This window comes from Lysinibacillus sp. fkY74-1 (genome assembly GCF_053165895.1).
Genome location: NZ_CP170173.1, coordinates 2,593,185 through 3,054,557, shown reverse-complemented (window position 1 = coordinate 3,054,557; position 461,373 = coordinate 2,593,185). Strand labels below are relative to the sequence as shown.

Sequence of the window (461,373 nt, the reverse complement as noted above, 5' to 3'; positions counted from 1 at the left end):
ATCGTATCCCCATACAGGTAAATGGAGAAACTGTGGGAGCAGTGGCTATGTTTAAAGATCGTACAGAAGTGAAAAGGCTTGCTGAAGAACTGACAGGAGTACGAGCATTTGTCCAAGCGCTTCGTGTTCAAACTCATGAGCATAAAAATAAATTGCATACGATAGCTGGGCTTTTACAACTTGGACATCATGATCAGGCATTATCCTACTTGACACAGGTAAAGGAAGAACATGATGAAATTACTAACTTTTTAAATGAACGCATTAAAAATGAAAATATTTCAGGGCTATTGCTTAGTAAAATTTCCTATGCCAAAGAACAAGGGATTCGATTGGAAATTGACCGTGAAAGTCGCTTAACATCCTTTCCACCTAATTTAGATCATCATGATTTCGTCATTCTATTTGGGAATTTAATAGAAAATGCCTTTGATGCATTAAGGGATACTCAGGTGGAGGAGAAGGTCATTCATGTTTCTGTCGATGAGGATGAGGATGTATTAGCCATTCTTGTGACGGATAATGGTGTTGGCATGACAGATGAGATCAAGAGTCATATTTTTGACAATGGCTATTCAACAAAAGAGAAAAATTACCGAGGCATAGGGCTATTTTTAATAAAAGAGATTGTTGAAAAAGGACAAGGTGATATCGAAGTCATCAGTGAACCAAATAAAGGGACTAGTTTTTTAATAACGTTTTACTATGCGTAAGCATTAATTTGGAATGGAGGGCTGATAGTGGTAAAAATTAAGGTATTATTAATTGAGGATGATCCAATGGTGCGTGAGGTAAATCGACAATTTATTGAAAAGGTAGATCAATTTCAAGTGATTGGACAAGCATCAAATGGCTTAGATGGGGTTACGCAAATTCGTCAACATCAGCCTGACTTGGTATTTATGGATATATTTATGCCGGAGCAAGATGGCATCACTAGTTTACGTAAAATACGCGAGCTGGACTTACCAGTAGATGTCATCACTGTAACGGCTGCGAATGATATGGACACGGTGAAACAAGTACTACACCTAGGTGTCTTTGATTATATTATGAAACCCTTTTCGTTTGAACGTGTCAAAGGGACCCTAGAAAATTATTTACACTTTAAAAAACAAACGCAAACGGAACGCGAGCTAACACAAGGCGAATTGGATCAATTATTCCATTATCGCGATGGGCAAAAACCTTTGGAACAGACTATCTTGTTACAAACAGAAAAAAACCTTCCGAAAGGCTTTAATCGTACAACCCTTGATAAGGTAGTGCACTTTTTGCAATCAGTAGATGGCGCATCAGCAGAAGATGTAGCGAGTGGGGTCGGGATTGCCCGAGTTACAGCTAGAAGATATTTAGATTATTTAGAGAAACAGGAAAAAATTACGATGGATGTCCATTATGGTGGAATTGGTCGTCCGATAAACTATTATTTTAGTAAATAAAGAAAAAAATCCTGATTGTCATAATAGCAATCAGGATTTTTTATCGTCATTTATGGGGCATAATCTTATCGACTGGTTTAGGTGTTTTAATCTTCGGTAGAATTTTATCTAATGTCACCGTACGTTTGATAACATGTGTGGATGGATCATTTTCATCAAATTGGTCCAAGAATGAAATGACCTCTTTGACAATAGGTGTTGGTGTTGAAGCTCCTGCTGTAACCGCAACTTTATTAATTCCTTTTAACCAATCTATTTTAAGCTCTGAAACGTCCGCAATACGATAGGAAGGTGTTCCAGCGATTTCAACAGAAACTTGCGTTAAACGATTGGAGTTATTCGATTTAGGGTCGCCTACAACAATCAATAGATCCGCTTCTCCTGCCTGCTGAGCGACAGCTTCTTGACGGACTTGAGTAGCTAAACAAATCTCTTTGTGTACCTCAATATGTGGGAACTTTTCTTTTAAACTATCCATTAAATGGGCAACATCCCATTGGCTCATTGTCGTTTGATTTGTGACAAGCAACTTATCATTCGTTAAATTTAACGCATCAATATCATTGGAAGATTGAACTAAATGGACATGATCAGGTGCAACGCCAATGGCACCCTCAGGTTCCGGATGTCCTTTTTTCCCAATATAAATAATATCATAGCCTTCTGCAGATTTTTCACGAATTAAATCGTGGGTAACTGTTACATCAGGACATGTAGCATCAATGGACACTAGGCCTTTACGCTTCGCAATGTCACGAATTTCAGGTGAAACACCATGTGCTGTGAAAATCACAGTACCAGATTCAACTTGTTCGATAATTTCTAAGCGATTATCGCCGTCTAAAGTGATGATACCATCTTCTTCGAACGCGTCTGTGACATGTTTATTATGGACAATCATTCCTAAAATGTAGATAGGTCTTGGTAATGTTTTATCGAGTGCGGCGTTTCGTGCGATGACCATCGCATCAACAACACCGTAGCAATAGCCACGTGGATTAATTTTTAATACTTGCATGGTTGTGACTCCTTTCAAGCTTTACCTATCTACATTATAACGGACAGGGGCGGCGAATACAAAGAAACGTTCATTTACATGGGTGGCTGGAAAATACGTGGTTTAGATGGAATTGGTTCAGGAGGCGAAAATGATGCTGATGTATTTTGCCTCGCTGATCGTTTATTTCCAGCAGCAGCCTTGCTTTCACTGCCTCCACGATCAGCGCCAGCCGCTCCGCCTCCCGTCGAAGGTAGTCCTTGGAATCCTTTATATAGTTTTAATAAGGACGGTATATTTTTAACCATTGGCATCGCTTGTTGGATATATGGTGTATAAGTTTTAGCGGAATTAAATAGACTGTTTGCTTGTTGTAAGAATGAACCGATTTTAGATGGTTCTTGCACAGGTGGCATCGGCATTTGTCCTCCAAAGGAACCTATTCCATTTGCCATTGGAAAGCCGCCTGGAATTCGTGGTTGAGCAGGGAAGCCTCCAGGCGGGAAAAAGGACTGCGGTGACATCTGTGGTGGTGTTGGCATGGGCATTCTCATGCCACCGGGATACATAGGGTATGGATAAGGTGGTCGAAATACCATAATGATCTCCTTTCTACTTGTTTTTCATTGATGACATACCTGATTATAGCTATGATATGCAGAGGCTAATGGGAGGGTGCGATAATTTATAAGACGAATTCATCCATGAAAGAGCAGAAGGGCGAATAAGCCTTCTGCTACAATTCTCCTATCTTATTCATCTTCATGATAGCGAAGCATTCGATAGCCGACTCGCACATGTGTCTGTATTAGTTTAGGCTGTGCTGGGTCATCTTCTATCTTTTTTCGAAGTGTCGCCATAAACACTCGTAAACTTGGAATATCTGATTGCAGAGCGTTGTGCCAGATTTCCTTTAAAATAAAATTATGGGTTAAAACTTTCCCAACATGCTTGGATAAAACAACTAAAAGTTTATATTCAATAGGTGTGACATGTATTTCCTTTCCATTCACTAATACCGTTTGATCTACGTAATTAATTTGAAGATAGCCATTGGTAAAAGTTGCATTTTCCTGTTCAGGTGGATATTCATACGCTGCTCTTCTTAAGGCAACACGAATTCTTGCTAATAATTCTTCCACACTGAATGGCTTTGTGACATAATCATCTGCACCTGCGTCCAGAGCGTTAATTTTGTCATATTCTTCTCCGCGCGCACTGACGACAATAATGGGCGTTTGCGTCCAACTTCTAATTTTTGTAATAAGCTCTACACCATCTATGTCCGGTAGTCCTAAATCTAAAATATAAACATCTGGTTTCATGGTAATAGCCTTTTGAAGTGCGCTGTTCCCATCTTGGGCAATGTCGAATTCATAATGCTGGGTAGCTAATGTCATTTTAATTAAATTGGCAATGGCCACATCATCTTCTACTACAAGAATTCGTTTATTCATCAAATTTCTTACTCCTTTTTCAGTGAAAAGTTAAAAATGGTTCCTTGAGGTTTATTATCAGAAACAGTTATCTGACTACCATGTAATTTTAAAATGGTTTGACACAGTGCTAAGCCTAAACCGAGCCCTCGTCTACTATCACTGCGTTGTACCTTGCCAGTTGTAAACGGCTCAAACAAGCTACTTTTTAAGGAATCATCAATTCCTGGTCCATTATCTGAAATACTGAAGTTTACTAAACCATCACATTCCTTCACCAAAATAGTTATATCACTGCCTGGAGGGGTGTAAGTCAATGCATTATCGATGATATTGATGAAAACCTGTATCATCAATCTAGCATCCATTAGGCTTAGCAAAAATTCTGGTTCTATTTGATAAGATATTTTATGTGAACTGTTTTGGTGAACAACATGGGAAAGAGCCTCCTGAATGATATCTTCTACTAATTCCAACTGCATTTCTAAAGCAAATTGTCCATCCTCTAGCCTAGAAACAGCTAATAAGTTTTCTACCATTTGTACAAGCCATTTCGAATTATTAAAAATATCCTCATACAATTTGTTTTTTTCAATGTCGGGTATTAATGGTGCGTTGTTCAGTAAGATATCCGCATTTCCAGAAATAGCAGTGAGTGGTGTTCGAAGGTCATGGGATATTGCCCGTAAAAGGTTAGCACGCATCTGTTCCATTTCAGCTTCTCGCGCTACTTCTTCATGGAGCTTCTGTAAATACCATTTATCCATCGCGAATGAAAAATCATTAATGATAGCGTGTAAAATATTGCGTTCAAATGCAGGTAATGGTAGTAGTTTAGACAGTGCAATACCAATCACCCCCCTAACATTTCCATTAGAAATAACGGGTATATAGTAAGCATGTACTTCAGGAAATATATCCGTAGATACACCCGCTACATGCTTATTATTCGTCACCCAGTTCACAACGCCATGCTCGTTTGGGTTATTGAAAAGCGTAGCTATTTTTTGATTTTCAATCGTAGATATTTTGTCGTTACGAAAAAAAGTAGATTTCCCAATTACCCGATTGTCTATTTCAAAAAATTGCACAGGTTTTTCTACTAATTTGACAATTTGAGACATACCTTCCGTAATAATTTCCTCAATTGACTTCGCATGTTGGAGTCTACGATTTGTTTCAAGGAGTACTTCCATTCGATAAGATTTCCGTATAGCTATAATCGTTTGCTCCTTGATCTTCTTCGTTAAACTACTTGTAATTACTCCAGAAAGAAACATGATAAAAAAAGTCATAGGATAGTCACGATGATACGCATCAAATGAAAACCGTGGTTCAGTAAAAAAATAATTAAAAAGTAAGACAGCAACGATGGAACTAATGATGCTCATGAGCCAACCTGATGACCATATAGCAAGAATGAGAACACCTAGAATATAAATGGTTATAATATTTGGCTCACTAATCCCAATTGAATATAAATATAAGCCGACTATGGATATTACGGTAAATACAATAAACATTTTAAAAAGATCCAGCCATTCAAATGCCAGTTTATTTTTTATACGAGGAAAGTAAAATTGTTCATTTTCTTGATCAGGTACTATGTGTATAGATAAGTTGGGCACATATTCATTCAGACGGTCACTAATTTTCGCGTTAGGCTGCCACCATTTTTTTCTCATACTTGATCGACCGATGACAAGTTTAGTAACACCACTAATTTGAGCATAGTTGGCAAGGGCTGCAGCTATGTCATCCTCTTGAACAATGACAACATGACCGCCAAGCTGTTCTACTAGCTTGATATACTGTTGTAGGCGTTCAGAATCAGCATGATTTCTTTCATGCGCCTGCGTGTTTTGAACATAAAGAGCGGTAAATTTGCCATGTAATGCTTGAGCAAGTCTTGCAGTAGTCCGAATCACTTTTGCATTTGTAGGAGAACTACTTATACCTACAAGTAAGTGTTCTTCGATTTGTACATAGTTTCTGACAGATTCATTACTGTTTAATTGTTGATAGTTGATGGTATCGGCTGTTCGCCGTAATGCGATTTCCCGTAGCGATACTAAATTTTGCTTACGGAAAAATGAATCTAAAGCTTTCTCTGCCTGTTGTTTGACATATACCTTCCCATCTTGCAGACGTTGAATTAATTCGTCTGGTTCAATGTCGACAACCTTTATTTGCGCGGCTTGATCGATTAAATAATCAGGAATACGCTCCCGCACTTTAATCTCAGTGATTTCTTCCACTAAATCATGAAGACTTTCAATATGTTGAATATTTACAGTTGTAAAAACATGAATTCCTTTAGCAAGTAGTTCTTCAACATCTCCAAAACGCTTCTTGTGTCGCATTGATGGAACATTAGTATGGGCCAATTCATCAATCAGGACAATTTCTGGTTTGCGCTGCAATACCGCATCTATATCTAATTCCTGAAAAATTTTCCCCTTATAGGTTATTTTCTTTGTAGGGATTTGCTCAAGTCCTTCTAGTAATGCTAACGTTTCTGGACGAGGGTGCGGTTCCACATAGCCAACCACTACATCTTTACCGAGTTTTTTCGCCTGATGTGCCGCATCCAACATAGCGTAAGTTTTACCTACCCCAGCAGCATAGCCGAGAAAGATTTTTAATTTCCCTATAGAATGTTCCTCCTGTTGAAGCCTCGCAAGAAACATCTCTGGAGTTGGACGTGTATTTTCCATCCTCTTTCACCTCATTTGTATTATAGCCTTAACTTTCATAAAGAAAGTGTAAAGATTTTACTTCTTTATCCTTTCTTAATAGAAAAGAAGATTTCCTAACACTACATTAATTTGAAAGTCAGTATGATGAGAGCATCCTTAAGGAGAAGGGGTGTTACGATTGATGGATTTTTTTATGATGGGCTTATTGATTATAAGCTTCGCTTGCGTTTTAGCGTTAACAGTATGGTGCTACAAACTAGTAGAAGAGTCATGAGGAGGATAGCAAATGTGGATTTTTATGGGAGTTGTACTCGTATTTCTGTTTGGTTATTTAGGGCATGCATTACTTTATCCAGAAGATTATTAAAGGCAGGGGGGACACAATATGTGGCAAATAGCCATCGTATTCATAATTTATTTACCGCTCGTTATCTTAACGGGTCATTATTTATATCGGGTAACGTTGCAACAAAAAACATGGCTCGATCCTCTATTAGATAAAGTCGATGCAGCAATTTATAAAGTTTGCGGCATTAAACGCGTTAATATGACGGGCAAAGAATATGTACTTTCATTAATTATTTCAAATGCCATGATGGTGTTTGTAGGGTATATCATTCTACGCATTCAAGCATTACTAGTTTTAAATCCAAATAACATTAACAACATGGAAGCTACCCTTTCATTTAACACGATTATTTCCTTTATAACGAATACAAATCTTCAACATTATAGTGGTGAATCTGGACTCAGTTATTTATCACAGATGCTAGTCATTACTTTTATGATGTTTACATCAGCAGCTACTGGTTATGCAGCTTGTATGGCTTTCTGTCGTAGATTGGTTGCTAAAACAGATACGATAGGTAATTTTTTTGTCGATTTTGTTCGTGTTATTACTCGCATTTTAATGCCTTTTTCCATTGTTGTGGCTCTTATTTTAGTATCACAAGGATCACCACAAACCATTGAGGGCAATCAAACAGTACAAACAATAGAGGGCAAGTTACAAGATATTGCACTTGGACCTATTGCTTCTCTTGAATCTATTAAGCATATAGGGACAAATGGTGGCGGTTTTAATGGAGCAAATTCAACCACACCTTTTGAAAATCCAACTGTTCTATCAAATATAGTAGAGATATTATCTATGATGTTATTACCAGGGGCATGTGTCGTTGCTTTTAGTCTGATGGTCGCCTACAGAAAAAAGAAAACTATTTTTGGAAAACAGGGGCTAGCTATTTTTACTGCGATGAGTATATTGTTCCTCGTGGGATTAGTGACTGTGTACATAGCAGAGAAGGCAGGTAATCCATTCATTAGTGAACTCGGCATTACGCAGGAGCTTGGGAGTATGGAAGGCAAAGAAATGCGCTTTGGAGTAGCGCAATCAGCATTATTTACGACCGTTACGACCGCATTTACTACAGGGTCAATTAACAACATGCATGATACATTAACGCCACTTGGTGGTCTAGTGCCTATGTTTAATATGATGCTCAATGTTGTGTTCGGTGGTAAAGGAGTTGGCCTGATGAACATGATGATGTATGTTTTACTTACCATTTTCATTGCCTGTTTAATGATTGGTCGATCTCCACAGTTTTTAGGTAAAAAAATTGAAGAAAAAGAAATGAAGTTAATTGCTCTTTGTATTCTAATTCATCCTGCTATTATCTTGCTATTTTCAGCACTTGCGGTTGCGACACCATCTGGAATAGCTGGAATAACGAATCCAGGGGCACATGGATTATCACAAGTACTATATGAATTCGCCTCCGCCTCTGCCAACAACGGCTCTGGCTTCGAAGGGTTAGCGGATAATTCAACATTTTGGAATGTAACTACAGGGCTGGCTATGTTCTTTGGTCGTTATTTAACCATCATTATTCAATTAGCTATAGCCTCTTTACTTGCTAATAAAGTAAGGCATAGTGATTCAGTAGGAACATTAAAAACGGATACGACTACCTTTACTTTTTTACTAGTTGCTATTGTTTTGATGATTGGTGCGCTGACCTTTTTACCAGCTTTAGCACTTGGTCCAATTACCGAGCATTTACAACTTTATTCTTAATGAGGAGAGACACATATGGAAACAGTAAGAAAAAGTTTTATGACTGGCATCATACTAAAAAGAGCATTAATAGAAGCTTTTAAAAAATTTAGCCCCCTATATATGCTGAAAAATCCTGTTATGTTTGTCGTAGAGGTAGGGTTTTTGTTTGTGTTACTGTTAGTTCTTTTTCCAAATTTGTTTGGTGATGAGGGGGGAGAACATGCACGATTATATAATGGGATTGTAGCTATTATCCTTTTTGTTACGATTCTATTTGCAAATTTAGCAGAGTCGATTGCAGAAGGGAGAGGGAAAGCACAGGTTCAAACATTAAAAAAAACAAAGACAGTGACACAGGCACGTGTTTTGCTTCATGATGGTTCTGAAATTTTTAAATTGGCCCATGAATTAAAAAAAGGAGATATTGTATTAGTTCAAGCTGGAGAGATCATTCCTAATGATGGTGAAGTCATTGATGGAATTGCTACTGTAGATGAATCCGCAATTACTGGTGAATCAGCTCCTGTAGTGAAAGAACGGGGAGGAGATTTCTCGTCAGTGACGGGGGGGACGACGGTAACAAGTGATTGGCTGATGATTGAAATCACTTCTATGCCTGGTGAATCATTTTTAGATAAAATGATAACGCTTATTGAAGGAGCCAGTCGAAAGAAAACGCCAAATGAAATAGCACTCAATACACTTCTAGTAAGTTTAACAATTATCTTCCTTTTGGTTGTGGTGTCACTATATCCTATGACAACTTATTTAAATGTACCGATTTCTATCGCTACGCTAATTGCCCTGACCGTTTGTTTAATACCGACAACGATTGGTGGATTATTGTCGGCGATTGGTATTGCAGGAATGGACCGCGTAACACAATTTAATGTTATAGCGATGTCTGGCAGAGCGGTAGAGGCATGTGGAGATGTGGATACGTTAATCTTAGATAAAACAGGAACGATCACTTATGGAAATCGTATGGCGGCTGAGTTTCTACCCGTTAAAGGAGTGGAAAGTCAGGATTTAATTCAAGCTGCATGGCTTAGTTCACTAACAGACGATACACCAGAGGGGAAATCTATTTTATCACTGGCCTGCGAATTAGGGGTCAATTCAGACGGTGAAGAAATGATTATTAAGTCAAGTAAGCATGTTCCATTTACGGCACAGACACGCATGAGTGGTTTAGATAAAGTCGATGGCACAAAAGTTCGAAAAGGAGCCTCTGATACGATCAAAAAAGAAAGTATGAAAGCTGGGCATAGCATCCCTAGCAATTTAGATCAATTGGTTCAACAAGTCTCTTCTGTAGGGGGGACACCACTGTTAGTAGCGTTAAATGATAAAATTCTAGGCGTAATTTACTTAAAGGATGTCGTCAAGGCTGGACTGAAGGAGCGATTTGACCAGCTTCGTGCAATGGGGATTAAAACGGTTATGTGTACGGGAGATAATCCACTTACTGCTGCAGCTATTGCAAAGGAAGCAGGAGTAGATAGCTTTATTGCAGAAAGTAAGCCTGAGGATAAAATTCAAGTGATTAAAGATGAGCAGGCACAGGGTAAGGTTGTAGCTATGACTGGTGATGGGACGAATGATGCGCCTGCACTGGCACAGGCGAATGTAGGGCTTGCTATGAATTCAGGAACAAATGCAGCAAAGGAAGCTGCGAATATGGTAGATTTAGATTCAAATCCAACTAAAATTATTGAAGTTGTAGAAATTGGCAAGCAATTGCTAATGACTCGCGGTGCCTTAACCACATTTAGTATTGCAAATGATATCGCAAAATATTTTGCCATTATTCCAGCTATGCTAATGGTCGCTGTGCCTGAGATGAAGGCACTAAATATTATGAATCTCAATTCACCTACAAGTGCCATTATTTCTGCCTTGATTTTTAATGCAATCATTATTCCATTGCTTATTCCAATTGCCATGAGAGGGGTAAAGTATAAGCCAATGAGTGCTGCAAAATTATTAAATAAAAATTTACTTGTGTATGGTATGGGTGGAATAATAGCCCCCTTTATTGGCATTAAGATCATTGATCTACTAGTAGGACCACTATTTCGTATAGTTGGATTATAGGGAGGAAGCTGTATGCGAAAAATTATTGAGAACTCCAAGCAGGCATTATTTGTGACAATAACCATGTTCATTATATGTGGTTTAATATATCCGTTTGCCGTGACAGCCTTAGCTCAAGGGGTGTTTCCTCACAAAGCAAATGGCAGTTTAATAGAAATGGACGATCAAGCGGTTGGTTCTGTATTAATTGGTCAAAGCTTTACCGCTCCAGAATATTTCTGGGGGCGTGTCTCATCCGTTAACTATAATGTTTATACGACAGAGGATACGCTACCAGATGACAATGATCAGGTGAACTATAGTGGTGTAAGCTCAGGTACATTTAACTATGCACCAACCAATCCAGAATTGAAGAAACGAATAGAGGGGGATATCGAGAGGTTTTTACTTGCAAATCCAACCGTACAACGGCAAGATATACCATCGGATCTAATGACTGCCTCAGGTTCAGGGTTGGACCCCCATATTAGTGTGAAGGCAGCACAAATACAGGTGGATCGAATTGCCCAAGCAAGTGGGCTTTCTAAGGAAGACATTAATAAAATTATAGAGGCAAATATAGAAAAACGTACATTTGGAGTATTGGGAGAACATAAGGTGAACTTCCTTATGGCGAATATAGATATTATGAAAAAAATGGAGAGTACTAAGGATTAAAAAAATGAAAGACAGGTAGAGAAAGCTTCTCTACCTGTCTTTCTATATATTAAGCTTGTGAATTAACAAGGATTTTAATATGGTTTCGCTCTTTCATTAATGCCTCAAAGCCCTCTGTTACGACCTCTTCAAGAGCTATACGTTTTGTTACAAGTTTATCAGCAGGGAAGTAACCTTGCTTCATTAATTCCATCACTGCTGGAAAAATATCGCGATAAGCAATAATACCTTTAACAGAACGCTCAGTTAGTACGATATTGTTTGGCAGAATAGATGCGTCAGTTTCCCAAATAGAAACAATAATGGTTTCACCTTCAAAAGTTGTGGAATCTATAGCTTGCTGTAATACTACTGGAACACCTGTTACTTCAAATGCTACATCAACGCCACCATTTGTTAATTCATGTAGACGAGCTACCGCGTCCTCCTCTTTAGGATTAATCACTGCTGTAGCACCTAGTTCTAATGCTTTAGCGGCACGCTCTGCTGAAAGCTCTACGGCATATATCTCTGACGCGCCTGCAGCACGTAACGCTTCAATGACAAGAAGCCCGATTGGACCTGTTCCAAAGACAGCTGCTTTATCGCCTGCTTTTAATTTACTTTGGCGTACTGCGTGTAGGGCTACCGCTGCAGGTTCGACCAATGCGCCTTGCTCGTAGGAAAGTCCTTCGGGCATTTTGTGAACCAATTTTTCGTCTACCATTGTAAATTCAGAGAATCCACCACCACCGCCTGAAAGACCGTGGAAGCCTAAATGCTTACAAATATTATATTTACCTTTTTTACAGGCAGCACATTCGCCACAGGAAAGAATGGGTTCAACTACGACAGGATCTCCCACTTTTACGGATGTTACACCATCACCAATTTCAACTACTTCGCCTGAGAATTCATGTCCCATTACAATTGGCGCGATATCTTTACTTACATAGTGAGGTTGCTCCACAGGAATAAAGATTGGACCAGCTGCGTATTCATGTAAATCACTACCACAAATTCCTGTCCAATGTACTTTAATTTTTACTTTTCCAGGTGCAATGACTGGTTCATCAATATTTTCTACACGGATGTCTTTTGCTTTATACCATCTTGCTGCTTTCATCATCTATCAACCTCCTATAATATCTTACAGCTCTATCATAACATGTGGGAATAATGCTAATCATTAGCTCCCTATAAATTGACATAAAATTTACATATACCCAGCTTTTTCGAGTATTGATACAGCGCTTTTTTGATTGCATATTCTCCGTATTTCAAGTACCTTTGATAAGGGCTTTGTTACGGTGATCATAAAACGATAAAATTATGTTTATGCTTGTAAGAATAGGATGTAAATATACCTTAAAGTTCGAATCATGGTACAATGAAAAAAGATGTTAGGAGGAACGAATGATGTCAAAATATACTGATTATAATTTTCAGCCATTTTTGCAGGACGCCATTGCAGAACTTGGCTTTACAGAACCGACACCAATTCAAAAAGAAATTATTCCATTAATATTAAAAGGGAAGAGTGCCATTGGACAGGCACATACAGGAACAGGGAAAACACATAGTTTTTTAATTCCGATTGTTCAACGTATTGATGTAGAGAAACAGGAAGTACAGGCCGTTATTACTTCTCCTACACGTGAGCTGGCACAGCAAATTTATGATGCATTGAATCAATTAATAGAAGGAACAGCTATACAGGCAAAACTTTTTATTGGGGGTACGGACAAACAACGCTCTATTGATAAGTTAAAAACGCAACCTCAAATTGTTGTTGGAACACCTGGACGTATTCGTGACCTTGTTTCAGCACAAGCGTTATTTGTGCATACGGCACCAATTCTAGTTGTTGATGAAGCAGATTTAGCTTTCGATATGGGCTTTATTGAGGAAATTGATGGATTTGCATCTCAAATGCCAGAGAAACTTGAAATGTTCGTATTTTCAGCAACAATCCCAGAAAAGCTACAGCCTTTCTTAAAAAAATATATGGACGCACCTGTCCATGTACACATGAACGATAAACGACCTGTGGCAGAGGGCATTGATTTTATGCTTGTACCTGTTCGTTCTAAATCACGTAATAAACGTTTATTAGAAGTCATTGAAGGCATCAATCCATTTTTGGCTGTTATTTTTACAAATACACGTAAATCGGCTGAGCATGTTGCTGGTTATTTAAATGAGCATGGTATCCGTTGTGGACAAATCCATGGTGATTTAAGCCCACGTGATCGTAAGAAAATGATGAAGCAAATTCGTGATCTCGAATATCAATATATTGTTGCAACAGATTTGGCGGCACGTGGAATTGATATTCAAGGAATTTCTCATGTCATTAACTATGAAATCCCTGAGGATTTAGAATTCTTTATTCACCGTGTAGGACGTACTGCTCGTGCAGGTAATAAAGGAACAGCCATTACATTATTTGAGCCATCTGAAGAGGATGCAGTAGTACGTGTGGAAAAAATGGGTATTCCATTTGTGCAAATGGACGTTAAAAACGGAGAATGGTCTGAGTTAAAAGAGCGTCATGCCCGTAAAAATCGTGTTAAACAAGAGAATGAAATAGATGTGAAAGCGAAGGCGTTGGTGCGTAAACCTAAAAAGGTGAAACCAGGCTATAAGCGTAATATGAAATGGGAAATGGAAAAAATTAAAAAACGCGAACGCCGCTTAAAAGCGAGAGGTAAAAAATAAGGGGGCTTTTACATGCTACTTGGCTCACATGTTTCGATGAGTGGGAAAGAAATGTTACTTGGCTCTAGTAAAGAGGCATTATCGTACGGAGCTAATACATTTATGATCTATACAGGAGCGCCACAAAACACACGTCGGAAAGCGATTGCCGATCTGAACATTATGAATGGTCTCCTTCATATGAAAGAGCATGGCATGACTAATATTGTTGTTCATGCTCCTTATATCATCAATATTGGCAATACGGAAAAACCAGAAACTTTTCGACTCGGTGTAGATTTTTTACAGTCGGAAATTGAACGTACAGCAGCATTAGAGGCAACACAAATTGTCTTGCATCCTGGTGCACATGTGGGTGCTGGGGCAGATGCAGGGATTGCCAAAATTATTGAAGGCTTAAATGAAGTATTGTCGCAAGATTATCCCGTCCAAATTGCATTAGAAACAATGGCAGGGAAAGGAACAGAATGTGGCCGTTCCTTTGAAGAGTTAGCTAAAATCATAGACGGTGTCACTCATAACGAACGTCTTTCTGTATGCTTTGATACTTGTCATACACACGATGCTGGCTATAACATTGTCGAGGATTTCGATGGTGTTCTCAACGAATTTGATAAATTAATAGGTGTTGATCGCATCAAAGTTCTGCACATTAATGATTCAAAAAATGTGCGAGGCGCTGCTAAAGACCGTCACGAAAATATCGGCTTTGGTCACATTGGTTTTGATGCCTTGAACTATGTTGTGCACCATCCACAATTAATGGCGATTCCTAAAATTTTAGAAACACCATTCGTTCCACTTGCTAGTGATGCCAAATCAAAATCAGCTCCATACAAAGCTGAAATTGATATGCTGCGCAGCAGTACATTTAAGCCTGAGCTTATCGAGGCTTTAAAAGGCTAACAAAGAAGCCCAACATCCAGCCACAGTGCTGATGTTGGGCCTTATTACGTTATTTTGTAAAAAGTGCGATTAGCTGACGAGAGCGCTTTCTTCCTAAAACAGCCTCCACTTCAACTAAAATATCTTTAGGAATGCCTAAAAAAAGCCAGGAAAATGAGAATTGCTCCAAATAAGGCCGAAGTTTTTTTACTTCAGAAGTTGTAATGTCAAAGCCCTCTTCACGAGCAATCGCGACAATTTCCTTATCCGTGCTTTGTGCCAATTGCTGTAAAAATTGAATACTCAAAGTCAATCCTCCTTTATGATATGGTTAATCAAATGCTTTAAACGGTCGCCATTTCCTCATTCAAAAAGAATAGACATCTTCTTTTCTTTACAAAAACTGCACTTTCCTATATACTTACAACTTGTAAATCGTAATGATTTTGAATTAGAAAGAAGCGATCATGCATGAAAACAACATTAATTGACATTGAAAATGTGTCATTTCAATATGACTATACACAAGTTTTAAAAAATATTTCCTTTCGTGTAGAAGAGGGCGATTTTTTAGCGCTACTCGGCCCAAACGGTTCGGGGAAATCAACGTTATTAAAAATCCTTTTAGGTTTATTGAAGCCTCTTTCGGGAGAAATAAAGCTTTTTGGTGAACCAAGTGCAACGTTTAAACATCGAGAATGGATCGGTTATGTTTCACAAAAATCCAATGCCTTTAATTCAGGATTCCCAGCAACCGTGCAAGAGGTCGTGAAAAGTGGATTAACGAAAAAATTAGGGCTATTTAAAAGACCTGGACGAGAAGCTAAAGGAAAAGTTCAAGAAGCGTTAAAGGCAGTTGGTATGGATGCATTTGAACATCGTAATATTGGTGAATTATCAGGTGGACAACAGCAACGAGCGTTTATTGCGAGAGCTTTAGTCAGTGATCCCAAATTACTTATTTTAGATGAACCGACTGTTGGTATTGATCACGAGAACGTGCAGTCATTTTATGATATGCTGGCGAAATTAAATCGGGAACAGGGAATTACAATGATTCTTGTCACACATGATGTCGATACCGTATCTAATCGCATTAGCCATGTGGCTTGTTTAAATCAAACGATTCACTTCCATGGCTACAAAAATGAATTTGATAATATTTCCCAGGGTGCGCTAGATGCTTGGTATGGCCATTCTGTGAGAAAGATTCATTAGAAGGAGAAGGCACAATGATTGAAGCAATTTTACATTATGAATTTTTACAAAACGCCTTTTTCTCTGGATTATTAATTGGCATACTTGCCCCACTATTAGGCGTTTTTATTGTAGTACGAAGGCTATCGCTTATTGCCGATGCTTTGTCACATGTCACACTTGCTGGAATAGCAGGGAGCTTATATATTAGCCAATCTGTGACCGCCTTAGCGTTGCTCAACCCTATTTATCTAGGGATTTTAGCGTCTGTTAGTGGTTCTATTTTAATTGAGCGTCTAAGACGTTTATATAAGCACTATGAGGAGTTAGCTATACCCATCATTATGTCAGGCGGTATAGGTATAAGCGCTATCTTTATATCGCTTGCCAGCGGCTTTAGCACAGATTTAATGAGTTATCTGTTTGGCTCAGTATCAGCTGTATCCCGCCAAGATCTTTGGGTAGTGATTGGAATTGCTGCTGTCGTCATCCTCTTTTTGTTTTTATTTTTTAAAGAATTATTTGTTTTATCCTTTGATGAAGAGTATGCAAAAGCAAGCGGCCTTCCAGCACGATGGGTGCATCTATTGTTTATGATTGTGACTGCCCTTGTCATTGCTGCAAGTATGCGCATTGTAGGTATTTTACTTGTATCATCATTAATGACGTTACCGGTTGCAGCAGCTATGCGATTAGCAAAAGGCTTTAAGCAAACTATCTTTTATGCTATTGTTTTTGGTGAAACGGCTGTATTAATCGGTCTGATTAGTGCGTTTTATTTGGATTTAGCGCCGGGAGGTACAATTGTTGTCACTTCGATTTTGATATTGCTACTTGTGATTCTTGGAAAGAAAGTAGCATTTAAAATGGCTGCGAAGCAAGGGGAGGTAGCACAATGAATGTTTCAAGAGCGTGGGAAATTTTAAAAGAAAATGGTTTTAAAAAAACAGATAAGCGGGAGTTAATATTAGATATGTTTGCAGCAACAGATAAATATCTAACCGCCCGTGATTTATTGGATGTTTTAAAGAAGGATTTTCCGGGAATGAGTTTTGATACCATTTACCGCAACCTTGCTACATTTGTGAAGCTAGGGATTTTAGAGGAAACAGAGCTATCTGGAGAACGTAATTTCCGAATGCACTGTGAATCCGCACATCATCACCATCATTTTATTTGTATGGATTGTGGAAATGTAAAAGAGCTCAATCTTTGTCCGATGGAAATGTTAGGAGAAAAACTACCTGACTATGAAATTGAAAATCATAAGTTTGAAATATATGGGAAATGCCCGGACTGTAAGCAAGAAACTCTGTCACCTTAAAAAATGGACAGAGTTTTTTTATGTAAAAGAGAGGGTTGTTCCTTATAGGAATGTACCCTCTCTAATTTTATTAAGCTACTGCTACTCTACGAATCGCAACAATTTTATTACAGTCTACAATTAAAGGTGAAGCAGCAGCCGCACCTGGCTCAAGGAAGTAAGCACAGCAATTTCTTGGATCGAAAGAAATGAAAGTCACACCTAAGAAGCTAATACCTCCAGATAAGAAGATGTCTAGTGTAGTAGCTAGCTCTAATTTTCTTAATTGCTGACAAATACAGCCTCTACAATTGCTGCTCATTTTCGGTGTACATTTTTCTTCTTTTTGACAAGGGCATTTTTCTTCTTTTCGTGGACAACATTTCTCTTCCTTTTTTGGACATTTACAACCTTGCCAGTTCATCTGTGTTGTATATCGTCTATCCTCCATCGTTCAGACCTCCCTTCCTCTATGTTCGTAAGAGTATCCTTACAGTAATAATCTATGTTTAGTAAATAGATAGAGGCTGGTAATCTGTCCGATAGTCCGCATAAAAATCTATATTTTTCTCTAAAACTTTGGCATTGTGCAAAGTCCTAAAAGTAAATTTTGCTATAAAAATCTAATAATGATATTTGTATGGGGATAGATTATCATTGGAAACAAAAAAAAAGACGAGTCATTACAGAAACGTAACTCATCGTCATTTTTCATAACATTATTGATGTTTTTGTTGGAAATCGACCATAAAGTCTCTTAAAGCTTCACAAGCCTCTAATGGCACAGCATTATAAGTTGACGCACGACAGCCACCTACAGAACGATGGCCATTTAGCCCTACAAAGCCAGCTGCTTTTGCTTCCGCTAGGAATTGTTTTTCAAGCTCCTCATCGGCTACACGGAATGTAATATTCATAAGTGAACGGCTCTCTGGAGTGGCATGGCCTTTATAGAAGCCGTTGCTATTGTCAATCGCATCATAAATAACTTTAGCCTTTAATTCATTGCGCTTCTCAACTGCAGTGACTCCACCATTAGATTCTACCCATTTCAACACTTCGCCTAGCATATAGATACCAAATGTAGGTGGTGTATTATATAAAGAATTACTATCAGCATGTGTTGTATATTTAAGCATTGTTGGAATACTTTTATTTGCTTTTTCAAGAAGATCTTTGCGTATAATAACAACTGTAACACCTGAAGGACCTAGGTTTTTTTGAGCACCTGCATAAATAAGTCCAAATTTCTGAATATCAATTGGTTTAGAAAGAATATCACTAGACATATCGGCAACTAATGGTACATTTCCCGTATCTGGATAATCTCTCCACTGTGTACCGTAAATAGTATTATTAGAAGTGATGTGCACATAGGCATCATCTTCATCGAACTGAATGTCTGCTAGGGCAGGAATATTGCGGTATTGGTTGTCTTTCGTGCTAGCAGCCTCCACAGGTGTACCGAAAAATTTAGCCTCCTTGAATGCCTTCTCAGACCAAGAGCCTGATAATACATAACTTGCTTTTTGGTCAGTAGATAGGAAGTTCATTGGCACCATTGTAAATTGGAGGCTTGCCCCCCCTTGTAAAAATAGCACCTCGTAATTTTCAGGTATTGCATATAGCTTTTTCAATAAGGCGATAGCTTCGTTATGTACTTCATCGAAAATGGCACTACGATGGCTCATTTCCATAATCGACATACCTGAGTCACGGAAGTCTACTAATTGTTGTTGAGCTTTTTCTAATACTTCTTGGGGCAGAGCAGATGGGCCTGCGTTGAAATTGTATGCACGTTGTGTCAAAGTGGGTACACTCCTTGTTTGGTTAATATGTGAAATTTTATCCAGTGGCTATGAACTGCTGAATATACACTGTACTGATCGGGCTTTAATCGTCTAAGAACAATCATTAGCAAATAGGACCATTAAAGCGGGATAACAGAACTTTACTGGATTATAACTTAATTTTCAAGAGAAAAAATAAAATTCTTAATATTTGAGCAGAATAGCGACAGCCTCGCAACAAAATGTACACAATTAACAGACGTTTTTAATTCAAATACGAACAAAAAGTATAATTTCATAGGTAATAAAGTTAGAATTTTCGTAATTAAAATAAATTCAGTCGATTGCGAACGGTTTAATGTTCGGATTTTGTATCTGTAGAAAAAGTCATTCTTGTTGGAGTTATAGAAAAGGATAGACTAGAAAATAAAACGATTATTTATGAAGACGATGCATGAAAATGTATGAAATTAACCCATTACCTAGTAAGTTTTTGTATAATAGATTGAGAATAGTAAAGGGGTGTTCATAATGTTTACAGTAGAAAATGCTTGTTTAGTAGTCGTAGATGTGCAGGGAAAGCTAGCAACGATTGTTGATGAAAGTGAAGCAACGATTGCCAATATTGCTAAGCTGATACAAGCAATGGAAGCACTGAAAGTCCCTGTTTTATGGCTAGAACAAAACCCAAGTCGTTTAGGCGGTACGGCACTCGATATAGCACAACATTTACAAGGACAAGCTATTGCTAAGATGGCTTTTAGTGCATGGGAAGAAGACGAATTTGTGAAAGCAATAAAGGAAAGTGGACGTTCTCAATTTATTGTTACGGGCATTGAAACGCATATTTGCGTATACCAAACAGCTAGACAACTGAAAGAACAAGGATTTGAAGTTGAAGTAGTGGTAGATGCTGTTTCTTCACGAACAAAGGCCAATAAGGAAGTCGGATTAGCTAAAATGAGTGCCCTAGGTATTTATCCAACGAGTATGGAAATGATTTTATATGAACTTTTGCAACGAGCAGACCATGAACATTTTAAAACAATCTTACAGCTTGTGAAGTGATACCAATAAGTTGTACCCATTGGTCTGTATCAAAAATAATAGGAATGACAATTTACAATCTTGCTTTAAAAAGGAAATTAAAAAAATATAGTTTTTATAGAATAATTGTGTAATGCCTGATGGGTCTATAGACCTCGTTTGGGCATTTTTTTTTTAGAGTATATTTAAAGTATGATTCTACTCATATAAAATCTTAGCCATTCTAATTGTAGTATACTACATGATAAAATCTGGTTTCATTATAGAAAAATAACTCTTAATGAGGAAGATGACAATGATAAAAATTTTAAAATGGTTTTTTTTAATAACTAGTGTTGTTTTTCTTTTAATAAGCTGTAATGGAAATGAGGTAGCATTACAAAAAGAACCCGCAATTTCGCAGACGGAACAATTTGTCATTGAAGATTTAATGAATGAAAAAGGATTGTTACGCACAGATTTAGCTAACCAAAAGGATGTATTTTTATCTGAATCGGTTGGGCTATGGCTTGCTTATCTAGTAGAAAAAGGTGATCATGCACGTTTTGATGAACAGGTTGATGTATTGAAATTGTATTTTTTGTCAAATGACTTTATTGTATGGCGATTAGAAGATACTAAAAAAGCTTCTGTGAATGCACTAATCGATGATCTACGTATTATTCGAGTGTTACTAGATGCAAGTGAGAAGTGGCATGATTCAGATTATGAACAATTGGGTAAAAAAATTGGAGAAAATTTGGTTCAGTATGGGATGAATCAAGAGCTGTTTGTCGATTTTGTGGATGTCAGCAGTCATGATAAAGCAACTACTTTAACCATAAGCTATATTATGCCTTCTGCTTTTCAGAAGATGGAACAGCATGACCTATTATCTCCACAACAAGTTCAATATCAGTTAGATATTTTACAAAATGCTCCTATAGCTGAGGCAGGATTTTTCCCAAAATATTTTGACCTTTCCTCCAAAAGTTATGTGTTCGACGAGGAATTGCATATGATTGATCAATTATATACAGCCTATCATCTTGCTTCGATGGATGGGGACACAATTCCATTTAAAAACTGGCTGTTAAAGCTTTTGAAAAGAGATGGCAGACTCTATGGTCGTTATAGTGCTCAAACAAATCAACCGACCGTTACCTTTGAATCGCCCGCTGTTTATGCCATGGCAGCAAGATATATGCTGGCGTTAAATGAAAAGCAATTAGCTCAGCAGTTCATGGAGAAGATGATAGCACTAAAAGATCCTTCATCAGGTTATGTCGATAAAAATACAAAGTTAACGCATAGTTTTGATAATTTGCTACCACTATTAGCAGAAAGGGAGGTAAAAAATGCGTACCACAATGAATAGAAATAGAGCTATTTTGCTTTATGGAACGATACTCATTTTATTGTTACAAATACCAGCTTATTTTTTACTCCGTCAGGATGCTGAAGGCATATTATTATATATTTTTTTAATGATTCTCATTGTACTTACCCTTTGGAGGGGGACTGTATTTGGGCTTGTTAGTAGCCTTATCTTTATTTTTATAACGGGCTCTACATTACTATATACAGGAATAGCAGGAGCCGTCATTTTTCTAAACACTACTTTTTCCATGCAAATGTTTTTCGCTTATGGGATTCTGCTATTGATCCTCATTCTTTGTGCTGGTAAGGTGCATGAATTAATGAGAGAACAGAGAAACTATTTAAAAAAACTGCAAGACGATGTTAGAAATTATGTAGCCATTGATGTGGAAACAGGATTTGATAATGAAACGAGAATGCGTATAAGTGTCAATGAAGAAATGCGTAGGTCAGACCGACATAAACATACGTTTGTCTTTATGATTTTAAAGCTTGAAAATTATGATAAATTCCAAAAGCTGTATGGTGCGAAAGAGGTACAGCATTTATGGCAACAGCTTTCACAACGAATTCAACAAACGGTCAGACAAACTGATAAAAAGTTTCGTTTTCGTGAAAACCATATAGGTTTGCTATTAATCGATACAACAGAACAGCATATGGAAGTTATTTATGACAAACTAGATCAAGCATTAAAAAACCATCAATTGGTCAATGGCAAATGGGTAACACTTAATTATAAAACAAGCTTTATTACCTATCGTCCATTGATGGAAGCAACATTTGATGATTTTTTAACAGAATTAGAAAGAGAGATGAAAACAAGTGCGCTCTAAATACAACTTATGGTTCGCCATTGGAATGCTTTGTTTTTATACTTTCATATCAAGTGAGACTGTATTTGCTGTCCAAGATGACAAAGATATAGCATTAATCTTTGTTACAAGTACTCAACAACCAAATCTTGATGTAATGGCATTGCAAGAAATGCTTCAAGTATATACGTCCGTGGATGTTTTAGCGATTGAAGAAATAGATGAACAGATGCTACAACGATATAAACGCCTGGTTATTTTAAATGCTTATCCAACAGCTATTCCTGGAAAGGCTCTAGCAGCGGTGAATCGTTTTCAGGGTTCTGCGATTCTAATTGGTGAGAATGCTCTTCAATTCAGTCCCTTTGCTAAATGGCAGCAAGGTCAAATAGTGGAGCTACGAACAATTGGGGGAGAGAGTTTAGACAATCCTGTGAAATGGAAAAGTGTCCTACCATCTGCTGATTTCGAAGTCATGAATAGGGCTTCTTCCATGAATGAATCGTATCCTTTCATCGTTAAAAAGAACAATTGGGCTTATATCGGAGATTTTGTCAATAGAGGGACTTTACAATATCAATGGCCTAGTGTTATGGGTGACTTGCTGCAATTACCCAAGCCTCAGTCACATCCTGCTTTTATTGTACTATCAGATATTAATATGAAAACAGATGTGAAAAAGTTAGAAAAGGTAGTAAAGGAATTCACTAGAAATAGTGTGCCTATTGCTCTTGAGGTAACACCTATATTATTGGATAAATTTGAAAAAAATATATATTATTTACATGATAATAAAAAATTATTAAGTTATTTACAAAAGCTACAAATTGAAGGTTATCCTTTTATCCTTTCTTCCTCTACATCACCTGAAAAAAGTCTTGAATATTTAGCACTCCGGAAAATTTATCCGGCGATAAGCCGTGAAGAGAGTAGCCTATTTAAAGGAAGTATCGAGGAAGAAGGTCAATCCTTCTATATTAAACAAATGGACAACCGGACCATTTATCCAATGACGGTGGGAACCATTTCTGATACAGACATCAATCCTTTGTATACTGTGAAACAAAAAATAGATTATTTATTACAGGTTCCCAGTTCAATAATTGGCATTCAATACCCTGCTTATGTAAATGCATCCTATGTTCAAGAACTCGTTGATGTGCTAAAAGGGCATCCTCAGCTAGAACTCATGAATTTCCGACAAACAAACCAACAAGTAAAGTCAGAGAATGTTACAATCGTCCAACATAAAGATGGTGAACAGACCATTGACCTAACTTTTTCTAAAACAGAGCTTTTAAAAATTGTATTCGATGAACGGCCATTCGAATTAATTTTATGGGTACTTGTCCTTATTGTTTCTTTGTTTGTTACATTATTTTTTATAAGCACCTTACGTTTACGAATCACATTGCGTAAGAGATTATTTGAGGAGAGGAAGACAACTGGCTAATCTTTTATTTTTTATTTCACTTTTCCTCATTTGGATTATGCTGCTCTACCATATGTTTTTAATGGAGGGAGGCTATTTACATTTTCGTTTATTTGAAAAACCGATCGATGAATGGTCTAAAAAAATGACCGATGTACCCTCTGTCAGTGTTTTTATTCCTGCTCATAATGAAGCACTCGTAATTGAGCAAACTTTACGGGCTATGTCTCGTTTGTATTATCCAAAAGATAAATTAGAGGTGATTGTTATTAATGATAATTCCTCTGATGAAACTGGAAATATTGCCTTGCAGTATGCTGAAAAGTTTCCATTTATGCGAGTCATTGAAACCGTGGAGCCGAACAAAGGGAAGGGTAAATCCTCGGCATTAAATTCTGCGTTAGCGGATTCGACAGGAGACATTGTAGTGGTCTATGATGCCGATAATACACCTGAACGCATGGCAGTTTGGTATTTAGTAATGGGTCTCATGAATGACCCTAAAGCTGCTGCAACTGTAGGGAAGTTTCGTGTCATCAATGCGGCTGAAACATGGTTGACAAGGTTTATTAATATAGAGACGATTTGCTTCCAGTGGATGGCTCAGGGAGGTCGTTGGAAGTGGTTTAAAGTAGCGACCATTCCTGGTACTAATTTTGCAATCCGCCGTACAGTTTTAGAGCAGTTAGGTGGATGGGATGTCAAAGCATTAGCAGAGGACACTGAGCTGACCATCCGTGTCTATAATTTAGGCTATCATATTCGATTTTTCCCAAAAGCTATTACTTGGGAGCAGGAGCCAGAGACATTAAAAGTTTGGTGGAAACAACGAACAAGGTGGGCAAGGGGCAATCAATATGTGGTTCTGAAATTTTTAAGCCAATTTTTCACCTTAAAAAGAAAAAGTATTATATTTGATTTATTTTACTTCTTCTTCACATATTTCTTATTTTTCTTTGGCGTTATTTTATCCAATGCTTTATTTGTTATTAATTTATTTTATGACATTGGTTTAACCGTAGGTGATATTGCTCTTGTTTTATGGGTACTAGCCTTTTTACTATTTCTAGGAGAAGTAATGATTACTTTAAGTATTGAAAAAACTGAAATGAATAAAAAGAATTTTTTATATGTCATTCTTATGTATTTTACTTATTCTCAAATGTGGATCGTATTAGTCGTATGGTCATTATTTTTAGAAATAAAGCGCATGTTTACCGGACAAGAAGTGCAATGGTATAAAACTGAACGATTTTCAAAGCAAACAGATAAAGGAGCGGAATAATGAGAGCCAAATTTTTCTATCTACTTACTTTTATAGGCTTTTTATGTTTTACAAACGACGCTGTTGCGGCTACCATTACCGTAGATGATAATACAATGGCAATAGAAGGTAATCAGAAGCAAAACAAGCCATTATTATCACAGCCCATTGAATTACAGGGACCTTCTTCGTCGAGAGATTTTTATTATAATCTAGTAGATGATGTGAAACAAAATGGCCAGCAGGTAACCTTTCAAATTCAACATTCAGAGCTACTTATAGCACCATCCTCCTTTACCGTAAAAGTGGATGATGTAGCGATTATATCGGTGCCATTAAAAGCCGATTCGCTCAAGCAAAACATTGTGGTAAATCTTCCGAAAGAGGCTTTATTAAAAGGGACTCACAAGATTACTGCAAGTTTTTATGGGATTTTAAAAGAAGGTATTTGTGTGCCACCTGGTAATGCAGGTAATTGGTTACGTATCGATATCCTATCTTCCATTTCCGCCTTTAGCGAGGAGAACCCTGCATGGACCTTAGCTAATTATCCAACTGCATTTTTGGGCTATGAGGGATATGAAACAACAGTTATTTTACCAAAGAAAGCTTCTGGAGCGACTTTAAATAGTGGATACCAGCTCGCTGCTTATTTATCGGAGCATGGTGATACGAATGTACAGATACAACGGGAAGATGCGGTCAATCAAGTGTCTGGTCCTATTGTTATCGTAGGCTCACAACAGGAATTTAGTACAAGCTTAATTAAAAATGTATTAGCTAAAATCAATGTTAGTGACGACACCATGACATTATCTATACAGGAATTACTAAATACAGATTCCAATCGCCGGCTCCCTATTTTGGCTGTGACTTCTAATAGTGCTAAAGCGATTGAGGAACGATTATCCTTTTTAACAGAGTCTAGATTATCCGAGCAATTAATCGGAAATACATTAGCTATTAAAGATTTACCGAAAATAGACAGCACTTCAGATACAACGATTTCCTTTAAGCAGTTTGGCTTTGAAAGCCAAACATTGTCTAGTCAATTAACGATGACCCCGCGTTATTATGTTTCCTTGCCACAATTAGAGGCTAATAAAGAAGCGGTCATGCGATTAATATTAAAGAAATCAGCCAGTATACCGGACCATTATGAAGATGACGATCGGAAACTTGAATTGATTGCTTATATTAATAATGTCCCACACTCGGTAGATGTACGAAAGATAAAGCAAACTACTACAGATATGTATGAAGCTTTACTACCTATTCAAACCAATGTTCTTAATCAACAATCCATGACAGATATTCAGTTCGAAGTAACAGGCTTTCAATTAGAGGATCCATGTGAAACGACGAATGAACGTTATTGGTTATATATAGATAGTGATAGTACTTTATCTATTACTAAAGATGTAGCTGAACCGACCTTTACTCTACGTGATTTTCCGAATTCCTTTCATGATCATACATTAATGGTGGTTCCTGATAATGAAAGCATGGATGATGTCACGATGGTATCAATGTATAAAGCATTAATGATGAATGGTAAAATGGCTAACATCACGCTTATGAATGACAAAGACGTCACAGAAGAAGATTTACAAAAGCATGCGGTCATTTTCATGGGGGACATGAAGCAGCTCAAATGGCTTTCCAAAAATGGTACCCATATTCCACATTCATCGGAGCAGTTAATCCAACAAGGCTTTTTACCTGAGGCAATTGGACAATATGCTTATATGACTAGGAACTTCTGGCAGAAAAAGCGGCCGTTATTGTGGATTCAAACGTTAGAGAATGCTTCTGTAAAAGGGGACTTTTTTGCACACCTGAAAGAGACTGATTCGCAAGCAGGTGCAGCGATTGAAACAAAAGAAGGACAGTTTGTCGTAGCAGTAAATCAAAACGTTAATAAAAATGATGTAAAAACGGATAAAAAAGGAGAAATTTCATTTATCCTAATTGCAGAATTTGTAGGATTAATAATGATCATTGCAGTGATTTTATATGTCAGCCTTCGGAAAAGAAAGAAAAATCAAGTGAAACAATAAAAGCGAGGTTAAGCGACTTTGCGTCAGACTATAGTCAAACTCATTGAATTTTGAGTTTGCCTACAGTCTTTTTTTAAAAAATGAAGTAAAGCCGTTGATTTCCACTACCGCTTTGCTTTTGCACAGAAAACATCCGCTCAGTCCAGGTTTTAGACTTTCCAGCAGGAGTCGCCGCCCTTCGTTCCAATCACCCATAATGACGAATAATCCAATCAATGAATGTGAACAATTAGAACTGTTAACGGTGGATCAAAGAGTTCCCAAAGATTATTTAGTGCGAAAACTCGAAGCTGCTATAGATTTTTCATTTATCTTCCTTACAAATTGTCCATGCAGGCGATGGATGCTTACTTTTGCTGCCATGAATTGAAAGAAAATATGGCAAATAGCTTAAGAAGAGCAACTATGCTCGAAGCGTATATTGAAATCGACAGTGATTTACCGAATATCGGAAATAAAAAAGAAAGAAAAAATGACAAAATCCATCGAGAGTGAATTTCTCGATGGACGTTGCTTTTTTATGCTGGCATATCAGTTGGTGTTGGTTTTGCATAGCCTTCTTTATAAGTCTCATCAATAAACTGGCGAATTTCTTTTAGACTCTTGCCATCCTGATGCATTTTAGCTGACTGTACAGCAATTTCTAAACAGACTAAACAACGAGTGCCATGATCATCCCAGACGATGGATCCATCCTCACGTTTTTCCTGAATAAAGCAGTTTAAATTACTTTTGTGGCCAGAAGATTCACCACATCCACAATAACATGGCATCCATTCAAGAATTTCTGTAGATTGTCCAGCGACTTGATACACTAAGCGAATATTTTCTTGTTTATCCTCTAAAAACGATGGAAGAACGTTTGCTGAAGCTGTTTCTTCCTGAATATCACCTGAAGCATGACTATCCCCTTCGTGGGACGCTTCCCCCTCTGTAGCTACATGTTCATTTTCAACATTTTTCGTATTTTCTCCACAAGCACTTAATAACATTAACGCCAAAACAATAAAAATAGAAACCCTTTTCTTCAACGATAGCGCCTCCTACATGTTTACAATACTTCCATTATAACATCGTTCTCATAAACATTTACATGAAGCCTAGTTGAAGCTCAATGAAATATATCTAGCCCGCGTGTTTTGTTCATAAAATGTTCTATTTTTTCGCTCAGTAACTTTTTTAAGAAAAAGCCGAATAGGATAAAGACAATCCAGAAACCAACTAAGAAAAGGAGATCTATCCATACCGTTGACCAAATAATGCCTCCCACAGCCTCACGCATCATTTCAATTGCATACGTAAAAGGTAAAAATGGGTTAATAATTTGGAAGAACCTTGGCAGTAATTCAACAGGATATGTTCCACCAGAGCCCGCAATTTGTAAAACAAGCATGACAATCGCTAAAGCCTTTCCAACATTTCCAAAGACTGAGACTAATGTATACACAACTGTTACAAATACTACGCTAATCAAAAGTCCAAACAAGATAAAATAAGTGGGTGCCTGAATAGAGCCGTCAACTAAAAAAGTATCACCAATTGTAATAATAAGGGTCTGAATAATAGAAAAAGTTGCAAATGTTAGTAAGCGACCAAAATAAATTTCACGAATACTATAAGGTGAGTTCTCATGAAGATTTACGGATAATAGTGAAATTAATAATAAACAACCGACCCAGATGGACAGCACTGTGTAAAATGGTGTCATCGCTGTTCCGTAGTTTGCAATAGGGAATATTCGATGTTCCTTTAGTTTAATGGGCTCTTCAAAGAAATCACGCTCGGCATTGACATCATTCTTTAATAATTGCACAATCTCAGAAATATCAGCTTCATTTTCTAAAGTTCGAAGTTTAGTGGCTAAGTCTTTGATTTTTGTACTCAGCGTAGGGAACTCTCCTTGAATTTTTTGTAGCGCATTATTAGCCGTTCCTAACGTATTTTTTGCTTGTGTCAATTTATCAGTTGCCTGGGGTATGAATTGTTTTACATCCGTCAACATGGAAGATGCGCTTGATAATGTACTTTTAGCACTAGACAATGTTGAGCGGATTTGTGGCTCCAGATGATCGTTATAGTAGACCAAAAACTTTTGCAAATTAGCCGTGGCATTTTGTGCCATCTTCTGAATCGCTATAATGTCTTGTTGAATAACTTCTTTATCAATTGGCTGTAATTGTTCAATTTTTGTAAGGATATCTGCATGTAAAGTGTTTAGTTGTTGCAGATCTTTTAAGGCGTTTAAAGTTGAATCGGTAAAGCTCGGATTATTTTGCAAGGCATCACGGATGCCAGTAAGTTGCTTTATAATTTGCTGATTATCTTGGGCATTACTTTGCTGTAAGGATGTGATGATATTGTCTAAGGAATCCTGTAACTGATTTCGGGTTAAAGTATCTGCTTGAATCAACTTCTGCAGTGCCTCAAGTGTTTGGATACTATGTGCTATATTTTCTTTGGACGTCGACAATTGATTTTTTAGTGCTTCTTTTGTTTGGGCGATAGAGCTTGAATCAAGATCAATACTATTGAGCTTGTTTATCATATCTGTGAAGTGCTGTGCAATATTTTGAACAGTTTGTACATCCTTTTTGATAAGAGGAGATAGTTCATTAAACAGAGCATCTGCTTCGTTCACAAGATTTAGACCTTTTTGAATGGTAGTTAAACCATTCGTTGTTAATTGTTCCACTTGTGGAATTTGTGTAAGCGCACGATTGAGTAATTGATCGGCCTCCTTCCCTTCAAGGGAAGCCTGACCTAAAAATGAATTGATATCAGGTAAATGCTGCTCTATGGTAAAGACATAGTTTTCAAATTTTCGAAAGTCAGGAATGTCACGTTCCATTTCGAGACCAATGGTATTAAAAATGGAGAATAACGTACCATTCACCGTCGATACAAATTCACTAGATACCTGCTGGGTGAGGACACTTGCTCCTTTACTTGTAATTTTGGGAGCAATTGGATTCTTTTTTTCATTTACATAATAATCAATATGAGCTTTTGTCGGTTGATCTGTTAGAATGGAGGTGAGCTTTTGTGAAAAGTCACTAGGAATAACAATCATGGCAAAATAATCTCCATTTTTCAAATGCTCCATAGCTTGCTTTTCGTTATCAAGCTCCCAAGTAAAGCTTTCATTGGTTTTTAAATTCTCGATGACTTCATTGCCAACATTAATCGCTTCATTTCGAACGGTGGTTCCTGTATCCTCGTTAACAATCGCGATTTTCATATTGGATGTGTGGGCATATGGGTCCATAGAGGCATAGATATTTAGCCAGGCATAGAGTGAAGGAAGAAAAATCAATCCGCCTACAATGACAGCTACGACCCAGTTTGTGACAATATTCCGGATATCCTTCGTGTAAATTTGAAATACATGCTGAAACGAATTTTTCATATAATCACCCCACATTCAAATTTTGCATGAGCTCTCAATATGTATGTTCCCAAATATACTTAAAATTATGTTATAAATGTGAAATTTCTTTTTTTAAAGGCGAATTAGTTTACTAGGTTTTCAAAACACTTTATAATCAATCCGGATACACTAAAATTAGGATTTTAGTGTAAAAAAGGAGGTCACTATTCTAGTGAAAAAATTATTAATTATTGGTTCTGTTATTGTTGTATTATTTGCAGCAATCATTGTACTTACCAATGTCTCAAACAAAAGTAAACTAGAAAGCGCAAACAACCCTTATGGCGATAAAAAGCTTAAACAAGAAACAATTGATCAATTAGATGACAAAAACTATCAAAACATTATGTTACCAGACGAATTAGAGGCAAAAATTAAAGCAGGTGAACCTGTCAATGCCTATTTCTTCAGCCCGATTTGTGTACACTGTCAAGCATTTACTCCTGAGTTAATGCCAATTGCAGATGAACTGGGTGTCGACATTGCTCAATTGAACGTCTATGAATATGAAGATCTATGGGATAAATATCATATTGAAGCAACACCAACGTTTATCCGTTTTGAAGATGGAAAAGAAGTGAACCGTTTTGTAGGGGCACTTAAAGAAGAGGACTTACGCAACTTCTTAAACACGGTAGTGTTAAAAAAATAGCACTAAAAGAGACTGTATCAAAATTTTGATCAGTCTCTTTTTATGTTGTAGTGTATACTAAAAATACTGAATAGTTATACACTGGAGGGGATTTTTAATGTCAATGGATGATTATTTTTACAATGGCGAACTAATGAAATGTTATGAGGCGGCAAAAATGGTGACAAATGAAAAGGAAAAAGCATACGCGCAGAAATATATAGCTTTATTAGAAGAGTATGATTTCGCTCATTATCCAAAGCCAACTCTTTATGAAGAAATGCAGCATGTAGAACGTGCGGACGAAAGCTATCCAGAATCCGATAAGGTTGTAGAAATACGATCAATCAAAGTTGAAGAAGCATTTGCAGACAATATTAAGCAATTAGAAGAAGTGGCAAAGACAGGAACAGCTAATGAAAAAGCTCAATCCTTCTTTACGCAAGGAGAGTTGTTTTTATTTGCTCATCAATACAATGAAAGTGTACATTGCTTTCAACAAGCCGTTAAAGAAAATCCAAATAAGGCCGTATATTGGGGGATAACTGGCCAGACGATGCACCGCTTTGGATGGATGCCTTTTGATGCACTTGGTTATTTGGAACAGGCGATCAATTTAGATCCAACAAACCCTCGTTGGAAATGGAATAAGGCATTAGTTCTTATTCAATTGGCCAAGGATTTGCAAATGGCACCGTTTATGGCGAATGCTGCAATCGCTTTGGAGGAGGCATTGGCTTCCTGTGGTGAACGTCAACAATCATTGAAAGCTGCCATTCAAAACACTATGAATACTATGGATAGCTATGTTTTCTCGTAGTTCATTGAGGATGTCTTCCTATACAAATGGAGACATCCTTTTGTGAAAATGACTATAGAGAGGGCTTCGTTGCCATATTTCACAATCATGGTATGATAAGATAGGAAAAAATGATTTGTAGTATAAAGGACGGATTTTTTATGGCGCAAGAAGTGGCAAATAAGTTTATTGAAAACGTATGTAATCATTTAGTTCGACATATGAATATTACAAAGGTAGAAGAACACTTTAAAGAAACTATTGCAATGCAACGAAATTCAGCAGCTACGGCCGTTGATTTTTGGGACATGCTAATGATCAATATGCTCTACTTTACTGAGAATGAACAGGCATGGGAGCAAGAATTTCTGAACATGCTAGAGGCTAAAAAGTGGTTGAAGCCCTCAACTTTAGAAGAGGAATTATTGATGCATCAGATGCGTATCCGACAACAAGTTGCAGAGCAAATGGATACTGTAAAGGAATTGTTCCATCAACAATATGAGACAGAGGGCCTGACAGAGGAAGCAATTATCTACGACTATGCATATAGCTCTGCTGGTCATTCTATGCGTATGGATTTATTAACGGTTCTTGTGTCCACACCTGAGCAATCCCAAGTACTTTTTGACGCAAATCCACTAGAGACCATTCGTGTTGTCAATGGATATATTGCCTACCATACAGATGGATTAATCAATAAAACAAAATTACTGTAGCTTCATTGTTACAAAGATTTACTGTGAAGGGAATTTGAAGATATGAATACACCATTTACTTTTAAGCATACACCACCTACAAATATGGATACTACAAAAAAATACCCAGCTATTTTTTTATTGCATGGGATGGGGAGTAATGAAGAGGATTTACCACAATTAGTACAGGACTTTCAAGAACAATGTCATATATTTAGTTTGCGTGGACCCATTACACAAAAACCAGGGTATGCTTTTTTCACTATTCAAGAGGTAGGACAACCAGATCGTGCCATCTTTGATAAAGTATTAGTGGCATTGCAACGATTTATATTAGAGGCAATTGATGAATATCAAGTGGATCCTCATAAAGTATTTTTATTAGGCTTTAGTCAGGGGGCTGTGCTAGCACAATCATTAGCCTTTGTGATGGGAAATTTAGTGACAGGCATTGTCGCATTAAGTGGCTATACACCTAAATTTGTAACAGAGGAATATTCTATTCGCTCCGTTGAACATTTACAAGCCTTTATTTCCCATGGCGATTATGATTATGTTATTCCGTCACAATGGGGAATGGAAAGTAAAGAGGTTTTCGAACAATTTGGTGCAACTGTGACATTTAAGCAATATCCAGATGGGCATGGAGTAACACCTGATAATATGCGTGATCTAGTGGCGTTTTTGGCCCAGCAACTTCAAGGAGATCTTCAATAATAGAAACCGGGGCAAAATTCTGCCTCGGCTTTTTTCTTTTCCTGAATAGTAATGATAAGAATCGAGCAAGAAGGTTCAAATTCATGCCAGTCGGTGGTATCATAGAAGATGTTGTGAATGAGCGTGCTTTACTAGATAAAAACATGTACTTTATGTGAACTTAGAGACAGAACAGATCTAAAAGGGGTAAAATAATAATTTGATGTGCTAGATGCAAATTTTGTCGCTTTCTATCGATTGTGGCGTGTCGAAATTATGGAGAAAAGGAATTAAGATAAATGGAACAAAATCTGAACTCGGAGCAGAAACCGCAATCCTCCGCAAAACCACGAGGGAAATCGTCCCGCTCTACTATTTTAGCGCAAACAGTCAAAACAGGAATTATCAAATCCAATTTAATACCAATGTGGGCTGGTTTAACGCTAGGGATGTACAAAAATAAAATGACGTTCATAGACAATATACCAGAAATGATTTTTTCGACAGTTGGTTCTGCCCTTGTCATTGGAGCAGCAGGGGCCTTTAATAATGTGTATGACCGTGATATCGATGCAATCATGCCTCGTACGCAAAGCAGACCGACCGTCACTGGGGAAATGTCAGCAAAATCGACTCTATCATTAGCGATAGTTATGTTAATCATCGGCTTAGCTGTATTGGCGCTTGCGTCACCATTAGCAGCGGCATTTGGTTTGCTCGGAGTATTTTTATATGTAGTCCCTTATACAATGTGGACAAAACGTCGTACGATTTATAATACAGAAATTGGTAGTATAAGTGGTGCTGTCCCGCCATTAATTGGCTGGTCTGCCGTATCGACAGATATTACACACCCTGCAATACTAGGTTTATTTTTTGTTATGGTTATTTGGCAAATGCCGCATTTTTATGCCATTGCAATTCGCAAACGTGTAGATTATGAAGCAGCAAGCGTGCCGATGCTTCCTGTTGTTAAAGGTATGCGCCGTACGTATTATCAAACAAATTTCTATCTAATTTTATTAATTCTATCAAGCTTTTTATTTGGTTCCCTAAGTGTGGGAATTATGCTCGTTGCATTACTATTAAGTATTGCATGGCTAGTAATGAGTATATATGGCTATCATAGTAATAAAGATCAAGTGAAGTGGGCAACCAAAATGTTTGTTTTCTCACTGTTCCATATGACCATATTATTCACAACAGTTATTGTGTACTCTTTAGTAGGTGTTATCTTCAAGTTATATTAATGGAAAAACCAACAAGTTAATCGTCACTTGTTGGTTTTTTATGTTCGACCGATATTATTTGACGACTGGGCCATTCAAATACGTGTAATTGGCCACCAAATACAGCACCACCATCAATACCGATAATATTGTTTTCACCAAAGTAGACACTGTAATCTGTTGGATTTTGGTGAAGCCTATACGTAGGTGTATGTCCAAAGATAACGGTTTTATCTCCTTCATAGCCTGCATGAAATTCTTCTCGAATCCACAGTAATTGCATGGGGTCTGTTTCTGCCATCGCAACGCCTGGTACAACTCCGCCATGTACAAATATAGCATCCTCTAATTCAATGTATGTTTCGAAGTTTTCAATTAATTGTAAATGTTCCTCTAGCTTTGGCAGCGTTTTGATAAAGTTAGGCAATGTTTGGGTAGCAATGGCATCCTCAAAATCGCTTAGCTGGTAACCATAGCTTGCCAATGTTGCATCTCCACCACAAAGTCCTACCCAATGGTTCCATGGTTTAGCAAGACTTGAACGACATGCATTAAGCATGATCGCCTCGTGGTTGCCAAGGAGAACTCGTGCTCCTTTTTCTTGTAATTCACTCACTAAATTTAACACGCCGCTAGAAGCAGGGCCTCTGTCGATGTAATCACCCAGTAAAAAAAGTTGATCTTCTTCTGGATTATAGCTTGCTTTTAATAATAATTCTTCAAAAAGCGCTAATTCTCCGTGTATATCACTTATTGCTAGAATTCTATTCATGTATGCCATCCTTTCAATATCACAGCGGTTACTATTAAGTATAGGAAATATTTCTGCAAATTTCGACCTTCCTAGCTTCAACTATCTATCCTTCATAGAAATTTCACAGAATTCATTCTCTCTATCATATGGCAAGTCATTTCTTTGCTTTATATATTTGTCTATAGTGTATGGGTGTGAGAGGGGGAGGAGGGCAAACAAACAACTAACAGCAGAAGCAAGAATGCTGCTTCTACTGTTATGCTAGAGTCTAGTAGATGGCGGTAGAGTTACATCTGTAGCTTTTCCCATGCTTGTTTTGCTACTTGTTCATCAAATGTTGAGATTAAACGAAAATTATTGTTGTCTAAAATGCGGAAATGAAGGCTAATGATATTTTGTTGTAGTCGAAACCCTCCTTGCTCATGTATATTTTTCCACCATATGTATCCACCCATTGTTTTATCTTTAGGCTGTAATGTTCCATTATTCGCGATTAAATCCACTACCTCTAATGGATCTCCACCTAGTTCATGCTGCAAAATCGTACTGTCACGAAACAAAGTACATACGGCAACAGTAGTTGTCCATCCAGCCTGTATACGCCCCTTTTCAATTTGGACAAGTGTTTTTTTGGATAGTCCAAGTAAGTCACTCATTTGATCCTGAGTAAAAGCTCTTTCAGTACGGATTAATTTCAGTTTTTCTGAAATGAGTGTGATTAATTGTTCACGATTCATTCTAAACACCCCTTTTTTCAGATTGTTATGTCCCATTATACATGAAAGTCAAGAAGCGTGTTTTTGTTTCCACTAGAGAGGAACGGGAAAAGAAAACAGACTGTCCAAAATAAACAGTCTGTGAGAGGTTAAATTTCATATTTTTTCGTATCAGAAATGACACGAAAATGGATGCCTTTTATTTGTGCACTTACTTTATGGCGGAGTGTGTCAATATCAACTAGCTCGTCTTTACTTTGGACGCACTCAGCGATTTGTTGTAATAGCTTTGTAAAGGCTTCTTTAAATAAAGCGCGCATATTATCGAAATCTAGGCTACGGAAACTGCCATCAATATCAAATGCTTCTACAGAATTTAACTGCTTAGAGGCACCTGCAAAACGATCGTCGTACACTGTGTAGTTTTCATCTGTTACGACGATAATATATAATACTTCACCTGTAATTGTTTTTAATTCAATATTTGTTTTATGTTTTTTTACGTCTGTAATAATGTGTATACCATCTGAATGATATAGTTTAAACAATGTCATGTGTATAGCCCCCTGAAACTAGAATCATATTCCTATATTCATTATAGCTTGAAATGGCTAATAATGGAATGGAGAAAATATGGTTTTAAGATAATAGGGCTATAGCTGTGCCTTTGTAATGACAGGTGTCGGTGCACTAATTCGTAGAGGTCGAACCTCGATATAATGTATCTGATGTCCTTGTTGTTCATAGATACTGAAGATATAAGAGGCAAGCTCAATATTAGTAGATGCTTTTATGCCATTATTCACAGATAAGAACCAGCCACCTAAAGTTTCAACTTCCTCAGATTCTAATGTTATATTTAGTAGATTTTCAACATCTTCAACAAGCATTTTAGCATTTAATATATAATGGTTTTCTGTGATTTTTCGAATATCTGCAATTTCATCATCGTCAAATTCATCTCGAATTTCACCAACAATCTCTTCTAAAATATCTTCAACAGTTACCAGACCAGATGTCCCACCATATTCATCCATTAAAATAGCCATATGAATACGTTCTTTTTGCATTCGTACAAGTAATTCTTGAATAGGGATTGTTTCAATCACTCGAATAACTGGATTAATAAAATCTTCGATGACTAATGTCTCATCTGTAAGCTGTTCAAGTAAACCGTGCGTAAACAATTCCTTGGCATTGATAAACCCTAAAATATTGTCACGGTCGCCCTCATAAATAGGGTAACGTGTATATTTTTCAGCGGCAAAATGATGGATGATAGTTGTAAACGAGTCATTTCGTTCAATCCCAACAATTTCTGTTCGAGGAACCATGATTTCACGAGCAATACGTTCGTCAAACTCAAAGACGTTATTTACATATTTAAGCTCTGTTTTATTGATTTCACCACTTTTAAAGCTTTCAGACAGTAATAGTCGTAGTTCTTCCTCCGTATGGGAAAGCTCATGCTCACTTGCAGGCTTCATACCGAATAAACCAATCAAAACGCGTGCAGAGCCGTTCAAGAACCAAATGAATGGGTACATGATTTTGTAGAAAAACATGATTGGCTTTGCGAAAAGAAGGGTAATTGTTTCTGCTTTTTGAATAGCTGCTGTTTTCGGGGCTAATTCACCGACAACGACATGTAAAAATGTAGCGATTGCAAAGGCTGTACCAATGGTAAAGATGGTCATATATTTATCTGAAATACCGATCATTTCGAAAAGAGGGTGCAGCATAAATTCAAACGTTTTTTCACCAACCATACCGATACCAAGAGCTGTTACTGTAATCCCTAATTGACAGGCAGATAAATATTCATCTAAATGATTGACCACTTGCTTGGCAGCAATGGCTTTTTTATGGCCCTCTGCAATAAGCTGATCAAGTCTTGAGGAACGAACCTTTACAATGGCAAATTCTGTTGCCACGAAAAAACCTGTTAAAGCTATTAAAATGGTAAAAATCGATAAGTTTATTATGGTATCCAAATAGTCGTTCTGTAAAAACAGAACGTCACCTCCTAATTATGAATAAGTAAAAGTAAGGATTGCATTAATGCAATGCTTTCAGGCGAAACATTTTTTTTTATGGTTTCAATTTTTTTATCATCTTGCTTGTTCATTTGTTCTAGCAGAGAAGCTACATCATGCTCTAAATCTTGCATTTTCAAACGAAGCATTTGTACATCGATTTCTTCATAGGGTGTGATGTTTAATTCCTGTTGGATTTCCACGAGTGAAAGCCCTTGTTGTTTGCGCTGTTCAATGAATTGAAGTCGTTCAATCATGACGGGATCATAGTATCGATAATTTGTTGCAGAGCGTTCTGCAACCAATAAGCCTATGTTTGTATAATAATCGATTGTTCGTTTTGTAATGCCAGTTTTTTCAGCAAGCTCGCCAATTTTTAATTTTTCTGTCCCAATGCAAACACCTCCAAACCATCACGTTGTACTTTGATTATAACGTGATGGTTTTATTTTATTCAAATGAAAGCACCTAATATTTCAAAATTGTAAGACTTATTATAAAAAAAAGCTTCTGCCAGTCTTCTTGGCAGAAACGTTTTTAGTGTGTTGAAATTAAATAGGTATCATATAGGTGATGAAGTGCTTCTTCTCCATTTTTTTGTAGGAGATTTTCATTATTAAAAATAACTGTGATTGTAGTTTGAGAGCTATCAATTTTATCATCAATAATTTTACATGTAACGTATACAATGCCTGACTCAGCAAGCTTTTCTTTCAACTCATCATTCCATTGTTGATCAGAAAATAGTGGGGGTTGCCAAGTGCCTCTCACATGAAGCTCATTTTTTTCAGGGTCATAATCCCAGCGTATGTCACGTAAAATAGTTTTAAATAGGTCATTAACCGTAAAAGTTGTTTCTTTATAGTTAATGTCTATAGCGCGTATGGCATGAACATCTCGACTAACTGCACTAGCCGCGGAGTTTGCCGCTGTATTGATGCCAGAAGCTGCATCTTTGATTTCTGATAATCGACCACCACAGCCTGTCAGTAGTGCGCAGATGCAAGTCATACAAGCTAATTTTGTCATCCATTTCACAAGTAGTCCCTCCAGTCTAGCAAGTTGTTACTACTATCTTATCGAAAAGAAAAATACGAAGAAAGGGCATGAAAGCGGTAGATTGTGACGGTTTTGCAACGATGCGACCTCCACTCGATTGTTCGTCATTTGGGAAGTATAGAAGTATGGAAATTTGGTAAAAACCAAGGAGAAAGGGAGCGGTTTGTGATGAAAATTAATGATGAAATGCTTGATCGTTTAGGAACTTATTTTGTTTATCATGCCGTCTACGATAATTATGGGATTACCTTTGAAAACTTTGTGGAGCGTTGGATACGGGGAATTTTGGAAGTATAGAGTAAAATAAGCAGACCTACCGTCAAACAAGCTTGTTTGAACGGCGGTTGCTCAAAACTATGCCAATCGTAGGAGGCACATAAAAGAGTCGTGTTCTTTATTTGAACACGACTCTCCTTTATTTTATTTGAAATAATTTGTGATGAATTGATTGGCTTCTTGCCAGTTATACACCCTTACTACATTGTCAGGAACAGCAAGACGGTTATAGGGCGTATCAAACAACACGACAGGTATTTTTAGCTCCTCTGCCAGCATCACTGCATTATCATGCTTATCCTCAAAGAAAGCATCTACATGATGCTTTTTAGCAACCGCTAACTTATCATGGCTGCCTAAAAGTTCGATATGGTCATAAGGAATCGCCTGATTTTCAAACCAATTTACTGTAATGTCTGCTACATTTTCGCCTCGTGCCGATATATAATAGAGCTCAAACGTATTTTGCCAGGCAGTTAGAATATTTTTTGCATCTTTTGCTACTTCTGACACTTCGTACATATAAGGCTCATTTTCTTTAAACCATGTATTAAAGGCACTTCGATCTACAGGGTGAGGAAAGGCCGATAAAAAATCATACTCACAAACATCATCAAGCGTAATATTTACGTTATATTGTTTATTAATATGTGGTATGAGTGTACTTGGACATGTTACAGTCCCATCAATATCAATACCAAAGCGGGGCTTTTTCATGCTAGTACCTCCTTAGGCATTCGCTTTTTGTACTTCTTCTGCTGCGCGCTTTTCTTCCATCTCTGCCGCTAATTTATCAATTTCTTTTTTCAACTCTTCAACCATTGTTTCTTCAGGAACTTTACGAACAGTTTTCCCTTTCATGAATAACAAGCCTTCACCACGCGCACCCGCAATACCGATATCCGCTTCACGTGCTTCACCAGGACCGTTTACCGCACAGCCTAACACCGCTACTTTTAAAGGTACATTCAATTTAGAAATATATTCTTCTACTTCATTAGCAATGGAAATTAAATCAATCTCAATGCGCCCACATGTTGGACAAGAGATTAGTGTTGCCATATTAGAAGCTAGACCAAAAGATTTTAATAGTTCACGTGCTACTTTGATTTCCTCAACAGGGTCTGCTGAAAGTGAAATACGTAACGTGTTACCAATTCCTTTTGATAGGATGGCACCAAGTCCAGCCGCTGATTTTACAGTACCAGCAAATAGTGTTCCTGATTCTGTAATACCTAAATGTAGCGGATAATTAAAGGCCTTAGCAGCTTTTTCATAGGCTTCAATGGCAAGATTTACGTCAGATGCCTTCATCGATACAATAATATCGTGGAAGTCCAAGTCTTCTAAAATTTTAATATGGTGAAGTGCAGATTCAACCATACCATCAGCAGTAGGATAGCCGTATTTTTCTAAAATATGACGCTCTAATGAACCAGCATTTACCCCAATACGAATGGGGATACCTTTTGCTTTAGCTGCATTCACGACAGCCTCCACTTTCTCTTTACGACCAATATTACCAGGGTTAATACGTACTTTATCGATACCATTTTCAATGGCTTTTAATGCTAATCTATAGTCAAAATGAATATCAGCTACTAATGGAATATGGATACGTTTTTTGATTTCGGCAATTGCATCTGCAGCACGCTCATCTGGAACTGCAACACGAACTATTTGACAGCCTGCTTCTTCAAGTCGAAGAATTTCTGCCACTGTTGCTTCTACATCATGTGTTTTTGTTGTACACATACTTTGAATGAATAATTCATTACTACCACCAATTGTTAAGTTACCGACACGTACAGGACGTGTATTTGAACGGTGACAAATTTCACTCATTTAACTTTCTCTCCTTTTCGGGCCACTATTTTCAGCCGTCACTGTCATTTATTTTAGCAGTGTAAGAAAATAAGGACAAGGAAGAAACGTTAACTTTTCATTTTCCACATTTGTTTTCGAATTCAAACGTAAGAGGAAGCTTAATATTTCCACCAGGAATTAATTCCTGTAATTGTAAGTGTGGGTTTAAGTTGTAAAATAATTGTAAGCGTTCTGGGAATGTCATGGGAACTTTTGCAGGGTGTAAGGCAAATAAACTATGAATAGTATCTCCTTCAATAGTTTGTACGGTGATATAATTTGGCTCACGTTGCTGTACACATTGGCTATTAGTACTTTTTGTTTGTAAAGCTGCAAGTGGGATCGATCCCTCAGTTAAATCTACCTTCACGACAAAAGCAATGACAATAATGATAGCTGTTAAGATGAATGCCCGCAAAAAAACCCCTCCTTTTCTACACTATATTTAGAAGAGGGGGGATTCATGCACATTATTTTGATATTGGTTGTTTAGGATATTTTGTAAAGGCCACAATTAATAGAACAATAGTCAGTAATAAAGAAAAAACAGAGATAATTGTACTGTTAATCGGTAAATATTCTGCTAGCATCGACAATAATGTTGCCCACGTGATGGCAAAAGTTGTTGTGCGCCAAATATGACGGTATTCACCACGACGTTTCATGACTTTTAAAATAAATAAACCGGCTAAAGCATAGAGAGCAATTTGGGCAAAAATCAGCATGGTTGTAAAGACAAAAAGCATTAAGAATGTGAATGGATATAAGAGCCATTTAATGCCATCTATGTATTCAGTTAAACCATTTAAACTATTCATATCAATCGTATCAACAGACATACCTGCTGCAAATCTACCTAAAGAGAATACGGTTACAAGGGTAATGAGCAGAAAAGTATATTGAATAACTTTTCCGATAGGTAGTAAACGATAGGCTGCTAGTTTTTTAGGATGAATAAGACTATCGATAAATAGCTGTGAGTGTTTCATACTATATCTCCTCCAATCAATATATTAACATGATCAAAGAGCATAGGGTATGAAAGAAGCATGAATGAAGGGACACTTAATGATAAAATGTTAACATTATGTAAAGAAGTTAAAGGATTTCTTTACTTTTTGTTTGTAATCAATTAAAGATTAGAATTAGAGTAGTAGAGACGTAGGAATTGGAGCGAAAATAATTGACAATAGATTGGCAAAGCATACTCTTTCAGTTTTTAGGTGGGTTAGGAGTCTTTTTATTTTCCATTAAATTTATGGGTGATGGGCTTCAGAAATCAGCGGATGATCGATTACGTGAATGGTTAAATCGCTTTACAACTAACCCGATCATGGGAGTCTTAGTAGGCATATTTGTAACCATTTGCATTCAGTCAAGTTCTGCAACGACAGTCATCACTGTAGGGTTAGTGAGTGCCGGATTTTTAACGTTACGTCAAGCAATCGGCGTAATTATGGGAGCAAATATTGGTACAACCATTACAGCATTTATTATTGGCATTGATATCGGTATCTATTTTTATCCCTTGTTAGCAATCGGGGCAGGCTTTTTATTTTTCCTCAAAAGGGCAACATACCAACATATTGGTCAAATTTTGTTTGGCTTTGGTGGCTTATTTTTAGGGCTAGAGCTAATGAGTGCAAGTATGCAGTCACTACATCAACTGGCAGATTTTGCATCGCTCACGCTTCATTTAAGTAATCAACCCATTTTAGGTATATTTTTAGGTACCGTTTTTACCTTGCTTGTACAAAGCTCTACGGCCACAGTCGGTGTGCTTCAAGGCTTATATGCTGAGCATTTGATTGGTTTGAACAATGCCTTACCGATTTTATTTGGAGAAAACATCGGAACGACGATTACGGCGGTATTAGCGTCACTGGGCGCTTCTATTTATGCGAAACGGGCAGCCGCAGCACATGTACTCTTCAATGTGATCGGTACGATTATTTTCATGATTTTTTTTACCCCATTTATGCATTATGTTCAATGGGTCAGCGAATTATTTCATTTAGAGCCTCGTATGCAAATTGCAATTGCCCATGGCTCATTCAATGTACTTAATATGATGATTCAACTTCCATTTATTGCAGGATTGGCAGCATTAGTAACGAAATTGATACCAGGACATGATGGTCATATCAATGTCACAACAAAGCATTTAGATCCATCTTTTATTGATTCCTCCCCAGCAATTGCACTTGGTCAAGCTAAAGAGGAAGTATTACGAATGGGTGAACATGCTTTACGAGGCTTAGAAGAAACATTTCTCTATATGAAATCAGGGGAAGCCGAACATATTCCTACAGTTTTACAATTAGAGGCTGGCCTTAATCATTTAGATAATGAAATTACCGATTATTTAGTGATGGTGTCTAAGCAGCCCCTTTCTCGTGCAGACTCAGTAAGACATCATACACTATTAACAAATGTACGAGATTTCGAACGAATTGGTGATCACTTTGAAAATATCTTAGAGCTTTTACAATACAAGGACCATCATGAAGTGACCCTAAGTAAATCGGCACGACAAGATTTAATTGGCATGTTTAGTTTAGCCATTGAGGCTGTCCGTAAAAGTATAGAGGCCTTGGATACAGCTAGCTTAAGTTTAGCTCAAGAGGTGACGGAGCTAGAAAGCTTGATTGACGATATGGAGGATAAACTTCGTCAGAAACATATTGCACGTCTGAATACGAATGAATGCAGTGGGGCGGCTGGGATTGTCTATATGGACATTGTAAGTAACCTGGAACGTATTGGTGACCATGCGGTCAATATTGCAGACTCTATTTTGGGTATACGCCATTAACAAAGTGAAACTTTTCACTTTGTTTGTCCGTATGAAAGACAACGTACGATAAAAGGAGAGAAATTTTATGGAAGTTGTTGGCTGGATTTTAGTAGTAGCCTGCTTTATTATTTCATTTGTTGGTTTAGTCTATCCGATCATTCCAGGTGTCTTATTTTTAGTCGGAGGATTCCTACTATATGGCTTATTTTTCTCCTTCGCAGAGTTAAGCTGGTGGTTCTGGATTATTGAAATATTATTTGTAGTGCTGTTATTTGGCGCAGATACATTGGCAAATGCATTTGGCATTAAAAAGTTTGGTGGCTCTAGCGCAGGAATGTGGGGAAGCACCATTGGATTATTATTTGGCCCATTCGTCATTCCTGTGGCTGGAATATTAATTGGCCCATTTTTAGGGGCTGTCATAGCCGAATTAATTGTGGAGAAACGAACATTTAGTGAGGCTGTGAAAAGTGGTGTTGGTTCGTTAGTAGGGTTTTTAACTTCTACTATTGCAAAGGCTGTCATTCAAATTGTGATGATTATTGTATTTTTCTTCGCGATTTAATGTCTACGAGTGGGGTTTAATGAATCAAGCTAATGGGTAAGATAGTTAACGTATTGGTTTTTCAGTCAAAAGGCTGAAATCTTCTAAATGAAGTATTTTTCATTGAATGGTTTGACCAATTTTGATAATCTATTGATGTACTAAATATTTCTTATTTTAGGGAGGAACTTAACAATGGCTTACGAATTACCACAATTAACTTACGCTTACGACGCATTAGAGCCACATATCGATGCAAAAACTATGGAAATTCACCATTCTAAACACCACAATACTTATGTAACTAACTTAAACGCAGCAGTAGAAGGTACTGAATTTGCAGAAAAAGACATTAACGACTTAATCGCAAACCTTGACGCTCTTCCAGCTGACAAACAAACTGCTGTACGCAACAACGGTGGCGGACATGCTAACCATACACTATTCTGGGAAGTAATCGCTCCAGGCGGTTCTAATACTCCAGTTGGCGAAGTTGCAAAAGCAATTGATGCGAAATTCGGTTCTTTCGATGCTTTCAAAGAAGAATTTGCAAAAGCTGCTACAACTCGCTTCGGTTCAGGTTGGGCATGGTTAATCGTGGATGGTGACTCAGTTGCTGTTACGTCAACTCCAAACCAAGACTCTCCAGTAATGGAAGGTAAAAAACCAATTCTAGGCCTTGATGTTTGGGAGCATGCATACTACTTAAACTACCAAAACCGTCGTCCAGATTATATTGGTGCTTTCTGGAACGTAGTAAACTGGGATGTAGTAGAAGCTAAATTCCAAGCTGCTAAATAATGATTGAATAGTAAATGGCTATGCTAAGGTGAGAAATCACTAAGGTATAGCCTTTTTTTGTTGGATAAAAATGAAAAAGAAATGGATAGAACAAATAGGGCAACCTTTCCACTTTTGATACCGTCAAATAAATGATGTTTTCCGTAATAATTGTCAAGTGCATGCTTTCCTGTCAAACCTACGAATGGTATACTAAGTATCGTGTATTGAAATGAAAAAAGATAAGGAGGGGAATACATATGCGCAAAGCACCAGGGAAAAATCGCGCAGCGAGTGTTAAAGCAAAACATCACTCTAATTTAACATTTCGTATGAATATCCTTTTCTTTGCAATATTTATCGTATTTTCAATGTTGATTTTTAGACTGGGGTATATGCAAATCGTGAAAGGGGAAGAGTATGTACGACTTTTAGAGAGTACAGAAGAAGTTCCTGTCAATACGAGTGTGCCTCGGGGTAGAATGTATGATCGTTACGGTCGTATTTTAGTAGATAATCACCCAGAAAATGCGATTACGTATACGAAAATGCAAACGACTACAACAGATGAAATGCTAAATATAGCTGAAAAGCTGGCACAATTAATTGAACAACCAACAAATCGTGTCACATTGCGTGATAAACAAGATTTTTGGATTATCAAAAATCATGACGCGGCCTACGAAAAAGTGACAAAGGCAGAAGAAGCTAAAATTCGAGCGAAAGAAAATATTACGACAAGTCAAATCAATGCAGAGGTTGATAAACTAGTACGTGAACGCATTACCAATGAAGAGCTATTGCAATTGTCAGAGAAAGATTTAGAAGTATTAGCAATCTTTAGGGAGATGACATCTGGTTATAATTTATCACCTCAAATTATAAAAAGTGAAAATGTTTCGGCAGATGAATTTGCACGTGTCTCCGAGCGTTTAACGGAACTACCAGGAGTTAACACAACAACAGATTGGAAACGCGTAAAACTATCTTCTCTATCGATTCTTGGTCGTACAACTGTCCCAACAAAAGGGATACCAAAAGAAAAGCTGAATTATTATTTAGCCCGTGATTATTCACGAAATGATCGAGTAGGGGAAAGTTATATTGAGGCGCAGTATGAAGAACTACTCCAAGGTCAAAAAACAGTTGTCAAAAATATTACCAATAAAAAAGGGCAGGTAGTCGATACTATTACAACTTATGAAGGTGAGCCAGGTAAAGATTTAGTTTTATCACTGGATAGTGAGCTACAGGCTGAAACTGAGAAGATTGTAGAAGAAGAACTGCTTAATTTAAAAGCTCTTCCTGGATCGTATTTATTAGATCGTGCCTTTTTAATTATGATGGACCCTCATACAGGGGATGTCCTATCTATGGTTGGTAAGAAAATAGAAAAAAACCCTGAGACGGGGAAAAGTGAAATTGTTGATTATGGATACGGAACATTTACGACAGCTTATGAGGCAGGTTCATCTATTAAGGGAGCAACAGTTCTTACGGGGTACAATCAAGACGTTATCTCAATGGGCACCTCTATGGGGGATGAACCGATTAAATTGGCAGGTACGGATTTTAAAAGTTCCATTTTTAACAGGAGCGGCTATGTGCCAATGAACGATTTAATGGCCCTGGAACGTTCTTCTAACTCCTATATGTTTAAAATTGCACTATTGATTAATAAAACACCTTACAGCTATGGTATGCCATTACGTTTAAAGGATGATACATTCCCCAAAATGCGCAATAATTTTGCACAATTTGGGCTAGGTGTGAAAACAGGCATTGATTTACCAAATGAATTTAGTGGCGTGCGTGGTCCATCAGGTCCAACAATGGGTGGTAAAACATTAGACTTAGCGATTGGTCAGTATGACACATATACACCTTTACAATTAGCACAATATATTTCAACGATTGCTAACGGTGGTTATCGTATTCAGCCACATGTTGTGAAAGAGGTACGTGATCCATCACAGGATGGCAAGCAGTTAGGGCAATTAGTGACTGAAATAGGACCAACTATCCTCAATCAAATAGATAATCCTAAAGAAGAGATTGACTATGTAAAACAAGGATTACGTCGTGTATATACTGGATCATATGGGACGGCTCGTGGACAATTCTCAAATGCTCCATTTACAGCAGCAGGGAAAACAGGTACTGCAGAGGTAGTTTACTATGGTCCATTACGAGAACATTTTGGTACAAATACGATTACATTAACACATGTTGGCTTTGCGCCGTACGAAAATCCTGAAATTGCTTATGCAGTTGTTATTCCATGGGCAACAACTAATATGAATCAACATTTAGTCAATAACAATGTTATTGCTAGACGTTCTTTAGACAAATACTTTGAATTAAAAGCAAAATATGAAGCTGAAAAAGTAACAGAAAATAATGTGAAACAACCGATTTTACCAGCTATTACAGAGGAAAAAATTGGTGAGGATGAGCAAGAATAAGAAAACCGCTAGGCACTGGGATGCCTAGCGGTTATTTTTTTGGAAGAAGGTAAGCATCACGCAGATAACTGTCGGATGGCTAATTCAAATTGTTCTCTTGGTTTTACGCCATACAGTTCTAAATTATGATAGAAATACGAAGCTAGCATAAAATCAATCGCTTCTTGTAGTGTTAATTCGCGATGGTCCATAAGCAAAGTTAGATAGGTTTTAAAATAATCGGCATTTTGTACGTTTGCATGTTTCATGACAAAGGTAAAACTCCTCATCCATTACGCCTTATCCATATAATGTCCATATTTTCTCGTTGAAAATCTGTGACATCCTCTGAAGGCTTTATCTTTCCCTTTTCTAAAAATAGGGACTGTACCTAGCTTAGAGGTTGGTACAAAAATATTTACTGAATCAAGATAAAGTATTTCCTGACACAATTGATTATTATAGCATCTTTCCAATCGGAAGCAAATTTAACTTCTTTCATTTAGAAGTATGCGCTCCTCCAAATATAGAAGAGTGAAATATATATAGGATTTGCCCTTTCGATGGGTATCCAGTCACTCAGTGTATGTGGAGAAATCCTTCGGGGAACGTCGCGGATTTTGAATGAAAAGAGTAGATGAATTTAAAATCTGGGCACAGCCATGGCAAGGTGAAAATGAATTGTAAATGTATCTTTACAATCGTTTACAAAGCATTACATTCCTTTACATCTCTTTTACGAACCGTTTATACGACTTCAACATTCAGTCATTATAGTAAAGATTGTAAGACAAATAACTATAAAACAGTTCATGACGGAGGCAAATGAGATGAAAAAGTGGAAGTACTTAACGATGACAGCAGTAATGGGTTCTGCATTAATGCTAGGTGCATGTGGTAGCGATTCTGCACAAAATGGAAACAATACTGAAACGAACGCACCTGCTAGTTCAGGACAAGAAGCTGCTGATGAAAAGCTACAAGGCTCTGTAGCTGGAGATGGCTCATCAACAGTTGCACCAATTATTGAGGCAGTTGTTGAAGAGTATGCAGGCGCACAACCAGATGTCAAAGTATCAGTAGGGGTTTCTGGTACAGGTGGTGGTTTTGAAAAATTCATCGCAGGTGAAACAGACTTTTCAAATGCATCTCGTAATATAAAAGATGAAGAGAAAGCGAAACTAGGAGAAGCTGGTATTGATTATACAGAGCTAGCTCTAGCATATGATGGTTTATCAGTAGTCGTGAATCCAGAAAATGATTGGGCGAAAGATTTAACTGTAGAACAATTACAAAAGATATGGATTGAAGATGGAAAAGAGAAGAAATGGTCGGACATTGATCCATCTTGGCCAGATGAGAAAATCGTTTACTATTCACCAGGTACTGATTCAGGCACATACGATTACTTTGATGAAATCATTTTAGATGGAGCTGATCTAGTAAGCTCAGCAACATTATCAGAGGATGATAATATGCTAGTTCAAGGTGTATCAGGTGACAAAAACGCGATCGGATTCTTCGGTTATGCTTACTATCTAGAAAATAAAGATAAATTAAATATCGTTAAAGTAAATGGTGTAGAGCCAAATAATGAAACAATTGAAGCTGGTGAATATACACCACTTTCACGCCCACTTTTCACATATGTGAAAAATAGCGCTATGAAAGATAACGAAGCAGCATATGATTTCATTAAATTTACATTAGAAAACGCAGGTGATATGGCTGAGGCTGTTGGCTATGTTCGTTTACCTGAAGAAAAATATACTGAAGGCTTAAAAACTTTAGAAGGTTTAAAATAAGTAGACATGCATAGAGGGAAAGAGATGTATGCTCTTTCCCTCCCTTATTTGAAAGGAGCTCCCAATGGTTTCTCAAAAGGAAAATAAGACCTCATCTGTGCAGCAATTAATTGCAAATTCGCGCAATCATAAAACTAAGAAAATAGTGGAAAAAGCAATGCCAGCTCTATTATTTTCTGCAGCAATTATCTCTATTTTAACGACATTTGGCATTGTTTTCACCCTTATTTTTGAAACGTTTGAATTCTTCAAACGTGTGTCGATAACGGATTTCCTTTTTGGGACGAAGTGGTTACCGTTTTCGGGGAATGAACCGTTATTTGGAATTTTGCCGTTAATCGCTGGTACATTAAAAGTGACACTTATTGCAGTTGTAGTAGCCGTGCCATTTGGAATTGCTTCAGCTATCTATTTAAGTGAATATGCAAGTGAAAAAACAAGACGTATTGTGAAACCTATTTTAGAGGTTTTAGCAGGTGTACCGACTATCGTTTACGGATTCTTTGCTTTAACGTTTGTCACACCTTTATTACAAGAAATTGTACCTGGACTTAAATTATTTAATGCACTTAGCCCAGGGATTGTTGTAGGGATTATGATTTTACCAATGATTACATCTCTATCTGAGGATGCCATGTCTTCAGTACCAAATAGTATGCGCGAAGGGGCTTTAGCTCTAGGTGCAACAAAATTTGAGGTAGCCATTAAAGTAGTTCTGCCTGCTGCCCTATCCGGCATTATCGCCTCTATAGTATTAGCTATTTCCCGGGCAATTGGAGAAACGATGATTGTGTCGCTTGCAGGTGGATCAACACCGAAATTTGATCTCAATGTGACGGATTCTATCCAAACAATGACAGCATACATTGTACAAGTTTCAACTGGTGATGCAGGTTATGGAACTACTATTTACTACTCCATCTATTCTGTTGGATTTACACTATTTATCTTTACGCTAGTAATGAATTTACTGGCTCACTATATTTCGAAACGCTTCAGGGAGGTTTACTAGATGCGCTATATGGATGACACAGCCGTCATGAAACGAATGACAAAGCGTATTACATTCAATAAAGTTTGGAAAACCTTATTTTTCTTAGCTACTACGTTTGCGCTTGTTACCTTAGCTATTTTGCTTTACCGCATAGTGACACAAGGAATTGACTATTTAAATATTGATTTCTTAACGAATTTTGCATCACGTTTTGCAGATAAAGCAGGTGTCAAAGCTGCCCTAATTGGTTCACTTTGGTTAATGGCAGTTGTAGCGCCAGTATCCATTATTTTAGGTGTAGGTACGGCAATATATTTAGAGGAGTACGCAAAGAAAAATAGAATCAACGACTTTATTCGTATGAATATCTCAAATCTAGCGGGTGTACCTTCCATCGTTTTTGGATTACTAGGTTTAACTATTTTTGTACGCATGATGGGTTTAGGAAAAAGCGTTTTAGCTGCTGGCTTAACAATGAGTTTATTAATTCTACCTGTCATTATTGTAGCGGCACAAGAGGCCATTCGTGCTGTACCCAACGAGCAACGAGAAGCTTCATATGGGATGGGCGCAACAAAATGGCAAACGATTTTACGAGTGGTACTTCCAGCCGCTATTCCCGGTATTTTGACAGGAAGTATTTTGGCTATGTCCCGTGCCATTGGGGAGACAGCGCCACTTGTTGTCATCGGAATTCCAGTCATTCTACAATTTTTGCCGAATGGTTTACTAAGCCAATTCACAGCCCTACCGATGCAAATCTATGATTGGGCAAAACGTCCGCAAGAAGCATTTCAGTATGTGGCCGCAGCTGGTATTTTAGTGCTTATGACTGTTCTTCTATTGATGAACTCTATTGCCATCTTTATTCGAAATAAATTCCAAAAACGTTATTAATGAGGTGACCTTATGGTACTAGATTTAAAAGAGGAAAAAACAATTGTCAAATTGAATCAAGCGACGACGAAATCTTCCGCTGATATAGCGAAAAATATTGTTTATGATACACGTAACTTGAATTTATGGTACGGTGATCATCAAGGCCTAAAGGATATTAATTTAAGTATTTATGAAAATGAAGTAACGGCGATTATCGGGCCTTCTGGCTGTGGTAAATCTACGTATTTAAAAACATTAAACAGAATGGTAGAGCTTGTTCCTAGCGTTCGTACATCTGGTGAAATTTTATACCGTGAGCGTAATATTTTAAATAAAAACTATACGGTAGAGGAATTAAGAACACGCGTAGGAATGGTGTTCCAAAAGCCAAACCCGTTCCCAAAATCTATTTATGATAATATCGCGTATGGACCAAGAATTCATGGCATTAAAAATAAAAAGATTTTAGATGAAATCGTTGAGAAGTCTCTAAGAGGAGCAGCTATTTGGGATGAGGTCAAAGATCGTTTAAATCAAAATGCCTATGGATTATCTGGTGGTCAGCAGCAGCGTATTTGTATTGCAAGATGCCTAGCGATTGAACCGGATGTCATTTTAATGGATGAGCCAACATCTGCATTAGACCCAATTTCTACATTAAAAGTGGAAGAGCTTGTGCAAGAGTTGAAAAAAGACTATTCCATTATCATTGTGACGCATAATATGCAGCAAGCTGCACGTATCTCTGATCGAACAGCGTTCTTCCTGAGTGGAGAAGTGGTAGAATACGATAAAACAGATATCATCTTCCAAACACCATCCGATCAACGTACGGAAGATTATATCTCAGGACGTTTCGGCTAAGGAGGAGCAATCAATGGTAGTACGTGAGCGTTTTGAACAGGAGTTAAAAGAAGTTCAGGGGCAATTTATTGCACTTGCCAATAGCAGCATTTTTGCATTAAAAACAGCTTTTGAGGCATTAGTCGAACAGGATTTAGAAAAAGCATTGAAAATACTTGAGGACGATTTAATCATAAATCGGCTAGAAGAAGAAATAAATGATCATGTGATTCTTATGATTGCTAAGCAACAACCTGTAGCTACTGATTTACGTCGTCTCATGGTCCTTGTGAAAGCAGCAGCAGATATGGAAAGAGTGGGCGATTATGCTGTGAATATCGCTAAAGAAGCAATTCGAATTGGAAAAGAACCGATTGTGTTCCCTATGACAAATCTACAAACAATGTGCAATAAAACTGTAGAAATGCTAGAGAGCATTATGAAGGCCTTTACAGAGGAAGATACCGTTCGTGCTAAAGAAATCGCTGAATTAGATGATTATGTGGATGATTTATACGGAGCTACGGTTACACTTTTGCTGCGTGCAGGCGTGGAAGACCCCGCACATATTTCTCAAATTACCCATCTAACATTTATTTGCCGATATTTAGAGCGCTCTGCAGATCATGCTACTAATATTGCGGAGCATCTTTTTTACTTAGTGAAAGGCAAGCATTATGAATTAAATAATTAAAGAAGAAGAGCTATTTGCTAGCTCTTCTTTTCATTTGAAAAAAATAATGAGAAGCAGCAACATTGTGTTTTTATGTGGCGTCTATATAGCGAGCGTTTTGTATTGTCAAAAAAATTTTTTGGTTATACTATAGACAATATCCAAAAAAACGTGGTGCTTAGGAGGTGCTGCTTCGTGAAAGACGCGATAGAATCACTCATAGAAAAGTTTAATCAAGATATGTCACTAGAACAACGTAATTATTTACGTTTTCTCTATGAAAACTTACATCTTGAGGAATTAAGCAGCAGGGAACAACATTATTTTATTGACTATTTTTTAAAGAGTGAACCATTACGAAAAATGGCAGCATTTGCATTAGAATTAGCAGACATTCTGCATGAGGTTCGTGAAAATATTCCCGCTATCGAAAAGGCTGAGAGACTGGCTAATGGCAAGGAGCAGCGTTTGTATTACGAACGGAAATGGTCAGAGCTAAGACGTCAAAAGCTCAAACAGCAAACAACAAAAAATGGCAATGTGTTTTATATACCCTTTCACGACTACAAACAGGATCCTGGGCCCATAATTATTTGTTTAGAGCAGACGACAGGGATGGAAGCTTATTCAGAGCTATGTAAAAGCATGATTTTACCGTTATTTATGAATGCCCATCGCGAAAATCGCGATTTATATATCATCCCATATGACCGGCAAATCAATGTTCACTATCGCTTTGAAAATGGTCATTTAAATTTAGCTGATTTTAAGAGCTTTATTGAATATAAAGCTAAAGGAGAAGCTGAGCTTTTGCCTGTTCTACAGTTTGTCAGATCAATATTGCATGAAAATCAACTAGTCACCGAAGCAGAAGTCATTATATTTACAGAGGGCACTCCTATAGATGGACAGCATCTCGTCAGTAAGCAAGCCAAAGTGATGCTGGAGGAAATGAAACGAAAATACCTTGCTGAATTTTCGGTCATTGCAATGCATGAAGATAATTTTAATGAACAACAATTTTGGTTTGCCAATAAGGCTTTCTTTGCGGATGATGCCATACAATAACAGAAAGGGGCTAACCTTTACGGAAGGTCAGCTCCTTTTTATTGGAGATACATAGGTACTAAAAGGAGATATACATGGATTCATTACATTGGATTATACCTAAATTTACAGTCCCAACTTGGATGGATGTCTTAGTAGCGATTATTATTTGTATAGTTGGTTGGCTGATTCAACGATTTATCATAAAAAAGATCATTAATCGCCTGGTCATCTTTTTAAGAAATCGCCACCGAAATTTCCAAGCCAATGTGCTTGCACAATTTAGTAAAGCCATTGGCTATGCATTTATGACAGCAGTCATTGTGCTTAGCTTATCTTATTTAATAGAAGTTCCTTTATTTACGCATAAATCAACGAAAAATTTTGTATTGTCTATTATGGTGTTTTTTGCTTTTAAGGGCGTATATGACGTTTTAAATTTCTATACAAAGCAGCCACTTCAATTAACTAGCGAAGAGGACCAAAATGTACTATTACCTTTTTTCCTACGAATTGGTAAAGTACTCATTATGATTTTTGCCATGTTTACCATCGCATCATTTTGGAACTTTAATCTGAATGGCTTTTTAACAGGGATTGGCTTAACGGGAGTAGCGATTGCTTTTGGAATTCGAGATACGTTAGCCCATGTGTTTGGTGGTATGTCCGTGGCACTTGATAATCCATTTCAAATTGGCGATTGGATTGCGACCGAAGATCAAAAAATCGAAGGGACGATTGAAGATATTAATCTTCGCAGTACCTTAATTCAAACAGGAGACAAAGGCCTTGTCTATGTGCCAAACTCTTATTTGGTTAATCGTCCCATTTACAACTTATCGAGACGAGAGAAGCGTAAATGTGAGCAATATTTATATGTAGCTGCTACAAATGAAGAAGACACAATACGCAGTGCCTTAACAGCTATTCATAAGGAAATTTATTTACATGCTAACACAGAGAAAGACATGATCCATGTTTATATTGATGAATTTCATTATGACAGGTATCGTGTGCTTATTCGCTTCTTCGTTGCTACGAACGATACAGCAGTCATGCTAGAGGTACGCCAGGAAATTTTCTTTGCCATTCGCCAAATTGTGGAGGAGCTATCAATTACTTTAGCAGCCCCAGAGGACGATGAAGGACCGAGAAAGAAAAAATAAATTGAATTGTAAGATAGTTTGCATTACAATATAACCTAGTAATCAGCGTTGATGAAGAGTAGTAGCTATTAGTATTTGTCATAGAGAGCTAGTGGTTGGTGGAAACTAGTACAAATAAATAGTGAATGGACTTCGGAGCTCTAATTCTGAACTACTAGTATGGATTAGCGTATGCCTACGTTATAAGGCTTAGAGAGGGTCTTTTTATTGACCAATGAAGGTGGCACCACGGCTTTTCCGTCCTTTTGTGATGGAAAGGCCTTTTTATATGGATTTTGGTGTAGAAGAGCAGAGCTTAGAGAAGGAGAGAAGAGAATGACAGTTGAGATGAGAAAGTATGCCATGAAAGTATTACAGGGTGATATGATGACCCCTATCTCTGTCTATCAATCATTGAAGGGGCAGCATAAAATGCTGTTCGAATCGTCAGCCAAGCATGAGGAAAGTGGACGTTACTCCTTTATTGCAGTTGATCCAGTGGCTGAATTAAAAGGAAATAATGAGGGGTATACCTTTATTAAAGGACTGGAAAAGGAAAAATCGAATGGGAATGTACTCGATTATTTAAAGCGAGTGATGCCGTTCCATGAAGAAACGTATCCATTCCATTTTTTTGGAGGCGCTATCGGTTTCTTTGGATATGAAACAGCTTTTTATACAGAAAAAATCGGTGAATATTTACAGGATGAATTAGCCATGCCTGATGTCCATGTTTTTTTCTATGACACATTTATTGTTTTTGATCATATGACACAGAAAATTACATTGGCTTCAATAGATTTATTTAGAGAAGGGCGTTCCTTCGAAGAGATGAAAGCATCTATTTCAAAGATGGAGCAGCAGCTATACAAGGGGACAGCTTTTGCTGCCCTCAAAGTAGATAGTCTTGATTTTAAGCCAATGATTTCGAAGGAGCAATTTGTCGCTTTAGTGGAGCGTGCGAAGCAACATATTTTGAAAGGGGATATTTTCCAAATAGTGCTATCCCAACGGTTCTCAGCCTCGTTTACAGGCTCACCTTTTGCGCTATACCGCCAATTACGGACCTCCAATCCCTCTCCATATATGTTCTACATGGATTATGGGTCCTATATTATTTTAGGAACATCTCCAGAAAGCCTTGTAAAAGTTAAAAATCGGCAGGTGACGACAAATCCAATCGCTGGTACCAAGCCGCGTGGTGTGACAAAGGAGCAGGATGAAGCCATTGCCAATGCGCTATTGGAGGATGAAAAAGAAGTGGCAGAACATCGTATGCTCGTGGATTTAGGTCGCAATGATCTTGGTCGCATTGCAAAGGTGGGGTCTGTAAGGCTGATGAAATTCATGCATATTGAACGGTATAAATATGTCATGCATATTGTATCTGAGGTATTAGCAGACCTACGTGACGACCTCCAAGTTTTGGATGTCCTTCGTGCTTGTTTACCTGCGGGCACAGTGTCAGGAGCACCAAAGATTCGTGCGATGCAGCTTATAAATGAATTAGAGCCTGTAAAGCGTGGCGTCTATGCAGGAGCTGTTGGGTATATATCTACGACAGGTGATATGGATTTAGCCCTTGCTATTCGTACCATGATTATTAAAGATGGGAAAGCTCATGTACAGGCAGGTGCAGGTATTGTTCACGACTCTGTTCCATTATCTGAATATGAGGAAACGCTGAATAAAGCTCGAGCACTATTGGAGGTAAAAAAATGATTTTATTAATTGATAATTATGATTCCTTTACCTACAATCTATTTCAACAAATAAGCATGCTTGGGAAAAACGTTAAAGTTGTGAGGAATGATGCTATTACAATAGAAGAAATTCAAAAAATGTCACCGGAAGCTATTGTTTTATCTCCCGGACCAGGAACACCAGCGGAAGCAGGTATTACAGTTAATGTTATTAAGGAGCTATATCGAAAATTTCCTATATTAGGGATTTGTCTTGGACATCAATCCATTGGGTACGCATTTGGAGCAAACATCGTGCAGGCTCAAACCATCATGCATGGCAAGCTGTCACATCTACAATATGAACAAACGGGTTTGTTTGCACAATTAGATGGAGATATTCAAGTAATGCGCTACCACTCTCTCGTTATTGAAGAACCTTCATTACACAGTGATTTTCACATTATCGCAACAGCAGGTGATGACGAGGAGATTATGGCTATACAACACAAAAAATATCCTCTTTACGGTTTGCAATTTCATCCTGAATCTATCGGTACAAAAGAGGGAAGTAGAATGATGCAAGCCTTCTTTGAAAGTATTGCTTAAATAAAAAAAGCTGTCGCCTCCTAATTTGGATCTAGCGACAGCTTTTCTTTATTGTTTTTTACCTGTAATTAATTTCGCAATTTCCTCTAAAGACATGGAGGAATTGACTTCATAGGACCCAATTTGTAAGCTTCGTGCATATTTTGCGTTTGCGAGTAGTAACTCCATTTCAACGCTATTAGAAATAATACCACCGTCTTCAAGCTTTTGGGCGACAATATATGGTGTAATTCCACTATATATTTGCAATGTCATTGTTGTACCATCCGCATTTGTATCTTCTTTAACAGATGGTTCTGAAGAAACAGCAGTAGTAGTTTCTTCAGTAGTATGTACTTGTTTGACTTGTTTTTTCAGCGTAGCAATTTCTTGATTGGCCTGATGAAGCTTATTTTGTAGCTCTTCAACTTGCTGTTGGTTGGAAGAATTTTTTTCAGGTAGTCCAATGTTCACATCAAATCGACTTGCAAGAGCAAGTAAGGCACCGACTAGAAAAATGGCTAGGCCAAATGAGCGAATGGAAGACGTATTCATACATTAACGCCCCCCATTTGCAATCACTTGACGAACTTGTTCTTCTGTTAAATTTGAGCGGATACTAATATCGCCTACTGAAAGTCCTTGTTTATTCAATTCGAGCACCTGACTTACAATTATTTGATGAATCGGCTTTACTTGTGATGGATTAGGCGCAACTTTTGAAGCTTGTGCCGCTTGTTGGACGGCTTGCATGACTTGTTGTACTTTAGGACTTTGGACGCTAGGATTAGGTTTAGGTGTTGAGTTTGATTTTACTTGAAACTCTGGCTCTAATAGTAGCTCTTCCTCTACAATTTTTAAACGGCGCTTTAAATTATTCGTTTCTTGGAAAATGGAGATAGATAATTCTTCGACATCTTTCTCGACTTTTTTCGAGCTATTTTTGAAAAAGAACGATACTATCATCAAAAGAATCCCAAAAATCATTAGTATAATGGATAAATCCAATAGTTTCACCTCGTTGTAGTATGTAATTATAAGATATTTTACCATATGCAAACTTAATATGAAATGAAGGTAGATTTTTTTTCAGTTTGTGTTATAATAGGTTAGTCGTATAAATCATGCTCAAATTTAAATTCTTGATATAGAGTGGGAGGGTTAATGATGCGCGTAAACATTACTTTAGCTTGCACAGATTGCGGCGAACGTAACTACATTTCTAAAAAGAACAAGCGTAACAATCCAGAGCGTCTTGAACTTAAAAAATATTGCTCTCGCGAGAAGAAATACACTCTTCACCGTGAAACTAAGTAATTGCTCATTAAGCCAAAACCACAAGTGGTTTTGGCTTTCTACATTTTATGAATGATTGAGGTTTTACTATATAGGAGGTAGCCTGCATGGATAAAACAACATTACGAAACAAGGTACGAGAAACACTTGCGATGATAAATGAAGAAGTTTATCGCAGACAATCTAAAGCTGTAGTGAAAAGGGTGCTACAGGAACCATATATAATAGAAGCAAATACGATCGGCATTACCATTTCAAATCAGCCAGAAGTCGACACAATTCTTTTAATTGAAGAACTTTGGCAGCTTGGGAAAAAGGTCGCTGTGCCAAAGTGCCACCCCAAAACAAGAGAAATGACATTTTACGCCATTGAATCGTTTGCTCAGCTTGAAACAGTATATATGCATTTGCGTGAGCCTATTCCCGAACGATGTGAGTTAGTTGACGCAAATGAGATGGATATTATCTTGGTACCAGGAGTTGTTTTTGATCGATTAGGCTATCGAATAGGATATGGCGGTGGTTATTATGATCGCTATGTATTAAACTATAAAAAGGGTAAATTGATGTCATTACTTTTTGACGAGCAGATCGTTAATCGTGTTCCTATGGAAGAACATGATTGCCCTGTAGACATCATAGTGACACCGACAGAACGCATTGACTGTCTAGCACATCGAGGAGCGAGCGAAAATGGATAAAATGTTAGATATTTATGAACTCTTGAAAACCTATGGTACTTATATTTATACAAGGGACCCTATTGGCGATTTGATGTTAATGGAGGATGAAATAAAAGAGCTCTATAAAGCGAATGTACTAGACATAAAAGATTACCAAATGGCATTATTACTAATTCGACAAGAAACGACAAGATTTCGTATGGAAGAGAATAAAAAGTAATGTTTGAAATATAATGTAATGGGGTATTGTAAAATTAATGTAACATGTATGTAATATTCTTAAAAACAGTGGGTTTCCGCTGTTTTTATGTTTTTACGAAACTTTTTACAATGTAAAACGTATATATAGATATCTGGTGCATATACGAGCAAGGAGAGTAAAATTTCTAAAAGATATGTGTTGATTATCTGTAAAAAAAGGATTAAGATATATTTTGTTTCAGTAACAAAATGTAAAAAATTATTATTTTTTTGTAAGGAAGTAGGGAGGATGTTAGGAATGAGATCAATAAAGTGGCCTAAACATTCATTTATGATACTAGCAATTATAGCAACTTGGATCAAAACGGTCATTGTTTACCACACGAGCTTTGAGATGAAAATTGAAAATGCAATGCAACAATTTATTTTGTTTATTAACCCATTAAGTTTCTTGCTATTTACGTATGGTTTAGCACTTTTCTTTAAATCAGCAAAAGCTAGAAATCGTTATTTAATTACAGTCAGCATTATTTTATCAATAGTCCTTTACGGAAATGTAGCGTTCTATCGTTTTTATAATGACTTTATAACACTACCGGTATTATTCCAAACAAGTAACTTTAGTGACTTAGGAACTTCAGTAGCAGCCATTGTAGAGCCTTGGGATGTATTGTATTTTGTTGATGTACTTATTTTAATCTTAGCAAATAAATTTATACCAAAAATGAAAAATTCGTTTAAAGTAAATGTGGAATTCCGTCGTGCATTTTTTGTGCTGGCAATCGCTATGTCATTCTTAAACTTAGGTTTAGCTGAAACAGAGCGTCCACAATTATTAACACGTAGTTTTGACCGCGAATTACTTGTAAAAAATATTGGTACGTACAATTACCATCTGTATGATATTTATATTCAAACAAAATCATCTGCCCAACGTGCGCTAGCGGACGGTAGTGAATTAGTTGAAGTAAACAACTATGTTCGCTCTAATCAGGCAGCAGTTAACCCAGAAATGTTTGGGAAGTATAAAGGTCGCAACTTAATTGTTGTGTCTATGGAGTCTTTACAAAACTTTGTTATTAACAATGATATGAATGGACATGAAGTTACGCCATTCTTAAACTCTTTAACAAAAGATAAAGATACGTATTATTTCAGTAACTTCTACCACCAAACAGGTCTAGGAAAAACATCTGACTCTGAGTTTATTGTAGAAAATTCATTGTTTGGTTTAGGACGTGGAGCAGTATTCTTCACACACGGTGGAAATACGTATAACTCAATGGCAGAGCGCCTTGGGGAAAATGGTTACTTTACTAATGTCATGCACCCTAATAATAAATCATTCTGGAACCGTGACATCATGTATCAATCTTTAAAAATCAATAAGTTCTACGATATAGATTCTTATACGGTAGAAGAAGGGCAAGCTGTGAACTGGGGAATGAAGGATACGCCATTCTTAGAGCAATCTGCAGCGTTAATGAAAGATATGCCGCAACCATTCTACTCAAGACTTATTACGTTAACGAACCACTATCCATTTACATTGGATCCGGAAGATATTATGATTCCTGAGTATGATTCGAACTCAGGGACATTAAATCGCTACTTCCAAACGGTACGCTATATGGATGAAGCTTTAAAAGATTTCTTCCAACAATTGAAAGATCAAGGTGTTTATGATAATTCAATTATTGTCATGTATGGTGACCACTACGGTATTTCAGAAAACCATAATAAAGCAATGGCACAATATTTAGGAAAAGATCAAATTACACCATTTGATAATGCATTACTACAGGAAGTGCCTTTATTCATCCATATCCCAGGATCTGACGATGGGAAAGAAATGACTGAAATAGCTGGGCAAATGGATTTACGTCCAACGATTTTACACCTACTAGGCATTGAAACGTCAAAAGATATGCAAATGGGTGCAGATTTATTCTCTCCAGAGCATGAAAACTTCGTAGTGTTCCGTGATGGACGCTTTATCACAGATAAATATGTGTATGCGGGAGAAGCTTGCTATGATAAATCAACTGGCGAAGAAATAGAAGTTGAGCCATGTCAGCCATACGCTGATCGTGCAACAATGGAGCTAGAAAATTCCGACGCCATTATCAATGGAGACCTTCTTCGATTCTATGATGAGAAGACAGGTAATTTAAAACAAGAATCCGTTAAGTAAACAAAGGGAGATCTCGTTATGAGATCTCTCTTTTTACTTTATACAATTGACAAATTTGTTGAAGTGATTATAATTAGTGTAAATATCTGCATAACGAAGATTTGTTTTTCACATTTCGGAGTATAAGAGTCAAAGGCATGGAAAAGAACAAGTAACTTTAATAGAACTGACAGAGAGTAGCCGGTAGCTGAGAGGCGCAAGGGATATTAAAGTGAATACATCTTGGAGCTGCGTACCGAAATTCTAGTAGGCTACGACGGGTTTGCATCCGTAATCATTGCAATAGTATCGCCGCGGCTGTACTAATGGAGGAGTGCTATTTGAGTAGCTCTCGAAAAAAGGTGGTACCACGTTCATTAACGTCCTTAGGATTTAATCCTAAGGGCGTTTTTTGCATCTGGACGTCCTATTACGACATTAGGGCGACAGCAGTCCTTTTAGAAACTCTTATAGATCTTGCAATATTAATTTTTAATATTACAAGGAGATGTTTTGTATGTTTTTAACACCAAAGGAGCAGTTAGCTATTATTAAAAAAGGTGCTAACAAAATTGTTGATGAACTCGAGCTACTACAAAAATTAGAGCGCTCATTTCAAGAGAAAAAACCCTTAACAATTAAGTTAGGGCTCGATCCATCCGCACCAGATATTCATTTGGGCCACGCAGTTGTGTTACGAAAAATAAAACAGCTGCAAGATTTAGGGCATCATGCTGTCATTGTCATTGGCGATTTTACCGGCCGTATTGGTGATCCTACAGGAAAATCTAAGGGACGTGTGGCATTAAGTGATGAATTGGTGGGGGAAAATGCCAAAACATATTGTGAGCAAATTTTTAAAGTGTTAGATGAAGAAAAAACGACTATCCGATTCAATAGTGAATGGTTAGCAAAATTAAATTTTGAAGAAGTTATCCAGCTGGCAGCCACTACCTCTGTTGCCCGTATTTTAGAGCGTGAAGACTTCCAAAAGCGTTACCATCAGCAAATACCAATTGGTATGCATGAATTTTTTTACCCCCTCATGCAGGCGTATGATTCTGTAGAATTAAAAGCTGACATTGAATTAGGGGGAACCGATCAAACGTTCAATATTCTCATGGGACGCACCTTGCAAAGGCATCGTGGGCTAGAAAAACAAATTGCTATTTTTATGCCATTACTTGAAGGGTTAGATGGTGTGGAAAAAATGAGTAAAAGCTTGGGGAATTATATTGGTATCCATGAAGCACCCGAAGTTATGTTTAAAAAAATAATGGAAATACCAGATTCGCTCATTATCAAATATTTTGAATTAGCAACAGATGAGCATCCACTTCAAGTGCAGGCCATTCAAGAAAGACTTCGAATGGGGGAGAACCCTCGTGACTTAAAACTACACTTAGCAGAAATAGTGACAGCCTTGTATCACGGTCACGCTGCTACGATGGATGCAAAATCCTATTTTGAAGCTGCTTTTCAAAAGAAGGTTATTCCAACTAACATTCCTACATTGCTACTTGAAATTGATAAAGAACGAATAGAGGATATCATTCCGCAATTAATTTCTATCCATTTTATTCAGAGCAAAAGTGATTTTTTAAGGCTCATTAAGCAAAATGGGGTTTCCTTGAATAGAGAAAAAATTGCTGCGGACGATCTATCTCGCGTATTAATGAATGAGGATGTCCTACAAATTGGTAAGAAGAGATTTCTAAAATTAAATAAGTAAAATCAGATAATATTCAAGAAAAAAAGAGCAATCTCAAATCGAGACTGCTCTTTTTTCTGTCTAAATTTTAGTGTAATTTTGGTGGGTAACCGCTATGAACGATTGTCATGATGACAAACCATCCAAACACGACAGCACTTAATAAGTTGAAAACAACGCTTAAAAGGTTCTTTTCTTTAATTGCTTGGAATGTACCAACTACAGCTAAAATCGCTACTAGACCAAAAATAACCATTAATAAGTTCATTAAAATAGACACTCCTTTCGACATCAGAAAATGAATGTCGTAAACAATATTCCTCCTTAATTGTAAACGTTCTACCTGTTTTTGTCGAGAACTAATATAGCGCAAACTATGAACATTTATCGTCAAATTGTGGCAAAGCCTGTATAATAGAAAAATGAGGTGATATCTATGATGAACGTACGAAGTTTTTCTCTTGGTCCAGTCCAAACGAATTGCTATATCGTATCGAATAAAGACAAAGAATGTATCGTTTTTGATCCAGGTGAAGAAGCGGAGCGTCTTCTTAAAACAATCCGTAGCAATGGCCTAAAGCCGCTAGCCATTTTCTTAACACATGCACATTTTGACCATATTGGTGCGGTGGATGCGGTTCGGGAAGCATTTAATATACCTGTATGGATTCATGAAAAAGAGGTCAGCTGGCTAGGAGATCCAGAAAAGAACGGCTCTAGTAAATATGCTGCATTACCAGATTATAGGGTAGCTGCACCTGCTCAAGACACTATCATTAAAAAAGAGCAACAATTCGAAATAAGCAATTTTGTTTTTCAAGCAGTATTTACACCAGGACATTCACCTGGTAGCATTTCTTATGTATTTGAAAAAGACGGCTTTGCGATTGTGGGAGACACATTATTTGAACAGGGCGTAGGACGGACGGATTTAATTGGTGGGTCCACCAAAATATTATTAGCATCTATTCATGACAAATTATTAACACTACCTGAGGATACAATCATTTATCCTGGTCATGGGAATTATACAACTGTCAGTGCAGAAATGGAAACTAATCCGTTTTTAAATGGGTTTTAAAATACCAATGCCCATAAAAAAAGCGTATCTCGTAAATGAGATACGCTTTTTTAGTTGTATTAATGACCGCCACCAGGTACGTGAATGAATGTTGTATAGTACGTGAAGCCAGCGAAGAATACAGTTAAATATGCTCCGAAAATGTACATGTACATACGTTCTGAAAGGTTTAAGAAGCCTAATAATAAGAATAAACCTGTATTACCTAAGAATAATAGCGATACCTCGTTCATACCACCAAGGTAGAACATAACGGCAAAAATACCTGTCCAGAATGCCATAACTTTATACATATTATCCATGAAATTTCCCCTCCTTTTGCCCACGACACAATAATCTCTTACTCATTATAAATGATATGAAAGGTGTCTGTAAACTGGAACTTATGCGTCTTTGTGACAAACAAATGGATTTTTTAACTAGCTTTCGATTTCTGTCACGTTTATTTCATATTTACATAAATCACAATTATGTATCATACTCTCAATTTGTACAAATTCATTGTTTGAAAATAACGCATCTAACTGCCCTTTTAAATAGGATTCATGTAAGGAGCAGACTATCTCCGAATAAGTTGTAAGTTGCTCTTGGAATGGACAATTGAAAATGGAGAATATCACCTTTTTGCCATGTTCTGTTTGTTGAATTTGTGGAACATAGCCAATTAATGCGGCATTGTCAGTTAATAGTTGAAGCTTCTCGTCGAAGGAAAGGGAATTATTGATGGTCAATTCAGCGTTCATATTTTGTTTCATTTGCTGATAACCATCTTGATAGCTAATTTCCTGACATTTTTCTAAGACAGATGGTCCAAGCTCTTCCACTAATTGAATCGTCCATTTCAGTAAACGGTCTTCATCACGTCTAGGAAATGATAATGATACACCTTTCTCTGAAGCCTTATACACACGGCCAGGTCTTCCACCCTTACCTGTTTTCACATAGTCTGCGGAAATAATATTAATTTCTGAAAGCTTTGTTAAATGAAGTCGAGCGACATTTGGATGGATGCTAAACTGATCAGCAATATGTTGGACGGTCACTGTTTTTTTCTCTTGCAATATGTACTCATAAATAGAGTATCTTGTTTCATCAGCTAAAGTGCTGGTAATTTTCAATGGATGGATCATATGCTTCACCTCATTAGTTTTTTTATAAAATTATGTTCGTCTACCAAGTGTTAGGAAAATAATCATGTTCATTCTATTATATTCCATTATTGAAAAAGATACAGTTCATTTCGACATAAATATTAATTTTTTCATGTATGTAACTTCTTTTTTAGTGGGAAATTGCACTTTATCCACATTTCTATAGCAAAAAACATGAATGATGGGAAATTTTATAACAAATTTTTATTTTCAGAAAAGGGCTTTTCTCGTAGGAAGATCCTATTTATACTAGGAAATAACGAATAGTGCGGTCATATTCGAATGAACTAGAAAAGGGGTGCATATATGCAGAATTTTGAAATAGTCGTTGAACAAAAATGTGAGCAACTTTTACTAAAAGCCTATCATTTTGGGGCAACCGATTTATTATTGGTGCCAGGCAACGTGAATTATCAGGTCTATTTTCGTAAATATGATAAGCTGCTTCACGCAGGTGAACTTCCCAACGATCTTACGGAACGGATGATATCCTATTATAAGTTTCTTGCACAATTAGATATAAGTGAGCGTCGTAAGCCCCAAAGCGGCTCCTTCCAAAAGGCGATGGAACAACAGCCATATGCTTTTCGAGTATCTACACTGCCTTCCGTATTTTTAAAAGAAAGCCTCATTATCCGCTTGCTTCTCCAAAATCATTCTTTTCCACTAACTTCCTTATCTTTTTTTAAAAGCTCAGCTTACAAATTAATGGAACTTGTGCAAAATCGACAAGGCCTTTTGTTTTTTACAGGGGCGACAGGCTCTGGTAAGTCCACTTCTCTCTATTCCTTAATACATTACTGTTCTACAGAATTAAATAGGCATGCAATTTCCTTGGAAGACCCAGTAGAAAATAACCAAGCAAATTTACTTCAAATTCAAGTGAATGAACGAGCAGGCGTTACATACGCTTCGGGATTAAAAGCTATATTAAGGCATTCACCTGATGTAATCATGATTGGAGAAATTCGTGATAAAGAAACAGCAAAAGTTGCAATCGAGGCAAGCTTGACAGGGCATTTAGTCGTTTCAACCATTCATGCGAAGGATTCTCTTAGCTGTCTTTACCGTTTAATGGACTTAGGGGTATCAATAGATGAGATTAGGCAAACTGTCATCGGTATTGTTGCCCAAGTTCTTTTTCAGTCTTCAGATTTACAGGACGAACGTCGTGCGTTGTACGAGATTTTATCGGATGTTCATCTCAATCAGGCCATAACCGCTATTCAAAATAAGGGGAATTTTCGACTACCCCACGAATTAACATTAAAGGGACAAAAAGAATTAGTGGAGAGCCATTATGCTGCTACAAACATATATCGGTAAATTCCAATTATATTACAACAGAGCTACCAAGTGGCGTGTAAAGGAGCAAGCAAGATTTATTCAACGTTTATCTGTATTAATGCAGGAGGGCTATTTATTTCCACAGGCTATGTCGATGCTATTACCTCATCATATAGAAGATCATGAAATTATTCAGCAACAAATTAATGAAAAACTAAGACAAGGGGAGGGGGTAACAAGCATATTGGAAACATTACACCTTGCTAAACATCATCTAGTAGCGATTAAAGTGGCAGAAAACAACGGGCGTATGCTTGATGTATTAAAAGGTGTGGCAAAGCAAATGATTGTCAGTGAGCAGACAAAGAAAAAGCTAATCAAATTGCTTATCTATCCTGTCATGCTAATTTCATTTTTATTGATACTATTTTTTATATTCCGAACAATTTTCTTGCCTAATATTGAAAAAATGGTGTCAAGCCGTTCGATTGAAGGTGAGAAGTCAAGCTTGGCTCTATCTAAAATATTACTGCATGTCCCCGATTACGTGATGCTAACATCTTCGATTGTGATAGTCAGCTTATTAATAGTACATTTCTTTCTTAAGCGCCAACCCATTCCTCTACAACTATCAATACGATTAAAAATCCCGCTTTATCAATTCTATATTCGATTGTCGTGGACAAGACAATTTGCTGCTTATTTAGGGAGTTTACTACAGAGTGGTTTTTCATTGCAGGCTAGTCTTCAAATTCTAGAGGAACAATCCTTTCAGCCTTTTCTACAGTATTTGTCGCGGCAAATTAAAGAAAGGGTAATCTTTGGAGAATCATTGACGCAAGCAGTACAGATTGTGTCTATTTTTCACAGGGATTTTGCTACTTTTGTAGAGCATGGAGAACAAAGTGGTTATTTAGGGAAGGAACTTACTTTGTATAGCGAATTACTAATGGAAAAGCAGGAGCTTCTATTGCATAAGTTACTAGCCTTCATTCAACCAAGCTTTTTTATTGTTATTGCTATATGTATTCTAGCCGCTTATGTTAGTTTACTATTACCAATTTATCAGATGATTGATTTAGTTTAGGAGGAGCAAGATGAAACAAATCAAACAACAAAATGGCTTTACTTTAATCGAAATGCTGATTGTTTTGTTAATTATATCAATCCTTATTTTAATTACAATTCCAAATGTTACGAAGCACTTTGCTACGATTGATGAGAAGGGCTGTGCGGCCTATATTAATATGGTGCAGGGGCAAGTAGAGGCCTATAGAGTGGATTTTATGACATTTCCGACCCTTGAGGATTTAGTGAAGGAGGGCTATTTGAAAGAAAATGAAACAACTTGCCCTAATAAAGAAGAAATAGTCATTACGATTAAAGGAGAGGTACGCTTAGCAAATGCTGATGCAGGTACTCAAGGATAATGAGGGAGCGACAAAATGAGTTGGGCTTTACGATTCTCGAAATGCTAATTGTTTTATTCCTTGTTATGAGTCTAACAGCCATTGTGAGCAAATTTTCTATAAAATTAGCGGAGTCAAAGGAATTAGACCGTTTTTTTACACAAATTCAACTAGATATTCAGTATATTCAAACCTATAGCATGAACCAGCGACAATATATCGCGATGAAATTTGAAAGCTCTACAAGGCGCTACGTTATTCAAAAAGATGCTTTTTCCAATCTATATGTCCGACCCTTTCCAAAAGGAGTTGAATTTTCCCCCGATGAGAGCTCTATTTATACGATTGTTTATAATATAAATGGCAATGTCAGGTCCGCTGGCACTATTGCCTTTCACACACCACAGGGAAAGAAAAAGGTCATCATTACATTAGGGCGAGGGAGAGCAAGAATTGAATGAATCAGGCTATTCTTTTGTTGAATCGATTTTGGCTATGGGTATCTTAATGTTACTTTGCGGCTCCTTATTGCCCATTAGCTACACGATGAAAACGAATCTTATGAATAAAAAAATGGAAATGATTGCAGCTGAAACAGCTTACGAGGGCATGAAGCTATTTCAAGCTGTACAACAAACTGAGGGCACAAGAATCATTGAAGAAGTTGAGTATCAATGGGTGTTTAATGGTGAAGAGATTTGTGTTCGTTTTCACAATATACTCAAGCAACGACAAAAATGTATTCTCCTTACAGGTAATAGCAATGAATAATGAGAAGGGCTATACCTTACTAGAAGCGTTGTTTCAATTAATTGTGTTTGCGCTTATTTCTCATCTTTTTGTCCTAATTATGCTGTGTTATGCTGAAATGACCTCAACTATGCAATCGGATGAACAGGCGAAATGGGAGCTGTTTGTGTATGATTTCAATAAAGGTCTAAAGGATATTTTAGCGTTCTCCGTACGAGAGGATCAAAAAAGAATATCTTTTCAGACTAGGGAAACAGTCCACTATATTGATTGCTATCGTACTATTATTCGTGAACAAGTAAATGGAGGACATGTTCCCATGCTAAATGGCATTCATAAATGTCACTTTACCTATAGCGAAAATAGGCTGACTGTGTCGGTGGAAATGCCTAGTGGTATGAAAAAGGAGCGAACCTTCTATGTGCCAATTATTGAAAAATGACAGAGGGGCTATATTTTTAATCGCAATTGCATTATTATTTCTTGTAACTACTTTTCTTCTTGCGTATTGTATGTCATATGAAATGCAATTTCGAACTTATGACGGGCTCGAAAAATTGAATGTTAAAGCTACGATAAATTTATTGGGACAAATTTTGTCAGACAGTGTAGAATCGTAGTTATAAGAAGGTGATTCGAATTGCGAAAAATATATTTGGTTGGTTTTATGGGCAGTGGAAAAAGTGCTTTAGGAAGACGTTTAAGCTTTTTATTAAAGATGCCATATTATGATATGGATCATGAAATAGTGAGACAGCAAGGAATGTCCATCCCGCAGATATTTGAAAAGTACGGAGAGGCCCATTTCCGAAAAATAGAAACAGAATTTTTGAAAAGTTTCCGTGACGAGGCTTGTATTATTTCTACGGGCGGTGGAGTTGCGATCAATGCTGAAAATCGAAAAATTATGAGGCGTAGTGGCTTAGTATTTTTTTTAGATGCTTCGTTTGAGGATATTTATAAACGAGTTCAGCATGATCCCAATAGACCAATCGTACAAAGTTCGACTAAAGAGGAGCTAGAAAATCTGTATCATTACAGGAGAAAGTATTATCGTGATGCAGGGCATATTCAGGTCTTGACAGAGGGCAGAACCATTCGTCAAATTTTAGAGTATTTAGTGTTTCAAGTAAAAAGGCTTAAAAACGAACGATAAATAATTAACAGCCGCTTAATGTTCGTCTTTTATTATCTTTTAAAAAATGATTGCCTTTTCAATGCATTTAATGTTAGGATATAGACAAATAAGTAACTAAATGTTCATTGAATACTAAATAGTACCAAGATGTATCTTGGGCGGATGATTGTACGGGGAGAGAGCGTGGTTAGACGCCACCGAAGGAGCAAGTAGCAATGGCTATGAATCTCTCAGGTAAAAGGACTCGTATAAGACGCAACTCTGGAGAGAGCTGTAGTATAACAATAGCAGCCACCAAAGGGGAAAGCCGACTAATTGGCAGTATCAACCATGCGAGTTAGTCTGGTGTAACTTTCAGGTGCAAGGACAGAGAATCCCGAAAAGGGGTTCGTCTGTCTTTTTTTATGTCTATAGGTACTCTGTAAAAGCTTTACATTGCCGAGTCATGACTGTACCAATACAAAAAGCAGACGAACTACTACCAGTAAAAATGTAACTAACAATAAGGGGGCAAAAAAGAATGACGAGTGAATTAAAACGTACACCTCTATTTGAAGAATACGCGAAATACGGTGCTAAGACGGTTGACTTCGGTGGATGGGAATTACCAGTTCAATTCTCTTCTATTAAAGATGAACATGATGCAGTACGTAATCGTGCGGGATTATTTGATGTATCCCATATGGGTGAAATTTTAGTAACAGGTCCCGATGCATTAAATTTTTTACAAAATCTTTTATCCAATGATGTTTCAAAAATAGCTACTGGCCAAGCACAATACACAGCTATGTGCTATGAGAACGGCGGTGTAGTCGATGATTTACTAACGTATAAGTTAGCTGATGACCACTATTTATTGTGTGTGAATGCAGCTAATATCGAAAAAGATTACGATTGGATGCTGGAAAACCAACATCAATATGATGTGACAATTGACAATCAATCAGATGCCTATGCACAAATTGCCCTACAAGGACCTTTAGCAGAGGAAGTTCTTCAATCCTTAACTTCAACTGATGTTAGTGCTATTAAATTTTTCCGATTCCAAGAGAATGTAGAAGTCGCAGGACATAAAGTACTAGTTTCACGTAGTGGATACACAGGAGAAGATGGCTTCGAATTATATGGAGCACCCGAAGACATTAAAGCATTATGGGGTAAAATTTTAGATGCTGGTCAAGACAAAGGTGTTGTCCCTGCAGGTCTAGGCTGTCGAGATACACTACGTTTTGAAGCGGGTCTGCCACTTTACGGTCAAGAATTATCAGCAACCATCTCTCCTCTTGAAGCAGGTATCGGCTTTGCTGTGAAATTAAATAAAGAAGATTTTATTGGTCATGATGCATTAGTAGCTCAGAAGGAAAATGGTCTTCCACGCAAACTAGTCGGCATTGAAATGATTGATAAAGGGATTCCACGCCATGGCTATAAGGTGTTTAAGGATGGTAAGGAAATTGGTGAAGTTACAACAGGAACACAGCTTCCTTCCTCAAAACGTAATGTTGGTCACGCGTTAATTGACAGTCAATTCGCAACAATCGGAAATGAAATGGAAATTGAAATCCGTGGAAAGCAACTAAAAGTAGTTACAGTTGAAACACCGTTTTATAAGCGTTCAAAATAATAGTTGAAAAGAGGGACCTACATTTATGAAACATCGTTATTTACCAATGACGGAGCAAGACCAAAAAGAAATGTTAGACGTAATCGGTGTATCCTCAGTTGATGAATTATTCGAGGATATTCCAGAGAAAGTACGTTTTAAAGGCCTTTATGACATCAAAGCAGCGAAATCGGAATCTGCTTTATTAAAAGAGTTAACAGCACTTGCTGCTAAAAATAAAGACACAAATGCGAATGTATCATTTTTAGGTGCTGGCGTTTATAACCACTATAAGCCAGTAATCGTGGATCATGTTATTTCTCGTTCAGAGTTCTATACAGCTTATACACCCTATCAACCTGAAATCTCACAAGGTGAGCTTCAAGCTATTTTTGAATTCCAAACAATGATTGCAGAGCTTACTGGTATGGATCTTGCCAACTCTTCTATGTATGATGGAGGTACAGCATTGGCTGAGGCAGGGATGTTGGCAGCAGGTCATACACGTCGTAAGAAAATTTTAGTATCTGAAACGGTACACCCAGAATATCGTGATGTTGTGGCTACATATGCCTACGGTCAATCTATTGAAATCGTAACAATTCCACATAAAGATGGTGTGACAGATATTGCAGCTTTAAAAGAGCTGATTGATGACAACACAGCAGCAGTTATTGCTCAATATCCAAACTTCTTTGGCCAAGTTGAGGATATTCAAGTAATCGGGGATATCGCGCATGAAGCAAAAAGCTTATTCGTTGTGTCGTCTAACCCACTTGCCCTAGGTATTTTAACTCCTCCAGGCAAACTAGGTGCTGATATATGTGTAGGTGATGCACAAGTTTTCGGTATCTCTGAAGCATTTGGTGGTCCACACTGTGGTTTCTTTGCAGTCACAACTAAATTAATGCGTAAGGTACCAGGACGTCTTGTTGGTGAAACAGTCGATGGTGAAGGTCGTCGTGGTTATGTATTAACCCTTCAAGCGCGTGAACAACATATCCGTCGCGATAAAGCAACCTCTAATATCTGTTCGAACCAAGCGCTTCTTGCACTTGCAGCTTCTGTAGCGATGACAGCTCTAGGGAAACAAGGTATTCGCGAGATGGCTACACAAAATATTGCGAAAACACGTTATGCAAAAAATGCCTTTGAAGCAGCAGGCTTTACAGTAGCATTCCAAGGTGCACATTTTAATGAAATCGTAGTGAAAACAAATAAATGTGTGAAGGAAATCAATAAAGGCTTGATTGAAAAAGGTATTATCGGTGGATATCCTTTAGGTCAAAATTATGACTCTCTTAAACATCATGTGCTAATCGCAGTGACTGAATTACGCACAAAAGAAGAAATTGATGCACTAGTTGCAGAAATGGGGGCTCTTCATGCATAACGAAAATCAAACACTCATTTTTGAAATTTCAAAAGAAGGCCGCGTTGGCTATAGCTTAGAAGCGCTTGATGTACCTGAAGTAGATTTAGCAGATGTATTACCTGCCAATCTAGTACGTTCAGAGGCAGCAGAATTACCTGAAGTATCTGAGCTTGATATCATGCGTCACTACACAGCACTTTCTCGTAGAAACCATGGAGTAGACTCTGGCTTCTACCCACTTGGCTCTTGTACGATGAAATATAATCCAAAAATTAATGAAGCGGTTGCTCGTTTTTCTGGCTTTGCCAATGTTCACCCACTGCAGGATGAATCAACAGCACAGGGTGCTATGGAGCTCCTTTATGATCTACAAACGTCGTTAGTGGAAATTACTGGGATGGATGAAGTGACATTACAGCCAGCAGCAGGCGCGCATGGAGAGTGGACAGCATTAATGATGATTCGTGCTTTCCATGAAGCAAATGGAGAAGGTCATCGTAACAAAGTTATCGTCCCTGACTCTGCTCACGGAACTAACCCAGCTTCAGCAACAGTAGCAGGCTTTGAAACAATCACTGTTAAATCCGATGATAATGGCTTAGTTGATATCGAAGACCTTCGTAAAGTCGTTGGTGCTGATACAGCTGCATTAATGCTAACAAACCCGAATACGCTTGGGTTATTTGAAGAAAACATTATCGAAATGGCAGAGCTTATTCACTCTGTAGGCGGGAAAGTTTACTATGATGGCGCAAACTTAAATGCTGTTATGAGTAAAGCACGTCCTGGCGATATGGGCTTTGACTGTGTGCACTTAAATCTGCATAAAACATTTACAGGTCCACACGGTGGTGGTGGTCCAGGTTCAGGTCCAGTAGGCGTAAAGGCAGATTTAATTCCATTCCTACCAAAGCCAGTCCTTGTAAGAACGGAAGAAGGAGCATACCATTTCGATTACAACCGTCCACAATCTATCGGACGAGTAAAACCATACTATGGTAACTTTGGTATCAATGTGCGTGCTTATACGTACATCCGTACAATGGGTCCAGATGGCCTAAAAGCTGTTACGGAATATGCTGTATTAAACGCCAACTATATGATGCGCCGTTTAGAGCCATTCTACGATCTTCCATATAACCGACATTGTAAACATGAATTTGTTTTATCTGGTCATCGCCAAAAGAAATTGGGCGTTCGTACACTAGATATCGCAAAACGTCTGTTAGACTTTGGCTACCATCCACCAACAACATACTTCCCATTAAATGTGGAAGAAGCGTTAATGATTGAGCCAACAGAAACAGAATCTAAAGAAACATTAGATGCATTCTGCGATGTGATGATTCAAATTGCGAAAGAAGCAGAAGAAAATCCATCCATCGTTCAAGAAGCACCACATACAACAGTCGTATCTCGTCTTGATGAAACACGCGCTGCTCGTACACCAGTGCTGCGCTATCAAAAAGCTTAATATTGTAAAACCGCTCACTTTTTTGGTGAGCGGTTTTTATATGAATATTTTAAGTAATGATAATATTTACATAAAAATCAATTAATTGTTATAATTCCCTTGAGATGGTTTGTGAAAGGAGGAGATTAAAATGCAAACGACATCGTCTGAATTGAGTTTACCAACGAATAGTCTATTAAATAATACATACAGAGTCAAACACCTTCTTGCAACGAGTAAATTATCATTTGTTTATATAGCTGAATACATAAGCACTGGAGAAAAAATTATTATAAAAGAGTTTTACCCTTTAGAGATTGCTTTACGAGATTTGGATAACATATCAGTAATCAATCGTTTACCCTCTACAAAGGAAAAATTTCAGGAATTAAAGGAGAGATTTCTAAGTGAAGCTTGCATGCTCCAGCAATTGAACCATCAACATATTGTTAAGTATAGACAGCATTTTTTTGAAAATGGCTCCGTTTATCTTGTTACAGATTATTATGAAGGAGTTCTATTGGAGCAATATATACATACATATTCTATTCATGAAAGGCATCATCTATATGAAGAAGTATTCCTTCCCTTAATTGATGCCATCTCGTATTTACATAGTAAAGGCATTATTCATCGGGATATAAAGCCGAATAATATTATAATTGATGCGCAAGGGAAACCTCGCTTATTAGATTTTGGTTCAGCAATTTATTATAAAACAGTAGAGAAATATCCAATATTTACTACACCAGGATATTCACCTATTGAGCAGTATTCTATTAAAGGAGAGCAAGGCATTTATACAGATATTTATAGTTTGATGGCAACTTTTTACTACGCATTAACGAATGAAGTTCCACTAGATGTTTCACAAAGAATAATCGAAGATAAACTTGTAAATGTGAGAAAATATAATAGAAAAGTGAGCATTCCTATGTCATTAACTATTTTATGGGGCTTGCAAGTGCAGCATAAAAAAAGATGTTCTTCTCTTTCTTTTATTAAATACATCATTATTCTGGAAGGAAAGTTCAAATGTCTAAAGAACTATTTTAAGTAAATTAATTCTAAAAGACCAAAATTACTATATTTTCAATACTTTTTATTCATTTTTATCTTCAAGTGATAATACTCGAAAGAACGACTTAGGGCCTAATATCAAAAAGACCCTTAGTTGTTTTTTTTATAAAAAAATACGATTTATCCACTATTTTCCTTATAAATATCATAATTATTACCATGTGATTTTTTTAATAAAATATATTTAAATTGTTTTTTCTTACAATATATTCTATAGAAAATATTGACATTGATTTTATGTATTGTATAGTTACTTTTGTGATACATAAAATCATTAGTGAATTCTGTATAAAAAATGCATAAAGTTGGATTAGAGTTTCTCGTACATAGCTTAGTACATCATTGTTTTTATTGTAAAATTTTATCTTAAATGTATATATTGACTTAATTTAAGTGTCTAAATGTTCTTTTAAGATGCTCGGTTCAAGTAGTTATACAATTCTAATTCTGTATTTTTTAAGCACTAATGTTTATGCTTACTCGAAATTCGTTATCTAAAGGAGGGATGGCTGTAGTAATATGCAGCCAAATGAATGGAGATTATTAGTCAAACGAACAGAACAATGCTCTTTGAAGAAATAAACCCAGAAAAATTGGATTTAATTACGCTTGTTGGCGATGTAAAAGGAATCGACAGCCTAAGTGATGAAAAGATCAAGGAAATTAGTCAACATCTTCTTGTAAAAAGCTTCGACGAATTTTTAGATAAGTTTTCACCTACCGTTTATTCATTTTATAACGCGGCAAATCAAAAGGTTATGTATACCTTGAAAAAGCCAGACGGAATTCAAGATGATTGTATATCTGAAATAGCAATCGACCAAAATAATGATTTTTTAAAAATGTTATTTACGCTCATTGATACAAAAAGAAGTCAGGGCATTACCAATGTAGATTTTAAATTTGAAAATTTACTAGACATGATTTCACCTAAAAAAGTCATGGATGATATTCGCCAAGTTCGTAAGGAAATTCATTACCTTTACAGTGAGTATGACAAGCTGGATGAGGGAGATCCGAAAAAATTAGATACTGGTGACAAGCTAAATCTTATGTTTGAAGTAGCTAGTAGAAACTACAACAATGTAATGGCGATGCTGCCTTTAGCAATTGAAGATATTAAAACAAGATTATTATTAGGGGCTAGTCAAGACGAGGATGAGTCCGAAAAATTACAAATAGGAACGCTTACTATTGGTGATAATGGTGAATTGAAAATTATTGAGGCACCTCAAACGAATAGTGCAGAACTGATGGTCATTGAAGAAAATAGTAATTACGGCTTGAGTACAGTTTTCGAAGAAGACTATGAGGCTATTACAGAATCGCCGTCTTCCTATGTAAAAGATTTAGTTGTAAGAACATTCTCACCTCTACCAGCTGTAAAAGCCGAATTTGATGTTGAAACAGAAGTTCAAAATTACAATACATACCTGGAGTTCTATAAGGATGCAAAGGATGAATTTGTAAAAACGGTCAAGCCTTTAGTCGAAAAGCTATTAGGTGTCAAAATGTACTTCGATCAATATGCTACGAAAAATAAAGGTATGCAGCCGTCATTATTAGTTACAAACACGAAGCTCGATATGCTTGTGAAAAGTAATAACCTACCAAGATTACGCACGTATTTAAATACGGTTAACGCTAAAAATGATTTTACAGATACTGTATGGTATGGTATTGTACCTGCTCTTGAATTAGAATCTTCTGGAAAAATGAAAGTTAGCCGATCAAGATTCAAAGGGAATGAAAAGGTTACAAAGCAAGAGGGTAACACAATGGAATCTTTATCAATCCTCTTAGATACGGTAAAAGATTACAAGGTACAAATTTTCTTTAACTTTATGGCTGAAGAGGAAACTACCTTTAACGGCATCGCAACTGCTGGGATTGATCGCCTAATCGATAAATGCTCGGTTCTTGTCAGAAAAGAATTTAGTGAGTTCGCGATACCATGCCTACCAAACTTTACGATTATTCCAAAAGATAAATCAGGCGTAGTTATTGATACGAGAATGCATACTACCGAAAATGGAGCTCGTCTATCGAAAGAAAAGGAAGATATTTTAAAGCTTTGGATAGAAGGCGTTTATGTAGGTGCTAGCTATGTAGCAGCAGGTATCGTTTCCGCCTACCAATGCCCAGAGTATTTAAAGGAATCATTTAAAAATGTAAAACGTAATTACCCTGGAGTTCGATTTGATATTGAAGCCGGAGACAACTCACTTAGAGCTGTAACGACGATGGCGAAGGAAATTTCAGGTTTTACGAATAATATTAAAGACGCTATTAACAGCAGAAGCTTCGGTTTTGTATTCTCTTCCGAAAATGCCCAACTACAGGATAAAGATATTAGACGTATTACTGTTTATAAAGCAAGAAGCCTAGCGATGGAAGAAGATGGATTCGATTCAATCTATAAAACGCAAGTTAGTACGTATATTGAAAGAATACTTCGATTCCAATCTGGTGACTTTAAGCACGAGAATATCGTTCGCTTCTTTAGTAATAATCCAAGTAGTCAAAAAAGTAAGTGGCTCAATGATAAAGGTCATGTAAACTCTATTATTCATGATGGAGATGATATCGGCTACATCATTGATGAGAAAACAAGCTTATGTCAGATCGATCTTGTGTTTAACGGTAATGTTAAAAATCTTGAGGTCACGATTACTAAAGGGACAAGTGCTGTTAAAGCCTAACAATTTATTTATCGCAATTTTCAATTATTTAAGTAGGGTGTTTAAGATTTATCATTTATAAATCTTTTAACATAAATATGAATCGAGCGACTAATTGCTGAAATGGAAAATATTACATATTTCATAGTGTCAGTTTGAAACATGGCACTGTGAAATGAATAGTTGTACCAAAATTTATTTCATTAGCACAGTTAGAAGTTACGATTCAACAAAATTTAGGAGGTACTGAGCATGGGTTTTGTATTAAAAGTAGAAGGATCAGAAGCAATTGAATTAGGGTTAGAAAGCATTATGACTGTCGAATATGAGACAGATACACCGAACGATTCTAACGCTCGCTCTACAGATGTTGGGGCAACTTTAAAAGTGAAAGGTAAAATTTTAACTGCCACTGATGGTGATAATTCTGATGACACGATGAAATTAGGATTATGGTCATTAGTACCAGCTGAAAAAGCTGATTGCTACCGTAAAGTGACACTTGAAGTGATCTCAGCTGATCAAGTGGTTAGAAAAATTCATTTCCCAAATGCTTTCGTTGTGGACTATACAGAAAGATATGGTGACACTGAAGGTATTGGTGAATTCTTCTTATTCATTAAACAAAAGAAAGACAAAACAGACTTGGCAAAAATCGAGGGCGGCTACGCTGTCTAAGATTGCAGCACGATAAAACACTACTATATCTAAGGAACTTTTATAGTTCCTTAGATTATTTTTAATCATCCTAAATTGGGGTTGAAAACATGAAAACGCATTATGAAACATTAGGTATAGACCGAAATGCAACACAAGAGCAAATAAAATTAGCTTATCGGAAGCTTTCCAAAAAGCATCACCCTGATGTGAGTGGTGGAAATCAAGAGTCAGAGAAAATTTTTTTAGAGGTTCAAGAGGCATATAAGGTACTTAAAGATCCAGCGCTGAAAGAAACTTACGATGCCCGTTTCGATGGCAAAGGTACCAGCTGGCAAAATGAACATCAAAATGAAAAGCATTCAAACGGACATCAGTCTACAGAGAAAAAGCCAGATTTTAATATGAATAATATTGAAAGAAACTTTGAACATTTTTTTGGCTTCAATCCTAAAACAAAGGAGATGTCTTCAACGCTTCATAAACAATCGAAGAAAAATCCACTGGATACAACGGATTTATTTGAACGCTTTTTTAATAAATAAGCCATGGCAAAAAGAGAGGAGCGTGATTATATGTATGAGCCATTTTCAGCTGAAGCTTACAGTGGAAATACACGAAAAAAAATGTTTATAAAAATTATCGATATCGTTATTGTCACAATTGCCTTCTTTTTCATTCTATATGTTTTTGTAATGAATCAGGATGTCCTTTTGAAATTTGTTATTGGGACGGTAATAGTCATACTTGCCATTATTTATATATCGCTTAAATACGAAGCAAAGGCAATCACTCAAGTGATGGCTAAGAAGGACATTTCAAAGCTTGTTCTTCTTAATGAACGTGGAGTAGAAATAGATGAATGGGAACTTGGCGATCATATTTCATTGCTTATTGGAAAAAGTTCAGCTGAACACAAGGCGGATATTGATTTAAGTGGAACAGAGTATGAATCTCTTGTGAATTATGAGCATGCGGTACTAAATTGTGTAGCTGGAATTTGGTATTTAGAGGATATAGATTCGGTTAATGGTGTTGGCTTAAAAAAAGCGAATAAGCGCGTAAAAAATAGATTAAAACATGAGATTCCTTACCCATTAGGTAATGGAGACACAATATACATAGCGAATACGCGAATTTTGGTTAAATAGAGAAAAAATTCGTAACAAAGATGGGGGATATCGAAATGAGTTTGATTAGATGTACAAATGGTCATATGTTTAGTTCAAGGAGACATCGCAATATTTGTCCTTACTGTAACGTGATGGTGGAACAGGAGCAAAGACAAAATAGTCCTTCCTCACCTGTCATTGAAGCAGATGATAAAACATTGCCTTACTTAGGAGAAATGGATGGGATAGATCCTGTAACAGGATGGTTAGTTTGTATTGAAGGGCCGCAAATGGGTAGAGATTATCGTATCTTATCTGAAAAGAATTTTATAGGTAGAGCAGAAGATATGCATATCCGCATTGCAGGGGACAATTCCATCTCTAAGCGAAATCATGCAGTCATTGTGTATGATCCTAAAAAACGTAATTTTTACTTACTGCCAGGAGATGCATCAGGATTAGCCTATCTGAATAATGAGGCCGTTTATACACCAACGGAATTAGCAGCCTATGATGTGATACAGCTAGGGAGAAGTATATTTTTATTTATTCCACTTTGTGGTGTTCACTTTGAATGGGAAAATAATCAAAGTGAGGAATGATGACATATGGACCAAAAGTTATTGCCGTACATAATTACCTTAATCTTTATCATTGTCCTTATCTTGTTACTGCTAATAAGAAGTATACTTGCTCAAAAAATGGATAAAGGGAAAATTTATATTGGAAATGGTCAAACAATCGGAAGACGTGATGAGCAGGATGATTATTTCTCAACTGCCGAAACGACATATGGCACAATCGCGGTGCTTGCAGATGGAATTAGCGGCTTAGCCAATGGTCGGATGGCTAGCACGATTGCAGTGACAACCTTCATAGAAGAATTTAAAAAGCTTAGTAGCTTAAATAATCTACAAAACTTTTTTAAGGAAGCTGCTATAGCAAGCAATCATATGATTGTGGAAAACTTAAATGGCTCCAATGGAGGAACAACATTAGTCACGGCCGTTATTGATAGTGAAGGCTATCTTCATTGGGGGGCAGTAGGGGATAGTGTTCTCACGATCTTTAGAAATGGTGAATTTCTAAAGATTAACCAAAAACATATTTTTGAGTCAGTTTTAACCGAAAGATATATTTCAGGTGAAATTTCGCAACTTGAGGTGCAGGAAAATCCTCTAAAAAAGAGATTAATCAATTATTTAGGATATACAGGCTTTAAAAATTTGGATACAGGAAATAATCCGATTCAGCTAAATAGAGGGGACAAGGTATGTCTTTTTAGTGATGGAATCTATGATGCTTTAACGGAGGTTGAAATGGAAAAAATTCTCTCTCAGCAAGCTCCACCCTATGATTTAGCACAAAGCATGATAAAAGCCGTTGAACAAAAACGCTTAAAAAATCAAGATAATGCTACCATCGTGATTTTAGAAAAAACTTGGTGACGATGAATAGGGAATAGAGAAGGAGGAGACGTATGAGAAAGGAAAATTGCGACTTTAAAACGGGCTTTTTATCTGAAGCAGGGTCCTTTCTGCAAAATAAAGACTATTTTGCCTATACAGAACTTGACGATGTAGCTTGTTGGGTAGCTGTAAAGGGCTTGGATGCAGATCAGGAAATTAGTAGTGCAGAGCTTGCCGTAAAGGCTATTTTGGAGAAGTTTATGGAAAAGCCAGCTATGTCAAGGAGAGCTATCAATAAATACCTTAGACATGCACAAATTATACTACAAGCGCAAAGCTTACGAGTAAGATTAAAGGCTAGTATTGTCATAGTTGTTTCCGACTACTCAAAAATGATTGTTGGAGTAGCGGGGAATTCGCGACTGTATCACTTCCGAAACAGTACATTAACCTATAAAAGTACAGACCAAAGTTTAGCACAGGAAATAGTAAACAGTCAGAACCGTTCATTAGATATTAGCCAGCATGAAGAAAGAGGGAATTTGTTGAATTATCTAGGTAAACCAAACAAATTTCAACCCTTTGTGTCTAAAAAGATGAAGCTTACTGATGGTGATGTCCTATTACTTTGTACAGCTGGCTTTTGGGGAGATGTCAGTGAGATTGAGATGGCTGACGCTTTGGAAGGTGTCAAAGATTCTGAACAATATACAGATTTGTTGGAAGAAATATTGTTGAGTAGACAAAGAAAAGTTGTAGAAAATTACACGGTTGCTGCCATATTTGTGAACAAGGTGTATCAAGAAACGAACAAAAACAAGATGAAGTATATAAAAATGATTGCTGCTGCATTAGTTTTAGCCTTGGTTGTAGGTGGCGGCACGATTTTTTATCAAGTAAAACAAGCAAAAAAATTAGCAGAGTTAACAGTCGAGATGAAGGACCATGAAAAGAGTGGAAATGTTTACTTTCAAGACGGAAATTATGATGAAGCATTACTTGAATATAGTGAGGGAAGAAATGCAGCAAAAAAATTAAAAGATCCTATACATAGAAATTTACTAGCTAGAAAATTAAGAGTGACACAACTAATTATCAATGGTGATAAATCAGCGGAAACTGGAAAATTTACAGAGGCATTAGAACATTATGAAAAAGCTAAAAAAGAGGGAAAACTCATTAATGGATTTGGTAAGGAAGAAGTAGAGCAAAGAATTGCCAACATGGATTCCGTTGTGGAGATTGTTGATGCTATAAAAGATGCAGATTTTCGTTTTGAGGCAGAGGACTACAATGGGGCTTTAGCCATTTATGAGAAAGCTAGAAAAAAAGCACTCGCCATTTCATTTACTGGAGAGACACAAATTAAAACAAAAATTGAAGATACAGAAGAAAAAATAAATGAATTGAAGAAGGCTCAAAAAGAATTAAAGGCAGAAGGGTTAGAAAAAAGTGGGGATCAGAGCTATGCCCGTCAGGAATACGTTCAAGCGATAGAGTCCTATACGCTTGCGCAGGAAATTTATCAAGAAACAGAATTACTGGCAAAAGTTCTTGGACTAGAGAGAAAAATTATGAATGCAAATGATAAATTAAACCCTGTACCACAGGTTCAACCAGCAGATAGTGCACTTCCTAATGAAGCAGAACCTCCAGTAGATGAAGTAACTGATGCCAGTTAGCATTCAAATCCTGAGTCATGAAAGAAGGAAAGTAAATTGTTAAAAGAGCTCATGTTTGAACGTTTACGAAAAATAGAAAATCTAGAGCAACGTCAATTACTAAAGGACATTGTAAGTGGCGTTTTTGTAAATCTAATTGATTATCAAGAAGATATGAATAAAAAGCTTGAAGAACGTATTTTTAATGAAATCGATGATTACGAGAATAGATATGACATTTACACAACGCTTAGTGCCCGAGAAGATGTCGACCCCATTCATGATTGTTTGTTTCCGATATGTCCAACAGATTTGGAAGAGACAAAAATAGACATGGAGAAGCTTCTTGAATCTATTAAAAATAATGAACCTGCAATACTCATGACATTATTTATAGAGTGTGATTCTATCGAAATACAGCATTTACTTGCACAGCAACGAATTTTCAATGGTCATCTTGCTACATCGCAGGGATTGGTTGAAATAAAGCTGAGTCTTACTAAAAATAATCGCTATTTGCAAAAAATTAAAGACCTTTATTCAATCTTCCAAAGAAATGGCCTACCTTGGAAAACAATCAACCATCCTTTTGTGAGTAAGTTCATTGATGTCATACTTATAGGCTGTCCACCATTAAATGAGGATGTAGAAATTTTCGAGGTTACGATTGATTTAGAGGAATATGAGCAGCAAAAACGATTGAATATGGTTCCGCTTTGGAATGTTCAGCGTCACGAGGTTAAGAATAGCGGTTTTCCATTCCCAGCCATTGATAGAATAAATTATGAGCATGTCTTATCGTTACGAAAAACGGGTACTCAACATGGTTATCTCATTGATGCGGAAGAAGACAATATTAGATATATAAAACGTTCAGATAGTGAATTAACCATTGTTTCACCTCAGGATCAGTCAGGAGTATGGCAGCTACTTAAAATTGCTAAAGTAGAAAAAGAACAAGTAGGTAAAATGACTTATGAACTAGTCTCGAATCGGCGAAATGAGCACTTTATGCACAAGCTCTCTAGTAAATATAATGTAAATGTTTCAACAAAAGGAGAAATAATTCGACTGATAAACTCCTTTCAGGCAGCAGATAATCTTGAACTTTTGAGAATAGATATTTTGGAAGGGCATTTAGATAATCGTCTCTTCGTGCATCCATTTTTAAAAGACGCAACAGAAGATGCCAGTCATAAAAAGACGATGCTATTACAATTCCTGTCAAAACAAGATCGAGATTTTATGACGAATGATGTCTTAAGCTTTCTCCTTGCTGAAGTCCAGAGGTATTTCACTGAGTATAAATGTGTAGGTAAATGGATATGAATTATATTTGGGATTTACTTATACAAGCTGAAGAAGAGGGCTTTTTAGCAAAGGATATTTACTTTCATCTTGCCAAAATCTATTCACCTTATATGGAGCTTAGTCCACAACTATTAAATTCACAGGCAATAGAGCAACATGTGGAAGTAAACCCCTATTATCGTTACTTTGATATTTTTAAAGATCTCTTTCATCCTGATCATATGACTGATGAGGCCTTTAGAGACGCTTTATTAGATATTACATTGCACTTTTTAGCTGAAATTGATCGAATGCAAGGCTTGAATAAAAAGGAATATTATATTCGCTTTATGCTGAGAGACATTGAAGCAAATGTATTTGGAAAACTGGTTCGCGATAAAATCAAATCTTTTTCAAAGAAAGAGCAAGAAATTATTGCGCTTAACATGCTCAGACTCTATCAAACAGGAGAGGCATTATATCTGATAAAGGACACGCTGAAAAATATATTTAGAAATTGTTTTATTTATGTGAAGTCAGAGGGAAATGATGAATTACTGCTTTACATTCATCAAAAAAAGACAATAGAAAATATCAATAAAGTTCAGCTAATCCAAGAAATCTTTTTACCTATTGGCTTTCATATGGAGGTTTACTGGCAATACCATTTTGGCATTATTGACGTAGAAGAGACTATGAAGCTAGATCGAATAGCTCTTTATTAAAAAGTGGGGAGGGGTATAAATTGACGACTAAATATTCATATAAGCTTTATGCGAATAAGCGTTATACAGAAAAGAAATATATGACCTATACACGTGTAGAGTTGATGGAGATGACCACTTTTCAGCTTAGAAATATTTGTTATAAAGAAAAGCTCATAACAGGTTTAATTAATACGCTAACTAGGGACGAACTAATCGAGAAGATTTTAAGATACCGTGGAGCTGAAGAACATCTATTGATTAAAGAAAAACAAGATGGGGGCTTTGAAAGAGTCGAGGAGGCACTGCAAAAATATTTAAAAACACCACTTTCAGATAATGGTGATATTAAAATACCTGCCAAAATGAATCTCTATAAAGGCATGAAAATAGATAAGCCAGATCAATACCTCATTGAAACAGGTGGCTTTCTTGTAGAATCTAATGTGCTACTAGTAAATGAGCATTTTGAGTTATGTGGCATTCTAAATATCGTAAAAGACGATGAAAAAGCAAATTGCTATTACCTAGTGGCAGATCAAGCGCTAGGAATACGCGAGACAAAGAATAAGAACTATAGCTTTATTTTTTTCCGAAAGCAAGACTCAGAGTACATCTATAAAACATATTATCAGGAGACACCACTCCCTCCAACAAATCTACATTACTACAAAGTGCCAATACCAGATTTAGAGATGAAACAATTAGAGACAACCAATGCCATTCTTGCCATTGATTTTGGCACAACCAATACAACAGCTGGTGTATTTTTGGATAGCGATTATGTCTCATCACCTTGTAGCCATGATCTTTTAAATAAGAGAATTACGCTCAATAGCATCAATTTTGTACAATTCCCAGATCCATTACACCAAAAAGAATGGATCGAAGTTGTGCCTACAGTGGTTGCGGTTGCAGATTGCTCGAACGCTGATCACATAAACTATCATTTCGGCTATGAAGCCTTGAAGGTTATGAAAAAAAATAGCTATACATCATTAGCCACTAAATTTCAGGGCATCAAACGTTGGGTTAGTAATTATGCGAAATTGGAGGAAATAATGGATGCGAATGGGAATACAGCGGTTATCCCACGCAGTCAAATCCTCAGAGAATTTTTACTCTATATCATTCAAATGGCTGAGCATCAATTTAAATGTCGCTTCAAACATTTGCATATTTCAAGCCCTGTTAAGCTGAAAACTCAATTTTTAGATATGTTTCACGCCATTTTACCTGAATATCAAATTGAAATTGAGCATGCTCTCGATGAAGGAATGGCAGTGCTCTATAATACGATAGCCAATCAAATAGAGAATCAGAGCTTTATGGATGGCAAAGAATACAAGGCTCTAGTAATCGATTGTGGAGGGGGAACAACAGACCTCTCATCCTGTAAGTTTCGAATAGAGGACGGACATATTTCCTACAAAATTGATATTCATACAACCTATGAAAATGGGGATACCAATTTTGGTGGTAATAATATTACGTATCGAATTTTTCAATTTATGAAAATTGTCTTTGCGAATTATTATAGTCGTGGGAAAAATGCCTATGACATCGATGCGCTAATTGATATTCCAGGGAAGGATATTTATCGGTATGTTGATGATTATGGCGTCGAGGCGGTTTACAAGCAATTTGAAAAGACATTTGAGGATGCTGAATCTATTATCCCTACACGTTTTAAAGAATATGAAAATCATACGCGTGATGAGTATTTAAGGGTTCGTAATAATCATTATTTCTTATGGGAAATGGCCGAGGAAATGAAGAAAGAATTTTTCCGAAAAACCGGTATTCTTAGGAGTCGCTTTTACTCAGAAAGCGATATACAGCAAGATAGTGATTTGAATATCACAACGGTAGATCGCTGGTGTTTATCCCTATTAGAAAACCACCAATTTAAAGATGTTTATGACTATCCAAACGTTTATTTCAATATTAAAGAAATTAACCACCTAATCAAGGCGGATATTTATGATATTGTACGAGAGTTTTTAGAAGGTTTTTATGAAAGTGGCATGCTTGGCGAATATTCCATTATTAAGCTGACAGGGCAATCCTGTAGAATTGACGCTTTTCGAGAGGCTTTAAAGGAATTTGTACCAGGTCGTAGCATTGAATTTAGACAAAAGGCTGAAAACGTTGGAAAAGTGCCAGAATTAAAGCTCGCCTGTTTAAGAGGCGCATTACGCTACTTAAATGCGAAAAAGATTGGCATGATCGAAACGGAAGTAACAAATGATGCACCTATTGTACCGTATACGGTTAGTGCATTTACTCATAATCGTCAGGAAAAGCTTCTGATTAGTAGTCTAGAGAGACTGAATCAAATTCATGGAACTATTTCCCGTCCATGGGGCGTCACAGAGGTTGAATTTTTCCTAACTGGAAGCGATCCTCAAGCAGCATATAAGTATACCTATATTAATCGTCAAGAGAATTTTGTCCCTGTGCTATATGAGAGTATTGCATCGAATTATTTTGATAAAATTCCACAGGACGAAACAGATTCAATCGTCAATGGGGAGGTTAAATTCTTTGTCTTTGCAGGAGAGGATCATTGGGGCTTCCATGTCGTGCCAGTGGCTAGGAAAGAGGAGCAGCTAATGATCGGGAGCAAGGAATTCTTTGCCTTTGAAACAGATTTATCAGAGCTAGATTTCTTTGATGGATTAAAGTAAGTAGGCATCTGCCAAAAAATAAAAGAGGTGAGTGACAGATGTTTACCAATCAATATCCACATTTTCAAAAAGGCAGAATTTTAAAAAGAGAAATGCTGGAGAACTTGCGCGATTATCCAAGGGAATTTTTAGATTTATATTTCCAGGATTATTCAAATGGCATTATAGCAGGTGCCAATATTACGATTGCAGATACCATTATCCATATTACAAAAGGGATCGTTAAACATAATAATAGGCTTTATTTACTACGTAATAGCTATGAACTTCCATATGAGGCAACAGGGCAAGAAACCATTATAAAAATAAAGTTTGCTGAAGCAGTGAATAAATTAGATTTCACGGATTTTACAGCCACTATTTTTCTCGATGAGTCTCTGAATCTTGCCCTAAACGAATTAGAAATAGCCCGCTTTAAATTAAAGGCTGGAGCAAGGCTGCGATCCGAGCCAAATAATTTTTTAGATTTTGCCACGGAATACAATACAGTGAATTATCTGCACTGTCAGTATGCAGGTATACAAGAAAGCACATACCACCCTAAAGTTTTACAGTTTTACGCAAAGGAATTATTAAAAAATCGCCCAACCAATGTATATGATATTACCTTTGCTTTTGAATGTTTGAATCAGGAGCGGGTACAGCGAGATGTCATTGAAATGTATATTTGCAATCGATTAGAGTTAGAATTTCAAGCGTTTTCCAATAGTCAAATTCATAAATATTTGTACCGGATATTATCTGAATCAAAAAAAGGTGGTCGTCGAGTAGGACATAGTCCAGAACGACCAAAGCGTATGATAGTCGATTGACTAAAATTCAGTTGGTGAACAACGCTTAAGCATAAACAGGAGCTGAACTAAAAGGAGTGGTAAAAGATGAATTTCATGGATGAAGAAGTCATTGAGATGACGAAACAAGCGCGGCAGAAGAAACGATTGGAAAACCTAGAAAAACAATTGGTACATACAGACGTTGTTCAAGCGATTAAAGATGGTCAGCTAATGATTGAAGATGAGACAATCGAATTTACGAAAATGGACTTTTATGATGGGCAAATCCAAATGCGTATTCCAGCCGCTTTTGAAGTAATGGAATCTGATTTAATGGATATTAAATATCCGTCCAGCCGAAGACCCGATTACATCTATACAAGTGAAAGTACATCTATTAATGTCACGCTGAAAATCATGGAACAACAAATAAAAGCAGAGGAGTTAGAAGATTTCACACAGACTATGATGGAGATACTTCAAAAAATGCAGCCAACAACAAAAATGTTGGATATCGGCTTTAATGAAGTGAACGATGTCCAAATTGGTTACTTTGATTTCATAACACCTGCACTAGATAACAAGATTTATAATTTAATGTTTTTGTTTATAGTAGGCGAAAATGTGACGATGGGCTCTATAAATTGTTTGAAGAAAGAGATGAATATTTGGAAACCTATTGCTTATGGGATGATGGAAACTATCTCAATCCAGAATAAATTAGATGGAGAGGGTGTTGTTTGATGGATCGGATAAAAAATGAAACAGCCTTAACATATAAAGATATGATCGTGATGCCCTATAACATTCGCGTCCATCAAATCGAAATTACGCAACAAATGAACGATCATGCTACATTGCATTTAACGGGTGTAATTCCAGATGAACTCGAAGATTCCTATGTATATATGACAGATGCAGAAACATCTATAGAGGTATTGCAAATAGATGGTAATGGTCAATCGAAGCCTATTTTTAATGGGTTAGCATTAGATGTACAAGTGAAATCAGTGATGGGCACTTATTATTTGGACGTTAAAGCCGTTTCACATACGTATTTACTAGATGTTAAGAAAAAAAATCAAACCTATCAAAATGCTAGTATGCCATACAGTGAATTAATCGATGTGTGTATTGCCGATCAAAAAGGTGCAGATTTCATAGATCATGTCACAAAGGGAGCTAGTATTGGTCGTTTTACAATGCAATATATAGAGACAGATTGGGAGTTTCTTAAACGAATGGCCTCGCGTTTTCATACAGGTCTAGTGCCAGATACAGTTCATTCATCTGCAAAATTTTATTTTGGTATTCCATTTCAAGCTGGGAGCACAAAGAAAATGGAGGCCATTAATTATCGGGTTAAAAAGGCAATTGGCAATTTTCTTATCTCAAGTAAAAATCATCTCGAAAGTATTACTGATAGTGACTACATGTATTATGAAGTAGAATCGCTGCAATCCTTCAAAATAGGCAATGAAGTTACTTTCCAATCTAAAAAATTGTATGTTTATAAAATTTTTTCAACTTTAAAAGATGGCTTGTTCAAGCATATTTATACGTTAACACCTCGGAATGGTTTCAGTGTCCACACTACCTATAATCAAGCTATTATTGGTGCTTCCATTCAAGGAAAGGTAATTGATGTTGCCGGGGACAAAATTCGTATTCATGTCGATTTCGATGAGGGGCAAGAAAAGGATACGGCCTATTGGTTTCCATATTCAACAATTTATGCATCAGAAGATAACACAGGTTGGTATTTTATGCCAGAGCTATCTGATAATGTAAGAATCTATTTTCCAAGCAATCATGAGGATGAAGGGATTGCGATTAGCTCTGTTTCAAAAGCGCCTCCACAATCAAATACGATGTTAGCAGCAACTAATCCAACCAGTCAAGATGGGGGTGGCGGGTCAAGTGCTACACCACCAGAGGATAGTCGCCAAGATCCAGGACGTATGGCTGATCCAGATGTAAAAACACTCAGAACAAAGCATGGAAAACAAATTCTACTTGCACCTGATCGGATTGTTATATCGGGTGGAGGGTTGATGATTTCACTGATGGATGATAATGGTATTTCGATAATAAGTGATAAGAATATTAACTTAAAAGCTACAGATAAAGTGGTCATTAATGCCAAACAAATAATGATTAATGCGAACGAGAAAATTGAGATGACCTGTAAAGAAAATTCAATCAAGATGGAAGATAAAATGGAAATTAAAGGAACAGAAGTGCGAGCAAATTAGTAAGGATGTGAATGCATGAAACGAGAAGAAGCATTACAGCATTTTATGGATGAATGCGTTTCAGTTCATGTCAGCCGATTGCAAGAGAAAGTTGATCGACAGTTTCGCCAAAACAAGGAAATTTTGCTACAACCACTCATTTACTCACTTGAACAGTTGTTTGCGAATATTAGAAATCAGCAAAGACAGGGAAAGTTAGCACCAATTGCCTTTATTCATCTCTCTTTGCTGCGAACCTCATTACTAGAAAACAAGTGTACGTATTTGCTAGAGGCATATGGTGAAGCATGGTACTTTGATTGGGTCGAATGTACAGCACATTATGAAGCAACATGGCTTAGTGAGGCAATGGTTGATTTACAAAAGACGCTTGAGAAAGAAAGAAAACCGTATCTCATGATTCAAGCAGCTGATGTTAGAGGGATTATTCAAAAGTTAGTAGTTCTATTTCATCAGTATATCATTCAATTGGTTCGCTATCTTTTTCGCTATCAAAAGGAAAGCGTACCTGAACTCCATTTTCAACGAGCAGAGTGCTTGCGATTTCGTGTTGGTGAGTACAAAGGGGTTAGTGAGGATGTTGCTATCATTGACGAACGAGAACGGGTGGATAAAAACCTTCTCTCATGGTTAGAGCAAAAAGAGATGGACAAAACGTATACATTCGAAAACTTCTCAAACCTACCATTACAACAGAAAAATTTTAACCAGATGGATTTTTCCTACGCAATTTTTAACAGTTGTGATTTAGCAGGGTCTTCATTGAAGGAAAGTATTTGTGTTGGTACTAGCTTTGTAGATTGTAGTTTAGAGAATGTTGACTTTTCCTATGCAGCTATTCAAGATACGGATTTTCGAAATGCCAATTTGGTAAGCGCTAATTTTAGTTATGCTCAAGGAAAAAAGCCAAGGCTTTCGGGAGGGGAAGTGGCATGCTACCTCGGTACTGATTTCAGTAATGCCAATTTGGAAAATGCGAGATTTGACTTTGCGCAGATTGAAGGTGCCAATTTTACAGGTGCTAATTTAAAGGGGGCTACCTTCTTTAAACGTGATCAAGAGAAATATCAATTTAGCGCAGAACAGGTGAAAGATGTTCATTGGATTTATTAGCAATGATAGATACAGGAGGAAAAGATGGAATATTTTATTCTTCGGCAAGATCTAAGCATTCTCAATCCAATCATCCCTTTGAAAACGGACCTCGATGAAAACTTTGTCTGTTCTTCTGTATTCGGCGAAGTGGTAGAAAAAGGGAATGCGGTATATCTAGATTATTTAGACAAGCCTCGAAGAATCGTGTCTGATAATTTAAAAGCGCTGTTAATGAAATACGAGGATAACTTAGGTTTTACAGCTATTGTCTTTACGGATGTCAAGAAAGGGACACAGCGCGTGTATTGGCTTATGGATATAGTGAAGAAGGACTGTATTTCTCATGAAACCGCTTATTATCCTGACGGAGGAATAAAAGAGCTAGTGATAGACCCCAAGAAAGTGGAATTGGATTGTATTTTTCAAGTTGAAAGCCATAAGGAAGCTTTTACAATCATTAATTTAGATGTGGCAGAAAGTATATTGCGACGCCCCTTTCTTGGGATTCAGTTGCAGCGAGTAAGACAGGAAAGAGAGTAAGTAATTTTAATCATTCCAAACCATTGCTGCTATGTAGTGCTAAAGCGGAAATTTATCACAAATGATAGGAAGGGAAGGATATTTAATGGCTCAAGTTGTAGAAAATTTGGAGACAGAAGGTTCGGAACAAGAGCAATTTAGTTATGTAGTACATGGCGCAATCATTGCCTGTGAGCATGGTAGCCACCTCAATTATTTAAATTTGCCGCAAGATCATGGTGTTTATATTAAAGAGAAAGCAGTTATGAATGTTGGTGATAGAAACCCTGATAACATCCCAACCTTTGGTGTTTGCTTAAAGTTGAAAAAACCATGTACACCTGTATGCTCCATCGACTGGATGGAAGGGATGGAAAATGTCAATATCGAGGGCAAGCAAGCGTTACTTAATCGTTGCCATACGCAATGCTCTGCAGGCGGAGGCAAAATCGATATTGTTCATGACGGGCAAGAAGACTTAGAAATACCGAAACAAGGTTTTTAAAGAATAGATCGATTGAAAGGAGGTAAGTAATGAAAGCGCTAGGAGAAAAAGAAGTCCACATGATTAGTACATATGAGGATCTTGTAGTCGAATGGCCTTATCCACTTATTCATTTAGACAAGCTAACAATAAAACATAAAGGTAATGATCATGCCAGGTTGTCCTTTACCGGAATGATTGCTGAAGAGCAAGCGCAAAAGTATATTCAGCGAGTTAGTCATACAGATGAAATTGTTGTGAAATTTGGACGAGACAAGAGCATATTGTTCTCAGGAAGAATTGAAAATGCAGAGTTACAGGCATCTCAAGGCGTGCACACTGTCACAGTAGAGGCAGTATCTTTTACAGCAAATCTGGATATTGAAAAGCGCTCACGTTCTTTTCAAGATGCGAATATGACGTATGTGGAGTTAATGGATAATATTGTGGGGGCCTATCCTTATGGGGATTACATTGATCATGCCTCTAATAGTCAAACCATTGGTCATATTGCGATTCAATATTTGGAAACGGATTGGGCATTTATTAAAAGAATGGCCTCCAATCTACATGCGGTTGTTTTTCCTGATTTAAAAGGGAAGGGTCCACGATTCTGGTTTGGTACACCCCAAAGCAGGAAAAGCATAACGATTGATCATCTTCCTTCCATATTACGTATGGATGTAGATACGTATCGGTTGAATACAGAAAATGATGGTTCGGATGTAAGCGAAGCTGATTATACATTTTGTGAGTTTGAAAGCACAGAGGCCTTTGAGCTAGGCACTTCGGTGCAATTAAAGGGAAGGCCCTATATTATAACAGTTCGAGAAGTCCACCTTGATGATGGTGTATTAAAGTTTCAATATACTGCACAACCAGAGAAAAGTATTCGCCAACGATTGGTACGCAATTTAGATTTGATTGGGGCAGCTTTTACAGGAAAGATTATTGATGTCACGCAAAACACCGTTAAAATCCATTTAGATATCGATAAAAAACAGGAGAAAGAAAAAGCGCACTGGTTTGCTTATTCAGCAGATGCTAACGGTGTGATGTATTTAATGCCGCAAAAAGGTGCACGTGCCCAATTACATTTTCCAAGTGCTGTGGAAGAAGATGCCATTGTGATTAGTTCGGTACGTGTCAATCCAGCCACACCTGAGGGTGGACAAAAACAAACGAAAAAAATGGCAGACACGACCGTGAAATCATTAGCGACCAACGCGGGAAAAGATATGACATTAGGTGTTGGGGATATTACCTTTAGTGCAGTAGATGGCGTTTTGGACCTTAAGATGGATGATGGGGAAGGTGTAACATTTCAAAGTAACAGTACCATCATGCTAGCGGCAGATGAAACACTTGAAATGAGTGGAATGAAAGAGCTATCTGTAGAGGCGGAGGAATGGATTGCTATTTCAGCGAAGGAGCAAAGTCATGTAATCCTTGCAGCTGACACACAGTTAATTAGTACACTTATAGATCAAGAGGGTACGGAGAAGCAAAGCCAACCACCTAAGCTAAATGAAGAAGCAATCGAAGCTACAACAAAAGTGGACGTCATTTTCCCACAAAAAGCAGAGCAGAAGAAAGAGAAAAAAGGCTTCTTTAGTAAGTTGCTTGATAATGTTAGTTTAGCGTTAGATGTCGCTGGATTTATTCCAGGTATCGGGACCATTGCAGATATTGCGAATGCAGGTATTAGCTTGGCAAGAGGAGACTATATGGGAGCAGCCATGAACTTAGTGGGCGCAGTTCCAATAGTGGGCGATGCAGCAAAAACTGCTTACAAGGTCAATAAAGCCGCAAAAGTAGCAGAGGCAGCCAGTAAAACCGCCAAGGCTGCGGATAAGGCAGTGGATGCCTCAAAAGCAGTAAAAGGAATGAAAGCGGCTTATACAAAAGTATCACAAACGTTAGATACAGTTTCGGCACTAGCGAACAAAGGCTCTAAAGGCGTGAAGACAGCCGCGGATAAAGTTATTGCCTCGATGGATGAAGTGCTAGCTGTTTCAAAGGCAGTAGACGGTATGAAGGCTATGGCTAAAACAGAGCTGACGAAATTTAATCATGGGGTATTAAAGAAATTTAATTGTACAAAAGGATTAAGTGATAAATTCTGTAAAAAAGGCTTTGAACCGGTTGATTTAATCACAGGGCGTATGATTTATGAAGGTGTCGACTTTGAACTACCTGGACCTATCCCACTATCATGGGAACGTGCTTGGTACAGTGATAGTAGTCGAGTTGGTTTGTCAGGTCATGGTATGCACTTTACATACGATTTAGCCTTAGAGATATTTGAAGAAGAAGATATGATTGGGATTGTGGTGACAGATGGTCGCGCAGTAGGGTTTCCAATTTTACCAATAAATTTTCCATATTTTAATAAAAAAGATAGAATGACCCTAAAAAATACAGGTAAGGAATATCATTTATTTGAGCATGATACACGCTTGCTTTATGTATTTGAACAAACAACAGAGACGACATACCGATTAAAAGAAGTAAGAAATGAGCAAGACCACCATATTCAATTTGCCTATAACCCAAAAGGCTTCTTATCGCAAGTAACAGATAGCGTAGGGCGCGTACTAGACGTTACGACCAATGAAGCGGGAAGAATGACGGAAGTTGCTTTACGCAATCAAATGAGTCGTGAAGTGTTAGTCCGCTATGTTTACAATGATGTTCAAGATTTAATCGAAATCCAAGATGCATTAGGACAAAGTACATATATCCAGTATGTCAATCACTTAATGATGCAAAAAATAGACCGCAATAAAAATAGCTTCTTCTGGCGCTATGATGGTCCAACAACAGGTGCACGCGTTATTAAAACATGGGGAGATGGCAATGTCCTTGCGGGTGAGCTTACATATCACGAGGGCTATAACGAAATTACGAATAGCTTAGGCCATAAAAGCTATTATTATTTTAATGAAGATAACCTCTGTACAAAAATTGTTCATCCAGATGGTAGTGAGATCAGCTATGACTATAATGAGGACTTTGAATTACTGCAAGAAGTGGATGAAGATGGGCGTGTGACAACATTCAGCTATGATGAGTGGGCAAACCCAATAAAGATGACGCTTGCAGATGGCAGTACATTATCCTCTCAGCATGATGACAAGGATCGATTGATTCAGGCAGTTGATCCAGAGGGTGGCAGTCGTCAGTGGATTTATAATGAAGACGGGACATTACAGGCAACGATTTTAGAAGATGGTACAAAGACTGAATTTTCCTATAATGAGCATCGTTTGATTGAGACAGTGACAAATGCGCAGGGTCATATGGTAAGCTTAGCGTATGATGCTGATCTGAACTTGAGTCAAGTGACATTGCCAGACGGGACAAGTTCAACCTGGACATATGATCGTCGAGGTAACTGCATTAGCACGACCAATCCACTAGGGGCCACAGAGAAATTCCGTTATGACCATTTAAATCGCCTTGTACGAGCCAACCTTTCAGATGGTAACGACGTTCAATTAAAGTACAATGCCTATGACGATATTATTTTTGCGAAGGATAACCATACGCAAGTTGCCTTTGATTACACGATTCTTGGTAGCCTAACGTCTCGAAAGCAAGGTGGCAAGAAAGTACAATTTACCTACGATACAGAGGAGCAATTAACCGCTGTGATCAATGAAAAAGGCGAAGCATACACCTTTGAACGCGATACCAAAGGCAATATTATCAAGGAAAACGGCTTTGATAGCATGGAAAAAGTGTATGAGCGAAGCCTAGCAGGATTCGTGCAACGGATTCAACGGCCAGGAAATCGTTGGACAGCGTATCAGCACGATGCGCTAGGAAATGTCATTCGATCAGATTACTATGATGGCACTTGGGAAACGTTTGCCTATGACAAAAACGGTTCGCTACTAGAAACGGAAAACGAGCATGTAACCGTCAAGCTAGAACGAGATTCATCTGGACAAGTGATCAAGGAATGGCAAAATGACCAGTGGATTGCGAGTAGCTACGATGAATTAGGCAATCGCTCCCAAATGACAAGTAGCCTCGGTGCCAAAATCGATGTCACACGTAATGAGCTGGGCAATGTCTTGCAAATGACAGCTTCTCGCTCTGAGCAAGCTCAGTGGACAGCCTCGATGCAGTACAATGTACTCGGACAAGAGATTGAAAGAACCCTACCAGGGGATGTCATTAGTAAATGGCAATATGATATAACTGGTAGACCGACACACCATCGCGTAAGTAGTCAAAACCGCGATACGCGAAGACGCGTGTATAATTGGGATGTAAATCACCAATTACGCAGCATGGTCAACGAGCTAACGGGTGTAAAAGTGACATACGGCTATGACGAATTTAGTAATCTCGTATGGGCCAATCAAGACAGTCGTCAATTCGACTTTTTATATCGTAGCGTCGATGATGTTGGGAATCTATATGAAACAAAAGATAAAAAAGATCGTATCTATGGCGCAGGCAGTAGATTATTAGAAACACAAGATGCCAAATTCTCCTATGACGAAGAAGGAAATCTCGTAGAGAAAGTCGAAAAGAATGGTGATACGTGGAAGTATGAGTATTATGGCAATGGGATGATGTCGAAGGTCATTAAGCCAGATAATACGGAAGTTACTTTCAAATATGATTCATTAGGTAGGCGAATAGAGAAGAGTTCTGATGAAAAAATAATGAGATTCGTGTGGGATGGGAATACTGTCCTACATGAGTTTGATTCGCAGAATGATTTGGCTGAACTAGAAAATCAAGTTGAGTCACAGAACAAATCTGAAATACCAGATAATCTAGTCACATGGGTATTTAATGATGGGTTAATACCTTCAGCTAAAATCACGAGTGAAGGTAATTATAGTATTATTAGCGATTATCTCGGAACGCCTGTAGAGACCTATGATGAAGAAGGAAATCTAGTTTGGTCAGCGGAACTTGACATTTATGGAAGAGTAAGAGATTATACAGGGGAAGGAGACTTTATTCCTTACCGATTTGCAGGGCAATACGAAGATGACGAAACTGGATTATACTATAACCGTTGGCGTTATTATGATCCTAGCATGGGAACGTATACGCAAATAGACCCTATAGGGCTTGTAGGGGGAAATCCTACACTCTATGGCTATGTGAAAGATACTAATAAGTTTATCGATCCGTTTGGGTTGGAGATTGATGATCCATTTAAAATATTCTTTAGCCAAGATACTATTGGTGCAAATTTTGGCGATAATTCTAGCCCTAATGTTTTGATAGAACAGTTAAAAAATAATCCAAACTATTATAAACAGGTAGAACCAATAAGACTTGTGAAATTAGCAGATCTTCCGCCGAAAGTTCAAGATAGATTATTAAAGCAAGGGGCAGGAGCGAACGATGTTTTCACGGTAGATAATAGAAGGCTACATGCTGCTAGAGAGGCTAATTCAAAGGTGAATTCCATATGGGCGACTAAAGAAAATTTAGGGAATATTAATTTAAATAGACGATTTAGCACTAAGACAGCCGGTAGGACAATTGAAATTCGTTGCCCTTAGGTAAAGAAATGGAGGGCATTATGAAAACCATATTTATAGATACAACAATTGGTGTAATAGATGCTAGAGATGCGTTGATTTTAAAAAAGTTCAATATTGATCGATTTCCAAGCGAAGTTGAAATTTCATTAAATTTAGCAACAGAGTTGGCATCAAATATTTCGACAGAAGAACGATACATTGATATTTCTTTCATTTTTAAAAATGTAGTCAAATTTGGACTTTGTGCTCTTGATTATTTTAATGAAAATATATTGGATACTTGTTTTTGTGAAGTGATTGATTCCGACTTTTTGAATCAGCAAGAGTCACTGGTTGAAAAGGAATATAAGCATTATTTTCTTGAATGTTATGATGAAGTTTTTGAAATTGTTGCTCAAGAATACAATCTTATTTTGCTAGATGGACTTAGAATAGCTGATGAAAAAATGGATAAAAGCAATTAAATGAGGTTGAATCTAAGGATTCAAGGAGCTGTAAGATAAATGAATTATGATAAACTTAGTAAAGAGGTGGCATATGCTCTACGCCATTCTCCGGGAAAGTATGAATTAGAATTAGATGCTAATGGATGGGTTTCAGTTGATCAATTGTTAGAATCATTAAGAAAATCTGATAAATGGTCTCGTATTGAGATTGATGATTTGAAAAAAATGATTGAGAAGTCAGAAAAGAAGCGTTACGAAATTTTAGATGATAAAATAAGAGCGTTTTATGGACATTCGACTCCTATGAAAATTCAAAAAAAGGAAATGAAGCCACCTAGTACACTTTATCATGGAACTAGTCGTCGTTTTCTTGAGTCAATAATAAAGAATGGCTTGGTTCCAAAAACAAGGCAATATGTTCATTTATCTGAAGACATTCATACAGCTATCTTAGTAGGTAAAAGGAGAGACACTGCCCCTATAGTTTTAAAAATCAATTCAGAAGATGCATATAAAAATGGTGTAAAATTTTATTTTGCGCATGAAACGATATGGTTAGCAGATGCTATATCGTATGATTTTATCAGCTACTAAAAATATTAACAGTACAGAAATCTACAATATGTAGCAGAGAAATAAAACACATGTATGTGGTAAAAACCCATGTGCATGTGTTTTTATTATTAGTAGTAATATATTCCTTCTCTATTTCCTGATATTTCAAACACATTGCTTATTTTATCCCTAAAAACTAATCTCGCTTCCACTATTATGGCCCCAGCATTGGCACGTACACACAGATAGGTCCGACTGGGTTAAGTGGCAGAATGGCTTCGTATGGATATGTAAAAGATACAAATACACAATATGAACCGCTTGGATGGAGTATATAGATGAAGAAATAAAAAAATTATCAATCTCATATTACTCTCAAAAATATGTAAAGAGGAGCCTTTAAGCTCTTTCTTTTCATATTTTTTGCTTTAGAAAGGGAATTGTTTTTATGTTTTAGTGTATAACCTTAATCATCAGGTGAGTAGTATTGTATCGTCTTACATGTGTAATCTTTCAGAACGTTTATTTAGAATATGATGCGACGAGACCCTTCTGGACAAGTCATCAAAGAGTGGCAAAACGACCATTGAATTGCTAGTAGCTATGACGAGTTAGGCAATCGTTCACAGATAACAAGTAGCCTCGGTGCCAAAATCGATGTCACGCGTAATGAGCTGGGCAATGTCTTGCAAATGACAGCTTCTCGCTCTGAGCAAGCTCAGTGGACAGCCTCGATGCAGTACAATGTACTCGGACAAGAGATTGAAAGAACCCTACCAGGGATGTCATTAGTAAATGGCAATATGATATAACTGGTAGACCGACACACCATCGCGTAAGTAGTCAAAACCGCGATACGCGAAGACGCGTGTATAATTGGGATGTGAATCACCAATTACGCAGCATGGTCAACGAGCTAACAGGTGTAAAAGTGACATACGGCTATGACGAATTTAGTAATCTCGTATGGGCCAATCAAGACAGTCGTCAATTTGATTTCTTATACCGCAGTGTCGATGATGTCGGCAATCTATATGAAACAAAAGATAAAAAAGATCGTATCTATGGCGCAGGTAGTAGACTACTAGAAACACAAGATGCCAAATTCTCTTATGATGAAGAAGGAAATCTCGTAGAGAAAGTTGAAAAGAATGGTGATACGTGGAAGTATGAGTATTATGGCAATGGGATGATGTCGAAGGTCATTCGACCTGATCTCACAGAAGTTACTTTCAAGTATGATTCACTAGGTAGACGGATAGCGAAAAGTTCTGACGAAAAAACGATAAGATTCGTGTGGGACGGGAATACGATTCTACATGAGTTTGATTCACGGAATGATTTGGCTGAACTAGACAGTGAAAATTTAGTCACATGGGTATTTAATGATGGCTTTGTCCCTTCTGCAAAAATAACAAGTGAAGGTCATTACAGTATTATTAGTGATTATCTAGGAACACCTGTTGAAGCCTATGATGAAGAGGGTAAAAAAGTTTGGTCAGCTGAACTTGATATTTATGGACGAGTGAAGGAATTTACGGGTGAGAAAGATTTCATTCCGTTTAGGTATCAAGGGCAGTATGAAGATATTGAAATAGGCTTGTATTATAACCGATTCCGATATTACGACCCAGAGCAAGGGAATTATACGCAGGTTGACCCGATTGGGCTTGCGGGTGGGAATCCTACTTTGTATGGTTATGTCCGGGATACAAATAACAATATTGATAAATTTGGTTTATATTCAGATTTGTTGGATACTGGTATGGGACATCATTTGATGCCGAGATCTATAGCAAAGGCTTTAGACATTTCAGAGTTAAGTCAAATTCATTCAATTTCTTGGTATCCAGATGAAGGAGCCGGAACGGCAGAACTTCACAAAAAATTGCATAGAAAGCTTATAGAAGATGGAATACCTTATCATGGTTCAAAATTTACTGGTACAACAGATGAATTTTTTGAAAAAGCTGCTAAAGCATACAAAGACATTGACGTTAAAGGTTATTTAAAAATCCCATACACAAAAGAAAAGTTATTTAAAGATTTAACTCCTGCAGAAGCTTTAGAGAAATTAAAAGAATTACATTCTAATGGAAAAATCCCTTGTAAATAGAAAAAAAGGAGATGTTATAATGGATAGAATTTTAGATACTGGAAGTTACGGAATTTGTTTATTTTCAATAGAAGTCCTGCAAGACTTTTTAAAGAAAGAAAAAGTTAGAACAAAAAAAATTTTAAAAAATTTTCAGGATAATCATAATCGTTATTTAGCTTCACTTGAAAATGGTATTTGGATACCTTTTTTACCTATAAATTCTATAGAGTATATTATCAAACTTGAAAATTGTAATCAGTCATTTGACGATGAATGGGAAGAAAAATTCGTTTATCATGACTTTAATATTGAAGTTAAAGATTCATTATGGATTGCAGATATTGGTTCATTTTATGAATTTGATAAAAATGAATTTTTAGGAAATTATGAAGTATCTTATGAAACATTAGATGGTAAAACACTATATTCCGGATTTAGATACAGTGTTTCTTCTGGTAAATATTCCGTATCTATAAAAGGATACGTACGTAAGAAGAAATTAGATTATCCAAATTCAAACTTTGGTTTTTTGTTTTCTCTTAAAAAAGTAAACGAATTTAAAGGTTTTAATGATCCACGGGAAGATGAAAGATATAACTTTAACGTGGCAAAGATAGTTTAAATTAGTATTCTAAAAAAATATAATAAAAGAAATACCTTAATATCAATTCTGAAGGGCAAAAAATCACACTAAAGGGATTTTTGCCCTTTTTAACTACAATGATTTCAAGAAATATGGAAAACAATTCTCCATGAGTATTTCACGCAAAATGATGAAGTTGAACGAGAAAATTTAGTTGAGTCACAGATCAAGCCTGAATTACAAAACAATCTAGTTACATGGGTATTTAATGATGGCTTTGTCCCTTCTGCAAAAATAACATGTGAAGGTCATTACAGTATTATTAGTGATTATCTAGGAACACCTGTTGAAGCCTATGATGTAGAGGGTAAAAAGGTTTGATCAGCTGAACTTGATGTATATAGTAGAGTGAAAGAATTTACAGGTGAGAAAGACTTTATTCAATTCCGTTATCAAGGACAGTATGAAGATGTAGAAATTGGCTTGTATTATAACCGATTCCGATACTACGACCCAGAGCAAGGGAATTATACGCAGGTTGACCCGATTGGGCTTGCGGGTGGGAATCCTACGCTTTATGGATACGTTGGCAATCCATTACTATGGACTGACCCTTTTGGTTTGATTGAGACTTATTATAGAACAATGTCGGAAAAACATTATAATCGCCTTGTAAAGAGTGGCAGGATTCCTGCTACAGGTGAAATATTTATTTCACCAACTAAGCAGTTTGCTGAGGGATATAAAGGGGTTTCTGTAGAAATTAATGTTAAAGATGGAACAACTAAACTTTTAGCAGGAATTGGAGTGAGGGGACAAGGTGAAGATCTTCGAGCGTTATACCCTAACATGCCTGAAGCGAAAAAGGGGTGGAACACTAATAATGTTCTGTTTAAGTTGGAGGATCCAAATATTAATATAGGACTAGGAAAAGGAAAAGGTCTAGAAATTTTTAATGACAATATTGAGAGTTTTAAGGTATGCGGAAGGAGATAGACAGGGATGGAGATAGAAATGGCTCGCAAATTATGGTTGAATGAAATTACTGAGAAAGAATTTATAGATGCTTTTTTTCCAAACGGTATAGTCTCTGAATATGTTTTAAAATTACTATATGGAGCTTATAAAATTCGAGATGTGGAAGCTGTTAGATGGATGTTATATGTTGCTTCCAAATTTGACTTGTTCACTTTAAATTATACAAGTGTACTATGTAGTCTTATTGAAGAGGATTGGCACAAATCTCATGAAGACATTGCTTTTACATTATCAAAACTAAAGCCATTAAACGCTGTTGAATCGCTTTATAAAGCTGTATTTCATGAACTTGAATACCTTGATTACGATGATAATTTTGCATTAGCTGTAAAATGTATTTGGGGTCTGGGTAATATAAACAGCCCTGACTCTATTGAAAAATTAAAGTCTCTTTCTAAATCTAACAATGAAACAATTAAAAGAAATGCGATGGAACAGCTCGAAATATGTGGTCTGTTTACTGAAAGACAATCTGAACTGATTTTAAATCTTTTTAAGAATGAGATTTCAAAAGGAGATTTTATTGAAGAGTTTTATCTAGATTATCTTTACACTGCTGATGAGTTTAAGCGTTCGGATTATGTGTTAAAATTGATTTGTGATGAATATAAAAAAAGAGATGCCCAATCTGTAGAGTATTTGCTTTATGTTGCTTCGGTTTTTGGGCTGATAACTGAGGAATACAAGAAAATAGCAAGTAATTTGATTAAAGAAGAGTGGTATCAAAAACAAGAAGAAACCATCTCTCTTGTGGATTTGGCCAAATTCTCTTTGAATCAATAAAATTTTGTTCGGAAACTACTTTTTGTGGGACGGAAAAATGATTTAGCATGAATGGGTTGCAGATGGTGGCTATACATGTATAAACAGTGCTACGAAGGCATCTGCAAGCAATGTGAAACATGATTCAAAAGGAAACTTACAAAGCCCATGTTCAAATAGAAAATAGACACGCCATGACTTTTAAAGTCATAATGTGTCTGTTTTCTATTATTTTTGTTTTAGCAATGAGTATTAAGTATAATTAGGTCTTTTGGTGGTCAAGGAGATTACAATTATTAGTTTAAAAGGGTAACGGCGTTCAACTAAAGTACAATGCCTATGACGATAGTTATTTTTGCAAAGGATAACCATACAAAAGTGGCCTTAATGGCAAAGGTCATTAAGCCAGATAATACGGAAGTTACTTTCAAATATGATTCATTAGGTAGGCGAATAGAGAAGAGTTCTGAAGATAAGGCTACTCACTTTGTATGGGATGGAAATACGATTCTGCATGAGTGGAATAGAACTTCAGAAGATTTATCATATATGCATAAATCCTTTATAACATGGATATACGATAATAAGTCATTTACTCCGATAGCTAAAATCTCAAGAGAAGGTGTTTTTAGTATTATCAGAGATTACCTTGGTACCCCTTTTGAAGCATATGATGTACAAGGAAAGCAAATTTGGTCTTGTGAGCTTGATATTTATGGACGAGTTAAACATTTCATTGGGGCAAGAGATTTTATTCCATTCCGTTATCAAGGACAGAATGAAGATAAAGAAACTGGACTCTACTATAATCGATTCCGTTATTATTCAGCAAGTGAGGGTATATATACCCATTCTGATCCAATTGGACTAGCAGGAAATAATCCAACGTTGTATGGGTATGTTGGGAATCCTAATATTACGGTTGATCCGCTAGGTTTAAGTAGTTTTGACCCTTTTGAATTTGGTGAAATAACCCCATTTCCAAGAGACATACATTTTGGTCAAAATAGAATAGCACCTAATTTTAGTACAATTGGATCCCAAGCTAATGATTCGATTGTTGGTAGGCCAATACTTGATGTTGCCAAAGATATTAGTCTCGGTAGAATCAATCCTAATGAGTTTTTAATTTCGTATACAATCGATCCTGCAACAGGTAAAAATTAGTAACATTAAATAATAGAGGATTGGCTACATTGGCTGAAGGAGGCAAATTTCCAGAACACGCAATCTTTGTTCCATATGATTAAGTTCCTAGTTTTCTAGTCGCTGATATAAAAAATAGACCACCATCTAAAACAATATCTATAACAAGGAATAAAGACGGTTCTGGTCTTGTTAAGAATGTTACAAATTGTCTAGGCTAAAAAATTGGGAGGTATTAAGATGTTCACTTTAAAGCCAGTAAATTTTAATTTCAAAATATCTACTACTGATTTAGAGTTAGTGTATACAGAATCAGGTGGCGTAAAAATTGAAGTTGGTGCTATACCATTAAAGAGTATAGACAATACATGTGTTAGCATAGAAATTATTTTTTCAATTGTAGCGGAAGTTAAATGCGTAACGTTAAATTTCGATGAATCTAATTATAATGGTTTTTGTATTTCTGAGGAAGTGTCAATTGGAGATCATTTGGAGAAAGATGAAGAAAGATTTCGTCATCCAGATTCAGGATTTTATGAAGTGGTAGATTCAGAATATTTACAGAAAAATATAATGAAGTACGATCCCAAAAATAGGTTAAATTTGAAACATTATATTGTTAAAGGATATGATAGTTATATTGAACTGGTGGCATCTTCTTCATATTCTTTAAAAGAACTACATTAATCTTCTCTAAGAAGCTGTTTGAGTAATTAGGATGAGATTCAGTGGATTTCTTCAGTAATAACACCTACAAACACTGGTGAAATGAATTGTTTTTTGTAATGGTTAAATTAAATCTAGTACGTTGTTTAGATATCGAGAAATCGGAGTATAGACCATTATTAAAATCCTTACTAGACGGACCAATCAAACTACTGACTATAAAATATGTTCCCCATTCTTTAGAAGGGCATCATATTGTTAGAATGAAAGAATATACAGGGAATATCATTGTTGATGAATTATTTATAAAAGCATGTAAAGAAGAAAAGATAAAAGGAGTACTGTTTGTCAAAGAGGGAATTACCCAACGACCGGAATTCGTTGAATTGTAGGTATTACAATGTTTTTTTATATTATCTAATATGCTATGAAGAGAATTATTTCTCTTCATAGTCACTATAATGATTCCCGTTAATGAATGTATCTGAAGTGTCTAGATTCAAAAAAGCTAATTCTCCTAGCTCACAGACAGAGTTAGTAAGTTTTAATATTGCAAACTGTTTTTCATTAAAATTCACAATGATATTAAGAAAGTTATCTAAGTCGTCCACACTAAATCCTTTTGGACAATACCAGCTTTGATGTTAAAGGAAATTTCTTGAATCATATCTGTATGAAAGTTATTTAAAATAGATTTATAAATAGGATGACTAATTTCCTCTAAGGTGTCATTCCAAACTCTCATGTTCTCTTCAAAAGGCATCATTTTATTATTCCTCCAATGTTTTTTTGTTTAATTTTACCATATGAATATTAGATAATCACAATTTTATGGATAATATTTGTCGAGCTGCTTTGACGAATTCGTATGGGATGGCAATACGATTCTGCATAAGTGGCATGAACCTAGCGATGCTAGTGAAACTAATAAAGAGCTAGGGATATTCTAGAAAGGCATAAGATTGATGTCAATAGTGCAGATAATGGGATTTATTTAAAACATGGATCCAAATAGTATACAACCTGGTGCTTATCATAGAATAATCCATACTAAAGATTATTTTAGAAATGTTGCTGATAGGTTGGAGGCTGCGGAGCATTTTGGTGGAGCAAAAGCAAAAGAAGCAGTATTAGCCGAGCTAGAAAATATTAGGACGGACGGATTTATTATTTAACGTTAAAATTTGGTAAAGGGAGTTTTGTAAATGAATGTATATAGATTTGTAAATGATGATGATTTTAAAGATTTAACCTTTTTAAATAAGGACTATGTTCGTCTTTTTTCAACTTTTACAGGGCAAAAAATTACTCTGGATTGGAACGAAGAGATATTTGGTATTTCAGAAGATAAACTGAATAGAGGAAAATTGTTAGATTTTGATTCACGTTGTTATGGAGCTACATTAATAGTAAAAAAGAAATTTGAAAAGTTTTTTATTGATGAATTTTCAGAAATTATAGAAACTCTCCCCATAAAAATCAAAGGTATTACAGAGGATTATATATATATAAATATAACAAATGTTTTAACAGCAATTAATTTTGATGGTTTAGATATGCAAGAATCTCTTGCAATGTTGCGAGGTGAAAACATTACATTTAATTTAGAAAAAATAGAAAATGAAACTATTTTTAGAGATATTAGAATTAACAACTTTTATTTCTGTACACAAAATTTTAAATATTTTATTGAAAAAAATGGAATTAATGGATTGCGTTTTATGAAAGTAGGGACAGGACTTTGACTCTAATAAATGAATAGCATATTTTAAACATACTCTTATTTCTTAATATGAATTTCCTCAAGAGAATTATTTCTCTTCATAGTCACTATAATGGTTACCATTAATGAATGTATCTAAGTGTCTAGATTTAGAAAAGCTAATTCTCCTAGAAACAATCTAGGTAATTTTGCTGAGTTATCAGAAGTTCAACCTCTTTCGTTAAATCCGAATGAAATTTATTTTATGCATAGCAATATCAAAAATATAGTACAGGTCCACTTACAGTTTTAGAAAATGCTGCATCATTAAAAAGTAAGTGATTAGCCTACAGTAAATGTTTGGAAAGATACAGATGGCAAGATATGGATGCTTGATCATAGAAGAGTTGCGGCATTAAGACTAGCAAATATTGATGAAATTCCAGTAAACTGGGCTAGTAGAAGACAGGTGAAGGATCAATGGCGTAAAATGTCAACTAAGGAATAAATCTATAGATTTATTCTCCCATTCATCTCTATTCTTTTTATAATCAGCTGATAATAAATTTACAAATTCTAAGAACTATTGCTTATTTGAAACGCTTTCAATTTTGTCAAACCAATCCATACAATTCTCCCCTTTCAATTTTTACTACAATTTTACTTTTATTTTTTCTTACAAATTACTTGTCGAGTACCACCTTCCATCTTCAGAACAATTGATGTTCCTCCATTCCAAGCCATTGAGGGGTGGATGGAAGATATGGAAGGATTTTATGAAAATTCTGGTCTAGATACACCTAAAAATATTGATTGGAACTTTTTGGCGAATATGTTGTATGTGGATAAAATCTATGAGTAAAAAGTCTACTCTAAAAAATATTGCCAGATGGACAAAAGTAATGGAAAAGAGGTTGAATTTAAGGCTTCAAGGAGCTGTAAGATAAATGAATTATGATAAACTTAGTAAAGAGGTGGCATATGCTCTACGCCATTCTCCGGGAAAGTATGAATTAGAATTAGATGCTAATGGGTGGGTTTCAGTTGATCAATTGTTAGAAACATTAAGAAATCTGATAAATGGTCTCGTATTGAGATTGATGATTTGAAAAAAATGATTGAGAAGTCAGAAAAGAAGCGTTACGAAATTTTAGATGATAAAATAAGAGCATTTTATGGCATTCGACTCCTATGAAAATTCAAAAAAAGGAAATGAAGCCACCTAGTACACTTTATCATGGAACTAGTCGTCGTTTTCTTGATTTAATAATAAAGAATGGCTTGGTTCCAAAAACAAGGCAATATGTTTATTTATCTGAAGACATTCATACAGCTATTTTAGTAGGTAAAAGAAGAGACACTGCCCCTATAGTTTTAAAAATCAATTCAGAAGATGCATATAAAAATGGTGTGAAATTTTATTTTGCGCATGAAACGATATGGTTAGCAGATGCTATATCGTATGATTTTATCAGCTACTAAAAATATGTACAGTACAGAGATCTACAGTATGTAGCAGAGAAATAAAACACATGTATATGGTATTAACCCATGTGCATGTGTTTTTATTGTTAGTCGTAATATAACGGTTTATAGAGCATTGAATGGTGCCCAAGAGTCTCAGGGCTTCAAGTACAATTATTGCTATTGATACTGATAAGCTAGACCCCAACAAAACTTTTGATGTATCTAATGGAATTGACCCCCAAACAGGTAAACCTCTTAAAAATCCAGCATATAAATTTGCAACTAAAGATGCTGAGGTTCTAATACAGGGTGAAATACCTAAAAGTGTTATATTATTCATAAAAAGGGAAGGTGTCGTTAAATTATTTTTATGAAAATATATTATCGAAGTGAAATCGACAAAATTAGAAATTCTCTAAAGAACTACTACAATAAGCAATTCAATAGTGAAAAGGAAGATTTCATTGAAAACAAAAAGAACAAAGAACAAATAAAAAAATTAATAATTCAAGTTTATAATGATAGTACTCTGTCTGAACCAGACATAAGGAATTTAATAAAAGCAGGGTTAGAACTTCTGGCAAAAAATATAGGTAGTGCAGAAGATGGAGAGATTGCTGAAAATATTCTTGATAGTCTTTATTACGATATGAAAATACTAAGACAGGAAGATATTGATAATTATTACGAGCAATTTTCAAATAGGAGATGGGATTAAAATATGCTTATAGTAGATGAGAAATTGTCATGGTTGAATGATAAGGAAAGTATCATATAGTTTAATGCCTCCAATAGGAAATCACTATGATATTAGCCTAAAACCCTCTGCAAATTTAATACTTTTGGGGTAGGGACAATTGAATAATTGTTAACTATTTCATTCTAGGTCATAATTAAGATTCTTACAATGTTGTGTATTTCAGCAATAAAACGTTATATGTTTTAAACACCTCAATAGGATTCAAACATCTAAGGAGTGGCATTAATCCCTACGGATTATATTGCTACTCTTTTCTTTATAGGGTTAATAGGCAATGAAGCAAGCCGAGTAGATTTAGTTACGATAGTCATAGAATGGGAAGAATTGAAGAAAAAATATCAAGAACGGAGGCATTACTATCAAGTTAGGACAGAAGATGGGGGAAATTCGCATCTGCAATTATAGTCTACTTTATAGTATGTTAGGTAGAGAAGGGGGACATGTAATCCTATGGTAGATGCAAAGATGAAAGAGCGATTGTTTGCCACTTTATATGGTGGGATAGTTGGTGATTTGATGGGCGTACCTGTCGAGTTTAAGAAGCGGGGGACTTTCCGTGTAGAAGATGTGATAGGATATGGAACTTACAATCAACCACCGGGAACATGGTCAGATGATACTTCTTTAACGCTATGTTTAGTGGAAAACATGATTGAAAAAGGCGATACAGGAAGCTTAATGGATAAGTTTGTACGATATATGGAGCAAGGCTATTTGACACCTTTTGGGGAAATGTTTGATATTGGCATCACGACTGCTGAAGCTGTGTCAAGCTATAAAAAGGGAGTTGTGCCTGAGCAATGTGGAAAAACGGGCGAGTTTGATAATGGCAACGGAACGCTGATGAGGATTGCACCTTTAGTGTTTGTATTGATGAATGAAGGTGATTTTAACAAAAGAAAAGCGTTGGTCCAGGAATATACCATGATCACGCATGGTCATCCACGTTCAATAGTAGGGTCTATCATTTATATTGAGTTATTATTAAGTTTATATCGAAATAATTCACTGGAGCTTGCATTAAATGAGGTATATAACTTGCTGCTAAATAATTTACAGCGTGAATTGCATACAGAGTTAAATGCCTACAGTAGAATCTTTGATGAGAACTTTTTACGTATCTCTGAAGACGAAATTTATTCAAGTGGTTATATTGTCCACTCACTTGAGGCAGCCATATGGAGTGTTGGTCATGCAGCTACATTCAAAGAAGCTATTTTAAAGGCAGTCAATTTAGGAGAAGATACGGATACTATAGCGGCAATAACGGGTGCTTTAGCGGGTATGTGCTATCAAATGGAGGGAATTCCAGCTGATTGGTTGAACGCAATTGTAAAAAAACAAGAGATTGATGATTTAATCGAAGCTTTTTATGAGTTTTGTTTGGTAAAGAATTGAAGAATCTTCAAAGAGGAGGTGACAAAATGTCTCCTTTACATAATATTGTTACTGGCAATCCTCCAGCAAGTGAGCATGATATTCTGCTAATAGAACAGACGATGGCTATTCATCTTCCACAAGAATATAAAAATGTTCTGAAAGAGGCCAATGGTTTTGCACTTACGAATGGTGTTTTAATATATGGTACCGAGGAAATAATGGAAAGAAATGAGACTTGGGAAGTGAGTGAATATGCAAAAGGCTATGTTGCCATAGGGGATGATGGTGGCGGAATGGTCTTTTTAATGGCGTTAGAGAAAGAAGCTTGTCAGGTTTTTGTTGTGGATGTTGGCGATATGAATCCGCAGCATGCTATATTGGTCTCTTCCCAATTAAACAGGTGGCTACAAGAAGGTTAATACGGATTGAAAAAGTATAAAATGAAGAAGCTTGTTCCTAGCATTAGGAGCAAGCTTTTTCTATGTCAAACTATGGAGAACTAAGCAAATTCATTACATATTCTATTATATTATTGTATTTTTTAGAAAATTATGTTGAATTGTAGGTGAATGATGGTATAATCAATTTATAGTTACAAATATGGTTAATAATTCCTTTGTGTGGAGGTTTTATTGGATAATAATAGTAACTATAAAAAACTAATGAAATGGAGCGATTTTATGATTAACATGGTTCAATATTTAGAGCAAAATCCGTCGTTGGTAACATTGTTAAAAGAAAAGAAAGCTTCTCTTGTTGGTGTAACAGAACTGGAACAAAAGGCAATTTTGGATTCGTTTGATGAAGATGTATGTTTAGAAAGTACAATTTGGTATTAAATTTTAATTATAAAAAATGGTTTTGGCTTGCTGTAAGTACATATTTGGTAATTGGGCTTTATTTACTAAATGTTACATACAGCAAGCCTATTTTAAGTATGGATGTTCAAAACGAGAATGGACAATGGATTTTAATAGAGCCATATTATAAAGAATGGGCTGAAAAACATAAAATAAAAAAAGGCGATATTATTTTAGAAGTTGATGGAAAACAGATTGATAGTCTCCGTGATTTAAAGTACGAACCTGTAATTCGTGCCGCTAGAGAATTGACAATAATGAAAGATAATGGGGCTGTTATAAACCTAAATATTAAGTTATATGATATACCTGAACAATTTTTTTATGTTTTAATAGTTCCTTTTTGTTATTTCCTTCTTACGTTATTTATCACTTTATATTTGTATTATAAACAAAAAAATACAATTCTCTTAAATTTATTGATTCTTTTTATCTTAACGGTTTCATTAGCTTATGTTAGTAGTGGAGCATCTGCTAGGTTAAATCTTTTAGGAATAATAATCAATCGAAGCAGTATGCTACTTTGTTTAGTTATACTATTACACTTTTTAAAAATATATTTTGAGTTTATGGATTTAAAATGGTTGTTTACTAAAAAAATTAATTTGTTTTATACGATTCCCATTGCAGGTGTGGTATTAAGTGTCTTTAGCAATCTGTATCCCTCTACTCATTTTGAAAATTCGTTCATTATTTTAAGCCTTTTTTTCTTTTTATTGCTGGTGATTCTAGGAATAATAATATTAGGATACATCAAATATAAAACGCCCCAGTTAAAAATATTGTTAAGTAGTATTATCATTCCATTTTTGCCGTTTTTATTTCTTTATGCACTACCTGAAATACTATTTCATAAACAATTATTAGAAGCTGATATATGTTCTTTATTTCTCATGCTCATTCCTTTAAGCTTCTTGTTCACACAACTTACAGAACGTATATTTGATATGGAGTACTTTATATCGAGAATACGCTATTACTTTAATTTCTCATTTGCTTTTACCATTTGGCTTTTGGGTGGTTTGTATTTATTGACGGATTTATCGATTACACGTATGACGGAGCTATTCTTTTTTACGTTTCTTTCCTTAATGGCGTTGTTTTACATTAAGGAGCGGGTTGATTATCGTAAGCGAAAGATTTTGTTTTCTACGAAAGGTGACTATATCCATCGCTTATATACGACCGTCGATAGTATAGGCAGAGTTGTGAAGATCGAGGATTTATTGGAGAAGTTTGTCCAGGAAGTTGTGCTCCAGCTTGAGATGGAGAGCGTTTATGTTCTCACGTATGATTTTCAAACACACCAAGTTACATTAACGAACAAATCCAAGGAATACAATCAACATCAAATTGATGAGGTTTTACTTGAGCGATTAGTTTTAGGGGATATTAAAAAGACAGATCATTTCTATATAGCCTTTATTCATCAAGATGCAAATTATAAAAGAATCCTTGTGGTGGATCATAATAAATCTATTTATCTGAAGGATGAGGAATTGCTATGGCTGGAATTGTTGCTGTTATATTTAAATAACTTTATTGAAAATACTAAAATGGTCGAGGACCTCTTAGATCAGTTAAAGCATATGAAAGAGGCAGATAATCGTCAGCTGCCCTGGCTCAATAAATTACTTTGGCTCCGTTTTGAGGAGGAGAAGTATCAGTTAGCCCAAGAGCTTCATGATACGATATTACAGGAGCAGCTTCATATTGCCAGAGAAATGGATGTCCTGATGCACATGAAGGATTCAGAAAATATACCCATTAAACTGAGGAAGATCCACGAGCATATGATTACCTCTCTGAATGATTTACGAGGATACTGTGAAAATTTAAAGCCCCCTTTGTTAGATACATTGGGCTTAAATGCTGCACTTGAGAAGCTGATTCAAAAAATTCAAAAACGGGCTAATTTTGTATTGTTATATACTATAGATCGACTTTACTTAGAGGATGAGCGTTTAAATTTAATGATTTATCGACTGTTTCAAGAATTATTAAACAATGCGTTAAAACATTCCTATGCCAATACCGTTACCATCTATTTATTAAGCACGGAAGAAGGCTTTGAAGTTTTGTATAGTGATGATGGGGTAGGGTGTAATTTAGATGACATTATGCTGGCCGAATCAATGGGCATTCAAGGTATGCAAGAGAGGGTTCAGGCTTTTAATGGGAAATTCACATTAAACAGTAAGGTAGGAGAAGGGATGATGATTCGTATATGCGTAAGTGAAACTCAACATCCGTATCCTTATGCGTATAGTACGCTGAACCGCCCTACTTATATGATTCGAGGATAAGTAGATGAACAGAAGGCATATATCCAATACAATTTTCACCTTTTAATCTCTTCATGTTTTTTTATGAATGTGGATTAGAAGGCTTTTGTTTTTTGAGTATAAACTAATATCAAAATATTGTTATTGTAGAGATAAGAATACAGGAGAATATACACTTTTTTGAATTCTTTCCCCTGAATAAAGGAAATCAGGGAGATGTGGCCGATATAATTCAATAGAAGGATTGAGGAGGTCAACTAATTTGAATAAAAAATTATTTTTAACAGCAGCAGCACTACCCGTAGCGCTTATTGTACCGGCTGTTGCAAGTGCAGAGGAAACGGTGACGGTCACGGGGCAGAATATTGTCAATGAAACATTAACGGTTCATCAATTACCCAATAATGCTATAGTTAATGCCTACCAATGGTATTATCTAGAAAAGGTGGCTAGTGAAGACGGTTCAAAAACGTCCACGAATAAACCGATTGCAGGAGCTACTTCTGCTTCGCTAAAGGTGCCAGTAGAAGCAGCGGGTAAAACTATTTTTGTGGAAGCCACTACAACTGAGGGAAAAAAATATCAAAGTGAACCAAGAACCATTAATGCGTTGAATCTTGCTATTACAACGCCAACGTTAGAGGGTTTTTCAACTTCAGATTTTGTTGCACCTGGCGAAACGGTGAAAGTAGCAGGTATTACTGTTACGGATAAGGCAGGAGCGACATTAACAAGTGGTCAAATTACATATAGTTATCAATGGTTTTATCAGCTAGGTGAGGGTGAAAATTCCTTTACTATTATTGAGGGAGCTTCAGGTAGCACCTATACCATACCGAAAGATGCGATAGAAAAGGGCATCAAAGATATTATTGTTAAAGTCAAAGCTCAGGTAGGCACTTCTTTTGTGGAATCTCCACGTTCTGAAGTGATTTCTATATCAAAAGAACCAACAGATACATTAACAAATGATATTAAGAATCTATTAGTGAATGATAACAAATACAATGTTACTGATATAAAGTCTTTCGAAGAAAAAATTAAGGCATTAGAAAGTAAGTATCAGGCTTTATCAGAGCCAGCTAAAGGGAATGTGTCGAATTATGCTGTCCTCAAACGAGCACTTGCAGATGTGGACCTTATCAATAAGTTAAATGAAAAAGTGGACAAGGTGGGTGGAATTAACGACAAAGATTTGCCTACCTACATTAAGGAGATTGAAGCGGCATACGATAAGTTCGATTTATTACAGCGTAGCTTAGATGTCAATGATGCTTTATATACGAGCATTAAGAACCTTTTAAATGAGCCAAATGATCTTGAGGAAATTAAAGAAGTCAGAAGACTTAATCTGGCCATCGTTAATTTATTAACCTACACAAATGGTATTGCCCAATATGTCCCTTCTGATAAGGATTCCTTGCAAGGTGTCGTGAATACGATTGAGGCAGATATCGCCAAATTATCCCAAAATTATCGTGGCGCTATTCAAAACCTAACGATTCTTAATGAGGCTAAAGCAGATATTAAAAAAGTGGAGCAATTTATTAAATCATTTGATAAATTATCATCCAATAATACGCCGAACAAGCAGGTCACGGTTGCCAAGTCTATTCGTTCCAACTATGAAAAATTAACGTATAAGCAATTAAAATTGGTGCCAGACAAGTACGGACAGCTTTTAGCGACAGCAGAGAGTGCGGAAGAAAGTCAAATTGCCACATTAAACAATGATATAGATAGCTATATTGGGGATGATATTTATCCAATAAACCCATCTGCTAGTTCTTGGCAAAGTCATGTCAATAATGTGGCTCGTATGGTAAAAGAATATAAGAGCTTAACAAAAGCATCAGCAGCACAAATAGAGGGATATGACAGTCTTATTACTTTACAAAAGGATTTAAAAACGGCTGAAAAAGTCATAAAAGATATGGATGCTTATCAAAAGCTTTCTGGCGTAACGGGTGTAACTGAAAGTAAATTGAATTCAAGCTATACGAATACATTAAAAGCTTATAATAAACTGACGTCTTTACAGCAATCGCTTGTCTATAATGCTGAAGAGTTTTTACTAAATACGCCAAAAGTTTCAGTGGATGGGAAAGTACCTGCTGATAAAGCTGCGGCAGAGGCATTGAAAGCTGATATCGCCAAATTTGCGGATGTCACTAAATTTACATTCAATCAATTAGAAAAAGCTGTTGATACGGCGGCGCAGTCCTATAAAAAGCTGTCATCTGGTGCAAGAAAATATGTAACCAATAACTATTTACTAACAGGTGCTCAGAAGGATATTACAGGTGTCAAATCTTTCTATAAAAAAATTCAAGCCGCTAAAGAAGAAACAGATGCAGCTAAACAAGCTAAAAAAATAGAGTCTGTGCAAAAAGCGTATGCTAAATTACCTGCTAATCAACAGCATTTAGCAAAAGAGCAATACGAAGCATTGTTAAAGAATCAAATTATTGATGAAAATGCACCAAATATAAAGCAATTGAATGATGAAATAGCTATGATTGTTGCCAATGATCAATATTTAGTGTCAATAGATAAAATTAATACACTTTCTAAGCAATACAGTAGCTTAAGCTCAAGTGATAAAAAGCTAATTACCAATTATGATATTTTAAAAGCGGCCATCGCAGATGTGAAAAAAGTAGAGTCCTTTATGAAGACCTATGATAAATCGTTTAGCGCTAACCCAAGTACTGTTATCAAGGCTTTTGAAAAGCTTACGTCTAAGCAAGTGAGCCTTATTCATTCAGATATCCAAAAATTAATTAGCGAAAAGCAACAAGGTCAACAACAAACGAATGAAAATGCTTTGACATTAATTGAATCAATCAATTCTCTCCTCGTCAATGGTGAGTATATAGTTGATCTAGAGGGTAAAGTAAAAGAAATTCGTACGGCATATGATGCATTGAGCGCTAGTGATAAAAAGATCATCAAAAACTATTCGAAGCTTACGCAAGCCGAAACTGATTTGAAGAAGGTTGCCGATGTCCATGCATTATACAAAGAGGATGGCGACGAGGCGGCTCGTAAGGCCTGGCAATCAGCTTATGGGAAGCTTTCCAAAAAATTAGAATTACTTTATAAAAACATGTATCCACAGGATATGAAATGAGGTAAGCCCCGAGAAATTCGGGGTTTTTCTTTATAAATTTTTTTATTTGTCTAGTAAATTGGTTGTCCGCTATACTATGAACAGAAGAGTAAAGAAATTTTTTACATAACCATTGTAGTTTCACAAAGAAGGTAGGAACAATAGATGTATAAAATAGGTGTTGTGGGTCCTGTCAAATCCGTCAATAGAATTATCGCTTTAGCCAGAGAGATTGAACAGGATATGGAATTTATTCCGTATATTTATTCTATTGCGACAGAGACAAAGCATCTTGTGGAGACATATAACCAAGATGTGGATTTCTGGCTGTTTTCTGGCTACATCCCTTATAAGATAGCGTGTCAAACAACAGTTTCGCACGATAAATTGGCACATATCATTTTTTCGGAGGCGGCTATTTACAGAGGATTTTTAGAGCAATCCTATCGACAAAAGAAGTTTATTGAAAATGTTAGTATCGACCTTATCCCTTCTCCCTCACAAATGGCTTCAGAGGGTTTAGCGGAGATCCAAAAAAATGTGAATAACATGTATTTAAAGGAATTTGATGTAGCGATTGATCCAAAAGAGTTGTTTGATTTCCACTATACTCTTTGGCAGGAGGGAAAGATTGATTTTGCTATCACTTGCTATCCTTCCGTAGATGAGGAGCTGAAAGGTCGAGGGGTTCCTTCCTATTGGGTATCTCCTACAAAAACAGAGATTTACCATACAGTCCAGCTGTTTACCGAAAAAATCAAAACATCCTACTATAAAGAAACCCAAATTGGTGCTGTGATGCTTGAAATCAAGGACTTCGATTCCTTAAAGGAACGTATGAAGCAAGGGTATCGTATTCAATATTTAGAGCTACGTACCAAGGAACATCTACTGCAACTTTGTGAACAAATTGACGGTTCCCTCATTGAAGAAGGGAATGGAAAATATACAATTTTTAGTACAAGGGGAGCCATTGAAGGGCAAATTAAATTTCTACAGGAAAAAATGTATCAACTATCAATTGAAATGGAGGCCAAAGTAACAGCAGGTATTGGTTTTGCGCAAACCGTATTCAATGCGGAGCTACATGCTCATCGTGGGCTTAGACAGACCAAAGAAAATGAGGCCGTCGATATTGTGATGATTCAGGATGATGGTACGATTATTGAGTCGGTTGGACATATAGAAGAACTGTCTTATTCTTACCGAGCAGAAGACCCTGATATTTTAGAAAAGCTAAAAAAGGGTAATATTAGTATTAAAACGTATATGAAAATCCATGCGCTTGTGCAGAAAATGCGCTGGAAACATTTTACGACAAAGGATTTAGCGACACAGCTTCAAATGAGTGAAAGAAACGCACAGCGTATTGTTGCTGATTTATGTAGTGTGGATTTAGCAAGAATTTGTGGTGAAGAGTTACAGCATACGCGTGGTAGACCAATAAAAATGTATCAGCTTGTCTAGAAACTAAAAAGATGCTCCAAACCAGCCCATGGTTTGGGCATTTTTTTTTTCTCAAATTTTAGGATTGAAAACAAAGGTCAGTTCATGAGTTGTGAGCTTTTTGAGGAAATCATTCATAGTGAAGGATGCGATTATCTATTAGAAATTTTCAAAAAAATATTGTATTTTTTGACTACTTTGATTATTATACGAATATATAACGAAAATGTCGGTATATAAAAGGGGTTTTGATTTTACTAGATTTACAAGGGGGCAAGAATCTTAAAGAGTAATCGTAGCGGTGATGCAATCACTGCCATAAAAAGGGATCATGGGAGGGATATAAATGACAACAAATGACGTAACGAAAAAATCTAGAAATGTCATCCTTGCACTATTATTTTTAGGCTGGTCTTTAGGGAACTTAGATCGCTATATTATGAACTACGCGGTCGTTTCAATTACAGGTGATTTGCAATTGGATGCATCTTCGACGGGTATCATTTTAAGCGCTTTCTTTTTAGGGTATGCCATTATGCAAATACCAGGAGGCTGGCTAGCTGATAAATTTGGCGCAAAACGAATCTTACTAATGGCAGTCATCATGTGGTCTATTTTTACGGGACTAACGGCTATTGCCTGGTCTTTAACAGCAATGATTGTTATTCGTTTCTTATTCGGCATTGGCGAGGGTGGATTCCAGCCGTCTAGCTCTAAAATTATTGCCACGATTTTTCCGAAAGAAGAAAGAGGAAGAGCGATGTCGATTATGCTTACCTCTGGTGGGATTGTTTCGCTAATTGTACCGCTGTTAGCCGCATATTTATTAGGAACAATTGGCTGGCGTATGATGTTTATCATTATCGGGGCTATTGGAGCCATTATTGCTTATTTATATTGGAAATACATTCAGCTACCAAAAGCTGAAACAGCAGATGCTGCTGAGACAGGTAGTCCGACAGTCAAAGTAAGCTTTAAAGAACTATTGAAAACACCGCTGATGTGGAATTTGATTATTGCTTATTTCTGTATTTATGCGGTGAACTGGGGATTAGTATCGTGGATTCCAACGTATCTTCAAAAAAATCGTGGACTAGATTTAATGTCCATTGGTTGGGCACAAACGATTCCTGCCATTACAACAATTATTGGGGTGTATGGTAGTGGCTATATCATCGATAAGCTTCCAAAAGGAATGGAAAAGGTGTTAGGCTCCATTTCCTGTGCAGTGATCGGTATTTTACTGTATTTAATGTTTACTGCGAAAACGGTGACATTATTTATTGGCTATCAAACAGTTGTTTCTATTTTTATCGCATTTGTCATCACGCTACTACCCGTAATCGTTTTAAAGAAATTGCCTTCGTCTATAACAGGCTCAGCGATGGGGATTGCGAATACAGGCGGACAGCTAGCGGGGTTTGTTACGCCCATGGCTATTGGTTTTATGGTCGATGCCTTTAATGGTTCCTTTGATGCAGCCTTTTGGATGCTGATTGGATTCGCACTCATTTGTATTGTGTCGCTTGTGACGCTAAACGATCAAAAGGGAGCATTATTGAAAGCATAAAGAACAAATTGGAGGGACAATTATGAGATTTCAAGAGAAAATTTCTACATTGATTGAGGCAAAGAAGGAAGCGAGTGTGGCCTTAAGCGATGCGATTTGGGCAGTACCGGAGCTTCATTTTCAAGAGAAACAATCGATGCAATATATGAAAGAGGCACTAGAAAAAGAGGGTTTTCAAGCTGAGGTTGGCGTGGCTGGTCTTGATACGGCGCTGGTCGGAACATTTGGCTCAGGAAAGCCAGTTATCGCCTTTTTAGGGGAATACGACGCACTCCCAGGCTTGAGCCAAAAGGGTGGTGTTACCAATCATGAGCCTCTAGAGAATGGCGGAAGCGGTCATGGCTGTGGCCATAATTTGTTAGGAACAGGAGCATTTGCAGCAGCTGTTGCAGTAAAGGATTATTTAGAGCAACATCAGCAATCTGCAACCATCCGTTTCTACGGTTGCCCTGCCGAAGAAAATGGATCTGGTAAAGCTTATATGGCGAAAGCTGGCTTATTCGATGATGTAGATATCGCCATTTCCTGGCATCCTGGTACTTTTTCAACGGTGATGACTTGTAGCTCTCTTGCAAACTATGCCGTTACATTTAAGTTTACAGGTAAAAGTGCTCATGCAGCAGCTGCTCCTCATCTTGGAAGAAGTGCTTTAGATGCTGTTGAGCTTATGAACGTTGGGGTAAACTACTTACGAGAGCATATCATTCCAGAAGCACGAGTGCATTATGCTATTACAAACTCTGGTGGTTCATCTCCGAATGTTGTTCAACCATATGCCGAAGTTACCTACTTAGTGCGAGCACCTAAAAAGCAACAAGTGCAAGAAATCTATCAGCGCGTTGAAAATATTGCGAAGGGTGCAACGCTTATGACAGGCACTTCCCTAGAAATTGATTTCGAAGGTGCTGCTTCTAATTTAATAACAAATAAGACACTTTATGATGTCATGTATCAACAAATACTTGAAATTGGCATGCCAGACTATACAATAGAAGATGAACAGTATGCTCAGGCTATTTTCCATACGTTTTCTCCTGAAGTACAAGCCTCATCATTGGTCGGTCTACATAAAGGTGATGTACAACAATTACAAGGAAAAGTTATTGCTGATCATATTCCTCGTATACTCCCTGAATTTATTATGGGTGGCTCTACTGATGTGGGAGATGTCAGCTGGAATGTGCCAACTGTTCAATGTACAACAGTATGTATGGCATTAGGAACACCATTGCATACTTGGCAAGTTGTTTCTCAAGGTGTCACGCCAATCGCCCATAAAGGTATGCTACAAGCTGCTAAAATTATGGCGTGTACAGCGATTGAGTTATTGGCTAATCCAGTACTAATTGAAGAAGCTAAAAAGGAATGGCAAGAACGTCTTGATGGGGAGACGTATAAATCGTTAATTCCGGAGGGGACAATGCCTCCAAAGCTATAAAAGAATAGCAAAAATATGGATAGAGTCTTCATAGGAGAACTATGAAGACTCTGTTTTTGCACATTTTGAAAGGAGTCCACAGTAATGACAACACAACCTAGTCACGATCAGCTTGTGGCACAATGGGTAACACAGTTTCGCTCTGCTGCTAAAGAAGGACAGTGCGCTAACTATATCCCTGCATTAGCTAAAAAAGACCCGAATCAATTAGCTATAGCTATTATCGGAACTGAAGGGCACGAAATGAAAGCTGGGGATACGACTGAACTATTTACGCTTCAGAGTGTTTCTAAAGTAATCACCTTTATATTGGCCTGTATGGACAGAGGATTGCCATATGTATTAGAAAGGGTAGATGTTGAGCCGACAGGGGATACATTCAACTCCATTATTCGTTTAGAAAGTCATCAACCAGGAAAGCCCTTTAATCCAATGATTAATGCTGGGGCGATTACTGTTTCCTCTATGATGATGGGAAATTCACCACAAGAGAAGATTGACAAAATCCTGCATTTTTTAGAGCAAATCATAGGCAAACCTTTAAGTATTAATGAGGAAGTGTTTCAATCAGAGTGGCAAACAGCGAACCGTAATCGAGCACTAGCCTACTACCTCAAGGATTCTGGTTTCTTAGACTGCCCAGTAGAAGCGGCTCTTGAGGTTTACTTAAAGCAATGTGCGATTGAAGTCAATGTATCCGATTTAGCGATGATTGGTTTAGTTATTGCCAATGATGGCTATCATCCGCTATTAAAGAAAAAATTATTTCCTAAACAAGTGGCGAAATTAGCAAAGGCTTTAATGGTGACATGCGGTATGTACAATGCTTCAGGAAAATTTGCAGCATTTATTGGACTTCCTGCTAAAAGTGGTGTCTCCGGTGCCATTCTTACAGCTGTGCCTGGCCATGCAGGACTAGATTCACCCTTTCCTGCTGGCTGCGGGATAGGTATTTATGGACCAGCCATCGATCCAATCGGGAATAGTGTCGCAGGTGTCCAATTACTGAAACATTTAGCGACAGAATGGGATATGACCATTTTTTAAAAAGTAGAAGATGACTTCAGAGCTTAGTCTGAAGTCATCTTTTTTTCATTTTATATAGAATAAATAAGGCAATAAACCAAATAGGTGTTAGTAGCAGAGCTGTACGTGTTGCCTCGGAAATAAACATCACAATTAATAGAAAAGTAAAAAACGCAAGCACTACATAGTTGATAAAAGGTGTCAGCGGTGCTTTAAAGCTTGAGGCCTCATGAAGGGCACGATTTTTCCGTTTATAGATAATGTGAGAAATGATGATAATACTCCACACCCATATGAAGCAAATCGCACTAATAGTCGTAACGATACTAAAGGCATTCTCTGGCATTAGCTTACTTAACAGCGCCCCCACAGAGACAACAATTGCGGAAATAACTAGCGCGTTACTGGGAACACTATTTTTATTGAGCTTAGCAAAAGCAGGTGATGCTTGTTTATTTTTACCAAGATTAAAGAGCATGCGACTTGTTGAAAATAAACCACTATTACCAGCAGATGCGGCTGAAGTAAGCACGACAAAATTAATAATACCTGCAGCAATTGGAATACCTGCTAACGTAAATACTTGGACAAATGGGCTGCTTGCGGCAGACATTTCATACCATGGGTTGATACATAGGATGACAAACAGTGCCCCTACATAAAAGAGTAAAATTCGAAACGGTATTTTATTAATAGCCGAAGGAATGTTTTTTTGTGGGTTTGCAGTCTCGGCTGCTGATACGCCTACTAATTCCACACCGACGAAAGCGAAAACGACCATCTGAAAGGCCATTAAAAAGCCATATACGCCATTTGGAAACAGGCCGCCGTGAACCCAAAGATTATCTACTGAAACTGTTCCAGAGCTTGTTTGAAAGCCTGTCACTAACATAATAAGCCCAAGGATAATGAGTGCCACAATGGTAATCACTTTAATGATTGCAAACCAAAATTCTAACTCCCCAAATAGTTTGACCGTCAATAAATTCAGTAGTAGCAATAATACTAAACAACCGATAGCGGGAACCCATTGGGGAATATTAAACCAATACTGTGTATAGACACCTACAGCAATAATATCTGCCATCGCTGTCATGATCCAACAGAACCAGTATGTCCAGCCTGTTACATATCCTGCCCATGGTCCTATGTATTCGGAGGCAAAATCCGTAAATGATGTATATCCTGAATTCGATAATAATAGTTCGCCCAATGCACGCATAACAAAAAAGAGTGCCGTTCCGACAATTAAATAGGCAAGAATGATGGAAGGCCCTGCTAACGCAATGGCTTTCCCGGAGCCTAGAAATAAACCGGTTCCTATTGTTCCACCAATGGCAATAAGCTGCACATGACGATTTTTTAATTCACGTTTTAATTGTTGCTGTTCCACGTTAATCCCCCCAAAGATGCATAAAAAATGATGACTGGAAAAATAAAAAGAGACTAGTTGTGACACTAGTCTCGGAAAAACGTCAGAATAACAAATACCATTTGACCACGGATGCTTCATCAAATCATCTTAATCTTTGTGTGGCATCGCTTAAAAAAGCTGTTATTACTCCTCTGTCCTTTTGCCTGAGATAGTGAACCCTTCGGCGACGCAAATGCGCTCTCTCCAGAACTGCTCCTGCTATAGTTTGATCCATAGCATTCATAGCTAATTAATTTTTATACTTAATATTATTTTAAGATATTATATATCCTAGCAGTGCTATTCCAATTATTCAACTATAAATTTATATTATTTTCAGAAAAATAGAAGAATGCAGTGCATACATGAAAAATACTAACGAAAATTAGTATTTTTGGACATACAAAATTTCTCCTATTATGTGAAAATGAATAAATTTGAAAGGCTTCTGGGAAGAATGATGAAGACCTTCAAAGTAGGTTCAAATAAGGTGGGACGAGGAAGCGGATGGCATAGTATGAACAAGCACCATAAATAGACACTTAAAATTTTGCAATAGATATAATATAGTAGAAACTCTGAATTTTTTGTATAAAAAGAAGTCGTCTCCTAGTTCTTTGAGACGACTTTTTTAGGGAAATATTAATATTTTTTGGTTTTTATTTTACCTGTCCAAGTTTTGAAACCGCCTTGAAGTTGGTAAATTTGGTTGTACCCACGTTTTTTAAGAAATAGTGCAGCACGTGAGCTACGGCCTGTATTTTGACAGTATAAATATACTGGTAAATCTGGGCGAATTTCTTTATAACGTTGACGTAGTGTTGTGGAAGGAACGTTTCGTGCTCCAAGAATGTGACCAGCATCAAATTCTTTTTGTTCACGAACATCGATTAGCTGTGCTTTACGATAGCCTTCAATAAATTGTTCTTGTGTTAAGTTGGTTACAGCTTTTTTGAGTCGTAGTGCATTAATACCGATGTATGCAATTATGACTACTAAAACGACACCGATTGTGATAAGTATGTCCAAGATTTTCTTACCCCTTTCTATCTTCTTTATTATTATAAAAGATGCGCTAGCGATAGTCCAATGAGTTTGATAAAATTAACTAGATTGTGGCGAATTCGTCTATCTCGCTTCAAAAGCAACAACTTGAACGGTAACGTAATCTTCGTTAAGGTTGAACCACAGGTGAGGCCTGAGGTACTTTTATAAATTGTAGGAGATGAACAAATGACAACTTGGTATTTTTTAAATTCAGGGAAATGTAGTCCGTCTTTTAATATGGCACTAGATGAAGCATTACTTGATTGGCATAGTGAGGGGTTAATTCCACCAGTCATTCGTTTTTATGAGTGGGAACCAGCAACACTATCAATTGGTTATTTTCAGCAGGCCAAAAAGGATATAAATTTAGACGCTGTACGAGAACAAGGCTTAGGCTTTGTACGTCGACCTACTGGTGGACGAGCTGTGCTGCATGAGCATGAGCTTACATATAGTGTCATCGTAACAGAAAGCTATCCCGATATGCCAGAGTCCGTGACAGAGGCGTACCGTGTGCTAAGTGAGGGAATCTTGCAAGGTTTCCACAACTTAGGAATGGATGCCTATTTTAGTGTCCCGGATACAGAGGAAAAAAGAGCAGACTTAAAGAGTCCAAAAAGTGCTGTATGCTTTGATGCTCCAAGCTGGTACGAGCTGGTAGTCGAAGGGAAAAAAATAGCTGGAAGTGCGCAAACACGTCAAAAAGGCGTTATATTGCAGCATGGTGCCATTTTATTAGATTTAGATCAAGAGAAGCTATTATCGGTCTTTAATTTTTCGAGTGAAGAAGCGAAGGATCGTATGCGCAGAAAATTACCGGAGAAAGCAGTAGCGATTAACAGTCTTGTGGATGAGCCTGTGACAGTTGAACAATGTGTGACAGCTTTTCGAGATGGATTTGCAAAATCGTTGCAAATTGAATTAAAACCATTTACACTTTCTGAGGAGCAGTTAGAATATGTCCGTGCATTAGAAGAAAAAAAATATGCATGTGATGAGTGGAACTTCAAAAAGTAAAAAATGGTATAAAAAAATATTTTTAAGCTTTCAATCCTTGCTATTACAAGTAGTTCCGATTCTATTGAAAAAAGCAAGAGTTGAATTGAAAATCTATATATAGTATCTTTTTTAAAGACATATACACAATATGTAGTGTTTAACAACACATGATATTGTGTATTTATTTTGTAAGGGAGGCAAAACGATGGTACTCACAAATCATCAACCCGATGTAAACAATCAATTTGAACAGTTAAACAAAGATATCGAACAATTCCCGCAGGTACACCCTGTAACGCCTGATATGCACATCACGCACAAAGGTGTATCTAGACTTGTCATGATCGATCGCTACTCGTTTAAAGACACAGAAAAGAAAACACTGAAAGCTGGTGACTTTGTTGTTTTAACGGTCAAAGCTGATCCAAAATTCCCTGCACGTGGTTTAGGGACCATTCAAAAGCTGGACATGACTACAAAAACAGCAGATATTTTGATTGAGGAAGATTATCGTAGCGCTTTAGACGATCCAAAAGAGCAAGAAACGGGTGTGATTACGCGTTCAATTGACGTGCTAGAGAAGCCTCTTGAGATTTTTTATGAACAAATCGCTAAACGAAATGCAACAGGACTTGCAATTGTTGAAAAAACGCCAGAAAAACGTCAAGAATGGTTTGAAAAATTTTATGATCAATTAGTGTCCTTAAAATTCATTCCTGCAGGACGAGTGATATACGGAGCAGGGTCTGAAACAGATGTAACATTCTTTAACTGCTACGTAATGCCTTTTGTTGCTGATTCACGTGAAGGTATTAGTGATCATCGTAAGCAAGTAATGGAAATTATGAGCCGTGGTGGTGGAGTAGGAACAAATGGCTCTACATTACGTCCACGCAACACACTGGCACGTGGTGTAAACGGCAAATCATCTGGTTCTGTTTCTTGGTTAGATGATATTGCTAAATTGACACATCTTGTAGAGCAAGGTGGCTCACGTCGTGGAGCACAAATGATTATGCTTGCAGATTGGCATCCTGATATTGTGGAGTTTATTATTTCTAAAATGCAAAACCCACGTATTCTTCGTTACCTAATTGAAAATACAACGGATGAAACAATCATTCGTCTAGCCAAAGAAAAATTAAACTTCAAGCCGCTTTCTATGCAAGAAGAAGCTATGTATCAAGGCATTGTAAACTATAAAAGCATTGAAGGTTTAGGTGGATTCGATACAGCCATTATTCGAGAGGCTGAAAATAAACTACGTGATGGTGGCACATATACCGTTCACAATCCAGAGTTTTTAACGGGTGCAAACATATCCGTAACATTAACTAAAGAATTTATGGAAGCTGTTGAAAACGATGATGATTTCGAACTACGTTTCCCAGCGGTGGAAGAATACTCAAAAGAGGAAATGAGTGCTTATAATACAGAATGGCATAATGTTGGTGACGTTCGTGAGTGGGAGAAGATGGGCTATAAAATCCGCACATATCGCACGATTAAAGCGAAAGAATTGTGGAATTTAATTAACGTATGTGCAACTTACTCCGCAGAGCCAGGAATTTTCTTTATCGACAATGCCAATGATATGACGAATGCAAAGGCATATGGTCAAAGCGTTGTAGCGACAAACCCATGTGGGGAACAGCCACTTGCGCCATACTCAGTGTGTAACTTGGCAGCAGTAAACCTTGCACAATTTGCTAATAAAGACAACCAAACTGTAGATTACGAAGCACTACGTGAAACGGTTCGTGTAGGTGTTCGAATGCAGGATAATGTTATTGATGCCACACCATACTTCTTAGAAGAAAATCGTGTACAAGCACTAGGTGAGCGTCGTGTCGGTTTAGGCGTAATGGGCTTAGCTGATTTACTTATTTATTGTGAGAAAGAATATGGTTCTGAAGCAGGTAATGCTTTAGTCGATGAAATCTTTAAAACAATTGCTGAAACAGCGTATGAGGCGTCTACAGAGCTTGCTAAGGAGCGTGGTAGCTTCCCATTCTTAGTCGGTGCTACTGACGAAGAAACAGCTCGTTTACGTAAAGCTTTCACAGAAACAGGCTTTATGGAAAAAATGCCTGCTCATATCAAGGAGCAAATTTTAGCAACGGGTATTCGTAACTCCCATTTATTAACGGTTGCTCCAACTGGTTCAACAGGAACGATGGTAGGTGTAGCGACAGGTCTTGAACCATACTTCTCCTTCACATACTACCGTTCTGGTCGTCTTGGTAAGTTCATTGAAGTGAAAGCTGAAATCGTAAAAGAATACTTAGACCGTCATCCAGAAGCTAATGAGCAAGAGCTTCCAGAATGGTTTGTAACGGCAATGGAGCTAAAACCAGAGGCACATGCTGATGTACAATGTATTATTCAAAAATGGATTGATTCATCAATCTCTAAAACAGTAAATGCACCAAAAGGCTACACTGTACAACAAGTTGAAAAAGTTTACGAGCGACTGTATAAAGGTGGCGCTAAAGGTGGTACGGTCTATGTGGATGGTAGCCGTGATTCACAGGTACTTACGCTAAAAGCTGAGGAAAATGATATGGATCAATTATCATTTGAAGAAGAATTAGTGGAAGAACATACAAAACGTCCAGTCGTATTAGTGGATACGATTCAAGCACTAGAGTCCACAACGGTAATTGGCTCAGACGTAGGAAATACATGTCCGGTTTGCCGCAAAGGAACAGTCGAAGAAATGGGTGGCTGTAATACATGTACAAACTGTGGCGCACAGTTAAAATGCGGCCTGTAAATATTGTTTATACCACGTTATTGTAGCGTTCTATAAACAATTTCAGTCATAAAAATTTAAAGTAACCTCTTCGGTATGATGACCGTAAGAGGTTACTTTTTTATTTTTTCTGAAAATTATAGGGTATCTATATAACCGCAAATAACCCCTATATTCCAATAGCAGGTATTACAAAAGCCTTGTTGGATTCTGTTACTTCAACTGTTACCTATGAACAATGAAGTTCACAGATACAGGAGTAAAAAAACGAACTGAGTCCTTTCAGCTACTAGACCCTTCCTAAAATCATGAATATAAAGCAAGAACCGTGCAACTGGTTAACGAAATGGGTGCTTTTCCATCATAAAAAAACGTATTTATTTTGTAGAAGGACTATGATGAGGAATAAGAATAATGGTGGATAGTAGATGAAGAAATAACTAAAAAACTAATGGTTTAATTTGTAAAATTAGAATATATAACATTATGATAAAATCTTTATTAGAAAAAATTACCAATTTAACATTTCTTAATTTTCTGTGGTGCAGTGTCGATTAGTCTTCATGAATCGCTACTCTAGTAAAATAGAGTGCCATCAAAAAAACGCTTATAGGGAGCATCGGGATTTACAAAAATAAGTACAAAATTCCGAAAAGAAGGTTTGGGAACATCTTAATTACAATTTATGTCTATATTGAAAAAAGGAGGTATCAATATGTGGTTCATATTCGGAATTATTGCTATAGTTGCAACCTTTATAAATCTTTATATGTATAAAACAGGTAAAGATTATAAGCTTGCGATGGCAATGGGGGTATCATTTACAGCATTGACACTTTGTTCAGAGTATAGTCTTGTATCTAGATGGGTAAAAGTGGAGGATTGGGCAGCTTTAGAGGATGTAGTACCTGGTATGGAAAGGGCATTATGGTTTTTAACAATTGTTTCTATCTTACTAAATATAGCACCTATACTTTTAGAACCGAAAAATAAAAAATAGACGCTTACTCGAGCTCATACCGATATGGTAAGCAGCATAAAGTTCTCAAACAACGCTTTGGGGACTTCTTTTTAATAAAAAATCTTAATCCTAAAAATATGAAGGTAGAGGTAAACGATGCATGATAGGTCTATCAAGGCCTCAGGCTTTTGCTGCATGATTAAAATAAAAAGGCATCTGAAGGCTATCTGAACTCGTTCCTATACTTGAATTGCAGGGGCCTTAGTTGAAAACAATCTTTCACAATCGTGCAAATAAAAAAGACTGTCTTTATGAAGAAAGTTTGATTAAATGAAGGAGTCTATAGCCATATGTGGAATTAAAATATAAATGTCTGGTCAATTGTAATTTGTCATAAAGATTGGTTACAAAATCTATTTTGTAAAGTGCTTGAAGATGGTATTTGTTCACTTTAAGGGTTGTTTGTTTGAGTTTCTCGTACATCCACCTAGATGAACATGCTGAAAGGGGAGAAAGAAATGAGTGTAGTACTTTTTAATGGAGAACGTTCTGAAGAAAGTGTCCAATTTGAACAGTTGTTATTTTCCCAAAGTAATAAAGTGAGTTTTTCTAGTGTTGAAAATGCTAAACAGTTTATCAAACAAAGGGCAACGGTGAATAATCAGCCCTATGTTATTGAAGATGAAGTTCAATTTTTAAGTGTTAAGGACGAACAAACTTTTCAGGATATGCAAGTTTTTACTTTAAATGATCAAAAGTCCTCGAAACAAAAAGTGATTCTCTATATTCATGGTGGCGCTTGGACGAATCAGCCTTTACCTTTTCACTGGCTGTTTATGGATAAAATGGCGCAAGCATTACAGGCAAAAGTTATTGCTCCGATTTATCCAAAAGTACCTCATTTTAATCATAAGGATACGTACCAAAAAATGCTCAATCTCTATACTAGAATTTTAGAAACAATTGAAAGCTCCAGTCAATTAACTATTATAGGGGATTCTGCAGGAGGCAATATAACACTTGGTTTGGTCCAGCTTTTAAAAGAAAACCATTTGCCGCAGCCACAAAATATTATTTTATTATCTGCTTGTGTTGACCTAAGTTTAGAAAATCCTCTTATTCCTGAATATGAAGAAAAGGACCCAATGCTAGCTAGTGAAGGAATGGGAGTCATCACAAAGCTATGGGCAGCTGATAAGGATTTAAAAGATCCATTAATTAGTCCCATTTACGGTGATTTTCAGGGTCTTGCGACAATCACCCATTTTATTGGTACCCATGAAAGCTTATATCCTGATGCTGTAAAATTTGATGAACAACTAACCGAGCAAGGAATTGATATAACAACCTTTGTTTATCCTAAAATGAACCATGTGTTTGTTGTAATGCCCATCCCAGAAGCTTTAGACGCTCAACAGAAAATTATTAATATTATTGATAGTAAAGGAATGAAATAGAGAAGGACACTAAATAAAAATAGTGTGACTATCCTAAGCGTGTTTTGATTTTTCAATACACGCTTTTTCTATGTCCAATTTGGATAGGGGATTTTTTTTCAGAAACCAGTCGCCTCTAATCCTGTCCTATTTCATTGTTTAAACGAACATAAAAATGTAAAGCTAACTTGACATATCAAAAGATGTAAAGTAAACTTTACTTATTGCTAAATGTATAGTTTACTTTACATTTGATGAGGAGGCATTATGAAAAATAGAATTCGTGAATTGCGGAAATTGAGGAAGATTACGCAGGAGGATTTGTCTAAATTAGTGGGTGTCTCACGCCAATCAATCATTGCAATTGAATCAGGGAAATTCAATCCATCACTAGAGCTTGCCTACAATATTTCAAAAGCTTTCAACTGCACGATTGAGGAAGTTTTTATTTTCGAAGAGGAGGGAATGGCATAATGGAATTTTCTATAGGCGGTATTGTTGGACTATACGGCGGGATGATTTTTGGCATCCTTGGCTGGTGGTTTGGAAGGAAAAAAGCGAAGAAAAATCGAGGCTTAGATGAGCTACACGACCATATTTGGCAAAGGGCGAAAGCTTATTCATGGTATATGACGTTAGCAGCAATTTATATTTTCTTTTCTTTAGTAGTGTTTGGGATTAAATTAAGCACTGCCATGGTTTTAGCTGTCCTTTTATTTGTACACTTAGGGAGCTGGGCGATCATTGGGCTCATTTTGACTATCAACATGTACAGACCAATACCTTTTAAGCCTTCTTATGTGAAGTTAGGTATAAGCATCAATGTCGCATCACTACTTATTTTTACCATTATCTCGATTCTAACAAATAATTGGCTGTTTTTATTATTTAGTATTTTGCCTAGTATGATGGGTATATTTACTGCACTTACAGTCCGTAGGAAAGATTCTAAATAAATTTAGTTGTCCGATTCATCCCTTTGGATAGGTTTATCGAGCTGCGATTATGGCATTTAAACGAAAAATGCAAGGCTCGCATCTATATAAAAAAGGCAGGTCCAACAACATACGTTGGGACTGCCTTTTCCTTAATCATGATTTAATGTTGCTGCAATTTCTGGCTGTTGCTCTACTTGAAGTAGCATATTAAAGGATGCAATGGCAACTTCCACTTGATCATCCTTTGGTTCGCGAGTTGTTAGCAATTGAAGCCATAGACCAGGATAGCCAAGGAAACGTAATACTGGAATATTACGGCAGGCGTTTGTCGCCTGTAATACTTCAAATGATATTCCTAGTACTACGGGAATTAATAATATACGATCTAAAATACGTAGCCACAGCGGGTCCGTTGGCACAAAGAAATATAAAAACATGCCGACAAAGACTGTGAAAAGAATAAAGCTACTACCACAACGGTAGTGTAGACGTGATTGTGCTTGGACGTTCTCCACTGTAATGTCTAAACCAGCTTCATAGCAGTTGATGACTTTATGCTCCGCCCCATGGTATTGGAATACTCGTTTAATGAGAGGCGTTAACGAAATAAAATATAAATATGTGAGCAGTAATAATAGTTTAATACCGCTTTCAAGTAAAATTTGACCCGTTTTTCCTTCAATCCATTTAGAGAAAAAATCAGCTATAAAAACCGGAATTAGTGTAAAGGCAAATTTTCCAAATAAGAAGGAAAGAATACCTACTACAGCAACGCCAAGTATCATTTGAAGTTTGGAGCCTTCTTCTTTATTTTCTTCTTCTTCGCCAGGTACCACATCATAACGATCCCCAGCAAATTGCATATGACGAGAACCTAAGCCTGCTGATTCAATCAGTGCGACCACGCCTCGAACAAATGGGATTTTTTTAAGCTTTTGTAAAATAGGTTTTTGTACTTTTTTAAAATGATAATAATCAATGGAATCATCGTTACGACGAATGGCAGTAACTGTATGATCCTTTCCTCCGAACATCACACCTTCTAATTGTGCTTGTCCCCCGTATACAGGTGAATTGCTCAAGGCTAACACCACTCTCTTTATATATTTCAACTGTACCATTGTACTAAATTTAGTCAAAAACCTCTACAGTTACGCATAGTAAATTTTCTATATGGCTACACTAATCGTACATTTTAGGAAATGATTAGTACGCAATGGAGGAAAAATTGTGAAAATAGGAACAATAACGGCACTGGTAAATGCTCTTGTTTTAGCATTGTGCTTAAAAGGCTTACATTATTTTAATCTCATTAAATGGCATCCGATTGGGTTTTATAAGAAATGGGGATGGTTTGAAGAAAGCTCTAAGCTATTTCATTGGACCTTCTTTATACTTCTTTTATTCATTATCGGATTATTGGTATATATGACAATGCGCTATGTCTATGTTATTCCGGCTGTCTTTTCTTCACTACTACTAGGGCTTTTTGTAACAATTACATTAGAGTGGATTGCATTAGATTTACCATTACAACTTTCTTCCTTTAAAAAGCTTTCGATTCCATTCATAGTTGTGGTGGTTTGTCTTTTACGGTTCTTGTTAGAAACAGCTAATTTTCATCAGCGGGAGCATACGGCGCAAAAAGGAAATTAGTTGCTGTATGCGCCTTGTATGATAAAATAAATGGCAAGTACATAGAAAGAGGCGAATAGAAGCGTGAAGTTATTATGTTTGAATGGACCTAACTTAAATCGACTTGGAAAAAGAGAGCCACATATTTATGGACATGAAACATTGGATGATGTTAAAGAAAATGTTCAAAATCTTGCGGCTTCTTTAGGTGCCACTGTTGAATTTCGTCAATCCAATCACGAAGGGGTACTTGTGGACTGGGTGCATGAAGCAGAAGACGAAAAGTATGATGGCATTATCTTTAATCCTGGTGCATATACCCATACAAGCATCGCGTTACATGATGCCATTGCAGGGATTACGGTGCCAGTAATCGAAGTACATATTTCCAATATCCATAAACGTGAGGCTTTCCGTCATCATTCCTATCTTGCTCCGGCCTGCCTTGGTCAAATTTGTGGACTAGGTACGAAAGGCTATGAACTGGCACTACGTACATTTATCGAGAGGGAGAATTGATTATGTTGAAATTACAAAAGCTACGTAAAGCACTTCAAGAACAAAATATCGATGGCATTTTAGTTACGAATGGGTATAACCGCCGCTATATGACTGGTTTTACAGGGACAGCGGGCGTAGCAATTGTGTCCCAAAATGATGCTGTTTTTATTACAGATTTCCGATATACAGAACAAGCTGCCACACAAATTCAGGACTTCCGAATTGTTAAGCATGAAGCAACCATTATTGAAGAGATTGCTACACAAGTAAAAAATATGGGCATCAAATTACTGGGCTTTGAGAGAGATACTGTAAGCTACGGCACATATGAACTGTATAAATCGAACATTCAAGCTGATTTAGTGCCGATTTCTGGGCTAATTGAAAAAATTCGCTTGATTAAGACGGAACAAGAGATTAATATTATTAAGGCTGCGTGTGAAATTGCAGATCACGCATTTACACATATTTTAGGCTTCATCAAGCCTGGTAAAACAGAGCTTGAAGTTTCGAATGAATTAGAATTTTTCATGCGTAAACAAGGAGCGACTCAGTCTTCGTTTGACATAATTGTTGCGTCTGGTCTTCGCTCAGCATTACCACATGGCGTTGCAACGGATAAAGTGATTGAAAAAGGCGACTTTGTTACATTAGACTTTGGTGCGCTATACAATGGCTATATTTCGGATATTACACGTACTGTGGCTGTTGGAGAACCATCTGAAAAATTAGTAGATATGTACAATGCAGTCCTTGCTTCTCAGCTGTTAGCACTTGAAAAAGTGGGTCCTGGATTAACAGGTATTCAAGCGGACGCTATTGCACGTGACTACTTAAAAGAAAAAGGATATGGCGAAGCATTTGGTCATTCTTTAGGACACGGTATCGGTCTTGAAGTACATGAAGGCCCTGGCTTATCGATGCGTTCTGATGCAGTGCTAGAGCCAGGTATGGCCGTGACGATTGAACCGGGTGTTTATTTACCTGGTATCGGTGGTGTCCGTATTGAGGATGATATTTTAATCACTGAGACGGGGAATGAATTACTCACACATTCGTCAAAAGAACTCATTATTTTATAAACTTTGGAGGAACACAAATGATTTCAGTAAACGATTTCCGTACAGGTCTAACAATTGTTGTTGATGGCCAATTATATCGCGTGTTAGATTTCCAACACGTTAAACCAGGTAAAGGTGCTGCTTTCGTACGTTCTAAATTACGTAACCTACGTAATGGCTCAGTGAATGAAAAAACATTCCGTGCTGGTGAAAAAGTAGAAAAGGCACAAATCGATAACCGTAAAATGCAATATCTATATGCACAAGGTGACGAGCATGTATTCATGGACCTAGAATCATACGAGCAAACTGAACTAGCTTCATCAGCAATCGAGTATGAATTGAAATTCTTAAAAGAAAACATGGAAGTTCATATTCAATCTTACCAAGGTGAAATGCTAGGTGTTGAATTACCAAACACGGTTCAATTAGAGGTAACTGAAACAGAACCAGGCATTAAAGGTGATACAGCTTCAGGCGGCACTAAACCTGCTACACTTGAAACAGGTCTTATTGTACAAGTACCTTTCTTCGTCAACCAAGGTGATGTACTAATTATTAACACAGAAGAGGGCTCTTACGTTTCTCGTGCCTAATTATTATTAATCCTCAACCTACTCTTTTTTATTGAAAGAGTAGGTTTTTATTTTTTTCTTATACATTTCTTGTGAAAGGACAGGGACATTGTGATAATGGATAGAGAAACGGTCTCTTTTTTTCGTGTCTCCCTCCAAGTTTCTACCATCAGATAGATGGTCATTATTGGGAGAAATGTCTACAATAATCATAAGGAGTGAGAGTTATGCTACAAACAATACTAGATAGTCAACATCCTATTATTCAAGCACCTATGGCAGGTGTAACATCACCTAAATTCGTGGTAGCCTGTACCGAGGCAGGGTTATTAGGCTCCATAGGTGCAGGTTACTTAGATGGTGAACAAACTAAGCAATTTATTCAGGAAGTAAAGAAGCTAACGACCAAGCCTTTTGCGGTCAATCTTTTCGTACAAGAGGAGCCACAAATTGATATCGAGGTCTTACAAAAGGCTCGCATGGCACTTCAACCTTTTTATGATGAGCTTGGACTGTCGCCTGTACAAAGCGTTGTATCCAAGGAAGTTTTTGCTGGACAAGTACAAGCGGTTATTGAGGAGAAGGTGAAGATTTGCTCTTTTACATTCGGTATTCCGTCAGCGGAGGTACTGAAACAGTTAAAGGAACATGGGGTATATACAATTGGGACAGCCACTACATTAGAGGAGGCTCAACTAGTTGAGCAGGCAGGCATGGATGCAGTGGTCCTACAAGGTGGAGAAGCTGGCGGTCATCGAGGTTCCTTTACAGCCCCGCTCCAATTAATCCCTTTATATGACTTGCTGCAGCAGGTAGCAGGAAAAATAGCTATTCCTATTATCGCAGCGGGGGGCCTCGTGACGAAGAAGGATATTCAGAAGGCTTTAGAGAGCGGTGCACAAGCAGTTCAAGTGGGGACGGCTTTACTGGTGGCAGAAGAATGCGAAATTTCTCCGCTCTATAAAAATGCGGTGTTGGCATCAAAAGAGCAGGAAACAACTATTACACTCGCATTTACGGGAAAACCAGCAAGAGGCATAGCCAATGATTTTACTAAACGTATGAAGGACGCGACAGTTGCACCATATCCGTTGCAAAATTATTTAACGACAACTATTCGTAAGGAAAGTGCCAAACAGGGCAATGCCGAATATTTATCGATGTGGATGGGCGAAAATAGCCATCTTGTACAACATGCTGGTACGGTCCAAAGTATTGTAGATAAATGGCTATAAAATTTTTAGATAGAAGATCTCTATACAACTGTATAGAGGTCTTTTTTTTGGTAGAGCAACATATATTGCTGTACACGAGGGGGCGTAGGAATGGAATTACAAGACGTATTAAGAGTTGCTGGAGTGGGACTAGTAGTTGCGCTTCTTCATGTTTTCTTCGATCAAACGGGGAAGAAGGAATTTTCATTTTTCCTATTTTTCATTGCCTACTTATATATGACAGCAGAATTACTCCGATTTTTACGTCTATTTTTTAATGAAATTCTCACATTCTTCCAATGGCTGACATCTTCCGGGTAGGGTAAATGGAAATTGTTATCGTTGCTGTTGTCATGCTGCTTTTATTATTGCTAATAAAAGAAGTCATACAGCCACTCCACGCGCTAATAAGTGTGATGTTCTCTTTTTTGCTTTTTGGCATGCTGTTCTCGACACTTTTATTGCCCTTCGTCAAGCAACTTTTAGAAACGCTTGCGTTTTTGCCTTATGCAAAGGCTATCTTAATTAGTGCAAGTATGTTCTATGTCGGGCAATGGGTGTCATTGCTGCTTGTAGAACATAACTATAAAGTGCTCGGGAGCATTGTTTTTGCAGCGGTGAAAATTGTTATTTTATTGTATTGGTTCAAAGAATTTTTGGCTGTATTACAGGAGGTGTCGGCCATTTTACAAAGGCTAAACTAAGGAGCGAAGCCATTGCAGGAGCAAATACTTTCGTTTTTAATCGACCCATTCTTTCTCTTGCTCAAGATGACACTGTTGCTTTGTAGTTATGTCATCATTATTTTAATTATCAATATGCTATTACCAGAATTTGAAAAAGGGACAAGAATCCTCTTTTTTCTAATTGTCTTAGCGACGATAGGACCAGTTGTTGTTAAATCTTTTACATTAATTGATGAAATTGCACAAGGACTAGCCCATTTATTTACGGCGTTCTATCCTATTTTGACCTCAAGCTTTATGTTATCAAGTAGTATTACAGCCATTGCATCCTGGCAGCCATTTTTGCTGTTTTTTGTACAAGTTCTCACCATTATTAGTAGTAAGTGGCTTATTCCAGGTGTTTTATTAGCCATTGTCTTTGATGTGTGCAGTGTGATTGTCAAGGAAATTTCTTTTACAAGAATCGCAGATTTAATTCGTTTTACCATTATGAGTATCGTTTCTGCCTCTGTTATTTGCTATGTCCTATTGATGACCGCAGGTGGGGTGGCAGCGTTTAGCGTCAATGCAGCTGTTGCTGAGCCGGTCAAAAAGTTAATTGAAGAAAATATTCCGGTTGTTGGTTCGTTTATAGTTGATAGTTTTTCGATGTTTCAGCATATGACACAATTTACATCCTCCCTTACAAGCATTAGTGCCTTTATTGCAGTTATTACCGTATCGTTTATTCCAACTGTTCAACTTGTTGTCAGTGCCTATTCTTTGAAAATGCTGGCAGCTATTTTAGAACCAATTGCCTTTGATGATATTTGTAGACTACTCGATCAAATTAGTAAATCCCTATTTACCTTATGTGCTGTATCATTTCTGATTGCTTTTTCATTTATGTTCTCTTGTTTTTTCCTCATTGTGTTCGTACAAGTTATGGCAGGGGGGAGATAAATTGATTCTTTTATTGGCATTGCTGTTTGTTTGTCAGATTTTTGTGTTTCTAACGGATGATAAGGAAATAATTTCGCTCACAAAATTGGTCATCACGTTAGTATTTTTGCAATTGCTATTAAAGATTCCATTTATCAATTCATAGGAAGAAACAAGCGTACATACACTTGAAAAAGAGAAGATGAAAGGAGGCAATGTACAAGTGATGTGGAAAAGACACGAAAAAAAACAACGTCATTAATGGTTTTAATACTGGTAGCTGCCTCCGTGGGTATTTTCATCATTTTGCCTATGTATCAAACGAATTCAACGAACGACAAAGGTTCACCGCTCTCTAATGAAGAAAAACTTGAGCAAACACTGAAAGCAATGCAAGGTGTTGGGGAGGTTAAAGTCTATTTTTATTATGGAGAGATGACAGATGATCAAGATGCCAATAAACTATTCAGCCAATATTTTCGAGGGACTGAGCAAGGCGCGAAAAACGTAACAGGAATGCTAGTTGTTTCAGAAGGTGCATCCGATATCTTTGTGAAAAATGAAATTCGTGCAGTCGTCAGTCAAGTGATGCAGTTGCCGATTCATCGAATTATTATCGTTCCAATGGAAAATAAGGAGGAAAAGTAAATGCGCGTACGTAGAAGAACAGTTTGGTTTATGACATTATTAAGTTTAGTAGCAGTCATTTCAGTGTATTATTTGGTTGATCCAGCAAAACAGTTCAATGGCCTTACTATTTTTACGGATGATACATTACAACAAACAGCTGTAAGTGGTGTTACAGATCAGAAAGCAACGAATGATGTGACACAAGAAGTTTCTTCACCGAGTCATTTATTCGAAGAAATGCGTATGCAAGTTAGTGATGAGAGAAGTCAACTTCGTGAGCAGCTAACACAAAAAATTGCTTCAGAAGAATCTTCCGCTGACGAAAAAAATGAGGCATTCAATGAAATGGATGGTCTTATTAAACGAGAATCAGCAGAAGCGATGCTTGAAATGCTCATTAAATCATTAGGTTATTCTGATGCATTTGTTCGCGCTGAAGGAGAGAAAGTTTCTGTTACAGTTATGGCTGAAGAATTATCAAAATCCCAAGCAAATGAAATTATATACTTAGTGAGAACAGAGATGGAAGGCGCAAATGATGTACAAGTAAAGTTCAGCGCGAATAATTATTAAAAATATAGAAAATAATAAATTTTTAGTTTATTCAAAGGGCGTTGTTATATATCAGCGTTATGAAAAGGCTTTCGCTTAGTAAAGGAAAGCCTTTTATTTTGTTCATATTTACTTAATTTTCATTTAACTGTTTCAAATTGATTCGAAAAAATATAAAATAGTTATTGTAGTAGATTTTATTTCATAAGGAGAGTTAGAAATGTTCAAAATTCAAGAAATTCGCGAAATTATTAAATTAGTAGATTCTTCTTCAATTGACGAGTTTGTGTATGAGGTAGATGGCGCAAAAGTTAAGTTAAAAAAGAATAATATTGTTGTTACAGAAACTGTAGCACCTAAAAAAGAAGTAGTAGCACCTGTTGTACAACAATCTGCACCAGCAGAAGCTCCTGTAGCAGCGCCAGCTAAAGTGGAAGAAGCACCAGCTGCAGCCGCGCCAGCGATTAACGACCCATCGCTACATAAAATTGTATCTCCAATGGTTGGTACTTTCTATCAATCACCAAACCCAGATTCACCAGCTTACGTAAAAGCAGGCGACAAAGTAGGGAACGAAACAATTGTATGTATCGTAGAAGCAATGAAATTATTCAACGAAATTGAAGCAGAAGTGCAAGGGGAAATCGTTGAAGTACTTGTGAAAGATGGCGAATTAGTAGAATACGGCCAACCATTATTCCTTGTAAAAGCTGAGTAAGGAGTGCAAATCCATGAAAAAAGTTTTAATTGCAAACCGCGGCGAAATCGCTGTGCGTATTATTCGTGCTTGTAAAGAGTTAGGCATTCAATCAGTTGCTGTGTACTCTGAAGCAGATGCAGACGCATTACATGTGAAATTAGCAGACGAAGCCTATTGTATTGGTCCGAAGCTATCAAAAGATTCTTATCTTAGCTTCCCAGCCCTACTTAGTGTAGCTGAAAAAACAGGTGCTGACGGTATCCACCCAGGCTATGGCTTTGTATCGGAAAACGCTGATTTTGCAGAAGCTTGTGAAAACGCTGGCATTAAGTTTATCGGTCCATCATCTGATTCCATTAAAATTATGGGTATCAAGGACGTAGCACGTACAACAATGGAAGCAGCAGGAGTTCCGCTTGTTCCTGGTACTGGTATTGTGCCAGATATCGAAACAGGTAAAGAATGGGCTGCTAAAATTGGTTATCCTGTAATCATCAAAGCAACTGCTGGTGGTGGTGGTAAAGGGATTCGTGTAGCACGTACAGAAGAAGATCTTGTCAAAGGTATTGATATTACGCAAAAAGAGGCTGCTGCTGCATTCGGTAACCCTGGCGTATATTTAGAGAAATTCATCGAGTACTTCCGTCACTGTGAAATCCAAATTTTAGCGGATGGCTATGGTAATGTCGTGCATTTAGGCGAGCGTGACTGTACTGTTCAACGTCGTATGCAGAAGTTAGTAGAGGAAGCTCCATCTCCAGCTCTTTCTTCTGAACGCCGAGCTGAAATGGGCGCAGCTGCAGTAAAAGCAGCTCAAGCCTGTGACTATGAAGGTGCTGGAACAATTGAGTTCATTTATGACTATCAAGAAGACAAGTTCTACTTCATGGAAATGAATACTCGTATTCAAGTAGAGCACCCAGTAACAGAAATGATTTCTGGTGTAGATCTTGTACAACAACAATTAAAGATTGCATCTGGTGAAAAACTTCCTTTCACTCAAGATGATATACAATTAAATGGTTGGGCAATTGAATGCCGTATTAACGCAGAAAATGCCTACAAAAACTTCATGCCTTCAGCAGGAACTGTTGATACGTATGTAACGCCAGGCGGCTATGGTGTACGTATTGATTCTGCTGTTTATGCAGGTTATACAATTCCACCATACTATGATTCAATGGTGGCAAAACTAATTGTACATGCCAATACACGAGAAGAGGCGATTGCGAAAATGAATCGCGCGCTAAGTGAATTTGAAGTATCTGGACCTGGAATCAACACAACGATTCCATTCCACCAAGCACTCATGAACAACGACGTGTTCAAATCAGCACAATTCAATACGAAGTTCCTTGAAGAGAATGATGTATTGGGGACAAGCAAGTAATTGATTTGTGGGTTTAGGGAATCGAATAGGGAATAGAACACCTATCAAAGTTCGCAATTTTATTACCTTCTAACTTTTATTAGTTAGGAGGTTTTTTATGTCCAAAAATAAACAGAGAACAGGGATATATGATTTGAATTACATTACAGGGAGTATACAGCTTCCAAACTTTAATGGGGCATTTCAACAGGATGACACAGAGCTAATTGCACCTCCGAAAATGATAGTGGACGTAACTGAGGTGAAGAAGGGCATCAAAGTCGTTAATGCACTACTAATCGTAAAAGAACAAATGCGGCTATGGAAGGGTAAGTAATGTGAAAAAAGCGGGTACATTAAAACCAAATTTATCAAGTTAACTATATGGAAATGTAGTAGCACTACGATCCCTGCAAACCGTAATGAATTGTGTAAATCCTTAATTCTTAACTATCTTTAATAAAATAGATTATAATTATTCATACCTGAAGGGGCTACTAAAGATTACGTCATTTACACTCAAATATAGAACAGATCAAGATAGAGGGATAATTAGATGAATTATTATATTGTAATGCAAGGGCACACCTATTTAGAAGAGAAAGAAGCGGGCATTATTTGGTCACCGCAAAAAGATAAATCTGGTAAAGTACCACACTCATGGAATCGGATGAAAGAGATATTAAAAGGGGATTGTATATTTCATTATGTACGTGGAGAGTTAGTTGCTATTAGTATCGCACAGTCAAATTATTATGAAGCTTCAAAACCAGGAGAGATGCAAAGTTATTCACAATGGGAAGATGCAGGTTATTTAGTAGATTTAAAATATCATGAGTTAGATATACCACTAAATATAAAGGCAAGTTTTGATGTGATTTTACCGCTTCTACCCATAAAGTATTCTCCTTTCCAGCAAGATGGGAATGGCAATCAAGGTTATTTATACCCATGTAATGAAACGCTCGCAATTAAATTATTAGAATTGACTAGTGACTTAAATATATATGAAGAAAATCAGGAGCAATTAGAGTTTGCAATTGGTTCTGTTGTAAGTAGAGAAAGTAATAAACTTGTACCAATCCTAGCTGAGACAGAAGCGGAAGCAAAAGTGAAAATTCGTAAAGGTCAGCAGAGATATAAAGAGGCGTTAGCTCCTTTATGGAATCATCAATGTGCATTGTGTGGCATAGATTTACCTGCAATGCTAAGAGCAAGTCATTCAAAGCCTTGGAAGGATAGCGCACATGAAGAAAGATTGGATGCTTATAACGGTTTATTGTTATGCTGTAATCATGATGCATTATATGACAAAGGCTATATTGCATTTGATGGGACAGGTAAGATTCATATCTCTGAACGGATTGATGAGGAGGATTATGTGAAGTACGGTATTCATCCTAAAATGCGCGTGAATCGCCATGAGGAAAATAAGAAGTATTTTAAATGGCATAAGAAGCATGTATTTGTATAGTAGTAATCATAAGAGAAGCTGGATTAATATGCTTCTCTTTTTGTATGTTACTAGAATAGATTTTACAAGCCTTTTTAAAAGTAATTTAAAAGTAAAATTATGAAAAAAGATGGTAATAGAAGAGCGTTCTGAAATTTTTCTATTCTTAGATATATCGTTAAAGCTTGAGGGAGTTGGCATTGACAGGATTTTTAACGTTACTAGTCTTTTGTAAAACAACCATTCCACCAAGCACTCATGAACTTGATAAAATTTTAATTATTAAATAGGCCGAAAAAATCAGTTGTTATCGTAAAAGTTATTATAAAAGCAATTAAGATAATCCGTGTTTCAAAATTTCGATAAACGACAAATGAATCGTTGTTATTCATATAAACTGTACTAAAAAAAATAGACTTATAAAAAATATTCTTACTGACCAATCAAGTTTTTTATGTCTTTCATTAAGATGATTATAAGAAAACCATTTTTTTCTCTCGACACCTAACAATTTTCTAATTACAAATCCAAAAATACTAATTACTAACACTAACACAATTTAAAAATAGTAATAATGTTCCTATTTCATTCTTGTCAATTTATTCACCTCTCAAATCTGCTTTTTCTTAACTAGCTAAAACTTTATTCATAATAGAGAGCATATCATAGTAAATTATTAGTTGGTATAAAAATGGAAAATGTAAACTTTATAAATTAACTGATATAGCAGTGTGAATTAATAAATGTTGAGGAGCAATAAAGATCATTTCATGAAGCTTCTTTATAAATTAAAACGGCTTTCGACAGCCAAACCTTCCTTTTTATAGTATAATAAGCGTAAGTACAGCATTTGTTTGTGATGTGTAAGGGAAAGGATGATATTTGTATGGCAGAGAAAGTAGGACAATCTTTCGTACAACCAACACCTTCTGGAAAAGAAGAGCTTGGAAAAATTGAAGTAGCGGCAGAGGTTATCGAAGTTGTGGCTGGAATCGCTGTAAATGAGATCGAAGGCATTGCTGCAACACGTGGTAATATTGCGACAGGTGTCGTGGAACGTTTCGGTAAAAAAGTACACAATAAAGGCATTAAATCAGGTGTAACAGAAACGGGTGAAATCGCTATTGATGTATTTTGCTCTGTGAAATATGGATATGCCATTCCTAAGGTAGCGAAGGAGGTACAAACACAGATACGCCAAGCTATTTTTAATATGACAGCACTGGAAACAGCAGAAGTAAATGTGCATATTACAGGGATTCACTTCGAAAAAGAAGAAACTGTGGTACATGAATAAAACGAATAGGATTGCCCAAAGATGATTCATTCATCTTTGGGCAATCCTTTGTTATTTGGAAATTCATTCATAATATTGTATCGCTGTAAGTTTATAATTCAATATGCTTTGGCTTTCTCCAGAATAACGCAAGGATGACACCTAGCACTAAAACAATTGTCGCAAAGTAATAGGGATAGTTCAAATTAATATCAAACAGTATCCCGCCTAAAATAGGACCGAAAATATTACCTAGGCTTGTAAACATAGAGTTCATGCCACCAACAAACCCTTGCTCATTACCAGCAATTTTAGATAAATATGAAGTGACAGCTGGACGAATTAAATCGAAACCGACAAAAATAAAGAATGTGACAAATAAGATGGCAAAATAATGATTGACGATGGTCATAGCAAATGTTAAAACGGCTGAGAGGATTAGCGAGTAACGAATGACATTAATTTCTCCCATTTTCTTTGTCAGCCAATCAAATAGTAATAATTGTGCCAATGCACCTACAATCCCACTGCCTGTAATGATAATGGCGATATCCGAAGGCGTAAAGGCGAATTTATGATCGACGAATAAACTAAATAATGATTCGAACGCTGCTAAGCCAAATGATAGGACGAAAATAAGAATAAATGGAATGAAATAAAGCGGGCTAAATACTCGCTTTGCACTACCTAACATGGATGTTGGTGTATCTTCCTTATCTCCAGCTCGTGTTGGTTCCTTTAATAATACGAAGGAAAAGATGGCTGCTACAAGGCCAAGGACACCTGCCGCATAGAATGGTACCCGCGTACCATATTCGGCTAAAAATCCTCCAATTCCAGGACCGATTATAAAGCCTGTACTAATTGCTGCACTCATATAGCCAAGAGCTTTTGGGCGTTGAGATAGTGTAGTAATATCGGCAATATAAGCAGTGACGGCAGGCATAATGAAGGCCGCACTGACTCCACCTAGCATTCGAGAGATAAAGAGTATTTCAATGGAACGTCCTAATCCAAATAAAAACTCTGAAAGTCCAAAAATAAAAAGCCCTGCAACAATCATGACTTTGCGGCCAATATTATCGACTAGCTTACCTGCAATAGGTGACACAATCAGTTGCGTAATGGCAAAGGCTGCAACCATATACCCAACGACGGAGCCCGAAATATGAAGCTCATTCATGATGGTTGGTAAAACAGGAATGACTAAACCAATACCTAAAAAGGCAATGAATAGATTCGATAGTAAAATTGCTAATGTTATATTTTGTTTCTTGCTCATAAAGTTCTCCTTTTATTCGTTCACGATACATGAAATTGACATTCTACTAGAATATTTCCATGTAATACGATAAACCCTATAGTAACTATAGGGTCAAAAGATTTGTTTTCAATTTTAATGTTTTTTATCAGTTTGGAAATTAATGTAGAGAGTTATACATAAAGGAAGATGATATCTTATTGTTTTTTGCGAACCTTTAATTCAACAATGAATTTCTTTTCATGCTCTATAGTAAGAGTAGCTGGCATATAGAGCTCATAAACTTGGGATTCAAAAGCCTCTGACTGAGCCATCACATAATTTCTTAATTTTTCATAAAAAGAAAAATAGGTATCCGGATGGTAGATAAATGCGATACATACAAATGTACCTGCAGGTATAATTGTTTGTTCAATGTTTGACGATAGCTTCGAAAAAATACGCTCTGTTAATAGCGGGGTGAAAATAGCATCATAAATAATTGCATTCACATCTTCATAGGGAGCGAGTGGATATATACAACCATAGCGACTATTTAATACACTGCCTTCTTTCTCAATAATTTTTGTAAGGGTTGCGTAATATGTATTGGTACTAGAAGTTGGTGTTAATTTGTTAGTTGTCACTTGTAGAATAGGCATCGCTTCCTCTACCTGTATATATACCTCACCAAAGAAGGGGATATCAATTTGTTCCTGTAATTGCTTTTTGGTTTTTAATAATGTGTTTTTTACTTCATTCAATCGTGAAATTTTATCATCAATTCTTAGCTCTTGCTGTGCTAAAAAGTCAAGCAGTTCTTCAGACGTTAATTTGAGCGCCTTTTTTATATCTTCTAGTGAAATACCGATATATTTAAGTGATTTAATGATGTCTAAATAAAAAACTTGACTATCTTTATAATAGCGATAATTGGTATAAGTATCAGTGTATGCAGGCTTAAATAAATCAATCTGATCATAATAGCGTAAAGTTTGAACAGATAGATTCGACAGTTTGGCAACCTCACCGATTGTATAATAATGTTCCTTCATACTTACTTGCCTCCACTAGTAGCTAAAGAAGTTTCGGATGGCATCAAAGCGAATTTTATGCTTGCACTCTTCGCAATAAAATAGGTGAGCTTTACGTTCTTTCATTTGTTTATATTGTGCTTCACCCTCTCGGAGCTTGAATGGTTTTTTACAGCTTGTGCAAATAGCTTCATATTGCATTGTGAACACCTCTGAAGATTCTTTCAATTTTCTTTATTATAACATTTTGTGATTTAAACAATCATTTTGGAATGCTTAACATGAATTGTTAGATGCGCAAAAAGTTTCTTGAAAAAGGTTTCAGATTATTGAAAACTTGCTTGAAATCGTGTTTCTCGGGCGATTTTATGCTATTATAAACCTTAATGCCACTTAAGAAGGAGAGCTTTACATGAAACGACATGAAGCACGCGAAAAAGCGTTGCAAGTTTTGTTTCAGCTAGACAATACAGATTTAACAGTTGAAGAAGCAATGGGTCATATTAAAGGCCAACCGACAAATGTCTTCTACGAAAAAATTGTTACTGGAACAGCTGAACATTTGGAGGAAATTGATGCTACATTAGAACAGCATCTTGAAAAGTGGTCACTTGCCCGTTTACCCAAAATTGAAAGAACTGTTTTACGCCTAGCTGTATACGAGCTGTTATACATGCCAGAAACACCAAAAAGAGTAGTACTAAACGAAGCAATCGAGTTATGTAAAACATTTGGCGATGATAGTTCATCTAAATTCGTCAATGGTGTACTTTCTAAATTTACAGAACAAGAATAATGTGTTGAATTGGAAGGAGTAACGAAGGTTTATGTCAAGTGCAATTATTAATGGTAAAGAGATTGGTCAAGAAATTCGTAATGCTGTAGCAGAGCGTGTAATTCGTTTAAAAGAACAGGGGTTAACACCTGGTTTAGCGGTTGTGTTAGTTGGGGACAACCAAGCTTCAGCTACATATGTGAGAAATAAGCAAAAATCTTGTGAAGCAATTGGTATGTATTCGGAACTGATTAAATTACCAGAAGAAACGAAGCAAGAGGAATTATTAACACAAATTCAACAATTAAATCAACGTGAAGATATTCACGGTATTTTAGTACAATTACCACTTCCCAAACATATTGATGAGGATACAGTCATCGCGACAATTGCTGTCGAGAAGGATGTTGATGGCTTCTCACCTGTCAGTGTTGGGAAAATGATGCTTGGCCAAGAAACATTTTTACCTTGTACTCCTTTTGGCGTAATGAAGCTTCTTGAGTATTCAGGAATTGAAATTGCAGGAAAACATGCTGTAATCGTAGGACGTAGTCATATTGTTGGTAAGCCAATGGGACAACTACTATTGCAAAAAGATGCTACGGTTACGTATACACATTCCAAAACGCCAGATTTACCTTCATTTACAAAACAAGCGGATATATTAATTGCTGCTGTTGGACGTGCAAACTTTATTACAAAAGAGCATGTGAAAGAAGGGGCTGTTGTAATTGATGTTGGCATTAATCGTGATGACAACAATAAATTATGCGGCGACGTAAACTTTGCTGAAGTAGATGGTATAGCGTCTCATATCACCCCTGTTCCAGGCGGTGTTGGACCGATGACCATCACCATGTTACTATTCAACACTGTGCAAGCAGCTGAAAATAAGCTTGCTAATTAAATAGCCTTTTCCAGAAGTCATCTCAATATCGTGTTGAGATGACTTCTTTTATGGATCGATGCCAGAACTTTTATGCTAATTTTGACGTCTAATGTAACGTTTGGGACATACATACTTAGTAGGAGGTTTTTATGGAAAATATCGATATTGTGTTAATTGTGAAGCATATCATTATTGGCCTTGTCCAAGGGTTTACAGAACCAATTCCCGTATCGTCAAGTGGACATGTGATGATTGCCAGCGAAATACTAGGGCTTGGTGAACAAGGGTTTACGTTCGCCATTCTAACCAATACAGCGTCGTTACTTGCTATTGTTTATATTTATCGTGAGGATATAGTGCGATTGATTTCCCATTTCTTCTTGTACTTGAAAACACGTGAGAAGCGCTATAATGCTGATTTTCGTTTTGCTTTGTATATTATTATCGGTTCAATTCCGGCGGGCGTTTTAGGAGTATTATTAAGTGATGTTATTGGAGACAATGTGAGCATGACGACAATTGCACTCATGTTGTTTGTTACGGGTGCGGCATTATGGTTGATTCGTAATATGCGTGGGAAGAAAAAAGATGCAGATTTAAGTACGAAGGATGCCATTATTGTTGGGTTAGGGCAAGCAGTCGCTCTCACACCAGGTATTAGCCGATCAGGTGCTACGATTATTTCAGCTATTGCAGTAGGTATGAGACAGGATACGGCATTACGTTTCTCCTTTATGCTTTATATTCCAGTAAGCTTAGGTGGGGTTGTATTAGGTATAACTGATTTTTTAGGTGAGCCTAATAAAGGTGCGTTAGCGCTTCCATATGCAGCCACTTTTCTAGCTACACTTATTATGACGTACTTTGCCATGCGTTGGTTTATGGGCATTATGAAAAGTGGTAAACTTAGCTATTTTACGTACTACTGTTTTATTGTAGGAACATTATTATTATTATTCTATTAAAATGTAAAGTCTCATAACAACTGTTGTTATGAGACCTTCTTTTGTTATTCATTGAATAGTCAATTTCTATTAGTTAGAACGTGTATGAATATGTTATAGTTGTTTTTTGATAGATAAAAGACAGGCATTTTTTCTAGCGAAACTGCATTTAAACGCGTCAACACCAGTAAAAAATGTTATGATAGGTGTAGTTTTTGTGAAAAACTTGATCTTAGTAAAGGAGCCGAAAACATGTCCTCTGCTTCTTATTTAACTGTAAAAGCATTAACAAAATATATTAAACGAAAATTCGATGCTGACCCTCACCTACGCGAAGTGTATGTGAAAGGCGAACTATCAAATGTGAAAATTCATCAATCTGGCCATATTTACTTTACATTAAAGGATGATGGGGCAAGAATTGCTGCCACGATGTTTAAAGCGGCTGCCACGAAATTAGCATTTGAACCAAAAGAAGGTATGCAAGTATTTATTCGTGGGGATGTAAACGTTTACGAAGGCTATGGGACTTATCAGCTATATGTCCAAGAAATGCAACCGGATGGTATCGGTAGTCTATTTGTTGCCTTTAATCAATTAAAAGAACAATTACAAAAAGAAGGGCTTTTTAAATTAGATTGGAAACAATCGATCCCAAAGTTTCCTGAAAAAATTGGTGTGCTAACATCAACAACAGGAGCAGCGATTCGAGATATTTGTACGACTTTAAAGAGACGTTACCCTCTAGCTGAAATTCTGATTTACCCTACACTCGTTCAAGGAGCACAGGCGGCACCAAATATTGTGCGAAATATTCAACGTGCCAATCAAGATGCTACGTGTCAAGTGTTGATTGTCGGACGAGGGGGAGGCTCTATCGAGGACTTATGGGCATTCAATGAAGAAATAGTAGCGAGAGCTATTTTTGAAAGTCGAATCCCTATTATTAGCGCAGTTGGTCATGAAACAGATACGACAATTGCCGACTATGTCTCTGATTTACGCGCACCTACACCAACAGCAGCCGCAGAGATGGCAGTACCAGATCAAACGGAGCTATTCCAGCGGGTACTTTCACAAAAATCTCAAATTCACCAAATGGTTAGGTCGCAACTTATGGCTGAACGACAACGTCTTAATAAGCTCCAACAGTCTTATCCATTGTCAATGCCAGAAAGACTTTATCGACCGTTTACTGAAAGATTGGCACAGCTCGAGTCAGGATTGCAAACAGCCATGCAAGTAGATTTGATGAAGAAGAGTGCACAGCTTCAACAATTACATAGTACGGTGGCACAACATTCACCAAAAAAAGCACTTGCTTTCCATCAACGGGAGCTAGAAGCGCGCATGCAACAGTTAACACGTGCTGCAACGTATTATGTAGCGAAGCAGCAACAACAATTTGAGGCAACCATTCGAACACTAGAAGCATTAAATCCACTATCCATTTTAACAAGAGGATTTACAGTCGCTTATAAAGATCAACATATGATCAAATCATCCACTGAAGTACAAGAACAGGATTATCTGACATTAGCTTTCCATGATGGGAAGGTTGTGGCTGAAGTGAAGGATATTTTGCCAAAGAATGAGGGGGAATCGTTGTGACAGAAAAGCAACAAACTTTCGCAGAGGCTATGACGGCATTGGAAGAAATAGTTCGCCAGCTAGAACAAGGCGATGTGCCATTGGAAAATGCGATTGATTTATACAAGCAAGGAATGGAGCTATCAAAGTTTTGCCATAGTAAGCTGCAACATGCTGAAGAGCAGCTAGTATCTATTGTCCAAGAGACAGGTGAAACAACAGCATTTGATCCACTAAAGGGAGAGAATTAGGAAATGAATGAGCCATTAAAGTACTTTATTGAAAGCAACATACCACAAATCGAAGAAACGATGTTTGCACTTGTTTCAAAAATTGATGCTCCAGTAGATTTAAAGGACTCCATGCTATATTCATTAAAGGCGGGCGGAAAACGTATACGACCACTTTTTGTATTAGCTGTCCTTGAGCTTTACCGAAAAAATTTACAGGATGGTTTAATTGTAGGGGCTGTCATTGAAATCATTCATACGTACTCGTTAATTCATGATGATTTACCAAGCATGGATAATGATGATTTTAGAAGAGGAAAGCCAACAAACCACAAAGTTTATGGAGAAGCACTTGCAACACTAGCTGGTGATGCATTAAACACATTGGCATTTGGTATTTTAGCGCGCATGGATGTAACAGCTGAAAAGCGTATAGAGCTTGTGCAGTTATTAAGCGTTGCCGCAGGTGCTGAAGGCATGGTTGGTGGTCAAGTACTCGATATGGAGGGTGAGCAGCGTCAGCTTGATTTAACGGAACTGGAACAAGTCCATGTCAATAAAACTGGTGCTTTATTAAGATTTAGTATTGAAGCGGGAGCCGTATTAGCAGACGCGTCTAAACAAGACCGTGCTACATTGAAGGAATATGCCCATCACATCGGCCTAGCTTTCCAAATCCAAGACGATATTTTAGATATCGAAGGGACAACAGAAGAACTAGGGAAAACGGCAGGCAAAGATGTAGCTAGTGATAAGAGTACTTATCCAGCACTTTTAACGCTAGATGGAGCGAAAGAAAAGCTTGCGGAGCATTATCAACATGCCATTAATGCACTCGATCAATTACCAATAGATGCTAGCTTGTTACGAGACTTTGCGGCATATATTGTTCATCGTAAAAACTAAGAGAAAATCAAGGCATTGAAGGAAAAGAATATGCTAGAATAGGTGGGAACGTTTACAAATTGTAAACAATGAAGTGCTCGTGCTTTTAGCATATTGATAACACTGCTATAATAGTGAAAACAAATGCGGTGAATATTTTATTGAAAAGGTGTGTGAGAAAGGTGGATTTAAATAAAATAACTAGTCCATCCTTTTTAAAAAACTTAAATAAGAAGGAGCTTGAGCAGGTAGCGCAAGAAATTCGTACCTTCTTAATCGAAAAATGTTCTGTCACAGGTGGACATATCGGGCCGAATTTAGGAGTAGTCGAGCTTACGATGATGTTGCATAAAATGTTTGACAGTCCAAAAGATAAGTTTTTGTGGGATGTTGGCCACCAAGCTTACGTGCATAAAATTTTAACAGGTCGTGCGAGTCAATTTGACACACTACGTCAGTTCAAAGGGCTTTGTGGATTTCCAAAGCGCGTGGAGAGTGAACATGATGAATGGGAAACAGGTCATAGCTCAACTTCCTTATCAGCAGCCATGGGTATGGCAGCAGCACGTGATATAAAAAAAGAACATAACTATGTAATTCCTATTATTGGGGATGGCGCTTTAACTGGCGGTATGGCGCTTGAAGCGTTAAATCATATCGGACATGCGAAAACGAATATGATTGTCATCCTAAATGATAATGAAATGTCCATTGCTCCAAATGTTGGTGCGCTTCACAGTGTTTTAGGACGTTTGCGTACTGCCAAGGAGTATTCAAAAGCCAAAGAAGAGCTCGAATCACTGATTAATAAAATTCCGGTATTAGGTGGGAAGCTTGCATCTACTGCGGAACGCTTGAAGGATAGCTTAAAATATTTAGTGGTGTCAGGGGTCTTTTTTGAAGAACTAGGCTTTAAATATCTTGGTCCTATTGATGGTCATGATTTTGAAGCATTGGAAATGACATTATCCCATGCAAAAAAAGTGAAAGGGCCAGTCCTGGTTCACGTGATTACGAAAAAAGGGAAGGGCTATAAACCTGCTGAAGACGATACAATTGGTAATTGGCATGGAACAGGTCCTTATAAAATTGAAAATGGTGCCTTTGTTAAGTCAGAGACAAAAGGGCCAGCATGGAGTAGTTTAATTGCAGAAACAGTTCGTAAAATTGCTCATGAAGATGAGCGAATCGTGACGATCACACCTGCTATGCCTGTCGGGTCAAAATTACAAGGTATTCAACAGGATTTTCCAAATCGTTTCTTTGACGTGGGGATTGCTGAGCAGCATGCAGCAACAATGGCAGCAGGTTTAGCTACACAAAATATGAAGCCATTTTTAGCGATTTATTCCACATTCCTACAACGTGCTTATGACCAAGTTTTACATGATATTGCACGTCCGAATCTAAATGTCTTTATCGGTATTGATCGTGCTGGTTTAGTTGGGGCAGACGGGGAAACACATCAGGGCGTATTTGATATCGCTTTCCTTCGTCATATTCCAAACATGACGATCATGATGCCTAAGGATGAGAATGAGGGGCAGCATATGGTGAAAACAGCTATTGAGTATGATGGAGGTCCAATTGCGTTACGTTATCCACGTGGTAATGGGATTGGTGTACCACTAGATGATGAGCTTGTGGCATTACCAATTGGTAGCTGGGAAGTTTTACGAGAAGGAAAAGACGCTTCCATTTTAACATTTGGCACAACGATTCCGATGGCCATGCAAGCAGCAGACATGTTAGCACAGCAAGGTATTGATATTGAGGTGGTCAATGCACGCTTTATCAAACCAATGGATAAGGATATGCTACATCGAATTTTATCTAATCATAAACCGATTTTAACGATTGAAGAAGCGGTTCTAAAAGGTGGATTTGGCAGCGGCGTATTAGAATTTGCTCATGACCATGGCTATCTTAATGCAATTGTTGATCGTATGGGTATTCCAGATCAATATATCGAGCATGGTAATGTCGATCAGCTGCTTGAAGAAATTCATATGACAGCAGAGGATGCGGTAGCGCGTATGCAGGTATTACTTCAACAAAAACAGCAAGTAGGTTTGAATAAATAATGACAAAACAACCAAAAGAACGCGTGGATATTTTACTAGTAGAGCGTGGATTATGTGAAACAAGAGAAAAAGCAAAACGTTCCATTATGGCAGGACTTGTTTTTTCAAATGAAATACGTATTGATAAAGCAGGAGAAAAAATTGCTATCGATTCCCCTCTACAAGTAAAAGGCTCCGATTTAAAATATGTTAGTCGTGGTGGTCTGAAGCTTGAAAAGGCCCTACAAATTTTTGATATGTCTGTAGAAGGGAAGCTGATGCTTGACATTGGCTCCTCTACAGGTGGATTTACAGATTGTGCGTTGCAGCATGGAGCAAGACATTGCTATGCGCTGGATGTTGGCTCCAATCAATTAGCATGGAAAATTCGGTCGGATGAACGTGTGACTGTCATGGAAAAAACTAATTTCCGATATACTACGGCGGCAGATTTATCTGAAGGGTTACCTGATTTTGCAACAATAGATGTTAGTTTTATTTCTTTATCATTAATTTTACCAGTGTTAAAGACATTATTGCTACCAGGTGGCGATGTCATGGCATTGGTGAAGCCGCAGTTTGAAGCGGGAAAAGATAAGGTTGGAAAAAAAGGTATCGTTCGTGATAAAAAAGTCCATCTTGAAGTATTAGAAAAAACGGCAGCAATGGCCACAGAAGTTGGATTTGTGGTGAAGGATGCTTCTTATTCCCCGATAACAGGTGGGGAAGGAAATATTGAATTTTTATTCCATTTAGTGAATCCTGTTGGAGAAGAAGACATTCCTGCATATACAGCTTTTAATGCACTCGTAGAAGAAGCGCATAATTCTTTAAAATAACACGTGCTCGCTTATAGAGCCGTGTTTTTTCTTGTGCTTTTTTGTTGAAAATGGTAGTGTGATTATACACATAATTAATTATTTATTAGAGGTGGCTATGATGAATAAAGGACAACGACATATACGGATTCGGGATATTATTGCTAATCATGAAATTGAAACACAAGATGATTTAGTCGATTTTCTAAAAGATGCAGGCTATAATGTGACACAAGCTACGGTATCCCGTGATATCAAAGAGCTACATTTGGTGAAAGTACCATTACAGGACGGCCGCTATAAGTATAGCTTGCCCGCAGATCAAAGATTTAACCCAGTACAAAAATTACATCGCGCATTAGCGGATGCCTTTATCAGCATTGATGGAGCTTCGCACTTTTTAGTGATGAAAGCTCTTCCTGGAAATGCGAATGCGATTGCATCCTTATTAGACCATTTAGATTGGCCAGAAATTTTAGGTACAATTTCTGGAGACGATACCATTTTAATTATTTGTCGAGATGAAAACGAGCGGGAAAATACAAAAAATCGCTTACTAGACATGCTTTAAAAAATGGGGAAATGGATTCAGAGGTGACAATTAGTGTTAAGAGAGCTTAGTATCCGAAACTTTGCTATCATTGAGGATTTGACTGTAAGTTTTTCAGAAGGATTGACAGTGCTAACTGGGGAAACTGGTGCTGGTAAATCAATTATCATTGATGCTGTTCATTTACTTGCTGGTGGGCGGGGAAATACTGAATTTATTCGTCATGGAGCAAGGAAAGCAGAATTAGGTGGTTTATTTCAAATTTCGAATTCCACGCATCCAGTGCTGAAAAAATTAGAAGAAGCAGGCATTGAAATTGAAGAAGATACAGTTATTTTACGTCGTGATTTAAATGATTCTGGGAAAAGTATTTGCCGTGTAAATGGTAAACTTGTGCCATTATCAGTGCTGAGGGAAATTGGTGCGAGTCTTATTGATATTCATGGCCAACATGAAAATCAAGAGCTGATGGATGAAAAACAACATATCAATTTACTCGACCAGTTTGCAGAAGAACAGCTGTTGCCTATTCAAAAAACATACAGCGAACAATATGAAGAATATCGAATGCTGAAAAAGGACCTGGCTTCAATTTCTATTGATGAACAATTGATGGCACAACGCATTGATTTGTATCAATTTCAAATAAAAGAGCTAGAAGAAGCCAATTTAAGGCTAGGTGAGGAAGATGAGCTTCTTGATGAACGCCGTCGACTCATGAATTACAATAAAATTTTTGAGCGCTCTAGTGCTGCCTATGAGGCTATTCAGGGAGAATCAAAAGGTCTTGATTGGATTGGTAATGCAATGGGAGCTTTGGACGATGCAGCAACAGTGGATGAACAATTCAAAGAAGCTTCCGAGGCAGTGACAACGGCATTTTATGCGCTACAAGATGCGGCTTATCAGGTCAAAAATGTATTAGATGAGTTAGAGTTTGATCCAGCACGTTTAAATGAGGTGGAGCAACGGTTAGCTTTATTCCAAAATTTAAAACGCAAATATGGTTCGACAGTGGAGGACATTTTAGCGTATTTTGAAAAAATAAAAATAGAGTTAAATGAACTGCTCAATCGCGATGAAATTTTACAGGTGAAAGAGCGAAGAGTGCTTGAAATGGAATCGGTGCTCAATGAGCTTGCTGCAGAACTTTCAACCGTGCGTAAAGCTGCTGCCCAACAGTTAAGTGAAGCCATTATGGCAGAGTTACGTGAATTACATATGGAAAAAGCTAAATTCATTGTCAATTTTGAAGAATTGCCATATTTCGATGCAAATGGAAAAGATCAAATTGTTTTCCATATTTCTACCAATGTTGGAGAACCACCAAAGTCCTTACCGAAAATTGCTTCAGGAGGAGAGTTATCACGAATGATGCTGGCGCTGAAAACCATTTTCTCTTCTTCGAATGGTATTACATCCATCATTTTTGATGAAGTGGACACAGGTGTTAGTGGAAGAGTAGCGCAGGCCATTGCAGAAAAAATTGCTGCAGTATCCATTAATTCTCAAGTGCTTTGCATTTCACACTTACCTCAAGTTGCAGCAATGGCTGATCATCATTACTTTATAAAAAAAGAAGTAGAACATGATCGAACATTTACTTCTTTATCAGAAATTGATCAGAAGGCACGGATTGAAGAAGTCAGCCGTATGATGTCTGGAACAGAAATTACTGCTTTAACGCTACAGCATGCAACAGAGTTATTAACCATGGCAGAAGAACGTAAAAAACAAATGCGTTAAGCATATTCCAGAAACAGTTGTTGATACTGTTTCTGGTTTTTTTCTTTTTGCACAAATATTTACCGCTTATAAGAATGCCACAACAACACATAGTAAAAAGACAAAAATGAAAAGGAGGTGTCGTATGAATCGTCGTTGGCGTCAATTAGTCATTTTGCCTATGCTCATCTTTTTGTTAGTGTTGCCTATACAAGCTTTAGCCGCCAAAAAGCTTATACCGATGGGAGAAGCCATTGGAATCCAACTTCAATTATCGCATGTGTTTGTAGCGCATGATGTACTGTTAGCTTCCAATCAGTGGATGAAAGGCGGCGCAGTGATTGAAAAAATTAATGATATACCTGTAAAATCGCTGGCAGATGCCAAACAAGCTATGGCTAAAGAAGGCCAACAGAAATGGACGATCAATAATGACGGAAAACAAGTTACACTTGAATTACAAAATCAAGAAGCAGAGCACATCATATCCTTTTTAAAAGATGAAACAGATGGAGTAGGAACACTGACTTATATTGATCCAGAGACAAAAAACTATGGCGCACTAGGTCATCAAATTGTTGATTCAACCCTACAAGAAGCCCCTGTATTTAGAGCTGGCTCCATTTTTTTAGCTTCCATTCAACAAATCCGTAAAAGTATGCCTGGCCAACCGGGATACAAAATCTCCTCCATTGAAAAACATCAGGAACGTTTAGGGAGTATAGATAAAAATACTGTTTATGGAATTTTTGGCCGTTGGGAAGAAGGCTATCCACAAAGATTACCCAAAGCGATTGAAATTATGCATGAAAAGGATATAAAAACGGGGAAAGCGGAAATATATACGGCGATTGAAGGCCGTAAAGTCGAAACTTTTTCCATTGAAATAACAAAGGTTGAAAATGAACGACTTGAATTTATAGTATCTGACGAAAAGCTCATTGAAAAAACGGGTGGAATTTTGCAAGGAATGAGTGGCAGTCCTATCATTCAAGACGGTCGGTTTGTCGGTGCTGTGACACATATGTTTGTGGAGGAGCCGAAAAAGGGAGCAGCTCTAACGGTAGCTGAAATGTTAAGAAAGTCTTCCTAAAAAGAGGGATGGCATTTGGTAAAAATCCGCATTTTCCGCAGGCAGAACAGGTGCCGCTGGAGACTTGCGGATTTTTACCTTTTTGTTAAAAAGACCTTGAATTCAACAAGTATTTCTCATAATAACCTTAAGGAGTCATGATATTTAAAAAAACTGTAGTTTTATCTTATTTTTTTATCTAAAATAGGTAATAAGAGCATTTCGACAGTTTGCCATTATTTAGCGCAACTTGTCGATATTAAAAGAAAGTATCGGACTACATACTCATTTTTGGAAATGAAAAAGGTTTTTAAACAAAAATGTCGAAAATTCCACAGTGTGCCAAAAACGGCATTTAGGGGTTAGGTTAACGCTTTGGAGTGTTCAAAGCAAGTCCAGAAGGAGGAATTGAAATGACAAAGGTAAAAGTAGCGATTGCAGATGATAATCGTGAGTTATTAAAAACAATGGAGCAATATTTCCAGGGACATGCCGAAATAGAAATTATTGCGACAGCTTCAAATGGAAAAATTTGTCTACAAATGCTTGAGGAATTTACACCTGATATTTTACTTCTAGATATAATTATGCCTCATCTTGACGGCTTAGCTGTTTTAGAATCGATGTATCAAAATGAGAAAATGTCATCAGTCCAAGTAATTATGTTAACAGCCTTTGGCCAAGAAGATGTCATGAAGCAGGCTGTAGATTTAGGGGCTTCCTATTTCATGCTAAAGCCATTTGAATTTGACCAATTGGTACAAAAGATTTTACACTGTGCTGGACAGAAGGCGACACTTCCTAAAAAGACAAGCGTTTTACAACCAACAGTGCCTCAAAAATTAAATCAGCATCAATTAGACAGCACAATTACAGCCATCATTAAAGAAATTGGTGTACCTGCTCATATTAAAGGGTACTCTTATTTGCGCGAAGCCATTCAAATGGTATTCGAAGATATTGAATTATTAGGATCTGTGACAAAAATTTTATATCCGGAAATTGCAAAAAAATTCAACACAACACCATCACGCGTTGAACGTGCTATTCGTCATGCTATTGAAGTGGCATGGAATCGTGGCAATTATGAATCCATTTCGTCGATGTTTGGTTACACAGTCCATCATTTGAAATCCAAGCCGACGAATAGTGAGTTCATTGCTATGATAGCAGACAAAATCCGTATCGACATGATGGCTAGCTAAACGTACAGCTTTTAGCAATAAATGATAGAAAAACTGAAATAGCAATTATACTTCGAGTTTTTATAACGCCATTTTTAGACAGTGGAATCACTGTTTAGAAGGGCGTATTTTTTTATGCCTTAATCCCTTACTATAAAAAATATTTCAAAAAAATTGGTTTGATGGTAATCTTATCTTATAGGGGTGATACTAATGTAATGCAATTTAGGTTTAGATATTAGTATTAAAGGGTGGATTCTAGAATAAAATGTGGAGGTATACATATGAGAAAAGTGTTATGTTCATTGTTTTTTGTATTAATTTTGTCTATTCTTTCATTTAATAGTTCAGAAGTGAATGCTGCAGAAAAGGTTTCAAATCGTGCCGAATCAATTGTTGAAATTGGGAAGCTTTTAGGATTGGATGGTACTCAAAGAGCAACACAATTTAAAGATGTTCCGAAAAGTCACTACGCAAGTGGTTATATCCAATCAGCAGTTGATAAAGGAATTGTAAGTGGATATTCTGATGGTACATTCAAGCCCTCGCAAGAATTAACTAGAGCACATATTGCGATTTTTATTTCAAGAGCTTTTGGTTCAAAATTACCTACAGGGAATGCTACGTTTAAAGATGTCCCTCGAGAAAATAGTGCATATAATGCGATTCAACAATTAGTAGCTGCTGGTATAACAGCTGGTTATTCTGATGGTACATTTAAGCCTAATAATAAATTGACTCAAACGCACCTAAAAGCTTTTATAAATAGAACAGAGCAATATATAAAATCTGGTAAAGTTTCTAGTAATCCAAATACATCCAACACCAGCAGAGGAAACGGTGCTATAAAGGGTACGGTTGTTTGGAAGTATAACGACTTCATTGGTACTTTAGGAGATACAGGTGCTACAGTTTATCTATTTTCAACAACTGCAACATATCCAAGTTACACTAAACAAGAATTATTCGATTGGCTTGATAATAAAACTGAGTTGAAAAATGTATATAGAACTTTAGTAGATAAGAATGGGAATTATAGTATTAATAGTATTCCCTCTGGAAATTATATCGCAGTAATCTCATCGAAAAATGCAAAACGGAATATTTCTGAACCTTTAAATTCGCATAGTCAGCTTAAATCTATATTTGGTAATTATAATTATAAAGTTTTTGAAGATAACACAATGTTCCTTTATAAACATCAAATTAAAAACATAGAAATTACGAATAATACAACAGTAGATTTTAGTAATGACTTTGGTTATACTGCTTGGTAATACTTCCTTTTCTACCCTGTTTTTTTGGGGTAGTTTTTTATTACATACGGTTAGATGAAATAACTAGAAGCAGGTGATTCAAATGAAAAGTGTCAATTTTCAATTAGATGGAATGAATTCAATAGAAATTATACAAATAGATGAACAATTATTTGAAGTCCGTCTCGTAGTAGACGGTAAAATAAATATGCGATATATGACTAAGGAAGAATTAGAACAACTTGGTTCGACCTTCCAAATTGGAAATATAAAGAGTTATCTTGAATAAAGAGCCTTAATATCTGAAAATTTTATAGTTCTAAAGACCTTTTATTATTTATTTTTTATGACGATCCCATCCTATAATATATATCTAGGGAATACTATTTGTTCAAATGATCCTAATAGAATATCCATGTAATTAAGGGTAATTTTATTAAAAAAATAAAATAATAAACATTTTTTTAGTATTATAAACCTATTTATATTTAATGGAAATAAAAAATAGTTCGATGTTTTAATGATTAAGTAGTACTATTTTCTTTCTCGTTAGTGACAATGGTCTCTAAACAAATGTAAGTGGATTGTATATACTTACATATAGAGGGAAGGAGGAGGTAGCTTGATTCTAGTTCGAAATGAAAACTTCGAAATTTCTGAAGAAAATGGCAAGGTATTTATGCTTACTTTTAGTGCCGGATTCCCATTAAAAGAATTTGATAGCATTTTACGTAGTCATCCGCGACTTAAATTATCTAATTTTTCAATTTTAAAAAACGTGCTGTCTACTCAAAATACAAGTCCAGTAGAAATTGGCCGCTGGCTTCCAAATATTGAAGCTGAAATTGCCCGTGATAAAATGTCAGCCTCTATTTTTATCTATGAAACAAACGAATATATTGCCAATCATAAAGAAAAGCTGACACAGCAAATTCAAGAAATACTTGCTGAAAATGAAATTGTGCATGGAATTTTAGATTTTGATATTTCGAAGGCTGAACCAGGAAAAGCATTTTTAATTGCTCAGGGGCAACCACCGATAGCAGGCACGGATGCACAAATTACATACTTACCTAAGCCGGAGAGAAAACCGGTCATTCGTGATGATGGAAAAGCGGATTACTTTGATATGAATTTTATCTCAGAAATTTCGGAAGGCTCATGGCTAGGTGAAAAGATTCCTGCTACATTAGGTAAACCAGGGAAAAATGTGCTAGGTGAGGTAGTGGCTGCCGCACCAGGACGGGATTTTCCAATCCGATACGATACAAAATCAGCATATGAAGTGGAAGAGGACGGGAAAATTGTGATCCGCTCGAAAATTGCTGGTGTTCTAGATGATGTGAAAGGTATGATTGGTGTAAACAGACACCTACCTATTAACGGTGATGTAGGCGTTGAAACAGGTAATCTAGAATTTAATGGTTCTCTTAGTATTAAAGGAACAGTAACAAATGGCTATACAGTTATTGCAACTGGTGATATTTCTATTGATGGCGCTGAAGGTGTAAGCGGTGCCAAACTGATTAAATCCATCGAAGGAGATGTTTATATTCGCGGTGGCATATTTGGTCTTGGGTCAACAGTTGTGGAAGCGGGTGGCAATATTTTTGTCAAACATGTCAATGAAGCAAATTTAATGGCAGCAGATAGTATCCATATTGGTTTCTATGCATTAGGTTCACAGCTTTCAGCCCATTCCATTTTAGTGGATGAACGAAAAGGTAAAATTATTGGAGGGCGTGCTGTAGCTAAAAATACGATTGTCACGGCCATATCTGGTAATCGATTGGAACGGCGAACGGATTTGATTATTGAAAGTGTCAATAAACAAGAGAATAATTCGATCATGCAGGAAAAAGCTGTCCAGCTTAAAGAGTTACAATCAGAAATTGCAGCCCATGAATCCAAAATGAAAAGTTTATTGCCATTTCTCAACCAAATGTCTAAAGAACAAACAGCATCCTTTGAAGAGACAAAGCAAGCTTTAACAAAGTTAAAGGCAGAAGCGGTTACATTAGATCGTGAAATAAAGCTAATAATGGACGAAATGCGTCATATTGGTAAAGAAGAGATTGTTGTGACAAAGGAAGCGCATCCGGGGACGTATATTCAAATTGGTAAAAAATCATCTTTATTAAGCAAAATGACCAATGGTAAATTTCTGCTAGAGTTTGGTGAGTTAAATGTCTAATTCGTCCTATATTCCGGTGTTTGCACATCGAGGAGCATCGGCCTATGCGCTAGAAAATACCTTTAAAGCTTTTGAAAAGGCATTGGAGCTTGGGGCTGATGGCATTGAGTTAGACATCCAATTTTCAAAAGATGGTTGTCCAATAGTCTACCATGATCCACAATTGTCAAGATTAGTAGGTATCAATAAACTGGTGAGTGATTGTACGATGGAAGAGTTATTACGTTTTAAACTCGGCAAGCCTTGGAGGCGTCTTTTTTCATCGGCTAAAATACCAGCATTTGATGCAGTTTTAGCATGGGCTAAAACACATAAGCTCCCTTTAAATATTGAATTAAAATCAACCATTTTAGACAATCAAAGTGGGCTGAATGACTTTCTTCAAGGGCTATCGTTACCAGCAGGGAGCCACTTCTCGTCGTTCCATTACGAAATACTGGAATATGTGAAAAAGCAAAGACCTGAATATGAAACGGCTCTAATAGCCACGAAAAAATTAAAATGGGATCTGTTAGCTGATTACAAAGCTGCTGATACTGTCCATATGCATAAAAGGTACTACAAGCCAAGATATTTAGAGGCATGCGTAACAAGCGGCAAAGCCTGTCGTTTTTATGCAATTGATGGTAATGAACCATTCTTAACCAATCCTCACCATGCTGTAATAGGTTGGATAACAGATTACCCTGATAAAGTCATCACTACACAGCAGCGTGTATAAAAATAGCTATCCAGTAAGTCCATGTGACTTATTTGGATAGCTATTTTTATTTTTTTTGGAAGCGAGGTGCTACTTTTCCATTTTTGCGGTCACGATGTAGTAAAAATCCTGCGAAAAAGCCAAAGCCTATAACAAAGAATATAACACCTACTACAAATTGTAGCCATAAAAATGGGAAAGGCGAAAGAAGCTTCCCAAATAATGTATCACGCATAAATTTAATGCCGCCTGCAGCCATAAGACCTGGAATAAGCATTACAATAAATGCAGCTAAACGGGCCATATATACCCCTCCTTATTCCTATGATTAATTGTACCTGTGGATGGGGGAATGTCAAGAAAGGCTAGTAATCAATATAATAATTATTCGTCAAAACTAGACGGAGCATATAGTAGTTTTTGTTACTGAATGTTTAGAAAATTCTTACTTAAACAAGAATATGTAATAATAGTTGCGAAATTGTGAATTTGTCAGTATTGTAAAAATAAGTGGAGCAATATTATCCATTACTAAACAATTTTTATCCTAGGGTCTAAACACCTACTGAAAAATGGGGCTCAGTATTATAGCTGAGGCGAGGACAACAAGTGGTAAGATTGTTAGATAAAACTTGATTGGGACGGGCATTTGGGGATGCACTTTCCAAAGCAAAGGGGCGAGTTTCATGGAAATCTTCAAGTATATGGAAAAGTATGATTATGAACAATTGGTATTTTGCCAAGATGAAGCATCAGGGTTAAAAGCGGTTATCGCTATCCATGATACAACACTTGGACCAGCATTAGGCGGGGCACGTATGTGGACATATGCATCAGAGGAAAATGCAGTGGAAGACGCATTGCGTTTAGCACGAGGTATGACCTACAAAAATGCGGCAGCTGGTTTAAACCTTGGCGGTGGAAAAACGGTCATTATCGGTGACCCATTTAAAGATAAAAACGAAGAAATGTTCCGTGCATTAGGTCGTTTCATCCAAGGCTTAAATGGTCGTTATATCACGGCAGAAGACGTAGGTACAACAGTTACAGATATGGATTTAATCCATGAGGAAACAGATTATGTAACAGGAATCTCACCTGCATTCGGTTCATCAGGGAACCCATCTCCAGTAACGGCGTATGGTGTTTACCGCGGTATGAAAGCGGCTGCAAAAGAAGCATTTGGTTCAGAATCATTAGAGGGATTAAAAATTTCTGTACAAGGTCTAGGAAATGTAGCCTACAAGCTTTGCGAGTATTTACATAATGAAGGGGCAAAACTTGTTGTAACAGATATCAATCAAGCAGCAATTGATAGAGTTGTGAGTGACTTTGACGCAATTGCAGTAGCTCCAGATGAAATCTACGCGCAAGAAGTTGATATTTTCTCTCCTTGTGCTTTAGGTGCTATATTAAATGATGAAACAATTCCACAATTAAAAGCAAAAGTAATTGCTGGGTCTGCTAATAATCAGTTAAAAGATTCACGTCATGGTGATTTCCTACATGAATTAGGTATTGTCTATGCACCAGACTATGTCATTAATGCTGGTGGCGTTATTAACGTTGCGGATGAATTATATGGCTATAATCGTGAACGAGCTCTGAAACGCGTTGACGGTATTTATGATAGTATTGAAAAGATCTTTGCTATTTCAAAACGAGATGGCATTCCAACATATGTGGCAGCGAATCGTTTAGCTGAAGAACGTATTGCGCGTGTGGCGAAATCTCGCAGCCAATTCTTAAAAAATGAAAAAAATATTTTACACGGTCGCTAATATACAAGGTTTGAAAATTTGGAGAAGTCGCATTGTCGACTTCTTCTAATTTTACCAACAAATAAGAGCACCGTTGTAGTAAAGCTAAAGTTCAGTTCTTCTTAAGCAAAAATAGACCGCAAGCTAATTGGTAGGGTAATGGTTTAATAGATAGAATACTTTAGCACTTTTCTCAAAAGGGGGAATAAACATGGCTCAAAATTATGATGTTGTCATTTTAGGTGGAGGTACAGGCGGTTATGTGGCGGCCATCCGCGCTGCGCAACTAGGCTTGAAAACAGCTATTGTAGAGCGGGATCGTTTAGGTGGAACATGCTTGCACAAAGGCTGTATCCCAAGTAAAGCTTTACTTCGAAGTGCAGAAGTATATCGAATGGCTAATAAAACGGCTAGTGAGTATGGTGTTGACATTGAAGGTGTGACACTGCAATTTGACAAAGTGCAAGCTAGGAAGCAAGCGATCGTTGAGCAATTAAGCCAAGGTGTGAATACACTGATGAAAAAAGGCAAAATAGATGTTTATCATGGTACAGGACGAATTTTAGGTCCCTCTATTTTCTCTCCTATGCCAGGAACTATTTCCGTAGAAATGTCCAATGGGCAAGAAAATGAAATGCTTGTACCGACGAATGTTGTCATTGCAACTGGCTCAAAGCCAAGAGGTATGGCAGGATTAACAGTTGATGGCCAATATGTGATGAATTCAGATCATGCGTTGGAGCTTGACAATTTACCAAAATCATTGTTAATCGTTGGCGGTGGTGTCATTGGAATTGAGTGGGCATCTATGCTTTGCGATTTTGGCGTATATGTAACAGTTCTAGAATACGGACCAACTATCTTACCTGCAGAGGATGCTGATATCGTCAAAGAAGTAACAAAGCAGCTTGAAAAGAGGGGAGTTCGCATTGTCACAAATGCCCGTTTAGATGCAGATACATTCAAAATAGAAAATGATAACGTTTTCATTTCTGCGAAAGTGAATGAGCAGGAAGAAATCTTTGAGGCAGATAAACTTTTACTTTGTGTTGGTCGTGAAGCCAACACGCAAGACATTGGCTTGGAAAATACAGAAATCGAAGTGGAAAATGGCTTCATTAAAGTGAATGATTCTTATCAAACGAAGGAATCACATATGTATGCCATAGGTGATGTGATTGGTGGCTTACAGTTAGCGCATGTGGCTTCTCATGAAGGACTGTCAGCAATCGAGCATATAGCGACAGGTAAAGCAGAGCATATCGATGATCTGAAGGTACCGAAATGTGTTTATTCATATCCAGAGGTTGCTAGCATTGGCTTAACCGAAGGTGCTGCCAAAGAGCGAGGCTTTTCATTAAAAATCGGTAAATTCCCTTTCAAGGCAATTGGTAAGGCATTGGTAAATGGGGAAGCAGAAGGTTTTGTAAAAATAATTGCTGATGAAGAAACAGATGATATTTTGGGTATTCATATGGTAGGGCCGCACGTGACAGATTTAATTGGAGAGGCATCTTTAGCTAAATTGTTGGATGCAACACCATGGGAAATTAGTCAGGCAATTCATCCACATCCTTCATTAAACGAGGTATTAGTGGAATCTGCTTTAGCAGTTGATGGTCGTGCTATCCATTTTTAAATTTTCTGAATTTCATAACTAACATATCCAAATGTGGGGATATAGGATAAGATAGTTATTTCTCTATAATACGAAAGGGGTGTTCGTATGCAAGATGTTCAAATCAAACATGAAGATTTAGGTTTGTCAAATGAAGATGTACTTGCTATGTTCGAAACAATGTTAATGGCCAGAAGATTAGATGAGCGTATGTGGTTATTAAACCGTTCTGGTAAAATTCCGTTTGTAATTTCTTGTCAAGGTCAGGAGGCAGCACAAGTAGGGGCGGCCTTTGCGTTAAATAAAGATAAAGATTATATTGCGCCATATTATCGTGATATGGGGGTTGTTTTACACTTTGGTATGACACCAAGAGAGTTGATGCTATCTGCATTTGCAAAAGCGGAAGATCCAAACTCTGGTGGACGTCAAATGCCTGGCCATTTCGGTCAAAAGAAAAACCGTATTTTAACAGGATCTTCACCTGTTACTACGCAGGTGCCACATGCAGTTGGCGTTGCACTTGCTGGACGACTACAAAATGAGGATTTTGTTTCTTTTGTGACACTTGGTGAAGGTTCCTCTAACCAAGGGGATTTCCATGAAGGGGCCAACTTCGCAGGTGTTCATAAATTGCCAGTTATTATTATGGTGGAAAACAATCAATATGCCATCTCTGTACCAGTAGAACGTCAGTTAGGCTGTGCGAAGGTTTCTGATCGTGGGATTGGGTATGGTATGCCAGGTGTGACAGTTGATGGAAAATGCCCATTACAAGTTTACAAAGTGGTGAAAGAAGCAGCCGATCGTGCACGTAATGGAGAGGGCCCAAGCTTAATCGAAACAGTCACATATCGTTTAACAGCCCATTCCTCGGACGACGATGATCGTCAATACCGTACGGCTGAAGATATTGCAGAAGGAAAGGCAAAAGATCCGATTGTGTTATTTGAAAAGTATCTGACTGATGCAGGCGTCATGACTGAAAAAGTACGTACAGAAATCGAAGAACGTGTTATGGTAGAAGTAAATGAAGCTACTGATTATGCAGAAGCGGCTCCATATGCACAACCAGAGGATGCCATGAAATATGTTTATGCACCAGTGGACGGAGGTGACGTGTAATGGCAGTTATGTCTTATATTGATGCGATTACATTAGCAATGAAAGAAGAAATGGAACGTGATGAACGAGTTTTCATTTTAGGGGAAGACGTTGGCCGTAAGGGCGGTGTATTTAAAGCAACTACTGGTCTGTATGATCAATTCGGCGAATACCGTGTACTAGATACGCCACTTGCAGAAAGTGCTATTGCAGGGGTCGGTATTGGGGCAGCAATGTATGGTATGCGTCCAATCGCAGAAATGCAATTTGCTGATTTCATTATGCCAGCTGTCAACCAAATCGTCTCTGAGGCAGCCAAAATCCGTTACCGTTCTAACAATGATTGGACTTGTCCAATGGTAATCCGTGCACCTTTTGGCGGAGGAATTCACGGGGCTCTTTACCATTCTCAATCTGTTGAAGCCCTTTTTGCGGGTACACCTGGGTTGAAAATAGTTATCCCATCAACACCATATGATGCTAAAGGATTGCTAAAAGCAGCTATTCGTGATGAAGATCCTGTATTATTCTTTGAACATAAGCGTGCTTATCGATTAATTAAGGGTGAGGTGCCTCTAGACGATTATACATTACCAATCGGCAAGGCAGATGTGAAGCGTGAAGGGGATGATGTGACGGTTATTACCTATGGGTTAGCTGTCCACTTTGCGCTACAAGCTGCAGAACGTCTTGCTGCAGATGGTATTTCTGCGCATATACTTGACCTACGCACAGTCTATCCCCTTGATAAGGAAGCAATTATCGAGGCGGCGACTAAAACAGGGAAAGTATTACTTGTTACGGAGGATAATAAAGAAGGCAGTATCATGAGTGAAGTTGCTGCCATTATTGCGGAGCATTGTTTATTTGAGCTTGATGCACCGATTCAACGTCTAGCAGGACCCGATGTGCCAGCAATGCCATATGCACCAACCATGGAGAAATATTTTATGATTAATCCTGATAAAGTGGAACGTGCGATGCGAGAACTTGCGGCATTTTAACATACCAAGCAAGGCTGATTGAAAAAATGAAAGCCTCAGACGGAAGAACAGATTTTGACTTAGCCGTTTGAAAGTCAAAATCTGTCTATTTGCCTATCTACGTTTACTAATATAGCGCTGCATCAGGTACAATGACGCCTAGGCTTAATTGATGGGAGGAATAAATGATGGCGGTTCAAAATATTACTATGCCACAGCTCGGCGAAAGTGTAACAGAAGGTACAATTGAAAAATGGCTTGTAAAGCCTGGCGATACAGTAAAGAAATATGATTCTTTAGCAGAAGTTGTGACAGATAAAGTAAATGCAGAAATTCCATCGTCGTTTGAAGGGGTTATTACGGAGTTAATTGCACAAGAAGGTCAAACATTACCAGTGGGCGCAGTCGTATGCTCGATTGAAATTGCAGGGGATAGTGAGTTACCACCACCACCACCTGAAAAAAAATCGGCAGTAAGCACAGCCATTTTAAATGCAGGTGTTCAAAAGAAACAAGAAGCATCACAACCCGTTTCTACTCCTTCTTCAGTCGCTCCAAAAGAAGCGCGTAAGGACAAAGTACGCTATTCACCTGCTGTTCTACGACTTGCACAGGAGCATGATATTGCCCTTGATCAAGTTACAGGAACGGGCGAGGGTGGTCGCATTACAAGAAAAGATTTATTAAAACTTATAGAAACGGGCAATATTCCAACAGCAACTACTGCGGCACCAACGCCAGCAGCGATTCAAACAACAACTGAACAACCAGCTCCTGCACCAGCACAGCTTGCAGAAAAGCCTGCAGCACCAGTACCACCTATACAGCCTGGGGACATTGAAATCCCAGTGACAAAGGTCCGTCGTGCCATTGCTAATAACATGGTAAGAAGCGTCCATGAAGCTCCACATGCTTGGATGATGATGGAAGTGGATGTAACAGATTTAGTTGCTTATCGAGATAGCCTAAAAGGTGAATTTAAGCAAAAGGAAGGCTTTAATCTTACATATTTCGCCTTCTTTGTAAAAGCAGTGGCTCAGGCCTTGAAGGAATTCCCAATGATGAATTCTATGTGGGCTGAGGATAAAATTATTCAAAAGCATGACATCAATATTTCGATTGCAGTAGCGACGGATGATGCACTATTCGTACCTGTTATAAAACACGCGGATGAAAAATCCATTAAAGGAATTGCTAAAGAAATTCATGAGCTTGCTAACAAAGTTCGAACTGGAAAATTAGCCATGGATGATATTAAAGGTGGTACATTTACCGTTAATAATACGGGAGCATTTGGCTCTATTCAATCAATGGGTATCATTAATTATCCACAAGCTGCCATTCTCCAAGTGGAAAGTATTGTAAAAAAACCGGTCATTTTACCAGGTGGAATGTTCGCCGCTCGTGATATTGTGAATTTATGTTTATCATTAGATCATCGTGTGTTGGATGGACTAGTATGTGGTAAATTCCTAAATAGAGTAAAAGAAATACTCGAAAATACAAATAAATCTTCGACGTCAGTCTACTGATGACTTGTCGGAAACCTGCTGTATAAGGGTTTCCGATTTTTTTTATGCTTTCCGAGTCGCAATTTGTCATGTAGAATAACAAATAGAAACTACTAAGGGGGGAAGCTGATTAAGCGTCCGCATGTCAAACAACATGAAAAATATTGAATTTGAAAAGCCGGCCTATTCTGACTGGCAAGATGCAGCAATCAAAGCTTTAAAGGGGAAACCATTTGAGTCTCTATTCACGAAAACAAATGAGGGTGTTACACTACAGCCCATTTACACACAAGAAAGTTTAGTAGCTAAGCTTGGTGATGAGCTCGATCGACAAGTTGCCACAATCCGTTCTCTACAAAATAGTCAAGCATTCCAAGTAGCTCAGCAAGTTCATGCAGATACGAGTGAAGCATTTTTTGCACAGCTTGATGACAGTTTAGCTAGGGGTAATGAAATTATTACAATTGACAGTCGTGTTAATTTTGATTGGACAGAAGACGTATTGGTCAAATTAGCATCATATTTCTCAGAATATTCATTTAAAATTACTATTAAAGATACAAAAGACCCATTATTAACAGTGTTTGACAAAATTGCTTTGGATCAACGAGAAGCTGTGCAAGGATTCATCGTTTCGACCCAACCCATCTCTTTACATGCATTTCCGAGCGTGCGCTCAGTCGGCGCTAACACAGTTATTTATCATAATGAAGGTGCCAACGCCATTCAAGAATTAGCCTATGCACTTGCATTAGCAGCAAAATGGGTAGAACAGGAAGAAAGCTTCGAGGCATTCTCCAAGAAATTTTTTGTATCCTTTGCAGTTGATACACAATTCTTTACAGAGATTGCAAAACTCCGTGCTTTTAAAGTACTTTGGAAAGCGTTCTCATCTGCCTATGGTGTTACACAAAATGTAAAAATACCAACAGTTGCTGAAACATCATTAAGAAGCTTCTCTAAATTGGATGTCTACGTGAATTTATTACGATCCTCCAATGAAGCGCTTTCTGGCTTAATAGGCGGTGCTGATCTCTTTACAGTTCATCCACATGATGTATTAACAAAGCCTACAGAACAGTCAGTACGTATTGCTCGTAACGTGTCATTGATTTTAAAGGAAGAAACAAATGTCTTAAAAGTTATAGATCCTGCAGGTGGCTCTTACTTTATCGAGTCGTTAACGGCAGATTTTGTCAAAGAAGCATGGGCATTATTCTTAGAAATCGAGGCAGCTGGAGGCATTGATGAATACACAGCATCTGGCAAGCTCGCTGAAGAAGTAGAGAAATCGTATCAATCTCGTATTCACGCTGTACAAACACGTAAGCAATCATTAATTGGAACAAATATTTATGCTAATCCAGCAGACGCATTTGAATGTGAAACAAATCCGTTATTTGCTAGCATTAAACGAAGTGCTATTCCATTCGAAAAGCTGCGTGCTGAAATGACGGCAGCCGATGTGAAAACAGGCATTTTAACATTAGGTACTTTAAAAAGCTCCAAGCCAAGAGCAGATTTTATTGCTGGATTCTTAAATACGGTTGGTCTTGTTCCTGAAAAAAGTGAACCAGCGACGACTGTTGAAGAGGCAATTGCTTGGTTAAAGGCAACAGAGGCTAAATATGTTGTCATTGCAGGTAATGACGAAGATACAAAAGAATTTGTCCATGCCATTTTAGCAGACAAGCCAGCGGATGTACTTGTGGATGTAGCTGGGAAATTTAAAGACGAAGAAGAAGCTTGGTTAGCAAATGGCTTAAACGGTTTTATTTTCGCAGGACAGAACATCATTGAAAAATTACAGTCAGTGTTTGCGAGCATGAAGGAGGTCCAACGATGAGTAAGCCAAATTTTAATGCAATTGAAATAGAAAAAGTTTTATCAGCTAATGCGCCTCAAGCGTCTGATGATAAGTTTATGACAAATGAAGGAATTGAAATTAAAGATATTTATACAAAAGAAGATATCAAGGATGCTAAACATTTAAATGATGTAGCAGGTATCGCACCAAATACACGTGGACCATACCCTACCATGTATGTGGCTCGCCCATGGACAGTTCGTCAATATGCTGGCTTCTCAACAGCTGAAGAGTCCAATGCCTTTTACAAGCGAAATCTGGCAATGGGACAAAAGGGTTTATCTGTAGCGTTTGACCTAGCAACTCATAGAGGCTATGACTCTGATCATCCACGTGTTACAGGAGATGTGGGGAAAGCGGGTGTTGCTATTGACTCTGTCGAGGATATGAAAATTCTATTCGATCAAATCCCTTTAGATCAAATGTCTGTTTCTATGACGATGAATGGCGCAGTGCTACCAGTTCTTGCATTTTATATAGTGGCAGCAGAGGAACAAGGAGTAACGCCAGAAAAATTAGCAGGGACGATTCAAAACGATATTTTAAAAGAATATATGGTGCGTAATACATACATTTACCCACCAGCTATGTCGATGAAAATCATTGCAGATATTTTTGAATATACAGCGAAGTATATGCCGAAATTTAACTCTATTTCGATTTCTGGTTATCATATTCAAGAAGCGGGGGCAACGAATGACATAGAACTTGCCTACACGTTAGCAGATGGTTTGGAATATGTTCGTACAGGACTGAAAGCAGGCATTGATATCGATGCATTTGCACCACGTCTATCGTTCTTCTGGGCTATTGGCATGAACTATTATATGGAAGTTGCTAAAATGCGCGCGGCACGCCGTATTTGGGCACAGATGATGTCAACGTTTAATCCAAAAAATCCGAAAACTTTAGCTTTACGTACCCATTCGCAAACATCTGGGTGGTCATTAACAGAGCAAGATCCGTTTAATAATGTAGCACGTACGTTAATTGAAGCAAATGCATCATCAATGGGACATACACAATCACTGCATACGAATGCATTGGATGAAGCCATTGCACTTCCAACGGATTTCTCCGCACGTATTGCACGTAATACGCAGTTATTTTTACAAGAGGAAACAGCAATGACAAAAGTAATTGATCCATGGGGTGGATCATACTACGTGGAGAAATTGACAGAAGAAATTACCAAATCTGCATGGGCATTAATCGAAGAGATTGAGGCACTTGGAGGGATGGCGAAAGCAATTGAAACAGGTCTTCCTAAAATGAAAGTCGAAGAAGCTGCTGCTAAACGTCAAGCGAAAATTGACTCCAAGACAGAGACGATTGTCGGTGTAAATAAATATCGCCTGACGAAGGAAGAGCCAATTGACATTCTAGATATTGATAATACCATTGTTCGACAAAAGCAAATTGAACGTTTAGAAGCGATGAAAGCAGCACGTGATGAAGCTGAGGTTCAAAAACATTTAGCTCGTTTGACAAAAGCCGCACAAGATGGCGAGGAAAACTTACTAGCTGTAGCGGTTGATGCGGCTCGTGCACGTGCCTCTTTAGGTGAAATCTCAGATGCAATTGAAGCGGTTTCTGGACGACACAAAGCCGTAATTCGTTCTATTTCGGGTGTATACTCTGCCAACTTCTCTGATGAGGAGCAAATTTCAGAAGTGAAACAAATGACAGAAGAATTCCTTGAAAACGAAGGCCGCCGTCCGCGTATTTTAGTCGCTAAAATGGGACAAGATGGACATGACCGTGGAGCCAAGGTCGTCGCAACAGGCTATGCCGATTTAGGCTTTGATGTAGATATTTCTCCGTTATTTATGACGCCTGCTGAGGCAGCGCAAATGGCCGTTGAAAATGATGTACATGTCATCGGTGTCTCTTCGTTAGCAGCAGGTCATAAAACATTAGTGCCCGAATTGATTACGGAGTTAGAAAAGTTAGGGCGTGAAGATATTATCATCATTGTGGGTGGTGTTATACCTGCACAAGACTATGATTTCCTTTACAATGCTGGAGCAGTAGCTATCTTTGGACCGGGTACCGTGATTCCTGTATCCGCACAGAAAATCATTGAGGAAATTTACAAACGTTTAGGCTATGAGGAAGTGTCTGAATAATGGACAACAACAAAGGAATGGAAGAAAGTGCGCTGTTTGTGATGGACGGAGTCGAGGCGACTCACGACGGTATGCAATATGGTACACCTAAAAAATTCCGAAAGAAAAAAGCCGACACTGTTAATATTCGAGAGCTTGCACAACAAGTACGTGCAGGCTCTCGCACACATTTGTCAAAAGCAATTACCCTCATTGAAAGCTCGAATGCCACTCATAAAGTTCAAGCTCAAGAGCTTTTGCAGGAACTTCTACCACATACAGGAAAGAGTATTCGAATCGGCATTACGGGTGTTCCAGGAGCAGGGAAGAGCTCGTTCATTGAGGCTTTCGGAACAATGCTTTGTGACATGGGAAAACGAGTAGCAGTTCTTGCGATTGATCCAAGCTCCTCTTTATCCGGAGGCAGTATTTTAGGAGATAAAACGCGTATGGAAGAGCTCGTCAAGAAGCCGACTGCTTTTGTACGCCCTTCACCATCGGCTGGTACCCTTGGGGGTGTTCACAAAAAAACACGTGAAACGATGTTAGTTTGTGAAGCGGCTGGCTATGATGTCATTCTCATTGAAACAGTTGGTGTGGGACAAAGCGAAACCTATGTCCGAGGCATGGTAGATTTCTTCTTGCTTTTAGTTTTAACTGGGGCCGGGGATGAATTGCAGGGCATGAAAAAGGGCATTATGGAATTAGCAGATGCCATTGTTGTGCATAAGGCAGATGGTGATAATGTGCGACTTGCCAAAAAAACTGTCGCAGAATATAAACAGATTCTACATTTTTTACAGCCGGCAACACCAGGCTGGATGTCTACTGCAATGCCCGTTAGTTCACTGGAAAAACGGGGTCTCGATAAGGTTTGGGGAACCATAAAGGAATTCAAACAAATTGTTGAAACAAATCATTATTGGGCTACTCGACGTCAAAAACAAACAAAAGAGTGGTTCCAATCCATGATTACTGATCATTTAATAGATATGTTTTATGGGAATCCACAACGTAAAGCACAGGTACAGCTACTGGAACGTCAAATCTTAAGTGGCCAACTAACGGTTACACAAGGTGTAGATCGTTTATTTAGCGAGGAATAGGTAGAGAAGTAAACTAGTTTCTTTAAAAGCTTAGAAAATTCAACTGACTTGTATGAGCAAGTGGGTGCACAAATTCGTTGCAAACTGCTATGATAAGAGATGTATGTGCGTCAAATACCTACTATAAAAGCTGAATTGACGCGATTTGAAAGGAGCTATCGCTATATGAATATGGATTACGATTTATTTATGCAGGAAATTTTAAAAACAGCTCGTGCTGAAATTGAAACGGCTGGTTACGAACAGCTAAAAACACCAGAGGCTGTTGAAGAGGCATTTGCTCGCCCAGGTACAACATTAGTTATGGTGAACTCAGTGTGCGGTTGTGCGGGTGGTATTGCTCGTCCAGCGGCAGCGCAATGTGTACATTACGATAAACGCCCGGATCACTTAGTAACAGTATTTGCAGGGCAAGATAAAGAAGCGACTGCAGCGGCACGTTATCATTTTGGGGAAGATCACCTACCTTCTTCACCATCATTTGTTTTATTAAAAGATGGACAAGTAGTGGCTGAAGTCGGGCGCTATGAAATTGAAGGACATGACCCGATGTCAGTTGTAACAAACTTACAAGCAAACTTTGAAGAGTATTGTGACGAGCTTTAAGACAATTCTTGCATAAGAACAATCCTTTATAACTAAGTAGAAGAGCCTCATAGAATGTTAGTTAATCTATGTAGGCTTCCTACTTATTATCATGTACAGATAGTTCAGCACTACCATTAAAATTTTTGTAATATTGGCTAAATAATTAGTGGTATTTACTGAAGAGTACTAAAAGATAGGAGGCAGTCGACCTGAAGAAGTTTTCAATCGGCTATCGAACTTTAAAAACAGCAATTGGTGCAGCACTTGCTATTGCCATTGCTCAATATTTTCATTTAGCCTCGTATGCCTCTGCTGGTATTCTAACGATATTATGTGTACAGCCAACAAAGAAAAAATCCATTCACGCAGCCTACACTCGATTGGTTGCTAGTATAGTGGCCATGGTGTTTGCCTTTATGAGCTTTGAGCTTTTTTCCTATCAGCCACTTACACTTGCGGGTATGTTACTACTTTTTATTCCAACGATTGTGTCCTTGAGAGTTGCAGACGGATTTATTTCTAGTGTCGTTATTATTATGCACATTTACGCCGCTAAAAGTTTTTCGATGGCGCTTGTTTATAATGAATTGGCATTAATGGCTATTGGCTATGGAACCGGTATAGCCATTAATATGTATATGCCAGATATTCAAAAGGAATTAAATTACTATAGAGTTAAAATTGAGGAACTATACAGCAAGATATTTTTAGAAATTGCTAGCTATTTACGGCAAGGGGATACGTTATGGGATGGGCATGAGATCATTGAAGCTATTCGAACTTTAAATGATGCAAAGTCCTTAGCATTTAAAGATGTTGAAAACCATTTTACGAGACGTAAAAATGATTACTATATGTATTTCGATATGCGAGAAAGGCAACTAGAAATAATCGAAAGAGTGTTGCCAAAAATTACAACATTACCTGTTATAGTACAAGAGGCTGAAATTGTGGCAGATTTTTTACAAGACCTCGGAGGACATATTCATTCTGGAAATACAGCAAGTCACTATCGTGAAAAGCTAGAGCAGGTGAAACATGATTTCTCGCAGCTACCATTACCGCAAAATCATGAGCAATTCATCGCACAAGCCGCACTCTATCAGTTTATCGAGGAAATGGACAGGTATTTAGAAATAAAGCAATCATTTAAGGGTTTAAAGGTAAAAAAAGAGCGCCCACAGTAGTGTGGACGCTATGGTCTTGCCTTAAACTAGCATCGATAAGCCAAATGCTAGAGATGAAATTAGCATGATTGCGACCATAGTATAAACAACGATTTTTTGAAACTTTTTATTACTCATATGCTCGTTCGCTCCTTCTTTTCTTATAAATAGTTTATCAAATCTGAAAAATTTCTCAAGTAGTAGAGTTTTGACAAAAAAGTCTGTAAAATAGAGTATGTACCATAACAGAAGGAGATGTCACCATGGAGAAAGTAGACCATATTGGGATTGCGGTGCGCGATCTTGATGAACGCATTACATATTATACAGAAACTTTAGGTTTAAAGTTGTTAAAAGTGGAAGAAGTAGACTCACAACAAGTTCGAGTTGCCTTTATCGACGCAGGCAACGTGAAATTGGAGCTATTAGAACCAATGAGTGAAAAAAGTGCCATTCATGGATTTATTGAAAAACGTGGAGAAGGTATTCACCATATTGCTTTTGGTGTGACAGGAATTCGTGAGCGTATGGTTGAGCTTCGTGAAAAAGGTGTACGTCTTTTATCGGAAGAGCCAGGACCTGGTGCTGGAGGTGCAGAGGTTGCGTTCATGCATCCTAAATCTTCTTTCGGGGTGTTATATGAATTATGTGATAAAAGTGGAAAAGGGGATAAGTGATTAATATGGATATGTTCGACAAAATCAATGACTTGTATGATCGTAAGACGGTAATTGAACTTGGTGGTGGCTATGAGCGCATCGAAAAACAGCATGAAAAAGGGAAATTAACAGCTCGTGAACGTATTGATTTATTACTAGACGAAGGTACATTTTTTGAAATTAACCCATTTATTACTCACCGTACAGTAGACTTCGGAATGGAGAAAATGGAAGGCCCTGGGGATGGTGTTGTAACTGGGTTCGGTAAAATTAACGGGCGTCCAGTATACTTATTCTCTCAAGACTTTACAGTGTTTGGTGGAGCACTAGGTGAAATGCATGCAAAAAAAATGGCAACAGTTATGGATCTCGCTGCAAAAAATGGCACACCATTTATCGGTATTAACGATTCAGGTGGCGCCCGTATCCAAGAGGGTGTTCTTTCACTAGATGGCTATGGTCATATTTTCTACCGTAATGCGATTTACTCAGGCGTTATTCCGCAAATCTCAGTGATTATGGGGCCATGTGCTGGAGGAGCAGTATACTCTCCTGCAATTACAGACTTTATCTTAATGGTAGACAAAACATCTCAAATGTTTATAACAGGACCTAAAGTAATAGAAACAGTGACAGGCGAAAAAATCTCTGCTGAAGATTTAGGTGGTTCGAAAGTAAATAATGCAGTAAGTGGAAATGCCCATTTCCGTGCACCATCTGAAGAAGAGGCAATTCAAGAAATAAAAAAACTATTAAGCTATTTACCACAAAACAATAAAGAAAAAGCACCTCGTCAAGCTCGACCAGAGGGAGATGACTACCGTCCAGAAATCGTGGATACAGTGCCAATTGAAACAACACGTCCTTACGATGTACGTAAAGTCGTTGAGCAAGTAGTGGATGAAGGTTCATTCATGGAAGTTCATGCAGAATTTGCGAAAAACGTTGTCGTTGGCTTTGCACGTATTGCTGGTGAGTCAGTTGGCCTTGTTTGTAACCAACCAAAAGTTCTTGCTGGAGGATTAGATATTGATTCTTCCGATAAAGCGGCTCGTTTTATCCGTACTTGCGATGCTTACAATATTCCAATCATTACATTTGAAGACGTATCTGGTTTCTTCCCAGGTGTTAAACAAGAACATGGCGGAATCATTCGTCATGGTGCGAAAATTCTTTATGCTTATTCAGAAGCAACTGTACCAAAGATTACAGTGATTTTACGTAAAGCTTATGGAGGCGCTTACGTGGCCCTGAATTCTAAATCAATCGGTGCGGACCTTGTATTTGCTTGGCCAAATGCTGAAATTGCAGTTATGGGAGCTGCCGGAGCTGCAAACATCATTTTTGCCCGTGAAATTGCGAAATCAGATGATCCAGAAGCAACACGTGCCGCAAAAATTGAAGAATATAAAGAAAAATTTGCCAATCCATATGTTGCAGCATCTCGCGGTATGGTAGACGATGTTATTGATCCAAGAGATACACGTATCAAACTGATTCAAGGACTTGATATGTTATCTACTAAACAGGAAACGCGTCCTGAGAAAAAACATGGTAATATTCCATTATAAAATGTCCAAGCCTAGTAGCTATATAGTTACTAGGCTTTTACTTTTCAAAAATTGGTATGCCAGATAATCAATGAAAGTTGAAACATTTTTCTTTTTCAACCGTACTGATATATAAGGAGTTGATATGAATGGAATGGAAGCAATTACAAAAAGAGCAGGAAAAGATTCATACACAACTAAGAAAATCGGCAAGGCTAAACGAGCAAGGACTGTTAATTGACAAGCAGATTGACTATACACAACAGGAAATCTATAAACATTCTAGGGCACTCGATCATATTCGGTCAAAGCTCCATAAATTAGAGGGTTTCTCATTTATGAATATGATTCGGACTTGGACGGGGCAACAGGATGAATTACGGGCTGAGAAAATTGATAAAGCGGCCGTGCTTGAATTAAAAATTAAAGAAGCGAAGAAAATGCAGATGGATTTAAGCGAAGATAAGTTTCATGTAACCCAGAAATTAGCTCAGATTGATGAAATAGCATTACAGGATGAGCTTCAGAAGATACACGCTAAAAAGAAGGGCTATTTACAAAGGCATGATTCTATACAAGCACAGAGATTGGAGCATTTAGCTGAGGAAAAATTACTCACAAAGCAACTGATTGCTGAAATTCAAGAAGCAGAGGAGGCAGGGGAGGTGGCTCTGACAAAGTTGGGGCAAGCAGCTGCTTCCCTCCATTCGGCTAACGGATATTCGACGTGGGATACATTTTTTGGCGGTGGAATTATTGCAACACACTTAAAACATGATGCGCTTAATCACTCAGAAAATTATATACATAGTGCCCAAATAGCGTTACAGCGTTTTCATAATGAGTTATTAGATGTTCATGTGATGTCTACCAAGACACTACAGATCGAAACAGATGGTTTTGTTAAATTTGCTGATTACTTCTTCGATGATCTTTTTTCAGCTTGGTCGGTCCATTCCAAAATTTCAACCGCAAGAGAACAGGTGTCACGTATCCAAGATGATGTACATAATACAATTTGGCGTTTACAGGATAAACATCATAAAGCATCGAACTATCTACAAACAATTGAACAAGAGCAAGGAGCGATTTTGAATGCTTAAGCTGAGTCTGAGATGAATGTCTCAGACTTTTTTATGTGGGTAGTGTTGTGGAATGATTTCAACTCTTCTGACGTTGTGCTAAAATAATACCTATACTATAACGTGGAAAAACACGTAAACTAAGGGAGTTTTACAACATGACAAGTCGTTTAGTGGAAGAGTTTTTTGAGCTCGTTCAGATTGATTCAGAAACAAAATATGAACAAGAAATTGCACCAATATTAGTCGATAAGTTATCAGCACTTGGATTTACAGTAGTCCAAGATGACGCACATACACGTAACGGACATGGTGCAGGCAATATTATTGCCACTTTAAAAGGTACATTAGATGTTGAGCCAATCTATTTTACCTCTCATATGGATACGGTTGTTCCTGGTAAAGGCATAAAGCCATCATTACGTGAAGATGGTTATATTGTATCTGATGGTACAACGATTTTAGGTGCGGACGATAAGGCTGGACTAGCAGCATTACTAGAAATGGTCAAACGCTTAAAAGAGCAAAATATTGAGCACGGGGATATTGAGTTTATTATTACAGCTGGTGAAGAAAGCGGTCTTGTTGGTGCCAAAGAATTAGACCCATCTATGATTAAAGCAAAATATGGCTTTGCTGTGGATAGTGATGGTAAAGTTGGAGGTATCGTCACAGCAGCTCCGTTCCAAGCTAAAATTTTCGCAAAGATTATCGGTAAAACTGCGCATGCTGGGGTTGCGCCAGAAAAAGGAATTTCAGCTATTACAGTCGCGTCAAAATGTATTGCACAAATGAAGCTAGGTCGATTAGATGAAGAAACAACCGCCAATATTGGACGATTTGAGGGTGGACAGGCGACAAACATTGTTTGCGATGAAGTTACGATTCTAGCTGAAGCGCGTTCGATTGATAAAACTAAATTAGATGCTCAAACAAAGCATATGCAAGAAACATTTGAACAAGTATCTGCATCATTAGGGGCACGAGCTGAAGTTGAAGTGAAGCTTATGTATCCAGGTTTCCGTGTAACCGAGTCAGACAAAGTCGTTCAAGTGGCAATGGCTGCTGCACGTCAAATAGATCGTACACCTACATTAGGAATTTCAGGTGGAGGGTCCGACGCAAATGTAATTGCAGGCTTTGGTATCCCAACCGTTAATCTATCTGTAGGGTATGAGGATATTCATACGACAAATGAAAAAATTCCCGTTGAAGAATTAGAGAAATTAGCAGATTTACTAGTTGAGATTGTTAAAGAATCTGCCAAAAAATAATGAGTTGAATTTGAAGGGTGTGACCATATGGAAAGTGTAAAAGCAGTAGTTTTTGCTTGTGGTACAGAAGAATATGCAGTGCCAGTAGAGCAAGCGATTTCAATTGAAAAATTAGAGCAGGTAACACCTATTCCTCACTTACCTAACTATCTTTTAGGTTTTACAAGAATTCGTGGGGAACTTGTGCCTGTTCTAGACTTTGAACGAATATTATATAATCGCTCTTCCAATACAGCAACTGCTCGGGTAATTGTATTGAATACTGATGTTGTTAACTATGGGTTACTTGTTACGGAAGCTCGTGAAATTCTTGATTTAGATGAGTCAATACTTCAACAGTTAGGACTTGTGAATTATAGTAAAACTCGCTACTTTACAGCTGTGGCTAATCTTGAAAACCGAATGATTACGTATGTTGACCCAAAAATACTCGTCAATTCATTAGAAGGAATACGTGAAATTATTAATTATTTACACAAAATGCTCGAGAATGAAAAGGAAAACGTAGAGGCTTAGGCTTCTACGTTTTCCTTTAGAATGTAATTGTGAACACACCCCAATATGGCTATCACAACGTTGAAAGTTAGAAGACTATACAGCTAAAAAAGCCCTTCCTGCAAAAAACGGAAGGGCTTTTTCATGTTCTTAAGAAAGACGACCACTGTAGTCTTCAAATTTGAATTCGCGAATAATTTTAATACCTTCTTCATCATTGTATGAAACGATAGAAGGTAGGTTAACACCGTTAAACATATGGTTTTTGACCATGGAATAATGCGCCATATCCGTAAATACCAGACGATCTCCTGGTTTTAATGGCTGTTCAAATGAATAGTCGCCTATAACATCACCAGCAAGACATGTTAGTCCACCCAAGCGGTACGTGTGGGCAAATTCATTAGCTTGACCAGAACCAATAATCATTGGACGGTATGGCATTTCAAGTACATCAGGCATATGACATGTTGCCGACGTATCTAAAATAGCAAGATCCATCCCATTTTCTTGAATATCTAACACTGTAGCTACTAAATAGCCAGTATTAAGGGCCACTGCTTCACCTGGCTCTAAATACACAAGCAGGTTATATTTCTCTTGGATATAATTAATGATGTTCACAAGCTTCTCTACATCATAATCTTCACGTGTAATATGGTGACCACCACCGAAATTCAACCATTTCATTTGATGTAAGACATCACCAAATTTTTCTTCAACTACTTCAATAATACGCTCTAACGTATCCGAGTTTTGTTCACACATTGCATGGAAGTGTAAGCCATCAATGCCGTCAAGTTGAGATTTATCGAAGTTAGCCAAAGTCGTTCCAAGACGGGAATTCGTATAGCAAGGATCGTAAAGAGCTGTTTCAATTTCAGAGTACTCAGGATTCACACGAATACCACATTCAATTGTTTTACCAGCAGATTTCACTTTATCCTTGAACTGAGCCCATTGGTTAAATGAGTTAAATACAATGTGATCCACATAGCCTAGAAGCTCGTCCATTTCATGCTCAATATAAGCAGGTGCATAAACGTGAACTTCTTTGCCCATTTTTTCGTAGCCTAGACGGGCCTCATGCAGGGAGCTAGCTGTAATGCCTGCTAAATATTCCCCTACTAGTGGGAATGTTGAATGCATAGAGAATCCTTTCAGGGCTAGTAATATACGGCAGCCTGTACGATCTTGAATTGATTTTAAAAGCTCAAGATTTTTTGTTAATAATCGCTCATCCACTACATAAGAAGGGGATGGAACTTTTGAAAAATCAATTGGTTTCATCGGCTTAATTCCTTTGCATCTAAATCAAGGTCAAGTAACTCTGGGTTATGGCTTTCTTGCCATGGTAGACCCCATTTATTTAATGCATCCATGAATGGATCTGGATTGAAATCTTCTACATTCCAAACACCTGGTTTACGCCATTCCCCGTTCATTACAAGCATTGCACCAATCATAGCAGGTACGCCAGTTGTGTAAGAAATCGCTTGTGACCCCACTTCGTTATAGCATTCTTCGTGGTCACATACGTTGTACACATAATACGTTTTTTCTTGACCGTCTTTTAGACCGCGAATGATACAACCGATATTTGTTTTACCTTTTGTGCGAGGTCCTAGAGAAGCTGGGTCTGGTAACACCGCTTTTAGGAAGTGGATTGGTTGAATCATTTGACCTTCAAATTCGATTGGCTCGATAGATGTCATACCAACGTTTTCTAATACTTTTAAGTGTGTTAAGTATTTTTCAGAGAACGTCATCCAGAAGCGGATTTGTTTTAAACCTTTAATATTTTTTGCAAGTGATTCAAGCTCTTCATGGTATAGAAGGTAAATATCTTTTGGTCCGATTTCTGGTAAGTTATAAACTTCTTTTTTCTCAAGTGGTGCTGTTTCAACCCACTCGCCTTCTTTCCAGTAACGACCATTCGCAGTAATTTCACGAATGTTAATTTCTGGGTTGAAGTTTGTTGCGAAATGATAACCATGATCTCCTGCATTTGCATCCACAATATCAATATAGTGGATTTCATCAAATTCATGTTTTTGCGCATGAGCTGTGAAAACCCCTGTTACACCTGGGTCAAAACCGCTACCAAGTAATGCAGTTAAGCCAGCTTTTTCAAACTTTTCTTTATAAGCCCATTGCCATTTATATTCAAATTTTGCCGTCTCAGGTGGCTCGTAGTTTGCAGTATCCACATAGTGCACACCTGTCGCTAAGCAAGCATCCATAATCGTTAAGTCCTGATAAGGTAGGGCAACGTTAATCACTACATCTGGTCCAAAAGCTTTAATAAGCTCAATAACCTCTTCTGTATTATCTGCGTCTACCTGTGCAGTATGAATTTTTGTTTTTCCGCCGTCTAGTTTTTCTTTTAGAGCGTCACATTTTGAAACAGTTCTACTTGCGATACAAATTTCCTCAAATACGTCCGAATTTTGAACACACTTGTGTACCACAACACTGGCAACTCCGCCAGCTCCGATAATCAATGCTTTACCCAATTGTCTACCCCCAAGTTCATAAAAGTATTGTCAAACAAGCTGATTATACAGAAATTTGATATAGTACTCAATCATTGTTTTAAAATTTTCTACAAAAAATTTAATTTTTCTACATCAATTAGACGTAATCATAATGAAATAGCCTGGAAAACATGGAAAAATCCCTGTTCTACAAAGGTAGCAAGGGACATCATTGCTTGAAACATCAGAACTGCTCATCACTCTTTTTATTTTAAAAATCGACTTGATATTTGTTGCTTTTCATCTCCCCATACATAAAAGAAAATCACAAGTAATGTACTTAGAAATCCCATTACTAGTCCATACGTACTGAGGGCTACATGTACTTGGCTTTGCATAGCATAAATGAAGATAGCTCCTATTGTTAGCAAATTTCCAGTAATAAGCGATACAAAATGAAAACGTTTATTCATTGTAAGCCCCCCTAGTAGATGATTTATTGAATGCCTCATAATTAAGTTAGTGAACCCCAATTATTGCATAATTCAGAACTTTTATCCAATGTTTTTGTTTCTTTAGAAAAAATAAAGATGCTTTTTAAATACATCTTTTTATAGTATGATGAAAAAATAAGGGGGAAATTTTTAGATTATTACAAGAAAGGGGGAGAAGATGAATCGTGAAATTACGAAATTCATTAACTTTTCAACTTGGAACGATTATTGCTGGTATTTTAGTGGTCATGCTAGGGATTACATCGTTCGCTACATACATAACTGCTTACAATAAACTTTATGATGCTGCTGGTGTGGAGGCATATGGATGTGCCAATATTACAACCGGTTTATTATCTCCTGAGCAGATGGACAAGGCCAAGCGTGGGGACCAGGCTGCTCGGGAACGTATTGGGAATGATTTAAACTGGACAACTGGACACAAAGATATTTTTCAAACTCAATATATTCTGTCCCTTGATGGAACATTGTTAGCGCTGGATGACCATTTAGCCGAGAAAGGTTTTGCACCTGGGGATTCTTTCTATCTTGATAAAGAAGCGATTGATAGGCTGTTACAAGATAAGCATCCAACTTATTCTCAGCCCTATACATTTGCTGGCATGGATCGCTTATCAGGCTATGCCCCCATTTTCAAAGACCACGATTCGAGTAAAGAGATTATTGCCATCAGTGTCATCGATTTTGATGCCAATATTGTTAAGGAACGTACATGGGATGTTGTTCGGAGCGGCATATTAATTAGTATTTTCCCTATGCTAATTGCTTCAATTATTACAGGGTTTTTAATCCGGCGAAAAGTGAAGCCAATTAGTGTCCTTATTCAACAAGCCAAAGAAATTGCAAATGGCAATTTAGCGGTAGCGGAAACAAAAATAAACAGCAAGGATGAGGTTGAGGATTTAGCGAAGACATTAAATCGTATGACAGCTAGCCTGCAAAGTATGATCATGACCATGCGTTCTACCTCTAATACACTTGCTAATAATGCAGATGAAACCGCTTGCACCTTAAACGATATGACGAACACAATTCAAGAGGTCGCTCATAATATCGAAGAAGTAACAAGCACTGTGACGGCAGGTATGCATCACGCTGAAAATGCTACCGAAGTGTTAACCTCCTTAGCTAAGGACTTGCAGGTAATCCAGAACAATGCTACTGATAGTGCTCATAATGCACGAGAAACTATGAAACTAGCAACAGATGGAGAAAGGCTAGCCAAAGATATAAACAATGATATGGTATCGATTCAAAGTGGTTCAGATGAAGTAAAGCATACTGTTGAAAACTTAGTTACGTCTGCTGCTAAAATACAGGCAATTACAACATCGATTGCTAGTATTGCATCACAAACGAATTTACTAGCCCTGAATGCTTCTATCGAGGCGGCTAGGGCAGGAGAGCATGGAAAAGGTTTTGCGATTGTTGCTGAGGAGGTGCGAAAGCTAGCAGAGCAGTCCAATGCAGAAGTATTACAGGTTGAACAGCTTATTCAGGATATGCTGAAACATGTTCAGCAAGTGATGTCATCAACGAATGATAATACGCAATATATTGAAAAAGGAACAGAGACAGTTGGTTTGACAGCACAATCCTTAGGAAATATTTCAAGCGCTGTAGCGAAGACAGTTGAGGAAATCATAAGTATTTCTCATGCAGTGACTGCTGAAAATGAAAAGTCAGCTCAAATTGTCCAGATGATACAACAACTAACAGAATCCATTAGAGACATTGAGGAAGCCATGAATAGAATTACCTTAGCAGCCCAGCAAACAACAGCAAGTATTGATGAGGTTGCACAAAGTTCGAATGAAACGACCCATATGGCACATACACTAGAGCAACACGTAAAAGCATTTAAATTAAAAGAATTGTAGAAAAATTAGGATAAGTTATCTTTTGCTTGCCTGTCTAAGATGGTACACTATCCATAAGATTTTTCTTTTAGTGAAGGTGAGGATTTAATGGTGGTAAAACAAATGGATGAGCAAGTACAGCAAATAAATGACTTATTTTTAAGTGGTCAAGTAAAAGAGAGCTACCAGCTAGCAAAGGAGATACTTGCCAGCCAAATAAATTTAACTGACGAGACCCATCAACTTATTCAGCAACATGTTGCATTACTGGAGGCAAATGGATATGCCGATATGCCTGAAACGACTGATGAAAAAATAATGCAAAGTAAAGAACGTACAGATGGTTCGTACCCAGAGCGAGATGTTCTTACAGCCTATATCGGTACTCAAGATGATGAACAGTTTGGGAAAGTAATAGAAGAATTATTAGCAGGACCCATTGAAGCACAGGCAAACGCTTATTATACGATGGCTGAATATTACGTCCTTACTAAAGAACAAGACAAAGCGATGGTTCAATTTGCAGAGGCTATTAAATTACAGCCTAACAAAGGTCTGTATTGGGGTGCTTTTGCTCAATTTTTAAATCGTCATGAGGGAAGCCCTTATTTAGCACTTAGACTAATTGAGGAGGCTATAAAGCTAGATGGTATGAATCCTCGCTGGCACTATATTCAAGGTAATATTTTTTTACAGCTTGTAGCTACTACAAAAAATTTAAGCTATTTACCTGCTTTAGAGGAGGCTTGGAAGAGAGCTGAAAAACGCTGTTCTACAAAGCAAATCACCTTGAAAATGGATCTTGTGAAATCGAATGATGTGTTAGGACAATGGAAAAAACAAATGCTATAAATCTAGATAAGAGACGTTAAACTATTAATAATTATTTCCTTTTAAGTATATTTATGCTAATGTAGAAGTATAAACGGACGTATGAAGCTTATCGATGACATGAAAGAAGTGTTTTTTTGAGTTTATATGTAGCGTATGTATTGGTGGGACTTGCCATTGCCATGCCTGTAGGTGCAATTACAGTCGAAATGACAAAGCAAGGACTTAAAAATGGTTTTCTGCACGGCTGGGCTGTAGGGCTTGGTGGCATGACCATTGACATCGTATTAGTTTTTGCCTTGTATATGGGATTAGCCTCCATTTTGGCTATGCCCATGGTACAGCTTCCGATGTGGATCATTGGAGCGGGCTTTTTATTCTTGTTAGGGTATGACTCTATTAAGAATGCCGATCATGATATTACATTGGCAGGAGAAAAAGTAACCAAGTCCTTTTTTGCTTCTTACTTGAATGGATTATTGGTAGCTATATCCCCTGGTAACCTTGTTTTTTGGGTCAATGTATTCGGCGTTGTTCTAGCTAAATCTTACGGACAAGGGGAGCAAACAAGCTTTTTAATTATTGCTGCTGGTGTCCTGAGTGGAATTTTACTCCACGATATCGGTTTACTAACTATTGTCTCAGTTACACGTAAAGCGATGAATCGGAAGATGATTAAAACATTTACGATTGTCGCAGGATTCTTGTTATTTGGCTTTGCTGGTTATTTTATATATGAATTTATACAAGCAATTAAAATTTATATATGAAAAGTGCGATCTCTCAGATCGCACTTTTTTTTATGATGGAGTAACTACAATTGTCTGCTCTTGGAGACAAGCCAAAATTTCTTCTGCTACTTGATGTGCTAAGGAGAGCTCTGAAGTAAAGCCCACACATGAACAATTCATTTCACCTAAAATATAGCAATCCTTGCCAGCTTCATCTGTGTCTAACATAAAATCAGCTGTCCAGATAAGAGGTAAGTCATATCCTCCTAACAGGTTCGTTACTTGAGGTAGCTGTGATAAAAAGCTTTCGACAAGCTCAGGCCAATCCTCTGGTTGATCATAGCGATATTGTGCACCTGAGAATAATGTTGCACTAAAGGCATCCTCAGTATTAGCAGGTTTTTTATGTACCACGTGAACGGGGTGATTGCGCAACATCAATAAGCGAACTTCACCTTCTGTAATACGTGGAAGAAATCGCATATCGATTAACATACCATTCAATCCAGTAATATATGGCTCACAAAATGTCATGAAGTCTCCGAGAGACCAATATTCAACATGATTATCTTTTGCTTCGGTACATTTAATTTGTGCATCTAATGGAACTTCGGTAATTCCTTCGGCTAGAGGCTCTACTAATTTTACACGCCAAATACCTTCACCCGTAGAACCACGATTTTGCTTCAGAACACGTTCTGTTAACGCTAGAGAAGTAGGAAATTGTGCTTTAAATGCCTCGATTGTATAGTAGGCAAATGTATCATCAGGTACTAAATTGGTAGCAGTAAGCTTTGATAATACATCTTTAGAGCCATAGCTAATCATCGCATCGGGATGTGGCATGCCGATGACGCCTACTTGGCAAAGTTCTCGAAGCATCGCGAAATATTCTTCCTCATGCTGCAAGTTGCCGGGGTTTATACGGGATACATAGGCAGCACCATGTTCCTTTACGTAGTCAAAAATTTGCTGTTTTTTTGCAATATCAAAAAATAACACCTCTGCATCTTGCCCACGTTGCTTTAAAGCTTCCACCATTGGCATTGTATCTGGACGATAGCCATCTGATCCTTTGTCTGTGCCACCTTCAACCTCAAAAAAAATAACTTTTTTATTCATAACTAATACCTCCCTTTTTATTTGTCATTTATTTTCAGTATAGTAGACAAACAAGGAGAAAAGATATATGAAATATGTAAATTTTATGTATTAATTCATATAAACCAATATTTAATATAGGAGGTATTGACTACTGACAGTCAGAAAAATCAGATATTAAGGTGTTTAAGCCTGTTTCTTTTGAAACACTGTGAGATATAGAATCATTAGAAGAATTAGTAAAGTACCAATAAATTGGTAACCTCCAAAGCTTATTTTTAACCACCATACACTTGTGATGACAGCCATTAGTGGTTCTAAGCTTCCTAATAAGCTTGACTCCTTTGGGGATAAATAATGCAAGCTAGCAATATAAAACCAAAACGCTAGCATTGTGCCGAATATAATAATAAAAAGAAAATAGGCAATCGTAGAAAATGTCCAGTTCGATACATCAATAGACCATGGTTGATGGAAGAAACTCATAACAATCCCACCGATGACCATGGACCACCCTACAACAAGTAAGGAATGGAATTGCTGTAAAAGGGGAACAGCATATAGTGTATAAAAGGCAACTGAAAGTCCTGATACTACACCCCAGAATACGGCCATAAAAGGTACTGACAAAGTTGAAAAGGACCCATTTGTTAATAATAAAAAAGTTCCAACAAGTGTAAGTGTAACGGCAATACTATCCTGTTTTGTCAAAGGGCTTTGCTTAGATAAAAAGTAATATGCCATGATGAACAAAGGTGCTAAATACTGTAGAAGCGTGGCTACCGCTGAATTTCCAATGGAAATAGACATCATATACGTATATTGGACAGCAAGCATGCCTAATAAACTAAATAATAATTGTCTCATGGCATTTTGTTTTGTCCGCCACATGATAAAGATTGACTCATGTCGATGGGTAATTTTATATATTCCTATGAGTAATAGACCAGACAAAAGTAAGCGACTAGAAACTAGCCATTCTACAGCTATTTGCTCCTCCTGAAATAGTTTTTGGGCTACGGTTCCACCGATTCCCCAAAAACTTGCCCCAAGGATTACTAGTAAAAAACCGAGGGTACGATTTTTTTTGATGATTTGATTCATTGACGAACATCTCCTAAACTATCAATATAAGGTGATTATAAGATGTCCGGAACAGAATAAATATCGTGTTAACACATTAAAAATATCAAAATATTGAGGTGATGAGGTTGCCTTTAACCCATATAAAAATTGCGAAAGATTTGCAAGAGCTAACATTGCACGGATCAAAAGAATTTCCAGTTGCCTTGTATGAAACGACCATGAACATGGATAGTATGGATTTTCTACCGCTCCATTGGCATAAAGAAATTCAATTTGTTTATCTCAAAAGCGGATGTGCTAAGTATCGGGTAGGAGCGAATGTTTTAGTCTTAGAGGAGGGGGAGGGGCTATTCATCAATACCTCAGAATTACATGAGGCGAAGCCCTTTCAAATGGAGCATGCGATTGTTTACTGTATAAACGTGGACCCAATAATCATTGGAGGGCATGATGGCAGTATTTTTATGACTAATTATGTTCAACCTTATTTAACTACTCATCGACAGCCCTACCTTAAACTTACGAAGGAGTTAACTCAAAAAGTGGCATGTATGGCTGATATATTACAAAAGCAAGAGGCCTTTTATCAACTTAAAGTATGGAGGGAGCTACTATACATTTGGGAAGTGATGTTAACCCAATCCTTGCTGACGGAGGAAATTGTGGACCCCTCAATTATTGTGCAACAAGAACGGGCTAAAGCGATGCTGAATTTTTTACATACACACTATCAGCAAAAAATAACGCTAGAGGATTTAGCGAAGCACGTGTATTTAAGTAGGGCTGAATGCAGTCGGTATTTTAAGAAAGTAATTGGACTGACCCCATTTACTTATTTATTACAATATCGACTTCGCAAAAGTATTGAATTATTGAGGGATGACGAGCAAAACGTCACTATTATTGCTGCCAATACAGGCTTTAGTACTGTCAGTTACTATATTGAGAAGTTTAAAGAATATACAGGCTATTCACCACATGTTTATCGCAAGAAATTTCTGTAAAGTTTTAAAATGTGAAAAAATATTGAACATCAATGGAAAAAATATAATCATTTATGCCTGTAATATATACATAATTCACCATTTACAATAAAGTGTAATTAATAGTGTGTAGGGGGCGTTAGAATGATGGTTTTAAGGAAAAAGCAAAATATATGGCTAGCTCTGTTATTCATCGTGCTAGTCAGCAATTATACGCTTTATAATTCGGGTCTTGGTTCGGTCATCTTGCCTATCGAAACAAATGGAGTTGTTTTAGGTTCCCTCATTGATTTAGTAGTTGTCATACCTATATTATGGATGCTTTATAAAGGGAAGTTCTCATTAAAGCAGTCCATATTGTTAGTCGCAATTGGCTGTATTGCCGCACGTTTTATCATTCCAATTGAGCATCTTCAGCCATTTGTGGCAGTCACGTGGGCAGGCTTTGCTCTTGAAGGTATTATAATCGTGTTAGAAATTTTACTCATTGCTACACTTGTCCGCTATCTGCCAAGAGTTCTAGCTGATGTACGTGCCAGTTCATTACCAGATATATTTTCATTTTCAAAAGCTGTAGAAAAACAATTTCCGCAGCATCCTGTCATTCAAATGATTTGTTCGGATTTACTTGTCCTTTATTATGGGGTTGCTAGCTGGAAGCGACAAGAACGCCTCGGTTTTACTTTGCATAAAAATTCAAGCTATATCGCCTTTCAACTTATGATTATCCACGGTATTGCGATTGAAACGATTGGCATTCACTGGTGGCTACATGAGAAGTCCATGATTCTTTCCATTGTTTTGCTCATTCTTAATATATATTCAGTGATCTTTTTGATCGCAGATATGCAGGCGATTCGATTAAATCCTGTATACGTAACAGACGAAACAATATATATTTCGCTAGGTTTAATGAAGCGTACAGAAATCGATTTTAATAAAATAGAAGAGGTTATAGAGGATAAGGGTCAGTTAGAAGGAAAATTATCGAAGGATACGATAGATTTCGTGGCACGTGATTTTGGTGAGGCTTATCCGCACGTCATTTTAAAAATGAAAGAGCCAGTGGAAGTGACTTTTATGTTAGGCATTAAAAAACATTATAATCAAGTAGCGATTAAAGTTGACCAGTCACAAGAGTTTAAACAAATGCTTCAACTAAGAATGTCAAAGTATTTTGCCTAAATAGATAGCCAACGTTTTGAATAAAAACGTTGGCTTTTTTTATTTAATCAAGGTCTGCGATTGCATGTAAAATGTCATCGCGGATGGCTTCCCAAAATTGCAGCTGAACCGAGTCACAATACGTATAAAGCTCTTTATGCTGAATGTGATCGTATAGAGCGGCAATGTCTTCTTGATGGAAGGACAGTCGATGATTTAGGTTCGCTCGTTCTTCCTCCAGACAAAATAATTTATAAATATCAGCTAGGCGCTCAAGTTTAGCTAGTTTTTTTGTCATCGCTTCATATTGTTTTTGATGAAAGCGTCCTACTGCAGAGGTCATCGAAATTTTTGCACGATGTTCCGCTTGAAGACTACGACACTCCTCCTGACGAATAGCTACACGATACCAAAATTCATAGCGAGTTGGTAATTCTTTTAGTTCATAGGTAAGCAATGATTTTAAAATTGAATGCACTTGTTCATATGTATCAATGCTTTTTTCTGCGTCTTTAAAAATCCCAAACATACAACCACCCCCATATAGTGTAATACTACACAACTAGATAAAACTCCTTTCATTTAAGAAGTATCTCCTGCTTTATTTTATGAGAAAGCAAATTCAGTTAGCGCATTCCTTGAAAGGGTTAAATTTTCAAGAAGCTATGACAAGATTTTGCTATTTTTGTACAAGTTTCTGAGAAATTAAAGAATAGGCATTTACAAAAAGAAAATAAATGTGTTAACTTTTAAAGTGTCTTAGGTTAACTTAAAAAGAGGGGGAGGTTAACGATGCAACATTTTTGGGTAGTCGGTACTGATACAGATGTTGGTAAAACGATTGTCACGACACTGTTGATGTGTCAATTGCAAAGGTTGGGGTTGGAAATTATACCTTTCAAGCCAGTTCAAACAGGCGAGATATACGACAATTTGCATAGCTATTATGCAGATACAGCTATGTATGAAAAGTATTCCTTGCAAGTGTTAAATAAAGAGCATATGAATGGCTATTCGTTTAAGGAGGCCGCATCGCCACATTTTGCTGCTCAACTGGAGGGACAGCAAATTGATGTAGAAAATCTTTTACAGCGTATTCAATTCTTACAAGAATCCTATGATGTTGTTATAGCTGAGGGAGCAGGGGGATTGTTTGTGCCTTTAGATGTTCAACAAAGCATCACACTGCTTGATGTCATTGTGAGCAGCAAATTGCCAGTAGTGCTTGTTACAAGGACAACCTTAGGGACAATCAATCATACCTTGTTAACAATGGAGGCATTGCAATCACGCCAGATTGACGTTCTTGGTATTGTTTTTAACGGTGACACGGGCAGTATGATGGAACAGGATAATATTCATACGATTTTACAGTACCATCCATTGCCCTATGCGATTATCCCACGTCTTCAGGATATTTCAGAACTAGCGAATATCAACATTACACACACAACATTATTTGAAAGGCTTTATGGAAATGATCCGAGAAATAACTGACTTACAGGCTAGAGATTTACGGCATATTTGGCATCCGTGCTCACAAATGAAAGATTATGAAGCATTTCCACCTATCGTTATAAAAAAGGGACAAGGTGTGTGGCTTTATGATGAGCATGACAAACGCTATTTGGACGCTGTTTCCTCCTGGTGGGTAAATTTATTTGGACATACCAATCCGCGTATTAGTCAGGCCTTAAGTCATCAAGCCTTTACATTGGAGCATACGATTTTTGCTAATTTTACACATGAACCGGCTATCCAATTAGCTGAAAAATTAGTCGCTTTATCACCACCTGGTTTACATAAAGTATTTTTTGCGGATAACGGCTCTTCTGCCGTCGAAGTGGCATTGAAGATGAGCTTTCAATACCATATGCAGACTGGAAAACAAACAAAAACTCGGTTTCTAGCGTTTACAGATGCGTATCATGGTGAAACCGTTGGTGCTTTATCTGTAGGAGGGGTAGGGCTTTACAATGAAGTATTTGAGCCACTTTTATTGGATACTGTACGTGCCCAGGGGCCGGATTGTTTTCGTTGCCCGTTCCAAAAACTACCAGAAAGCTGTGATGCACCATGTAGTCATTTTGTAGAAGAACAGCTTAAGATGCATCATGAGGAAATCACGGCTGTTATTATAGAACCACTTATTCAAGCAGCAGCGGGGATGAAAATGTATCCACCCATTTATTTACAACGGCTACGAGCATTATGCTCACAATATGATGTTCATTTAATTGCAGATGAAATTGCTGTTGGGTTCGGCCGTACAGGGACAATGTTTGCCTGTGAGCAGGCCAGTATCACACCAGATTTTATGTGCTTATCAAAAGGCATAACAGGAGGTTATTTACCATTATCCGCTGTTCTAACAAGTGATCAAGTTTACAACGCATTTTATGATGAATATGGAACGATGAAAGCATTTTTACATTCTCATAGCTACTCTGGCAATACGTTGGCATGTCGTGTGGCGCTTGAAGTATTAACAATATTTGAAGAAGAACAAATAATGGACATGATTCAACGCAAGGGGCAACAAATGCGTCAGCTAGCAATGGAAGCATTTGGTCATATGCCTTATGTGGGTGAATACCGACAAGTTGGTTTAGTGGGGGCTATTGAACTTGTTGCAGACCGTCAGACGAAAACGCCATTTGCAAGTGAAGAGAGAATTGGTTACCAAATTTATCAGCAAGCATTAGAAAAAGGTCTACTCATACGACCTCTTGGCAATATTTTATATTTTATGCCACCTTACATCATTACAAATGAAGAAATGACTTTCATGATTAATACAACGAAAGAAACGATTGAACAATTTTTCAAAGACAGGGGGGAATAAAGTTGGTTAGACGGCACTCCACATTAGCATTAGTCATGATTGCCATGTTTGCTGCTTTAACGGCTATAGGAGCTTTTATTAAAATCCCTTTACCAATTGTACCGTTTACCTTACAAATTGTTTTCGTCTTTTTAGCAGGTTGTTTACTAGGTAGCCGCAATGGGTTTTATAGTCAGCTTGTTTATATCGGCGTTGGCTTAGTAGGGCTACCTGTTTTTACGCAGGGCGGGGGCATCACGTATGTTTTACAGCCGACATTTGGCTATCTTATTGGCTTTGCTCTTGCCGCTTATGTAATTGGAATAATCGTTGAAAGAATAGAGAAGCCAACGAAGAAACATTTTATTGGAGCGACAATCTTAGGGCTTTTCATTGTATATGCCGTAGCTGTTCCATATTTATATATAGCTTTAAACTTCTGGTTAGATATGAAAACAAGCTGGTCACATGTTTTAGTTGTTGGCTTCTTAAGCAGTATCGTTGCTGATTTTGGCTTAGCTATTTCAGCCGGCTTATTAGCTGAGAAATTGTATAAAGTATTTCAGTCAGCTAGAAGAGTAAGTATTTCTCAAGGGGAAGGGGAAACTATGATATGAATTTTTTACAGGTAGCACAGGAAGTAATTGATGGCAAAATCATTAGCAATGAGGAGGCACTTGCTATTTTAAATAGTAAGGATGATGAGCTATTACAACTCATGGACGGTGCCTTTGCTATTCGTCGGCATTATTATGGTAAAAAAGTAAAGCTCAATATGATTATGAATGCTAAAAGCGGCTATTGCCCAGAGGATTGTGGCTATTGTTCTCAATCCTCTAAATCAACTGCACCTATTGAAAAATATCCTTTTATTACGAAAGAGGAAATCTTGGCTGGTGCAAAAAGAGCATTTGACAACAAGATTGGAACGTATTGTATTGTGGCAAGTGGTCGAGGGCCCACACGGAAGGATGTCAATGTCGTAAGCGAGGCAGTTGTAGAAATTAAAGAAAAGTATGGCTTGAAAGTTTGTGCCTGCCTTGGCTTGCTAAAAGAAGAACAGGCACAGCAATTAAAGGAGGCAGGGGTGGATCGTTACAACCATAATTTGAATACCTCTGAGCGTCACCATTCCTTCATTACAACTTCACATACGTATGAGGATCGTGTTAATACAGTAGAGATTGTTAAAAAACATGGTATCTCTCCTTGTTCGGGTGCCATTATTGGGATGAAGGAAACAAAGGAGGATGTCGTCAATATTGCACGTGCTCTCCATCAATTAGATGCCGATTCTATTCCTGTTAATTTTTTAAATGCGATTGATGGGACAAAGCTAGAAGGGACTAAGGACTTAAACCCACGCTATTGTTTAAAGGTCTTAGCGTTATTCCGTTACATCAATCCAACAAAGGAAATCCGAATTTCGGGTGGACGTGAAATCAATCTCGGCTGTCTACAGCCGCTGGGCCTCTATGCAGCAAATAGTATATTTGTTGGGGATTATTTAACAACTGCTGGTCAGGAAGCAAATAGTGATTATCGTATGTTGGAGGATTTAGGCTTTGAGATTGAATTAACACAAAAGCAAGAAGCAGCATTTTGCTAGGGGCTATAGAAATAAAATCTACTACTACAGTTAAAACCGTACGCTTGTACGGTTTTTTTTTAGGAGATGGATAGAGCTATAATGGCGATGGATAAAGAGCGAAATGTAGAGGATAGAAAGCAAAAAGTGACGGATAAACCTAACATCCCATATCCTTTATATACCTAAAAAATAAAGAAATTCACAAATTGTTCAATGTAAGCGGTTTGAAATTGAACAGTTTGTGAAGACCTTCACATAAAGCTTTCTTTTTCTAAAATTCAGCGTAAAATAAGTATTAAGTAAGGGATTGTTGTAAAACAGTTGACGAGAAGTCGCATAAATTTTGGTGATTGTTATAGTACAAAAAATAAGAGAAGGGAGCTTTTTACATGTGGGTTATTACAGTATTTGATAAAAAGGATGTTCGTATTTTTGAGTATGCAAATAAAAATGAGGCAACGGAAGCTTTGGCGAAATTCAAAAAAAATGCAGTTTTAACATATACAAAATAAAAGTTCAGTTCTTTTTTACTTACAGCCCTCGACAGTTGAGGGCTGTTTTTTTAATGAACAACAATTGAAATGGCACTATACACAAGTAATAAAGCCATGATGATATTAAATATTTGTCGATGCTGTTGCAATAGTTTTTGGAAAACGGACCCACATAATGCCCAACTGAACGTACTAATAATTCCTACGAAACCTAAAAGGAGTGAGAAAAGCAGATAGCTTATGTAGGAAGAATAGTAAGGAAGGATGTAAGTGGCAACAACGGTAATCCCAAATAGTATTCCTTTTGGATTGATAAATTGTAAGAAGGTTCCTACAAAAAATAAGTTCCGCTTTTCTTCGACCTCGTTGTTTGCGTCCTGCTCTTTGCTTGTCACAATTTTAAAGGCTAAGTATAGCATATAGCCGACACCAAAAATGGTTAAGGGTAATTTAATAATCGGTATAATATTCAGCATGATTATGTTGAAAAAGCTACTCAAAGTAATAATCATAAAAAAACCAATCCCTACACCTAAACAGAAGGGCAAAGTTTTTGATAAGCCGTGCTGTTTGGCAAATACCATAGCCATAAAGTTATTAGGACCAGGGGTGAAGCTTGTAATCGTAATAAATACTAAAAAGGAAAATACAGGCAAATACCATCACCTCATTTATGTTGTATGTTATAATGTCCGAAATGGACATTATAATGTTGTTTGTTTTATTATACATAATGTACGTTATATTGTATATAAACGGAGGTTAGATGATGGAGGATATTCAACTGATTTTTGCTCGAAATTTAAAGACTATTCGAGAGAGAGAGAAATTAAGTTTAGAGAAAGTATCACAACTTAGCGGTGTAAGTAAAGCTATGATCGGGCAAATTGAAAGAGGGGAATCGAGCCCGACATTAACGACCATTTGGAAAATAGCTAATGGGTTAAAGGTTTCATTTACAGAGCTCATTCATCAACCGCAGGCAGAGACAGAGCTCATCTTAGGCAAGGACATTCATGCAATACAGGGAGATAATGGGAAATATGTCGTCTACCCTCATTTTCCTTTTCAAAAGGATAGTCGCTTTGAAATTTATAGTATCGAGATAAAGGAGAAGGGAACATTACACGCTGAGGCGCATAGAGAAGGAACAGTGGAATATTTAACCGTTTTTGATGGTGAGTTAACGATTCGAATACAGGAAAAGGACTATCGATTAGCAAGCGGTGATGCAATCCGTTTTAAAGCTGATTGTCCCCACACATATATCAACCCAGGGAAGACTTTAACACGTCTCAGCATGACCATATACTATCCACATTAATAGAACCGTATAAACGCCTTTCAGAGCGTTTATACGGTTTCATTTTTTTACAGTATACTTGCTAAACGTTTGATACCCTCGCGGATTACTTCAGGTGTTGCATTTGTATAGTTTAATCGCATAGTATTCACGTTCGTTTTAGATGTATAGAATGGATCCCCAGGCACGAAGGCCACCTTTTGTTCCATCGCTTTATGGAATACATCAAGAGCTGGTGTACCATCCTTCATTGTCGCCCAAATGAACATGCCTCCCTCTGGTCGTGTATATTCAACATGAGGAGGGAAAAATTCTTGCATCGCAGCAAGCATCGCTTCTGATTGATTTTTATACAAACTAATTATTTTATTAACATGTTCCGTGTAATCATTACTTGCTAAATAATCATAGATAACATATTGCGAGAAAATATTAGTATGAAGATCAGAGGCTTGCTTAGCAGTTTCTATATGCTGTAAAAGCTCTTTGTTTTTTGTAATGATAAACCCAAGGCGCATGCCAGGTGTGACTGTTTTAGAGAAAGAACCTAGTAAAATACTATTTTCTAATTTACCAGCACCGATATATGGAAGTGGCTCGCCTTGGAAACGAAGCTCCCCATACGGATCATCCTCAATTAAAGCAACATCGTATTTGGCAACCAATTCGTAAATTTGCTCACGCTTTTCTTTCGAGTATGTGAGACCAGTTGGATTTTGGAAGTTTGGAACGGTGTAAATAAATTTTACATTTGGTTGTTGTAGGGCTTGCTCTAATTCTTCTAGATTAAGACCATCGTTTTCTAGTGTTACCCCATGGAAGGTTGGTTCAGCTAATGTAAAGGCTTGAATAGCTCCTAAGTAACCAGGCTCTTCAATAATAATGCCATCGCCCTTATTAATAAGCACCTTTCCAATTAATTCAAGTGCTTGCTGTGAACCTGTTGTAATAAAGACGTCGTCAGCATGTATATCAAGTCCGTGAACACGTTGATATTTAGCAGCAATGTACTCTCGTAATGGTGCATAACCTTGTGTTGAAGAATACTGAAATAGGCGGCTACCGTTTTTTGTAATAGCGTGATCTACTGATGCTCTTAACGCATCAATTGGGAAAGAGATAGGATTTGGAAGCCCGCCTGCAAAGGAAATGACATCCTCTGCATCTGTCACTTTTAAAATATTTCGAATAAATGAGGATGGAGTATTTAAGATTCTTTCAGAATATTGCATAATGATCGGTCCTTTTTTTCTGATTTTTTAAAAATTATATCATTGTCATCGATTGCATACAATATTATCATTGTATGCAAGACAATTAAACTATTGTATGCAAATTAATAGAAAGAAGGCGCTTTGCGAATGCCTATTAATTCATTTGATGCGTATCCTATGAGTTGGAAGCCAGATATTAGTAATAGCACGGCTCCATTATATATAGCCATTGCACAACAGCTAGAGGAAGACATTAAAGAAGGAAAGCTAACGCCAGGAACAAAATTACCACCACAACGCGAATTAGCCGATTTTTTAGATGTGAATTTAAGCACGATTACACGTGCATTTAAGCTCTGTGGACAAAAGGGATTAATATATGCCTCGATTGGTAGTGGTACATTTGTTTCAACGGATGCAGCTAGCAATAAAATTTTATTACCAACAAACCGTACGACCCCCATGATTGAAATGGGCTCCGTATTACCAGACAACTTTGTCAATGAGGATATTACTCGCTATATGAAAAAAATGGTAGGTGAACCTAGCTTCAATAAACTATTTCAATATGGACGACCTGAGGGCAATGCATGGCAAAATGAGGCCGTGCTAAAGCTCTTCGAATGGGTGAACTTTCAAACAGATCAGCCCATTTTGCTTGGCGCGGGCGGACAAAATGCCATTGTCGGAACACTTGCGGCATTATTCCAGCCAGGGGATCGAATTGGGACAGATCCCATTACTTACGCTGGGATGAAAACGGCCGCGAATATGCTAGGCATACAGCTTGTTGCTATTCAACAATGCCGGGGCGAAATGACAAAAGAAGGACTGTTGTATGCTTGTAAAAATGAACATATTAAAGGTATCTATGTCATCCCTGATTTTCATAATCCAACAACACATACGATGTCGGTGGAAACAAGAAAAATGATTGCGGAAGTAGCTAGACAGAAAAATTTGGTGGTCATTGAGGATGCAATTTATAGTTTTCTAAAGGAAAAACCATATGCACCGATTGCTTCCTATGCACCTGATAAAGTAATCTATATTGCTAGCCTATCGAAAACCATCTCACCAGGGTTACGACTCTCCTTTATTGTCACACCTCCTGCTCTTCGTAAAAAAATAATGGAGACTCTCTATAATATCAATATATCAGTCTCTCCAATTATGCTAGAGCTTGCAGCAAGATTGATACATGAGGGGGTCGCACAAACGATATTGGAAAAACATCGAGCATATGCAAAACAGCAAAATGCACTAGTTAATCATTATTTAGCAGAGTATCACATTCTAGGTGATGAGGAATGTATTTTTAGATGGCTCCTCTTGCCAGAGAAATTCACAGGTGTACAATTTGAATTGCTGGCTTCGAAAGCCGGTGTACAGGTATATGCAGCAGAACGATTTGCAGTCGGCAATGCAAAGCCAGTAAATGCTGTGCGTATGGCGATAGCAGCTCCCGAATATCAGCTGGAGCAAGCATTAATTATCTTAAAGGATATTCTCGAAAGTAATGGTGACTATGCATTTGTTGACTAACCGTCCTATTTATTTTATGAGCAAGCCTATAGCTATGGCAGGTATCAATGTAATCCCGCAGAATGTATATAATTTTTTGGCTATGATTCATATATGTTTTAATGTGAATGAGGTGCCAATATAACAAAGAGGTATACAAAAAACATGCTTTGCTAAGTCAGTAGATTAAGTGTAAAAGGACTCGCATGTGATAAAATATAGCTAACATTAAAGTTAAAATGAGGTGAAAGAAATTGCATAAAGGAAGAATCATTTTACATATTGACCTTAATTGCTTTTATGCCTCAGTAGAACAAATTTATGATCCATCATTAAAAGGAAAACCTATAGCCATTGCAGGTAATCCAAAAGAACGTAGGGGTATCGTTATTACATGTAGCTATGAGGCTAGAAAAAGTGGTGTTTATACTACCATGAATGTCGGTGAAGCAAGAAGAAAATGCCCAGAGTTAATTGTATTACCTCCAAATTTTGATCGATATAGAGCTGCCTCAAAATCCTTTTTTGGATTACTGAAAGAGTATAGTGACATACTTCAACCAGTTTCTATAGATGAAGGTTATATACAATTGCCTATAATCGAAGGACAAAATGTGTTAGAGCATGTACATGGTATACAAAATCGAATTTGGAACGAGCTACAATTGCCTTGTTCAATAGGCATTGCGCCCAATAAGTTTTTAGCAAAAATGGCCAGTGATATGAGAAAGCCGATGGGCATCACAATATTACGTAAACGTGATGTCCCATCAGTTTTATGGCCATTGCATGTTAAAGAAATGCATGGAATTGGGAAGAGCACTGCAGAAAAATTAAAAGAATTAGGTATACAAACAATTGGAGAGTTAGCTGCGGCTGATGAATACACATTAAAACAGAAATTTGGCATCAACGGACTTCGTTTGAAACAGAAGGCCAATGGCGAGGATGATCGACCTGTTGATCCAGAAGCAATATATGATACGAAGAGTGTAGGAAATTCAACAACACTCTCACAAGATACGACTGACCGAGATGAATTATATAAAATATTGACAACACTTTCTGAAAAGGTAGCAGAGAGGTTAAAAGCTAAAAAACTTGCTGGTGTGACTGTGAGTATTATAATTCGTACAGCTTCTTGGGAAACCTATACTCGGAGTAAATCAGTCAATAACGCGATATTTTTAAAAGAGGATATAGTTGAACAGGCATGGAATCTATTTAATAAAAATTGGAATGAGGAACCTGTCCGATTACTTGGTGTGACTATTTCAAATGTTAGTGACATTAAAGAGATGACACAGCAGTTAACTTTTTTTGATTTTGAAGAACATATTAAAGATGAACCGATTATTAAATTGGTAGATCAAATTGAACAGAAATTTGGAAAAGGTGTTATTTTGAGAGGGTCCGATATTGTAAAGCCAGGAGGGAAACATCAGGCAAACACCAGTTTTAGTAAGGACTTTTGGGATGATCACATTTAAAAGATGGTCAATTTTCACGGGATTAAAGGATTTAGGGGTATACTGCAACGGTTGATGAGAGCTATATGGAGATGATAGAGCTAATCAGGCATGCATGACAATTTCCCAGGAAATACAAAATAGCTTTTTAACCAGATGAAAATCAACGAAAGTAGGTGTGTACTTCCATTATGCAGTATAAAGAGTATGGTGATATCAGCGGTCCGGTAATGATGTTTCTTCATGGGGGTGGTGTCGGGGGATGGATGTGGGAACAACAAATTCAGTACTTCTTCAATTATCACTGTGTGGTACCTGAGCTTATGTCCAATCATCCATTTTCCATTGAGCAGTGTGCACAACATCTCGTACAGCTTTTAGAGGAAAAGGGGAATGGCAAGCAGATCATTGTGATTGGTTTTTCATTAGGTGCTCAAATTGCCATACAAATGTTAAGTATAAAGCCTAGTTTAATCCACTTTTCGATAATTAATAGTGCTCTTGTTATCCCTTCTCCTACTACAGCATGGATGATTCGGCCGCTTCTGCGATTCTCATTCCCGCTTATTAAAAATAAAGCCTTCGCAAAGCTTCAAGCGAAAACCTTATACATCGATGATCGCTATTTTAACGACTATTATCATGATAGCTCTAAAATGACATACGATACATTAATTCAGGTTTTACAAGAGAACATGACGTTTTCAATCCCGCACAATTTCCACAATGCACGGGGGAATATTTTAATTACTGTTGGCAATCAAGAGAAAAAAATAATGAAAAAGTCCGCACAAGCGCTTGTACAAAGCCATCCAAATGCGAAAGGGGTCATTTTAAACAACATAGGACATGGAGTATCATTTGCTCAGCCTGCATTTTTCAATTGTTTTGTAGCTAATTGGATAAAAGAAGGACAATTGCCAGTGGGCACAGTCATTCAATAGTAAAACTCCATTATGAATAACGATACTCATAATAGAGTTGAAGTTTTTAAGAAATATAGTGAGGATATAAATCCTTGTGCTGCAATATCCATTCTTTCATGTCGATGATCATTTCTTCGTAGCTAGGGACTGTAAAGGAAAAATCATTTCTAGTATTTATTAATGTTTTATTAACATTAACAAGCGGATGAGGAGTAATCTTTATTGTATGGTCCATAAAGTGCTTATTCAATAACTGAAGAAGATCGTATTTAGATATAGGTAATGTATTTACAAGATGATAGAGTCCAGTTATTCCTTCTTGGGCCGCTTGCTCGATGGCTTTTGCTAAGGTGAGCGTTGTAACCCCGGTCCAAATAGCACCAGTATAGCCGTTAATAGGGCCTTTTTGATGCATAAACCAATTGAAAAGCCCAATTCCATCCTTCTTCAAATCAGGACCAATAATTGAATTACGGAAAGTTAAATGCTTCTTATGATTAATTTCGCCTAAACCCTTTGTGCGGTCATAAAATGTAGTTCCGTCCTGTACACTTTTTTCATAATAGGGTGCGTTTTCTCCTGAAAATACACAATCTGTACTCATATGAATAAGCTTCGTCTGGCGGTTTTCAAGGAGAGATACGATCGCATGTGGTAAATAGCTATTTAAGAAAATACTCTTTTCAGAATTTTCCTCACAGGCTTTATTTAATATACCGATACAATTAACGACGATATCATAATGATGGTCTTGAAGAAGTGAACATAAAAAGTTTAGGTCCGTAATATCACCAGTAATATTCTGTCCAAATGGGAAAGCAGTTCTCGTATACGTGGTCACATCATGTCCTTGCTCTCGCAAATAGATGGAAATGGTATGACCAGCCATGCCAGAAGCACCTAGCACTAAAAATTTCATGGTGTTCCTCCAGTCCAATGGAGCAGCTCTTCCTGAATTAGAGATAAGGTTAGTAACTTTTCTTTAATGGCCACCACGTTTAACATTTGTGTATTATTGGAATTATATTCATCCGATAACGTAATCTTAGGAGAGCCTTCATCCAGGTATTTTCCATAATTCAAATCCCGATTATCTGCTGGAATTCGATAAAAATGACCTAAATCTATGGCCTTTGCTGCTTCTTCCTTAGTACATAATACCTCATATCGTTTCTCCCCATGCCTTGTGCCGATAATGTGAATGGCATTGTTCACTTGGAAAATTTCAAGGAGAGCTTGTGCTAAATTCTCGATCGTAGCAGCGGGTGATTTTTGCACCATAATATCGCCATTTTGGGCATGTAAGAAGGCATATAATACTAATTCAACTGCTTCCTCAAGGCTCATCATAAAACGAGTCATGTGAGGATCGGTAATGGTTAAAGGTTTGCCGGCTTTTATTTGTTCGATGAAAAGTGGAATGACCGAACCTCTTGAAGCCATCACATTACCGTATCGAGTGCCGCAAATCAATGTTTGCTTAGGGTCGACCATCCGCGATTTAGCAATAAATGTTTTCTCCATCATCGCCTTGGATATCCCCATTGCATTGACAGGGTATGCTGCCTTATCTGTTGATAGACAAATAATTTTTTTAACGCCAGCTTGAATAGCCGCAGTTAAAACATTGTCTGTTCCTATAATATTTGTTTTCACTGCCTCTAAAGGGAAGAATTCACAAGAGGGCACTTGCTTAAGCGCAGCAGCATGAAACACATAATCTACGTTATACATAGCAGGGTGGAGGCTTTGTAAATCACGTACATCCCCGATATAGAATTTAATTTTAGAATTCTGATAAAGCTTTCGCATATCATCTTGCTTTTTCTCATCCCTTGAAAAAATGCGTATTTCCTTAATATCCGTATTTAAAAATCGATTTAATACCGCATTACCAAAAGACCCTGTTCCTCCAGTAATCAGTAAAGTTTTATCTTTAAACATTGTATGGTTTGTGACACCTCCCACATGCTTACGTCCGTTCATGATATTATTTCAATCCTCTTTCATGCAAATCACATTCTGAGTTTTCTCGTGGATAGTTGTACCAATAAGCGTATTCATGGGTATACTTGCTGGTTGGATTTTTGTCCATAAGCGCACAATTAAAATCCCAATCTCCTGCAATATCCTTACGTATCGTAAACTTCGCATCCCCGATGAAGCTTCTTCGAATAATTTTAAATTGTCCTGGCAATGAGTAACGATTTGATTCATCTTTAATAAACGCATAGCCATTCTTAATAATCATGTTGTAGTAGTAAATATCAAATTCACCATCCACCTGTGCTAATACATTGCGGATGGCAGGCAAATAATGGTCATCACTATCGATGATGGCAATATAATCACCTGTTGCTTCAGCAATGCATCGGTTATAGGCAACACTTGCACCTAGATTCGTTGGATGAACAATGATTTTTAAAGCTGGGCAGACTTTTTGATAGTCCTGTAAAATGGCTAACGTATTGTCTGTGGAGCCGTCATCTACAACGATAATTTCATAGGCATATTCTTTAGGAATACTGTCAAGCATTGTTAAGATCCATTCTTCACTATTAAACGCAGGTGATAAAAAGCTTATTTTCATTTTATCCCTCCATCCTGATTAGGTAGTTTAGTTTGTCAGGTTCACTGAACAGATTCTTTATTACAATATGCGGGGATAGAGGTCTATTATAGGCAATTGCTTGTTAACATAAGTTTTTTAAGAGAGTAATTTTATGGATTGCATTTATTTTTGCTAGAGATCTATGGAGAAGGGGGTGACATTTTACTAAGTTATACACGTTTGACAGGTGTGGGCATAAACTAGGAAAGAGCGCTTTTTAAGAAAGAGGGATTCAATGACAAAAAGAATCGCATTTATTTGTAGCGTGGAATCAGCTAAACTTTCCGATGCACACATCTTCAAAGATCTATGTTTAGTGCCTATTTTACTAGGGGAGTATTTAGGCTATGAAGTTAGTATAGTGACGGCAGAGATGAATGAAGCTCTGCTGCAACAATCTTTTCCGACTGTTAAATTCGAGCGAATTCCAATAGGGATTGATTATGTTGCCAATATGAATGCTTATTTAGTCAAGCATGCCAAGGACATTGATCTAGTTTTTGCTATAGGACCTTACCCATCCTATCTTTCCATTCTTCAAACGTATAAGCAGTTTAATCCTAATGGCAAAGTTTATATGAAGTTAGATGTTAATCGATTTTGGTTAAGTCGATTAAAAACCTATCCATACTTTCTAGAATTGCTACAGCTTTGTGATCTTCTGACCTCCGAATGTGTATCGATTCAAACTGACATTCGAGAGTTTTCACAATTAGATGTTCAACATATCCCAAATGGCTTTTATGAGTATTTTCACACAGAGCCCGTGCAATTTCATGAGAAAGAAAATAGAATTCTATCAGTGGGCCGATTAGATGCACCAGAGAAGCAGACCACTTTTACAATAAAAGCCTTTCTAGCAGCACAGCTGACAGACTGGGAGCTTCGTTTGGTAGGACCTATGTCTGAATCGTTTCAGCAGGAAATAAAACAATTACTGGACAGTCATCCTTATCCTGCGCAAGTCACAATGGTAGGGCCAATCTCAGACAAGATGCAGCTAGAGGAGGAGTATCGCAAGGCAAAAATCTTTTGCATAACATCCACAGTTGAATGCTTTGCACATGTTTTTGCAGAGGCGGCTAAAAATGGTTGTTATATTGTGACAACTGATGTGGATGGGGCTGCAGATATTACCCAGCAACAACGTTTTGGCTGTATTCATCCAACACATGATTGGGAAAGTATAGCTCGGACGTTACAGCAAGTCACTCAGCAGGAAGAATTGTTGGCAAATACTTGTCTACAGCTACAAGCCGATGCGCGGAGGGATTTGAACTGGCAGCATATCGTGAAAGATGTCGCAGCATATTTAAATGAAATTAAGTAGAACTTCTCTCGATGAAGAGGAGTATTCTTTTCTTTGTGCCATTTTTTCCTATATAATAAAACTAGATTTATAATGTTAGAAACAATCAGGGGAAGACACAAGGGGAGACAAGAATGGAAATACTACAAGCATCGATGAACGAACTAGAAGAGTTAACGAAGCTATTTGATGAATATCGTCAGTTTTATGGTATAGAATCGGACGAAAGTAGCGCAAAAGCATTTTTACAATTACGATTGGCCCTCAAAGAGTCAGTCATTTTTATGGCGTTAGTAGACGGCAAGATGGTTGGATTTACACAATTATATCCAACGTTTTCTTCTATAGCTTTACAGCGAGCCTATATTTTGAATGATATTTATGTCACGGAAGATGCTAGAGGCCTAGGGGTGGGCAAGGCATTGATGGAAAAGGTTTTTCACTATTGTGAGCAACAGAATGCGCGCTATGTGACACTGCAAACAGCAGCTGATAATGTGAATGCGCGTAAGCTGTATGAAAGGCTTCATATGAAGCAAGATGAATACTGTAATTATGTCAAATATTTTATGTAATCAGCATTTTATTTTAGGATGAATATGCTTTTTGTACAAAACTCCCCTAGATATTTCGTTATCTAGGGGAGTTTATTGATATTATTTAATTTCTAACGTATATGGCTGTGTACTTGCTTGGCCATAATATTCACTAACTTCAATATAGTATTTGCCTGCGTCCAGCTCCACAGTACCTACTTCAGCATCTCCAGCTCCGTAAAGATCCAAAGTTTTAACTGTTTTTCCGTTGGCATCTATCACTCGAATCACACCATCCAGTGCTTTTTCTGTTTGAAGTGAGAAGAAGATATTACGTTTTTGGACGTTGTTAAATTCAAAGTAATCCTTATCTCCAAATGGAATACCCGCATTTAAATATTGTGTGGCAACCCATTTGTCGTCTTCTTTCGTTAGGGCAGACGTTTTACTTGGTACACCATTCACTAATTTGGAATCTGCATCTTCGTCTGCTCGTTTATGGTCGAACAAAGTTAATGTATAGGGCTGAATGGACATTTGGCCAAGACCCGTGCTATTGACTTGAATAAAGTAACCTCGATCCTTTTTAGCCTTAAAGGATGTATTTACGTCTGTCGTTCCTACCATGCCAAGGAGTATCTCAAGAATATTATCGCTCAGTCCAAATGGAATGGCTGTTTCCATTTCCTTCGGATCAATTTTCATATTGCCGTTTGTATCCTCAATAATCGAACCTGCAAATTTTAAGTCCTTTTGTAGCTCTTTTGGCAGTTGATTTAATTGTTCATTGGTAAATGGAACAGAGGAAAGCAATAAACTCATAATTTCATCATTGCCCTCTTGCTTATAATAATAGTAATCCTCATCGTCTTGATAAATTAGATGATCCTTATAAGTTGTGCCAGGTTGAATTTTTAACGCCTTTGCTTCTTCATAATTCTCTGGATTATAATCTTTCGGAATATCACCTATTTTACTTGTTTTCAACGTATAAGGCTCAGTTGAACGTTCACCAGCATTTACAACAGCTACTACATAGGTTTTATCCTTCTTCAATGCCATTACTTTTGCATCGTTTTCATTACCGGCAGAGCCAAGAAGTAACGAAAGTAAGCCTAGGTCATTGGTTAAGGACGACACAGGAATTAGTTCCTTGGCTTTTTCATCATATTCAAACACAGTACCGGCAGGCATTTGGCTTGCATCTTTGTTAAAGCTAAAGCTATAAAGAGCGTCTTCTTTTGTTTTAAATAAGAAGTAGTCCTCATCATATTCTGTTTGGAAATAAGCTTTTTGATCCTCACCAATGTTGAAGCGAATAGCTTGCTTAATAATCGGATCAACATTTTCTAAATTGTCCGTCGTAAAGGAATTCATGAGCATATTCATCATGCCTTCAATTTCATTCCGTTTTTTTGTTGTACTTGGTGTTATTGGTAACTGGTCGACCGAGACATTTTCGTCATACATGGCATCCTCTAATGGTAGTCCATCCTCATCTGGTGGGAGCGTAACAACCTCACCTTTTAATGTGTATGGGATCATTGACTCACTGACTGTTTCCTCTTTTTCAATGCCACCACTGAAAAACATCTCCATTGAAAACTCGCTATTACTCTCATTAGATACACTTAAAATGTACTCTTGATCGGGTACAGCATCGATGATCATGCTCACTGCTTCACCTTTAGCTGCACCGTAGGAGCTTTGAATTGGGAAGGCTTCTTCTTCTTCGCTTTCCTCTTTTTTAGCTTGCTTTACCTCTTCTGGTGGAATCGGATTGAAATCCTCTTTTAAGTATAAATCCATAGAGGCAGTAACACCTGGTATACCAGATAGATCAAACTTCAATGTTGTCGGTTTTTTTACAGAAAACGTAAAATAATCTTGATCCTTTTGTTGATCTTTAGACAGTAGGGTATAGTTTTTTCCTGCCGTATTGTATGGGAACTTTTTAATAGACTCCATTGAAGACTTATTTAATGCATCGATTGGTAAATCTGAGTTTTTCGTAGTTTGTGCTGTAAAGATATAAGTAGATTTGCCTTTTAAGCTATAACTACCATTATGATCTTTCACACCAATTAACAATGTTCCTTTTTGGTCTGCTTTAAAGAGGTGACCTTCTTTTTTTCCTACACGAACATCATTAACTTTAATTGGCTCTACTTCACCCTGCTTGTTAGTAGGGTAGAAGTATAAATCAAAGGCATAGTCGTATTGTTCAGCACCTTTTAAAGTTAGCTGTGCATATTCATTTGCCTCTAAATCAACCTTATACCATTTTTTTTCATCTTGCTGCTCGAAAACACCTTGTTCGATATTTAATGTATTTTTGGCAAGAACTTTGGCATTTTTGATACGCTCTTCTTTGGATTCAGAATAATGTTTAGGTAATTTATTTAAATCGAACTGTAAGGCTTTCACAGGATCGACAAGCCCATGACCATAAGTAAGGTCATAACCTTTTTTACCTAAATCTTGTGCTGTCATTTCAAGAATTGCTTCAATCTCATGTGGCTTTAAATTCGGATGCTTTGATTTAAGTAGGGAGACGATGCCTGCCACTACAGGAGATGCCATGGAAGTACCACTAAACTTGACAAAAGATGATCCTTTTTTCTCATCGTGTACGGTACTGTAGATGTCTTCGCCAGGAGCCACGACATCAACAGAAGGACCGTAATTGGAATAGCTGGATAGTTTATTTCGATCATTCGTGGAACCAACACTTATAACGCCTTCATAGGAAGCAGGGAAGGAATAGTCATCTGTCGACTCATTTCCAGCGGCTGCAACAATCGTAATTCCACTATCAATAGCTTTTTGAACAACATCCTGCATAAGTGGGGATTCACCATAGCCTCCAAGACTCATATTAATGACGTCCACACCTTGCTCAATAGCGTACAGAATACCTTGTGCAATGATAAAATCATTTGCTCCTTCTTTTCCGTTAAAGACATCAATAGGTAGTAGCTTCGCTTGTGGATTAATTCCATGTCCACCAATACCATTGTCTTTGGCTGCGGCAATAATCCCAGCAACATGTGTCCCATGGTCACCTGGATAAGATGTATTTGCCGGAGCAGCTGCATTATAAGGTGTGAGTACTTGAGATTTTAGGTCGGGATGTTTAAAATCAACACCCGAATCGATGACAGCTACTGTTACGTCATTTTCCCCAGCTAATGCTAATGCCTGATCCATTTGCAAAAGGCTTAGATGATACATATCTTTTATCTTTGGGTCAGCCTCTTTGTTGAAAGAATGATAGACATAACTAGGGGATACACTTGTAATCCCTTGCTGCTTTAAATAGTAAGAGACGGCTTTTTCAATGGATACACCTTTGTTAAGTTGAATCACATCATAGCCTAATGAAGGAATAGAGCGGATGACCTTGGAGCCAATTTTTTTATGTACGCTTTTATCAAGGCCAGAATGCTTGATAATAATCGTATCCTTACTCATCCATTTGTCTTCATTTTTAAGATTCTTACCTGCATGTTGTGAATTGCTTGCTAATACGTTCTTCGCTGTTTGATGTGGTGCCTCCTCTGCAAAAGCTGAAGCCACAGGAACCATTAGCGCAGCGGATGCTGCGACAGCGACTGATTTTTTAAACCAACTTTTCAATTGTATCTCTCCTTGATGTTCTATAATAGGTCTCGACTATACTAATACGGATAAGCGATAGAAAAGTTTCGTAAATGAGGAAAATTTTTCTTCGCAATTTGAAAAATCGAACAGTAAAGGGATGAGCTGTCCGTTATTTTATTATTAATAATGCTTATTAAACCTGAACGGGTAGCTGTTCGATCAATTGTAATAAGTCATGCTTAGAGCGAGGAACTGAAATATTTTCTTGCCATAATTTCTTTTTTTGTAGAGCCATGGTCATTTCAAAGACCCATGGTCGTTCAAGATGTGCCCGTTTTAGCAATTCTTCTTCATAGAACAGGGCGATAGGATCACCATGATAAATAATGTTTCCTGCCTCCATGACGATGATGTGATCCGCCCATTCATAGGCAAGGGAAATGTCGTGAGTAGCAGCGATAATCGTTCGTTCACAGTCTTCTAATTTGGCTAAGTACTGAAAAACCTGAGAAGCATAATAGCTATCAAGACCAGCCGTTGGTTCATCTAATAAAAGGACAGCCGGTTCCATCGCTAATACACCTGCCATTGCCACACGTTTTTTCTGTCCTACACTTAAGAAGTGAATCGGTTTATCAAGTAGCTCTGTTACTTCAGTTTGTGCCACAGCCCAGGCTATTTTTTCTTCAATTTTTTCCGTAGACCAACCTAAATTCAATGGACCATAGGCTATATCTTGCTTAACGGTTCCTGAAAAAAGCTGATTATCAGCATCTTGAAAGACAATTCCCACCTGTTGGCGAAGTGCTTTTAATGCTTTTCTACTATATTGAAGTTCGTTCCCATTAAATGAAATGGTTCCGGCTGTCGGTTTCAAAATGCCATTAAGATGTTGAAATAAAGTGGATTTTCCTGCTCCATTATGACCGAGTATAGCGATTTTTTTCCCTTTTGGAATGTCTAGTGAAATATCTGTCAAAGCCTTTGTTCCATCTGCATAGGCATAAGACAAATTAGTCAGTTGAAAATAATATGCTGTCATGAGAAGTATCCTCCATATACGATAAGGAATAAAAAAATAGCCATCATGCCGAGCCAGTTTTTTTTATTATAGACGGCCGTTTCGTGCCAATAAACCGTTTCACCGCCACGTGCCTGCATGGCATTGTTAAGCTCTCGACTACGCTGAAACATTTCAATAAACAACGCTGTAATCAGCATAGACATCGAACGTAACCATTGCATGGGTGAATGATGGCCAAGGCGGGCTTGCTGGGCTAAATGAATTTTTTGCATGCTTTCGAAAAAAATAAAAATAAAACGATAGGTGAGTTCTACTAACTCAACTAATAAAGGAGGGAGCCTCCATTGGCGAAGCACATAACAAATCTCTTGTACAGATGTTGTTAAAATTAAAAAATATAAGCAGCTTATACTGCCGAGTACGATAAAGAATAGCTGCTGTGCGGTAGCGATACTGGCTCTCCCAATAAAAATTGTCCAGCTCATATACGTAAATGATCCCATATGGGCTGGTAATACATGCGTTGCTGGCGCTATCGAAATTAGGATGGAGATGAGACTTGTGAATAAGAAAAATCCTGGTAGTAATAATAGCTTCGCATAGTATTTTAGTGGGATTTTCGCACCCCAAATGATAAAAGCACTCATTACAAAAAATGTAATGAGTGAAAGTCGTTCCTCTCTCATAATAAGCGTGAATAAAAGTAGTCCTAATGAAAATATCATTTTTTCTAGAGGATGAACGTACGCTAGCTTATTGAGATACGCATACTTATCAATGAGTAACATCATTCTTAACCTTCTTTATGTTTGCCACGCATATAGCCGATAAAGTAGCCGATAAAACCAGCACCAATAGCTGCTTGTAGCACGAATAATAAGCTTTCAATTTCACCACTGGGCGGTTCCCATAAACTATCAAACCATGGCTCATACTCTGCATTAATCTCTCCAATGGCAGCTTCGGCTTCACCATCAGCTCCGCCAAATTCTGCTCCCTTTTGGACGAAGAGCGGGATAATGGCCAATAGCACTACAATCGCTAATAGTAATAAATTTCGTTTCATATTAGTGCGCCTCCTTTGTAGAGAAAACACGTAAAGACTTTAATTCGCTAATATTATATTTTTTCAAGAAGTTCATGACAATAACTGTTAATATCCCTTCACTCACAGCTAACGGGATTTGTGTTAAGGCAAAAATACTTGCGAACTTTGTAAATGAAGCCATAAAGCCACCGACTTCAGATGGGAAGGCAAGTGCTAATTGAATAGAAGTCACCACATATGTACCTAAATCCCCAAGCATAGCCGCAAAGAAAATAGCTAATGAAAACGATAACCCCATTTTTTGCGCCCCTTTAAATACAAAGTAGACGATAAACGGACCTACGATAGCCATCGAAAATGCATTAGCCCCTAATGTTGTGATTCCACCATGTGCTAAAAGTAAAGATTGAAATAATAAAACAATTGTCCCGATGACACTCATCGCTAACGGTCCAAATAAGACTGTTCCGAGACCTACCCCTGTTGGATGTGAACAGCTCCCTGTAACTGAAGGGATTTTTAAGGCTGATAGAACAAAGGCAAATGCACCAGACAGTCCCAGAATCATTTTTGTTTCTGGGTTTTCTTCGATTGTTTTACGAATAGAGCGCAATCCTAAAATAATAAATGGGACGGAGATTACCCACCAAAAAATAGCCCATTCGATTGGTAAAAAACCTTCCATGATATGCATGGCGAAGGCACGTTTTGGCACCATTAAAAAAGCCAATACAAAATAACTAAGTTTCCACCAAGACAGCTTCAATTTTCTTCCTCCAAACTATAAATAGATTTTTAGAATGTAGCGTGCGTAATAAAAAAAGCACTTTTCCGTTGTTGGAAAAGTGCATAGCTAAAAAAGCAAATAACATTCTCATCTGCTAAGCCGCACACCTATCCTCGTAGGATGAAACGATCACATATTTTCGGCAGGTCTCCTGGCTCTAGTTCAACACTTTATAGGTCTTCCCATCCATTGGACAGTGACATTTTCTATAAAGCTCCCTATTACAGTGGCGGGACCGCGCCGGACTTGAACCGGCTTCCCTTTTAAGTAAAATGACGAGCATTTTACACCAAAAATAGTAAGTTGTGAGATTTCACGACAAAGTGTACCACGAATTTCCATAAATATGCTATACTTTTTTATAAAAATTTTGAAATAGACTATCAATTTCGAAAATTCTGATTACTAAGGATTTTGAGAATAAAAGGGAACAACCCCAATTTTAAATAACCAAAAATTCTCTGATAAAATTGATAAATTTGTCATGAATTTTTAAAGAAATATTGAAATTTTAAAATAATAAGATATGATTAAGACAGTTTTCTATTAAATATACAATTAAAAATTTCATATAAAACGTCGATAAGTGCTCGAAAAACTCGAGATAATAGGGAAATTGGTGAAAGTCCAATACAGCCCCCGCTACTGTAATAGCTGATGAAATCGCAATGCCACCTGTGCAAACTAGGGAAGGTGCGACAGTAAAATGAAGCTTAAGTCAGGAAACCTGCTTATCAGATTGTGCATGCAAACTTTTCGGAGGGAGAAGTTGAAGCAAAAGCGAGGATCTGTCTTTCAGTCTATTCGTTTTTATTTGGCTTCTACAAACCTTTACTCTTCGGGAGAGTAAAGGTTTTTCTTTTTCCAAAAGCAAAAGAGGGGAGACATAAAATGACAACGTGGAATTTAGAGGGGATGAAAACACATCTCTTTATTTGCAATGGCAGTAGCTGTATGAACAAGGATGGAGAAGAAATTACCCAAGCTATACGGGACGAAATACAGCGAAACGCACTAGATAAAGAAATACATACGACAAGAACACGCTGTAATGGACGATGTAAGGATGCTTGTGTGGTTATTGCTTACCCCCAGGGGAATTGGTACCGTGTACCATCAACGGAGCATGCTAGAACACTTGTACAGGATTTGCATCATGAATCCTTACATAGCGATCATGTTTATACACTTCGGGAAGGGACATTGCAGCGAACAGCGCAAACGACAGCCATTAAAGGGATTGAAAAGGTGAAAGAGGGGTAAAAACATGGCGCAAAAAGGGAAAATTTTCGTAGTAGGCTTTGGACCTGGAGACTTTAAGCATATTACAACACGTGCAGTAGAGGCTTTACAACAAAGTGATATGATCATAGGCTATAAAACCTATGTTGAGCTGATTCAAGATTTAGTGAGTGCAAAATCTATTGTCAGTACAGGCATGACAGAAGAAGTGTCCCGTGCTCAGGAGGCAGTTCGTCAAGCAGAGGCAGGAAGTATAGTTTCGGTCATTTCGAGTGGAGATGCGGGCGTTTATGGTATGGCGGGATTAGTGTATGAAGTTTTAATTGAGCTAGGCTGGACAGAGGCAACTGGTATTGAAGTCGAGATTGTCCCGGGTATTTCAGCCATCAATTCATGTGCTAGTTTACTTGGTGCACCGATTATGCATGATGCTTGTACCATTAGTTTAAGTGACCACCTCACTCCGTGGAATTTAATTGCGAAGCGTGTGGAAGCTGCAGCAATGGCCGATTTTGTCATTGCTCTATACAATCCTAAAAGCGGTCGCCGTACAAGACAAATTGTCGAAGCACAGCGAATTCTTTTAGAATATCGTTCACCTGACACTCCAGTAGGGCTTGTGAAAAGTGCCTATCGAGAACGTCAAGAAGTGACGATGACCACATTGGCAGACATGTTGGAACATGATATCGGTATGCTGACAACCGTCATTATCGGAAACTCATCTACGTTTTTCTATGATAATAAAATGATTACGCCACGTGGCTACCAACGTAAATATACACTTGGCGAGGAAAAGCAGCCATTACGTCCACATCAGCGTTTACGGGAAGAAAATGAGCCATGGGCGATGAATCAAGAGACAGGAACAGCACGCAATGACTTTGCGGCAGACCCCAATGCAGGGCGAATGAATAAACCCAGTGTAGCCGTTATGCCAAAGCCGAAAAAAACGGCACTTGAAATGGCTACAGCGGCACTTGCAATGGTAAAGGGAACAAATGCTATCAAGGTTACTCCAAAGCTTGTACAACAAAAAATAGAATCCATTTTTGAATTAGCAGTGAGCCCTGGAGTGGCCAATAAATTTTTTACACCACAGCAAATGATGACGTTAGCAGAGGTCGTAGGCGAAGATGGATCGATGGAATACACACCAGATCATCAAATCCATTTAAAAATACCTACAACTACGCCTGAACGCATTACTGAAAAATTACAGCAAGTGGGCTTTTTATTAGCACCAATTGGTGATGTATTGTCGTTGAAGGCTTGCGATTTTTGCTACGGTGAAAAAGCAGATTCCATACCATATGCGGAGGAAATTCAAGAAAAGCTTGGTGGTCTGTCTTTACCGAAAACATTAAATATTGGCTTTAATGGCTGTGGGATGGCTTGTTATCGAGCAGTATTTGACGATATTGGGATTGTCTATCGTAAAAGTAAATTTGATGTCTTTATTGGAGCGAAACCAGTCGGACGTACGGCTCATGCAGCACAGCCTGTTGTAGAAGGCTTGGAGCCTGAACAATTGATTCCTTTAATTACAGATATTATTGAAGAATATAAAGCCAATGCGCATCCAAACGAACGCTTATTTAAATACTTCAAGCGTGTGAAAAAGATATTGCATTTTACGTATCAAGATATGTCTTCCAAAATAAAAATAGAGCCAGCTCCGTGCGGCGACTAGTGAGGAGAAAAGAGATGAAAGCTATATTATTTGTTGGCCATGGTAGCCGTTTAGCAGCAGGAAATGATGAGGTACGTACATTTATCGAGCAAATGACATCTCGCATTGATGAACAATATCTAGTAGAAACATGTTTCCTAGAATTTGCTTCTCCTAACATTGAAGAAGGTATTACAAATTGTGTGAAAAAGGGTGCTACAGAGGTACATGTAATCCCGATTATATTACTTCATGCAGGTCATTCCAAGCTACATATCCCAGCAGAAATCGAGCATGCCCGTGAGCATTATCCGAATATCACATTCACATATGGTCAAACAATTGGCATTCATGAAGAAATATTTGCGATATTACAAGATCGTTTAGTTGAAATTGGATTTAATACAGAACAAGAACAGGAAGATACAGCCGTTTTATTAATTGCTCGAGGTGGCAGTGATCCTTATGCAAATGGGGACTTTTATAAAATCACACGATTGCTATGGGAAAAACTACCTGTTAAATACGTAGAAAGTGCCTTTATGGGTGTAACGGACCCACGTGTTGAAGAAGGCATTGAACGCTGCGTCAAACTAGGTGCTAAGAAAATAATCATGCTTCCTTACTTTTTATTCACTGGTATTTTAATGGAGCGTATGCATGTTATGTGTGAGAAATTCAATGAGCAATTTCCTGCATGTGAAATTCAAATTGCCAACTACTTTGGCTACCACGAACGTTTACAAAATGTTTTATTAGAGCGTATTGAGCAAGCGATGAATGGTACATCTACAGGTATGCAAGATCTTGAAGATTATCGTGCTTACGCTGCTATTCATGGACATGCACATCATCATCACCATCATGATCACGATCATGGACATGACCATCATCATCACCATCATCATCACGATCATGGACATGACCACCACCATGACCATGACCATCATCATCATGAAAAGGAGCCCGTTAAATGATTTTCATGTTAGCAGGGACGAGTGATGCAAGAAATCTGGGCCTTGAATTGCAAAGTACAGGTCATGCTGTAACTGCCACTGTTGTGACGGAATCGGCAGCCTCTAGTCTTGCTGACGTTGGCTTGCCTTCCTTAATAGGGAGACTAACAGCGGAAGAAATGGCGACTATTATAATGGAACAAGGCTTTCAATTGGTCGTAGATGCCTCTCATCCATTTGCTGAAGAGGCATCGAAAAATGCTATGGCAGCAGCTGAAAAAGCGCAAGTACCATATATCCGCTATGAACGTGCCCATGAGCATTATGCTCACCCACTTATTACAGTTGTAAAGGATTATGAAGAGGCGGCTCAGTTAGCAGCTGAAAAGCGTGGTGTCATTATGCTGACAACAGGCAGTAAAACGCTTGCTACATTTACGAAAGTTTTACAAGGCTTAGAAAACACAAGAGTCATTGCTCGTATGCTCCCACGACTTGACAATATGGAAAAATGTGAGGCGCTCGGTGTCGCACAGCGAGATATTGTAGCCATTCAAGGCCCATTTTCAAAGGAATTAAATGAAGCATTATTCCGTCAATATGGAGTGACCTTAATGATCACTAAAGAAAGCGGCAAAGTGGGCTCGGTAGACGAGAAGCTAGAGGCAGCCCTTGCCTGTTCTATAGAAACAATTCTTATTGCAAGACCCAATATTAAATATGGCCAACAATATTCCACTTTTGAAGAAGTGTTACAGGCTGTAAAACATACACTTTAGGAGGCAATAACAATGGATTTTAAAACTGATTTCAAACCATTAACAGTAGACCCAGATAAAATTTACGATTACAGTTTCTCAATTATCGCAGAAGAAATGGGGGAGCATAACTTTTCAGAGGATGAATGGAAGGTTGTGCGCCGTATTATCCATGCATCTGCTGACTTTGAGCTAGGTCGTAGCGTTATTATTACACCAGGAGCACTTGAAGCAGGTGTTAAGTCTATTCTGGCAGGGCGTCATGTAATTGCGGATGTGCAAATGATTGAAAGTGGTTCTGGTAAAAAACGTTTCCAAAAACATGGTGGCGATTTACATTGCTATATTGCGGATGAGGATGTATCTGTAGAAGCGAAAAAGCAAAATACAACGCGTGCCATTATATCGATGCAAAAAGCCTCAAAATTACATGAAGGCGGTATTTATGCTATTGGTAATGCCCCAACTGCATTACTAGAATTGATTCGTTTAATTAAGGAAGGCTTAGCAAAACCAGATTTAATTATTGGTATGCCTGTAGGTTTCGTGTCTGCGGCTGAATCGAAAGAGGAGCTGCTAAAACTTGAAGGTATTCCGTACATTACAAATGTTGGTCGTAAAGGCGGTAGTACAGTGACGGTTGCCGCATTAAATGCCATTTCACTTTTAGCGGATGAACAGGCGAAAAAATAATGGAGCGGAAGCCAAAAAAGGATCCTAAGGACATGCGTCACGGTTATACAACAGGAGCCTGTGCAACTGCAGTAACAAAGGCAGCTTTACTTGCCCTTATTACAAATGAAGAGCAAGAAACAAGCACGATTCATTTGCCAATAGGTAGGGATGCGACCTTTACTATTGAAAAATGCCTATTTGAAAACAATGCCGTCAGCTGTGAAACGATTAAAGATGCTGGTGATGACCCAGATGCCACACATCAGGCACTCATCGTCGGTACTGTGAGCTGGGCAGAGATACCTGGTATTCATTTAGATGGAGGGATTGGAGTCGGGCGTGTCACAAAGCCCGGCTTACCAGTGCCTGTTGGAGAGGCGGCCATTAATCCTGTCCCACGGAAAATGATTCACAGCACTGTTCAAGGTGTATTGGATGAATTTCAAATTACGCGAGGGGTTAACGTAGTGATTTCCGTACCTAGGGGCGAGGAGATTGCAAAAAAAACGTTAAATGGTCGTCTTGGTATACTTGGAGGCATCTCTATTTTAGGCACAAGGGGAACCGTCGTGCCTTTTTCAAGTTCTGCGTATATGGCTAGTATTGTACAGGCCATTAGCGTCGCTAAAGAGGCTGGCTGTGAGCATTTAGTAGTGACAACAGGTGGTCGCAGTGAAAAATTTGCGATGAAACAATACCCCCATTTACCTGAAGAAGCTTTTGTGGAAATGGGTGATTTTGTTGGCTTTACTTTAAAGCATTGTAAGCGACTCGGTATTAAACAAGTGTCCCTTGTTGGGATGATGGGGAAATTTTCAAAGGTGGCACAAGGGGTAATGATGGTGCATTCCAAAAGTGCTCCGATTGATTTTAACTTTTTAGCACAACTTGCCGAAGATGTAGGGGCAGATGCAGACATAATAGCCGAAATACGAGAGGCCAACACAGCGTCGCAAGTAGGTGAAATTATGATGGAAAAAGGATATGAATCATTTTTCCATCGTTTGTGTGAGGCCTGCTGCTATTCCTCCATTCATCATATAAAGGGCGGTTTAACGCTTTCCACATCGATTTATTCGATGCAGGGACAATTATTAGGAAGGGCTGATGACATTGCATCGATCGATGAAATTAATTGGAATCGGGGATAACGGATTAGCAAGCTTATTACCACAATACCACCAGTGGATTGAAGACTGTGAGGTACTTGTCGGTGGTGAGCGCGTGCTTGATTTTTTTCCACATTTTACAGGGGAAAAAATCAAGATCAAAGGAGGTCTTTCAGCACTTGTTGAGAGATTGTCAGAGGAAACAAGAGATACGATTATTCTCGCATCAGGAGATCCATTATTTTACGGCGTTGGCGGCTATTTAGCGAAAAAGCTAGATTTGGAGGTTTATCCATACATGAGCTCCATACAACTAGCCTTCGCGAAAATGGGAGAAAGCTGGCAGGATGCTTATGTCACAAGTATTCATGGACGACCTATGAAAGGTTTGGCACAGCGCATCGATGGGAACAAGAAAATAGCTCTATTAACAGATGCTGAAAATAGCCCAAATGCGCTCGCACGTTATTTAAAGCATTTTGGAATGACCGAATATCGAGCATTTGTAGCCGAAAATCTACAGGGTGAAGGTGAAAAATATGGTTGGTATTCGTTAGATGAAATGGAGACCACACATTTTTCCCCTCTCAACGTAGTTATTTTACAACAAACCTTTGAACCAAAACGCTACAAGCTCGGTATTGATGATGAAGAATTTTCTCAACGAAAGCCAGATAAAGGACTCATTACCAAAAAGGAAATTCGTGTTTTAAGCTTACAGGCGATGCAACTTCAAAAGGATAGTGTTATTTGGGATATTGGCACATGTACAGGATCTATGGCCATTGAAGCAGGTAAGCTTGCACCTGAGGGGCAAGTATACGCCGTTGAAAAAAATGCACCTGATTTAGAAAACTGTCTACACAATCAGCAAAAATTCCGTGTGGATCTAACAGCCATTCATAGTAAAGCTCCAGAGGGACTCGAATATTTCCCAGACCCTGATGCCATTTTTATCGGTGGGACTGGTGGTGAAATGGTCGAATTACTACAATTGTGCTGTAACCGCTTAAAACCAAATGGTCGCATTGTTTTAAATGCAGCGACAATTGAAAATTTATATAAAGCAGTGGAAGCGTTTAAGGCTTGTGATTTTGCGGTTGATATTTTACAGGCACAGCTTGCGCGTAGCAAACCGATTTTAGATATGACACGCTTTGTGCCATTAAATCCAATATATATTATTTCGGCTTATCGAAAGGAAGAAAATCATGACTAATTTAGGTGTTTTATATGGCTTGGGCGTTGGTCCTGGCGATCCAGAATTAATTACAGTGAAGGCGTTTCGTGTGATTCAAGAGTCACCTGTTATTGCTTATCCCAAAAAGCTGAGAGGCAGTAAGAGCTATGCCCATCGTATTGTAGACGTTTATATTAATCCAGAGGAAAAAGATATGCTTGGTCTTGTATTTCCTATGACGAAGGATGAAGCTGTCCTTGAGCGTGAATGGACAAAGTCAGTCGAGCTTGTATATGAAAAATTACAGGAGGGCAAGGATGTGGCCTTCGTTACAGAAGGTGATCCGTTATTATATAGTACGTTTATCCATATGATGAAGTTAATGCAGGACATGCATCCAGATGTAGAAATTCGTACGGTTCCGGGGATATCTTCATTTAATGGCTCCGCTTCTCGCCTGGGCATTGCATTAGCTGATGGTGATGATCGTGTGGCGATCATTCCTGCCTATGATGATTATGCGGCAATGCGAGAAGCGATTGAAAGTCATGATGCTGTAGTCTTTATTAAAGTAGCAAAAGTAATTGATTTAATGCTACAGGTACTACGTGATTTAGATTTACTGGATCAAGCATCTGTTGTGACAAAGGTAACATCTGACGAAGAAGTCATTTGGGATGTACGCGAGTTGGATGGTGTCGATTTAGAATATTTAACATTAATGGTGGTGCGTAAATAATGAAAAAAATCTATATAGTCGGCGCTGGTCCTGGTGATCCAGATTTAATTACAGTAAAAGGCTTACATATGTTACAGACAGCAGATGTAGTGATGTATACAGATTCATTAGTGAGTGAAGATCTCATTGCGAAAGCTAGACCAGATGCGGAAATTATTCGAACAGCTGGAATGCATTTAGAGGAAATGGTCGCTGTGATGGCTGATCGGGTCCATGCGGGGAAAATAGTAGCTCGCATGCATACAGGTGATCCGGCTATGTATGGAGCGATTATGGAACAAGTAGCACTCTTAAAAAAGCAAGGCATTGGCTACGAAGTTATTCCAGGGGTTAGCTCTGTTTTTGCATCAGCAGCGGCAATTGGGGCTGAGCTAACGATTCCTGATTTAACACAAACTTTAATTTTAACTCGTGCTGAAGGGCGTACCCCTGTACCCGAATTTGAAAAATTACGTGATTTAGCAAGCCATCATTGTACAATTGCTCTATTCTTAAGTGCGACGCTCACAAAGAAAATTGTCAAAGAACTTCAAAGTGCTGGTTGGGCTGATGACACACCCGTAGCAGTTATTCAACGTGCTTCTTGGCCAGATCAAAAAATTGTTCGTACAACATTAATCGAATTAGATGAAGCGATGCGTGTGAATGGAATTCGTAAGCATGCGATGATTCTAGCAGGCTGGGCGCTAGATCCTAATATTCATGATAAGGATCAATATCGCTCGAAATTATATGATGCAACCTTTACACACGGCTTTAGAAAAGGTGTGAAGACAAGTGATTGAGTTACAAGAGGGGATATTACCAGAAGTTGATCAGCGCAATCCATATGCTGTTGTAGCGATTACAAAGCACGGTGTTCAAATAGGACGACGACTCCAACAAACGTTTGCAGCAAGTGATTTGTATTATATGAGTAAATTTGAACAGGGTGATGAGGAGGAAAAGCATATTCAACTGTTTACCGGAACAGTGCGTTTGCTTTTGCCGACTCTATTTAAACAATACAAAGGTTTGATTTTAATTATTTCTTTAGGAGCAGTTGTACGAATGATTGCCCCCATTTTAAAGGATAAAAAGACTGATCCAGGTGTTGTAGTTATTGATGATCGAGGCGAAAACGTAATAAGTGTCTTGTCAGGACATCTTGGAGGTGCCAATGAACTAACGCATGAGGTAGCGGCAGCTCTTGGTGCCAACCCTATTATTACAACAGCTTCCGATGTGCAAAAGACTATTCCTGTCGATTTATTTGGTGCACGCTTTGGCTGGGTTTGGGATAGTGCCGATAAATTAACGCCTGTCAGTGCTTCTGTCGTCAATGAGGAACATGTGGCTATTGTACAGGAAACTGGTGAACGGGATTGGTGGATGCGTGATACACCAATGCCAGAGCAAATTAAAATTTATCCATCTACACAGACGGCCATAGAGGCTAAGCCTCATGCAACATTGTTAATAACGGACCGTATAATCGAACGAGAAGAAGAAGTTTTGCTTGAAAATGGTGTCATTTATCGACCAAAATCAATTGTCTTAGGCATGGGCTGTAATCGTGGTACATCTATTGAGGAGATTGAACAAGTCATTGATGAAACCCTGGCAGAGCTTAATCTTTCGAAAAAAAGTGTGAAGGCACTTTGTACAATTGATTTGAAGAAAGATGAGCAATGCTTCCTCGATATTACAAAAAAATATGATTGGGAGTTCGTTACCTATTCACCATCAGAATTAAATGAAATTGAGTTTCCATCACCTTCGGAAACAGTCTTTAAATATACAGGGGCATACGGTGTCAGTGAACCTGCGGCAATGCGTTATGCTCAGGCCAAATCACTTATCTTAGAAAAGAAAAAATCAGGTAATGCTACGATTTCAGTTGCTAGATACCAATTTTAAGGAGGAAGTCCATGCAAACCAATCGCTTTGTATTAGCCGGGACAGGCAGTGGGGTAGGCAAAACTACTTTTACCATTGGACTGATGAAGGCTTTACAAAATAAAGGGAAAGTCGTGCAGGGCTTTAAATGCGGACCTGATTATATCGATCCAACCTATCATACGGCCGTAACAGGTAGAATATCACGCAATATTGATAGTTGGATGTTCTCGCATGAAGCAGTATGTGATATTGTAGCACGCGCTAGTGAGGATGCGGATGTATCTATTATTGAGGGGGTGATGGGCTTTTATGATGGCAAAAGTCCATTATCAGATGCTGGCTCTGCCGCAGATATCAGTGTAGTGACAGAGAGTCCTGTTATTTTAATCGTTAATTGTGCAAGTATGGCTAGAAGTGTTGCGGCAGTTGTCAAAGGATTTCAATTATTATCAGATAAACCAAATATCGTTGGTGTGATAGCCAATCAGGTGGGTAGTGTGGGTCATTATGAAATTGCTAAGGCTGCTATTGAACAAGAATGTGGTATTCCTGTAATCGGCTACTTAAAGCGCGAGGAAGGGATTGATATTCCAAGTCGTCATTTAGGACTAGTCCCTGCTATTGAAAGAGGAGAGCTGCATTCATTTTTTGACAAGCTAGGAGAACTAATGGCCAAGACCATTGACTTAGAGCAATTACTCCGTATCACTAAGGCCCCTGTACTTCAGGAATCAGGCAAATTATTTACAGAGGAGCCTACACAAAATATTTGTCTCGCTGTAGCAAAAGATGCGGCATTTAATTTTTATTATGAAGAAAATTTGGCGTTATTACGGGCGAAAGGTGCGACATTACAATTTTTCTCACCACTTGCCAATGAGCCAGTACCAAGTGAGGCTGATGGCTTATATATAGGGGGTGGCTTTCCTGAAGAGTTTGCACAGACACTTGCTGCAAATACGATTGCCAAACAATCTATACGTGCAGCCATAAACAAAGGTCTACCGACATTGGCTGAATGTGGGGGCTTCATGTATTTAACAGAAGCTATTACAGATAGCCATGGAGAGCGTTATGACATGATAGGTGTAATCCCAGGGGAGGTAGCTATGCAAACAAAGCTAGCAGCACTTGGCTATCGTGAAATTTTTGGTACAGCAGGTAATTTCTTAATCGGTTCAGAGGAACAGGCAAAGGGACATGAATTCCACTATTCCAAATATAATGGCTCCCATCACACACCGGCCTACGAAACGATTGGTCGCTTTGGCAAAAAACAAGAAGGCTATCAAGTAGGGAATTTGGTGGCTGGTTATACGCATTTTCATTTTGTATCAAACCCAAAGCTAGTTGACAATTGGTTAACAGCTTGCAAGAAGGTGAAGAATGATGACTAATTATTTTCCTATTCATATTAATCTAGAATATAAAACAGTTGTAATCGTAGGCGGTGGTCACGTAGCCACACAAAAAGTGGCATCCCTTTTACCAGCGAAGGCGAATATCGTCATCGTTAGTCCGACCTTACATGAAGATTTACAGCCACTAGTCGAATGGGGGCAAATTACTTGGAAACGAAAAGAGTTTGAACCACGTGATTTGGATGATGCAATCCTTATTATTGCTGCCACAAATGTGACGACTGTTAACGAAGCCGTGCAAGAGGCGGCACAGCATTGGCAATTAATGAATCGAACAGATAGACAAAGTGAAAGTGATTTTATTACTCCCGCGACAGTTCGTCGTGGTCCTTTAGTGTTAACTGTCTCGACATCGGGAGCAAGTCCTGGGCTAGCACGAAAAATTAAAGCAGATTTAGAGGATCAATTTGATGATGCCTATGAAGATTACGTATGCTTTTTGCAGCAAGCTCGTTTAATGATTGTTGCCAAGTTTGATAAAGGCCCACAAAGACGTGAGGCATTACAGGCCTTGCTAGAGCCAAACATCCTAGAATGGACACGTCAAGGTGAGATGGATAGACGTGAAGCTTATTTACAACAACTATTGATGGGAGCAAAGCAATGAAGGATGGAATAGTTTATATCGTTGGCGCAGGACCTGGAGATCCAAAGCTCATTACGGTTTATGGTCTGGAATGTATTCAAAAGGCTGATATTATTGCATATGACCGTCTTGTGAATCCAGCATTGCTAGACTTCGCGAAAAAGGATGCGGAACTCGTTTATTGTGGGAAATTACCAGGAAAGCACCACCTAATTCAAGATGAAATTAATGCATTACTTGTGGAGAAGGCGCAGCAGGGAAAAATTGTCACACGTCTTAAAGGTGGCGATCCATTCGTCTTTGGTCGTGGTGCAGAAGAGGCTGAAATCTTAAAAAATCATGGCATTTCCTATGAAATTGTGCCGGGTATAACTGCAGGTATTGCGGCTCCAGCTTATGCTGGGATTCCTGTGACACATAGAGACTTTGCCACAAGCTTTGCCCTCGTGACTGGACATGGCCGAGAAGAAAAAGGACAGGATTTTTTGAATTGGCCAGCATTAGCAACGGGCATTGATACTGTCGCTTTTTATATGAGCGTTGGCAATATTGCCTATATAGCTCGAAAATTAATCGAGAATGGGCGTAAAGCCACAACGCCAGTAGCGGTTATTGAATGGGGAACAACTGCTCAACAACGAACGATAACAGGGCAACTAGATGAAATTGCGAACATTATTGAACGTGAAGGGTATCATAATCCTTCCATGATTGTAGTTGGCGATGTCGTCAATGTACGTGAAAAAATACAATGGTTTGAAGAGCAGGGACTTGCTTTTTCATAATCATCTCATAAGAGAGCAGAAGGAGGAAGCAACATGACAGTCATCGAAGCACTAAAAAAGCGTCGAGCTATTCGAAATTACACAGCACAACCAGTAGAAAAAGAGAAAATTGAGCAAATCTTAGAGGCTGCTACATTTGCCCCTAATGACAGAATGAGAGAGCCTTGGCATTTCTACATCATTCAAGGTGAAGCTATGGATCGTTATGAGGAAATGGCAAGCGCTTATTTACAAGAACGCTTTCCGACAAAGCCGAATTTAGTGGAAAGCTCATTAAAGGTTGTACAAACAACCCCCGTCGCTATTGTTGTAACAGCAGATGTGGTGGAAGGGGATACCGATGCGACAGAGGACAACGTTTTTGCTGTATGTAGCGCCATTATGTCAATGTGGTTAACAGCAGAGGAGCTAGGTCTTGGCTTTGTTTGGCGTACACGTGGTGTTGGTCTTGTACATGATTCACGCATGCATTCGTTTATCGGTGCAAGTGAAGCACAGAAAGTGGTAGGGACAATTTTTATTGGCTACCCACAAGTGCAGGAGTTCACCGACAAGAAGCGTACGCCATTTGAAGAAAAGACAACTTGGCTATAAGGAGGCTAACAGCATGGCAAGAAAAGGCTTGTTTTTAGTGTATACAGGCGAAGGAAAGGGCAAAACGACAGCATCCCTAGGTGTTACATTACGTGCGATCGGTCGTGGGTTAAATGTGCGCTATATGCAATTTATTAAATCACCTGAGCGTACGTATGGAGAGCAAATTGCCCTGCGTAAGCTTGGTGTGGAAATGGAACAAATGGGTATTGGCTTCACTTGGACCAAAACACCTGAGGAGCATCGTGTAGCCTTAGCAAAGGCTTGGAAAAAAACGAAGGCAGCTCTACAAGATGACAGCATTGATTTATTAGTGCTAGATGAGCTAAATAATGCATTGGCTATAAGTAAGTTTCCAATTGATGATGTTCTACCACTGGCAGAAGTCATAGAAGCAATTCAGCAACGTCCTTCGACCATGCATCTAGTGGTGACTGGACGCAGTGCCAACCCCGCGTTGCTAGCAATGGCGGATTTAGTTTCTACGATTGATGCTACTAAGCATTATTATGATGAAGGTATTCCAGCTGTGAAGGGGCTTGAATTTTAATATACCTTTACCTTTAGGATCGAGGATTTACTCCTGAGCTAGGTAACGCATGATGGATAGGAGAGAAAACCTAACGAAAGAAAGGCAAATATCTGTGTCTCGTGGAACAGCGTGACACCTATAATGACGGAGGATAATTGATTATGCCAGCAAAATCAATCATGATTCAAGGAACAGCTTCCGATGTTGGAAAAAGTATGATTTGTACGGCGTTGTGTCGTATATTTTCAGATGATGGCTTTAAAGTTGTCCCCTTTAAATCGCAAAATATGGCGCTTAATTCATTTGTAACAAAAGATGGCGGAGAAATTGGTCGAGCACAAGGAGTACAGGCTGAAGCTGCCCGTGTTGTTGCGACGACTGATATGAACCCTATTTTGCTGAAACCAAAGCAAGATATGATGTCTGAGGTCATTGTCCACGGGAAGCATTTTTTAAATATGGATGCCAAAACATATCGCAATAATTTTGTACAGGAAGCCATGCCCATTGTGGAAAAATCAGTTCGTTCGCTTCAAAATACATATGATGTCATTGTCTTAGAGGGGGCAGGAAGCCCAGCAGAGATTAACTTAAAGGATCGTGATATTGCTAATATGCGAATGGCTCATTTAGCAGATGCAGCGGTTGTCCTTGTTGCCGACATTGATCGTGGTGGGGTTTTTGCCTCGATTGTTGGTACACTGGCATTGCTAGATGAAGCGGAGCGAGCACGAGTGAAAGGGTTAATCATCAATAAATTTAGAGGCATGCGTGAATTATTGGATGATGGTTTGGCATGGGTGGAGCAAGAAACAGGCATTCCCGTACTAGGTGTTGTGCCTTATTTAGAGGTCAATATTGAAGCGGAGGACTCGCTCGCTTTATCATCATTACGCTTTAAAAAGCCAAAACCAGGGGAATTTGCTGTCGATGTGGCGATGATTCGTTTACCCCGTATTTCAAACTTCACAGATGTTGATCCATTTTTTGATGAGCCTGAAGTGGGAGTTCGATTAATTGGAAAAGTTCATGAACTCGGTACGCCAGATTTGCTGATACTCCCAGGAACGAAAAGTACCATCGATGATTTAGCCTGGTTAAAGGCTCAAGGCTTCGATCAAGCCATTGCCCGATTAAGGGAGCATGGCACCAAAATTATTGGAATATGTGGTGGTTTTCAAATGCTTGGTGAGACGCTATTAGATCCAGATGCAGTGGAGGGAAATGGTGAATCTGCTGATGGTCTTGGCTTATTGCCGATGGAAACTATTTTCGTAGGCAATAAAAAAACGGTTCAAATGACTGGCACAAGAGGACAGGATACTTTGACAGGCTATGAAATTCATCTAGGGCGAACAAAAATTTTACGTGAAGAAGTTACACCGTTTTTACTGCTTGAAGATGGTCGTGAAGATGGGGCTGTTAGTCAAGACGAACATGTAATTGGTACGTATTTCCATGGTTTATTTCATAATCGTACCTATACTCGTCAGCTTATCAATGACATCCGTATGAAAAAAGGTTTAGCTGCTTTACCACGTGAAGTAAAAAGTGATGCTGAACGAAGAGAAGATGCCTATAACATGTTAGCTAGTCATGTACGAGCAAATCTTGATATGAAAAAAATATATGAATTATTATCTATAGAGGTATCTGTATGACAAGAAAAGGACCATTAGCCATTAATTTTGAAGCATTATGGCAAGAAGGTATGAAAGACTGGCAAGGGCATATGCCTGAGCGTATGGTGAATGATCAGCTAGAGGAGCAATTTTGGGCTCAATCTGTGGCACGGAAAAATATGGGGCAAACGGATCCATATGCTGCTCGTATTTTTCAGGAGCTTCAAAAAAGTATTGACCCCCAACATTCTGTATTAGAAATTGGTCCTGGCTGGGGCAATTACACGTTTCCTTTAGCAGATAGAGTAGACAAGCTCACATGTGTGGATAGCTCTGAAAGTATGCTACAGTATTTACAGCAGTGCATGCCTCATCAGAAGCACGTTTCATATGTACATGCAAAATGGGAACGTTTAGAAAAAGATGATATAGAGCCCCATGATATCGTCTTAGGCGTGAATTGTTTTTACCGTATGTATGAAATTAAAGCTGCTTTAGGGCATATGAATCGACTGGCGACGAAACGTGCCATCATAGGGATGACGACAGGGCCTATTCAGCCACACTATGAACGACTATATGAAAAGTATGGCTATACAATTAAATTCCCTCGAAGAGATTATATTGAGTTTTTAAATCTACTGTACGAAATGGATATTTACGCTGATTGCCAAATCATCCCTTTAGAACGCGTATATACTTATGAAAGCTATGAGCAGCTAGTGACGGCACAAAGTAAAAAAATATTAAATACAGATGTCCTACAAGCACATATTGAGGAATCTCTGGAGCCTTTTATTGAAGAAAAAGATGGACGCTATTACTATCGTCATGATTTTCATGCAGCTCTTGTTTCTTGGCAACCAAAATAAACGACAAAACCTTTGGATAAAGCTTTTACCAAAGGTTTTTCTTATGAGACTCAATAAGGTACAATAAAACGATAAAACATGAATTGAGGTGGCATTTGTGCAGCTACATTTTTTAGGAACAGGCGCAGGCATGCCTTCCAAAGAACGAAATACGAGTGCCCTGATGGTGAAGCTATTAGACGAAATAAGCGAAATGTGGCTTTTTGATTGTGGAGAGGCGACTCAACATCAAATTTTACACACCTCGCTAAAGCCCCGGAAGGTATCCAAAATTTTTATAACGCATCTTCATGGTGATCATATTTTCGGATTGCCGGGCTTTTTAAGCTCTCGTTCATTTCAAGGAGGAGATGAACCTCTAACGATTTTTGGTCCAGTCGGCTTACAGCAATGGATTGAACAAACTTTTGCTTTATCAAAGACTCATTTAACATATCCCTTGCACTTTGTAGAGGTTCAGGAAGGGATTGTATACGAGGATGCCTGTTTTACGGTTTATGCCAAGGAATTGCGTCATGTTGTTCCATGCTATGGATATCGTATTGAACAAAAGGATTTACCTGGTGAATTATTAATTGAAAAAGCCAAGGATTTAGGTGTTCCCAAGGGTCCTCTTTTAGGACAATTAAAAAGAGGGCATGATATCGTACTTGAAAATGGTGATGTCATTCAAGCGAAAGATGTTGTAGCATCAGCCAAAAAAGGCTTTACACTAACTATTTTAGGCGACACGAAATATTGTGAGGAGGCTGTTCAGCTATCAATGGGCGCTGATATCATTGTACATGAAGCAACCTTTGACGGCACAACAACGGATTTAGCAGCCAATTATGGTCATGCAACTAATGTGGAGGCAGCCAAGGTTGCACAGCAAGCAGGAGCACAATATTTACTATTAAATCATTTAAGTGCTCGTTTTCTTCCACAAGATTTACCTCCATTTTTGGCAGAGGCTCAGGAAACTTTCCCGCAAACATTTCTAACTGCCGATCAAGCTATTTATACTTGGCAAAACAATACATTACTTTAATACTGAAAAACATCTATTAATTGGAATGACAGCTAATAGATGTTTTTTGTATTGATGCTATATATTTATAGCGTCTAAAAGGAAAAATATAGTACGATCAATCACTTATTTCCCGTATAATTGAAAAAAGGGGTGTGGTTAAAATGAATCAGCAAAAGATGCCGCCAGCACTATTACGACTAATCGTGATCTTTCCAAATGTGCTGAGCTATTTATTACTATTCGGTCTCATCATGTTTGTCATAACAAATTATGAAACGTTAAAAGCAACAAATAATCTAACAGTCTGGATCATTTTTATTGTCGTTTTAGCACCAGCTGCTACATATACGACTTTTAGTATTGTGAGAAAGATTAGGGCTGGACATATGTAAGAGCTTATGCGTGTTACTTGTAGAAAATTAGGTCTACAGGTAATGCGTTTTTTTTGACAAGGAGAAGAAAATCATCTGTATTTTTGTTAGTATCATAGGAGTTTGTCTTGTCTTTCTTATTAGAAAACAAGAACGTTTCATAGCACTAGCTTTCAGTGACGCATAAAAATAGCTTTTCCAGGGAAACTAAGAGAGGAAAGCTTTTATAAAAAGAGAGGTGCCTTTTGTGAATCCAATAAATTGTGATTTTTCACCAATGAAAGAAACATTAAAAGATGAGCTTCTCCACGTGATTATGTCATTACAGCAAAGTGTTCAACAGATGGATACAGAAACAAATTGTCTCCTTGGCAATTTTGAAAAAATTAAAGAAAGATTTGTGGCAATTGAAATGAAAGCAGCCACGTTTTATTTAAATTGTTATCTTTCCCCGTTTACAGAAAAGTATCCTGAACTGTCGCATAGTGTACAAAATATGTCACTGAGAAGACACGGTGGTTTAATCGTGATCCAGCGAGAAGACGCTTTGGAGAAGCTAGTCCAGCCTGGTATTCATATAGGTGCTGACTTAACCCATTCGTTAGTAGAATCAATTTTTTTCCCAGGCAATCCTCTTCATGATGGCGCAGTATTAGTCAACCATAATCAAATTGAATCGGCGGCAAATGTATTACCACTGTCAGAGCGTTATACAGGGGAAAGGAAATTAGGCACAAGACATCGTGCTGCATTGGGATTAAGTGAGGTAAGTGATGCACTCGTTATGGTCGTATCCGAAGAAACGGGGAGAATATCATTTGCCTTTAAAGGCAACTTATACCCTATTACCACACATGGCATTATATAGGGATGATATTCCCTATGTATTTAATATCTCAAATTCGAGATATTTCTCTTGCTTCTTTATCACTTGAGTGGTAAAGTGATAACAGAAGGGAGGATAAAGTCGTGAAAAATCATACATTAGGTACTTTAACCTGGATTCGCATGATGCGCTTTACAGCCCAAAGTAATCAATTATCCAATGAATTTTTAAAACGTTTTGATCTAACCACCGCACAATTTGATGTGCTAATCCAAATAAAAACCTATGCACCTATTACACAATGTCAACTAGCAGAAAAAGTAACGGTCACACAAGGTGGAATGTCTCGCATGCTGGCAAGGCTTGAAAAAGAGGGACTGATTGAGCGTAAGCAAAATTGGAAGACGAAAACGATTTCGTTGACGGCAAAAGGGGAGCAAATGATTGATGCAGCAACACCTAGTCAGCTTCACTTCCAATCCTCATTTTTTGAAGATGTATTAACAGATGAAGAAATGAAAACTTTATATAAATTGATGACAAAGCTGGAAAAGCATAGTCAGGAAAAAAAATTACCACTAGCGTAATTTTTTTTACCCTATCACTTGCTTAATCAAGTGATTTCGAGGAGGAGCATACAATGAACAAATTAAGTGGACATCATCATATTTCGATGCTAACGAAAAATGGCAAACAAAATAATCATTTTTATACTAAAATTTTAGGGTTACGACGTGTAAAGAAAACCGTGAATCAAGACTCCCCATCCATGTATCACTTATTTTATGGGGACTTAACAGGGTCGGTGGGTACAGAATTAACATTTTTTGAGATGCCTGTTGCGGGACGTACTGTGCGAGGAACCAATGCGATAACACGTATTGGTTTACTTGTACCAAGCTATGAGAGTTTACTTTATTGGAAATTTCGTTTCCAAGAGCTAAAGGTAGAACATAGTGACATCTCCACATATGCGGGGAAAGACGCCTTATTTTTTGAGGATCATGAAGGGTTGAGAATGGTGTTATTAAACCATCATGGTCAAGAAACACCAGCGCAATGGCAACCATGGGGTGGCAATGAAATCCCTGAAGAGCATCGCATTTTAGGGATGGGTACAGTTGAAATGACGGTGCGTTATCTACAACGGACAGTGAATTTACTACAAGATTTATTTCACTATACCGTTGTTGCAGAAAATGACCAAGAGGCAGTTCTGCAATCGATAGAGGGGGAAGTGCTTGGAGAGATTCTTGTCAAAGAATTAGAAGGACCAAGTGAAAAACCAGGTAAAGGAAGTATCCACCATCTTGCTATACGTGTAGCAACGGTCGATGAGCTACTAGAATGGGATACAAAAATTAAAGAGCTAGGTTTAACTAGCACAGGTGTTGTCGATCGTTATTATTTCCAAAGTCTTTATTTTAGAGATCGTAACGGAATTCTATTTGAAATGGCGACAGATGGCCCAGGGTTTACGGTAGATTCCTCGGTAGATGAACTAGGAAAAGAGCTAGATCTTCCACCATTTTTAGAAGAAAAACGAGCAGAAATTGAAGCGATTTTAGAGCCGCTTGAATAAGGAGAGGTAATTCATAATGGAAAAATATCGTATTGATCAATCACAAGGACTTGAATTTGGGCTGTATTCTTTAGGAGACCATATTCCCAACCCATTAACAGGAGAACGAATTTCTGCGCAGCAACGACTAAAAGAGCTGGTTGAAGCTAGCCAATTAGCGGAGCAAGCAGGCATTGATGTATTTGGAGTTGGTGAAAGTCATCAATCTTATTTTACAACACAGGCACATACTGTTGTGTTGGGGGCTATCGCGCAAGCAACTTCTAAAATTAAACTATCCAGCTCTGCCACTGTGTTAAGTGTTTCAGATCCTGTGCGTGTTTATGAGGATTTTGCAACCATTGATTTATTATCAAATGGTCGTGCCGAAATTGTGGCGGGACGCGGATCACGAGTAGGAGCATACCATTTGCTTGGTGTAGATTTACAGGATTATGAAGAACTTTTTGAAGAAAAATTAGAGCTACTTATGAAAATCAATGATGAAGAGCTTGTGACATGGGAAGGCCAATTCCGTGCCCCACTTCATAATGCTCAAATATTACCGCAGCCAAAAAACGGCTCTTTACCGATTTGGCGTGCAGTTGGTGGGCCGCCAGCGAGTGCGATAAAAGCAGGGTATATGGGAATTCCCATGATGTTAACGACTCTAGGTGGGCCCGCTGTAAACTTTAAGCCATCTGTTGATGCTTATCGAGAAGCGGCAGAGCGACAAGGTTTTGTTCCAAATGAATTGCCAGTTGCCACAACAAGCCTGTTTTATGTAGCAGATACAACAAAAGAGGCATTACAAGGGATGTATCCACATTTAAACGGTGGTTTCCAAGCGATTCGTGGGGGAGGCTATCCTAAACAACAATTTGCTCAAGCTACAGATACACGAGATGCCTTAATGGTCGGTAGTAAAGAACAAATTATTGAGAAATTACTCTATCAATATGAATTATATGGGATGCAGCGTTTTATGGCACAAATTGATTTTGGCGGGGTCCCATTCGATAAAATCATGAAAAACATTGAAATCATCGGCAACGATATTATCCCAGCAATGAAAAAATATACAGCAAAATAAGGAGTGTACCATCATATGAAGATTGTCGCACTTGCCGGTTCCATTATTGGCTCAAAAACAAGAACAGCGATGCATAAATTTGCCGAGATCGTCCAAAAAAAATACCCGGAGCATGAAGTGACGCTTCTCGATCTTGCTAACTATCAACTAGTATTTAGTGATGGACGTAATTACTTTGACTATGAGGGCGATACGAAATATGTCACAGAAACGATCATGGCTGCGGATGCTATTGTCATTGGGACGCCAACATTCCAGGCTTCTATTCCAGCAACATTGAAAAATATCTTTGACCTATTACCAGTCAATGCTTTTCGCGATAAAGTAGTCAGCGTCATTGTTACCGCAGGGACGTCAAAGCACTATTTAATGGTGGAGCAGCAATTAAAGCCGATTCTTGCCTACATGAAGGCCCATATTGTGCCAACCTATGTATTTATAGAAGAAAAAGACTTTTTACGCAAAGAAATTGTCAATGATGATGTCCGTTTCCGTCTTGAACGATTAGCAGAGGATACTGTAATGGTAACAGACGCATTTGCAGAAATTCGTGCGAAAAAAGATGCTGAATACGATTTTTAAAGAGTAGTAGAAACGCTGTGTCACTAGGCTGCCACAGCGTTTTGTAGATGATGATCTTTATCCCCATACCGTTAAACAAGAACGTGTATCATTTTCATCAGTGATCAATTGAATGTTTGTGTAATAGGAAGCTGTTGCACGTTCGAACAACTTATCAATAATAGATTCTTCTTTGACAAAAAGGGATACATAGCTTGAATCAATGATTAATAGTACCATTTCACATGAGCTTTTTAAAAAATCTTCATAGCTTTTAATTTCCACAACATCTTCACGTTGAGGAAAGGCTTTCAAGTCAGCAAATATTACATAGTATTCATCAACTGATATACAGTTTAAAAATGATAGGCCATTTAAAATGGTATCATCGGGGAAAAGGTTTGCACCAAGTGTTCCATTCTCTATCTTGTAAGATTCTCCAGGTCCTATAGACCAATGCCAAGTCGCACTAATTAGATTTGTTAAAATATCCAATATATATCGGCCATATTCATTTTTTATTTCAAAGCTAATTCCTCGCATTTTAACGTCCTTTCTACTGATGAATCGATTTATAAGGTTTAAATTGAAGGCGCTCCATAACCACAACTGCATAGAAAAAAACACGCATCTCTTGGTTTCAGTAGCCACCTTAACTATTTGACCATTGAAACCATCGTCCATGGCCGTCAGGACGTTCCATTGTCCGAATAGATTGTATGGTGCCCTGATTCAGAAAATCCTGGTGTAGCTGTACGTCAAATAAATTGTTATAGCAATGGTAGAGTGGGCGTTTCATGCTAATCTCTTTTAATTGCTCCATTAATGAATGTCGTGATTCGAGTGACATTTGGTTGGCAACATGTGTATGATAAACGACTAACATGGCTTCTTCCTCAATGGTTTGACTGATCTCCATTATTAGTTGGATTGCATCACCCTTTATTAACTGAATTTCTAATTGACTGAAGATAGGGAGAGCTTCATTTAACAACAATCGACGTTCGTGGTGTTCAGGCCAGATTAAAGCTTGCAGCCATTGACTTTCTTTCTTTTGTCGGAGATCAATGGGATTTAAATCGATGCCAATCCTTTGGTAAACAACGGGTGGCTTTGACACAGACTTAGGAAGTGTTTCCCCTCGGTTTTCTGAAGATATTATACTTCCATTGTTCGTATTGTTAATGGATAATTGATGATTGTAGCAATAATTGTAGTGATCCATACCAAGCTGAAGTCCAGCACTTGCTCCTATTTCTATGAAGGCCAATGGTCGCTGGTGCTTGTGATAAATGTCAGTCATCATAGGATAGAGGTAGGCACAACGTCGAATTTCATTGGTTTGGACAAGTTTTTCTTGAAATAATGACTTTAATTGTTTTGCATGATCCATCACAAATGCTTTGAAGACAGGGTAAACCCCTTGAATGGGATGTGGAGTTGCCGTAAAAGACGCGTAATACTTAGCTAAAGGATCTTTCAAGGAAATCAATAAATATTGAACAGCTGCCAACAATAGATTGGGTGCTGGTTGATTTGGTGGAATCAGGGAGGCAATCTCCAATAGCTCCTCATCCGCAGCCATTTTATTAGCTAAATGTTCATACAGAGGGCTAGAGTTCACGCATTCCTGTTCGGCAAAAAGTCGAAATTGACGACTTAATGTAGCATATGACATGTATATCTCTCCTTTTGCACATCTATTTATTTTTCAGTCTAATAGTATTGTATAATTTAGTAAATTAAATATATGTTTTAATGAAAAAATAGTAATCATGAAGCATGGAGTATAAATGGTGACAGTCCTTTATTATAGCGGCTCAAACTTGTAATTTCCGAACAGGACACAAAAACTTCATCTTTTACAGCTACGTATTTCAACAGTTGGAGAGACGTTTTAATATTGTGCCATTTGAAGATTTTTCATTGCCAAATGTACCCGTATACTTGTTCTATAAAGAGTCGACAAATGTCTCAAATCGCCTATTAGAGTTACTACGCACTAGGAATTATTTATAATTCACATGATGTTCAAAAATGAGAAAGATCAGAGTGAAATATTTGTAAGGGGGAATAAACATGGTATTTTCTCTTTTTAAAAAGAAGAAAGATTCACAGCCATTAAAATTAAAAAATAGAGTCGAGTTTTGCATGACGAATTTATCGCTTGGTGCCGCAGATGCATATGATGTTTTGTTAGAACGTGATGATTTTGACATCGAGGAGTCGGGGTGTACATCGCATTGTGAAATCTGTGAGCAAGGTATTTTTGCTATAGTTAATGGAGAAATCATCACTGCGGATGATGCGGCGGCATTAATAGAGGCTATTGATGAAGAAATAAAGCAAAATCCACTTTTCTAATTAAATAATTAAAAACAGCTTGTGAACGCACAAGCTGTTTTGTTATGGAAATAAGTTTACCAACCACGGACATATTGTACGGGTGGTTGTAGTTCTTCACTTAATTCTTTAGCTGCATGGAGCGGCCAATACGGCTCACGGAGTAAAACACGAGCTAAGAAAATTAAATCTGCACGGTTATTTTGTAAAATTTCTTCGGCTTGAATGGCTGTTGTAATAAGGCCTACTGCGCCAGTAGCGATATCAGCCCCATGTTTGATGGCTTCAGCATGAGAAACTTGGTATCCTGGAAAGACATTGATAGTAGCAGGGACAACGCCACCTGTTGATACATCTACTAAATCTACTCCTTGTGATTTCATCCAGCGGCTAAAGACGATGAAGTCATCCATTGTAGTGCCATCTTCTGCGTAATCTTCTGCAGAAACACGTACCAATAATGGCCCATCCCAAACACTGCGAATGGCATCAATAATTTGGCGTAATATGCGATAGCGATTTTCCTGTGAGCCACCATATTGATCTTCTCGTTTGTTCGTAGCAGGCGATAAAAATTCACTAATTAAATAGCCATGTGCCCCATGAATTTCGAGTACATCAAAGCCTGCCTTTGCCGCACGAATAGCAGCAAGTTTGAACGCTTCAATCACATGTTGAATGTTCTCTTCAGACATGGCTGTAGGTGTTTGATAGTCTGAACTAAAGGCAATGGCTGATGGGGCAAAAATTTCGCCCTCTACGGTTGCTTTACGTCCAGCATGACCAAGCTGGATGCCTGTTTTAGCCCCATATGCTTTCATACCCTCTACTAATTGACGTAAGCCATCAATATGCGCGTCATCCCAAATGCCTAAATCTTTATTGGAGATACGACCTTCTGGAACAACACCAGTAGCTTCTAAAATGATTAATCCTACTTGCCCAGCTGCCCTTGTCGCATAATGGACTTGATGGAAAGGTGTGACCAGACCATCATCCTCAGCTGAGTACATACACATGGGTGCCATGACAACACGATTTTTTAAGGAAATGGATTGTAATTGATAAGGTTCGAATAATTTACTCAAAATAAAGCCCCCTAATTCCTAGTGATAAACTCTATTTTGCACCGAATGTTATCCATTTGCAAGTGAACGAGATCGTGCTACAGCTTCTTTGATACAAGCTTCAATCGCCTTATTAAATTGATATTGCTCTAGCGCTTGAATTCCAGCCTCTGTTGTCCCGCCAGGGCTTGTTACTTTTTTGCGTAGAACATCTGGTTCATCTAAGGATTGCTTGAGCATTTCGGCAGTACCTGCAAGTGTTTGTGTCATCAATAATCGTACGGTATCTTTAGATAGGCCTACCTCTGTCCCTACACGCTCGAACGCCTCCATTAAATAATAAATATAAGCAGGGCCACTACCTGAAAGGGCTGTGACTGCATGTAATTGATCCTCATCGACTTCAATAACAGAGCCAACAGCCTCTAATAACTGGAGAAAAAGAATACGCTGTGCAGTAGACACTTCGTTATTGAATGAAATGCCACTTGCGGACATACCAATAGTGGCAGACGTGTTAGGCATCACCCGTGCGACTGGACGGCTCCCTAAAAGTTCAGTAATCGTCCCAATGCCAATACCCGCTAGAATCGACAGAATCGCAGACTGTGCTGTAATTTTGGGTTTTAACTCACGCATCGCTGCAATTGCGTCTTTTGGCTTCATCGCCAAAATAATTAGATCTGCCTGACGATAAATGGCCTGATCAAACATGCAGTGGATGCCATATGTTTCTTGTAAGAAATGCAGACGTTCTTTATCAGAGCGATTGGTGACGTAAATTTCCTGTGGTGAAAATACCTTTTGCTTTATCCACCCTTGAATCAATGCCTCTGCCATTGAGCCCGCACCGATAAATAGAATTTTTTTCATGAATAAAACCTCCAGTTCAAAATAAAAAAGCGCTCTCGTCCTTATTTAGAAGGACGAAAACGCTCTTGTTTCCGCGGTACCACCTTTGTTTGCCAATATTGGCACAACTCTTAGCCCTCTTATCGCAAGGGAGACGGTTATGTTTGCATAACTGCTCAGAAATAGGTTCGGTAATGGGAGTGGGTGATGTTACTCTCAGCAAATGTAACACTCTCTAACACCTTCACCAATTACGTACTCGGCTTCTTCAACGCACATTAATAATTAGATTATTCAAAATTATAGTGATGGAAAAGCAACCTGTCAACAGGAAGATGACGAAAACAGAAAAAACTTGTAAAATAGAATGAATCAGTATTCACTAGCGAGTAAAAAGGGGGAGACAACTTTGTCTATATACAAAATAGAAATACCAACACCCTATGAAGTAGGAGATGTCAATGCATTTATTGTGAAAGGTGATGCACTTAGCATTTTTGATGTTGGACCAAAAACAGTAGAAGCCTATGATGCTCTGAAATGGGGGATTCGCGCTGCGGGCTATGATATGCGAGATATTGAACAAGTTGTACTCACCCATCATCACCCTGATCATGCGGGATGGGTCGATGCTTTTCCATATGCTGAAATTTTAGGCCATGCCTATAATGATAAATGGCTTCGTCATGACGAAGAGTTTTTACGTTATCACGAGCAATTTTACAGTGCATGTTTATTTGAACATGGGGTGCCACAAGAGTATATTGCTAAAAGCGTGCATGTACGTCGTGAATTAGAGCTTGTAGGAGAACGTCCATTGACACAAATTTTGACCGATGGAGATGAAGTACCTGGGCATCCAGGATTAAAGGCAATTGAAACATTAGGGCATGCACAAAGCCATTTTATTTTTTGGGATGAACAAACACATCATGTGATTGGCGGAGATTTATTACTTGAAAAAATCACCCCAAACCCTTTAATTGAACCACCATTAGATCCTTCATTGGGACGTACAAAGTCATTATTACAATATAATGAATCCCTCGAAATCTTACGCCAATTGCCTGTCAAAATGATGTATACAGGACATGGGGCTGAACTACAAGACATTCCGATATTAATTGATAAACGACTAGAAAGACAGCATCAGCAATCCATGAAAGTTTGTGAATTACTAGGGGATGATCAATTAACGGTTGTGCAAGTGACGAAACGATTGTATCCAGCTATCTTCCAGCATATGCTTGGATTAACCTTGTCTAAAACGTTGGGGCATTTAGATTATTTAGAGGCAAATAATTATATTACTTCATCGAAGACAGAAGAAGGTATTTATTTATTTAAAAGAAAGTAGGACTATATATGAATAGGAAGACGATCTTCGTAACAGGGGCCACAAGTGGTGTAGGCTTAAAAATAACAGAGTTGCTAGTAGCCCAAGGTCATACCGTTTATGCCACAGGCCGCAATGCTGTAGCATTAAAAGTTTTAGAACGTTTGGGAGCCAAAGTCATCCAAGCTGATTTAACCCATTTACATACACTCGACGCTGTTTGTGCCCAGCTTCCTCCTATTGATGTCGCCATCCTTTCAGCTGGTGTTGGAAAGTTTGCTGAGGCTCCTAAGTTAATGGATGAAGATATTGCACAAATGATTGAATTGAATATTGGTGTACCCATTTATCTTGCTAAACGGTTAGCTTCCACGATGATGAAGCGAAATCAAGGGCATTTGATTTTTATTGGTTCACAGGCTGGCAAGGTCGCCACTCCGAAAGCAAGTGTTTATGCAGCTACTAAACATGCAATTGTAGGATTTACCAATGGACTACGCATGGAGCTTGCACCATATCATGTAAAAGTAACAGCCATTCACCCTGGTCCAATCGATACACCATTTTTAGACAAGGTCAATGATCAAAGTGGCTATCGCGCATCTTTAGGCAGATTTTTATTATCAGCTGATGAAGTAGCACAGGCGACAATTAAAACAATTGAACGCCCAGTTCGAGAGGTCAACCTCCCAAAAATCATGGGGCTGTCTAGTAAACTGTATGCATTGGCACCTGCAACAATTGAGTTCCTAGGGAAGTCATTCTTCCATAAAAAATAATGAACATCTAGCTGTAAACATGTTCTTGGCATGTCTACAGTTTTTTCATACTGGCAAAGAAAAGGGGGGTAATATGTATACAATTGGACAAGTGGCAAAATTTTTAGGCATTTCTAGAGATACGATCAAATATTATGAGGAAAAGGGATTGGTCAAGCCTCACCAAAATAGCGAAAATGGCTATAGAACGTATAATCAATTGGATATTTATAATTTGACAACCGTCAATTTTTATCGAGAATTGGATTTAGAAATTAAACGAATACAAGAAGTGAGAAAGGGCATGAGCATAGAGGGAATCCAACTCGTATTGGAGGAGAAAGAACAACAAGTGTTAGAGGAGATAGCCTATAAAAAACTACTGTTAAAAAAACTCCAAAATGCTAAAGAAGATTGCCAAAAAATTCAACAATATGTAGGTACCTTTACGATAAAAGAAATGAAACCTCTAGCCATGTTAGGCGTAATAGACCATTATACAGCTTATGAAGAGTATGACGCACTCAAAGAAAATACAGACAGTTTAAAAAAAGCGGTGATCCTGACATCATTAAGAAGGGTCATTCACTTTAATGAACAGGGCATGCAGAAAGATAAATTTATGATTGTGCGAAAGCTAGAAGAAAACGAGAAAACATTAGAAGAGCAAGTTTTATATCATCCTAAATGTTTATATACGGTAATTGAAGACGGAAGATGGTCAACCGGGGGCAAAAATACAGATGACCAAGTGGAAGCGACTATTAGAAGAGTAGCAAAAGAAAATGGCTATAAACTTTTAGGTCTCGTTTATATTAACTTATTACTAGCGACTTACGAGGGAGGGTTAGAACGAATTTTTTTAGAAATGTATGTCCCAATAAAATAGAGTGATGGCCAGAAATATGTATTGACCTGTGAGCAACCCCCAGGTTTAAGCTGAAGGTATTCAGAACGAAACGGGGGATTTATTATATGAACAGAAAAAAGAAGCTAAAAAGACCAGTAGCAAGCTTCGTTATCCTCACTAATATCATCTTTTTACCACTTTTTTGCCTTGTAGGCGCTGTCAAAATGCTAGGGCTTCCTACATGGGTATTCGATATAGTCCGCTGTCTATCAGCATGGTCATCGACTTTTGCCTTTGCCATACTATTTCCAAAAATTTATCCAGGGCAGCACTTTTTACATTTCGTGAAACAAAAATTTAAACATCAACTCCAATTTTCTGTCATTCTTTCTGTCTTGCTCATTCAAGGCACCATCTTTATCATCATCTTACTTCTAGCTATGAATCATGCTGAAGCTGACGCAATTTTTACTATTTCATCCTGGGGAATGCTTAGTTATTATTTCTTTAAAAATCTGTTGTCAGGACCTATAGGAGAAGAATTAGGGTGGAGAGGCTTTGCCTTGCTTGAGCTTCAAAAGAAATATGGGTCATTACAATGTGCGATTATCATAGGATTTTGGTGGGGGATTTGGCATTTACCGATTTGGTTTACAACTGGATTTACAGGGTTGGAGCTACTGAAATACATCGTATTCTTTATGCTTTCCATCATTTCTACGACCATCATTATGACAGCCTTCTATTCAATTAATCAAAATTTAATAATTCCTATAATCATTCATCAATTCTTCAATTTTTTTATTGGCATAATAAACGAGAATTTAATTATTTTAATGATGTATAACGCTATCCTGTATTCAATAGCAGCCTTTCTACTTATACTGATGAATCCAAAGAAGGTTTGGTCAAATAAATCTATCCAATGCAAGTAAACGCGTAGATTTCCATTACGCGTGGTCGAGCTGTTCCAAGCAATAGTTCGTTTTTTTATCCAGTAATAGCGGCGCACAAGAATCCAATTTATACATTGGATTCTTTTTTGTTGTAATTTATATAGTATACATTTATGTCTATAGTAGAAAAGTGTTTTTCCGAGTGAATATCATTGATTTTCTTCAGAGTGATGTATGGATAAACGGACTTTTTATAAGAAAAATAAAAGTCTATTAATTTATAAAAATACGCTTGTTTTTATTTTTATAACATGATACTATTCGTGTATAAACTTTTAATTGAATGTATAAACATACATATCTATAGAGCAATGGAGGCGTATTTAGTTATGGCAAATAAAAAGGTTGTACTAGCATATTCAGGTGGACTTGATACTTCGGTCGCAATTCCATGGTTAAAAGAACAAGGTTGGGACGTAATCGCAGTATGTCTTGACGTTGGTGAAGGGAAAGATCTGGAGTTTGTAAAAAACAAAGCTCTACAAGTAGGAGCGATTGAATCTTATATGGTGGATGCAAAGGATGAATTTGCTGAAAACTATGCATTAATTTCATTACAAGCACACACATGGTATGAACAAAAGTATCCATTAGTGTCGGCTCTTTCTCGTCCATTAATCTCGAAAAAATTAGTTGAGATTGCGAACCAAGTAGGTGCGGATGCTGTAGCTCATGGTTGCACAGGAAAAGGAAATGACCAAGTACGTTTTGAAGTTTCTATTAAAGCATTGAATCCTGATTTAGAGGTATTAGCACCAGTACGTGAGTGGGGCTGGAGCCGTGATGAGGAAATCGAATATGCGATGAAACATAATGTACCTATTCCTGCGACATTAGATTCTCCATTTTCAATTGACCAAAACTTATGGGGTCGTGCGAATGAAGCGGGCATTATGGAAGATCCATGGGTATCTCCACCAGAAGAAGCTTATGGCTTAACGGTTTCAGTAGAAAATGCACCAAATGAAGCAGAGTACGTGGAAATCGAATTCGTGGCTGGTAAACCAGTTGCTTTAAACGGCAAAGAAATGAAGCTTGCTGATTTAATACAGGAATTAAACGCAGTAGCAGGTGCACATGGCATTGGACGTATCGATCACGTTGAAAATCGTTTAGTCGGTATTAAATCTCGTGAGGTTTATGAAATTCCTGGTGCTAAGGTGTTGTTAACGGCTCATAAAGAGCTTGAGGATTTAACACTTGTCAAAGAATTAGCCCACTTCAAGCCAGTCATTGAGAAAAAACTATCTGAATTAATTTATGATGGTTTATGGTTCTCTCCATTACGTGATGCACTTGAGGCATTCCTTACCCAGTCACAGCAATATGTGAATGGTACAGTGCGTGTGAAATTATTCAAAGGGCATGCCATTGTAGAAGGACGTAAATCACCAAATTCACTATACAATGAAAAATTAGCCACATATTCGAAGGAAGATCAATTCAACCACGCTTCCGCTGTAGGCTTTATCGAACTATGGGGTCTACCAACTGTAGTGAACTCAGCTGTTAATAAAAAGTAATCGTAATAAGCAGGGTGGGGTGAAGCATTTGTGCTTGACCTACACCTTTTGAAAAGTAATAAAGGAAAAGGTGAGCTGACATGACAAAACTATGGGGTGGACGTTTCCAAAAATCAGCAGAAGCATGGGTAGATGAATTTGGTGCATCCATTGGCTTTGATCAACAACTTGTGCTAGAGGACCTTGAAGGTAGTGTTGCACATGTCACAATGCTTGGCGCAACAGGGATTTTACCATCAGCTGATGTACAGGCCATACTGAGTGGTCTTGCCCAACTGAAAGATAAGGCAATAGCAGGTGAGCTTGAATTTAGCATTGCTAATGAAGATATACATTTAAATTTAGAAAAGATGCTCATTGATTTAATTGGTCCTGTTGGTGGCAAACTTCATACAGGGCGTAGCCGCAATGACCAAGTTGCGACGGATATGCATCTATTTTTGAAAAAGCGTGTCCAGGAAACGATTGATTTAATTGCTACATTCCAACAAACTTTATTAGTCCAAGCCGAGGAGCATATTGAAACGATTGCACCAGGCTATACACATTTACAGCGTGCACAGCCCATTTCATTTGCCCACCATTTAATGGCTTATTTTTGGATGCTAGAGCGTGATAAGCAACGCTTCACAGAATCCATCAAACGCATTGATATTTTGCCATTAGGGGCAGGAGCGATGGCAGGGACAACATTCCCAATAGACCGTTTAAAATCAGCAGAATTGCTTGGGTTTAGTGAGGTTTATGCCAACTCGATGGATGCTGTAAGTGACCGTGACTTTATTGTAGAATTTTTAAGTAATGCATCCTTGTTAATGGCTCATTTATCGCGCTTTGCTGAGGAAATCATTTTATGGTCTACAGATGAATTTAAATTTATTGAATTGGATGATGCCTTTTCAACAGGTTCTTCCATTATGCCACAAAAGAAAAATCCCGATATGGCTGAGCTCATTCGAGGCAAAACAGGGCGTGTTTATGGAAATCTAATGGGCTTGTTAACGGTTTTAAAGGGAACACCATTAACGTACAACAAAGATATGCAAGAAGATAAAGAAGGCATGTTCGATACAGTGCATACGATTCTTGGCTCTCTGAAAATCTTTGAAGGTATGGTTCGTACGATGACCGTCAATACGGATCGCTTACAGCAGGCTGTCCATGCTGACTTTTCGAACGCAACAGAGCTAGCTGATTACCTTGCTACAAAAGGTATGCCATTCCGTGAAGCACATGAGGTAACAGGTAAACTTGTCTTCACTTGTATTCAAAAAGGCATTTACCTATTAGATTTACCATTGGATGAGATGAAGCATGAAAGCGAGTTAATTGATTCGGATATTTACGATGTGTTAGCGCCAGAAGCGGCCGTTCGACGTCGTCACTCTCTTGGGGGCACTGGCTTTGACCAAGTCAAAATTCAAATTGAAAAAGCCCAAGCTTGTCTAGTTGCCCAACATTAATTTTGCGTGCATGTCCTCGTGACCTTTGCATAGATATTCATTAAAGCTGTCCTGTGAGGCACTATGAAAACCTTGTCCTTTTTCAACAGAGCCAGTGGGTGACGTGAAAAAGAGTACCTTACATACGTGAAGGACAATCCCCAATTCTGGAGACGCGGAATTGGGGTTTTTGTATAAAAACGTGGTGGGAGGAACAAAATGATGGGTGATGAATCGATTAAACAATAGATGACAAAGGAAGATGCAGCAAAGGTGACGGAATCCAATGCGTTAGCAGATGTAGAGTTGGTTTACGGAAAATGATTGGATTTCGCTGCACGATCAATCAGGACTTAATGACTGTTGCTGCACGCCACAAGACCAAAATACAAATTCACCATGGCTGGCATAGTTTCTTAGCCAAAGAAAACATTATAATCATGCATAAACAGAAGGGCAATGGTTCATAATAAGACTGGAAACACTTATTCATCTAAACTGATGGGGAGGATGCAGAATGAGTAATAGTCAAACACCCAAAGACCAAGAATCTCAGGAAAGTCCGCCACAGCTGTGGAGGGTTGAAGCTTCTTAATACTTAAGGCTAAAGGTGAAGCAGAGATCTGTTTCACTGTAGATTAAGGTGAAGCGTAAACCATTCCGGTAAAAAATCAACTAGAAGCAATAAGTGTCCATGGATCCAGAATTATTCTGGGTCCTTTTTTATTGCTGCTTTTCAATGGGGGAAGATAACAAAACGGACACCAAAAAATAGCTACATTTGACAACGAAAAAAATCTGTACTACTCTTAGTAGAACAGATTTTACTTTGTTACAATTAGTTAATCCATATACCTATTAGGGTGGCAAGTACCAGGTGTTTAAAAAAAGAGCCATGACAAATTTGTCCTTGTTTATTTTAAAACAATGGAAGTAGGGGTATTATGCTTATAAATAGTAGACATTTTTGATGCTATGGCACTACCATTTCACGATTGCAAGGCGCATTTTTTTGACAGTACATAAGATACATCCTCGTTAGTTTAAAAAATAAGGCATTGGTTGGATAGTTAATTATGCTAACAAATAGTGTTTATGAATCAGTATGGCAGTATTGCCAAAAATATTGGTAATTTTCACATAGGGAGGGAGATTGTATTGAAGAAATTGTTTGTGTTATGCTGTACGCTTTTACTTTTAGCTGGCTGTGGGCAAAAGGGAGTGATTGCAGAAAACAATGAAACAAAGGGGGGAAGTGCCATGAGCGAACAGTTTATTGGAAAATGGGAAGGCAATATTGAAACACCGAATGGACAGCTACCAATCATTGTTGATTTACAGAAAGATGGTGGTACTCTATCCGTGCCAGCACAGGGAATATCCAATTTTCCGTTGAAGAGTGTGAAATATACAGGTGATCAGGTAACTGTGTCCATTCAATTAAATGGCTCATTTATAGATATTGATGGTACATTCAAAAATGAACAAATTGAAGCAACATTTCAACAAAATGGGGGGACATTCCCACTTATCTTAAAAGCATATAAAGAGGAACCAGTCACCTACGATACATTAAAAATTCCAGTTCAGCAAGGTGACCTAATGGTGGCTCTTCAAAAAGCTAATACAACATCTCCATCACCAGTTGCAGTTATTATAGCTGGCTCTGGGCCAACAGATAAGGATGGTAATTCAGTTTTAGCTGGTAAAAATAATAGCTTAAAAATGATTGCTGAAGGTTTAGCTCAGGAGGGCATCACAACTGTACGCTATGATAAGCGCGGTATTGGGGATAATCAAGCACTCTTGACAAAAGAAGAAGATGTGACGTTTGACCAATATGTGGAGGATGCAGTGAAAATCATTCAATCCTTGCAGGCTAATAAAGCCTATACAAATATTCATGTAATTGGGCATAGTGAAGGTTCATTAATTGGTTTATTAGCTGCTCAACAAACAGGAGTAGAATCCTTTGTTTCGATTGCGGGTGCTGGGCGTCCAATGGATGAAGTATTGATGGAGCAATTAAAAAGTCAACTAGCACCAAATTTATTCAAAGAATCCAAGGACATTTTGAAAGCTCTTAAGCAAGGAAAGCAAGTAGAAAGTATTTCGCCAGAATTACAAGCAGTCTTCCGTCCTTCTGTACAGCCATTCCTTATTTCAATGTTCAAGTATAATCCAGCCGTAGAGCTTGGGAAAGTAAAGAGTCGTGTACTACTTGTGCAAGGAACGACTGATTTACAAGTGAAGGAAGTCGATGCAGAGGCATTAAAGAAAGGTAACGCTAATGCAAAGCTTCTTTATATGAAGGGGATGAACCATGTGTTGAAAAAGGCACCAGAAGACTATGCCGCGAATTTAGCAACCTATGCAGATCCAACACTTCCATTACATGAGGATTTACTACCGACTATTCAACAATTTATTCACGGAAAGTAGGCTGATTCACTGTGGGTGTCTTTGTATATTTAATCATTATGCTCCCGTTTCTTAGCTTTGCCCTTGTATTATCGCAGGGGAAAGGGATATTTTTAATTGCTGGCTTTAACACCATGTCATCAGATAAAAAAGATAAATATGACGAAGTAGCACTTGCAAAATTTATGGGGAAGATGATGTATGGCTACTGTTTTTGTGTACTTTTATGGGTGCTGAATGAAATATTTCAAACACAGTGGTTATTTATTGTAGGTCTTATTCTTTTCGTAGTACTTACGATGTTTTTAATGATTTATATGAACACGGGCAATCGATTTAAAAGATAAAATTATAAAAGGGGCTTGATCGCAAAAGCGATTTTGTATGAGAATCATTATTATTTATCAGAAATTCTGTTAAACAAGAGCGATGTCAATGGTAAAACTAGAAGGAGTGCTTGAGGGAAATTAGTAGCATCGAATATACGAATTTAAGTAGAACCTATGAAGCATGGTTCTCAAGAAGTTCGTATGCATTTAGAGGGGCAAATTCGTCATTATGCTGATCAAGTTGGTACAGCACAGGTAATTTATGAATACGGTACTAGTCGTCATCAATGGTAAAGCTAGTGCCGACTTAGTTGAACGTTTAGCGATTGAGCATTTTGATGCCGAAGCCTATCATTTAGACGTTCCAACAAGGGGTGGCGAGGATTTCAGCTTTTTATTGAAATGAAGTGCGAGGCTGTTTTGCATTAGTAGGCGCTGGAAATACTGAAAAAGCTACTCGTTGGGCACATCATATGGTCATTTTAATATTGACGAAGATGGTTTACGCATTGAAGCAGAATGAGATGTGCAATATGCCTTAACTTGACTAAAAGAAAATAAATAATAGGAAAACCATAAGCGACTATTAGAGGGGTTGTATAATTCCATCCTAGCTGGTCATAATATAAAAGATTTCACTTATGAAATCTATAATGATGAGGAGGATGAAAAATGAGTAGGTTCGAACAATTAGACCCCAAATCTCAAAAAATCCACCGCAACTGGTCAAGGATTAAGCGATCAAAATCGCAAGTAAACGGGGAAACGGAGATAACCCTTCATAACCGTCTCTTGCGAAGCGAAGCAAAGGCCCGTCAGTTTTAATCATGCTAGAAAAGTAAGTGTCATCAAGTCCAGAAAAATTTCTGGGCTTTTCTTTTTGTGTAAAATTTCATTAAATTATAATACGGTATAAGATGTATGAGGATTTTATCGAATAAAAAAGGGGAGAAGCAAACATGAATAATCCTATTCCTACCTACTTACAGTATTTTGCCAAAAGGATTCAACCATCAGAAGTGGTCGAATCACAATTACAGCTTTGCTCTAGTTCAAATAACACACAATTTGAAATTTGGTACTATGGTGATTTATTAACCTTAGAAGGAGAGGTTTTACCATTCATTTCAGGTTCGACTGCTAAAATAATTGCCAAGGACCCTTTGTCAGCAGAGGAGATTTTACTTTTTGATGCGACTCTACATGGTTATAATGCGTTGTTTTGCGATGACTATACTGAAGAACATCGTAGCAACCGTCCTCTTCAGCAATATAATATGCCCGCCACTGAAGTTGTCTTATCATTTTTCTACAATATTGATTATGACGAAGAAGCAGATGACTATGAGGTGGATAAACAAGGAAATGTTCAGTTAATGAATGGTAAAATAACAGACTGGGAGACGGTAAAAAGAAATGGCTATGATGCATTTATTTTTTATTACAAGAAAGAGGATGGTACGTTATTAGCATTTGCACAAGAAGAATTAGCATAGCGTGATAGGAATCAAATTAGATGCAACTGATTTATTTATATCGAGCCAAATGGTATGGTAGGCTTGCATGAAGTCCCTGAACCACCATTATTGATTGTTATCCGAGGTGAAGGCTGGGTTTGTGGTGAGGGTGGAAATAGTGTCGATATTCAAACAGGAGATGATGTTCTTTGGAGACAAGGACAAGCACATGAATCTGGCAGTACAAGAGGATTAACAGCACTTGTTATTCAGGGCAAACAAATTAATCTTACATCAATAAAAGTGTGGGAAAAGCACTAGGCAACGCAGAATCCTATGGTTGAAAAATATACGTCAATCGTTGCCAGATAAAAATATTCCAATGAGACCCATTGAAATCGGTGACAGAAGCGATTTGTATGACACAGTCTGATGTTTCGTGAGGTATGATTCCTTCATATGTATGATGCCAGCCTTGACTGGTCATTTCTTGTACAAAAGTAATGTCATTTTCTTGCATCTAACGTATAATAAGTGTCAACACTTTTCACCTGCTATTCCAATTTTTGTATTTATGTAACACACAATTAGATAGGGGGAAGACTTCATGCAAGTAGTTGAAAAAGCATTTGGCTATATTACGAGAGAGCATGAGGAACAAATTCAAGTTCTCGTCTTTGAACAAAATACAATAGGGGCAGGTATTCAAGTTCCCAAAGGTACGATAGAAGAAGGAGAAACACCATTAGAGGACGTAAAGAGGGAGATGTTGGAGGAGACAGGCCTAACAACACTTGTTGTCCAAGGGCTTATTGCACAGGATTATTTTAACCATCCATCAGGTGTTTTACAGAAACGCTATTTTTATCATTTAACCACTTCTGAGGAAACAAGGGAAACCTGGCAACATCATCCTACGGGTATGAATGAAGCAGATTTACTTTTTTCTTTTTACTGGATATCAGCTGAGCAAGATACTAAGTTAGCTAAGGGGCATGGCGATTATTTATATCGCGTGTTGGCTAAGGTGAAGTATTGAGCATGCAGAAAAACCGCGTCATTATGGGCGCGGTTTTTAACGTCTATTCCATTATGCTTTTGCAGCGACCTCTAAAGCTTGTGCGAAATCGGCTATTAAATCATCTACATGCTCGAGTCCTACAGAAAAGCGTAGAAGTCCATCTGTGATTCCGCGTTTGGCACGTTCCTCAGCCTCCATAGCGGCATGGCTCATCTTTGCTGGATACGAAAGAATGGATTCTACACCACCGAGTGAGACAGCGAAAACTGGAATTTTCATTGCCTCGACTAAAGCTTTTGCGGAAGCATAGTTCGGTAAGCGGAAGGATAAAACAGCTCCAGAGCTTGTACTTTGACGCTGATGGATGTCATAACCTGGATGTGACGAGAGGCCAGGGTAGTAGACTTGTTCAACCAGTGTATGTGTTGCTAAAAACTCAGCAATTTTTTGAGCAGATTGTGCAGAACGGCTAAAGCGTACATCTGTCGTTTTGATGTTCTGCAAGAGTGTGAATGAATCCTGTACTCCTAAAATATTGCCAAATGAATTTTGGATAAAGTATAAGTCCTCTCCTAGCTTTTCGTCAGCTGTTACTGTTAATCCTGCAATAATATCAGAATGCCCTGATAAAAACTTCGTCGCACTATGAATCACGACATCAACACCAAGCTCTAACGGGCGTTGATGTAATGGAGTCATAAAGGTATTATCCAAAAATGTGAGGCATTGATGTTGTTTGGCCAGTTCTACTACACCACGAATATCAGTAATGCCTAACGTTGGATTAGATGGTGTTTCTATATAAAGCAGCTTAGTAGTCGGTGTTATAGCGGCCTCCACGGCTGCTAAATCTGAGAAATCTACAAAAGTATGGGAAATCCCAAAACGCGGTAAAACCTTCGTCACAAAACGATATGTTCCACCATAAACATCTTCTGTCATCACGATATGATCGCCCTGTGACAACAGCATTAAAGCACCTGAAACAGCAGCAATCCCTGAGGAAAAGGCATGGGCACGTACTCCACCTTCAAGCTCTGCTATCGCTTTTTCTAGAGCATCGCGCGTAGGGTTACCTGAACGAGCATAATCATATTCGCCAAACTCATCTATACTCTCTTGGTGGAAAGTAGAGGAAAGATATATAGGAACATTGACTGCTCCTTTTTTATTTGAGTAGCCATCACGGACACCCGCGTGAATGAGGCTAGTTTCAATATGTTGCTTCATAATTATGCCTCTTTTCTAAGGATATCAAATACTTGTCGTAAGTCTGCAATTAAATCTTCTGCTTCCTCGATCCCAACTGAGAAACGTAGTAAACGATCGCAAACTCCTCGTTCAACTCGTTCTTCATAAGGCATATCTGCATGTGTTTGAGTAGCTGGGTAGGTAATAAAGCTTTCTACACCACCAAGACTTTCTGCAAAAGTAATTAACTTTAAGTTACGAAGGAATGGGTCAATCCATTCAGGCTTTTGTAAGCGGAATGACAGCATACCACCTTTTCCTGTGTAAAGGACGTCTGTAACTAGTGCCTCTTCCTCTAAATAAGCAGCAATAGCTTTGGCATTGGCATCATGTTGCTTTAAGCGAAGGTGCATTGTTTTTAAGCCGCGAATAAGTAACCAAGAGTCCATAGCACCAAGAACCATGCCGCTACCATTATGAATAAAACCAATGCGTTCAGCTAATTCGGTACCTTTAGCCACTACGATTCCAGCTAAGACATCATTATGTCCGCCAATATATTTTGTTGCAGAGTGAAGCACAATGTCTGCTCCCAAATCAATAGGGCGTTGGAAGTATGGTGTATAGAATGTATTATCAACAATTAGCAATGCACCATGCTTATGTGCAAGCTCAGCATATACTTGTAAATCAAATTCCTGCATAAGCGGATTCGTTGGTGTTTCGATGAATAATGCACGTGTATGTTCATTTATTAATGCTTCTACCTGTTCAACCGATTCAAATTTTGAATAAACAGGCTTGATATTATATGTCTCTTGGAAGAAGTTAAATAGTCTATATGTACCGCCATATAAATCATCTGGCACCACTAATTCATCGCCTGGTTTAAAAATGGATAATACTAATTGAATGGCAGCCATCCCAGAGCTACAGGCAAAGCCCATATCGCCACCCTCTAAATCAGCAAAGCCTGCTTCTAAAAGAGCACGAGTTGGATTTTTTGTGCGTGTGTAGTCAAAGCCTGTGGATTCCCCGATTCCAGCATGTTTATAAGCAGTCGATAAATGAATAGGTGGACTAACTGCTCCCGTGGTTGGGTCACTTAAATTGCCTAGTTGTACAAGTTTTGTTTCAATGCTTCTGTTTAATGTCATGACGTCACTCTTTTCTCCATTATGATGAAAAGCATGCTATTCGCTTTTCATTTAATAATAGTAATCTCAATAATTGTTACCAATTTAACATGGATATTCAAGAAGAACAAGGGTGATTTCAGAAAATTAGCTAGATTATTTTATGTTAATCACGTAGGAATAGTAGGGAATGGTGGGGGATAGATAAATACCGGTTCTACCAAGGAGGCTTTATGGTAGTATATAATTATTCATGGAGCAGAGGGGAAGCCTTGTGAGTATGTTTCTTTCAAATTAAAAAGAATCTGCCCCATCAGAATGAGACAGATTCAATCTAGTGATAGATTAGGCTTGTTCTTTTTTTAATAAATCGCGGATTTCTTTTAGGAGTTCTTCCTTAGCATCCAGTTCAGGAGTGGGTTCTTCCACGACAGCTTCTTCCTTTTTATTGGTAAGCTTCGTCATAATTCGTAAAGCCATAAAAATGGCAAATGCAATAATTAAAAAGTCAATAATTGATTGTAAAAATACGCCTAATTTGATTTGTGCGTCACCTGAGCCGTAGACAAAGCTTGCTGTTAAATCAATACCACCTGTTAACACACCGACTAATGGCATAATGATATTTTCAACTAAGGAGGTAACAATTTTACCGAAAGCACCACCAATGACAACTGCCACTGCTAAATCGATAATATTGCCTTTCATCGCAAATTCTTTAAAGTCTTTCCACAAAATAATATTCCTCCCTATTATTATCCTTAAAATTAATCAATTTGTATTTTACTATATTTTTCCCAAGTCTTTCAACTGCTTTCGTAGTGGAAATGATGTCCTATGATGCTAGGTTGTATGACATAAAAAAATTCACTACTTTTTTCGAAAAATTTGGTAATATGGAAGTAGAATACTAGATTAGGTGTGACTTATGGCTAAAAAAAAGAATAACAAACCGATGTTATCACCCGCCACAAAATTGGGTATGATAGCATTATTAATACCAATAGCAATAACCGTATATGTCCTTACTTTTTTCGCTTGGAAGGAGCTTCAAACCTTACCGATTTTTGAAAAGCTTGCCCAGGAAAAGGCCATAGAAGAAATTCAGGAGCAATTTGATATAAGCATTCCTGAGAAATTTATTCCCGTTTACATAGCAGCGGAGGAAAAGTATGGTGTACCGTGGACCTTACTTGCTGCACATCATCGCATTGAGACTCGTTTTTCTACGGTAAAAACAATGGTATCGTCAGCGGGAGCAGAAGGGCATATGCAATTCATGCCTTGCACATTTGTTGGTTGGAAGCATCCTACTTGTTCAGGTTTAGGGAAGGGGAACATTTCCAAAAACGAGTTAATGAGCCCGCAAACCATTGCGAAATATGGGGGCTATGGTGTTGATGCAAATGGGGATGGTATAGCAGATCCATATGACATAGAGGATGCAGTCTTTAGTGCAGCGAATTACTTGTCGAAATATGGTGCAGCAAAAGGAGAGATTAAAAAGGCAGTTTTTCAATATAATCACAGTGAGGAATATGTGGAAAATGTGTTGCATTACTATCAATTGTACAACGCTTATCATGATGAGTTAAAAGCGGCAGTTCTTTTACATCAAGAAAAATAAAGAGCCATCACATTGGATGGCTCTTCATCGCATATTTAAGTCGCTTTACGCATACCTTTTAGAATAAGGCTTACGATAAATATCAGCACGATAGCACCGATTAAAGCAGGGAATACGTAGAAATCACTAACTCTCCAACCCCAGTTCCCTAAAACCATACTACCAATCCAAGAACCGACAATCCCTGCAATAATATTACCGATGATACCACCAGGAACATCCTTACCTAAAATTACGCCTGCTAACCATCCAAGAATCCCTCCGATGATTAAATACCAAATGAAACTAATCATAATTTTCATCTCCTTAAAGTTAAGATATAATGGCGATTACTTAGTTATACCCTGAATGAAGCAGATTAAACGTTGCCATCTTTTTTAGTAATAATTACATGCTTTTATCAGGCTGTCGTTAAACCTTGCAGCTCTTCACCATGTCGATGAATCGTTAGCTAAAGTGACAGCCAAATCATCTGCATAAATTGTTGCAAAAATGCCTACATTACATAGAACAGCTTTTATATAATACATACACCGATTATCGCTTACTTCTATAGTATGTTTGCGCCTTCAAATCGTACCTAAAATACGTTCACCACCTTTCGAAATAAATGAATGAGCCTTTTCTAAAATTATTTGCAAAAACAGTCTATTCATTCGTAAAAATATTTTTGACTCATCTCCTCAATCGCCCACCCATAATTTGATGTAGCACATTCCTTATAGGAAGTCTTTTTAAATGGGTAATTTTATATTATTTGAATAGTTTGAAAAATAAACTAAAAAAGAGTATAATGAGAAAAAGGAGCGTGTTATATATGAATATGGCTGTAATGAAACGATTAAATCGTCAAGGACTACTAATTGCGGGCTTGCATTTGTTAGTTTTATTAAATCTAGCAGCGGATTTCCTTTACGCATCGTAATCAATTTAATAGAAAGGTGAATGAAATGTTTGTCCCATTTTAAAACAACCGTGTAGGCATAGTTAGTTAATTGCTCACGGTTGTTTTTATTTTAATGAAAGGAATTATTCTATTTCATGTCTAATACTTAGTACTTAAAAGGGAGGGATTAAATGACAACAAGGTGGGATGAATTGTTTTGTCATTTGGAACGGCCATTTGCTTGGTTGGATTTTGATGCACTTGATAAAAATATTCAAATTATACAGGATGCATGTGGGCGAAAGCCAATTCGTCTAGCAACAAAATCGATTCGTTCAGTAGAGGTGCTTCGTTATATTCAACAAAAACTTCCGAATGTAGTAGGGTTTATGACTTTTACAGCAGCAGAGACGGTTTTTTTATTGCAACAGCAATTTGATGATTTACTACTGGGCTATCCAGTAATGGAAGAGGCGGCTATACGTCAATTATTGTATTTTGTTCAAGAGGGGAAAACCGTTACGTTTATGGTTGATCGACAGGAACATATCGAACTATTATCCAAGTTAGGGAATGAAGTGGGTGTGCGCGTCCCAGTCTGCATTGATATTAATGTTTCAAATGATTTTAAATTATTGTATTTTGGTACGAAACGTTCATCATTATATTCCCTTGAGACGTTAACGCCATTTTTGCAAGCCACCAAAAATAGTCCTTCTATTGAAGTAGTCGGGGCTATGGGCTATGAGGCGCAAATCGCTGGTGTTGGTAATCGTCCAGCGAATGTTATAAAAGGTAGAGTAATAGAAGTCATGCAATCACAGGCGAAAAAGCAGGTCACCCAATTTCGTCGATTAGCTATCGCTCATATCAAGGCCTATTTTCCAACTTTACGTTTTGTAAATGGAGGAGGCTCAGGTAGTATGACCTACACAACTAAACAGAAAGAAGTAACTGAAATTACGGTAGGCTCTGCATTTTATGCCCCTGCTCTGTTTGACCAATTTACCCATTTGCGACTTGAAAAAGCAGCCGGATTTGCCTTACGTGTCACAAGACAGCCTGAAAAAAATATCGTTGTTTGTCATGGTGGAGGATATACCGCTTCAGGTGCGATTGGTAGCGATCGGTTACCTGTATTCTATGAACCTACCAAGTTTGCATATCTTAGCTTAGAAGGGGCAGGAGAGGTGCAAACACCCATTAAGGTCAAGGGGAAAAACATTCAAATTGGCGACACCATTTATTTTAGACATGCAAAGGCTGGGGAGCTTTGTGAGCGATTTCCATTATTACATGGTGTACGAGGGGACAAGTATGTAGGACCATTTACAACATACAGGGGGGATGGACAATGTTTTCTATAGAGAAGTGGAAGAATGGAGAAAAATGGACAAATTGGGCTGGGAATGTTATTTCTTACCCAAGTGAAATGTATTTACCTCATTCCATTGAGGAGGTTTCAATGATTGTAAAACATGCCCGGGAATCAGTAAAGACGATTCGTGTTACGGGGGCCGCACACTCATTTAGCGCTGTGGCAATGCCGGAGCATATAGCTATTTCCTTACATAATATGCGCGGATTAATCGCTGTGAATGAGGAAAAGCAGGAGGCTACATTATGGGCGGGAACCTATTTATATGAAATTGGACCAATGCTAGCAAAGCATGGATTTGCATTAATTAATATGGGAGATATTCAGGAGCAAACCATTGCAGGTGCAGTTTCAACGGGTACACACGGCACAGGGGTTACACTTGGTTCCTTGTCCTCGACCGTGATGTCGTGGGGGTTTGTGGATGGGACGGGAACTTATCAGGAGCATCGACGAGGACTGGACGATTTATCAGAAGCGCTTCATGTCTCGCTAGGAATGCTCGGTATTCTTGTCAAAGTAACTATTAAAGTCATGCCATTATATGGTCTTCATTATGTGGGGGCAAGAGATACATTAGCTAATGGACTCATCGGGTTTTCGGAGGATATCCAACAACATCGTCATGTGGAATGGTTTTATTTCCCTGGTAGTGAGACGATACAGGTGAAGCGAATGAATGTTGTTGCTCCTATCTATCAAAGTGAATGGAATAAGAAAATAGAAAACCTCAAGCTACAAATTGTAGAAAATGGTGCTTTTTTTGCTATGTCTGAGCTTTGTAGGTGGAAACCAGCTTTAAGTGGTGCCATGAGTAAAATAGCAGCAGCTAATGTAGTAGAAAGTGAAAGAATAGGTATAAGCTATGAAATTTATCCTTCACCTCGTAGTGTGAAGTTTCAGGAAAGTGAATATGCTATCCCATTATCTCAATTTGAAGCTTGTTTAGAGGAAATTCATGCAACCTTTAAAAAGGGCGTTTATAATGTTCATTTTCCATTAGAATGTCGAACAACGGCAGGGGAAGCTGGTTTTTTAAGCCCTACACAGGGGCGAGAGTCCGCCTTTATCGCCTTTCATATGTATAAAGGGATGTCAGAGGAGCCCTATTTTAAATGGGTGCATACTCTAATGCAAAAATATGAAGGTCGCCCACATTGGGGAAAACAACATCATTTAACGGCTCCAAAGGTTTATGAATTATATCCTGAAATTGAAAAATTTATAAACATTCGCCACCAATATGATCCCGATCATGTGTTTTTTACAGGATATTTAAAAAAGTTATTTCTATTGTAAGCGCTATCTCCTTCACTTTCCTTTCCAACTCTCTGTTCATATTTAGAAAACTATTGTTCTATATTTTAAAAAAATTAAAATTTGAACGAAATGTCAAAATTTTTATCAAAGCGAGATAAAACTGATGCTTAATCAGCATGTAAACGATTTCAATTTTGACAGATTTTTTGAATTGTTTAAACAATTCAAAAAATAGTGTTGACGAGACCTTTTTTTCGTACTATGATAACAACAATTTAACACGTTCGTTACAGCAGTAATACTTTAGAAAGCTGTTATCTATAAACAAAAAATAAAAAGACAGAAGATTGTGATTTTTGTATATAGCAACGAACATAGTATGGAAAGCAATAAATGAGGGGCGTTTAAAATGAGAAGTGACATGATAAAAGTAGGCGTAGATCGAGCGCCACATCGAAGTCTTTTATATGCAACAGGCAAAGTAAAAGCAAAAGATTTAGGAAAGCCATTTATTGGGGTTTGTAACTCTTATATCGACATAATACCAGGTCACGTTCATTTACGTACGTTCGCTGATGTTGTAAAAGAAGCCATTATTGAAGCGGGTGGTATTCCATTCGAATTTAATACAATTGGTGTCGATGATGGTATTGCAATGGGGCATATTGGTATGCGCTATTCATTACCAAGTCGTGAAATTATAGCAGACTCAGCTGAGACGGTTATTAATGCACACTGGTTTGATGGCGTATTTTATATTCCAAACTGTGACAAAATTACACCAGGTATGCTTATGGCAGCAGTTCGTACTAATGTACCATCGATTTTTGTGTCCGGTGGTCCAATGGAGGCCGGGACATCTGCATCAGGTAAACAGCTTTCATTAACTTCTGTTTTTGAAGGTGTAGGTGCTCATAAATCAGGAAATATGTCTGCTGAAGAGCTATTAGATATTGAAAATAATGCTTGTCCGACTTGCGGTTCCTGCTCAGGAATGTTTACCGCAAACTCTATGAACTGTTTAATGGAAATGCTTGGTGTTGCTTTACCAGGTAACGGAACAATCGTAGCTACTTCTGAAGAGCGTCATAAGCTGATTAAAGAAGCGGCGAAACAATTAATTCGTATGGTAAAGGAAGACATTAAGCCACGCGATATTATTACAAAAGAAGCAATCGACGATGCTTTTGCATTAGATATGGCTATGGGTGGCTCTACTAACACGGTTCTACATACATTAGCCATTGCCAATGAAGCGGAAATAGATTACAACATTGAGGATATTAATAAGGTCGCAGAACGAGTACCTTATTTAGCAAAAATCATGCCTGCTTCCGATATTTCAATGGATGATATTAATAAAGCTGGTGGCGTTAGTGCCATTATTAATGAATTGGTGTCTATCCCAGGTGCTATACATCCTAATCGTCCAACAGTGGCAGGGCTGACAATGGGTGAATTAGTCAAAGATCATCACATTACGAATAATCAAGTCATTCGAACGAAAGAAAATCCATATAGTGCTGTAGGCGGTTTATCGGTGTTATTCGGTAATATCGCGCCAGAGGGCTCAGTGATTAAAGTTGGTGCAGTAGATCCTTCCATCCAAGTATTCAAAGGTCAAGCCATCGTTTTTGATTCACAGGAGGCAGCACAAGAAAATATTGATAATGGAATAGTGAAAGAGGGCCATGTAGTCGTCATTCGCTATGAAGGTCCTAAAGGTGGCCCAGGAATGCCGGAAATGCTGGCACCAACATCTGCGATTCAAGGTCGTGGCCTTGGTACAAAGGTGGCATTGATTACAGATGGTCGTTTCTCAGGAGCATCACGTGGTATTTCAATCGGGCATATTTCACCAGAAGCTGCTGAAGGTGGTCCAATTGCTTTAGTAGAAGATGGAGATATGATTGAAATTGATCTACCAAATCGTACGATTAATTTACAAGTTTCAGAGGAAATTTTAGCTGAACGTCGTGCGAAATTACCAGTCTTTGAGCCTAAAATCAAACGAGGTTGGCTCGCAAGATATTCAAAATTAGTGACGAACGCTTCCACTGGTGGCGTTATGAAGATTTAAAACTAGATAAATGAAAACGTTGATGAGGTTAAAGGTTCTAGAGCCTTGTATCTACCAGAGAGCCGGTCGTGCTGGAAGCCGGCGATACAACTAGATCCGACATCCCCTCGGAGTGAGCTATTAAACGTGTTTACACTATTAGATAGCTTCGGGCATATTCGAAAGTGCTCGTTATTAATGAATAAATGTTTTATGACACCCTATTGGATGCGATATATTCCGCATTGGTGCATAAATGCTGTCATTTATTCGCGAGGTAGCAATTATTTGCTATAAAAAAGGGTGGTACCATGGAAAGTCTTTTTCATCCCTACGTAAGGTAGTTCTTTGCGTGTGGAGAAAAGGGCTTTTTATTATTTTCATAATGGCATGTGCTAACTCTCTTTCTTCAGGAGGAGAGCATAGACTAACCAGCTAGTGACACTTCATTAATCTACAACACTGATGTGTGAGTTTGAAAGAAATAAAGGAGGCATATTGATGAGTGCGAATGTTTCAATCAATGAAAAAGAACAATTAGCAACAACTGCAACAGTTGAGCAAACCTATCAAGCAAAGGACGGGGCCGATGTACTAGTGCAGGCATTGCATGATCAGGGTGTTGAAATCATCTTTGGCTATCCAGGTGGTGCTGTATTACCAATTTATGATGCGATGTATAAAAATCCAATCCGTCATATTTTAACAAGACATGAACAGGGTGCCATCCATGCGGCGGAAGGCTATGCGCGTGTTTCAGGGAAAACGGGTGTTGTTATTGCTACAAGTGGCCCAGGTGCAACAAACCTTGTCACAGGGATAGCCGATGCCATGATTGATTCTATACCTTTAGTGGTATTCACTGGTCAGGTTGCTACATCTGTTATTGGTACGGATGCTTTCCAAGAAGCAGATATTATGGGTATTACTACACCCATTACAAAGCACAATTATCAAGTACAAGATGTGAATGACATCCCACGTATAGTAAAAGAAGCTTTCCATATTGCCAGCACAGGTCGTAAGGGACCAGTGGTCGTGGATTTCCCAAAGGACGTTTCACAAATGTTATTTGATGTAGAGAATCCACCGCAAGCACCAGATGAAATTTATTTACCAGGCTATCAACCAACCTATAAACCTAACTATTTACAAATTCAAAAGGCGATACAAGCTATTTCTTTGGCAAAAAAACCAGTCATCTTAGCTGGTGCAGGTGTTCTTTTTGCTGACGCACGTGAAGAATTAACGGCATTTGCTGAAAAATATCGTATTCCAGTAACGAATACATTACTAGGCTTAGGCTCCATTCACGGTGAACATGAATTATTCCTAGGGATGGCCGGCATGCACGGTACGGCAACAGCAAACACAGCTATAACAAAGGCAGATTTATTACTTAATATTGGTGCTCGTTTTGATGATCGCTTAACAGGTAATTTAGCTACATTTGCACCAAATGCGACAATTGTTCATATCGATATTGATCCAGCAGAAATTGGTAAAAACGTACCGACAGATATCCCAATTGTGGCAGACGCAAAAGAAGCATTGAAAGCCGTACTGAAAAAGGATTTTGACGGTCCTGATACAACCGATTGGCTAGCCTTTTTAAAATCTCATGCCAATGATTATCCATTATGGTATTGCAAGAATGATCATGATCAAGAAATTTTACCACAAGAGGCATTGCGATTAGTTCATGAGATTACAGAGGGTGATGCCATTGTGACAACAGATGTTGGTCAGCATCAAATGTGGACAGCGCAATATTATCACTTAAACAACGATCATTCATGGGTAACGTCTGGTGGACTTGGTACGATGGGCTTCGGCTTCCCAGCCGCAATTGGTGCCCAATTTGCGAAGCCAGACAAAAAAGTTATTTCGATTGTAGGAGATGCAGGCTTTCAAATGACTGCACAGGAGCTGTCTATCCTACAGGAATTTAACTTACCAGTAAAAATAGTGATCTTGAATAATAGCTGTTTAGGAATGGTTCGCCAATGGCAAGAAACATTCTATGAAGAGCGTTATTCATCCTCACTTATGCCAATCCAACCGGATTTTGTTAAATTGGCGGATGCGTATAGTATTAAAGGCTATCGCATTAACACAATGGATGAAGCGGAAGCTATTTTCCGAGAGGCACTACTTTCTGATGAGCCTGTGTTAATTGATTGTCGTGTGAAACAGCTTGAATGTGTATACCCAATGGTAGCACCAGGCAAAGGCTTACATGAAATGATTGGGGTGAAAAAGAATTGAAACGAGTAATTACCGTAACTGTGATTAACCAAAGTGGTGTGTTAAACCGATTAACAGGTTTACTTATGAAACGTCAGTTTAATATTGAATCCATTACAGTTGGTCATACAGAGCAACCGAATTTTTCAAAAATGACCTTTGTTGTCAATGTAGAGGATGAACGCAAAATTGAACAACTGGTGAAGCAATTATCCAAACAAATTGATGTATTAAAGGTCAATGACATTACTGACAAATCGATTGTCCTGCGAGAACTAGCATTAGTAAAGGTTATTTCACCGCCAAATTTACGCTTGGAAATGAACTCGATTGTCGAACCGTTCCGCGCTCAAATAATTGACACAGCTAAAAATGTTGTGACATATCAGGTAGTTGGACACCCAGACAAAATAGATGCCTTTATTGAACTCATTCGACCATATGGCATTAAAGAACTTACACGTACAGGAGCAACAGCCTCAGTTCGTGAAACGCAAAAAATCTCAAATCCACAGCTCTCTATTTTAAAATAGTTTGCCTATAAAATTGAAGGTTTTAGATGCTGGCTTCTTAAATGGGCTGCATCTAGAGCTATGAAAATAAACTAAATTCTAGGAGGAAACAACAATGGCTACAATGTACTATGAACAAAATATTAACGAGGAAGTTTTAAAAGGAAAGAAAATCGCTATTATCGGATACGGCTCACAAGGTCATGCACATGCATTAAACCTTAAAGAATCAGGCTTTGACGTAGTGGTAGGGGTTCGTCCAGGTGGATCTTTCGATGCTGCTAAAGCAGATGGCGTTGACGTAAAAACAGTGGCTGAAGCAGCACAAGAAGCAGATGTGATCCAAATTTTACTACCAGATGAGCGACAAAAAGCTGTATATGAGGCAGAGATTGCTCCACATCTAGAAGCAGGGAAAGCCCTAATGTTTGCACACGGCTTCAATATTCACTTTGGGCAAATTACGCCACCAGCAGATGTAGACGTATTTTTAGTAGCACCAAAAGGGCCAGGGCATTTAGTTCGTCGTCAATTCCAAGAAGGTGCTGGTGTACCAGGTTTATTCGCTATCCATCAAGATGCAACAGGCCAAGCAAAAGATTTAGCACTTGCTTACGGTAAAGGCATTGGTGCCGCACGTGGTGGTCTTCTTGAAACAACATTTAAAGAAGAAACAGAAACAGATCTATTTGGCGAACAAGCAGTACTTTGTGGTGGTGCAACGCAGCTAGTAAAAGCAGGATTTGAAACATTAGTGGAAGCAGGCTACCAACCAGAATTAGCATATTTTGAAACACTACATGAGCTGAAACTTATTGTTGACTTAATGTTTGAAGGTGGAATGGCAACAATGCGTTACTCAGTATCAGATACAGCTGAGTGGGGAGATTATGTGGCAGGACCGCGCATCATCGATGAGTCTGTAAAAGCTCGTATGAAAGACGTGTTAACGGATATCCAAGATGGTACGTTTGCTCGCCGCTGGATTCAAGAAAATGAAAATGGTCGTCCTGAATATACAAAGTTCAAAGAAGCAGGTGCAAACCATCAAATCGAAGAAGTAGGTGCAAAACTACGTGAGATGATGCCATTCATCAACGAAGGTAAAGAAAAAGTGGTAAGAGAAGTGGCGACAAGTGCGAAAAATTGATATTTTCGATACTACGCTTCGCGATGGTGAACAATCTGCGGGGATTAATTTAAATACAGCAGAGAAAATAGAGATAGCTAAGCAGTTAGAGCGTCTTGGTGTGACAATTATTGAAGCAGGGTTTCCTGCTTCGTCACCAGGTGACTTTGATGCAGTCCATCGCATTGCTGAAACAGTAAAAAATTCAGTCGTAACGGGTCTTGCCCGGTGTATTCAAAAGGATATTGATACGACATGGGAAGCTATTAAAGGTGCTCAACAGCCACATATTCATATTTTTCTAGCTACTTCGCCTATTCATATGGAATACAAGCTGAAAAAATCACCAGAACAAGTGATTGAGCAAGCGGTTGAAGCGGTTAAATATGCGAAAAAATATTTTCCACTTGTACAATGGTCTGCTGAGGATGCGTTCCGTTCAGATCGTGAATTTTTAGTACGAATTATGAATGAGGTAGTTACCGCAGGTGCAACAACGATTAACGTTCCTGACACAGTCGGCTATGCCTCTCCATACGAATATGGTGCTCTATTTAAGTATCTGCTGGAAAACGTAAAAGGTGCTGATAAAGTCAAGTTCTCTGCCCATTGTCATGACGACTTAGGAATGGCAACGGCCAACACGTTGGCGGCAATTGAAAATGGTGCTGGACAAGTGGAAGGAACAATTAATGGCATTGGAGAGCGAGCAGGGAATGTAGCGTTAGAAGAGATTGCCGTGGCACTTCATATTCGCAAGGATTATTATCAGGTAGAAACAGGGATACAGCTGCAAGAGATTAAACGTACGTCCCAATTAGTCAGTAAATTGACAAACGTCGTGATTCAGCCAAACAAAGCGATTGTTGGGAGAAATGCATTTGCACATGAATCTGGTATTCACCAGGACGGTGTGTTAAAAAATCCAGAAACTTATGAAATTATTTCACCTGCACTTATCGGTGAGGGAGAAATACCTTTAGTTCTTGGAAAACATTCTGGTCGAGCAGCCTTCCGTGATCGAGCTGAAACATTGGGCTTTGATCTATCAGATGAAAAGTTAAATAAGGCATTTGTAGAATTTAAAAAATTGGCGGATCGTAAAAAGGAAATTACAGAGGAAGATTTGCTGACTTTACTTACAGAACAGCAAATCCAATTAGAAGATGTACCACTATTTGAATTGAAAATGGTTCAAGTGCAATACGGTACAGAAAATATTCCGACGGCCACAGCCATTGTGCTAACACCAGAAGGATTAGAGAAAACGGTAGTTGCCACTGGGGCTGGTTCAGTAGAAGCCATTTTTAACACGCTAGAGCAGCTAGTGCCAAATGCTGTTCATGTGATTGATTACCGTGTGACATCAGTCGGTAAAGGCCGTGACGCACTTGGTGAAGCTGTCGTAAATATTCGTTATGATCATGTATCGACGACTGGCCGCAACTCCTCTCAGGATGTTTTGGAAGCATCGGCAAAAGCTTATTTAAATGCTATTAACCGTCATTTAATAAAAGAAAGTCTTCGTGCACATCCAGTTTAAATAATCGTCCTGTTTTATAAGTAGTGAAATGTGTGAGGTTCATTCACAAGTCGGATGCAATAATCATGGCGTATAGGTTAATCAAGAAAAATTGAATACGCTCACCACCCATTAATTTGGTGAGCGTTTTTACTAAATTAGCGAATGCGCTATACAAAGAAGGGTGTTTTGATGATGGAGAAAAAAATTACAGTACTTCCTGGTGATGGAATTGGGCCAGAGGTTGTTGCTTCTGCTGTGCGTGTATTACAAGTGATTGGTAAACGATTTAATCATACTTTCCATTTAGGGTATGGAACAATCGGGGGCGCTGCCATTGACCAACATAATAATCCACTACCAGATGAGACAATTGAGATGTGTGAGAATAGTGATGCGATTCTACTAGGAGCTGTAGGTGGACCAAAGTGGGATCAGAATCCACCAGAATTACGCCCTGAAAAGGGATTATTGCGAATCCGCAAACACTTTGATTTATTTGCTAATCTGCGTCCTGTAAAGGCGTTCCCGAGTTTACTAGATGCTTCTCCATTGAAGCGTGAAGTAGCAGAAAACGTTGATTTAGTGATTGTTCGTGAACTAACAGGGGGCGTATACTTCGGGGAACCACGTATGCGTACTGAAAATGGCGCAATTGATACAACTGTTTACTCGAAAGTGGAAGTTGAGCGTATCGTTGAAAATGCCTTTGAGCTAGCACGTTTACGTGGAGGCAAGTTATGCTCTGTTGACAAGGCAAATGTTCTTGAAACAAGTCGTTTATGGCGAGAAGTCGTAGAAGCAAAGAAAAAAGATTATCCAGATGTAGTAGTAGAGCATAACCTAGTGGATTCTGTAGCGATGAAACTTATTACAAATCCTGGACACTATGATGTAGTAGTTACGGAAAACATGTTTGGGGATATTTTAAGTGATGAAGCATCAGTCATTACAGGTTCTCTAGGTGTATTACCATCGGCATCTATTCGTGGAGATAATTTTGGCTTATATGAACCAGTACATGGGTCAGCACCTGAGATTGCTGGTCAAGGAGTGGCAAATCCTGCAGCAACCATACTTTCTGTAGCGATGATGCTTCAATACTCATTTGGCTTGAAGGAAGAGGCATCAGAAATTGAACGTGCTGTAAGTGCGGTATTTGATGATGGTTATTTTACAGCAGATCTTGCTCGTAATGGCAGTCGAGTTTTATCAACGAATGAATGGACAGACAAGGTTATGAATGAAATTGATACTAGTTTTGTTTCACAAAGTATTATGACAACATATATTTAAAGAAATAGGTGAAGATAATGGGCAAAAATATAATTGAAAAGATTTGGGATAAACATGTTGTTTATCAGGAAGAGGGCAAACCGGACCTGTTATATATTGATCTTCATTTAATTCATGAAGTAACTTCTCCGCAAGCTTTTGAAGGGCTTCGGATGAATGGTCGTCAAGTACGTCGTCCAGATTTAAGCTTTGCGACAATGGATCATAATGTTCCAACAAAAAATCTACCAACAATCCGTGATCCGATTGCACGCAACCAAATTGAAACTCTAGCCAAAAATGCTGAAGAGTTTGGTGTTGAGCTGGCAGGTATGGGCCATCCTGATCAAGGAATTGTCCATGTTATTGGACCAGAGCTAGGACTTACACAGCCAGGTAAAACAATTGTCTGCGGTGATTCACATACATCTACACATGGTGCATTTGGGGCGATTGCCTTTGGTATTGGAACTTCTGAGGTAGAGCATGTATTATCGACGCAAACGTTATGGCAAAATAAGCCAAAGACAATGGAAATTCGTGTTGAAGGGGAGCTATCAGTCGGAGTTGCCGCTAAAGATATTATTTTAGCCATTATTGCAAAGTTCGGAATTGGCGTTGGCACAGGATATATTGTGGAATTTACTGGAGAGGCTATCCACAAACTGTCCATGGAAGAACGGATGACGATTTGTAATATGTCGATTGAGGCTGGTGCCAAGGCAGGGCTTATATCTCCTGATCAAATAACTGTAGACTATATTCGAGGTCGTAAATATGCTCCACAAGGCGAACAATTTGAGGAAGCGGCTAACTATTGGTTAAGCCTTGCCTCTGATGAAGATGCTACTTACGATACAGTCCGTATTATTCATGCAGAAGAAATCGAACCTATCATTACATGGGGGACAAATCCATCGATGGGTACGGGTGTTTCTGGCCACGTCCCAACACTAGCAGACTATAAGGATGAATCCGATAAAGCTGCGCTTCAAAAAGCACTTGATTATATGGGCTTAGAGGAAGGGCAACCATTAACGTCCATTGATATCCAGCATGTCTTTATTGGCTCCTGTACAAATTCGCGTATGAGCGATTTACGTGCAGCTGCAAATGTTATTAAAGGAAGAAAGGTACATGGCGATGTTACAGCAATCGTTGTACCAGGCTCTTATTCTACGAAAAAACAAGCAGAGGCAGAAGGTTTGGATAAAATCTTTATAGATGCCGGCTTTGAATGGCGGGAGTCGGGTTGCTCTATGTGTTTAGCAATGAATGATGATGTAGTCCCAGCGGGTGAACGCTGTGCTTCAACGTCCAACCGCAACTTTGAAGGACGTCAGGGAGCGGGTTCTCGTACACATTTGGTATCGCCACCAATGGCAGCCGCAGCGGCGATTGCAGGCCATTTTGTAGATGTACGTGAATTTGTAAAGGAAACTGTGTGAAGCTTGTTTTTACATGGAAGGGATGTTGAAAATGGAACCAATTAATATCGTAAATAGTGTCATTACACCACTTGATCGCAAAAATGTTGATACCGACCAAATTATTTCAAAAGAGTTTTTAAAGCGTATTGAGCGCACAGGTTTTGGACAGTTTTTATTTTATCACTGGCGCTTTGATGCAGATGGTAATGAAATAAAAGACTTTGTATTAAATAAACCAGAATTTAAAGAGTCAAAAATTCTAGTGGCACAGGATAATTTCGGCTGTGGTTCTTCGCGAGAGCACGCACCATGGGCCATTTTGGATTATGGATTTAATGTTGTCATTGCGCCTTCCTTTGCAGATATTTTCCATAATAACTGCTTTAAAAATGGCATTCTTCCTATTAAGCTAACAGAAGCGGAATGTGATGAAATCCTAGCCAAGGGTAAAGCAAATCCATATGCAGTGGAAGTGAATCTTGCGGCACAAACGGTGTCTGATGGTGATGGGACAGTCTATCATTTCACAATAGATCCGTACTATAAGGAAACCTTGCTAAATGGTTGGGATGAAATTGCCTTAACGTTTAAATACGAAGACCATATTGCTGCATATGAAGAGAAGCGGGTAGCCTATTAATATATTTTTGTAGACTGAAGACAAACTGAGCGTTGTCTTCAGTTTTTTTATGCGTTAGCAAATATCCATCCTAGCATTTATGGATAGAATGTGAATAACAGTAAATTTAACAAGAATATTCTGAATATAAACATTGTGAATAAATGGTATATTTTGATAATGTGGAAGTAGCAAGTTATTTGAAAGGAGAATAGATAATGATAACTTATTCAGTTTCCTGTATTTTTTGTAAAAAGACGTTTGAGGTTGTGGAAGGGACAAGGAAATATACCTTGTATAAAAGGAATATGAAAGGAAAATTCTCCTGCGAGGATTGTGATAGTAGAATTGAACATGAGGCTAGAAAAGGATTGTTAGGAAAACTTTAAAAAGGCCTTTAACATACCCTGTCCCTGACCTTGGTTCTCCATTAAAATAGAGCTTAGAAGGAAGGTAGGGAAATCAATGATTACAGTTATAGGAAGTCTAAATATGGATTTAGTTGTACAAATGAATGCTTTTCCAAAGCAAGGAGAAACCATTCTCGGTCATGCATTTCAAACAGTTCCAGGAGGAAAGGGGGCAAATCAGGCAGTGGCTGCTTCTCGACTGGGAAGTGACGTGGCGATGATTGGCTGCGTCGGTCAGGATAGTTTTGGTGAAACATTATGTGCGGGTTTGCAGCAAGAGCGAGTAAACACAGAAGCCATTGTTCATAGTGCTACAGCTCCAACAGGCATTGCTAATATTCTTATTTACAATCAAGATAATCGTATAGTAGTAGTGCCTGGTGCAAACTATGAATTAGCACCTTCACATATAGAGGCATCAAAAGAGCTGATACAAAAAAGCCAAATGGTGATCATTCAACTGGAAATTCCAAAAGAAACAACAGCATATGCCATTCAACTTTGTAAAGAAGCAGGAGTGCCAGTATTGTTAAATCCTGCACCAGCAGCAAATTTTGATAAACAGTGGATGAAGGATATCGCCTATTTAACACCAAATGAAACAGAATGTGCAGAAATTTTTAATGAGCCCGTCGATCAGCTACTAGAAAAGTATCCTAATAAGCTTATTATAACGCTAGGTAGTGATGGTGCGCGTTATTTTGATGGGACATTTCCCAGTCATATCCCAGGCTATATGACGACAGCTGTGGATACAACAGGTGCAGGTGATACCTTTAACGGTGCACTAGCTCATGCCTTAGTAGAGGGTCAATCATTGGATGAGGCAGTGTACTTTGCTAATCTTGCTGCCTCATTGTCTGTTGAAAAGTTTAGTGCACAAGGAGGGATGCCTACACTTGGGGAAGTATACGCGCGTATGGCGGGTCTAGGTGAATAGTATGCCTATAGGAATAAGAGAGAACTGGATAGCTGTAATAAAGCATAATTTTGATGGCAATTTTAGTAAAATTCATCAAATGGGCTATTTCTTTTAGTCTGAATTGTGAATGAAATGTGAAATGAACATTGTAGTGATATAAGGATGAATTCCTATTTGCCTTATAAATGCATAAGTATATTGTCCTCTTTTCGTTGATCTATATATTAGTAAAGCATTAGTTTCATTTATAATGGTCTTATAGATGCATACGAAAAGAGGTTTTGAGGATGACGAACATTGACCATACGCCAATCGAATATACAACCTCAGCGAATAATATATTGCCACAATTTGTTGATCAACTGCGACAATTGTACGGTATTATTGTCCAAAATACATATGTGAAAGATACAGCTAAACATTTAAACCGTATTATTCAAGATGCAAATAACCAAACGATGATTTTAATCGTCGGAAAAGAACGAGTAGGCAAAACAACACTAGTTAACGGATTACTAGGACGTGAGGTACTATCTGTAAATGATCGACATCCGACAGGTGTCAATACATTTATTCGATATGGCGAACAAGAGGAGATTAAAGCCTATTTTTTAGATGGTGTTGTAGCCATATTTGATCTTAGCAAATTAGAGCTACTGACAACAGGTGATACGTTTGCTTCTCAGATTTTACGTGAACATTTGGATTACCTAGAAGTATATTTGAAAAATGATTTATTAAAATCTGTGACGATCATTGACTCTGTTTCCTTAGAAGCAGGGGGAGGTGAAATGGCCTATTTCTCTGAAGCACTTATGAACCGTGTAGATGAAATTTTCTGGGTTTTACGTGCCGGCTCTAGGGCAATAGATGCTGAGCTTTTATTAATGGATGCGTTAAATCATAAAGGAGTGGTACCTTTATGTGTCATCAATGGAATTGATGCTGATGAGCATGCAGATGCATTTATCATTTCAGAACAACAACGTATTGGCCATTTGATGAGTGATTTTATAGCTATTTCCGCAACAAATGCCCTGGTAGCTAAGCAAACGGACAACCTTGAGCTTTGGCAAAAAAGTCAATATGACCATTTAATAGCCCACATACATCGTGTGGCCGAAAATAGTGAAAAAAAAACCTATGCCATTTTAATTCGTTTCTTGCAATGGCTTGAACGGTTCCGCTTCGAATTAACTGTTATTCCACGACGTGACCCATTTCAATCTGCTGTTGAGAATATTGAAAAATATGCAGGCGATACCCAATTTGAGTTTTCTCGCTATCAGCGTGACTTAGCAATAGTTAAGGAATATGAGCAAGAATATGAGCAGGTGGCAAATACGTTTAAACATGTTCAAACCCTTTACCAGCTATTACAAACCATCTCACAACATGATTATTTACAAGATGATAAGGTAGAGACATTTACCGAAATCGCTGTTTACTATCAACAAATGTTACGAGAGTATCGTAATATGCACAGTGAATATTCAAGAGAATATGAGCGTTTAGATGCACAGCATAAAAAAATTCATGGTAAAGGGCTTATGAAAGCTATTTTTGGTCAGCATAACCAAAATGAATTTTTTAAAGAGCGTGTGCAAAAATTAAATGACCAACAAGTGGTTTGTGTCGCTCAATACGATAAAGTATTACAAGCAGAAGCTTCGATGTTACAAGCAGTTCGAGACATTCAGCCTTACTTAGTCAATTTAGTAAAGGAGCGTATGAGTCGTATTGAACAAAAAGTGCTTGAACTAAATCAACAACGAGCCAAAGAGAAGCGACAATTAAAGCGTTATGCTGATAAACTAAATGAATTTTCATGTTTAATTGAAGCACAGGGTTATATTAAGGAACATCTTCAACCCTTCTTAATACAGGAACAGATGCCATTGAAAACAAAGGATCTTGAAATGCTTGAAGAAACTGTGGAGGCTATTCTTAGCATTGATCTTTCAAAGAATGGCTTACTGGCACGTAGTCAAATGAATAATAAAATGGAAAGTATTGCTATTCCTTTTGATGTCGAGGAAATGTATCCGCAGCAAATGCTATCCTTACAAGAAGAAGATGTGAAATCGAACGATATTCCAGTAATACCAAATAAACTAGCCATACAATATGCAGACTAACTTCACAAAACGTTCTAAAAGAATGAATCTTTTAGGGCGTTTTTTTATGGAATGAAACATATCATTCCATTTGTACGTATAAATGGTAGGGAGGGATAATCATGATTGAAATTAAGGGACGTTATACGGAGGCTAAAATTTATGCTGAAACAGCATTACCATCCGCCATCGACCAAATTCAAGAATTGACAAATCAGGCGTTTATGACAGGCACAAAGGTACGTATTATGCCTGATTATCATGCAGGGAAGGGCTGTGTTATTGGCACGACCATTCACCTACAGGAGCGGGTTGTACCAAATCTGGTCGGTGTGGATGTGGGATGTGGTGTATTTGTAGCGCAATTAGATGTAACGACGGTTAATTATGAGAAACTCGATGCTATCATTCGAACGTATGTACCGAGTGGTCAAGAGGTTCATAAGGAACTATCGCCTGATCGACATTTTTTAGCGTTTGAAGGTAAACAGTTCAAAGCAACTGGCCTAAAGGATGAGTATACGAATCTATCATTAGGGACACTTGGTGGAGGCAATCATTTTATTGAATTGGCTAAGGATGAGGAGAATCAGTACTATTTACTGATTCATACTGGTTCACGTTATGTAGGGGCAAAAGTAGCAAACTGGCATCAAAAAAGGGCCTATGAAAATTTGCGTCAGCAAGATTTGACTGGAAAAATAGAGGACTTTAAACAACAGGGGCGAGAAAAGGAAATTCAAGCGATGATCCAAGCCTATAAAAAGAAACATCCTGCGGTTCCGAAAGAGTTAGCTTATTTAGAGGGCGAATATTTCCATGACTACATTCATGATATGAAAATCGCGCAGCAATTTGCGCAAATGAATCGTTGGACGATTGCTGAAACCATTGCAAAACATATGGATTGGCAGCTGATAGATACATTTGATACGATTCATAACTATATTGAGACGGAGACAATGACGCTACGTAAGGGAGCTGTCCGTGCCAATAAAGGAGAAATGCTTGTCATTCCTATGAATATGCGAGATGGATCACTTATTTGTATAGGGAAGGGCAATGCTGATTGGAATCATTCAGCACCACATGGAGCAGGACGTATGTACTCACGTCGTGCTGCTAAAAAAGCATTGAATATGGAAGATTTTAAAGAGACGATGCAGGGGATTTGGACAACGTCAGTCAATGAAGAAACATTAGATGAGGCACCAATGGCCTATAAGCCTATGGCAGAAATAACATCTGTCATTGGAGAAACAGTAGATATTATTAAGGTGATTAAACCTGTCTATAATTTCAAAGCAAGTGAGGCGGCAAAGCCTTATGAGAGAAAGTGACCCCCGAATTCCCTATAACTAGTAGACATATATGGTATAATATAGCTTTACAAAAACGAAGTGGGTGGTTTTTTTGGTCTCTTCAAAAGATGTGGCAAAGCATGCTGGTGTATCTCAAACAACCGTGTCAAGAGTGTTGAATACACCAGAGCTGGTAAAGCCAAAAACAGTTGAAAAAGTGATGAAAGCGATTGAGGACCTAAATTATATTCCAAATGATATAGCTAGATCGCTTGTTCAGAAAAAGACAGGCATTATCACATTAATATCAGGTCCTTTACACAATCCTTTTTTTGTGGATACGACGACAGCTATCGTTAATTATGTCAACGCCCGTGGCTATAAAGTTAATGTTTATTTTGGTACAGAAGATAATTTACACTCAATCTATAATGCAGTTTTAGAAACGAAGGCGGATGCCATTATATTGTCTTCCATGCTTTATCAAGACGATTTATTTTTTAAATTAGAAAAACTCGAAATCCCTTTTATTATGTTTAATCGTAAGCATCAAGAAAATAGACATTTTGTAGAAATTGATAATGTGCAAGCAGGATATCTTGCGGCCAATTATATTTTGTCTTTAGGGCATCAATCATTATGCTGGATTGGTGGTCCCCATCAAATGAGTACATTTTTTGGACGATACCAAGGATTTGAAAAGGCATTAAAGGATCATGGAATAAAAGCTAAATCCGTACCTACATTTTTTACCAATACGAATAAGGAAGATATCGAAAAGACTTTTGAGGAACTGTTAAAACTAGACAGAAAACCTACAGCAATTTGTGCAGCAACAGATGCCATCGCTATAGAAATTTTGAACCTTTGTTTAGAAAGAGGCTTTCAGGTTCCTAGGGATTTCAATGTAATTGGTATTGATAATGTGGAACTCAGTAAACATCATTCCATTGCTTTAACAACAGTTGGGATATCAACAGAAGAAAACCTGGGGTTTTTAGCGATTGAAAAATTATTTGAGGTCATGGAGAAAAAAAGTACTTGCATTCAGCAAACAGAGTCTGTTAAACTTTTCCCAAGAAATACAACGTGTAAAAAATGAACTGATTTTTAACATCAGTTTATTTTTTACACTAAAATGGTTACGTATTCATTTCTTTATTTTCAGAAATGAATACGTAACCATAACGAAAGGAGTGAGATAAGTCTTGAAAAGGGGCTTATGGATTCATGGAGAATGGAAGATGACGGCAGATTATATGGAGGTTCAAGCCCCGCATTCACAAGAGGTGATTGCACATTTTGCAATGGCCACTGAACAAGATGTACAGGAGGCCATTGCAAGTGCACAGGCAGCAGCGAAGAGCATGGCTTCCTTAACTGCTTTTCAACGAGCAGAAATTTTGGAGCATTTATCCACACTATTTTTGGAAAACCGAGAAGAGGCAGCTAGTATTATTTCACTAGAATCTGCAAAACCGCTCAAGTATGCCTACGCTGAAATTGACCGCACCATTGAAACCTATAAATTTGCCGCAGAGGAAGCCAAACGATTATCGGGCGAAATGATTCCGATGGACGCTTCTAAAAATGGGGAAGGGCGCTTTGGCTATACAATACGAGAGCCTATCGGCGTAATTGCAGCAATTACACCGTTTAATTTTCCACAAAATTTAGTTGCGCATAAAGTAGGTCCTGCTTTAGCGGCGGGCAATACAATTGTGCTAAAGCCAGCTACTCAAACGGCTTTATCTGCTCATTTTCTAGCAAAATTATTAGCACAAACTAATTTACCGGCTGGAGCTTTTAATCTAGTGACCGGGCAGGGAAAATTGGTAGGAGATGTATTTTTAGCACATCCTCATGTGAAAATGATAACGTTTACGGGAAGCCCTGCCGTAGGGATTTCATTACGAAACCGAGCAGGTTTAAAAAAGGTTACGTTAGAATTAGGCTCAAATGCAGGGGTGATTGTTGACGAAGGCGTTCAACTTGATCAGATTATGGACCGAATGATTATGGGAGCATTTTCAAATCAGGGTCAGGTATGCATTTCGTTGCAGCGAATATATGTAATGGAAAGTATGGTAAATGAGTTTTTAGACAAGCTCAGCGCTAAAGTAGCACAGTTAGTCATCGGCGATCCTCTTGATAAAACAACCGATGTAGCCATGATGATTTCAGCAGATGAACAACAACGAGCTCATGAGTGGATTGAAGAAGCGGTTGCTGAAGGGGCTAAAATCATTGCTGGTGGTTATATTGACAATCAGGTTTTAATGCCAACAGTGTTATCGAATGTTTCGTCATATAGCAAGGTATCCTGTGAGGAAATTTTTGCACCAGTTGTTATTGTGAATGCAGTAGCTACTATTGAGGAGGCAATAGAAGCTATTAATGATTCTCATTATGGACTACAGGCTGGTATTTTTACACCATCGATTGAGACAGCTTTTAAAGCGTCCAGAGCATTACAGGTAGGAGGCGTCCTTATTAATGACGTGCCAACTTACCGTGTAGATCATATGCCGTATGGTGGCGTGAAAGAAAGTGGCACAGGTCGTGAAGGCATTAAATATGCAATGGAAGAAATGACAGAAATGAAGCTCATTATTTGGAATAACCAATAATCACGAATGGAGATGGGAAACATGAAAATGATCAAACAACACCCAAAATTGTATGTAATGGACAACGGTACGATGCGAATGGATAAGAATTATATGATTGCCATGCACAATCCAGCAACAATCGATCATCCAAATCAACCAAATGAATTTGTAGAATTCCCTGTTTACACAGTACTTATCGATCATCCAGAGGGCAAAATTTTATTTGATACGGCGTGTAATCCAAATGCTATGGGGCCCGATGGACGTTGGGGGGAATTTACACAAAAAGCGTTCCCTATTAATATGCCAGAAGAATGCTATTTACATCATCGATTAGAAGAATTAAACGTTCGCCCTGAAGATATCAAATTTGTTGTGGCATCCCACTTGCATCTCGACCATGCAGGCTGCTTAGAATTATTTACGAATGCGACGATCATTGTGCAAGAAGATGAGTTTAACGGCACATTACAAACATATGCAAGAAATGTCAAAGACGGTGCCTATATTTGGGGAGACATTGATATGTGGATTAAAAATAATCTACAATGGCGTCTTATTAAACGTGGTGAAGATAATGTGAAGCTGGCAGAAGGTATTCAAGTATTAAATTTTGGTAGTGGACATGCTTGGGGGATGCTTGGTCTGCATATTCAGATGCCAGAATCAGGTGGAATTATTTTAGCGTCAGATGCCATCTACACAGCAGAAAGCTTTGGTCCACCTGTTAAGCCACCAGGCATTATTTATGATTCGGTTGGCTATAATTCAACAGTTGAACGCATTCGCCGACTTGCCAATGAAACGAATTCACAGGTTTGGTTTGGCCATGATCCTGTCCAATTTAAATCATTTAGAAAATCGACAGAAGGATATTATGAATAGATAGGAGTAGAGAGGCCATGCATAAATTAACCTTTACGCCTGTAAGCTATACAGGTTGGGGATGTTTAAATCAGCTTCTGCCTGAAGTAGAAAGATTGAAGGCTACAAATATTTTAATTGTCACAGACCCATTTTTAAAGGAATTAGGGCTAACAGATAAAGTTCAACAGCCCTTGCTTTCAAAAGGATATGCGACGACCATTTATACAGATATTGCCCCAGAGCCCCCACTTGCTATTGGAGAAAAACTAGTTGATTTTACTAGAAAACATCAATTTGATCTTGTCATCGGTTTAGGTGGAGGAAGTGCTCTTGATTTAGCTAAGCTTGCTGCTGTTTTAGCAGTCCATGATGGGAAAGTAGCGGATTATTTAAATTTAACAGGCACACAGGCGCTTGAACAAAAAGGATTACCTAAAATTTTAATCCCAACTACATCTGGAACAGGCTCAGAAGTGACAAATATTTCTGTCCTGTCCCTGGACACAACAAAAGACGTTGTGACACATGACTACTTATTGGCGGACAGTGCGATTGTAGACCCAGAGCTAACGATTTCATTACCACCAAAGGTAACAGCTGCAACGGGGGTTGATGCTTTAACACATGCCATTGAGGCATATGTTTCAGTCAATGCCAATGAAGTAACAGATTCCCTTGCATTGCAGGCCATTCGCTTAATCAGTGGCTCTATTCGTACAGCTGTACTGGAAGGGGAAAATAAGCAGGCGCGTTCAGATATGAGCTACGGTAGTTATTTAGCAGGATTAGCCTTCTTCAATGCTGGAGTAGCCGGTGTTCATGCGTTAGCCTATCCATTGGGAGGACAATTTCATATAGCTCATGGCGATTCCAACGCCGTACTATTACCCTATGTCATGGGGTATATTCGTCAAAGCTGTGAAAAACGAATGAAAGATATTTTAGATGCCATGGGTTTATCATCTGCCTACTTATCACAAGAAGAGGCTTCCTATAAATGTGTGGATGCCTTACAACAGCTCGTTCAAGATGTGAATATTCCTTCCACATTAAAGGGATTTGATATTCCAGAAGAAGCTTTAGAACAATTAACAGATGATGCAACAAAGCAAACAAGAATTTTAGCTCGAAGTCCGATGCCATTAGAACGAGAAGATATTTATGCTATTTATCGGGCTGCATTTGATGGAGAAGTTCGAGAACCCGATGCATCATAAAGAAGAAAAGACATGTTTCTTATAAAAAATAGCTATAGCTTTAGTATATCTAATGCCTAAAATAACAAAAGCTACGAAGTATCTTGGATGAAACTTCGTAGCCATTGTTATTTTTAGCTAAATTTTCCCATATATTATGCCTGTGCATCAGGCGTAAATGTACGCGTAGCTAATTCTGCATCTAGCATAAAGATAGCGTTGGAGTCGTTTTCGATACGTTCGATTTTACGAATTAATGTATCAAATGTAGATTCTTCCTCCACTTGCTCATCGATGAACCATTTTAAAAACGCCATCGTCGCATGCTCACGTTCATCTAAAGCGATATCTGATAAATTATAAATACGGCGCGTCACTTCTTTTTCATGAGAAAGAGCTGTTTTAAAGGCATCTAAAATCGATTCAAAATGATTGCCTGGGCTCTCAAAGCCTTGAATTGTTGCACGGTAGCCCATATCACTTAAGAAGTTATAAAACTTCATCGCATGGAAGCGTTCTTCTTCGGCTTGTACTAAAAAGAAGTTAGCGAAGCCATCGTAATCCTGGTCTGTGCAATAAGCCGCCATTGCCATGTAAGCATGAGCCGAGTAAAATTCAAAATTCATTTGTTCGTTAAGTGCTGTGTGTAGTTTTTCAGATAACATAAAAGTTTTCCTCCTTTTGCAGTAAATGCCTTCTTCACTAGTATACAGCGTTATTAGTTCTTCATACAAAAATTTTAAATTTCATGGGAAAATGTGCAAAACTTAATTGATATTAGTTCTCAATTAGAAAATTTATACTTCTTCCTATTTGTCGTATGTATAGTCAAGTGTTAGTTGGGTAGTGGGATAGGGCCACTAGTGAGGTAGCAAAGATGTGTAGATTTGTGGCATAGGAGAGGGACTGGCTATAAAATAAAATCTTACCCGTAAAGAAGAAAATCACCTCGACATAGGTCGTGGCGATTTTTTTCATCACTATTGTGCTTGAGTCTTTTGATTTTTGACCCCAACTAAGTAACCACCTAGGGCAATTGCTACTAGGACAATCCAGAATATCGCTTTCCAAATTGTAGAATGTGGGAACTCATGCGGAATAACCCCTAGTTTTTCATGTGCCAATGTTAGCACGGCTAATTTCACACCAACCCAACCAACGATTAGGAAGGCAGCCGTTTCCAATGAAGGGAATTTATCAAGAACTTTTACGAACCAACGAGCCGCAAATCGCATCATGATGACCCCAATAAGGCCACCTAAGAACATAACGGCGAATTGTCCTGCATTAATGCCACCAATATCAAAATCGCCGAGATGTGGTAATGTTACGGCAATAGCAACCGCAGCTAGGATAGAATCCACCGCGAACGCGATATCAGCAAGCTCCACTTTTACAACTGTCATCCAGAAGCCAGATTGTTTCTTCGGCTCTTGGATTTCTTCGGAGTTTTGGGATGCCTTCCGTGAATCATAAATATGCTTAATAGACATAAACAATAGATAAGCAGCACCTATTGCTTGGATCTGCCAGAAATTAACGAGCGTTGTAATAAGGAATAATGCGGCGAAGCGGAAAACAAACGCCCCCACTAATCCATATAATAAAGCTTTTTGTTGTTGTGCTTTTGGTAAATGCTTAACCATAACTGCCATTACGACTGCGTTGTCAGCTGCCAACAAACCTTCTAATACAATTAATACGACGAGTACCCATGCGTATTCTAAAATAATTGCCTCCAAATTTGTTTCCTCCTTTAATTGTTGAACAGAAATGAATGGTTGCTTCTAACATATTCTTCCCAATTTTAAGCAAAAGAAAAAGACCCCTGCCTAAAAAATAGGCAAAGGTCTTGCTAAGCAATTTACTGTTCGTTGCACAGAAAGTATTGTTCTGTGAGACAAATTATGCCATCACACCCGATGGTACGAAACCATGTAATGACGAATGTGAATCAGATGCTTCGATCGCATCTGCTAGCTACTCCCCTTTGACAATAAAGTCAAAAGCTATTCAATTCTTACACCAATCATAGCATGAGAAAAATTGAAAGTAAATAAAAATATACTGCTATGGAGAAAAAATACTTTTCCGTTACGTTTGCACAAATGGTACTATTAAAAGATAGGCGAAATTTTTACAACTTAGAAAGGAGACAAACATGTATAGAAAATTTTTTTCCTATTATAAACCGCATAAACGATTGTTTGTCATCGATTTTTCAAGTGCAATCATTGTAGCCATTTTAGAGCTTGCCTTTCCATTAGCCGTTCAGTGGTTTATTGATGAATTATTACCAACCGGCGATTGGGGCATGATTGTAAAAATAAGTGTATTATTGCTGCTAGTGTATGCAATAAGTACATTATTAAATTTTATCGTGAACTATTTAGGTCATAAATTGGGGACTAATATTGAGACAGATATGCGTCAGGAATTATTTACGCATGTACAAAGGCAATCATTCCGATTCTTTGATAATACTAAAACAGGTCATATAATGAGCCGCATTACTAATGATTTATTTGACATTGGGGAATTTGCCCATCACGGACCTGAGGATTTATTTATTGCCATTATGACCTTTGTTGGGGCCTTTGCCATAATGTTTAATGTGAATCCAACACTCGCTTTAATTGCAGCGATTATGGTGCCATTTTTAACATGGCTTGTGACATTTAGTAATATAAAAATGAACAATGCTTGGAAAACGATGTATGGCAAAATTGCTGATGTTAACGGACGTGTAGAGGATAGTGTATCCGGTGTCCGTGTTGTGAAATCCTTTACAAATGAAGATTTTGAAATTAAACGCTTTGAGGAGCAAAATGGATTTTTCCGTGCGGCTAAATTATATGCCTATAAAATAATGGCAGGAACTAACTCGACTATTTACATGATGACACGCCTCCTTACATTAATGGTGTTAGTGGTCGGCGCTTGGCTCAGCTTTAATGGGAAATTATCTTACGGGGAGCTAGTGAGCTTTGTTTTATATACCAATGTACTCATTAAACCAATAGATAAGATTAGTGCTTTATTAGAGCTTTATCCAAAGGGAATGGCTGGCTTCAAGCGATTCCGTGAATTAATTGAGCAGGAACCAGAAATTCAAGATCGTGAAAATGCGAAGGTTATTAACCATTTAGATGGTAATATTTCCTTCAACAATGTTCACTTCAATTACGATGCATCAAAACAGGTGTTAAAAGATATTTCATTTGATGTAAAGGCTGGACAAACCATTGCGTTTGTCGGTCCATCGGGTGCTGGTAAAACGACCATTTGTTCGTTAATTCCTCGCTTCTATGAAGTTTCAAAAGGTGCTATTTCGATTGATGGCATCGATATTCGCAATATGACCCAGGCTTCCTTACGATCTCAAATTGGTATTGTACAGCAGGATGTCTTCTTATTTACAGGGACAATTCGTGAGAATATTGCCTATGGAAAGCTAAACGCCAGTGAAGAAGAAATTCGCGAAGCGGCAAAAAAGGCCCATTTAGAAGCATTCATCGCAGAGCTACCAGAGGGGTATGATACGCAAATTGGGGAACGAGGCTTGAAATTATCCGGTGGACAAAAACAACGATTAGCCATTGCTCGTATGTTCCTGAAAAACCCACCAATTTTAATTTTAGATGAAGCGACTTCTGCGTTAGATACAGAAACAGAGATGATTATTCAGCAATCTTTATCAGAGCTAGCTGAAAACCGTACTACTTTAGTTATTGCCCATCGCCTGGCAACTATAAGGAACGCAGATCGGGTAATGGTCGTGACGCCAAAAGGTATTGAGGAAGATGGTACTTATGATGAGCTAGTGGCTCATAATGGTATTTTTGCTAAGCTCCATCACATCCAATTCCGTAAGGGACAAAACAAACAAAGCATTCAAAATGATTATGTAGAGATGACTTAAAGTTAATCAATTCAACAAAAGGCAGAAATGTGTGATAGCATTTCTGCCTTTTTCTGCTTTCATATACTTATCAAATAAATAAAATTGTACAAGGATTTTTTAGAAGAGGGGAGGAACTATTAGTAGTGAATAGTTAATGACAGATTAATAGATGGGGGTTAAGACATGGATAGACAAAGAAGTATAGGACTTACCAAAACCGTTGGATATCAAGTAGGGGTTAGAAAAACGTTCCCAATCTCACAACAGCAAGCATGGTCAATTATTACAGCAGAGGAAGGTTTGAATGCATGGTTTGGAGGAGGAGAAAATATAATTCTTGTACCTGGTTGTCAGTATCATACAAAGGCTGGAACTGGAGAAATTCGGATTGTCAAACCACTTCTGCAACTTCGATTTACTTGGCAAAAAGAGGGATGGCAACGACCTTCTACCGTACAAATTCGAATCCTCTCTAAAGAAAGTAATAAAACGACCATAAGTTTCCATCAGGAACATCTTTCCAATCAACAAGTGAGAGAAGAAATGAAGCGATATTGGGAAGCGATTTTAGAAACCATTGAAGTTAGCATACAAAAGATGTAGCCAAAAATACTAGCATCTCCTCAACATTTGAGGGGATGCTAGTTATTTTCTTGCTCTCTACTTTCTTCGTGATGGCCATTGGCTGTTCGGGTTGAATCCTGAGGTGCAAGGGCTTTATTACGCTCCGCGTAACCTTTTGGTGATAGGCGAAAAATAGATTTTTTGATGGTGGACCACCTTAAATCTGTCGCAAGGTTCATGTAAGAATAGCCGTAAATTCGAATATTGCACAAGTACAGAAGTGTCAAATATAAAGAAACAAAAAAGCCAAATAATCCGAAAAAGGCGCTTGCTAGGATGAAAGCAATACGTAATATACTGACTGATGTCACAAGTGATTGATTGACCAAGGTAAATGAAGCGATGGTAGAGATGGCGATAACAACAATCATTTCGGGGCTTGTTACACCTGCTCGAATTGCAGCATCTCCGATAATAATTCCACCTACAACACTGATGGTTCCACCAATAACTGAAGGAAGTCGTAACCCTGCTTCACGGAACAATTCAAACATCAGAAGCATTAGGAGCATCTCAAGTGAAGAAGGGAGAGGCAATCCAGCCTTGGCCTGTACAACGGTTGCTAGTAATTGTAATGGTAATTGATTTTGATGATAGGTTGTTAAAGCAAGCCAAAAGGCAGGTAGTAGCAACCCTATAAGAATACCGATTATCCGTAGTACTCGTTCTACAGAACTAAAAATGATCGGATACTCATTATCTTCGGCAGATTTCAATAATAAGAAAAGATTTACAGGTGTGATAATGCCATATGCGACACCATCTACGAAAATAATAAAGCGTCCCCTTGCTAATGCTTGGACGGCATAATCGGGTCGCCCAGTATAATCGAACTTTGGAAATAACTTTGAATTTTTATTAACACGTTCCATCAATAAATCACCACTAAAAACGATATCCGTATCGACCGCAGCTAGCTGTTTCTTAATACCGTGCAGAATATCCATATCTACAATATCTTCAAAGTATAAGATGGCCACAGTTGTTTTTGAGCGTTTTCCAAGTTCCACCTTTTCTACACAAAATGAATTGGTCGGTAATCGTTTTCTAATTAAAGCAATATTGACGCGGATATCTTCAATAAAGTTATCTCTGGGTCCTTTAACAAGAACCTCCATACGCGTTTCTTCCGGCTTACGATTAGGTTTTTTAGCGATATTGCTTGCATATAAAAGATTAGCTTCCTCAAAATACAGCAACAGGAAGCCACTATAAACTGATGAAATAAGCTGTTCCTTATCTTGGATTTTTTGAAGGCTTGGAATATGGAGATGCCTCGCTATATTTTCCTCAAAAGAAACTTCATCCAAATGATCATATAAATACTGAATCCGCTGAATAATAACGCCGTTCAGCATTTGTTGATCAATCATGGCATCACAAGTTATAAATTGTACCTTCTGTTCATTAAAGCTATATTCCTGAAATTGTATATCTGCGGATTTTTGAAATAGTTTTTTTATTGTATTTAAATCTAACTCATGCTCCTGCTGAGACATTATGATTCACCACTTTTCATGTCTTGTTTTTCAGTTTTCCCCTTTTTAGGAGATTTATCCGATAAGTAAGCAACGACAATGAAAAAAATAGATAATGCAAATAAAAAAATAAAAGTAGCACTTAAAATATAATGTCCCTTTACCTTTAAAAATAAGCTTTCATTTAACATAATTAACGGTAAACAAATGATGAAAAAGGGTGGAGCTAGCATTTGCCAAATACGCTTTGGATCACCAGTCATTTTTAATAAATCTACCACAATGTATAAAAGGAAACTTACACGAATGAAGGTCCCTGTTAGCCATTGGTAAATAGAGAAGAAGTCTAAATGCTCAATATAACGTCCGATGGTCACTAATCCCCATTCTTCATAAGCGGGATAACGTTGTTTCGCTGCTTCACTTGGCCCAAATTCAGTAATGGCTCCAATTAATGGACCTAATGTAAGACCAATTAAGATAGCCAGTATAATTGTGAAGTGATACCACCGAAGTCGTTCTTTAAATTGATGCTGTAAAAATAATAGCAATAATAGCTCTATAAACCCTGAAGCAGGAAAAATCATACCATGTAGAATGGGCTGAAAACCATGCTCAAAAAAGGGGCGCAACAAACTATAATCCTTTACTTGTATATTGGTAAAGGCAACAAAAAAGCCAAGGATGACAACGCCAAATAATACAAAAACATTGACAATAACAATGGTTTGTAAGCTAGTTGTCACTAGTAAAATGCAAAGAATGGTATAAACAAACAGTAATATTAGGACCGGTGTCTGTGGTAAAAACGTGGTATTTACCCATTGTAATGTTTCTACCATTGTAAAAGCTGCGATAATCAATAAAAAAATGGCAACAATATAGATGACTATAGAAGAAGCGACTTTTCCCACTTTTTCGTTGAGCCAGTCTCGAATAGGTTCTTGTTTTGATTTTTTTTGGATGTAAACTAATAAAAATAACCAAAAGAAAAGTATACCCCCAGAAAATAGTACAGAAAGCCAGCCATCTCTTTTGGCGGCATCTAGCAGTGGAGGAATAATAGTCACATGATTTTTTAAGCCAATAACGGTCATGGATAAGAAGATTACATGTAAAATACTGATGGATCCTACACTTTTCATGATGAAAACCCTCTAACATTGATTGATACATATAAGCTTAGACAAAAAACTGTAGCTTTATAAGCAAAAAATGGGTTAATGGCCATGAAAAAACGAGGTATTTGATGGTGTTATCTTCAAATACCTCGTTAAGTCCTATTTAATTAATGGATATATTTTGTGCTAACAAGCTCATCTTTTAAGACGTCTGTTGGGATTTCAAATTCCACAACGCCCATAAAACCTGGTGCCACTTCATATTTATCGAATGAAATCACTAACTTACCTTTATCAGAAATATAGAATTGTTGATCTGGTTGAATAGCTGTAAAGTCTTCCATCAACTCTTCGTCAGCCAGGCCAGCTCCCTTTACCCAGTAAACTTTATCCTGATTGGATTCAGCCATTTGTGTACGCATTTGTTCCTTAATATTTTCACTAATAGCTTCAATATAGTTCTTATCTTTAAAGAGCATAGGTAAAGTAATTAAAATTTCGTTTTCTTTATCAATAGTATCGTATTCCATGACAGTGGAGGATGAGCCGACAGTATTGACTACATAACGACCAATCGATAAAATTTGGTCATTATCGGTTTTAATTTCAAAGCCACTATCAACGCCTAAATGACCACCAATACCACTGGCCTTTAAATCACCAACTTCTGTAATAAATTCATCGTAGAGAGCTTTTCCTTCTGCACGATACTTTTCATTTAACGAATTTGCAAGATCTTGATTATCTAGATTTTCAATAGCAGGTACTTTAATATTGGCATCAAAATTATCTTCTGCAACCTCATATTCTGTCCAAGTTAATACTTTGACCACACTTCCTACAACAGGTATGTCAGATAGCGTTCGAGCCATTGCTGGACTCGCATTTAAACTAGCTGTAAATAGCATAGCTGCAGCTGCCGAGCCAAGCAACCATTGAGGAGTACGGTTCTTTTTCTTTTTCCGACCTTGCTTCAAAGCTCGTTCAACCACCAAGTCTAATTCCTTAGGAATGGAAACATCCGTATATTGTTTTTCTATATTTTTTAATTTTTTATCCATGTGCAGTTTCTCCCTTCACATCTTCCAATTGTATTTTCAATAGTTTTAATGCTTTATAAAGACGCGATTTGGTTGTACTTAACTTAATATCGAGGATATTCGCAACGTCTGCGAGCTTTAAATCCTCAAAATAATGAAGAATCACAACCTCTCGATACATTTGCGGGAGCTCATCCAATGCATGTTCTAGGTCTACGTTTTCATAGACATCCTCTTGAGCGGGGGTTAAATATTGCAAAGTATCATCATCAGTTACTTGTAAGCGTTTATGCTTTCGTAAAAAATCAATGGAAGTACGAACGACTATTTTATAAAACCAGCTTTTCATATAATCAACATTTTCTAGTCGATCTAATGACAGCATGGCCTTTTGAATACTGTCCTGTACAACATCTAGTGCGTCCTGTTCATTTTTTGTATAGCTATACGCGAGCAAATAAAAACGCTCTTTTTGTTCACGAATGAATTGGACAAACACCTCTTCATGTTGAAATGCATTTCTTGTTTTCATGTCCAAAGAAGCTCCTTTTTTAACATTGTCAAATTGTATACATGTACTAGACGTACGAAATGAGGGAAAAAGTTGATGATCATAAAAAAAACTTACCCCAATATGAGATAAGTTTTATCCTTCTATACTGTTGGCATACGTCAGCATAACAGATGATTATGAGAAATAGTCATATGTATTTTTCAAGAGTAATAGAATGGTCACAACGATAAATAACTTACGTACATAACCGCTGCCACGTTTAATCGCAAATTTTGACCCGACTATGGCCCCAGCAATTTGCGCAAGACCCATTGGTAAACCATAGGCATAATTGATTTGTCCTAAGTATATAAACATAAGAAGGGCTGCCACATTACTACCGAAATTTAAAAATTTCGCATTACCAGCTGATTGTAAAAAATCAAAACCAACCATGAGAAAGGCAAATAATAAAAATGAACCAGTACCAGGACCCAAGAAGCCATCATAAAAACCAATGACTGTAATAACTACTACAAATAATAGATAACGTTTTGGTGTTAATTTTTTATAGGTAGTGATGCTTCCCCAATCTTTTTTAAAAATCGTATAGATAGCTACGGCAGCCAGCATAATGAGCATGAGCGGCTTTAGGACACTAGGATTCATTAAGTGGACAATCCACGCACCTAGCATAGACCCGAAAAAGACAAAGGGGAATAGCTTATAGACCGCTTTAATATCAAGCTTGCCAGAGCGATAAAATGTCAAAGTACTCGTAAGTGATCCCATTGTACCTGCTAATTTATTGGTTGCCACCGCTGTAGAAGGTGGGAGACCTACAAACATAAGAGCTGGTAAAGAAATGAGTCCACCACCGCCAACAACTGAATCAATAAATGCTGCTAAAAAACCAAATACAATAAGAATGACTAAAATATTTAGATCTAAATCAAATGGCACAACAGGTCATCTCTTTTCTATCATAGTAATCTGATAGTAGCGAACTGAGGTTGGGCTGTAAATACTCTTTATAAAGTTTTGCGGATTTTGAACGAATGGTTTTCGTATAATTTCTATAAAAATCAAATATTTTCTGCTTAGAGTTAGAAATTTGATGTATTATGTAAATGATAGTGTTTTTACGTAAAGGGGACGTGATGACATGAGTTTAGCAAATCATATACGTGTATTTCTCTGTGTCGTATTTATGGGGATGCTTGTTGGATATGTCTTTAATGCAAAAAAAGATATAACAGATCATGAGTATATTGATATCGTCAAAGAAGGTTATTTGGAGAATTTTTCGGACGTCACAGTTCGTAATGCATTTAACTACGCATTCTTTGAACCATATTGGCGATATTATCAAGCGAAAACAGGGGAGCAAGTTATAGAATTATCAGGTGAAATTACGTTTCAAGGTGAAAAAGGACATGCTATATTACAATTCGTTGTTGACGAACAAACAAAACAATTTTCCCTTCGTGCGATGAAGTTTAATGAAAATGTTCTAAATGCTGAACAAAAACAGAAACTCGTCGGCATGGTCTATCAAACATGGGAAATGAAACAACTAGCTTATGAGTAAGGTTTTTTGCTTTGTAAATGAGCAGAACTATATTACAGTTAAAAGGGGGAGCTTACAGACAGAGAGGATGTTTTGAATGAAGTTAAGTATTTTAGATCAAATGCCTATACCAAAAGGTCATTCGGCAGAGGAAGCCTTCCAACGTACAGAACAACTAGCGTTATTAGGGGAAGAACTTGGATATCATCGTATGTGGCTAGCTGAACACCATAATAGTCAGTCGCTAGCAAGCTCAGCTCCCGAAGTAACCGCTGCTTTTTTAGCTGCGAAAACGAAGCGCCTGCGCATTGGGACAGGTGGGGTCATGATGATGCATTATTCACCCTATAAGATCGCAGAGGTTTTTAAAACATTGTCAGGCTTAGCACCTCATCGAATTGATTTCGGAGTGGGGAGAGCGCCAGGTGGTGATCATGCCTCTATTTATGCGCTTGCAGAGGGAAGAAGACAACGCTTCACTGAGCAATATGATAAGCTTGAAATTATACTAAAGCTCATGAATAACCAAAAAACGGGTGAGCATGTCTATGATCAAGTCGTTGCGGCACCAGTTGATAGTTCATTACCTGAGGCGTGGCTGCTAGGTTCAAGTGGTCAAAGTGCAATGCAGGCAGGACAGCTAGGTGTAGGCTATTCCTATGCCCAGTTTTTCACGGGTAATATGTCGAAGGATATTTTTGATGCCTACAAAGCCTATTTTACGCCTTCTTATTATATGGAAAAACCACAAATCATTGTGACCTATGCGGCGACGGTGGCACCTACTTTAGAGGAAGCCGAGTACTTGGCAAAACCAATCGATATTTCTCGTCTTCAGCTTATGAAAGGGCAAATTATTCAAACTATATCGCCTGAAGAAGCAAAGGATTATCCATTAACTGAAATGGATAAAATGACAATTGCCAATAATCGCAAAGCCAATCTTGTCGGCACACCGAAGGATATTGCTGCTTTTTTAATGAAAGAACAAGAACATTATGGCTTTGATGAAGTCATGCTGAACTGTAATCAATATGAATTAGCAAGTCGTTTAAACACCTATAAATTCCTAGCGGAGGAATTATTATAGAACAAAATCACCTCGTTGTAACTCTTCGAGGTGATTTTTATTAGGATTGACGCTTTTTAACGTACATAAAATAGAAAAACCCGGAAATAAATTTCCGGGTTCGATTACCACTTACATTAAATACTCCATGACACTCTGCCTCGCTTCTGCATAGAATCTTAAGATATTCCTAAGAACTGTACTTTACTCAGCTTTGATGGTCCTTTTGAGTTATCGATCAATCGCACTCATCGGGTTAACCCTCCTAGTCATAGGATTTGAAGTGAAATCTTTAATAGTATAGACCGCGCCATATTTTTTATACATAGTTAAGAAATTTTTTTAAAACAATAAAAGGAAACTCCCTTTTGATACAGATTTTTAAAAAAGGAGTTTCTTTCTTTATGAGTTGCTTAAACGCGGGCAGAGCCACTAACAAACGTGTGATCTCGATAATACATATTTTTCACTAAAACGTTAGGACCTAGGCATTTAACAGCTGGACAATGACAATTGAGTGTTTTAGCTAAATCAGTTGCCATCCATTTATCAAAGATAGTTGGAAGCTCATCATGTACAATATTACCTAAAGCAGGTGTATCACCGAAATCAGTAACGATGACATCGCCCGTAAAAATATTGATATTCAAACGTGAACGGCCATCTGGGTCGTTACGCAATGTGACATTTTTCGCTGTACGAAGACGTTGAAGTAATCGTTGATCTTCTTCATTCGCACTGCAAGGGTAAAATGGAAGTGTTCCGAATAACATCCATGTATTGTCATCACGAATATCTAGTAGATGATGGATCGCTTCACGTGTTTCCTCCAGTGACAGAGATGTGAGAGCACTAGCGAAATCTGATGGGTACATTGGATGTACCTCATGACGTGCACATTTCATTTCATGGATGATTTGGTTATGAATATGTTCTAAGTACGGTAAAGTTTTTTTGTTTAGCATGGTTTCAGCTGAAACCATTACACCATGTTCCGCAAGCATTTTTGAGTTATCAATCATGCGTTGAAATAGAGCTGCACGTTGGTCATAAGTAGGTTTGCGCTCCATCATGGCAAAGCCTGTTTCCACGAATTCATCGATTGTACCCCAGTTATGTGAAATATGAAGGACATCTAAATAAGGGGCAATTAGTAAATAACGTGCAGGCTCCAATGTTAAATTGGAGTTGATTTGTGTTCGCACGCCTCGTTCATGCGCATATTTCAATAAAGGCAATACATAGCTTTGTACGGATTTCTTAGACATCATCGGTTCGCCACCTGTGATACTTAGCGTTTTTAAATGAGGTATTTCATCTAGCCGTTGGAGAATTAAGTCAATCGGCAATGCCTCGGGGTCTTTATTTTGTAGCGTATAGCCAACCGCACAGTGTGCGCAACGCATATTACAAAGTGTAGTTGTTGTAAATTCAATATTTGAGAGTGTCATCTGTCCATGTTGCTCCATGTCTATATAAGCTTCCCATGGATCAAAGACAGGCGTTATTTTTTGTAAGGTCGTCATCTTTCGTACATCTTCCTTTCTAGCATTCTATTGTCTCATATTCATCGATAATTTCAAATATGAAATTACTGAAAGGGCTATTTTATGACTAGATAAACATTTTTTACCCATTTAAAGGAAAATGTTCACCAATTCATTTGTATCGAAATGGATGAAGATAAAATGCTTACAAGTCCTACTATTCTGAAAAAGGTGGATTTACTGTTATTTTTCTAAAAAAACGTTATCATGGATAGAGAAAATAGCACAATGCATCATAGAAAGTAGGTACGGACATGACGAAATATGAAATATTATTATTTGACGTGGATGATACGTTACTAGATTTTGATTTAGCTGAAAATGCTGCACTTGACCGCATGTTTAAAGAAGAAAATATACAAGTTACTCCCAACATGATTGCACGTTACAAAGAAATTAATGAGTCAATGTGGCGAGCTTTTGAGTGTGGAGAAGTAACGAAAAATACCTTACATAATACACGTTTTTCGATTGCTTTAAAGGAATTTGGCATAGAAGTCGATGGGACATACTTTGAATCACTTTTCCAAAAATATTTACGGGAGGCCCACCATTATGTAGAGGGGGCCTATGAGGTAATCGCTCACCTAGCCAATCATTATCATTTATATGTAGTGTCCAACGGGATAACGGTTACACAAAATAAACGTCTTGTGGATGCGAATTTAGCGCAATATTTTAAAGGCATTTTTATTTCAGAGCAAACGGGCTATCAAAAGCCTATGCCAGCCTTTTTCGATTATGTGTTTGAACGAATTGATAATTTTGATAAAGAAAAAGCACTAATTATTGGAGACTCTTTGACATCTGATATAAAAGGTGGTTTACAGTCCGGAATAGATACTTGTTGGTTTAATATCCGCAATGTTGAAAATACAAGTGGCATTGAACCGCATTATGAAATTAAAAAATTGCAGGATTTACATGATTTACTGAATCAAAAAATTGCACTTTAAGTAAGCATGAGGCACCTTCTTTGTTTTGTAGACAGGGAGGTGCTTTTTTTGCTCATTTTTTGAGCAGGTTTATAGGTATAAAAAAACGAGGAAAGGGCAAAACCATTGTTGAGACTAGTTTCCATGAAAGGGGAAATATTCGATGAATACGATACTAACAGCCAGTAAACGCCAAAAAGGACGACAATCTTCACTAACACAGCTTCGACAAAACGGTGCCATTCCTGGTGTTGTCTATGGCTTCCAAATGGAATCAACAGCCATTACATTAGACGCAAGAACATTTGGGAAAATACTAGCAGCGCATGGTACAAAAAGTGTTTTTCAATTAGATGTGGATGGAAAGCGTATTAATGCCGTTTTATCAGAAGTTCAGCGTTGTGCTCTAAAAGGGAATATTAAACATGTTGATTTTAAATCGATCAACATGTCACAAGAGCTGGAAGTGGAGATTCCAGTAACAGTAATCGGTGATGCCATCGGAGTAGCAGATGGAGGTTTCCTATTACAGCCTAATCGTGAGGTTCGCATTAAAGTGAAGCCAACAGAAATTCCCGAAACGATCGAAATCGATGTCACGAATATAGCAATCGGAACATCCCTATATGTGGGAGATATACGTCAACAATTTTCATTTGAAATTTTACAAGAAGATGACTTTACACTAGTGACGATCACACCTCCATCTGCTGAAAACGTACAAGAAGATGACACTGTGGACGACACGCCCGAAGTAATTGAAGCAACAGGGCAAAATACCTCTGAGCCAGAAGCATAGCGTAAAAAAAGGGAGCCATTTTCCAAAATGGCTCCTTGTTTATTCTATCCATAAAAAGACAATGCAATTTTTGCATTGTCAGAAAGCTTATATGACGGCGCTTTTCACGCCAGTCCATTTCATAAATAATTTTTCGTTATAGGTTAAGGCGAATTGTACGATTGGTCCAAGTCCAAAGGCCATTATCACCGTACCGATGCCTATAGGACCACCAAGTAAGAAGCCAATTACAGCGACTGTAACTTCCATTGTCGTCCGGGAACGTGTGACACTCCAGCCAAGTTTATGAACCATCATTAGCATTAAGGTATCGCGCGGACCAATTCCTAAATTAGCCACCATATACATACCACAGCCCCAGCCAAGTAATACTAACCCTGTTAGATAAGAAACAAGCTGCATCCAAAAGCCATCGATATCAGGTAGCCAATAATTAAAAATATCAATAAAAATGCCAGCTAAAAACATATCGATAAAAGTTCCTGGTAATGGGAATTTTTTCGTTATTAGCATATCAAAGGCTAAAATTGCCAGTCCTAAAATGATCGACCATGAACCGATCGTTAATCCGAGTGTTTTAGTTAAGCCAATATGTAAAACATCCCAAGAGCCTACGCCAAAAAGCTGCCCTTTAATTGTTAATGTAACGCCAAAAGATAGCACGATAATGCCTGTTATGAAAAATAAACAGCGTGTATAAAAAGCTTGTTTCATTTTTTAACCCTCATTCATCCGTAAATTCCTATTGTCCATCAAATAATTATAACAAGATATTTTCAATTTGCCAGAAGTTTGTCATTTCACATTTTTCAAAAAAAACAGTTTAGCTTTAGGTAGAGAGGGCAAAATATAGTTGTAGAAGAAAGGATGGGATGAAATGACTTCAGTACGTGATGAAATTTTAGAAGTTTTGAACCGTGAAAAGATCGGAACGATGGCTACTGTAGAAAACGGGAAGCCTTATTCGCGCTATATGACGTTCCAGCATGAGGATTTTGTGTTATATACTGTGACGAATAAGCATTCTGAGAAAATGGAAGAGCTCCGTAAAAATCCATATACCCATATATTGTATGGCTATGAAAATGGGAGCTTTGGTGATTCCTATGTGGAAATAGAGGGAAAGCTCACTGAAGTACACGAAGAAGGCATTAAAAATAAAATTGCAGAATTTTTTACGAGTATTTTTATTGGCAATCAGGATGAAATGGTGACCCTAAAAATTGAACCTATTCGTATGCGTTTAATGAATAAAAAAGGACAACCACCAAAAGAACTAGAATTTTCGAGCGACCATTAATCAATGGTCGTTTTTTACGGACTTTACGATTAATAGTTGCAATAACAGACATCTTTCAGGCATGATAGTTCTTAAAAGAAAAAGGAGTATTGGCTATGACGACAAAATTACAACAGTTAACGCAAAATATTTTATCATCTCAAGGTAAGTTAGAGGCAGATTTTATTCTTAAAAATGCACAAGTTGCCGATGTCTATACATTAACGTGGAGGAAAGCGGACATTGTTGTGAAGAATGGCACAATTGTCGCACTGGATCACAGCAATAGATTTCATGCAAAAGAGGTAGAGGATGCAGCGGGGAGCTATGTTATTCCTGGATTGATTGATGGTCATATACATATTGAATCTTCGATGCTAACACCTGGAGAATTCAGCCGTGTCTTAATTCCACATGGGATTACAACCGTGATTACTGATCCACATGAAATTGCTAACGTAGCAGGAGCAGAAGGAATCCAATTTATGCTGGATGATGCACAAAAGGCCGATATGGATATTTTTGTGATGCTTCCTTCAAGTGTACCAGGGACACAGTTTGAAAACGCCGGGGCAACATTAACAGCACAGGATTTGGAGCCATTTCTGCATCATGAACAAGTTCGTGGATTAGCGGAGGTTATGGATTTCCCAGCCGTCTTAAATGGAGAAGAGGGAATGCTGCAAAAAATTTTATTATCAAAGGAAGCGAACCTAGTAATTGATGGGCATTGTGCGGGCTTACAAAGTGAGCAAATAACAGGCTACCGAGCTGCAGGTATTCAAACGGATCATGAATGTGTGACAGCCGAAGAAGCCATTGATCGTGTAGAGCAGGGGATGTATGTCCTTATTCGAGAGGGATCAGCAGCGAAAAATTTGCGTGATTTATTGCCAGCCATTCAGTCACACAATGCGCGTCGTTTTGGTTTTTGTACGGATGATAAATATGTCGATGAATTGATGGATGAAGGTAGCATCAATTATGATGTTGCAATGGCAATAGCCGAAGGGATGACACCTTTGCAGGCAATTCAGCTAGCAACCGTAAATACCGCAGAATGCTATCGTTTATTTGATCGAGGGGTACTTGCACCAGGCTATAAGGCTGATTTTGTACTAGTAGACGATTTATCGACGATGCAGGCAAAAGCGGTTTGGAAAAATGGTCATAAAGTGGCTGAAAATGGGGAAATGCTGACAAGTCGTCAAGAGGCAAAGGTTCCTGCCCATATTCATCACTCTGTTCATTTACCAAGCATCACAAAGGATAGTTTACAACTATCATTCAAAAAGGGGACAAGAGCGAATGTCATGGAAATTGTGCCGAATCAGCTGATTACCAATCATTTAGTCATAGATGTACCTGTGAAAGAAGGCGTATTTGTCCCCTCAATCGAACAAGATTTACTGAAACTAGCAGTCATCGAACGCCATCATCATTTGCATACGACGGGCTTAGGTATTGTGAAAGGGTTTGGTTTACAAAAAGGTGCGGTTGCGACTACCGTAGCCCATGATTCACATAATGCCCTTGTCGTTGGCACAAATGATGAGGATATGATTCTGGCACTTTCCCGCATTCAGGAAATCCAAGGTGGCTTCGTTATTGTAGCCGATGGTGAAATACTCGCGGAGATGCCTTTAACAATCGGTGGCTTAATGACAGATGTGCCAGCACAGCAAGCGAAGGAACAGCTAGCGGGCTTGCACAATGCTTTACAGAAACTCAATCCAACTTTAGATTTTCATTTTCTACTGACATTTTCTTTTGTAGCATTACCCGTAATTCCTGCTTTAAAATTAACAGATACAGGGCTATTTGATGTGACAACCTTCCAGCATATAGAAGTGGAAGCATAGACAAAAAAACGACCTAGTTGCGGAAAGCGATTAGGTCTTTTTTATTCGCTTAAAAATGTCTCATAACAGAGGATAGAAAGCCGTCTCAATGTAAAATCAAATTAAAGTTTATAAAGCCGCTTTATAATGATTGGTAACCGAGTAAGGGGCATTAATGATAGACTGTTTTTAGATACTTTGAGATAGATAGATTTACCATTTTAATCTATCCAGCGAAGAGCAATCTTTAAGGTCACTTTACAAACGGAGAGGAAAGAAGACATGAGAAGGAAAGGCTTAGTCATTAGTTTAGCAGTAATTGCTGTATTGTGGATATTACATACAACATCTAAAAATTTTGTGGTCGACCCCACATTTTCGACATTTCTTTCGAACAAGGAAATAGAACTTCCGAATGCAAATGTATGGATTATGATGATCCAACTACATATCATTTTAGCCATTATTGCCTTAATTACGGGGCCATTAGGTCTTTCGAGAACAATAAGAATGGAAAAACCTATTCTACACCGCTGGAATGGTCGAATCTATGTAATAGTGATTGTAGTCAATATACTTCCAGGATATTATATAGCGCTCTATGCAAATGGGGGCATGTGGAGTACGATTGGTTTCTTCATTTTAAATACGCTGTGGTTGCTTACGACGATAAACGGTTTTCGTTTTATAAAAAAGGGACAAGTAAATAGCCATCGGAGTTGGATGCTAAGAAGCTTTTTCTTAACGTTTGCCAATCTAACCATTTACATAGTTGTGACGATACTGCATTATGGAGCGAATCTTCCATATGGGTTGTCGTATTCGTTAGGAGCGTGGTTAGCCTTTACTATTAATTTAGTATTAGCAGAGATGGTGATTAGAAAATCGACCATTTAACGCCATAGAATTAATTTGAAAAGGAAGATTTTATGAAAAAATGGATACTATTTTTTGGGTTTATAGCTGCTTTGATAATTGTGCTAACGATTAATGATTCGGAAATAAAACAGGCTAAGACTATATTTGTAGATAGTAATGGAAATGATTCAAATAATGGTTCAAAATTAAGCCCATACCGTACGCTAAAAAAGGCGGCATTAGAAGCGGAAGCAGGGTCAACCGTATTTATACGGAAAGGCATTTATAAGGAAAAGCTTTCTGTTATACATAGTGGTACAAAATCAAACCCCATTATTTTCAAGGCGTATGAAAATGAAGAAGTTATTCTTAGTGGAGAGTCCATGAAGAATACGGATGGTGATGCATCTCTTGTAACAATAAAGAATAAAAATTACATTACCATTAGTGGATTCACTATACAGGATTTAACGACGAAACAATTAGATGAAACAGTGATAGGAATTTACGTAACAGGCTCCAGTAGCCATATTACCCTAGCGAATAATCATGTGAAAAGAATAAAAACCTTTGCTGAGGATGGAAATGGTCATGGGATCGCTGTCTACGGAACAGGGTCAATGAGAGATATAAATATTGTAGGTAATACAGTGGAGGATTTAGTGTTAGGTGCAAGTGAATCTATAGTTCTTAATGGGAATATTAATGGATTTAAAATAGAAAATAATATAGTTCGACGGAGCAATAATATCGGAATTGATCTGATTGGGTTTGAAGGAATTTCAAAGGATAAAAAAAGGGACTATGTACGAAACGGTGCTGTAAAAAATAATTACGTTTATGAAATTTCCTCCTATGGGAATCCAGCATATGGCGAGAATTATTCTGCTGGGGGAATATATGTCGATGGTGGTAAGAATATAACGATTGAGTACAATACCCTTTATAAGAATGATATCGGAATTGAAGTAACATCTGAACATGCAAACAAGTATGCAGACAATATAAAAGTACTAAATAATACAGTATATAATAATTTTTTTACAGGAATATCGATTGGCGGGTATGATGAAAAAAGAGGGGGGACGAAAAATTCAACCATTTCTCATAATATTATATACCGTAATGATACAAAGGGATTAGATGGAGGACAGCTTTTATTACAGTATGATACCCACAATAACGTTATAGAAAAAAATATACTAACAGCTGGATCTTCTCGAATATTTATAGCCAATTATTTTACAAGTAATAAAAAAAACAAGTTGGTTAGGAATGTGTTTCATAAAGAAAAAGGGGAGGATGGCATTTGGATATGGAAGGATAAGGAATATGACTCGTTTAAAAAGTTTAAAATCGCATCCAATAGTGATTCGACATCTAGTTACCTAGATCCTCAATATAAAAACATGGATAAATTTGATTTTAGACTTGAAAAAGATTCTCCTGCGGAACATATAGTGAAGTAAAAAAATATGAGGGCTAAGGCTAAAAAGACAATCGAGTTGTCGAGAAACCATTTGTTAAACTAAAGGTAATTTTGTGGAAGTGACAAACTTTTTTCTCTACTTACGGAGGTTAATCATGATGAAAATAATGAAGAAAACAGCCAAGTTTGTGGGAATATTGCTAGCTATATTGGTTTTGATGATAGGGTTTGGCTATGCTTTTCTTGAGATCAATCCTTTTGGTAATAAACCAGGTAAGCCAGTTGCCGATATTGAACGAAAGGTTGAAATTTGGGGAGAAGAAGTCGCAGGTAATCATTCTGGTAGTAAGCTAGACGATATGAATATTAAAGGTAACCCTAATAGACTGCTAGCTACAGTCAAATTTTTCACTAATATTGTAGGAGAAGACTATCAAGATAATGAGGCTGCCATTGATACGTTTACATATGTCCATGAAATGGAGGGAGGCTATGAAAAGACCACCTATGAGGATGAACCTTATTTGATTCCTTATGCCGTGGCAAATAGTGATAGTGCGGTCATTGTAATCCCCGGTGGTGGCTATAGCTTTAAGGAAATGGATGGCGGAACTACTGAAGGAAAAGAGGTCGCTGAAGCATTAAATAAGGCAGGTATTAATGCGTTCGTTCTACACTATCGTTCCAACCCCTATGAATGGCCCATTCCCCAATTGGATGTGCAGCGTGCTGTCCGTTATCTACGTTATCATGCAAATGATTATGGTATACATCCTAATAAAATTGGATTGATAGGCTTTAGCGCAGGTGGTTTTCAAACGGGGAGTTTTATTAATCTCATACAGGGAGAAAAACGGCTTCCCAAAAATTATCAGCTTGATGCTATCGATGCAGTTGATGACCAAGTAGCATCTGCAGCCATGATTTATCCTGCATTGACGTACCGCTATAATGTCCCCATGCTTTTTGCTTCTTTTGATGATAAGGCTGTTAGAAATCCAGAAGAGCGTGAAGAACTTTTGAATAAAACTGATTTGTCCAAGCATTTCAGAACTGCACATATTCCTCAATTTATTGCTTATGGAACGAAGGATTCAGCTGTTGGGGTAAAGGGACCACAGGAATATATTCAGTCCGCACGAACTGCAGGTGCGGATGTCACTGTAATTGTAGCAGAAGGTCAGAATCATGGTTTTAAGCAGCCATACTATATGCGTGAGTATCTTGAATGGGTAAAGAAAATTTTTGCTTCTTTATAATGTGGTGGGTCTGACCATGAAGATGGCTACTTCCCACATTTGAATAAAAAACCTTTTTCTGGAAGTTTTTATGGTGTAATTCCCACGTTAGTCACTTCTCTATAATCGATTATTTCGATTCATTTTATCGAAATAATCATCTTTATCGATTTGCGAAATCATTATAAGATAAAACTATTCGGGAACAATACTAGAAAACTTTAAGGAAGAAGGGATCACCAACATGTCAATAGCCGTTATTTATGGTGGAAATCGTCCGAATGGGAACGTAGAAACTTTAACAAAATTAGTCACTCAAGATTTAAAAGTTGAAGAAATTTATCTAAAGGATTATTCAATTCAACCTATAATAGATAAGCGCCATACAGAGGAGGGCTTTTCAGAAGTCAATGATGACTATAATTCCATCATTGAACGTATTCTTCCACATGATATTCTACTATTTTCTACACCTATTTATTGGTATAGCATGGCAGGACCGATGAAAAACTTTATTGATCGATGGTCACAAACTTTAAGAGATTCAACTTACCCCAATTTCAAGGACAACATGTCTTCTAAAAAAGCGTATGTCATAGCAGTTGGTGGTGATATGCCCTATATAAAAGGGCTACCAATGATCCAGCAGTTTCAACATATCTTTGACTTTATAGGGACATCATTTGAAGGGTATATTTTAGGAGAAGGAAATAAACCCGGAGATATAGTTCAAGATTTAAAAGCGATGGCAGCAGCTGAATGTCTTAGAAAAGAGCTACAATAACAGGAGATTAAAAAGGGATTTGGACGATAAAGTTTCCAAATCCTTTTCTGTTTAATGGACCTCGTTTGGTTGAAAAATTGTTCACTCTTGCTAAGCTAGTGTAAACTGGATTTAATATCGATAAAAGTGAATCTTCCATAAAAATGTATCGAAAAAAATGATTAGAGAGGTGAGGAAATGGATATAAAGCAGCTCCAAACGTTTCTAACAGCAGCAGAAACATTAAGCTTTACACAAACAGCACAGCGTCTAGACTATGCTCAATCAAGTATTACTGCGCAGATTAAAACTTTGGAACAAGAGTTAGGGGTTATACTTTTTGAGAGGCTTGGGAAGCGGATCATTTTAACAGAGGAAGGCAAGCGTTTACAACAATATGCCGAAAAAATGCTAGAGCTAGATCGTGAAATGAAAAAAGCAATGTCCAATGAACAAGAACAAGTGGTGTTAAAAGTAGGGGCACAGGAAAGTCAATGTGTTTATCGACTGCCAAGCATTTTACAGCATTTTCAACAGGCGCATCCCCATGTGAAAATTATATTTAAGCCTGTGCATACGACTGACATTGCCAAGGAGTTATTGCAATCAGGTAAGTTAGATGTGGCCTTTATTACAGATATTTATCAGGAAACAGCGATGCTACATCGAGAGCGTTTACTCGAAGAACAGCTTATTTTTGTGAGTACTTCGAAAGATAGAAGGGAGCCTCTTGTGGCTTCTCATCTTTCTGCTGAAACCATGCTACTAACGGAAACAGGGTGCTCCTATCGCAATCATTTAGAAGCACAGCTACAGCAGGAAAATAGTATGCCGCTACAAATGATAGAATTTGCGAGCATAGAAGCGATTAAGCAATGTGTGATAGCTGGTTTAGGTATTACATTTTTACCGAGAATGGTCGTAGAAAAGGAATTAGCAAATGGACAATTAGAGGAAATTCCCTCGACAATCAGCTTAGCACCAATTTTTACAGACATTGCTTGGCATAAAGATAAACATATGCAGCCTTTCCTTCTCGATTTTATTACCATAGCCAAGCAGCACTATAAAATTTTGGGCGCTCAAAAAAGAGCCTGAACGAATCAGACTCTCTTGTGAACTATTGTTGTTTTAGCGTACCAGAAAAATTGGTGCCTTCACTACGCTCTGCACGACAATCGACTTCCGTAACTTTCAGCGCATTATTCGTTAATCGCTCTAGCTCGACGACACATCGATTGCCGTTTGAGGACTTATTCATTAATGCCTTATTTGAACTTGTTATCGTGGCAGTTCCGTTGACTTTCCCTGAAGCTGTCCCATCATTTGCAGTTAAAGCAATGGAAAAACTGTTGCTTGTGGCGTTTGAAATAACAGCATCTCGACGGTTAAAGTCATTTGTTCCTTTACCCCATTTATAATAATACGTATAAACGCCTTCCCATGCACTCTTGCTAGGTGTAGTTTGCTGCAATGATTTATCGAGTTGATTTTGGGCATTTTTAGCACGTGTATTTAACGATAATTTGTTGGCATTGTCATGAATAGCTTGTGCATCCCCTGAAATTTCATAAAAATTTCGTTCATCCATGCGATACAGCATTGTCACAACTTGTGCACGTGTCATATTGTTGGTCACACCATAAAACTTTTGTAAATTACGGTCTTCATACTGTGGATTTTGCCCAGATGAAATATAGTAATCAAGTAAAAATTGAATAGATGAATCTAATCCTTTTTTGCCACTAGCTAAATGAGTAATAGCTTGTGCCACGACACCACGCTTCACGGTAGCAGCTCGTAGCCGATTATCGAAATAGCCGTTTAAAGGGACACCATAGCTAGCAAGCTGGTTATAAAATTCATCCGACCACATGGCAGAAGGGGTCTGTTTTTTTAATTCATCAATGGGAGATTCAAGCTCGTAAAAAATAGCTAAAAGTTTAGCTAATTGCTGCTCGGTAATAGTAGCATTCGGTTTAAATGTACCATCTGCAAAACCATTTACAATATCATATTCTTCTGCCCATAAGATTGCTTCATAGGCATAATGATCCTCAGACACATCTTTGAAACCAGCAGCTTGTACATTGCTTGCACTGCCTACGATAAGAATGGAAAATAATAATATACCTATTAATTTTTTCATTTGTCATCTTCATCCTTTCTTGCTCGATATGTTAATAGTTTGCAGGAAATGGATAAAAACTGCAAATTTTTCTCAATAAAAAATAATCGCTTCCTTCTACAGAGGAAGCGATTATTTTGTGTTATTTATTGGGCAGTATAGCCACCATCCACCGTTAATGTGTTGCCTGTCATAAATGTTGAATCATCGCACGCCATGAATAAAACGGCTTTTGCCATTTCCTCTGGTTGACCTAAACGTTGCATAGGTGTTACATGACGTAATGGCTCTTTGCTCTCCTCAGGAATAATCGGTGTATCAATAAAACCAGGGCAAAGTGCATTAACGCGGATACCGCGTGTAGCAAACTCTAATGCTAGTGAACGTGTTAAGTTGATGACGCCACCTTTAGCTGCATTGTAGGCTGCAGACCCTGGTGAACCAACCCATCCATACATGGAGGCAGTATTGACAATTGTCCCGCCATTCGCTTTTAGCATCTCCTTAATGGCAGCCTGTGCCATTAAAAATACGCCATCTAAATCCACATTCACTGTTTGACGCCACTCTGCATAAGGCAAATCCTCAGTTGGCGTTACTCGCCCAATTCCTGCATTATTAAAAAGAACATCGACTTTGCCAAATGTCCCTAGTGTTGTTTGATAAATGGCGGCTACTTCATTTTCATCTGTTACATTTGCTTTCATAAAGATAGCCTCTGCTCCTTTTGCCTGCAGTTGAGCTGCAAATGCTTGACCTTTTTCTTCATTAAGGTCCACAAGTACCACTTTAGCACCTTCTGCTACAAATAATTCAGCAGTTGCTGCTCCAATTCCAGAAGCACCACCTGTAATAATTGCTACTTTATCTTGTAATTTCCCCATACATGACACTCCCTTAAAAGTAATTTTCTTGCACACTGCGTCGATTACGGTGTACTTTTATTGTAAAACTCTATAAAACGGAAACAATCATTAATGTCATGGCAAGTGTCTAACTAGTAGACATATCTATGTAAAATGTCTAAAAGGGAGGAAGAAATAGTGACAAAATGGACACAAAGACAGGAAAGAACCCGTCGTCATTTTTATAGCGCTTTAGTTGATTTAATTAAAAAACAAGGATTTCAGGCAATTACAGTAAAAGATATTGTAGAACAAGCAGGCTATAATCGTAGTACCTTTTATGTGCATTTTCAGGATAAATTTGAGCTAGCAGAAAATTTGCTAGAGCAGATGTTAAATGGCCTAGAAGTAGCGGTAGGGGAACCATACCTGTTTGGAGAAAGAGTGTATACAACGAAGCTAAAAGCTCCTTCTTTTAATATTATTCATTACATTTATAAGAATCGTACATTTTTTGAGCTATTAAACTTTGAAGATACGATTCCTGGATTGCATACCCGGATGCCTCTTACGATAACAAAAATTTATCAAGAACAATTTAACTTTGAGACCATCAACCATCAACCAGTGAATATGGATATGTTCAAACATTATACCTCTTATGGTTTTTACGGATTAATGATGCAATGGATTGCAAGCAACTATGAAAAATCAGAAGAAGCTTTAATAAAAGACATTATTGAATTAACTAAAACGCATATTTATGCATTTGAATTTATAGGAAAACCACTTGGAATCAATGATAAACGCATGTAATATCACTATTTTATAAAAAATCTCTAATCATAGCATTAGAGATTTTTTGTTTGGGCGAAAGTAAATTTTCCTCTAGAAAAAAATTTTTTAAAAGAAATTTTCATAAAGTAGTTGAATTATTTTTGTTTTAAGCATATATTTTTCCTAAGGGAAACAAAATATCTCTAAAGAAAGAAGAGTGCGTGAATGAAAGAGTTAGGTGATTTCAAGCTGACGATTCTTCCAATGGTTGTTTTATTACTTCTTACGATTCTTTGGAAACTTACAGAGTCTGTAGGAGCGGGCATAATATTAATCCTTTTCTGGATGAGCTGGCGCCAGTTTATTCGGAAAATTATATAAATAAAGTAGGCTGTATGAGAAAAAGCAATGCATTTAAGGATGCAAGTCTGACAAGGCGGGCGTAGTCAAAAGATTTAATAAGGCATGTCCGCCACCCCCTTTATCGGTGTATCATGACTGCTTTTTTTCAAGCAATGGCTAATAAAATGAAAGTAGAGGTAAGTCAATGAAACAATGGTTAGGTGTATTCGTACTATCACTCTCACTTCTGTTATTCGGTTGTTCAACTGAAGCAGATGGAGAAAAAAAAGGAATTGTTGTCGCAACGACAGGACAAATTGCAGATGCCATAAAAGAAATTAGTGGCGATCATTTACAAGTATCAGCATTAATGGGACCTGGGGTAGACCCCCATTTATACAAGGCTACGCAAAGTGATTTATCGAAATTGGATAAGGCTGAAGTTATTTTTTACAATGGTTTACATTTAGAAGGACAGATGCTCGATATTTTTGAACAAATGGCAAAGGATAAAACCGTGTTAGCTGTTGGGGAAACGTTAGATACTAAGCAGTTACTTGCAAGTGATAGCGATGCCATGCTACATGATCCTCATATTTGGTTTGATATCGAGCTATGGAAGGGCGTTGTCCAAGCAATCAGTTTGCAACTTCAAGAAGAATACCCAGAATTCAAAGAAGATTTTCAAGAAAATGAAGAGTCTTACTTAAACAAGCTAGACGATTTACAAAGCTATGCGCAACAGCGTGTCAAAGAAATTCCAGAGCCGCAAAGGATTCTAGTTACTGCCCATGATGCTTTTAATTATTTTGGTCGAAGCCGAGGTTTCCAAGTGCGTGGCTTACAAGGACTAAGTACGGATTCAGAGTACGGAGTCAAAGACGTACAGGAAATGGTTGATTTTTTAGTAGCTCATAAAATCAAGGCCCTTTTTATCGAATCTAGTGTGTCTGATAAAGCGATGAAGGCAGTGATTGAAGGGGCTAAAGAAAAGGGACATGACATCGTGATCGGTGGAGAACTATTTTCGGATGCGATGGGTGCGGAAGGCACTACAGAAGGTACGTATATAGGGATGTATAAATATAACATCGACACAATTGTCGATGCATTAAAGTAGGTGGATAAAATGGATGCATTAACAGTGGAAAATCTTTCAGTAGCTTATGATAAGAAAACAGTATTGGAAAATGCCTGTGTGACGGTTCCTAAAGGTCATCTAGCTGCGATAATCGGGCCAAATGGTGCCGGAAAATCAACGTTTTTAAAGGCTATATTAAATCAACTTCCTAATAAAGTGGGGAAAGTTGAGATTCTTGGTAAAATCTTTGAGCCAAAAAGTTTAGTAGTTGGATATGTACCTCAGCGAAATGCCGTTGATTGGGATTTTCCAACGAATGCCCTCGATGTCGTGTTGATGGGGAGATATGGCCATACAGGTTTATTTAAAAGACCGACGAAGCAAGATAAACTGGTCGCTCGGCAAGCATTAGCAAGTGTAGGGATGCTGGACTTTGCAGACCGTTCTATAGGACAACTTTCGGGCGGACAGCAGCAGCGTGTATTCCTAGCAAGAGCTCTAGCACAAAATGCAGATATTTATTTCTTAGATGAGCCATTTGCTGGGGTAGATGCTGCAACAGAAAAAACGATTATTGATATTTTAAAAGCATTAAAGGCTCAGGGCAAAAGTATTTTTGTTGTGCATCACGATCTTCAAACGGTCAAGGAATATTTTGATTATACGATTCTACTAAACAAAACGATATTAGCATCAGGTGCAACAGAAGATGTTTTTACACCAGAACAATTACAAAAAACATATGGTGGTAAACTTTTCATGATGCAGCATGCATAAGGAGGGTTCAAGATGTTAAGTGGTAACTTATTGTGGGTACTTAGTGGCACTATGTTACTGGGTATAGCTGCAGGCATAACTGGAACTTTCTCCTTCTTGCAAAAACAAAGCTTAGTGGGCGATGCTGCGGCACATGCAGCATTACCAGGTATCGCACTTGCGTTCCTGCTCACAGGGCAAAAGGAATTACCGATTTTAATGCTGGGAGCGGGTATTACATCTGCTTTATCTGTGTATTGTATACAATGGATTGTATCTTTTTCAAAATTGAAGGCGGATGCAGCTATTGGATTAGTACTGACCGTATTTTTTGGTGTCGGTGTAGTGTTTTTAACAGTTGTCAACAGAAGTCCAATTGGAAACCAGAGTGGCCTTAATAATTTTATATTTGGCAAAGCCGCAACGATGACAAAAGCTGATTTAATGTGGCTGTTCATCAGTGCAGCCATAATTATTTTAGTTAGTCTTTTCTTTTATAAGGAATGGAAATTACTCATCTTTGATCCTGTTTATGCAAAAGGAATTGGCTTACCGATTGAAGCTTTAAAGGCCACGCTAACAGTGTTAATTGTCATGACAATTGTTACAGGGATCCAGGCTGTAGGCGTAATTTTAATGTCAGCTTTATTAATTATTCCTGCTGCATGCGCCAAATTATGGACTAAAAAATTGAGTACGATGCTCCTCTTGAGTGCAGCGATTGGAGGTATCTCAGGTGTTACAGGTACTTTTATTAGCGCGATTCGAACAGGATTATCAACCGGTCCTATTATCGTTCTAGTGGCGGCAGGTATATTCTTGATCTCCTATTTTATAAGTCCTGCTGGTCAAATTAATAAATATCGTAGAAAAATGCAATTTCGAAAGCAGGGTGATGTAGGATGATAGAATTCTGGGTGGTAGTAACTGGCTTATTAGTGGGTATAACATGTGGGATTGCAGGCGTTTTTCTTATTTTGCGTAAAATGTCCATGATAGCTGATGCCATTAGTCATACTGTACTCTTTGGGATTGTGATGGCCTATATCATTACCCAATCATTAAATGGCTTTTGGATGTTGATAGGTGCAGCAGTTGCGGGTATTTTAACTGCTTATCTTGTGCAATTATTACATTCTTCTGGTATTCAAGAGGATGCAGCGATAGGGGTGGTATTTACATCGTTATTCGCGGCGGGAGTCCTGCTAATTACATTATTTGCAAGTAATGTTCATTTGGATGTAGAGCATGTCTTAATGGGAGAGATTGCTTTCGTTCCATGGGATCGATGGACGATTTTAGGTCTAGCAATGCCTAAGGCAGTATGGATGCTTTTACTTGTCTTAATCATCAATATTGGATTTTTGCTACTATTCTTTAAGGAAATGAAGCTTGCAACCTTTGACCCTGTCTATGCCGCAACAATTGGTATACCTGTTGTCTTTCTCCACTATGGATTTATGACCTCGATTTCATTTACAACTGTTGCAGCCTTTGATAGCGTAGGAGCTATTTTAGTCGTGGCCATGCTAATTGGTCCAGCAGCAACTTCTTATTTAATTAGTCAAACGATTAAGCAAATGTTTATCTACAGCATGCTCTTTGGGGCTGCAGCTTCCGTGATCGGCTATTATTTAGCGAAGCTATGGGATACCTCTATAGCAGGGATGATGGCCACAACTGTAGGCTTGTTGTTTATCATTACATTAATTAGTCAAAAAATAATCGAGCGCAGAAGAAAAGCGCTTGTGCATAAGCTGGAGCTATCATAATAAAAAACATCGTTTGATTAATTCATCAAACGGTGTTTTTTTGCTTATATAATTCAAACTTTTGGATGATTTTTCTTTATAGGAAAAATAGTATACTTCTTAAAAAAAGATAGAAAAGGGTGGAATGGCATAGAACCTAGTAATATTTTTTTATATCACTGTGTACGAATATTTTAAATTTTGTTACGATAGGTTTTATGACATTGTAGGAACAACGAGGAGAACTGCATGTGGCGAAATCGAAATGTATGGATTATTTTATTAGGTGAATTCGTCGTAGGTCTAGGCTTGTGGGCTGGTATTATTGGAAATCTCGCCTTTATGCAAGAGGTAGTACCTTCAGACTTTCACAAATCATTAATTATTTCTTGTGGTATTTTAGCGGGCTTGGTCGTAGGGCCTATGGCTGGTCGTATTATCGATCAATCGAAGAAAAAAACGGTTGTACAAATGGCGAGTATTGGGCGAATAGTGAGTGTATTATTTATGTTTATCGCACTTTATACAAATTCGGTTGTATGGATGATTTTATTTTTAATTACATTGCAAATAGCAGCTGCCTTTTATATGCCTGCACTGCAATCCATTATTCCAATGATTGCAAAGGAGCAAGACTTAATTACATTGAATGCCTGGCAAATGAACGCTAGAACTATTTCTAGAATCATCGGTACAGCCGCAGCTGGATTCATGCTAAGCTTTTTTGAATTAAAATGGTTATATATCATTTCATTTATCGTATATATCGTCATGTTTGTTATTACTAGTTTATTGCAATTAGATGAAGTGACAAATGCAACAGTAACAAACAAAGAAAAAGGAAACTTTAAAGAGGTATTACCGATGGTGAAAGAGCATCCAATGGTTCTAATGACATTGGTGCTTATGTTAATTCCAACGTTATTTTTAGGCTCTTTTAATTTAGTTATTATGAAAATTTCTGAAATGCATCAATCGACAACGATTTCAGGTTTGTTGTATACAGTGGAAGGTATCGGCTTTATGCTTGGTGCGGCAGGCTTAAAAATAATAGCTGATCGAGTACAAATGGGCACACTCCTCTTCACATTGGCATTTATTATTGGGTCCATGGAGCTCTTGCTATTACTAGCAGATATCAAACTTTTTGCTTTAGTAGCCTTTGGAGTATTTGGCTTTACAGTAGGCTGTTTCTTCCCAACGACTATGGTTATTTTTCAGAAACAGGTTCCAAAACAATTTCATGGACGTTTTTTCTCTTTCCGAAATATGATTGATTCGGTCGTCTTTCAAGTCGTGCTATTGTCTACAGGTATGATGCTAGATGTAATTGGCTTAAGTGGGATGGGGCTTGTATTTGGCATTATTAGTTTGAGCTTAACGACGACATTTTTATTTTATTCTAAGAAAAAGAAAGTCGTCATGCACGCCCTTTAGTCCTATTGCTAGAACATGTTTTTAAAACATGTTCTTTTTTGTGCTTAAAAAATGGTTTTTTTCGTAAAATTAAGTAATTGACAATGGTAAAATAAAGAATTAATATTCAACTATTCAATAAATTAATTGAATAGTTGAAAGGTGGTACTCAACATTGCATGAACGACATTTAAAGGATTTGTTATATCAAGAATTCGCTAGAATTGGAAAAAGTTTATCAAGCCCTAAACGATTAGAAATACTTGATATTCTCTCTCAAGGTCCAAAGTCTGTTGATGCATTAGCCAAAAGTACAGATATGTCCGTAGCTAATGTGTCTCAGCATTTAAAGACACTTTTTAATGCCAGATTAGTCAAATTTTCAAAGGAAGGTAATTTTGTTATCTACGAATTAGCAGATGAAGTGATTGCTAAATTTTTAACGACATTACATGCGCTATCTGAAAAACAATTGATTCAGGTTCAACAAATAAAAGAAGAATTTTTTAATGAGCATCTTGGCATAGAGGGAGTAACGCCTTCGGATCTCGTATTACGCATGGATAAAGGAGAAGTGCTATTACTCGATGTTCGACCAAAAGAAGAATTTGAACAAGCACATATTCCAGGAGCCGTTTCTATGCCTATTGAAGAATTAGAGAATCAACTATCTACCCTGCCAACACATATTGACATTGTAGCTTACTGTAGAGGACCTTATTGCTTAATGTCAGCCGAAGCTGTAAAAATGTTGAAAGCAAAAGGGATCAATGCTTTCCGGTTAGAAGAGGGTGTATTAGAATGGCAGAGGCTGGCTAGAGAATAACGTAGAGCCAGTTGGAACGATTTATAGGATACATAAAATGGCTACATGTATTATCTTATGCAACTAGAAAGAGGGGTAAAGAGAATGTCTGGAAAAGCGGAATTTTCGATAGAATCATATATGGAGTCACCAGAAAAATTAAAAAGCTTATATAGGCGTGTATTAATAGTAGTGAGCCTATCTCAAATATTTGGGGGAGCAGGGCTAGCGGCTGGTATTACAGTAGGTGCTTTATTAGCCCAACAAATGCTTGGAACCGATGCATATGCAGGTGTACCATCGGCATTATTTACATTAGGGTCAGCTGGTGCAGCTTTTATTGTTGGTAAATTATCACAACGTCATGGCCGTAGAACAGGGTTATCCACTGGTTTTATTGTTGGGGGGCTAGGAGCCATTGGAGTCGTCATGGCTGCGATATTTAATAGTGTTATTATGCTGTTTATATCTCTATTAATCTATGGAGCAGGAACTGCAACCAACTTACAGGCACGGTACGCGGGTACAGACTTAGCGAATGACAAACAACGTGCAACAGCTATAAGTACGACTATGCTTATGACAACATTTGGTGCTGTTTTAGGTCCGAATTTAGTAGAATTGATGGGGAAAGTGGCATTATCGATTGGTATTCCTGCGCTTGCTGGTCCTTTTCTGCTATCTGCTGCCGCTTTTATAGTAGCAGGATTTGTCCTATTTGTGATGCTGCGTCCGGATCCCTTAGAAATCGCTAAAGGAATTGAGGCGCTTAAGCAAAAATATGCTATAGAAAATGAAATACCGTCCACACATCCAACAGCTAATAAACGTGGTTTGGCGGTAGGGGCAACCGTGATGGTTTTAACACAAACTGTCATGGTAGCGATTATGACGATGACACCCATACATATGAGACACCATGGACATGGTTTATCGGAAGTAGGTATTGTGATTGGATTTCATGTAGGTGCTATGTATCTGCCATCGCTTGTCACAGGTATTCTTGTTGATAAAGTCGGACGAACAGTCATGAGTATTGCTGCCGGTGTTACCTTGCTTCTAGCGGGTTTATTAGCGGCATTTGCTCCAAGCGATTCGATGGTTTTACTTATAGTGGCACTTTCTTTACTTGGGTTAGGCTGGAATTTCGGTTTAATTAGTGGTACTGCACAAATCGTTGATGCAACGGAGCCGTCTACCCGCGCAAAAACACAGGGGAAAATGGATGTTTTTGTGGCATTGGCAGGGGCATCTGGGGGAGCGCTATCTGGGATGGTCGTTGCGAATGCTAGTTATGCGGCATTGTCCTTAGCAGGCGGCCTAATGTCGTTGCTGCTCATTCCAGTAGTCATTTGGTCTAGAAGAGCAGTTTAATATAATGAGAGAAGGAAAATGGAAACTACGCTAGAATTCCAATCTGTTAGTGGAAGAATGACCATTGCGAAAAATCTTCGCAATGGTCATTCTGCTTCAAAGGGATGTTTTTTGGCGTACTATGTTTATGGTTCATGATAGAGAGGGATTAAGGGAAAGGGTGTTGTTAGTTTTTAACGGATAAAAAACCTTACCTATGCTTTTTATATTTAAGGTAGATAAGATTTTTCAATCGGAACTATTTTGATTGTTTTGCGTCAGTATGTAAAATCGTTAGAAAGCAAAGAGTAGGTACATAGTGTGGATTTAATAACAAATAAATTGATAATGATTGCCTTGTTTATTTTAATCATTCATGCCATTGAAACGCTTGCCTATGCCGTACGTTTATCAGGAGCGCGTGTCAGATTACTAGCATCTGCTTTAGCACTTTTTAATGTAATGGTCATGGTTTCGCGGCTCGCTAATATGATGCAACAACCATTTACTGGTAGTTTGGTCGATACTGCACCTGTGGGCGATGCCTTGACACATGTAGAACAGCAGTTTCGTATAATTATTGGAGCGGCATCAGTTGGAACACTAGTAGGCATCTTACTCATCCCAACTTTCGTGGCCATTTTTTCAAGAGCTATCGTCCATCTGGCTGAGGAAAGGGGTTCCATCCCAGCATTACTGAAAAAGGGTTTTACATTTGAATATGTAAGACGTAGCTTGAAGCATATTCATAAGCCACGCTTTACCTATTTAAAAGATATAGGATTGGGAGATATCCCTCTGCAATTATTTATTACCAATATAGTCATTACGGCAATCTATACGATTGGCGTTTTATCAGCTTTGTATGCCACTTTATTAGTCCCAGAATTAAAAACAACTGCCGTTATGGCATCTGGTTTAATTAATGGCATAGCGACCATTCTATTAATTCTATTCATTGATCCAAAAATCTCCATTCTTGCCGATGATGTAATTAATAAAAGGGGGAGCTATATAGATTTAAAAAGAGCCTCGGTCATGATGATGTTTTCAAGATTTTTAGGAACGATTGTGGCACAGTTATTATTCATCCCAGGAGCTCATTATGTGGCATGGTTTGCAAAGCTGATTGCCTAATTGAGGGTGCTAGATTTACGAGCATACTTTTACTTATAGGGAAAAAGGAAAAATCTAAGTCCGGTATGGTCCGAACTTAGATTTTTTGTGCTGACGTGGGTCTCTTTACTACCTTTCAAAAAATGTAGGATCAAGCTGGAGAATAATTGTATTAGTATCATAGAAATCAGGCAATTTTAATTTTTCTTCATAGGTAAACCGTGGTTGATTGTTAATAAAGGCTAACCAATCCATTTCAATTTCACTAACGCTTTTTCCGTATACTACTTCTATTTTCTTTGCCAGGTCTTTCTTATCATAGATTTGTTCAAACTTTTCTATCCCGTACTTTTCAACTAAATATTTAACAAATGAAGCAGCATGTATATAGCTCATCCCCCAAAGGACACTCTGTTCTTCTTTGTTTGGAAGCTCTGCGCGAAAATAATGATCATCTTGATTTGGGTCTATTAATTTGCTAATGGGAATTAATTTGTCTGAATCCAGAAAATGCTTCATATACTTTTCAAGATTTAATTCATTTTTACCGAATTGATCGTCCATATAAACCGCATAACCTTCCTGCGTAAAGTAGCCATTATCGGTATCAAAATTGCCCCCGTAACCAAGTAAGGAATGTGTCAATTCATGGACAAGTGGGGGATTTTCTAAGCTGAGATCTAACACGATTTTTGATGCTAATCCCCATGAGGGAGTACCATCATTTAGAAATACTGTTATATGCTCAGATGGAACATAGGATGTATGGATGGATTGCAAAATATTCTCATAAGCCTTACATAGTTCATCTTTTATCGTATCTACAGTTTCTTGGGGAGCCTCCATGTTATTAATAATCTCAAAGGTAAGTTTACCATCTGCTGTTACCACGATATTCTCTTTATTTTTTTCTTCTTGTATTTGCTCTTTAGGAATTGCGGTATTCTGAGAGCAGGCTGTTAAAAAGCATATAAAGATAAGGGTAAAGCCTCTAGTTTTAAACATATGACCTCCAGAAAAATCAATATTTTCTAAATAGTACGGATTCAAAACCCAAAAGTTTCATTTTATGTAAAAAGAGAAGAAATGAAGAAAAGCTGCGGGTCTTAAGGAAGAGTTCCCTTGAAAGGAGAGGCATGAAGGTGAGAAGTGAAGTTCATTTATAGTATAATAGGGTTGACTTTTATATTGGAAATGAGGGAACGGATGTATGACAACTATACTTGTTGCTGATGACGATCCGAATATTCGCGAGCTTGTATGCCTGTTTCTGCGCAAGGAAGGATTCGCAACAGTGGAAGCCGAAGATGGTAAGGAAGCATTATCCATCTATCACTCAACACCTGTTGATCTCGTAGTGCTTGATATTATGATGCCAACGATGGATGGTTGGACTTTATGTAAGGAGCTACGGAGAGCCAATGCTGAAATCCCATTACTCATGCTGACAGCAAGAGGTGAGACGTGGGAAAAAGTCAAAGGCTTTGAGCTCGGGACAGATGATTATTTGACCAAGCCATTCGATCCTTTAGAGCTGACGGTACGTGTAAAGGCTTTATTAAAGCGCTACAGAATTGGTTATTCGCAGACCATTCAGCTCGGAGCTATTACTCTTGACCGTCAGACCTTTAAAATTATGACTGGAACGGATGCTATTACGCTGCCACTTAAAGAGTTTGAATTATTATATAAGTTAGCCGAAACACCTGGACAGGTATATACACGTGAACAGCTGATCGATCAAATTTGGGGAATTGATTATGCTGGTGATAATCGAACAATTGATGTACATATAAAGCGCTTGCGTGAGCGCTTCGCTTTGATAGCTGATTTTCATATTGAGACGATACGAGGTCTTGGTTACAGGCTAGAGGTTGATGAATGATCAAATCTTTATATACACGCGTCGTGTTAACATTTCTAGTTGCGGTCATTGGTGGTACAGTCGTTTCCTTCTTCGTAGCCACATGGTTATTTAAAGATAAATTGAATGAATACTTACAAATCCCCTTGCTGAATTTTGGACAGGACATTGTCTTAATTTTTGACACAATGCCTTTTCAGGAGGCAGACCATTTACTTAGCCAAATGAATCAACTGAAATCGTATGATGTCTATGTTTATGATGAAGCAGGGGGGATGAAGGCTTATGGAGACGCTCAAAGTGATACATTGAATAAAGTGACTAAGAAGCAGGTTCGAGACGTGTTGGATGGTAAAGTTGTGCAAGTGAATCCGAACGTTTCTTCAGGACTTGTCGGTATGCCTTTAACAACTGACAAAGGAACCAAAGCGATGTTTATCGAACCAAAAGCTGTCTCCTCGGTCTCATTTGCGCTCACGTTAATTTTAAATTTTTCCACATATGCGCTAGTTATAGGCAGTGTAGTATTTCTAATAGCGGCTATGTTTTTAGTCAGACCGATTAAAAAATTAACAAAAGCGACGAGACATATAGCAGGTGGAGATTTTAATGTCGAGCTCAACATTAAACAATCAGGAGAATTAGGTGTTTTAGCCAGAAGCTTTGAAGAAATGGCTTCCGATTTGCAGCAATTAGAGCAAATGAGGAAAGAATTCGTCTCGAATGTGTCCCATGAGGTTCAGTCACCACTTACTTCGATATCTGGCTATGCTTTGGCACTAAAGCAAGTAGACTTAACGATTGAGGAAAAAAACCGTTATCTTGATATTATTATGGCTGAAGCTCAACGAATGTCTAAAATGAGTGATAGCCTACTAAAACTAAGTTTGCTTGAATCCAAGGCACCACCGATGCAGCTTGTGTCGTTAAGCCTAGATGAACAAATTAGACGTGTAATCGTCGCAATCCAGCCACAATGGATGGCTAAAAACATCCATTTTAACCTCCAGTTGCAATCGGTTTATGTCATGGCAGATTACGACCAATTAAATCAGGTATGGACAAATCTTCTTACGAATAGTATTAAATTTTCAAAGGATGGCGACACAATAAAGATTAGCATGTCACAAGAGGCTCATCATGTGTTAGTTCGCATAACAGATACGGGCATTGGCATTTCTCAAGAAGATCAGAAGCGAGTATTCGAGCGATTTTTTAAGGCGGACCGTTCCCACAGTCGAAAATATGAGGGAAGTGGGATGGGACTTGCTATTGTGAAACAAATCGTTTCCTTGCATAAAGGGGACGTTCAGGTGGAGAGTAAACTTGAACAAGGAACGACATTTATTGTTACATTGCCAACCACAGCTAATTAAAAAATAAAAGGTACGATTGTACGATTCCTATGTGATTCTTCATGTAGGATATCGTACCATTTTTTTTTATTGTTCATATTGCGTTCATATTACCGTCATTGGGAAGACATCTTCGTCCTTTACACTGTTGTTAACGGCTCATAAGGTAGCTGTTAACAACAGTGTAAAGGAGGCAGGCATGAGTAAAGGTGAACCCCCTCGTGCGTCAAACATGAAAAAATTTACTAGAATATTATTGAAATCGATAGCGATTATAGGTGCAATAGGAGTGCTACTACTCGCTATTGTTTTTACAGTTAACATTATTTTCAACAAAATAGAACAAGGTAAAATAGAACCCTATGGTCAGCTCGTTGCTGTTAATGGAGAAAATATGAATATTACTATTCAAGGTAAGGGGACAGAAACCATTGTCTTACTCCCAGGCTTCGGAACAGCAGCTCCAACGCTTGATTTTCAGCCACTGATTGAAGAACTAGCTCCAAACTATAAGGTAGTTTCTGTAGAGCCTTTTGGCTATGGGCTAAGCGATGATACTAAGAAAGAGCGCAGCACAGAGAATATAGTAAGTGAGATTCATGAAGCGCTACAGACATTAAAAATTGACCAGTATATGTTAATGGGACATTCGATAGCAGGGATCTATGGGCTCAATTATGTCAATAAATATCCGGATGAGGTAACTGCATTTATCGGAATTGATAGCAGTGTTCCAACTCAGGGTGGTATGGATACAGAATTCCCCATTAAGTCGCTACAGCTTTTGAAAAAATCAGGCATTGCTAGAGTAGCTCTAAAACTATCGGGTACTGATCCATATGCTGGGTTACCTTATGACGATGAAACAAAAGAGCAAATTAGGATGATTACCCTTAAAAACTTTTATAATACGAGTACTTCTAATGAACTAAAGGGGATATATCAAAAGTTTAAAGAAGCAGAAAACCTTACATTCCCTAAAGATTTACCTCTTTTGTTATTTGTTCAGGCGAACAACAGTGATGGAATTGAGAAAAACTGGATACCACTCCATGAGGAGCAGGTTGAAAATTCAGTGCATGGCAAAGTCATTATAATGGATGGAGATCATTACTTACACCATACAAAATCACGAGAAATTGCTGAAAATCTGAAAAAATTTATGAATCATGAATCGTGAAAGTGTCTTACCTCTATCATGATGGAGGTAAGTTTTTTTATGTTTCAAAACTAGATGTAATCCATACTTCGATGAATGTTGAATCATTGCCTGTTTATAATTCAAATAGAATGATCAAAAATCAGCTAAGGAGTATGTTGTATGAAAAACTATCAATTTATAGCTTTATTAGTAGTAACAACCTTTTTAATGGGTTCATCTTTCGCAGTCGTAAAATTAGGTTTACCTTATTCATCCCCTTTATTGCTTGCTGCCCTGAGATTTATATTGGCAGGAATCATCATGGCTATTATCGTTATCCTCTTGAAAAGACCGCATCCAACATCAAGGAAAGAGTGGGGGAAGCTATTAATCCTTGGCGGATTTCAAACGGCGGGAGTGATGGGGTGTATATTTCTAAGCCTCCGTACCATTACAGCAAGTGAGTCCTCTATTTTAACATTTACAAACCCACTACTTGTTGTCCTATTTGCCACCCTTTTTACTAAAGCACGTTACCATGTGCATCAATGGGTAGGTGTTTTTCTTGGTTTAATCGGTGTGATGATTACGATGGGTGCCCAGGTTGAATGGAAAATAGGGCTTCTATTTGGATTTTTATCGGCTGTTTTTTGGGCGATTGCCACATTATTAGCGAAAGAATGGGGGGCGTTATTTGATACTTGGGTTTTATCAGCCTATCAAATGCTGTTTGGGGGCTTGCTTCTTTTCCTAGCGAGTACATTATTAGAGCAACCGTTTTTTATGGTCAATCAGCATTCATTGCTGATTTTATTATGGCTTAGCCTCTTTTCCTCCATTATCCAATTTGCAGGCTGGTATTATTTACTGCAAAATAGTGACCCTGGGAAAACAAGCGCCTATTTGTTTTTAGCTCCTTTTTTTGGCGTGTTAACGGGCTGGCTGTTATTAGATGAACCATTACAACCATCTTTCATGGGAGGGGGATTATTCATACTAGTCGGAATTTACCTAGTCAATCGTACGTTTAGTCGAACAAAAGACTTGAGGTCATAATGTTTTGCCTCAAGTCCAATATTAGTTTACATCTCTATTTGAAATACGTCTTTCAATCCAATTTTACCTTTCTCCGTCACCTGAATGGCGCGAATAGCAGGGACACGAGTAAGCCAGCCAAGCTGGAATAAATGATTGAATAGCTCACTACCAAGAGCACCAGCCAAATGATAACGCCGTTCGCTCCAATCTAAACAGGCGTGTGAGAAGGATCTTCTTTTCTTTTTTAATGCAGGTAAATCGATACCAAATGATGTGAAAAATAATGTGCCTTCATCTGTTAAAACAAACTGCTTTTCTTCTAATTTTAAATAGCCCGCTCGCATCATCGATTCTGTCAAATGAACACCTAATTTACCAGCCAGATGGTCATAGCAAGTTCGAGCCTCCTGCAACAATTTTATTTGGCTAGATTGTTTTAAAGATCGTATTTCAGGAGGAGGTGAAATGGCTAGGAAGGATTCAAGAAATTGAGCAATTTCCTCGTCTGCTAATTGAAAATAGCGGTGTCTACCCTGTTTTTCCACCTTTATTAGTTTTCCTTCTACTAATTTAGCTAGATGGAAGCTAGCTGTTTGAGGTTTAATAGCGGCCATATAGGCTAGCTCACTAGCCGTATGGAGGCGACCGTCCATCATACTAGAGAGTATAGTAGCTCTTGAAGTTTCGCCGAGGAGTGCTGCGACTTCAGCCATATTTGGATTAATTCCCATATGTCACAATCCTTTCGTTTGCTATATTTTGATTTTAGTCAAAGTCATTATCGTTTACAATAAAAGTTATAGAGGGGGAGAAATAAATGGAAACATATTATGCAGTGATCTTTACTTCACAAAGAACCGAACATGATGGGGAGGGCTATGGCAAGATGGCCGAAATAATAGATGCCTTAGCCAAGCAACAGCCTGGCTTCATACGTGTTGAAAGTGTAAGGGATGAGGAAGGGAAGGGCATGACCGTATCCTATTGGGAATCACTAGAGGCTATTCAAGCATGGAAAGCTAATGCCAAGCATTTAGCGGCCCAGCAATTAGGAAAAGAGAAATGGTACACGCATTATCAAGTTGAAATTTGCCAAGTCATGAAAGAGTATTCTTTTTAATAGTAAAATTAGGCAAACGAAGGAGGCAGATTTTGATGACAATTGCTGAAGAATGGCAAGAGCTTAGAAATAATTTCAATCCTTCTCAACCAATCACGGTTAACCGGATGCATATTTTTAAAGAGCAATTAAAGAATGAGCCACAAACGCAAGAAACATTGAGAATACTTGTCGAGGTCTATTGTTTACTAAGGATGTATCCAGAAGCGTATCAACTATTTACTGCTATTATGAATAATAATGATAAAAAAGATCGTAAAAAATTTGGAACGCTACAAACCTACATAAATCAACCAAATTCAATGGTTCCGTTGATGCCACAAAAAATACGAGATCAACGGCCTATTAAAACGTTCATCCCTACGTTTAAATATTTACCAAAGCCATTAGAGGCGAAAATTTTTGAGACAGATGATATCGTTGTATGCGATTGTTGTCAACAGGAAGTGGATGTCTATTATACTGGCGGTATTTACGCGATAGAGGATGTAGATTATCTTTGCCCTTCATGTATCCATAGTGGGGAAGCGGCGCAAAAATATGATGGCTCTTACCAGCAAGATTTAATTCATGATGAACATATTACAAATCCTAGATTGGCGGAGGAAGTGCTATATCGAACGCCAGGCTATGTGAGCTGGCAAGGGAATAATTGGGTAGCCCATTGCTCAGATTATTGTGCATTTATTGGCTATGTTGGCTGGAGTGATATGGTGGAGCTAGGCATTGACGATCAGTTTGACAATTATACGGGCTTTTCGCTAGAAGAGGTTTCTGCTTCCTTAATGAACAATGGTCATCATCAGGGGTATTTATTTCAATGCCTGGAATGTGATCGCTATGTGCTTTATTCTGATTTTAGCTAAGGTTGTTTAGTAGAGGAGGTAGTAAAGTGGAACAATTTCTTCAACGGTATATGTATTCCTGGCGCTTCAATGGCTGGCTTGTTCACGATATTTTTTTAGGGATTATCTTTGGACTGGGATTGTTATTGTTAGTATTTATAGCTATTAAACGGAAGCGTCTAGTTATTTCTATCAGCTTGCTCGTCATTTATTTAGTAGTAAGTAATGGACTCATGATAGTTTTTGGTTTAGCAGGACGAAGCTTTCCAATCAAATCGGACTCCTCTATTTATACAGATGAATCACAAAAAATAGCTGTACAAATGGTACAGGGCTATGAAAATAATGGTTCATCAAATGGCATTACACATTTGATTTCACACTATCTTATTGTAGCTGTGAATTTGGAGACAGGTGAAAAACAATGGACAAAATCTGCTTCTTATAAAGAAACACTGATTGGGAATTTTATGGGTGGCTTACTTGTTCACCATCGAGATGGGGAGTATGGGCAATTGTCACTTTTAGATATAGAAACGGGAAAAGAAATACTTTCTGAAAAGGAATTTCGCCAACAGCATCAGCCTTTAATAGATATTTTGAGCAGTGGTGCGCAACAAATGATAGCGTTACAAAACGAACTTTATCTAGAAGGTGTCGATGGCCATTTTTATCATTATGATGGCAAGGCCTTAAACAAAGATACCAAAGCTGAAAATTATATATCTGCACGTTTTTTTATTGAATCGGATTTGCCAGGTTATTTTGCTACTCATCAGCAGCCTTTAGAGAATTATCAAGAGATTCAAGATTTTAGTCAACAAGTGTTGTCAGAGCCTGCTATACGAAATTATCAAAATTTAGAGCCAAAAGTGATGGCTATAGATATTGTGGAAAGCGTTGCCCTCCTTTCCTATCGACAGACCCAGCGAGAGAGTGCAGATCATATGCTTGTGCTGTACGATATGAAAAAGCATCAATTGCTATGGGAAGAAAAGATTGGTGCTCTTAATTCCTATCAACAGCAGCCTAAAGTAAGAACGCTAGAGAAGGGCTATATCATCCAGACGGGTGATCAGCTTTTAGTCCTAGATAAACAGTCAAGGGATAAAGTTGTTCAATATCACCTACGTTGGAATCGTCCTGTTGATGATGATATAACTTGAGGCAAAAAATGATGAAGCTCGGGAAAGTATTTTTCGCTTCTACTAAATAAGAGTATAATTTAATAGGAAGAAACTCTGAATGATAAGATTGGAGCAAGATAATGAACGAGCAAATATTAGATTGGATTACACGCTTTCAAAGGGATAAAGATATTGAAGCTCTCGCTCATTTAAAAAAATATTGTTTTCGGATGATTGAACCTTTAATTGTGGAATTTACATGTAAGCATGGTAAAGAAGCGGGAGAATTATTGCGTTTAAAATGGGATAAACGATTTTATTTTATTTTTACAAAATATCAGGTGAATGTAGGGCTTCCATTAGATACATTTGTCCACAATACGTATCGTTTTTATTTCATGCAAGAATTAAAAAAGGCTGGCTATTAGTAATCCATTAAAAACGGTGAATGCTCGAAAGATCACGTTCGTTTGTGATTATTTGGGCAGTGCTGTAAAAAATAGCGGGGAATAAATAGAATCCCTTGATTTGTGTATATGCAAATCAAGGGATTTTTTTATTGATAGAGCAAATCTTCTGCTAGGTGAGTGAAAATTTCACCAATAATTGTATCTGCATCATACACGGAGGAGCCTGTATTTTCTTCAGGTTGAGCAAAAGGAATATGTGCTAAAACATTCGTATTCAGTAATTCGGCTAATTGCTCAGCCCCACCTTGTCCAAAAAGATAGTTTTTTTGACCATCTGCCCCTTCAAAATAGGCCATATTTTCGACGACGCCAAGTATGGTGTGTTTGGTATGTTGAGCCATTAAACCTGCACGGGAAGCAACGTGAGATGCAGCAAGATGTGGTGTTGTAACAATAATCTCCTGTGCTTGAGGGATCATCGCTGCCATATCAATTGCCACATCACCTGTACCTGGAGGCAAATCAATGAGGAGATAATCTAAATCTCCCCAATGTGTGTTGACTAGGAAATTTCGAATCCATTTGTTAAGCATAGGCCCACGCCACATGACAGGCTGATTGTCATTTGTAAAAAAGCCCATCGACATGATTTTAACACCATGAACCATCACAGGAATTGCAGTTTGGTCCAGCATGGTTGGTTTTTGGTCAACATTCATCATCGTAGGTATACTGAAGCCGTAAATATCTGCATCTAAAATACCGACACGTTTTCCAAGACGGGCAAGAGCAACAGCTAGGTTGATGGTTACGGTAGACTTACCAACACCACCTTTACCACTAGTTACTGCGATAAATTGAACGCCAGAATGGGGCAACAGCATTTTGGGCATACCTGTGTCTGTCACCTTTTCTGCTTGTAGAGAGGCAGTTAAGGTGCGACGTTCCAGTTCGGTCATTGCCCCAAAGCTAATGACAACAGGGGAGACACCGAGCGTTTTTAACGCCTCCTCCACATCCTGTTGGATTTTTGCCTTTAAAGGGCAGCCAGGAATAGTCAAAATGATATCAAGCGATACTTGTGTACCGTTGATTTGAATATTTCGCACCATATTTAAGTCTATGATACTTTGGTGAAGCTCTGGATCTTCTACCTGTTTCAAGGTGTTTAGTATATTTTCTTTCGTTAACATGAAGGCACCACCTAATCTTTCAAGCCTTTGCCAAGTCCTTTTAAGAAATGGACACCAAAATTGAGTGCACGATTAACATCTGGATCATTTAACATTTTAACTAGCTTAAAAGCACTCACTTTTTCATCAGTCTCTAGAGCTTTATTGGCTTCGTCCACTCCAGCATGTAAGCCTTCAATAAGTTTTGCTGTTGTTTCAGGATTTAGCTCTGTCAAGGCTCCTGCAACACCCATCAAATTATTAATAATATTCGTCACAGGCTTTCGTGTTAATTGTCCAAGTGCTATATGAGCCACATCCTCTTTCGCTTCAAGTAACTTAGTAGCGGCTTCTAATGCACCAATATCATTTAATTCTGACATAATGGTAAATACTTGCTGAACTGCTTCTTCATGTTCAGAAAGTAATTGTTTTAGATTGTCTATTTTTTGTTCTTTTAGTTGTTCTTCCGTAAATGGTTGCTTTTTTATGTTTGTAATCGGGACAGCCATGCTCTCACTCTCTTTCATTAGTAGTTGTTAAGTGAACGTAGCCAGGACGATTCCATTTCCGTTGTACCTCGACGCCATTTTGAGGATGGCGCTTTTTATAACGTGGGTTTGTTCGAGGAAGTGGTGATTTTCCTTTTGCTTTTAGCACTTCTACTCGGACTTTCGTTTGTTTATAAGCAGGTGTTGACGTATTCACATCTGCGGCTGGACCTGTTAAGAAATTAATAGCTGAATCCTTGCTAACAGAGTTCATTGGTAAGAATAACTCGTTACCTTGTACACGATCTGTGACAAGAGCATTTAGCTTTAATGCACCATATGGCGATACTAAGCGTAGTAGGGCTCCATCCTCAATGCCTCGTTCTTTCGCTAATTCTGGTGATACTTCTACGAAAATCTCAGGAACTTTTGATTGTATACCCTTTGATTTATTCGTTAAGTTGCCTTCATGGAAGTGTTCAAGCATACGTCCGTTATTAATATGGCAATCATACTGTGCCTCAAATTCAACTGGTTCCACCCAGTCATTTAATGCAAAGCGTGCCTTTTTATCAGGGAAGTTAAATCCGTCCTCATAGAGTAAAGGTGTATCTTTCCCATCATGACTACCCCAGCAGAAGCTACCCCAGCCTTCCAGTACATCGTAGTTTGCTTGTGAGAAAAGGGGAGATAGGCTAGCCATTTCATCGAATATATCGCTTGGATGATTGTAATGCCAGTCAGCACCTAGACGACAAGCGACTGCTTGCAGGATTTCCCAATCTGCCTTTGACTCTCCCAGCGTCGGTAAAACCTGATACAGTCGTTGAACGCGACGTTCTGTATTAGTGAATGTACCTTCTTTTTCGAGTGAAGGAGCAGCTGGTAAAATAACATCCGCATATTGTGCCGTACGTGATAGGAAACAATCTTGGACCACAAAGAAGTCTAATTGGGATAGAACTTCATCTACATGGTTAGCATTACAGTCGACAAGTGCCATATCTTCACCTACCAAATACATTGCTTTCATTTTACCTTCCATAATCGCATCTAACATTTGCATATTATTACGACCTGGTTGTGGTTGAATATTAACACCGTATGCTTTTTCAAATTTAGCTCGCGCTTCATCATCTGTTACTTTTTGATAGCCTGGCAATAGATTCGGTAGTGTACCCATATCACAAGCGCCTTGAACATTATTATGGCCGCGAAGAGGGTAGGCACCTGCACCTGGACGACGGTAGTTACCAGTTGCTAAAAGTAAATTAGAAATGGCAGCTGACGTATATGAACCACCTGTATTTTGTGTGACACCCATACCCCAAAGAACGCAAGTCCCGTCTGCCTCGCGAATCATTTCTGCCACCTGAATTAAGGTTTCTTTTGAGATACCAGTCATTTCTTGTGCATAATCAAGTGTGTATTTTTCAAGAACTTGTTTGAACTCATCCAAGTGTAGGACATTTTTCTGAATGAAGGCTTCATCATGCCAACCCTGATCCATCATATACTTGGTTACTGCCATTAACCATACTTGGTCCGTACCTTGTTTCGGACGCATGAATATGTCAGAACGCTCAGCCATTTCATGTTTACGTATATCGGCAACAATTAGTTTCTGACCATGTAATTTATGGGCACGTTTGACACGAGTGGCCAAAACAGGATGACCTTCAGCTGGGTTAGCCCCGATAATAATGACAAGACCAGCATTGGCAATATCTTTGATGGTTCCTGCATCCCCACCCATACCTACTGTGCGTAATAAACCGTCCGTTGCCGGTGATTGGCAATAACGGGAGCAATTATCTACATCATTTGTCTCAAACAATTGGCGTGCCATTTTTTGAATTAAGTAATTTTCCTCGTTTGTAATTTTAGAAGAAGAGATAAAGCCCACAGAACCAGGGCCATATTGTTGTTGAATCCCCCCCAGTTTAGCGGCAATTAAATCAAGTGCTTCATCCCAAGAAGATTCCACAAAGGCATCATCTTTACGAATTAATGGCTTTGTAATACGTTCTTCAGAGTTGATGAAGTCCCAACCGAATTTCCCTTTGACACAAGTAGAAATGGCATTTACAGGACCATCGGAAGGTTGTACTTTTAAAATTTTACGATCTTTTGTCCACACTTCGAATGAGCAGCCTACACCACAGAATGTACAGACTGTTTTTGTCTTTTTCGTCCGTTTACTACGCATCGCTGCTTCCACTTCAGAAACAGCAAAGATACCACTATAGCCGGGTTCTACTTCTTTTATCAAGCTAATCATTGGATCTAACATATCCTGTTTAAGACCAGTCATAAATCCAGCCTCTCCAAGCATGGATTTTTCCATTAACGCATTACATGGGCAAACGGTTACACATTGACCGCAGCTGACACAGGAAGAATCATTAATCGCAACGCCGGTATCCCAAATTACGCGAGGTCTTTCTGCTTCCCAATCCAAAGATAGTGTTTCATTCACCTGTAAACTTTGACAGACCTCTACACATTGTCCACATGCGATACATTGATTTGGATCATAGCGGTAAAATGGGTGTGACATGTCCACTTCATGTGGCTCCACTTTTGGTTTGTATGGATACTTTTGATGTTCGATTTCCATTAACTCGGCTGTGTTGTGTAACGTACAATTCCCATTATTATTATCACAAACTGTACAGTACAATAAATGATTTTCAAGAAGACGATCCATCGCTTCTGTTTGCGCCGTTTTTGCTTTGTCAGAGGTTAATAATACATTCATGCCATCGACTGCTTTTGTTGAGCATGATCGAACTAATTGGCCGTTTACCTCAACGATACATGTATCACACGTTTCGATTGGATCGACGGTAGGTACATGACAAATCTGTGGATGAGGGATGTCATGTTGATTAATGGTATCAAGGATTGTAGCGCCTTCTTTTACATCGTACGTTACGCCATTAATATGAATTTGAGTCAAGGTAATTTCCTCCTTTTACACTATGAGACTACTCGGACAACCTGTTACGGCTTAAGACAAAAGGGAATTACAATACGAGCTTTCCAAAAATGATGAAAAGATTGTCTTGCTATCATTGTAATTCCCAAATCGACGTGAAGCTACCTCAAAATAGAGTAATTGTTAGAACATAACAAGTTATCCATGTCTCGGGTTAAAAAATAAAAAAAATCCACCATGAAATGGCACGTCTAAGACATGCTAATACATTCATGGTGGATAAAATTCTTAGCAGGCCTTGCTAAAAACTCAATCAACTTTTATTTTTAGGTCATCATAGAATTCAAATATTTATAAACACTATGCGACTTCTAAGTAGAGGAAGACATAGGGATCAAAATACATAAATTCCATTTGTGCTATTATTATAGCCCTTTCCTGCAAAAGGAACAATATGAATTATCAATATTTTTACATGAGAATAATTATCAAAAATATTTTCTCTTTTATTTTTTTAAAAGTTACTATATGATTAACAAACTGTAAGGGTGACCCCCATAGTGATTGCCTAAAAAAGTATAATGATGATGGGAGAATCGTTACTATGTCTAAAAAAGTTCATGAATTTAACGATATGATTCGTAAATTACGAAAAGAAGTTTTTGGTAAAGGACCAGAACGTATTCATACGGTTTTTGTTGAAAATATGGCTGTCTCCACTTTATATGGGAATATCACTCCAACTGAAAAATTTATTGCGGGTTCACCCGAAGGATTAAAAATGGTTCATGCCGCAAGGACGAGCATGATTCAAGATTTATATGCACAATCCCCACCGGAAGGCATGGAAGAATTAATGGGCAGTAAATTACTCCACTTATTTTCAGATATTAAAATTGAAGAGGATTTTGCGATTTCCGTCTTTGTTTTTGAAAAGCCTATAAGTGAATAAAGGAGGATGCCTTATGGAGAGAGCCGTTACGAGGAAGATTGTGCGAGTTGAAGGGCAGCAAGCGAAGGAAATGGATGATTTAATTGTCTCAGAATATGCTGTGACCGTGAAAATTAATCAACAAGAATTTGTCACGATGGTTTGTACGCCGGAGTATGTCGAGGATATGGTTATCGGTTATTTAGCGTCCGAACGGGTGATCCGTAGTTACGAGGATATTGAGGACATTTGGCATCAAGAACAAGAAGGCTTTGTGCACATTAAAACAAAGCATGTCAATCCTTATTATCAGCAAACACAAAACAAACGCTATATAACATCTTGTTGTGGAATGAGTCGACAAGGCTTTGTTTTTACAAACGATGCTTTAGTAGCAAAAAAAATGGAAGATATTCATGTGCAAATTACTGCTGCGGATTGCTTTCGCTTAATGCATGCCATGCAGGATACTGCTGATATATTTAAAAAAACAGGTGGTGTGCATAATGCAGCGCTTTGCGATGTCAATGGCATTGTTTTAAGTCGCATGGATATTGGTCGCCATAATGCTTTAGATAAAATTTACGGCTATTGTTTACGTCATAATATTAGTATACAAGATAAAATTATTGTTTTTAGTGGACGAATATCATCAGAGATTTTACTAAAAGTATCCAAAATAGGCTGTGAAATAGTATTGTCCAAATCGGCACCAACCGAATTAGCCTTGCAATTGGCCGAGCAGCTTGGTATTACGACGGTAGGCTTTATTCGACAACAAACATTGAATATTTATACACATCCACAACGCATCATCATACCAGCTCAGAATGTACGGAAAGAAGGAGATTAAATGACGGATCTACAAGACCAACTACAAAGACCGTTAAGAGATTTAAGAATATCCGTGACAGATCGCTGCAACTTTCGCTGTCGATATTGTATGCCAGCTGAAGTGTTTGGTCCTGATTATGCATTTTTATCATCTGATAAAATTTTAAACTTCGATGAGATTGAAAGATTAGTCAAAATATTCGTCTCACTAGGTGTCAAAAAGGTCCGCATTACAGGTGGGGAGCCTTTATTACGCCGCGATTTAACGGAATTAATTGCCCGAATTCATCGCCTAGAAGGTGTAGAAGATATCGCTTTAACAACAAATGGCACTTTATTAAAAAAATATGCACAGCCATTGGCACAAGCAGGCTTATCTCGCGTTTCAATTAGTTTAGATTCACTAAACGACGAGCGTTTTTTTGAGATGAATGGACATCGCGGGAAGGTGTCAAATGTGTTAGAGGGTATTGAAAAGGCAGCGGAAGCCGGTTTACAAGTAAAGATTAATATGGTCGTTCAAAAGGGAAAAAATGACCAAGATGTTATAGAAATGGCACGATTTTTTAAAGAAAAACAACATATTTTACGCTTTATTGAGTATATGGATGTTGGAAATTCGAATGGTTGGCGCATGGATGATGTGTTGGCCAAAAAAGACATCGTTGAGCAAATCCATCAGCATTCACCGCTGCGACCGATTGCTCCTAATTATCTAGGGGAAGTGGCGACTCGTTACCAATACAAGGATAATCAAGGGGAGATTGGTATTATATCATCAGTCACAGATTCTTTTTGCACGTCTTGCTCACGTGCACGCCTCTCAGCAGAGGGTAAATTATATACTTGTTTGTTTGCTACAGAGGGGACGGATTTAAGAGAGCTATTAAGATCTGGCCAAGATGATACAGCAATTCTTAATTGTATAAAGAGTGTCTGGACAGAAAGAAATGATCGCTATTCAGACGAGCGGAACGAACAGACGATAGCAAATAGGAAAAAGGCTAAAGTTGAAATGTCCCATATCGGAGGGTAAACATAAAAACAGAAAAAAATCGGCAAGATGCCGAATTTTTTCTGTTTATTTATGCGTAAAGGTACCGCTTTTGCCGCCTGTTTTTTCTATAAGATAGGTTTCTTTAATGACCATCGTTTTATCAACCGCCTTACACATGTCGTAAAAGGTGAGGGCAGCAATGGAGACAGCTGTAAGGGCCTCCATTTCGACACCCGTTTTTCCATTGCATTTGACAGTAGCTTGAATGTGTAGCGCATAACCATTATCGATTTTCTCATAGTCAAATTGCAGATCTGTGCCCTGTAGCATAATAGGGTGGCACATAGGGATGATATCAGCTGTTTTTTTAGCGCCCATAATCCCTGCGATTTGAGCGACTTGTGTAGGATCACCTTTCTTTATACCACCTTGTTGGATGGCCTGATAGACCTCATTGGATAATGTAATGGTACTGCGTGCTATGGCTGTACGCGTTGTTATTTCTTTTTCAGAAATGTCGACCATTTTAGGACGACCTGCTTCGTTCCAGTGGGAAAAATTATTCATTGTTAGACTCCTTTGTCACTGTTTGTAGCCAATCATGTTGAGCGTTGATATTAATAAATGTTGGACAGTTCTCCTTAAAAGGAACATAACATACACGAAGTTGATCTAAAAGCACTTTCATACTCCGTTTGTTTTGTTCCGTCAATTGTTTCGCCATGGGTAATGCCGTGTGGCGATATAGGGCCGCTAATGGCTGATAGTGTAAATTTTGTTTAGGAACAATCGCATCATAAGAATCATTTATATAACCTAGCAGCTCTTCAATAAACGCTGCGTTCATATAGGGCATATCACTGGCGACGACAAAAAACCATTCAATGTCAGGAAAAGACGCTAGAATTTGATGAAGGGCAAAAAGTGGCCCTTGATGCGGCTGCTGTTCAATGATCCATTGCACATTCTCAGATGCAAACCTAGGTTGCAGGCTAGCGTTTGTAGCAATCACCAAAGGATTTAATTGATTTTCTTGGAGGGCATTGAGGCTGTGCTTATATAAGGGTAGTCCTGCAAACGTCTCAAACATTTTCGGTTGACCATATCGAGAGGATTGACCACCAGCTAAGACAACACCAGCAACTTTCATAGGCGATTCAATTCTCCAACGAAATGTTGTATGGTTGGTAAAATAAGCTTGGTCATGGCCAATGTCACAGCGTTAGTAGAACCTGGTAAAACATAGATAGCTGTTTGATGGCGACTACCTGCTGTGGCACGACTAAACATAGCTTTGGGGCCAATTTCCTCATAGCTTAACGTTCGAAATAATTCTCCGAACCCCATCATTTCTTTTTCAAAAAGAGGCAAAATGGTGTCGTAGGTTTGGTCTCTTGGTGTAAAACCAGTTCCACCAGTGACGATAATAGCATTGATGTTGGCATGATTACACCATGTATGAATATGTTCTGAGATATCGAGCGGTTCATCCCTTGTTATTTGGTAGTCCACTACTTCAAAAGTAGCCTCCAAAAGTAAAGAATGAATGCGCTGACCAGCTAAATCCTCTGCCTTTGTCCGTGTATCACTCACGGTTAAAATGGCAGCATGGATGGGTTGTTGAAGATGTGTAGGATGCAAGGTAGAACGACCTCCTTTTCTTGCGTTATGGGAGTTTTTTAATAAAAAATGCTCCATTCATGAAGTGAAGAATGAGCACGAAATAGAAAAAAATTTCTAAGTAAGTTTCACTTTATTATAATGCTATCAATGAAAAGGTCAAACGAAAATTCATAGAAAGAAAGGCAAAATGCTCATGAATAATAGATATTCGAGACAACAATTATTTAGCCCTATTGGACAAGCAGGGCAGCAGGCAATGAAACAAAAACATGTCCTAATCGTAGGGGTTGGTGCCTTGGGCAGTGCTAGCGCAGAAGCACTCGTGCGGGCAGGTGTTGGAAAATTGACGCTGATTGATCGAGATTATGTGGAATGGAGTAATTTGCAAAGACAGCAATTATATACTGAGCAAGACGCACAAGAGAAATTGCCAAAAGTGATCGCAGCCAAAAATCGACTACAACAAATTAACACAGAGGTCGCCATTCATGTCGCCATTATGGAAGCCTGCACAGAATCATTGCTACCGTTGCTAGACGATATAGATGTCATCGTAGACGCCACTGATAATTTTGATGTCCGCTTTCTGATGAACGATCTTGCACAACAGCATCGTATTCCATGGGTGTACGGCTCTTGTGTGAGTAGTTATGGGGCTACCTATACGATTGTGCCAGGGAAAACACCATGTTTACGCTGTTTGCTGAAGGTCATGCCTCAAACAGGGATGACCTGTGATACAGTAGGAATTATTAGTCCTCCTGTCCAAATAGTAGCGGCATATCAAGTAGCAGAGGTGTTAAAATTGCTAGTTGGCGATGACAAGGCCTTACGAAAAAGCTATTTGACGTTTGATGTTTGGCAAAATCAACATTATGAAATCAACGTAGATAAAATACGTCAGGATGATTGTCCAACCTGTGGTCACCACCCTACATATCCATCTTTAGCTTATGAAAATCAAACAAAACTAGAGGTGCTTTGTGGTCGTGATGCTGTACAAATCCGACCGCCAAATCCGGCTCACTATAATTTAGAGCAGTTGGCAGACCAACTTCGTCCCTATGGGGATATTCACATGAATCCTTATTTGCTTTCTTGCCAAACAGAAGAATATCGCATTGTCATTTTTCAGGATGGGCGCGTAGTGATTCATGGAATTCAGGAGATACAAAAAGCAAAAACCATTTACTATCGTTTATTAGGATAAAGGAGTGTGCTAAATGTTGGAAAAGAGACAACCAATTCCAGTGTCGGAAGCTGTACATCGTGTAATGGAATATGCTTTTCAAGCCAAAAAGGAGTTTGTGCCATTATCGCAAGCATATGGTCGCTTTATTGCGGAGGATATTGTCGCCGATCATGATGTACCAGCCTTTGATCGATCCCCTTATGATGGCTATGCTATTCGTTCTATTGATAGTCAGGAAGCGTCCTCAGCACAGCCAGTCATATTTCAAGTCGTTGGAGAAATTGGAGCAGGCTTTGTTTACGAGGACGTAGTCGGATATCGGCAAGCCGTACGCATTATGACGGGTGCGCCAATACCAAAAGGTTGCGATGCAGTTGTAATGCTAGAATTAACCCAAACATTTGAAGAAAATCAGCAAACATGTATGTCGATTAAACGGGCGTATGTAGCTGGCACTAATATTTCCTATAAAGGTGAAGATGTGCAGCAACATACTGTTCTCGTTGAAAGAGGACAATATATTAACCCCGGCATTATGGCATTACTAGCTACATTTGGCTATGCGGAAGTGCCTATATATCGTAAATTGGTGGTGGGTGTCATTGCTACTGGCAGTGAGTTACTAGAGCCAGAGGAATCTTTACAGCCAGGAAAAATTCGAAATAGCAATGCTTATATGATCATGGCACAAATCGAACGAACAGGTGCAGAGGTTCGATACTTTGGCAAATTTAGCGATGATCTTGATTTATGTATTCATATTGTTGAAAAAGCATTACAGGAAGTCGATATTTTATTGACAACGGGAGGCGTTTCCGTTGGAGACTATGATTACTTACCAGCTATCTACAAAGCTATTGACGCAAAGGTATTATTTAATAAAGTGGCGATGCGTCCAGGGAGTGTGACAACGGTTGCTGCTCGTGATAATCAATTATTATTTGGACTTTCTGGTAATCCTTCAGCATGCTATGTTGGTTTTGAGCTATTTGTACGTCCCATTATTCGCACAGCATTTGGCAATCAACAACCGCATGTCCGCAGAGAGCAGGCTATTTTAGGGGCAGATTTTACAAAGCCCAATCCATTTACTCGCTTTGTAAGAGCTCTAGTATACTATGAAAATGGTCAACTAATGGCTGTACCATCTGGTTTTGATAAATCGAGCGCTGTTTCTTCATTAGCGTCAGCTAATGCTTTTATCGTCTTACCTGGTGGCTCTCGTGGCTATGAAAAAAACATGCAAGTAGCAGTTTTATTGCTAGAAGATTTGCAAGGAAGTGAGTGGCCTTGGAACAACATCGAAAAATCATACAGATAGTTGGCTATCAAAATAGCGGAAAAACGACTTTAATGGAGCAATTGATCAAGCACGCCACGAAAGAAGGGCTACGTGTAGGGACCATTAAACACCATGGGCATGGTGGGGCGCCGGTAGAAAATCTTTCAAAGGATAGTAATCGACACGAACAGGCAGGTGCCCGTGTTTCAGCAGTGGAGGGGGGCGGAACATTACGTTTAAGTATTCACCAACATAGCTGGCGGCTTGCGGATATACTTACGATTTATGCTACCCTTTCAATGGATATTATTTTGATTGAGGGATATAAGAGAGAACATTACCCAAAAGTCGTGTTACTACGAACAGCACAGGACCGTGTGTTACTACAACAAATTTCTAATATCCTTTGTGTCATATATTGGCCAAGCTATCCAATTGATCAGAATTTACCGAGCCCAGCCTTTTCTATTTATGAAGATACAGAATATATGGAGTTTTTGTTGAATGAAATGAGGGGAAAACTATGACGACAGCAATGTTTGAAATTATTGATAAGCCGATTGATGTGGAAGAAGTAAGGCACAAGGTACTAAGTCGAAACGCTGGTGCGATAACGCTATTCATCGGAACTGTACGTGAAATCACCCAAGGGAAGAAAACATTGTATTTGGAATATCAAGCATACCCGGCTATGGCAATTAAAATGTTTGAGCAAATTGCACAAGAACTAAAACAGCTATGGCCGGAAGCAGAAATAGCGATTACACATCGTGTAGGGCGATTGGATATTACAGATATTGCCGTAGTCATTGCCGTATCATCCCCACATCGAAAAGTAGCCTATTTGGCAAATGAATATGCAATTGACCGCATTAAGCAGATTGTGCCTATTTGGAAAAAAGAACATTGGGAAGATGGTACGCAATGGATGGGAGATCAATTAGAAAATGTCCCATATCCTGAAGGAAAACCAGCGATAGATGAGGAGGGAAATTGTGATTAACATCTTATTATTCGCTCATTTACAAGAAGTGGTTGGTGCGTCACAGCTATCAGTAGATCTGTCAAATGTGACAGTTGCTCAAGTGAAAGAGTGGATGGAACAGCACTATCCTCAATTGACATTACAGCAGATGATGACAGCCATTAATGAGGAATTTGCAACGGATACTACCATTGTTAAATCGGGCGACACAATCGCCTTTATTCCACCTATTAGTGGGGGATGACGAAAAAGAGGCAGCTAGTTTAACTAGCTACCTCTTTTATACTTTTAGGACATGAATGCTAAGAAGCATCAGAAATGAAATAGTGATCATGCACAAGACCCATGTCCAGGCAAGGGTCATGTTCCCCGAATCGATGGCCATATAAATCGCTAAAGGGGTTGTTTGTGTTTTCCCTGGAATATTACCCGCAAACATCAGCGTAGCCCCAAACTCACCTAATGCACGAGTAAAGCTCAATATTGCTCCCGAAACAAGAGCCTTTAGTGCCAATGGAATGGAAACGAACATAAAGACTTGCCATTCGTTAGCCCCATCTACACGTGCTGCATGTTCGATATCTCGATCAATCGAGGCAAAGCCCGTTTTGGCGGATTGATACATTAATGGAAAGGCAACAATGGTTGAGGCGATGACGGCGGCCCACCAAGTAAACATGACAGGCTGATCAAAAAGCCAGATAATCAGATTCCCTAATATACTATTCTTCCCAAATAGAACGATAAGCAGGAAACCTACTACAGTCGGAGGTAATACTAGGGGCATTAGCAATAACGTTTCCAGTAATAGCTTCCCCTTAAAGTGATGTGTCGCCATCCATTTACCCATTAAAATTCCTGTCAATATAGCAATGATACCCGCAACAAAGGCAATTTCTATCGAAAGCCTAAGAGGAGACCAAAAATCGGTACCCATCCTTTATTGTGCTCCTTTAAACCCATACTTTTTAAAGACATCCATCGCCTCATCGCTTTGTAAGAAGTGATAAAAATCTTCAGCCTCTTGTACATACTTACTATTTTTTATGACTCCAACCGGATAGATAATCGGCGTGTGTGTACGTTCATCTGCAGTTGCAACAACTTCGACCTTAGTAGATACAAGAGCATCTGTTTTATAAACAATTCCTGCATCTACATTTTCTGTTTCACTATAAGTAAGGACTTGACGTACATCTTTTGTATACACTATCTTGGACTCAAGTGACTCCCATAGTTGGCTATTTTTTAACGTTTCCACCCCATATTGTCCAGCAGGGACTGTTTCAGGTGTACCAAGTGCAATTTTCCCTGCTTGTTTTAAATCTTCAAAGGATTGGATTTGTTTTTCATTATTTTTTGGAACAATTAATACTAATTCATTTGCTAAAAGATCCATCCCCAATTTTGGATCAATAATCTCGTTTTTTACAAGAGCATCGAATTTATCCTCGGCTGCCGAAAAGAAAAGATCTGCAGGGGCCCCTTGTAAAATTTGTTGCTGCAATGCACCAGAACCACCAAAGTTATAGAGGATTTTAATGGTATTGTGTTCTTTTTCATAAGTTGTTTTTAGTTCTTCTAAGGCATCTTGTAAACTAGCAGCCGCAGAAATGGTTAATTCAATCGGCTCATTTACGTGCGGATCTTTATCTTCATTACCACAAGCAGCTAATAGGCCAACTAGAAGCATGGATGCAAAGAAACGATAAAATTTTTTCACTTCGTTTTTCTCCTTTTATAACTCGTTATAACAAGACATAACTAATTATAATAAGTTATAAGTGAAAAAGAAACCTGGAATTGGTAGAAAATTTTAAGATGTTCACATGTAAACAAATAAGTTACCATGTAAGAAGAGGCTTATAGGAGGAGAAAGAGATGTCACAAGAACAATCCTATACAATTGAAGAGGTTGCACAATTATTAAAGGTATCGAAATTAACGGTCTATGATTTAGTGAAAAAAGGGGATTTGCCCGTTTTCCGAGTAGGACGCCAAATGCGGGTGGACCGTACTGATTTACAAGGCTATATACAAAAACGGAAGACAGGTACCACTCCTGCTATGTCACCCGTGGCTATTTCACCTAAAAATCATTCAAAAATTATTATTAGTGGGCAAGATTTCGTGTTGGATTTAATGGCAAAATATCTAGAGAAAAGGCAATTAATAAAAGTATTACGTTCACATGAGGGTAGTTTTAATGGGGTCATGGCGTTGTACCATGGAGACTGTGACATTGCGAGTTTACATATGTTTGATGGGGATACAGGGGATTACAATACACCTTATGTAAAAAAGATTTTTGTGAGCCTTCCTTTTGTTCTCATCAATGTGATATCACGTAGGGCGGGTTTCTATGTTCAAAAGGGTAATCCGTTACAGATCCATTCATTTGAGGATTTTCAAACAAAGTCATTTACATTCATCAATCGTGAGAAAGGCTCAGGTACACGCACCTTATTAGATGAACAATTGCGTATTCATCACATCGCTCCGTCTACAATTAATGGGTATGACAAAGAAGAGATGAGCCATCTCGATGTCGCATCAGCTGTAGCAAATGGGCATGCAGATGTTGGGATAGGGATTGAGAAAACCGCCAAACTTGTCAACGTTGATTTTATTCCTGTTATGAGAGAGCGCTATGATATTGTGCTATTAAAAACACCTGACAATCAACGGTTAATTGAAGCGGTAAAGGGAATTTTGACATCAACAGACTTCCAATCCGAAGTGATCGCATTAGGAGATTATGATGTCTCCCAAATGGGACAGGTTATCTATGAAACACTGTAATTCAAACTGTATTTCTAAAATAAAAGGATTTATAATTTTTGGAAATTTTATGGTTGTTGTGTTATCTAAACATTGCAGAACATCTATGAAATTTTGAATGTAGAATTGGTGAGATGGATAATTTAGTAGGTAAAACAACTGCTAAGATATTAGCCCGCCATCAAATAGTTTGCGTAATAACGCGCAACTATTTGATGGCGGGCCTTTTTTCGTTTATAAAAAGGAGTTGGAAAACGTGACATGGACAGTATTACACATTATTGGTAGTATTGCCTACGCTATTAGCGGCGCATTTGTTCCTTACAGACCAAGTATTCTTTTATAGGTATATTTGTGCTGGGTCATACTACATCTTATGGTGGGTCCATTATTCGTAACATTGTACTTGATATACCTGTGTCCAATATATGGGAGCGGCAAACCTTATTTGTTGTTTTAGTTACACGGACGACTATTTTATTTGTAAAAAGGAATTGGATTCATCACTGGAACCGCTGGGGCTATTTTTTTGATTCTATTGGCCTTGCTTCCTTTGCGCCGCTCGCACTAAGAGAAGAAATCCATGCTGTTTTGACATTTTTTTGTGGGCTTTCCATCTGGGTAGGGTGGAAAGCCCGCTTGAATTGTCAGCTATTGTTATCTTGATTGTGGTCCTCCGATGTTATTTGTGAATAATAAATGGAAGCTTCCTTGGACATTTTTGCATGAGCCTAAATTTTCTTGTGGCTTTAAATGAAAGAATGGTTTGCTGCATCTAGTACAAATGGTTTTAAGAAGGGAGGTGTAAACGTTTAATTTATGATGTTGTTTTTCATCATCAAGGATACTTCTCTGCTGGAGTTGGATTGGTAATTGATTTTAGTCATCGAACATTCGAATATTTGTCCAATAAACAAACATGCTTATCACTTTCAACATAGTACAATTTTGTTTTAAAAGGAATTCTATATGAGTAGAATCCTTTTTTTTTGTGATTTTTTAGAGTTTTAACATGACTCTATGGAAATACTCGTAGACTAAGAGTAATGAATGGTAAATATAACTGAATTGGTATTTTTTATAAATTATGGTAGGTTATTTATTGACTATTTATTCCATGGTGTTTAATATTATAAATGGAAAATAGGTTTATTTTTTCAAGTTAATATCCTTTAATGTAATTTAAAGGGATTTATACTCTGAGGTTATAAAGAAAATTTTGGGGGCGTGATATGTGATAGAAATTTGTTTAATTAAAGTACCTGTACATATTTCAAATTATTCTGAACTAATGAATTTTGTATGTACAAAAAAAGCAAGAAGAATAGAAGCTTACTTAAATAAAATAGATGCATATAGGTCCTTACTATCCGAATTGTTGATGAAATATTTATTGATGAAGCATTTGAAATGTCATCCTTCCGACATAAATATCCAAACGAATACATATGGGAAGCCATATTGTATCAATGGAGATTATGAATTTAACATCTCTCATTCAGGTGAATGGGTTATAGGTGTCATTGGCAATTGTGATGTAGGAATTGATATTGAAGAAATGAAAGATAATTACGAAGATGAAATAATTAAAAATTATTTTTCGAGTATAGAATACACTTCGTACAATCAAACACCAACTGAAATGAAAAAAGAACGTTTTTATGACTTATGGACTTTGAAGGAAGCTTTTGTGAAAAATATTGGACTAGGTTTAAGCATTCCTTTAGATTCTTTCTCCATCGAGACTAGTCATAATGAAATTTCAATTGTACAAGATATTAGTCCGTATCCTTATTATTTCAAGCAATATAACTTGGTTACTGGTTATAAAATTTCCGTATGTAGTAAAATGAATGAATTTCCATCAGAGCAACAACTAAAGATAAAAGAGTTTTCGGCCTTAGAAAAAATTTTTTTGAATAATCTAATATTAGAGGAGGATAAATATTATGAGTAAATTAATACCTCAAGTTTTAAATCTTCTTAAAAATAAGGAACTAACAAAAGACGCAGCGAAGCAAATCATTGAATCGGTGAATGAAATTAAAAGTGAGTCTAAACCGAAAGTTGATAAAAAAATTGCCATAATCGGCATTTCTGCAGAATTACCCGGTGCTAAAAATTTTGATGAATTTTGGAATGTTTTAAGCAATGAACAGGACAAAATAACAGAATTAAGTGATAGTAGGAGATCGTTGTGTGAGGGATTCCTTGTTAATAATATGGAAAAACTTAAAATTTCAAAAGAGAAGCCGTTTTGGGATGCAGCGTGGCTAGATGAAGTTGATAAATTTGATGCTGGATTTTTTAATATTTCAGCTGCTGAAGCAAAAGTAATGGATCCACAACAGCGTAGATTTCTTCAAATCGCATACCAATGTTTTGAAGATGCTGGTTACGCAGGGAGTCGAATAAAAAATTCAAATACGGGTGTTTACATTTCAGCAGCTATGACCAATTACTCTGAAGGATTGGCTGAATTCACACCATTAAGTGTTCCAGGAAATATTCCTGCTTTTACGGCCTCAAGAATTTCTTATATTTTTAATTTAAAAGGACCGTCTTATGTCGTGAATGCTACCTGTGCCTCCTCCATGTTGGCAATTCATGAAGCCTGTGTGGGTTTAATGAATAATGATTGTGAAACGGCATTAGTCGGCGGTGTTAATATTTTCCCTTATCCAATAAATAGTGAAAAACTGTTTATGAATGCTGCGGGTATTATGTCTGAGCAACAAAAGTGTAAACCTTTTGACGACTCAGCTAGTGGGATTGGAAGAGGAGAAGGGGCAGTAGCCCTGTTATTAAAACCTTTAGATCAAGCAATAGAAGATAATGATAATATCCACGCTGTTATAATTGCCTCTAAGGTAAATAATGATGGGACTTCAGCGGGTATTACGGCGCCAAATCCTAAAGCACATGCAGATTTATTAGCTGAAACATGGGATTTAGCGGGCATTAAGCCTGAGCAAATTGACTACATTGAAGCGCATGGCACAGGTACTCATTTAGGTGATCCTATTGAAATAAAAGGCATTCAAGAAGCAGTTGAACGAAGTAATAACGATAAACAATTTTTACCAATTGGTTCTGTGAAGGGTAATATTGGCCATTTACTTGATGGAGCTGCAGGTTTATCGGGTGTAATCAAAGCACTACATGTAATAAAAAAGGGAATAGTTCCACCTACAATAAATTTAGTTGAACCAAATACACATATTGATTTTGTAAATTCTCCAGTTTTTATTCCGACAGTACCATTTAATATTAAAGAGAATAAAAAAGAAAACGAACCTATTATAGCTGGTGTAAGTTGCTTTGGCTTTAATGGTACGAATGTTCATTTACTATTAGAGGGAGCTCCAACGAAGGCTGAAATTCATAAGAAAGATCATAAAAGAAAAGCATATGTCATTCCTTTTTCAGCAAAATCTGAATTATCTTTGCGAGGTACTATTGAACATTTCTCTAATTTATCTGGGGATACGATTAATCTAAGTAATTTAGCATATACGATGTGTACAGGTAGGGAGCATCATGAAATAAGATTAGCTATTATAGCTGAGACAATGGACGATCTAATAGGTGCCTGTAAAAATTTAGTCAATCTTGATATGACTAATTGGGAAAAAATTATTGATATGACAACCGATGACGATAACACTATCAAGAAATTAGCAGAAAATTTTATTACAGGTGAAAAATGTAGTTGGCATAAACAATTTCAGGATGAGAATAATCATAAAATTTCTTTACCTACATACTACTTTGATGAAAAATCTTATTGGTTACAGAGTGATGCTAGCGTAAAAGCTATAGAGGTAAAAGGAAAAACAGCTCTTGAAGAAATCATTAGTTTAGCAGAAATAATCTTAGAAACTGAGAATATTAAGCAAACGGATAGTTTTATTTCTGTAGGTGGAAACTCTCTTTCAGGACTACAATTTATTACCCGTTTGAAAAAACAATTTAATAGAGACTTTGTCTTAGATGATGTATTTCTTACATTTGAACAACTAAGTAAACAAGTAAACAATGATCATTCAGAATCGACAGAAGTCATACCTCAAATTAGTGTAGAAAACCATGAATTTCCATTATCATATGGTCAAAACAGATTGAGCATTATAGAACAATTAACAGACCAAAAAATGGTTTACAATACTCCGTTTATTTTTAAAGTTAACGGGTTAGTTGACATTGAGAGGTTACGCCAAACATTTGATGTACTTTCACAAAGACATGAATCTTTAAGAACAGTATTTGTAAAGCATGAGGATGGAAATAAACAGAAAATACTGCAAAAACCAAACTATTTATTTGAATACAAAGATTTTAGTATAGAAGATAACGCAGAAGCAAAAGCAATGGATCAACTAAATCGTTGGAAAGAAACTCCGTATGATTTAGAAGCGGGACCACTTTTAAGAGTATTTGTGTATAAAACAGAAAAAAATAAAAGTCTGTTTGCTTTAATGATGCACCATATTATTGTAGATGGCTGGTCATTATCACTATTATCGGATGAACTTTTCACTTTGTACAATAGTAGTAATAATGAAGCCTTGCCGGAAATAGAAAATACGTATGTAGATTTTGCTGCATGGCAACGTGAAAATATAGAGGGTGGTAGGTTTAAACAACATGAAGATTACTGGCTTGAAACATTAAGAGGAAGTCTACCTATTACAGAAATAACGGGCGATAAATTAAGACCAAGCACTTTCCGATATACTGGAAGGCTTAAAAGATTTGATATTAGTGCTAGCTTAGCAGATAAATTAAGAGCTTTTGCAAATACAAATGAAAGTACATTATACATGGTTTTAGTGTCGAGTGTATTTAAACTAATTAATCAGATGACTGGTGATACAGATATGGTAATCGGTACACCGGTATCTGGAAGAGTAAATGAAGAACTGGAAAAAATCATTGGTTTATTTACGAATACTATCCCATTAAGGGTTAATTATGAAGAACATGATAATTTCCTTACTTTATTAAGAAATGTTAAGACCATGTTATTGGATAGCTTTAAACATCAAGAATATCCTTTCGATTTATTAGTGGAGAAATTAGATTTACCTCGGGATACTAGTCGTTCTCCTTTATTTAATATAAACGTGGCACTTCAAAATTTTAAATTTAAAAATACGACATCAGCTTTTGATGAAGCAGAATTAACACCTATTCTTTCTGAACACAAAACGAGTAAATGGGATCTTGAATTCGAATTTGTTGAATTACCAAATGGAGAGCTATTCTGTAATCTTGAGTATTACGACGGTGTCTATTCATCAAGATTTATTGATTCATTAATTGAAACGTATTTAAAAATACTAGATATGATTTTACATGAGCATGAATTAACTAATATTGATGTAGAAAAAAGTAAAAGTGCTATAAATGGTCAATTTGTCGAGGATGGCAAAAACTTTTTAACTACTATATTAATGATGGCAGAAAAGAACCCACAAAAAACAGCATTGGAAGATAGCGCAGGTTCATTAACATATCAAGAGTTAGTAGATAGAAGTAAATCAATAGCAGAAAAATTGTTGAACAGCAACAGTGAAGTTAAAAATGCTGTCATTATTTCTGACAATAATAGAACGGCTATTTTAGGTATTTTATCTTGTTTAATGAGTAATGTCACATTTATACCTGTATCACCTAAAAACCCAAGAGCTAGAATTGAATCTATTATCAAACAAAGTCAAGCTAACTTTATTATTTCGGAAAAGAAATTCTATTCCTTATGTAATAGGCTGTTATTTGAAAATAAGAATATTCAAACGGTTATGGTGTTAGGAGAAACAGATTTAGATCAGTGTGCTGTTGTAGATTCAAGTGATTTAATGAACGAATCATTGTGGAACTATTTTGCAGAAGGACAGAAAACAGAAATAGAGGCTAGTGGTTGGAATAGTAGTTATACAGGTGAAGCTTTCAGTGCCTTAGAAATGCAGGAATATGCGGAAAACGCAGTAAACAAAATCAGAAAGTACCTACCTCAAGATTCAAATGTATTAGAGCTTGGCTGTGGCTCAGGTTTGACAACATTTGCACTTGCTCCATATACAAAAACGTATACAGCTATGGATTTATCTTCCTCTATTATCGAGAGGAATAAACAGATTGCTCAGAAATCTAACTTTAGCAATATTAAATTTGACATTTCGAAGGCTCATGCCTTTAAGAAGTTTGAAACAGCATTAGATGCAGTTGTCATTAATAGTGTTATTCATTGTTTCCCAAGCTATGGCTATTTAAAGGTAGTCCTTAAAAAAGCTATTGACTCTTTAAAAGAGGGCGGAATAATTTTCTTGGGGGATTTATTAAATATTGATAAAAAAGATGAATTTGTTTCTTCTTTACAAGCATTTAAAGAAGAAAATATGGATAAAAATACTAAATTAGATTGGGATACAGATTTATTTATTAATGAAGAAATTTTAAAAGAGCTTCTCAGTGATGTAGGAGCAGATATACAAATTGAATGTTCTGAGAAGACATACACTGTAAGCAATGAACTCAATCAATATAGATTTGATGCTGTGATCATTGTTAAAGATAAGGGCGAAAAATATAAACGAAGCAGCTCTAAAAATATGCTAAGTGAAGGTATTCATCTAGATGAGCATGTGGAAATTGAGTTAAATTCTTTTGCTAAAACTTCCCCTGCATATATTCTCTTTACATCTGGAAGTACTGGAAAACCAAAAGGTGTAGTTGTTTCAGGTAAAAATCTTAATAATTATTTAAACTGGGCTACTGCATACTATTCACCTACTGGAACATCGCTAGATATGCCATTTTTCACTTCCATATCTGTCGATTTAACGATTACTTCAATGTTTATTCCATTGATAACGGGCGGAAAAATCATTTGCTGTGAAGGGGAAATTGATCAGGCTTTTGAAAGTGTAGCCAAGATAAAAGAAACCATAACGATAAAGGGTACACCTAAACAGATCCAATATTTAGTTGAGGATGAGAGATTTGCACCAAATGTAGAATGCTTCATCCTAGGGGGAGAAGCTTTAGATATAACTTTATGTAAAACGTTGAGAGATCGATTCCCTCATGCTCGTATCATTAATGAATATGGGCCAACTGAGGCAACTGTTGGAACGATTTATCATGAAGTAACAGAAGAAGATTTACACTCAGATTATAGTCATGCGCCAATCGGATTACCGATTCATAACACGTCTGTTTACATTTTGAATAATCAGAATCAGCTAGTCCCTTCATACGGGGTTGGAGAAATCGTATTAAGTGGTGAGAGTGTTGCCCTAGGCTATTTGGGAGAGCCTAATTTAACTAGAAATAAGTTTATAGCTAACCATATTAATCATTTACAATCAGGATATTTATATAAGACAGGGGATTTAGGACAAGTATTGCCGAACGGTAAAATTGTTTGTTATGGACGGAAAGATAATATGGTTAAAATTCGCGGCCACAGAGTGGAACTGGAAGAAATCGAAAGATATTTGCGAGAAATTCCAAGTATTAAAGATGCCGTAGTTAAACTATATAAAAATGAAGATGGTGAACAGCTTTGTGCTTACTTAGTCAGTCAACAAGATATTAATCAAAGGGATATTGAAAAACATCTTTTACGATATTTACCAGAATCATTAATTCCAACGTATTACCAAAAAATAGAACAAATTCCAATGTCTAATAGTGGAAAAGTAGATAGACTTTCACTGCCAAGTCCTGAATTATACGACGATAGAAAAGTTCAGACAGATGATATTAGTAGTTTGACAGAGATTGAAAGAGAATTGCTGTCCATACTAAAAGGAATTTTAAGTGACCGTCAATTTAACATTGATTCTGATTTCTTTAAAATTGGAGGGGACTCCATCAAGGCATTAAAGTTTATCTCAAAGGCAAAGGAAAAAAATATTAATTTGAAAATTGACCATATCTTTAATTGTAGAAGTATTCGAAAAATAGCTATGAACACTACTAAAGAAATGGACACTCAAAAAGAATGGCAGGAATTAAGTTCTAAGGAGATTCCACTTGCTCCAATGCAAAGATGGTTCTTCCAACAAACATTTAAACATGCCCACTATTGGAACTTATTAATGTCAGTAGAGCTGCCTGAGAAAGTGGATGTAGCTGCTTTAGAAAAGTCTTTCCAATCAATTATTTCGGTTAATGAGAGCTTGATGACATGGTTCGATGTGAATGAGAGCAAACCAAAGGCTTTTGTTGAACCAAGCTTAGTTAACACATTTAAGCTCATTGTGAAGGATCTAAAATTAACACCTCCGGGTAGGCTAAAAGAGGAAATTGAGAACATTCAATTCCAATTACAAAATAACTTTAATTTTGGAAAGGTATTACCAATAGGAGCAGTAGTGTTCCTAACAGCTAAGAAGCCTATTTTGACATTCTTTATTCATCATCTAGTTGTTGATGGGGTTTCATGGAGGGTTTTATTAGAGGAATTAGAAAATAATTATTTAGCTATAGTAAATGGTGAAGATAAAATCAGCTTCCCTATGACGCAGTTTTCTGATTGGATAGGAGAATTGTATAACAAAGAATTACACACGAATCATTCATATTGGGAAAATATAGATGTGAAAAATGTACATCCATTATGCATGCAGCCTGTCAGAAAAGATTATTTATTTAAGGATCGATATCATGTAACCAAAACTCTGAGTGAGGAAAGTACAAAGCAATTTTTACATGCTAGAGAACATTCAGAAATTTATAAACCTGATGTTCTTATTGCAGTAACATTTGCTCAAGCGTTTAGTCAACTATTCGGTCAACAAGATGTGTTATTTAACTTTGAAGGGCATGGACGAGATAGTCGCCAATCAGCGTTAGATCTTAGTAGAACAATAGGTTGGTTTACTACGATGTATCCACTACAGGTGACAATTAGTACGCTAGAAGAAATGCTTTACACAGTTGGACAATCATTGAGCGAAATAGGCATTGGATTGGACTTTATGATAGCAAGATGGATCAAAGAAAATAACAACATTACGCATATTCAACCATCCATATTGGTCAATTATTTAGGAGATTTTGATAACGATATTAGTACTTCTACAAATAGTAAAAATGGAGGGAACGGGGTGCTACAATACTCCTCAAATCTTCCTCAGGCTCCTGCTATTCATCCTGATAATGAGCTTTCTAATATTTTGGAAATAAACATCTTTATTTTGGATGGAAAACTTAATCTAAGCTTAGAGGTAGATACACAAGTGATTAGTAATGAAAAAGCTCAACTCCTCTTATCAAAATTTGAAGAAGCTTTGGTTGAATGTAGTGGAAATGCAAAGGAGCCCCAAAATACATGATAACTTCTTTTAGCAAACCAACAAACAGAGGATTTACAATCTTTTTAATGGTTGTAGCTACTCACTTTATATCTTTATTAGGTTCTTCTGTTGCAAGGTTTGGACTTGGTGTCTGGGCTTACCAAAGTACAGGTCAAGTATCTAGTTTTGCGGTCGTTTTAGTTGCAGGATTTCTTCCGGCAATTGTGTTATCGCCTTTTATAGGAATATGGATAGATAGGAAAGGTCCTCGATTATTAATATTATTAGGAGATATTATTGGACTAATTATTTCTTCAATAATTTTCTCCTCCCTTTTATTAGGGAATATAAGTATGGTTCATGTAATTGCAGGTGCTATATCGCTTTCGATAGTGAGCTCAATGCAAACGCCAGCATTACAAACATTAGCACCTAATCTAGTACCTAAAGAAATGTTATCAAGAGCAAATGGTGTATTTTCTATGGCATCATCGACTAGTGATGTTCTGGGTCCTGTAATTGGTGGAGTAATAATGGGGTTTGGAAGTATTGTTTATATCATTGGTGCAGAGCTAGTTACTTATTGTATTGCCATTCCTATTCTCTTAATACTTTGGACAAAATTAAGTGTAAAAGTGAACAATGACAATGAAGATAGCCATGAAAATAACTCCATTTTAGGTGATCTAAAATATGGTTTCAATTATTTAATCGAGCATAAATCTCTTCTAACTTTAGTGCTATTATTCACGGTTTTAAATTTTGCACTAGGGTTCAATCAAGTAGTTGGACAGCCATATATATTGAGCTTTGGAACTGTTGAACAATTTGGCTTACTAAGCTCTATATATGGAGGAGGAATGGTATTAGGTGGGGTACTAATGTCATTCATCAAGCTGAAGAAGCACATAATATGGTTAGTACTGATTTCAAATTTTGGTATTGGTGTATTTATAACGCTCACAGGGTTATTCAATAATATGCTACTCATTGCAGTTTTTTGGGGTGGTTTAGGGTTATTACTGCCAGTGGTTAATACAGGTACACTTACTTTAATTCAACTCCATACAGAACCCAAATTACTAGGAAGAGTTTTTTCAATTGCTAGAACATTCGCTTGGATTTCATTACCCCTCGCTTATATTATAGGAGGAATACTTGCTGATAAATTAGTTGCCTCAAACGTAAATATTATCCCTTATTTAGGTAGTGGAGAACGAGGAGTGTATGGGACGCTACTCTTACTAGCTGGAGGTTTAATTATATTAACTGTGGCAATTTTCGCTCAACTAAAATACATTAAAGAATTGGATAGGAGAGAAGAAAATGATGTACAGCACAATGTCTAAAAAAATATTAAGTTTAGTAGAAGAAAATAAATTGGATACAAATTTAGCATTAAATTTACTAGATGAAATAGAAAAAGAAACAAGTGAACCACTTGCAATTGTTGGTATGTCTTTAAGATTTCCTAATGTCTCAAATCTGGATGATTTATGGACAGGTCTCATAAATAAAAAGGATTTTGTGACTGAATTTTCGAAAGAGCGTTTTGAATTGATTGTTAATTCTAATCCTAAATTGCAAGAAATGTATAGCCATTTAAAAAATAATATAACGAATGATCCAAGATCGTATGGCTCGTGGCTATCTAGCATTGAACAGTTTGATCCTGAACAATTCGGATTGAATGAACATGAAGCTCAATTTATGGGACCAGCAGAGCGTCTGTTTTTACAGGTGGCATTAGAGTCCTTATACATGGCAGGTTACAAGGAAAATGATCTAAAGGATTCAAATACTGGCGTATTTATAGCACATACACCTCATCCTGCATTTGATTATTTAAATTTATTTGAAGAAAAAGATGAACGAGCTTTTATTTCAAACATACCTGCTAATCTGGGCTATCATTTATCATATGCATTTGATCTTAAAGGTCCAGTTATGACCATTAATACGAGTTGTTCCTCTTCTTTAGCTGCTGTTCATGTTGCTAAAAATGCGCTTAAGCAGGGGGATTGTAACTTAGCAGTAGTTGCGGGAGTGAATTTGAATTTATTTCCGTATTGGGAAGAGGAAGCACCTGATTATGTTGTAAGGAGCACAAAATATAGATGTTCACCATTCGATGAAAGTGCAGATGGGATTATCGGAGGTGAAGGGGTTGCTGCTATTGTTGTAAAGAGATTATCGGATGCTATAAAGGACAACAATCACATTCATGCTGTGTTAAAGGGTTCGAGTATTAGTAGTGATGGTGCATCAAATGGCATGCAAGTCCCTAATCCTGACGCTCAATCTAAAGCAATAATGGATGCTCTGGACGATGCAAAGTTATCATTTAATGATATTGATTTTGTTGAGGCGCATGGCGCAGGTACTCAAGTAGGTGATTTACTCGAAGTAGAGGGGCTTAAAAAGGCCTATCTACAAAAATCAACTAAGACAACGGAATGTCAATTAGGCTCAATTAAGTCGAATTTTGGCCATATGGGTGATGCAGCAGGTATTGCAGGATTAATAAAAGCTGTACTATCCATAGAGAAAAGAACAGTTCCAGGTCTTAATCATTTTGCAGCAGAAAATCCTAAAATAAACTTCAAAGAAACGCCGTTCAAAGTTAGCTCAGAAAATAAAACGTTTGATGAACATAAAATTTTAAGCGCAGGTGTGAATTCTATAGGCATAAGTGGTACGAATGTTCATGTCATACTAGAGGAGTATCGACACAATAAACAGGAGCAATTAACTGAAAAATTGACACCATTGTTTATTTCAAGTAAAACTCGTAGAGCGCTATGGGATCAAATAAAAACCTTAGCTATTCACCTTAAAAATAATGAAAATTACAGTATTCAAGATTTAGCCTATTCATTCAATAATAGAAGAAGTCATGAGCAGTCTAGAGTATGTATTTTTGCAAGCAATTGTCATGAACTACTTCGAAAAGTCGAAAGATTATTAAATGTAAGAACATTTGAAAAGGTACCGAGTAATTTTTATACACAAGGTATATTTTTAGCTGATGAACATGAAACGAAAGTTGATAGTATTAAAAATTTAGATGAATTTACCGCTACATCTCCAGCAGATAAAGCACTTATTAAGCGATACCTAGAAGGTAACAATATTATGGAGGAGTGTCGCGAATTATTTAATAATGGGAAATTACTACCGTTACCAGTCAGTATTTTTAATACAAAAAGAATATGGCCATCTAGTAAAGAGACATTCCAAAATCAGACGAAAGAGCTGTTCTTTGAAAAGAAATGGCTACATTATCCACATGATAATGAGACTACACATGAAGCATTAAAAGAAGGAACGACTTGGCTATACTTTATGAATAAAGATGATGAAAATATCGTTGCACTAAAGAATAGAATGACTGCTTTAGGTATAAAAATAATTGAAGTACTTGAAGCAGATAAATTTGTGCAATATACATCTGAACAATATGGTATTGACATCAATTCTGAAAAAGATATGTATAAGTTGTTTGAACACATAGGTGTGGAAGAATTAAGAAATTTAAAAGGGATTATCCACTCTTACACATTTAAGCATTTAGATGAAACAATGGAATCAAAAGAAAATATGGAAAAATCCCAAGAAGAAGGTATTTTCTCACTATTCAATATAACAAAAATGTTATTAGAGTTTGAGGTTACACATCCAATTCAATTAAATGTCATATCATCATTAACGGAGCAAGTTAAGGACAATGAAAAAATAATTCCTGCTAGGGTAACAACCTTTGGCTTAGCGAAAGTTATCTCGCAGGAACAACCGACTATTTCATCCTACTCTATCGATCATGATTTGGACGGAAGCTCTGAAGACATTGCTTCCCAATTATTAAAAGAGTTACAACAAGATAAAGATCATAGACCAGAATTAGTGGCATTTAGACAATCAAAAAGATATACAAAAGTTATTGAAAGACAAAGCGATGACTTTAATGGCAATGAAATTATAGTAAGAGAGAATGGCAATTATGTTATTGCCGGCGGTACAGGATATTTAGGTGTTCAATTAGGAAAGTTTTTAAGTGAAAAGCAAAACGTCAATATCATTTTATTGGCTAGAAATTTATTACCAGACCGAATGGAATGGGAAAAAATTATTGAGAATAATCAAGAAAAAGATGACATGTTGATTTATAAGCTGACATCAATTATGGAAATTGAAAGTCGAGGTTCTACAGTTACAATCATGGAGTGTGATGTGACTGAGGAACACGCTGTTAAAGAAACATTTGCGAAAATTAGACAGGATTTCGGTGAAATCAATGGTGCGTTTATGTTGGTCAAACAACTTTACCATCTATGGATAAAAGAGTTAAAGCTTAGTCAATTCAAAAAAGGCATTCATAACAGAGTAATCGGCACCTATTTAGTAGAAAAAGAATTAAATCCAGAACCATTAGATTTCTTTATCCTATTTTCTTCAATCTCTTCTTTAATGGGGACGAAATCTGCAAGTGAATGCTGCGCTGTGAATCAATATTTAGACTCAATGGCTGGGTATTTGAATCAAAAGGGAATAAAAGGTAAAACGATGAACTTTACGTTAATACTAGATGATAAAAAAGATTTTGGAAGTGATACGGCCATACCTCCGATTGATTTTGTAGATTTCCAAAATTCATTGAACTTATTCTTCAATAAGGGCTATGAATGGAGTCTAATTTCACGTTTTGATTTAGAGCAAGTCCATTATCTTAAACCAGTCATTAAAATCCCATTTGGCGAGAGTTTCTGGAGCGAAGTAGAACACTTTAATCATTCAAAAAATAATCAAAACGAAAGTATTTCGATGGAAGAAGAAGTAGTGAAAAGTGAGTTTACACTATCTGAGATTGAAGCAAGTATACGTGAAATTTGGAAAACAGTTTTAGGCATTTCAACTATTAAAGAAATTGATAATTTCTTTAGTTTAGGAGGAAGCTCTTTAAGTGCTCTAAGATTTGTTCATTTATTTAAAAATAAATTCATTGGTTTAAAATTTGAAATCTCTGATTTATATAGCAATCCTACATTCCAAGACCAAATTGTATACTGTGATCATTTTTATAACGCAAAAGATGAATTAAGCGATATTCTAGATGCATTTGAAAGTGATGATATTTCATCAGAAGAGGCACTGTCTCTATTATTGAATAAGCATTGAGTTGAAAGGGAAATGACTATTAACATTTGGAGGGATATCGTTTGAACACTGCAATTGTATTTCCAGGTCAAGGTTCACAATATGATTCTATGGGACAAGAATTATGCGAGAATTACCAAATAGCTCGCGATTTGTATAATGAGGCTAGCGATATTTTGGGCTACGATTTATTGAAAGCATGTGAAAACAAAAATGGAGAGCTTCGTAATACGGTCATAGTTCAGCCTGCAATTCTAGTTTATAGTATTGCCTGCTGGGAGATATTTAAAAAGAATAACGATGTAAAACAACTCTATTTAACTGGACATAGTCTAGGTGAACTGTCGGCAGTAGTTGCTGCCGACGGTATCCCTTTTGCAAAGTCCGTTGAATTAGTAAAGCTTCGTGCAACTGCTATGAGTGAATGTACTCAAGAAGGCGGTATGGTTGTTTGCTTTGGACTTAGTGGAGAAGAAGTAGAGGAAGTATGTCGAAGATTAGATACGGACGATAATCATGTAACTGTTGCAAACTTTAATTCGACAAATCAAATTGTGCTAAGTGGTCATAAAAACGCATTGGAGCTGGCATCCATTGAGTTACAGAAAAAGGGAGCCGTTACAAAGATACTACCTGTTAGTGTTCCTGCTCATAGTAGACTCATGAAGCCTGCAGAAATAAGATTTCAAGCAGCTCTACAACAAACACAGATGAATGATTGTCAATATCCTATATTTTCCTGCGCTACAGGTCAACTATACAGTAAGGCTGACGAAATAGCAGATCAATTAAGTAAACAACTTACCGAAAGTGTTAGATGGCCAAAAGTTATGGACGTTCTCATTAATAAAGATGTTGACACATTTATTGAGATGGGTCCTAAAACAATTCTAACGGATATTATAAAGATGGAATATCCTGATTATCGAGCGATACCGGTTAACGAGAAAAATGGCATCCATTCTATTTTAAATAATCTTAATGAGAATATGTTAAAAGTAGAAGAGACTATCCACTTTTTACAAGCCTGTTTAAGAGTTATTATTGGAACACCTTTTAAAGCGAAAATCGATAAGCAAGACTTTGAAAGAGAAATCCATTCTCCTTATCAGCTTATTAAACAGGAATTGAAAGAGATGAAAGAGAGCAAACAGATTACAGTAGATTCTCATAGAGTGGCAAGTTTATCTCAACAATTTTTCTCTATTTTAACGCATAAAGGATTTCATAAAAATGAAACATTGGAAATTTTAAAATTATCAATCGCAAATCCGAATTTATATTCTAAATATCTAAAAATTAATAGTTTTAAATAATTTGTTAGATTGGGGTAATAGAATGTCAAATTTCTATGAAAGTTTTTTTAGTGAAGAAATCGATTACTATGATGGACAAAGCTTATGGTTCAATCAAAAAAAATACAGTTTAAAACAATTGACTCATAAATCGTTTAAGTTAGCAACCGCTATGCAAGAAAATGGGATTATACCGGGCTGTGAACAAAAGGTTTTAATTGTTCTTAGGAGGTCACCTGCTCTTCTTGTTGCACATTTATCAACATTTATTGCTGGTGGGGTTATTGTTTGTATTGATCCAGAAACACCAAGGGACAGAATCGACAACATCATTGACGATATCAAACCTAGCATCATCATTACGCATCCAGATATTTATGAGGCAAATGCTTTTCAAGATCAGATCATTTTTAAGCTTGATGATGTTCTTCAGCATTTTAATCTGGATCATAAGGAAATTAACATAAATATTCATTTTTCTTTGAAATCAGCTGCTTATATAGTTTTTACATCAGGTACTACAGGCAAACCTAAGGGTGTAGTCGTTGAATGGAATTCTTTAAATCGCTTAATCGATTGGCATACAAAAACGTTTGATGTGACCAAAGATTCAATAGTATCTTTAACCTCTTCACCTGGATTTGACGCTTCCATTTGGGAGATTTGGGGTGCAATAGCTTCAAGAGCGTCTATATATATGACGACATTAGATGAAAGACTTAATCCAGAGCTTCTAAAAAATACGTGGATAAAGCACCAAGTAACGCATTCATTTGTATCTACCCCTATTGCTGAGCGACTAATGGAACTGGACTGGGATAATAGTCACGTAGCTTTAAAATATCTTTTAGTAGGGGGAGATAAACTAACAAAATACCCTTCAAAAGATTTACCTTTTCATGTGGTAAACAATTATGGACCAAGTGAAGGGACTGTTGTAAGTACTTCTGGGATTGTAGAGAGAGCAGATGGCAAGGTGAAAAAGCTACCTCATATTGGTTCCGCTTTACCTTATGTAAAGTGTTTTATTTTAGATCGAAATTTACAAATCATTCATGAGATAGATAGAAAAGGAACACTGTGGATATCTGGTGATGGATTAGCACGAGAGTATATTAATTTGCCGCATGAGACAAATGAAAAATTTAAACAGTTAGAAATTGACGGTGAAAATGTAAGAGCCTACAACACCGGAGATGTTGTAAGTAGAGATATTCAAGGAAATTTTAATTTCCATGGTAGAGAAGATTTTCAATTAAGCATTAATGGAGTGAGAATTGAATTAGGGGATATTGAGAGTACTCTTCAAAAACATAATAGAGTAAGTCAAGCTATAGCACTACCATTACATATAGCTTCAAATACGCTATTGACAGCATCCATTGTATTAGAAGAGGAATCCTCGATTTCAGAACTTGAACTATTTAGCTATTTGAAAGAGAAGCTGCCTAAAAATATGATACCCGTTCAACTTATTTTTCATCAACATTTACCGTTGACTAGAAACGGTAAAATAGATCGTGAATTGTTGAACAAACAGCATATAGAATATTTTAATAGTAAACAATTACTTGAATCTTCAACGAATATAAGTGAATCTTTGCAAAAGATTATTGATATTTTTTCTTCTACCTTAAACTTAAAATGCTCATCACAAACAGATTTATTTGAAGTTGGAGGAAATTCCTTAGACGCAGCACAAATTGCTATGAACGTTTCAAAAGCGTTTAATGTTGATTGTTTACCATGGCAAGTACAGCAGCAGAGAAAACCTTGTAATTTATTGGATATTCTTTCTACTTTACCAGCCTTATCATCAAATAATGAACCTACTATGTTTGATCAAAACGAGTGGTTTCCTGCAACGAGTATGCAGAAAGGTCTTTGGTATTTGTGGAAAACAAATGAAGGAAATCCATTTTATAATGTAGGCGCTACTTTTCAGATTAACGGTCTTTTTGATGAACATAAGTTTTATAGCGCCTTTGTCAATATCATAAAGAAAAATGCCGCCTTTTTTGTGAATTTTAGAGAAAATACTTCCTATGGAATTGAACAAAAAATTAGAAATATAGATGAAATAGGAGAGCATGTAGATCATCACATACAAATCCTACAGGTGAAAAATATGGAGGAGGCGCACACTCTTGCAAAGACAATTTATAATCAGCCTTTCCAGTTAGAGAGCGATTTATTGTTTAGAGGGGCAATCATTCATACAGAGAATGCAGGAGCTGTTTTTGTACTTGTATCTCATCATATTGTATGTGATGGCTTATCTTTAAAAAATATACTGCAAAATATAGCTAAAGTTTATAATGAGGAAATTACTATAGATGACATAAAATCAAGTAGTTCTGAAAATCTATATAATAACATCAATAAATTGGTTAATAAATCAGAGGATCAAAATTTGAAGGATTTTTGGTTTGAGCAATCTAAGGCATTTAAACTTGCCCAACTACCTATTCAAGAGAAATCCGAAGAATATATAAGAATTGGAAAGATTTTAGAGATTGAAAGCCATAGAGAGCTAGGTAAAAAAATTGATCAATTTTCACAGGAAATGAAATTGAGTCAGTTTACAATATTACTAACTGCTTGGGCACTAAATTTAGCAAAATATTGCATGCAAGATACAATAACGATAGGAATTCCTTATCATGGCAGAACTAATGAAAATTTAAATGATGTTGGAATGTTTGTTAATTTAGTTCCTTTAACGCTTTCCTTAAATAAAAAGGCCTCTTTTAAAGAGCTCCTGCTTGAAATTAGTAACACTGTTCATGAAAATATTGCTCATGGAGATTTCTCAATTGTTGATATTGCGGCTAACATTGATAAAAGAGAGTATCTTGATGTAGTAAATAATACATTCAGTCTTAAAGTGAATCTTGAAATGGATTTAAAGAATATCAACACAAGCTTTATCGAGCAAGATACTGGTGGATCAAGATTTCCTTTAAGTTGTTTCTTCAATGTAGAAAATGGAGAAGTAAAAGGACATATAGAATATTCATTTGCCCATTTTACTGAAGTAGAGATTCAATTGCTGGCGAAGAATTATTTGAGTTTACTTGCCTCATTAATTAATGAACCAGATCAATTATGGGGTACTGCATTTACTAAAGGTTCTATTATATCCTCCAATGATAATGGGAAACTATTACAAAAGGCTAAGCCACTCCACTGTCAATTTGAAGAGGCAGCGAAAAAATATAAGGATTATATTGCCATTCAAGAGCTGGATAGAGCATTAACATATGAACAACTCAATCAAGAAGCAGAAAAATATTCTTCATTACTGCTATCAATGGGTATTGAAAAAGGCGATTACGTGCCTATGTATATGGACAGAGGAATAGATGCCATTGCAGTAATACTAGGTGCTCTAAAAGCAGGCGCAGTATATGTTCCTTTAGATACGGAGCATCCTATAGCAAGAACACAGAAATTATTAGAGCGATTAAATCCAAAGGTTTTAATGGTAAATACAATAGATGAAATACCATATGGTGAATGGGAAGTTGTAAATACTCTAGAAAAAAATATAGTTAAAAATAATGTAAAAGCAATGGGACCTGTCTCTGTCGATGATCCAGCATATCTTATGTTTACTTCTGGCTCGACGGGTGAGCCGAAAGGTGTAGTATGTCCACATTTAGGGGCTTCTTTACGTATAGAATGGCAAAAAAACCAAAATAAACTTAAACCTGGTAATAAAACATTGTTTAAAACGCCATATACATTTGATGTATCTGTTTGGGAAATATTTTATACCCTTTGTACGGGTGCTACGTTAATTGTTGCTCCTAAAGACTTGCATCGTGATCCTTTAGGTTTATTGAAATTTATTTGTAATGAGTCAATTGATTTGTGTCATTTTGTCCCTTCTGTGTTGCAATTAATGCTTAATGAAATGGACTCTCAAAAAGATTACAAATTGCCATTAAAGTATCTTCATTTAAGTGGGGAAGCACTACCAGCTCCATTAGCTAAAAAAATAAATGAGTTGTTACCACAAGTTGAAGCATTCAATTTATATGGTCCAACTGAGGCGGGAATTGAAGTTACTGTTCAACAGGTAACAAAAGATCATTATAATATTGGTTTTCCATTACCGTATGTAGAAATGGAAGTGGTCGATGAAGCCGGGCTACCAGTTCCAAAAGGTTTTCCAGGTGAATTAATGATTGGAGGACCTTCTTTAGCAAAAGGTTATTTCAAGAATGAAATCGAAACGAACAAAGTTTTTGTAAAGCGAAATGGAAAAACCTTTTACAAGTCTGGCGATTTGGTAAAAATTTCAGCGAATGGCAGTATAGATTTTCTAGGAAGAAAAGATTCACAAGTTAAGGTAAACGGTGTAAGAATTGAGATAGAAGAAATTGAAGCTTGTGTTATACAGCAACCACAAGTTAACGATACAGCAGTCGTATTAGGGCATGATCAAAATAACAAACCATGCTTAGTCTGCTTCTACACTTTAAATGTGAAAGATAGTCTAAGTAGAGATGATTTGAAAAAAGCAGTGTCTAAAGACTTACCAGTAACGTATATCCCATCGATGTTCGTTGAGTTAGAAAAATTACCATTAACATCTAGCGGAAAAAGAGACAGAAAACTACTTAGCTTAGAAGCTTCACAATACCTTGCAGACGGTGCTCAAAATACATTTAGGGAGCCAACGACTGAACTGGAAAAATCAATTGTAGAGGTTTGGGCTGAAGTGCTAAAGGTTAACGAAATAGGTATCGATGATAACTTTTTTGAAATCGGTGGAGATTCCATTAAATCACTTCAAATAGTATCTAAATTGCGTACCAATGGTATTGATATTACTCCGAAAGACTTTTTGAAACACCCTACGGTATCAGAGATGTCTCTCATACTTAAATAATGTGGAAGGAGGTTAGCGTAGAATGGTACAAAATGAAAAAAAACTCCCGTTAACACCATTGCAATTAGTTATGTTAATGGAAACATTAAAAGACCCAACGTCAGAAGCTTATTGGCAAATTTTGTCTTATGAAATTCCTAACTCATTTACATTCAAAGAGATTCAAGAAGCTTGGTTAAATACTGCCAGAGCTAATCCAGCATTAAGAACAAAATTTGAGTGGGAGCAAGAGATAGAACCAATCCAAATTATTCAAAGCAATGTAGAAGAAATTAATGTATTAGAGGTTAATTATTTATGGATTCAAGATGAATTTATGAATATAGAGAATTGGTTTAAAAGTGAGATTGGTAGGCTACAGCGAACGTTGCTAAATAAGACACAACAATTTTACCTTATTCAAAACTGGAAACCTTCTAAAAACCTATTAGTATGGGTGCATCATCATATTATTATGGATGGTTGGTCAATTGCTCAGACACTTGAGGATTTCTTTAAGCTGTTAAATAAGGATGTCACTTCATTAGCAATTCGTCCAGATATCGAACCATATTTACATTATATTAATGATCCAATGTATCAAAAAGGGCTGGAAAAATATTGGGGAAATGTGTTAAGTGATTTAGCTGAAGCAGAAACATTAGCGATAGAAAAATCGCAACATATGGGTCAAAAACCATTATTTAAGTATTTGGATAAAGAGTTAAGTAAGAGAGCGGCAGAAAATCTTCATGCCTATAGCATAAAGAACAGAGTGACTACTTCAAGTGTCGCTTTAACAATATGGGGCGTGTTGATTAATCGATATCAACATACGAATAATCTATACGTAGGTTCGACTTTTGCATTAAGGCCGTATCAATTACTAGAGTCGAGTGATATGAACGGGATGCTCATAAACACATTACCAGTCAAAATAGGTATAGAAGATGAACTAACATTAAAAGAAGTATGCCTCCAGACAATGGATCATCTGCAAGATATTTCTGAAAATAGCGGAATTCCGTATTCTAAATTATTACAGTTTGGTGGTGTATCTGGAAATACAGAAATCTTTAAAACCTCTGTCATTTTCCAAAATTTCAAGGGAAGCTTAACTAATAAAAAGAATGGTGATTTGGTTCACCAGTATGGAACAAGCTCTGATCCTTTATCAGTAACATTTAATATTACACAAGGCTCCATATGCTTACGATTAGGTTGGGATCAACAACGTTATGAGCAAACAGAGCTTCTGAGACTTCTAGATTCTCTTGAGTATATATTTGAAAATATAGATAACTATAATAATATGTTGGTTAAAAATATTAACTTAACACAAATCGAAGAGCTATATTTAAAAAATGTTTTAACGACAGATGTTTCTGCAACGTCTGAAAACTTTTCGATTCACTCTATTTTAGGAGACTACAGGGAAGATTCTTTAGCCATTTCAGATGATCAAAGAAATTTAAGCTATCAAGATGTGAAAAGATATATCAATATTGTGGCTAATGAACTACTCAAAGAAGGAGTACAGAGTGGGGATACTGTTGCATTGGTAGGAAAAAAAGGTATTGAAACAGCAATCGGTATTTTTGCTGCTTGGACAATAGGCGCTGCATGGTGTGCTATTGATACGAGTATACCTGAAGCAAGAACTAAACGTACATTAGAGATATTGCAGCCAAAAACATTATTATTCCTAGATAACATTCCAGCTATTATTGAACGTAGTACGGATGAGAAAGAAATAATAAGTGAGGCCTACAAGTTTAACCCGGGAGATGTGGCATATTATATTTCTACTTCTGGTAGTACAGGAGAACCTAAAATCGTTTCATTAAAAGCAGAAGGGTTGTTACAAATCATACAAAGCTGGAAACAATTTTATCACCTTGATAGTGAACAGTATGTTCTTCAACTAGGGAGCTGGACATCGGATGTTTTTTTAGGTGATTTGCTGAAGGCATGGTCAACGAATGGATATTTGTTTATTTGCGAGGAAGAAAAAAGAATTGATATGGCCTATTTAGCAGAAATGGCAGCTAAATATAATATTTCATTTTTAGAGTCAACCCCTGTTTTAGTAAGGGAATTTATCCACTTTTTAAATGAAGAAAATAGGGTCTTAAAAGATTTAAAAACAATCGTAGTAGGTGCTGATACGTTCAGACTTGAAGAAAAGAATGAAATATGTGACATGCTTTGGGAAGGTATCAATTTTTATAATGGCTATGGTCTAAGTGAATGTACAATTGAGTCTCTAGTTTATAAGTGTAATAACAATCAGGATAGTTCTAAATCAGGACTTTGCCCAATAGGTAAACCATTACCGGGAACCATGCTGAGAATTGTTGATAAATCAGGTAATTCTGTAGCCCCTGGCATGATAGGCGAACTACACATTGGAGGGAAACAAGTAACAAAAGGCTATGTAACCGAGGATGGTTTCGTTACCTCCACTTGTTATACTCTGGATGGTGTTAGCTACTTCCGGACTGGTGATTTAGTAAGATTAAATGCTAATGGAGTGATTGAATTTTATGGACGCAGTGATCAGCAAGTAAAAATTCGAGGCTATCGATTAGAATTAGGTGAAGTAGAGAACGCGTTATTATCACTTCAACCTGGCATGGAATGCTTTGTTAGCTGTCTTCCAAGTAATAACGGTGAAAATACTTTAATTGCCTTTGTTAGTGGGACAGACCAAAGTATTGAGACCATTAATAGTAGGATTTCAAAGATACTTCCGGATTTTGCGATTCCGAATGAAATCGTTCCATTAGAAAAGCTACCTCGCAATACGAATGGCAAGATTGATAGAGTGTCGCTAAGGAAACAAGCTGAAGAATTACTGAATCAATTAACCGCTACGTCGACTATCTCAATGTCAGGCGATATGGTTGATATGGTAAGAGAGACATGGGAAGTAGTTTTAGGAAAGAAAGTACAGTTGAATCGGAGTCTATTCGATCAAGGTGGCCACTCTTTAATTGTACTGAAATTATATAACTTACTTCGAAAAGTGTTACCTTCTTATGAGTTTGTAGTGGGTGATCTTTTCCGATATCCAACTATCAATCGGTTTGTAGAAGAAATTACGGCTAGAAAAGAGGCAGAGCCTATTGAAGAAAGTACTATACCATCTTTCAGCAAAATTGAAGTACTTGAAAAAGTGAAACAAGGCGAGCTTACAGTAGAGGAAGCTATGAAAATAATAGGTGGTCATAGATTGTGAAGATGAAACAAGAAAAAGGCTATTTAGTATATAACCCAAATCCACATGCAAAATTAAAATTGCTATGTTTTCATCATGCTGGAGGTTCAGCACTTTCAATGGTTCCTTTAGTGAGAGATTTATCTGAAGATGTAGAAGTATGTTTGTTTGAATTACCTGGTAGAGGAATGACAAATGATTTACCTTTCCTATCAACATTTTGTGAGGCAAAAGAATATCTATTTAAAACAGTATTTCATTATATTGATCGCCCAGCCGTTTTATTTGGTCATAGTTTGGGAGGACTATTTGTCTATGCTTTATCAAGTTTATTGGATGAGAAAAGTCAATATATTAAAAAATTAATTATTTCAGCTGCTAGGTCCCCCATAACTGTAGCTAATCATGCGACGCATCCTGAAGCTCCGTTTACGAGGCGAACGAGGGAAAGTATTATAGCAGATATTAGAAGGCTAGGTGGAGTGCCAAATGAGCTTGAGTCTGATTCGAGGCTATTCAATTCAATAGTGGATGTTACAGGCAGAGATTTTCATTTGCTCGATACATTTAAATTCGATGATAAAGCATTGGTCAACTATCCAATGGAACTTTGGTTAGGTACACAAGATTCAGCAGTTCCAGATGGGGAAGTTAAACTGTGGGAGAAAATGGCGCTCAATGACTATAAGTGTAAGTATTTTAATGGTGGTCATTTTTACTTGAGTGAGAGTGAGGAGCCTGCTCAAGAATTGAGACAGGAACTCATGAATATTTATACCAACATCAAAGGAGGGGTGATTCATGCAAACTAAACTTAAACCAGGGGAAAGAAGACATTATAGGGAAATTGAACTTTGGAAAGATATTACCAAAGAGCAATGGGATGATTGGCATTGGCAATTAACGAACACTATTAAAACTTTAGATGATTTAAAGAAAGTTGTAAACTTAACTGAGGAAGAAGAAGAAGGAGTCAAAATTTCTCTACAAACGATTCCTTTAAATATAACTCCTTATTATGCATCTTTAATGAATCCTGATGATGTACGATGTCCAATACGTATGCAGTCAGTGCCATTATCTGCTGAAATTATGAAGAGTCACTATGATCTAGAGGATCCATTGGATGAAGATGAAGATTCCCCTGTACCAGGTATAACTCACAGGTATCCTGATAGAGTATTGTTCCTAGTTACCAACCAATGCTCCATGTATTGTCGATATTGTACAAGAAGAAGATTTTCTGGACAGGTGGGAATGGCAGTACCTAAAAAGCAGCTTGATAGAGCTATTGATTACATTAGGAATAATGAAGAAATTAGAGACGTTTTATTGTCTGGCGGAGATGCCTTATTAATTAACGATAAAATTCTTGAATATATTTTAAGCAGTTTAAGAGATATACCGCATGTTGAAATAATTCGAATTGGTACTAGAGCACCAGTCGTATTTCCTCAAAGAATAACGACTGAGTTGTGTTCGATTCTAAAAAAATATCATCCTGTATGGCTAAATACACACTTTAATACGTCGATCGAGTTAACTGATGAGGCGAAAGAAGCCTGCGAGAAGTTAGTCAATGCGGGGGTTCCAGTGGGGAATCAGTCTGTTATACTGACAGGGATAAATGATAGTGTGCCAATAATGAAAAAATTAGTGCATGATTTAGTGAAAATCCGAGTTAGACCATATTATATTTATCAGTGTGACCTGTCTGAGGGGATTAGCCATTTTAGAGCACCTATTTCTAAAGGATTGGAAATAATTGAATCTTTAAGAGGACATACTTCTGGTTATGCTGTGCCAACATTCGTGGTAGATGCACCAAACGGAGGTGGGAAGATAGCGTTACAACCAAATTATATAATTTCCCAGAGTCCTGAGAAAGTAGTTTTAAGAAATTATGAAGGCGTTATTTCTTCTTATCCAGAGATAAAGCACTATGAATCAGGTACAGCCGATAGTTATTTTTCTGAGGTTTATGATTTAAAATCATATGACTCAACAGGCGTTTCAAAGCTTTTAGAGACTGAACCTTCGAAAAGCTTAGTTCCTACAAATCTTCGACGATATAAATTAAGAGAAAGATATAAAGAAGAGGGAGCGGAGACATTAAAGGATAAAAGAGAAAATAGAGATGTGTTAAAACAAAAGAAAATATTACAAGCACAGAAAACAAATAAATGTTAGATAGGGGAATCGTGATGGTAAGCTTTTATGGTAGTTTATCTACAGAATTATATGATATAGATAAATATATTGGTAAATCATTTGGAGATGTAGAGTATTATTCAAAAAGGTTAGAAGGTGTAAAGGGAAAGATATTAGAGCCTGCCGTTGGTAATGGTCGTATCCTAATACCTTTATTGCATAAAGGACTAAATATTGAAGGTTTTGATCTTTCTGATGACATGTTACAATTATGCAAAAAAAATTGTGCAGAAAGTGAGCTTACACCAAATCTATATTCATTAAATATGTGCAATTTTTCTTTGGAACAAAAATATGAGGCGATTATTATTCCGACTGGTTCATTCCTATTATTACATCAAAGAGAAGATTCTTTAAAAGCCTTAAAGTGTTTTTATGATCATTTAGAGGATGGAGGCCGTTTAATAGTAGACACTTTCCTTCCTGATTCGTTTGAGAAGGGGTATGTTTCAACTAGAGTATTTAAGAATCAAGACGGTGACTCTATAACATTGGAGGAAGTATTGGTAGATGTGGATTACATTAATCAATTTACGATTACTCACAATAAATATCAGAAATGGGAAAACACTAAACTAATTGATACTGAGTTAGAGATCTTCCCGTTAAAGTGGTATGGAGTAGAAGAGTTTAGAGGAATTTTACAAGATATTGGATTTAAGGATGTAACAATTTCTTCAGATTATGAGTATAATAAATATCCAACAGATGGTTCACAGGTATTTACGTATGAAGCAATAAAATAATAGCACTTAATAATGAAAGAACCCCGCAATAAAAAGTGTTTGTTCTTCAAGTCCTTAAAAGTTCGATTGGTAAACGATTTGTTTACCAAATCGAACTTTTTCTTTTTTTGTTGAAAGTAGTATGGGATTCGTTTTCAGTAGGTCAAGGGCAAAAGAATACATTGGGTCAAGTTTTGAGGTAAAACACGTCATTCAACTGCACATGATGACAGAAGGAAAAAGGCTAAGATTTACAATAGACAACTGTATTTAATTCGACAGTAGATGGGAAAATAAAAGAACCTATACATTTAAAAGAGGCGCCCTTATAAAACTAAGAGACGCCTAAAACATTTGAGGTAAAAATTCCCTCATGAATCGTTGATTTTTACGTAACCATATTTTTAATATCATCCGATGTGTTAATAATCTATGTCGCTTATTAGGCCTTGCCTTCGCTTCTATTAAGCTTTGTAGTAGAATACAAGTCTCCGTTGCAAAGGCTTGAGGCTCTACGAGAACATCAAGCTTATAATCGATTAGCTGTGCTGCCTGAACCTTTGCCAGTAATTGAGCAAATTGTCTATTCATAGCTGCATAATTTTCTGCTAATTCTAGGTCGATTAGGGAATATAGTGCTTGTTCAATTTCAAGTTCCAATTCTAGTAGTAGCTCTTTGGATAGCTGTGTCATTCATATCACCTCTTTTACACGGCTATAAAACCAATAGTGGCAAATAGTATGCCAAACAACAGGGTACTAGCTATATAGCCTATAACTTGCCCCCATTTTTGCTGTTCAATTAGCTGTAATGATTCAAATCCAAAAGTTGAAAATGTCGTATAGGCTCCTAAAAAACCAATGCCGATCAGCTGCCATAACCAATCATGGAGATGGAGGGCAAAAACAAGACCGAGTGCAAAGGAACCTGTACAATTGATGATAAAAGTTGCCCACGGATAAGGATGGGCCAATAATTTACCTAAATAAAACCTTGAAATGGCGCCTAAAAATCCTCCAATTCCAACAAGAATCATGCCAGTCGCCCCCTTGCTAGTCGTATACCCAGCCAGGCGCAGAATAAACCACCAGCAATACTTATGACAACATAGAGAACTGCTAGGAGCCACTCATTTTGTTGAACGAGTAATAATGTCTCTAAGGAAAATGTCGAATAGGTTGTAAAGGCCCCACAAAAACCAGTGCCAATCCCAAGGACAATAGGTGTGCGCTTTGTAAAAGTAGTGAAAAGCCATGCTAGGCAAAAGCAGCCAAGTAAATTTATCAATAATGTTGTGGATGGAAATCCTTCCGAGTTTGGAATGGCAAGACTCAGTCCATACCGGCAAATGGCTCCAAGAATGCCACCAATCCCAACAGTGAAAAATGATTTCAACGTAAAGACCCCTTACTAAAATGACTATTATTAAAAAGTGTATCACGAGAAGAAAATTTTAGAAATATTTCGATGTTGGGAATTTTATTAAATCGAGTTTTCAACTTTCAATGCTAACAAATGAACGAATATGTCTCTAATTATTATTTAATTACTTAGCTAGTTTATAGCTAGTACTATTAGTAGGGTGAACGATTTTGTTGTAACAAAATAATATATAAATATAGTATATAAAAATAGATTTACAGCAGGTTTTGAGAGAAAGTGTAGTCGAGATTCTAGCTAAAAAAAGTGATAGGAAATACATCATAAAACATCGCTTACGGTTTATCCGAATGCTGAGCGCGTAGCAGCATTTTTGGGGCTGCTCATTTCAGACTTTAGGTTAATGTCAGCTTTAAAAAAATGATGTAATGTTAAAAGTAATAAATGTCGAACATGCTTTCCTTTTGAGCATAGGTGTAAAATTGTATTTTAGTGCTTTAAAGCGTTAACTATTTTCCGGAAATGATAAAAAATAACAGTGTGATAGTTGACAATTATTTCTATAGTGTGATAATCTTCAAGAACACTATAACAAATAAACTAAAGGAGGGCATGACAATGTTAATTTTATCAGTATCATATTTAATCACAGCTACATACATTGTCCATGCCTAACGCTTATTTAAGATTGCACACAAAGGTATGGATTTCATCCGGCCTTTTATAAGAGACACATGCTCTTTTGAGGGGTATGTGTCTTTTTTGGTGCCTAAAAAGGTTATAGTAAAATTCAAAAAAGGAGTGTATGTTTATGCGAAACACTGTACGTCGAATGATTTTCAAAAAGGAATTTCTAGAAAGTGGGTAGCAATGCCACAACAGCACGGAAGAAAGAAGGTAATTATGTATGTTTGATGTTTTAAGTAAATTAGGCTGGTTCTTTAAACGCTATTGGAAACAATATACAGTCGCGATTGTGCTATTGATGATTGCTAGTGGGTTAGAGGTTGTTCCTCCATATTTACTGGGCTCAATTATTGATATTTTGACAGCAGGTGAAATGACGCCAGCAATTTTAACAAAGTATGTGTTTATTTTTATCGGGATCATTATTGGGGGCTATCTGCTGAATTTTGTGTGGCAATTCCGACTATTTGAAGGGGCTATTAACCTTGAAAAAATTTTACGTCGAAATTTGATGCAGCATTTTTTACGTATGACTCCAACCTTTTATGAAAAAAATCGCACAGGGGATTTAATGGCTCGGGCAACAAATGACTTAAATGCCGTTTCCACTACTGCTGGGTTTGGGATCATGACGTTGATTGACTCAACGATTTATATGGGGTTTATCATTTTTGCGATGGGTTATATGATTTCTTGGAAGTTAACACTATTTGCCATGCTACCAGTTCCTATTATGGCCATCCTCATTCAATATTTAGGGAAAATTGTACATGAACGTTATATGAAGGCTCAGGATTCTTTTGGGGAATTGAACGATAGTGTCCTTGAATCAGTAGCAGGTGTGCGAGTAGTGCGTGCCTATGTGCAGGAAAAAAAGGATGAGGCTAATTTTGCGGATATGAGTGAAATCGTTTATGCAAAAAATATTCATACAGCTAAAATTAACGCTTTATTTGGCCCTATTACTAAAGTGGGTACAGGAATCAGTTATGTTGTTGCGCTTGGGTATGGTGCTCATTTAGTAGCGACAGAGGCCATGACAGTAGGGCAACTTGTAACCTTTAATGTCTATTTAGGATTAGCGGTTTGGCCAATATTTGCCATTGGCGAGCTGATCAATGTCATGCAACAAGGGAATGCATCACTCGATCGTGTGCAGGAAACGTTAAACTACGAGGCGGATGTTCGAAATATTCCGAATCCACAAATGATTGCGACACCTAAAGCAATTGGCTTTGATGATTTAACTTTCCAATATCCTATGAGCCAAGTGAAAAACCTACAACAAATTTCACTGTCATTGAAAAAAGGGCAAACACTTGGAATTGTTGGAAAAACTGGCGCCGGGAAAACTACCTTCCTCCGTCAATTATTACGAGAATATCCAATCGGTCAGGGACAGCTTTCCATTGACGGTATTGATATTACTGCTCAAACGAAGGAGCAAATTCTTGATTGGATTGGCTATGTTCCACAAGATCATGTGTTATTCTCCCGTACCATTCGTGAAAATATATTATTCGGGAAAGAAGATGCGACGCAGGCAGAATTACAGCAGGCGATACGGGCTGCATATTTTGAAAAGGATTTAGAAAATCTACCAATGGGTCTTGAAACGCTTGTAGGCGAAAAAGGTGTATCTCTTTCAGGCGGTCAAAAGCAACGTGTATCTATTGCTCGTGCGCTAATTAAGGACCCTGAAATTTTAATGCTTGATGATTCACTGTCTGCTGTTGATGCGAAGACAGAGGCAAGAATTATTGAAAATATTCAGCGAGAGCGTGATGGAAAAACAACGATTATTACCACACACCGATTATCGGGTATTCAACATGCTGATATTATTATCGTGTTGGATGATGGGCAAGTTGTTGAGCAAGGAACACATGAGGAACTTCTTTCACGACAAGGATGGTACAAGGAGCAATTTGACCGTCAGCAGCTAGAAGGAGGTGCCTCATGAGTACGAGTCAACGTTTAATGCGCTATGCAATGTATTTTAAAAAGCCTATTTTTCTAGGCTTATTCTTCCTGACAATCGCCGTTTTTACGGAGCTTGTTGGGCCATTTATTGCTAAACATATTATTGATAATTACATGACGATTGGTCATATTGAAATCAAACCGATTACGTGGTTGCTAATTGTTTATTTACTATTAGCTATTGCTACGGCGATATTACGCTATTTTATGTATATTTATTTACAAATTGGTGCAAATCGGGTTGTTCAAAAATTACGTAAAGATGTTTTTGAGCATATACAAACTTTACCGATCCAGTACTTTGACAATCTACCAGCTGGCAAAATTGTTGCGCGTGTTACAAATGATACAGAGGCGGTTCGGAATTTATATGTACAGGTACTCTCCAATTTTGTGACGAGTTTCATATCCATTTTTGGCGTTTATATAGCACTCTTTATTTTAAATTGGAAAATGGCAATGCTTGCTTTAACGATGATTCCTATTGTGTATTTATGGATGATTTTATATCGAAAAGTTGCTTCCAAATATAATGATGTTATCCGTACGAAAATTGCTGATATTAATGCCATGATCAATGAATCTATCCAGGGGATGACAATTATTCAAGCATTCCGACGTGAGCAACAAATGACAAAGGAATTTGATGATATGAATAACGAGCATTACGCATATGAGCGAAAGCTGTTAGTTCTTGATTCCGCTACTTCCTTTAACCTTGTCAATACTTTAAGGCTTATTATGTTTACTGTCTTTATTGTCTATTTTGGTACACAATCATACACAGCCACAGAAATCATTTCAGCGGGGACATTATATGCGTTTGTCGATTATTTAACAAAGCTATTTAATCCTATTACGAATATCGTGAACCAATTTTCTCAGCTTGAACGATCCCTTATTGCAGGGAAACGGGTGTTTGAGGTGCTAGATACAGATGGTGAGCCTGTCTCAGAAAAAAGTTTACCAAGATATAAGGGCAATGTCCTTTTCGAGGATGTTTCATTTGCTTATAAAGATAATGAATATGTACTTAAGAACCTATCATTCGAGGCACATCAAGGCGAAACTATTGCCTTAGTTGGTCATACAGGCTCAGGGAAAAGTTCGATTATGAATTTATTGTTCCGCTTCTATGATCCATCGAAAGGTAAGATTTCCATTGATGGCATTGATATTACATCTGTTCCTCGACAAACAATGCGGGAGCATATGGGAATTGTGCTTCAAGATCCTTATTTATTCACAGGAACCATTGCCTCCAATGTGAGCTTAAATAATCCAAACATTTCTCCAGAGAAGATTAAAGATTCTTTGAATGCTGTTGGAGGAGAACGTGTTTTAGCGAATTTGCCAAACGGATATGATGAGCCTGTAATCGAGAAAGGAAGCACATTATCTTCAGGACAACGTCAGCTCATTTCCTTTGCAAGAGCACTTGCCTTCGATCCTGCTATTTTAATACTGGATGAAGCAACATCCAATATTGATACAGAGACAGAGGAAATTATTCAGCATGCAATGGATGTCCTGAAAAAAGGACGGACAACGTTTATTATTGCCCACCGACTTTCTACGATTAAAAACGCAGATCGAATCCTAGTGCTAGATCGAGGGAGAATTGTCGAGAATGGCACACATGATGAATTGCTTGAGCTTGGCGGTATTTATGAAAAGATGTATCAAATGCAAGCCAATTCCTTACAATAATTTAAATAATAAAATCTTGCGGGTCAGACCGTAGATAGGAGCCATCGAGAATGCATTCTCGATGGCTTTTGTCATTTTCTCTCAAGACGCTCATGGAAAAGAAAAAAGAAAGACTATAGGCAGCTCAAACGTTTTAGGTTTGATCTATAGTCTAACTTCTATTAAATTAGGGTATTTTATTCATTTCACATATTTCAAGACATTGATAAAGAATAATAAGACGGAAAGGGCTACGGCAATGCCACCACCAGAAACGAATAGCTCAAATAACCACCTTGGCACATCTAGATAGACCATCATCATGCCAACTAATAGGAATGGTAGGCCAATATTGTATAGCCAGAACTGTGCTTTGGCGAGACCTGTTTCCGCAGCATCTTTATAAGTCGAATAAATGAAACCTATGAATCCAGTAGTCAGCCAACCTACCACACCAATATGAGCATGTGTCGTTTTCCATTGAAGTTGAACAGTATAATGCATAAACAGTCCAAAAGCAAAAACAATCAATAAATACAAGACTGAGAGCTTAATCCATTTAGCACCCATTTTTTTAACAACTCCCTTCCTGAAAGTGAACTTAGCTAGCTGCTACAGTATATTCGTGTCAAATAAAAATGATGCTTGGATGTATTTGAAAATAAATGTTGTTTGTTTTCATTAAACTAAAATATTTAATGGGAACTTTTTGTAATATGTAAACTTTTCATGGAGTTCTGCGTTGTATAGGCAGAAGGGAGGTGGACATGGTAAAGCAATCAATGAATGCGTTTTTACAGCAAGCAGGAACTTTGCTATATCGTTATTTGAGAAAACGTGGATTAGCCCATGAGGATGCAGAAGATATCGTCCAAGATACATGTTATAAATTTTTATTACATAAAAATGGAATTCAGTCAGACAAAGTAATGAGTTGGTTATATCGTGTAGCAACCAATCAATTTTATGATCTCAAAAGAAAAGAAACACGTCATCCAACAACAGAATTAGATGAAGTTCAATTGACTTCATTAATTCATATTCCTGAGATCCAGATGCTAAAAAAAGAAAAATTAAAGGACATACAGAACACATTAGAAACATTATCCATTTTGCATCAGGAATTACTAATCTTGAAATATGAGTTGGGATTATCGTATAAGGAAATATCAGCCTTGATGAATAAGAATGAAAACACACTAAAAACGCATGTCAGACGTGCTAGAGAAGAATTTACGGAACGATTTAAGGAGGATATTCATGATGAATAATGAAGAAAATGAATTTTTGTTTGATGATAAAAAAACGAAAAAAATAATGAGAAAGGCAAGGTTTTGGTCAACAGTCAAAATGATTGGGGTTACATTGGTCGTTACACCCATTGTGCTAATAGCATTATGGTATGGGCTGAGGACTTTATCGTTAAATAGTGCGCAAAAAGTAATGGATGATATTCATTTATTTAACGAAATAAGTGCGCCAAATGTCCAAATTAGTAATCAGGTTTATGACGATAATTTGTTGGGAGGGAAAATAGCAATAACAACCTATAAGGTGCTTGGAGTTCAGCATCGGCCATATATTTGGAAGCCTATTAAAAGCAATTATAATCTATTTGGAACGCTTACACGAACTGCCACTTCTAGCCCCATCCAAATAGAAGGTTCAGAATCACTGGCAGAAACATATCAAATCGAAAGGTTTAATGACTACACAGGTGATCGAGAAATGTTTTTTTATCATCCAAAAATTTCTTACGACCATTATAAAGATAATATTAGTGAACTGAATCAATTGGAGAAAAATACTTTAGTAGAATTAGCTATTTCTTTTGATGATGCCTATAGTTTTGGTGAAATTAAAAGCAAGCTTCCTTCTGAAGTACAAGTAGATTGGTGGTGGGTGGATGCATATACAGATGATACTCTAGATTTTTTTAAGCAAGGACAGAATACTATTTCAGCCAATGACTCATACATTTACGGCTTCCAATCAGAGCAATCCCAACCAAAACCCCGACGCTCTTCAAACGACGAGGTTGAGACCTTTATTCGAAATATTGAGCTTCTTCGCAAAAGCAAGAACTTTGAGTGGGAAACAAACCAGGTTTATCAAGCTTTAGTAGGAGAAAATGGAACCTTGGAGAAAAGTGATGTGAAAATAACTGGGGCTGTAGTAACTGGTACACCAGAGCAGTTGCAGTCATTACAAGGACAAACATACATTAAAGGGTCTATATTTGGTGTAATATCAAATCAGAAATAGAGAGCTCGAAAAGAGTAATCGGTACAATCATGTAGGAAAGATCAATTTTAGAAAAGCTTATTTTGGATTAACTCTTCTCCAGAATAGGCTTTTTATCTGAAGTTAATTAGTTTAAAAATAAATAGTTTAATGTTAAACTATATTTAAATAGACATGAAGGAGATGTGTTATGAATGGGTAAATTAGATAACAAAGTAGTCATTATTACTGGTGGTGCAGGTGGTATTGGTAGTGGTATGGCTAAAGCAATGGCAAAGGAAGGTGCCATTGTCACGATTGTTGACTTAAATGCAGAAGCAGGCGAAGCAATGGAGAAAGAGTTACAACAAATTTCTCCGAAGTCTATGTTTTTGCAAGCAAATTTAATGGAACGGGATCAATTACCAAAAATTATTGATACAGTTGTAGAAAAATACGGTAAACTAGATGTGCTAGTTAATAACGCTCATGCTGCGAAACAAGTTACAATAGAAGAAACAACACAAGCGGATCTTGACTTATCTTTTGGAACAGGTTTCTATCCGACATTCTATTTAATGCAAGCGGCATTACCACATTTAAAAGAAACACAAGGTAATATTATTAATTTTGCATCTGGGGCAGGTATTCAAGGCCATGAGACACAGGCAGCCTATGCTGCTGCTAAGGAAGCGATCCGAGGCATTTCTCGAGTTGCTGCAAATGAATGGGGCAGATTTGGTATTAACGTCAATATCATTAGCCCACTTGCAGATTCACCAGGTGTACAAGCATGGGCAAAAGCACAGCCAGAGTATTATGAAGCAGTGAGAAGTAAAATCCCACTAGGTCGTTTTGGGCATATTGAACAGGATATTGGACGAGTAGCTGTCTTCTTAGCTTCCGACGATTCACAATACATTACAGGTCAAACGATTATGGTAGATGGTGGTTCATTAATGCTTCATTAATCCTAGGCGTTTGAGGAGGAATTTTTTGAAACAGACAAGTATTTTTAAATTGATTCATATGATTGAACAGGTGAATAACGCCAATATTATTCGTTTTACAAAAGCGTTTCCTTATCCATTAGGAATTTCACCGATTTTAGTATTAAATGAGCTACATGTAAAAGGCCCTCAAAAACAGGCTGAACTAGCTGAAACCATTGGGTATACAAAAGGAGCAATGACAAGCATTGCTGAAAAATTAGTCAAACTTGGCTTAGCAGAAAGGCTGTATGATCCATCTGATCGCCGCACTATTCGCCTTGACATTACCGATGAGGGAAAAATAGCCTTATCAAAGGCTCAATCCATAGGGAAAGAAGTCTTTGTACAACTATTTGAAGTATTAGATGATACAGAAATTGCCCAGTATTTACAGATTCAAGAGAAGCTAGTACAGGGCATTCAAAATAAAAATGAATAGAAAAAGTTGTTTCATGTAAGAAGATCTATCCAGATCAACTCACCTCGATTAATTTTATGGAGGTGGGTTGATTTTTTTATTGGTTATTTATGCTAAAAATAATAGGTAATATTTTGTTTATTAATGGGGGTCCCATATGAAGATGAAGGCATACGCTCAAGACAGCCAATTAGAATGAAAGTAAGCCAGCTAGAAGTTCAACCGGTCACCTAATCGTTTTACATCTAATTGTAAAATAGTTGAATTTATTGAAAATTGTCCGCCTTCATTTTATAATACAATTACGGTTCTATTATAGAGACATATGAGGTGTAAAATGACATTAAAAACATTAGATAACTCATTAGAGGTTCTAAAATATTTTAATAAAGAAAATCCTACTTGGGGTGTTCGAGAATTAGCGAAAGAAATGAACATTAGCCACTCTATTATTTATAGGATATTAGCAACATTTGAACATCAGGGTTTTCTAATTCAACACCCTGAAACAAAGAAGTATGAACTTGGACTTCGTTTTCTAGAGTACGGTCAAATGGTAAAGGATAAATTAAATCTTTCTGATTTTGTGTTACCGATTATGAAAAATCTAGCTGAAGCCATTAAGGAATCCGTATTTTTAACATGGCTAGATGGCACAGATGGTGTGACGGTAGAGATTGCAGAAAGTTCTCAAACTATTAAGTTTTCTGTGTCGATTGGCACACGCACACCTTTACATATCGGAGCATCCTGTAAAACAATCATGGCTTTTCTTCCAGATGAGAAGAAAAAAGAGATAATGGATCATGGCATGAAAAAAGTAACACCGGAAACAATTACAGATCCAGATCAAATGTTAGCGGACTTAGAGAAAATTCAACAGCAAGGCTGGTGCTTTACGACGGGAGAATATTCTCACTCGGTATTTGGGGTAGGGGTCCCTCTTTTTAATAGCAAAAAAGAGGTGATTGCTTCACTAACAATTGCAGGTCCTATTTATCGAAAACCAACGGAGGAAAAGCTACCTGAAATGATTAATGTTCTTCAGTATGGCGCGATGAATATTCAGCGATATTTTGATCAATATAGCTTTAAATTGTACCAAGAATAGGGTGAAAAAGAGCCCGAGATAGTTAATGACTGTCTTGGGCCTTTGTTTTGGTTAGTTCTATAAATTCCTTGATGCTGGATACGGCGCTATCGATTTCTTCAAACGTATTAAAATAATGAGGAGATAAGCGAGCCATTTTACGAATATGATTGCGCTCCATGATGGTATTAGCCATAAATGTCCCAGCTTCTATAATGATGCCTCGATCCGCTAAAAAATTTGTCACATCATCTGGAGATATTCCCTCAATATTAAACGGTGTAACCGATAATCGATATTCACTATTTTGAGGGCCATAGAGGACAATGCCTGGAATCGTTTTAAGCTGCTCTATTAAATACTTCGTCAGCTGTTGAACACGCTGATAGATCAGTTGTATACCAATGGCATTTGCGTAATCGATGGCCGCCCCTAACCCTAATATACTTGGAATAACAGGACAGCCTGGCTCAAAACGTTTAGCTGTTTCAACAAATGAATAATCGTTGTTTTCATAATCCCAGTTAGTGCTACCCCAGCCGATTATAATGGGATCAATGGTTGAAATCAGAGCTTGTCTTACATATAAAAGACCAGAGCCTTCTGGACCACGTAGCCATTTTCGCCCACTAGCAACTAAAAAATCACAGCCTAGCTCTGCCACATCGATAGGGAGTAAACCCACTGTTTGATTGGCATTAATTAACGTAAGCACACTGTATTGCTGGGCAAGCTCACAGATTTCCTTTGCTGGCTGAAGAGCACCAGCCGCGTTTGACATGTGGGCAAAGGCTATTAATCTTGTATGAGGCGTGATGAGCTGTTTAAGCTCTTGTAAGTCCACCATATAGTCCGTATTCGTTTTCAAAACTTTTAAGCGAACCCCTCGTTGCTGAAGGGCAAGCCAAGGTACATGGTTACTTAACATTTCAGTATCAAGTACAATCACCTCATCATCTATTTTCCAATCTAAGCCTCCTGAAATATAATTAATCGCCATTGAACCATTTGGTACAAAGGCAATTTCTTCTTTTCTTGCACCGATAAATAAAGCTGTTTTTTCCCGAATTTGCTCCACCTGTTCATACGTTTCTTTCCGAAAAGAAGGTAAATAGGGGCCGATACTTGCCTGTTTTTGAAGGTAACTTGTCATCACATTCACTACAGGCTGAGGCATGGCAGAAGCGGCAGCTGTATTCAAATAAATATATTGCGCTAGAAGGGGCATATCCTTTTGAATGGTCCTCATATTTATCATTGCATGCACCAGCCTTATAAAATGATTAACTCTTTTGAAAAGGTCATTAAATTCTCATAACTATTGTCAGTAACTAGTAGGTTATCCTCGATACGAACTCCACCAACATTCGGTAGATAGATCCCTGGCTCCACAGTAAATGCCATGCCTTCTTCTAACACTATTAAATTACGTTGCATTAAATAAGGTTCTTCATGTGCGCTTAAACCAATGCCATGACCAAGTCGATGTGTGAAATAGTCACCATAACCACCATTCCGGATAATTCCTCTTGCAATACCATCTAGGTCTTGGGCAGTCATCCCTGGTTTAATAGCGTCTATGGCTGCTTCATTGGCTTGTTTAACAAGGCTATAAATGTTTTGTAACGTTGGTGATACATCTCCTAAAGCTACCGTTCTAGTCATATCAGCCACATAGCCCTTATAAATAGCACCAAAATCAATGACAATGAATTCGCCCGCCTCAATTTTTTTAGTACTTGCTCTGCCGTGTGGGAGTGCACCACGATAGCCTGAAGCAACGATCGTACCAAAAGGTGTTCCTTCTGAGCCACGACGTCTCATTTCATATTCTAATTGGGCTGCGACTTCCATTTCTGTCACACCGGCTTGAATCGTTGGTAAAGTAGCTGCAAGACTTTCCTCAACAATTTGTACAGCCTGTCGCATAAAGGCTATTTCCTGCAGTTCTTTTTTCATGCGTAATTCGCGTATATTCTCACCAATATCGTATAAATTTTCATATGTAAGCATTTCAATCGATTTCTGCTCATGCACATGCATAGTGTCAAATTCTACACCAATGGTCTGCAATGGTCCCAATTCTTTTTTTAGCTGCTGAATCGCCTGTTTGGGCCCTTCCTCATCAGAATAGGAAAAAATAACACCACCATAGCTAGGATCAATTTTATTTAGTTCTACTTGTGGCAAAAGAAAATATAAATCATTATGAGCTGTTATGACAGCGAATGTTAGACGTTCACTTTGCTTGAGATGAAGACCGGTAAAATAATGCATGTTTGGCCCGGGTACTAAAATAGCTAAATCCACGTCCTGCTGCATACGGGAAACTAACTTCTCTCTTCTTGTTTGAAACATAGTGATTCCTCCTAAAAAAGTAAGCAATAAAATCTATAGTAAATCGTTTCTATTATAGAGACGTTGTACCTTAAAAACAGTATAAATCAACAATAATGAATTTTCAATTTATTAAAATGGCGAAACATATAATGAAGAAGGAAATGAAATAACAAATGTGGGAATAGATTGGAGTAAATAAAGTAAATACTAGTGTACGTCTTTTTTTCGTCCAATATGCATATAAGTAGACTAGATAAACTTTTTTCCAACTTAATACGTCAAAAAGAGGGGCAAAATTGTTAAGCAAGAGAGGACTAACGTATGGAAAAAAATATGAAACGCTCTAAAGAGAAAAAGAGCAAGAAAAAATTATGGCTGTGGATTGTTGGTAGCCTACTAACTATTTTTTTAATTTTTATAGGAACTGCCTACTTTACCATCCAAAAAACTATGAACAAAATAAATACACCACTTTTACAAACAACAGATGCAGCACAGCTAGAAGAAAAAACAGTGATTAAAAAAGAACCTTTCTCGGTTCTGATGCTCGGTGTAGATGAACGAAAGGATGATAGTGGACGTTCAGATACGATGATTGTGATTACTGTGAATCCTGAAAAGCAAACCATGAAAATGCTTAGTATTCCCCGTGATACTCGTACAGAAATTGTCGGTCATGATACCGTTGATAAAATTAATCATGCCTATGCTTTTGGCGGTGTTCCAATGGCTGTAGATACGGTGGAAAATTTTCTAAATATACCGATTGATTATTATGTGTTTATTAATATGGAAGGTTTTTTACAAATTATAGATACGCTTGGTGGCGTAACCATTAATAATGATATGGATTTAACCTATGACGAATATCATTACCCAAAGGGAGAAATTACATTAGATGGTAATGAAGCACTTATTTTTTCACGTATTCGTTATGAGGATCCACGAGGAGATTTTGGACGTCAAATTCGACAACGTCAAATTATTGAAGCGGTTATGAAAAAGGCTTCAACTCCGTCTACCTTATTAAAGGCAACAGATATGCTGACGGTTTTAGGTGATAATGTTCGCATGAACTTCTCTGTAAAAGAGCTTATTCAGCTTCAAGGTATTTATAAGAAAATGGATAAGGATATTGAGCAATTATCGTTTGAAAAGGGTGATGGTGAAAGAATTAACCGCATTTGGTACTACATTCCGAACGAGGAAGAGCTACAAAAAATACAAGCCGATCTAAAAAACCATTTACAAAGCAAGTAAGCTTTTGCTTACAACAAGTGATAACATACATGTAAAATTTTTGGCCATGAAGGGAGGGAGATGAATGAATGGGAGGACCCAGGTCCTTAGGTATACAGCTCTTAATCATTGCATGCAAAGCTATGTACCTAAACGCAAAATGCGAAGAAATCCAGTCCGATCAACTATCAGAGGCCTACAAGTATTATGTTTAAAATTGTTTATGTAGTGCATTAAAAAATCATTCATGTAGGGTGCATGCCTAGTTGAATGATTTTTTTTGACATCAATCATTTATCTATATTTCTTGAAATATCTGAAAATTCGTTGTATACTGACATTAGAAGTGGTTAAAAGGAGTGATTGTGATGATTATAGGCACAATATTGTTAGCATTTGCATTACCAGTGGGTATCATATTAGCAGTAGATTTATTGAACGAGCAGCAACAGGTTGCTTCACAATCTAGCCATTCTTAATTGTCAAATGAACAGAATTAGATACAATTAGATATTAATAGACAAGGCTACTTAGTAGCCTTGTCTATTTTTTATGGCGAATGAAACAATTTCTGTGATTCATTCGTCAATGAAGTATAGAAAATGTTATACTATTAAAAAAACAGTATCGGGGAATGAACATGCAAGAGGAAAAAACAACAAACTTTAAAAAAGAAATACTATCCTACATCAAAATTATTGTTATTACAGCAATTGTCGTATTAGGCTGTAAGCAATTTTTATTTGCGCCCATTAAAGTACAGGGGGCATCGATGTACCCAACCTACCATGATAAAGATATTATAATTGTCAGTAAAACAAGTAAAATCGAGCGTTTCGATCAAATTGTTTTCCAATCACCTGTAGAAGATGAGCTATATATTAAACGTGTCATCGGTTTACCAGGTGATAAGGTGGAAATGAAAGATGATGTATTGTATGTGAATGGCAAAGCCTACAATGAAGATTACGTCAATCGTGAAACAGATGATCCTAACCAATTACGCATTACGGAAAACTTTACATTAGAGCAATTAGTGAATGAAAAAGAGGTGCCAAAGGGCATGTATTTTGTGCTTGGAGACAATCGCCTAAAAAGTAGTGATAGTCGCCATTACGGTTTAATTTCAGAGGATGCTGTTTATGGTGAGTCAAAGCTAATCGTCTATCCATTTAAGCATTTTCACGTTGGCTCAAAATAAGAAATAAGTAAGTGGCCACTTCATAGTGGTCTCTCAGACTATAGACAAACGCTCAATGAATGTTGAGCTTGCCTATAGTCTTTTTCTTTTACCATGAATTAAAGTAATCCGTTGCTATACACTACAGGCGAAATCCATTAGTTCCTAAAAATCATTGAGTGACAACTACTTGGACATGGCAAGTAGATGAAGAGAAAAGCTATGCTCAAAGAGTATGTTGAATTCAGCTGTAATTTACTCAATAATGGAAATAAAAGAAAAAAACAGAAGCCATTGAGAGTAACGTCTCGATGGCTAGTCTACAGTCTAAGGGGTTACTTTAATAGTGGCCTCTTTCTTTATTTGATAGTACATCTTTACATATTTTGTCAGAAGGATAATAGACACATATCATTGAATTTTCAACGGTTTCTTTAATAGGGGGTTGATTATTTTTTATAGGAGAACTGAGAGCGGGTTCTTCGATTGTGAGCTCTTCTGCTACTAATTCAACACCATAAAATAGTAATAAAAAATAGCATAAAAATCCTACTATTCGCAAACAATCACCTCGTAAAATAGATATTGTATGTTATTATGTATGGTCAAATTCATCAAAATATAAGCAAAAAATCAAAATTTTCTCTCTAGCAATCGAAATTTTTATGAGACTGATTCTATGAAAAAAAGTATTGTCAATGAAATTTTGGTGTGCTACTATAGCTAAAGTAAATATTTGAACTGTATAACCTCAATAATATGGATTGAGGGTCTCTACCAGGAACCATAAAATCCTGACTACAAAACTTTGTTTCATTTTTGTAGTCAGGATTTTTTTATTTGATTGAGCCTATGATGTTGATAAAGAAACGTCTTCGGTATCAGGCTTATGCAGCCTCGGACATAGGAAATAGATTTTACAAAGGAGCTTATTGTGGCAAGTCCCTATGCAAAATTTGGATTCCTATGATGTAGAGGTATCAAGGCTATTAAAAAAATCTCCTATAAAAATGAAAATGTAACGAAAGGGAGATTACAATGAATTGGAGAGTTTATATTCTTGCAGTGACTACCTTTGCGGTAGGTTTAGTTGAATTAATCGTAGGTGGAATCCTACCCAATATTGCAGAGGATTTGCACGTTTCGTTAGCAACTGCAGGGCAATTAATCACTATTTTTGCACTTGTTTATGCGATTTCTGCGCCTGTCCTACTATCTTTGACAGCCAAGATAGAACGGAAACGCTTATTTCTTATATCTTTATTTATTTTCACATTAGGTAATTTAATGACCTTCTTTAGCACAACGTTCACCGTTGTCTTAATTGCACGAATTTTTACAGCGATGAGTACAGCCTTGGTCATCGTGCTATCATTAACCATTACAACGAGAATTGTAGAGCCAAGACATCGTGCAAAAGCACTGGGGCTTGTTTTTATGGGCGTAAGCTCTGCACTTGTTATCGGTGTGCCAATGGGGATATTTATTACGGAAGCTTTCGGTTGGAGAGCCGTATTTTTAGGCATTAGCATTCTTTCGACAATCTCAATGGTTTTAATAGCTTTGTTATTAGACAAAATGCCAATCGGAGAAGTCGTACCACTGAAGAAGCAAATGAAATCATTGGCGAATTTAAAAATTCTTACAGCACAATTAACGACTTTGTTTATGCTAGCAGGTCATTATATGCTCTACGCATATTTAACACCATTTTTAGTCGAAGCCTTTGATATGAATGCTTCATGGATTAGTATTTGTTACTTAATCTTTGGTATTGCCTCTGTCAGTGGTAATGCTGTAGGTGGCTGGGTGAGCGATAAAATCGGGACAAGTAAAGCCCTTATTTTAATCGTCTCTACATTTGCGGTTGTCCTGTTCAGTATTCCTTACACAGTCATTGCCTTACCGGTCTTTTTACTGTTTACCGTTTTATGGGGGGCATTAAGTTGGGCTTTAACACCACCATTACAAAATTATTTAATTCAAGCAGATCCTCAATCATCCGATATACAGCAAAGCTTAAATACAGCAGCGCTCCAAATTGGGATTTCCATTGGCTCAGCGCTAGGTGGTGCCGTATTTGCCTTTACTGGATCTGTCATGCATTTAGCAAGTTTCGGAACTCTATTAGTTCTCTGTGCTTTAGGATGTGCTATCTTCTCCATTAAAAGAGCGCCAGTCTCACAAGAGCATTCTGCGGAATATCCGTCAGCGCAGCACCCTTCATAATAAATGGTGGAATTATCCAAAAATGATTCTGCTATAGCAGGACAATAGCGGTTTGATAGCGAATGTAAGGATAGAGGAGGTTGGTAATAGATGCAAGTAGATTTAACCGATTTTCAACATGTCAAAGTCATCGCAACGATTGATCAAACTTTTTATAGAAATGTTGGTGCTATCATACTATATGAGGAGGATTCACACACATTATCTGTACGAAAATTGACACGAAAAACAGTCGATCAATATATACCAACAGACGAACTCGAACACTTTACGTTTGCCTCTCATGCTGATGCCATTAAGTTCACACACAAACTTACACGCATGAGTGCCTTGGATTACTTATTAGTGGCCCATAAAGAGAGACCCATACAATCATAACTGCTTTTATAAAAGCATTGGGAAAGCCATTCCCGGTGCTTTTTTTGTTTAAATGAATCTATTTGAGTGTTCTCTTTAAAAATTAATTTCTCACTAGTTTATTATCATACTCTAGTTATCTATGGAATAGATTGTTGTAGTTAATGAATTTCACACAGACTTAAGAAGTTTGAGATTATAAGGTGCCTATTATTTTCCAGAAAATAGTATACCACCTTTAAATCTTGTGAATGGAAGGAGAACCCTATGACTGAATATCATCAACAATCGTCTACTGAAGTCATGAAGATATTGAATGTCACCACAGAAGGCTTGTCCGATGGGGACGTTCAAAAAAGACAACAAGTCTATGGCTATAATGTATTAGAGGAAGGTAAAAAGATTAGTACATGGGCAGTTTTTATGGGCCAATTTAAAGATTTATTAGTCATTATTTTACTAGTTGCTGCCTTCGTTTCCTTTCTACTAGGAGAGGTAGAAAGTACAATTGTCATTATGATTGTTGTCTTTCTAAATGCTATTTTAGGCACGGTACAGCATGTTAAAGCAGAGCAATCTTTAGACAATCTGAAGGCACTAACCTCACCTATTGCCAAAGTAATGAGGAATAATCAGCTTATGGAAATTCCTTCTGAGGAGATTGTGGTGGGGGATCTTCTTATTTTGGAGGCTGGCGATTACATCAATGCGGATGGCAGACTATTGGAAAGTCATAATTTGCACATCAATGAAAGCTCTCTAACCGGAGAATCAATTGCCGTTGCCAAAAGTACTGAGCCTATTCGAAAAAACAATGTTACGATTGCAGATAAGAAAAATATGGTGTATTCAGGTAGCTTCGTCACCAATGGACGAGGGATTGTAATGGTTACAGCTATCGGGATGCAGACTGAAATAGGGAAAATCGCAAATTTACTCGATACAGCAAAGGAAAAGAAAACACCCTTACAAATTAGCTTGGACCAATTTGGTGAAAAATTAGCATTAGGTATTACAATCATTTGCTTAGCCATTTTTACAATTGACCTTATTCGCGGACGAGCTTTAGTAGAATCCTTTATGTTTGCAGTATCTCTAGCTGTCGCAGCTATTCCTGAGGCTTTGAGTTCCATCGTTACAATCGTTTTAGCATTCGGCACACAGAAGATGGCCAAGGAAAATGCGATTATTCGTAAGCTCTATGCGGTTGAAAGCTTAGGAAGTGTATCTGTTATTTGTTCTGATAAAACGGGTACTTTAACAGAAAATAAAATGGTTGTACAGGAAGTCTTTGTCGATCAGAAAAAAATTCCTCATGATTGGCTAAACCCAACAAATCCAGTGGAAAAAGAGCTGATGGTTAAGGCACTTTTATGTAGTGATGCTGTTGAGCGTGATCAGAAGGAAATTGGTGATCCGACAGAAATAGCGCTTGTAAAATTAGGGAAGCAGTACGGCTTAGATGAATTGATGATTCGCGAGCAATATCCAAGACTGGCTGAAATTCCATTTGATTCGGCGCGAAAGCTTATGAGTACTGTAAATCAAATAGATAAACGGCCTGTTCTGATTACCAAAGGGGCATTAGATGTTCTCTTACCTAAAGTGACTAGAATAAAAACGGCAGCAGGCATTTTTGATATGACAGCTCAGCATCGTCAAAAAATCGAAGCGGTCAATCATGATTTTTCGAGGAATGGTTTACGGGTGATAGCCATTGCCTATAAAGATGTTTTACCACAGCAAACAATTGATACAAGAGTGGAAAAGGATTTAATATTTGTCGGCCTAGTGGCTATGATGGACCCTCCAAGAAAAGAGTCCAAAGAGGCAGTGGAAAATTGTATTAAGGCAGGCATTAAGCCAGTTATGATTACGGGTGACCATAAAATTACGGCCACAGCGATTGCCCAACAAATTGGGATATTAAAAAATCCAGATGAAGCCATTGAAGGACATGCTCTCGAAAGCTTCACAGATCAAGAGCTACAGGAAAAAGTAGATGATTACTCTGTATATGCCCGTGTGACACCTGCTCAAAAAATCCGTATCGTCAAGGCGTGGCAGGATAAGGGACATGTTGTCGCAATGACGGGGGATGGCGTCAATGATGGACCTGCATTAAAACAAGCAGATATCGGGGTGGCAATGGGAGTGACTGGTACAGAGGTAGCAAAAGATGCCTCGTCTATGATTTTAACTGATGATAATTTTTCAACGATTGTCAAGGCTATTGCCAATGGTCGTAGCATTTATACAAATATTAAAAATGCCATTTTGTTCTTATTATCAGGAAATGCGGGAGCTATTTTTGTAGTGTTGTATGCCACAGTCCTTGGCTTACCAGTTCCTTTTGCGCCCGTCCATCTATTATTCATTAACCTATTAACAGATAGCCTTCCAGCAATCGCAATCGGATTAGAGCCGAATAATAAGAAAACGATGAAGGACAAGCCTAGAAATGTTCATACCCCTCTATTAAATAAATCATTTACGACACAGGTGGTGCTTGAAGGAATTTTAATTGCCATCTCCACCATCATTGCTTTTCAAATTGGATTATCAACTGGCGATACATTAACGGCAAGTACAATGGCGTTTACAACACTTTGTTTATCAAGATTAGTGCATGGCTTTAACTCCAGAGCCAAACAATCGATCTTTACGATTGGTGTATTTTCGAATAAATATGCATGGATTGCATTTTTAATCGGTGTCCTAAGCTTGCATATTGTATTGTTTATGCCAATGCTAACAACGGTCTTTGAAGTGGCTCCATTAACAATTGCCCAATTAGGCTTTATTTATAGTCTATCCGTGTTACCGTTCCTCGTAAATCAATGGTATAAGCTCCTGTTTGTAAGAAGTCGATAGGAGAGAAATGAAAGTTCAAAGCCACCTACATATAACGAGTAGGTGGTTTTGCTATTGTTTAATGAGATCGGAGATGTTAAGTGAGATGCACAAGCTTAAAATGTACAAAAAAAACACACTATTAAAAATTGATTTAATAATGTGCAACGTAATGGATGGTTAGCATCATCCATCATGCCATTTTTATTGGGCTGGCGCTAGTAGCCAGCCTTTATTCTTACTGAGTTCAATCAATTTAGACCCAAGTATAGCATAGCGCATATGGAGTTCACCATATTTGGCAAGGTGCTTTTGCTTCACTGACAATTCCAATGCTTGGCTTACAGCAACTAAAGAGGAAGCAATATTCATAGATATAATGGCACTAATTTCGCTATCATGAATGATGGATTTTCCACGGATATCCGTTATTTTCATTTTACTGAATGCCAAAGTTGGAGTGGGGGCAAGCACGCCATTTTCCTTTAATAACAATGTCAGCTGTTTATTTTCCTCTTTTAAACATTGAATAAATTCCAAAATCATAATCTTTAATTTTTTATCCCGGGTATGATTAAAAAATCCATGGCTTGAGGCAATATAGCTTTGATTGACACCGAGCTGCGACCAAAGTCTAAACATTTCCTTAAACTGTAATGATGCTAGATTGTCATTTATCATCGTTATTGTGACACTTCCTAACTCCTAGTATTTATCTAAGATTAGGATGGAACAGTTTATGACATTCTATTCATCTTTTACAATAAAAGTTTAATACAAGGGGCATTTTAATAATACGTGCCATACGGATACATATGTGGGGAAGGGTAATGGTATGGATATGGATAAGGGTATTGGCATGGTTTCGGCTTCTTTTGCTTGCACGAAGAATTATCAGTTGCTGATTCTACACGATTACAGCTTTTTGGTGGTCCAATGTAAGTAGATGGAACAATCGGTGCAATAGTTTTCTTCCATTGTTCCTCATCTAAACAATAGGTGTGCGCCATTATATTCGCTGGTGTAAATTTCAATATATCGGAGCCTAAAATAACCTCTGGTGTTGGAGCATCAAAAATAGCTAGTAAATGGGTGTTATCTTCTGTGGCAATCTCATAATGCCACCAGCCCTGTGGGATATTGGCTACTTGCCCAGGCTTAATCGGGTAGTTTTGAAGTTTTTTTGTAAAGGGATTTAATAGGGAAACCGTTGCTGCACCAGAAATACAATAGACAAGCTCAGCTGCATTTTGGTGATAGTGTGGCTCAATAACATTATCTTTGCTTAAAAAAATATCCAGTAAAGAGGTATTTTCTAACGTATTTAATTGCTCAACACCAAGAATATTAATGTAATTTCGTGCATCTTTTTTAAAAAGCGTACTTTTGTTGACATCAAAGGTGAACTCTGCAGAAGGCGATGTATAATCGACATTTGTGTTAATACTTACATCCTTTCTCACTAAAATTGTGATATTCATCATCATCACAGATTATGATTGAAATGTTTATAGACTTATACAAATGCCTAGCGTTTGTCTAGAACTCCTCGCAAGCACATGCTAGAGAAATTGTATGAAATTACCACTGCTATTAAAGAACGTATGTGCGTATACTAAAAGGAACGTATGTTTTGTTTTGTGGGGAATGGAAATTTTAGCATAGTAGCCATGACTTTCAATGTTGAAGTTTTCTCGCAAACGTCCCCCGAAACATAGTAGAAAGGATGAGACAATTTGATCAAAGATCGAGGAGCCATGAAATGGACATCGATGATGCTTCCAGAGCATTTAATGCTTTTGAAAAAGTGGAAACAAGAGGTACTGACAGAACCGCCAAGGGAACGTGCAGAATGGGAACTGGAGGAATTACAGCAAACCATCACGCATGCATTATCGCAACGTAACTATATTATGTTAACTATTTGGGAAGAGGCTAATTTTGTACAATATGGTGGCATAATTAAAGGGATGAACGAGTTGGAGCTTCTGCTAGAAACAATTACAACAACGAAGCATATCGCATTGAAACATATTTATGCTGCATATATAGAAGTGGATGGCAATAACGGTATTTAATGCAAAATCAAGTAAATGATATTCGTGCAGATCATCGTATGAATGGTACGATTCCAGCGGATGACAAAGTCACTCATTTGAACATCGCAAATGAGTGACTGTCTCCTTATAGGTGCAATTGCATCACTATTTGCTCACCAATTGGTCCCATTCGTCTTTCACCATTATCTTCAAAACCTACGTTGGTATACAAATTCTGCGCAGCGATGTTCTTGTGATTTACCACTAACACTACTTCGTTAAATTCTTTAAATTCATGTTTGACAAAGTCAGCCAGTAACAGCATTGCTTTTTTTGCATAACCCTTTCCTTGCTGTTTATGGTCCATAGATAAAGCAGTAAGTAACATCGCCTGAGGATTACTAGAATATTCCTGTACTCTTTCAGTGGCATGAAGTACGAAAAAACCAACAGGTATTGTATTACTTAAAATCACAATAGGGTACTGTCCAACTTTTTCGATTGTAATCTCTTTTGGTAAGGCAGTAAATCGGTGCTGTTCTGCAGGCAATTCAAACTCATTTAACTGCTCTACATAGTCTTCTGAAAAATGTACTAATTCAATGTTAATTGTGTCTTGCATAAACAAGCCTCCTTTTTTATTATTGTATATATAGAACAAACGTTCGTCAAGGGAGCTTGTTTAATCATCATGCGAGCCAGAGTTCTTTTACACTATAAATTACCAAAAAATAAAATAAAAGAAACACTCACAATTAGAATCAGTGTTAAAGCCATTGTCACTATACCTCTCAGCAAGGTCGCTAAATTTCTGACATCTTTCATTCCTACAACACTCAGGTAGAAACATACGATTGACAATAACAATGTCAGTGTCAATGGGTGAAGATGGACATAGGTAACAAAAAAGTCTTTTAAGGAACCGGACAGAAAAAATAATAAGATGCAACCTAAAGATAAAATAAAGGACCAGAAATTTAAATTAATTCCCATTTGTTTCCTCCTCTCTACTAAAACGATATTTCTATAAAATCTATAATAGAGTAAAGGATGCAAAAAGAGGCCACTTGGATGTAAGTGACCCCTAGAACCAATAAAGGAGTGTCATGTAAAGTAGAAAGAACTTTACAATACTATTATTATGTTAAGTTATCAATTGGAGATAGTTATCTATCTTCAATGGCATAAGAAATATAATTTGCTTATCTCATTAGGTATATCATGAGAGGGAGGGAAATAAAAAAGGCTTTGAGCTTCTTCATCATTAGAAATGACCGGAAGCTAAAGCCTTAAGATGACCATTAGCAAATGAAACTTGCGCCAACAATAATAAGTAGAATAAATAGTACAACGATTAGCACGAAAGTTGAACTGTTACCATTGCCGTCATTTCCGCCACAATAGTTATTAAAATTACCTATATTTCCACAGTATCCCACAAAGGACACCCCCTCTCTCCCTATCTATTGTATGTATAAGATTCAAATGGAGGAGCGATCATCATCCAAGTAACTAGTATTAAAATGGTGCCATCAAACAAACATCCTACACGAATGTTTCAGACTGTAGACAAACTCAATGAAATAAAGTAAAGCCGTTGATTTCCACTACGGGCGGGGTCGAGCTGCTTCCCTCGCTTCGCTCAGTCCAAGATTTCGTCTTTCCCGCTTTCCCGCTGGAGTCACCGCCCTTCGTTCCCATCAACTTCTACATAAAGTACCCCATCTACATAGGTAAATTTTTGAGAAACATCGAAACCTTTGAATGGTGCGAAGTGTCCAAGCCTTTCCCAATGTACAGAAAGTAAGAATCACAAAAAGCTCATTCAACGCCATATTGGGGAACTGTATGTGGAGGAAGCTGAACATTTATGCCATTCCTATGACATCAAACAAATTTATGCAAGCGTAAAGAAACGATTGAGCATGTCTTTGCCGATTCAAAGGAAAAGCATGGAATGTGATGGACAACCTAGAGGTCTGAAAAAATTATCCATGCAGGCGATACCTACTACTTGCTGCCATGAATTTAAAGAAACTAGCTACTTGGACGTGGCAGGCGGCTTCAAAGAGTTCTTATACTTGAAGAGTCTGTTTTATTGGATATCAAATTACCATTTTTAAACATAATGAAAAAGAAAAAAATGACAAAAGGAATCGAGTGTGAACTTCTCAATTCCTTTTGTCGACAGTCTGAAACATACTTTTAATATAACGGCTGCCGCATTTGACAAGGCGGAAAACCATTAACATCTTGAATCATATGAAAATCATATTGCTTTAAAGCAAATTGGCTTTGATACAAATATTCAAGAACAAGAAGCTTCCCACCTGAAACGCCACAAAGAACACCAGATGTCCCTTGCCCATTCGTCAACGAAACACCGACCGGTTGCCCAATTAAATAGTAAATTTTATGTTGCCAAGGCACTATTGCCACTCCCTTCAGTACAATTATATGAATGTAATGGTCGATGGTGCATAGGGTAATGCCTAGGTAGGGATGACTTTAAGAGCGGACTATCAATTACGCCTGTATCAATTAGTGTATAAGATATGGGAATAATTGATTTATTGGTTAACGGAGAGGTGATAGTAGTGAGGGAATATATGATGTTTGCATAGCAATGGCTATCGTTAGGGGTGGTGAGGATACAAGCCATTGTTGCTGAAGAAAACATAGCAGTTACTAACCAAATTCAATTTTAAAGAAGAGAGCTATTTAAGACAATATGTATGTCCAAGTGTGACTGGCGAATGTAGAGATATGTTGAGCTATTCTTTACTACGGAAGGGATAACAACGAGGAGAACGGGTTAAAAAAGCAAATACACGCTGTAAAGGTGGGATAGCGTTGTACAAAAACATCTTGGGGGCGATGTTAAAGTTGCTATCCCGCAATTAATGTATGTTGTCGTAGTTATGAACATAACCACTGTCAATAAATTGAAAAGTAAATGAAAAAAGAGGAAAAGTTGTTAAAATATTTTTTTAAACCTTTGAAGAGAGAAATTAAAAAAACTCAGCATACGATTAATTGTTGCCTGAGTTTTCTTTCCGAGCTACGAATGGGTGGATTCTCCACCATCCACATGTAAAACTTGCCCCGTTACATGTCTAGAATCATCCGATGCTAAATAAACGAATGTAGGGGCCACCTCAAAGGGCTGTGCCATTCGGTTAAAAAGATTTCCTCCATGTAATGCGTTTTCGTCAGAGGAAAAACTGGAGGGGATCAGTGGTGTCCAAATACGACCAGGGGCAATAGCATTGACGCGAATCTGCTTTTTAGCAATGCTTTTTGCTAAAGAACGAGTCCAGCCGACGATAGCTGCTTTTGTTGCAGAGTAATCGATTAATAAAGGCTCCCCAGCATAAGCTACAACTGAAGCGGTACCAATAATGGAGCTACCAGCTTGTAAATAAGGGAGGGCTGCTCTTGTCGTATAAAAGTGTGAATAAATATTAAGTTTAAACGTTTCATCGTATTGTTCATCTGTAATGTCAGTCAGGTCATTTTGTTGAAACTGAATGCCAACATGGTTACATAATATATCTAAGCGTCCAAGCGTATGAATTGTTTCAAAAACAATATCTTCGCATTGTTTTTTTTCACGGAGATCCCCTGGAAGGAGTAAACATTTTTTTCCTAGTTCCTCAATTCTATTTTTAGTTCGAGTAGCGTCCTCTTGCTCATCTAAATAAGCAATTGCTACATCAGCCCCCTCTTTCGCAAAGGCAATCGCAGCAGCTGCACCCATACCACTATCACCTCCAGTAATAAGGGCAACTTTCCCTTTTAATTTTCCACTACCTTTATAATGAGGGTTTTCAATGATAGGCTTCGGCACCATTAAGCTTTCGAGACCAGGTTGACGAAGCTGCCTTTGTTCGGGTTGGGTAAGGGGTACTTCTTTATATTGCGTAATTTTTCCATAGACAGGATATTGAGGGTATGGATCTTCTTTTTTATTGTCCTCAAACCATTTTTGATAAAAACGAATTTGTTCCATTAAATCTTGGTTATCTTTAGCTTGCCCGCCACTTGGATTGTTAATAACCAATCCCTCCTTTTCAACATATACTATGATTGATTACCTTCGTATGTTAAAGCAAGGAAACGACTATAATCGCAGGGGGATTGTTAGCATGGAGATTGAATTTTTCCCAGAAGTGACACGGTTACTAGAAAATAACGTAAATCCATTAAACATTCATTATGTAAATGACAGCTGGTTTACACCGAGTATTGGTGTTAGACCCCCATATTATTGGCATCCAATTTATGAACCTTATTATCCATTAGGATAAAAGAATCTATGAGCTCAAGTTTTGATCGAGCTCATTTTATTTTGTTTTAAATGAGGATGCAGGCATTACAGCAACGATGGCACAAGAGAGTAGGGGGATAAATATAATAAGTATGCGATAGTTGAATATTGATGTTTAGGAGTGAAACTTGGACATGTTCATGACCGCTATATGGGTAACGTTCATTTTTGGCAGTTTTTCATATATATTGTTGAAATATCCTCATGATGTTTTAAAGGTGAGCCCCTTTTCAAGAGGATTTGCAGATAGCCCAGTATTAAAAGTCTACATTCAGTTTGTAGGCTGGGTATTTGTATTACTGATCATTGGTGTTTGGACAGATGCCATCATCGAATGGCAGATCTTGTAATTTAAAGGATGAAAAATGCAGAATATTATTCCAATTTGGTGATTTTTTGCTTATTATTAAATTGGAGGTGTTTATTAGATGTATAGTAATACTGCTAATATGCTAAAACAAACTACAAATCTTATAAATTCATTGAAAAAATTAAAACAAAATCTGACATTTGTAAAATCATATGTCACGAGCGATAAAATATTAGCTATCTATTTTTTAAGTAATGCATATAGTGACTTTAATTTATTCAAAACTATTTATTTATCAGTCACACCTGGCGATCAAAAAATTGATGAGTTCTTACAAGAGTTTGAAAAATTCTTTTTGGAAGTAAATAAATACTTACAGTTTATTTCTGAGGAAAATATGGAGGATCAACTGCATAAAGAAATAATGCTTTCGATCAATGAAACTGAAATGTACCTATTAAATTTATTAGATATCTATAGATAAATGCTTAGACATTCCTTGAAGGAATGTCTTTTTATGTACATTAAGGTGTAACTTTTTGTAAATTGTGGACAGCTGAGGATTGTTATTACTTTATATTAATCTGTACACATTAAAGTTACCTATACATTTAAAAGCCGCAGCATCTCACACACGCTACAGTTCGAATTAAACAAATTGTCGGAAATTTAGAATTAGAAGGAGTTTCTTGTACATGCTATTATTCAACAACGTTTTAAGGAGCTAAGTATTGTATGGACCACTTTTTTGCACTTAATTTTGGTGAAATGACTGTTAGAACATTGTTTTCTTTTTTTGCACTACTTATTTTGGCGAGAATCCTTGGAAAAAAACAACTTGGGCAACTTACTTTTTTCCACTATATAACCGGTATTTCGATTGGTTCAATAGCATCTCAGGTTGCTGCAGTAGCTGAAACACCTTTTTTGAATGGAATGATATCGTTAATTTGGTGGGCTTTTTTAACATTTGTAGTAACCATCATTTCTTTGAAATCTAAAAAAGCACGTGTACTATTTGATGACAAACCAACGATTGTCATTCAAAATGGCCGAATTCTAGAATTCGCTTTAAAGAAAAATCGGTTGCATATGGACGAACTTACAATGATGTTAAGGGAGCAAGCAATTTTCTCTGTCCAGGATATACAATTTGCAATACTGGAGACTGATGGTAAGTTGAGCGTTTTACAAAAGACTTCAGCACAAGCAGCTACTAAGCAAGATGTACATGCAAACATTGCACCTCCAACATACTTGCCAACAGAGGTTATTTCAGATGGCCAGCTTATTTATGAGAATATAGTTGAACTTGAATTAACAGAAGAGTGGCTTATGAAGAAGCTGAAAAAACAAAAAGTTCATAATATTGAGGATGTTTATTTTGCCCAGATTCAAACAAATGGCTCATTGTATATTAGCCTGAAAGATAACAAGAGACAAGCAGGCCTTTAATACATTTTTCCTAGCTGTTCATTTAGTTAGAGCATAAAGTTTCGAAACATGAGAAATGACCTCATTATTAGTCGCTGGAGGATGAAGAAAAATAACTCGCTATAATCCATATCATTTTAGGTAGATGATTCTGGTGAATAGCATGAAGATACGGTCTGATGTATAGGTGGAACTTTAAAAAATGAGCCATTTCCAAAGGAGGAAATGGCTTAAGGAGAATTTGAAAAAATGAAAAATTTACAGGACCACTTTCTGTTTAGAAAATGATCAAGCTGAAAAAAGGAGCCACCCATACGTAAAGTGGTTCCTATTATTTGTGTCTCAAACGAGCATTTAGCTGAGCGATTAACATTATAAAACAAAAAAGCCACAGAGGATGAATAACTCTGTAGCTCCTTTAAGTAGTGGCGCACTACGCAACTTTATAGTGGCTTTTAATTTAATATTTATACGGGAAATTATTTTTATTGGCTATCTAAAGTAAAGGGGTGTGGTACTTAGAAAAAAGATAAAGGGCCATATAGTAGATATTCCATTATAATTCATTTTGGAAAGTCTTATTAATTATAGCCGCCGTTGTACAAATGCTACTGCTCGAAATGGGTTTTGCCCTTTGGATAATGACTTTGTCATTAGCATTTCCTAATTTAGGATGTTAAACCTATCGTAAAAGAAAGCATACTAATGAATACAGCAGATGCTTTAGGATTCAGAAAGGGTTGCTGGTGATAGAGAGGTTCAAATTCTAAACTGGGTGATTAGATGGAAAAAACAGCATTGGATAGCCTCACACATCGCTTTATCATCATCAACTATTAAGCGCGGTAAGGAAAATATCGTAAAAAGGACGTGGCATGAAAGAGTTGCTGAATGCAACCATTAAAAAATATCATTCTATATTATGGTATTATATGTTAAATGGTATGAAAATAATAGATACAAAGAGGATGTGGGAATCAAAATGGTTTTGCTTAAACTTAAATATGAATTAGAAGAAAGTGATCTACCAATGTTAAAAGATATTTATCAATCGGTTGGATGGATGAAGCATGACGAAGGTATAATAAAAAAAGTTTTCAACGCCAGTACTCATATGGTAATTGGATTAAAAGACAACAAAATTGTTGGTGTTTGTAGAGCCCTTTCTGACGGTGTATTTAATGCTGCTATTTACGATGTTGTTGTTCATAAAGATTACCAGGGAAGAGGCATTGCACGAATTCTATTAAATGACATCATTAAACAGTTAGAAGATGTTTCTTGCATTCAATTAATCGCAACAACAGGAAATGATTCTTTTTATGAAAAATTGGGTTTTAAAAAATTAAAAACAGGTATGGCAATCTATAAAAACCAGAAACTAGCTCAAGAGTATTTAGAATGATGGATAAAAGGTGGGCATAGATCGTATGGGCTAATATCTTCTATAAACATTTGTATCAGTGCAATAGATGGGGGGGAAATAAAAATTATTCTGAAGGAATAAAAATTATTTCAAAAGAAGAACCTAAACAATATTAAGTGAAAAATGAAAGTCACTCAAAATAATGAGTGATTTTTCCTGTGTCTAAAATAGAAAGATGATATGAAATCAGGGTGCTAATCAAGCAGAGCAGAAACATACTCCTTTGACATAGAAAAATGTAAGTGGAAGGTGCTATAAAGAAGAAGCCAAAAGTAAAACATACTCTATCAGAATTAAATTTATGGAACATAAAGACCAATTATTTTTTAAGAAATGGATGAATTTAAAATACTTGCGAAAGAACGATATAATTGAAGCGAAAAATAATGAATTTAAAAATTTACAGGGCTATAATATGGCTAAAACAGCGGGCTTATTTGGCATAGAAATACAAGGAGCAACAATATTCGCCGTCAATCTGAAACGAATATTGAAACTTCTATGTGAAAAAGAAGGAATAGACAAAAAACAAGGTACATCTATTTGATTGAACCAAAATGTACCTTACTTTTATCTAAAAAAGTTAAGCCGTCATAGGAATGTAAGTTTTTCAGTGCCCCGCAGCAACCGTAGTCATTTAATCGCTGTTTAATGAAGAGAATGGTCTCTTATTCAACTGTCTACTTTATCGTGTTCAGTTCAGAATAGTTGGGCTTTTTTAAAATTTAAAATAATAAAAGTATCTTACATGTATAAGTTAAGCATACGATTTTTTATTATGAAACTCGTTTTGAAAAATGCACATACGAAGAGCATCTCTATAAGAACCACCAGTAAAAAACTCCTCCCTAAGTTCTCCCTCTATACTAAATCCAGCTTTTTTATAAATATGAATAGCTTTTTCGTTTTGTTTATCGACTAATAAATAAACTTTGTGTAGATTTAAATTATTAAACGCATATTTCATAGCGAGTGTAGTAACAGTGAAAGCATACCCTTTTCCTTGAAAGTTAGGATCAATAATAATCTGGAATTCCGCGTTACGATGGATTAGGTCAATCTCTACTAGCTCAACTAGCCCGATAATTTTCTTTTCATCTTCCACAATAAAGCGTCTTTCACTTTGTTTATGAATATGTTTATCAAATAAATCTTGCAGCTCTACAAAAGATTCATAGGGTTCTTCAAACCAATAAGACATTATCTTAGAATCATTGTTTAATTTATGAACATATTTTAAATCTTCTCGTTCTAAAGGTCTTAATTTTATACTATCTAGCATTCTTTTTCTCTCCTAAAAAATAGATTTCTCAAGAATTTTAGACTGTATAGTAACTATATAGTCAAGTAATTATATAGTTGTTTCTATTAAAAAGGCCACTCGTTTAGTGGCTAATCATTTATTTCTTTAAAAGAGCTTTCTTCATTTGTTCTTCAACTTATTTTACGATTTCACTTTCTACTGTATCGACACCACGTTATGTATATTTCATGTTTTGGAAGTAGTCAAATACAAAGTCATTTAGCTTACCTATGCTATTTTTCTCCATAAAGTCATTTTAAAATGTTCAATAACATGCGTTTCGCGATAATCGAGGAATGGGAATGGATGAAGATGATTCAAGATGGCTACTATCATTACGGAACTTGGAAATCAAAAGCACCGAGGCTTTGGGGCATTGCATCAATGGATATTCAGGGTCGTTGCCATACGATTTATAGGGTGAATGGCAAGCTACCAGAGTATAGACGAGGCAGAGCAGATTGGAAGCATGTAGAATGGTTAGGTTTAACAGCCAACGAATCTAAGGTTCAATACCACGGATTTTCTACAGTCAATGTAGAGATAAGTTTTTGTGCTAAAAGCCCACAACAAACAGACCTAGCGTTGTGTGAGATTACTGAGGCAGCAACTAAGTTTTTTTAACGGTCATTAGAAAAGGGATATCATTCCAATGCTCCTAGGTTTAAAAGCGTAGATATTTCAAGACTTGGTGATGCTCTTAAGGCTGCTGTTAAAAATTTAAATAAGAAAGTTGTAGGAGACACTGAATTGGACTGCATCGTATTTAGTAAGCCTAAGAAAGGACGGAATATAATGAAAATACTATATGTAACATTTGAATCATATGTAGTTTTGTAAAAAAAGATAAACGTTTATAATAAAGTTTGATATAAATCACCTCATTAGTTTTTCTTAGAGCTGATTTTATTGTTGAATGTTTATTTGAAATTAATTTGAATATTGTGAAGAAATGTACTTTAACTAACGAATTAGTAAAAGAACAAATGGATGTTACACTTTAAAGGAATTAGCAAAGTTTGATGGTCAGTAATCTAATAAAGTCTAAGAATATGTATTCAAAATAATGATGAAAATGATATCCCTTGAGCATTTAGCCACTATTAAAGTAATTGGGTATTGTAATTTTCTTCAATGTTAATGAAGGGGAGATTATATGGAAAACGACTGGGACAAAGCTATAGATTCTCTTTCTAAAATTAAAGTTTTTTCAAATCCAAATAACGAGCCAGTAACTATAAGTGGTGAAGCTAATGATTTGAAGTGTATAGGTGTCGGAACAGATGCGGCTGTTTTTCAGTCCCTTTCCTCCCCAGCTTATGCATTTAAAATATATGCCAAGGACAAAGTACACAAAGTAAAAGTTGAAGCTGATGTTTACCGAATATTACAAAATTCACCTTTCTTTCCAACGTGTTTTGCTTCATATGACGAGTTCCTTGTTTTAAGTTACGAAGAAGGAAAAACTCTCTTTGACTGCATATTACTAGGTATTCACATTCCAGAACAGGTTGTAAATGAAGTGGAGGATGCAAGAGAATATGTTCGGAATAAGGGCCTTAACCCTCGTGATATCCATTTGAAAAATATTTTACTACAAAATGGAAGAGCAAAAATAATTGATGTTTCTGAATACACACTAAAAGGTAATGATTTTCGATGGGAGCATTTAAAAAAAGGATATGAGCAATACTATCATTTAATAGATGGAAATTCTGTGCCGTTTTGGTTAGTAGAAACGATTCGAAAGTGGTATAACCAGCGGGGAAAGAATTCTTCATATGAAGAGCTTACAAAAAATATTTCTAAATTTCTGTATAAAAAATAATTGAACTAATCGAGGCCTTACTTCATGCATGGAGTAGAGCCTTTTCTACTTAAACAAACGAAGCAAGTTAATTGAAGAAGGATGTTAAATTTCAAAGTAAAGTTGCAAAAATAAGGAGAGCAACATGAAAGATATAATAGAAATAATCCTTTGTGTTATAAATGCTGTTATGTTTTTTTGTGTCTGGTTGTTTCTTTCTGTTTTTCTATCGACAGGGGATGAATGGTGGTCCTTATACATGTTTAATATGTAGGAAATGTCGCCTTTTAATGTAGAAGTATCTTGGTTAAAAGTCTTTATTTTCTAATTTTATAGTTAATTCTCCTCGTTTTGTTTCATAGCTTAACCACTAAGACCCCTAGCAGCATTTCTTTTAATAAAATCTTTAAAAGTGTCTTTTGAAAGAATGCCTACACTTCAGAAAGAAGTTTCTTCAGCAGTCATTTCCCAATTTTTGTTGATAGTTACATAAGGTATCTTAACCTCATGGCTCGGTATAAATCGCCTTTTTCTAATTTTCTGAAAGTCAATATAATGTCAATAGATATTTAAGTACAAATTGTAAATTTATGATTACAAAATGAACAGTTACTACAATGTAATGAAGGTCAAACAATATGTTTAATAAACGTTGATAATGTAACTTTAGTATCGCTTTCTTATATAAGAACCGCCAAAATATGGCGTAACAAACGGCATTATGTGGCGGTGATTGTAAAGGTGTTGTAAAAACACGCCAAAAAATGACGGGAAGAACGCCAAAAAACCGGCGTTAATTTTACCTTGATATACCATTGTTGGTAATGATAGGATGTAATTGATCTAGAAACGGAATAGCAACAAAAGTTGAATATGTTACAAATACTATAGTAAAAATGTACTTTGTAACTTCTAGCGATGCTAATTGTTTAGATGAAGATTTACTAGTTAATCTAAAAATAATTCCGTTAGATTAAATTATTTTTTTCAAAGGAGTGTTTTTATGTTAGGCTGCAGTAGTTTATCAATTCACACAACTGATGAGAAAAGTTTATTCGCTCGTACAATGGATTTTACAATGGAACCAGATAGTAAAGTGATTATTGTGCCACGTAATTATGGAATTCGATTGTTAGAGAAAGATAATAAGGTAATCAAAAATCCATATGCGTTTGTCGGAATGGGAAGTACTGACATCTCATCACCAGTTCTCTATGATGGGGTGAACGAAAAAGGATTGATGGGTGCTATGCTATACTATGCAACTTTTGCGACCTATGCGGACGAACCGAAAGAAGGCTCAAGAGGCATTAATCCGGTTTACGTCGTTTCACAAGTATTAGGAAGCTGCGCAACAATCAATGATGTCGTAGAGAAATTAGCCTCATTTACATTATTAAATGAACCAAACGAAATACTTGGCTTTGCACCACCCCTTCATTATACATTTACAGACTCTACTGGTGAATCGATTGTGATTGAACCAGATAAAACAGGAATTACCATTCATCGACCAACGATTGGGGTCATGACAAATAGCCCTGGTTATGAATGGCATCAGACAAACTTAAGAGCTTACATCGGTGTCACTCCTAATCCACCAGAAGACATTACAATGGGAGAGTTTGAATTAACACCGTTTGGACAAGGGGCAGGTGGATTGGGATTACCAGGTGATTTCACACCATCTGCACGCTTTCTTCGCGTGGCTTATTGGAAGAAATATACGCAACAAGCGAAAAATGAAACAGAAGGTGTGACAAACTTGTTCCACATTCTATCTTCTGTTAATATCCCGAAAGGAGTTGTCATGACAAAAGAAGGGAAAACAGACTATACGATTTACACGGCTACTATGTGTGCACAAAGTAAAAACTATTACTTCAAGCTTTATGATAATAGCCGAATCTCAGCTGTTTCTTTAATGAATGAAGATTTGAATGGCAAAGAGCTAATTACCTTCGAGTGGGATCGTAAACAAGATATAAAACAGTTAAACCAAGCAAATGTTATGAGTTGATATCTGCACCTGTTGTATAGGTGAGCTCCATTTCTATTGTTTTCATTAAGTAGCTACAGAATTATTAATAAGTCACCAAAATAAAGACCAGGCGCTCAATTGTATATGCTCCCTATTAGGTAGACAGATGAAAAAATAAAATCTGTTTATCTAAGGGGAGTATTTTTTATGGGGCGAAGCAAACATCCATTCGAGTTAAAACTACATAACCTTCAATTGTTTGAAGAAGGTCACTATTCTATCAACGAATTGTGTGAAAAATTTTCATTAAATCATCAAACTTTTCATAGATGGAAAATGAAATTTGAGGAGGTGGACGTGAAGGATTACAAGAAGCTACTTCATGTAAGTTCTATTCAAAAGAGTTAAAATTAGCAGCTGTGGAGGACTACATTCAACGAAATTATTCACAGATGGAGGTGTTGGCGAAATACGAGATTAGCAGTACCTCCGTTTTAAAAAGCTGGGTAAAAAAGTATACTAGTCATTTGAAAGATTCAGGTAAAGGAATGAGTATTGAAGTCTGTTATTCGTAGAAAGCGCAAGCCTTATCATAAATCCCCTGTACATCATGTGGCTGAGAACGTATTAAATCGAGCATTCACGTTTAATTGTGAGTTTTGTGTTAGGTCATTCGAATAATAATTCCCTTGTTTTCAAAACAATAAAATCAGCTATTCAATCATTACAATCAGCCATTAATACATAGTGATCGAGGTTTTCAATATACATCGAAGGAATTTAAGCGAATTGTGGAAACAGCCAATATGGCACAAAGTATGTCCCGTGTTGGTCGATGTATTGATAACGGACCAACCGAATCATTTTGGGGCACACTGAAGTGTGAGACTGCTTTCCTCTTTTCCATTACATGGTGGCAATACAATAAAATTGTATCAATACTGATAGGTGTTGTCAGCAAGACATTACTATTTGCCCAAGTTGATATAAAACTAGATAAGTAGATAACACAAACAAATTTAAATACTGAAGTAATCAAAACTGTTATTTTAATAGCCTTATATAAGCTTAAATTAATGTATAAAATAGGTACGGAAGCTTCTAAGCTGTTAGTTGGTAATAAGTACATAAAGAAATTAGATATTATGTTTTTATTGTTCTTAGTTACCTGTCCGTCTATTTTTCAGTACTCCAAGTAACCCCAGCAAAAAATCTTCTGTACCCCATTTGTACCCCACATAAGAATACAATTAAAGGCATATATAAAAAGGTAGTCCAAAAGTTGATTTCTTAGAACGTTGATATCATCATAGTTCCTCAACTTACTAGCAAACAAACCTAAATCTTAAGAAATTCTTCAGGTTCTGCTAAGGAAATATTTAAGATTAATAGTATATACTTATAAAAAAAGGAAATTCACGAAACCATTTGAAGTTTTAAAACGTATTGGTAGTTGTAGAAAGAATATTGGAGTAGGTGAAGAAATGGCACATACGATTTACATAGTATTAACTAAAACAGGGACATTATTATCGAAAGCAATAGGTATGTATACTGGTAGAGAGATGAATCATGCATCAATTGCATTTGATGAGGGGCTATACGAAATGTTTAGCTTTGGACGTAGGCAATTAAACAATCCTTTAAGTGGTGGTTTTTTGCGAGAGGATGCTGAAAGAGGGCTATTTGAGTCAGCGGATTGTGTCATTTATCGTTGTAGAATTTCTCATTATCAATATTTAGAAATGGCTAAAATCGTGCGTTATATGTATTGGAATCGAGATCGTTATAAATACAACTTTATCGGGCTTTTTGGTGTGATGATGCAGAAGGAAGTAAGAAGAGAACGCGCCTATTTTTGTTCCCAGTTTGTAGCCACGCTATTAAAAGTTGGAGGTTTAAAGATTTACCAAAATCCAGCATTAATGACACCTCACTGCCTAGCTCAATTACCATACTTAGAGCAAGTATTTGCTGGGAAACTGGCAGACTATTTACATGTTGTACGTGAGCCAGTTATGATGTATGGCTAACATCTTTCGATTGATAGAACGTATATATTAAAATGCCAGAATAGTAGGTTATTCAGGCAATCTTTTTGGGTATCGAGAAGATGGCCTGATTTTTTGCGTTAGTAATATTTTCCTCGTACGGAATGAAAATAAACCTAGTTGCACGGAAGGTGAAAATGAGTCCTATTGCTGTTAATTGGCTACCATAAAATTGGTATCATAATAATTAGGTTAGTAGAGCTGATAGTGGCAGCTGCAAGGAGGATACGTAGATGAGTGAAGAGGTTACGGTAGGCTGGGATGCGATTGATGAAGCAGTATCACAGGTGTATGGGGAACAGGGGCCAAAGCATTACGGCACCATGATTCCTTATTCTTTAGGTGGACAAGAACCTTTGGATGGTATAAGTGCCTATAAAAGTGAAACACCGGTTCCACATTGGCACTTTGTCACATATGGATTCTCGGAGTTATATGAAAAAGAGCTTGAGAATAAAGACTATAGTGGCTATGGATTTGAATTGACGTTTCGCTTAGTGCGCAGTGAAGATGAAGAGGAGCCCCCAGCGTGGGCGTTGAATTTATTACAGAATATGGGGAGATATGTTTTTAATAGTGGGAATGTTTTTAGAGCAGGTGATTATTTGGATGCTAATGGTCCCATCTGTCTGGATGCTGATACACAATTAACAGCGCTAGCCTTTACGCATGATCCTGAACTTGCTGAAATGGATACGCCGAATGGCAGGGTGGAGTTTATCCAAATGGTCGGTATTACAGAGGATGAACTAGAAGCGATGCAGACATGGAAAACACTCGGTGTGCTACAGGCGGGCATCAACCACATTCCAAGCTATGTTACTGACTTAACACGCTCCTCACTTTTAGGAAACCCTGAAATTGTAGAGGCGGTTGAGCAAGGAATGATGGAAGATGGTTCAAGTACAGGTTTTTTATTTGTTGATCAACTGGCTTGGCAAGCAGGGAAAAAGGGCTGGTTTAACAAACAATCCAATGTTGTTCAATTAGGAGCGAAACAGGCGGATGTCATTGGCAAATTATTACGTGGACGGATTTTAAAGGACAGGAATCTTAGCTTAGTCGGTCAAGAGTTAACTATCGTATTTAAACCAGATAATCTAGTAGACTATCAGCAAAATGAACAGGAAATTACCATTACCTTGAATAAAGAGGCGGTTGAGGAGTTAAGTCAAAAGTTAGTACCGCTAGAAAAACAATTTGCCATATCTTCTTTAAAAGATGTCAGTTTTGAAATTATGAAAACATATATAAAAGATCAAGAAGGAGCGGTTGTGAAAACAATCGGATAAGGTAATCTCTCGCTAAATAATTTTTGGCGAGAGATTTTTCTCTAAGAAAGGGTGAAGCATATGCAGCCATCTATAGAATATTTTTTAGCGGATGTGTGGGATCAACTTACCACCGTCTATCAGCAAGAAAGTCAGCGTCTTGAAGGTATTCAACATCAAAGCCGATTACAAGCAGGTATCTTTAATTATTTAAAAGTCACATGGAAAAAAGGAAACAGTCAATATGGGACTATTTGTATAGATATCTATGAACCATTTAGCTGGAGTGATAGTGCTTATAAGGTAAATGCAGGGACATACATACAGGAAATTATAGAACATAACTATGCTGAGGATCTTTTTTCGGCTTTATGTACAAAAATGGAGCAAATGTTTCAGGCACAGCCATATGGACCCCGATTTTTTGATTACCACTTTCAAGTGATGCTTGAAAGTGAGTTTGGTGAGACTAAGTGGCGGTTTCAAAAGGAGCTTCTTAATCATCAGAAACTAGCGTTAATGAAACAAGAGTTAGCATCTTTTCTTGAAAAGAAGGTGATGGCAGCGCTTCCTGTGCGTCCAAGTGACAATGATGAGTTTTTCTTAGCACAGCATTTAGTCAATCCCCATTTTTTTCAACAAACAGCAGAGGAAATCGAACCGATTATTCGTCAGCTACAGGAAAAACATCTGGCGAATAAAGAGCGTTTAGAAAAGTGGAACTATTATTTTACAAATGCTTTTAAACAATGGGCAGAAGACCATTTTTTAAAGGGCTATTTTCAGCAAACAAGTGATTATAGCAATGAGTGGATACTTAAAAATGAAGAAATAGAACCTTATATGGAGAAGAAAAAGCTAGATTTCTTTCTTTATGTGGCGGTCAAAATCGGTTATAAAGAACCAGCTACTCGTTTAGAATACCTCCACCTTGCTAAACAGCTTGGCTCACAGCAGGCAACGGAGTATTTACAAAAAGGAAGCGGACGTTTTGAAAGTAAGCGCAAAAGTGATTTTTTTGAGGGCGCAGCAAATGATATTTTGCAAACTATAGATATACGAATAAAAAAGGAAGAAGAAGCGGCTTATCGTGAAGCACTTCATTATATCATTCATCTTTTACAGGAAGGCTTTCCAAAGGGCTATAAAATGATGTTAAATACAAAAGTGAAAAATTTTCTGCCACTAAAAAAGCTAGCCAAATCAAAGCTCCATCAGTTTTTTGCTAATTGCCTATCCTATCCTAGCCTTTTTCCTTTATTAGCAGACTATGCACAAGTGGCGATGGAGGAATATGCATGGTACCAGGATGTAGAGCCAAGTGAAAAATCAGCCATGCCTGGAACCTATGCGATTTTGGGATTAGGGCTATACAGTAAGGATTATTTTAAGCTTGTGCAAAGCTACATGACCCTCGTCGATTCTGAACATCAGTCCGTGCAGGATTCCTATGGGGAGGCTTTTATTGAAGCTCATGGCTTATCGGTTGAGTTTATTCCTGTGCTCGTGGCCATTCTTCTTGGTGCCAATGAATCAGCAAAACCGCTAAAAGGGATTGAAATGATGAAAGTAGACCTGCTAAAGGCGCTCGTTCAGGAATTAGAAAATAAAGAAAGCTATGAGCGTGAATTTGTTTTGTACCAATTATTTGGCGGTGCTAAGAAGCTTGCTCAGCATATTAAACAAGAAACCTCTGATAGGAAGGAGGAGCTTGAGAAATTACAAAAATGGATCACTTAGGAGGGAAAACCAAATGGGATGGGCGGAGGTTAGCAAATCCAACAATCTGGAGATGGTGCGAGATGCTGTGAACAAGCTTGATGTAAATGAACGCGACGCGCGAGGAAGAACACCGTTAATGCTATTTATCACAAACCGAATGACAACGGAAGGGATTGAGCTCCTGCTAGCGCAAAATATTGACTTGGAGGTACAAGATAGGCTGGGTGATACAGCACTCAAAAAAGCTGTGAAATTTAAGCAAAAGGAAGTTATTTCATTACTGCTTACCAGAGGGGTTCCTTTACAGAATCCAGAAGGAATGACAGCGACTGCCTGGTATGCTGCAAGAGCGCATAGCGAAATAGCCGATTTACTGTTGGATACACCTGGTGCCATCAGATTGACCTTGAATTCGGAAGAGCAACGACAAGTAGATACCATCCTATATGAAGAAAATCTCAATAAGATGTGTCAACACATTAGCGAAGTTTCATCGTCTATTATTTTGCATGCCATAGTCAATCGTTACAACTGGGATGATGGGCCAGAGCCGATGATAGCGGCATTCAACAATCCAGTATGTACGGTGATCACCTTTATGGAAATATTTGAGCTAATGGAGGGTGATTATTGGCTGGCGCAAACAGAAGATGAACTTGAGGGTTCACCTTGGAAGCAGCCGTGGAGAGAGATGGCGGAAAAACTAAAGGTCAAGTTAGGTCTTTAGTAGGAGGAGATTTTTGATGGATCAAAAGGCAAAGAAAATTTTAATGCAAACATATTGGCAATCTGGTAGATGGAGAGACGGGGAATACACGTATACAGAGGAAGATTTTCAGTATGCGAAAAGGATGGGGCTAATGTTTGATCGCTTAACGATTTCCCATGATGAGTGTATACAAAGACTCCGACAGCTTCATGATGAAATGATAACTAAGGATCTTGTAGTGAGGGCATTTTTGCACAGTCTCTCAACACGTAAAGTATATTTACGGAGTGCGTTATCAAGCTGGGCTCTAACTGCACAACTACCGATCCATACGTATCATGAGCGGCCGGAAGAGCTGGTATCCTATAGTGCCTGTGGCTTTTGTAACGAACATAAATTAATGTCGAATGAAGATTATATTAACGAAGATGTCAATGTCCTTAATTTTGAACGAGTGAAGTGGGGAGGTGTTCGCTTAAATTGGCTAGTGTATTGTTTGCTCGATCTAGAATGTTTAATCAAAGAACAAGAGTCATTGATAGTTTGTGAGGCAGATATAGAGATTGTCAAACAGATGCTAGAGGCTATAAAGTCCTGTAAAGATACGGATGCTGCCAGACAATTAGAAAAGCGTTGGAAGGATGTTTTTAAGTCCAACCAATATGAAAGAGATGCAGTTATGGAAATATGGGGGTATGCTGGCCTATTAGTATCGACAGATGATTATCGCAAGGAACGCGGACGGGGAACAGATTTTTTGGCTATGGCAACTTGGAGAGGACAGGACGGTTATTCAGAGGAAAAAGTGAAATTTTATTTTGGCTCTTATCTATAAAAAGAAGCTTTTTTTGCAATGATTATAGAGTGCTCAGAAGTTGATTGTTTGCCGTGGCTCTTTTTCATGACGGCTTCATTAGCTTAACAAGCACTAAAATCCTATATGAAGGGCGAGGTGCGACAGGATGGGCGCATGGGGCTATAAAGCATTGGAAAGTGATGAAGGATTAGATGTAGTTGGCATGGTACGGGATTATATAGAACATCATCAAGAATTAACGTATATTCCATTATCGAACATTGTACAGAAAATGAAAAGTAAAGGATTTTTTGGGGAGACCATAGAGGATGTTGACTTTTTCTATGATGTTAGTGCAATGGCGTTAGCAGAGTTGTATATAGATTATCTTGATAATGGGGAATTTTGTGGTCATAAAAGCATCCATTCACAAAAACAACTGATGGCAGACGAAGACTCCTTGGCATTTATTTTAAACTATTTAAAAGACATTCGGGATGAGATGCCAGATCAATACGGAGAGAGAGAAATGATAGAGCTATGGCGTGAGTCTGAGAATTGGCTTGAATGGTCATCTAATCTTGCCTATCTCATACAGAGAATCGAGCTCGATATTAGCCGTTTGCAACAAAAGGAATGATAGTAAATGCCTTTTACTTGTAATTTCTATTAAGATATAGGCTATGGAGGACAATGATGACTCTACTTTTTAGGCTCTGTCCTACACATATACATTGTTTTTTCACAACGTGCAGAGGTGCTTAGTATGAAAACACCATGAAAGGATTCGAACACGATAGTGTATGGAATCCTTTCAACAGATTAGACAAAGAAAAAGCTGAATAGGGCAAATAAGATGGAAATAATAATAATTGGGGCGATCAATTTCATATGTCGTTTCCGTTCTAAAACAACAATTGCCACATATTCACGAATCATGGCATTTGGCCAATAGTAAAAGGCTGTTTTCGATCCAATGCCCTGACTGTTTAAGCCAGCAAGTCTGGCATAAATTCCTGCACGGAACAAGTGAAAATTATTTGTTGTAAAGATACTGTTATATGTTTCGCCTTGTTTGATATCGTCCATGATTTGTTTCGAAAATAACATGTTTTGATACGTATTAACAGAACGATTTTCTTGTAGTGTATGCTCAATAGGAATGCCTTTTTCAATTGCATACCTTTGCATGGCCTCTGCCTCTGGTAAATTTTCATCAGATCCTTGACCACCAGAAAAGATGATGGTAGGAGGGGTGCTCACTGTTGCTTGTTTATGATAGAAATCGATTGCTTTTTGAATGCGGCTAGCTAACAGGGGCGGCACCTTGTCATTAATTAAGCCACTCCCCAGCACAATGATAAAATCTTGATTATACTTGGGGCGATTAAATTGGTATAGAAAATAAGCTGATAAGAAATTAGATAAATGGATAAAGAAATAAAACGTAATAAGGGATACCCCAGCAAATATCGGTTGGAGATGGCTTGAAAACAAGCTAGCAGGATAGATAATCGGTAGCAGGATAAATAATAAAATACCAAGAGCCACTAGCAAGGTTAAAGAATTAGCCAAGCGTCTACCTTCCCGTTTCATTAATACTCTAGCATTTAAAAACAGACCGAACATTAAAGCAATAATTGCAAAGGGGATGAGAAGAAATAGGGCAATTAGTGGAATAACGACAGCTATTCTTAAAATGTAAAAATCAGATGAAAAGGAAACAATAAAGCAGAATAACAGAAATGAACAGACAAACATATTAAATAGTAGTCCGTTGATCATCTTTCTCGGATCTTTCCAATAAGAAAAGAGAAAAATGAAAAATAGAATTAGTGGAATAATGCCAAAATACATAAAAATACACCTCTAATGATGTTGTGGATGGATGATATCTTTCTATTATAAGGAATTATTAGCTGAAATCAACTAACTTCCAGCAAGAGCAATAACATAGACCTTCAAATAAGGAATCGAATAGTATCGATTTCCGTTAAATATATAGAGATCAAACCATTCTTGCTCTCACACTATTTGTTCAAGCATCACGAAGATAAAATATTTCTGTTATACTATCAAACAGATAGAGGTGATGAACATGTATATTGTAGCGATAGAAGGTCTACCCTATGATTGGCTCGAGTCCTTGCAAGAACTACATGCCCATGTCTTTGATGGTGCTATACTAACTGCTGAAAAGCTAGCGATGAAAAATGGCCTTCTTTGCCTCCTGGCGGTAGAGGATGCACATGTAATCGGCTTTAAACTAGGATATCCACATCCCGATGGTGTATTTTATAGCTGGTTGGGTGGTGTTCATTTCACAAAGAGAGGTCAGGGGATTGCTGGAAAATTAATGAAAAAACAGCATGAACATATTAAAGCATTAGGCTTTGACAAGGTTCGTACATATGGCAGGAATACTCGCAAAGCTATGCTCATTGCCAATCTTAAGCATGGTTTTGATATTACTTCAACATTTGTGGATAAAAAGGGAAGACATAAAATCATTTTCGAAAAAACAATAGATTGAGGAGTTCAACATGAAAGCATATTTAGCAAATGGATTATTTTCTTTAGGAGATCGTTTAGTAAATGAACAACTAGCAGCAGCAATTCGTGAAGCAGTACCAGACATTGCCTTATATGTTCCGCAGGAGAATGATGCCATCAATGATAAATCGGCTTACGCGGATAGTTTAGCAATTGCTCAGGCAGACTTAGAGATGCTACAAAATAGTGATGTATTAATTGCCGTATTAGATGGGGTTGAGATTGATTCTGGTGTGGCTGCGGAAATTGGGGCGTTCTCCATGCTGAATCGTCCTATTATTGGTGTACTGACAGATGTTCGCCAACAAGGACGAGATAATTTGCAAAAAATAGAGGCATTGGTACGAGATGGGCTTGAGAATCAGTTTGTCTACCGTAATTTATTTGTAATTGGTTTAATTAAACGTAACGGGGTTATTACATCTTCTATTGAAGAGGCTGTGGAAGCTATACAAAAATTGTAACACGAGGAGGAATAATGATGTTATTAGCAACGTCAGATGTTGTAGCTGGAAAAGAAGTGATTGAAACATTAGGTTTAGTGAAGGGGAATTCTGTGCAGTCAAGAAACATTGGGCGTGATATGATGGCTGGACTTCGAAATATTGTGGGCGGAGAGATGAAAGAGTATGCTGAAATGTTAGTGCGCTCCCGTGAAATAGCCACACAGGCAATGGAGGAAGAGGCCAAACAATTAGGCGCAGATGCTGTTGTTGGCGTTCGTTATGCAACGTCTTCCGTGATGGATGGTACATCAGAAGTATTAGTATATGGCACAGCTGTCAGATTAAAATAATATAGTAAATGAATTAAAGTCCTTTCAGACTGTCGACAAAAGGAATTGAGAAGTTCACACTCAATTCCTTTTGTCATTTTTTTCTCTTTCATTATGTTTAAAAATGGTAATTTGATATCCAATAAAACAGACTCTTCAAGTATAACAACTCTTTGAAGCCGCCTGCCACGTCTAAGTAGCTAGTTTCTTTAAATTCATGGTAGCAAGAGAGTAAGTATCGCCTGCATGGATAATTTTTTCAGACCTCTAGGTTGTCCATCGCATACCATGCTTTTCCTTTGCATCGGCAAAGACATGCTCAATCGTTTCTTTACGCTATAAATTTGTTTGATGTCATAGGAATGGCGTAAATGTTCAGCTTCCTCCACATACAGTTCCCCAATATGGCGTTGAATGAGCTTTTTGTGATTCTTACTTTCTATACATTAGGAAAGGCTTGGACACTTCGCACCATTCAAAGGTTTCGATGTTTCTCAAAAATTTACCTATGTAGATGGGGTACTTTATGTAGAAGTTGATGGGAACGAAGGGCGGTGACTCCAGTGGGAAAAGCGGGAAAGTCGAGATCCTGGACTGAGCGAAGCGAGGGAAGCAGCTCGACCCCGCCCGCGGAAAGCGTCCGCCCGTAGTGGAAATCAACGGCTTTACTTTATTTAATCAAATGAATGAATGTCCTTTTTTCGAGTCTCCATTTTTGAATATAAAATTTTGTTTCAGTCTATGCAACAAAATGATCATTAGCAGATAAAAAAGAGGAATCGGACTTCGATTTCTCTTTTTCTTGTTATGGACAAACCATTCTATTTTATCTAACTGTTAAAGGTATCGTTTCTGTTTGGTTATCCCAGTTTATGGTGATTTCAACCTCTGTACTTTCAACTGCATTGGAGCATCCGTTAGCCATTATGAAAACACCATTTTTATCCAATGAATCTGAACCAGAAGTTTCTGTTTCATGCTGGAGTGTATAGTCAATTTGCTTAGGAAGAGGTTTATCGCCTATATACCGAATAGTACCACTTGTAGCACCACAATGTTCTTGTTTCATTTTGTCATAGGTTACCTCAAACTGTACTTCCCAGTTCTCATTTTCACCTGAAAAAGTCAAAGCCTTTGGTATACAACCAGATAAGAACAACATACAAAGGGAACTAATAAAAAGTTTAATCCTCATCTTTACCCCCTTCAAAAGGTATGGGAACTTATATCACGGATAGGAATATCCATTAGCATGGAGTGTGTCTATGTTTTTTTACTGAAAAAGCTTTTCTATGAATGACATATCGAAATCACTTGTAAGTTTGTAATCCTTCATATAGTTTTCTTCATATAAATAAACAAATAAATGTTCGGCATCATCTAAACGTAAGCCAACTTCACGGTCGCCGTTAATTGCTAATGTTATCCAATAAGCCTCTGTAAAATTAGATTTAGTAAACCATACTTTTTTTAATGGTTGCTCGTTCAGTTGCTGCATGATTTGATTCATTTCTGTTGCATCTGTTATCGTTATTGTTTTTTCATCTGAGGCACGAATAATTTCAATCGACTTAATTTCCTCTACATCAAGTCGTTCCGTAACCTCCGTTGAAAAATCCGTGTCACGTGTTAACAGCATTGTAGAGATATACAGAATAAGTAGTGGTAGTAAAATGCCTAGAACTATTTTATATCTTTTTTTCATGCTCTTCTCCTTAAATTCTAAAAATTCGCACATATGTATTCTTATCCACGCTATAATTGAGCATATACTGAAATGATAAAGGAAGGCAATAAAATGACACATAATCATGTAGAAAAAGAACTTTTTTATCCAGATGGAACGATCATGTATCAAGGTGGTGTCAAAAAGAATGATTTTGGTCACGATATTTATGACGGCAAAGGCATATTATTTGACCAAGATGGTGAACGATTATTCGAGGGTGAATTCGTCAATCATATGAAACAAGGAAATGGCAGGATGTATTTAAAAGGGCAACTTATTTATCAGGGCGAATTTATTCAAAATAAAAAACAAGGTCATGGCATTTTATATAAGAATGGTTTCATTCATTATGAAGGGCATTTTCGGAACGATTTAATGGATGGTTATGGCGTTTTATATTATAAAGAAGATCTCATTGCCCCTTATCATTCTTTGCGAGAACAATATCCTCATTTAAATCAGCCACAGTATGAGGGTGATTTTGTTCATGGCATGAAAAAGGGTAAAGGCAAACAATACTATCCAAATGGTTTTTTACAGTACGAAGGTGATTTTATTTGGCATCATATGCAGGGGGCGGGGAAGCTCTATTATTCTACGGAATCACCGACAGCTGAGGAGCTTTCTCTTGGTGTGACAACGCTCCAATATGAAGGCTACTTCTTTGAAGATATGAAGCATGGTAAAGGAAAAATCTATTCTCGACAAGGGGTCCTACAAGCTGAAGGCCAGTTTAAAGAGGATGCGATGACAGGACAAGGAGTACTTTATTATGCAAATGGACAGGCCTCTTATATAGGGGAGCTAGTGCAGGGCAAAAAGCATGGACGTGGTGACTTTTATAATGAAGAAGGAAAGCTTATTTACAGTGGCGAATTTATCGATGATGAACGGTTGCGGATTACGCCTGAAATCGAGCAAGAGATAGAGAAACTACAAATGCAGCTGGATAGCCTTGTAGGTCTGCCAAATGCCAAAAAGGAACTACATAATTTAATTAACTTTATAAAAATTCAAAGTTTGCGGGTGGACCATGGCTTAACAAGTTTTCCTATTACCTATCATCTTGTGTTTTCTGGCAATCCGGGCACAGGAAAAACAACAGTGGCACGTATTATCGGTCAAATTTATAAGTATCTAGGTGTACTATCTAGCGGTCATTTTGTGGAAACTGATCGTGCAGGACTTGTAGCAGGATATGTGGGACAGACAGCATTAAAGGTTCAAGAAGTGGTCCATAAAGCAAAAGGAGGTGTTCTTTTCATTGATGAAGCTTATTCCTTGATCAATGATAAACAAGATGCGTTTGGCAAGGAAGCCATTGATAGTTTATTAAAAGCGATGGAGGATTTACGAGATGACTTAGTGATCATCGTAGCCGGTTATACAGAGCTTATGGATGAATTTTTACAATCAAATCCAGGCTTTAAATCACGTTTTAATCATTTTGTACAGTTTGATAACTTTAGTACGCAGGAACTCTATGAGATTTTTGCTATGCTTTGTCAAACGAATGACTATCATTATGGTGAATCCTTTGCCCATCATATGAAAAGGCAGCTGAATCAAATACCAATAGAAAACATCTCTAATTTCTCGAACGGTCGTTATATTCGAAACTTATTTGAAAAACTAGTAACCATTCAGTCAAACCGGCTAATCCAACAGGCAACGATTACAAAGGAACAGCTGATGACATTTGAGGAGCATGACATCTTATTGGGCATGGCGGAAAATTTATTTGATAATACTTTTTAAAAATAATATGGTTGTGGGTCTGCTCTAGTGTGAGTCGGCTAGTCGATAATTAAATTAAAAGCCTTAGCTGGAATAAAGAGCGAAATAAGCAAAAGAAAACAACTAGTCTAATAGTTCTCAACATAGGAAGGGTATTCACCAAATGGGAGGGAAAAGAAAATGGATGTAAAGACACTTTTATTACAACAATGGACTAGCTGCTTAGATCAGGAAGACTGGTTTCCACCGCTTGAAAAAGTGCTAGAGGATATTACGCTTGAACAGGCAATCTGGAAACCGATGGACAACGAATTCCATTTGGGAAATCGTTTGTCATTTACTTTTCTATAAAAAGCGACTTCTCATGCGATATTTTGGTGAAACAGAGAATGAACCGCAGGCAGAAAATAATGACGCTACTTTCCGTTTACCAACTTTGACGTTGCAAAATTGGAAGGATACAAAAGAGGAATATTTGTATGTACATCGTGAACTTGAAAACATATTAGCAAAATCAACACAAGAGGAATTGGAGAGGGAGGTCCGTGGAGAACGAACATTAGTACTTGAACTGAAGAGTATAGCCATGCATGACGCCCATCATATTGGACAAATCGTCTGTCTAAGTAAAATGCTAGGGGGCTGGCCAGGGCAACGCGACTGTTAAAAAGGATTCTGTAGAGCATAGGAACGTCCAACTCGGATGTTCCTATATTTTATACCAGAGCAATGACAATGCCGAAAGAAAAGGGGGAAGCGAATGAAAAAGCTCATAGCCTTTATTCTAGTTTGTGCTATTTTACCACGTGTGCTCACCATCAATTTTACAGTGAATAACCATATCAATGTTCATCATAAAGGCGAGAAAAGTTGAAGAGTCATAACTAAAGTGGTAATATAAGACAAAACATACGCTATCGTATTTTACAGGAGGATGATCATGCAAGTAACGAGAGATGATTGGATAAAAGCTGGCCTACAACAATTAGCAGAAGACGGTATACATAAAGTACGTATCGAGGCACTAGCTCGATCCTTAAACATTAGTAAAGGCAGCTTTTATCATTATTTTCGTGATCATCAGCAACTATTAGAGGCCATGCTCGATTATTGGGAAACACATGCAACAAAGGCCATTATTGAAAGTATGAAGCAGGAAGGAGCTACATTAGAAGAGCTCTTGCGTATAAGTTTTCATAAAGATAAGAAAATAGAAATGGGCATCTATGCTTGGTCTAAATATGATGCCCATGTCGCTACTCGCATTGTTCAAATTGAGGAACAACGAATTGACTGTGTTGCCAAGCTTTATCAAAAAAAGGGTATGGATGGAGAACAATCAATCGATCGAGCAAGGCTTGCTTATTTAACCTATGTTGGCTGGATGACTCGATATGAAGCCAACCCTCATTTTGATTTAGAGAAAATGGTGAAGCTGCTGTTATAGCAATTGATGAGTCCCTAAGAAGGTAAATAACAAATTTCTAGGGACTATATTTATCCTCTAAACATACGATGGTGTATGTTGTTACTAGAAAGGGAGGAACGACTATGTTTATTTTATCACTAGTTTCAGTGTGTCTATTATCGTTGATAAGTATTATTCATGTATATTGGGCATTCGGCGGGGGCTGGGGGGCTGGAGCTGTTATTCCCATGAAAGAAGGCAGTCAACAAGCAGTTTTCAGTCCTAGAAGATGGGGAACTCTCAGTGTGGCGATGCTCGTTCTAACAGCGAGTGTTCTCATTCTTGTCCAAGGGGGTTATATAACTGCCATCCCTGCCTCCACCTATTCAAAAGTGGGATGTATCATCTGTGCTTTTGTTTTTAGTATACGAGCAATTGGTGATTTCAAATATGTTGGGTTTTTTAAAACCATCAAGCATTCTCAATTTGCTAAACATGATACGAAGTTATACAGTCCCTTATGTTTGTTTTTGGGCTTCGTTTATATCATGTTATTGCTTTAAAAGTATGAATCCTATAACATGATGAGAGTAAGCTATTGATAGGGGGAACCAATTAATGCAGCAATTGATTTACTTACTTCGTCATGGGGAGACTGAATATAATTCGGAGGGAAGATATCAAGGACAACTAGATTCACCTCTTACGGAGCTTGGTCGAGAGCAAGTGCAACAAAATGCTCGGATGCTGAAAGCCTTCATCGGTCATGCTCATGATTGGAAAATTATATCAAGCCCACTGGGAAGAGCCGTGGAGAGCACAGAAATACTTTGTGAAACGATTGATTACGATAAGAATAATGTGGAGTTTGATCAACGATTAACAGAAGTGGCAGTTGGGCAATGGGCTGGATTAAAAATGTCAGAGATTCAGCAAACTTGGCCTAATTTATTGTTGAACACAGATGCCTTTAATTGGTATTTCCATGCGCCAGATGGGGAAAGCTATGAACAGGTAGTAAACAGATTGTCCTCTTGGCTTAAAGAGATTCAGCAGCATCATCCAAAAGTGATTGTTGTCTCACACGGTCTAACGGGACGTATTTTACGAGGGATTTATGCAGGACTTCATAAAGAAGATGCACTTAAATTAGAGGTTTCTCAAGATGTGTTTTTTAAATTAGCTAATCAAGAAGTGACAAGAATTTGTTCTAATTTCGAAGATGATTATTAACGGATAAAAGCGTATTGGAGCTTTTTTCTTCTAAACTTAAGGAATATTCAAAATTGCCGCCTATTATAATGTGTAGGAGGCGTTTTTTATGAAAAAATCGGTCTTATTTTGCTGTATAATTATCGTGATTTTCGTTTTCTATTATACAAACAAAACACAAGAGTTTGCACAGCTGGAGCTACCATCCTTACATAGTAAAAATGCTTTGCTACTGAATGAACAGGGCGAGGTATTATTTGAAAAAAATGCGGATGCCATTATTTATCCTGCTTCATTAACTAAGATTATGACTGCTATTGTTGCGATTGAAATGACGGATGATTTACAAATGCAAACAATTGTCAAACCACAAACAATTGCCAAATATACAGCTCAAAATGCCTCTATGGCTGGCTTTCATGCAGGTGATTTTGTCACGATTGAAGATTTATTATATGGCACATTGCTTGCATCAGGAGCAGATGCATCGGGTACTCTTGCTGAAGCCATCGCTGGCAGTGAGGATGAATTCGTCACTTACATGAATAATAAAGCGCAGGAACTTGGCATGGACACTACGCATTTTGTCAATACAAGTGGCCTACATGATGAGGCACATGTATCAAGCCTACAGGATATTAGTAAGCTTCTCCGTTATGCATTAGAAAACCCTACTTTTTATCGAATATTTACTTCGAAAACATACACGACACATGTTCCTACAGCATTGCTAATATCTAATTCATTATTTACGAGAATGCCTGGCATGGATGGAACAATCTTGGGCGGAAAAACGGGATATACGCCAGAGGCAGGGTTATGTCTAGCATCTTTAATGGAAAAAGATGGGCGAAAATTTCTGTTTATTACGACAAATGCTCCAGGCTATGCTTGGACACCACCCCCGCATATCGAAGATGCTTTGACAGCCTACGATGCTCTATAATGGTTGGTTATTTATGTTAAACTATAAATGTTTGTGAGGGAATGAAAGAAATAAATAAATAACAGTTGCCAAATACCATGGAGGTAGAGGAATAGTGAACCAACACCCATTTAAAATTATCCCGTATAACCCCACATATGCGGAACAAACCGTGATGATGTGGCGAGACAGCAAGAAGCAGGCTATTGGCCAGGAAGAAAGGCATAGCATGGAAAGCCATATTTATTTTTTAAACCATATATTACTTGAAGAATTTCAAATAGATATAGCGCTAATGGATAATCAAGTCATTGGAATAATTGCTTATAATGAAAGTGAAATTAGTCAGCTATATATTCATATTGATTATCAAGGATTAGGGGTAGGCCAAACATTACTAGACAAAGTAAAAAAACAGTCGAATGGGAGATTAACACTATTTACGTTTGAAGTAAATAAAAACGCACAACGGTTTTATGAAAAGAATGGATTTACTATTATTGGAAGAGGGTATAAAAATGAAGAGAATTTACCGGATATTCAATATGAATGGATAAATAAATGAATAGGTAAAAAATTTGTTGAAAAGGAGCTTATCCATTTGTCACAAGGACTTATTCACCATATAGAAATAAATGTTTCTAATTTGCACAACACTATTCATTTTTGGGGATGGTTTTTAGAGGAATTAGGTTATCAACCTTTTCAGGAATGGGAAAGTGGTCGGAGCTGGAAAATAGACGACACCTATATTGTTTTTGTCCAAACGAAAGAAAGGTTTATGGATATCGCTTATCATCGAAGTCGTGTAGGTTTAAATCATTTAGCGTTCCATGCAAGTTCCCGTCAACAGGTGGATGATATGACAAAGAAACTAAGAGAAAGGGGTGTTACTATTCTTTATGCCAATAAGCATCCTTTTGGAGGGGGAGAAGAGCATTACGCTGTATATTTTGAGGACCCTGATAGAATAAAGGTTGAATTAGTAGCACCATAAATTTTATGCTTACAGCATGGCATACGTTGTTCGTATTGTTAAAACGCTTCTAATATTGGGAATCACTTGAAGCAAGAAATGTTGGTGCAGAAATCAACATGATGGATGCATAGTTTTATAGAAAATAGGGTAGGAGTACTGTATCCATGACTTTCTAAAAAACTTGAATTTGGAATCTAGTTGATTATAACTATTTTCTGGTATAGACGATTACTCTATAATGAAAGTTAAATCTTAGCAATTTTACAGACATGGAAAGACATCAAGGGCGGTGTAAATAATGAAAAAATTTTTACCTTATGCTTATGCTTTTTGTTTGACGTTTTTACTAGGCTTAATGATGGGGCAGCTGACAGCAAGTGCTGAAGGATCAGTAAAGATACAAAAGGTTAATAAAGATGCGGTTATTTTCGAGGAGCCATCCATAAATAGCACGCCAATCGGAGAAGTGGTGAAGGGCAGCTTCATCCAAGTAACCCAAGCAAGTAAAGGGTGGACACATATTCAAACGCCCGAACAGGCCGGCTATGTGACAACCGACGTTTTAGTTAAGGTAAAATCGGAGGGATATTTAGTCATTCAGAAGGGTGGCACTTCTTTATTTACGGAGCCAAGTCAAAATGCTCGGCATGTTGGTCAACTATACGAAGGACGTATGGTATATGTATATGGCACAGCACCGGGAGGCTGGTCTTTCGCCCAATACGGTGAAGATATAGGCTATGTAGCAACAAATGCTCTCAAGAAACCTGTACCAACAAAGAAGCAAATCTATGCTCCAAATGGTGCTGTTTTACGCTTGACGGCTAGTCCAAGTGGAGAAGTTTTAGGAACGTTGTCAAATAAGTTGACTGTACAGCATTACATAACGCTTGCGGGCTGGGCTTATGTAGAAGCGGGCGACCAAAAAGGGTATGTCAAAGCTTCTGAATTAGCCAATATCCAGCTTACTAATAATAAAGTTTATAATAAAGGTGTGCCAGCACCAAAGGGTTCAAAAAAACGTGTAGCTTTAACCTTTGATGATGGGCCAGACGCCAAAGTAACACCGCAAATATTAGCTACTTTACAAAAATACGATGCAAAGGCAACATTTTTTATGGTTGGGAGAAATGTTCCAAAAAACGCTACAATCGTCAAGCAAATCTATGACGCTGGGCATGAAATTGGCAATCATACATCAAACCATAAAAAATTAACTGCTTTATCTATCTCGGGTGTCAGACAAGAAGTAAATGGCACAAGCAATGCCATCTATGCAGCGATTGGTCAGTATCCAACTGTTTTCCGTCCACCATATGGGGCGACAAATGAACAAGTTTGTTCGGTAATGACAATTCCTTCAATCTTGTGGTCCATTGATACGCTTGATTGGAAGCATCATAATCCAGATAAAATTTTAGCGTATGTGAAAGCATCTGTAAAAGATGGCAGTATTATTTTAATGCATGATATCCATCAAACGACTGCCAATGGTTTAGATAATGTCCTTCTTTATTTACAAAAGCAAGGCTATGAGTTTGTTACTGTTAGTGAAATTTTACAATAATATACGATCTAAAATCTAAATCCGATCATTTTTCAGGATTTAGATTTTTTTGTTGGGTGAATTCTTTCAATGAATTTTGAGTGGAACTGGAGTAGTGACCTTACCATAATGGAAAAAGCCGTACTAGTCTTTTAGAGACAAAGCACGGCTTTTATTTATTTAAATAAATTAATAGTTGTAATAATAATAGGAATACCAAACACGTCGATTAAAAAGGCGCCTACAATTGGTACAACGAGAAATGCTTTTTTAGAAGGACCGAAGCGTGAGACAACGGCTGACATATTGGCCATGGCATTCGGCGTTGCGCCTAGTCCATGCCCTGCGAAACCGGCAACCATCACGGCCGCATCGTAGTTTTTGCCGAGTAATTTAAACAAGACGAAGGTACTGAATACAACAATAAAGAATACTTGCGCAAAGACGATGATAAATAATGGAAGCGCTAAATCAGCAATTTCCCATAATTTAATACTCATCAGTGCCATTGAAAGGAAAACACCTAATGTCACATCGCCAATTAATGAGATACTCTTCATATTGATTGCTTCAGGTTTAAATTTGTCCATAATATTGCGGACTAAGACAGCTACAAACATAGCCCCTACATAGCCTGGCAGAACGAAGCCTGTCGCTTCTGAGAATAATGTTCCAACATAAGTACCGACAGCCATACAGAACGTAATTAATAAAACTTGAGTAAAGAATGAATCAGATGTAATTTGTTCATGTTTATTTTCATATTCGATTTCTTCAGCTTCTTGTTCATCGGGTGTTAAATTGTATTTTCCAACTAAATATTTAACGATTGGACCACCAATTAAACCACCAGCCACTAAACCACAAGTTGCAGCTGCGGCACCAATTGTCATCGCTGAGGAAATGCCTAAATCTTCTAATGTTTGTCCAAATGCAGCTGCGGCACCATGACCGCCTTCCATAGACACGGCACCAGCCATCATACCAATCAGAGGATGAATCCCCATTAATGATGCCAGAGAAACACCAATTACATTTTGCATGAGGGCAAGGAAGCCACACGCTAGCCAGTATATAATAAGTAATTTTCCGCCAAGCTTAACAAGCTTAAAGCTTGCTCCTAAGCCGATGGTTGTGAAAAACGTGATCATAAACAAGCTTTGTAATGATGTATCCAGTGAAATTTCTAAAGTTCCAGTAGTCTTTAAAATGGTCGCTAGTGCAGCAAACAGTAAGCCACCGACCACTGGTGCTGGAATACAAAATCGTTTTAAAAAACCAATTTTATTAATGAGAAAGCCGCCTAATGCAAAGAGTGCTACGGCTAGAAACACCGTTGTAATTTGATTAATTTCGATCATAAACCTTGCCCCCCAAGTAAGTTGTTCAGTGCTTCATAGACAAAATAGGCACCTAATTTAACCGTTCGTCCGTTTTCATCTAATGATGGATTAACCTCGCAAATATCAAAAGAGTGTGTATGTGGATGCGAAGTCACTTTTTGAAGAATCGTACGCACAGTTGTCGGTTCAAGTCCAAACGGTGAAGGTGCACTTACGCCTGGTGCTGCTGCTGCGTTTAAAACATCCATACATAATGTTAAAAGCACATAATCGTGTTGATCCATATAATGCTGTAAATCATCCATTAACGGCTGAATATTGGCCGCTGATGTCATGTCATCTTCTATTACATACTTCACTTGTAGCTCATCTGCTTTTTCGAATAGCTCTTTTGTATTGCCATAGCGTTGTATGCCAACAACAAAATAATCGACATGTGGATCTTGCTCTAAAATTTGACGGAACATTGTACCAGAAGAAGGCTGCTCGTCATATGGTCGTAAATCAAAATGAGCATCGATATTGATAATGCCGATTTTTGCGTCCTTTGGTAATGCCGCACGAACACCTAAATAATGACCGTACAGTGTTTCGTGACCACCACCCAGCACAACACATTGTAATTTCTTTTGTAGGAGAGTGCTAACAACATCACCAAGCTCTCGCTGTGCCTCCTCTAGTGCGTGATTGAGACAAATGATGTTCCCTACATCAATGATTTGTTGCTCCTCCTCAAACGTCCACGGTAAACTAGATAGTCCTTCACGTAGTGCGTTTGGTCCATTTGCTGCTCCTACTCGACCTTGATTTCGACGTACACCCTCATCGCAAATAAAGCCAATTATTGCAGCATCTTTCTTATCTGAAGCGCTTACATCATTCATCGCGATTCGTTTGACTTGTTGATGTAAACGGAAACTGCTTCTATTTGTTGTAGAATCTATACGGCCTTTCCATTGTTTTTGATCTGTCATTGTGTACATAATCTTATCATCCCCATTGCAAATATTATTGTAGAAAAAATATTGTTGTAATTCATTATATATTCACATAATTATAATTACTAATATATAATTAATATCAATCTATAGCTTTAAACTATAAATGAGGGAGGATCACCGTATTGGATATTAAACAACTACAATATTTTATCGCTGTTTCAGAGCATATGAATTTCTCGAAAGCCGCAGAAAGACTGCATATTTCGCAGCCTTCCTTAAGTAATGCCATCAAAAAATTAGAACATGAGATTGGCTCCCCCTTATTAGACAGAAATACTAGGAATCTGCAGTTGACGGGAGCTGGTGAGGTGCTATTTGAACGTGCAAAAGTTATTGTGAAAAATATGGAAGTGCTAAAAAAAGAAATGGATGAAGTCGTTGTACATGGCACGAGTGAAATTACGATTGGTGTGATGGAATCAATCAAGCATTGGCTCCCTAAAGTAATTGCCAACTATAAAAAAGACTATCCGCAAATGATGATCCATTTAGTGGATATTTTAGGCAGTAAGCGTGTGAAAAAATCCTTGAAAAGCTATAAAACGCATTTAATTATTACCAATCAGCTGATGGATGATCCTGAGCTTGAAGTTAAGACCTTATATGAGGAGCGTTTAGTAGCTGTTTTACCCCTACATCATCCATTAGCGAAGAAAGAGACTTTATCGATTTCAGATATTAGTGCAGAGCCTTTTATTATAAGTACAGAAGGATTTCAAACAAGACGTGATATTTTGAATACTTTTGAACAAGCAGGGAAGAGCATTGATATTCAATTTGAAATTGAACGCTTTGAAACGGCTGTATCTCTTGTCAGAGAAAATTTAGGGATAACCATCTTACCAGAAAACTATTTACAAGGCCCGACAGCTAAAACCATTGTTAAAAAGGAAATTGAAGGAGCGAATCTATGTCGGAATGTTTATTTGGTGTACTTAAAAAATCGCCATTTACCATTTGCTATCCGTCAATTACTGAAAGATGTACTGCAATTTTTTGAAACGAAAACAATGTAAACTAATCCAATTGCTATATACATGAAATTTTCCTTTTAATTAGAAAATTCATGAAATGGAATTGATTTACTAGAAAAATAGCGGTAACATTTAATGTAAGAATAAAATGAACAATCATTCATTTTTTCGGAGTTCAAGCAAAGGGGGTTTCTTCCAATGAATTTTTCCTATAGTGAAAAAGTTGTGAAGTTACAGGACAAGCTGACGAATTTTATGGAGCAATACATCTATCCGAATGAGGCCGTTTATGCTGCACAAATCGAGGCGATGGAGGATCGTTGGGGAGCGATTCCACCCATTATGGATGAGCTAAAGCAGAAAGCGCAGGAGGCAGGTTTATGGAATTTATTTTTACCAGATAGTGAATACGGAGCGGGTTTAACCAATCTAGAGTACGCTCCATTATGTGAAATTATGGGACGTTCACTATTGGCACCAGAAGTGTTTAATTGTAATGCACCAGATACAGGTAATATGGAGGTACTAGTTCGCTATGGTTCCACACAACAAAAAAAGCAGTGGCTTGAACCGTTATTACATGGGGAAATCCGATCCTGCTTTGCGATGACTGAACCTGCAGTTGCATCGAGTGATGCCACGAATATTGAGGCAAGTATTGAACGAGATGGTGATGAATATATTTTAAATGGTCATAAATGGTGGACAACAGGTGCTGGTGACCCACGCTGTAAAGTAGCTATTTTTATGGGTAAACATAAAGATTCAACAGCCCCTATTCATGAGCAACAATCTATGATTCTAGTACCAATGGATACGCCAGGAGTAAAAGTGGAGCGCATGTTAACGGCTTTTGGCTATGATCATGCACCAGAGGGACATGGAGAGGTTACCTTTACGAATGTACGCGTACCCATAGACCATATTTTATGGGGAGAGGGAAAAGGCTTTGCCATTGCTCAAGGTCGCTTAGGCCCAGGAAGAATTCATCATTGCATGCGTCTTATTGGCGCAGCGGAACGGGCATTAGAGGAAATGTGTGTTCGTGTACAGGAGCGTCATGCATTTCACAGACCTCTAGCAGATCAAGGAGTGATGCGTGAACGAATTGCTGAGTCCCGTATTGATATTGAGCAAGCAAGACTTTTGACTTTAAAGGCTGCTTATATGATGGACACGGTGGGCAATAAAGAGGCAAAAGCAGAAATTGCCATGATTAAGGTTGTTGCACCGAATATGGCATTGAGAGTTATAGACAGAGCGATTCAAGCATTTGGAGCTGCTGGTGTAGGGCCTGATACAATACTTGCTGCACAGTGGGCAAACTCTCGAACATTACGATTAGCAGATGGACCAGATGAAGTACATCGTAATACAGTTGCCAAACTAGAGTTAAAAAAGCATGCGAATAAACATAAGGAGCTGGTGAAATGACTGTATTGGAATTATTTAGCTTACAGGGGAAAACAGCCATTGTGACAGGAGGGGGACGAGGACTCGGTGCGCAAATTGCCCAAGGCTTTGCAGAGGCTGGAGCCAATGTTGTCTTATGCTCGCGAAAAGTGGAAGCCTGTGAGGAGGTTGCGACAGCTCTTGAAAAGTTAGGGGTTCAAACATTAGCGTTAGCCTGTGATGTGACAAAACCAGAGGATATTGCAAATGTTGTGGCGCAAACGATGACTACGTTCGGTAAAATTGATATTTTAGTCAATAACAGTGGTGCCTCATGGGGAACTCCTGCTATCGATATGCCTTATGAAGCCTGGCAAAAAGTATTTGATGTCAATGTGAATGGAACATTTCTAATGAGCCAAGCAGTAGGCAAAAGGATGGTAGAGCAGAAAACCGGGAAAATTATTAATATTGCTTCCATCGCAGGGCTTGGTGGTACTCTACCTGCGTTTATGGATACCGTTGCCTATAATGCAAGCAAAGGTGCTGTTATAACATTAACGAAGGATTTAGCTGTCAAATGGGGACCTTATGGTGTACATGTCAATGCCATTGCACCGGGTTTTTTTCCAACCAAAATGTCCAATGTATTAATTGAACGAGGTCAAGATTATTTGATGGGTGCTACACCTTTAAAAAGACTTGGCTCCGAAAATGATTTAAAGGGTGTGGCGTTATTTCTAGCATCAGCGGCATCAGATTATGTGACAGGGGACGTCGTTGTTGTTGATGGGGGCATGAGTGCCATTATTTAAGGGAGGGATAAGATGGATACAATGCAAGTAAGGTCAAGTGAACGACTAGATGCAGTCAAATTGCACGCTTTTTTAGAAAGCCATTTTTCTGAACTACCACAGGGTCAATTGGAAATTTCACAATTTAGTGCTGGTCATTCCAATTTAACATATTGCTTGAAAATAGCTGATTTTGAAGTGGTCCTTCGTAGACCGCCACTTGGCCCAGTTGCTAAGAAGGCCCACGATATGCAGCGGGAATTTACAATTTTATCGGCATTGCATCCATTTTTACCTGCGGTTCCAAAACCTTATGTTTATATTGAGGACCGAGACATCATTGGTAGCGATTTTTTTTTAATGGAGCGCAAAAAAGGTATCGTCCTCGACACCTATTTTCCAAAAGGAATAAAACCGACTGAGGAACTAGCCCGTCAGCTGTCTGAAAAGATGGTTGACTCATTAGTAGCACTTCATGCAATTCCATATGAAGACACGCCGCTAAAAGATATGGTGAAGCCTGACGGATTTATGGAACGACAGGTACATGGTTGGATCGAGCGCTATGAAAAAGCTAAAACAGCAGAGTATGCTGAAGTAAAAGCTTTGACAGACTGGTTAAAAAAACATATTCCTCTTAATAAGGAGGCAACCATTATTCATTATGACTATAAATTGAATAATGCTATGTTCTCTGAGGACTATTCCGACATGATTGGTTTATTTGATTGGGAAATGACCACAGTAGGGGATCCACTAGCTGATGTAGGTGTCGCGATGAGTTATTGGATGCAAGCGGATGATCCAATAATGCTATTACATGCACTAGGCGACCCACCCGTTACGGTTTTGCCAGGATTTTATTCTCGTCAGCAATTTATGGAACGTTATGCTGAAAAAAGTGGGAGAGATATTTCAGACATTCAGTATTATTGTACATTCGCTTATTTCAAATTAGCCGTCATTTGTCAGCAAATCTATTATCGCTATGCCAAAGGGCAAACACAGGATGATCGCTTCGCTCAAATGGATAAAATGGTCGCTGCCTTAATACAACAAGCTTCGGCTTCTATTTAATCGTTGGAAAAACAGTTACTTTTTTTATTGGAGTAGCTGTTTTTTTAAAAATCTTTTAACAGATTATCCGACATTATAATATTGTTAGTAAGTATCACTCGCACAAAAATTACTCAACTAACAAAACGTACACACGTAAAAATAATTTAAGAGAGGTGGAATGTATGTTCTTATTTTATCATATATTCTATCTTTTTGCGAAAGAATGAGTAGGGAATAAAAACAATAACAATTTATTGTTTTTCAATAAAAAAATATTGACTTAAGATGTGATGATAAGTATTATAACTATAGCAAATCAAAAAATATGTTTGATAACAATCACATACAATAATTAAATTATTTGGAGGAAGACATGATGAAGAAATATTTTTTAGCTACCATTCCTGTGATGGTAGGTGTTTTATGCTTATTTATAAAAGGAATTATTGGGGATGAGGTACTGACAAACGGAGTAATTGTGGAGAAGAACTTCTTTTTAATCCCGTTGAGCTATTTATTTTTCTTTAGTGGCATACTAACACTGATCTTTTTTTCAACATTAAAAACACAAAATGTCGCAAAATAACGCTAAAAACAGGCTTTTCATAGAAGCCTGTTTTTTTGTTAAGACCATGTTTGATCGAGCTTGTTGCTGTAATAATGAATAGCTTTTTTGTAATCTATAATACCTTGATGGTTGGTTGTGATGACTAAAGTATTTAATAATGTTTCCATAGATTTTGCATGTTCACCAAGATTATAAAGTGTCATAGCATAAAAAACCTTGACATGCTCTGCTTCAGGAAATTCGTGGATCGCTTGTTCCAATGTCCGTTTTGCTTGTTCGTACAGCCCCAATGTCCGATACGTGCTACCTAAACCTAGATAGGCATCCAATAGAATATCCGGTTCTAATCCTAATTGAATGGCTTTTTCATAGTGGGGAACAGCTTCTTTTTCTTGTCCTAAAGAATCGTAGGTCCAGGCACATTGAAATTGGTAATAAGCACTTTCAGGTTTTTCATTGACCAACTTCACCATTAATTGGTTGGCTTCCTCCAGCTGGCCATTCTCTCTCAATGTTAGTACTTGCTCTAATTGTTTATCCATTATTAATCCCCTTGTTTGTAATGTATTGCATTAAATAGGTTATCATTCAAAAAAATTTTCTTCGATCAGCTGCTCGAAAGAATCAGCTAATAATAGGATTGTACCATGATCACAAAAGAAAAACTTTCCAGATGAGTCCATAAAAATGGGATTCCCTCCACCATCCATTGAAATGACATAGCTAGTGTCCAGGCTATTTGGAGAAAGGACATCACTGAATTGTTGACGAAATGCCAGCGCTAAATCGATGACTGTTTCATTTCCTATACTGGAACCATTAGAAAAAGCATGAATTGCTAATCCTGCATAGGCTCCCCCAAACATTTTAATGAACTGCACGTAATCCTTATGGAATTGTACACTGAGCATCTGTTGAGCACAGATAGTTTCCTCTTCACTAGCTGGTTCGCCTAATAATGTGTGGTGTTCCATATTGAGTAGAAATACCTTCAAACGTTCTAATAGACTTTCTTTCATTTCCTCCCACCCTTTAGTAGATGCTTCCTTCATTATATAATCAATAATTTGCTAGAAACCAGTAGTAATGGTATTGTTTGTGTGAAAGAAAAATACATGAGGTGAATAGAATGCTGGAGCGTTCGATGGAAAAGACACGGGAATGCAAAGAGGAAAGGGAGTGATAGATTAATAAGAAAAGAGGAAAAAAAATGAAAAGTGAACAAAAGATTATTTGTGATGGATTTGAATTACATTATTATATAAAAGGGCAGGGTGAGCCTATTTTAGTCGTAGGGAGCAGTGTATATTATCCACGACTGTTCTCAGAAAACCTTTCCCAGCATTTTCAGCTTATTTTTTTAGATCATCGTGGATTTGTGAAGCCTCCTCGTCGTTTAAAACAAGAAGATTATACCTTGGAGAAAATAGTCGACGATATTGAACAAGCCCGACAATTGTTAAAGTTAGAGCATTTCATTATTTTAGGGCACTCAGGTCATGCATTTATGGCGATGGCGTATGCCAACACATACCCTCAACATGTTCGGAAGGTGATTCTATTAAATACAGCTACAACGAATAGCCAAGAAAGACAACAGCAAAGTCTGTCCTATTTTGAAGCCACTGCCAGTATTGCGCGAAAAAAACAATTTGAACGGGAGATTGCTTTCTTAGCGCAAGATCTAAAGAAGGAACCGGAACGACGTTTTGTTCATATGTGTATTCGTATGGGTGCACATAGTTTCTATGATTATTCGTACAATGCTACTGCCATGTGGGAAGGCGTTTATACGAATATGGAAGTGATCGATTATCTTTGGGGAAAAGCCTTTGCTGAGCAGGATCTTTTACACCTAACTCGATCATTTAGCAAACCCGTTTTTGTCGGACTAGGGATGTATGATTTTTTAGTTGCCCCTGTTTCACTATGGGACGCGATAGATGATACTTCTCAAGTAAAGAAAGTTATATTTGAAAAAAGTGGTCATAACCCTATGTTTGAAGAGCCCGAGTTTTTTGATAAACAGCTCATTAATTGGATAAACGAAGGGTAATTTTTTAAAACTTAGAGCAGTGGGTAACATTTATATGTTATCCTACTGCTCTTTCTTATGTAGAAAGAGGGAGCCATTAACGATGAAAATCTTTCAAAAATCTTGTTTGAGTTTTCGTCGCCTATTCCCTCTGGTTAGGTAGGTGATTTTGACTATTCGTTGTAGACGTACTCTCGTCCGGGATGACTATCGAATACAAGTAGGGAAAACTCATGACGAATCATCAGACAAAAAGGCTGCTTCCAAAAGGGAAGAGCCCATGCATTAGCTACCTGTATTAGTTTTGCTTAGGGCATTCACTTGCTGGCAGTCAATAATTACCGGTTTAGCGGTGTCATCGATTTGAAGGAAATACGCACAGCAGCTATGTGGATCGAGATAGAGAAAGTAAATACCACAAAAACAATGGCCATCAGAAAGATAGATATCTACTAATGTCCCTGGGTCCAAACGTTCTAATTGACTACAAACACAGCCTTCACAATGTTTTTTATCCTTGCTTCTTATGTGGTTTTCCAACTGTTTTTTTCTGTCTTGAGAACTATTATAATACTTGATGCGATAAGAATCATCTTCAGCCATTTCATCTATGCCGTAATAGTGACCTGTGCAATAGTTCTTCGATTCACAATAGCATTTAGAAAATTTATGATAATTATCTAAATCTCTATCCAATCTTGTTAAATATCGATTTTCATCCATTCTTGAAACGCTCCTTTATGGTTTGAATGTTAATTCCTGCGCCAATCTTCTATTTCTAATCTATGTAAAAGAGCTATCTTGAGCTGGTAATATGTCCATCTAACTGTCATTTAAAAGAAAAAACTAGACTCCTAAATAGAGTCTAGTTTTTTGAATGACTTACATAATCTTCTTTCAGTAGTCCATATATTTCTAGATCAACAACGCCTTTGCCAGACCATAATGTTGCTTGTCGTAATAAACCTTCATTGATAAAGCCATTCTTTAGTAGTACTTTTTTCGAAGGTTCATTTAATGGCATGACTTCAGCTTGAATTCGATTTACCTGAACCTCCTCTATAAGATAATTCACGACCATTTCAACTGCCTTCGTAGCAATGCCTTTTCCCCAAAAATCTTCTGCTAAGTAATATCCAATTGTCACCATATTTACTTTCTGATTAAAGTCCATAGCTTCAATAATACCCACTAATTTATTACTATGGGACGCTTCAAAAATACCCCATTTTATTCTACTTTTCTTCTTAAAGTCTCTTTCGAAATGCCCAATCATTTTTTGAACGGTTTGAAGGTTGTGTTTTGGAATAATACCACAAAACTCGAAAACCTTATTATTATCATAGATGGCAAACAAATCTTCCACATGAGACGCTTCTATTTTCTTTAATGTTAGACTAGTCGTATGTAGCAAAGGGAATTGAGTAAAAACCTTTTCAATCATCATTTTTTTGGCTCCTTTCTTAGCCTTTAATTGGAATGTAAATTTTCATTTTCAGATTATATGGATAGATAGATTGCATGACATCTGTTATTTCAAAATCAGGACCCATATCTCTATCATAATTGGAATTCGGCAACCATACCCCGTAAATGTAACGTCTTGTATTCTGAATACCTTCTGCACTACTATTCAAGATAAATTCTGCATATTGACCAGCGGGTAATTCTAAATGGGTAAATCCTTGCTGAACACGCTCCTCAAATGCTTGGACTTCCTCACCAACAATAAAGGAAAACTGACCATCCTCGTGAAAGCTTGTAGAGATTCCATATGCCACATTAGGGGCCACTTTTTGTGCAATACAGTCATAATATTGTTGACGACCAAAATCATGATAAAAGCCTGGGATTTCTTCATAATACCTCTCATCTTGTAAGGATGTTGGATAGACATAGCCGGTGATTAACTTTTTTCCTAAATGTACGATTGTAGGTTTTTGCATTGGAAGTTCACCATCTATTTTATAATCTAAAAAGTTTATTTTATTTTGCAATGGAATAGAATAGGTATTCTTTCTGTACTTAGTCGGTGTTATCCCAAAGTACTGAACAAATGCTCGTGTAAATGCTTCTTGAGAACCGTATTCAAAGCTAATCGCTATTTCGAGTATAGATTGGGAGGTTGTTATTAATAGAACGGCCGCTTCTGAAAGCCTTCTATTGCGAATATATTGCTGTACAGAAAATCCAGTTATCGCCTGAAACAGTCGCTGAAAATGGAAGGCTGAAAAATACGATTGCGAAGAAATATTTGTGATCGACATTTTTTCTTGTAGGTTATCCTCTATATATTCTATAGCGTTTTGAATTCTTTCAAAATAATCCATACGATCATCCTTTCTCATTCTCATCGTACTATTTAAAGGGAAATATTTCTTGATAATTTGTGCTAATTTTTACATTATAGTGGACCTATGTTTCTTTAGGAGTTATTTTGCACATCTTTAATGGGTGTGCCACTGTCAATTAAAGCCTTCATCATTACAATGAGTTTCGTTACATGGTATAAAAATTCCGTATTATAAAAAGGAGTAAAGTTAAACGCTTCAGTTTATAGACAATATGGGTTTATTACGATAAACTAATCAACAAGAGGTTTATCTCAATAAACTTAACAGGAGGGTGGTGGTCAGAATGGAGCCGTATAAATTGTTCGATGCCGAATATAAATTTACATGCCTGATTTGGGATAACGAACCTATTAATTCTACTGATCTTGTAAAGCTAAGCCAAGCAGTACTTGGCTGGAAGAAATCAACAACTTATACTGTTTTAAGAAAGTTATGTAAACGGGGAGTCCTTAAAAATGAGGAAGCAACGGTCACATCCATTGTTAAAAAAGAGGACGCACAGAAATACGAAAGTCAGATGGTTGTTGAAAAGTCCTTCAATGGATCCTTACCGCAGTTTCTAACTGCTTTTCTAGGTGGAAAGGGCATTTCTAATGAGGAAGCCGAAGAGTTGAAACGGATTATTGAGGAGGCAGCTAAATCATGAACCTGTTTCTAGTAATCCTTAATATGAGCATAACCGCAAGCTTTGTTGCACTTGCGGTTATCTTGGTGAGATTTCTTTTGACAAGAGCTCCTAAAATATTTTCTTATATTCTATGGGTAGCCGTAGCCATCCGACTGATCACCCCTGTTAGTTTTACCTCAAGTTTAAGTGTATTAGGTCTTGTAGATTTCCAAAAGAAAACTGGCACAGGTTTCATGGAATTTGTACCCCAAGAAATCGGGATGCAAAAAAATCCAGTTGTGGATATTGGAATTAAGGAGATAAGCTATTTTATAAACTCATCCTATCCAGTGGCTACCCCGATGGCAAGCGCAAACCCCATGCAAATCATCGTGTGGATTGGAAGTTTAATTTGGATTACAGGTATAGTCATTCTTTTGCTTTTTAGCATTCTGTCGTATTTGAAAATATTAGTTAAGGTCCGAACGGCAACACTTGTCAAGGATAATATATATGAGACAGATCAGATTGACACACCCTTTGTTTGCGGTTTCCTGAAACCGAAAATATATATCCCAATCGGCATGAGTGATCATGAGCTGTCTTACATTTTACTACACGAGAAGATTCATATTATGAGACGTGATTATCTGATAAAACCTTTTGCATTTATGCTCCTCATCATTCATTGGTTTAATCCGCTAATGTGGTTATCTTATGCTCTTATGAGTAAAGATATGGAGATGTCCTGCGATGAAAGTGTTGTTAACAAAATGGGGCATCAGATTAAAGGAAGCTATTCAACCTCATTGCTTACACTTTCTGTTAGTAAAAAGGGGGGACTAACCGGTAGTCCAATTGCTTTTGGAGAGAGCAATGTGAAGGCAAGAATTCAAAACATTCTTACTTACCGCCAACCTTCTAAAAGGATGATTGCAGCTTATATACTCGTTATTGCAACTTTAGTTGTAGGATGTACAGCCAATCCCAAGCCTTTGCAGCAGGGACCCTTGCAGTCATTATATTCTGGATATAATTTAGAAAAGCTAATGGAGAACAAAACTCTTTATGTAGGTAACGCTAGTAAGGTAGGCGGTCTTCTCAGTGGAATGCCCGAACCGACAGGTCTTGAATGGAACGGGATGGCACTTCAAACAACAGCTCAGCCTTATGAGGTAACTGTCAATTATATAATGAATGATTCTGTTCCCGGGATAGATAAGGGGGAAATAAATAATGAAATTTATTATCGTAATTCCATTCTCCTCTTAAGTATAATTGATAACGTCGATATTATAACCTATTCGATTGTTGACAGCCCACACCAAAACGATGGAATAGTTAATACCTTTACGTTTACAAGAGAACAGGCGGACAAACTATTGGGAGAGGATGTCAGGCATTATGCCACTGATGAAACAGGTCTCCGACAATTGATTGATCGTTTAGAAAGCCTTTCATTTAGCGAAACCAATAACACCCCTTAAATGTTTTTCATCCTAACTTGGCCTTGCGGGGATACTTTAATGGATCACACATAGCGAAAATGTTTTTCCTTTAATAGACGCTATTTTGAAGTAACTACAAAAGTTCAATTTCTCAATTTATATAATGAGAAATTGGACTTTTTATATTTTATTTATAGTGCAAAATAACGCCCAAAGTGATTACACATTTCATCAGCAGCCTGATGAAAATTCTTCATTCATTACATTTGAAGCTATACGAAAATTAGTAATGACCAGCACTCTCAAGGAGAGGCTGGTCATTTTTTATTCTCTAGCCTACTTTTAGCTTTCTAGCTGTACCAATGCCTTTTGTTTTCACCTTTACCTCAATATGCACGGGGAGATTGGGGTAAAGCGTGGCCCAATCTTTTTTAATACGTTTCCATGCCTGATGGTCTTCGCGATGTAGTACCTCACTAAACTTTAAAATATCAACCTGATAGGTTTTTTGAATAGTGTGAAATGTTTGTTCTAAATTCGCTTGAACTAACTTGCTTGTTTCTTTATTAAGAGTATCAATAGTTTCTGGCTTTGTTAGATCCAATGGACAACTTATTTCCGCTATATTTTGTTCAAGTTCAACCTGTACATGGATGGAGGGTTTATCATTTTTAAAGCTGCCAGTAACTTTTGTAGAAGAATTTAAAACTTCCGCTGATATTTTCCCCTTTTCCGAACAAGGGACTTTTTGAACGGTACCTTTTATATGGTTGTGTAAGAAATTATAGCCTCTGCTTTCTTCCTCTGATAAGAAGCCTATAAGCTTATAGTTTTTAAAAACAGCAAGTCCACCGTATTGTAAATTAGCAGGACTATCCATTTTTTCGATGTTGGAGCTACTCTTTCCTGCATCTGCATCTCCATGTATTTGAATGGAGGGCAGAACAGCACTATGATCAATACTCCCTAAAGAATTGATTAAATCGTCTAAAATCACTGATTCAGTTGTTCCCAATGCATCTTCAGAGTCCTTTAAGGATTTTAACAATTTACTGGCAGGAATATCTTCTAACGGTGTTAATATACTTAAAATATCTTGCGCTGTTGATTCATGGGCAACAATAATATTAAAATCACTTCTTCCCTCAGGGTCCCTTTGAAATAAATCTAAAATACTATTCATACCATATTCAGCCATTTCTTCACCAATAATAATAACTTGAGTATGTGCATAATAGGGTTTCCTTGGCGTCTGCGTTGTTAATTTCCGAATAGCTTCGAATAAGGTTTTCCCTTTTGCGTGATAGGTAACAACAGGGACTTGAAAGCTTGTTGAATTCTTCGTCGCTATTTGACTTGGGTTAACGATTTGAATGGATAGCTCTATAAATTCGTCTGTTTTATCGACCCCAACAGCAGTGACAATAGCTAATTCATTTAACTCTCGCTTATTCCAACATCCAGTTAACAACAAAACGGTTAGAAGTAGGAGAAAGAATGACACCGTGTGTTTAATGATTGGCACCTCCTCTAGGAAAAGGGCTAAGACATTTCCGATACTAATTAGGATAAGCAAATAATAGGGAAAATAAACAAGAAGAGGAGTACGGGGGAAATTTTTTTAGAGGACAAAAGCGTCTATTAATAGAAAAAAGTATATACATCATTTTAAATAGGAGGAAAAAAGGGATGCGATCATTATTAAATGGAGTAGAGGCCATTTTTATCCCGATAAAGGACCCTCAATTATCAGTTAAATGGTATGAGGAAAAGCTTGGGTTTAAGCTTTTAAATATTGAAGAAGACGCAGCGGTCATGAAAATAGGGGAACAATCTGTTACGGTCGTATGCTTAGTCAAAACGGAGAATCATCAACCATTACATTTTCCAGATAATCATTTTGGGGTAGGGAAATACTTCAATTTCCTATCTTCAACTATTGAAGATACCTACCAATCACTAGTAGAGCAACAAGTGAAAGTAAATCCTATCGGAGGAGAAGGACAAATAAAATTTTTCACCTTCTATGATCTAGATGGAAATCCTTTAGGGGTTTGCCAATCATAAGCGGGTCACTGTTTATAACAGTGACCCTAGTAACAAATCTAGGAGGTGTAAGGCTAATTAGCTTTACACTACTATCATATACATAAATATTATATCGAAATAGTTAATTGCCTGGGAAATAGATAGAAAATTAAGAATTGTTTTAAAAATGATTTGATTATACTTTACTTTTTAACAATGTGAAGATAATGGATTGTTTCAAAAGCGGATAGATAATCAGTTTGATGTTGAAAATAAAGCTGTTGAATTGCAGATAGAGATAGATGAGTAGCCCTGATTGATCTAGCGTCTTCTTCATTTCCTCATAGCATGAGTTCATTGGTTCACCACCAGCTGCCGCCATCTTCACCATATTCTCTACTCTGTTAGAGATACCTTTTTTCATAAATAACGATTCATCACCATAGTCAAAGACAAGTGAACTGCCTACTAGAACTAGGGCAAAAAGATGGTCTATTAAGCTAGCCAGTTGTTCTTTCGTTAAGTAATAGGAGACACCTAAGTGACTAAAAAATGTTTTTTTATACTGAAAGCCTTGTTTCAAAAGAGTCACTTTTCTCGTAATTGTGAGTCTTAATTGGCACCCACTTCATTCTGCAAAGTCGTCGGATGAAGTTGATTCATGTAAAAGAAAAGATTCTCAGCAAGGAGCAATCCCGAGGAAGTGGAAATGCACCGTAGACTTCTGGTGAATGATATATGTGCTACAACTGCAAATGGGAAATTTCATACCTCTTTTTACAGCAACCATCTCCATTCAAAGACACTGGAAAAGGCAGCTATACAATGTCAAAAGGGAGGTATAACTTTCCGTTATTACTAGGTGGGGCAGCGGGATTTTGCTATTCAAGTAAAAGCTTAAAATATTTTTAAATTTTATGTAACTTATCGCAACGTCAACCGTCTACCTTACTAGTAGAATACAAAAACTAAAGCAAGCTAGTAACATTCACTTTTCACAAAAAGGCCAGGATTCACTTATTCCGTGATTTCCTGGTCTTTTTGTGCAGACAATCCTATTTTATACGAAAAAATAGGACAAATAGTGAAACTTTTTAGCTGTTTTTTCGTATTCATAATTGAATCTAAAGCTAAGCAATATTATTAGTAAGATTCACTTTCACTTAAAAGGCTAGAACTTACATAATTATGTAGGCATCTAGTCTTTTTTGTTGGCTTTCTACTTTTATGAAAATCATGAACTTTAGAAAATTACATAGCAATGAGTAAATCCTATGCTCGAAAAAACAAGAATTCCCCCAAAAATTAGATTGGAAAATATTTTAACTTGTTCAACGCCTTAACTTAGCGTAGTATTAATACGAATCAAAACTAAGTAAATTAGTAAGATTCACTTTCACAATAAAACCAGGCGCTCTTCTATGAGGAGCATCTGGTTTTTGTTTTTATCTGAGATTTCAAGAACATTAATTTATGAGGCAAGCTATCCTTATCTTACAAACGTAGCCATACTTCCAACAAGTTATTTTTTGTTAATCGAATGTCATTAGTTGTGAAAAAGAGGCGAGAGCTGAAATTCCCATGGCCCGTTTTGCCATAAAGGGATAGATTTTTTGAGCGAACCGAATTTTACAAATGATTGTTTAAATGGGTATTGTTGGATTTTTTAAAATTATAAATCAATTTTTAAATGGTAATAGTTGTCACTATAGAGGTTAGACAAAGGATGCATCAATCGAAAAAATTAATCGGTCTTTTAGTCATTGTATATGTTTGTACATTGTTAGTTTTACCCTCTACAGATGGATTCGTTTCGGAATAATTGATGGAGGTTCTATTATAATTAGCTTTATTTCCTTATTCTTCTTCGGGTAACCATAGCGATATTAAAGAAGATAAAGATGAACTGGATAAGCATATTGAAGCACACAATGCTAAAATTGGATAGTATGTTTTAATGATTTTAGCTTGTCTAATTTTTTTTGCTTCAGAGGGTGTCTCCAATTTAAATGACATGAAAAATTATCCTTTGTTCTTAGTCGTTGGGTTTACATTGGTCATATCACCTATCATAGAATTTATTTATTCAAAAAAAGTTAGATAACTGACAGTATTTGTTTAAGCAAAAAGGGAGGAATCGTTTTGTTAAAAACAGTACAAATTATTTTATCAACGATAGGCATCACGCTTTCCGTTTATGGACTTATTACATATGAATACCGCCTAAATTTCTTAATGATCCTTTTCCTAGGTTTATTTATGTTAACATTAGGAATTAAAGAGTTTGGGAGAGAGAAAATTATATGGTTGTTTTCTAGTTGGCGCATTTATATTTTCGGTATATGTGTCTATACAAAGCTTCATATTAATCTAAAAAGTTGAATTCTGGACCTTAAAGATAGTGCCAAGAAATTTTTTCTAATTAAAAACATGTTGCAATTATGGATGTTTTATTTTAGTATTTTAATATTGTGTCAAAAATATAATATAATATTTTTCTTCTTATCAAGAGAGATGGAGGGACTGGCCCGATGAAATCTCGGCAGCGGAACTATTAAGTTACTGTGCCAAATCCAGCAAGCAATGTCCTTGATAGATAAGAGGAGCGTTTTAACTATAAGGCCTCTTCTTGTTATTTCAAGATGAGGCCTTTTTTATGGTGAACAAACAAAAATAGGGCTGATTTTTAATTTTTGGGAGGTAAACAATGAGGAGAGAGAATCCATGGGCGCTAATCCCATTTGTTGTTTTTATAATTTTATTTATTGGTTCAGGGGTTATGACGGGTGATTTTTATGCCTTCCCTGTTATTGTAGCTATTAGCATTTCGGGAGCTGTGGCTCTAGCGATGAATCGAAAAGAATCGTTTTCACGGAAGGTTGATATTTTTTGCCAAGGTGCTGGAAATTTAAATGTCATGCTGATGGTTATTATTTTTCTATTAGCAGGGGCATTTTCAGAGGTAGCCAAGGGGATGGGGGCCGTAGATTCCACTGTTAACTTTGCATTATCAATTATTCCGCAAAACTTGCTTGTTGTAGGTTTATTCATCATTGCCTGTTTTATCTCTCTATCCATGGGTACGTCAGTGGGGACAATTGTTGCACTGGCGCCCATAGGAGTTGGGATAAGCGATCAGACTGAGCTATCTATTGCTTTAGTGATAGCAGCGGTTATAGGCGGTTCAATGTTTGGTGATAATTTATCTTTTATTTCAGATACTACTATTACTGCCGTTCGTTCACAAGGAGCGCAAATGAAGGACAAATTTAAGGTCAATTTTTGGATTGTATTGCCGGCAGCTATGGTTACGAGCATTATTTTAGGGTTTATGACATCCGGTGGAACAGCTCAAGTAGAGCATTTAAGCTATAATTGGGTAAAAATTGTTCCCTATGTTTTAGTGATTATTTTAGCGTTATCGGGAATGAATGTTTTCCTCGTTCTTGCATTAGGGATTGTCCTCGCCGGTGCAGTTGGCTTAGCAGATGGCAGCTATCACCTAATGAGCCTTATACAAAAAATTGGCGAAGGAATGGAAGGTATGTTTGAAATCGCCTTTCTAGCTATATTAATAGCTGGAATGGTGGAGGTTATTAAATTTAATGGAGGAATTGACTTTTTGCTCCGCCTTGTAACACGCAGGATTAAATCGCAGAAGGGCGCTGAATTAGGTATAGCTGGTCTTGTGGGCCTAACTAATTTATCTACGGCCAATAATACAATTGCTATTTTAATTGCTGGGCCGCTTGCCAAAAATATTGCTGATCAGTATGAGATTGAGCCGAAAAAATCCGCAAGTATTTTAGATATTTTCTCCTGTACGGTTCAAGGTCTTCTCCCATACGGAGCTCAATTCCTAGTAGCCGCAAGCGTTGCCAAAATATCGCCAGTGAGTATCTTACCATACTCGTTCTATCCTATTCTTATTGGTATTTGTGGTATGATAGCTATTCTCATTGGGTACCCGAAAGAAAAGAAGGCCTAAACTTTTCTTTCAGACTGTAGACAAAAGTCATCGAGAAGTTCACTCTCGATGACTTTTGTCATTTTTAATATTTGGGTAATATACTACCAAACCTAACATGCTCCACTCTTAGGAAGCAGTCTATTTTCTAGGGGATAATTCATTCAAATACGGAGCCCATTACAATGGAAAGCCCGGTTGTCCGTTAATTGGAGCCAAATGTTCGGAATGAGCTATTACTTTCTTGCCTGAATTAAAGTAAACCAATCGTTGCCGTTGAACTTTCCTGCAACATTGTATATGGGCTGATAGAAACCTTTTGTATCATACATATACGAAAGCTCAATTGAATCAATCTCTATATGGTCTCCTTTTTTTATAATAAGGTCTTCCTCCTGAACGAGCGCATTATACTTTATTTGAGGAAAATCGCCTTCCTTGATCCGTTCATATACCTCTGTAGGGGATAGTATGTTTACCTCCCGTATAAATTGATTTTCATGAAGGCTGTAGGTTAATGAATACACGTGACCATCCGGTTTAAGACCAAGACTAACATCCCCAGTCCAGTAATCTTTATGTACATCGGTGCGATCTGGTAATGTCCATTCAAATTCACCATTCTCCTGTACAGCAAATTCTGCATCTTGAGGTAGTAAAGCAAGTTCATCCATCAATGATTTCGCCTTATCTTCTTGCCCTACAGCTGAAGTTTGCTCTGGGGTATAATTATTTTCGGTTAACCACCATTGGCCCTCGGAATCATTTGTAATCAATGTATAGGGGACCTCATTTTTATCTTCCAATAAAGTCTCGTCATTGTCCTGGTTATTAGATGTACTCACCTCTAATAATCCTAATTTCTGTTGTAACAGGTCTTTTACGTCATCATTTTTAACGTTTTTCTTAAAGACAGGAGCAACAATTGATGCTGCGCTTAATTCCAATGAAGTGGATACATGAACATCTGACATTTTTGATTTTGTATAAGCGTTTATTGCTAAATGACCAAACTCTTGTTGGGCGTAGACAATGCTCATAACGATAAAAATTAAGCCCATCAATAGGGGGATAGCAAGGTTTCCAATCAGACTTTTCACCTTGACCTTTTTGTGATTGGAAATAGAAACTGCAAGTTTGTATAATTGATAGCCAATAATACCCCCAAGTGAGTTATTGATTAAATCATCAAGCTCAAAAATCCCTGCTCCTGAAAGTGTTTGATATGTTTCAATAGAGGCTGTTGCCCCCACAACTACTAGAAGTAGCCACTTAAACTCTTTACATTTAGCCATAAGTAAAGGCAAGAACATTCCTAATGGCACAAACATTAATATATTAAATAGACAATTTTGGAGATCACGTAAAGAGTATTTTTTCCACGCGTCTATATAACCGCTGAATGGTTGTAGGTTCATCTGCATGTAATGTGAAGTGCCACGACCAATAACTGTTAGCTCTAAAACAAACACAATATATCCGATAAACATTGCGCCAAGAAGAAGCTTCTTTACAGGGATTTGTTTATGGCGATCTGTTCGTCGCCTTTGATAATAAAAGTAATAAAGTGCAATTAGTAAAAACTCAAAGCCAATAATTAGGATGACTGGCAACATCAAAATTTTAATATTGCTCATGATTTCTGCAATTCCCAAGGTGTGATACTCCTTTATCAAATAATAATTTTCAAATGCTACATCTCAGGTGAGAGAATTCTTAGTAATGTCGACTTTTATAGTGTAAATGGAAATTATTAATAATTAGAGAGAATATTTATGAAGATTTCTTAAGAAAAGCGGAAAAGCCCAAGCACGCAATTGTTTTGTGCCTGAGCAAATTAGACATATGGTTTTTTTGATGGCTTTTTAATGTATAAACAAAAACACAATAATAGGGATTATTAATGATGGCAAAAGATTTAAGGTATTGCATTTTTTTATACCTAAAATACTTAAACCAGACGCTAATATCAATATACCTCCTATAATCGTCAATTCATTTAGAAGATCAGTATTGATGGAATTCTCCATTAAACTAGCTATTAAGTAAATGGAGCCTTGCCATAGAAATAATACAATACCTGAAATAGCTATCCCAATACCGAATGTAGTGGCCAAAACAATCGAAGTAATTCCATCCAATATACCGTTCGTAAGCAGATAGGTATAATCTTTCTTTAATGCAGCCTCTATTGGACCTAATATAGATAATGATCCAATACAAAATAATAAGATCGCTGTCGATAATCCTTCAGCTAAATTCCCCTTAGAGTATTTATTCACTAACGTATTAAATTTTGATTCTAAATTAAGTTTTTGACCTAATAATCCGCCTATAGCTAGACTGACAATAAAAAGTACCGGATATTTACTGGCAGGTAAATGTTGAACTAGTGCATTTATACCTAATCCCATCGCTGCTAATCCCATGGCCTGCATGAGGATTTGATGGTATTCATCCTTTATCCCGTTTTTAAAAATACTTCCAACGATGCTTCCGACTATAATCATCATTGTATTAAATATCGTTCCTAACATTTTTCATTCTCCTTTAAAAATTGTTCTTACGTAAAAAAATAAACCCTCCTGTAAGGGGAGGGTCAACATTTTATTGGTATTTGTATTTCTGTCAAGTAATCTTCTTTACTTCCTGAAATGTAATGGTCAATTATTGTTCTTTCAATAGAATCTCCGATTACTTGGAAACCGTGATCTTTAATAAAATTCAGTAAGGATTTATAATGTACAGGAGAATGACTATGATTGCCATTAAAATAAATACAGGCATATTTTCCTGCGGGTAGCGTGGTCAATAAAGGACTTTGCCGATCCTCTTCCTCGACTACAATAAATATAGAGTTGTATTCATGAAACTGGTTATCCAATAGATGGCAACTACTTACGGTTAGGCCAACGCCTCCAATAAATATAGAAGAATTCATATTGGACAAATTCTCTAACTGTCTCAGAGAAACTTCCAATTGTGGTTCAGAACTGATTTTTTCCATTAATCGTACGATTCTTCTCTCTTGTTTTTCCATGATGAAAGGGACTCCCAATGCCTTTATCTCTCGTGCTAATTTAATATCCTTAATTCGATCTTGGAACCTTCGTTTAATTCGTTCTAGTTCTTGGATTTTTTCCTCGGTTAATCGTTTCTGTTCCTCTAAGAGATGCAAAAAGTCGTCGATATCTCGGTGATCCAAATGTCCTTTAATTTCCTTTAATGAAAAACCTAATTCCTTTAAATAATGTATAGTATTTAATTGCTCAAATTGTTCTGTTGAATAGTATCTATAACCGTTGTTTTTATCTGTGTACATAGGCTTTAATAAATCAATTTCATCATAATATCTAAGGGTTTTTATGGTGGTTTTATGTAGCTTTGCCATTTCTCCAATTGAAAATCTATTCTTCATTTAAAACTTCCTTTAAAAAACGTCCTATTATCATTATAGTACTTGATTTTGTCCATGATTTGTTTGGACCAAATGCTAGGATATGAACTGCGCGATCAAGGGAGGGGAGATAAGTGAGTGAATGTGTTTAACAAACTGCCCATTGAAAAGAACCGTAGTTGGAAGAAAGGAATGTCCAATGACGGTTCTATCTGTTGACTGTATAAAATTATTACCACTAGCATGAATCAAAATTTTTAGGTGATACGATCTTTGCTTAATTTTTGTCTTTCAAGGCCCAATCATTGTGTATGATGTCTTGTAGAACATTTTTCAATTGAATAAATTGCTGTTCTGAAATATTAGATTGCTTCATGACCTGACGTGATACCTCAGGTAGCTTTCGACGAACCTTATTACCTTCCTCTGTTAAATAGATTTGCATTTGTCGTTCATCATCTTTGGAACGTTCACGACAAATGTATCCCTTTGCTTCTAATTTTTTTAGTAATGGTGTTAATGTACCTGAATCTAAAAATAAACGCTGTCCTAATTCTTTCACTGTTATTTGTTCGTTTTCCTCCAATGCTAAAATGGTAATATAACCCGTATATGTTAAATCATATGGCTTTAATAATGATGTATAGTGTCGAATGATTTCCTTTGATGTGGCATACAAAAGAAAGCATAGTTGATTATCTAAATGATTAGGCATAAAAATCCCCTCTTCATGTTCTTCTATTAACATTTATATTAAAAATAAAATTCCTACTTGTCAAACACAATTAAATTGTGTACAATTCAATTTGTAAAAATTAAATTGTTTACAATTTAAAATATTGGATATAGAAAAGGAGTTTTGATGATGAAAGAATTATACTCAACTACTATGATTAATGAGGGTGGGCGTAGTGGTACATCCTATGCAGAGGATCAATCACTATCTTTAAAAATTGCACCCCCAGGTTCAAAATTAGACAATGTGACAAATCCAGAACAATTATTTGCTGCGGGTTATAGTGCCTGCTTTAATAGTGCGTTAGATTTAATTAAACGCCAAAAAAAGCTTAAACATGCCTCAACGATTCAAGTAACCGTTAAGTTAATGGAGCAAGCTACTTTTGATTATGTACTTGCTGTGGACATCGAAGGTCATATTGAAGGGGTAGAGTTGGAAGAGGCACAGCAATTATTAGAGCTAACACATACTGTATGTCCTTATTCAAAAGCGACAATGGGCAATATCAATGTAACAATTAAAGCAGTTTAAATTTTTTGAAAAAGAGGGAAATCATATGTTATCAACTACAACAGTAAAACAAGTTATGCAGGCACGTAAATCTGTTCGTAAATACAATGCGAATACTAAAATATCTCGTGAAACAATCATGCAGCTACTACAAGACGCTACTTCAGCTCCTTCTTCAAGCAATATGCAACCATGGCGATTTATTGTTATTGATGATAAGGAAATACAAAAAAATATTAATTTCTTTTCATTCAATCAAGAGCAAATCGAAACTGCCTCTTCTATTATTGCTGTCATTGGCGATATTGAGATGTATGTAAATGCTGAGGAAATCTATGCAAAAAATGTGGAGTTAGGTTATATGCCAGAAGAGATTGCCAAAAAACTGGCACAGGACGCATTCACAATGTATAGTTCAGCTTCGCCTAAAACATTAGAAAATATCGTCCACTTTGACGCTGGCTTAGTGTCCATGCAAATTATGCTATTGGCGAAAGAAATGGGTTATGATACAGTTCCAATGGGCGGATTTGATAAAGCTAAATTTGCGGAATACATGGAATTACCTGCAAATGAAGTACCTATTTTATTATTAGCAATTGGTGAAGCGGCGGCACCTGCTTATGGTTCTTCACGACTTCCAATTGAACGTCTTGTAAGATTTAATCGATAATGAATAATAAAACAAAGCACAGTCACTAAGAGGCTGTGCTTTGTTTCGGTATTTGTACTTTTGGGAGTTACCTATTTTTCTTGTGGAAGAATTCCTTTGCCATTGCTATGCGTTCACTAGGCAAGGTGCGATTAAGCTCTTCTTCTAACCATGCAATTGTTTTCCCTCGTAAATAGTTCCGCATCTGTTCTTCAGCTTCTAACATTACTATATTAATGGTGCAATCAGATGTGGCTGACGGACAGGAATCACAATTTCCAGTTTTGTTTGCAAAATTCGCTTTAATGTTCTTACATTGAAATATGGGACTTTCACCCTCTACAGCCTTTACAACATCCCAAAAAGAAATATCTTCAGGCCTCTTACTAAGCCTATATCCTCCTTTAACACCAGATACTGAACTGACAATACCTGCTTTAGATAGCTTACCTAATACTTTTGATAAATATGTTTCGGATAGTCCTTGAAATTCGGATAGATCCTTGATTCCGATACTTTCCTCTGGTGGCACATCTATTAAATAGACAAGACTGTGTAATGCATACTCTACCATGACGCTATATTTCATTCATATCACCTACTTCTAATCCCTTTAGAAAAACTTACATGTATCTTGTATATTATCATATCTTAAAAATACTTCATCTAAATTAAATCAGTTTGACAAAAATTAAAAACAGGCTTATATTAAAGACAATAATAATCAACGATTAAGTTAATCGTCGATTATTGTCATCCTTGATTTCTTGTGGGGAGACCGTATAGTGAGTAAATTTAATCGAAACAAGTGGTTTTCAAATGCTTCCTGCTCAAGGATGGCATGGTTGAATATGCATGAAATTTACTAAATTATCATCAAAATCAAGGAATTTAATTGAATCGGAGGAGTGTAACATGAAACAACGTATCGATTATTATGACATTGCACCTGATGCAATGAAGATAATGATGGAAATGGAGAAATACACGAAAAAGAATAGTATTGATAGAAAACTTCGTGAGCTCATTAAAATTCGTGCTTCACAAATTAATGGTTGTGCGTTCTGTATTAACATGCACACGGCTGATGCCAAAAAAATGGGGGAAACTGAACAACGTCTATACTGTATAAGTGCTTGGAGAGAGTGCACATTCTATTCAGAAGAAGAAAAGGTCGCTTTAGAATTAACTGAACACATTACTTTAGTGTCTGAAATGCGTGTACCTGATGATGTATATAAACGAGTTCGTAATTATTATACAGAGAAGGAATATGTCGATTTAGTAATTCTCATTAACCAAATCAACAGCTGGAATAGAATCTCGATTGCTATGGGCAACTTCGCAGAGTAATATAAAAAATTGGTTCTAAATGAATCTGGAGTAGGTAGAAATGTTGATAAAGCAGCATTTCTGCTTTTTTTATTTCTAATCGGAAATCAGCTTAATCGAATTATCTAATGAAATGGGGGAATCATGTTCCACGTTTGGACTGAGTAAATATGATTCCCTTTTTATTTCCAATGTAACCTCACTACGACAAACTTCTATTATATATCCACATTTCTCTGCAATTTTATTAATACTTTCACCTTAATAATCCTGTACCGTCGTACAAGTTAAAGTATATGTGAAAACTTGAATCTATTTATTTTTTCCTTTTTTTTGTTTCCAAAAATTTAATCTTGTCAAAAAGCAAACGTTTGTTCTAATATGTATACAAACAGATGTTCTTACATAGGATAAGTGCAGAGAAATCTATTCGTAAAATGGGATAAAGTCAGGTTCCCTGAAGCCGTTACCAGTACGCACAGTTGTAGGAATGGAAACTAAAGTTACATTAAATTAAAGTGATTAGCCAATTTTAAAAATTTTGAGAGATAGTGGAGGAAACTACGATGAGAGAGCAACTGATTAAAGCTATGCAACGCAATCAATTAGTGGACATTATGTATATAGCCAAAAATGGCTCCGTCACAAAAAGACGTGTAAGAGTCATTAAAATTGTTGGTGATTCATTGCAAGCATTCTGTTTTACGAGGCAAGCAAAGCGTTCCTTTATCATCCAAAATATTCTCGCTGTTACTCCTGTTTTCCGAAAAGAGCGTGAGGTTGTATGAACTATGAAGAAATGCCGAATAGACCTATTATGTGTATCGATATGAAGTGCTTTTATGCTAGCTGTATCGCCATGCTACATGGAATCGATATTTTAGAAACGCCTGTCGCTGTAGTAGCTAATTTCGACCAACCCGGCAGTGTAGTCCTTGCTGCATCACCATTAATGAAAGAAAAATATAAAATCAAGACTGGCAGTAGACGGTACGAAATTCCGAAGCATCCAGATATCCAATTATTTGAACCTAAAATGTCCTTTTTTATACAGATGTCCATGACCATTACTAAGCTCATTGCTAATTATGTTCCTGTGGATGCCATACATGTTTATAGTGTAGACGAAAGCTTTGTTGATTTAACGGGTACTGAAAAGCTTTGGGGATCACCTGAACAGGCAGCTCGAGAAATACAGGCTGCGATTCTGGATCAATATAATGTACCAAGTGCTGTTGGTCTGGGCCCAAATATGTTAATGGCTAAATTGGCATTGGACCTTGAAGCGAAGAAAACTGGTTTTGCTCAATGGACATATGATGATATTCCCAAAAAGCTTTGGCCAGTAAGACCCTTATCTGAAATGTGGGGAATTGGCAAACAAATGGAAGTCAACCTAAATAAGATGGGGATTCAAACAGTTGGTGGATTAGCCAATGCAGATTTGAATGACTTAGAAGAGCGATTTGGTGTTATGGGCAATCAGCTATATCACCATGCATGGGGAATCGATTTATCAAAGCTAGGGGAACCGTTAATTACTAATGGAGCATTAAGCTTTGGAAAGGGTCAAATGTTAATGAGAGATTATCATACACGAAAAGAAATATCGATAGTGCTGTTAGAAATGTGTGAAGATGTCATGAAGCGAGCGAGAGATGCAGGTTTTGTTGGGCGTACAATCAGCCTGGGTCTTTCATATAGCCGAAATGCGATGACCAAAGGGTTTCATCGATCTAAAACGATTGATACACCAACAAATGAAACACTTGTTATGTATAAAACGTGCATAGAATTGCTGGATGAGTACTTTGCGGGAGAACCAGCAAGGCAGCTAACGGTAAGGATATCCAATCTTGAGAGGGAGCATAGTATCCAGTTGGATTTATTTGATGAAAGAAAGCCCCAACGGCAGCTCATTGGACCTACGATGGATGCTATACGCAACAGGTTTGGAGCAACAGCGCTGTTACGAGCGGTTTCATTTACTGGGGCAGGGACAGCCATCAAACGTGATCGCTTAGTTGGCGGCCATTTGGCATAGGAGTGATTGGATGATAAAAGACAGAGGTAATATAAAATGGGCGTCTATGATGATGCCAGAGCATTTGGACCTACTAAGGGAATGTAAAGAAGTCTATACAACGCAACCGAGAGAGCTGACAGAATGGGAACTGGAAGAGTTACAGCAAACCATTGATACAGCCTATCAGCAGCAGCAAGACGTTCAATTAAATGTTTGGAGCGATGGAAAAGTAATGCATTGGACGGGAATCATTCATACCATCAATCTATCGACAAACGAACTGTTACTTGAAACACTACTGACAATAAAACGTGTTCCTATCCATCTTATTCAATCAGCTCAACTAGAAGCTGATTATTATGATTAAAGCTGAACAACGCCAGCTAGTACACCAGTATTTATTATTGGAATTAGCTGTAAAGTCAGTACAGCATGATTATCGATTTGCTGAACAATTTAAAATGAAAATCGTGTTTGTACCCTTAATGGATGCATTATTAAAAGATTTGCGCCAAGACTATTTTAATCTCAAAAGACAGCTTAGCCAGCAACATATACGAGTGGTAGGCTGGCATCGTGTAGATGAATATTTTAGCGATGTACAAATTGCAACGGCAGGTAATGATGTAGTCCTCCGCTATGCTAATCAGGCATTGAAAACACAGGTGGAAAAGCTCGTCATCCGTTATCTCGATAAATGATTGGTTTTTGAAATGAGCCCTAGGTTACCATATATCAAAAGGGATATTTTGGGGGATGATTCTATTTATACAGCTACTAATAAGGATTATTATGCTGTGAATAGTCTTGTGAGTGAGGGGCACGAGGAACATGTTAAGGAAGAGCTAGCTGTTTTTAAAAGTATTGAATCGGTTATGCCTAAATCTTATTTTCAAGATTTGCCTGACAATCAAAACAGTCATATTTTTATCGCTAAGAACAAATGTTTGGGAGTTCAATACCAATGCAATTGCATTTTATAAACATATAGGAATGAGGGGGATAAGTAGAAAAATGAACATGAATATTTGAAGCTGTGGCAAACAAAGATAAACCAGGTGCTCTGAGAACCTGGTTTTTATTCTTCATTCATTGTATTGCTTCATAAGTTCCTGTAATTTGCTTTTAATTTGTTCTCGTACTATTGGAGGATGTTTTACATTAGCCTCCATGCCTAAGCCTAGAAAAAAATGGACTAACCACGGTGTAAAGGAAGAGTTCACTGTTGCGAGTATCTTCCCATGTCCGTTCTCACGAAGCTCTATCCATTGGGATAACCATAGTTCTGATTGACAACGTCTTACTCCTTCTGGGGTTAAATCTACCTCAAGATTGAACATATTTTCTTCGTGCGCTGGTATAATCCACGACTTGATGTGCTCATTCGTCATATCTAATTTCAAACTTTGATCTTCAGCAAAAGAAAAATCTTTCACCCGATCTATTCGAAATACTCGGTAATCCTCTGCTAGGAAACAATAAGCCTGACAGTACCATAACCCGTTCATCGTATAGATTCCAAGAGGTTGAATCGTTCTATTTTTAGTAGTAGCGGATTCATACAAGATTGTGACGACCTGTTGTTGAAGTGCAGCATCCAATAATTCCTTTAAAAAGGGCACCTCTAATTCATGAGGAGGTACCCAAAAAAGAAGACGTTGCTGCATACTTTCAATCTTTTGCTTTAGCTCACTTGATAAATAGTAGAAAAATTTATCTAATGCAGTATTTACTTCATTTTTGAAGGGGAGAGCTTTGTAATTATGTAATGATTGGCAAGCAAAGAACAAAGCAATTGCCTCGTGTTCGGTAAAGCTGATAGGTGGTAGCACTTTTTCACGCAAAACACGATAACCACCATTAGGCCCAGCTTCGGAATAAAGCGGGACACCTAGTTCACTCAGTTCCATTAAATCACGAATCATTGTTCGGCGTGAAACACCACATTCTTCAGCCATCTCCTGAATGGTAAACTTTTTACGTTCATTGACCTTCATCATGAGCTGAATAAGTCTTTGAGCCTTGTGCATGGAAAGCTCCTCCTCCTAAAAAACTAAATTAATAGTGACAATAGTTGTCACCATTATCCCGTATAGTAAAACTCGAAGTCAATGTTTATAAAGCTTTGACATCATGACAGGATACATGGACCTCATCATCAAAAGCCAAAAGGAGATAAAAAATGGAACTAGAAAAACAAAACTATGTAATGGAAGTTGTTTTATTTGAACTGAAGGAGGGGATTGACAAGCATCGTTTTTGTCAGGCGGCTGCGGCACTTACGGAGTTACTAAAGCTTGAAATATCAGGATTTGAGGGCCGCACTTTGCTACATACATTCAATGAAAATCAATGGACGGACATCATATATTGGGGTGATATGGATAGTGCTCGAAGTGCTATGGAGAAGCTGAAGTCTATGTCAGCATTTCAAATTTTTGTCTCTATGATTGATTCACGGGAGATTACACAAAGACTTCTAGTTCCGGCTAATTTAAACGAATTGAACTATAACTAAAGGGGAATGGACATGGCTGACACATTTGAGGGTAAATATACAACCGATTTCTTTCATCAATTCATAAATATATTACAGGGTGAATACCCTGCCTTTGATTCACATAAGTTCATGAATTTAATTTATGACGACGAATGGGAAACGAAAAAATTCAAACAACGTATTAGGCATATTAGTACTTCTTTACGGACAACTTTACCGACATCCTATCGTGAGGCATTATCTATATTGATACAAATGGCACCTAAATGTAAGGGAGTGGAATATTTATTTTTGCCTGATTTTGTCGAAGTAAATGGACTAGATGATTGGCAAGCCTCCATTCATGGATTAGAGGTGTTTACGGAATTTTCTAGCTCAGAGTTTGCTGTTCGGCCTTTTATTGTAAAAGACCCACAAAAGATGATAGATCAAATGTTAGAGTGGGCGAGTCATCCAAATCCTCATATCAGGCGATTGGCTAGTGAGGGGTGTCGCCCTAGGCTACCTTGGGCATCTGCATTGGAAATTTACAAATTGGATCCGTCACCAATCTTACCGATATTGAACCTGCTCAAACAGGATCCATCTGTCTATGTACAGAAAAGTGTCGCTAATAATTTGAATGATATTTCCAAGGATCATCCCGAACTAGTGAAACGGCTTGCACGTGAGTGGCACGGAGAAAGTTCAATCACCGATTGGATTATTAAGCATGGATGTCGTGGTTTATTGCGAAAAGGAGATGCTGAGGTACTTTTCTTGTTCGGCTTTGACAGCTTTCCAGACGTAACCGTCCATGAGTTAACACTAGGAAAAGAAAGGTTGTCGATTGGACAAACCCTTGATTTTGCATTTACTGTTCAGACAAATTCTACTGCACCACAGAAGCTCCGAATCGAATATGGGATAGATTTTGTCAAAGCGAATGGAGCGACTTCAAGAAAACTATTTAAAATAACGGAACGTATCTTCGAAAAAGAGGGTCACCAATATACACGGCGTCACCATTTTAAAGACTTGACAACCCGCAAGCATTACCCAGGCCAACATAAGCTAGCCGTAATTATAAATGGAAAAGAGCTCGCTACAACCGAATTTTGCGTGGAACACTAAAGTAACCATACTGAAAGATGGGGAACAGAAGATGAACAATGTAACAATAAGTGGCTTAGGATCAAGGGGCAACATTAGCCAGTGTGCTACTTAAAAGGGCTATCAAGTGACTAGATGGAATCGATCAATAGCAAAAGCAGAATCTAAGTAGACCACACGTGATAGGTGGCTTATTTCATAGAAGAAAACTATAAAACGCTTAGGGGTCACTGAAACGGAGGGAGTGACCCGTTTAACTAGAGGTTATTTAAAATATTGTGGTTTTTCCACTTTAATAGAGGCTACTTCTCCGCAGTCTTTACAAAAGGTAACAATAAACGGGGACCCAACTGAAAAGACAGAATCAATAGGTCTAATATTTCCTTGATTAAAATCGCCACCAACTTGTCCAATCGTAAAAGAATCATGACCACAGGACTTGCAAACCACCTTTTTATCTTTCACGCTATCACCTCTTTATGTAATATGTGTAAATTGTATCATAAAAAGGAGAATGTGACATGCAAGCTTACATTCCAACATTTTTGCGACTTGATATCGACATATTTCGGAGGATTTACTCGGAATTTGAAAAATAATTTTGTAGTAATATAGGGTATATAAAGATGGAGGAGGTTTTATATGCCTGATTTATTGCTAATCCTTTTTTTATTAAACCTTTCTATATTTCTTTTGCATGAAATGGATGCGATAAGGCGCTCAGAGTGGCGATTATTTATCGTATTAAAAGATATGAAAGATTCAAAGGCTTATCAAGTATTCATAGTTATACATCTTTTACTTTATGTCATTATTCTTTCCCTACTATTCAGTCCATATCAAACAATAACTTTTTGGGTTCTTGATATATTCTTTATCATACATACAATCCTACACTTATTATTTGAAAGACATCCTCGAAACGAATTTAAAAATACGTTTTCAAGAGCTATCATTTATCCCATGGGATTTCTTGCGACAATCCACTTATTCTTTTTAATAAATGTTTAGATATAATCGTATAAGGTACTATGGATTACCTTTTTTACCCATGAGGATACATGGAGCAAGTAGAATATGCTGAAGCTAGCTGGTACAAAGCTAATAATGGAAAGCCCTATAGGGAAGTATAAGGCTTTTCGGCATGAACTAACATTTAGAAAATCTGTGTTAATTCCGAATTTACAAACCGTTCGGCAGTAATGATAGTTCCTGAAGCTATGCGTCCATAAACGCTATATATTCCGCCATTTTAATTAGGAACAATTTCAACTTCATACTGAAGCTAGCTTCCAACGCCTGGAGCTACAAGTTTATTGGATATTTTTTCCAATCAGCTTCTATTTTTAGCTTTTTCCGTTTCGACTTTTTTACTTCTAAGTAGCAATGCCATGAATATAAAACTTGCTACCCAAAAGGAAAAGAATAAATTTTCGAACAATGCCCAATTATCGTTTTTGAAATAATCCCAAATCATTGTAATTAAAAACAGGGTTACAAGGAAAGCAAAATACAGTAATTTTCCTAATGTGGTCAACTGAAACACCTCTTATGTAAGTTATAATGGTGTAACTCATCACTTATAAGGAGGCTGTGACGGTCAACTAGCGCCACAGCCATAATCAGTGCGTGCGATACACTTCATTATAGTGTGTGTCATTTATGGTTACTTATACATAAAAAAACAGCTGTAACGTCGTCGCACGCTACAGCTTAGATTGTGTATAAATTAATGATGCGTATCTTTAAGGCCAGAACTATGTGCATTTGGCATAACTGGTACTGGGAATCCTGCAGTGTTGAGTCTAACAAAAAGTTAAATGGAGCATTAGGATAGCCCATTTCAACAAACTTTCTACACTTAGGATATTGGCATACACCCAAGAGAGCATCGACAGCTAAAGATGATTGTGCACCCAATATCATGGTATGGGTATACATGTCTAACCGCTTCTCTGAAGGAGCTTGGTCCATACCATTTGTTCTACATGGAAAACGCCACGAAGTAAATCACCATATTGTGTTTCTTTGCCCCTGAAATTAGAGCTGTGAATTGCATCATGATTCTCATTTTACCTTAACGACCATCTAATATTTCTTGCAATACACGTGCTGCTTGTTGATCCGGTTTATCAGGTTTAATGAGGTTCATTAATTCTTCTTTGTAAATAATTTACATGCCTCGATTAGGGGAAATAAGGTTTATTTTTCAGGATAATTCACATGTAATGGTGGTGGTACAAGCCAACCTTTATTTTTGTTAAGACGCAGTAGTTTAGCACCGATAAGAGCTTTTGCAGTATGGAACTGGCCATACATTAAAGCAATATCCTCTCGAGTGGAAGTGCCCATTGCCTGACTACATGCAACTAATCCAGCCGCTAGGTCTACTGACAGTGCAGCACTAATTTCTGTATCATTAAATTTAGCACCAGCAGGGATATCTTCCATTCTTGCTACAGGTCGTTCAGGTGAAGCAGGTGGTAAAGCAACACCATTCGTTTTTAGAATTTTTTCTAATTGCTTTACTTCATCCCTACATGTTTCGATGATATCTTCAATAATTTTTTTAAGATCTTCATCCCCAGCGTGATTATAAAACGTTTGATAGCCTGAAATCATACCATAATCAGCAATTAAATTTGACCAAACACTAAAAACTTCACCGTAATGCAATGGTTCATCTTTTGGATTTCCACCAAGAATACCCATACTTTCACTTCCTTTTCTGGTTTTCACCTTTATTTAACCAAAGGTAGTATGAGTGAAAAAAGAAATGAAATACCCTTTTAAAAAAATTATTTGAGGTATTAATAGTTGTTAGAATATTTATTGTATTAACGGCTAGCACAGAAAGAAGCCACAGCGATCGAATCACTGCAGCTCTTTAAGTAGTGAGACACTACGCAGGTTTTATATTGGCTGTTTATTGTCAAATTATACGTTATATATTTATCGGGAAAAATAAAGTTAAAAGTATAGAACATCACTAGAAGGATAAGTTAAAACTTATTGAAGGTGAATAAATTGACAAAAGAAAAGGAAAAGAATGAATTAGAGCAAGGAGAAATTGGATGGGAATTGAATCCTAAAAAACTCGAAATAAAAAAGAAAAAGAGCAAAAGAAATAAGAGATAATGCCACAAACCTAGGGTTGTGGCATTATCTCTAAAGAAAGAGGAGTTAATATGGACAAAGATTTAATGTATGGTGAAGACTATAAATTTATTCCGGCAACTTCTATTGGGAGTGGTGTTGGTATAGAAGTAGTGCCTGATTTATATCAATATACTATTCAAATCGTAAATATTGTGCTTTATGGTGACCCAAATACAAAAGAATTTGTACTCATTGATGCAGGAATGCCCAAAAGTGCAGAGGAGATAATATCGGTAGTTGAGGAACGCTTTGGCTCCAATGCTCAGCCTAAAGCGATTATTCTGACACATGGTCATTTTGATCATGTGGGAGGGATTATCGAACTAATAAAACGATGGAATATCCCTGTCTACGCTCATGCTTTGGAAATACCCTATTTAACTGGAACACAAGACTATCCAGTAGCTGACCCTGCTGTAAGTAGCGGATTGGTGGCAAAAATGTCTCCTATTTTTCCAAACGAAGCCATTAATTTAGGGGAAAACATTCAAGCAATCCCATCAGATGGTAGTGTCCCATTTATGCCAGATTTTCAATGGATTCACACCCCAGGGCATACGTCAGGTCATATATCATTATATCGTGAAAAGGATAAAGTACTTATTGTTGGAGATGCATTTGTGACTGTCAAACAAGAATCTCTTTATAAAGTTATTACACAGACAAAGGAAATTAGTGGTCCCCCTAGATATCTAACAACGAATTGGCAAGCCGCTCGAAAATCTGTTGAAAAATTAGAAGCTTTAAAACCTTCTGTGGCGATTACAGGTCATGGATTACCAATGGAAGGTAAAGAATTGGCAAGGGAACTAAAAAAACTTGTAGATAATTTTGAACAAATTGCTCTCCCAAAGCAAGGTAAATATCTTAATTAATATTTTTGAATAACGTAGCATTTTCTTGCACATTTAAATAGGTCAGCATGAATTATGTCTTTTATGAATGCTGAAGAAGTGTATGAGGTACAGTTTTACTATACAGAGAATTGGACTATCAGGAACATGGATTAATGGTGTTTTTAAGTAAACGGACTGATAACTAAAATAGATAAAACGGCAAAATCCATTTATTATGTTTGGATTTTTGCCGTTTTTTATTGTATTACCACTTTTTTGAAGTAAACATTTAAAATAATTTTAAATTATTTGCAACCTTTTGTGACCTTTATACGAGGATAGGTTGAAAGGTGGGAAGAGATGGAACTTGAAACAATATATATCACCTATATGAATGATATATATCGCTATTTATATTCACTTACGAAAAATCATAGTGCAGCGGAGGATTTGCTTCAGGACACATTTACAAAAGCGCATATTACCCTTCTTGGTCAAGAAATTCAAGACATCAAACCTTGGCTTTTTAAAGTAGCTTACTATACATATATCGACAGTACACGAAAAGAGAAGCGGTATGTAACTTCCGACAAAATTGATCAAATGCATTTCAATACACCAGAGCAAATCATCGTTGAACAAGATGCTTATTTAAAATTAATCAACCTACTTGAACAAATTAAACCAATCGAAAAGCAAATTATTTTGTTATGTGATGTACATGACTGTACAAATGAGCAAGCTGCAAACATTTTGCAATTAAACGTGAATACGGTGAAAAGTCATTTAGCGCGAGGTCGCAAAAAAATGCGCGTACTCATTAAAAGGGAGGAATAAAGGTGGATTCTTATCAACAATTATTACAGCAAGCAAAGAATAGTGAGAAAGGAGATGCACCTTCAACAAATGTGATAAAAAAAGCCATTGCGTCATCTAAGTGGAAGCTGATTGTAACAACGCTGACGATTGCCCTTTTAATCGTCCCCACTTGTTATATGCTCACTTTTTTGTACTATGCCTTTGGTACAAAGTCTACAACCTTAATGGATGTGACAAGTCAGACACTTTATGTAACGGAACCGAATACGACATTGGAGGAACTTGAATTTGATATGGAATTTTCGCTCTTTTCGATGGGATTATCATTTGAGCAATACAAGCAGATCGGTGACGAGGTCTATCCCGTGAAGCATTATGATACACGCTTTATGTTAAATAATTTAGTGGGAAAGAAGATTACTTCAAAACTGGAAAAATCGTATCCAAAATATCCAACTGAAACGAATCAATGGCTAGTACATCCTAATAATCGAGGAGAATTTAACACAATTGAGGAGCAAAGGAAATTAAAAGGATTACCTAATGAAACCGTTGTAGAAGCGTATCTTTCTTTCAATGATTTATATACAGTAGATCAAGTTATTCAGCAAATGCCAAATGTAGATGTCACCTGGGCAGCGATTTATACAGGAGTAGAAGACACCATGCTAAGTGCAAATGGGAATGTTGTATCGCCTATTGGCTATCCTGTACAACCAGATCAAACAAATTGGTCCCCATTTAAAGGTGCTACTTCTCATGAACAAACGTTTTTATCCATATTAAATTTTCTAGTTGATTATGAGGAGACGGCTACTGCTGTTTCCGCTCATAAAAATCTGGACCTAAAAGAGAGAATCCATTATTTAAAACAGCATGATATGAAAACATATGGGGTTGTCGTTACAGGACCCAAAGCTGAGGTTGAACAGCTACAAAGTTTAACCATGATTAAGCATATGAAACTAGGGGAGGTTAAATTATGGAATTGGGTACGTTAAAGCAGACTATTTTCAATGTTTTTGGCTGGGCTAGCATTAGCATTGGCCTATGGACGCTTATCATGGTTAATAGTTGGATTATCATTGGCTATGGTGCTCCATTTACTAGTAAGAATTTCATTACCTTGACAATCGTTTTTGGGTTCATTGCGATCCTTTCGAGACCCAGTCGTTCTCTAGGCAAGTGGGGAATCTTTATTGGTGGCTATCTTATTTTGTTTATGACGGTTCTATTCTTTGTTGGCTGGTTAATTACCCCATTTCCTTAAGACAAGCAAGTAGGCCATACCTATGGTTTGTGAGTCTTTTAGAACATACTATGTATAGGTAATAAAGTATAGATACTAGTTTTTTATAAGGCGACAGTTAGGATGTCATGTCAGTCTTTGTAATCAAAAATAGCGAAAACAATTGTCAGAAAATATCAATATATTCTATAATGAGTAAAAAAATAGAGAATAAGAGGTGGACTTATGGGTAAACCAGTAGATTACAATCTATATCCGGGTTATCAAAACACACAAGATTCTAGACTAGATGAAAGAAAAGAAGAATATATAGAAGTATTAGAAAAAGCAAAAATAGATGGGTATATACTTGAGTTTGAAAAATCCTCTGAATTACCCCAATAACTATGTTTAAATCTCAATCTAATACAAGGAAGCCAGGCGCTCTGCGGAGTACCTGGTTTTTTACATTTTTAAGCTTTATTTGCCAAGCCGTTATAAATAGCGGCTCCTAGACTATGTGCTTGTTCATATTTCATACATATTGTTTTTAATGATGATGACCTAGGTCTAGCTCATAATGGACTTAATGTAAAAGTTACTATAATCTACTAATTAATGCTGATATGGAAAGGGTGGTAAAAATGAGTAAAAATATTATTGTATTTGGAGCAAGTCAGGGGTTAGGCGACGCTTTTGTAAAAGGCTTACCCGTGAAGGGGGATACTGTATGGGTAGTTTCACGTACACGACCTAAAAGCTTAGATATCAATGATGGCGTAAATCGTCAATGGCTTTCTATTGATTTGTCTAGCCAACAACACATACCGTCATTAAAAGAACAATTAAAAGAAATTGCTATAGATGTATTAATTTATAATGTTGGGGTTTGGGAAAAACGTGGATTTGAGGATGATTATACATTTGATAGAGATGAAGTCGAGGATATTTCAAATTTAATCAATATCAATCTAACGTCCACTATTACATATATTCAGGCACTTTTACCGAATTTAAGACAAGCGAAAAATGGAAAGGTTATTTT

At 37.4% G+C, this 461,373-nt stretch carries 450 protein-coding genes, 9 pseudogenes, 6 riboswitches and 3 other annotated features (2 of these 468 running past the window's edge); of the genes and pseudogenes, 341 read left to right on the top strand and 118 right to left on the bottom strand.

From position 1 onward, the window contains the following. Both ACE1MS_RS14975 and ACE1MS_RS14970 read left to right on the top strand, forming a co-directional pair. A protein-coding gene (locus ACE1MS_RS14975; protein WP_031417016.1) for an ATP-binding protein crosses the window boundary here: on the top strand, positions 1-713 show its final stretch. 868 nt of this gene lie to the left of the window's left edge; 713 of the gene's 1,581 nt are visible here — the last part of the coding sequence; its start codon lies off the left edge, out of view; the stop codon is at positions 711-713. Between the two features lie 27 nt (positions 714-740). Then, on the top strand, positions 741-1,442 hold the full coding sequence (locus ACE1MS_RS14970; protein ID WP_012295226.1) for a response regulator: 702 nt from the start codon (positions 741-743) through the stop codon (positions 1,440-1,442). A 46-nt stretch (positions 1,443-1,488) separates the two neighbouring features. On the opposite strand, the gene ACE1MS_RS14965 is transcribed toward ACE1MS_RS14970, so the two are convergent. The 4 genes from ACE1MS_RS14965 to ACE1MS_RS14950 form a co-directional block, all read right to left on the bottom strand. Continuing rightward, the gene (locus ACE1MS_RS14965; protein ID WP_325881700.1) at positions 1,489-2,460 is read right to left on the bottom strand and encodes a 4-hydroxy-3-methylbut-2-enyl diphosphate reductase; all 972 of its coding nucleotides are present in this window, start codon (positions 2,458-2,460) and stop codon (positions 1,489-1,491) included. 74 nt (positions 2,461-2,534) lie between these two features. Next, a complete protein-coding gene (vrrA, locus tag ACE1MS_RS14960) occupies positions 2,535-3,038 on the bottom strand; it encodes a VrrA/YqfQ family protein (protein WP_036162144.1) in 504 nt (167 codons plus the stop codon). Positions 3,039-3,191: 153 nt separating this feature from the next. Continuing rightward, the gene (locus tag ACE1MS_RS14955; RefSeq protein ID WP_012295223.1) at positions 3,192-3,896 is read right to left on the bottom strand and encodes a response regulator; all 705 of its coding nucleotides are present in this window, start codon (positions 3,894-3,896) and stop codon (positions 3,192-3,194) included. A gap of 8 nt (positions 3,897-3,904) precedes the next feature. Beyond that, positions 3,905-6,592 (bottom strand): DUF4118 domain-containing protein, encoded by a 2,688-nt coding sequence (locus tag ACE1MS_RS14950; protein ID WP_447402453.1) that lies wholly within the window; start codon positions 6,590-6,592, stop codon positions 3,905-3,907. A gap of 367 nt (positions 6,593-6,959) precedes the next feature. Here ACE1MS_RS14950 and kdpA point away from each other — a divergent pair, with 367 nt between their 5' ends. The 3 genes from kdpA to kdpC are packed head-to-tail and all read left to right on the top strand — an operon-like array spanning position 6,960 to position 11,390. After that, complete coding sequence (kdpA, locus tag ACE1MS_RS14945) at positions 6,960-8,654, top strand: potassium-transporting ATPase subunit KdpA (protein WP_031417013.1); 1,695 nt, start codon at positions 6,960-6,962, stop codon at positions 8,652-8,654. Positions 8,655-8,669: 15 nt separating this feature from the next. Further along, positions 8,670-10,733: a potassium-transporting ATPase subunit KdpB gene (gene kdpB / locus ACE1MS_RS14940; RefSeq protein ID WP_036164208.1), complete on the top strand. Its 2,064-nt coding sequence runs from the start codon at positions 8,670-8,672 to the stop codon at positions 10,731-10,733. Between the two features lie 12 nt (positions 10,734-10,745). Beyond that, positions 10,746-11,390: a potassium-transporting ATPase subunit KdpC gene (gene kdpC, locus ACE1MS_RS14935; protein WP_031417011.1), complete on the top strand. Its 645-nt coding sequence runs from the start codon at positions 10,746-10,748 to the stop codon at positions 11,388-11,390. A gap of 49 nt (positions 11,391-11,439) precedes the next feature. On the opposite strand, the gene ACE1MS_RS14930 is transcribed toward kdpC, so the two are convergent. After that, on the bottom strand, positions 11,440-12,495 hold the full coding sequence (locus ACE1MS_RS14930) for a 2,3-butanediol dehydrogenase (RefSeq protein WP_031417010.1): 1,056 nt from the start codon (positions 12,493-12,495) through the stop codon (positions 11,440-11,442). A gap of 293 nt (positions 12,496-12,788) precedes the next feature. Here ACE1MS_RS14930 and ACE1MS_RS14925 point away from each other — a divergent pair, with 293 nt between their 5' ends. Together ACE1MS_RS14925 and ACE1MS_RS14920 are read left to right on the top strand one after the other, a co-directional pair. Next, positions 12,789-14,090, top strand: coding sequence for a DEAD/DEAH box helicase (locus tag ACE1MS_RS14925; protein WP_031417008.1), 1,302 nt, complete (start codon positions 12,789-12,791; stop codon positions 14,088-14,090). 12 nt (positions 14,091-14,102) lie between these two features. Then, positions 14,103-14,996 (top strand): deoxyribonuclease IV, encoded by an 894-nt coding sequence (locus ACE1MS_RS14920; protein WP_031417006.1) that lies wholly within the window; start codon positions 14,103-14,105, stop codon positions 14,994-14,996. Positions 14,997-15,045: 49 nt separating this feature from the next. Here the strand turns inward: ACE1MS_RS14920 and ACE1MS_RS14915 are convergent, their stop codons facing one another. Further along, positions 15,046-15,282 carry a Nif11 family protein gene (locus tag ACE1MS_RS14915; RefSeq protein ID WP_012295215.1) on the bottom strand — a complete coding sequence of 79 codons (237 nt, stop codon included), beginning with the start codon at positions 15,280-15,282 and terminating at the stop codon, positions 15,046-15,048. 164 nt (positions 15,283-15,446) lie between these two features. Here ACE1MS_RS14915 and ACE1MS_RS14910 point away from each other — a divergent pair, with 164 nt between their 5' ends. From ACE1MS_RS14910 to ACE1MS_RS14900, 3 genes are read left to right on the top strand one after another with little or no spacing between them, the layout of a single operon-like run. Continuing rightward, positions 15,447-16,193: a metal ABC transporter ATP-binding protein gene (locus tag ACE1MS_RS14910; RefSeq protein ID WP_447402452.1), complete on the top strand. Its 747-nt coding sequence runs from the start codon at positions 15,447-15,449 to the stop codon at positions 16,191-16,193. A 14-nt stretch (positions 16,194-16,207) separates the two neighbouring features. Further along, a complete protein-coding gene (locus ACE1MS_RS14905) occupies positions 16,208-17,071 on the top strand; it encodes a metal ABC transporter permease (RefSeq protein WP_031417001.1) in 864 nt (287 codons plus the stop codon). Next, a complete protein-coding gene (locus ACE1MS_RS14900; RefSeq protein WP_012295212.1) occupies positions 17,068-17,496 on the top strand; it encodes a Fur family transcriptional regulator in 429 nt (142 codons plus the stop codon). The genes ACE1MS_RS14905 and ACE1MS_RS14900 overlap by 4 nt, the downstream gene beginning before the upstream one ends. 70 nt (positions 17,497-17,566) lie before the next feature. On the opposite strand, the gene ACE1MS_RS14895 is transcribed toward ACE1MS_RS14900, so the two are convergent. Next, positions 17,567-17,926 carry a hypothetical protein gene (locus tag ACE1MS_RS14895; protein ID WP_031417000.1) on the bottom strand — a complete coding sequence of 120 codons (360 nt, stop codon included), beginning with the start codon at positions 17,924-17,926 and terminating at the stop codon, positions 17,567-17,569. A 268-nt stretch (positions 17,927-18,194) separates the two neighbouring features. Then, positions 18,195-19,283 carry a 3-phosphoserine/phosphohydroxythreonine transaminase gene (gene serC, locus ACE1MS_RS14890; protein ID WP_012295210.1) on the bottom strand — a complete coding sequence of 363 codons (1,089 nt, stop codon included), beginning with the start codon at positions 19,281-19,283 and terminating at the stop codon, positions 18,195-18,197. 513 nt (positions 19,284-19,796) lie between these two features. Between serC and ACE1MS_RS14885 the strand changes: the two genes are divergently transcribed. The 6 genes from ACE1MS_RS14885 to ACE1MS_RS14860 all read left to right on the top strand — a co-directional run bounded on the left by ACE1MS_RS14885 (position 19,797) and on the right by ACE1MS_RS14860 (position 27,242). Then, entirely contained in the window at positions 19,797-20,333 is a 537-nt protein-coding gene (locus ACE1MS_RS14885; protein WP_012295209.1) for a hydrolase, read from the top strand. 274 nt (positions 20,334-20,607) lie between these two features. After that, the gene (locus ACE1MS_RS14880; RefSeq protein WP_227256824.1) at positions 20,608-21,669 is read left to right on the top strand and encodes a hypothetical protein; all 1,062 of its coding nucleotides are present in this window, start codon (positions 20,608-20,610) and stop codon (positions 21,667-21,669) included. Beyond that, positions 21,650-22,507, top strand: a complete 858-nt coding sequence (locus ACE1MS_RS14875) for a diguanylate cyclase domain-containing protein (protein ID WP_036164204.1) — start codon at positions 21,650-21,652, stop codon at positions 22,505-22,507. The genes ACE1MS_RS14880 and ACE1MS_RS14875 overlap by 20 nt, the downstream gene beginning before the upstream one ends. Beyond that, positions 22,497-23,939, top strand: a complete 1,443-nt coding sequence (locus ACE1MS_RS14870; protein ID WP_012295206.1) for a hypothetical protein — start codon at positions 22,497-22,499, stop codon at positions 23,937-23,939. The genes ACE1MS_RS14875 and ACE1MS_RS14870 overlap by 11 nt, the downstream gene beginning before the upstream one ends. Next, complete coding sequence (locus ACE1MS_RS14865; protein ID WP_036162843.1) at positions 23,932-25,203, top strand: glycosyltransferase family 2 protein; 1,272 nt, start codon at positions 23,932-23,934, stop codon at positions 25,201-25,203. The genes ACE1MS_RS14870 and ACE1MS_RS14865 overlap by 8 nt, the downstream gene beginning before the upstream one ends. Further along, positions 25,203-27,242 (top strand): cellulose biosynthesis cyclic di-GMP-binding regulatory protein BcsB, encoded by a 2,040-nt coding sequence (locus ACE1MS_RS14860; RefSeq protein ID WP_197225059.1) that lies wholly within the window; start codon positions 25,203-25,205, stop codon positions 27,240-27,242. The genes ACE1MS_RS14865 and ACE1MS_RS14860 overlap by 1 nt, the downstream gene beginning before the upstream one ends. 518 nt (positions 27,243-27,760) lie before the next feature. On the opposite strand, the gene ACE1MS_RS14855 is transcribed toward ACE1MS_RS14860, so the two are convergent. Then, the gene (locus ACE1MS_RS14855; protein WP_012295202.1) at positions 27,761-28,273 is read right to left on the bottom strand and encodes a PCYCGC motif-containing (lipo)protein; all 513 of its coding nucleotides are present in this window, start codon (positions 28,271-28,273) and stop codon (positions 27,761-27,763) included. A gap of 80 nt (positions 28,274-28,353) precedes the next feature. Beyond that, positions 28,354-30,648: a YhgE/Pip domain-containing protein gene (locus ACE1MS_RS14850; RefSeq protein ID WP_036162136.1), complete on the bottom strand. Its 2,295-nt coding sequence runs from the start codon at positions 30,646-30,648 to the stop codon at positions 28,354-28,356. Between the two features lie 193 nt (positions 30,649-30,841). On the opposite strand from ACE1MS_RS14850, the gene ACE1MS_RS14845 reads away from it, so the two are divergent. From ACE1MS_RS14845 to cyoE, 5 genes are all read left to right on the top strand, one after another. Continuing rightward, positions 30,842-31,321 carry a thioredoxin family protein gene (locus ACE1MS_RS14845; protein ID WP_012295200.1) on the top strand — a complete coding sequence of 160 codons (480 nt, stop codon included), beginning with the start codon at positions 30,842-30,844 and terminating at the stop codon, positions 31,319-31,321. A 97-nt stretch (positions 31,322-31,418) separates the two neighbouring features. After that, positions 31,419-32,120 (top strand): tetratricopeptide repeat protein, encoded by a 702-nt coding sequence (locus tag ACE1MS_RS14840; protein WP_447402451.1) that lies wholly within the window; start codon positions 31,419-31,421, stop codon positions 32,118-32,120. 140 nt (positions 32,121-32,260) lie between these two features. Further along, positions 32,261-32,818, top strand: a complete 558-nt coding sequence (locus ACE1MS_RS14835; RefSeq protein WP_031416987.1) for a hypothetical protein — start codon at positions 32,261-32,263, stop codon at positions 32,816-32,818. Positions 32,819-32,860: 42 nt separating this feature from the next. Next, on the top strand, positions 32,861-33,514 hold the full coding sequence (locus ACE1MS_RS14830; RefSeq protein ID WP_012295197.1) for an alpha/beta hydrolase: 654 nt from the start codon (positions 32,861-32,863) through the stop codon (positions 33,512-33,514). Between the two features lie 278 nt (positions 33,515-33,792). Then, positions 33,793-34,743, top strand: coding sequence for a heme o synthase (gene cyoE / locus ACE1MS_RS14825; RefSeq protein ID WP_036162134.1), 951 nt, complete (start codon positions 33,793-33,795; stop codon positions 34,741-34,743). A gap of 16 nt (positions 34,744-34,759) precedes the next feature. Here the strand turns inward: cyoE and ACE1MS_RS14820 are convergent, their stop codons facing one another. From ACE1MS_RS14820 to ACE1MS_RS14795, 6 genes are all read right to left on the bottom strand, one after another. Continuing rightward, a complete protein-coding gene (locus ACE1MS_RS14820) occupies positions 34,760-35,494 on the bottom strand; it encodes a metallophosphoesterase (RefSeq protein ID WP_447402450.1) in 735 nt (244 codons plus the stop codon). A gap of 269 nt (positions 35,495-35,763) precedes the next feature. Further along, on the bottom strand, positions 35,764-36,213 hold the full coding sequence (locus ACE1MS_RS14815; protein WP_031416980.1) for a helix-turn-helix transcriptional regulator: 450 nt from the start codon (positions 36,211-36,213) through the stop codon (positions 35,764-35,766). Positions 36,214-36,341: 128 nt separating this feature from the next. Then, positions 36,342-36,746 carry a hypothetical protein gene (locus ACE1MS_RS14810; protein WP_008178358.1) on the bottom strand — a complete coding sequence of 135 codons (405 nt, stop codon included), beginning with the start codon at positions 36,744-36,746 and terminating at the stop codon, positions 36,342-36,344. A gap of 99 nt (positions 36,747-36,845) precedes the next feature. Beyond that, positions 36,846-38,186 carry a hemolysin family protein gene (locus ACE1MS_RS14805; protein WP_036162133.1) on the bottom strand — a complete coding sequence of 447 codons (1,341 nt, stop codon included), beginning with the start codon at positions 38,184-38,186 and terminating at the stop codon, positions 36,846-36,848. Positions 38,187-38,218: 32 nt separating this feature from the next. Further along, positions 38,219-38,602, bottom strand: coding sequence for a MerR family transcriptional regulator (locus tag ACE1MS_RS14800; protein ID WP_080695217.1), 384 nt, complete (start codon positions 38,600-38,602; stop codon positions 38,219-38,221). A 163-nt stretch (positions 38,603-38,765) separates the two neighbouring features. Next, a complete protein-coding gene (locus ACE1MS_RS14795; RefSeq protein ID WP_206700956.1) occupies positions 38,766-39,257 on the bottom strand; it encodes a hypothetical protein in 492 nt (163 codons plus the stop codon). Positions 39,258-39,455: 198 nt separating this feature from the next. On the opposite strand from ACE1MS_RS14795, the gene ACE1MS_RS14790 reads away from it, so the two are divergent. Further along, positions 39,456-39,584, top strand: a complete 129-nt coding sequence (locus tag ACE1MS_RS14790; RefSeq protein ID WP_012295191.1) for a hypothetical protein — start codon at positions 39,456-39,458, stop codon at positions 39,582-39,584. Positions 39,585-39,707: 123 nt separating this feature from the next. Here ACE1MS_RS14790 and ACE1MS_RS14785 read toward each other — a convergent pair whose 3' ends face one another. From ACE1MS_RS14785 to ACE1MS_RS14770, 4 genes are all read right to left on the bottom strand, one after another. Next, positions 39,708-40,280: a 5' nucleotidase, NT5C type gene (locus ACE1MS_RS14785; RefSeq protein ID WP_012295190.1), complete on the bottom strand. Its 573-nt coding sequence runs from the start codon at positions 40,278-40,280 to the stop codon at positions 39,708-39,710. Positions 40,281-40,292: 12 nt separating this feature from the next. Further along, a complete protein-coding gene (gene ispG, locus ACE1MS_RS14780) occupies positions 40,293-41,408 on the bottom strand; it encodes a flavodoxin-dependent (E)-4-hydroxy-3-methylbut-2-enyl-diphosphate synthase (RefSeq protein ID WP_012295189.1) in 1,116 nt (371 codons plus the stop codon). Between the two features lie 97 nt (positions 41,409-41,505). After that, entirely contained in the window at positions 41,506-41,847 is a 342-nt protein-coding gene (locus tag ACE1MS_RS14775; protein WP_012295188.1) for a hypothetical protein, read from the bottom strand. A 52-nt stretch (positions 41,848-41,899) separates the two neighbouring features. Continuing rightward, positions 41,900-42,418: a DUF1189 family protein gene (locus tag ACE1MS_RS14770; protein WP_008178344.1), complete on the bottom strand. Its 519-nt coding sequence runs from the start codon at positions 42,416-42,418 to the stop codon at positions 41,900-41,902. Between the two features lie 194 nt (positions 42,419-42,612). Here ACE1MS_RS14770 and ACE1MS_RS14765 point away from each other — a divergent pair, with 194 nt between their 5' ends. The 4 genes from ACE1MS_RS14765 (at position 42,613) to ACE1MS_RS14750 (ending at position 48,015) form a co-directional block, all read left to right on the top strand. Next, the gene (locus ACE1MS_RS14765; protein WP_031416973.1) at positions 42,613-44,244 is read left to right on the top strand and encodes a Na/Pi cotransporter family protein; all 1,632 of its coding nucleotides are present in this window, start codon (positions 42,613-42,615) and stop codon (positions 44,242-44,244) included. 67 nt (positions 44,245-44,311) lie between these two features. Further along, on the top strand, positions 44,312-44,791 hold the full coding sequence (locus tag ACE1MS_RS14760) for a DUF456 domain-containing protein (protein WP_012295185.1): 480 nt from the start codon (positions 44,312-44,314) through the stop codon (positions 44,789-44,791). A gap of 174 nt (positions 44,792-44,965) precedes the next feature. Beyond that, on the top strand, positions 44,966-45,571 hold the full coding sequence (locus ACE1MS_RS14755; protein ID WP_012295184.1) for a superoxide dismutase: 606 nt from the start codon (positions 44,966-44,968) through the stop codon (positions 45,569-45,571). 239 nt (positions 45,572-45,810) lie between these two features. Then, positions 45,811-48,015 (top strand): peptidoglycan D,D-transpeptidase FtsI family protein, encoded by a 2,205-nt coding sequence (locus ACE1MS_RS14750; protein ID WP_031416970.1) that lies wholly within the window; start codon positions 45,811-45,813, stop codon positions 48,013-48,015. A 56-nt stretch (positions 48,016-48,071) separates the two neighbouring features. On the opposite strand, the gene ACE1MS_RS14745 is transcribed toward ACE1MS_RS14750, so the two are convergent. After that, a complete protein-coding gene (locus tag ACE1MS_RS14745; protein WP_031416969.1) occupies positions 48,072-48,263 on the bottom strand; it encodes a hypothetical protein in 192 nt (63 codons plus the stop codon). A gap of 561 nt (positions 48,264-48,824) precedes the next feature. Between ACE1MS_RS14745 and ACE1MS_RS14740 the strand changes: the two genes are divergently transcribed. The 9 genes from ACE1MS_RS14740 (at position 48,825) to ACE1MS_RS14700 (ending at position 57,671) form a co-directional block, all read left to right on the top strand. Next, positions 48,825-49,799 carry a PstS family phosphate ABC transporter substrate-binding protein gene (locus tag ACE1MS_RS14740; RefSeq protein ID WP_031416968.1) on the top strand — a complete coding sequence of 325 codons (975 nt, stop codon included), beginning with the start codon at positions 48,825-48,827 and terminating at the stop codon, positions 49,797-49,799. Between the two features lie 64 nt (positions 49,800-49,863). Beyond that, positions 49,864-50,811, top strand: a complete 948-nt coding sequence (gene pstC, locus ACE1MS_RS14735) for a phosphate ABC transporter permease subunit PstC (RefSeq protein WP_025116033.1) — start codon at positions 49,864-49,866, stop codon at positions 50,809-50,811. Continuing rightward, positions 50,812-51,690 carry a phosphate ABC transporter permease PstA gene (gene pstA / locus ACE1MS_RS14730; protein ID WP_012295178.1) on the top strand — a complete coding sequence of 293 codons (879 nt, stop codon included), beginning with the start codon at positions 50,812-50,814 and terminating at the stop codon, positions 51,688-51,690. It abuts the gene before it with no gap. Positions 51,691-51,702: 12 nt separating this feature from the next. Further along, the gene (gene pstB / locus ACE1MS_RS14725; RefSeq protein ID WP_012295177.1) at positions 51,703-52,536 is read left to right on the top strand and encodes a phosphate ABC transporter ATP-binding protein PstB; all 834 of its coding nucleotides are present in this window, start codon (positions 51,703-51,705) and stop codon (positions 52,534-52,536) included. Positions 52,537-52,549: 13 nt separating this feature from the next. Beyond that, the gene (phoU, locus tag ACE1MS_RS14720; RefSeq protein ID WP_012295176.1) at positions 52,550-53,209 is read left to right on the top strand and encodes a phosphate signaling complex protein PhoU; all 660 of its coding nucleotides are present in this window, start codon (positions 52,550-52,552) and stop codon (positions 53,207-53,209) included. Positions 53,210-53,383: 174 nt separating this feature from the next. Further along, positions 53,384-54,256 carry a hypothetical protein gene (locus ACE1MS_RS14715; protein WP_031416967.1) on the top strand — a complete coding sequence of 291 codons (873 nt, stop codon included), beginning with the start codon at positions 53,384-53,386 and terminating at the stop codon, positions 54,254-54,256. Between the two features lie 74 nt (positions 54,257-54,330). Beyond that, a complete protein-coding gene (locus ACE1MS_RS14710) occupies positions 54,331-55,401 on the top strand; it encodes a mechanosensitive ion channel family protein (RefSeq protein ID WP_031416966.1) in 1,071 nt (356 codons plus the stop codon). A 39-nt stretch (positions 55,402-55,440) separates the two neighbouring features. Then, positions 55,441-55,649, top strand: a binding site (T-box leader). 67 nt (positions 55,650-55,716) lie between these two features. After that, entirely contained in the window at positions 55,717-57,102 is a 1,386-nt protein-coding gene (gene trpE / locus ACE1MS_RS14705; protein WP_031416965.1) for an anthranilate synthase component I, read from the top strand. Next, complete coding sequence (locus tag ACE1MS_RS14700) at positions 57,099-57,671, top strand: anthranilate synthase component II (RefSeq protein WP_012295171.1); 573 nt, start codon at positions 57,099-57,101, stop codon at positions 57,669-57,671. The genes trpE and ACE1MS_RS14700 overlap by 4 nt, the downstream gene beginning before the upstream one ends. A gap of 48 nt (positions 57,672-57,719) precedes the next feature. On the opposite strand, the gene ACE1MS_RS14695 is transcribed toward ACE1MS_RS14700, so the two are convergent. Beyond that, entirely contained in the window at positions 57,720-58,205 is a 486-nt protein-coding gene (locus ACE1MS_RS14695) for a hypothetical protein (RefSeq protein WP_031416962.1), read from the bottom strand. A 3-nt stretch (positions 58,206-58,208) separates the two neighbouring features. Continuing rightward, a complete protein-coding gene (locus tag ACE1MS_RS14690) occupies positions 58,209-58,667 on the bottom strand; it encodes a hypothetical protein (RefSeq protein ID WP_012295169.1) in 459 nt (152 codons plus the stop codon). A gap of 150 nt (positions 58,668-58,817) precedes the next feature. Here ACE1MS_RS14690 and rpmG point away from each other — a divergent pair, with 150 nt between their 5' ends. The 5 genes from rpmG to tyrS all read left to right on the top strand — a co-directional run bounded on the left by rpmG (position 58,818) and on the right by tyrS (position 63,735). Further along, positions 58,818-58,967, top strand: a complete 150-nt coding sequence (gene rpmG, locus ACE1MS_RS14685; protein ID WP_008408521.1) for a 50S ribosomal protein L33 — start codon at positions 58,818-58,820, stop codon at positions 58,965-58,967. Between the two features lie 86 nt (positions 58,968-59,053). Next, positions 59,054-59,647 carry a 5-formyltetrahydrofolate cyclo-ligase gene (locus tag ACE1MS_RS14680; protein ID WP_447402449.1) on the top strand — a complete coding sequence of 198 codons (594 nt, stop codon included), beginning with the start codon at positions 59,054-59,056 and terminating at the stop codon, positions 59,645-59,647. Beyond that, a complete protein-coding gene (locus tag ACE1MS_RS14675) occupies positions 59,640-59,849 on the top strand; it encodes a YqgQ family protein (protein ID WP_447402448.1) in 210 nt (69 codons plus the stop codon). Before ACE1MS_RS14680 ends, ACE1MS_RS14675 begins: the two co-directional genes overlap by 8 nt. 279 nt (positions 59,850-60,128) lie before the next feature. Further along, positions 60,129-62,024 (top strand): LTA synthase family protein, encoded by a 1,896-nt coding sequence (locus ACE1MS_RS14670; protein WP_036162118.1) that lies wholly within the window; start codon positions 60,129-60,131, stop codon positions 62,022-62,024. A gap of 129 nt (positions 62,025-62,153) precedes the next feature. Continuing rightward, positions 62,154-62,394, top strand: a binding site (T-box leader). A 126-nt stretch (positions 62,395-62,520) separates the two neighbouring features. Beyond that, positions 62,521-63,735: a tyrosine--tRNA ligase gene (gene tyrS / locus ACE1MS_RS14665; RefSeq protein ID WP_447402447.1), complete on the top strand. Its 1,215-nt coding sequence runs from the start codon at positions 62,521-62,523 to the stop codon at positions 63,733-63,735. A gap of 67 nt (positions 63,736-63,802) precedes the next feature. On the opposite strand, the gene ACE1MS_RS14660 is transcribed toward tyrS, so the two are convergent. Next, complete coding sequence (locus ACE1MS_RS14660) at positions 63,803-63,982, bottom strand: DUF2759 domain-containing protein (protein WP_031416957.1); 180 nt, start codon at positions 63,980-63,982, stop codon at positions 63,803-63,805. Between the two features lie 168 nt (positions 63,983-64,150). Here ACE1MS_RS14660 and ACE1MS_RS14655 point away from each other — a divergent pair, with 168 nt between their 5' ends. After that, a complete protein-coding gene (locus ACE1MS_RS14655; protein ID WP_012295163.1) occupies positions 64,151-64,795 on the top strand; it encodes an MBL fold metallo-hydrolase in 645 nt (214 codons plus the stop codon). 59 nt (positions 64,796-64,854) lie between these two features. Here ACE1MS_RS14655 and ACE1MS_RS14650 read toward each other — a convergent pair whose 3' ends face one another. After that, positions 64,855-65,097, bottom strand: coding sequence for a DUF2626 family protein (locus ACE1MS_RS14650; protein ID WP_004231035.1), 243 nt, complete (start codon positions 65,095-65,097; stop codon positions 64,855-64,857). A 117-nt stretch (positions 65,098-65,214) separates the two neighbouring features. Then, positions 65,215-65,925 carry a helix-turn-helix transcriptional regulator gene (locus ACE1MS_RS14645; protein WP_012295162.1) on the bottom strand — a complete coding sequence of 237 codons (711 nt, stop codon included), beginning with the start codon at positions 65,923-65,925 and terminating at the stop codon, positions 65,215-65,217. 327 nt (positions 65,926-66,252) lie between these two features. On the opposite strand from ACE1MS_RS14645, the gene comGA reads away from it, so the two are divergent. The 38 genes from comGA (at position 66,253) to ACE1MS_RS14455 (ending at position 106,579) form a co-directional block, all read left to right on the top strand. Continuing rightward, a complete protein-coding gene (comGA, locus tag ACE1MS_RS14640) occupies positions 66,253-67,272 on the top strand; it encodes a competence type IV pilus ATPase ComGA (protein ID WP_012295161.1) in 1,020 nt (339 codons plus the stop codon). Next, positions 67,247-68,320 carry a competence type IV pilus assembly protein ComGB gene (gene comGB / locus ACE1MS_RS14635; protein ID WP_012295160.1) on the top strand — a complete coding sequence of 358 codons (1,074 nt, stop codon included), beginning with the start codon at positions 67,247-67,249 and terminating at the stop codon, positions 68,318-68,320. The genes comGA and comGB overlap by 26 nt, the downstream gene beginning before the upstream one ends. A gap of 10 nt (positions 68,321-68,330) precedes the next feature. Next, a complete protein-coding gene (gene comGC / locus ACE1MS_RS14630) occupies positions 68,331-68,663 on the top strand; it encodes a competence type IV pilus major pilin ComGC (RefSeq protein WP_012295159.1) in 333 nt (110 codons plus the stop codon). Beyond that, positions 68,663-69,103: a competence type IV pilus minor pilin ComGD gene (gene comGD / locus ACE1MS_RS14625; RefSeq protein ID WP_031416951.1), complete on the top strand. Its 441-nt coding sequence runs from the start codon at positions 68,663-68,665 to the stop codon at positions 69,101-69,103. The genes comGC and comGD overlap by 1 nt, the downstream gene beginning before the upstream one ends. Continuing rightward, on the top strand, positions 69,096-69,413 hold the full coding sequence (locus ACE1MS_RS14620) for a hypothetical protein (RefSeq protein ID WP_012295157.1): 318 nt from the start codon (positions 69,096-69,098) through the stop codon (positions 69,411-69,413). Before comGD ends, ACE1MS_RS14620 begins: the two co-directional genes overlap by 8 nt. Further along, complete coding sequence (gene comGF, locus ACE1MS_RS14615; RefSeq protein WP_447402446.1) at positions 69,406-69,834, top strand: competence type IV pilus minor pilin ComGF; 429 nt, start codon at positions 69,406-69,408, stop codon at positions 69,832-69,834. The genes ACE1MS_RS14620 and comGF overlap by 8 nt, the downstream gene beginning before the upstream one ends. Positions 69,835-70,032: 198 nt before the next feature. Then, the gene (locus ACE1MS_RS14610) at positions 70,033-70,548 is read left to right on the top strand and encodes a shikimate kinase (RefSeq protein ID WP_099806052.1); all 516 of its coding nucleotides are present in this window, start codon (positions 70,033-70,035) and stop codon (positions 70,546-70,548) included. A 144-nt stretch (positions 70,549-70,692) separates the two neighbouring features. Next, positions 70,693-70,786, top strand: a riboswitch (glycine riboswitch). A 264-nt stretch (positions 70,787-71,050) separates the two neighbouring features. Next, complete coding sequence (gcvT, locus tag ACE1MS_RS14605; protein WP_447402445.1) at positions 71,051-72,154, top strand: glycine cleavage system aminomethyltransferase GcvT; 1,104 nt, start codon at positions 71,051-71,053, stop codon at positions 72,152-72,154. Between the two features lie 25 nt (positions 72,155-72,179). Then, positions 72,180-73,526, top strand: coding sequence for an aminomethyl-transferring glycine dehydrogenase subunit GcvPA (gene gcvPA / locus ACE1MS_RS14600; RefSeq protein WP_012295153.1), 1,347 nt, complete (start codon positions 72,180-72,182; stop codon positions 73,524-73,526). After that, entirely contained in the window at positions 73,519-74,982 is a 1,464-nt protein-coding gene (gene gcvPB, locus ACE1MS_RS14595) for an aminomethyl-transferring glycine dehydrogenase subunit GcvPB (RefSeq protein ID WP_012295152.1), read from the top strand. The genes gcvPA and gcvPB overlap by 8 nt, the downstream gene beginning before the upstream one ends. 130 nt (positions 74,983-75,112) lie before the next feature. Beyond that, a complete protein-coding gene (locus ACE1MS_RS14590) occupies positions 75,113-76,021 on the top strand; it encodes a serine/threonine protein kinase (protein WP_447402444.1) in 909 nt (302 codons plus the stop codon). A gap of 553 nt (positions 76,022-76,574) precedes the next feature. After that, positions 76,575-78,743 carry a transcriptional regulator gene (locus tag ACE1MS_RS14585; protein WP_207889285.1) on the top strand — a complete coding sequence of 723 codons (2,169 nt, stop codon included), beginning with the start codon at positions 76,575-76,577 and terminating at the stop codon, positions 78,741-78,743. A gap of 231 nt (positions 78,744-78,974) precedes the next feature. Further along, positions 78,975-79,400, top strand: coding sequence for a hypothetical protein (locus ACE1MS_RS14580; protein ID WP_012295149.1), 426 nt, complete (start codon positions 78,975-78,977; stop codon positions 79,398-79,400). Between the two features lie 89 nt (positions 79,401-79,489). Next, positions 79,490-79,924 carry a J domain-containing protein gene (locus ACE1MS_RS14575; protein ID WP_207889284.1) on the top strand — a complete coding sequence of 145 codons (435 nt, stop codon included), beginning with the start codon at positions 79,490-79,492 and terminating at the stop codon, positions 79,922-79,924. Between the two features lie 30 nt (positions 79,925-79,954). Continuing rightward, on the top strand, positions 79,955-80,530 hold the full coding sequence (locus ACE1MS_RS14570) for an FHA domain-containing protein (protein ID WP_207889283.1): 576 nt from the start codon (positions 79,955-79,957) through the stop codon (positions 80,528-80,530). A gap of 35 nt (positions 80,531-80,565) precedes the next feature. Beyond that, positions 80,566-81,093, top strand: coding sequence for an FHA domain-containing protein (locus ACE1MS_RS14565; RefSeq protein ID WP_036120184.1), 528 nt, complete (start codon positions 80,566-80,568; stop codon positions 81,091-81,093). Between the two features lie 6 nt (positions 81,094-81,099). Beyond that, positions 81,100-81,939, top strand: a complete 840-nt coding sequence (locus ACE1MS_RS14560; RefSeq protein WP_207889282.1) for a PP2C family protein-serine/threonine phosphatase — start codon at positions 81,100-81,102, stop codon at positions 81,937-81,939. 32 nt (positions 81,940-81,971) lie between these two features. Continuing rightward, complete coding sequence (locus ACE1MS_RS14555; protein WP_243432604.1) at positions 81,972-83,582, top strand: PP2C family protein-serine/threonine phosphatase; 1,611 nt, start codon at positions 81,972-81,974, stop codon at positions 83,580-83,582. A gap of 36 nt (positions 83,583-83,618) precedes the next feature. Next, positions 83,619-84,890 carry a normocyte-binding protein gene (locus ACE1MS_RS14550; protein ID WP_447402443.1) on the top strand — a complete coding sequence of 424 codons (1,272 nt, stop codon included), beginning with the start codon at positions 83,619-83,621 and terminating at the stop codon, positions 84,888-84,890. After that, complete coding sequence (locus tag ACE1MS_RS14545) at positions 84,881-85,576, top strand: iron-dependent peroxidase (RefSeq protein WP_447402442.1); 696 nt, start codon at positions 84,881-84,883, stop codon at positions 85,574-85,576. The genes ACE1MS_RS14550 and ACE1MS_RS14545 overlap by 10 nt, the downstream gene beginning before the upstream one ends. Positions 85,577-85,656: 80 nt before the next feature. Continuing rightward, positions 85,657-88,245 carry a molecular chaperone gene (locus ACE1MS_RS14540; RefSeq protein WP_447402972.1) on the top strand — a complete coding sequence of 863 codons (2,589 nt, stop codon included), beginning with the start codon at positions 85,657-85,659 and terminating at the stop codon, positions 88,243-88,245. 38 nt (positions 88,246-88,283) lie between these two features. Next, positions 88,284-89,057 (top strand): DNA and RNA helicase, encoded by a 774-nt coding sequence (locus ACE1MS_RS14535; RefSeq protein WP_207889280.1) that lies wholly within the window; start codon positions 88,284-88,286, stop codon positions 89,055-89,057. A 66-nt stretch (positions 89,058-89,123) separates the two neighbouring features. After that, on the top strand, positions 89,124-89,762 hold the full coding sequence (locus tag ACE1MS_RS14530; RefSeq protein WP_207889279.1) for a hypothetical protein: 639 nt from the start codon (positions 89,124-89,126) through the stop codon (positions 89,760-89,762). Then, positions 89,762-91,273: a phage baseplate assembly protein V gene (locus ACE1MS_RS14525; RefSeq protein WP_447402441.1), complete on the top strand. Its 1,512-nt coding sequence runs from the start codon at positions 89,762-89,764 to the stop codon at positions 91,271-91,273. Before ACE1MS_RS14530 ends, ACE1MS_RS14525 begins: the two co-directional genes overlap by 1 nt. 15 nt (positions 91,274-91,288) lie before the next feature. Then, entirely contained in the window at positions 91,289-92,386 is a 1,098-nt protein-coding gene (locus ACE1MS_RS14520) for a pentapeptide repeat-containing protein (RefSeq protein WP_447402440.1), read from the top strand. Between the two features lie 24 nt (positions 92,387-92,410). Beyond that, positions 92,411-92,908 carry a serine protease gene (locus ACE1MS_RS14515; protein ID WP_207889277.1) on the top strand — a complete coding sequence of 166 codons (498 nt, stop codon included), beginning with the start codon at positions 92,411-92,413 and terminating at the stop codon, positions 92,906-92,908. A gap of 85 nt (positions 92,909-92,993) precedes the next feature. Next, positions 92,994-93,392, top strand: a complete 399-nt coding sequence (locus ACE1MS_RS14510; protein ID WP_051891603.1) for a DUF4280 domain-containing protein — start codon at positions 92,994-92,996, stop codon at positions 93,390-93,392. 29 nt (positions 93,393-93,421) lie between these two features. Next, positions 93,422-98,911, top strand: a complete 5,490-nt coding sequence (locus ACE1MS_RS14505) for a DUF6531 domain-containing protein (protein WP_447402439.1) — start codon at positions 93,422-93,424, stop codon at positions 98,909-98,911. Positions 98,912-98,931: 20 nt separating this feature from the next. Then, positions 98,932-99,357 carry a hypothetical protein gene (locus ACE1MS_RS14500; RefSeq protein ID WP_447402438.1) on the top strand — a complete coding sequence of 142 codons (426 nt, stop codon included), beginning with the start codon at positions 98,932-98,934 and terminating at the stop codon, positions 99,355-99,357. 39 nt (positions 99,358-99,396) lie between these two features. Next, positions 99,397-99,933, top strand: a complete 537-nt coding sequence (locus tag ACE1MS_RS14495) for an RNA 2'-phosphotransferase (protein ID WP_036116838.1) — start codon at positions 99,397-99,399, stop codon at positions 99,931-99,933. Positions 99,934-100,580: 647 nt separating this feature from the next. After that, positions 100,581-100,706 carry a hypothetical protein gene (locus ACE1MS_RS14490; protein ID WP_447402437.1) on the top strand — a complete coding sequence of 42 codons (126 nt, stop codon included), beginning with the start codon at positions 100,581-100,583 and terminating at the stop codon, positions 100,704-100,706. Between the two features lie 71 nt (positions 100,707-100,777). Beyond that, a complete protein-coding gene (locus tag ACE1MS_RS14485) occupies positions 100,778-102,010 on the top strand; it encodes an RHS repeat domain-containing protein (RefSeq protein WP_447402436.1) in 1,233 nt (410 codons plus the stop codon). A 19-nt stretch (positions 102,011-102,029) separates the two neighbouring features. Further along, the gene (locus ACE1MS_RS14480; protein ID WP_447402435.1) at positions 102,030-102,614 is read left to right on the top strand and encodes a hypothetical protein; all 585 of its coding nucleotides are present in this window, start codon (positions 102,030-102,032) and stop codon (positions 102,612-102,614) included. Positions 102,615-102,983: 369 nt separating this feature from the next. After that, positions 102,984-103,571, top strand: coding sequence for an RHS repeat-associated core domain-containing protein (locus ACE1MS_RS14475; RefSeq protein WP_447402434.1), 588 nt, complete (start codon positions 102,984-102,986; stop codon positions 103,569-103,571). Positions 103,572-103,577: 6 nt separating this feature from the next. Continuing rightward, a complete protein-coding gene (locus ACE1MS_RS14470) occupies positions 103,578-104,396 on the top strand; it encodes a HEAT repeat domain-containing protein (RefSeq protein WP_416277575.1) in 819 nt (272 codons plus the stop codon). Positions 104,397-104,762: 366 nt separating this feature from the next. Continuing rightward, a complete protein-coding gene (locus tag ACE1MS_RS14465; protein WP_416277577.1) occupies positions 104,763-105,542 on the top strand; it encodes an RHS repeat domain-containing protein in 780 nt (259 codons plus the stop codon). 219 nt (positions 105,543-105,761) lie between these two features. Next, positions 105,762-106,208 carry a hypothetical protein gene (locus ACE1MS_RS14460; protein WP_447402433.1) on the top strand — a complete coding sequence of 149 codons (447 nt, stop codon included), beginning with the start codon at positions 105,762-105,764 and terminating at the stop codon, positions 106,206-106,208. Between the two features lie 86 nt (positions 106,209-106,294). Further along, positions 106,295-106,579, top strand: coding sequence for an imm11 family protein (locus ACE1MS_RS14455; protein ID WP_447402432.1), 285 nt, complete (start codon positions 106,295-106,297; stop codon positions 106,577-106,579). A 206-nt stretch (positions 106,580-106,785) separates the two neighbouring features. Here the strand turns inward: ACE1MS_RS14455 and ACE1MS_RS14450 are convergent, their stop codons facing one another. Further along, positions 106,786-106,953, bottom strand: a complete 168-nt coding sequence (locus ACE1MS_RS14450; RefSeq protein WP_447402431.1) for a hypothetical protein — start codon at positions 106,951-106,953, stop codon at positions 106,786-106,788. Positions 106,954-107,188: 235 nt separating this feature from the next. Here ACE1MS_RS14450 and ACE1MS_RS14445 point away from each other — a divergent pair, with 235 nt between their 5' ends. Further along, positions 107,189-107,362: a hypothetical protein gene (locus ACE1MS_RS14445; protein ID WP_281487054.1), complete on the top strand. Its 174-nt coding sequence runs from the start codon at positions 107,189-107,191 to the stop codon at positions 107,360-107,362. Between the two features lie 30 nt (positions 107,363-107,392). Beyond that, complete coding sequence (locus ACE1MS_RS14440) at positions 107,393-107,932, top strand: imm11 family protein (RefSeq protein WP_281487055.1); 540 nt, start codon at positions 107,393-107,395, stop codon at positions 107,930-107,932. Between the two features lie 450 nt (positions 107,933-108,382). On the opposite strand, the pseudogene ACE1MS_RS14435 reads toward ACE1MS_RS14440, so the two are convergent. Beyond that, positions 108,383-108,433 (bottom strand): annotated as a pseudogene (locus ACE1MS_RS14435) (hypothetical protein); the annotation flags it as partial. A 78-nt stretch (positions 108,434-108,511) separates the two neighbouring features. On the opposite strand from ACE1MS_RS14435, the gene ACE1MS_RS14430 reads away from it, so the two are divergent. From ACE1MS_RS14430 to ACE1MS_RS14375, 12 genes and pseudogenes are all read left to right on the top strand, one after another. After that, on the top strand, positions 108,512-108,751 hold the full coding sequence (locus tag ACE1MS_RS14430) for a DUF7660 family protein (RefSeq protein ID WP_447402971.1): 240 nt from the start codon (positions 108,512-108,514) through the stop codon (positions 108,749-108,751). A gap of 85 nt (positions 108,752-108,836) precedes the next feature. Then, positions 108,837-109,371 (top strand): annotated as a pseudogene (locus ACE1MS_RS14425) (RNA 2'-phosphotransferase). Between the two features lie 355 nt (positions 109,372-109,726). Next, a complete protein-coding gene (locus ACE1MS_RS14420) occupies positions 109,727-110,074 on the top strand; it encodes a hypothetical protein (RefSeq protein WP_200990496.1) in 348 nt (115 codons plus the stop codon). Positions 110,075-110,566: 492 nt separating this feature from the next. Next, positions 110,567-111,514, top strand: coding sequence for an ADP-ribosylglycohydrolase family protein (locus ACE1MS_RS14415; protein ID WP_036216815.1), 948 nt, complete (start codon positions 110,567-110,569; stop codon positions 111,512-111,514). Positions 111,515-111,540: 26 nt separating this feature from the next. Continuing rightward, on the top strand, positions 111,541-111,915 hold the full coding sequence (locus tag ACE1MS_RS14410; RefSeq protein WP_012295114.1) for an SMI1/KNR4 family protein: 375 nt from the start codon (positions 111,541-111,543) through the stop codon (positions 111,913-111,915). 261 nt (positions 111,916-112,176) lie between these two features. Next, a complete protein-coding gene (gene comX / locus ACE1MS_RS14405) occupies positions 112,177-112,335 on the top strand; it encodes a competence pheromone ComX (RefSeq protein WP_031417376.1) in 159 nt (52 codons plus the stop codon). Further along, positions 112,326-114,662, top strand: coding sequence for an ATP-binding protein (locus ACE1MS_RS14400; protein WP_099805276.1), 2,337 nt, complete (start codon positions 112,326-112,328; stop codon positions 114,660-114,662). The genes comX and ACE1MS_RS14400 overlap by 10 nt, the downstream gene beginning before the upstream one ends. Positions 114,663-114,903: 241 nt before the next feature. Further along, positions 114,904-117,774, top strand: a complete 2,871-nt coding sequence (locus ACE1MS_RS14395; RefSeq protein ID WP_012295111.1) for a hypothetical protein — start codon at positions 114,904-114,906, stop codon at positions 117,772-117,774. A gap of 144 nt (positions 117,775-117,918) precedes the next feature. Next, positions 117,919-119,220 carry a hypothetical protein gene (locus tag ACE1MS_RS14390; RefSeq protein ID WP_012295110.1) on the top strand — a complete coding sequence of 434 codons (1,302 nt, stop codon included), beginning with the start codon at positions 117,919-117,921 and terminating at the stop codon, positions 119,218-119,220. Between the two features lie 325 nt (positions 119,221-119,545). Continuing rightward, on the top strand, positions 119,546-120,769 hold the full coding sequence (locus tag ACE1MS_RS14385; protein WP_012295109.1) for an MFS transporter: 1,224 nt from the start codon (positions 119,546-119,548) through the stop codon (positions 120,767-120,769). A gap of 22 nt (positions 120,770-120,791) precedes the next feature. Further along, a complete protein-coding gene (locus ACE1MS_RS14380) occupies positions 120,792-122,207 on the top strand; it encodes a M20 family metallopeptidase (protein WP_031417383.1) in 1,416 nt (471 codons plus the stop codon). 84 nt (positions 122,208-122,291) lie between these two features. Then, positions 122,292-123,254 (top strand): glutaminase, encoded by a 963-nt coding sequence (locus tag ACE1MS_RS14375; protein ID WP_036162080.1) that lies wholly within the window; start codon positions 122,292-122,294, stop codon positions 123,252-123,254. A 34-nt stretch (positions 123,255-123,288) separates the two neighbouring features. On the opposite strand, the gene ACE1MS_RS14370 is transcribed toward ACE1MS_RS14375, so the two are convergent. Both ACE1MS_RS14370 and ACE1MS_RS14365 read right to left on the bottom strand, forming a co-directional pair. Beyond that, the gene (locus ACE1MS_RS14370; protein ID WP_031417385.1) at positions 123,289-124,626 is read right to left on the bottom strand and encodes an amino acid permease; all 1,338 of its coding nucleotides are present in this window, start codon (positions 124,624-124,626) and stop codon (positions 123,289-123,291) included. Positions 124,627-124,789: 163 nt separating this feature from the next. Then, positions 124,790-124,865: riboswitch (glycine riboswitch) on the bottom strand. 424 nt (positions 124,866-125,289) lie between these two features. Further along, complete coding sequence (locus tag ACE1MS_RS14365) at positions 125,290-125,676, bottom strand: rhodanese-like domain-containing protein (RefSeq protein ID WP_031417387.1); 387 nt, start codon at positions 125,674-125,676, stop codon at positions 125,290-125,292. 204 nt (positions 125,677-125,880) lie between these two features. Here ACE1MS_RS14365 and ACE1MS_RS14360 point away from each other — a divergent pair, with 204 nt between their 5' ends. The 6 genes from ACE1MS_RS14360 (at position 125,881) to ACE1MS_RS14335 (ending at position 132,801) form a co-directional block, all read left to right on the top strand. Next, on the top strand, positions 125,881-126,711 hold the full coding sequence (locus ACE1MS_RS14360; protein ID WP_031417388.1) for a lipoate--protein ligase family protein: 831 nt from the start codon (positions 125,881-125,883) through the stop codon (positions 126,709-126,711). A 187-nt stretch (positions 126,712-126,898) separates the two neighbouring features. Further along, the gene (locus ACE1MS_RS14355) at positions 126,899-129,469 is read left to right on the top strand and encodes a vitamin B12-dependent ribonucleotide reductase (protein WP_031417389.1); all 2,571 of its coding nucleotides are present in this window, start codon (positions 126,899-126,901) and stop codon (positions 129,467-129,469) included. Between the two features lie 694 nt (positions 129,470-130,163). Continuing rightward, positions 130,164-130,448: a hypothetical protein gene (locus tag ACE1MS_RS14350; RefSeq protein ID WP_031417391.1), complete on the top strand. Its 285-nt coding sequence runs from the start codon at positions 130,164-130,166 to the stop codon at positions 130,446-130,448. A 479-nt stretch (positions 130,449-130,927) separates the two neighbouring features. Then, positions 130,928-131,866 carry an alpha/beta hydrolase fold domain-containing protein gene (locus ACE1MS_RS14345; protein ID WP_031417392.1) on the top strand — a complete coding sequence of 313 codons (939 nt, stop codon included), beginning with the start codon at positions 130,928-130,930 and terminating at the stop codon, positions 131,864-131,866. 246 nt (positions 131,867-132,112) lie between these two features. Beyond that, positions 132,113-132,319 carry a helix-turn-helix transcriptional regulator gene (locus tag ACE1MS_RS14340; RefSeq protein ID WP_447402430.1) on the top strand — a complete coding sequence of 69 codons (207 nt, stop codon included), beginning with the start codon at positions 132,113-132,115 and terminating at the stop codon, positions 132,317-132,319. Then, entirely contained in the window at positions 132,319-132,801 is a 483-nt protein-coding gene (locus tag ACE1MS_RS14335; protein ID WP_281487057.1) for a hypothetical protein, read from the top strand. The genes ACE1MS_RS14340 and ACE1MS_RS14335 overlap by 1 nt, the downstream gene beginning before the upstream one ends. 131 nt (positions 132,802-132,932) lie before the next feature. Here the strand turns inward: ACE1MS_RS14335 and ACE1MS_RS14330 are convergent, their stop codons facing one another. Then, positions 132,933-133,904: a DUF1385 domain-containing protein gene (locus ACE1MS_RS14330; protein ID WP_012295096.1), complete on the bottom strand. Its 972-nt coding sequence runs from the start codon at positions 133,902-133,904 to the stop codon at positions 132,933-132,935. Positions 133,905-134,013: 109 nt separating this feature from the next. Between ACE1MS_RS14330 and ACE1MS_RS14325 the strand changes: the two genes are divergently transcribed. The 15 genes from ACE1MS_RS14325 (at position 134,014) to ACE1MS_RS14255 (ending at position 144,101) form a co-directional block, all read left to right on the top strand. Further along, a complete protein-coding gene (locus tag ACE1MS_RS14325) occupies positions 134,014-134,439 on the top strand; it encodes a hypothetical protein (protein WP_012295095.1) in 426 nt (141 codons plus the stop codon). Between the two features lie 63 nt (positions 134,440-134,502). After that, a complete protein-coding gene (aroQ, locus tag ACE1MS_RS14320; protein ID WP_031417397.1) occupies positions 134,503-134,937 on the top strand; it encodes a type II 3-dehydroquinate dehydratase in 435 nt (144 codons plus the stop codon). 2 nt (positions 134,938-134,939) lie between these two features. Next, complete coding sequence (locus ACE1MS_RS14315; RefSeq protein WP_012295093.1) at positions 134,940-136,001, top strand: M24 family metallopeptidase; 1,062 nt, start codon at positions 134,940-134,942, stop codon at positions 135,999-136,001. A gap of 17 nt (positions 136,002-136,018) precedes the next feature. Beyond that, positions 136,019-136,576: an elongation factor P gene (gene efp, locus ACE1MS_RS14310; protein WP_031417398.1), complete on the top strand. Its 558-nt coding sequence runs from the start codon at positions 136,019-136,021 to the stop codon at positions 136,574-136,576. Between the two features lie 206 nt (positions 136,577-136,782). Continuing rightward, a complete protein-coding gene (locus ACE1MS_RS14305; RefSeq protein ID WP_012295090.1) occupies positions 136,783-137,790 on the top strand; it encodes an NAD(P)H-dependent flavin oxidoreductase in 1,008 nt (335 codons plus the stop codon). Between the two features lie 90 nt (positions 137,791-137,880). Then, positions 137,881-138,090: a hypothetical protein gene (locus tag ACE1MS_RS14300; RefSeq protein ID WP_012295089.1), complete on the top strand. Its 210-nt coding sequence runs from the start codon at positions 137,881-137,883 to the stop codon at positions 138,088-138,090. Positions 138,091-138,095: 5 nt separating this feature from the next. Continuing rightward, positions 138,096-138,473: a hypothetical protein gene (locus ACE1MS_RS14295; RefSeq protein WP_012295088.1), complete on the top strand. Its 378-nt coding sequence runs from the start codon at positions 138,096-138,098 to the stop codon at positions 138,471-138,473. A 12-nt stretch (positions 138,474-138,485) separates the two neighbouring features. Further along, positions 138,486-139,397: a stage III sporulation protein AE gene (locus ACE1MS_RS14290; RefSeq protein WP_031417399.1), complete on the top strand. Its 912-nt coding sequence runs from the start codon at positions 138,486-138,488 to the stop codon at positions 139,395-139,397. Between the two features lies 1 nt (position 139,398). After that, entirely contained in the window at positions 139,399-139,542 is a 144-nt protein-coding gene (locus ACE1MS_RS14285) for a hypothetical protein (RefSeq protein WP_004231124.1), read from the top strand. Between the two features lie 122 nt (positions 139,543-139,664). Further along, complete coding sequence (locus ACE1MS_RS14280) at positions 139,665-140,024, top strand: hypothetical protein (protein ID WP_447402429.1); 360 nt, start codon at positions 139,665-139,667, stop codon at positions 140,022-140,024. Beyond that, entirely contained in the window at positions 140,025-140,579 is a 555-nt protein-coding gene (locus ACE1MS_RS14275; RefSeq protein ID WP_008179871.1) for a SpoIIIAH-like family protein, read from the top strand. It abuts the gene before it with no gap. A 199-nt stretch (positions 140,580-140,778) separates the two neighbouring features. After that, positions 140,779-141,276 (top strand): acetyl-CoA carboxylase biotin carboxyl carrier protein, encoded by a 498-nt coding sequence (gene accB / locus ACE1MS_RS14270; RefSeq protein WP_012295084.1) that lies wholly within the window; start codon positions 140,779-140,781, stop codon positions 141,274-141,276. Between the two features lie 13 nt (positions 141,277-141,289). Further along, on the top strand, positions 141,290-142,648 hold the full coding sequence (accC, locus tag ACE1MS_RS14265; protein WP_012295083.1) for an acetyl-CoA carboxylase biotin carboxylase subunit: 1,359 nt from the start codon (positions 141,290-141,292) through the stop codon (positions 142,646-142,648). Between the two features lie 97 nt (positions 142,649-142,745). Further along, positions 142,746-142,964 carry a hypothetical protein gene (locus ACE1MS_RS14260; protein WP_332289683.1) on the top strand — a complete coding sequence of 73 codons (219 nt, stop codon included), beginning with the start codon at positions 142,746-142,748 and terminating at the stop codon, positions 142,962-142,964. A 219-nt stretch (positions 142,965-143,183) separates the two neighbouring features. Then, complete coding sequence (locus tag ACE1MS_RS14255; RefSeq protein WP_332289685.1) at positions 143,184-144,101, top strand: HNH endonuclease; 918 nt, start codon at positions 143,184-143,186, stop codon at positions 144,099-144,101. 367 nt (positions 144,102-144,468) lie between these two features. Here ACE1MS_RS14255 and ACE1MS_RS14250 read toward each other — a convergent pair whose 3' ends face one another. Further along, positions 144,469-144,630, bottom strand: a complete 162-nt coding sequence (locus ACE1MS_RS14250; RefSeq protein WP_257216151.1) for a DUF4181 domain-containing protein — start codon at positions 144,628-144,630, stop codon at positions 144,469-144,471. Positions 144,631-144,966: 336 nt separating this feature from the next. Here ACE1MS_RS14250 and ACE1MS_RS14245 point away from each other — a divergent pair, with 336 nt between their 5' ends. Continuing rightward, positions 144,967-145,377 carry an Asp23/Gls24 family envelope stress response protein gene (locus tag ACE1MS_RS14245; protein ID WP_031417403.1) on the top strand — a complete coding sequence of 137 codons (411 nt, stop codon included), beginning with the start codon at positions 144,967-144,969 and terminating at the stop codon, positions 145,375-145,377. A 91-nt stretch (positions 145,378-145,468) separates the two neighbouring features. On the opposite strand, the gene ACE1MS_RS14240 is transcribed toward ACE1MS_RS14245, so the two are convergent. From ACE1MS_RS14240 to ACE1MS_RS14230, 3 genes are all read right to left on the bottom strand, one after another. Next, positions 145,469-146,638 (bottom strand): MFS transporter, encoded by a 1,170-nt coding sequence (locus ACE1MS_RS14240; protein ID WP_031417405.1) that lies wholly within the window; start codon positions 146,636-146,638, stop codon positions 145,469-145,471. 176 nt (positions 146,639-146,814) lie between these two features. Next, on the bottom strand, positions 146,815-147,651 hold the full coding sequence (locus ACE1MS_RS14235; protein ID WP_036164103.1) for a MerR family transcriptional regulator: 837 nt from the start codon (positions 147,649-147,651) through the stop codon (positions 146,815-146,817). 15 nt (positions 147,652-147,666) lie between these two features. Further along, on the bottom strand, positions 147,667-147,831 hold the full coding sequence (locus ACE1MS_RS14230) for a DUF2197 domain-containing protein (protein ID WP_012295063.1): 165 nt from the start codon (positions 147,829-147,831) through the stop codon (positions 147,667-147,669). 211 nt (positions 147,832-148,042) lie between these two features. Here ACE1MS_RS14230 and nusB point away from each other — a divergent pair, with 211 nt between their 5' ends. The 16 genes from nusB to ACE1MS_RS14150 all read left to right on the top strand — a co-directional run bounded on the left by nusB (position 148,043) and on the right by ACE1MS_RS14150 (position 164,526). Beyond that, a complete protein-coding gene (nusB, locus tag ACE1MS_RS14225) occupies positions 148,043-148,426 on the top strand; it encodes a transcription antitermination factor NusB (protein WP_012295062.1) in 384 nt (127 codons plus the stop codon). Between the two features lie 31 nt (positions 148,427-148,457). After that, positions 148,458-149,312: a bifunctional methylenetetrahydrofolate dehydrogenase/methenyltetrahydrofolate cyclohydrolase FolD gene (gene folD / locus ACE1MS_RS14220; protein WP_012295061.1), complete on the top strand. Its 855-nt coding sequence runs from the start codon at positions 148,458-148,460 to the stop codon at positions 149,310-149,312. Between the two features lie 131 nt (positions 149,313-149,443). Continuing rightward, complete coding sequence (locus ACE1MS_RS14215; protein ID WP_012295060.1) at positions 149,444-150,259, top strand: undecaprenyl-diphosphate phosphatase; 816 nt, start codon at positions 149,444-149,446, stop codon at positions 150,257-150,259. Between the two features lie 231 nt (positions 150,260-150,490). Continuing rightward, positions 150,491-151,849, top strand: a complete 1,359-nt coding sequence (gene xseA, locus ACE1MS_RS14210; RefSeq protein WP_447402428.1) for an exodeoxyribonuclease VII large subunit — start codon at positions 150,491-150,493, stop codon at positions 151,847-151,849. Next, positions 151,846-152,079: an exodeoxyribonuclease VII small subunit gene (gene xseB, locus ACE1MS_RS14205; RefSeq protein WP_008179899.1), complete on the top strand. Its 234-nt coding sequence runs from the start codon at positions 151,846-151,848 to the stop codon at positions 152,077-152,079. The genes xseA and xseB overlap by 4 nt, the downstream gene beginning before the upstream one ends. Before the next feature lie 3 nt (positions 152,080-152,082). Then, on the top strand, positions 152,083-152,964 hold the full coding sequence (locus tag ACE1MS_RS14200) for a polyprenyl synthetase family protein (protein ID WP_012295058.1): 882 nt from the start codon (positions 152,083-152,085) through the stop codon (positions 152,962-152,964). 161 nt (positions 152,965-153,125) lie between these two features. Next, positions 153,126-155,027 carry a 1-deoxy-D-xylulose-5-phosphate synthase gene (gene dxs / locus ACE1MS_RS14195; protein ID WP_012295057.1) on the top strand — a complete coding sequence of 634 codons (1,902 nt, stop codon included), beginning with the start codon at positions 153,126-153,128 and terminating at the stop codon, positions 155,025-155,027. Beyond that, positions 155,027-155,845 (top strand): TlyA family RNA methyltransferase, encoded by an 819-nt coding sequence (locus ACE1MS_RS14190; RefSeq protein ID WP_012295056.1) that lies wholly within the window; start codon positions 155,027-155,029, stop codon positions 155,843-155,845. The genes dxs and ACE1MS_RS14190 overlap by 1 nt, the downstream gene beginning before the upstream one ends. A gap of 100 nt (positions 155,846-155,945) precedes the next feature. Beyond that, positions 155,946-156,395, top strand: coding sequence for a transcriptional regulator AhrC/ArgR (gene ahrC / locus ACE1MS_RS14185; RefSeq protein WP_031417410.1), 450 nt, complete (start codon positions 155,946-155,948; stop codon positions 156,393-156,395). 33 nt (positions 156,396-156,428) lie between these two features. Next, positions 156,429-158,120, top strand: a complete 1,692-nt coding sequence (gene recN / locus ACE1MS_RS14180; protein ID WP_447402427.1) for a DNA repair protein RecN — start codon at positions 156,429-156,431, stop codon at positions 158,118-158,120. Between the two features lie 124 nt (positions 158,121-158,244). Next, positions 158,245-159,192 (top strand): SpoIVB peptidase S55 domain-containing protein, encoded by a 948-nt coding sequence (locus ACE1MS_RS14175; protein ID WP_031417413.1) that lies wholly within the window; start codon positions 158,245-158,247, stop codon positions 159,190-159,192. Positions 159,193-159,584: 392 nt separating this feature from the next. Then, on the top strand, positions 159,585-160,376 hold the full coding sequence (gene spo0A, locus ACE1MS_RS14170; RefSeq protein ID WP_031417414.1) for a sporulation transcription factor Spo0A: 792 nt from the start codon (positions 159,585-159,587) through the stop codon (positions 160,374-160,376). A 263-nt stretch (positions 160,377-160,639) separates the two neighbouring features. Next, positions 160,640-161,632 carry an S-layer homology domain-containing protein gene (locus ACE1MS_RS14165; RefSeq protein ID WP_031417416.1) on the top strand — a complete coding sequence of 331 codons (993 nt, stop codon included), beginning with the start codon at positions 160,640-160,642 and terminating at the stop codon, positions 161,630-161,632. Positions 161,633-161,714: 82 nt separating this feature from the next. Beyond that, on the top strand, positions 161,715-161,900 hold the full coding sequence (locus ACE1MS_RS14160; protein ID WP_031417418.1) for a hypothetical protein: 186 nt from the start codon (positions 161,715-161,717) through the stop codon (positions 161,898-161,900). Positions 161,901-162,233: 333 nt separating this feature from the next. Beyond that, the gene (locus tag ACE1MS_RS14155; protein WP_012295048.1) at positions 162,234-163,805 is read left to right on the top strand and encodes a DUF342 domain-containing protein; all 1,572 of its coding nucleotides are present in this window, start codon (positions 162,234-162,236) and stop codon (positions 163,803-163,805) included. Continuing rightward, the gene (locus ACE1MS_RS14150) at positions 163,798-164,526 is read left to right on the top strand and encodes a glycerophosphodiester phosphodiesterase (protein WP_031417420.1); all 729 of its coding nucleotides are present in this window, start codon (positions 163,798-163,800) and stop codon (positions 164,524-164,526) included. The genes ACE1MS_RS14155 and ACE1MS_RS14150 overlap by 8 nt, the downstream gene beginning before the upstream one ends. A gap of 46 nt (positions 164,527-164,572) precedes the next feature. Here ACE1MS_RS14150 and ACE1MS_RS14145 read toward each other — a convergent pair whose 3' ends face one another. After that, positions 164,573-164,809 carry a DUF2627 family protein gene (locus tag ACE1MS_RS14145; RefSeq protein WP_008179922.1) on the bottom strand — a complete coding sequence of 79 codons (237 nt, stop codon included), beginning with the start codon at positions 164,807-164,809 and terminating at the stop codon, positions 164,573-164,575. Positions 164,810-165,191: 382 nt separating this feature from the next. Here ACE1MS_RS14145 and ACE1MS_RS14140 point away from each other — a divergent pair, with 382 nt between their 5' ends. From ACE1MS_RS14140 to ACE1MS_RS14095, 10 genes are all read left to right on the top strand, one after another. Further along, positions 165,192-166,286: a Leu/Phe/Val dehydrogenase gene (locus ACE1MS_RS14140; RefSeq protein ID WP_447402426.1), complete on the top strand. Its 1,095-nt coding sequence runs from the start codon at positions 165,192-165,194 to the stop codon at positions 166,284-166,286. Between the two features lie 190 nt (positions 166,287-166,476). Next, entirely contained in the window at positions 166,477-167,904 is a 1,428-nt protein-coding gene (gene lpdA, locus ACE1MS_RS14135; protein WP_031417424.1) for a dihydrolipoyl dehydrogenase, read from the top strand. Positions 167,905-167,991: 87 nt separating this feature from the next. Beyond that, on the top strand, positions 167,992-169,008 hold the full coding sequence (locus ACE1MS_RS14130) for a thiamine pyrophosphate-dependent dehydrogenase E1 component subunit alpha (RefSeq protein ID WP_447402425.1): 1,017 nt from the start codon (positions 167,992-167,994) through the stop codon (positions 169,006-169,008). Continuing rightward, complete coding sequence (locus ACE1MS_RS14125; protein ID WP_012295042.1) at positions 169,008-169,991, top strand: alpha-ketoacid dehydrogenase subunit beta; 984 nt, start codon at positions 169,008-169,010, stop codon at positions 169,989-169,991. Before ACE1MS_RS14130 ends, ACE1MS_RS14125 begins: the two co-directional genes overlap by 1 nt. Positions 169,992-170,158: 167 nt before the next feature. Continuing rightward, the gene (locus ACE1MS_RS14120; protein WP_036164099.1) at positions 170,159-171,502 is read left to right on the top strand and encodes a dihydrolipoamide acetyltransferase family protein; all 1,344 of its coding nucleotides are present in this window, start codon (positions 170,159-170,161) and stop codon (positions 171,500-171,502) included. Positions 171,503-171,623: 121 nt separating this feature from the next. Then, positions 171,624-173,327: a methylmalonyl-CoA mutase family protein gene (locus tag ACE1MS_RS14115; protein WP_447402424.1), complete on the top strand. Its 1,704-nt coding sequence runs from the start codon at positions 171,624-171,626 to the stop codon at positions 173,325-173,327. After that, positions 173,324-175,477, top strand: a complete 2,154-nt coding sequence (gene scpA / locus ACE1MS_RS14110; protein ID WP_012295039.1) for a methylmalonyl-CoA mutase — start codon at positions 173,324-173,326, stop codon at positions 175,475-175,477. The genes ACE1MS_RS14115 and scpA overlap by 4 nt, the downstream gene beginning before the upstream one ends. Further along, positions 175,477-176,562 carry a methylmalonyl Co-A mutase-associated GTPase MeaB gene (gene meaB, locus ACE1MS_RS14105; protein ID WP_012295038.1) on the top strand — a complete coding sequence of 362 codons (1,086 nt, stop codon included), beginning with the start codon at positions 175,477-175,479 and terminating at the stop codon, positions 176,560-176,562. The genes scpA and meaB overlap by 1 nt, the downstream gene beginning before the upstream one ends. A gap of 165 nt (positions 176,563-176,727) precedes the next feature. Then, complete coding sequence (locus ACE1MS_RS14100) at positions 176,728-177,168, top strand: BrxA/BrxB family bacilliredoxin (RefSeq protein WP_031417430.1); 441 nt, start codon at positions 176,728-176,730, stop codon at positions 177,166-177,168. Between the two features lie 191 nt (positions 177,169-177,359). Beyond that, on the top strand, positions 177,360-178,337 hold the full coding sequence (locus tag ACE1MS_RS14095; protein ID WP_036162052.1) for an aromatic acid exporter family protein: 978 nt from the start codon (positions 177,360-177,362) through the stop codon (positions 178,335-178,337). 21 nt (positions 178,338-178,358) lie between these two features. Here the strand turns inward: ACE1MS_RS14095 and prli42 are convergent, their stop codons facing one another. Next, a complete protein-coding gene (gene prli42, locus ACE1MS_RS14090) occupies positions 178,359-178,454 on the bottom strand; it encodes a stressosome-associated protein Prli42 (RefSeq protein WP_150907189.1) in 96 nt (31 codons plus the stop codon). A gap of 125 nt (positions 178,455-178,579) precedes the next feature. Here prli42 and mce point away from each other — a divergent pair, with 125 nt between their 5' ends. The 5 genes from mce (at position 178,580) to ACE1MS_RS14065 (ending at position 183,397) form a co-directional block, all read left to right on the top strand. Continuing rightward, positions 178,580-178,993 carry a methylmalonyl-CoA epimerase gene (gene mce, locus ACE1MS_RS14085; protein ID WP_012295035.1) on the top strand — a complete coding sequence of 138 codons (414 nt, stop codon included), beginning with the start codon at positions 178,580-178,582 and terminating at the stop codon, positions 178,991-178,993. A gap of 5 nt (positions 178,994-178,998) precedes the next feature. Then, positions 178,999-180,546, top strand: coding sequence for an acyl-CoA carboxylase subunit beta (locus ACE1MS_RS14080; protein ID WP_012295034.1), 1,548 nt, complete (start codon positions 178,999-179,001; stop codon positions 180,544-180,546). 128 nt (positions 180,547-180,674) lie between these two features. Continuing rightward, positions 180,675-181,628: a hypothetical protein gene (locus ACE1MS_RS14075; RefSeq protein WP_325881631.1), complete on the top strand. Its 954-nt coding sequence runs from the start codon at positions 180,675-180,677 to the stop codon at positions 181,626-181,628. 137 nt (positions 181,629-181,765) lie between these two features. Then, entirely contained in the window at positions 181,766-182,881 is a 1,116-nt protein-coding gene (locus ACE1MS_RS14070; RefSeq protein ID WP_012295032.1) for a M20/M25/M40 family metallo-hydrolase, read from the top strand. Between the two features lie 27 nt (positions 182,882-182,908). Continuing rightward, entirely contained in the window at positions 182,909-183,397 is a 489-nt protein-coding gene (locus tag ACE1MS_RS14065; RefSeq protein ID WP_008181662.1) for a chemotaxis protein CheW, read from the top strand. A 129-nt stretch (positions 183,398-183,526) separates the two neighbouring features. On the opposite strand, the gene nspC is transcribed toward ACE1MS_RS14065, so the two are convergent. The 3 genes from nspC to ACE1MS_RS14050 form a co-directional block, all read right to left on the bottom strand. Next, positions 183,527-184,666 (bottom strand): carboxynorspermidine decarboxylase, encoded by a 1,140-nt coding sequence (gene nspC / locus ACE1MS_RS14060; RefSeq protein ID WP_031417437.1) that lies wholly within the window; start codon positions 184,664-184,666, stop codon positions 183,527-183,529. Then, positions 184,663-185,892, bottom strand: coding sequence for a saccharopine dehydrogenase family protein (locus ACE1MS_RS14055; protein WP_012295029.1), 1,230 nt, complete (start codon positions 185,890-185,892; stop codon positions 184,663-184,665). Before ACE1MS_RS14055 ends, nspC begins: the two co-directional genes overlap by 4 nt. A 227-nt stretch (positions 185,893-186,119) precedes the next feature. Further along, positions 186,120-186,326 carry a hypothetical protein gene (locus ACE1MS_RS14050; protein ID WP_012295028.1) on the bottom strand — a complete coding sequence of 69 codons (207 nt, stop codon included), beginning with the start codon at positions 186,324-186,326 and terminating at the stop codon, positions 186,120-186,122. Between the two features lie 206 nt (positions 186,327-186,532). Between ACE1MS_RS14050 and ACE1MS_RS14045 the strand changes: the two genes are divergently transcribed. The 3 genes from ACE1MS_RS14045 to ACE1MS_RS14035 all read left to right on the top strand — a co-directional run bounded on the left by ACE1MS_RS14045 (position 186,533) and on the right by ACE1MS_RS14035 (position 189,828). Continuing rightward, positions 186,533-188,248, top strand: a complete 1,716-nt coding sequence (locus ACE1MS_RS14045; RefSeq protein ID WP_099805291.1) for a methyl-accepting chemotaxis protein — start codon at positions 186,533-186,535, stop codon at positions 188,246-188,248. A gap of 87 nt (positions 188,249-188,335) precedes the next feature. Continuing rightward, positions 188,336-189,079, top strand: a complete 744-nt coding sequence (locus tag ACE1MS_RS14040) for a tetratricopeptide repeat protein (protein ID WP_031417443.1) — start codon at positions 188,336-188,338, stop codon at positions 189,077-189,079. 116 nt (positions 189,080-189,195) lie between these two features. Then, positions 189,196-189,828, top strand: coding sequence for a LysE family transporter (locus tag ACE1MS_RS14035; RefSeq protein WP_031417445.1), 633 nt, complete (start codon positions 189,196-189,198; stop codon positions 189,826-189,828). Positions 189,829-189,858: 30 nt separating this feature from the next. On the opposite strand, the gene ACE1MS_RS14030 is transcribed toward ACE1MS_RS14035, so the two are convergent. Further along, the gene (locus ACE1MS_RS14030) at positions 189,859-190,911 is read right to left on the bottom strand and encodes a Cj0069 family protein (RefSeq protein ID WP_012295024.1); all 1,053 of its coding nucleotides are present in this window, start codon (positions 190,909-190,911) and stop codon (positions 189,859-189,861) included. Between the two features lie 165 nt (positions 190,912-191,076). Further along, positions 191,077-191,994: a DMT family transporter gene (locus tag ACE1MS_RS14025; protein ID WP_012295023.1), complete on the bottom strand. Its 918-nt coding sequence runs from the start codon at positions 191,992-191,994 to the stop codon at positions 191,077-191,079. A 101-nt stretch (positions 191,995-192,095) separates the two neighbouring features. Here ACE1MS_RS14025 and ACE1MS_RS14020 point away from each other — a divergent pair, with 101 nt between their 5' ends. Then, the gene (locus ACE1MS_RS14020) at positions 192,096-192,980 is read left to right on the top strand and encodes an AraC family transcriptional regulator (RefSeq protein WP_012295022.1); all 885 of its coding nucleotides are present in this window, start codon (positions 192,096-192,098) and stop codon (positions 192,978-192,980) included. Positions 192,981-193,103: 123 nt separating this feature from the next. Beyond that, the gene (locus ACE1MS_RS14015; RefSeq protein WP_036164087.1) at positions 193,104-194,144 is read left to right on the top strand and encodes a hypothetical protein; all 1,041 of its coding nucleotides are present in this window, start codon (positions 193,104-193,106) and stop codon (positions 194,142-194,144) included. Between the two features lie 43 nt (positions 194,145-194,187). On the opposite strand, the gene ACE1MS_RS14010 is transcribed toward ACE1MS_RS14015, so the two are convergent. After that, on the bottom strand, positions 194,188-194,652 hold the full coding sequence (locus ACE1MS_RS14010) for a hypothetical protein (protein ID WP_012295020.1): 465 nt from the start codon (positions 194,650-194,652) through the stop codon (positions 194,188-194,190). 263 nt (positions 194,653-194,915) lie between these two features. Here ACE1MS_RS14010 and bioD point away from each other — a divergent pair, with 263 nt between their 5' ends. The 5 genes from bioD (at position 194,916) to ACE1MS_RS13985 (ending at position 199,050) form a co-directional block, all read left to right on the top strand. After that, entirely contained in the window at positions 194,916-195,620 is a 705-nt protein-coding gene (gene bioD, locus ACE1MS_RS14005; RefSeq protein ID WP_012295019.1) for a dethiobiotin synthase, read from the top strand. After that, a complete protein-coding gene (gene bioA / locus ACE1MS_RS14000) occupies positions 195,601-196,968 on the top strand; it encodes an adenosylmethionine--8-amino-7-oxononanoate transaminase (protein WP_416277661.1) in 1,368 nt (455 codons plus the stop codon). Before bioD ends, bioA begins: the two co-directional genes overlap by 20 nt. Positions 196,969-196,970: 2 nt before the next feature. Continuing rightward, on the top strand, positions 196,971-197,564 hold the full coding sequence (locus ACE1MS_RS13995; RefSeq protein WP_031417456.1) for a biotin transporter BioY: 594 nt from the start codon (positions 196,971-196,973) through the stop codon (positions 197,562-197,564). Continuing rightward, positions 197,561-198,556, top strand: a complete 996-nt coding sequence (gene bioB, locus ACE1MS_RS13990) for a biotin synthase BioB (protein WP_012295017.1) — start codon at positions 197,561-197,563, stop codon at positions 198,554-198,556. The genes ACE1MS_RS13995 and bioB overlap by 4 nt, the downstream gene beginning before the upstream one ends. A gap of 371 nt (positions 198,557-198,927) precedes the next feature. Continuing rightward, the gene (locus ACE1MS_RS13985; protein ID WP_008178200.1) at positions 198,928-199,050 is read left to right on the top strand and encodes a hypothetical protein; all 123 of its coding nucleotides are present in this window, start codon (positions 198,928-198,930) and stop codon (positions 199,048-199,050) included. A gap of 50 nt (positions 199,051-199,100) precedes the next feature. Here the strand turns inward: ACE1MS_RS13985 and ACE1MS_RS13980 are convergent, their stop codons facing one another. Then, positions 199,101-199,688 carry a LysE family transporter gene (locus ACE1MS_RS13980; protein WP_031417459.1) on the bottom strand — a complete coding sequence of 196 codons (588 nt, stop codon included), beginning with the start codon at positions 199,686-199,688 and terminating at the stop codon, positions 199,101-199,103. 113 nt (positions 199,689-199,801) lie between these two features. Between ACE1MS_RS13980 and ACE1MS_RS13975 the strand changes: the two genes are divergently transcribed. Next, positions 199,802-200,356, top strand: coding sequence for a helix-turn-helix domain-containing protein (locus ACE1MS_RS13975; protein ID WP_031417460.1), 555 nt, complete (start codon positions 199,802-199,804; stop codon positions 200,354-200,356). Positions 200,357-200,403: 47 nt separating this feature from the next. On the opposite strand, the gene ACE1MS_RS13970 is transcribed toward ACE1MS_RS13975, so the two are convergent. Beyond that, a complete protein-coding gene (locus ACE1MS_RS13970; RefSeq protein WP_012295014.1) occupies positions 200,404-201,567 on the bottom strand; it encodes an aminotransferase-like domain-containing protein in 1,164 nt (387 codons plus the stop codon). A gap of 129 nt (positions 201,568-201,696) precedes the next feature. Between ACE1MS_RS13970 and ACE1MS_RS13965 the strand changes: the two genes are divergently transcribed. The 3 genes from ACE1MS_RS13965 (at position 201,697) to ACE1MS_RS13955 (ending at position 205,486) form a co-directional block, all read left to right on the top strand. Beyond that, the gene (locus ACE1MS_RS13965) at positions 201,697-203,094 is read left to right on the top strand and encodes an aminotransferase-like domain-containing protein (RefSeq protein WP_447402423.1); all 1,398 of its coding nucleotides are present in this window, start codon (positions 201,697-201,699) and stop codon (positions 203,092-203,094) included. 233 nt (positions 203,095-203,327) lie between these two features. Beyond that, the gene (locus ACE1MS_RS13960; RefSeq protein WP_426388456.1) at positions 203,328-204,563 is read left to right on the top strand and encodes a DNA polymerase IV; all 1,236 of its coding nucleotides are present in this window, start codon (positions 203,328-203,330) and stop codon (positions 204,561-204,563) included. Positions 204,564-204,733: 170 nt separating this feature from the next. Beyond that, entirely contained in the window at positions 204,734-205,486 is a 753-nt protein-coding gene (locus tag ACE1MS_RS13955) for an alpha/beta fold hydrolase (protein WP_197225276.1), read from the top strand. Between the two features lie 46 nt (positions 205,487-205,532). On the opposite strand, the gene ACE1MS_RS13950 is transcribed toward ACE1MS_RS13955, so the two are convergent. The 3 genes from ACE1MS_RS13950 to ACE1MS_RS13940 are packed head-to-tail and all read right to left on the bottom strand — an operon-like array spanning position 205,533 to position 208,058. Further along, positions 205,533-206,387, bottom strand: a complete 855-nt coding sequence (locus ACE1MS_RS13950; protein ID WP_036164083.1) for an SDR family oxidoreductase — start codon at positions 206,385-206,387, stop codon at positions 205,533-205,535. Then, positions 206,384-207,412: a polysaccharide biosynthesis protein gene (locus ACE1MS_RS13945; RefSeq protein WP_036162823.1), complete on the bottom strand. Its 1,029-nt coding sequence runs from the start codon at positions 207,410-207,412 to the stop codon at positions 206,384-206,386. Before ACE1MS_RS13945 ends, ACE1MS_RS13950 begins: the two co-directional genes overlap by 4 nt. 46 nt (positions 207,413-207,458) lie before the next feature. After that, the gene (locus ACE1MS_RS13940) at positions 207,459-208,058 is read right to left on the bottom strand and encodes a glycosyltransferase family 2 protein (protein ID WP_012295008.1); all 600 of its coding nucleotides are present in this window, start codon (positions 208,056-208,058) and stop codon (positions 207,459-207,461) included. Positions 208,059-208,314: 256 nt separating this feature from the next. Here ACE1MS_RS13940 and ACE1MS_RS13935 point away from each other — a divergent pair, with 256 nt between their 5' ends. Continuing rightward, complete coding sequence (locus ACE1MS_RS13935) at positions 208,315-209,409, top strand: glycosyltransferase family 4 protein (protein WP_447402422.1); 1,095 nt, start codon at positions 208,315-208,317, stop codon at positions 209,407-209,409. A 113-nt stretch (positions 209,410-209,522) separates the two neighbouring features. Then, positions 209,523-209,963 (top strand): GNAT family N-acetyltransferase, encoded by a 441-nt coding sequence (locus ACE1MS_RS13930; RefSeq protein WP_012295006.1) that lies wholly within the window; start codon positions 209,523-209,525, stop codon positions 209,961-209,963. Between the two features lie 81 nt (positions 209,964-210,044). Here ACE1MS_RS13930 and ACE1MS_RS13925 read toward each other — a convergent pair whose 3' ends face one another. The 5 genes from ACE1MS_RS13925 to ACE1MS_RS13905 form a co-directional block, all read right to left on the bottom strand. Next, positions 210,045-213,563 carry a S8 family serine peptidase gene (locus ACE1MS_RS13925; protein WP_447402421.1) on the bottom strand — a complete coding sequence of 1,173 codons (3,519 nt, stop codon included), beginning with the start codon at positions 213,561-213,563 and terminating at the stop codon, positions 210,045-210,047. Positions 213,564-213,720: 157 nt separating this feature from the next. Beyond that, a complete protein-coding gene (locus ACE1MS_RS13920; RefSeq protein WP_012295004.1) occupies positions 213,721-214,569 on the bottom strand; it encodes an energy-coupling factor ABC transporter ATP-binding protein in 849 nt (282 codons plus the stop codon). Further along, on the bottom strand, positions 214,566-215,342 hold the full coding sequence (gene cbiQ / locus ACE1MS_RS13915) for a cobalt ECF transporter T component CbiQ (protein WP_227256879.1): 777 nt from the start codon (positions 215,340-215,342) through the stop codon (positions 214,566-214,568). Before cbiQ ends, ACE1MS_RS13920 begins: the two co-directional genes overlap by 4 nt. Before the next feature lie 2 nt (positions 215,343-215,344). After that, on the bottom strand, positions 215,345-215,617 hold the full coding sequence (locus tag ACE1MS_RS13910; RefSeq protein ID WP_008178258.1) for an energy-coupling factor ABC transporter substrate-binding protein: 273 nt from the start codon (positions 215,615-215,617) through the stop codon (positions 215,345-215,347). Position 215,618: 1 nt separating this feature from the next. Further along, a complete protein-coding gene (locus ACE1MS_RS13905; protein ID WP_031417479.1) occupies positions 215,619-216,365 on the bottom strand; it encodes an energy-coupling factor ABC transporter permease in 747 nt (248 codons plus the stop codon). A gap of 145 nt (positions 216,366-216,510) precedes the next feature. Continuing rightward, positions 216,511-216,695: riboswitch (cobalamin riboswitch) on the bottom strand. Positions 216,696-216,953: 258 nt separating this feature from the next. After that, positions 216,954-217,135, top strand: a riboswitch (cobalamin riboswitch). A 142-nt stretch (positions 217,136-217,277) separates the two neighbouring features. Here ACE1MS_RS13905 and ACE1MS_RS13900 point away from each other — a divergent pair. From ACE1MS_RS13900 to ACE1MS_RS13785, 24 genes are all read left to right on the top strand, one after another. Then, positions 217,278-217,649, top strand: coding sequence for a (2Fe-2S) ferredoxin domain-containing protein (locus ACE1MS_RS13900; RefSeq protein ID WP_036164078.1), 372 nt, complete (start codon positions 217,278-217,280; stop codon positions 217,647-217,649). Positions 217,650-217,653: 4 nt separating this feature from the next. Further along, the gene (gene cobJ, locus ACE1MS_RS13895; protein ID WP_198694964.1) at positions 217,654-219,321 is read left to right on the top strand and encodes a precorrin-3B C(17)-methyltransferase; all 1,668 of its coding nucleotides are present in this window, start codon (positions 217,654-217,656) and stop codon (positions 219,319-219,321) included. A 14-nt stretch (positions 219,322-219,335) separates the two neighbouring features. Continuing rightward, entirely contained in the window at positions 219,336-220,277 is a 942-nt protein-coding gene (locus ACE1MS_RS13890; protein WP_447402420.1) for a sirohydrochlorin chelatase, read from the top strand. After that, positions 220,274-221,035, top strand: coding sequence for a precorrin-6A reductase (gene cobK / locus ACE1MS_RS13885; RefSeq protein ID WP_031417486.1), 762 nt, complete (start codon positions 220,274-220,276; stop codon positions 221,033-221,035). The genes ACE1MS_RS13890 and cobK overlap by 4 nt, the downstream gene beginning before the upstream one ends. 12 nt (positions 221,036-221,047) lie before the next feature. Further along, a complete protein-coding gene (locus tag ACE1MS_RS13880; RefSeq protein WP_012294996.1) occupies positions 221,048-221,707 on the top strand; it encodes a precorrin-8X methylmutase in 660 nt (219 codons plus the stop codon). Then, the gene (locus ACE1MS_RS13875; protein WP_012294995.1) at positions 221,707-222,840 is read left to right on the top strand and encodes a cobalt-precorrin-5B (C(1))-methyltransferase; all 1,134 of its coding nucleotides are present in this window, start codon (positions 221,707-221,709) and stop codon (positions 222,838-222,840) included. The genes ACE1MS_RS13880 and ACE1MS_RS13875 overlap by 1 nt, the downstream gene beginning before the upstream one ends. Beyond that, positions 222,797-224,017 (top strand): precorrin-6y C5,15-methyltransferase (decarboxylating) subunit CbiE, encoded by a 1,221-nt coding sequence (gene cbiE / locus ACE1MS_RS13870; RefSeq protein WP_099805303.1) that lies wholly within the window; start codon positions 222,797-222,799, stop codon positions 224,015-224,017. Before ACE1MS_RS13875 ends, cbiE begins: the two co-directional genes overlap by 44 nt. After that, entirely contained in the window at positions 224,010-224,717 is a 708-nt protein-coding gene (gene cobI / locus ACE1MS_RS13865) for a precorrin-2 C(20)-methyltransferase (RefSeq protein ID WP_012294994.1), read from the top strand. Before cbiE ends, cobI begins: the two co-directional genes overlap by 8 nt. Further along, positions 224,717-225,502 carry a precorrin-4 C(11)-methyltransferase gene (cobM, locus tag ACE1MS_RS13860; protein WP_012294993.1) on the top strand — a complete coding sequence of 262 codons (786 nt, stop codon included), beginning with the start codon at positions 224,717-224,719 and terminating at the stop codon, positions 225,500-225,502. The genes cobI and cobM overlap by 1 nt, the downstream gene beginning before the upstream one ends. Beyond that, complete coding sequence (locus tag ACE1MS_RS13855) at positions 225,495-226,616, top strand: cobalt-precorrin 5A hydrolase (RefSeq protein WP_012294992.1); 1,122 nt, start codon at positions 225,495-225,497, stop codon at positions 226,614-226,616. Before cobM ends, ACE1MS_RS13855 begins: the two co-directional genes overlap by 8 nt. Positions 226,617-226,627: 11 nt before the next feature. Further along, positions 226,628-227,995 (top strand): cobyrinate a,c-diamide synthase, encoded by a 1,368-nt coding sequence (locus ACE1MS_RS13850; protein WP_031417495.1) that lies wholly within the window; start codon positions 226,628-226,630, stop codon positions 227,993-227,995. Next, positions 227,988-228,626 carry a precorrin-2 dehydrogenase/sirohydrochlorin ferrochelatase family protein gene (locus ACE1MS_RS13845; RefSeq protein WP_012294990.1) on the top strand — a complete coding sequence of 213 codons (639 nt, stop codon included), beginning with the start codon at positions 227,988-227,990 and terminating at the stop codon, positions 228,624-228,626. The genes ACE1MS_RS13850 and ACE1MS_RS13845 overlap by 8 nt, the downstream gene beginning before the upstream one ends. Continuing rightward, the gene (cobA, locus tag ACE1MS_RS13840; RefSeq protein WP_031417498.1) at positions 228,623-229,390 is read left to right on the top strand and encodes a uroporphyrinogen-III C-methyltransferase; all 768 of its coding nucleotides are present in this window, start codon (positions 228,623-228,625) and stop codon (positions 229,388-229,390) included. Before ACE1MS_RS13845 ends, cobA begins: the two co-directional genes overlap by 4 nt. Before the next feature lie 33 nt (positions 229,391-229,423). Next, positions 229,424-229,984: a nitroreductase family protein gene (locus ACE1MS_RS13835; protein WP_012294987.1), complete on the top strand. Its 561-nt coding sequence runs from the start codon at positions 229,424-229,426 to the stop codon at positions 229,982-229,984. A 13-nt stretch (positions 229,985-229,997) separates the two neighbouring features. Beyond that, on the top strand, positions 229,998-230,534 hold the full coding sequence (locus tag ACE1MS_RS13830; RefSeq protein ID WP_012294986.1) for a cob(I)yrinic acid a,c-diamide adenosyltransferase: 537 nt from the start codon (positions 229,998-230,000) through the stop codon (positions 230,532-230,534). Between the two features lie 143 nt (positions 230,535-230,677). Beyond that, the gene (locus ACE1MS_RS13825; protein WP_447402419.1) at positions 230,678-232,177 is read left to right on the top strand and encodes a cobyric acid synthase; all 1,500 of its coding nucleotides are present in this window, start codon (positions 230,678-230,680) and stop codon (positions 232,175-232,177) included. Then, the gene (locus tag ACE1MS_RS13820; protein ID WP_012294984.1) at positions 232,174-233,010 is read left to right on the top strand and encodes a class I SAM-dependent methyltransferase; all 837 of its coding nucleotides are present in this window, start codon (positions 232,174-232,176) and stop codon (positions 233,008-233,010) included. Before ACE1MS_RS13825 ends, ACE1MS_RS13820 begins: the two co-directional genes overlap by 4 nt. A gap of 97 nt (positions 233,011-233,107) precedes the next feature. Next, a complete protein-coding gene (gene rnz / locus ACE1MS_RS13815) occupies positions 233,108-234,040 on the top strand; it encodes a ribonuclease Z (protein WP_332289757.1) in 933 nt (310 codons plus the stop codon). Between the two features lie 143 nt (positions 234,041-234,183). Next, entirely contained in the window at positions 234,184-234,414 is a 231-nt protein-coding gene (locus ACE1MS_RS13810) for a hypothetical protein (RefSeq protein ID WP_008178293.1), read from the top strand. 226 nt (positions 234,415-234,640) lie between these two features. Continuing rightward, a complete protein-coding gene (cdaS, locus tag ACE1MS_RS13805; RefSeq protein WP_080695213.1) occupies positions 234,641-235,261 on the top strand; it encodes a sporulation-specific diadenylate cyclase CdaS in 621 nt (206 codons plus the stop codon). A gap of 140 nt (positions 235,262-235,401) precedes the next feature. Then, positions 235,402-235,806: a MarR family winged helix-turn-helix transcriptional regulator gene (locus ACE1MS_RS13800; protein ID WP_206700972.1), complete on the top strand. Its 405-nt coding sequence runs from the start codon at positions 235,402-235,404 to the stop codon at positions 235,804-235,806. A gap of 53 nt (positions 235,807-235,859) precedes the next feature. Continuing rightward, complete coding sequence (locus tag ACE1MS_RS13795) at positions 235,860-236,801, top strand: ring-cleaving dioxygenase (protein ID WP_447402418.1); 942 nt, start codon at positions 235,860-235,862, stop codon at positions 236,799-236,801. A gap of 16 nt (positions 236,802-236,817) precedes the next feature. Beyond that, a complete protein-coding gene (locus ACE1MS_RS13790) occupies positions 236,818-237,873 on the top strand; it encodes an LLM class flavin-dependent oxidoreductase (RefSeq protein ID WP_012294978.1) in 1,056 nt (351 codons plus the stop codon). Between the two features lie 15 nt (positions 237,874-237,888). Then, positions 237,889-238,455, top strand: coding sequence for an NADPH-dependent FMN reductase (locus tag ACE1MS_RS13785; RefSeq protein WP_031417509.1), 567 nt, complete (start codon positions 237,889-237,891; stop codon positions 238,453-238,455). 57 nt (positions 238,456-238,512) lie between these two features. Here the strand turns inward: ACE1MS_RS13785 and ACE1MS_RS13780 are convergent, their stop codons facing one another. After that, positions 238,513-238,977, bottom strand: coding sequence for a DUF2691 family protein (locus ACE1MS_RS13780; protein WP_012294976.1), 465 nt, complete (start codon positions 238,975-238,977; stop codon positions 238,513-238,515). Between the two features lie 109 nt (positions 238,978-239,086). Continuing rightward, positions 239,087-240,112, bottom strand: a complete 1,026-nt coding sequence (locus ACE1MS_RS13775; RefSeq protein ID WP_447402417.1) for a DUF2332 domain-containing protein — start codon at positions 240,110-240,112, stop codon at positions 239,087-239,089. Positions 240,113-240,513: 401 nt separating this feature from the next. Between ACE1MS_RS13775 and ACE1MS_RS13770 the strand changes: the two genes are divergently transcribed. Continuing rightward, complete coding sequence (locus ACE1MS_RS13770) at positions 240,514-240,798, top strand: DUF1450 domain-containing protein (protein WP_197225260.1); 285 nt, start codon at positions 240,514-240,516, stop codon at positions 240,796-240,798. Between the two features lie 56 nt (positions 240,799-240,854). Here the strand turns inward: ACE1MS_RS13770 and namA are convergent, their stop codons facing one another. Then, positions 240,855-241,865 (bottom strand): NADPH dehydrogenase NamA, encoded by a 1,011-nt coding sequence (namA, locus tag ACE1MS_RS13765; protein WP_012294973.1) that lies wholly within the window; start codon positions 241,863-241,865, stop codon positions 240,855-240,857. A gap of 48 nt (positions 241,866-241,913) precedes the next feature. Beyond that, the gene (gene proC / locus ACE1MS_RS13760) at positions 241,914-242,717 is read right to left on the bottom strand and encodes a pyrroline-5-carboxylate reductase (protein WP_197225259.1); all 804 of its coding nucleotides are present in this window, start codon (positions 242,715-242,717) and stop codon (positions 241,914-241,916) included. 46 nt (positions 242,718-242,763) lie between these two features. After that, positions 242,764-242,977, bottom strand: a binding site (T-box leader). A gap of 86 nt (positions 242,978-243,063) precedes the next feature. On the opposite strand from proC, the gene ACE1MS_RS13755 reads away from it, so the two are divergent. The 13 genes from ACE1MS_RS13755 to ACE1MS_RS13695 all read left to right on the top strand — a co-directional run bounded on the left by ACE1MS_RS13755 (position 243,064) and on the right by ACE1MS_RS13695 (position 254,807). Further along, positions 243,064-244,053, top strand: coding sequence for an MBL fold metallo-hydrolase (locus tag ACE1MS_RS13755; RefSeq protein WP_051800271.1), 990 nt, complete (start codon positions 243,064-243,066; stop codon positions 244,051-244,053). Between the two features lie 8 nt (positions 244,054-244,061). Further along, the gene (locus ACE1MS_RS13750) at positions 244,062-244,811 is read left to right on the top strand and encodes an SDR family NAD(P)-dependent oxidoreductase (RefSeq protein ID WP_012294969.1); all 750 of its coding nucleotides are present in this window, start codon (positions 244,062-244,064) and stop codon (positions 244,809-244,811) included. Between the two features lie 73 nt (positions 244,812-244,884). Beyond that, positions 244,885-245,679 (top strand): MerR family transcriptional regulator, encoded by a 795-nt coding sequence (locus tag ACE1MS_RS13745; protein ID WP_031416259.1) that lies wholly within the window; start codon positions 244,885-244,887, stop codon positions 245,677-245,679. 86 nt (positions 245,680-245,765) lie between these two features. Further along, positions 245,766-246,575: a CPBP family intramembrane glutamic endopeptidase gene (locus tag ACE1MS_RS13740; protein WP_099805313.1), complete on the top strand. Its 810-nt coding sequence runs from the start codon at positions 245,766-245,768 to the stop codon at positions 246,573-246,575. A gap of 350 nt (positions 246,576-246,925) precedes the next feature. Further along, the gene (locus ACE1MS_RS13735; RefSeq protein ID WP_036162036.1) at positions 246,926-248,119 is read left to right on the top strand and encodes an argininosuccinate synthase; all 1,194 of its coding nucleotides are present in this window, start codon (positions 246,926-246,928) and stop codon (positions 248,117-248,119) included. Between the two features lie 80 nt (positions 248,120-248,199). After that, positions 248,200-249,582: an argininosuccinate lyase gene (gene argH / locus ACE1MS_RS13730; protein WP_031416256.1), complete on the top strand. Its 1,383-nt coding sequence runs from the start codon at positions 248,200-248,202 to the stop codon at positions 249,580-249,582. A 1,137-nt stretch (positions 249,583-250,719) separates the two neighbouring features. Continuing rightward, positions 250,720-252,003 carry an alpha/beta hydrolase gene (locus ACE1MS_RS13725; RefSeq protein ID WP_180276564.1) on the top strand — a complete coding sequence of 428 codons (1,284 nt, stop codon included), beginning with the start codon at positions 250,720-250,722 and terminating at the stop codon, positions 252,001-252,003. Positions 252,004-252,014: 11 nt separating this feature from the next. Then, positions 252,015-252,329 carry a DUF3784 domain-containing protein gene (locus ACE1MS_RS13720; protein ID WP_012294961.1) on the top strand — a complete coding sequence of 105 codons (315 nt, stop codon included), beginning with the start codon at positions 252,015-252,017 and terminating at the stop codon, positions 252,327-252,329. Between the two features lie 244 nt (positions 252,330-252,573). Further along, positions 252,574-252,717: a hypothetical protein gene (locus ACE1MS_RS13715; RefSeq protein ID WP_012294959.1), complete on the top strand. Its 144-nt coding sequence runs from the start codon at positions 252,574-252,576 to the stop codon at positions 252,715-252,717. Between the two features lie 266 nt (positions 252,718-252,983). Continuing rightward, the gene (locus tag ACE1MS_RS13710) at positions 252,984-253,136 is read left to right on the top strand and encodes a YpzG family protein (RefSeq protein ID WP_004231380.1); all 153 of its coding nucleotides are present in this window, start codon (positions 252,984-252,986) and stop codon (positions 253,134-253,136) included. 134 nt (positions 253,137-253,270) lie between these two features. Then, positions 253,271-253,807, top strand: coding sequence for a hypothetical protein (locus tag ACE1MS_RS13705; protein ID WP_031416254.1), 537 nt, complete (start codon positions 253,271-253,273; stop codon positions 253,805-253,807). 54 nt (positions 253,808-253,861) lie between these two features. Further along, on the top strand, positions 253,862-254,089 hold the full coding sequence (locus ACE1MS_RS13700; RefSeq protein ID WP_012294955.1) for a hypothetical protein: 228 nt from the start codon (positions 253,862-253,864) through the stop codon (positions 254,087-254,089). 286 nt (positions 254,090-254,375) lie between these two features. Further along, positions 254,376-254,807, top strand: coding sequence for an NUDIX hydrolase (locus ACE1MS_RS13695; RefSeq protein ID WP_447402416.1), 432 nt, complete (start codon positions 254,376-254,378; stop codon positions 254,805-254,807). A 51-nt stretch (positions 254,808-254,858) separates the two neighbouring features. Here ACE1MS_RS13695 and ACE1MS_RS13690 read toward each other — a convergent pair whose 3' ends face one another. From ACE1MS_RS13690 to mscL, 3 genes are all read right to left on the bottom strand, one after another. Continuing rightward, positions 254,859-256,019 (bottom strand): aminotransferase class I/II-fold pyridoxal phosphate-dependent enzyme, encoded by a 1,161-nt coding sequence (locus tag ACE1MS_RS13690; RefSeq protein ID WP_012294953.1) that lies wholly within the window; start codon positions 256,017-256,019, stop codon positions 254,859-254,861. Positions 256,020-256,021: 2 nt separating this feature from the next. After that, positions 256,022-257,137: a methionine biosynthesis PLP-dependent protein gene (locus tag ACE1MS_RS13685; RefSeq protein WP_012294952.1), complete on the bottom strand. Its 1,116-nt coding sequence runs from the start codon at positions 257,135-257,137 to the stop codon at positions 256,022-256,024. A gap of 324 nt (positions 257,138-257,461) precedes the next feature. Then, a complete protein-coding gene (gene mscL, locus ACE1MS_RS13680) occupies positions 257,462-257,851 on the bottom strand; it encodes a large conductance mechanosensitive channel protein MscL (protein WP_008180473.1) in 390 nt (129 codons plus the stop codon). Positions 257,852-258,044: 193 nt separating this feature from the next. Here mscL and ACE1MS_RS13675 point away from each other — a divergent pair, with 193 nt between their 5' ends. Next, positions 258,045-258,743, top strand: coding sequence for a lytic transglycosylase domain-containing protein (locus ACE1MS_RS13675; protein WP_031416249.1), 699 nt, complete (start codon positions 258,045-258,047; stop codon positions 258,741-258,743). Between the two features lie 35 nt (positions 258,744-258,778). Here the strand turns inward: ACE1MS_RS13675 and ACE1MS_RS13670 are convergent, their stop codons facing one another. Continuing rightward, entirely contained in the window at positions 258,779-259,036 is a 258-nt protein-coding gene (locus ACE1MS_RS13670) for a GlsB/YeaQ/YmgE family stress response membrane protein (protein ID WP_004231402.1), read from the bottom strand. Positions 259,037-259,820: 784 nt separating this feature from the next. Between ACE1MS_RS13670 and ACE1MS_RS13665 the strand changes: the two genes are divergently transcribed. From ACE1MS_RS13665 to ACE1MS_RS13585, 17 genes are all read left to right on the top strand, one after another. After that, complete coding sequence (locus tag ACE1MS_RS13665) at positions 259,821-260,996, top strand: amino acid deaminase/aldolase (RefSeq protein WP_012294948.1); 1,176 nt, start codon at positions 259,821-259,823, stop codon at positions 260,994-260,996. Continuing rightward, positions 260,984-262,306 (top strand): D-arabinono-1,4-lactone oxidase, encoded by a 1,323-nt coding sequence (locus ACE1MS_RS13660; RefSeq protein ID WP_012294947.1) that lies wholly within the window; start codon positions 260,984-260,986, stop codon positions 262,304-262,306. Before ACE1MS_RS13665 ends, ACE1MS_RS13660 begins: the two co-directional genes overlap by 13 nt. 370 nt (positions 262,307-262,676) lie before the next feature. Continuing rightward, complete coding sequence (gene ilvD / locus ACE1MS_RS13655) at positions 262,677-264,347, top strand: dihydroxy-acid dehydratase (protein ID WP_031416245.1); 1,671 nt, start codon at positions 262,677-262,679, stop codon at positions 264,345-264,347. 480 nt (positions 264,348-264,827) lie between these two features. Then, the gene (gene ilvB / locus ACE1MS_RS13650) at positions 264,828-266,594 is read left to right on the top strand and encodes a biosynthetic-type acetolactate synthase large subunit (protein WP_036164059.1); all 1,767 of its coding nucleotides are present in this window, start codon (positions 264,828-264,830) and stop codon (positions 266,592-266,594) included. Continuing rightward, entirely contained in the window at positions 266,591-267,106 is a 516-nt protein-coding gene (gene ilvN, locus ACE1MS_RS13645; RefSeq protein WP_031416242.1) for an acetolactate synthase small subunit, read from the top strand. The genes ilvB and ilvN overlap by 4 nt, the downstream gene beginning before the upstream one ends. Before the next feature lie 94 nt (positions 267,107-267,200). Then, complete coding sequence (gene ilvC, locus ACE1MS_RS13640; protein WP_012294943.1) at positions 267,201-268,235, top strand: ketol-acid reductoisomerase; 1,035 nt, start codon at positions 267,201-267,203, stop codon at positions 268,233-268,235. After that, a complete protein-coding gene (locus ACE1MS_RS13635) occupies positions 268,222-269,757 on the top strand; it encodes a 2-isopropylmalate synthase (protein ID WP_099805317.1) in 1,536 nt (511 codons plus the stop codon). The genes ilvC and ACE1MS_RS13635 overlap by 14 nt, the downstream gene beginning before the upstream one ends. Before the next feature lie 174 nt (positions 269,758-269,931). Further along, a complete protein-coding gene (leuB, locus tag ACE1MS_RS13630; RefSeq protein ID WP_036162816.1) occupies positions 269,932-271,032 on the top strand; it encodes a 3-isopropylmalate dehydrogenase in 1,101 nt (366 codons plus the stop codon). 17 nt (positions 271,033-271,049) lie between these two features. Then, complete coding sequence (gene leuC, locus ACE1MS_RS13625; protein WP_036164057.1) at positions 271,050-272,459, top strand: 3-isopropylmalate dehydratase large subunit; 1,410 nt, start codon at positions 271,050-271,052, stop codon at positions 272,457-272,459. Positions 272,460-272,490: 31 nt separating this feature from the next. Continuing rightward, complete coding sequence (gene leuD, locus ACE1MS_RS13620; protein WP_031416237.1) at positions 272,491-273,081, top strand: 3-isopropylmalate dehydratase small subunit; 591 nt, start codon at positions 272,491-272,493, stop codon at positions 273,079-273,081. A gap of 444 nt (positions 273,082-273,525) precedes the next feature. After that, positions 273,526-274,410: a ribokinase gene (gene rbsK, locus ACE1MS_RS13615; RefSeq protein WP_031416235.1), complete on the top strand. Its 885-nt coding sequence runs from the start codon at positions 273,526-273,528 to the stop codon at positions 274,408-274,410. A 269-nt stretch (positions 274,411-274,679) separates the two neighbouring features. Continuing rightward, complete coding sequence (locus tag ACE1MS_RS13610) at positions 274,680-276,530, top strand: dynamin family protein (protein ID WP_012294937.1); 1,851 nt, start codon at positions 274,680-274,682, stop codon at positions 276,528-276,530. A gap of 101 nt (positions 276,531-276,631) precedes the next feature. Continuing rightward, positions 276,632-277,849 carry an RNA-splicing ligase RtcB gene (locus tag ACE1MS_RS13605; protein ID WP_031416232.1) on the top strand — a complete coding sequence of 406 codons (1,218 nt, stop codon included), beginning with the start codon at positions 276,632-276,634 and terminating at the stop codon, positions 277,847-277,849. Positions 277,850-277,913: 64 nt separating this feature from the next. Beyond that, on the top strand, positions 277,914-278,912 hold the full coding sequence (locus ACE1MS_RS13600; RefSeq protein WP_012294935.1) for a LacI family DNA-binding transcriptional regulator: 999 nt from the start codon (positions 277,914-277,916) through the stop codon (positions 278,910-278,912). A 106-nt stretch (positions 278,913-279,018) separates the two neighbouring features. Beyond that, positions 279,019-280,440 (top strand): aldehyde dehydrogenase family protein, encoded by a 1,422-nt coding sequence (locus ACE1MS_RS13595; RefSeq protein WP_012294934.1) that lies wholly within the window; start codon positions 279,019-279,021, stop codon positions 280,438-280,440. Between the two features lie 21 nt (positions 280,441-280,461). Beyond that, positions 280,462-281,307, top strand: coding sequence for an AhlS family quorum-quenching N-acyl homoserine lactonase (ahlS, locus tag ACE1MS_RS13590; protein WP_373561624.1), 846 nt, complete (start codon positions 280,462-280,464; stop codon positions 281,305-281,307). Between the two features lie 17 nt (positions 281,308-281,324). Continuing rightward, positions 281,325-282,506: an iron-containing alcohol dehydrogenase gene (locus ACE1MS_RS13585; protein WP_447402415.1), complete on the top strand. Its 1,182-nt coding sequence runs from the start codon at positions 281,325-281,327 to the stop codon at positions 282,504-282,506. A gap of 134 nt (positions 282,507-282,640) precedes the next feature. On the opposite strand, the gene ACE1MS_RS13580 is transcribed toward ACE1MS_RS13585, so the two are convergent. Both ACE1MS_RS13580 and ACE1MS_RS13575 read right to left on the bottom strand, forming a co-directional pair. Then, positions 282,641-283,150, bottom strand: coding sequence for a ferritin (locus ACE1MS_RS13580; RefSeq protein WP_031416225.1), 510 nt, complete (start codon positions 283,148-283,150; stop codon positions 282,641-282,643). A 315-nt stretch (positions 283,151-283,465) separates the two neighbouring features. Next, positions 283,466-284,227 (bottom strand): TerC family protein, encoded by a 762-nt coding sequence (locus ACE1MS_RS13575; protein WP_031416224.1) that lies wholly within the window; start codon positions 284,225-284,227, stop codon positions 283,466-283,468. Between the two features lie 419 nt (positions 284,228-284,646). Here ACE1MS_RS13575 and ACE1MS_RS13570 point away from each other — a divergent pair, with 419 nt between their 5' ends. Both ACE1MS_RS13570 and ACE1MS_RS13565 read left to right on the top strand, forming a co-directional pair. Continuing rightward, complete coding sequence (locus tag ACE1MS_RS13570) at positions 284,647-286,407, top strand: ABC transporter ATP-binding protein (protein WP_036162023.1); 1,761 nt, start codon at positions 284,647-284,649, stop codon at positions 286,405-286,407. Positions 286,408-286,572: 165 nt separating this feature from the next. After that, a complete protein-coding gene (locus tag ACE1MS_RS13565) occupies positions 286,573-286,992 on the top strand; it encodes an SRPBCC family protein (RefSeq protein ID WP_036164045.1) in 420 nt (139 codons plus the stop codon). Between the two features lie 38 nt (positions 286,993-287,030). Here the strand turns inward: ACE1MS_RS13565 and ACE1MS_RS13560 are convergent, their stop codons facing one another. From ACE1MS_RS13560 to ACE1MS_RS13540, 5 genes are all read right to left on the bottom strand, one after another. After that, complete coding sequence (locus tag ACE1MS_RS13560; RefSeq protein ID WP_200990466.1) at positions 287,031-288,512, bottom strand: spore germination protein; 1,482 nt, start codon at positions 288,510-288,512, stop codon at positions 287,031-287,033. Then, complete coding sequence (locus ACE1MS_RS13555) at positions 288,512-289,636, bottom strand: endospore germination permease (protein ID WP_200990465.1); 1,125 nt, start codon at positions 289,634-289,636, stop codon at positions 288,512-288,514. The genes ACE1MS_RS13560 and ACE1MS_RS13555 overlap by 1 nt, the downstream gene beginning before the upstream one ends. 143 nt (positions 289,637-289,779) lie before the next feature. Next, positions 289,780-290,673 carry an RsiV family protein gene (locus tag ACE1MS_RS13550; protein ID WP_036216742.1) on the bottom strand — a complete coding sequence of 298 codons (894 nt, stop codon included), beginning with the start codon at positions 290,671-290,673 and terminating at the stop codon, positions 289,780-289,782. After that, positions 290,666-291,184: a sigma-70 family RNA polymerase sigma factor gene (locus ACE1MS_RS13545; RefSeq protein ID WP_012294925.1), complete on the bottom strand. Its 519-nt coding sequence runs from the start codon at positions 291,182-291,184 to the stop codon at positions 290,666-290,668. Before ACE1MS_RS13545 ends, ACE1MS_RS13550 begins: the two co-directional genes overlap by 8 nt. A 156-nt stretch (positions 291,185-291,340) precedes the next feature. Continuing rightward, on the bottom strand, positions 291,341-292,108 hold the full coding sequence (locus ACE1MS_RS13540) for a TSUP family transporter (RefSeq protein WP_036162021.1): 768 nt from the start codon (positions 292,106-292,108) through the stop codon (positions 291,341-291,343). 202 nt (positions 292,109-292,310) lie between these two features. On the opposite strand from ACE1MS_RS13540, the gene ACE1MS_RS13535 reads away from it, so the two are divergent. Together ACE1MS_RS13535 and ACE1MS_RS13530 are read left to right on the top strand one after the other, a co-directional pair. Further along, positions 292,311-292,736 (top strand): hypothetical protein, encoded by a 426-nt coding sequence (locus tag ACE1MS_RS13535; protein WP_036162020.1) that lies wholly within the window; start codon positions 292,311-292,313, stop codon positions 292,734-292,736. A 76-nt stretch (positions 292,737-292,812) separates the two neighbouring features. Next, positions 292,813-293,805, top strand: coding sequence for an LLM class flavin-dependent oxidoreductase (locus ACE1MS_RS13530; RefSeq protein WP_031416215.1), 993 nt, complete (start codon positions 292,813-292,815; stop codon positions 293,803-293,805). Between the two features lie 392 nt (positions 293,806-294,197). On the opposite strand, the gene yfkAB is transcribed toward ACE1MS_RS13530, so the two are convergent. After that, complete coding sequence (gene yfkAB, locus ACE1MS_RS13525; protein ID WP_447402414.1) at positions 294,198-295,310, bottom strand: radical SAM/CxCxxxxC motif protein YfkAB; 1,113 nt, start codon at positions 295,308-295,310, stop codon at positions 294,198-294,200. Between the two features lie 275 nt (positions 295,311-295,585). On the opposite strand from yfkAB, the gene ACE1MS_RS13520 reads away from it, so the two are divergent. Together ACE1MS_RS13520 and ACE1MS_RS13515 are read left to right on the top strand one after the other, a co-directional pair. Then, a complete protein-coding gene (locus ACE1MS_RS13520) occupies positions 295,586-296,287 on the top strand; it encodes a YjjG family noncanonical pyrimidine nucleotidase (RefSeq protein ID WP_447402413.1) in 702 nt (233 codons plus the stop codon). 142 nt (positions 296,288-296,429) lie between these two features. Continuing rightward, on the top strand, positions 296,430-297,065 hold the full coding sequence (locus ACE1MS_RS13515; protein ID WP_447402412.1) for a 50S ribosomal protein L25/general stress protein Ctc: 636 nt from the start codon (positions 296,430-296,432) through the stop codon (positions 297,063-297,065). Between the two features lie 87 nt (positions 297,066-297,152). On the opposite strand, the gene ACE1MS_RS13510 is transcribed toward ACE1MS_RS13515, so the two are convergent. After that, on the bottom strand, positions 297,153-297,779 hold the full coding sequence (locus tag ACE1MS_RS13510; RefSeq protein ID WP_012294917.1) for a YczE/YyaS/YitT family protein: 627 nt from the start codon (positions 297,777-297,779) through the stop codon (positions 297,153-297,155). Positions 297,780-297,942: 163 nt separating this feature from the next. Between ACE1MS_RS13510 and ACE1MS_RS13505 the strand changes: the two genes are divergently transcribed. The 7 genes from ACE1MS_RS13505 (at position 297,943) to ACE1MS_RS13475 (ending at position 305,571) form a co-directional block, all read left to right on the top strand. Further along, a complete protein-coding gene (locus tag ACE1MS_RS13505; protein ID WP_447402411.1) occupies positions 297,943-298,365 on the top strand; it encodes a pyridoxamine 5'-phosphate oxidase family protein in 423 nt (140 codons plus the stop codon). Positions 298,366-298,460: 95 nt separating this feature from the next. After that, on the top strand, positions 298,461-300,206 hold the full coding sequence (gene ade, locus ACE1MS_RS13500) for an adenine deaminase (protein WP_198694990.1): 1,746 nt from the start codon (positions 298,461-298,463) through the stop codon (positions 300,204-300,206). Positions 300,207-300,467: 261 nt separating this feature from the next. Beyond that, positions 300,468-301,082 (top strand): DUF2306 domain-containing protein, encoded by a 615-nt coding sequence (locus ACE1MS_RS13495; RefSeq protein WP_012294914.1) that lies wholly within the window; start codon positions 300,468-300,470, stop codon positions 301,080-301,082. A 32-nt stretch (positions 301,083-301,114) separates the two neighbouring features. Beyond that, positions 301,115-302,512: a right-handed parallel beta-helix repeat-containing protein gene (locus tag ACE1MS_RS13490; RefSeq protein WP_281487076.1), complete on the top strand. Its 1,398-nt coding sequence runs from the start codon at positions 301,115-301,117 to the stop codon at positions 302,510-302,512. A gap of 115 nt (positions 302,513-302,627) precedes the next feature. Beyond that, positions 302,628-303,731 carry an alpha/beta hydrolase gene (locus ACE1MS_RS13485; protein ID WP_447402410.1) on the top strand — a complete coding sequence of 368 codons (1,104 nt, stop codon included), beginning with the start codon at positions 302,628-302,630 and terminating at the stop codon, positions 303,729-303,731. 223 nt (positions 303,732-303,954) lie between these two features. Beyond that, entirely contained in the window at positions 303,955-304,494 is a 540-nt protein-coding gene (locus ACE1MS_RS13480) for a flavodoxin family protein (RefSeq protein ID WP_031416205.1), read from the top strand. Between the two features lie 177 nt (positions 304,495-304,671). Continuing rightward, entirely contained in the window at positions 304,672-305,571 is a 900-nt protein-coding gene (locus ACE1MS_RS13475; protein ID WP_447402409.1) for a LysR family transcriptional regulator, read from the top strand. 22 nt (positions 305,572-305,593) lie between these two features. Here ACE1MS_RS13475 and ACE1MS_RS13470 read toward each other — a convergent pair whose 3' ends face one another. Together ACE1MS_RS13470 and ACE1MS_RS13465 are read right to left on the bottom strand one after the other, a co-directional pair. Then, positions 305,594-306,622: an S-layer homology domain-containing protein gene (locus ACE1MS_RS13470; RefSeq protein WP_012294910.1), complete on the bottom strand. Its 1,029-nt coding sequence runs from the start codon at positions 306,620-306,622 to the stop codon at positions 305,594-305,596. Positions 306,623-306,747: 125 nt separating this feature from the next. Then, a complete protein-coding gene (locus ACE1MS_RS13465) occupies positions 306,748-307,485 on the bottom strand; it encodes an SDR family NAD(P)-dependent oxidoreductase (RefSeq protein WP_012294909.1) in 738 nt (245 codons plus the stop codon). A 135-nt stretch (positions 307,486-307,620) separates the two neighbouring features. Between ACE1MS_RS13465 and ACE1MS_RS13460 the strand changes: the two genes are divergently transcribed. The 10 genes from ACE1MS_RS13460 (at position 307,621) to ACE1MS_RS13415 (ending at position 316,864) form a co-directional block, all read left to right on the top strand. Beyond that, positions 307,621-308,262 (top strand): TetR/AcrR family transcriptional regulator, encoded by a 642-nt coding sequence (locus ACE1MS_RS13460; protein WP_051890856.1) that lies wholly within the window; start codon positions 307,621-307,623, stop codon positions 308,260-308,262. 186 nt (positions 308,263-308,448) lie between these two features. Beyond that, a complete protein-coding gene (locus ACE1MS_RS13455) occupies positions 308,449-308,604 on the top strand; it encodes a hypothetical protein (RefSeq protein WP_172799064.1) in 156 nt (51 codons plus the stop codon). 166 nt (positions 308,605-308,770) lie between these two features. Beyond that, complete coding sequence (locus ACE1MS_RS13450) at positions 308,771-309,685, top strand: metal ABC transporter solute-binding protein, Zn/Mn family (protein WP_012294907.1); 915 nt, start codon at positions 308,771-308,773, stop codon at positions 309,683-309,685. A gap of 9 nt (positions 309,686-309,694) precedes the next feature. Beyond that, positions 309,695-310,423, top strand: a complete 729-nt coding sequence (locus tag ACE1MS_RS13445) for a metal ABC transporter ATP-binding protein (protein ID WP_031416200.1) — start codon at positions 309,695-309,697, stop codon at positions 310,421-310,423. A 12-nt stretch (positions 310,424-310,435) separates the two neighbouring features. Further along, positions 310,436-311,308, top strand: coding sequence for a metal ABC transporter permease (locus ACE1MS_RS13440; RefSeq protein WP_031416199.1), 873 nt, complete (start codon positions 310,436-310,438; stop codon positions 311,306-311,308). Continuing rightward, the gene (locus tag ACE1MS_RS13435; protein WP_031416198.1) at positions 311,305-312,174 is read left to right on the top strand and encodes a metal ABC transporter permease; all 870 of its coding nucleotides are present in this window, start codon (positions 311,305-311,307) and stop codon (positions 312,172-312,174) included. The genes ACE1MS_RS13440 and ACE1MS_RS13435 overlap by 4 nt, the downstream gene beginning before the upstream one ends. A 228-nt stretch (positions 312,175-312,402) precedes the next feature. Further along, positions 312,403-313,590 (top strand): MFS transporter, encoded by a 1,188-nt coding sequence (locus ACE1MS_RS13430; protein WP_012294904.1) that lies wholly within the window; start codon positions 312,403-312,405, stop codon positions 313,588-313,590. Between the two features lie 154 nt (positions 313,591-313,744). Continuing rightward, positions 313,745-314,395: an ArsR/SmtB family transcription factor gene (locus tag ACE1MS_RS13425; protein WP_012294903.1), complete on the top strand. Its 651-nt coding sequence runs from the start codon at positions 313,745-313,747 to the stop codon at positions 314,393-314,395. Between the two features lie 84 nt (positions 314,396-314,479). Then, positions 314,480-315,748 carry an MFS transporter gene (locus ACE1MS_RS13420; RefSeq protein WP_447402408.1) on the top strand — a complete coding sequence of 423 codons (1,269 nt, stop codon included), beginning with the start codon at positions 314,480-314,482 and terminating at the stop codon, positions 315,746-315,748. A gap of 327 nt (positions 315,749-316,075) precedes the next feature. Beyond that, positions 316,076-316,864: a lipid II flippase Amj family protein gene (locus ACE1MS_RS13415; protein WP_012294900.1), complete on the top strand. Its 789-nt coding sequence runs from the start codon at positions 316,076-316,078 to the stop codon at positions 316,862-316,864. Positions 316,865-316,972: 108 nt separating this feature from the next. Here the strand turns inward: ACE1MS_RS13415 and ACE1MS_RS13410 are convergent, their stop codons facing one another. Next, entirely contained in the window at positions 316,973-317,848 is an 876-nt protein-coding gene (locus ACE1MS_RS13410; protein WP_447402407.1) for a hypothetical protein, read from the bottom strand. Between the two features lie 205 nt (positions 317,849-318,053). On the opposite strand from ACE1MS_RS13410, the gene ACE1MS_RS13405 reads away from it, so the two are divergent. From ACE1MS_RS13405 to ACE1MS_RS13390, 4 genes are all read left to right on the top strand, one after another. Then, a complete protein-coding gene (locus ACE1MS_RS13405; protein ID WP_012294898.1) occupies positions 318,054-318,728 on the top strand; it encodes a response regulator transcription factor in 675 nt (224 codons plus the stop codon). Then, positions 318,725-320,083, top strand: a complete 1,359-nt coding sequence (locus ACE1MS_RS13400; protein WP_325881589.1) for a HAMP domain-containing sensor histidine kinase — start codon at positions 318,725-318,727, stop codon at positions 320,081-320,083. The genes ACE1MS_RS13405 and ACE1MS_RS13400 overlap by 4 nt, the downstream gene beginning before the upstream one ends. A gap of 178 nt (positions 320,084-320,261) precedes the next feature. Next, entirely contained in the window at positions 320,262-321,242 is a 981-nt protein-coding gene (locus tag ACE1MS_RS13395) for an alpha/beta fold hydrolase (RefSeq protein WP_325881587.1), read from the top strand. Positions 321,243-321,383: 141 nt separating this feature from the next. Further along, positions 321,384-322,259, top strand: a complete 876-nt coding sequence (locus tag ACE1MS_RS13390; protein WP_036216717.1) for a DMT family transporter — start codon at positions 321,384-321,386, stop codon at positions 322,257-322,259. Between the two features lie 26 nt (positions 322,260-322,285). Here ACE1MS_RS13390 and ACE1MS_RS13385 read toward each other — a convergent pair whose 3' ends face one another. Further along, entirely contained in the window at positions 322,286-322,972 is a 687-nt protein-coding gene (locus ACE1MS_RS13385; RefSeq protein WP_203582498.1) for an ArsR/SmtB family transcription factor, read from the bottom strand. An 86-nt stretch (positions 322,973-323,058) separates the two neighbouring features. On the opposite strand from ACE1MS_RS13385, the gene ACE1MS_RS13380 reads away from it, so the two are divergent. The 4 genes from ACE1MS_RS13380 to ACE1MS_RS13365 all read left to right on the top strand — a co-directional run bounded on the left by ACE1MS_RS13380 (position 323,059) and on the right by ACE1MS_RS13365 (position 325,761). Further along, positions 323,059-323,361: an antibiotic biosynthesis monooxygenase family protein gene (locus ACE1MS_RS13380; RefSeq protein ID WP_031416184.1), complete on the top strand. Its 303-nt coding sequence runs from the start codon at positions 323,059-323,061 to the stop codon at positions 323,359-323,361. Positions 323,362-323,396: 35 nt separating this feature from the next. Then, positions 323,397-324,227, top strand: a complete 831-nt coding sequence (locus ACE1MS_RS13375) for a CbrC family protein (protein WP_031416183.1) — start codon at positions 323,397-323,399, stop codon at positions 324,225-324,227. Positions 324,228-324,253: 26 nt separating this feature from the next. Beyond that, positions 324,254-325,372 (top strand): PA2928 family protein, encoded by a 1,119-nt coding sequence (locus ACE1MS_RS13370; protein ID WP_447402406.1) that lies wholly within the window; start codon positions 324,254-324,256, stop codon positions 325,370-325,372. 101 nt (positions 325,373-325,473) lie between these two features. Continuing rightward, positions 325,474-325,761: a hypothetical protein gene (locus ACE1MS_RS13365; RefSeq protein ID WP_031416182.1), complete on the top strand. Its 288-nt coding sequence runs from the start codon at positions 325,474-325,476 to the stop codon at positions 325,759-325,761. A gap of 128 nt (positions 325,762-325,889) precedes the next feature. Here the strand turns inward: ACE1MS_RS13365 and ACE1MS_RS13360 are convergent, their stop codons facing one another. From ACE1MS_RS13360 to fdhF, 3 genes are read right to left on the bottom strand one after another with little or no spacing between them, the layout of a single operon-like run. After that, on the bottom strand, positions 325,890-326,936 hold the full coding sequence (locus ACE1MS_RS13360; RefSeq protein ID WP_099805332.1) for an Mrp/NBP35 family ATP-binding protein: 1,047 nt from the start codon (positions 326,934-326,936) through the stop codon (positions 325,890-325,892). Between the two features lie 11 nt (positions 326,937-326,947). Continuing rightward, positions 326,948-327,427 (bottom strand): DUF1641 domain-containing protein, encoded by a 480-nt coding sequence (locus tag ACE1MS_RS13355; RefSeq protein WP_031416181.1) that lies wholly within the window; start codon positions 327,425-327,427, stop codon positions 326,948-326,950. 4 nt (positions 327,428-327,431) lie between these two features. Next, a complete protein-coding gene (gene fdhF / locus ACE1MS_RS13350; protein ID WP_036216709.1) occupies positions 327,432-330,368 on the bottom strand; it encodes a formate dehydrogenase subunit alpha in 2,937 nt (978 codons plus the stop codon). Between the two features lie 583 nt (positions 330,369-330,951). Here fdhF and ACE1MS_RS13345 point away from each other — a divergent pair. From ACE1MS_RS13345 to moaA, 3 genes are read left to right on the top strand one after another with little or no spacing between them, the layout of a single operon-like run. Then, positions 330,952-331,299 (top strand): DUF2294 domain-containing protein, encoded by a 348-nt coding sequence (locus ACE1MS_RS13345; protein WP_031416179.1) that lies wholly within the window; start codon positions 330,952-330,954, stop codon positions 331,297-331,299. 13 nt (positions 331,300-331,312) lie between these two features. Next, complete coding sequence (gene fdhD, locus ACE1MS_RS13340; protein WP_031416178.1) at positions 331,313-332,131, top strand: formate dehydrogenase accessory sulfurtransferase FdhD; 819 nt, start codon at positions 331,313-331,315, stop codon at positions 332,129-332,131. Beyond that, positions 332,132-333,148 carry a GTP 3',8-cyclase MoaA gene (gene moaA, locus ACE1MS_RS13335; RefSeq protein ID WP_325881581.1) on the top strand — a complete coding sequence of 339 codons (1,017 nt, stop codon included), beginning with the start codon at positions 332,132-332,134 and terminating at the stop codon, positions 333,146-333,148. Between the two features lie 45 nt (positions 333,149-333,193). Here the strand turns inward: moaA and moaC are convergent, their stop codons facing one another. Genes moaC through ACE1MS_RS13320 form a run of 3 tightly spaced genes read right to left on the bottom strand, consistent with a single transcriptional unit; the run spans position 333,194 to position 334,750 of the window. After that, positions 333,194-333,676 carry a cyclic pyranopterin monophosphate synthase MoaC gene (gene moaC / locus ACE1MS_RS13330; RefSeq protein WP_325881580.1) on the bottom strand — a complete coding sequence of 161 codons (483 nt, stop codon included), beginning with the start codon at positions 333,674-333,676 and terminating at the stop codon, positions 333,194-333,196. Continuing rightward, positions 333,669-334,259 (bottom strand): molybdenum cofactor guanylyltransferase, encoded by a 591-nt coding sequence (locus tag ACE1MS_RS13325; protein ID WP_031416174.1) that lies wholly within the window; start codon positions 334,257-334,259, stop codon positions 333,669-333,671. The genes moaC and ACE1MS_RS13325 overlap by 8 nt, the downstream gene beginning before the upstream one ends. After that, complete coding sequence (locus tag ACE1MS_RS13320; RefSeq protein ID WP_031416173.1) at positions 334,256-334,750, bottom strand: MogA/MoaB family molybdenum cofactor biosynthesis protein; 495 nt, start codon at positions 334,748-334,750, stop codon at positions 334,256-334,258. Before ACE1MS_RS13320 ends, ACE1MS_RS13325 begins: the two co-directional genes overlap by 4 nt. Before the next feature lie 175 nt (positions 334,751-334,925). Between ACE1MS_RS13320 and ACE1MS_RS13315 the strand changes: the two genes are divergently transcribed. From ACE1MS_RS13315 to moaD, 5 genes are read left to right on the top strand one after another with little or no spacing between them, the layout of a single operon-like run. Beyond that, a complete protein-coding gene (locus ACE1MS_RS13315; protein ID WP_031416171.1) occupies positions 334,926-335,942 on the top strand; it encodes a thiazole biosynthesis adenylyltransferase ThiF in 1,017 nt (338 codons plus the stop codon). A 16-nt stretch (positions 335,943-335,958) separates the two neighbouring features. Next, positions 335,959-337,245 carry a molybdopterin molybdotransferase MoeA gene (locus ACE1MS_RS13310; protein ID WP_325881819.1) on the top strand — a complete coding sequence of 429 codons (1,287 nt, stop codon included), beginning with the start codon at positions 335,959-335,961 and terminating at the stop codon, positions 337,243-337,245. Next, complete coding sequence (gene mobB / locus ACE1MS_RS13305) at positions 337,209-337,733, top strand: molybdopterin-guanine dinucleotide biosynthesis protein B (protein ID WP_325881576.1); 525 nt, start codon at positions 337,209-337,211, stop codon at positions 337,731-337,733. Before ACE1MS_RS13310 ends, mobB begins: the two co-directional genes overlap by 37 nt. Then, positions 337,730-338,209, top strand: coding sequence for a molybdenum cofactor biosynthesis protein MoaE (locus ACE1MS_RS13300; RefSeq protein WP_031416166.1), 480 nt, complete (start codon positions 337,730-337,732; stop codon positions 338,207-338,209). Before mobB ends, ACE1MS_RS13300 begins: the two co-directional genes overlap by 4 nt. Next, positions 338,202-338,435, top strand: coding sequence for a molybdopterin converting factor subunit 1 (gene moaD, locus ACE1MS_RS13295; protein WP_012294877.1), 234 nt, complete (start codon positions 338,202-338,204; stop codon positions 338,433-338,435). Before ACE1MS_RS13300 ends, moaD begins: the two co-directional genes overlap by 8 nt. Before the next feature lie 36 nt (positions 338,436-338,471). On the opposite strand, the gene modB is transcribed toward moaD, so the two are convergent. Both modB and modA read right to left on the bottom strand, forming a co-directional pair. Next, on the bottom strand, positions 338,472-339,128 hold the full coding sequence (gene modB / locus ACE1MS_RS13290; protein WP_012294876.1) for a molybdate ABC transporter permease subunit: 657 nt from the start codon (positions 339,126-339,128) through the stop codon (positions 338,472-338,474). A 3-nt stretch (positions 339,129-339,131) separates the two neighbouring features. Further along, entirely contained in the window at positions 339,132-339,914 is a 783-nt protein-coding gene (gene modA / locus ACE1MS_RS13285) for a molybdate ABC transporter substrate-binding protein (RefSeq protein WP_036161998.1), read from the bottom strand. A gap of 158 nt (positions 339,915-340,072) precedes the next feature. Here modA and ACE1MS_RS13280 point away from each other — a divergent pair, with 158 nt between their 5' ends. The 12 genes from ACE1MS_RS13280 to ACE1MS_RS13225 all read left to right on the top strand — a co-directional run bounded on the left by ACE1MS_RS13280 (position 340,073) and on the right by ACE1MS_RS13225 (position 367,785). Then, complete coding sequence (locus ACE1MS_RS13280) at positions 340,073-340,993, top strand: helix-turn-helix transcriptional regulator (RefSeq protein WP_036161993.1); 921 nt, start codon at positions 340,073-340,075, stop codon at positions 340,991-340,993. Positions 340,994-341,326: 333 nt separating this feature from the next. Continuing rightward, positions 341,327-341,638: a hypothetical protein gene (locus ACE1MS_RS13275; RefSeq protein WP_236249543.1), complete on the top strand. Its 312-nt coding sequence runs from the start codon at positions 341,327-341,329 to the stop codon at positions 341,636-341,638. Between the two features lie 568 nt (positions 341,639-342,206). Beyond that, positions 342,207-342,929: a 4'-phosphopantetheinyl transferase family protein gene (locus ACE1MS_RS13270; RefSeq protein ID WP_063389785.1), complete on the top strand. Its 723-nt coding sequence runs from the start codon at positions 342,207-342,209 to the stop codon at positions 342,927-342,929. Then, a complete protein-coding gene (locus ACE1MS_RS13265; protein ID WP_447402405.1) occupies positions 342,922-350,319 on the top strand; it encodes a condensation domain-containing protein in 7,398 nt (2,465 codons plus the stop codon). The genes ACE1MS_RS13270 and ACE1MS_RS13265 overlap by 8 nt, the downstream gene beginning before the upstream one ends. Continuing rightward, positions 350,316-351,629: an MFS transporter gene (locus ACE1MS_RS13260; RefSeq protein WP_036161991.1), complete on the top strand. Its 1,314-nt coding sequence runs from the start codon at positions 350,316-350,318 to the stop codon at positions 351,627-351,629. The genes ACE1MS_RS13265 and ACE1MS_RS13260 overlap by 4 nt, the downstream gene beginning before the upstream one ends. Further along, complete coding sequence (locus ACE1MS_RS13255) at positions 351,607-355,455, top strand: beta-ketoacyl synthase N-terminal-like domain-containing protein (protein ID WP_447402404.1); 3,849 nt, start codon at positions 351,607-351,609, stop codon at positions 355,453-355,455. The genes ACE1MS_RS13260 and ACE1MS_RS13255 overlap by 23 nt, the downstream gene beginning before the upstream one ends. Positions 355,456-355,496: 41 nt before the next feature. Beyond that, positions 355,497-356,750 carry an ACP S-malonyltransferase gene (fabD, locus tag ACE1MS_RS13250; RefSeq protein ID WP_051563268.1) on the top strand — a complete coding sequence of 418 codons (1,254 nt, stop codon included), beginning with the start codon at positions 355,497-355,499 and terminating at the stop codon, positions 356,748-356,750. Between the two features lie 22 nt (positions 356,751-356,772). Beyond that, positions 356,773-361,629 carry a non-ribosomal peptide synthetase gene (locus ACE1MS_RS13245; protein WP_099805339.1) on the top strand — a complete coding sequence of 1,619 codons (4,857 nt, stop codon included), beginning with the start codon at positions 356,773-356,775 and terminating at the stop codon, positions 361,627-361,629. A 22-nt stretch (positions 361,630-361,651) separates the two neighbouring features. Next, complete coding sequence (locus ACE1MS_RS13240; RefSeq protein WP_447402403.1) at positions 361,652-364,849, top strand: condensation domain-containing protein; 3,198 nt, start codon at positions 361,652-361,654, stop codon at positions 364,847-364,849. Positions 364,850-364,851: 2 nt separating this feature from the next. Continuing rightward, positions 364,852-365,640, top strand: coding sequence for a thioesterase II family protein (locus tag ACE1MS_RS13235; RefSeq protein WP_031416153.1), 789 nt, complete (start codon positions 364,852-364,854; stop codon positions 365,638-365,640). Further along, positions 365,630-367,018 (top strand): lysine 2,3-aminomutase, encoded by a 1,389-nt coding sequence (kamA, locus tag ACE1MS_RS13230; protein ID WP_012294865.1) that lies wholly within the window; start codon positions 365,630-365,632, stop codon positions 367,016-367,018. The genes ACE1MS_RS13235 and kamA overlap by 11 nt, the downstream gene beginning before the upstream one ends. Positions 367,019-367,032: 14 nt before the next feature. Continuing rightward, positions 367,033-367,785, top strand: a complete 753-nt coding sequence (locus tag ACE1MS_RS13225; protein ID WP_031416151.1) for a class I SAM-dependent methyltransferase — start codon at positions 367,033-367,035, stop codon at positions 367,783-367,785. A gap of 324 nt (positions 367,786-368,109) precedes the next feature. Here the strand turns inward: ACE1MS_RS13225 and ACE1MS_RS13220 are convergent, their stop codons facing one another. The 3 genes from ACE1MS_RS13220 to crcB are packed head-to-tail and all read right to left on the bottom strand — an operon-like array spanning position 368,110 to position 369,160. Next, a complete protein-coding gene (locus ACE1MS_RS13220) occupies positions 368,110-368,457 on the bottom strand; it encodes a hypothetical protein (RefSeq protein ID WP_012294863.1) in 348 nt (115 codons plus the stop codon). Positions 368,458-368,471: 14 nt separating this feature from the next. Further along, positions 368,472-368,801, bottom strand: coding sequence for a fluoride efflux transporter FluC (locus ACE1MS_RS13215; protein WP_012294862.1), 330 nt, complete (start codon positions 368,799-368,801; stop codon positions 368,472-368,474). Continuing rightward, positions 368,798-369,160, bottom strand: a complete 363-nt coding sequence (gene crcB / locus ACE1MS_RS13210) for a fluoride efflux transporter CrcB (RefSeq protein WP_036161984.1) — start codon at positions 369,158-369,160, stop codon at positions 368,798-368,800. Before crcB ends, ACE1MS_RS13215 begins: the two co-directional genes overlap by 4 nt. A gap of 892 nt (positions 369,161-370,052) precedes the next feature. Between crcB and ACE1MS_RS13205 the strand changes: the two genes are divergently transcribed. Continuing rightward, the gene (locus ACE1MS_RS13205) at positions 370,053-371,795 is read left to right on the top strand and encodes an ABC transporter ATP-binding protein (RefSeq protein ID WP_031417076.1); all 1,743 of its coding nucleotides are present in this window, start codon (positions 370,053-370,055) and stop codon (positions 371,793-371,795) included. Next, a complete protein-coding gene (locus tag ACE1MS_RS13200; RefSeq protein ID WP_012294860.1) occupies positions 371,792-373,525 on the top strand; it encodes an ABC transporter ATP-binding protein in 1,734 nt (577 codons plus the stop codon). The genes ACE1MS_RS13205 and ACE1MS_RS13200 overlap by 4 nt, the downstream gene beginning before the upstream one ends. 180 nt (positions 373,526-373,705) lie before the next feature. On the opposite strand, the gene ACE1MS_RS13195 is transcribed toward ACE1MS_RS13200, so the two are convergent. Next, positions 373,706-374,074 carry a hypothetical protein gene (locus ACE1MS_RS13195; RefSeq protein ID WP_031417077.1) on the bottom strand — a complete coding sequence of 123 codons (369 nt, stop codon included), beginning with the start codon at positions 374,072-374,074 and terminating at the stop codon, positions 373,706-373,708. Between the two features lie 197 nt (positions 374,075-374,271). Between ACE1MS_RS13195 and ACE1MS_RS13190 the strand changes: the two genes are divergently transcribed. The 5 genes from ACE1MS_RS13190 to ACE1MS_RS13170 all read left to right on the top strand — a co-directional run bounded on the left by ACE1MS_RS13190 (position 374,272) and on the right by ACE1MS_RS13170 (position 378,248). Next, a complete protein-coding gene (locus ACE1MS_RS13190; protein ID WP_031417078.1) occupies positions 374,272-374,775 on the top strand; it encodes an RNA polymerase sigma factor in 504 nt (167 codons plus the stop codon). Beyond that, a complete protein-coding gene (locus tag ACE1MS_RS13185) occupies positions 374,765-375,769 on the top strand; it encodes an anti sigma factor C-terminal domain-containing protein (RefSeq protein ID WP_239069381.1) in 1,005 nt (334 codons plus the stop codon). Before ACE1MS_RS13190 ends, ACE1MS_RS13185 begins: the two co-directional genes overlap by 11 nt. 173 nt (positions 375,770-375,942) lie before the next feature. Next, complete coding sequence (locus ACE1MS_RS13180) at positions 375,943-376,698, top strand: SDR family NAD(P)-dependent oxidoreductase (protein ID WP_012294858.1); 756 nt, start codon at positions 375,943-375,945, stop codon at positions 376,696-376,698. Between the two features lie 25 nt (positions 376,699-376,723). Beyond that, positions 376,724-377,158, top strand: coding sequence for a MarR family winged helix-turn-helix transcriptional regulator (locus ACE1MS_RS13175; protein ID WP_031417081.1), 435 nt, complete (start codon positions 376,724-376,726; stop codon positions 377,156-377,158). A 316-nt stretch (positions 377,159-377,474) separates the two neighbouring features. After that, entirely contained in the window at positions 377,475-378,248 is a 774-nt protein-coding gene (locus tag ACE1MS_RS13170; protein WP_012294856.1) for an IclR family transcriptional regulator, read from the top strand. 22 nt (positions 378,249-378,270) lie between these two features. Here the strand turns inward: ACE1MS_RS13170 and ACE1MS_RS13165 are convergent, their stop codons facing one another. Then, positions 378,271-379,485, bottom strand: coding sequence for an aminotransferase class V-fold PLP-dependent enzyme (locus ACE1MS_RS13165; protein WP_198696000.1), 1,215 nt, complete (start codon positions 379,483-379,485; stop codon positions 378,271-378,273). 14 nt (positions 379,486-379,499) lie between these two features. Continuing rightward, positions 379,500-380,585 carry a M24 family metallopeptidase gene (locus ACE1MS_RS13160; RefSeq protein ID WP_012294854.1) on the bottom strand — a complete coding sequence of 362 codons (1,086 nt, stop codon included), beginning with the start codon at positions 380,583-380,585 and terminating at the stop codon, positions 379,500-379,502. A gap of 303 nt (positions 380,586-380,888) precedes the next feature. Between ACE1MS_RS13160 and ACE1MS_RS13155 the strand changes: the two genes are divergently transcribed. The 6 genes from ACE1MS_RS13155 to ACE1MS_RS13130 all read left to right on the top strand — a co-directional run bounded on the left by ACE1MS_RS13155 (position 380,889) and on the right by ACE1MS_RS13130 (position 388,446). Further along, positions 380,889-381,827, top strand: coding sequence for an LCP family glycopolymer transferase (locus tag ACE1MS_RS13155; RefSeq protein ID WP_012294853.1), 939 nt, complete (start codon positions 380,889-380,891; stop codon positions 381,825-381,827). Between the two features lie 347 nt (positions 381,828-382,174). Beyond that, entirely contained in the window at positions 382,175-382,285 is a 111-nt protein-coding gene (locus ACE1MS_RS13150; RefSeq protein WP_031417084.1) for a hypothetical protein, read from the top strand. A 161-nt stretch (positions 382,286-382,446) separates the two neighbouring features. Next, the gene (gene lepB / locus ACE1MS_RS13145) at positions 382,447-383,007 is read left to right on the top strand and encodes a signal peptidase I (protein WP_031417085.1); all 561 of its coding nucleotides are present in this window, start codon (positions 382,447-382,449) and stop codon (positions 383,005-383,007) included. A gap of 700 nt (positions 383,008-383,707) precedes the next feature. Further along, positions 383,708-383,807, top strand: a riboswitch (purine riboswitch). 217 nt (positions 383,808-384,024) lie between these two features. After that, positions 384,025-385,215: an MFS transporter gene (locus ACE1MS_RS13140; RefSeq protein WP_031417087.1), complete on the top strand. Its 1,191-nt coding sequence runs from the start codon at positions 384,025-384,027 to the stop codon at positions 385,213-385,215. Positions 385,216-385,305: 90 nt separating this feature from the next. After that, complete coding sequence (locus ACE1MS_RS13135; RefSeq protein ID WP_012294849.1) at positions 385,306-385,593, top strand: hypothetical protein; 288 nt, start codon at positions 385,306-385,308, stop codon at positions 385,591-385,593. Positions 385,594-385,839: 246 nt separating this feature from the next. Further along, positions 385,840-388,446, top strand: coding sequence for a cation-translocating P-type ATPase (locus ACE1MS_RS13130; protein ID WP_447402402.1), 2,607 nt, complete (start codon positions 385,840-385,842; stop codon positions 388,444-388,446). Between the two features lie 183 nt (positions 388,447-388,629). On the opposite strand, the gene ACE1MS_RS13125 is transcribed toward ACE1MS_RS13130, so the two are convergent. Both ACE1MS_RS13125 and ACE1MS_RS13120 read right to left on the bottom strand, forming a co-directional pair. Beyond that, entirely contained in the window at positions 388,630-389,106 is a 477-nt protein-coding gene (locus tag ACE1MS_RS13125) for a DUF3231 family protein (RefSeq protein WP_012294847.1), read from the bottom strand. A 107-nt stretch (positions 389,107-389,213) separates the two neighbouring features. Beyond that, positions 389,214-389,912: a cupin domain-containing protein gene (locus tag ACE1MS_RS13120; protein ID WP_012294846.1), complete on the bottom strand. Its 699-nt coding sequence runs from the start codon at positions 389,910-389,912 to the stop codon at positions 389,214-389,216. A 249-nt stretch (positions 389,913-390,161) separates the two neighbouring features. On the opposite strand from ACE1MS_RS13120, the gene ACE1MS_RS13115 reads away from it, so the two are divergent. Then, positions 390,162-390,503, top strand: coding sequence for a YolD-like family protein (locus tag ACE1MS_RS13115; protein ID WP_031417090.1), 342 nt, complete (start codon positions 390,162-390,164; stop codon positions 390,501-390,503). 106 nt (positions 390,504-390,609) lie between these two features. On the opposite strand, the gene ACE1MS_RS13110 is transcribed toward ACE1MS_RS13115, so the two are convergent. After that, positions 390,610-391,086 (bottom strand): GNAT family N-acetyltransferase, encoded by a 477-nt coding sequence (locus ACE1MS_RS13110; protein WP_012294844.1) that lies wholly within the window; start codon positions 391,084-391,086, stop codon positions 390,610-390,612. Positions 391,087-391,765: 679 nt separating this feature from the next. After that, positions 391,766-391,903: a YjcZ family sporulation protein gene (locus tag ACE1MS_RS13105; RefSeq protein ID WP_080695212.1), complete on the bottom strand. Its 138-nt coding sequence runs from the start codon at positions 391,901-391,903 to the stop codon at positions 391,766-391,768. A 312-nt stretch (positions 391,904-392,215) separates the two neighbouring features. Between ACE1MS_RS13105 and ACE1MS_RS13100 the strand changes: the two are divergent. Then, a pseudogene (locus ACE1MS_RS13100) lies at positions 392,216-392,549 on the top strand (transposase); the annotation flags it as partial. Positions 392,550-392,669: 120 nt separating this feature from the next. Here the strand turns inward: ACE1MS_RS13100 and ACE1MS_RS13095 are convergent. Beyond that, entirely contained in the window at positions 392,670-392,894 is a 225-nt protein-coding gene (locus ACE1MS_RS13095) for a hypothetical protein (protein WP_031416148.1), read from the bottom strand. Between the two features lie 631 nt (positions 392,895-393,525). Beyond that, entirely contained in the window at positions 393,526-394,476 is a 951-nt protein-coding gene (locus ACE1MS_RS13090; protein ID WP_447402970.1) for an SDR family oxidoreductase, read from the bottom strand. Positions 394,477-394,612: 136 nt separating this feature from the next. Here ACE1MS_RS13090 and ACE1MS_RS13085 point away from each other — a divergent pair, with 136 nt between their 5' ends. From ACE1MS_RS13085 to ACE1MS_RS13060, 6 genes and pseudogenes are all read left to right on the top strand, one after another. Beyond that, positions 394,613-394,774 carry a hypothetical protein gene (locus ACE1MS_RS13085; protein ID WP_012294839.1) on the top strand — a complete coding sequence of 54 codons (162 nt, stop codon included), beginning with the start codon at positions 394,613-394,615 and terminating at the stop codon, positions 394,772-394,774. Positions 394,775-394,928: 154 nt separating this feature from the next. Beyond that, on the top strand, positions 394,929-395,144 hold the full coding sequence (locus tag ACE1MS_RS13080; RefSeq protein ID WP_036163962.1) for a hypothetical protein: 216 nt from the start codon (positions 394,929-394,931) through the stop codon (positions 395,142-395,144). A 78-nt stretch (positions 395,145-395,222) separates the two neighbouring features. After that, a complete protein-coding gene (locus tag ACE1MS_RS13075; protein ID WP_031416146.1) occupies positions 395,223-395,588 on the top strand; it encodes a hypothetical protein in 366 nt (121 codons plus the stop codon). 251 nt (positions 395,589-395,839) lie between these two features. After that, positions 395,840-396,559, top strand: coding sequence for a YetF domain-containing protein (locus ACE1MS_RS13070; protein WP_447402401.1), 720 nt, complete (start codon positions 395,840-395,842; stop codon positions 396,557-396,559). A 961-nt stretch (positions 396,560-397,520) separates the two neighbouring features. Then, complete coding sequence (locus ACE1MS_RS13065; protein WP_012294834.1) at positions 397,521-397,943, top strand: GNAT family N-acetyltransferase; 423 nt, start codon at positions 397,521-397,523, stop codon at positions 397,941-397,943. 234 nt (positions 397,944-398,177) lie between these two features. Then, a pseudogene (locus ACE1MS_RS13060) lies at positions 398,178-398,511 on the top strand (IS5/IS1182 family transposase); the annotation flags it as partial. A 210-nt stretch (positions 398,512-398,721) separates the two neighbouring features. Here the strand turns inward: ACE1MS_RS13060 and speG are convergent. Next, on the bottom strand, positions 398,722-399,246 hold the full coding sequence (speG, locus tag ACE1MS_RS13055; protein WP_036161962.1) for a spermidine N1-acetyltransferase: 525 nt from the start codon (positions 399,244-399,246) through the stop codon (positions 398,722-398,724). A gap of 327 nt (positions 399,247-399,573) precedes the next feature. Here speG and ACE1MS_RS13050 point away from each other — a divergent pair, with 327 nt between their 5' ends. From ACE1MS_RS13050 to ACE1MS_RS13000, 11 genes and pseudogenes are all read left to right on the top strand, one after another. Further along, the gene (locus ACE1MS_RS13050) at positions 399,574-399,891 is read left to right on the top strand and encodes a hypothetical protein (RefSeq protein ID WP_197224314.1); all 318 of its coding nucleotides are present in this window, start codon (positions 399,574-399,576) and stop codon (positions 399,889-399,891) included. 532 nt (positions 399,892-400,423) lie between these two features. Continuing rightward, on the top strand, positions 400,424-401,095 hold the full coding sequence (locus ACE1MS_RS13045; protein ID WP_012294831.1) for a serine/threonine protein kinase: 672 nt from the start codon (positions 400,424-400,426) through the stop codon (positions 401,093-401,095). A gap of 982 nt (positions 401,096-402,077) precedes the next feature. Next, positions 402,078-403,094, top strand: a complete 1,017-nt coding sequence (locus ACE1MS_RS13040; RefSeq protein WP_012294830.1) for a choloylglycine hydrolase family protein — start codon at positions 402,078-402,080, stop codon at positions 403,092-403,094. A 168-nt stretch (positions 403,095-403,262) separates the two neighbouring features. Continuing rightward, on the top strand, positions 403,263-403,463 hold the full coding sequence (locus tag ACE1MS_RS13035) for a transposase (protein ID WP_447402400.1): 201 nt from the start codon (positions 403,263-403,265) through the stop codon (positions 403,461-403,463). A gap of 147 nt (positions 403,464-403,610) precedes the next feature. Then, positions 403,611-403,954, top strand: a pseudogene (locus ACE1MS_RS13030) (transposase); the annotation flags it as partial. A 585-nt stretch (positions 403,955-404,539) separates the two neighbouring features. Next, positions 404,540-405,088, top strand: a complete 549-nt coding sequence (locus ACE1MS_RS13025) for a hypothetical protein (RefSeq protein WP_012294828.1) — start codon at positions 404,540-404,542, stop codon at positions 405,086-405,088. A 251-nt stretch (positions 405,089-405,339) separates the two neighbouring features. Further along, positions 405,340-406,398: a suppressor of fused domain protein gene (locus ACE1MS_RS13020; protein WP_447402399.1), complete on the top strand. Its 1,059-nt coding sequence runs from the start codon at positions 405,340-405,342 to the stop codon at positions 406,396-406,398. A 60-nt stretch (positions 406,399-406,458) separates the two neighbouring features. Beyond that, entirely contained in the window at positions 406,459-408,117 is a 1,659-nt protein-coding gene (locus ACE1MS_RS13015; protein WP_447402398.1) for a DUF6138 family protein, read from the top strand. Between the two features lie 13 nt (positions 408,118-408,130). Further along, positions 408,131-408,826, top strand: a complete 696-nt coding sequence (locus ACE1MS_RS13010; RefSeq protein ID WP_447402397.1) for a DUF4274 domain-containing protein — start codon at positions 408,131-408,133, stop codon at positions 408,824-408,826. Positions 408,827-408,842: 16 nt separating this feature from the next. Continuing rightward, positions 408,843-409,643 carry a hypothetical protein gene (locus ACE1MS_RS13005; RefSeq protein ID WP_198696188.1) on the top strand — a complete coding sequence of 267 codons (801 nt, stop codon included), beginning with the start codon at positions 408,843-408,845 and terminating at the stop codon, positions 409,641-409,643. A 127-nt stretch (positions 409,644-409,770) separates the two neighbouring features. Continuing rightward, entirely contained in the window at positions 409,771-410,244 is a 474-nt protein-coding gene (locus tag ACE1MS_RS13000) for a DUF4259 domain-containing protein (RefSeq protein ID WP_012294823.1), read from the top strand. A 182-nt stretch (positions 410,245-410,426) separates the two neighbouring features. Here ACE1MS_RS13000 and ACE1MS_RS12995 read toward each other — a convergent pair whose 3' ends face one another. Then, complete coding sequence (locus ACE1MS_RS12995; protein WP_447402396.1) at positions 410,427-411,461, bottom strand: YdcF family protein; 1,035 nt, start codon at positions 411,459-411,461, stop codon at positions 410,427-410,429. Positions 411,462-411,702: 241 nt separating this feature from the next. Here ACE1MS_RS12995 and ACE1MS_RS12990 point away from each other — a divergent pair, with 241 nt between their 5' ends. Genes ACE1MS_RS12990 through ACE1MS_RS12980 form a run of 3 tightly spaced genes read left to right on the top strand, consistent with a single transcriptional unit; the run spans position 411,703 to position 412,953 of the window. After that, a complete protein-coding gene (locus tag ACE1MS_RS12990; RefSeq protein WP_012294821.1) occupies positions 411,703-412,137 on the top strand; it encodes a GNAT family N-acetyltransferase in 435 nt (144 codons plus the stop codon). 10 nt (positions 412,138-412,147) lie between these two features. Continuing rightward, positions 412,148-412,621 (top strand): nucleoside 2-deoxyribosyltransferase, encoded by a 474-nt coding sequence (locus tag ACE1MS_RS12985; protein ID WP_447402395.1) that lies wholly within the window; start codon positions 412,148-412,150, stop codon positions 412,619-412,621. Positions 412,622-412,638: 17 nt separating this feature from the next. Continuing rightward, positions 412,639-412,953, top strand: coding sequence for a YbjQ family protein (locus ACE1MS_RS12980; protein ID WP_025117383.1), 315 nt, complete (start codon positions 412,639-412,641; stop codon positions 412,951-412,953). 171 nt (positions 412,954-413,124) lie between these two features. Here the strand turns inward: ACE1MS_RS12980 and ACE1MS_RS12975 are convergent. From ACE1MS_RS12975 to ACE1MS_RS12965, 3 genes and pseudogenes are all read right to left on the bottom strand, one after another. After that, positions 413,125-413,420 (bottom strand): annotated as a pseudogene (locus ACE1MS_RS12975) (transposase); the annotation flags it as partial. Positions 413,421-413,758: 338 nt separating this feature from the next. After that, positions 413,759-414,127, bottom strand: coding sequence for a hypothetical protein (locus ACE1MS_RS12970; protein WP_031417904.1), 369 nt, complete (start codon positions 414,125-414,127; stop codon positions 413,759-413,761). Between the two features lie 78 nt (positions 414,128-414,205). After that, positions 414,206-414,637, bottom strand: coding sequence for a hypothetical protein (locus ACE1MS_RS12965; protein WP_031417902.1), 432 nt, complete (start codon positions 414,635-414,637; stop codon positions 414,206-414,208). A 93-nt stretch (positions 414,638-414,730) separates the two neighbouring features. Between ACE1MS_RS12965 and ACE1MS_RS12960 the strand changes: the two genes are divergently transcribed. The 10 genes from ACE1MS_RS12960 to ACE1MS_RS12915 all read left to right on the top strand — a co-directional run bounded on the left by ACE1MS_RS12960 (position 414,731) and on the right by ACE1MS_RS12915 (position 422,489). Further along, positions 414,731-416,419 carry an AAA family ATPase gene (locus tag ACE1MS_RS12960; RefSeq protein ID WP_422762103.1) on the top strand — a complete coding sequence of 563 codons (1,689 nt, stop codon included), beginning with the start codon at positions 414,731-414,733 and terminating at the stop codon, positions 416,417-416,419. Positions 416,420-416,578: 159 nt separating this feature from the next. Beyond that, positions 416,579-416,749 (top strand): hypothetical protein, encoded by a 171-nt coding sequence (locus ACE1MS_RS12955; RefSeq protein ID WP_447402394.1) that lies wholly within the window; start codon positions 416,579-416,581, stop codon positions 416,747-416,749. Positions 416,750-416,762: 13 nt separating this feature from the next. After that, entirely contained in the window at positions 416,763-417,065 is a 303-nt protein-coding gene (locus ACE1MS_RS12950) for a hypothetical protein (RefSeq protein WP_447402393.1), read from the top strand. 273 nt (positions 417,066-417,338) lie between these two features. Beyond that, positions 417,339-417,845 (top strand): TetR/AcrR family transcriptional regulator, encoded by a 507-nt coding sequence (locus ACE1MS_RS12945; RefSeq protein WP_036161940.1) that lies wholly within the window; start codon positions 417,339-417,341, stop codon positions 417,843-417,845. A 104-nt stretch (positions 417,846-417,949) separates the two neighbouring features. Further along, positions 417,950-418,369 (top strand): DUF3995 domain-containing protein, encoded by a 420-nt coding sequence (locus ACE1MS_RS12940; protein ID WP_036161937.1) that lies wholly within the window; start codon positions 417,950-417,952, stop codon positions 418,367-418,369. Between the two features lie 55 nt (positions 418,370-418,424). Further along, entirely contained in the window at positions 418,425-419,039 is a 615-nt protein-coding gene (locus ACE1MS_RS12935; protein ID WP_036163945.1) for a histidine phosphatase family protein, read from the top strand. Positions 419,040-419,127: 88 nt separating this feature from the next. After that, positions 419,128-419,964 (top strand): D-alanyl-D-alanine carboxypeptidase family protein, encoded by an 837-nt coding sequence (locus ACE1MS_RS12930; RefSeq protein WP_036163942.1) that lies wholly within the window; start codon positions 419,128-419,130, stop codon positions 419,962-419,964. A 154-nt stretch (positions 419,965-420,118) separates the two neighbouring features. Continuing rightward, entirely contained in the window at positions 420,119-420,508 is a 390-nt protein-coding gene (locus ACE1MS_RS12925; protein WP_206700975.1) for a GNAT family N-acetyltransferase, read from the top strand. 36 nt (positions 420,509-420,544) lie between these two features. Further along, complete coding sequence (locus ACE1MS_RS12920) at positions 420,545-420,940, top strand: VOC family protein (RefSeq protein ID WP_012294806.1); 396 nt, start codon at positions 420,545-420,547, stop codon at positions 420,938-420,940. 280 nt (positions 420,941-421,220) lie between these two features. Continuing rightward, a complete protein-coding gene (locus ACE1MS_RS12915) occupies positions 421,221-422,489 on the top strand; it encodes a polysaccharide deacetylase family protein (protein WP_447402392.1) in 1,269 nt (422 codons plus the stop codon). A 155-nt stretch (positions 422,490-422,644) separates the two neighbouring features. Here ACE1MS_RS12915 and gltS read toward each other — a convergent pair whose 3' ends face one another. Both gltS and hutG read right to left on the bottom strand, forming a co-directional pair. Next, positions 422,645-423,829 carry a sodium/glutamate symporter gene (gltS, locus tag ACE1MS_RS12910; RefSeq protein ID WP_012294804.1) on the bottom strand — a complete coding sequence of 395 codons (1,185 nt, stop codon included), beginning with the start codon at positions 423,827-423,829 and terminating at the stop codon, positions 422,645-422,647. Beyond that, positions 423,826-424,794 carry a formimidoylglutamase gene (hutG, locus tag ACE1MS_RS12905; RefSeq protein WP_447402391.1) on the bottom strand — a complete coding sequence of 323 codons (969 nt, stop codon included), beginning with the start codon at positions 424,792-424,794 and terminating at the stop codon, positions 423,826-423,828. Before hutG ends, gltS begins: the two co-directional genes overlap by 4 nt. Before the next feature lie 140 nt (positions 424,795-424,934). Between hutG and ACE1MS_RS12900 the strand changes: the two genes are divergently transcribed. The 5 genes from ACE1MS_RS12900 (at position 424,935) to ACE1MS_RS12880 (ending at position 429,617) form a co-directional block, all read left to right on the top strand. After that, positions 424,935-425,828 carry a LysR family transcriptional regulator gene (locus ACE1MS_RS12900; RefSeq protein WP_447402390.1) on the top strand — a complete coding sequence of 298 codons (894 nt, stop codon included), beginning with the start codon at positions 424,935-424,937 and terminating at the stop codon, positions 425,826-425,828. A 156-nt stretch (positions 425,829-425,984) separates the two neighbouring features. Next, positions 425,985-427,220: an acyl-CoA dehydrogenase family protein gene (locus ACE1MS_RS12895; RefSeq protein WP_289448884.1), complete on the top strand. Its 1,236-nt coding sequence runs from the start codon at positions 425,985-425,987 to the stop codon at positions 427,218-427,220. Next, positions 427,217-427,993 carry an SDR family oxidoreductase gene (locus ACE1MS_RS12890; protein WP_012294800.1) on the top strand — a complete coding sequence of 259 codons (777 nt, stop codon included), beginning with the start codon at positions 427,217-427,219 and terminating at the stop codon, positions 427,991-427,993. Before ACE1MS_RS12895 ends, ACE1MS_RS12890 begins: the two co-directional genes overlap by 4 nt. Before the next feature lie 12 nt (positions 427,994-428,005). Continuing rightward, positions 428,006-429,049 (top strand): phosphotransferase family protein, encoded by a 1,044-nt coding sequence (locus tag ACE1MS_RS12885; RefSeq protein ID WP_197150191.1) that lies wholly within the window; start codon positions 428,006-428,008, stop codon positions 429,047-429,049. 358 nt (positions 429,050-429,407) lie between these two features. Further along, positions 429,408-429,617, top strand: coding sequence for a DUF3955 domain-containing protein (locus ACE1MS_RS12880; protein ID WP_418936740.1), 210 nt, complete (start codon positions 429,408-429,410; stop codon positions 429,615-429,617). A 38-nt stretch (positions 429,618-429,655) separates the two neighbouring features. Here ACE1MS_RS12880 and ACE1MS_RS12875 read toward each other — a convergent pair whose 3' ends face one another. Together ACE1MS_RS12875 and ACE1MS_RS12870 are read right to left on the bottom strand one after the other, a co-directional pair. Continuing rightward, entirely contained in the window at positions 429,656-430,141 is a 486-nt protein-coding gene (locus ACE1MS_RS12875; protein ID WP_031417886.1) for a tetratricopeptide repeat protein, read from the bottom strand. Between the two features lie 42 nt (positions 430,142-430,183). Next, the gene (locus tag ACE1MS_RS12870) at positions 430,184-430,618 is read right to left on the bottom strand and encodes an SMI1/KNR4 family protein (RefSeq protein WP_036216653.1); all 435 of its coding nucleotides are present in this window, start codon (positions 430,616-430,618) and stop codon (positions 430,184-430,186) included. A gap of 191 nt (positions 430,619-430,809) precedes the next feature. Here ACE1MS_RS12870 and ACE1MS_RS12865 point away from each other — a divergent pair, with 191 nt between their 5' ends. Beyond that, on the top strand, positions 430,810-431,655 hold the full coding sequence (locus tag ACE1MS_RS12865) for an alpha/beta fold hydrolase (protein ID WP_012294795.1): 846 nt from the start codon (positions 430,810-430,812) through the stop codon (positions 431,653-431,655). A gap of 264 nt (positions 431,656-431,919) precedes the next feature. On the opposite strand, the gene ACE1MS_RS12860 is transcribed toward ACE1MS_RS12865, so the two are convergent. From ACE1MS_RS12860 to ACE1MS_RS12850, 3 genes are all read right to left on the bottom strand, one after another. Further along, positions 431,920-432,357 (bottom strand): hypothetical protein, encoded by a 438-nt coding sequence (locus ACE1MS_RS12860; protein ID WP_036163927.1) that lies wholly within the window; start codon positions 432,355-432,357, stop codon positions 431,920-431,922. 142 nt (positions 432,358-432,499) lie between these two features. After that, on the bottom strand, positions 432,500-433,081 hold the full coding sequence (locus ACE1MS_RS12855) for a GNAT family N-acetyltransferase (protein ID WP_012294793.1): 582 nt from the start codon (positions 433,079-433,081) through the stop codon (positions 432,500-432,502). A gap of 16 nt (positions 433,082-433,097) precedes the next feature. Continuing rightward, complete coding sequence (locus tag ACE1MS_RS12850; RefSeq protein ID WP_198696165.1) at positions 433,098-433,964, bottom strand: effector binding domain-containing protein; 867 nt, start codon at positions 433,962-433,964, stop codon at positions 433,098-433,100. A 307-nt stretch (positions 433,965-434,271) separates the two neighbouring features. Here ACE1MS_RS12850 and ACE1MS_RS12845 point away from each other — a divergent pair, with 307 nt between their 5' ends. Both ACE1MS_RS12845 and ACE1MS_RS12840 read left to right on the top strand, forming a co-directional pair. Further along, positions 434,272-434,634 carry a BlaI/MecI/CopY family transcriptional regulator gene (locus ACE1MS_RS12845; protein ID WP_012294791.1) on the top strand — a complete coding sequence of 121 codons (363 nt, stop codon included), beginning with the start codon at positions 434,272-434,274 and terminating at the stop codon, positions 434,632-434,634. Beyond that, entirely contained in the window at positions 434,631-436,082 is a 1,452-nt protein-coding gene (locus tag ACE1MS_RS12840) for a M56 family metallopeptidase (RefSeq protein WP_197150199.1), read from the top strand. The genes ACE1MS_RS12845 and ACE1MS_RS12840 overlap by 4 nt, the downstream gene beginning before the upstream one ends. Before the next feature lie 292 nt (positions 436,083-436,374). On the opposite strand, the gene ACE1MS_RS12835 is transcribed toward ACE1MS_RS12840, so the two are convergent. Next, positions 436,375-437,568 (bottom strand): Ger(x)C family spore germination protein, encoded by a 1,194-nt coding sequence (locus ACE1MS_RS12835; protein WP_155273062.1) that lies wholly within the window; start codon positions 437,566-437,568, stop codon positions 436,375-436,377. A gap of 164 nt (positions 437,569-437,732) precedes the next feature. On the opposite strand from ACE1MS_RS12835, the gene ACE1MS_RS12830 reads away from it, so the two are divergent. Continuing rightward, positions 437,733-438,110, top strand: a complete 378-nt coding sequence (locus tag ACE1MS_RS12830; protein ID WP_012294788.1) for a VOC family protein — start codon at positions 437,733-437,735, stop codon at positions 438,108-438,110. 164 nt (positions 438,111-438,274) lie between these two features. Here the strand turns inward: ACE1MS_RS12830 and ACE1MS_RS12825 are convergent. Continuing rightward, positions 438,275-438,657 (bottom strand): annotated as a pseudogene (locus ACE1MS_RS12825) (class I SAM-dependent methyltransferase); the annotation flags it as partial. 1,556 nt (positions 438,658-440,213) lie between these two features. On the opposite strand from ACE1MS_RS12825, the gene ACE1MS_RS12820 reads away from it, so the two are divergent. Both ACE1MS_RS12820 and ACE1MS_RS12815 read left to right on the top strand, forming a co-directional pair. After that, positions 440,214-440,453: a hypothetical protein gene (locus ACE1MS_RS12820; RefSeq protein ID WP_447402389.1), complete on the top strand. Its 240-nt coding sequence runs from the start codon at positions 440,214-440,216 to the stop codon at positions 440,451-440,453. A gap of 117 nt (positions 440,454-440,570) precedes the next feature. Then, positions 440,571-440,674: riboswitch (SAM riboswitch) on the top strand. Between the two features lie 104 nt (positions 440,675-440,778). Continuing rightward, entirely contained in the window at positions 440,779-442,059 is a 1,281-nt protein-coding gene (locus ACE1MS_RS12815; protein ID WP_197150200.1) for a Na+/H+ antiporter NhaC family protein, read from the top strand. A gap of 215 nt (positions 442,060-442,274) precedes the next feature. Here ACE1MS_RS12815 and ACE1MS_RS12810 read toward each other — a convergent pair whose 3' ends face one another. From ACE1MS_RS12810 to ACE1MS_RS12795, 4 genes are all read right to left on the bottom strand, one after another. Further along, positions 442,275-443,693, bottom strand: a complete 1,419-nt coding sequence (locus ACE1MS_RS12810; protein WP_012294785.1) for a VanZ family protein — start codon at positions 443,691-443,693, stop codon at positions 442,275-442,277. A gap of 210 nt (positions 443,694-443,903) precedes the next feature. Continuing rightward, positions 443,904-444,575, bottom strand: a complete 672-nt coding sequence (locus ACE1MS_RS12805; RefSeq protein ID WP_012294784.1) for a DUF554 domain-containing protein — start codon at positions 444,573-444,575, stop codon at positions 443,904-443,906. Positions 444,576-444,637: 62 nt separating this feature from the next. Further along, entirely contained in the window at positions 444,638-445,456 is an 819-nt protein-coding gene (locus tag ACE1MS_RS12800; protein WP_197150201.1) for a MerR family transcriptional regulator, read from the bottom strand. 256 nt (positions 445,457-445,712) lie between these two features. Further along, positions 445,713-446,150 carry a MarR family winged helix-turn-helix transcriptional regulator gene (locus ACE1MS_RS12795; protein ID WP_036161909.1) on the bottom strand — a complete coding sequence of 146 codons (438 nt, stop codon included), beginning with the start codon at positions 446,148-446,150 and terminating at the stop codon, positions 445,713-445,715. 150 nt (positions 446,151-446,300) lie between these two features. Between ACE1MS_RS12795 and ACE1MS_RS12790 the strand changes: the two genes are divergently transcribed. After that, a complete protein-coding gene (locus ACE1MS_RS12790) occupies positions 446,301-446,705 on the top strand; it encodes an Ohr family peroxiredoxin (protein WP_031417875.1) in 405 nt (134 codons plus the stop codon). Between the two features lie 25 nt (positions 446,706-446,730). Beyond that, positions 446,731-447,357 (top strand): nitroreductase family protein, encoded by a 627-nt coding sequence (locus tag ACE1MS_RS12785; protein ID WP_012294781.1) that lies wholly within the window; start codon positions 446,731-446,733, stop codon positions 447,355-447,357. A 67-nt stretch (positions 447,358-447,424) separates the two neighbouring features. Here the strand turns inward: ACE1MS_RS12785 and ACE1MS_RS12780 are convergent, their stop codons facing one another. Further along, positions 447,425-447,925, bottom strand: coding sequence for an Rrf2 family transcriptional regulator (locus ACE1MS_RS12780; RefSeq protein WP_031417873.1), 501 nt, complete (start codon positions 447,923-447,925; stop codon positions 447,425-447,427). Between the two features lie 326 nt (positions 447,926-448,251). On the opposite strand from ACE1MS_RS12780, the gene ACE1MS_RS12775 reads away from it, so the two are divergent. The 5 genes from ACE1MS_RS12775 (at position 448,252) to ACE1MS_RS12755 (ending at position 451,395) form a co-directional block, all read left to right on the top strand. Continuing rightward, complete coding sequence (locus ACE1MS_RS12775) at positions 448,252-448,689, top strand: carboxymuconolactone decarboxylase family protein (RefSeq protein WP_012294779.1); 438 nt, start codon at positions 448,252-448,254, stop codon at positions 448,687-448,689. A 545-nt stretch (positions 448,690-449,234) separates the two neighbouring features. Then, positions 449,235-449,456: a transcriptional regulator gene (locus ACE1MS_RS12770; protein WP_031417871.1), complete on the top strand. Its 222-nt coding sequence runs from the start codon at positions 449,235-449,237 to the stop codon at positions 449,454-449,456. Then, positions 449,453-450,712 (top strand): Y-family DNA polymerase, encoded by a 1,260-nt coding sequence (locus ACE1MS_RS12765; protein WP_447402388.1) that lies wholly within the window; start codon positions 449,453-449,455, stop codon positions 450,710-450,712. Before ACE1MS_RS12770 ends, ACE1MS_RS12765 begins: the two co-directional genes overlap by 4 nt. A 10-nt stretch (positions 450,713-450,722) precedes the next feature. Continuing rightward, complete coding sequence (locus ACE1MS_RS12760; RefSeq protein WP_197150204.1) at positions 450,723-451,061, top strand: YolD-like family protein; 339 nt, start codon at positions 450,723-450,725, stop codon at positions 451,059-451,061. Then, a complete protein-coding gene (locus ACE1MS_RS12755; protein WP_012294775.1) occupies positions 451,054-451,395 on the top strand; it encodes a hypothetical protein in 342 nt (113 codons plus the stop codon). The genes ACE1MS_RS12760 and ACE1MS_RS12755 overlap by 8 nt, the downstream gene beginning before the upstream one ends. A gap of 384 nt (positions 451,396-451,779) precedes the next feature. Here ACE1MS_RS12755 and ACE1MS_RS12750 read toward each other — a convergent pair whose 3' ends face one another. Then, on the bottom strand, positions 451,780-452,724 hold the full coding sequence (locus ACE1MS_RS12750) for a helix-turn-helix transcriptional regulator (RefSeq protein WP_197223635.1): 945 nt from the start codon (positions 452,722-452,724) through the stop codon (positions 451,780-451,782). Positions 452,725-452,876: 152 nt separating this feature from the next. Here ACE1MS_RS12750 and ACE1MS_RS12745 point away from each other — a divergent pair, with 152 nt between their 5' ends. Next, on the top strand, positions 452,877-453,212 hold the full coding sequence (locus tag ACE1MS_RS12745; protein ID WP_447402387.1) for a hypothetical protein: 336 nt from the start codon (positions 452,877-452,879) through the stop codon (positions 453,210-453,212). Between the two features lie 12 nt (positions 453,213-453,224). Beyond that, a complete protein-coding gene (locus tag ACE1MS_RS12740; RefSeq protein WP_197223637.1) occupies positions 453,225-454,307 on the top strand; it encodes a DNA alkylation repair protein in 1,083 nt (360 codons plus the stop codon). Positions 454,308-454,550: 243 nt separating this feature from the next. On the opposite strand, the gene ACE1MS_RS12735 is transcribed toward ACE1MS_RS12740, so the two are convergent. Beyond that, on the bottom strand, positions 454,551-454,751 hold the full coding sequence (locus tag ACE1MS_RS12735; protein WP_447402386.1) for a hypothetical protein: 201 nt from the start codon (positions 454,749-454,751) through the stop codon (positions 454,551-454,553). A 177-nt stretch (positions 454,752-454,928) separates the two neighbouring features. Between ACE1MS_RS12735 and ACE1MS_RS12730 the strand changes: the two genes are divergently transcribed. Continuing rightward, positions 454,929-455,297, top strand: coding sequence for a DUF6713 family protein (locus ACE1MS_RS12730; protein ID WP_031417867.1), 369 nt, complete (start codon positions 454,929-454,931; stop codon positions 455,295-455,297). Between the two features lie 145 nt (positions 455,298-455,442). Here ACE1MS_RS12730 and ACE1MS_RS12725 read toward each other — a convergent pair. The 3 genes and pseudogenes from ACE1MS_RS12725 to ACE1MS_RS12715 all read right to left on the bottom strand — a co-directional run. Beyond that, positions 455,443-455,568: pseudogene (locus tag ACE1MS_RS12725) on the bottom strand (ATPase); the annotation flags it as partial. A 447-nt stretch (positions 455,569-456,015) separates the two neighbouring features. After that, a pseudogene (locus tag ACE1MS_RS12720) lies at positions 456,016-456,438 on the bottom strand (hypothetical protein). A 50-nt stretch (positions 456,439-456,488) separates the two neighbouring features. Beyond that, complete coding sequence (locus ACE1MS_RS12715; RefSeq protein ID WP_447402385.1) at positions 456,489-456,998, bottom strand: DUF3231 family protein; 510 nt, start codon at positions 456,996-456,998, stop codon at positions 456,489-456,491. A gap of 476 nt (positions 456,999-457,474) precedes the next feature. Here ACE1MS_RS12715 and ACE1MS_RS12710 point away from each other — a divergent pair, with 476 nt between their 5' ends. From ACE1MS_RS12710 to ACE1MS_RS12685, 6 genes are all read left to right on the top strand, one after another. Continuing rightward, entirely contained in the window at positions 457,475-458,320 is an 846-nt protein-coding gene (locus ACE1MS_RS12710; protein WP_289448903.1) for an MBL fold metallo-hydrolase, read from the top strand. A 321-nt stretch (positions 458,321-458,641) separates the two neighbouring features. Further along, complete coding sequence (locus ACE1MS_RS12705; RefSeq protein WP_031417864.1) at positions 458,642-459,118, top strand: sigma-70 family RNA polymerase sigma factor; 477 nt, start codon at positions 458,642-458,644, stop codon at positions 459,116-459,118. A gap of 2 nt (positions 459,119-459,120) precedes the next feature. Further along, positions 459,121-460,101 (top strand): anti-sigma factor, encoded by a 981-nt coding sequence (locus ACE1MS_RS12700; RefSeq protein WP_012294765.1) that lies wholly within the window; start codon positions 459,121-459,123, stop codon positions 460,099-460,101. Beyond that, positions 460,083-460,370, top strand: a complete 288-nt coding sequence (locus ACE1MS_RS12695) for a hypothetical protein (protein ID WP_031417863.1) — start codon at positions 460,083-460,085, stop codon at positions 460,368-460,370. Before ACE1MS_RS12700 ends, ACE1MS_RS12695 begins: the two co-directional genes overlap by 19 nt. Positions 460,371-460,574: 204 nt before the next feature. Further along, positions 460,575-460,733 (top strand): hypothetical protein, encoded by a 159-nt coding sequence (locus ACE1MS_RS12690; RefSeq protein ID WP_008177317.1) that lies wholly within the window; start codon positions 460,575-460,577, stop codon positions 460,731-460,733. 239 nt (positions 460,734-460,972) lie between these two features. Further along, on the top strand, positions 460,973-461,373 hold the 5' portion of the coding sequence (locus ACE1MS_RS12685; protein ID WP_416277619.1) for an SDR family NAD(P)-dependent oxidoreductase. 322 nt of this gene lie beyond the right edge of the window; the window shows 401 of its 723 coding nt (coding positions 1-401); its start codon is at positions 460,973-460,975; its stop codon lies beyond the right edge, outside the window.

Bases quoted from the DNA above. Each gene is read 5' to 3' on its own strand.
- ACE1MS_RS14125 (WP_012295042.1), top strand. From the start codon at position 169,008: ATGGCAGTTATGTCTTATATTGATGCGATTACATTAGCAATGAAAGAA.
- ACE1MS_RS12740 (WP_197223637.1), top strand. From the start codon at position 453,225: ATGGCTGACACATTTGAGGGTAAATATACAACCGATTTCTTTCATCAA.
- comGF (WP_447402446.1), top strand. From the start codon at position 69,406: ATGAATAATGAGAAGGGCTATACCTTACTAGAAGCGTTGTTTCAATTA.
- ACE1MS_RS12860 (WP_036163927.1), bottom strand. From the start codon at position 432,357: ATGGATGAAAATCGATATTTAACAAGATTGGATAGAGATTTAGATAAT.
- rbsK (WP_031416235.1), top strand. From the start codon at position 273,526: ATGATTACAGTTATAGGAAGTCTAAATATGGATTTAGTTGTACAAATG.
- ACE1MS_RS13450 (WP_012294907.1), top strand. From the start codon at position 308,771: ATGAAACAATGGTTAGGTGTATTCGTACTATCACTCTCACTTCTGTTA.
- argH (WP_031416256.1), top strand. From the start codon at position 248,200: ATGACAAAACTATGGGGTGGACGTTTCCAAAAATCAGCAGAAGCATGG.
- trpE (WP_031416965.1), top strand. From the start codon at position 55,717: ATGACAGTTGAGATGAGAAAGTATGCCATGAAAGTATTACAGGGTGAT.
- phoU (WP_012295176.1), top strand. From the start codon at position 52,550: ATGGTAGTACGTGAGCGTTTTGAACAGGAGTTAAAAGAAGTTCAGGGG.
- lpdA (WP_031417424.1), top strand. From the start codon at position 166,477: ATGGCTCAAAATTATGATGTTGTCATTTTAGGTGGAGGTACAGGCGGT.
- ACE1MS_RS12755 (WP_012294775.1), top strand. From the start codon at position 451,054: ATGATTAAAGCTGAACAACGCCAGCTAGTACACCAGTATTTATTATTG.
- ACE1MS_RS14120 (WP_036164099.1), top strand. From the start codon at position 170,159: ATGGCGGTTCAAAATATTACTATGCCACAGCTCGGCGAAAGTGTAACA.
- ACE1MS_RS12915 (WP_447402392.1), top strand. From the start codon at position 421,221: ATGAAAAAATTTTTACCTTATGCTTATGCTTTTTGTTTGACGTTTTTA.
- ACE1MS_RS12745 (WP_447402387.1), top strand. From the start codon at position 452,877: ATGGAACTAGAAAAACAAAACTATGTAATGGAAGTTGTTTTATTTGAA.
- ACE1MS_RS12840 (WP_197150199.1), top strand. From the start codon at position 434,631: ATGAACCTGTTTCTAGTAATCCTTAATATGAGCATAACCGCAAGCTTT.
- comGC (WP_012295159.1), top strand. From the start codon at position 68,331: ATGAAACAAATCAAACAACAAAATGGCTTTACTTTAATCGAAATGCTG.
- ACE1MS_RS14315 (WP_012295093.1), top strand. From the start codon at position 134,940: ATGTTGAAATTACAAAAGCTACGTAAAGCACTTCAAGAACAAAATATC.
- ACE1MS_RS13240 (WP_447402403.1), top strand. From the start codon at position 361,652: ATGGTACAAAATGAAAAAAAACTCCCGTTAACACCATTGCAATTAGTT.
- ACE1MS_RS14255 (WP_332289685.1), top strand. From the start codon at position 143,184: ATGAATTATTATATTGTAATGCAAGGGCACACCTATTTAGAAGAGAAA.
- ACE1MS_RS13080 (WP_036163962.1), top strand. From the start codon at position 394,929: ATGTTCATGACCGCTATATGGGTAACGTTCATTTTTGGCAGTTTTTCA.
- ACE1MS_RS14075 (WP_325881631.1), top strand. From the start codon at position 180,675: ATGGAATGGAAGCAATTACAAAAAGAGCAGGAAAAGATTCATACACAA.
- ACE1MS_RS14655 (WP_012295163.1), top strand. From the start codon at position 64,151: ATGATGAACGTACGAAGTTTTTCTCTTGGTCCAGTCCAAACGAATTGC.
- ACE1MS_RS13155 (WP_012294853.1), top strand. From the start codon at position 380,889: ATGGAAAAAAATATGAAACGCTCTAAAGAGAAAAAGAGCAAGAAAAAA.
- ACE1MS_RS13965 (WP_447402423.1), top strand. From the start codon at position 201,697: ATGCCTATTAATTCATTTGATGCGTATCCTATGAGTTGGAAGCCAGAT.
- ACE1MS_RS14580 (WP_012295149.1), top strand. From the start codon at position 78,975: ATGGGTTTTGTATTAAAAGTAGAAGGATCAGAAGCAATTGAATTAGGG.
- ACE1MS_RS13610 (WP_012294937.1), top strand. From the start codon at position 274,680: ATGACGAACATTGACCATACGCCAATCGAATATACAACCTCAGCGAAT.
- ACE1MS_RS14905 (WP_031417001.1), top strand. From the start codon at position 16,208: ATGATTGAAGCAATTTTACATTATGAATTTTTACAAAACGCCTTTTTC.
- cobI (WP_012294994.1), top strand. From the start codon at position 224,010: ATGACTAATTTAGGTGTTTTATATGGCTTGGGCGTTGGTCCTGGCGAT.
- ACE1MS_RS13920 (WP_012295004.1), bottom strand. From the start codon at position 214,569: ATGACAGCATATTATTTTCAACTGACTAATTTGTCTTATGCCTATGCA.
- ACE1MS_RS12985 (WP_447402395.1), top strand. From the start codon at position 412,148: ATGAAAGCATATTTAGCAAATGGATTATTTTCTTTAGGAGATCGTTTA.
- cobM (WP_012294993.1), top strand. From the start codon at position 224,717: ATGAAAAAAATCTATATAGTCGGCGCTGGTCCTGGTGATCCAGATTTA.
- ACE1MS_RS12995 (WP_447402396.1), bottom strand. From the start codon at position 411,461: ATGTATTTTGGCATTATTCCACTAATTCTATTTTTCATTTTTCTCTTT.
- ACE1MS_RS12870 (WP_036216653.1), bottom strand. From the start codon at position 430,618: ATGAAAGAAAGTCTATTAGAACGTTTGAAGGTATTTCTACTCAATATG.
- ACE1MS_RS13185 (WP_239069381.1), top strand. From the start codon at position 374,765: ATGATGAATAATGAAGAAAATGAATTTTTGTTTGATGATAAAAAAACG.
- cbiE (WP_099805303.1), top strand. From the start codon at position 222,797: ATGACATTGCATCGATCGATGAAATTAATTGGAATCGGGGATAACGGA.
- ACE1MS_RS13435 (WP_031416198.1), top strand. From the start codon at position 311,305: ATGATAGAATTCTGGGTGGTAGTAACTGGCTTATTAGTGGGTATAACA.
- ACE1MS_RS13700 (WP_012294955.1), top strand. From the start codon at position 253,862: ATGGTAGGCTTGCATGAAGTCCCTGAACCACCATTATTGATTGTTATC.
- ACE1MS_RS12750 (WP_197223635.1), bottom strand. From the start codon at position 452,724: ATGCACAAGGCTCAAAGACTTATTCAGCTCATGATGAAGGTCAATGAA.
- ACE1MS_RS13875 (WP_012294995.1), top strand. From the start codon at position 221,707: ATGGAGCGGAAGCCAAAAAAGGATCCTAAGGACATGCGTCACGGTTAT.
- ACE1MS_RS13445 (WP_031416200.1), top strand. From the start codon at position 309,695: ATGGATGCATTAACAGTGGAAAATCTTTCAGTAGCTTATGATAAGAAA.
- ade (WP_198694990.1), top strand. From the start codon at position 298,461: ATGACGACAAAATTACAACAGTTAACGCAAAATATTTTATCATCTCAA.
- ACE1MS_RS14830 (WP_012295197.1), top strand. From the start codon at position 32,861: ATGAATACACCATTTACTTTTAAGCATACACCACCTACAAATATGGAT.
- ACE1MS_RS12935 (WP_036163945.1), top strand. From the start codon at position 418,425: ATGCAGCAATTGATTTACTTACTTCGTCATGGGGAGACTGAATATAAT.
- ACE1MS_RS14895 (WP_031417000.1), bottom strand. From the start codon at position 17,926: ATGGAGGATAGACGATATACAACACAGATGAACTGGCAAGGTTGTAAA.
- ACE1MS_RS13085 (WP_012294839.1), top strand. From the start codon at position 394,613: ATGGAGATTGAATTTTTCCCAGAAGTGACACGGTTACTAGAAAATAAC.
- ACE1MS_RS14445 (WP_281487054.1), top strand. From the start codon at position 107,189: ATGGATCCAAATAGTATACAACCTGGTGCTTATCATAGAATAATCCAT.
- ACE1MS_RS14740 (WP_031416968.1), top strand. From the start codon at position 48,825: ATGAAAAAGTGGAAGTACTTAACGATGACAGCAGTAATGGGTTCTGCA.
- ACE1MS_RS12830 (WP_012294788.1), top strand. From the start codon at position 437,733: ATGCGATCATTATTAAATGGAGTAGAGGCCATTTTTATCCCGATAAAG.
- ACE1MS_RS14235 (WP_036164103.1), bottom strand. From the start codon at position 147,651: ATGAAGGAACATTATTATACAATCGGTGAGGTTGCCAAACTGTCGAAT.
- ACE1MS_RS13910 (WP_008178258.1), bottom strand. From the start codon at position 215,617: ATGAAACGAAATTTATTACTATTAGCGATTGTAGTGCTATTGGCCATT.
- ACE1MS_RS13945 (WP_036162823.1), bottom strand. From the start codon at position 207,412: ATGTTTAAAGATAAAACTTTACTGATTACTGGAGGAACAGGGTCTTTT.
- ACE1MS_RS13810 (WP_008178293.1), top strand. From the start codon at position 234,184: ATGAATCAGCAAAAGATGCCGCCAGCACTATTACGACTAATCGTGATC.
- ACE1MS_RS13490 (WP_281487076.1), top strand. From the start codon at position 301,115: ATGAAAAAATGGATACTATTTTTTGGGTTTATAGCTGCTTTGATAATT.
- efp (WP_031417398.1), top strand. From the start codon at position 136,019: ATGATTTCAGTAAACGATTTCCGTACAGGTCTAACAATTGTTGTTGAT.
- ACE1MS_RS13280 (WP_036161993.1), top strand. From the start codon at position 340,073: ATGTCACAAGAACAATCCTATACAATTGAAGAGGTTGCACAATTATTA.
- ilvD (WP_031416245.1), top strand. From the start codon at position 262,677: ATGAGAAGTGACATGATAAAAGTAGGCGTAGATCGAGCGCCACATCGA.
- ACE1MS_RS12970 (WP_031417904.1), bottom strand. From the start codon at position 414,127: ATGAGGATTAAACTTTTTATTAGTTCCCTTTGTATGTTGTTCTTATCT.
- ACE1MS_RS14360 (WP_031417388.1), top strand. From the start codon at position 125,881: ATGACAACTTGGTATTTTTTAAATTCAGGGAAATGTAGTCCGTCTTTT.
- ACE1MS_RS14815 (WP_031416980.1), bottom strand. From the start codon at position 36,213: ATGAATCGTGAACAATTAATCACACTCATTTCAGAAAAACTGAAATTA.
- ACE1MS_RS14145 (WP_008179922.1), bottom strand. From the start codon at position 164,809: ATGGCCCGTTTAGCTGCATTTATTGTAATGCTTATTCCAGGTCTTATG.
- ACE1MS_RS14645 (WP_012295162.1), bottom strand. From the start codon at position 65,925: ATGATCCATCCATTGAAAATTACCAGCACTTTAGCTGATGAAACAAGA.
- ACE1MS_RS13025 (WP_012294828.1), top strand. From the start codon at position 404,540: ATGGCACATACGATTTACATAGTATTAACTAAAACAGGGACATTATTA.
- ACE1MS_RS14140 (WP_447402426.1), top strand. From the start codon at position 165,192: ATGGAAATCTTCAAGTATATGGAAAAGTATGATTATGAACAATTGGTA.
- ACE1MS_RS13975 (WP_031417460.1), top strand. From the start codon at position 199,802: ATGGAGGATATTCAACTGATTTTTGCTCGAAATTTAAAGACTATTCGA.
- ACE1MS_RS13170 (WP_012294856.1), top strand. From the start codon at position 377,475: ATGACATTAAAAACATTAGATAACTCATTAGAGGTTCTAAAATATTTT.
- ACE1MS_RS14910 (WP_447402452.1), top strand. From the start codon at position 15,447: ATGAAAACAACATTAATTGACATTGAAAATGTGTCATTTCAATATGAC.
- ACE1MS_RS13225 (WP_031416151.1), top strand. From the start codon at position 367,033: ATGGTAAGCTTTTATGGTAGTTTATCTACAGAATTATATGATATAGAT.
- scpA (WP_012295039.1), top strand. From the start codon at position 173,324: ATGAGTAAGCCAAATTTTAATGCAATTGAAATAGAAAAAGTTTTATCA.
- ACE1MS_RS13455 (WP_172799064.1), top strand. From the start codon at position 308,449: ATGAAAGAGTTAGGTGATTTCAAGCTGACGATTCTTCCAATGGTTGTT.
- gcvT (WP_447402445.1), top strand. From the start codon at position 71,051: ATGACGAGTGAATTAAAACGTACACCTCTATTTGAAGAATACGCGAAA.
- ACE1MS_RS13215 (WP_012294862.1), bottom strand. From the start codon at position 368,801: ATGATTCTTGTTGGAATTGGAGGATTTTTAGGCGCCATTTCAAGGTTT.
- ahrC (WP_031417410.1), top strand. From the start codon at position 155,946: ATGAATAAAGGACAACGACATATACGGATTCGGGATATTATTGCTAAT.
- ACE1MS_RS13670 (WP_004231402.1), bottom strand. From the start codon at position 259,036: ATGATTAGTTTCATTTGGTATTTAATCATCGGAGGGATTCTTGGATGG.
- prli42 (WP_150907189.1), bottom strand. From the start codon at position 178,454: ATGAGTAATAAAAAGTTTCAAAAAATCGTTGTTTATACTATGGTCGCA.
- ACE1MS_RS13480 (WP_031416205.1), top strand. From the start codon at position 303,955: ATGTCAATAGCCGTTATTTATGGTGGAAATCGTCCGAATGGGAACGTA.
- ACE1MS_RS13420 (WP_447402408.1), top strand. From the start codon at position 314,480: ATGTCTGGAAAAGCGGAATTTTCGATAGAATCATATATGGAGTCACCA.
- ACE1MS_RS14375 (WP_036162080.1), top strand. From the start codon at position 122,292: ATGACAACACAACCTAGTCACGATCAGCTTGTGGCACAATGGGTAACA.
- modB (WP_012294876.1), bottom strand. From the start codon at position 339,128: ATGGGTACCGATTTTTGGTCTCCTCTTAGGCTTTCGATAGAAATTGCC.
- gcvPA (WP_012295153.1), top strand. From the start codon at position 72,180: ATGAAACATCGTTATTTACCAATGACGGAGCAAGACCAAAAAGAAATG.
- ACE1MS_RS13820 (WP_012294984.1), top strand. From the start codon at position 232,174: ATGACAAGAAAAGGACCATTAGCCATTAATTTTGAAGCATTATGGCAA.
- ACE1MS_RS13195 (WP_031417077.1), bottom strand. From the start codon at position 374,074: ATGGGTGCTAAATGGATTAAGCTCTCAGTCTTGTATTTATTGATTGTT.
- ACE1MS_RS14570 (WP_207889283.1), top strand. From the start codon at position 79,955: ATGTATGAGCCATTTTCAGCTGAAGCTTACAGTGGAAATACACGAAAA.
- ACE1MS_RS14565 (WP_036120184.1), top strand. From the start codon at position 80,566: ATGAGTTTGATTAGATGTACAAATGGTCATATGTTTAGTTCAAGGAGA.
- ACE1MS_RS14240 (WP_031417405.1), bottom strand. From the start codon at position 146,638: ATGAGCAAGAAACAAAATATAACATTAGCAATTTTACTATCGAATCTA.
- nusB (WP_012295062.1), top strand. From the start codon at position 148,043: ATGAAACGACATGAAGCACGCGAAAAAGCGTTGCAAGTTTTGTTTCAG.
- ACE1MS_RS12765 (WP_447402388.1), top strand. From the start codon at position 449,453: ATGAACTATGAAGAAATGCCGAATAGACCTATTATGTGTATCGATATG.
- ACE1MS_RS13675 (WP_031416249.1), top strand. From the start codon at position 258,045: ATGGCTAAAAAAAAGAATAACAAACCGATGTTATCACCCGCCACAAAA.
- ACE1MS_RS13255 (WP_447402404.1), top strand. From the start codon at position 351,607: ATGATGTACAGCACAATGTCTAAAAAAATATTAAGTTTAGTAGAAGAA.
- ACE1MS_RS13245 (WP_099805339.1), top strand. From the start codon at position 356,773: ATGTCAAATTTCTATGAAAGTTTTTTTAGTGAAGAAATCGATTACTAT.
- ACE1MS_RS14010 (WP_012295020.1), bottom strand. From the start codon at position 194,652: ATGTTTGGGATTTTTAAAGACGCAGAAAAAAGCATTGATACATATGAA.
- ACE1MS_RS13035 (WP_447402400.1), top strand. From the start codon at position 403,263: ATGGGGCGAAGCAAACATCCATTCGAGTTAAAACTACATAACCTTCAA.
- ACE1MS_RS14040 (WP_031417443.1), top strand. From the start codon at position 188,336: ATGGTGGTAAAACAAATGGATGAGCAAGTACAGCAAATAAATGACTTA.
- ACE1MS_RS13515 (WP_447402412.1), top strand. From the start codon at position 296,430: ATGAATACGATACTAACAGCCAGTAAACGCCAAAAAGGACGACAATCT.
- ACE1MS_RS12785 (WP_012294781.1), top strand. From the start codon at position 446,731: ATGTTATCAACTACAACAGTAAAACAAGTTATGCAGGCACGTAAATCT.
- ACE1MS_RS13050 (WP_197224314.1), top strand. From the start codon at position 399,574: ATGAAGATGATTCAAGATGGCTACTATCATTACGGAACTTGGAAATCA.
- ACE1MS_RS14965 (WP_325881700.1), bottom strand. From the start codon at position 2,460: ATGCAAGTATTAAAAATTAATCCACGTGGCTATTGCTACGGTGTTGTT.
- ACE1MS_RS14660 (WP_031416957.1), bottom strand. From the start codon at position 63,982: ATGAACTTATTAATGGTTATTTTTGGTCTAGTAGCGATTTTAGCTGTA.
- ACE1MS_RS14930 (WP_031417010.1), bottom strand. From the start codon at position 12,495: ATGAAAGCAGCAAGATGGTATAAAGCAAAAGACATCCGTGTAGAAAAT.
- ACE1MS_RS13120 (WP_012294846.1), bottom strand. From the start codon at position 389,912: ATGATGATGAATATCACAATTTTAGTGAGAAAGGATGTAAGTATTAAC.
- ACE1MS_RS14760 (WP_012295185.1), top strand. From the start codon at position 44,312: ATGGAAGTTGTTGGCTGGATTTTAGTAGTAGCCTGCTTTATTATTTCA.
- ACE1MS_RS14070 (WP_012295032.1), top strand. From the start codon at position 181,766: ATGACAAGTCGTTTAGTGGAAGAGTTTTTTGAGCTCGTTCAGATTGAT.
- ACE1MS_RS14300 (WP_012295089.1), top strand. From the start codon at position 137,881: ATGGAATTACAAGACGTATTAAGAGTTGCTGGAGTGGGACTAGTAGTT.
- ACE1MS_RS13935 (WP_447402422.1), top strand. From the start codon at position 208,315: ATGACAAAAAGAATCGCATTTATTTGTAGCGTGGAATCAGCTAAACTT.
- ACE1MS_RS13410 (WP_447402407.1), bottom strand. From the start codon at position 317,848: ATGTTTAAAACTAGAGGCTTTACCCTTATCTTTATATGCTTTTTAACA.
- ACE1MS_RS13010 (WP_447402397.1), top strand. From the start codon at position 408,131: ATGGGATGGGCGGAGGTTAGCAAATCCAACAATCTGGAGATGGTGCGA.
- ACE1MS_RS13545 (WP_012294925.1), bottom strand. From the start codon at position 291,184: ATGAAAACAAGAAATGCATTTCAACATGAAGAGGTGTTTGTCCAATTC.
- ACE1MS_RS13140 (WP_031417087.1), top strand. From the start codon at position 384,025: ATGAATTGGAGAGTTTATATTCTTGCAGTGACTACCTTTGCGGTAGGT.
- comGA (WP_012295161.1), top strand. From the start codon at position 66,253: ATGCAGAATTTTGAAATAGTCGTTGAACAAAAATGTGAGCAACTTTTA.
- yfkAB (WP_447402414.1), bottom strand. From the start codon at position 295,310: ATGACGACCTTACAAAAAATAACGCCTGTCTTTGATCCATGGGAAGCT.
- ACE1MS_RS14520 (WP_447402440.1), top strand. From the start codon at position 91,289: ATGAAACGAGAAGAAGCATTACAGCATTTTATGGATGAATGCGTTTCA.
- ACE1MS_RS12815 (WP_197150200.1), top strand. From the start codon at position 440,779: ATGAGGAGAGAGAATCCATGGGCGCTAATCCCATTTGTTGTTTTTATA.
- ACE1MS_RS14555 (WP_243432604.1), top strand. From the start codon at position 81,972: ATGAGAAAGGAAAATTGCGACTTTAAAACGGGCTTTTTATCTGAAGCA.
- ACE1MS_RS13485 (WP_447402410.1), top strand. From the start codon at position 302,628: ATGATGAAAATAATGAAGAAAACAGCCAAGTTTGTGGGAATATTGCTA.
- ACE1MS_RS12960 (WP_422762103.1), top strand. From the start codon at position 414,731: ATGACACATAATCATGTAGAAAAAGAACTTTTTTATCCAGATGGAACG.
- ACE1MS_RS13190 (WP_031417078.1), top strand. From the start codon at position 374,272: ATGGTAAAGCAATCAATGAATGCGTTTTTACAGCAAGCAGGAACTTTG.
- ACE1MS_RS12940 (WP_036161937.1), top strand. From the start codon at position 417,950: ATGTTTATTTTATCACTAGTTTCAGTGTGTCTATTATCGTTGATAAGT.
- ACE1MS_RS14350 (WP_031417391.1), top strand. From the start codon at position 130,164: ATGTGGTTCATATTCGGAATTATTGCTATAGTTGCAACCTTTATAAAT.
- ACE1MS_RS13660 (WP_012294947.1), top strand. From the start codon at position 260,984: ATGTTTTCTATAGAGAAGTGGAAGAATGGAGAAAAATGGACAAATTGG.
- ACE1MS_RS14215 (WP_012295060.1), top strand. From the start codon at position 149,444: ATGGAAAATATCGATATTGTGTTAATTGTGAAGCATATCATTATTGGC.
- ACE1MS_RS13045 (WP_012294831.1), top strand. From the start codon at position 400,424: ATGGAAAACGACTGGGACAAAGCTATAGATTCTCTTTCTAAAATTAAA.
- ACE1MS_RS13365 (WP_031416182.1), top strand. From the start codon at position 325,474: ATGAACGAGCAAATATTAGATTGGATTACACGCTTTCAAAGGGATAAA.
- ACE1MS_RS13985 (WP_008178200.1), top strand. From the start codon at position 198,928: ATGTGGGTTATTACAGTATTTGATAAAAAGGATGTTCGTATTTTTGAG.
- ACE1MS_RS14955 (WP_012295223.1), bottom strand. From the start codon at position 3,896: ATGAATAAACGAATTCTTGTAGTAGAAGATGATGTGGCCATTGCCAAT.
- ACE1MS_RS12770 (WP_031417871.1), top strand. From the start codon at position 449,235: ATGAGAGAGCAACTGATTAAAGCTATGCAACGCAATCAATTAGTGGAC.
- ACE1MS_RS13900 (WP_036164078.1), top strand. From the start codon at position 217,278: ATGACAACGTGGAATTTAGAGGGGATGAAAACACATCTCTTTATTTGC.
- ACE1MS_RS14545 (WP_447402442.1), top strand. From the start codon at position 84,881: ATGGATATGAATTATATTTGGGATTTACTTATACAAGCTGAAGAAGAG.
- ACE1MS_RS14230 (WP_012295063.1), bottom strand. From the start codon at position 147,831: ATGCAATATGAAGCTATTTGCACAAGCTGTAAAAAACCATTCAAGCTC.
- ACE1MS_RS14695 (WP_031416962.1), bottom strand. From the start codon at position 58,205: ATGAATACGTCTTCCATTCGCTCATTTGGCCTAGCCATTTTTCTAGTC.
- ACE1MS_RS12715 (WP_447402385.1), bottom strand. From the start codon at position 456,998: ATGGGTATTCTTGGTGGAAATCCAAAAGATGAACCATTGCATTACGGT.
- ACE1MS_RS13535 (WP_036162020.1), top strand. From the start codon at position 292,311: ATGAGTTTAGCAAATCATATACGTGTATTTCTCTGTGTCGTATTTATG.
- ACE1MS_RS13550 (WP_036216742.1), bottom strand. From the start codon at position 290,673: ATGGATAAAAAATTAAAAAATATAGAAAAACAATATACGGATGTTTCC.
- ACE1MS_RS13430 (WP_012294904.1), top strand. From the start codon at position 312,403: ATGTGGCGAAATCGAAATGTATGGATTATTTTATTAGGTGAATTCGTC.
- ACE1MS_RS14755 (WP_012295184.1), top strand. From the start codon at position 44,966: ATGGCTTACGAATTACCACAATTAACTTACGCTTACGACGCATTAGAG.
- ACE1MS_RS13565 (WP_036164045.1), top strand. From the start codon at position 286,573: ATGGATAGACAAAGAAGTATAGGACTTACCAAAACCGTTGGATATCAA.
- ACE1MS_RS13755 (WP_051800271.1), top strand. From the start codon at position 243,064: ATGAATCAGTATTCACTAGCGAGTAAAAAGGGGGAGACAACTTTGTCT.
- ACE1MS_RS13930 (WP_012295006.1), top strand. From the start codon at position 209,523: ATGGAAATACTACAAGCATCGATGAACGAACTAGAAGAGTTAACGAAG.
- ACE1MS_RS14810 (WP_008178358.1), bottom strand. From the start codon at position 36,746: ATGACATTGTTTAAACTATATCATTCAGATGGTATACACATTATTACA.
- ACE1MS_RS13690 (WP_012294953.1), bottom strand. From the start codon at position 256,019: ATGAAGCAACATATTGAAACTAGCCTCATTCACGCGGGTGTCCGTGAT.
- ACE1MS_RS14275 (WP_008179871.1), top strand. From the start codon at position 140,025: ATGCGCGTACGTAGAAGAACAGTTTGGTTTATGACATTATTAAGTTTA.
- ACE1MS_RS14920 (WP_031417006.1), top strand. From the start codon at position 14,103: ATGCTACTTGGCTCACATGTTTCGATGAGTGGGAAAGAAATGTTACTT.
- ACE1MS_RS14440 (WP_281487055.1), top strand. From the start codon at position 107,393: ATGAATGTATATAGATTTGTAAATGATGATGATTTTAAAGATTTAACC.
- comX (WP_031417376.1), top strand. From the start codon at position 112,177: ATGATTAACATGGTTCAATATTTAGAGCAAAATCCGTCGTTGGTAACA.
- cyoE (WP_036162134.1), top strand. From the start codon at position 33,793: ATGGAACAAAATCTGAACTCGGAGCAGAAACCGCAATCCTCCGCAAAA.
- ACE1MS_RS14770 (WP_008178344.1), bottom strand. From the start codon at position 42,418: ATGAAACACTCACAGCTATTTATCGATAGTCTTATTCATCCTAAAAAA.
- ACE1MS_RS12945 (WP_036161940.1), top strand. From the start codon at position 417,339: ATGCAAGTAACGAGAGATGATTGGATAAAAGCTGGCCTACAACAATTA.
- ACE1MS_RS13955 (WP_197225276.1), top strand. From the start codon at position 204,734: ATGCAGTATAAAGAGTATGGTGATATCAGCGGTCCGGTAATGATGTTT.
- fdhD (WP_031416178.1), top strand. From the start codon at position 331,313: ATGGAGAGAGCCGTTACGAGGAAGATTGTGCGAGTTGAAGGGCAGCAA.
- ACE1MS_RS13560 (WP_200990466.1), bottom strand. From the start codon at position 288,512: ATGTCTCAGCAGGAGCATGAGTTAGATTTAAATACAATAAAAAAACTA.
- ACE1MS_RS13605 (WP_031416232.1), top strand. From the start codon at position 276,632: ATGATTGAAATTAAGGGACGTTATACGGAGGCTAAAATTTATGCTGAA.
- ACE1MS_RS14650 (WP_004231035.1), bottom strand. From the start codon at position 65,097: ATGGATAATATGTATAAAGTTATGGCATTCTGGACAGGTATTTTTGCC.
- ACE1MS_RS14160 (WP_031417418.1), top strand. From the start codon at position 161,715: ATGAAAAGTGTCAATTTTCAATTAGATGGAATGAATTCAATAGAAATT.
- meaB (WP_012295038.1), top strand. From the start codon at position 175,477: ATGGACAACAACAAAGGAATGGAAGAAAGTGCGCTGTTTGTGATGGAC.
- ACE1MS_RS13685 (WP_012294952.1), bottom strand. From the start codon at position 257,137: ATGACATTAAACAGAAGCATTGAAACAAAACTTGTACAACTAGGCAAT.
- ACE1MS_RS12880 (WP_418936740.1), top strand. From the start codon at position 429,408: ATGAAGAAATATTTTTTAGCTACCATTCCTGTGATGGTAGGTGTTTTA.
- ACE1MS_RS13375 (WP_031416183.1), top strand. From the start codon at position 323,397: ATGACAATTGCTGAAGAATGGCAAGAGCTTAGAAATAATTTCAATCCT.
- ACE1MS_RS13110 (WP_012294844.1), bottom strand. From the start codon at position 391,086: ATGCAAGACACAATTAACATTGAATTAGTACATTTTTCAGAAGACTAT.
- pstC (WP_025116033.1), top strand. From the start codon at position 49,864: ATGGTTTCTCAAAAGGAAAATAAGACCTCATCTGTGCAGCAATTAATT.
- ACE1MS_RS14505 (WP_447402439.1), top strand. From the start codon at position 93,422: ATGAAAGCGCTAGGAGAAAAAGAAGTCCACATGATTAGTACATATGAG.
- ACE1MS_RS13800 (WP_206700972.1), top strand. From the start codon at position 235,402: ATGATGCGCTTTACAGCCCAAAGTAATCAATTATCCAATGAATTTTTA.
- ACE1MS_RS14530 (WP_207889279.1), top strand. From the start codon at position 89,124: ATGAATTTCATGGATGAAGAAGTCATTGAGATGACGAAACAAGCGCGG.
- ACE1MS_RS13580 (WP_031416225.1), bottom strand. From the start codon at position 283,150: ATGTTATCTGAAAAACTACACACAGCACTTAACGAACAAATGAATTTT.
- ACE1MS_RS14495 (WP_036116838.1), top strand. From the start codon at position 99,397: ATGAATTATGATAAACTTAGTAAAGAGGTGGCATATGCTCTACGCCAT.
- ACE1MS_RS13770 (WP_197225260.1), top strand. From the start codon at position 240,514: ATGGTATTTTCTCTTTTTAAAAAGAAGAAAGATTCACAGCCATTAAAA.
- cobJ (WP_198694964.1), top strand. From the start codon at position 217,654: ATGGCGCAAAAAGGGAAAATTTTCGTAGTAGGCTTTGGACCTGGAGAC.
- ACE1MS_RS13880 (WP_012294996.1), top strand. From the start codon at position 221,048: ATGGATTTTAAAACTGATTTCAAACCATTAACAGTAGACCCAGATAAA.
- ACE1MS_RS13940 (WP_012295008.1), bottom strand. From the start codon at position 208,058: ATGAAAATAAGCTTTTTATCACCTGCGTTTAATAGTGAAGAATGGATC.
- ACE1MS_RS13750 (WP_012294969.1), top strand. From the start codon at position 244,062: ATGAATAGGAAGACGATCTTCGTAACAGGGGCCACAAGTGGTGTAGGC.
- ACE1MS_RS14680 (WP_447402449.1), top strand. From the start codon at position 59,054: ATGGATAAAACAACATTACGAAACAAGGTACGAGAAACACTTGCGATG.
- ACE1MS_RS13090 (WP_447402970.1), bottom strand. From the start codon at position 394,476: ATGGAACAAATTCGTTTTTATCAAAAATGGTTTGAGGACAATAAAAAA.
- hutG (WP_447402391.1), bottom strand. From the start codon at position 424,794: ATGTACACAATGACAGATCAAAAACAATGGAAAGGCCGTATAGATTCT.
- ACE1MS_RS14390 (WP_012295110.1), top strand. From the start codon at position 117,919: ATGTATAAAATAGGTGTTGTGGGTCCTGTCAAATCCGTCAATAGAATT.
- bioD (WP_012295019.1), top strand. From the start codon at position 194,916: ATGCAACATTTTTGGGTAGTCGGTACTGATACAGATGTTGGTAAAACG.
- ACE1MS_RS14925 (WP_031417008.1), top strand. From the start codon at position 12,789: ATGTCAAAATATACTGATTATAATTTTCAGCCATTTTTGCAGGACGCC.
- ACE1MS_RS13000 (WP_012294823.1), top strand. From the start codon at position 409,771: ATGGGCGCATGGGGCTATAAAGCATTGGAAAGTGATGAAGGATTAGAT.
- ACE1MS_RS13785 (WP_031417509.1), top strand. From the start codon at position 237,889: ATGAAGATTGTCGCACTTGCCGGTTCCATTATTGGCTCAAAAACAAGA.
- cbiQ (WP_227256879.1), bottom strand. From the start codon at position 215,342: ATGATGTTACTCATTGATAAGTATGCGTATCTCAATAAGCTAGCGTAC.
- gcvPB (WP_012295152.1), top strand. From the start codon at position 73,519: ATGCATAACGAAAATCAAACACTCATTTTTGAAATTTCAAAAGAAGGC.
- ACE1MS_RS14820 (WP_447402450.1), bottom strand. From the start codon at position 35,494: ATGAATAGAATTCTAGCAATAAGTGATATACACGGAGAATTAGCGCTT.
- speG (WP_036161962.1), bottom strand. From the start codon at position 399,246: ATGCTAGATAGTATAAAATTAAGACCTTTAGAACGAGAAGATTTAAAA.
- ACE1MS_RS14050 (WP_012295028.1), bottom strand. From the start codon at position 186,326: ATGAATAAACGTTTTCATTTTGTATCGCTTATTACTGGAAATTTGCTA.
- ACE1MS_RS12710 (WP_289448903.1), top strand. From the start codon at position 457,475: ATGGACAAAGATTTAATGTATGGTGAAGACTATAAATTTATTCCGGCA.
- ACE1MS_RS14950 (WP_447402453.1), bottom strand. From the start codon at position 6,592: ATGGAAAATACACGTCCAACTCCAGAGATGTTTCTTGCGAGGCTTCAA.
- ACE1MS_RS13795 (WP_447402418.1), top strand. From the start codon at position 235,860: ATGAACAAATTAAGTGGACATCATCATATTTCGATGCTAACGAAAAAT.
- ACE1MS_RS14835 (WP_031416987.1), top strand. From the start codon at position 32,261: ATGGCGCAAGAAGTGGCAAATAAGTTTATTGAAAACGTATGTAATCAT.
- pstA (WP_012295178.1), top strand. From the start codon at position 50,812: ATGCGCTATATGGATGACACAGCCGTCATGAAACGAATGACAAAGCGT.
- ACE1MS_RS14675 (WP_447402448.1), top strand. From the start codon at position 59,640: ATGGATAAAATGTTAGATATTTATGAACTCTTGAAAACCTATGGTACT.
- ACE1MS_RS13260 (WP_036161991.1), top strand. From the start codon at position 350,316: ATGATAACTTCTTTTAGCAAACCAACAAACAGAGGATTTACAATCTTT.
- moaA (WP_325881581.1), top strand. From the start codon at position 332,132: ATGACGGATCTACAAGACCAACTACAAAGACCGTTAAGAGATTTAAGA.
- ACE1MS_RS14345 (WP_031417392.1), top strand. From the start codon at position 130,928: ATGAGTGTAGTACTTTTTAATGGAGAACGTTCTGAAGAAAGTGTCCAA.
- ACE1MS_RS13705 (WP_031416254.1), top strand. From the start codon at position 253,271: ATGAATAATCCTATTCCTACCTACTTACAGTATTTTGCCAAAAGGATT.
- ACE1MS_RS13415 (WP_012294900.1), top strand. From the start codon at position 316,076: ATGATTGCCTTGTTTATTTTAATCATTCATGCCATTGAAACGCTTGCC.
- ACE1MS_RS14750 (WP_031416970.1), top strand. From the start codon at position 45,811: ATGCGCAAAGCACCAGGGAAAAATCGCGCAGCGAGTGTTAAAGCAAAA.
- ACE1MS_RS13020 (WP_447402399.1), top strand. From the start codon at position 405,340: ATGAGTGAAGAGGTTACGGTAGGCTGGGATGCGATTGATGAAGCAGTA.
- ACE1MS_RS14020 (WP_012295022.1), top strand. From the start codon at position 192,096: ATGAGGTTGCCTTTAACCCATATAAAAATTGCGAAAGATTTGCAAGAG.
- ACE1MS_RS13715 (WP_012294959.1), top strand. From the start codon at position 252,574: ATGAATACGGTACTAGTCGTCATCAATGGTAAAGCTAGTGCCGACTTA.
- ACE1MS_RS13735 (WP_036162036.1), top strand. From the start codon at position 246,926: ATGGCAAATAAAAAGGTTGTACTAGCATATTCAGGTGGACTTGATACT.
- ACE1MS_RS13345 (WP_031416179.1), top strand. From the start codon at position 330,952: ATGTCTAAAAAAGTTCATGAATTTAACGATATGATTCGTAAATTACGA.
- lepB (WP_031417085.1), top strand. From the start codon at position 382,447: ATGCAAGAGGAAAAAACAACAAACTTTAAAAAAGAAATACTATCCTAC.
- ACE1MS_RS14875 (WP_036164204.1), top strand. From the start codon at position 21,650: ATGCGTACCACAATGAATAGAAATAGAGCTATTTTGCTTTATGGAACG.
- ACE1MS_RS13220 (WP_012294863.1), bottom strand. From the start codon at position 368,457: ATGACACAGCTATCCAAAGAGCTACTACTAGAATTGGAACTTGAAATT.
- ACE1MS_RS12980 (WP_025117383.1), top strand. From the start codon at position 412,639: ATGTTATTAGCAACGTCAGATGTTGTAGCTGGAAAAGAAGTGATTGAA.
- ACE1MS_RS12855 (WP_012294793.1), bottom strand. From the start codon at position 433,081: ATGATGATTGAAAAGGTTTTTACTCAATTCCCTTTGCTACATACGACT.
- ilvB (WP_036164059.1), top strand. From the start codon at position 264,828: ATGAGTGCGAATGTTTCAATCAATGAAAAAGAACAATTAGCAACAACT.
- ACE1MS_RS14025 (WP_012295023.1), bottom strand. From the start codon at position 191,994: ATGAATCAAATCATCAAAAAAAATCGTACCCTCGGTTTTTTACTAGTA.
- leuC (WP_036164057.1), top strand. From the start codon at position 271,050: ATGGGCAAAAATATAATTGAAAAGATTTGGGATAAACATGTTGTTTAT.
- ACE1MS_RS13775 (WP_447402417.1), bottom strand. From the start codon at position 240,112: ATGTCATATGCTACATTAAGTCGTCAATTTCGACTTTTTGCCGAACAG.
- ACE1MS_RS14150 (WP_031417420.1), top strand. From the start codon at position 163,798: ATGTCTAATTCGTCCTATATTCCGGTGTTTGCACATCGAGGAGCATCG.
- ACE1MS_RS13830 (WP_012294986.1), top strand. From the start codon at position 229,998: ATGGCAAGAAAAGGCTTGTTTTTAGTGTATACAGGCGAAGGAAAGGGC.
- ACE1MS_RS14885 (WP_012295209.1), top strand. From the start codon at position 19,797: ATGTTTACAGTAGAAAATGCTTGTTTAGTAGTCGTAGATGTGCAGGGA.
- ACE1MS_RS12800 (WP_197150201.1), bottom strand. From the start codon at position 445,456: ATGAAGAATAGATTTTCAATTGGAGAAATGGCAAAGCTACATAAAACC.
- ACE1MS_RS14745 (WP_031416969.1), bottom strand. From the start codon at position 48,263: ATGAAACATGCAAACGTACAAAATGCCGATTATTTTAAAACCTATCTA.
- ACE1MS_RS13585 (WP_447402415.1), top strand. From the start codon at position 281,325: ATGCATAAATTAACCTTTACGCCTGTAAGCTATACAGGTTGGGGATGT.
- ACE1MS_RS14460 (WP_447402433.1), top strand. From the start codon at position 105,762: ATGTTCACTTTAAAGCCAGTAAATTTTAATTTCAAAATATCTACTACT.
- ACE1MS_RS13315 (WP_031416171.1), top strand. From the start codon at position 334,926: ATGAATAATAGATATTCGAGACAACAATTATTTAGCCCTATTGGACAA.
- ACE1MS_RS13355 (WP_031416181.1), bottom strand. From the start codon at position 327,427: ATGGCTGTCCCGATTACAAACATAAAAAAGCAACCATTTACGGAAGAA.
- ACE1MS_RS14500 (WP_447402438.1), top strand. From the start codon at position 98,932: ATGAAAACCATATTTATAGATACAACAATTGGTGTAATAGATGCTAGA.
- ACE1MS_RS13950 (WP_036164083.1), bottom strand. From the start codon at position 206,387: ATGAAATTTTTAGTGCTAGGTGCTTCTGGCATGGCTGGTCATACCATT.
- xseA (WP_447402428.1), top strand. From the start codon at position 150,491: ATGTCCTCTGCTTCTTATTTAACTGTAAAAGCATTAACAAAATATATT.
- ACE1MS_RS13740 (WP_099805313.1), top strand. From the start codon at position 245,766: ATGAACAGAAAAAAGAAGCTAAAAAGACCAGTAGCAAGCTTCGTTATC.
- ACE1MS_RS13780 (WP_012294976.1), bottom strand. From the start codon at position 238,977: ATGCGAGGAATTAGCTTTGAAATAAAAAATGAATATGGCCGATATATA.
- ACE1MS_RS14515 (WP_207889277.1), top strand. From the start codon at position 92,411: ATGGAATATTTTATTCTTCGGCAAGATCTAAGCATTCTCAATCCAATC.
- ACE1MS_RS14880 (WP_227256824.1), top strand. From the start codon at position 20,608: ATGATAAAAATTTTAAAATGGTTTTTTTTAATAACTAGTGTTGTTTTT.
- ACE1MS_RS13070 (WP_447402401.1), top strand. From the start codon at position 395,840: ATGGACCACTTTTTTGCACTTAATTTTGGTGAAATGACTGTTAGAACA.
- ilvC (WP_012294943.1), top strand. From the start codon at position 267,201: ATGGCTACAATGTACTATGAACAAAATATTAACGAGGAAGTTTTAAAA.
- ACE1MS_RS14860 (WP_197225059.1), top strand. From the start codon at position 25,203: ATGAGAGCCAAATTTTTCTATCTACTTACTTTTATAGGCTTTTTATGT.
- ACE1MS_RS12845 (WP_012294791.1), top strand. From the start codon at position 434,272: ATGGAGCCGTATAAATTGTTCGATGCCGAATATAAATTTACATGCCTG.
- accB (WP_012295084.1), top strand. From the start codon at position 140,779: ATGTTCAAAATTCAAGAAATTCGCGAAATTATTAAATTAGTAGATTCT.
- moaC (WP_325881580.1), bottom strand. From the start codon at position 333,676: ATGAATAATTTTTCCCACTGGAACGAAGCAGGTCGTCCTAAAATGGTC.
- ACE1MS_RS14295 (WP_012295088.1), top strand. From the start codon at position 138,096: ATGGAAATTGTTATCGTTGCTGTTGTCATGCTGCTTTTATTATTGCTA.
- ACE1MS_RS14115 (WP_447402424.1), top strand. From the start codon at position 171,624: ATGTCAAACAACATGAAAAATATTGAATTTGAAAAGCCGGCCTATTCT.
- ACE1MS_RS13015 (WP_447402398.1), top strand. From the start codon at position 406,459: ATGCAGCCATCTATAGAATATTTTTTAGCGGATGTGTGGGATCAACTT.
- ACE1MS_RS14130 (WP_447402425.1), top strand. From the start codon at position 167,992: ATGCAAGATGTTCAAATCAAACATGAAGATTTAGGTTTGTCAAATGAA.
- ACE1MS_RS14355 (WP_031417389.1), top strand. From the start codon at position 126,899: ATGGTACTCACAAATCATCAACCCGATGTAAACAATCAATTTGAACAG.
- ACE1MS_RS14900 (WP_012295212.1), top strand. From the start codon at position 17,068: ATGAATGTTTCAAGAGCGTGGGAAATTTTAAAAGAAAATGGTTTTAAA.
- ACE1MS_RS12955 (WP_447402394.1), top strand. From the start codon at position 416,579: ATGGATGTAAAGACACTTTTATTACAACAATGGACTAGCTGCTTAGAT.
- ACE1MS_RS14065 (WP_008181662.1), top strand. From the start codon at position 182,909: ATGGAAAGTGTAAAAGCAGTAGTTTTTGCTTGTGGTACAGAAGAATAT.
- ispG (WP_012295189.1), bottom strand. From the start codon at position 41,408: ATGAGTGAAATTTGTCACCGTTCAAATACACGTCCTGTACGTGTCGGT.
- ACE1MS_RS14380 (WP_031417383.1), top strand. From the start codon at position 120,792: ATGAGATTTCAAGAGAAAATTTCTACATTGATTGAGGCAAAGAAGGAA.
- ACE1MS_RS13065 (WP_012294834.1), top strand. From the start codon at position 397,521: ATGGTTTTGCTTAAACTTAAATATGAATTAGAAGAAAGTGATCTACCA.
- ACE1MS_RS13850 (WP_031417495.1), top strand. From the start codon at position 226,628: ATGCAAACCAATCGCTTTGTATTAGCCGGGACAGGCAGTGGGGTAGGC.
- ACE1MS_RS13400 (WP_325881589.1), top strand. From the start codon at position 318,725: ATGATCAAATCTTTATATACACGCGTCGTGTTAACATTTCTAGTTGCG.
- ACE1MS_RS13160 (WP_012294854.1), bottom strand. From the start codon at position 380,585: ATGTTTCAAACAAGAAGAGAGAAGTTAGTTTCCCGTATGCAGCAGGAC.
- ACE1MS_RS14700 (WP_012295171.1), top strand. From the start codon at position 57,099: ATGATTTTATTAATTGATAATTATGATTCCTTTACCTACAATCTATTT.
- gltS (WP_012294804.1), bottom strand. From the start codon at position 423,829: ATGATCGAAATTAATCAAATTACAACGGTGTTTCTAGCCGTAGCACTC.
- ACE1MS_RS13460 (WP_051890856.1), top strand. From the start codon at position 307,621: ATGTCTAAAAGGGAGGAAGAAATAGTGACAAAATGGACACAAAGACAG.
- ACE1MS_RS12795 (WP_036161909.1), bottom strand. From the start codon at position 446,150: ATGCCTAATCATTTAGATAATCAACTATGCTTTCTTTTGTATGCCACA.
- ACE1MS_RS13695 (WP_447402416.1), top strand. From the start codon at position 254,376: ATGCAAGTAGTTGAAAAAGCATTTGGCTATATTACGAGAGAGCATGAG.
- ACE1MS_RS14850 (WP_036162136.1), bottom strand. From the start codon at position 30,648: ATGAAAAATTCGTTTCAGCATGTATTTCAAATTTACACGAAGGATATC.
- ACE1MS_RS12885 (WP_197150191.1), top strand. From the start codon at position 428,006: ATGGATACAATGCAAGTAAGGTCAAGTGAACGACTAGATGCAGTCAAA.
- ACE1MS_RS13465 (WP_012294909.1), bottom strand. From the start codon at position 307,485: ATGGGGAAATTACAAGATAAAGTAGCAATTATTACAGGTGGTGCTTCT.
- ACE1MS_RS14795 (WP_206700956.1), bottom strand. From the start codon at position 39,257: ATGACAAAATTAGCTTGTATGACTTGCATCTGCGCACTACTGACAGGC.
- ACE1MS_RS13130 (WP_447402402.1), top strand. From the start codon at position 385,840: ATGACTGAATATCATCAACAATCGTCTACTGAAGTCATGAAGATATTG.
- kdpC (WP_031417011.1), top strand. From the start codon at position 10,746: ATGCGAAAAATTATTGAGAACTCCAAGCAGGCATTATTTGTGACAATA.
- bioB (WP_012295017.1), top strand. From the start codon at position 197,561: ATGAATTTTTTACAGGTAGCACAGGAAGTAATTGATGGCAAAATCATT.
- ACE1MS_RS13390 (WP_036216717.1), top strand. From the start codon at position 321,384: ATGAAAAACTATCAATTTATAGCTTTATTAGTAGTAACAACCTTTTTA.
- ACE1MS_RS13125 (WP_012294847.1), bottom strand. From the start codon at position 389,106: ATGATAAATGACAATCTAGCATCATTACAGTTTAAGGAAATGTTTAGA.
- ACE1MS_RS14260 (WP_332289683.1), top strand. From the start codon at position 142,746: ATGTCCAAAAATAAACAGAGAACAGGGATATATGATTTGAATTACATT.
- ACE1MS_RS14410 (WP_012295114.1), top strand. From the start codon at position 111,541: ATGTCTCCTTTACATAATATTGTTACTGGCAATCCTCCAGCAAGTGAG.
- ACE1MS_RS13825 (WP_447402419.1), top strand. From the start codon at position 230,678: ATGCCAGCAAAATCAATCATGATTCAAGGAACAGCTTCCGATGTTGGA.
- ACE1MS_RS12875 (WP_031417886.1), bottom strand. From the start codon at position 430,141: ATGGATAAACAATTAGAGCAAGTACTAACATTGAGAGAGAATGGCCAG.
- ACE1MS_RS13970 (WP_012295014.1), bottom strand. From the start codon at position 201,567: ATGCAATATTCTGAAAGAATCTTAAATACTCCATCCTCATTTATTCGA.
- ACE1MS_RS13570 (WP_036162023.1), top strand. From the start codon at position 284,647: ATGTATAGAAAATTTTTTTCCTATTATAAACCGCATAAACGATTGTTT.
- ACE1MS_RS13665 (WP_012294948.1), top strand. From the start codon at position 259,821: ATGACAACAAGGTGGGATGAATTGTTTTGTCATTTGGAACGGCCATTT.
- ACE1MS_RS13325 (WP_031416174.1), bottom strand. From the start codon at position 334,259: ATGAAAGTTGCTGGTGTTGTCTTAGCTGGTGGTCAATCCTCTCGATAT.
- ACE1MS_RS14245 (WP_031417403.1), top strand. From the start codon at position 144,967: ATGGCAGAGAAAGTAGGACAATCTTTCGTACAACCAACACCTTCTGGA.
- ACE1MS_RS14200 (WP_012295058.1), top strand. From the start codon at position 152,083: ATGAATGAGCCATTAAAGTACTTTATTGAAAGCAACATACCACAAATC.
- ACE1MS_RS13710 (WP_004231380.1), top strand. From the start codon at position 252,984: ATGAGTAGGTTCGAACAATTAGACCCCAAATCTCAAAAAATCCACCGC.
- ACE1MS_RS12690 (WP_008177317.1), top strand. From the start codon at position 460,575: ATGGGTAAACCAGTAGATTACAATCTATATCCGGGTTATCAAAACACA.
- ACE1MS_RS14450 (WP_447402431.1), bottom strand. From the start codon at position 106,953: ATGATGCCTTTTGAAGAGAACATGAGAGTTTGGAATGACACCTTAGAG.
- ACE1MS_RS14540 (WP_447402972.1), top strand. From the start codon at position 85,657: ATGACCTATACACGTGTAGAGTTGATGGAGATGACCACTTTTCAGCTT.
- kdpA (WP_031417013.1), top strand. From the start codon at position 6,960: ATGTGGCAAATAGCCATCGTATTCATAATTTATTTACCGCTCGTTATC.
- ACE1MS_RS12990 (WP_012294821.1), top strand. From the start codon at position 411,703: ATGTATATTGTAGCGATAGAAGGTCTACCCTATGATTGGCTCGAGTCC.
- ACE1MS_RS13835 (WP_012294987.1), top strand. From the start codon at position 229,424: ATGACAGTCATCGAAGCACTAAAAAAGCGTCGAGCTATTCGAAATTAC.
- kamA (WP_012294865.1), top strand. From the start codon at position 365,630: ATGCAAACTAAACTTAAACCAGGGGAAAGAAGACATTATAGGGAAATT.
- spo0A (WP_031417414.1), top strand. From the start codon at position 159,585: ATGACAAAGGTAAAAGTAGCGATTGCAGATGATAATCGTGAGTTATTA.
- ACE1MS_RS14465 (WP_416277577.1), top strand. From the start codon at position 104,763: ATGGCAAAGGTCATTAAGCCAGATAATACGGAAGTTACTTTCAAATAT.
- ACE1MS_RS12895 (WP_289448884.1), top strand. From the start codon at position 425,985: ATGAATTTTTCCTATAGTGAAAAAGTTGTGAAGTTACAGGACAAGCTG.
- cobK (WP_031417486.1), top strand. From the start codon at position 220,274: ATGATTTTCATGTTAGCAGGGACGAGTGATGCAAGAAATCTGGGCCTT.
- ACE1MS_RS14575 (WP_207889284.1), top strand. From the start codon at position 79,490: ATGAAAACGCATTATGAAACATTAGGTATAGACCGAAATGCAACACAA.
- ACE1MS_RS14535 (WP_207889280.1), top strand. From the start codon at position 88,284: ATGTTTACCAATCAATATCCACATTTTCAAAAAGGCAGAATTTTAAAA.
- ACE1MS_RS14415 (WP_036216815.1), top strand. From the start codon at position 110,567: ATGGTAGATGCAAAGATGAAAGAGCGATTGTTTGCCACTTTATATGGT.
- leuB (WP_036162816.1), top strand. From the start codon at position 269,932: ATGGAGAAAAAAATTACAGTACTTCCTGGTGATGGAATTGGGCCAGAG.
- pstB (WP_012295177.1), top strand. From the start codon at position 51,703: ATGGTACTAGATTTAAAAGAGGAAAAAACAATTGTCAAATTGAATCAA.
- ACE1MS_RS14510 (WP_051891603.1), top strand. From the start codon at position 92,994: ATGGCTCAAGTTGTAGAAAATTTGGAGACAGAAGGTTCGGAACAAGAG.
- ACE1MS_RS12760 (WP_197150204.1), top strand. From the start codon at position 450,723: ATGATAAAAGACAGAGGTAATATAAAATGGGCGTCTATGATGATGCCA.
- ACE1MS_RS14420 (WP_200990496.1), top strand. From the start codon at position 109,727: ATGAAAATATATTATCGAAGTGAAATCGACAAAATTAGAAATTCTCTA.
- ACE1MS_RS14585 (WP_207889285.1), top strand. From the start codon at position 76,575: ATGGAGATTATTAGTCAAACGAACAGAACAATGCTCTTTGAAGAAATA.
- ACE1MS_RS13205 (WP_031417076.1), top strand. From the start codon at position 370,053: ATGTTTGATGTTTTAAGTAAATTAGGCTGGTTCTTTAAACGCTATTGG.
- ACE1MS_RS14480 (WP_447402435.1), top strand. From the start codon at position 102,030: ATGGATAGAATTTTAGATACTGGAAGTTACGGAATTTGTTTATTTTCA.
- ACE1MS_RS13890 (WP_447402420.1), top strand. From the start codon at position 219,336: ATGAAAGCTATATTATTTGTTGGCCATGGTAGCCGTTTAGCAGCAGGA.
- ACE1MS_RS13380 (WP_031416184.1), top strand. From the start codon at position 323,059: ATGGAAACATATTATGCAGTGATCTTTACTTCACAAAGAACCGAACAT.
- ACE1MS_RS14080 (WP_012295034.1), top strand. From the start codon at position 178,999: ATGGATATGTTCGACAAAATCAATGACTTGTATGATCGTAAGACGGTA.
- ACE1MS_RS12865 (WP_012294795.1), top strand. From the start codon at position 430,810: ATGAAAAGTGAACAAAAGATTATTTGTGATGGATTTGAATTACATTAT.
- ACE1MS_RS14560 (WP_207889282.1), top strand. From the start codon at position 81,100: ATGGACCAAAAGTTATTGCCGTACATAATTACCTTAATCTTTATCATT.
- mce (WP_012295035.1), top strand. From the start codon at position 178,580: ATGGAGAAAGTAGACCATATTGGGATTGCGGTGCGCGATCTTGATGAA.
- bioA (WP_416277661.1), top strand. From the start codon at position 195,601: ATGATCCGAGAAATAACTGACTTACAGGCTAGAGATTTACGGCATATT.
- ACE1MS_RS14710 (WP_031416966.1), top strand. From the start codon at position 54,331: ATGGATTCATTACATTGGATTATACCTAAATTTACAGTCCCAACTTGG.
- ACE1MS_RS14590 (WP_447402444.1), top strand. From the start codon at position 75,113: ATGCAAACGACATCGTCTGAATTGAGTTTACCAACGAATAGTCTATTA.
- ACE1MS_RS13440 (WP_031416199.1), top strand. From the start codon at position 310,436: ATGTTAAGTGGTAACTTATTGTGGGTACTTAGTGGCACTATGTTACTG.
- ACE1MS_RS12930 (WP_036163942.1), top strand. From the start codon at position 419,128: ATGAAAAAATCGGTCTTATTTTGCTGTATAATTATCGTGATTTTCGTT.
- ACE1MS_RS14525 (WP_447402441.1), top strand. From the start codon at position 89,762: ATGGATCGGATAAAAAATGAAACAGCCTTAACATATAAAGATATGATC.
- ACE1MS_RS14175 (WP_031417413.1), top strand. From the start codon at position 158,245: ATGAATCGTCGTTGGCGTCAATTAGTCATTTTGCCTATGCTCATCTTT.
- ACE1MS_RS13200 (WP_012294860.1), top strand. From the start codon at position 371,792: ATGAGTACGAGTCAACGTTTAATGCGCTATGCAATGTATTTTAAAAAG.
- ACE1MS_RS13075 (WP_031416146.1), top strand. From the start codon at position 395,223: ATGTATAGTAATACTGCTAATATGCTAAAACAAACTACAAATCTTATA.
- tyrS (WP_447402447.1), top strand. From the start codon at position 62,521: ATGTTTTTAACACCAAAGGAGCAGTTAGCTATTATTAAAAAAGGTGCT.
- ACE1MS_RS14670 (WP_036162118.1), top strand. From the start codon at position 60,129: ATGAGATCAATAAAGTGGCCTAAACATTCATTTATGATACTAGCAATT.
- ACE1MS_RS13165 (WP_198696000.1), bottom strand. From the start codon at position 379,485: ATGATAAATATGAGGACCATTCAAAAGGATATGCCCCTTCTAGCGCAA.
- kdpB (WP_036164208.1), top strand. From the start codon at position 8,670: ATGGAAACAGTAAGAAAAAGTTTTATGACTGGCATCATACTAAAAAGA.
- nspC (WP_031417437.1), bottom strand. From the start codon at position 184,666: ATGAAACCAATTGATTTTTCAAAAGTTCCATCCCCTTCTTATGTAGTG.
- ACE1MS_RS13555 (WP_200990465.1), bottom strand. From the start codon at position 289,636: ATGAAAAGTGTAGGATCCATCAGTATTTTACATGTAATCTTCTTATCC.
- ACE1MS_RS14790 (WP_012295191.1), top strand. From the start codon at position 39,456: ATGAAAATTAATGATGAAATGCTTGATCGTTTAGGAACTTATTTTGTT.
- ACE1MS_RS13845 (WP_012294990.1), top strand. From the start codon at position 227,988: ATGACTAATTATTTTCCTATTCATATTAATCTAGAATATAAAACAGTT.
- ACE1MS_RS14330 (WP_012295096.1), bottom strand. From the start codon at position 133,904: ATGGTACAGTTGAAATATATAAAGAGAGTGGTGTTAGCCTTGAGCAAT.
- ACE1MS_RS13005 (WP_198696188.1), top strand. From the start codon at position 408,843: ATGGATCAAAAGGCAAAGAAAATTTTAATGCAAACATATTGGCAATCT.
- ACE1MS_RS13790 (WP_012294978.1), top strand. From the start codon at position 236,818: ATGGAAAAATATCGTATTGATCAATCACAAGGACTTGAATTTGGGCTG.
- ACE1MS_RS13745 (WP_031416259.1), top strand. From the start codon at position 244,885: ATGTATACAATTGGACAAGTGGCAAAATTTTTAGGCATTTCTAGAGAT.
- vrrA (WP_036162144.1), bottom strand. From the start codon at position 3,038: ATGGTATTTCGACCACCTTATCCATACCCTATGTATCCCGGTGGCATG.
- ACE1MS_RS14840 (WP_447402451.1), top strand. From the start codon at position 31,419: ATGTCAATGGATGATTATTTTTACAATGGCGAACTAATGAAATGTTAT.
- comGD (WP_031416951.1), top strand. From the start codon at position 68,663: ATGAGGGAGCGACAAAATGAGTTGGGCTTTACGATTCTCGAAATGCTA.
- ACE1MS_RS12925 (WP_206700975.1), top strand. From the start codon at position 420,119: ATGATGTGGCGAGACAGCAAGAAGCAGGCTATTGGCCAGGAAGAAAGG.
- accC (WP_012295083.1), top strand. From the start codon at position 141,290: ATGAAAAAAGTTTTAATTGCAAACCGCGGCGAAATCGCTGTGCGTATT.
- ACE1MS_RS14785 (WP_012295190.1), bottom strand. From the start codon at position 40,280: ATGAAAAAGCCCCGCTTTGGTATTGATATTGATGGGACTGTAACATGT.
- ACE1MS_RS13265 (WP_447402405.1), top strand. From the start codon at position 342,922: ATGAGTAAATTAATACCTCAAGTTTTAAATCTTCTTAAAAATAAGGAA.
- ACE1MS_RS13300 (WP_031416166.1), top strand. From the start codon at position 337,730: ATGACGACAGCAATGTTTGAAATTATTGATAAGCCGATTGATGTGGAA.
- ahlS (WP_373561624.1), top strand. From the start codon at position 280,462: ATGAAAATGATCAAACAACACCCAAAATTGTATGTAATGGACAACGGT.
- ACE1MS_RS12890 (WP_012294800.1), top strand. From the start codon at position 427,217: ATGACTGTATTGGAATTATTTAGCTTACAGGGGAAAACAGCCATTGTG.
- ACE1MS_RS12805 (WP_012294784.1), bottom strand. From the start codon at position 444,575: ATGTTAGGAACGATATTTAATACAATGATGATTATAGTCGGAAGCATC.
- proC (WP_197225259.1), bottom strand. From the start codon at position 242,717: ATGAAAAAAATTCTATTTATCGGTGCGGGCTCAATGGCAGAGGCATTG.
- ACE1MS_RS13395 (WP_325881587.1), top strand. From the start codon at position 320,262: ATGAGTAAAGGTGAACCCCCTCGTGCGTCAAACATGAAAAAATTTACT.
- ACE1MS_RS13495 (WP_012294914.1), top strand. From the start codon at position 300,468: ATGAGAAGGAAAGGCTTAGTCATTAGTTTAGCAGTAATTGCTGTATTG.
- comGB (WP_012295160.1), top strand. From the start codon at position 67,247: ATGCTGCTACAAACATATATCGGTAAATTCCAATTATATTACAACAGA.
- ACE1MS_RS13235 (WP_031416153.1), top strand. From the start codon at position 364,852: ATGAAACAAGAAAAAGGCTATTTAGTATATAACCCAAATCCACATGCA.
- cobA (WP_031417498.1), top strand. From the start codon at position 228,623: ATGAAGGATGGAATAGTTTATATCGTTGGCGCAGGACCTGGAGATCCA.
- ACE1MS_RS14305 (WP_012295090.1), top strand. From the start codon at position 136,783: ATGCTACAAACAATACTAGATAGTCAACATCCTATTATTCAAGCACCT.
- ACE1MS_RS12705 (WP_031417864.1), top strand. From the start codon at position 458,642: ATGGAACTTGAAACAATATATATCACCTATATGAATGATATATATCGC.
- folD (WP_012295061.1), top strand. From the start codon at position 148,458: ATGTCAAGTGCAATTATTAATGGTAAAGAGATTGGTCAAGAAATTCGT.
- ACE1MS_RS13135 (WP_012294849.1), top strand. From the start codon at position 385,306: ATGCAAGTAGATTTAACCGATTTTCAACATGTCAAAGTCATCGCAACG.
- ACE1MS_RS12695 (WP_031417863.1), top strand. From the start codon at position 460,083: ATGGAATTGGGTACGTTAAAGCAGACTATTTTCAATGTTTTTGGCTGG.
- ACE1MS_RS12730 (WP_031417867.1), top strand. From the start codon at position 454,929: ATGCCTGATTTATTGCTAATCCTTTTTTTATTAAACCTTTCTATATTT.
- ACE1MS_RS13180 (WP_012294858.1), top strand. From the start codon at position 375,943: ATGGGTAAATTAGATAACAAAGTAGTCATTATTACTGGTGGTGCAGGT.
- leuD (WP_031416237.1), top strand. From the start codon at position 272,491: ATGGAACCAATTAATATCGTAAATAGTGTCATTACACCACTTGATCGC.
- ACE1MS_RS12790 (WP_031417875.1), top strand. From the start codon at position 446,301: ATGAAAGAATTATACTCAACTACTATGATTAATGAGGGTGGGCGTAGT.
- ACE1MS_RS14030 (WP_012295024.1), bottom strand. From the start codon at position 190,911: ATGAATAAAAAAGTTATTTTTTTTGAGGTTGAAGGTGGCACAGACAAA.
- ACE1MS_RS12965 (WP_031417902.1), bottom strand. From the start codon at position 414,637: ATGAAAAAAAGATATAAAATAGTTCTAGGCATTTTACTACCACTACTT.
- ACE1MS_RS12850 (WP_198696165.1), bottom strand. From the start codon at position 433,964: ATGGATTATTTTGAAAGAATTCAAAACGCTATAGAATATATAGAGGAT.
- ACE1MS_RS13475 (WP_447402409.1), top strand. From the start codon at position 304,672: ATGGATATAAAGCAGCTCCAAACGTTTCTAACAGCAGCAGAAACATTA.
- ACE1MS_RS14470 (WP_416277575.1), top strand. From the start codon at position 103,578: ATGGAGATAGAAATGGCTCGCAAATTATGGTTGAATGAAATTACTGAG.
- ACE1MS_RS13405 (WP_012294898.1), top strand. From the start codon at position 318,054: ATGACAACTATACTTGTTGCTGATGACGATCCGAATATTCGCGAGCTT.
- ACE1MS_RS13520 (WP_447402413.1), top strand. From the start codon at position 295,586: ATGACGAAATATGAAATATTATTATTTGACGTGGATGATACGTTACTA.
- ACE1MS_RS13510 (WP_012294917.1), bottom strand. From the start codon at position 297,779: ATGAAACAAGCTTTTTATACACGCTGTTTATTTTTCATAACAGGCATT.
- ACE1MS_RS14340 (WP_447402430.1), top strand. From the start codon at position 132,113: ATGAAAAATAGAATTCGTGAATTGCGGAAATTGAGGAAGATTACGCAG.
- ACE1MS_RS12780 (WP_031417873.1), bottom strand. From the start codon at position 447,925: ATGAAATATAGCGTCATGGTAGAGTATGCATTACACAGTCTTGTCTAT.
- ACE1MS_RS14335 (WP_281487057.1), top strand. From the start codon at position 132,319: ATGGAATTTTCTATAGGCGGTATTGTTGGACTATACGGCGGGATGATT.
- ACE1MS_RS14015 (WP_036164087.1), top strand. From the start codon at position 193,104: ATGATGGTTTTAAGGAAAAAGCAAAATATATGGCTAGCTCTGTTATTC.
- ACE1MS_RS13470 (WP_012294910.1), bottom strand. From the start codon at position 306,622: ATGAAAAAATTAATAGGTATATTATTATTTTCCATTCTTATCGTAGGC.
- ACE1MS_RS12950 (WP_447402393.1), top strand. From the start codon at position 416,763: ATGCGATATTTTGGTGAAACAGAGAATGAACCGCAGGCAGAAAATAAT.
- ACE1MS_RS14100 (WP_031417430.1), top strand. From the start codon at position 176,728: ATGAATATGGATTACGATTTATTTATGCAGGAAATTTTAAAAACAGCT.
- ACE1MS_RS14385 (WP_012295109.1), top strand. From the start codon at position 119,546: ATGACAACAAATGACGTAACGAAAAAATCTAGAAATGTCATCCTTGCA.
- ACE1MS_RS13385 (WP_203582498.1), bottom strand. From the start codon at position 322,972: ATGGGAATTAATCCAAATATGGCTGAAGTCGCAGCACTCCTCGGCGAA.
- ACE1MS_RS13530 (WP_031416215.1), top strand. From the start codon at position 292,813: ATGAAGTTAAGTATTTTAGATCAAATGCCTATACCAAAAGGTCATTCG.
- ACE1MS_RS12775 (WP_012294779.1), top strand. From the start codon at position 448,252: ATGAAACAACGTATCGATTATTATGACATTGCACCTGATGCAATGAAG.
- rpmG (WP_008408521.1), top strand. From the start codon at position 58,818: ATGCGCGTAAACATTACTTTAGCTTGCACAGATTGCGGCGAACGTAAC.
- ACE1MS_RS13360 (WP_099805332.1), bottom strand. From the start codon at position 326,936: ATGTTAACGAAAGAAAATATACTAAACACCTTGAAACAGGTAGAAGAT.
- ACE1MS_RS13505 (WP_447402411.1), top strand. From the start codon at position 297,943: ATGACTTCAGTACGTGATGAAATTTTAGAAGTTTTGAACCGTGAAAAG.
- ACE1MS_RS14165 (WP_031417416.1), top strand. From the start codon at position 160,640: ATGAGAAAAGTGTTATGTTCATTGTTTTTTGTATTAATTTTGTCTATT.
- ACE1MS_RS13150 (WP_031417084.1), top strand. From the start codon at position 382,175: ATGATTATAGGCACAATATTGTTAGCATTTGCATTACCAGTGGGTATC.
- ACE1MS_RS14190 (WP_012295056.1), top strand. From the start codon at position 155,027: ATGACAAAACAACCAAAAGAACGCGTGGATATTTTACTAGTAGAGCGT.
- ACE1MS_RS13040 (WP_012294830.1), top strand. From the start codon at position 402,078: ATGTTAGGCTGCAGTAGTTTATCAATTCACACAACTGATGAGAAAAGT.